Origin of the sequence: Amygdalobacter nucleatus (assembly GCF_029167365.1) — a bacterium.
GTDB classification, from domain to species: Bacteria; Bacillota; Clostridia; order Saccharofermentanales; family Fastidiosipilaceae; genus Amygdalobacter; species Amygdalobacter nucleatus.
In genome coordinates, this window is record NZ_JARFNM010000001.1 from 115,344 (window position 1) to 545,000 (window position 429,657).

A 429,657-nucleotide genomic window follows, 5' to 3' on the forward strand; every position below is an offset into this window, starting at 1 on the left:
AAGCGTGGCTGACATTGCTGTCAGCTTCTTGCTTTTCTTCTGTTTCAGCTGGTTCAGTTTCAGCAGCTTGGCCTAACTTGAGTGCAGACTGTTTAGCAATCTCATCTAACTTAGTAGCTAAATCCTTGCCAGCCTCTTGATCAATTAAGGTGTTCATACCGCCGTTTGTCATCATTTCGCTATCTTCATCCACACCATGAATATCGATGTCCAGAGCCAGAGATTGTAATTCTTTGACCAAGACTTTGAAGGACTCTGGTGTACCAGCTTCTGTAATATTCTCGCCTTTGACGATGGATTGATATGCTTTTTCACGACCGTTAACGTCATCTGACTTAAAGGTCAAGATTTCACGCAAAGCGTAAGCAGCACCATAAGCTTGCAATGCCCAAACTTCCATCTCACCGAAACGCTGACCACCGAACTGAGCTTTACCACCCAATGGTTGCTTCGTAACTAAGGAGTAAGGACCAGTTGAACGTGCGTGGATTTTATCATCGACCAAGTGAGCCAACTTCAAGTAATACATGATACCGACTGTAATACGGTTATCGAACGGATTACCTGTACGACCATCATAAAGCACAGTCTTACCATCTGGATCAATACCAGCTTTAGCGAAGGCTTCTTGAATTTCTTTTTCGTTAGCGCAGTCGAATGATGGCACAGCTACATGCCAGCCTAAGATACGAGCTGCATGACCTAAGTGAACTTCCAACAACTGACCGATATTCATACGAGAAGGCACGCCCAAAGGATTCAATACAATATCCAATGTACGACCATCTTTCATAAATGGCATGTCCTCTTCTGGCAAGATACGGGAAACAACACCTTTGTTACCGTGACGACCAGCCATCTTATCACCGACAGACAACTTACGTTTCTGAGCAATGTAAACACGCACCATCTTATTTACGCCGTGTTTCATTTCATCGTTGTTTTCACGTGTAAATACTTTAGCATCAACGACGATACCAGACTCACCGTTTGGCACACGTACGGATGTATCACGAACTTCACGTACCTTTTCGCCGAAGATTGCGCGGTACAATCTCTCTTCAGCCGTTAATTCAGTTTCACCCTTTGGTGTAACTTTACCGACCAAAATATCACCTGTATTGACTTCAGCACCGATACGAATAATACCGTTTTCGTCAAGATCTTTGATCGCATCATCGCTGACGTTAGGAATTTCTCGGGTAATTTCTTCTGGTCCTAACTTCGTGTCACGAGCTTCACATTCAAATTCATCAATGTGAATAGAGGTGTAAACATCGTCACGCACGATGCGTTCGTTAATCAAAACAGCATCCTCGTAGTTGTAACCTTCCCAAGTCATGAATCCGATCAATACGTTCTTACCTAAAGCTAACTCACCTTGATCAGTAGCTGGACCATCGGCAATTGTGTCACCCTTTTCAATCTTGTCGCCATATTTAACGATTGGGCGTTGGTTGATACAGGTGTTCTGGTTAGAACGGCGATACTTAATCAACTTATAACGATCAATTTCGCCATCGTCTGTCTTGATGCAAATTTCATCGCCACTTACAAAATCAACATGGCCACCACGCTTAGCAATGATGCAAGCACCAGAGTCATGAGCGGCATGATATTCCATACCAGTACCGATGATTGGCGCATCAGTTGTAATCAATGGCACAGCCTGTCTCTGCATGTTGGAACCCATCAAAGCACGGTTAGCATCATCGTTGGACAAGAATGGAATCAATGAAGTTGCAACAGATACAACCTGCTTTGGCGAAACATCCATCAAGTCTACGCGCTGAGGCTCAACTTCAATGAACTTATCAAGGTAACGGACAAGCACTTTCTTCTCTGTGAAACGGCCCTCGTCATCAATTGATTCGTTAGCCTGTGCTACGTAATAATAATCTTCCTCATCAGCTGTCATGTAACGAACTTCATTCGTAACAATACCTTTTTCTTTATCATAGATACGATAAGGCGTTTCGATGAAGCCATACTTATTGACCTTAGCATAAGAAGCCAAAGAGTTGATCAAACCGATGTTTGGACCTTCAGGTGTTTCAATCGGGCAAATACGACCATAGTGTGAGGAGTGAACGTCACGCACTTCAAAGTTAGCACGATCACGCGACAAGCCACCAGGTCCCAAAGCTGATAGACGACGTTTGTGTGTCAATTCAGCCAAGAGGTTCGGTTGATCTAAGAATTGTGAAAGTTGGGAACTACCGAAGAACTCCTTAATAGCTGCAGAAATTGGACGAGCATTGACTAATTGTTGTGGGCTTGCAGAATCAATATCTGGCAAAGAACCCATACGCTCACGGGCTACACGCTCCATACGTGAGAAACCGACACGCATTTGGTTCTGTAATAATTCACCAACTGAACGAACACGTCTGTTACCCAAATGGTCAATATCATCGATTGTGCCAACGCCAAATGGTAAGCCCATGAAATAGGAGATAGAAGCTAAAATATCTTCCATGGTCAAATGTTTTGGCATCAAATCAGTCAGATTCTGCTTGATCAATTTGGCGAGAATTTCGGCCTTGCCGACATATTCATCCTCAGCCATGTCTGCTGTTTCCTTAGCATATTTTTCAACAACATCTCGCAAAACTGGCAACAATACTTGCTCGTTGATCCCGCATTTCTCTAAGTCAATTAAGTCTAAAACAGCTTGCTCAATGTAAAGTTGGCAATATGGTATTAGATCAACGCGTGCGTTGGAAACAACCCTAACAACATTCTCACCCTCTACGATCGAATCACCAATTTTCTGAACTGGGTGAATGTTAACTTCGGTAACACCTAAGTTCTGGATCTGATTAGCTTTCTTAGTTGTGATTGTTTCATCAGCTGCAACGATAATTTCGCCATCAACACTTGTAATTGTTTCAGCAGCCTTGTGCCCAACCAAACGACCAGCCAAAGATAACTTCTTGTTGAGTTTGTAGATACCAACTCTAGCCAAATCATAACGGCGAGCATCGAACAAAAGTTGATTAATTAATGTACTAGCACCCTCAGTACTGATAGGCTCACCTGGGCGCAATTTGCGGTATAACTCTTGCAGACCTTCGTCTTGATTGTGGCAAGGATCTTTCTCTAAAGTAGCTTGAACACGTTCGTCATCGCCTAAAAGTTCAATCAAATCTTCGTTGCTGCCATAGCCTAAAGAACGCAACAAAACAGTCAATGGGAACTTACGAGCTCTATCCAAACGCACATAAATTACGTCATTGGCATCCATCTCATATTCCAACCAAGAACCACGGTTAGGGATAACTTGTGAAGAATAAAGTGTTTTGCCAGTCTTAGGGTCTTGACTCTCCAAGAAGTAAGCGCCTGGTGAACGCACCAACTGTGAAATAATGACACGTTCAGCACCGTTGATGATAAACGTACCGTTATCTGTCATAATCGGGAAATCGCCGATATAAATCTGCTGTTCCTTAATTGTGTTGGAACGCTTGTTGACCAAACGGACCTTAATTCTTAATGGAGCAGCATAATTGGCATCACATTCCCTAGCCTGTTCTGTATCATGAACAGGTTTCTTAGGATCGAATTCTTTGCTTAAAAAATGTAGTTCAATGTCGCCTGAATGATCGATAATTGGTGAATAATCTTTAAAAACGTCATCAAGGCCTTCATCGATAAACCACTTATAAGAATTTTTCTGAACTTCAAGAAGATCTGGTAAATCCAAAACTTCCTTCAGTCTCGAATAAGACATTCTCTCTGTCTTACCGAATTTTACGGGATGTACCATAGTCCAATCCTTTCTTCAACTTAGCAAACTAGACAATTGCTCAATAATCAAAATATATATCAAGTAGTTTAACAAAATAAAGTTATATACCTTATAAATTTGTCAAGATAAAAAAGTGCAAAATGGAATATTCTCCATTTTGCACAATTTTGAGTACTTTATTCTAGTAAATTTGTGAAAAGCACTAATTGATTTTTAGTCTTATTTCACAAGTAACACTCTCATTATTTAGTCGTTGTAGCTGTTACTTGGCTAGTTACAGGTCTTTTAGCTTGCTCAGATTGCTTAGCTGCTTGGCTAGCTTGTGGCTTGTTAGCTTCAGCTTTAGCAACTACTCGTTTCAAGAATGGTGCACGATCAACCAGCTTATTAGCGAAAGCGTGAACAACTTTGTTCTCAGGCTTCTCTAACAAGGCTTGAAAATCTTTATCAATCTTAGCTTTTGATTCTTTGTATGAAACAGTTGATTGCCATGCAGCCTTTGGTAAGCGCTCCAAGAATGTAACACCATACAAGCCTAACCTGTCATCTTGGAAGATGTTAGTGTCGCCAGCCTTTCTTGACTCAGTTTCTAACCATTCGCCTAGCTCAGCAACAAATGGGCTTGTGCTTGGCACGAAGTCTACCATATCCATGAAGGAAGATTTATAGTCTTTAATCTCTGTCTTCTTCATAGCTTCCAAACTGTTGTTCTCAGCTAGATATGCTTGCAAAGCATCATTGGCAGCCTGCATAGCTTCTTTGGCTTGTGCATCAGTCAACTTGTCGCTAATCTTCTTAGCCGTCTTGTATTGTTGCTCGATTGTGCGCTTTTGAATCATACGTAAAGTTGCATGTATAGTAGCGCTCTCATCTCTTTGACGACCTAAATACAAGCCGAGATTAATTATACTTGTATTATCTTTACTCTTTGTATAGACATCATTAGCCTTGCGTTTAGCATCACTTACGAATTTGGCAAAGTCAGCATTTGTGATCATGTCTTTCAAGCGCTTATAGCGATAAGGTGCAACTGGACGCATGCCATTTTCTGATTGATAAATGTTTTTGTATTTATCAACAAATGCGACGAATGAAGCTTGATCTTTGATTGCAGCCTTTGCTTCTTTCTCGATAGTCTTTACTTTTTCGTTAGCGGCCTTTTTAGCCTTTTCTAACTTTGCTCTGTATTCTTTTTGCAATTTAGCAGACTCTTCATTGATCTGTTTCAATTTCTCTTTGTCTGTTTCCTTGCCTCGTTCAGGCATCTTAGGCTGCTCAACTTTTTCAGGTTTCACAACTAAGCTGGCATAGAGGAAATCGTAAACGTCATATTCATCTTTCTTAGCTTGATATAACTTCTCTAATTCATCATCACTGTATTTAACAGACTTTGGGGCTTCTTTCTTGTACTTTTCAGCAATTGTCTGTTTGCGCAACAATTCACGGAACAAGTTCTCTGTTACACCCTTACCATAGTTAGTAGCCAAAGCTTCATTTAAGGTTGTCTTATTGGCAACTAATTTTTGCTTATAGTTGTCGATCATCTTATCAAGTTCAGCTTGTTCTTTCTCATCCAACTTGATACCGTTCTTCACAGCTTCTTCGTAAGCTAAAACAAATGACTGGACTTGCTTATCAGCAACTTCACTAATCATCTCACCCCATGTTTGCCCTTTTTTCTCAGAGAAAGCAGCTGGATCATTCAAATTAATCTGCTGGCCCATACGTTGAGCGTAGCGATTAACTTGACTTGCGATTGTGTTATAGAAAAAGTTATACTCTGCAACTGTTACAGTATGTGAGCTGACTTTAGCTGCCGGTAAGTATTTCTGGGCAAAACCAAAAGAAATACTGCTATATAGCAACACAACCACTAAGATGAGTGCTACAACTACTGTTGCAACATAGTTCACACTCTTTTTGAGTTTGAGCGGTGCTTTTTGACCATCCTTATTTTCGCTAGCTAAGCGCTCTTCTCTCGCTTCTCTAGATAACTCCGTTTTTGATTTCATCTCATTTTTGTCTTCTTGCATGTCTAACTCCTTGTATAGAAAACTTTTTTGATTATATGAGTTTCTCAGCTAAATAACAAGAATAGCTGCCTTTTTCCAGCGCTTTGCTATTGATTGTTCAAACTTGCTTTACTTTTTTTTCATCGCCCTTTTATAAGCTTCAGTATCGGCTATTTTACGGGCAATTACTCATGTTCTTTTCTAATTTCACTGTAATTGGGATTAGCAAATTCTCTAACAAAAGATGCGTTTGTTGATTCTAATAAGTACTTATAAAGTTGAGCATAAAGTTTGCTCTGTACTTCTTCATTAGCATTTTCCTCAGACTCATCAGTATCTTCTAATTTGTTCTCAGCTTCTACCTTCTGCCAAGCCTTCGTTAAATCTTGCTCGCGATACCATTTGATGCCTAGCTGAATTTTGGCAATGCGGTTATCTTCCATCTCAATCACATGGAAAATGAAGCGGTCATCCTCGACATAAGGCAATTCATCTGGCTCAGGTATTCTATCCAAGCGCTGCAAGACAAGCCCAGCAATTGTATCAAAATCGTTTTTGTCATCTTCACTGAATGCTAATTCAGCTGTACCTTTGCGGTATGTGCCATCTTTTTGCTCATTGATTATATTAATCTTTTCCTCAACTTCTTCCAAAGACAACATACCATTCACGATATATGAACCATCAGGCTGTAAGATGATATTGCTCTCATCATCATCATATTCATCCTCGATATTGCCGACAATTTCCTCTAATACATCCTCCAATGTCACCAAACCAGCTGTGCCACCATATTCATCAATTACGATAGCCAAAGAAACGTGGTCACGCTGCATATCTTTCAACAAAGCGTCGACTGATTTTGACTCAGGCACACGATATGGTTCACGCATAATTGCCCGAATATTAAAGTTAGCTCTATCGTTGCTGATCATGTATTGCACGATGTCTTTGATGCTGACAACGCCGATAATATCATCAATATCTTCTTCATAAATTGGTACACGACTGTACTTCTCTTCAGACAAAATCTCAGTCAATTCTTCAAATGAAGCTGTGACAGGCAAGGCAACAATATTCGTACGATGCGTCATAATCTCACTTGCTTCTGTATCATTCAATTCAAAGATATTGTCGATCATCTCCCCCTCTGTCTCGTGAATGTTACTTGAGGAACTCGAGATATCCACCAACATACGAATTTCTTCCTCAGTCACTTCTTCTTTCGGCTTTTCGACTGGAATTTTCAAGAGATGCAAAACGGAATTGGCCGTTAAATTAAGTAACTCAGCCATCGGTCTTAACAGGAAATCAGCTATACGCAAAATATGAGCAAAGCGTCTGGCAAATTTATCAGGGTTATTCATTGCCATTCTTTTTGGCACCAATTCACCAAAGACTAAGGATAAATAAGAAATTAAGACAGTAATAACAATCAAGCAGATGTTATCTAACCATAGTGTCGTATGGTTTGGGTCCAAATAAGCTGCTAAGCGGCGGGCGAATTTGTCAGCACCGAAGGAAGCTGAGAGAAAACCAGCTAAAGTGATACAAACTTGAATCGTGGCTAAAAATTTGCCTTGATTATCTAAAAAATAAAGCAACTTGCGGGCAATAATATTGCCTTCTTCGGTCTCTTTGCGCAGCTTGGCGTCTTTCAAATTAATAATTGCCATTTCGGCTGCTGAGAAAAAGCCGTTAATAAAAACTAACAGCAAAATAATAAATATATCTAAGCCTACATGACTAGCATCTAAATGGTTTTGGACTAATAAACTAAATATCCAGGGATCATCCACGTGATACCTTCCTCCTTGTATAAGCGTCTACTTATTTCATGCTGATATTATACAGATTTTTCGCTATTTTTGTGTAAATGGATGCAATTAAATACATAAGCTTGCAGAAATAAGCTAAGCTCCTAATCGTCAAGCTTAACGCCTATTTTGAGCAAAATCTGGTCCAACTCATCGTAATTGTTGAAAGCCAAAATCAATTTGCCTTTGCCTTTCTGCTCAGTTATTTTGACTTTTTGGCCAAAGAAATGCATCAGTCTATCTTCTAATCTAGCTTGCTCACGCCGAGCCATGAGTTCAAGCTCACTGACAGTCTGCTCTTGTTTTTCTTCTTCAGCTAGGGCCAATAATTCTTTGACCTTTTTCTCAACCTCACGCGCTGACCAATCATTCTCAATCGTCAATTTGGCTAGCTTAAGGCAATTTTCTTCATCTTTCAAAGCTAAAAGTGGTTTGGCTTGACCAACAGTTAATGTCTTCTCACTCAACAATTTTTTAACAGAAGCTGGTAACTTCAAAAGGCGCTGCATATTCGTGATAACTGGGCGACTTTTACCAGTCATAGCCGCAATTTCGGCCTGACTTAAACTAAATTCTGAATTTAGCTTGTCATAAGCTTCTGCTTCTTCAATTGGATTTAAATCTTCACGCTGCACATTTTCAACCAAAGCTTGCTTCAACAAGGTAGCTGTATCTAACTCTTTCTGACACACCAAGACAGGCACTTCCGTTAAATTCGCCTGATGGCAAGCTCGCCAGCGTCTTTCACCGGCAATTATTTGGTAGATTTGCTTATCACCGTGTTTGGTAATTGGCTGAACTAAAATTGGCTGTAACAAGCCATATTCTTTGATTGAAGCGGCCAAACTTTGCAATTTGTCCTCAGCAAAATAAGCACGTGGCTGTTGTTTGTTCGGCACAATATCAGAAATTGCCACTGTCTGCAAAGACGTGTTCTCCACAGCCTTAAAATCAAGCTTTTCAACCTTATTTTCATCTGCCTTACTTAAAAGTAAGTCACTACTAATCAGGGCGCTTAAGCCACGGCCTAAACGACTGGCTGGTTTTGTTTTAGTTGAATTAACTTTATTGGACTTACCTTTGCTCATTGATCTTACTCCTCAGCCTGACTACGCTTAATTACCTCTTTGGCCAACTTAGTATAAGCCAAGGAGCCCTTGGAAATCCAAGCATATTCAATAATTGCTTGCCCATAACTTGGCGCTTCACTCAAGCGAACATTGCGTGGAATAACAGTTTGAAAAATCTTATCGGGGAAGAAATTTTTCACTTCATCATAAACTTGTTTACTAAGTTGTGTTCGACTATCATACATCGTCACTAAAACGCCAAATATATCAAGTTTTGGGTTAGAACTAGCCTTAACGAGTTCAATTGTTTTCAATAATTGTGAAACACCTTCCAAAGCGTAATACTCAGCTTGAATTGGAATTAAGACACTATTAGATGCTGTAAGGGCATCAATTGTCAACAAGCTCAAAGATGGCGGACAGTCAATGATGACAAAATCATACTTATAGGTTTTGTCATTTTCAGCCAAGTCTTTGACAATCTGCAAAGCCTTTTTTAGTCTTAATTCTCTCTCATCAGCCGTAGCTAATTCTACCTCAGCCCCTGCCAAATCGATGCTCGAAGCTATAAGATCCAAATTTGGCCGATTCTGCTTGATAATAGCTGCCTCAATTGACTTTGCATCTAAAAGCACATCATAAATAGACTTATCAACAGCTTGTTTATCTACTCCCAAGCCGCTTGTCGTATTACCTTGTGCGTCCAAATCAATCAAAAGTACTTTTTTCTTCTTAGCTGCCAAACAAGCTGCCAAATTAATACAGCTAGTTGTTTTGCCAACCCCACCTTTTTGATTAACAATTGCTATTACTTTCATCATTACACCTGTTACAAATTAATCAATCGTTGCTAAAGCTGCATTAGTTTGAATGAATTCTCGTCTAGGCTCAACCTGATCGCCCATCAACATACTCATAGTTTCATCAGCATTTTGGAAATCTTTGACATTGACTTGCAGCAATCTTCTCGTCTCTGGATTCATAGTTGTCTCCCAGAGCTGATCTTTATCCATTTCGCCCAAGCCTTTGTAACGCTGAATACGTGGGTTCTTGAAATTCTGTTCTGCCTTAATCTTCTCAAGTTCAGCATCCGTATAAGCATAGAATTTCTTACTGTTATTGCCCTCAATCATATAAAGTGGCGGACAAGCGATATAGACATGCCCTTGTTCTATTAATGGACGCATGTGTCTAAAGAAGAAGGTCAAAAGTAAAGTTCTAATATGCGCACCGTCAACATCGGCATCAGCCATGATAATTATTTTGTTATAACGCAATTTGGTAATGTCAAAATCGCTACCAATACCTGTACCGAGTGCAATTACAACTGGTTGTAGCTTCTCGTTATTGTAGACTTTATCGATTCTAGCGCGTTCTACATTCAACATCTTGCCCCAAAGTGGCAAAATTGCCTGATATTTACGCTCACGACCATTCTTAGCAGAACCACCAGCTGAGTCACCCTCAACAATGAAAATCTCGCACAATTCAGGATCTTTCTCCTGACAGTCACTCAATTTGCCTGGGAGCGAAACGCTATCAAAAACAGATTTACGTCTGGTTAATTCACGCGCTTTTCTGGCAGCATCACGTGCCGACATAGCATCGATACACTTCGTGACAATAATCTTTGCTTCTGTTGGATGTTCTTCCAAGTAAGTGGCTAATTCGCTACCTAAAGTTGTTTCGACAATTGTTCTAATCTCGGCATTACCTAATTTTGTCTTTGTCTGACCCTCGAACTGTGGATCTGGCAATTTAACCGAAATAATAGCTGTCAAACCCTCACGTACATCATCGCCTGATAAGTTACGGTCATTGTCTTTGAGCAATTTATATTTACGTGCATAATCATTAATTACTTTCGTCAAAGCGCTTCTAAAGCCAGTTAAATGTGTACCACCTTCGACAGTTGCAATGTTATTAGCATAAGAATAAACATTCTCCACATATGATGTGTTGTATTGCATTGCCACTTCGACAAAAATATCGCCGTCAGCTTTGGCAATGTAAATTGGCTCACTATGCAAACATTCTTTCTTCTTGTTCAAATATTCAACGAACGAGATTATACCGCCATCATAGTGCAAGTTCTTAGAAACCATATCCTGGCCATCTTCGACATGTCTAGCATCTTGCAACAAGAGTGTCACTTCTTTGTTCAAGAAAGCCATTTCACGGTAGCGTGTCAGCATCAAATCAAAGTCAAAATCTGTATCTGGGAAAATTTCTGGATCTGGCTTAAAGATTGTACGTGTACCTGTCTCATTAATTTGGCATGAACCGACGATGGTAAGTGGTTTAACTGTCTTACCACGCTCAAAACGAATGTAATGAATTGTGCCTTCACGTTTGACATATACTTCCATCCACTCTGACAGAGCATTAACAACGGAAGCGCCAACGCCGTGCAAACCACCTGAAATAGAATAAGCTCCACCGCCGAATTTGCCGCCAGCATGCAAAATTGTATGGACAACTTCAACTGTCGGTATACCCATCTTGGGGTGAATACCAACTGGAATACCACCACCATCATCAACTACTTCAACTGAACCATCAGCCTGCAAGGTAACTTTGATCTTGTCACAGCGGCCAGCCAAAGCTTCATCGACTGAGTTTGCCACAATCTCATAAACCAAATGATGTAAGCCTCGACTAGTCGTATCACCAATATACATACCAGGACGCTTACGCACAGCTTCCAACCCTTCCAAAACTTGGATTTGGTCATCAGAATAGACCACATCGTTTTCTGTCTTGAAATCAACCTGTCTATCTACATTCTCTTTCTCTTCAACGAAATTATCGTCCGTCAAAGCATGTACATCTTCCGCCAAATTACGGAAATCTTCCTCAGCCTCGACTTGTTTATTTTCAGTTTGTTTATCGGCAAGCTGCTCATTCTGCTTCATTTCAGCATCTTTTTCTGTTGCAAGTGTCATCATTCATACAACCTCTTTCTTAACTCAAGAACGTCTCATCCGTTCAATAAGTTTGCGACTGTTATAAGGTGAAAGATAGGCTGCGCGCACAGTCAAAACCAAACTCAAAGGCAAACTTTCAGGTTCAGCTGGAATGAGTCTGGCATTTTCAGCGGCATAATGCAAAAACTGGCCACTTTTATTCTTGGCAGCCTCAGTTATGCTGTCCAAATCAAAAACAGCCACTATCTTCTTATGTTCAATCCAAATATTTCCACCAATGTCTATATACACCCTTTAATTATACCATAACCCTCAAAAAAGACTATTTTACAATCAGGTAAAATGCACATATATATCCCGAAAATTAGGGCATATATCGCCCAAACGCAATAGATATTTTTCATAGTAGTTCTTTGAAATTTAGCTTTACTTTTTCTTTTTTTTGTATAAAAAGTCTACATCAGAAATAGTTACTCTTTGCTAAATTCACTCAGACTGACTTCACCTTGTCGTGTTTGACTCTGCACAGCTTCGTACTTTGTAGCTTCGCCTTGCTGTTCCTCACCTTGCGTGATTATGTCTTGATTGACTTCGCCCTGCGTAATTTCGCCTTGATTGACTTGAATAAAACAAATATCAGTCTTTGGCATTTGCATATTTGCCATGAAATCTAAATCTGTACAAGTCAATAGAACCTGCCTGTCCATGATATTGTGTAACAAAGCTTGCTGCCTTAAACTATCTAGTTCACTCAAAACATCATCCAAAAGTAAAACAGGCTTAATCTGCTTCACATAAGTTAAATAATCGCATTCAGCTAATTTCAGGGCCAAAATGACAGTTCTTTGCTGACCTTGTGAAGCATACAAACGACAATTTTTCTCATTGAGATAAAATTCCAAATCATCTCTTTGCGGCCCAATACTACAATGTCCCTTAAAAAAGTCACTATTAAATGCCTGCTCTACTTTGTAGCTTAAAAGCTCTTTAATTTTATCGACTGTTATATCATTGGTAAGCGGAACACAACTCAAATACTTAACTTGTAAGGTTTCCTTGCCCAAACTTAACATATCTTGATAGTTTGTAACCAACTTATTGAAAGCTAACACCACCTGTAAGCGCTCAAAAATAATTAAGCTAGCCACTTCAACAAAATTCTTATTCAACGTCAAAATCATGCCCAGTTTTTGCTTAATTGCTTGTTCCTGATTAGCTTCATTTAAATTTGCAACCAGTTCATGCAAGTAAGCACGATTCAAAACTGTTGCACTGACAGTAGACTTCAGCAAAGATTTATACTGCTCTAACACACATTTAGGGTCAAATACTTGTAATTCTTTCAATAAGCGATTTTTGCTTTGCAATAACTGATTTAACTTCTGCAAATTATAAATATAAGCTCGCTTCGACTGCGCCAAAATCCGATTAAGAAATTGGCGTCTTAGTTGCGGACTTGATTTGATCAACAACAAATCTTCTGGTGCAAACAAAACTGCATTGAAATTGCCGATAAAATCTGCCACTCTAGCCACGGGCAAATTATCTTTGCTATAAGTTTTTTCTGTCTTATTAACTGCTTTTTTAATCTCTAAAGCTAAAGTCGAAGCTTCTACAAACTTGCTTGAATTATCAGTCAATTCATTCGCCAAAGTTGCATGTAAAAGGCAGCTGTCAGCCTTAAAATTGATAAGCTCGCTATCATTGTTCGTTCGATATGAATCAGCTAAGGCTAAAAGATACACAGCTTCTAATAAATTCGTCTTACCTTGGCCATTAGCTCCATGAATAATATTAAGCAAGTTGCCAAATTGGACATTTGCTTGCTTAATATTACGGAAATTACATAGAGATAGCTCACGAATAAGCATGCAATCTTAGCCTACCTAAAGCTAACGCCTTAATGGCAAAATCAAAAATTCGTAATCATCACCTGTCATTGGTTTGATGATACAAGGTCCCAAACTACCAGCAAAATTAATCTGTACCAGTTCATCATCAATGACACGCAAAGCATCAGTAAAGTAAATTGGATTGTAATCAATATCAATCATCTGGCCTTGTACAGAAACAGCTATATCTTCATGTGCTTGGCCTTTCTCAGACACAACATCAATCTGCAAGCTGCTCTCATCTGTCGTTTGTAATCTAATTGGTAAACGACGATCAGACACGTTCATGATCAACAACATTCTCTCCAAGCCAGCCAAGAACTGACTTCTGTTAATGACGATGGTTGTATCACCGTTGCTGTTCAAAAGACTCTCATATTTCATGAATTCATTGGTCAATAAACGACTGACTAATTTCAAACTACCCAAATTGAACTCAACTTGTTTGTTGTCAACTTTTAATGTCACTAAATCTTCTGAACCTAACAAAGGTTGCAAGATCTTCAAAGCTTTACCTGGAATTAAGAGGCGGAATGGCTTCTCAACTTTTGGCATTCTCTCATCATAAGCATGTCTACTAATTGCCAAACGGAAGCCATCAATTGCAACAAGTTCCAAATTCTTCTCATTGGCATTGAACAAAATGCCGTTAAAAGCTGGGCGTGACAAATCGGTGCTGACAGCAATTATTGCCTGTTTAATTAATTTTTGGAAACGATCTTGAGGCAAGGTAAATGTCAAATTGCCGCTAATCTCCGGCAAACTTGGGAAATCAGCTGTTGGACGTGTCATAAAATTGAACTTAGATTTGCCAGCACTGATAACTGTCTTGTAATTCTCATCGCAAGTAATTGTAACATCGCCCTCTTCCAATTTAGCAGCAATATCACCTAACAATCTAGCTGGCACCAACATGTCACCAGCTTCATAAACATCAGCCTTGATCTTCGTTTCAATTCCACATTCCAAATCATAACCGCGCAAAAGTAATGTATTGCTTTGTTTGTCGGCTGACAGGAAAACATTATCTAAAATTTCGTTACCTGTTTTACTGGAAACAGCTCTTAACACGTAATTAGTTGCTTGATGCAGTAAATTTTTCGGACAAACAATTTTCATATGACACCTCTTTTGCTAGTAAACTGACTCTATAAATTATAGCAACTTATCTTTGTTCTGTAAAAATTTTGCAATCAGAACAAGCTACAACTACATTTTGTTTGTAATTGTAATTAACCACGCCGTGAAAATGGCAAGTTGCCCTGAAACAAACAATCAATTTAGTTAATCACTATTCTTATTATGGTATGTGGTTAATGTGGTAAATTACAGTTTAATTACCTAAAAATTACAGCAAACAGCGATTAGGCGTATGTGTTTTCTTTTTTTAGAAGGCCTAAATTCAGGGAACTTCATTTTGGGATAGATTGTTCTAAATTTTGGCTTCAAGTAAGGCTTAAAAATTTATCACCAGAATTATGCACAGACTTATCCACGCAAAAAAGTGCGAAAGGGTAAAGCAAGCTAAAATTCTAAAAATTTAAATTTTTTATAAATAAAAGCTAATGCTCATGCAAGCTGTTTTTGATGCTGGCGATCTCTTTCTGCAAACTTAAGTCATTTTTTAGCGCTTTTTCGATTTTTAGGCAGGCGTTACGGGTCGTTGTATGGTCAGAGCGGTTAAAAGCTTTGGAGATACTAGCATAAGTCATATTTAATAAATCTCTGCACAGATACATGGCCACGTGGCGAGGGTAAGTGTACTTGCTTTCTTTGCAGGATGAGTACAAATTTGCCTTGACGATGTTGTAGTAAGTTGCTACAACGTCAGCGATGAAATCAGGCGTGATTGTTTCAGCTATATTGTGCTTAATAATTGGTTCAAGCGCTTTTTCAGCCAATGTTAAGTTGATATAACCAGATAAGTGTTTTATGGCTAATACGCTATTCAAAGCACCTTCTAATTCACGAATGTTCAGACTGATATTCTTAGCTATATAACTGATGATGTTAATATCAATGTCTTCGTGCAAAGCTTGGGCTCTTGCTTGCAAAATAGCCATACGTGTCTCGTAGTTTGGCGGATTAATATCACAAGCTAGGCCAGAGAGAAAACGTGTTTTTAAGCGTTCTTCAAGCGTAACTAAATAGCGCGGATGCTTATCACAAGTGATGACGATGTAAGCGTTATTTTCGTAAAGGGTATTGAAAGTGTAGAAAAATTCTTCTTGCATCTGTTCTTTGCCTTCGATGAATTGAATATCGTCAATCAACAATAAGTCACAATTACGGTATTTGTTTCTAAAAACATTGTAATTTTGCTTCCTTATCGTAGCGATAAATTCATTGACGAAGTCTTCTGTCTGTAAGTAGAGAATTCTAGTTTGAGGACGATGCTGTAAGACAGAGTTACCAATAGCATTCAAAAGATGAGTTTTGCCTAAACCGCTACCGCCATAGAGAAAGAGGGGATTGTAAGGCTTTTGGCCATCTGTGAAATAGGAATTGGCAATAGCCTGACAGGCAGCGTGCGCCATTGTATTGTTAGGGCCAACAATGAAATTATCAAACGTGTAATCCTTGCGAAAATGCTGCTGATAGAGGGGATTTACGATGATTTTTGCTTGTGGCTGTTCATCAATTGCTTGTGGCTGAATAAAAGTTTGTTTAGGTTGAACAGCTGCGAAAGTTTCAGGTTTTACTTGTACTTCTGGTTCTACTTTTTCATTAACAAATTCAGGTTCAATGTTAGCTTCTCGTTGTTCAATAACCGTTTGGGCTGCGTCAAAGCTAGATGTAACAGAATCTGGCTGTAAATTAGCTAAAGCTTGCTTGATGCCTTCAGTGCCAACTACTAATTTAACTTCTAAACGGAATGAATTAGATTCAGCAATCACATCAGCAAACAAGGGTAAATACTTGACTAAATAACGATAGCTGAAATCATCAGGTGTACTCAAAAATAGGCGATTTTCGTCAACATAAAAAGGCACAAGTGGCTCAATCCACGTTACGAAAAGAACGGTGGATACTTTAGACTTGATTTTCTTTAGAGCATTGTGCCAAATAGTTTTAGCCAATGCTGCTTGCTCGTTATCTAAATTGAGTGCATCAGACATATCCATCAGCTTAATTCCATTTAGTCTTTCTAGTTATTTTTTGACCACGATAAATCGTGCTGTTTTCTTTAATTTTGCGGTTTAAGAAACGTTTAACCGAAACAGTTTGAGCTATGTTACGAGGGCCTCGAATCTTCCAGTTGTAGCCTCTATTTTTGAGGTAATTTTTGCGAACGATGTGCATGATAAACAGTATCAAAGCAGAACCTAATATATTCATAATGACATAGTTTATATTGACAGAGAAAAAGAAAAAGCCACTTACAAAGTTCAAGCCTAAGCGTAGTAGTTGTGTGACAATACTGAACAGAATGGTCAAAAGCCAGATACTGAACGAAGAGTATGTTTTGCTTTCACGTCTCAAAAAGTAAGCTAACGGTATAAACAACAAAAGGTGATATGAAATGTTGAACATGAACTTGCTGAGAACAGTAAAATCATGCTCGTGGGTGGCAACAATTGCTAAAAATAGCTCATCAATGATTGGAATGAGCGGTATTTTCACGATATTTTCCCAAGCTGAGAGCAAAGAAAGATGATGATCAGAACTTGTGATTGGGAAAAATAAACTCGATAGTAAAAAGAGACTATAAATGGTCATGATAATTCGTCTGATGAAGACATTGATCTTCTTAGGACGGTAAACTTGTACCCAAATTTGGCATAGCAAAACAAAGCCTGCTAGCAGATAAAGAGGCCAAAAACCAAGTATAATTTGATAGTTCATATATAACATGTTATGTACTCCGCTATTAATTCACTTCATTATAGTATACAAATAGAGATTATGTTAAGATTAAAGAAAACTTTGAGGGTAGGGCATGTTTAGCAATCGCTGTTTGATATTTTGCAAATTATTTGCAGACTATAACACAAGCGTCAACTTATATTATCGTGATTTAGCAACTTCCATTTGTAAATATATGGCAGATTATGCTAAGTGCCAACTATACTGTCCTTATCCTGAGTTTGACTTGAAGCAACAACTAAGTCAAGTTTCTAGAATTAGGTTGTTAGATCCTCTATTGCAAGGCCAAAATGATTATGCTTTTCTTTTGAATGGTGAGAATAGTACAGCGGCTTTACACTTATTTTTCACAAAGACAGTCTATTGCGATTCCTTTGCAAGTTCTAGCCAGTCATTAAAATATTATTTACAGCAGCAAGACGAAAAGTTAAAAATTAATGAACAAGTTGATGCAGCTTCACCTCTAAGTTTAGCTCAGAAAATCGGAGGAAAGCTCGTGATTTGTTTAGATGCAAATATGCTGGGACAACAAACTATCAAAGAATTGGATAGTATTTTAGCAAATAAAGACACAGCAAATTTGCTTTTTGCTTTTGCAATTTTTAATGGTCAGATAGAGCAAGTTGAAGCGTGGCAGACTTTGTTTAAACAACGCTATAACAAGGAAGTTTGCTGGCATAATCAAAGGTTGATAGCAGCTGATTTTTTGCAGAATAACTTAAGAAAAATGCGTAAATATCAAGAGCTGATGCAGGCTGATATTTTGCAATTAAGTAGCAAAATTTATAAGCGCTTGCTTAGCTTAGGCTTAGAGAAGCAGCGTTTGAAGGTAGCGTTAGCGTATGATCAGGCTTTTTCAGCTTACGATAGTTATGAATTACAGTTCTTGAGTCAATTGGGAATTGACTGGTACAAATTTAGTCCTTTACATGACAAAATTTTGCCTTCCGATTGTTTAGCTTACTTTTTCGCTGCACATGAATTAAATTCTTATTTAGGTGCTTTATCTTTTAATCATGTGTTGCGTGAACAACTTCGAAAGGCCTGTGAGAATGGGGCTCTATTCATCGCGCAAGATCAGGCGCACCTCTACTTGATTGATGGTGTTGTTGATGCCAAAGGGACTTATTATCCTGAGTTAGGCTTAATTTCACAAAAAGCGCGAATTTTGCAGAAGAATGCCAAGTATGCTTATGCAGTTGTGAGTGCATATCAGTCGAATTGTTTTGCACCTTTAACATTGCCGAATGTCGCATTCTTGAATAAAAGTGTGGAATTATATCCAAATTTGAGCACTATGCGCTGTGCCATAACGACAACTGTCGATCAACAACAGCGTCAGGTCAATAGTGGTTTTTGCAATAAGCAAATTTTCAGTAGCTTAAATAGGTTTTGGCCGGCGACAAATTATGATTGGCTGGAGCATTTCTATTTAACCTTAATTCAGCGCCTCGCCAAACAAAACGGGATTTAAGCGAAGGTTCAGGCAAAAAATTGTATGTATTGGTTTTTAGATTTGTAATTTTAACTTTTGCACGTAGTTTTGAGTCTTTTTAATCCAAGCGTTTGGCATTGAATTTGTGCTTTTTACTTTTGAAATTTTGTGAGTATTTACCCGGTTATTTTGCTTAACACGAGTGTCAATTCGGAGCGATTTACGGATAATTGGCGAACAAATTCAAGTTTACATTTAGGCAAGGCGTGCTCAAGATAGCGCTTAATGTCTTTGATTTGCTTGAAATAGCTTTCAGTTTTGCTTAACTTAATTGTTTGAATGATAATCGCGTCATTAGTTAGATATGGCAAAAATGCAGCTGCTAAGGCTAGGCTAGGGCGGAAAAACATCTTCATATCGTTGACTAATAAGTTAGCTTTAGCTAATGCAAAATTATTTGCTTTGGCCATTTCTAAAAATTGATCGCTTAATGCCTGAAAATGCCAGAGATTAGCTTTGGCTGTGATTTTGAGGTGTTGTGGATCGATGGCGATGACTTGATAATTGTAATTTAAGAGAACTTCTGTCCAACCACCTGGTGCAGCGCCCAAATCGAAGGCTAAATGAGGAGCTGTTTGCCAGATTTTGATTGTTTGGTATATGTTTTTCGGTAGCTGTTTATATTGCGTTCTGATACTTTCTAATTGAGTTTCATCAGCCTGCTTGCATAAGAAAGATGCCAAATTATGTTCTTTTTCTTTATCCAGTTCGGCAGCTTGTTCTGAATTAGCAAGACGGTCGGCTAATTCCAGCAATTTATATTTAGCTCTAGATACAGAATTTTCGTCCTTAGAATTGCTTTTTGGCCAAAGGTCAAGCAGATAGGGTGAACGATGTATACTAAATGACAGATTACCAAGTGTTAAACAGAAACAATTTCCAAAATATAAAACGTTTAATGGCTCTGTATGCACGAATTTTGCAAGCATTTCTCTAAGTTCCAAATGTTCATTTCTAGCTAAATCACTTTTACAGTTAAGTAGTGACGCTCTATGAACGGGCGAAAATTTGGCCGTTTCAACAACTTTGGCTGTTTCAGTAGCACCAGTAGTTTCAGTCGCTTCAATTGCACTATTACTGGTAATTTCAGCTGTTCTAGTAGACTCTGATTTATCGGCCACTTTAGCATTATCAGAAGCAGAAGCATTAAGCATAGGTGAAGCCTGATTTGCTTTGAAAAATGCGCTTAATTGTAAGTTAAGATTTGCTAAATCAACGTTCTGAATGAAAATATCTAAAGGTAATACTTGCAAAATAAAACAGGTTTTCCAACTGTTCGCTTGAAATAAACTCAGCAATTGCTGCTTAAATGTTTCACGTGAAACATTGGTTGAGCTATTTAATTGAGCATAATCAAGCGCTAGAACCGATATGCTTCTTGCAGAGGTGGCGGACTGAGCAAGTTCGGCTACTAAATTCACTTTAATGGTAGGCAATTTAGCAGTTAATAACAGACAAGCTTGTGTAAATGCTTGTTTTTTCAGACTATTTTGGCTGACAATAGCCAAATTAAAGCTTGTCATATTGTTTTCTGCCGCTATTTTTGCATCAGACATGTTAATCACCTGTTTTTCTTGTAATATTACATTATAATTATACAGTGTATGCTGTTATTGGCCATGATTTAGAGCAGAAAGGATAGCTATACTAGCTTTTATGATTTATATCATTTTCGATTTAGAGTGGAATATGGCAAGTGGCCACTATGAAGAAGTGGGGAAGCCACGCATAACGAAAAGCTGTACGGTTGTTACTAAGAAGCGTATACCAATTTTCGAGATTTTTCAGATTGGTGCTGTCAGTTTAAGCTCCAATTTGCAAATCAAGGAACACTATTCTGCTTTGATCAGACCTCAGATTTACCCGCAAATTAATAAATATGTGCAACGTTTGACAAAGGTTAAGAAAGATGAACTTAAAGTGTCGCCGCCTTTTACAACGGTTATTTATGACTTTTATGCTTGGATTTGGCGTCAATTCCCTGAAGCTGAGCAGATGAAAGCTTGTGAGGTATGCCAATTACCGTATGACAAAATAGCTGAGCAAAGTTATGGCTTTAGCGAGTTACAGGCACTTTTGAAAGAGCTGCCATTGATGTTCGGAACTTGGAGTACATCAGATGCTAAACCATTAAGGGAAAATTTGAATTATTATGCTTTGCCAAACAGTTTACCAGCTAAATTCATTGATATTCAAAAACTCTATGAGCTATTCAGCGGTGATGAAGCAGGCGCACATGCTGTTAAACGTGCAGTTGACTTTTTAACAATTGAGCCAGACGAAGCTTATCACGATGCGTTGAATGATGCTTTGTACACAGCCTTGATATTCCAAAATTTGGAACCAGCTTTCAAATTTGCAGCCTGGGATTATCATGGACTACCTTTGTCTGATAACTACAACTTAAAGGCTAAGCAAGATCCTAGCGATAATTTCAAAGCAGGACTTGTTTGCTCAAACCTTGATGATAACAATGAACCTATCAAATTAAGCTGGCCGAGATTGCATCGCATGTATAATTTGGTCAAAAAAACAACTTCAGATTTGTCTGTCAGTTTGGGACTTAATTTGTCAGATACCAAGTATCGCGCTAATTTGAAGGCTAAGCGTAGACAGAATGTGCTATGCAATTGTATGCAGAGCAAATACAATTTGAAGAAGATTGATGATAAGTTAGAAGCAAGATTACATTTGCTGACGCAAGCAGATTTAGAAGCTTTTATCTGTTCATTTGCTTATGATGCCAATCCAAATTTGCAACAAGAACATGGTGATGAGAATTAATTTTTGGTAAATCTGCCCAAAGTAAGACGTTGATAGTTGAAAAAATGTACTACAATATAACTATACATCTCTTACTGGAGGTCAAAAATGAAAAGAATCATCCTAACAGGCAGCTTGGGTCAGATTGGCAGCGAATTGGCGTTGTTCTTGGCAGATAAGTATGGTCAAGAGAATGTTCTAGTTACAGATTTAGCCAAAGAAACTATACCAGCTCTCAGCCATTTAGCCTACAAACAACTTGATGTTACAGATTATGCCAATTTTTTGGCATGTGCTAAAGAATTTAAGGCTGATACAGTTATGCATTTAGCAGCAATTTTATCAGCTCGTGGTGAGACAATGCCACAAAAGACATGGCAAGTTAATATGCAGGGCTTAGTAAATGCTTTGGAAGTTGCACGCGAATTAAAAGCTCAGATTTTCTGCCCGAGTTCAATCGGCGCATTCGGACCAAGTACACCGCATGATAATACACCACAAGATACATTGCAAAGACCAGAAACTATGTATGGTGTAACAAAGGTATCGGGCGAATTGTTGTGTGATTATTATCATAAACGGTTTGGCGTTGATGCACGTGGCGTACGTTTTCCGGGCCTAATTTCATGGAAGACGCTCCCAGGTCAGGGAACAACTGATTATGCCGTGCATATTTATTATGGCGCAATTGAGAATAAAACTTATACTTCCTATATTAAAGCTGGCACTTATATGGATATGATGTATTTGCCAGATGCTTTGCAAGCAATTGTTGATTTAATGGAAGCCCCAAGTGACAAGTTGCAACATCGAAATGCCTTTAACGTTTCAGCTATGAGTATTGAGCCTGAAATGGTGGCTGCTTCAATTAAGAAATTTATCCCTGAATTTACGATTAAATACGAAGTTGATCCTATTCGTCAAGCAATTGCTGACAGTTGGCCAAATTCTTTGGATATTAGCGCTGCTCAGAAAGAGTGGAATTTCCATGCTGAATATGATTTGGACAAGATGACGGAAGATATGCTAGCTAACTTGAAAGTTAAATTAGCTAAATAAGATTTGTTGCTCTATTAGAAAAGCTTGCTTTATTAAAAAGTAAAAATGTTTCACGTGAAACATATAGATGAGGTGCAAAATGAATAAAGAACTGCATACGATGAAGTATTTGCAAGAAAAAGTTGACGATTTGAAGCAGAAGGGCTTGTATCGTACATTGCCAGTCAACTCAGGTGCTTGTGATCCTGTTTTGGAATTAAACGGCAAAAAGGTAATCAACCTTTGCTCCAATAACTATTTAAGCTTGGGCAATGATGAGCGCTTGAAGGAAGCTGCTATCGAGGCTATTAAGCATTATGGCGTTGGTGCTGGTGCGGTTAGAACAATTGTTGGTAACCAAACTATTCACGAAGAGCTGGAAGCTGCTTTGGCTAAGTTCAAACATGCTGAGCGTTGCTTCATTTACCAATCAGGTTACGATTGCAACATCGGTACAATTCAGGCTATCTGCGACAAAGATGATTTGTTGATTTCTGACCAGTTGAACCACGCATCAATCATCGATGGTATGCGCATGGTTAAAGCAACCAAGCAAGTTTATGCACACAGCAATATGCAGGAGCTTGAAGAATTACTCAAGGCTGCTCAAGGCAAGTATCATAATGTTTTCATCTTTACAGATGGCGTTTTCAGTATGGATGGCGATTTAGCAAAATTGCCAGAAATTGTTGAGTTAGCTGAGAAGTATGGTGCTTTCACTTATGTTGATGATGCACACGGTTCAGGTACGATGGGTAGTCATGGCCGTGGTACAGTCGATCATTTCGGTTTGCATGGTCGCGTCGATTTTATCATTGGTACTTTGTCCAAGGCTATCGGTGTTAAGGGCGGTTATGTCGCTTGTTCAGAAGCTAGCTATCAGTGGTTGACACATCGCGCACGTCCTGTTTTGTTCTCCACAACTTTGAGCCCAGCTGATACAGCCGCTGCGAAGAAGGCAATTGAAATTTTGACAGAAGATGATAGTTTGCAGAAGCAATTGTGGGCAAATTCGAAGTACATTAAGGAGCAATTGACAGCTTTGGGCTTTAATACAGGCCATTCAGAAACACCAATTACGCCAGTTATTATTGGTGATGAAGCTAAAGCTATGCAGTTCTCCAAGAAATTATTGGAAAAGGGTGTATTTGTTTCAGCTATTGTTTTCCCAACTGTTCCATTAGGCACAGGCCGTGTGCGTGTAATGGTGCAAGCTAAGCATACAAGGGAACAATTAGATGAAGCTGTTAGAATTTTCCATGAAGTTGGCGTTGAGATGGGAATTTTAGACAAGTAAAAACATACTTGAGTAGTAAAAGAGGGGATTATCACTGATAATCCCCTTTATTTGTTTCAGAATTCAAAGCTACAAACGTTTTAATACCTATTATATTAGAGGTAATAACGTTTGATTACGTTAAGTTCGTCATCTAATTCATAGACTAAAGGTTGACCTGTTGGAATTTCTAGCCCCATGATGTCTTCATCACTGATCTTCTCCAAATGTTTAGCTAAAGCACGTAGGCTGTTACCATGAGCAGCAATTAACAATGTCTTGCCTGCTTTAATAGCTGGAGCAATTTGGTCTTCCCAGAACGGCATAACACGGTCAAGTGTTACTTTCAAGCTCTCATGTTGAGGGATAACTTCTTCTGGTAATGAAGCGTAACGACGATCATGGAATGAAGATAGTTCGGCATCCTTGTCTAAAGCTGGTGGCAAAATGTCGTAAGAGCGACGCCATTGACGCACTTGCTCATCGCCATACTTCTCAGCTGTTTCTGCCTTATTCAAACCTTGTAAAGCACCATAATGACGTTCATTCAAACGCCAGCTCTTAATTTCAGGTACCCAAAGTTGATCGCTTTCTTCCAAAGCGTAGTGGCAAGTTTTGATAGCACGTTTTAATACAGATGTGAATGCTAGATCAAATTTAATGCCAGCGGCCTTAATCTTTTGACCAGCTTCTTTTGCTTGACGTACACCTTCTTCACTCAAATCGACATCGGTCCAACCTGTGAAAAGGTTTTTCAAATTCCACTCACTTTGTCCATGGCGGACAAATACTAATTTGTACATAAATGCCTCCTTCGGCTACAATGCAATAAGTTCTTATCTATTATACACGAATGAGCAAGACAATAAGATTAAAGTAATTATCTGAGCTTATTCATAATGACCTTTACAAGCTGCTAATCCACATCAATTAATTCATGTTCGACACCTTTGCCAGAGTTTAGGGCAGAAACTGCACGCTGTAGATGAGCTAAATTTGTTGGCGAATAAAATGGATCAACAGCTAGCTCAAAAGGGATACGTTTTTCACGTGCAACTTTTTTGGCAAAAATTGTAAAGGCAGCGCTCATAGATAATCCTAGTTCATCGCAGGTTTTCTCCATAAGTTGCTTTACATCTGAATCTAAACGAAAATTCACATTAACTGTTGACATGATGATCACCCTTCTTTCAATTAAATCATAAGCCATAATATATAAAAACGCAAGCAAATTTAATTATATAAGCTGTATAATGTAAATAAATATGCTTGCCTTTTTAAGATGATTAAATCCCCAATTTCTATGTAATTCAAGAAGTGACTAAGAAATTGGGGATAGACATTTTATTTAAAACGGAAGAGAAGTGCTCGCTTATAGCAGCATCTACTTAATCAGCGCTTGGCAAGCTTTGAAATTTGGATGCTTAGAATCTTGCAGAAGGTCAAACATCAACATTTCTAGATTGCTGACAGTTGCTCCGAGCTTCTCCAAGAGGTGAAGAGCTGTTTGTTTATGCTTGAGCTGACGAGAACTTGTCATATCCTCTGGCACAAAGACAGTGTATCCTTCAGCCAAGAAGTCACGGCAGCTTTGGTAAACGCAGACATGGCTTTCAACACCAGCGACAATTAATTGTTTAATATGATTCTGGCGGAGGAACAAACCGAGATTGCCGGTTAAGACACTCATGCGTGTCTTATCAAAAGTGAAAATTGGGCAGCCAGCAGCTTCGCAAGCCTTAATTTCAGCTAGAATTTCAGGCTTTGTTGCACCAAGACCCTTTGGGTATTGCTGTGTATAGATAACGGGCAATTTGAAGAAGGCACAGATTTTCAAGAATTTGATGTTCTGTTGCAAAATAGCTTCGTTTTCAGCCATGGCTGGCATGATCTTTTCTTGTAAATCGATACACAAAAAAGCGACATGTTCTGGATTTAGACGTTGCGCATAAAAGTCATTTTGCGTTTCTAAGCTGAAATTAGTTTCCTTACTGGTGACAATGGTCGGTATTTCTTTAATTAGTTCACTCATAATTAAATCCTTTCTTCATTTGGTTAGGTCACGCTAACGGCGACTTTGAATTATTCAATTTTTTTGGCAAATTCATTGATTAAATCAACTTTATCTGCTTGCAAGTACTTTAAGAACCAATGTGTCATTAGATTGAGCCGCCATTCTCTAGCTTGTGGCTTACCGCTTCTGGATAACTCGTGATTTTCGCCTGGGAAAATGCAGAGCTTACTCGTAACACCCAAAGCTAGCAAAGCTGTATGCATCTGCATACCTTGTTCAAGTGGACAACGGTAATCAGAATCAGAGTGGATAAAGAGAGTTGGCGTAACAGCGTTGTTGATATGCTTCAATGGTGAATGTTCCCAGAGAATGGCTTGTTCTGGTAAAGTGAGACCTTTAACTTTGTTCTGATCAGTTGCAAAGTAATAGCCAATATCACTTGTACCGTAGAAAGACAGCCAGTTCGAGATGGAACGCTGACTACAAGCGACTTTGAAGCAGTCAGTGTGGGTGATGATCCAGTTTGTCATGAAACCACCGTAAGAACCACCAGTAACGCCTAAACGAGCTTGGTCAACTTCTTTGTACCTAGCTAGGACACAATCTAGGAAGGCCATGAGATCGTCAAAGTCACAGTTACCGTAAGCGCCGCGAATATCGGCAAAGTCATTGCCATAACCGTCTGAACCGTGTGGGTTTGTAAAGCAGACGACAAAGCCTAAGTTAGCCCAAACTTGCATTTCATGGTAGTAAGTTGTGCCGTAAACTGTCTTAGGGCCACCGTGAATATCCATAATTAGTGGATAGCTAGCTAATTTACCACTTTCAAAATCAGGTGGTAAGAGCACAAAGCCTGTCATTTCAGATTGATCATAAGGGCTTGTGTAGGTGAGCTTTTCGGGTTTAATAGCTGTTAATTCTAAGTTGGCGTGATCGTTGAAGTAAGTCAAGCGAATTAAATTAGTTGGATTTGTAACGAGATAGAGCTCGTTGAGTTCTTGGCCATACAAACCGATGACGAATAAGCAGTCTTTCGCACAATTACATGCTGTATTTGCTGCATTTGAATCAGCACAAGTACAAGTAATATCTGAAGCTTGGCATTGAGAAGTGCTGTTAAAGTCACAAGTTGAATCTGTTTCACTTTCAGCATCTAAAGCGGCACAATCATTAGCAGCCAAAACTGTATCAGTGTCGATATTAAGCTTGAATGCAGCTAAGCAAGCGCCCTCTTTATTAACGAGAGTTTCTTGTTTTAAGCTTGGTAACTTTTGACCTTCTTCTTTCACAAAGCTGAAAGCTGTGAGCTTTGAACTATAACCTTTAGTTTCGATTAAATTGTAGACTGTGCTGTCTGTTTGGTAACTTGTGGCATGATAGCCTAAGCAGACATCGGAACCAACACTGCTGCCGTATATAATTTCGTAGTCAGAAAGCTTGTGTAAATCTTTAGCTGTGCGATCGTAGAGATAGAAGTGATTGTTTTGATTGATACCATACGCAAGCGTATCGCTTGAAATTAAAACAAGTTCTTCTTCGCCTGTAGCTTTGCCATTTTGATCGACAGTTTCGATATAGAAGCCATCGCCTAATTGCTGATCTAACTTTTCATATAGAGGCGTGATGATTTCACTTTGCAAATCTAATTCATAAAGTCTAGCAAATGGCTGCCAACGAAATTTGTCATCGCCCGTGTATGGAGTGGCAGCAAAGGCGGCCTTGGTTTTGCTTGGATTCAAGGTAATCCAGTTGATCACATAATTTGGATAATCAGATCCGATTAATTCAAGTTCTTTGGTTAGAGCATCGAACATGAATAAAGCGGAGCGTTTGCCGTAGAGATAGCCCTGGCCGTTTGCTTGGAACGGTATTTCATTAATTATGTGCGGGCGTCTTGGTTTATTGCGCTTCTCCATGATTGCATTCTGCTCAGCTTCATCCTTCTGCCAAAGATCTGGTAGATCAATGTCATAAGAGGCTAAGACTAAGAATTTGTTACGCTCGTTCAAAGGCAATAATTGGTCAACAGCAAGTGGAATGCTGAAAGCATAGCTAGCTTCGCCACCATCAACAGCGATTCTGAAATAGTGGCTGCAAGGCGCTTGTGTGTCTTTGGCTTTGTCGTTTTGATAACGGTTTTTGCTTGGACTTTTGAACAAGATATTTTCAGCATCTTCAAAACAGAAACTTGCTTCTTCGCCAGCTTCCGTGAGTGGCCGAAGTTCTGTGCCGTTAAAAGTGTAAATTTTGTTTTTGTAACGATCATTATCCAAATCACAGTTACTCACGACAAAGGCAGCTAAGCTTTGGTCGGAGTTAGTCTTGGGATTAGAGAGATATGTGAATTTACGTAGATTTTCGACTCTATTCATTTTCCACCTCCAGGTTGTACAACAGGTACTTTTTCAATGAGATCTTCCAAAGAACAGTGTAACACTTTAGCTAACTTGTAGAGAGTATACACTGGTGCTTGATTTATATCTTTTTGGCACTGTTCATATTGTTGAATGGTCTTAACTGATATATTTGCTAATTTTGCTAACTTATCTTGTGGAAGTTTAGCTTGTTGGCGCTCAACTTCCAGTTCTGTTTCTGGCTGCGTGCGGCGAAAGAGTTCATTCAGTCTATCGACAAATTGCAAAATATCCATTTCGTGATAAAGATGATACAAAGCATAAATTTGTGTTATAGGTATGACGCTATCTATTTTGGCAAAGATTAAACTAGTTAGTCATTGATAGTAGGCTAATGACCATGCTGTCCAATATTCAGGGCTACGTTCATAAGTAAAATCACTTGTATCTGCCGTAATAGCTAAGTGAGTCAGCTTTTCTAAATCAGCTTCTGTTATAAGGTCTGCTTGGAGCAAAGCAGTGTGCGCCAAATCAATGTCCGATTGTCCAGCAATAACATTACAGTCGCCATCAGCAAAGCGTTTGGCAATATCACTATGCAGAAAAATTTGCCAAGCTGTTTGCAATGGATAGTTAAGTTTATTGACTAGGTAATTTACCGACTTTCATTGCATTGCAAAGTTGACGATAGGAAATTGTTCCACTAATAAAGTCAGTTGCGAATGAAAAGTAACTGTTATTTGCACGATAGCCGATGATTATATCGGCAGATTGATAATCGACATGAAAGTTCTGCAGAATATAATTTTTAGCTTCATTAGCCAAAGGTGTGGAAGTGTTAAAGGTACGATTTTCTAAAATGATACCTAACAAGTGTAACAAAGTATAGTTAGATGTATTTAAGTTTAATATGTCGAGGTTAGAGCAATCTAGTTTATATTGATTGGCATAACCATCAGTGTAAGCACTAACAGACCATTATTTAGCCAAATCTAGGCTTTCGGTGCAATAGAAACCGCGGCCATAATCATTGTATAATTTGCCTAAGCCAAATTTAGGCTGCATGACAATATTTTTAGAGCCGTGATAAATGATTTTATCCATATTGCCTCCTTTTACCTTAGTTTGTTTTATGCAGTTTTGGGCCATAAAGCCCCTAAAATATAGTTTAACACGGTGGGGAGCAAAATCAAAAAAGGAATATATCCTTGATGAAAACGGAGAAAAAGTAAAACTCCAAAACGGCAATTACAAAACCAAAAAAAATCAATACAGTCGATTGGAATGAGCAAGAAAAAGCGGAAGAGTGGCGAAAAGCATGGGCGGATATTACCAACAAATATTTGGAAGAAAATAATATACAGGAAAAAGTGGATCACCGTTCTTTTCAAAGGCAAGGCATAAAGCAAATACCGACCATTCATTTAGGCGTATCGGCAAGTCAAATGGAAAAGAAAGGTATAACCACCGATAGAGGAAACATTAACCGAGAAATCAAACATCAAAATGCGATTTTAAGAGAAATCTCAAGAAGAATAAAGGCATTACTAAATTGGATAAGAGGAATAGGAAAAGAGGAAAAAACAGAAAACGAGAATACAAAGTCCCCCCCCCCCATCCAAAGAAAATTTGCTGTCCGTTTTTGAAAATCTTATCCGTAAAAATGCAGATAACCATAATACAGATTTAGAACAATACTACATTGAAAGCTATCAGTTCTTAAAAGAGAAAAATATCACTTCCATATCTGAACTTAAGGAAAGCATAGTTACTTTAATAGATAAGAACTATAAAACAACAAGAGCCATTAAAGGTACCGAAAAGAAAATAGATGATAGAGTACAACTTATCGACCAAGCTGAGAAATATTTGAAGCATAGAGACACCTATAAAGCCTATGCCAAGTTAAGGAAAAACAAACAAGATACTTTCTACAATGAACATACCGCAGAGATTATTTTATTTGAAAGTGCCAAGAAATATCTGAAAGAACATTTGAAAAAAAAGACCCTAAATATATCCAAATGGAAATCAGAAATAGGCACTTTGAGGAAAGAAAAAGATATTCTATATTCTCAAATGACAGATATACGAAAGGAAGTGGAACAGGCTGAAAGTGTTAGAGGTTGTATAGATAAATTACTGCAAGAAAAGAGAGGATTAACACAGGAAAAGAAGAAAGAGTTAGAGGTATAAAATTCGAATAAAATTAAGATTGACATTTGTATACAAAGATATATAATTTATACGTGATTTTGTGCTTAAAATTAGATATACGTTAGTATCATTATTGTACTTTAAGGACGGTTGGTTTTGGAGAAAATATATAGAAGAAGCCTAGTTTCGTTTATCTATAATTTAATAATAATGATTTTTGGAGTGCTTGTTGCATTTTTAATTTCCGGAGTAATTGGAGGATATAAAGTTGCAATTATTATATCTTCTATCATCATTATTTTGGTTGTAATAAGTATATTTAGGCAATTGAGAACTAAAATAATTATAAATGGAAATGGTATATTAATAAACGATGGGAAAAAGGAATTTAACTATAATCTAAATGAAGTTCATATTTCTTCAGAACAAAGAAACAATGACTCGTTTTTCTTATATCTTTATACAGAAGATGGTAATAAGGAAATGTTTGATTTATCTTCGCTAGGAAAAAGAAAATATAATGAACTTATTGAAGATTTAGGAGTGGTTGGAGTAAAAAGCAAAACAATTAAATTAAATGATGTTAATAAAAATAATTAAAAGGGAGAATGAAAATGGAGAAATATTTAGAAGCATTTTTTTCAATGGGAGTATATGCCTATGTTGTGATTGCAATTTTTATATTAGCGGCTGTTTTTTCGTTTGTGTCAATTAAAATGAACAAAAATGCCTTGACTAAATGGTTAGCTGTACATCCTAATGCGGTGAAAATTGAGCTTTCTTCCGGAAATAATGTAATCACTCAAAAACAATTATATGCTAGAGTAATCAGTGGTGAAGCTGCTATTTTTAATGAAAAAGCAAAATATATAGTTTGTGCAGATCCAGGAGATATTGTTTTAGAAGTAACTTACACATATACTAGACCCGGAGTGTTACATAAAAACGTTACTACAACATGGGGACCTGCAAAAGTGGAGCTTAATGTTGAAAGAGGAAAAGACTATTTACTAAGTTTTGATAAGAAAGAAGAGCAATTTAAGTTATCTAGTAAATAATTATTTGATTGACTTGAGTTGAAGGAATAGCTATCGTTCAAAAATTTTGTATTAAAGATAGTTATCATTTAATATTATGTATCGGTTTAATTAACAGCAAATCAAACAGGTTTGCTGTTTTTTGTTGTTCAAATAAGGTGTCAATAAATAAGAAAAGGTACTTGACAAAACGCTTAATGGGTAAAAACTATCTGTTTTCATGACTTAATTTGCCAGCTATTTTGGCTGAAATAATCAACCCATAAAAATGAACACAACCAAACATACTTTTTCATGATTATAAAAACTAAATAACTAAATAACTTTTTGCATAAATTGTTCAAAAATAAAGCACTTAATTAAAATATTTGCGCCACATTTGTAATAGATATATGGCATACTGTGGGCAGCATCCCTGAGGGGGAATAAGGAGGGACTCATGTTTCGAGGAAAAGTAACGGCACTTATGCTCAGTGCTTTATTGATTTTGAGTGAGATGCCGCATACTGTTTTGGCTAATGATTTTGGTGGGGGGGTGAACAGCCTAGTGCAAATACGTTAGAAGCTGTTTCTTCCAATGATAAAGTAGCTTCTGCTCCTAGTAGCGATGGCGAAAGTAAAGATAAACTAGAATCACTTGCACAAGTTAAGGTTGAAAATTCAGCTAATTCAGAAATTTCAGAACTAACTGATAACAAAGCCGACAATGAAAATAAAAATCCTATATCTAAAAAAACTGTAACTGAGCGTGGAGCTACGACTGATTTTATAACGATTGAGCGTACACCTGATACAAGTTATCCAACTTTGGAAGCAGCTTTAGAGGCAGCAGAAGATGGAGATGTATTAGAAGTAAATGGCAAGATTGTTATTACTAAAAATGTCAATATTACAAAGTCTATTACACTCAAGGCTGGTTCGAATGGTGCTAGCATTTCGACAAGTGAAGAGGCTAGAACTAGTACAGCAAGTAAATCAGCTGCGGCTTTTTCTTTACTCTTAGAAAGTGGCAAAAAACTGAAGTTGGGTGGCGGCACACAAAGTCCGGAGCTTCTATTAGATGAAGTGCATGTTGTTGTCAGTAAGGGCGAATTTTTTATGTATGATGGCGTGAAAATAAGCTCTAATTTGCCAGGAAATTACGGTAATCCAGAGGTAAATTTGAGCATTGTGACAATTAGCGGTGAAGATAGTAAAGCTACATTTAAAGGTGGTACAGTTGAAAATCCTTATGAAACGAATACAAGCGGCTTTGGCAATAATTATATCTTGCGTGTTATGAACGGTGCAAAGGTGCCTGAAATTGCAGGAGGTACGTATAAAGGTGCATATATTGCACTCCTTGTTGAGAATGAGGGAACTGAAATTTCGAACATAAAAGGCGGTAACTTTGAACATTCGAGTTGGACAGGACAATCTGAGCCATGCTTCAAAATTCATAAAAAAGCGAAAGTTGATAAAATTAGTGGTGGCACATTTAAGTCGTATCATTTTGGTGCCTTGCAACTTGAATGTGGTGCGTCAGTAGGTGAAATTAGTGGTGGTACTTTCCAAAACTTTTATGAAAAAGCGAACAGTAAAATGAATGATAGAGCATTGCCGTTTTGTTCTGGCTTGGTATTATACGGTAGAGAAGGTGATTCGCCAGTTGAAGTTCATACGATTAGTGGGGGTAATTTCGAAGGTATAAATGGTCTTTTGGCTGTTGGTAGTAAGCCTGAATATATGGCGAAAATAGATAAAATTACAGGTGGCACATTTAAATCTATCGAAAGTGATAAAGGTAACGCTGGCTTATATTTCTCACAAAATTCAGAGATTGGTGAAATTTCAGGTAATGTTCAAGCAACTGGTCGTACTTATGGCATATGGAATGCAGGTACAATTAAGAAAATCAGCGGTGGTACATATACAGGCCAAAATAATGATGGGCTTTTTAATTATGAGCTTAATAAAAGCAATCCCTATTTTAAAGGGAATATTGAAGAAATTAGTGGTGGGTCATTCACAGGTGTTGAAGCATCTATAAATAATAAAGCTGTTATTACTAAAATAACAAATGGTATTTATACAGCCAAAAAAGAGACTGCAAGTGGATGGAATCGAGATAATTATGCTCTTAATAATAAAGAAGGAAATGGATTAATTGAACTAGAACCAGGTTTAAGTTCGTCTCAGCCAGATAAGGGGAATGGCCGTTATTTAGCATTTTTCAAGGTGAATAAAGATGAAACGAACACAAGTATACTTAGTAGTAAGTTTGTTCTGCCAAAATACACAGGTGTTGATGGGACAGAAAAAGAATATATTATGAGTGGATATAAAAACGAATATAAATTTAATCTACCACAACAACCTGAAAAAGAACAGAGAACGTTCAATGCTTATCCATTTAATTCTGTTTTATATGTGAAAACAGATAAATCATCTGGTGCTATATCTTGGAAAGATAACGATTTCTTTGATCAATCGGAGGGATATGCAGGTGGAAAATCATATCATTTGATATATGGACTCAGCCAAAATTACAATAATGATGCATATTTAGATAATGGTTATCGTTATTTAACGAAGCAGCCAGTGTTAAGTTATGATGAAAACTTCCCTAAAAATACTTCAACAAGTGGAGAGCTTCCTGAAAAGAAGAGAGAGGTAAAACCATTTGATTATACTCGAATGAGTAATGGTGTTGACTTTCAAGATGGAGAACCAAAAGGATCACTATTTTGTGTCAAAGATAATATCGGTAACTTATCAGCCAAAGGTTATAAATTCCAAGGCTGGAATACTAAGAAAGATGGCACAGGTATCTGGCTCTATGCAGGGCAATATGTAGCTATGCCGGCTGAGAATGTGACATTATATGCTCAGTGGAAAGGCACATCTCAAACCGTGCGTTACGATGCTAACGGAGGTAAATTTGCTGATGACAAGGCTGAATGGTTGGCTAATTATCAGCTGAATGAAACGATAAACTTAATGGCAGCACCGAGCCGAGATGATTATGAATTCGTAGCATGGGAGGCTAACGGTCAAGCGTATAAAGCCAATGCCGAATATAAAGTGACGGGTGATGTGACTTTCAAGGCTAAATGGCAGAAAATTAAGCCTAAGCCAGAAACATCAGAAATAGAGCGTCCTCGCTATATTCCAAGCGACCCTATAATTAAACCAATTCCTAAAATTGGTGCCGTTGCTAAAACTGGTGAAATAGCTACAAACGCGTTCTCGTTGTTTATTTGTTTGAGCATGGTAGCTTATTTGTCAGTGATAGTGATTAAGCGACGTAAATAATTTCAGTAAGCTGGAAAATAGTAATCCCATCTACATAGATGGGATTTCGCTATTAAGGCTTAAGACAGGCTAATGGTATGACCAAAACATCATCTTTTCTGCGATATCCATATTCAGTACCCGTTATTATAAGTTCAAGATCTGGCAGGGCAAGCGGAACTTGTTTTTCTTTTTGATTGTTTTCTTTGATCAAAGACTCTATTTTGCAAAGATGCTTTGCACCTTCTTCAATTTCACTTTGACCTAATTTGAATTCAACCAATGCGTAGCGACCATCATCCAAATGTAAAACGGCATCTGCCTCAAGATTATATCTGTCGTGATAATATGAAATGCTTCCATTTTGGAAGGATGAATAAATTTTCAAATCTCGGATGCACAAACATTCAAACAAAAAGCCAAGCGTTTTGTAATCACGCGCGATGGCTAGTTTTGATGTATCGGTTTTACCTTTTAGACTTGTTGGCCAAGCACCTCGACATATAGCGAACTTAATATCATCAATAGTCATTTGCGATTGACAACTTGTAAAAGAATCTGGGCTGCAACAATTGAGAAAGAGAAACAGTACCGTTAGATTCATTACTTTCGTAAAGGCTCATAGGATACATATTCATTCTGGAAATTCGCAGTGTACTGGTATGAGCTGTTTTGACCTTGGCCGAGCTAGAACCTGTCAAAATATATTGGCCAATTTCGCCAGTATCATCCAAGTCTTTTCTAATCGCTCCCCAAATTTTAGGCGCATCCTGCCATTCATCAAACAGACGTGGCTTTTTACCTTTGAGTAAATCTGATGGCTGGGTATTTGATATAAGTAATAAGTTCTCATGCTTGTCTTCATCTTGAAATTCGATGAAGCTTTTTGCTGCCTGTTTAGCTGTAGTTGTCTGGCCACAACCTTTTGGACCAATGATTAATACCTCACCAAATGCATCCAATTTTTGACATAATTGTTTATCAGCTATTCTTTGTAAATAAATCATGATTTGACTACTTCTTATTGTTCTTGATGATACCCTAAACTTCGGGAAATTTCAGCGTTCACTTGACAGGTTTGTGGCATTTCATTTGACACATTTACGCTTAGAGTTTGTAGTTAATACCTATTATATTGCTAGCAACCGGTTGCTAGCATGCACTATTTAGCTGCCAAATTAGCCAGACTTTCACATCTGCAAAAATTGCTTTGACTTTATTTGACAAAGGTCAAAAAAGGTCTATAATAATAGTCAAGGTTAGTCAAAGACAAAAGACAGAACGAAAGTTCGGACCAACTTATAAATAGAATAAACGAAGGGAAGTGAGCAAATGGTCATGCGTTTAAGTGACTACATTGAAGACTTTATAAGAGAGAGCTTGAAGGAAAATAACGGAATCTTTGAATTTAATCGTAACTCAATGGCGAGCGACATGAACTGTGTGCCTTCACAAATCAGTTATGTGGTGGCAACTCGCTTCAACAATGATAATGGCTACTTGGTAACAAGTAGACGAGGCGGCAAGGGCTCCATTGAAATTCGCCAGCTGTTTACGGGCGATGATGAACAATTGAATATGATGGAACACCTTTTGAACAATGTACCGAATGCCATGAGTGAACATGATTCAGCCGTTTACCTTGACAACCTCTTGACGCTTGATTTGATTACCGATCGTGAAAAGGCAATTTGCCTCGCTTTGATGAGCGACAATAGCCTGACGAGAGTACCAATTGAGGAACGGAAAGAGATGCGAGCAGAAATGGTGACTAATCTTTTACGCAGCCTAGCTAGTGAGTATAGTTTTGAGAACTAGTTTTCAGGCACGATATGAGAAAGAAGGTTGAAGATTATGAATTTTGCTTATGATATTACAGATAGGACACTGAATCTTTTATCCTATGCAGCTTCTTTCGCTGAAGCACTACAAGATTACAAAATTACACCTGAATATTTGTTCATCGGTGTGCTCTTAAATCCAGAGCCAGACAATAACATGCGGCCAATTATGGAGCGATACGGTATCAACGAGAACAAATTCTATAAAGTATTGTTCGGCAAACAGGCAAGTGCCTTGCAGGTGCGTTTGCGTAAGTACAGCGCCTTTGAGTTACCGGGCTTGCTTTACAAGTTATCTGGTTTAGCAACCCAGATTTTGGGCAAGGCTGTTCGCCAATTGCGCGGCAATCGTGTATTGGAGCCAGAAGATTTGATCTTAGCTATTTTGGATGAACCAAGAAGCGTCACAAGGGATGTTTTGCTTGACTTGAATGTTGATATTGACCTTTTGCGCAATGATATTGCTAATTTGCAAGCTGAAGCACATGCCAAAAATGAGCGTATCTCCGAAAATCAAGGCCGTCCAACTTATGACGAAGAAGGCGGGCGCTATGGTCGCAGCCATGAAGATAACGGCAGATCCACAACGGAGGACAAGCAAGGCGATAAGCTGATGAGTGTGGATGAAGTGCGTAAACGTATTCCAACTTTGTTGAAATATGGTAAAGATATGACGAAGTTAGCCGAGGAGGGCAAGTTAGATCCAGTTATCGGCCGTCAGCAAGAGTTGAAGCGGATGATTCAAATCTTAGGCAGACGTATGAAGAACAATCCGTTGTTGATTGGTGAGCCTGGTGTTGGTAAGACAGCTGTGGTCGAGGCTTTGGTACAAGCTATTCAAAAGGGTGATGTGCCACGTGATTTGCAGAAGCATATAGTTGTGGCTTTGGATGTCGTTTCACTCTTAGCAGGTGCTAGTTATCAAGGTGAGTATGAGGAACGTTTGAAGAAATGCTTGCAAGAAGTTAGCGATAACAAGCAAGTTATTATTTTCATCGATGAGATTCATACCTTGTTGACTGGTGAGGGCAATCGTAAAGACGATTCGCGTATCAGTAACGTTTTGAAACCACTCTTGGCCCGTGGTGATATTCAAGTAATTGGTGCAACAACATCAGTTGAGTATCGTAAATTCTTCACAAATGATGCTGCTTTGGAACGTCGTTTCATGCCAATTACGGTTAATGAGCCGAGTGTTGAAGATGCAATTTTGATTCTAAAGGGTTTGAAGAGCCGCTATGAAAAGTACCACCAAATCAAGATAACTGATGAAGCTATTACAGCAGCCGTTAAGTTGTCTAAGCGGTATTTGCCATCCAGATTCTTGCCAGATAAGGCTATCGATTTGATCGATGAGGCAGGTTCACGCTTGAAATTGAGTGCGAAAGAGATGGAGAACTCTGTTAAGAACATTAAGCAGAGTGCGACAAATGAGGCTGACGATGAGGCTGACAAGGATGATGATACGAAGAATCGCCAGGCTTTGGCTCAACAGATTGAAAGCTTAAAGACGGAATTAAAAGATTTGCAGGATGCTAAGCAAAAAGCTTGTGACAAGGAAGATTTTGAGAAGGCTGCAAGCTGCCGGCAAAAAGAATTACAGAAGCAGGCTGAATTGAAAGAATTAGAGTGCCAGTTACAAGATGAAGCAAAGAAAGCTTATGTCTTAACACCACAAGATATTGCTGAAACTTTGACAGACTGGACCAATATTCCAATCAATCAGTTGAATGAAAAGGAAAACAGCCGCTTGCGTAATTTAGAAGCTGAGTTACATAAACGTGTAATTGGGCAAGATGAGGCGGTTAAGGCTTTGGCTAAGGCTATCAGACGTGGCCGTGTGGGCTTAACTTTGGCTAAGAAGCCAATCGGTTCGTTCCTATTCATGGGTACAACTGGTGTTGGTAAAACAGAGTTAGCCAAGGCATTGGCTGAGGTATTGTTCGGCGATCGTAACAATTTGATTCGTTTCGATATGTCTGAATATGATAGCCAAATGTCAGCCACCCGTTTGTTCGGATCTGCTCCTGGTTATGTCGGTTATGAGGAGGGCGGTCAATTGACTGAGGCTGTCTATAAGAAACCATACAGCGTAGTTTTGCTTGATGAGGTTGAGAAGGCTCATCCAGATATTTGGAATGTCTTCTTGCAAGTCTTGGAAGATGGGCGTTTGACAGATGGTAAGGGTCGTGTGATTGACTTTAGTAATACAGTTATCATAATGACTTCCAACATTGGCGCAAATCTCTTAACTGATAGTCAATCAACCGTTGGTAAAATCGGCTTTGCTCAAGCTTCTTCTAATGAAAAACAATTAGCCGATGAGCCAGATTACAATGGCCATACTTATGAGGAAGCTAAGAAGTTAGTCATGAACGAGTTGAAGCAACACTTTAATCCGGAGTTCTTGAACCGTTTGGATAAGATCGTCTTCTTTGAGAAGTTAAGTAAGCCAGCTATGCGTGAGATTGCTAAGTTGATGTTGAAAGGCTTACAAGCTAACAGCAAGCGTATCGGTTACTCCTTGACTTATTCAGAGCCAGCTTTGACGGCTTTGACCAAACAAGGCTACGATCCAAAGTACGGTGCACGTCCACTCAGAAGAATCATCGATGGCGATTTGCAAGATCTGCTAGTTGACCTCAAGTTAAGCGAAGATGCTCCTAAATCAGCTTACCTTTGCTTGGATTACAATGATGAGCAAGGCTTCCATCTGTCTGAAATTACAGAGACAGCTTACCGGGAGAAGCAAGCTGCTTTACAAAAGCAGGTGAATGAGAAAGATGAAAATACACCTGAGTTAGTAGTTGATGCTGAAAGTACTACGGATGAAGAGTCTACTTCTAAGTTAAATAGCAAAAAGAAGACAAAGTCCAAGAAGACGGAAACAGCTGAAACTGAGACAGATACAAAGGCAGATAGCGAAACTAGCGAATCAACCAAAGAGTCTGACAAGTAATTAACGAGTTTAATTGCGAGTTTATAAAACGAAGCTCCGTGCCTATTTAGGTGCGGAGATTTTTGCGTATAAGTGAAATTTCATCTAGTATAACAAGACAAAGCTTGAGCAAAAAGCAGGTAAGGAGTTAGAGCAAACAATGCAGATTAAACAAATTATTTTCGATATGGATGGGACATTGATCGATACAGAGCCGTTGTATCAGCGCTGCTGGCAGCAGGCGATGCTAGAAGCTGGCGTTAGGCTGGATTTAGATGCTTTTTTGCCTATGCAAGGTCAAGGCAGCAAATACAATAACCAGTATATTCAAAAGCTGTTAGGAGGAAATGCGAGCTTAGACGCAGCGCTACAAGTTAGGAAAAGACGGGATGAATTGTTTCTTTTTGGGGTTAAAAACGGCGAAGTTAAATGCTTTGAAAATGTGCTAGCCACGCTTGCTAAATTAAAGGAGAATTTTCATCTCAGCCTGGCTACATCAACCGGTATAGAGCCGCTTGGCAATTTATTGTTGACAAGTACAGAATTAAAGCCATATTTCAATGATTTAACGTTTGGCAATGAAGTTACGAATGGTAAGCCTGAGCCAGATATTTTCAACTTAGCTGTGCAAAAAGGTGGCTTTAAGCCAAGTGAAGCTGTGGCGGTTGAAGATTCTGTAGCTGGCCTAAAAAGTGCGCTTAAAGCTGGCTTACACGTTTTTTGCGTGCCGCAAAGTCAAGCTTATTTAGCTTTTACACCTAAGCCAACTGAATTACAGCATTTAGATAAGTTCAGCGATTTAGCTACGATTTTAGTTGGATTTTGAAGCTGTTTAGAAATTTCTGAGGACATTTTAATCGCAGGCGTTGAACGCCTGCTTTTTAGCGTTTCGCAATAATAAGAAAGCAATAGCCTTGATTAAGTGAGGGCCTGTAAACATATAGATTATGATCCCTGTCTAAGTATCTTGCATCACTTTATAGCATCTGCAAATTGATCATCTTCTTCATTATAATTATTTCACCATACAGAATATTCTACTAAAGTAGCAGATAGCGGATATCCAGCTGCCCTAGCAACTTTTGCTGCTAACTATGCGGCTTTGAGCGCATATATATATCTAAACATTTTTCCTGTGACAGCTTACCAGCTTCATTAATAATAATTTTAAGTTGAGGCTTTGATAAAGTTCGCATAAATCTATCAAACTCTTCTAATTTTTCATACGAATTTATACCTTGCAACTTTTGAGTAATACTTAATGTATCTGCTCTAGATACAACTGGTAGCAACACAGAAAAACTTAATATCGCTGCAACTAACAAACTTAGCACGCGTTTGTTAGGCAATAACTTATTTAATATACTTGTTTACGTATTTGTATTTCCTTATCAATATGTTTGATTTGCTAAAAGTTTCTCGGAATATTAGAGCAAATATATGTGATTATGGTCACAAAAATGAAAAATATTTGAATTTCAAGCAATTGTTTTCCACTGATATAATTACTCTGTGTACTTAAGTCACTGATAGTAGCTGTTTGGGAGGCATTATGGTACCAGAGAATAAATTGGGTCTAACAAGCTCTGTGGATCTTGCCCGCGAAGAAGAGCGGATAAGCAAAGCAAAGGCAGCTGAATTGTTTGAAAAACGAGTGCTGGATACGCTGCCTGCTGGTATATTCCTAACTTTGCAAGCAATCCATAGATACCTGTTTATAGATATTTATGACTTTGCAGGTAAACTACGCACGGTAAATTTGGCCAGGGGCAATTTCCGTTTTGCGCTATTAATGTATCTGGAAGCAGCGCTAGCTAATGTTGACAAGATGCCGCAATCTACTTTTGACGAGATTATCGAAAAATATGTGGAAATGAATATTGCGCACCAATTTCGTGAGGGAAATGGACGCAGTACACGCATCTGGCTTGAGCATATGCTGAAAACTGAAATTGGTAATGTCGTGGATTGGAGCAAAGTAGATAAAGCCGATTATTTACTAGCAATGCAGCGCAGCCCAATCAAAGACGTAGAAATAAAGGTCTTATTGAAGTCTGCTCTGACAGATAAGGTAAACAGTCGTGAAGTCTATATGAAGGGTATTGATCACAGCTACTATTACGAAGGGTATACGACTTTTAAGACGGAAGATGTGTTTAAGCAAGCAAAATTATGACAAGAAAAGCTGTCTGGATGTAAAGCGCCTAAACTGTAATTTAGGCATAATGAGAGCAGAAAGTGAGGGCATTATGACACAAACAATCAAAGCAAATAATTTACGTGAAATTTATTTGGCAGGTGGCTGCTTCTGGGGTATGCAGGGTTATTTCCGTAAGCTAAATGGGGTTTATCGGACAGAAGTTGGCTATGCAAATGGTAAAGGAAACGACACAGATTATACGCGTGTGAAACAGACAGATCATGCCGAAACGCTGCATATAACTTATGATTTTGCGCAAATTTGCTTAATTGAATTGCTGGTACATTATTTTCGCGTGATTGATCCTAAAAGCGTTAATAAGCAAGGTGGGGATATAGGCAGACAGTATCGGACAGGCATTTATTATGTAGATACTGAAAGTAAGCAAATCATAGACGCCTTTATGGCCAAGAAAGTCAAAGAACTAGGTGCTTTGGCTGTTGAAGTTGCCCCGTTAGCTAATTTCGTAACAGCAGAGGAATACCATCAAGATTATTTGGTGAAAAATCCGACAGGTTATTGCCATATTAATTTAGCTAAGGCTGATGAACCGTTAGTAGAGGCAGAATATCCTTTCAAAGAGGCTGACAAGGCAAAATTAGATCCTACAGCGCAAAAAGTGATGTTTGAACAAGCGACAGAATTGCCATTTTCTAGTCCTTTAGAACAAGAAAACAGACGTGGCATTTATGTCGATAAATTATCTGGCGAGCCGTTATTTGCCTCAAGTGCGAAGTTCGATGCTGGTTGTGGTTGGCCGAGCTTCACCCGTCCAATCTGGCAGGCTAAAGTTACAGAACATATGGATAATTCGCATGGTATGCAGAGAATAGAAGTTCGAGCTAAGGGGACAGGTACACATTTAGGGCACGTCTTTAACGATGGACCTAGGGCAAATGGTGGTTTACGCTATTGCATAAATGGAGCTTGCCTAAAATTTATTCCGTATGAAGAGATGGATAAAGCTGGATATGGTGCATACAAGATTTTTTGTTTAGGTGTTAATGTCTGATAGTTTATGGCCAAGTGTTACACCTTTTCAGTCGGGCGCCAAATTAGCAATTATTTGGCGCAATTTAAGGAAAATTAACATTAGTTGTCAGCTTTATTTATGAGCTAAAAATATAATGGTAGACAGCGATAAATCAAAAAGAGGTGTTTTTTTAGTGAGCGAACGCTATTGTTTCTATTGCGGTAGTAAGTTAGGTTTGAATGAAGTTTGCCAATGTCGGCAAAGAGAGCAAGCCTATGCGTCATATGCAAGCACTTCCTCTAATACTGACACAAAGTCTAATCGTCAAACTAAAGAAAATACTACGAGCAACAATGCTAATGATAAAAAGCCTAAGGCCAAGGCTTTTTCGTTTAAGCCTTATCTGCAAAAATTAGCACGTTTATGGCAGAATTTCTTAGCTAAACTGAGAAATATGTTAACGATTTTGAATTTGGAGAATTTGCAAAGACGTATTTCCGATATTATGCATGTCTGCTTTTTCCCAGCTAGCTCCTACGTGACTTTCACGAACATTAAGCCTGTAAGCAGCTTTATTTTAGGCTTATGCAATGCTTTGCTATTGGCTTTGGATTGCTGCCTACTTTTGAAAAATAGCACTTGGGGCCGCATTTTTAGTATGTATCTGACGCCAATTTCAGCACAAGTGACGTTGAATTTTGGTTCCTTATTCTTCAAAATCAGCCTGATTGCTTACGTTTTGTTTTTGGCCAAAGTATTGTTGTATCGCTTCTTGTTTGCAACTTGGCACAATGCTTTAAGCTGGCGAGATAGCTTGTGTTTGATTAACTCCGGCTTGATTTTCAACCTATTGTTTACGCTTCTGGCTTTGTGCTTTACAGGCGCTTCACCTATCCAATTTGCCCTTATTTATTGCTTGGGGCAGAGCCTGGTGTTCTTGCTTGAAGTTAAGACTGTAAGTAGCTGTAATTTGAGTAGTGAAGATCGGGCAATCACTATGCTTGTTTTGGCCAATTTCATCTTGATTGCTTTGACGGGCTTTATGATGCAGCTTATTTTGCCAGAACTTGTTTTATTTAATGTAGTTTAGTTAGATAGTTACTGATTTAAGGGAGTGAAAAGTTTCACTCCCTTTTTGTTTATCTTTTTGAGCTGTATCTGTTGTAAAATAGAAATGATATTTTCATTGAAGGATCTTGACTAGAATGACGAATTTAGCCTATGAACTTATAGCTTGTCCCTATTGCTTAGACGAGGTAGAGCGTGCTGTTTTTAAGGAAATTGATTTAGCTGAAGATGAAGATTTAAGAGAGCGCATTTTGAAGAAGCAGATCAATGCTTATCAATGCACGAACTGTGGCCATGAATTTGTATTGGCCAGGTCGTTGATCGTGATTGATTCAGAACATCAGCTAGTTATTCATTATGCAGCGAATTTAGCTAATGATTTGACGAAAGAACTTGCATTGGAAGTTAGTGCTGCACCTAACAGTACGAAAGCTATTTTTCAGATGCAGGCAATTGAGCAGGCAGAACAGGCAAGAGTTGATGCTGGTGAAACTGTTACTCAGGAAGATGTTTTGACAGATTACTTGCAAGGCGCTTTAGCCCCAGCTTTGGATAAAGACGCGTACTTAAAACGTAGTCAGGTTATGCAGGAACGTTTGGATCAGTACAATCAGACTAAATTAGCGCAGACTTATTTAACTGAATATCCGAATTGGACTTATCGTTTGGTGCTTGAATATAATGATTTGATTGAAAAATTGCAGATTGCTGATAACAACTTAGAAGATACGGCCATGGAACTAATTAAGTTAGCTAGCTTGAAGAGTTCTAGTCAGCAAGAAGCAGAGCAGGCTATGCAAAGAATCTTTTTCTTGCAAGCAGATGAAAATCACTTAGTATTTATGGTCTATCGTTTGCAAAAAGGCTGGGATTATTACGATTTACCAGCTGAAGCTTACACAAATACGCAGCTTTATAATAATTACCTGTCGACAAGACAAGATTTTGCTTTGGTAGATCAAGGCTGGGCGCAGGCTTGTTTTGATGAGATTTTGCAAGCAGCCGCTTGCGCTGAAGCTAAAGGTGAGGGCGAGGCTTAGATGACTGTGCAGATTGAAAGCTTGCGTAAGGAATTAAGTGAGATTGACCAGAAATTGATTGATTTACTTTTAAGTCGCAATGAATTAGTTAAGCAAGTCCAAGCTTATAAGCTAGAAAGTCAATTGCCAGTTTATCAAGCTAATGTTCAAGCTAAGAAATTAAAACAGCTGGAAATGCAAGTACAGACAAGTGATGCGAAGCTAAGTGAAGAAGAAGTAGATAGCTTAAAATTGATCTTAAGTTTAATTATGGATTTAAGTGTGAGCAAGCAATTAAACAATTGGCAGCTCGTAGATGCAGTTAAACAAATTTTAGATAAATTCGAGGCACGAGTGACTGATGAGTTAGTCGCTCATGCTAATATTTGCAAAAAGGCAGAGAGGTAAAAGACTAATGCGGACTTTTGTGTTAGCAGCCGATCATGGCGGCTTTAATTTGAAACAAGTGATGTTAAAGGCTTTGGCTGAGAGATTTCCTGACTATAAGTTTATTGATCTGGGCTGTCATGATACAAGCTCAGTTGACTACCCTGATTATGCAGCTTTGGCTTGCCGTGAGGTATTAGCCAACAAGGCAGAGGCAGCTATCTTATTTTGTGGTACAGGTATTGGGATTAGCATTGCAGCTAATAAGTTAGCTGGTATTCGTTGCGCACATTTAAGTGATTGCTATTCAGCTAATAAGTGTAAGGAACACAACAATGCTAATGCTATCAGTCTAGGTGGCCGTGTGATTGGCGAAGATTTGGCTCTAGAGATCATTACAGCTTATTTGAATGCGAAGTTCCAGGGTGACAGACATGCAAGACGAATTGCTAAAATTACAGCTTTGGAACAAGAGTTTGCTAAGCAGACAGAGACAGAAACAGTTTGTCGGCATTGCTAGTAATTAGGAGTGCGAACTAATATTTAAGCCCTAATTTTTTGGTGGGCAGAAAGAGAGTATATATGTTCAAATTTGGTACAGGTGGTTGGCGCGCTGTTATTGGCGATGGCTTTAACAAACAAAATATTCAACTGTTAGCTTATGCGGTGAAAACAATGTTGGAAAAAGAAAATTGTCAAACACCGCTTGTGATTGGTTATGACCGTCGTTTCTTATCCAAAGAGGCTGTAAAGTGGTTTGCAGAAGTTTTCTTGCATGATAGCAAATTACAGTTGTGGTTTATCAATCATTCAGTGCCGACACCAGTTGTTATGCATTATACGAAACAAGAAAATTTCGATTATGGCATGATGGTCACAGCCAGCCATAATTTGGCGATTTACAATGGCTTCAAATTGTTCACTAAAGGCGGCAAAGATGCTGATTTGGCTGTAACTGAAAGGGTGCAAAAAATTGCCGAGAACTTAGTAGCTAAGTCTGCACCGAATTGGCCTGAAATTGCCTACACACCTTATGAAGATTTGCTTAGAATGCGGCGTGTTAAGGAATTCTATCCAATTAATGATTATCTTGACAGCATTGAACGGCAAATTGATATGGACGCCATTAAGCAAGCGAGCCTCAAGCTGATTTTTGACCCAATGTATGGCGCTAGTGGCGAGGCTTTGAAATCCTTACTATTGTCAGCGCGCTGTCAGCTAGAAGTGATTCACCATGAGCATGATACTTTGTTCGGTGGCCACATGCCTTCTCCGAGTGAAGAGCGTTTGGGTATCATGCGGGCCATTATGCAAGAGCATAGATTCAATGCTGGTATTGCTACAGACGGTGATGGCGATAGATTGGCTATCATTGATGATAAATGTCGTTATCTGAGTGCCAACGAGATTTTATCCTTAGTTTATTACTATTTCTTGGAATACAAGCATCTCCATGGCCCAGTTGTCAGAAACTTAGCAACGACTCACCTCTTGGATAAGATTGCTGAACATTATGGTGAAACAGCCGTTGAAGTTAAAGTTGGCTTCAAGTGGGTTTCAGCTGCTATGAAAGAGTATCACGCAATTTTGGGTGGCGAAAGTTCAGGCGGTTTGGCTTTGCCTAGCCATATTAATGGTAAAGATGGTGTCTTTGCCGCTATGCTAGTGATTGAGATGATGGCTGTATCAGGTAAGCCTATTTCAGTCCTCTTGGATGAAGTGACAGAGAAGTTCGGTAAGTTCCATATGTTGGAGCGTGAGCGCCGCTTCCGTGAAGATCAAGTTGCGACAATTAAAGCTGAACTGGAAAAGTTGGATACAGTTGAAACTTTGCCAAATTATGATGTGCGTGTACGGAAGATTCGTAAAGATGATGGCTTGAAGTTGACTTTTGTCGATGACAGTTTCGTCTTGTTGCGTTTCTCAGGTACAGAGCCAGTTCTGCGTGTCTTTGCTGAGAGTGATAAAAAAGAGAAGACAGAGGAATTAATCGAGCGCTGCTATGATCTGTTAAGATTGAAAGGCATTGAGATTTAGTTTTACGCCTAAATTATTGTTAGGTTAATTTGTTCTTTTAGCTTATTGTGTGATGAGAACGCCCATCTGTATTAGTAGATGGGCGTTTTTGTAATTAGACTAAAAAATTAAGGGCTAATATCAGGCAAACAGGTGCAAAGCCTTATGTGCTTGTTTACAACATAAACTTAGTTGAAGGCAAAGATACAATGCTGCATTTTTATTATTACAATATTAGTGAACAAGAGAAACCTATAGCAGAACGCCATGCGAACTACCACTTGCAGATAGAACTGAAATTTAAGTATACAAAAAACAACTGCTTAAGCACAAATGAGCGGCGAGGATTAGATCACCGCTCATTTATTAGAATTTTCAACTGATCGCACTAACAGTGGGTGCTCTCTTATGCTTAAATTACTTAGGCCTATTAGACAAGTGGTTTTCTATAGAACATCTCACAAGCTAATTTAGCATAGTAAGAGTCTAAGACACCAGCTAACTCACGGGCTGAGTGCATAGCCAAAATTGGGTTACCAATATCAACGTTGCTAATTGGTAAGTAAGCAGTCGTGATAGGTCCAATTGTGGTGCCACCTGGCAAGTCTGTTCTGTTCATGAATGTTTGCATTGGAACACCAGCAGCTTCGCAGACTAAGCGGAAGGAAGCGGCAGAAGCAGCATCGGTTGAATATTTGCCGACATTGATCTTCAAAACTGGGCCCTCGTTCAAACGTGGACGTGTGCTTTGATCTGAATATTCAGCATAGTTTGGATGTACAGCGTGCGCAACGTCAGCGGAGATGATGATTGATTTCTCAAGTACGCCTGGGAAATCAACATCTTTCATACCCAAACCTAAGCAGATAGCTTCCAAGGTCTGGCGCAACCAGATAGTTGCAGCACCTTGTTTAGTGTTAGAACCAATTTCTTCGTTATCAGCGAGATAAAGGATCTTAATACCGTCATACTCTTCGTCACCAAAGGTATTTTCAAATTTGCTTGTCTGACCATGAGCAGCCATGAAACCATAGACACCAGGAATTGACATGCCTAAGTCATCTAAGCGCTGTGTGGACATCAATTCATCATTCAAACCAACGAAGCAAGGTGGCTCGCAGACATATGTTCTCAAGTCGTAATCGATAACATCTTCGATTGGGCAATCTAACTTTTCACTGATGAGTTGCTCAAAGACTTTTAATGTTATACCGCCATTGTCGACAGTGTGGAGATCGTGTTCTTTAATTTCGTTGAAATTCTTAGCATGGCAGGCTGAATAAGCATCAGTTACAACATTCTCGTTACGAACTAAGCCAAGAATTGGCAAGAGAACCTTCTGCTTCTCAATCTTGACGCCATCATTAGCAGCACGGTTGAAGTGAATAGCTAAGTTAGGTAAAACAATCTTCAAAGGAGCCAAATCAACCATGACTTGCTCGAAAGCCTTGTCTTTGCTGTGGCTGCGAATTGTTGCAACACCAGCTAAGCCGAGTGGACGATCGAAGAAAGTGCTCAAGAGAGCGCCACCATAAACTGCGCAATTGACGATGTAGATTCCTTCACGCTCAATCAAACTGTTAGGTTTAATTTGCAGAGCTGGAGAGTCTAAGTGGGAACCCCAAATTCTTGCACCTTTCTTGTAACCTGATTTACCGACTGACCATGCGATTAAAGATGAACCGTTAATTGTGATATAACGTTTGTCACCAGGTTTGCTATTAGCTAGGTCATTGCCTGTAACTTTCTCAAAACCAGCAGATTCTAAGAGCTTAGAAGCTGTGTGACAAGCTTGCCAGCTAGCTGGACTTTGCTTAATGAAGTCCAACATGTTTTGGCCCATTTGGCGAGCTTCTTGACTAAGTGGTTGACGATTTAGCTTGCTCATAAAACGTCTCCTTTTGTGTATAATAATTACCAACTTGTCGCAAATTGCATAACAAGTCAGCTCTAAACTTAAGTATATAGGTTATTGTGCTGAAAAGAAATAGGCCGGCTGCAGCTTGGCTGGTAAATTATGACCAATTAACTATTTCATTGTGTCTGCCTTTATTAAGGCTGCCAAGCGTTAGCCAAATTAGCTATACAAGTACGCATAGCGATTTATTTAGCTATATTTAAGCTTAAATAAGCTAATTTTAGAGCTTAAGCTTACTTGCTTTTAGCAGCATAACGCTATAAAGTGAGTAGACAATTCAGGCAAAAGCCAACTTACATAGCTAGAAAATGAGGCAACAGAAGTGAAAGCCATTATCTTTGATTTAGACGGCGTTTTGTGTCAGACAGATGAATTTCATTATTTAGCTTGGAAAGCTATAGCAGATGAATTGAAAATCCCGTTCGATCGTAAAATCAATGAAAAATTGCGTGGCGTTTCGAGAATGGCTAGCTTAGAGATAATTTTGCAAAAGGCGAACAGAACATTTACTAATTCAGAAAAAGTTGCTTTAGCGGAGCGCAAGAACGCAATATACCGTAAATATTTGGATATGATGACGGAGAAAGATTTAGCAAGCGGCGCTAAAACTGTACTTACTGAATTAAGTGAAAAGGGCTTGCAATTGGCAATTGGTTCATCAAGCAAAAACACGCAGCTCATTGTGGACAAATTGCAGATTGCCGACTTTTTCACAGCCATCATTGATGGCAATCAGATCAAACACTCTAAGCCTGATCCGGAAGTATTTCTGTTGGCAGCGCAAAAATTAGAGATGCAGCCAGCAAATTGCTTAGTGGTAGAAGATGCGGAAGCTGGGGTAGAGGCTGCAATTCGAGGCGGCTTTCAAGTGGCAGGAATTGGCTCAGCTAGAGATGTAGCTAAAGTTAATTTCAAGCTTGCTACTTTAACTGATTTATTGAAGTACATGCACGCTTAATTATTGTATTTTTGTGGCATTTAATTACTCAATACCTTTAGCTAAATCTAAAGCTCAGTTTGCCCTGAAATTTAGGGACATTACTGAGCCTTTAGTTTATTCTAACTGTCAAAGCTTTGCCATTTTTAAGCGAAACAAATTACAATTTGATAGCTTCATCTACGCTTAAATCGACCTTGCCAAAAGGTGCTAAGACAGAGCGGAATGCTTCTGTATCTAGCATGCGCCTAAGAATTGGTAAGAGTGGGAGCTTTAGGGCTGCTTCTGGTTTGACCCAGATTAATTTGGCAGCTTCATTAGCCAGCAAATTTGGTCGTTCAAGCTCCTTACTATTAGCAAGCACAGCTTCACTTAACGCATTTTTAGCAAGCTTAGCGTAGAAAACGTGCAGAGGAATTGTGCCAAAGTGATAGGCAACAGGTGTTTCATAGATTAGCTTCGCGTCAGCTAGTTTATAAGTTGTTTCTTCGTAAATTTCACGCTTGACTGTCTCTAACAAACTTTCATTTGCTTCCTGCTTGCCACCTGGTAATTCGTAATAGCCAGCGGCAAAGCTGTCAGCGTGCCTTTGGCCTAAGAGAAATTCGCCATATTTGTTGACCAATAAAAGCACAGTGACATGCTTGATTGCTTTAACGTCCGTCATTTTTTTTGTGGGCCTACTTTCGCTATAATATGTACATTATAAAGCAAGGACGGATAGGATGAATGTTGAAATTAATCTCGTTTAATGTGAATGGTTTACGGGCAATTTTGAAAAAGGATTTTTTGCGCGATTTTCAAAGCCTCGATGCCGACATTTTTGCCATTCAAGAAACAAAGCTGCAAGCTAATCAGTTGCCAGAAGATTTAATTCCTAATTATCATGCTTATTGGTTCTATTCGACAGTGAAAAAGGGCTATTCTGGTACGGCGGTTTTCAGCAAAACAGAGCCACTTAGCATTAAATATGGCATTGATGATTTGGCTATAGATGGCGAAGGACGTGTGCTGACACTTGAATATCCGACATTTTATTTTGTGACAGCCTACGTGCCGAACGCTCAAGCCGGCTTGAAGCGCATTGATTTTCGCTTGGAGTTTGAGGCCAAATTCAGGCAATATTTGCATACTTTAGATGCAAAGAAACCTGTTTTAGCTTGTGGTGATTTGAATGTGGCACACAATGAGATTGATCTGGCTAATCCTGAGGATAATCACGAAAATCCGGGCTTTTCAGATGCTGAGCGTGGGGCGTTCGATGAGCTTCTACAAAGCGGCTTTATTGATACTTTCCGTTATTTCTATCCGGATTTGCAAGATGCTTATAGTTGGTGGTCGTATCGGACACGCGCTAGAGAAAGAAATGTGGGTTGGCGCATTGATTATTTCTTAGCTTCTAAACGAATTGATACAGCTTTACAGTCTGCCACAATTCACAATGAGATTATGGGGTCTGACCACTGCCCGGTCGAATTAGTTTTGGACGAAATGAAGCTAAGTTAATTACTTAGTGCAAAAGGTGCTTGAAATCCTATTTTAAGTCGGGCATTTAGTGTATGCTCAGAGTAAGAGCTGAAGTTGGACCTCCCTTATAAGTCCTGCATTTAGATAACAGAAGTTAGCTTCAGCTCATTTCCTCCTATTTGCAGCCCCCGATGTTGTTATTTCCATGCATGAAAGCCTAGCCAGGTAGTTTGAAGTTACCGCTTAGTATTAGTTAGCGCTGTATATCGAAACGGCATTTATGAATTTGAGCTAAAATAAACGTATGACTAAGGATGAATATGCAAAAAGAACGGCCTATCTAGAAAAACATGGTCTAGCGCCAGCTTTGGCAGCCAGTGTTACTTCTATTCCAGGGGTTAATCAACGGCGCCGCCAACAACTAGCCAAGTTGGGGGTATACAGTGTGCTTGATTTGTTGCGCTATTTTCCCAAACGTTATGAAGATTGGCAAGCTAGTTCGAAATTATCCGAATCAACAGCTAAGGCGAGTGAGCAGGTGTTGATTGGTCAGTTAGTCAGCCCACTTAGACTGAGTTACAAGGGGCGTTTGAGCTATATAAGAAGTCAGCTTGATGATGGCACGGGCCGCATTGATGTTATTTGGTTCAATCAGCCGTGGCTCGTTAAACAGTTACACCTTAATACTACTTATGTTTTTCGTGGCAAAATCAAGCAGCAGGGTTATAGGGCCAGCTTGCAAAATCCGCGTGTCAAAGCTTATCACGAAAATGCTGTAAGCGAGTCAAAGTTGCCAGTTGAATTGGCAGCCATTAGATCTGAAATAAAGGCTAAGCAAGCGGCAGCCAAAGCAGAATTAGCTAATTTTACAGAGTTAGTTAATGGTGAAAGAACAGCTAGCCAGATTGAATTAGCTACACCTGAGAATATTCCGCTCTATGAGCCAGCTTTTTCAGCTACGGACGAGGCGAACAATGATGTTGAAGCTGAATTAAGAAAAACACATGTGGCAAATCAGCCGGTGTATGGCTTAACGGCTAATTTGAGCAACGTTAATCTGCAGACTTTACAAGCTAAAGCTTTGAAACAGGCAATTGAATATATTCCTGAAATTTTGCCAGCTTGGCTGAAAGAAAAATATAAATTAGCCGACAGCAAATTCACCTATGAGCAGATTCATTTTCCAAAAGATGAGCAGAGCTTGGCCTTAGCTAGACGTCGCTTAGCGTTTGAAGAATTGTTTTTGCTCCAGCTAGCTTTGCAGACCTTGCATCGCCATGATGCAAGCAAACAGGCAGAGCGAGTATTGCTGACAGATGCAGATAAGCAAAAATTAGCTCAATTTGAGCAAGCGTTACCTTTTACTTTAACAAAAGGGCAAAGTGAAGCAAAAGACACCATTCTAGCCGATTTGGCTGCTGAAACAGCTTGTAATCGCTTGCTGCAAGGCGATACTGGTAGTGGTAAAACGGTGGTGGCAGCCTATGCGATGTTAGCTTGTTATCTAGCTGGCAAACAGGCTGTTTTGATGGCGCCAACCCAGATTTTGGCTAAGCAACACTACGATTCTTTACGTAAACTTTGGCAGAATTGCATACCTGAGGCTAAAATTGCTTTGGCGACAGGTAATTTGACGGCCAAAAACAGACGTGAACTAGCGAAAAAAATTGCGCAAGGTGAAGTGAGCCTAGTTATCGGGACGCACGCTGTTTTGAATGAAAAATGGCAATGGCCAGCTTTAGCGTTGGCTGTGACGGATGAACAGCATCGCTTCGGCGTGAATCAGCGCTTAAGCTTTTTGCATGATAAACAGCTTTATCCACATTTGCTTGTCATGTCCGCTACGCCGATTCCACGCTCTTTAGCACTTGTTTTGTATGGTGATTTGAACATTTCCGTCATTGCTGAACGACCAGCTAAACGCAAAAAGATTTTGACATATATGGCTAATAACCAAAAAATGCCCAAAATCTATGAATATTTGCAGATGATGTTAGCACAAGGCAGTCAGGCTTATTGGATCTGCCCGCTTGTTAAAGAAGATAGCTCTGAAGCTTCGGAAGAGACTGAGAATGGCGATACTAGCAAGCAAGCTAGCGATTTGATGGCAGCCAGCACGAGACAAGCTAAATTACAGGCAGATTTCCCTGAACTTAATATCGGCCTAGTACATGGCAAGCTGAAAGATGCGGAGAAAAATCAGATCATGGCTGACTTTTACGCAGGTAAAATCGATGTCTTAGTGGCAACTACGGTGGTGGAAGTGGGTGTGGATAACCCCAATGCCAATTTCATGGTGATTGAAAATGCTGAACGCTTTGGCCTAGCCCAGTTACATCAGCTACGCGGTAGAGTTGGCCGGAGTGATAAGCAAGCTTTGTGTATTTTGTTAAGTGAGCAGGCTTCCTTAAAAGCCAAACAGGCCAACAGTATTGCTTATCAGCGCTTGGTGACCTTGTGCTCCAGTGATGATGGCTTCTATCTGGCAAATCAAGATCTGAAATTGCGCGGACCTGGTGATTTCTTCGGCGTTAGACAGCATGGCTTGCCTGAATTTAAGCTGGCCAATTTGTACGATGATAAAGAGTTGATTGCAGAAACGCAGGCAGCTGTGCAAGAATTATTAAAGCAGGATGCGGATTTGAGTTCAGATGATGCTAAATATTTGCAAGCAGCTATTGCCTGGTATTATCCTGATTTGGAAGATAACGTTGTGCTCTAACGGCGAAAGCCTATAATTGAAACGGCAATTTGTGAAGGAGCAACTAAACATGCGTGTAGTGAGCGGTAAAGCTAAAGGAACAAAATTAGTAGCACCCAAAAGTGACAAAACTAGACCGACATTGGATAAAACGAAAGAAGCTTTGTTTAGCATACTCTTCAATTTGGCACCAGATCTATTTACAGAGCCAGGTTCGGCTAATTGCTTGGATTTGTGCGCTGGAAGTGGGCAAATTGGCATAGAGGCTTTGAGCCGTGGCTTTGCCAAGGCAACTTTTGTTGAATCAGCGCGCCCAGTTAAGGCAATTTTGCAGGCAAATTTAGAAAAAACACATTTAATGGAGCAAAGTTCTATCCGTATTCAGTCAGTGCAGACTTTCTTACAAAACTGGCAGGCTGCTCAGAAAGAAGCTGAGCCAGAAGCTCAGCCGGAAAAGGAGTTAGAAGCTGAGCAAAAAGTTGAGCTAGAAGCCAAGCAGGGAACTAAGTTGAAAACAGAGTTAGAAACTCAACTAGAAGCTAAATTAGACAGAAAAGAATTTGCTTATGAGCTGATTTACTGTGATCCACCCTATCGCTTAGCTGCCAAACTGAATGCTTTGGTGTTGGACTATGCCGCTAAAGGTCTATTAGCTAAGAATGGTATTTTAGTCTTAGAGCAAGCGAGTGAAACACCTCACATTTCAGCCAAAGATGGACTTTCACTTGTTCGAGAACAAGTGTATGGACTTACACGCTTGTGCTTTTATATGTGGGAAGCTTGAACTTAGACATCAATTACGATACGGATGCTAATTGGTGTTAGGGCTTTGAGGTCTTCCGCAATTGCTCCCCAAGAGTTAACAAAATTGGCAAACCAAGAACCAAATTTAGCATTAGGATCAAAATTGAAGGTATCGGTTATGGTTAATACTCTATTTCTACTTGCGTATATATGAAATTCAAAGCGGTGCAAGGAATAGAAGAGATCTTTATCTTCGCTTGCTAAAAAAGCATCTGACCCATGGACTCGGCTGAGCATACTTTTAAACAAACTGTTAGTTTTGATTTTGGCAGCAAAAATTCCGTTATGTTCAAAGTAATTTGTTCCCCAGACTGAGTGTTCAACTAATGTAGCTGATAGAGGATAACCAGCTGCCCTAGCAGCTTGCGCTGCTGCTAACCAGATGCCTTTGAGAATTGGTGATTCGTTAACGTATGTTTTGGCTTTTCTTTGAACGTTAAGTATCGCTATAAGTTCATTCAACTGCCTCGTGTTTAGTGATTTGATCTGATTCTGAAAGGTTCTTAAGTCAGCATCTGACTGCAGGTTGATATTAATTTTACTGATAGCAATCATATCAGAAGTTAGTTCTTTTAGTTGCTTTTGGCTGAGTGATTTAAGGCTTTGTTGAAATTTAGCTAAGTCTTGAACGGCAAGAGCTGGCAATTTTGTATAACCATCATTAGCAGAAATTTCTTGTTTTCTAACAACGAATGAACTTATGAGAATAAAAAATGCGAGTAATACGCTTAAAATTTTGTGCATATTCAGCCCTTTCAACTTTTTGCTTGATTTTAACATGGATTTTGGAATTTGACAGTTGAAAATTAAAGTGCAAATGTAAGCATTCAGGAAATCAGGGCTAAAAGCTCTCTTTATTGTCAAGCTTTCTGCTGGAAATTTGTGGCTAAAAGCGTTGCTAATTATTAACTTAGTTCCTAGAATAGAGATGATTAAATCACCAATTTCGTGAGGTGCAGAATGCAAGAAACAGGCAGAAGAATTTGGCTATATCCAGGCAGCTTTGACCCTTTTACATTGGGCCATTTGAGCATAGTGAAGCAAGCAAGCTTGCATGCGGACAAGTTGATTATTGCTATATTGCAGCATCCCCTCAAGAAGAGTGTTTTCACAGTCGAAGAGCGGAAAGCTATTATTGAAAAAAGCGTCGCTGATTTACCAAATGTTGAGGTAGTAGCCGATAATTGCTTACTGGTTGATTTGTACCGCCGTTTCGCTGCATCTGCTATTGTGCGTGGTGTTAGAAATTTCCGAGATTGGGAGTATGAACGTGATTATGCTTTAGCTAATCAAAATTTCATTTCAGATTGTCAGTTCGTTTATCTAGCAGCCCCAGCTAATTTGACTTATGTTAGCTCGTCTTTGGTACGTGAATTGTTACTTTATAACAAAGACATAAGTAACCTTTTAGCACCTAATGTCGCGCCAATCGTAACTTTTATGTGGAATGAAAAAGTTAAGTAAAAGATACGCCCATTAATGTTTTTTTGCAAAAACACAATAAATGCCAGCATAAATTTTTGCTTATTGTGCAAGGTGTTGAAAGAGGCTCATAAATAAGTTAAAATGCATAAGTGATGAACAAATGTTCACCACGAAAGCTTTATTTTAAAGGAGAACCTTATGAAAAAGTTAATGGCGTTAGCCTTAAGCTCCGTAATGGTATTAGGTTTGGCAGCATGTGGCCAACAGAAAGACACAAAGGCAACTAAGCCTGCTGAAACAAAACAAGCTGAGAAAAAACAAGAAGAGACTAAGGTTGCTGAGAGCAAAGCTGATACAAAGACTGCTGCAACAGAGAAACCAGTCGTATGGTGGAACCGCCAACCATCCAACAGCACAACAGGCGAATTAGATATGGAAGCTTTGAACTTCAATAAGAACACTTATTATGTCGGCTTCGATGCTAACCAAGGTGCTGAGCTACAAGGAGAAATGATTAAGAAATATATTGAGAAGAATGGCGAGAAGTTGGACCGTAACAAAGATGGTATCATCGGTTACGTTTTGGCTATCGGCGACATCGGTCATAACGATTCAGTTGCTCGTACACGTGGCGTACGTAAAGCTTTAGGTACAGCTGTTGAGAAAGACGGCGTTATCTTACATGATGCTGTTGGTACAAACGTTGATGGTAAAGCAACGGTTGTTAAAGATGGCGAGATGGAAATTGGTGGTAAGAAGTACATCATCCGTGAATTAGCTTCTCAAGAAATGAAGAACTCTGCTGGTGCTACATGGGATGCTGGTACAGCTGGTAACGCTATCAGCACATGGTCATCTTCTTTCGGCGATCAAATTGATATCGTCGCTTCCAACAATGATGGTATGGGTATGGCTATGTTCAATGGCTGGTCCAATGCTAACAAAGTTCCAACATTCGGTTACGATGCTAACACAGACGCTGTCGCAGCTATCAAAGATGGTTACGGCGGAACAATCAGCCAGCACGCTGACGTACAAGCTTACTTGACATTGCGTGTTTTGCGTAACGTTTTGGACGGCGGAAATATGAAGGCCGGTATCGACGAGGCTGATGATGCTGGCAACGTTTTGACAAAAGATGTTTTCAAATATGTTGAAAAAGAGAGATCATTCTACGCTTTGAACGTTGCTGTTACAGCTGATAACTATCAAGAGTTCTTGGATGCTACTAAGCCATATGAGCCAGCTTCTAAGCAATTAGACGAAGCTAAACATCCAAAGAAGAAGATTTGGTTGAACACATACAACTCCGCTGATAACTTCTTAGGTTCTACATACAAGCCATTGTTGCAAAAATACGACAAGCTCTTGAACTTAGAAGTTGAATATGTTGATGGCGATGGTCAAAACGAGTCCAACATTACAAACAGATTGGGTGATCCAGCTGCTTATGATGGTTTCGGCATTAACATGATTAAGACTGATAACGCAGCTTCTTATACACAATTACTCAAGTAATTTAAGTGATATGTTAACTTAAATCAGATCAATTTTAGGGATTAGGGGGGATTCCTCTAATCCCTATCTTTTATAGACTTAGCTGTTAAATTTGTGTAACAGTTAAACGGGGACCAAGAGGTAAAAAATGTCGGATGTAGAAGCGAAAGTCATTTTGTCGATTCGGGGTATGAGCAAGACATTCGGACGTAACAGAGTTCTGGATCATATCAATCTTGATGTAAAGCAAGGCACAGTCATGGGCTTGATGGGTGAGAATGGTGCAGGCAAGTCAACAATGATGAAATGTCTGTTCGGTACTTACCAAAAAGATGAGGGCGAAATTCAACTTGACGGTGAGCCGGTTAATTTCTCTAATCCTAAGGCGGCTTTGGAAAATGGTATTGCAATGGTCCATCAGGAGCTTAACCAGTGCTTGGATCGCAACGTCATGGATAATCTGTTTTTGGGACGCTATCCTACGAACAAACTGGGAGTTGTTGACCAAGGACGTATGAAACGGCAGGCATTGGAGCTATTCCGTAGCTTAGATATGACGGTGGATGTCACGCAACCGATGCGCAAGATGTCTGTTTCGCAGCGCCAGATGTGCGAAATTGTTAAAGCAATCTCCTACAAAGCAAAAGTAATTGTTTTGGATGAACCAACGTCATCCTTGACAGTGCAGGAAGTAGCTAAGTTGTTCAGCATGATGCGCAAATTGCGTAAGCAAGGTATTGCATTTGTTTATATCTCCCACAAGATGGATGAGATATTTGAAATTTGCGATGAAGTATCAGTGCTTAGAGATGGCCATCTAGTTATGACGAAGAAGATGGCTGAAACGAATATGAACGAGCTCATTTCGGCGATGGTTGGACGCTCACTCGAAAAGCGTTTCCCAGTCGTTGACAATGAACCGAAGGATTATATTTTTAGCGTGCAGCATCTTTCAACTAAGTATGAACCGCGCCTACAGGATATTAGTTTTGATGTGCGTGAGGGCGAAATCTTTGGCCTATATGGCTTGGTTGGTGCTGGTAGAACAGAGTTACTTGAAACTATTTTCGGAATTCGTACGCGTGCCGCTGGCCGTGTCTATTACAAAGACAAATTGCTCAACTTTAATACGTCTAAGGAAGCTATGTCGAATGGCTTTGCCTTGATTACAGAAGAGCGTAAGGCGAATGGCTTGTTCCTGAAAGGCGATTTAACTTTCAATACGACAATTGCTAATTTACCACAATATAGGTCAGGTCCTATTTTGTCGGATAGCAAGATGGTGAAGGCAACGAACAATGAAATCAAAGTCATGCGCACTAAATGTATGGGTAGCAGCGACTTAATTTCAAGCTTGTCAGGTGGCAATCAGCAGAAAGTTATTTTCGGCAAATGGCTAGAAAGACGGCCTAAAGTCTTTATGATGGACGAGCCGACACGTGGTATTGATGTCGGTGCCAAATACGAAATTTATGAATTGATTATCAAAATGGCAAAAGCAGGTACAACCGTTATCGTTGTTTCATCTGAAATGCCTGAGATTTTGGGTATTACCAATCGCATAGCTGTCATGTCAAATGGCCGTTTAGCAGGCATTGTTAATACCAAAGAAACTAATCAAGAAGAGCTTTTGCGCTTGAGTGCAAAATATTTATACAATGAGGGAGTTTAAGTATGGCTGAAAAAGAGCAAATTCTCACGTTGGAAGCTGAAGAAAAGCTGCGTCAACCAATTAGTGAGTATCTAGGAAAGATCCAAACTAGAGTCGACGCTTTGCGCAAAAATGGTACAGACAAAGTGCTGTTTTACCAGACACAGGTTGATGCGCTTAAGCGTGATAAGAGCTTGAGTAATGAAAAGCGAACAGCTGAAATTGCTGAAAATCAGGCTGAGCTGACTAAGGCTTTGCAAGTTGAACAAGCAAATAAGGCTGAGGTTGATAAGCTGATTTCAGAGGGTGAAGCTTATCTTGATGAGCATTATCGCAAAGATTACTATCAGCATGTACTCATCAGCACAAAGGCTGAGAAAGAACAAGAAAATGCTGAGTATGTCCAGGTAAAAGCGGATTTAGCTAAGCAACATCAGCAAAATTTGAAAAGCCTAAAAGATAATCAAGAGATTAAGGACGAAAATTACGTCTACAAGAACCGTTTGTTTGATGCGAAGTTGCAGCATGAGAAGAATTTGCAGAATATCAAAGATCGTCGCCATGATGCTTATACTTATAAGTATCATTTGATCGACCTCTTACGTATGTCCAAGTTCACCTTAAAGCAAACATATGAACAGCGCTTTGAGAATTATTGGTACAACTTTAATATTCGTTCGTTCTTGTTGAAGAACGGTTTGTATATCGCAATTTTGCTCGTCTTCATTGCCTTGAGCAGCATTACACCAATTGTTAAAAATACACAACTTTTGACTTACAACAATATTTTGAATATTTTACAGCAAGCATCTCCGCGTATGTTCTTAGCTCTCGGTGTTGCTGGCTTAATTCTGTTGACAGGTACGGATTTGTCAATTGGCCGTATGGTTGGTATGTGTATGACAGTTGCGACTATCATCATGCATAAGGGCGTTAATACTGGTAGAGTATTTGGTATTGCCTTTGACTTTACTAATTTGCCAATTGGTGTGCGCATGATTCTAGCCTTGTTTATGTGCGTGATCTTGTGCTCGCTCTTCACAGTAATCGCTGGTTTCTTCACCGCTAGATTCAAGATGCATCCATTTATTTCTACAATGGCTAATATGTTGGTCATCTTTGGTGTCGTTACTTACGCAACGAAAGGTGTTTCGTTCGGTGCTATTGAGCCAGCAATTCCGAAGCTTATTATTCCGACTATTGGCGGCTTCCCAACGATTATTCTGTGGGCTGTAGCAGCAATCATTGTGGTATGGTTCATTTGGAACAAGACTGTGTTTGGCAAAAACTTGTTTGCTGTCGGCGGCAACCCTGAAGCTGCGGCTGTTTCTGGTATTTCAGTTTTTTGGGTCACGATGGGTGCGTTCGTACTCGCTGGCGTTCTTTACGGCTTTGGTTCTTGGTTAGAATGTGCGCGTATGGTTGGTTCAGGTTCTGCTGCTTATGGTCAAGGCTGGGAGATGGATGCAATTGCTGCTTGCGTTGTCGGTGGCGTTTCATTCACAGGTGGTGTCGGTAAGATCTCCGGCGTGGTTGTCGGTGTGGTCATTTTCACGGCATTGACTTATGCTTTGACAATTTTAGGTATTGATACCAACTTACAGTTCGTCTTCTCAGGTATAATTATCTTGACAGCTGTAACGCTCGATTGCTTGAAGTATGTTCGTAAAAAATAAGCATTCATTTGCTTATCTATTAGCACTGCCTTTTTAGGCAGTGCATTTTTTACTTTGTGGCTATTTTGCGAAAAATTCGGCTTTTAATCTTCACAAATGGGCAGAAATGCTCTAAAATAAAAGAACTATTTTATATCAGTGGGCTAATTGTGCCCAATTATTGGTGGGTAAGATGACTGAACAATATTACAACAATGATTTAGCTTATGATGACGCATCAGCGCAACCTGTCAGGGACGAGAATTCAATTTACAATCTGTTAAGTCGCATTGAGCTGATGGTGCAGAGTGCTAAGACTTTGCCATTATCGACAAATATTGTTTTGAATCGTGAGAATTTATTGACTTTGATTGCCGCCTTGCAGGAGCAATTGCCTGAGGCGATTAAGCAAGCACATTATATTGTGCAAGAGCAAGATGCTTTGATGAAAGAAGCGAAGCAAGAGGCTGCTGATTACATGCGGAGAGCTGAGATTAAGGCTGCAACCATGATCGATGAGAACAAGATTACGCAAGAAGCTGAGCTTAAGGCGAATGAGATTGTTACAGCTGCTCAGAATGAAGCCAACAGTCTACATGATTATGCCGTAGATTATGTGAGCAAGTTGCTGACAGCAACCGAAACTAATTTGCATGATATGATTGAAGTTGTCCGACAGAACAAACAGGAGTTATCTGAATGGTCGCGCAATTAGACATAGCATAGAATTATGCTTATTAAGGCGGTCGCTAAGGCCGCTTTTTTTAAATAGTTAGAACTTTTAAGGGATGCAAAAGAGGTTTTATATGGATAAACAACGACAGGAATTTGATTTTAAGGGTGAGTGTTTGGCCTATGGCTATAATTCAGCTTTTTCTTTGGATATGATCAAAGGCAAACATATTTTGCTTTTATTTGGTGGTCGTTCCACCGAGCATATGGTTGCTTGTCGTTCGGCTCAGTTCATAGCCCAAGCACTGGCCAAATTGCCTATCAAATTGTCACTGGTTGGCATCACTGAAACTGGCGAGTTTTTACCCTATCCTTTTAATGGTGAATTAGACAGTGCAAGCTGGGAGAAAATAGCTAGAAATGAGCTAGCTAAACGCAAAATAGAACCTAGCCTTGTGACGAGCCCACGTGCCTTTTTGACAGCTTTAAGCCAAGATGCGAGCCCGATTGATCTTGTTTTCCCTGTTTTGCATGGCGTTAATTGCGAAGATGGCGCAATCCAAGGTTTATTGCGCTTAGCCAATGTACCATTCGTTGGCTCTGATATATTGGCTTCTGCCTGTGGCATGGATAAAGTGACGTGCAAGGAACTTTTGGAGGTTAAAGGGCTTCCAGTTGTGCCATGGCTTGCCTATGAAAGGCAAAGATTGAAATATGATATGGAAGAAGTTGTGAAAGAGCTTGAACAAGCTATCAAATATCCAGTCTTTGTGAAGCCATCTAATGCCGGATCATCAGTTGGGGCAAGCCGAGTTAATAATCGCGAGGAATTACTTTTGGCCTTAGCTGAGGCAAGCCGCTTTGACCGCTTGGTACTTGTGGAAAAGTGCAAGCGGGTGAGAGAACTTGAATGTGCAGTTTTAGGCAATAGCCCTTATTACCTGACAGGACCAGTTGGCGAAATTATCGTCAAAACCGACAATGCTGTTTATGATTATCAGACGAAGTATTTTAGCAATCAGGCATCGGAAGCTTGCATACCTTCACCATTAGCCCCAGAATTGGCTCGCCAAATTCAAGATTATGCAATTGATATTTGTAAGTATTTGCAAGTGAGTGGCTTATCGAGAGTCGATTTCTTCTTAGATAAAGATGATAACAAGTTGTATGTGAATGAAATAAATACTTTCCCTGGCTTTACATCAATTAGCCTTTTCCCGAAAGTTTTTGCCAAAGCTGGTATTAAAGCAGAGGAGCTTTGTGTACGCTTGCTTTGTCTAGCTTTGGAGGATTATGCTAATAAGCAACGAGAGGAGCAAATTAAGGCATGACAGACAAAAGACGCAAAGCTAATAGCGACAACGAACAGGCTTTAACTGAGCGTAAGAATAGGCAATTACAAGCTGCATTGGCCAAAGCGAAGCTTGATATAGAGGAACATATTGCAGCTAAGCAACAGGCAGCTTATCTTTTGCATGTTTTGCGTAAGGATGATTTGGCTGGCGAAGTTCCAACTAAAACCCTGAAAGCAGGCAAAGAGCAGCAAGAAGTAGCCCTGGCTAAGCAGGTTAAGTCTTTGGCTGAGCAATATCAGCAGTTTGTTAAGCAAACAGGTGCTAAGAAGCAGAGCCACGGCCGCTTGAAGCAGCTTGATATGCATCCAGTTTTAAGCAATGAATATTTGCATAAGCGGCAGCATGCTAATCACAGCTTGGGAAGTGAGGGCTTATACCATGCTTTTATGCAGGATAAGCAGGCTATTAATAGTAGCTTGAACCAAGCTTTAGCTAGTTATATGTTTGCTTCATCGTTAGACGAGCCAGCTACAATTAAGCCTGAGTCAGGCAATGAAAGCAGCAACAGTAAAGCTAGCCAAGCAAGTAAAATTGAAGAAGGCAAAAGATACACCGTTCGTTTGTATATGCTATCCAAGCATAGCGAAGAGTTAGCTAGCTTATTAAGTTTAGATAAGCAGAGTGGAGATAGAGTTTGCAGCCAAGCAACCTGGACTAAACTCAGTGCTAAGAAATACAGGTTGCAGTGGAAAGAATTGAGCGATCCTAGTCTGTACAGCCAATATACAGAGCTAACTTGCGATACTGAGACAGATAGCTTAGCAATCATTAGGGCAGGCGAGTTTTCCTTGAAGTTAGACTTTAAGTTGGGCACTATTTTGCAGAGCAATTATCATACGCCATATGGTGATATTCCCATGATTACGCAGACAGAACAACTTGATTGCGATTTGAGTCGGCCAGAAGCAGGCTATGTGCATTTGGTTTATTTCTTGAGCAATGACAATCAAAATGGTCATTATGTGTCAATCGATCTTAAATACACAATGACGCTGTCACCTTTGACAAAGGAAGATCTCAAACGCTTACATTGAGTAGGTTATATTAGAGCATGAAAAAAAAGCAACATTTGCCAACTAATTCAGTTAAAGATTCAGACAAGGTGCTAACTTTGCCTTTGCCGTCGTATAAGAACTTGCCCAAATTAAAACATGCAAGTATTAACACGCTAATTGATGCAAGCGAAGAAGGTCAGGTACGTGACTTGACTGATAAAGTAATGGCGGATTTGAAGCAAATTAAGTCTGAGCATGGTGAAAAGGCGGAATTAAATCGCTTAGAGTCTCTCGCTTTGAGCGAGGTGCTTAATTATCGTAAAGGTCCAAGTACTTATTCCCCTGCCGTTAAAATTTACGAACTAGACAGGGTGGACAATTCTGCTTTGCCAGAACTTCTTAAAGACGCTTGTGAATTAGAGACTGTTAAGAATGAGGAAGCTATTTTTCAGCCAGAAACTATTGAGAATGCATTAGAAACAGCTAATTCTCGGGCAGACAGAGAGGTATTTACTGACGTAAATGGCGAAAAAAAGATAGAGGCAAATGTTTCATCTGAGTTAAAAGCAAAAGAAGCAAAGATAGATGTAAATTCAGAAGCTAAGATAGAAGAGCATAATGAAAATAAGTCGTTAGAAACAGCTACAAATGCTTCCAAATTAAAAGCAGAGCCTAGTTTGCCAAAGGTGAAGCCGCTTATTCAACTAGCTTTTGATACGTCGCTTGCAACTAAGTTAAAACCAGGTGTAAAGCCGACAGTAGTGAAGACGTTGGATGAAAATGAGCTTGCTGCTTATATTGACGATAAAGCACAAGTTGAGGATCGCCATATTTTTAAGAAGCCAGAAGCAAAGGATCTGTTATTTAGTTATAACAAACAGCCGAATAGACGCCCTAAACAGCACCGTAAACTTTGGCAAAGAGCGATTATGAATTTGTTTCAGGAGTGGCGCAAACTGCTGCTACCTAGGGTGCAAGCTGGCGATTGGCAAGAGAAAGCCTTGCCGTCCAAAGCCAAACAATTTCGCACGAGTGCTAATTTAGCATCGACTTACCTCTTTGTAACTACAATTTGTATGCTATTATCCCATTTCTTATGGGCACTTTTACCAGGTTCGTTTTTGACAGTTTACAAAACACAAGTTTCAGGTTATGTGCTTAGAACGCTATATCGTGATTTGACCTGTTTCGTTTTGCCAGCCTACTGGGTATATCGTCGCTACAAATTGCACAAGCCTTTTGTGGAACGTTTAGTGGGCCAGAGTGTAAAGATACGGACAGTATATGTTATTTTGCCGTTAATTGCTATTTCTTTAGCTTGTTTGCTAACAGCTACGAACCGCTTACTTGTGATGCATATTTTTGCACCGTGGCATCAGGAGATTCTGGAAGCGCCATTTTTGTTGCTCAATGCTAGCAATCCCCAAGCATCTATATTGTTGTTCGTTTGTTCGGTGTTAGTTGCGAGTGTGCTTGAAACTGTTTGTATTTGCGGACTTTATCTGACAGCGCTAAAAGTTCATTTCCAGGCTAAGTCGGCTTCTATACTATGTGCTATGGCGTGGATGCTTTTATATGTGAGTGAGGTTGACTTTGTTTCCTTATTTATTTTAGCCTTTGTTTTAGCTTCTTTTAAGCAGATTTGTGACAATATTTATGTGGTAATTAGTTTGAATATTATGGTGAAAATTGGCCTATTAGTTGAGCGTGCCATTTTGCCGTCTATGGTCAGCCGAAATAGTAATAGCTTCTCGTCAGGTCAAGCAATGGCCGTAGTAGATATATTGTTAATAGTTGTGAGTGCTGGTTTGATTTATTACCTCTGTCAACTTTGTAAGAAGGTAAATTCAACTGAGAATGAGCCAAATAAGAAAGCTAATATCTATAAGCAGGCGGCTAAATTGATTGTGCGTTGGCGCCATGAAAATTGGCCTAAGCAGCTAGACGAAGCTGTCAGGATCTGGCCATTAGTGTTAGGCTATTTTCTTTTAATTGTAAATTACGCTATTTATTGGTATTTGTATTGAAATTATTTGCTTGCAATAAAAAAGCCGTGACTATGTCACGGCTTAGCTTTGCGCATAAATAGCTTATTTGTGGAGCTCAAGTGAACCACTTGTGATCAAATTGCCATCTAAGCGACTGAAGATACGGACTTCTTCTGGCTTGAACTTAATCTTAAGCTCAGTACCGATTGGGTATACAACACCACCGAAGAAGACGGCTGTCAGGAGGAATTCACCCACTTTTAATTTCATGGTTGTTTCCATACCAGTTGGCATCACAGAGTAAACTTCAGCTGTCAAACAGTCATCTAATTTCTCTTGCGTAGCTTGAATGATGATTGATTCTGGTCTAACACCAAGGACGTAATCAGAAGATTTAATTGTATGATGAGCTTCAATCTCAGGACCGTTACTGATCTTAGCAATTGGATAGCGGAAGAGCTTATCACGGTTGCTCTTTTCAACATAGCCTTTTTGTTGCTGTCTTTCGAGAAGCATGTTGAGTTTAGCTTCAGTTTGCTTCCTTTGCACTTCGTGATAGTCCATGAAGTTGATAGGCTTGCTTGGTATGAAGGTAGCCTTAACATCATCAAACAAATTAAGCTTTAATTTATCTGTTTCAGAAGAAGCGCTAGCTTCAATTAAGTTGATGGAAGGATTACCAACGAAGTCAGCTACGAAAATATTAGCTGGCTGATTGTAAACTGTAAGTGGCTCAGCATACTGTTGAAGAACACCGTTTTCCATCAAGCAGATTTTGTTAGCCAAAGTCATAGCTTCCATCTGGTCGTGTGTAACGTAGATGATGGTTGACTCAGTTTCAAAGTGCAAACGTTGCAATTCTGAACGCATCTCCAAACGCAATTTAGCATCGAGGTTGGATAATGGCTCATCCATGAATAGAACAGATGGAGCTGGAGCTAAAGTTCTAGCAATAGCGACACGTTGTTGCTGACCACCAGACAATTCATTTGGATAACGATCCATGAACATACCGATTTTAACAATACGCGAAACGGCTCGGACACGTAAATCAATTTCTTCTTTGGTCAATTTACGAGTTGTCTTTTTAACTTCACCATTTTCAATGATTTCATAATTCTCATTGATCTCACGCCCACTTGCCTTGAGTTGCTCTTTTAATGTAGCTAAGGTCTTCTCATATTCTTTAGCTAAGCTGTTAGCTTTAGCAGTTAAGTCTTCCTCAGCCTGTAAGCTCCAACTCAAAATCTTCTTAGCATCATTCAGGCTGATTTCGTAGAAATCGATTAGGAGAATTTGCGCTTTTTTCACGTCCAATTTGCCGTCTTTATCGCGGCTCTCTTGGAAGATGAGCTTGAGATTTTCTGGCTTAGATAAAGCTTTGTAAAGCTTGTCAGCCTGACGATACTCATGACATACTTCCTTGAGTGGTTTCTTAATATTGCTTAGACCAAAGGCGATGTTTTCATACACAGTCATATTTGGCCAGAGAGCATAGTTTTGGAACAAGAAACCGACGTTACGCTTGTTAGCTGGCACGTTGATGCCTTTTTCACTATCAAATACAGGCACGCCATCGATGATGATACGACCAGAAGTTGGTGTTTCCAAACCAGCAATCATACGCAAGGTTGTTGTTTTACCGCAGCCAGAAGGGCCGAGCAAGGTTACGAATGAAGCATCAGCAATTTTTAAGTTCAAATGGTCAACAGCATAGAATTTATCAAAGCGTTTGACAATATTTTCAAGAATGATTTCTGCCATATTAGTTTCCTCCAATACCTTTATCGAGGCTAGCGCCTGTGAGCTTATTCACAGCAAAGTTACATGCAATAACGAAGATGATCAACATCAAATTGATACCAGATGAGAAAGCATACAAGCCCATTTCATCGAAGTAATCTAAGAGTAAGGTTAAGAGCTTAGTCTGAGCACAAAGCATCATGAAAAGTGTTAATTCACGAATGCAAGTCATCAAAGGTAAGAGGTAACCACTCAAGATAGCTGATTTTTGAATTGGGATGATAATGCGCCACATTCTCTGCGTCCAAGGGATGTTATGAATGATGGCTGATTCTTCAATTTCACCACTGATCTGTAACATTGAGTTCAAGGAAGCTCTGGATGCAAATGGGATGTATTTAATTGTACCAGCCAAAATCAACAGGATGTAAGTGTTGTACAAACCAACTCTTGAACCGAAGATGAAGAAAGCAACACCAACAGCCAAAGAAGGTAAGAGGTAAGGCAAGAAAGCCACGCTGTTTACATAAGCGGCGAACTTGCTCTTACGATTCTTGCTGACGCAATAACCAACTAATAGACCAATTGTACCAGCTAAGAAAGCACAGCTGATGGCAACTAAGATAGTGCCGAAGAAAGCGTGCCAGATAGTGGTGTTGTAGAGAATACCTTTTTGGCCGAACATACTACCAGCTGAACCTGAACTGCTTAACCACCACTTAGTTGTTAAGTTAGCAGGATTCCAAGTCTTAAAGAAGCTGTAATCACCAGGGTTAGGCAAGAATGTTTCTAATGCGAAAGAGATAACAGGGAAGATACTTGTAAAGAAAGTCAAAATAACTAAGAAGACAGGGATGATATATTTACCAATACCCAAATTAAACTTAGAAGCTTGACCAGATTTACCAGTAACTGTTGTAAAGCTCTTTCTGCCACCAGTAGCACATTGGTTGACGATCAAAATAGCGATACCGAACAACATCATAATGACAGCCAAAGCACTAGCTTGGCCGGCTCTATTAACGTTCAAATCAACATATTTTGTAGCCAAAGTTGTGAAGTTCAAATAGTGAGGAACTGGGTAACTGCCCATGGCGCTGCTGAAAACTAGAAGGATAGTTGAAAGAATAGCAGGTTGCACCATTGGCAATGTGATGCGCATGAAAATGCGATGCTTAGGCGTATTAAGAATTGTAGCTGCTTCTTCCAAGTTAGCGTCCATATTTTGGAAAATACCGCCGATGAGAATATAAGCAAAAGCAGCATAGTGAGTACCCAAAACAAGTGCGGTTGGGAACAAGCCCTGGCACCACCAAAGTGGCATTTGGATACCTGTCAAAGCTGTCAATAAGCCGTCAGAACCGCCTGTAACAGCTTTACTGTAAAACATGTTTTGCCAAACAACAGCCAAAGTCCATTGTGGCATGACATATGGGAAGATAAAAATATTGCTCAAATATTTTTTTGCCTTCATGTTTGTACGCGTGATTAAATAGGCAAAAATACCACCAAAACAAATGGCGATGAAGCAAGATAAAGCAGATAAGAGGATTGTATTTTGGAGCGGAATCCAGAAATTGCGTTTGGCTAAACGTCCGCAAAGAATATCGATCCAGTTATAGAGCGTATAGCCGCTTTGACGGCCAGAAAATTGAGCATCCACAGAGCCAGCATGGATAGAAATAGTATCCAGCCAAATTGTTACCATTGGGAAAATAGTAGCAATACTCAAAAAAATGCCAAGTACAACAAGAATAGCGTTTTGCGGCTTCTTCAAGTAGTTTTTACACCGATTGAGGTAGGGATGACTACCCAATGAATTAGTGTCAAGCATGGGTTTATTGCTCCTTACTTAAACACTATGAACCGAGTTTTGCCCCGGTTCATAGTAGCATATGCTTATTTTAAAGAATATACAGCTTAATTATGCTTATTTCTTCCAGCTATCAATAGTATCGCTGAGAACTGGTGAAACCTTTGCACAATATACTGGATCTTCGAGGACGATTTGGCCATCGTTTACCCACCAATCGTAACCGCGATCGTTCTTAGCTGGGAAGCGCAATTCTCCATCTTTCTCGCCGTCTTTACTATGATCCTGGTTGCAAGCTGGGTTAGCAGAGTAACCACCCATATCCTTACCCCAAGCCTTGAAGCCATCTTTACTTGTTGTCATGTATGAAATGAATGCGCAAGCTGTCCATGGCAATGGTGAAGTCTTAGGAATCATGAGGTAGTGTTTGTAACCGTAACCACCGATACCTGTGTAACCGTCTTGATATGCTGCGATATTAACGTTATTTACTGAAGATTCAGCTGATTCTTCAACAGAACGTAACTTAGAATAAACGAGCAAACCTGTTTGACCGCTAGCTGATTTTGTGACTAACTGGTTGCAGATAGGACCATCATCTGTTACTTCGTTGAATTGTTCACACCAAAGCTTTACCCAAGCCAAACCGTAAGCAGCGTTCTTAGCTTCGAGACCTAAGTCCTTAGCTTCTTTTTGCATTGCATCGATTGTTGGTTGGAAGTAAGCTTGTTGATCCTTGGACAATTTATCGAAAGCAGCCTTGACCAAGTCAGAATACTTTTCGCTTGTCAACATGTAAAGGAAGTTCTTACCAATTGGCTCACTGTTCAAGCCCATGAACAGTGGATGGCCGTCCTTAGCAACAAAGTCCCAGAAGTTAGTAATTTTGGTTGAACCTTGGTTGTTGATCATGAAAACCTTGATCAATGTTTGCAAAGTTAAGAAAGGCTTACCATTCTTATCGACATCTACGCCCTTAGCACCAGCAAAGTCCTTTGGAATGTAATTCAAGAGGAGGCCCGTATCAGCCATCTTGCTTTGAATTTGGTTACCATCTTGGATCAATGTCATTGAATATGTCTTGGTATTACCGTTAATATCAGCTGTCAAAGCTTCAAAAATGGAGTTGTTCTTAGGCTGTGACCAAGCAATTTTGCCGTTGAAATCGGATTTGATCTTTTGCAATTCCTTGATGAAACCCTCAGCTGCAGTCTTGCCACGGCTGGAGTTACCAATACCGTTCATGGTTTTGCCTTGCAATTCTTCAGCAGCTTTTTTGAACAATTCCTCATTGGACATTTTCTCAGCTTCAGCAATTACTTTGGCAACATCGCCATCAGCTGCAGCTTGCTCATTCTTTTTAGCCTCTGAACCAGCTGGTTTATCAGCTGGTTTAGCACAGCTAGCCAACAAGCCAACACTCATAACCAAACTGAGTGTTAAAGCCAAACATTTTTTCATTGGGTCCTCCCCCTTTGCTAGTCATCACTAGCGCTTTCGTAATAATTTATGACAGAAGCAGGATAAAGGCCTCACTTGCTATCAGAGGAGATTATAAACCTATTTTTTACATTTGTCCAAAAAATTGCACAAATAACCGATAGATAGAAGAAGTGAAAATTGAGCTATATGCACAATGACTTAATTTTATTATCTTATACAATTACATATCATCATGATTTGTTCTTAATTTTGGGGTTTCAGACTATATTAGCTGATGCCTTAATAATAATCAATACCTTAATTGAATTAATTTTTAGAGCGTGATGTGGCTGAAGCTAGATTAATGAACAGAAAAAAGAAAACTTTAGAACAAAATAATTATTATATTGTTGATAATGAATAATAATGACGATAATTTATAGGAAATAATAAGGGGAACTGCAATAAAAAATATTAATTTATGATATGATAAAAGAAAACAACGGGGATATTCTTATGTTAAGAAAACGTTTGTTAGCGCTTCTTGTTGGATTTGCTTTTGCTTTTAGTGGAACATCAATTTTAGCTGAAACAGGAACAGATGAATTGGTTAATTCAACTAAAGCACAGCTGCTACTAAAACCTATTGGTTCTTTTTATAATGAAATTATTATAGATAGTATTACTGAAGAAGATGGCTACGGAGTACAAGTTAGTCGCTACTCTGAAGGACCGGCAACGATAAGTGTTTCAATTGGACATACATTTTCAGCTACCTATTCCGTAAGCTTAGATTACGGTGTTGAGGCAGAATTGTTCAAAATGGTGAGTGCTAAGATTGGTGGTTCAATTGGCTTAAGTGCAACTACAGAAACCAGTTATAGTGAGTCACACACATCAAGTTCCAGCTGGCAAAACAGGCGCTATATTTTTTAGACCAAGAATGAAAGTTGTACGAGCTACTTACTACGATGAACAGGGGTATGGAACAACAATTAGGGCTGAGTACCCTGTTGTAGCTGGCGCTTATGCACAAGGTACTTATTATGTTGAGTATAAATAAATCGGCTAAATCGCTTCTAGCTTGTATTGTGTTGCTTGCAATGATTGGAGCTTGTAAACCGGCAAGGGATGCAGATAAGCTGAATGCTTCTATGCCAACTTTGACTTCTACACGAAGTTCAGCTTTGACGCCCACAATCACCTATTCTGATAAGCACGCTGATCCTTCTTCGATAAAGTGTATGCTTCCTAGTGGGACAGGATTTTACTCTGAGGAAATGCCTTGTAAATTGCTGACGGAGGACAATTTCGATGACAAAATAGTATATGTGACTATTTTTGAATATGATAAAGATCCTAGAAGTGATTTTATAAGTGCAAATGGAAAGAATATCAGTAAGGCAGCCTTGAAAAATGAGTTGACGAGTGAAAAACAGATTTTCCTTTATCATGATAAGTTGATTGAGGTTAGAGAATGTTTTTTGCTCCCGATTAGTATAGGATGTGGGGTCCAAGGCTTAGCTAGATACAATCGCTTGCGCTTTGTACTTAAACAACCTGATTTGCCAGCTGAAATTAAGCAATTTATGCAGCAACATTTTGCTTATCATGAAGAACTTGCGAATTCTTTGGCATACAGCTTATATAACCTAGCTAAAACTGAGGCGGAACAAGAGCGTATATATCGTATTGCGTTTATCCCTAAAGCCTATGAGGTAAAAGTTGAAAATCAAATTTATTATGCTCTTAAGTCGAAGAATATAGCTTTTTCTAACCAGCTCATAGCCGAACAACGCGATCCGCAGATAGATTTCGGCACTAATCCAAGAAGTTTAGTGTGGGCTAATTACTGTGATGGCGTTTATGCTCGCTTAAGTTATATTACTAAGATAGGTTAAACAAAGTACAAGCTCGGCTTAGCCGAGCTTGTTTTAATTACGGTTATAGTAATTGTAGATTTAAGCTTTGACGAGATTATTCTTTGAGCCAACCATCAACTACATCACTTAGAACAGGTGCAACCTTAGCTAAATATTCCGGCTCTTCGACAACAACATTAGCTTCGTTGATCCACCAGTCGATACCACGGTCGTTTTTGGCTGGGAATTCTAACTTACCGTCAACTACACCATCTTTACTGTGATCTTGGTTGATAGCTGGATTTGTAGCATAGGAACCAATATCCTTGCCCCAAGCCTGGAAGCCCTCTTTGTATGTCGTCATATAAGCGATGAAAGCGCAGGCTGACCATGGAAGCGGTGAAGTTTTTGGAATCATGAGGTAATTCTTGAAAGAGTAACCACCAATGCCGACATAATCATCTTGATAAGCCACAATATCGACATTCTTGACTGAAGATTCAGCAGATTCTTCAACGGCACGCAATTTGGAGTAAACAAGCAAGCCAACTTCGTCAACTGCGGATTTAGAAACAAGTTGCTTACAGATCGGGCCATCATCTGTTACCTTATTATATTGTTCGCACCAAAGCTTGACCCAAGCTAAACCATAGGCAGCATTTTCCGCTTCCAAACCTAATTCTTTAGCTTCTTTTTGCATTGCATCAATAGTTGGTTGGAAATAAGCTTGTTGGTCTTTGGATAACTTATCGAAAGCGTATTTGACCAAGTTAGCGTATTTTTCATTCGTCAGCATATACAAGAATGTTTTGCCGATAGTTTCACTGTTGACACCCATGAAAAGCGGATGACTGTCTTTAGCGACAAGATCCCAGAAGTTCTTGATTTGACGTTCGCCTTGGTTGTTCAACATGAAAGTTTTGACAACAGTTAAGAGGTTCAAGAAAGGTTTGCCGTCACGATCGAGGTTGACGCCTTTAGCTTCAGCAAAATCTTTTGGAATATAGTTCAACAAGAGGCCCGTATCAACGAGCTTGTTTTTGACTTGTAAGCCGTCTGTCAACATGGTCATGGCATAAGTGCCTGTTTCACCTTGAATATCGGCTGTCAAAGCTTCAAAAATGGAGTTGTTCTTTGGCTGCGACCAGGCGATTTTGCCACTGAAATCTGGTTTGATTTTCTTTAATTCTTTAATGAAGTTTTCAGCAGCATTTTTGCCCCGGCTGGAAGTGCCGATACCATACATTGTTTTGCCATCTAATTCTTTAACAGCTTTTTCGAACAATTCTTTATTAGAGAGCTTTTCGGCTGCTTGGATGACGGTAGCTACGTCCTCATGGCTTGCCTCAGCTTTACTCTCAGATGCCGATTGCTTAGTTTGTTCGTCTGCTGTTTGGCTAGGAGCTGTAGTCTTTTTCTGACAAGCGCCTAAAAATGAGCCAAGCAAGGTGATGCTTAAAACGAGTGCTAGATATTTTTTCACTAGATCCTCCTTATTGCTAGATATTAGCCAGCAACTAAAAATATATTTTGCCTAAGTTTAGCAAGTTTTTGGTGGAATAGCATTTCTGTGAATGTTTCATTATTATTTCAGAATTAGGCAAAGCCAGTTAGACTTGCAACTTAAATTGGCGGATTGGAATTTATAAGTTTACTTAGTTTTCTTTAGCCGGGTGAGTATCAAGCGTAAAGTGTTTGTGGGTTGATTTGATGTCAGAAACGCGCTTGAATTTGGCCAATTCTCCAGCAGTTAATTTGCGGCAATCTTCATCATATACGATGGGAAAATCTCGCAGATTTTTTAATTCGGCGATTTGCGCTTTATTAAGTTGCTGATTTGCTTTTAGTATGTAAGTTCTAATAGCCATCTTGGTATCTCCTTATTTCTTTTTCGTTAGCTTTGCGAGCTGAGATAATTCGTATGGAAGGATCACGGCATATGTAAACTACTACTACGATTTCTCTTACTAAGCCGATAGTGATGTATCTGGCTTCTGAATAACTATGTTTCTCGTCAAAGTATTTAATTCGATTGCGGTCGTCAAAAACATGCACAGCTGTTTCAAAACTGATACCATGCTTCAACTTATTGCGCCAAGCTTTTTGTTCATCCCACTCAAATATCAAATCTAGCTGCAAATGAAATACACTACTTTCTATTAATTATCCTTCCCTAACAGATGAAAAGCAAACGTATTACAGCTGATTGAGCTTTTAAGCTGCCTTGTGTATTGCTGTTTCTGCCTTAGAGAACTATCTTCAGTGTATACATACACAAGCTGGCTGTGAGCAGAAATTTAATTCAAAAATTCAAAAATTCGTGGTATATGCGGAGCCTGATTTTTGCTTGAGTGCGGTCAACTAAGCCAATACTTATGTATCTAACTACATTTCTGCAAGCTGCTGTTTAGAGGGAAAATTCAAGTAGTCATTCATTACCAAAAACGCTGCTAGTTCCTAAAAATGCTAATATTTGCGCTATGAATCTGCTTCTAACTCTTGCTTTTAGCCTAAACGGGTCTATTCACACAATATTTACTAAAAAGACGCTAAGAAAGAGCAAATTTGACTTTGTCTTTATTTGACTTTCACTCACATAGTGTTACAATATGTTTAGCACTCGGGAAGACAGAGTGCTAAAGAAGCCTATGAAAGTGGAAAGGAGCTTGTGAGATGACTGACAAAGTTGAAAAACAACCTAAACAATCCAAGCAAGCACTTATGCCACTTGATGAGCGCAAACGCGAGATCTTGAAGGCTGTTATCACGGACTATGTAATGACAGCTGAACCAGTTGGCTCCAAGAATTTGCTGAAACGCCACAAGCTCAATTACAGTTCTGCTACCGTTAGAAACGAGATGGCAGAGCTGGAAGAACTAGGCTATTTGGAAAAACCACATACATCAGCTGGCCGTATACCATCAGATATTGGTTATCGCCTTTATGTTGATGAATTGATTGAACCAAAAGAAATGAGCAAACAGGAACAACAAGTTATAAAGGCTGAATTTAGCAAGGCGTTTGACAATTTTGATCATTTGTTGAGCCAAGCAGCTGACTTTTTGTCCAAACAAACAGGCTATGCTTCGATTTTGCTGACCCCAGAAGCTGAAACAACTTATATCAAACACATTCGGATGTTACAGACAGAACCTGGCAGAATTATGATCATTGTGATTTTGCAAGCTGGCTTGATGAAGAATCGTTTGGTGAAAGTCAATGATTTGTTCACGCCAGAACAGCTTAGAATCATATCCGAAGCAATTGAGCATTCAGTAAGTAATACACCACTTGCCAAGATTGATCTTTTGACAATTGAACAGGCCAAAGCTACAGCCAACGTATCTAACACCCTGATTGATCAACTGATTTATGAGGCGTGGATGGCAATTAAACAGGCTGATAATCCTTCTGCTTGCGTGAAGGGAATGCCTAATTTATTGCGATATCCTGAGTTCCAAGATCCTGCCAAAGCTGAAAAAGTCCTAGGCACATTGAGTAACGCTCATAGCTTGCACGGTATGATCCCGCTTGATTACAAACAAGCGACAACAGCTGATGACCAAATGGCTTATTACTCCATTCGAATCGGCCAAGAATTGTTAGATCAAGACTTTGCTGATTGCAGTTTGGTTAGTAGCGTTTACCGATTAAGAGGACAGCAAATTGGTCAGATCAACGTAATAGGGCCAAGACGTATGAACTATGAGAAAGTACTTAGTCGTGTGAGGTTTGTAAGTCAGACTTTACATGAAATATTAAATGAAGATAAAAAGTAGTATTGATGAGGTGACGATTTGAAAAAAGCAAAATGTAAGAAAACAGCGCAAGCTGAACGAGAGAATAAACCACTTGCAACAGACAAACCGCTTGCATCTGAAGATACAACTGAAACAGAGAAGTCAACTGAAGATGCTTGCGAGAAAGAGTCAGAAATAGAAAAAGTCAAAGCTGAGTTAGCCAAAACAAAATTGGCTTTAGCAACTTTACAACAAGAGAAACAAACTTTACAAGATCAAAGCATGCGTTTGCAAGCTGAATATGATAACTACAGGCGTAGAACACAGAGCGAGAAAGAGCGCATTTACGGCGATGCAATTCAAAAAATTTGCAAGGAGCTTTTACTCTTACTGGACAATTTGGGCCGTGCAAAAGACTCAAATGTTAAACAATTAGCTGAACAGCAAGATTTGGGCGAACAGGCAACAAGCGTTTTGCAAAGCTTAGTCAAAGGCAGCGAACTTGTTTATCAGCAAGCTGAACAATTGTTCAATAAATTAGGTGTGACAGAGATGGCAGCCTTGGGAGAGAAATTTAATCCAGATTTCCATGAAGCTGTTATGCATGTTGAAGATGAGCAGTTTGGCGAGAATGAAGTGGTGGAGGTTTTCCAAACTGGTTATCTCTATGGCGAGCGGGTGTTAAGGCCAGCGGTAGTTAAAGTCGCTAACTGATATATAAGCAAACTGATTTTTAAGCTAACTTGTGTTAAATAAGTATATAAGGAATTAAATCTAGAAATAGATGATTGAAAATAGAAAGTAAGAAGATTCGATAAGCTATTAGATAGCTTGAGGAGGTATTTTGATATGGCAAAGGTAATCGGTATTGATTTAGGTACAACTAACTCATGTGTAGCTGTTATGGAAGGCGGCGATCCTGTCGTAATTACTAACCCAGATGGCAACCGTACAACTCCATCTGTTGTCGCTTTTACTAAGTCAGGCGAGCGCTTGGTTGGCCAAGTTGCTAAACGTCAGGCAGTTACAAACCCTGATCGTACGATCCAATCAATCAAACGTGAAATGGGTACAGATTATAAGATTAAAATTGATGACAAAAATTATACAGCTCCAGAAGTTTCAGCCATGATTTTGCAAAAATTAAAGAGTGATGCTGAGGCTTATTTAGGCGAGACTGTCAGCCAAGCTGTTATCACAGTTCCTGCTTACTTCAGTGATGCTCAACGTCAAGCAACTAAGGATGCTGGTAAGATCGCTGGCTTGGAAGTTTTGCGTATCATCAACGAGCCAACAGCTGCTTCTTTGGCTTATGGCTTGGATAAAGAAGATGAACAAAAGATCGTCGTCTTCGACTTGGGCGGTGGTACATTTGATGTGTCCATTTTGGAAATTGGTGATGGCGTTTTCGAAGTATTGTCCACAGCTGGTAACAACCGTTTAGGTGGTGATGACTTCGATAAGCGCATTATGGACTGGATGATTGAGGAATTTAAGCAGAAAGAAGGCATGGACTTGTCACAAGATAAGATGGCTGTGCAACGTTTACGTGATGCTGCTGAAAAAGCTAAGATTGAATTGTCCGGTATGACTTCAACCAACATCAACTTGCCATACATTTCAGCTGACGTTTCTGGTGCAAAGCACTTGGATATGACTTTGACAAGAGCTAAATTCAACGAGTTGACACATGACTTGGTTGAGAAGTGCATGGACCCAGTTCGTCAAGCTATGCATGATGCAAACGCAACAAATAACGATATTCACAAGGTTCTCTTGGTTGGTGGTTCAACTCGTATTCCAGCTGTTCAAGAAGCTGTTAAAGAATTCTTTGGTAAAGAACCATTCAAAGGCATTAACCCTGATGAGTGCGTCGCTATCGGTGCTGCTATTCAAGCTGCTGTTTTGACTGGTGAAGTTAAGGGCTTGTTATTGCTCGATGTTACTTCCTTGTCCTTAGGTATTAAGACAATGGGCGACATCAACACAAAGATTATTGAGCGTAACACAACTATCCCTACTAAGAAGAGTCAAATCTTCTCTACAGCTGCTGATAGCCAAACTTCAGTTGAAATTTGCGTCTTACAAGGTGAACGTACAATGGCTCAAGACAACAAGCTGTTAGGTACATTCGTTCTCGATGGCATCGCTCCAGCTCCACGTGGCATCCCACAAATTGAAGTTACATTCGATATTGATGCTAACGGCATTGTACACGTTTCTGCAACAGATAAAGGTACTGGTAAAGAGCAACACATCACAGTTACAGCATCTTCTAACATGAGTAAAGAAGATATTGAAAAGGCTGTTAAGGAAGCTGAACAATTTGCTGAACAAGATAAGAAAGCCCGTGATAAGGCTGAAGTTCATAACTCCGCTGAACAAGCTTGCTATATGGCAGAAAAGACGCTCAAGGATATGGGCGAGAAATTAACAGCTGATGAGAAGAGTGGCATCGAAGCTGCTAAGAAGGATTTGGAAGCTGTTAAGACCTCAGAAGATTTGGAAGACATCAAGAAGAAGATGGAAGCTTTGCAACAAGCTATTTACAAGGGCACAGAGCGTGTATACAAAGAAATGGCACAACAAGCTCAGCAAGCTCAAGCAAATCAACAGACTCAACAAGGCGCTAACGGTGCAAACGGTCAAGCTGGCACAGGCAATAACGGTGCTAACAATGGCGGCACTTATGAGGCTGATTTCAAGAAAGACTAATACAAGCGCTAAAGTTTAGATTGAATGAGCAGGTGAAAAACTGGGTCGGCAAAAACTGCTGATCTAGTTTTTCCTAAGTCTAGAGGTAATAAATAGTGGCAAAGAAAGATTATTACGAGGTCTTGGGCGTTAGCAAGGATGCGAGCGAGAGTGACTTGAAACGAGCTTATCGTAAACTCGCTAAACAATATCACCCAGACTTACATCCAGGCGACAAGGCCGCAGAAGAAAAATTTAAGGAAATCAATGAAGCTTACGCTGTTTTGAGTGATAGCACAAAGCGTAGCCAGTATGATCAATATGGCTTTGCTGGGGCTGATGGCCAAGGCTTTAGTGGTGCTGCAGCTGATTTCGACTTTAGCGAGATTCTAAGCTCCTTGTTCGGCGGATCTGGCTTTGGCGGGTTCGGTGGCTTCGGCGGCTCTGGTTTCGGTGGCTTTGGCGGTGGCCGTTATCAACGCCAACCACAAAAAGGTCAGACTTTGTTGTTCCGTTTAGCCATTGATTTCATGGAAGCTGTTAATGGTACAGAGAAGAAGATCAAGCCTAATCGTGTGGTTAATTGTAATAATTGCCATGGTTCAGGTGTAGCTCCTGGTAAGTCAGCTATTAAGTGTTCAGCTTGCCATGGTAGTGGTGTCTTAAGCCAACAACAACGTACGCCAATGGGCATTATGATGACGCAAAGACCATGTTCAGCTTGTCATGGTCAAGGCGAAATTATTCAAGATCCTTGCACAGTCTGTCATGGTAGCGGCAAGGTCAATAGCTCTGAAACTTTAACAGTCAAAATTCCTGCTGGTATCAACGAGGAAGAGCGCTTAGTTTTGCGCGGCGAGGGTGCTGCTGGCGAAAATGGCGGTCCAAATGGCGATTTGTATGTTGAGATTATCATTCGTCCGCATCCAATTTTCCATCGTCAAGGCTATGATACTTATTGCGACTTACCATTGACATTTGCCCAGGCTACTTTGGGAGCAGAGGTGGAAATTCCAACTGTCTATGGCAAAGAGAAGTATCAGATTAAGCCAGGAACACAGGCTGGCGAGCAAATTTGCTTGACTGGTAAAGGCATTAGCTACGTCAACAATGCAAATAAACGTGGTAACCATTATGCTAAAGTCAAAATGGAAGTGCCACGTCACTTGAATGATGAGCAAAGAGCCGCTTTGGAAAAATTCGATAGTCTGTTAAGCGATGACAGCTACAACGAACGAAATGGCTTCTTCACAAAAATGAAAGACTTATTTAGTTAAAGATACGCAACGAATTGTTAATATATGCAAGCGCTCGGCTAGGAGATAGAGATAGCTGGGCGCTTGTTTGTTTTTAAATCTGTAAATACTGTTTTAATTAGTTGATAGCCGAAGCTTGCAGCGATCAAAATAGTAAAACTAACAGTTATAGGGCTTAGCGAGTTATTCCAACTACTTACAAAGACAATGAAATGCACAAATTATGATTTCTAAACGTTGAATAAAATGCAAAATGCACAAATTCTATAGACAATTATTGCATACTCTAAAAAAGAGACTATAATTTCGATAAATAGCAAACAAATGTTTAATAACATTTTGCAAATTGTTGAGTATTTTTGAAAAACTTAAAAATGAAGGTGAAAATTTTACGTCCTTTTATAGAGAGATAGTAAATATACCTGCATTGACTGTGATTAAATTGTTTGCCTTTAAGTAGGAGGGGAATTTTATGTTAAGACTAGGCAATACTTGGCTAAACAAGGCGCTTAAGCAAAATGCTTTAATAACCATATTAGCAATGTTCTTTCGAGCTTTAGCAGCCGCCTCTTGGGTTGTTATGTCTTATTCGTTGACATGGTTACTGGACGGCTATGCAGTTGGTCAGGCTGCTTTTAACAAGGCGGCTTTAACAGTTATCGGCTTAATTATCCTGATGATGTTCCTAAACTTCGTTTCAGATTGGGTTAGGGCTATCTATATTCGTCGTGTCAATACCTTCGTACGTGAGCAAATTTCTGAAAGCGTAGTGGCTAATACAGCTGATTTGCTTTCAAGTAAGAATACGGGCAAGAAAATTTCTTGGTATTTGAATGATGTGGACGAACTAGAAGCCAAATATTACACAAATATAGTTGGTGGCGCTTACGACATCACCATGATCGTGCTTGCTTTTATCGCAATTGTTATGGTGCATTGGATTTTTGCCATAGCAGCAGCCGTGTTATTTTTAATTTCCTTGTTAGTGCCAGCTTTAGTCAACAAATTTGTGGAGAAAGCGCAACAAAAATTGACGGTAGCTAAAGAAGAATATACTGAGGGTGTGCGCGATAACTTAGAAAGTATTTATACACTTTTCTTTGCCAATAAGTTGGCTTATTTTCTAAAAAGAATGGTCAATACCAATCATATGCGGGAAAAGAAATATTACCAATACAATCTAACGATGGCTAAAACGCAAACAGCACTATTTTTCGTGAATTTCGCATCGCAGGCAGGTTTAATTATCTTTGCATTGTATGTTTCTAGCTTAGGCTACGCTAGCCCTGGTAGTGCATTCAGTATAGGGGCCTTGTCAGGTAATTTGTTTAACGGTGTGCAAGGCTTCATGTCAGCCATAGCTGTTATTTCTTCCGTGTCTGCTATAACCGATAAATATACAATTCACCAAACTGGTAAAACAAAGTCATTGCAAACTAGTGTAGATGGCATTGAATTGAAGAATGTCAGCTTTAATTATGGTGAGCGAGCCATTCTCAAAAATTTCAACTATGAATTTGCCAAAGCAAAATATGCTCTGAAGGGTGAATCAGGTAGCGGTAAGTCTACCTTAATGAAGCTGATGCTGGGCATTAATCAGGCTGATAGCGGCCAGGTCTTAGTCAATGACGATGACATAAAAGCGCTAGATTTGACATCTTACTTTAGACATTTGTCTTACATTGAACAGAATGTTTATTTGCTGAATGAAACTATTCGGGAGAATATTTTGTTAGGTAGTGAGATTTCAGAGGCTAAATTAGCCAATATTATTAAAGTAGCGAAGCTGGATGAATTTATTGCTAAATTGCCAAATGGGCTTGAGACAAAGATAAGCTCAAATGGTCAGCAAATTTCAGGTGGTGAGAAGCAGCGCATTGCCATTGCGAGAGCCTTGGTCAAGGATGTTGATTTCCTCTTTATTGATGAAGCTACATCGCAACTTGATCCAGTCAATCGGGCGGATATTGAAAAGATTTTGCTTGAATTAAAGGATGTTGGCATTGTGATGATCAGCCATAACTTTGATCCAGCTACCTTAGCCAAATTTGATGCTGTGATTGAAATGTAGAAAAGCTGCAGCTAATTATATACAGTTAATTATTTGTGGCCATTTAACAGAATCCCATCTTGGCGTATTATCTCCAATATCAGTACGCATTAGTTTTGCTATGCGTGACAAATATAATCCTAAGCATGATTTAGCTGAATTACCAGCCAATATGCAAGCTGAATTATTATTTAAGCACTACATTGCAGATAGTGACCGTTTTTATGTGTATGCTCTCACAGGGGAGCTAGATGCGGAAGATAAATCGAGCTGGCAGCCAGCAAATTGGCAGGCTAATGACAAGGCTTTTAGCGAAGCTTTAAGTTGGACAAAGTCATTTGTGTATACATACATCAAAGAAAAAGAATTTAGCGGAAAGCTGTCGGACTTGTTACTGAATGCGCAGTTTGATAAGCAACTTATGTACAGAACAATTGCTAAACATAAGCTGTATATTTATTATCCAGCGACTAAAAGTGGCTATTTGTTTGTCTACACTCCACATTAGCACCGTGTATGCGAACTTAAATAAAAAATGCGAAAAGCTCACTGTTAAAGTGGGCTTTTTCCTTAGAAACGCATATGGGTTAAACTGTCATTGACAATTCTTTACTAAATAGTCTGAAATAGTCAATGAGGTTGTCGGCCACACCGTGCACACAGACATTTTAGTACACAAAGATTGAACTGTAAGCGAACTAATCCCAACCGATACTTTGGAAAACTTGACCAAAGACAGCTAGCAAATCACTAGGCAGGATAGAACGGCTAGCTGATGCTTGACTGAGTATTTCACTAGCAGCACCATGTACGTAAACAGATAACTGACTAGCTAGATCAGGTGCTAGATCCTGGGCCATAAGCCCTGCCAACAAACCGGCTAAGACATCACCACTTCCAGCTTTGGCCAAGGCGTTACAGCCGCTTGTATTTTGATAAATAGTTAAATTGCTATTTTCAGGTGCAGCGGAATTTAGCTCCCCTTTTAGAAGGTAAGTCGGCGCACCTTTAACTACCACATAAGCCTGATAACTTTGGCTAACTATCAGTGCATAGGCTAGGCGCTCCAAATCTGGCTCAGTCAGTTTACCTTGCTCAGGTGATATGGTCTTTAGCGCTTCTTTCAAATAAGTTAGTGCTTTCGTATGCTCAAGCTTTTGACGAGAATTAGCTAAGGCTGCATATAGACGCTTTAACTCACCCAAATGCGGCAGCAGCAAGATTGGCTTTAAGTTCTGTTTGCTTCGTTTCTTGAGCAGACCTTGCAGCTTACCATTCGTTTGCCATTTAGCTAAGATAGTTAGCGCATCGGCATCAATCAGCAAATTATCGACATTAAGTAGGCAAAGCTCTAACTCCAATTCGGTTAATTCTGAAAGGCTGCACCCTGAACCAATTAAGACAGCGTCCATTTGGTGAATTAATTTGCAAAAATCTTCTCTCTGAGTCGATGTTTCCAAACTTGTTTGGGCATGATACAAGGCACTTGGCAACTTCACAACAAAATGGGGGATTAATTCCTTGGCGCACAACAAATGCGCATAGCCAACGCCTGAACGCAAGCAAGCTTCTAAACTAAGTAAAGCCGCTCCAGGATAAGTTAAGCTGCCTGTCAAGAGCAAAGCCTTGCCCATTTGCCCTTTATGCAAAGCTTGAGGGCGAAGAAGCCTCTTATTATATAAACTTTCAGCGTTAATACTTTGAACTTCCAGTGCCATAATTTGCCTTCCTTAACTATGGCCATTATACCAAGAAAAAAGCTCTGCACATTGTGCAGAGCAAATGACATGCTGTTTGTCTAATCAGTTTTGGGCCAATTAGAAAGATAATAAGCAACGCCATCATTCGGGCTAGATGCAGCTACAAATAGCTTTGGCTTGTCACTATCTATTAGCGTATACAGCTGGTTATTTTTGGCCGTTAAGCCTGTATCTAAGAGATCAAAGACATTTTCGTCAGGGTAATAAGCGTAATATTGGTAAGTTTCTGTTTCATTTAGCTTAGATTTAGCCATGCTGAATGGATCAGATGGCTTTTTTCTATGCGCTGTAGGTACACTCTGTAAATGGAGTCCTTCAGTATTTTGCACATGATAATATGGACCGATTTTTCGTAAGATTACGGCCGTAAGATTACCAATTTTGTTATTACGATCTTCAAAGTTCACAAAGAGAAAATTGCCGTCCACCATAAAGTCACACGCATAATTTTTTGCCGCTTTGAGTTCATTAAGATCTGTTAGCTCTAACTCGTCAATTTGATTGCCCTCAGGATTAAGCGTACGCAAAAAGTATTTACCATAACTTTTCACTAGCAATTTTACGTTGCCGTCCTGACAGTCAAGCCCATATACCTCTTTTTCGCTGGCAGATATAGGCTTAGCCCGCATAAGCTCACTTAGCATTGTAGCTTTGATGTCATAGCAGAGGACGATTTGCTGAATTTCACGGCTAGCGAAATTGGTAGTTGTATCTAATACGAAAACCAGTTTATCTTTTGCTAATTGGCGAATAGGACTGATACCATCAAAATCAAAGCTCGTATATTCTGCTAAAAGGCTAGTTGATTGCTGGCTAAAATCAAGTAACGCAATTTTGCTGTGGACATCTTTGAACTTGGGGCTTTTTTCGGTTGAATTGTAGACAACAAGCATGTGATTGTCGTCTAAGACACAATAGGCGTAATTCTCGTTACCCAAGTACCAATCGTCTAGCTTGATTTCTTGTTTCGTTTTTGTAGCGAGATCATAAGTGCCGAAATAATATTTTTTAGCTCCCCACTGACTGTTTCTTAACAAGCTGTTGATTTCAGCCTGAGACATATTGTCTGGCACTTTTTTGCACATATAAAAAAGTTTACCATTTTTAATTGCTAAAACCGTAGGTAAACCGTCTGGCAAAGCTTTGCCTAATGCATAACGTTTGAACGATAGATTGTCAGTTGCAAGCTTTTCTAAGTTAAGCTGAATGGTATTACGCAGAACAGGTGCAGCTTGTTCATTAGGCTGAACTTCATTAGAAGCTGTTTGCACTGTATCTGAATTTGTAATAGCTGATGTAGTGGCCCTTGGCTGGCTGTGTGATTTGCCACAGCTAGCTAGGCTGAAGGCCACTAAAAGCAGCATAAATTTAGCTGATTTTTTCATATTCGTAGTTCCTCCCCCAGAAGTATGTTTCCGACATTATAAGTTTATAGTGTTACTGGATGATTAGCTGGAAAATACATAAAAAGCCTAATACTCAGACAAGTACTAGGCTTTCAATATGCAAAGTTACACACTTAAATTAATTAGGAATTACAACAAGCTTTCGATGATTGCAACCCAATTATCATACTCTTGGAAACCGACAGCATGCTTAACAACTTCGCCGTTTTTGATGAAGAAGACGCTTGGAATGCTGCTTACTCTAAATTGAGCAGCCAATTCTGGCTCTTCATCGACATTGACCTTGCCTACAACGACACGACCATCATAAGCTTCCGCCAATTCTTCCACAACTGGACCCAAAGCACGGCAAGGACCGCACCAAGTTGCCCAAAAATCGACCATGACCAACTTATCTTTAACATTCATTACTTCTTTTTGAAAGTTTTCACTTGTTAATTTAATTTCCATGAACAGCCTCCCTATCTTGCTTACACCTATTGTTCCATAGGCGTGGAGAAATATTAATTTAAGTTTAGCATGATTGTGCTTAGCAAGTGTGAATAAATTGCAAGCTGCTATGAACGAAATACTCTGAATGTGTTAGCAAACACTAAATTAAATCATTGTCCAAAAGATAGTGCAAAAATTCAATTACACCCTCGGCATACGGCTTAGTGGCAACAAACGAACAGACGGCTTTTAATTCAGGGCGTGCGTTAGCCACACAGGCAGAAACATCAGCCACTTCCATCATACCAATATCGTTAAGCGAATCGCCGATGGCTGCAATATGCTTGTATTGTGTTTGGGACTTTAAGTAATGCAAACCAGCTTTTTTATCAATATTGTTTGGCATGATATCCAGAGAAAATGAACCGTAACGAATGACGTTCATGTCTGCTTTGAATGCTTCTAGCCACAGACAGAATTGGTCGAAAATAGGCTGCATTTCATGCTCACTAGCAGTGGTTAGCATAAAAGCTTTGTAGATAGGCATTTGACTGAATCTAGCAAAATCACAGGCTTGAAAAGCTGCATTCAAATCGCTTAGTAAATATTCGTGCTCCCAGAGGGGATGGACATTAAATAAATGCTCTTGGTGTTCCGCTGCATAAGAAACTGCAATATGTGCTTGACTGGCAAAGGCCAAAGCGTTATATATGTAGATTATTTTCAATACGTTATTGTCATATGTGTCAGGATCTAAGCGCAGCGTTGCTTGACCAACATATTCAGGTCGTGTGCCGTCCAGACAGAGCTTTTCTAAATTTGCGCCATAAGTATTTGCAACAGCTTCAGCTGTGGCTTTGTCTAACGGTTCAAATAATAAAGTTTGATGTAAAACCTTAGGCTCATTGCACGACTTGTATAACATGGCGCCATTGTCACCTATGAGTGGAAAATTGCGGCGTTTAAGCGCAGCTGCAACTCTACTTAAGCCATCGAAGCTACGCCCTGAAGCAAGTGTGAAAGGAATATTGTGGGCTTGAATCAGCTGTCTTAATTCTTGGATAGCCGGTGCGTTCAGACCGTCAAAATTTAAGAGTGTACCGTCAATATCGCATGTGATGAGATCAATTTTTGCTTGATTGTTTGGAAATTGCTGCAAAGTTATAACCTTCCTATCGGTGAATTTCTTTTAATTATACCTATTAAGCTGTGACCAATGTGCAAAAATCAGCTTATTTAACTTGAGCGGTTGTTGACACCATTATTGACGGATGGTACCATAAATAGCACTAGGTACTATAAATGTAACCAAACAGGAGGATAAGGTGGAAGTTGAAATTAGTAATCGTATAGCGGAATTTCGTAAAGAAAAAGGCTTGTCGCAGCACAGATTAGCTAAGGCTGTCGGCTTGAAACGCCGCTCAATCATGGCCTATGAGAACAATGTAATTAGTCCAACTTTAGAAACAGCATACAAAATATGCTTAGTTTTAGAGAAAGACATCAAAGAAGTATTTAGCTTGGATAGTTGGAGGGAAGTATGAGCATTTTATATAACATGAACGAAATTAGAGAGCAAGTACAGACAGCTTTTGGTGATACAGAAAATTACTTAGTTGTTATTAAACACAATAACTGGCAAAGCGACATAATTAAGCTGTTATTAGGTGGAGTTCTGTATCCGATGGATAGTAGCCGACAATTTGTTCTTTATTTTAGCCCGAAAGGCATTTATGAAAAAGAACTAGGTAATCCTTTGAGCAAGGAATTTGTTTTGCTACCGTGGCATGAAATTACAGACATTAGTATTAAGCCTTGGTACCTGCACAAAGTCATTCGTTGTTTGCATCTAGGGAAACAGCTAGGCTATGAAGTGTTCTTTAGCGGCAGAATTAATCAGGATAATAAGCGTAATTTAGAGCAGTTGATAGCGAATGATTGGCATCGAATCTGCTAAGCTTGTTAGGATTCTGCCAAATTAGCAATTAGAATTGACTGAATTAGCCAACATTTTAATTTAACTTGGACTGACATTTGCCGAGATTGATAAAATTTAGCTTTTTTCTTTTGAGAAAGTCGGCTATAATCAATATAAATTTGCTTATGTAAATTTGAGGAGGTATTGATAAAATGTTTGCAAGTTTAATCACTGACATTTATGCACGCGAAATTATGGATTCTCGTGGCAATCCAACAGTAGAAGTTGATGTTATGACAGAGCATGGCGGTTTCGGACGTGCTGCAGTGCCATCAGGCGCTTCAACAGGTGCTTTCGAGGCAGTTGAATTACGTGACGGCGATAAGTCTCGCTATCAAGGTAAAGGTGTTCTCCAAGCTGTTGAGAATGTTAATACTGTGATTGCTGAAGCTCTCGTTGGTATGGACGTTTTCGATCAATTGGCAATTGACCAAACAATGATTGAGTTGGATGGTACAGACAACAAGGGTAAATTGGGTGCAAATGCTATGTTGGGCGTTTCCTTGGCTTGTGCAAAGGCAGCTGCTGATACATTGGATGTACCTCTGTATGAATACTTAGGTGGTAAGAATGCTCATGTTTTGCCAGTACCTATGATGAACGTCATCAACGGTGGTGCACATGCTGATAACAATATCAACTTGCAAGAATTCATGATTATGCCAACAGGTGCTCATTCATTCTCCGAAGCTTTGCGCTGGTGTTCAGAAGTCTACCATACATTGAAGAGCCTCTTGAAGAAAGACGGTTACTCAACAGCTATCGGTGATGAAGGTGGCTTTGCTCCTAACTTGGAGAACGATGAGGCTGCTTTGGCTTACTTAGTTAAGGCTATTACAGCTGCTGGCTTCAAACCAGGCGTAGATTTCCATATCGCTATGGACCCAGCTACAACTGAACTTTATGACCATGCTAAGGCTGCTGGTCACGAAGGCAAGTACTTCTTCTGGAAGACTGGTGAAGTTAAGACAAGTGCTGAGATGGTTGACTGGTTTGCTTCATTGGTTGAGAAGTACCCAATTATTTCCTTGGAAGATGCTTTGGCTGAAGAAGACTGGGAAGGCTGGACAATTTTGACAGAGAGACTCGGCAAGAAGCTGCAATTGGTCGGCGACGATTTGTTCGTAACAAATCCTAAGCGCTTGGCTAAGGGCTTTGCTACAAAGTCAGCTAACTCCATCTTGATTAAGTTGAACCAAATCGGTACATTGTCTGAAACAATGCAGACAATCAACGATGCTAACCAACATGGTTACACAAGCGTTGTTTCACACCGTTCTGGTGAAACAGAAGATGTTACAATCGCTGACTTAGTGGTTGCTATGAACGCTGGCCAAATTAAGACTGGTGCTCCATGCCGTACAGACCGTGTTGCTAAGTATAATCAATTGTTACGTATCGAGGAAGAATTAGGCGATAAGGCTTGCTATCGTGGAATCGAAGCATTTTCTTTCAATCGCTAATTATTAGTTAAAAAGTTTAGCTGTTAGAATTAGGGCTGATTGAGCTATTTAGTTCATGACAGCCCTTTTTACGAATATATGACAATCCGTTTGCTTTTGCCATATTAGCACCCTAAAATACAGTTCAATAGCTAAGAAATACCCTGAAATTTAGGTCTGAACAATAGGCTGCAAAAGCAAAATTCATTGCACACAAGTGCTTATTTTTATAGTTAAAAACACCAAAAAATAGTTTGAATCATTCCATAAAATGTTAAAATTCGCCCTAAATTGGGGAAGAACTGGAAAAATTTTCTGATTTTAGGTAAAATTGATTTTGTTAGGCCAAGCATGAAAAATGACAACAAAATATTATGTTGGCCTTGCAATAATTTTGTTGAACTGATAGAATGACCATTATTAAAGCAATGTTAAATTTGTAATGCGGTTGTAATTTAACTCTTAATTGCTTTCTAACACGAATTTATGTTCGCTTAATCTTGAGTTAAGTGGACAGGAGGCAAAGTGAAACAGAACAACTACGAGCACATCGCAATCTATGATGCCAACAGGAGTAATGTTGCTTCACAACGGTTGCAGGCTAAACAACAACAGAACAAACAACATAAGCTGTTAACGTATAGCAGTGTTGTTGCTGTCAGTGCGCTTGCTTTATTAAGCTCAACGGTGCTTCTGCCTCTTTTTAAGCAGCAGAATTTAGACACAGAAGTACATGCTCTGAATGAGAATAATCAAGTTATTACCGAAACTGTTACTCAAGCCACTCAACCTAAGGTTGTTAGCAGCAAATTAGCAGATCAGAACAATTTATTCCAAAATTATGGCACAGAAGCAATGCATCGTTCCAATGATGAACAAGAGAGGGCTTTGCTTTATCTGTTACATAAGACATCTGAGGTAGAGGGGAAAGCTACGGAAGAAGTGCTCAAAGTTAAAGAACTTGAGTGGGATAACGATATAAAGACCGTAGTGAACAAGCCTGCAAATACTAAGCATAAATCAACTTCAAAGGCTAATAGTAAACAAGTTACGAACAAGACCAAAGCTACTAAGCAGACAGAGCCAACTGAAACTTACATACTGGAAGTAAAAACTAGCGAAGTTAAGCCAACAGCTACTAATTCAGTGGCTAAGCCTAAGTTAGCTCCAGTTAAACAACCCGTAGTGCATAGTACAGAACCAGCTGATACTAAGTTTGTTAAAGCAACAAATGCTACAGAGTCAGTAGATGATTTTGCAAAAGACTTAACAGATAGAGAATTGATGTATTATATCGTTATGGCTGAGACAGGTTATGCTGATACTGATTCAATTTCACTTGTAGCTCAAGTGATTGTCAATCGCACGCATGTTTTAGGTGAAAGCTTAAGATCAGTTTTGACTTCTCCTGATCAATTCTCATGCTATGAGAATGGTTCATACAAGCGCAATGCTCCAACAGCTCGCGTCAGACAGATTTGCGATGCAGCTTTAGCAGGTGCGCCAATTGGTCAATATGTTTTGCCAAGAGATGTTATCTTCTATTGCACGGTAAATTATTACACCACGCGTCCGACATTCTTTGTTGGCTTGAAGCGCATCTTAAAGCATAATACGCAAGTGTTCTTCGCTCCATCTACATCTAGTTCACAAGCGATGGATAACTGGGAATTGCCAGCTGAAACGAAGGCAGAGGAAGAACTCCCCAAAATAGAGGATGATAAAGATCCAACAGTCATTCAAGCTAACTCAGAGTTAGAGAAGATACTAGAATAGTTATTACAAAGTCTATATAGGCACATTGACAAGGATGGTAATTAAATACCATCCTTGTTCATTTTTTGAGGTATACGGTTAGAGGAAGAGTGCCTATAATGTGGCAATAGAGGTACTCTTATGAATGATATTAAACTAAAACTGGCAGAATTTAATAAAATAGCGCGCAATTATCTTTTGGTGGATTTAGATCAGGCTAAAGAGAATGCACAGGCTATTAAGTCCTATATAGGGCCAGAGACGAAATTGCTAGCTGTTGTCAAAGCAAATGCTTATGGCCATGGTGTATTGGAATGTGCAAGAGCTTTTATAGCAGGTGGCGCAGACTATCTAGGTGTAGCTGCTGCCGATGCTGCTTTGTATTTGCGTAAGTCAGGCATCACCGTGCCAATTTTGATGTTTTCAGATGCTGAACAGCTTAATTATCCAACATTGGTTGCCAATGACATTGAGCCTGCTGTATATAGTGCTGTGGTTGGGCGTAAGCTGAGTCTAGCTGCTCAAGCTCAGCATAAACAAGCGCGTTACCACTTAGTTGCTGATACTGGTATGAGCCGTATTGGCTTCCCTAGTCGCTTAATGCTAAGTGCATTGAATGAGGCAGATTTAGCTAATTTGAATGTCTCAGCTGATTTACAAGCAGCACTTGATTTGTGTCGTACACAGCTGAAAAAATTACGCTCAGCGGGCTATTTAATTGAAAATTTGTCTAGAGAGCTTCTGGAGGAAGCTAAGCAAGATTGGCAGACAGTAAGACAACTATTAGCTGATCCTAATTTAAGTTGTCAGGGTATTTTTTCCCACTTTGCCAAAGCTGATTGCCTAGGCGAGGCAGCTTCCAAACGGACAGAAGAACAGTATTTGCTTTTAAGCGCATTTGCAGCTTACCTCATAGCTTTAGGTTACAAGTTACCGTTAAGACATATAGCCAACAGCGCCGCAACTGTGCGTTACCCTGAGTATTATCTTGACATGGTACGACCAGGCTCTGTTTTGTATGGGTTACCACCAGCTAACAGCCCAGCCAAATTGCCAATGCATGTTAAGCCAATTGCCAGATGGTTTGCAAAGATTGATAGAATCTTTGTATTAAGGGCTAACCAAGCTGTTAGTTATGGCGGCTTATGGCAAAGCGAGACAGATACGCTAGTTGGCGTATTGGCTGTTGGTTACGCAGATGGCTATCGTCGTAACTTGAGTAACAAAGCCTATGTTCTTTTACCTACTGGCGAAAAAGCAGAGGTGTTAGGTCGTGTCTGCATGGATTATTGCATGGTTAAATTACCTTGGTCATATGCTAAAAATTTGCGCCAGGATATTAGCCAGTTAGAGCCTGTTGAGATTATGGGCGATGGTAGCAATTTGGCATTGACGGCTGATAATTTAGCTGAATTAGCCGACTCTTTTAATTTGGAAGTTTGTTGCAGTGTAGCAGCGAGAGTTCTGAGAGTGTATTTGCAGGATGGCAAAGTCAAATCCAAACGCAGTTATTTGTTTGACACAAACAGTGGTGCATTCTAACTAGTCAATGTGCTGAAATAAGTTGTACATGTTGCATAAGTTTTTAGTAAATAGTGCGGCTTAGCGAGCTCAAATTGCTTGATTACACAAAAAAAGGCGCATATTTTTGTTGCTTTCATAAATTGTTATCTTTTACCTTATAGGTTAAACTCTTAACAGTAAAGAGAAAAAATGCTTGGAGGCAGATATGGCAAAGGTTTCATTGAAGAACGTCTATAAGCGCTATGAGGGCGGATTTGTAGCAGTCTCTGATTTTAATTTGGAGATTGATGATAAGGAATTTATCATTTTGGTTGGCCCTTCTGGTTGCGGTAAATCAACAACTTTGCGTATGATCGCTGGCTTGGAAGAGATTACAGATGGCGAGATTTACATTGGCGATAAGTTAGTTAATGATGTACCACCTAAAGATCGTGATATTGCGATGGTTTTCCAGAACTATGCTTTGTATCCACACATGACAGTGTTCGATAATATGGCGTTCGGTTTGAAATTGCGTAAGATTCCTAAGGATGAAATTAAGCGCCGTGTCGAAGAGGCTGCTAAGATTTTGGAAATCAGCCACTTGTTAGAGCGTAAACCAAAGGCTTTGTCTGGTGGTCAACGTCAACGTGTTGCTTTGGGCCGTGCTATCGTGCGTAACCCTAAAGTCTTCTTGATGGATGAGCCTTTGTCCAACTTGGATGCTAAATTACGTGTACAGATGCGTGTTGAGATTACTAAACTGCATCAGCGCTTAGCTACAACTATTATCTACGTTACTCACGACCAGACAGAAGCTATGACAATGGGTACACGTATTGTTGTTATGAAAGATGGCGTTGTCCAACAAGTTGATGACCCTACACAGATTTATCAACATCCAGTTAATACATTCGTTGCTGGCTTTATTGGTATGCCACCAATGAACTTCATTGATTCTGAGTTATCAGAAGATAATGGTCGCTTGTATGTTAAGTTCGCAGGTACGCGTTTAGCTTTGCCTAATGATAAATACAACATTGACAAAGTTCGTGCTTACATCGGTAAGCCAATCATGCTAGGCTTACGTCCTGAAACAATCAGCGATGCTAAGGAAGAGGTTGAGAAAGGCCGCGAGACACATTCTACTTTCGAGGCAAATGTTGACGTCTTGGAGCGTTTAGGTGCAGAGACTTATCTCTATGTTTCTGTTGACAATGAGAACTTGGTCGCACGTGTCGATCCAACTACTTCTGCTACTAAGGTCAATGATCAGATTGAATTAGTGGTCAGCACCGACCGCGTTGTACTCTTTGATAAAGAGACAGAGAAGACAATTATTTCATAATTAAATTGGCTTTTAAGATTAGCCGTCTGCGTTTGCAGGCGGCTTTTTGCTTTATATGGACAGATTGAACGGAAAAACAGGTCCTTTTGTTGAAATTAGCTAAAAATAGTTTTATCTTGAGTTTCTTTTTGCTAGAATAAAGAGAGTATCATAACTTGCTTGAGAGTTAGCGGGAGGTATGGACGTGGACATGGAATTAGAAGTTCTGGAAAAGTGTATTCAGGATATGCAAGTAATTTTAGATCGGATGGTAGCAATTGTTAGCCCTGATGGTAAGGTCATTGCTGCTACCAATGAGGAAGAAGTTGGACGTGTTTATCCTAACGTCGCAGTTTTCTTTGCTAGTGCTGATAAAATTGCTGTACAAGATGAAACAACAATGATGAAGTTACATATCAGTGGCCAGCCTAAATTTGCAATCGTGATTGATGGCACTGATAATCAGGCTCACACATACATTAGTTTAATTAACCGTTGGCTCTTAGCAGAATTGGAAGATGAGGTCCATGAAGCTGACTTCAACGCCTTCTTGAAAAATATTTTACTTGAGAATGAGTTGCCTGGTGATATTCCACTGAAAGCTCGTGATTTTAAGATTGCCTATGCTGCTAAACGTTGCGCTTTCTTAGTTAGCATTGATGAGAATGAATGCCAGAATGTGATTGATATTTTACGCAGCTTATACCCGAATCGCCAGCAAGATTTTATCCTGCCGATTGATCAAGAGAATATTGTCGTGCTCAAAGATTTACAGCGTGATCAAGATGGTAATTTCTCAGTTGATCTGTCGATTGATGAAGTTGCTGAGACCATTTTGAACACGTTGAAAGCTGAATTGATGACGTCCTTCCATATCGGTGTCGGTACTATGATTGAGACACTCAAAGATGTGGCAAAGTCCTATCGTGAAGCTACGTTGGCCCTTGTAATAGGCCGTATCTTCTCACCTGAGAATGATATTATGAAATACGAGCAGTTAGGTTTAGGCCGCTTGATTTACCAGTTGTCACCAACTCTATGCAAGATGTTCTTGGATGAAGTTTTCCCTGACAATTCCTATTTCCAGTTGGACAATGAAACATTATTGACGATTGATAAGTTCTTTGAAAATAACTTGAACGGTTCTGAAACTTCCAGACAATTGTTCGTACACCGTAATACTTTAGTATATCGTTTGGACAAGGTTCAGAAACTGACGCGTTTGGATTTGCGTAAGTTCGATGATGCTGTTTTGTTCAAGCTGGCAAGTATGGTTCGCTTGTATTTAGAGTATCAGGAACGCCAAAATTTCGGTGATAAAGATGATAAACGCTTAATGAGACGTTGAGTTTGTGCGCATGTTTTTAAACCAAACTATCCGGTCAAATTTGACCGGATTTTATTTTAGTACCATAATTAAATTTTAATGCAGCGATAAAAATGAATGTTTTTAAATTGTTGTGCTTTTGTTTAACAAGCAACTTATATTTTTGCCACAATTTGCTTGTTATTTTAGTGAATAATTATAGTTACGTGTAATAAGGAGGCGGCAATGATTGAATTTGATCACGTCAGCATGGCTTATCAGCTGAGTGAAGAATTAGCGTTAAAGAATGTCAGCTTCAAAGTTGAGCGTGGTGAGTTTGTCTTTATTATTGGCTCAAGTGGTTCTGGTAAGTCGACAATTATTAAACTTTTGACATGCGAAGAAAGACCATTAAAGGGTGAGATAATTGTTAATGGCTTTAGTTTGAATACAATTAAGAAGAAGCAAATTCCGTATTTGCGCCGCAATATTGGCATGGTTTTCCAAGACTTCCGCTTGATTCCATCCAAAACGGTCTTTGAGAATGTTAGTTACGCAATGGAGATTGTCGGTGCTAGCCGCAAAGCTATCTTGCACCAAGTGCCGATGGTTTTGTCTATAGTTGGTTTGCGTAATCGTCAGTCAGCTTATCCGTATGAGCTATCTGGTGGTGAGCAGCAACGTGTAGCTATTGCTAGAGCAATGGTTAACCGCCCGATGATGATTTTAGCCGATGAGCCAACTGGTAACTTGGACCCTGTCAACTCTGAAAGCATTATGGCTTTGTTAGCAGAGATTAATAAGAGCGGCACTACAGTTTTGGTCTGCAGTCATGATAAAGACTTGGTCAATCGTATGAAGAAACGTGTCATTATGATTGATGACGGTATGAAAATTCGTGACGATAGCGAAGGTACTTTTTATGCCGAGCCTAATTATCTACAGGCAACTAGCGAACAAGTAGAGCCTTCAAGCAAAGAGCTTGATGAGAGCCAGCAAGTTGCTTCGAATAATTCTGAAGAAACAATGTCAACTGCTTCTTCACAAGCTGAAACGACTGAAGTTGCCGATACAACGACAGATACAGCTGCTTCTACAGCTAACAAAGAGCTTGGAGCTGAAACAGCATTGCCAGTTAGCACCAAGCTGAATGTGAGCCGTGTCTCTGAGCAAGCTGAGCCTACGCTGGAGCGCAAAACGGTTAATACGCAAGCTGGAACGAATATGCAGGCTAGGTCGTGGACAGAGGCGGTTCGAAATAGCCTCTACCATGAACAAGAGGCGGATGATAAGCTTTTTAGCAATGCCCAAACTGAAATTGAACTGGATGGAACGAATACATCTGGTCAGAAACAGCAACGTAGCAATTTAAGCAGCGAACGCATAGAGCGCTGGGGGAAACGCCGCTTCTAAATTTAACAGTGGTCATGACTAGGAAGAATTATGAAGATTAATACATTAGGTAACTTATTTAAAGAGAGTATTAAAAATAGTGTGCGACATCCGTTGGTAACAATTGCGTCTATAACCACGGTGGCTTTGATGCTGTTGATTCTTGGCGTATTTACTATTTTTTCTATGAATATCACGCAAATTCTTGACCGCGCTGGCCAACAGCCAACAGTTGAGATTTATGCTGATTACGATATTACAGAACCGCAACTGCAAGCCATTTGGCAACGCCTACAAAGCTCAGAGAACGTCAAGAGCGCTGAGATGCGTTCCCCAAAACAGAACTTGGAGATTTTTCGTGAAACGTTAGGTGACAAAGCTAGTGTCTTGGATCGCTTGAAAGCTGATCGTTTGCCTTATAGCTTTATAGTACAGCTGAAAGATCCATCTCTGTTGGATAATTTCCGGGTTGAAATTAGTTCACAGCAGGGTGTGCGTGATGTGCGCTATGCGGGCGAACTTTTGAATTTCTTTGCCAAGGCTCAAAACAGTGTGAACATTGCCTTTATCATTGCCTTTGTGGCTTTAGCATTGATCGCTATGTTCATTATTTCTAACATGGTGCGTGTGTCAGTGTTGGCGCGACGTGAGGAAGTTCAAATTATGAAATATATCGGCGCAACAACCTTGTACATACGCATTCCATACGTGTTTGAAGGCGCGCTTGTGGGCTGCATCGGTTCGTTTATAAGTAGCATCATGGTCTATTTCATTTATGCTAGTGTTTACCACAAATTGATGAACGGTGTTGATGTTAATTCATATTATGCTTTGGTTGACGTAGCAGCTGCCTTTTGGCCATCAGCTTTAATTTGCCTTGTCTTTGGTGTGCTGATTGGTTCAATTGGTAGTGCTATTTCTGTCAGACGTTATGTCCAAGTCTAAAAGGAGCAAAAATGAAGAAAATTACTCAAAAATTAGGTCGAAAGAGAGCTGGCTTTTTAGTAGCGCTTTTGGCTACGGCTTTATTAATGTGGCCGACAGTTCCACTGAAAGCTACTGATTCTTTAACTGCTAAAGAACAAGAAATTCGCCAGAACAAGCAGCAAGCTTTGCAAAATTTGCAGCAAGCTAAGATTAGAGCAAACAGTCAGGCGAGAGATTTCGAGTCACTCAAAAAAGAAGTTGATGAGTTAAGAGAAAAAGGTAAAGCAAGCGAGGGTGAGGTGGCTTACCTGCAAGGCACTTTTGACAAAGCTTTGCAGGAGCTTGAACAAGCCCAGTCTGTTTATGAGCATGCTGTAGCTGAGATGGAGCGCCAACAAAAATTATATGAAGATCGCTTGGTTGTCATCTTTGAAACAAGGAATGACAATAGCTGGTTGAACATTTTGATTAGCTCTAAGAACTTGCAGGCTTTCCATACCCGTTATGAGTTAAGCCGCATCATTGCGGACAATGATAAACAAGCTTTAGACAGCTTGGAGTCAAGCATGGATTATGCTAAATTGAGCAAAGACAATGCCAAAAAGACGCAAGAACAAGCTGACAAATTGCTTAAAAATGCTAAGAAGCAATTGGAAAATTTACGCAATGATATTAGTATGAGCGAACAAAATTTGCTTGAACAGCAGAACAAATTGTCACAAGCCCAAGCTAATATTAAGAGCTTGGAAGCAAGCTCGGCTAACTACGATGCGCAACTCAAACAAATTGGTGAAGAACGTAAGAGACAAGCAGCTGAACAGGCTAAACGCATAGCTGAGATGAAGCAGGGAGTAGGTAAAGGCTTTGTTAAACAGGTAAGCAATAGCAATTTCAAAAATGCGCCAACCCCACAAGCTCCAGTGAATAATGCACCAACAAGAGCCACAGGTGGCTGGGCTTTCCCTAATGCTTATAGCAGCACAATCACTTGTCCATTTGGTTACGGCGACAATGTCCTGAGCAATTCCTATTTCCATCGTGGCGTTGACTTTCAAGCAGCCTTTGGCTCAAACGTAGTTGCAGCCAGCAGCGGTACAGTTACTAAAGCATATAACCCATATGAAGGCCAGAATACATCACCAGGTTCTTATGGCAACTACATTGTTATTGACCACGGCGGCGGAATTGTAACACTATACGGCCATTTGAAAAATGTTATGGTTTCAGAAGGCCAACAGGTGCAAGCGGGCCAGCTAATTGGTTGCGCAGGTTCAACTGGTAACTCAACTGGACCTCACTTGCATTTTGAAGTGCAGGTCAACGGCAACTTGGAAAATCCAATGGGTTACCTTGGCTGATAGCTGTTTTAGGAGTTTGGAATGGGCGAGAGCAAATACCAATTTAATGATATTCGCGATAAAGAAGACATCCATCGCTTGGGTGATCATGTTCTGTATGCTGAGGCGTGGCAAGGCGAAATAAGGCTACTTGCAGTCGATTTGACTGAGAGTATGCGCAAATTGCAAAAAATCCATGACTTGTCGCCCAGCGCAACAGAAGCGTTAGGTGAGTTAAGCTTAACTAGCTTACTTTTAGCTAGCGACTTGAAAGACGAATCAGCGTGGTTAGGTATGAGCTTGCAGACAGCTGGAGACTTAGGTCGTTTGCAAGTTGAATGTCAGCAGAATTTGCATTTTCGTGCCAAAACATCTAGCCCACATGCTAAAGTACATATCAACGCAAATAAGCAACTTGATATTAGTGAGAATTTAGGTGGAAGTGGCCGCTTGCAAGTTATGCGTAGCTTTTCGCCGAGCTTGGCACCATTCATTAGTCAGGTTGAATTACAGCCAAGTGGACTCACGCAGACCTTAGCCTATTACTTAGCTAAAAGTGAGCAACGCCGTAGTTGCTTGATCTTGCAAATTGGGATGAACAAAGACGGCATCAGCTTTGCAATTGGGCTTTTACTTGAAGCTTTGCCACTTGCAACAGATAAAAGCATCGAGCGCTTAGAACAACGCGTGAATAATATGCCTACACTTAGCTGGTTTGTAGAGAATAAGTTCGATACAGCTCAAATTCTTGATATGCTGATGATTGATGAGAACATCAAATATCTCAAGCGCCAAGCTGTCAAATTAGCGTGTAGTTGTAGCGCCCGAAAAATGCAGGCAGCATTGTGCAGTTTGCAAGCAGCTGATTGGCAGAGCTTACTCAAAGAAAAAGAACTTACAATGTCCTGCGACTATTGCAAACGTAGCTACACTTTTAAACAAGCTGAGTTAGAAAAGCTCTATCAATCTACACATAAGCAGATTTAGGCGACGCAACACACGAATTTACAAAAAGTTTACTAATTAATTGCCAAAGAAGCCCTCATTTACCGAGCAAAAGCTTGTTGTGAATGGGGGCTTTGCGTATAATGTTAGGGTATGTTTAATACATATACAGATGAAACTCAAGATGGCTGAGCGAAATACTGCAACGACTCAGGGAACTTGAGTGGATGGAGTTAAGCTTCGAGCTTAACGACGAACTTTGTTCGAGTAGGGTAGAGCATTAACACAGACTTCTTGCTACAAATTTTGTTTGTAGCTCAGTTTAGAACTGATTGCTTGGTAGCGTAGAGAAGCGACTGTAACTAAACCCAGGCACGATGATGACTTGGGTTTTGTTATGAGTTAGGTTTAAACACCCGGAACGAGTGAAGCAACGAAAGCAGCAAAGGAGAAAAGTTATGGCAAAAAATCAGAAGATCAGAATTCGTTTGAAGGCTTTTGATCATGAAATTCTTGATTTGTCAGCAAAAAGAATTGTTGAAACAGTGGAGCGCACAGGCGCTAGTGTTTCTGGCCCAGTACCACTGCCAACACGCAAAGAGGTTGTTACAATCTTGCGTTCCCCATTCAAGCACAAAGACTCACGTGAACAATTTGAGTCACGTACACATAAGCGCTTGATCGACATTTTTGCACCAAGTCAGAAAACTGTTGAGGCATTGATGAGCTTGGATATGCCCGCAGGCGTTAACATTGAAATCAAGCTCTAATCGAGCTTTGGTCAAGTTCGGAAAATCCGAACCAATAACCATGGAGGTATAAATTAATGAAAGCTTATATGCTTGGTAGAAAAGCTGGTATGACACAGCTTTTCGGAGAAGATGGCAAAGCTGTTCCAGTAACTGTTATTGAGTGCGGCCCAATTAAGGTTGTACAAAAGAAGAGCGTCGAAGTTGACGGTTACACAGCTGTTAAGTTTGGTTTTGGCGAAGCTAACGCTAACCAAGTTAACAAGCCAGACAAGGGCCAGTTCGCAAAGATCGATGCTGAACCTATGAAGTTACTCGCAGAGTGCGTTGTAGATTCAACAGATGATTATGAAATTGGTCAGGAAATCAAAGTTTCAGATAGTTTGAACTTAGGCATGCTCGTTGATGTCAGCGGCTTGTCAAAAGGTAAGGGCTTCGCTGGTAACATTAAGCGCCACGGCCAAAAAGGCGGTAAAGAAGCTCACGGTTCTAAGTATCATCGTCGTGTCGGTTCTTTGGGTGCATCAGCTTATCCAGCTCGTGTTCGTAAAGGTAAGAAGATGCCTGGCCATATGGGTGCTCGCAATGTAACAGTTCAGAATTTGGAAGTTGTCTTAGTTGACGGCGAACGTAATATCTTGGCTGTTAAAGGTGCTGTTCCAGGTCCACGTGGCGGCTGGCTAGAGATTCGTGCTGCTGTTAAGGCTGGCAAGCAGGAATAGGAGGAACTGGGAAATGGCTAAATTAGATGTATACAATAAATTAGGTGAAGTAGTTGGCCAGATCGAATTAAGTGATGCGATTTTTGCCATTCAACCGAATGAAAGTGTTGTACACCAAGTTGTAAAACAACAATTGGCAAACAAGCGCCAAGGCACTAGTTCCACATTGACACGTAGCGAAGTTAGAGGCGGCGGCCGTAAGCCATGGCGTCAAAAGGGTACAGGTCGTGCTCGTCAAGGTTCTATCAGAGCTGCACAATGGGTCGGCGGCGGTATCATTTTTGGACCTAAGCCACGTAATTATTCTTTCGCAGTGCCTAAGAAGCAACGCCGTTTAGCTTTGAAGAGCGTGTTCTCAAGCAAATTGGCAGCTGACAGCATTAAGGTTGTGGAAGATTTGAACTTGGAAGAAATCAAGACAAAGGCATTTGTGACTGTTTTACAAGCTTTGAAACTTGATAACAAGAGTATGTTGATTGTTGAAGCTGGCGAAAACAAGAATTTGCAATTGTCCGCTCGCAACTTGCCACAAGTAGCAACTTGCCGTGTCAATACATTGAATGTTTATGACATTTTGAGCAAGGACGTCTTAGTTTTGACTAAGGAAGCTGCCTTGAAGATTCAGGAGGTATATGCGTAATGAAAACTGCTCATGATGTAATTTTGAAGCCGATTATTACGGAACATTCCAGCAGCGAAATGGCTGTTGGCCGTTATACCTTCCAAGTAGCAGTTGATGCTAACAAGGTTGAAATTAAAGATGCTGTCGAGAAACTTTTCAATGTCCGCGTTTTAGACGTTTGCACAATGAACAAGCCAGGTAAAGCAAAGCGCGTTGGCGTACACCAAGGTGTATCTGCTCAATGGAAGAAAGCAATTGTTAAGATTGACTTAGAACCAAAGGCAGCAGCTTACTTGACAAAGGGCGGTCAAAGCGTCGCGGTTGACAAGAAGTACAAGACAACAATTGAAGAATTCGGTTTTAATCAACAGTAACCGTTAAGAACAGGAGTGTATTAATATGTCAGTAAAAAGTTTTAGACCTACTTCTCCAGCTGTTCGTAATATGACGGTGGCTGATTTCTCAGGTCTGACTAAGAAAGCACCAGAGAAAGCTCTCTTGATTAGCAAGGGCAGCCAAGCTGGTCGCAATTCGTATGGTCGTATCACTGTCCGTCATCATGGCGGCGGTAACAAACAAAAAATCCGTCTCATCGATTGGAAACGCAATAAGGATACAATCCCAGCTAAGGTTGCTGCTTTGGAATATGATCCACGTAGAACAGCTCACATTGCGCTTTTGTATTACGCAGATGGTGCTAAGGCTTATATCTTGGCTCCAGAAGGATTGCATGTTGGCGATACAGTTGTTAGTGGCGTTGAGGCTGATATCAAAGCCGGTAACTGTTTACCACTTGAGAACATCCCAGTTGGTTCAATGATTCACAATATTGAGATGAAACCAGGTAAAGGCGCTCAGCTCGTTCGTACGGCTGGTGCTGCTGCTCAACTCTTAGCTAAAGAAGAAAACGGCTTTGCAGTTTTGCGTTTACCTTCTGGTGAAATGCGTAAGATTTTATTGAGCTGCCGTGCAACAATTGGTGTTGTAAGCAACGCAGAACATGAGAATGTTAAAATCGGTAAAGCTGGTAAGACGCGCCACATGGGTCGTCGCCCATATGTACGTGGTGTTGTTATGAACCCTAACGATCACCCACATGGTGGTGGTGAAGGTAAGTCTCCAATTGGTTTGCCATCCCCTGTTACACCTTGGGGTAAGCCAACATTGGGTTATAAGACACGTAAGCACAACAAGAAATCAGATCGCTTGATCGTAAAGCGTTGTAAAGACTAAGGGAGGCAATAGTAATGAGTCGTTCGACAAAAAAAGGTTATTTCGTTGCTGAATCTTTGATGAAGAAAATTGTGGCAATGAATGCAGCCAATGACAAAAAAGTAATCAAGACTTGGTCACGTACTTCGACTATCTTCCCAGAAATGGTCGGTCATACAATCGCTGTCCATGATGGTCGCAAGCATGTTCCAGTTTATATCACTGAAGAGATGGTTGGACATAAGTTAGGTGAATTTGCACCTACACGTACATATCGTGGCCATGCTGGTTCTGGATCTGAAAAGACAGCACGTTAAGAGGAAGGAGAAAAATTGTGGAAAAGAAAGTTATGAGCAAGGAGTACATGCTCAACAATCGTGAACAAATTTTGAGTACAAGTTTTGCTCCTCATACACGTTCCAGGAAACCCCAATTGCTGACCAAGAAAGAGCGCAAGGTCTTAGGCGTAGGCAAGGATCAGGGTATCGCAACAGCTAAGAGCGTCCGTATTTCTCCTAGCAAGGTCAACATTGTTTTGAAGTTGATCCGCAGAAAGTCCTTGAAAGAAGCATTGGCTATTTTGAAGTACACTCCAAAGGCAGCTTCTGAAGTCTTGCTCAAATTGTTAGAATCAGCTGCAGCAAACGCTGTCAATAACAATTCGTTGGATCGCGAAAAGCTCTATATTTATGAAGCTTATGCTAACCCAGGTGCTTTGATGAAGCGCTTCCAACCACGTTCTCGCGGTAGCGCTTTCAGTATTATGAAGCGTTCTAGCCACATCACAGTTGTACTGAAAGAGAAAGCATAAGGAGGAAGCTATGGGTCAGAAAGTTAATCCACATGGTATACGTGTTGGTGTAATCAAAGACTGGAGTACTAGATGGTATGCTGACAAAAAAGATTTCAGCAAGTACTTAGTCGAAGATAAAAAATTAAGAAGCTTTGTGAAGAAATATGCTTTCGCTAGTGGTGTTTCTCACATTGATATTGAGCGTAAAGGTAGCGACAAGACTATCATCACAATTTACACAGCTAAGCCAGGTATGGTCATTGGCCGTCAAGGCGCTGGCATTGAGCAATTGAAGAAAGACTTACAGAAGGAATTCAAGAAGAACTTCTTCGTCAACGTCAATGAAGTTAAGTCACCTGATACAGATGCTCAATTAGTAGCTGAGAATATTGCTAACCAACTTGAGAGACGTATTTCATTCCGTCGTGCTATGAAGCAATGTATTTCCCGTGCTTTGAAGAATGGTGCTAAGGGTATCAAGACAAAGGTTAGCGGTCGTTTGGGCGGTGCTGATATTGCTCGTTCCGAACATTATCATGAAGGTTCCATTCCTCTGCAGACATTGCGTGCTGATATTGACTATGGCTTTGCAGAAGCTTTGACAACATATGGTCAAATCGGTGTTAAGGTTTGGATCTACAAGGGTGAAGTTTTTGCTCGCAAAAATAACCAAACAAATGCTACAGAAGGAGGCAAAGCCTAATGTTAATGCCAAAAAGAGTCAAATATAGACGCGTTCATCGCGGCCGTATGACAGGTAAAGCCTCACGCGGTAACACATTGGCTTACGGTGATTTCGGTATTCAGGCTACAGAGCCTTGCTGGATGAAAGGCAATCAAATCGAAGCTGCCCGTATTGCTATCAATCGTTACTTGAAGCGTGGTGGTAAGGTTTGGATCAAAGTTTTCCCTGATAAGCCAGTTACAAAGAAACCTGCTGAAGTCCGTATGGGTTCCGGTAAAGGTGCTCCTGAGTTCTGGGTAGCAGTTGTTAAACCAGGTCGTGTATTGTTCGAAGTGGCTGGTGCTCCTGAAGATCAAGCTCGTGAAGCTTTGCGCTTAGCCCAACATAAATTGCCTTGCAAGACGAAGATCATCGTTCGCAGCAAAGAGGAGGTTCAAGCGTAATGAAAATGAATACTCTTATTGAAAAGACAGATGTTGAGCTCAAAGAAGAATTAGTTGCCTTAAAGGAAGAGTTGTTCAAATTACGCTTCCAAGCTGCAACACATCAGCTCACCAATACTGCAAGATTACGCGAAGTAAAGCGTGATATTGCTCGGGTTAAGACTGTAATTCGTCAACGCGAATTGAAAGAACAAGCATAAGGAGGACTAAAGTATGGAAAACACTATCGAGAGAAACTTACGTAAAGTCCGCACTGGCCTAGTTGTTTCAAACAAGATGGATAAAACTATCGTGGTTGAGGTTGCCGACTTGGTCAAGCATCCACTTTACAAAAAGTACATTCGTAAAACTATTCGCCTCAAGGCACATGATGCCGAGAACAGCTGTAACGAGGGCGACAGAGTCCAAGTTATGGAAACACGTCCTTTAAGTAAGGATAAGCGTTGGCGTTTAGTCAAAATCGTAGAAAGAGCTAAATAAGCTATCGGAGGTAAGAAATGATTCAAGTCCAATCTTTGCTTCGTGCAGCTGATAACACTGGCGCCAGAGAATTAATGTGCATCAAGGTCTTAGGCGGTTCTTGGCGTAAATTTGCCAACATCGGCGATGTAATCGTTTGCTCCGTACGCGAGGCTGCTCCAGGTGGTACAGTAACTAAAGGCCAAGTTGTTAAGGCCGTAATTGTTCGTACTAAACGCGGTGTCAGACGTGCTGATGGTTCTTATATCAAATTTGACGAGAACGCAGCTGTTATTATCAAGGATGACAAAAACCCAGTCGGTACACGTATCTTTGGACCGATTGCCCGTGAATTGAGAGATCACAATTTCATGCGTATTCTTTCATTAGCACCGGAAGTACTTTAGGAGGAAACATGGCACATATTCGAATTAAAACAGGTGATACAGTTTACGTCCTAACAGGTAAGGATCGTGCGATGACCGGCAAAGTTCTGCGTGTTATTCCTGATAAGGAACAAGTTGTCGTCGAAGGCGTAAACATGGTCACGAAGCATCGTAAACCAGGCAACAACTATCAACAAGGTGAAATTGTGCATATGGAAGGACCTATCCATATCTCAAATGTCATGTTAGTTGATGAAAAAACAAAACAACCGACCAAAGTTTCAGTTAAGACACTTGAGAATGGTGATCGCGTACGTATCAGCAAACGTTCAGGTGAAGTAATTGACACTTTGAGCAATAAGCGCTAATGAAGGGGGTTCCAATGGCTAGTAGATTAAAAGAACTATATCTTAAAGAAATTGCTCCAGCTATGCAGGAGAAATTTCAGTACAGCTCCGTTATGCAGATCCCTAAGTTAGAGAAGATCGTAATTAACGTCGGAGTAAACGAACGTGAAAACAGCAAGGGCTGTGAGAGTGCAGCTAATGATTTGGCAACCATTACAGGCCAAAAAGCTATTATTACTAAGGCTAAGAAGTCAATCGCAAACTTCCATTTGCGTGAAGGCATGAATGTCGGTGCTAAAGTTACATTGCGTGGCGATAGAATGTACGAGTTCCTCGATCGTTTTATCAACTTGGCTATTCCACGTGTACGTGACTTCCGTGGCATGAATCCTAATTCCTTTGATGGTCGCGGTAACTATGCTGTCGGTATGAAAGAACAATTGATCTTCCCGGAAATTGATTACGATAAGATCGACAAGATCCGTGGTATGGATATCATTTTTGTTACAACCGCAAATACTGATGAAGAAGCTCGTGAAATGTTGCGTCTCTTCGGTATGCCTTTCATTCGTCAGGAGGCTTAATTAAATGGCAAAGAAATCACAAATCATCAAATCGCAGAGAGAAGCTAAGTTCTCAACACGTAACCACAATCGCTGCTTACTCTGCGGCCGTCCACACGCTTTCATTCGTAAATACGGCATTTGTCGTTTGTGCTTCCGGGTTTTAGCTTATAAAGGCGAAATTCCGGGTGTTAACAAAGCAAGTTGGTAAGAGAAAGGAAGAATAACAATGGTAGTTACAGATAGTATTGCTGATATGCTCACTAGAATTCGTAACGCTTCATCAGCACATAAGGAAACTGTTGATGTTCCTGCTTCTCGTGTTAAGCAAGCAATTGCCAACATTTTGCTCGATGAAGGCTACATCAAGAAAGTTGAATTGTTAAGCGAGGATGTGCAAGGCACTATCCGCTTGACACTTAAGTATCAAGACAAGTCCCCAGTCATTGCTGGTATCAAACGCATCAGCCGTCCAGGTTTGAAAGTTTATGCTAGCTGCGATCAGTTGCCACGTGTTTTGGGTGGTTTGGGTATTGCCATAGTTTCCACATCACAGGGAATCATGACAGCAACTCAAGCTCGGGCTAAGCACATCGGTGGCGAAGTAATGGCCTACGTCTGGTAATTAAAATAATAACACTCTGAAAGGAAGCGCAAGCTTCGTAATTTTAAGGGTAGGAGGAAAGACAATGTCCAGAATTGGTAAAAAACCAATCGTTATTCCACAAGGAGTAACAGTTACAGTCCAAGAACATCTTGTCACAGTAAAAGGTGCCAAAGAATCTTTAACAGAAAAGGTTCATCCACTTATCAACGTTAAAGTTGAGAGTAATGAAATTTTAGTTAGCCGCACAGGTGACACAAAGGAAGAGCGTTCCTTACACGGTTTGACACGTGCTTTGATCCAGAACATGGTCATCGGTGTTACGCAAGGCTACACAAAGGAACTTGAAGTTAAGGGTACAGGTTATCGTGCTCAGTTATCTGGCAAAAAACTCGTGCTTAACTTAGGTTATTCACATCCTGTTGAGTTCGTTGCTCCAGCAGGCATCGCTATTCAAGTTGAAAATAACAAAATTACTATCAAGGGCGCAGATAAGCAACTGGTCGGTGAAGTTGCAGCTAACATTCGTGGCTTCCGTGTTCCTGATGCATACCATGGCAAGGGCGTTAAGTACCTTGGTGAAGTCTTGCATTTGAAGGAAGGCAAGACTGGTGCTAAGAAATAAGTGAAGGGAGACAAGGATTATGATTAATAAAACTTCTAGAGAAGTAATTCGTTTACGTAAGCATGCCAGAATCCGTAAAAAGATCAGTGGCACACCTGCGTGCCCTAGACTCTGCGTCTTCCGCAGCAACAAGCAAATTTACGCTCAACTCATTGATGATGTTAACGGTGTAACTATCTGTTCAGCAGGCAGCTTGGATAAGGAATTGAAGCTGGAGAATGGCAGCAACGTTGAAGCTGCTAAGGCTGTAGGTACTAAGTTAGCTGAGCGTGCTTTGGCTAAGAACATTAAAGAAGTCGTCTTCGACCGCGGTGGTTATGTATATCATGGCCGTGTAGAAGCATTAGCAGATGCTGCTCGTGCAGCTGGCTTAGAGTTCTAAGGGAGGAGCTTTGCATGAATAAAAATTACAATGATCCAAATGGTGTAGAACTCGAGGAACGTGTTATTCACATTGGTCGTGTTTCCAAAACAGTTAAGGGCGGTCGTAACTTCCGTTTCTCCGCTTTGGTTGTTGTTGGCGATCGTAACGGCAACGTTGGTGTTGGTAGCGGTAAGGCTCATGAAGTTCCAGATGCTATCCGCAAAGGTGTAGAGAGTGCTAAGCACAACATGATGACAGTGCCTCTACAAGGTACAACTTTGCCTCATGAGTACATCGGTAATTTCGGTGCAGCTAAGGTCTTGCTGAAGCCTGCTGTACAAGGTACTGGTGTTATCGCTGGTGGTGCTGTCCGTTCAATTCTTGAATTGGCTGGCGTCCAGGATGTTACAGCTAAGTGTTTAGGCACAAACAACCCTAACAATGTTGTTAATGCCACAGTTGTTGCTTTGAAGGCTATGCGTTCTCCAGAACAAATTGCTAAGAAGCGCGACAAGGCTGTCAGCGATATTCTATAAGGAGGCTTAAAATGGCAAAATTGAAGATTACTTTAACAAAGGGAATTAGTAATTCCTTGAAGAACCATCAATTAACAGTTCAAGCTTTGGGCCTAAGAAAAATTGGTCAGGTTGTCGAAAAAGAAGATAATGCTGCTGTCCGTGGCATGATCCAAACTGTTCGTCACTTGGTCAAGGTTGAAGAAGCATAAGGGAGGCAAACATGAAATTAAATGATTTGAAGCCTTCAGTTGGCTCTAACAAAAAGGCCTATCGTAAGGGCCGTGGTATTGCTACTGGTAACGGCAAGACTGCTGGTCGTGGCCAAAAGGGTCAAATGGCTCGTTCTGGTGGCGGTACACGTTGGGGATTTGAAGGTGGTCAGACACCTATGTTCAGACGTATGTCAAAGCGTGGCTTTAACAACTACAACTTTGTACCACAGAGCGTCGAAATTACAGTTGGCCGCTTAAATGCATTTGAAGAAGGTGCTGAAGTTACATTAGAATCAGTGCGTGAACTTGGCTTAGTTAAGTTTTCTAAGGCTGTGACAAATTTAGTTATCTTAGGTGGCGGCGAATTAACAAAGAAGTTGACTGTTAAGGCTAATCGTTTTACAGCAGCTGCTAAGGAAGCCATCCAGCAAGCTGGAGGCACAGCTACGGAGGTATAATCATGGGCGATATGTTATCCACATTGAAATCAGCATGGCGCAACGAGGATTTACACAAGCGTCTGCTTTTTACAATGTTCATGATTGTGCTGTTTAGAGTCGGCGGTTCAATACCTGTTCCAGGTATTGACCGCGTGGCATTTACAAATATCATCAACCGTTTTGGTACGCTCGGTAGCATGATGGATTTGATCTCAGGTGGTGCGTTGACCTCTGTTTCTATCTTCGCTATGGGTATTCAACCTTACATCAACAGTTCGATCATCATCCAATTGTTGACAGTTGCTATCCCTGCTTTGGAGCGTATGAGCCAAGAGGGTGAAGCTGGTCGTAAGAAGATTCAGAACATCGTTCGTATCTTCACCGTTGTACTCGGTTTGTTCCAATCCTTCGCTTTCTGGTATGCAACTAATAGTGCAACAGTAAGCACATTGCCTAAATGGTTGACATGCTTGGTTGTTGTCGGCACATTTACTGCTGGTACAGCCGTTGTAATGTGGATCGGTGAATTGATCAACATGAAGGGTATCGGTAACGGTATTTCCATCTTGATCTTTGCTGGTATCATTGCTCGTTTGCCACATATGCTATTGTCCGGTGCTGCTTATTTCAACATCTGGTTGGAACAATCAAACATCATTTTAGCTGTACTCTATGTGCTGGTAATCATTGTAGTAGCTTTGGCTTTACTTGCTTTGATTACATATATTAATATCGCTGAACGTCGTATTCCGGTACAATATGCTAAGCGCGTTATTGGTCGTAAGATGATGGGTGGCCAAAGTACTTATTTGCCTATCCGTGTCAACCAATCAAGCGTTATGCCAGTTATCTTCGCAATGTCGATTATTCAGATTCCATCATTGATTAGCTCCTTTGCTTTCATCAATTCAGATGGTCCGATTGTATCTTGGTTCCGTAACTTAGATAGTAATCCGATTCAATACGTCTTCCATGTCTTGTTGATCATAGGCTTTACATTCTTCTATTCTTCGATTCAATACAATCCAACTGAAATTTCGAACAACTTGCAGAAGAATGGCGGCTTTATTCCAGGTATTCGTCCAGGCCGTCCAACTACTGAATTCATTCGTAATAGTGCGAATCGTTTGAACTGGTTCGAAGGTGTGTTCCTGTCATTCGTAACTATCTTCCCAATGTTCATCGGTGCTGTTACAAAGACAAATGGTTTGTGGTTTGGTGGTACAGCCATCATCATTATCGTTGGTGTCTGTATGGATACGATTACTCAGATTCAATCGCAAATGTCTTCACGTAAACTTAAGACTTTCTTAGATTAAGTTGAGCGTGAACGTAATTACAAAAGCAGAGTTACGGCTCTGCTTTTCTTTTACCGGAGGTATGTATGAACGTTATATTATTAGGAGCGCCAGGTTCAGGCAAAGGTACAATGGCAGAAATTTTAGTGAAAGAGAAGCACTTGGTGCATATTGCAACGGGTGATATTTTTCGCTTTAACATCAAGCAACAGACTGAGCTAGGCAAAGAAGCCAAAAGTTACATTGATCAAGGCTTGTTAGTTCCTGATGCTGTCACAATTAAGATGGTTAAGGATCGTTTGCAAAAAGACGATGTAAAACAAGGCTTTTTACTTGACGGTTTCCCACGCAGCTTGAGTCAGGCTGAGGCTTTGACGAAGATGCTTTCTGAGTTAGACTTGAAATTAGATTTTGTTTTGGCTATTGACGTACCTGAGGAGCAAATTGTCGAACGCTTAGCTGGTCGACGTGTTTGCCTAGATTGCGGCGCAAGCTATCATATAGTGTCCAAACAACCTAAGGATGCAGGTGTATGTGATAATTGCCATGGAGCTGTTGTGCAACGTGAGGATGATAAGGCAGAAACAGTTTTGAAACGTTTGCATACTTATCATGAGCAGACACAACCTTTATTGGCATATTACGAACCATTAAATCTATTAAGACATTTAGATAATAGTGGCGACTATCAATCTAGTTATACAGCCTTACGTGAGATTTTGGCTGACTTTGATTAGCTAGAGAAACTAGAGGCAAAGAATGAGTGTTATCTTAAAAACAAAGCAAGAAATGCAGAAAATTTGGGAAGCAGGTCAAATCATTGTACAAATATTTGAAGCTGTACCAAGTTTTATTAAGCCCGGTTTAAGTACGAAAGATATAGCTGATTTTGCAGAACGTATCATTCGTCAAGCTGGCGGTATTCCAACTTGCTTAGGTTACGGTGAGCCGCCTTTCCCAGGTGCAATTTGCGTATCTGTTAATGAGGAAGTTGTGCATGGCATTCCTCATCCGATGCATATTGTTGAGAATGGTGACATTGTCACTTTGGATATTGTTGTTACACTCGATGGCTATTGTGCTGATGCAGCTAGAACTTATGCTGTTGGTGAAATTAGTCAAGCTGATCGCAAACTGATGGAAACAACTGAAGCTAGTTTCTTTGCTGGCCTGAAAGAAGTTCAGATTGGCAAACGCTTAGGCGATTTGGGCCATGCGGTGCAGCAGGTAGCTGAGAAAGCTGGTTATGGCGTAGTTGAGGAATTGTGCGGACATGGTATCGGACGTGATATGCATGAAGATCCGAACGTCCTTAATTATGGTCGACCAGGCCGTGGCCTTCGGTTTGCAGAAGGTATGGTCTTGTGCTGCGAACCGATGTTTACAGCCGGTAGCCGGTATATCGAAGTGCTTGATGACGACTGGACAATTGTTACAGCTGATGGCAAGAATGCTGCTCATTATGAGAACACATTCGTAATTACAGATGATGGCGTCTTTGTTTTAACAATGACAGAGAGCGAACTGAAAAAGTACAAGTTGCCTAGATGGCCACAGGTAAAGTAATTTATGGTTGAAGCTCTGACAAAATTAAGTCCACAGGCAAAGACAGAACAGCAAGAAGGACAGGCTTGGCGTCAATTTGTAGCATGTTTGCAATCCAATGATACTAAAGTCATAACTAAAGCTTGGCATGATCTTTTGATCACAATGAGCTGTAATGAGTTTAAGCGAGAGTTAGCAACATTTTTCAAAGAAGCAGACATTGAACCACTAAGCTTAGAGAGAGCTAATAACGAGCTTGATTGCTTTTGTGTAGCTACAGTTGGCAGTGATAGAGGCTATTTGTTTTGGCAGTTACCTGAATTTAATTTGCCAGCAAGTTCTTTGGCTAGTTGGCTAGGAGCATATGCTGAGCGTCAGAAGAAAGTTGCAAAGGGCCGTAAACAGAAAGTAAAGCGTCAAGCAAAGGCTGAAACAGGCGTATGGTTGTATCGCTACAAAACAAATGTCTATGCCAAACGTGCTTGTAAAAATCCACGCCACTTACTGACTGTGCGTAGCTTATTAGAGCTTTTACGTACAAAGCTGAGAGCTAAGATGGCTAAAGAGGCGCAAGCAACAGAAGCACTTTTAGCGCTTTTGGATGAGCAGACAGAATTACTTAAGAATAGTTTGACAATGGCGATGTTAGACTTTGAAAAGCAGCTTAAGGCTAGCTCAAGTTTAGAACACTCAGTTCAGCAATTGAGACAGGCTGATTTGGTCTTTGTTAAACTGATTAAATTGTATTTGTTAGCACTGAAATTCGGTGCCTAAGATAACAAAAAAGGAGAATTTATGTCAAAATCGGATGTAATTGAAGTTGAGGGCGTTGTCGAGGAAGTTCTCCCTAACGCTGAATTCAAAGTGAAATTGCCAAATGAGCATATCGTGTTGGCACACATTTCAGGCCGTTTACGTCAAAACTACATCAAAATCCTAAAAGGTGATAAGGTCAAATTGGAATTATCACCATACGATTTGGATCGTGGTCGTATCACATGGCGTGATAAATAGTTTCTCAAACCTAAAAAGTAAACAATTTGTAAAGTAAATGGTGAGCAAAGTGCAAAAGCAGGGCACTTTACTTGCAATGATGTTTTTTTCTGCTAAAATGTTAAAGCATATGTCAAAAAAGCTTTAATAGCGATTTTGGCTGCGATGGAGGTGACTCAAATGAAAGTAAGACCATCAGTAAAACCTATGTGTGAAAAGTGCAAGATTATTCGCCGTCATGGCCGCGTAATGGTTATCTGCAGTGATCCAAAGCACAAGCAACGTCAAGGTTGATTAAGGGCCTAGAGCGCCCTTTATTTGCATTAATGGATGAGCGCGGCTGAATGAAGCTCATCTTCTATATAGATACAATTTTAACTCGGAGGTAAAAGGAATGGCTCGTATAGCAGGTGTTGATCTGCCAAACGAAAAGCGCGTTGAGATTGCTTTGACATATATCTATGGCATTGGCTTGACAAGCTCAAAGGAAATTTTAGCTAAATGTGAAATTGATCCTGATACGCGCATGAAAGATCTTGGCGAAGCTGAGATTTCAAAGATTCGTGATGTTTTAGAAAATGAATATAAAGTAGAAGGTGACTTGCGCCGCGAAGTGGCGATGAATATTAAGCGCCTCACTGATATCGGTTGCTACCGTGGTCGCCGTCATCGTGCTGGTTTGCCAGTACGTGGCCAAAGAACCAAGACAAATGCTCGTACTCGTAAGGGTAAGGCACATGCAATTGCAGGTAAACGTAAGTAGAAGGAGGTAATGGAAAATGGCTAAAACTGCTGTCAAAACACGCCGTACAAAGCGTAAGGTAAAGAGAAGTATTGAACGTGGACAAGTGCATATTCATTCCTCATTCAACAACACAATCGTGTCTGTTTCAGATATGCAAGGTAACGTTGTTGCATGGTCTAGTGCAGGTGCACAAGGTATGCATGGTTCACGTAAGTCAACCCCATTTGCTGCTCAGATGGCTTCTGAAGAAGCTGCTAAGGTCGCAAAAGACAATGGTATGAAGACTGTTGAAGTTTACATCAAGGGACCTGGTTCAGGTCGTGAATCAGCTATCCGTGCCTTAGCAACAGCTGGCTTGGAAGTTAGCATGATCAAAGATGTAACACCGATTCCTCATAATGGTTGTCGTCCACCTAAGAAACGTAGAGTTTAATTTTGCTTTAAGTTGACTTATACAAATACTACGTTTGGTGATGGGAGGAAATGAATGTTGGATAATAATAGGCCCAAGATTGAAACTGTCGAATTGTCTGATGACAAGTCGTATGGTCGCTTTGTAATTGAACCTTTGGAACGTGGCTATGGTCAAACATTAGGCAATTCGTTGCGTCGTGTTTTGTTATCTTCCTTACCAGGATCAGCTGTTACTTCTTTACGTGTGGATAATGTCTTACATGAATTTTCAACGGTTAAAGGCGTTGTGCAGGACATGACAGAGATTATCTTGAACGTTAAGGGTATCCGTACAAGAATGCATGTCGATACACCTAAAACCATTTACTTAGCACGTGCTGAGGGCTTTAAGGGTGATGTGTATGCTGGTGATATTACAACTGATGAAGAAGTTGAGATTATGAATCCAGAACACTTGATTTGCACAATGAATGGTAGCGAGAGACTTTTCGCTGAATTCACAGTTGCAAACGGTACAGGTTACAATACAGCTGAACAAAATAAATGGGTTAATCAACCTATCGGTGTTATCGCTATCGACTCCATTTTCACACCTATTAAACGTGTGAAGTACGCTGTCGAGGATACACGTGTCGGCCAAGTTACAGATTTTGATCGCTTAACGATGGAAGTCTGGACTGATGGCACAATTGAAGCAGATAAAGCTTTGGCTATGGCAGCCTCAATCTTGATTGAGCAACTCAGCTTGTTCAAAGATTTGACTGGTCAAGCTCCAGTGGCTGAAACAAGTACTGCTGCTCCAAGTGCCGAATACAATCAAGTATACGATACAGCTATTGAAGACTTGGACTTTAGTGTCAGAACCTATAACTGTTTGAAGCGTGCTAATATCAACACTTTGGGTGATTTGGCTGTGCGCAGCGAAGATGAAATGATGAAGGTTCGTAATTTGGGCAAGAAGTCCTTGGAAGAGGTTATGCAAAAGCTGCAAGATTTAGGTTTTGCTCTCTTCAAAGGTGATTCACAGGCTGAATAAGCAAATTTAGGAGGAAAGTTAAATGCCAGGTCATCGCAAATTAGGTCGTCTAACTAGTCATCGTTTGGCGATGTTGAACGGGATTGTTACTCGTTTGCTAGTTGACGGTAAGGTTGAAACGACATATATGCGTGCTAAAGAAGCACAAAAGATTGCTGAAAAATTAATTACACTTGCTATCCCAGTACATGACAAATACACAACACGTGAGGTTGTTGCTTCTCGTGCTAAGTTAGATGGTAAGGGCAAGAAAGTTTTGGAGCGTAAAAAAGTTGAGCGTAACGGCAAGACAGTTGAGTATGATGTTGTTAGCCGTGAACTCACAACCAAGTCTGTCAAAGTTGATAGCCCAGCTCGCTTAGCTGCTCGTCGTCAAGCTATGTTACACATCACAGAGATGAAGGACAGCGAAGGCAAGAAGGTTTATCCTTTGAACATGTTGTTCGATACAATCGCTCCACGTTATGTGGATCGTAAAGGTGGCTACACACGTATCACTAAGTTAGGTGTACGTCGTGGTGATGCTGCTGAGATGGCTTTAGTTGAGCTCATCTAAGATCGCAACATAGAAGATTTGTCTATTTTTAGTTAAAAGTCGTAGCTATCACAAGTTACGGCTTTTTTCTATGTTAAAATACAAAGTTAGTTATTGACATTAGCCGAAACGAGGAGTTTGTCTTGCAGGAGTTAAAAGCAAAATTGGAGCTTGTGCTTCAGGGAGAAGAAGTCTATTTCACCTATGATGATTTGAGTGAGAAAGCAGGAGAGAGTCAGCCAGAGAGCCTGAACACAACTTGGGCTTTGCAGGCTGTTAATTGTGCTATCGAAAGAGGGACATATACTGCAATTGTTGGGCCTAATGGCTCAGGCAAATCTACTTTAGCTCGGCATTTTAATGCGCTGCTTTTACCACAATTTGGGCGCGTGACTAGTTTCGGCATTGATAGTAAGTCTGACACGGATTTGTTCGAGTTACGGCGCTTGGTGGGTATGGTTTTCCAAAACCCAGATAATCAGATAATTGGTACTACGGTTGAAGAAGATATGGCCTTTGGCCCGGAGAATTTGGCTATTCCACCAGCTGAGATTGTCGAGAGGATTAAGGCAGCTTTGAAGTTGTTGAAGATGGAGGCGCTAGCTAAGCAAGCGCCTAGTAATTTGTCAGGTGGCCAGAAGCAGAAATTAGCTGTTGGCAGTATTTTGGTCATGCAACCTAAGGCCTTGATTTTGGACGAAGCTACAAGCATGCTAGATCCTGATATGCGCCGTGAATTATTAGCTTTTATTCGCAAATTAAGGCTAGAGCAGGGCTTAACGGTTGTGAATGTGACGCACCATTTAGACGAGTTACTTACAGCCGACAAGGTCATGGTTCTAGTCAAAGGCAATTTACAGCGGGTGTATCGGCCAATTGACTTATTCAATGATGATGAAATGCTAGATAAGTTAGCATTACGCTTGCCAGGCAATGTGCTTTTGTTGAAGTGCTTGTTAGGCGTAGAGGGCGAGGCCAAGCTGAATTTGCCTGATTTTGAAGAGACGACGATGGTGCAGGCGCTCACGGAGGCAGCTTCTAAATTGAAATTAGCTAATGTGCCTAAGTTAGAGGCGATGGCTTTCAACTTAGATAAGAAATCTAACACGTTATTAGCAAATTTGCAGGCAAAGTTAGTTAATTTGCAGACTGTGGCTAGTAACGAAGCTACGGAAGAGAATGTGAATCGGCCGCTTATTGAAGTGAAGCATCTGTCTTATCGCTACCCTAATGCAGATAACAAGACAGGCGATGTTCTGCATGATATTTCGTTCGATGTGAAAGCTGGCGAGATTTTGGCAATTGTGGGTCATTCTGGCTCTGGCAAATCGACGCTAATTATGCACTTAAATGCTTTACTCAAAAACGAGCCTGGGCAAGTTTTAGTGCATGGCTTAGATGCAGCAGACAAGGCCAATTTCTTAAAAATTAGGCGACATGTGGCGTTATTGTTTCAATATCCTGAGCATCAGCTGTTTGCTGAAACTGTTTACAAGGACATAGCTTACGGGCCAACGAAACTTGGCTACAGTCAAGCTAAAGTCAAGGAGCTTGTCAAGTTAGCCACTGACATGCTGGGCTTTGATGAGTCTGTCTGGGAGAAGTCGCCATTTGAGCTATCTGGTGGCCAGATGCGCCGCGTGGCTTTGGCGGGGATTGTTGCCATGTGGCCAGATGTGTTTGTGCTGGATGAGCCAGCTGCTGGCTTAGATGACAAGGGCCGCAATGAGATTTTTAACTATATTCGTTTGTTGAAGAAGCTTGGCAAAACCATTATTGTCGTTTCCCATAATATGGAAGATGTGGCGGAGTTTGCAGACCGAGTGTTAATTATGAAGCAGGGCAAATTAGTTACGTTGACAACGCCTGATGAGATTTTCACTAAGAAAGAGTTCTTACAGGCAAATTCTTTGGAGCAGCCTGCGTTGACAGCTGCTCTACAACAATTAAAGCTTAATTTGAACTGGCCAATTCAGACGTATGCGCCGACTTTGGCGAATGCTCTAAGAAATATTGCAAACAGTATCAAAGCGTTAAATTCAGCGTCTAATGAGCTAATGCCAGATTTAGAAGAACTAAAGGCAGATAGCGTAGAGAGTGAGGTTGAGGTATGCAAATAAGTCTTGGTCGCTATTATCAGGCAGATTCTATTTTGCATAGTTTCGATCCTCGCTTAAAGATCGTGACGTCATTTGCTTTGATGATTTTAATTTTTGCACTAAAAGCAGCGTGGGCGTTGACCGCCTATGGCGTGATTCTCTTAGCTTTGTGGCAATTATCTAAGTTGCCTTGGGCCTATTTCTTTAGCAGCTTGAAGCAAATTTTGTTCGTTTCCGTTCTGATCTTTCTCTTGAATTTGTTCATTGGGACGGGGCAGACTTTACTATTTGAATTTTATTTTGTGAAAATTTACGCTGAAAATCTGGCGCAAGCTTGCTTGATGCTGGCTCGAATTGTGTATTTGGTTTTGACTTCGACGCTCTTTTTGAGCTATACGACCTCGCCACTTGTGATAGCGGCAGCTTTGGAGGATTTGTTTAAGCCACTTAAGAAGGTGAATTTCCCGGCGCACGAGATTGCCATGATGATGTCGATTGCCTTACGCTTCGTGCCAACGATTGCCGAGGAGATGGAAACTTTGCAAAAAGCGCAAATTGCGCGTGGCGCTGATTTCGACACAGGCAGTATCGTGAAGCGGGCCAAAGGGATGGTGGTTATTCTGGTGCCTCTGTTCGTGTCAGCGATTAACCGTGCTTTGGATTTGGCAACCAGTATGGAAGCTCGCTGCTATCATGGCGGAGAGAATCGCACGCGCATGCAGCAGTTTAACTTGCAAGTGAGTGATTGGCTCTTTGCAGGTGGCATTGTGAGTTTGCTTGTCATTATGCTTGTTATGCAGGCATATATTTAATTGGAGATAATGATGGCAGGTTCACAAGTTAATTGGGCTAAGTTAAATTCCCGTGATATAAGTAGTGAAATTAAGTTAGCGCCGTTTGCGTGTACAGAAGCAAATAATGAGATCAAAGCGTTCTTGGCCAAGCAGACAGAGCCTGTATTCAATTGCAATTTCCGGGATTATGACAGGAAGCGCAATATTGCCTTGGTGCTACAGTATGAGGGGACTAATTTCTCTGGCTGGCAAAGGCAGACGAATGCGCCGTCTGTGCAGGCGGCATTGGAAGCATGTTTAACTAATATCTGTCAGGAAAATATCATTGTCTATGGCTGTTCCCGTACTGATGCTGGCGTGCATGCGAGGGCCTACGTGGCTTCTTTCTACACAAATTGCCAAATTCCGTCTGCGAATTTGCCACTTGCTTGTCGGAGCTATTTGCCTGAGGACATAAGTGTGTTAGCTGCCTATGAGATGCCGCATACTTTTAATGCTAGGTTTTCGACCTTAGCAAAGACTTATACTTATGATCTTGTTCTGAGTAAGGTGCAACCGGCTTTGTGTAGCCGAACAACTACGTTGTGCTATTATCCGCTTGATATAGCTCAAATTCAGCAGGCGTGTGCATTAATTGTCGGTGAGCATGATTTCCGAGCTTTTTGTGGCGCCAAAGCTGAGGTTAATTCTTATGTTAGGCGCGTAATTTCACTTGATGCTTCTAAAGCTGATACTGGCTATCCAAGTTATCTACCAATTCTTAGGTTCAGAATTACGGGTGATGGCTTCTTGTATAACATGGTTCGAATTATTGCTGGCACGCTGATGGCAGTTGGGGCTAAGCAGCGTTCGTTAGAGGATGTTGAAAATGCCTTAATTACGGGCAATCGCAAGTTGGCTGGTATGACGTTGGCTGCCCGTGGCCTAACGCTGGAGCATGTTTACTATGCGAAAGAACTTCCTGATTTAGCTGTTAGGTGATGTGAAGTGCTTGTGAACTTGGTGACCTTAATGTGTGAGTATCAAGGGCCTGTGTGAATTACGTCAGCGAGCTAGTGAACTTAGGGTGAGCTTTACTGATTTTCCCTGATTAGCAAGCGAGCATTTGTTAAAGTAGCCTCAAAAGCTGAAGCTGCCATCAACGCTTTGGCTAACTATTAGGAGGAAAACACAATGAAAAAGATTGTTACATTGGCATTAGCTGCTGTTATGACTTTGGGTTTGACAGTATTGCCAAAGGCTGATTTCAAAGACGATATCAAGAAGTTGCAAGACCAAATTGATGCTATGCAAAGCAAGCACGATAAGGAAGAAGCTGTTAAGGAAGCAATTAAGAATAAAGAAACTCAAATTAAGGAAAAAGAAGTTGAATTAGCAACAGCTAAGGTAGAAGAACAAAAGGCTCAGAATGAATATGACGCAGCTGCCGAAGGTGATAAAGCAGCTAAAAAAACAGCATTAGATCAGAAAAAAACAGATCGTGAAACAAAAGAAGATGAGCTTGCTGTTTTGAAGGCTGAATTAACTTTACTCAAGGCTAAGTTGAGCCCAGTTGTTGAAAAACCATCATATGATGAATACAAGCCAGGTTATGGTTATGTATATATGAAAGTAGCTGATGGTAAGGATGTTAGCGGTTTCGTAAAGGCTGGTGCTTACACAGTTAATTCTTTGATTAAGCACTTCGGCTTGGAGCATGTAGTACTTGCTGACGATCAAGCTCAATTAGTAGAAGTTAAGGAACTCAAAGTTACAACAATTAAGGTAGCTGTAGTTCAACAATATCCTATTAAGGTTCGTGCTATCAGCGAAGATGGTACAGAACTCGGCCAATATGAAGTTAATGCCGGTTTGTATGCAACACGTGGTTGGGTAACAGCTGAGAAGGTTGCTGCTAAGGCTTTGACATTCAAGAATGGTGTTGCTTTGGTAGACGATGTTGATGGTTACTGGGTATTAGCTGATGTAGAAGCTAACAAGACACCTCAATACTTCCATAAGACAACAGAAGGTGGTAACCGTGTTATCACAGCTGTTTATACAGTAGCTAAGCACAAGGTATGGACAGGTAAAGACGGCAAGACAACAACAAAACCAGGTCAAGTTGGTAAGACAGGTGAAGTTGCAACAGTAGCAACAGGTATCGGTGCTTTGATGACATTGGCTGGTGTAGTAGTTGCTACAAAGCGTCACTAATCATTAGGTAGACCTAAGAGAAGTCACTGTACTTAGAACCAGTCGCTAAGGCGCGTTATAACCAAGTTGATGGAACCACAGGCCCGCAAGGGCTTGTGGTTTTTGTATATGTTTTAATTGCAGGTATAGGGCTGATTTTGCGTGTAGGACAAATGGATAAAAATGCTGTAGAATCAAACATATAGATTTATATAGTAGGGGGGAATAAATGGACGAGCTTCAATTTCAATATTTGGATAGTGAATGTGAGAAGCTGTTAAAAGAAATTTTAGCGAAGAACGAATCTAATGGTGAATATCAGAGATTAATTATGGATAATGAAAAATACTTATGAGCTTGCCAAAAGATTTATCTGGAAGCATTGCTAAGAATGCTTTAGATTAGAATTATTATATGGAATTAATGAAACAAAAACGTATATTAACGGTTTACCGTTTCCAGGTTGCGTCAAGAAAGTTGGTGTAAATTCCTTTCAGTTAATAAGCAATTAGGCATAACGTCACCTTGGCTTTTAACTTCTAATGTTGCTAACTGCTTCTTTTCTTTCGTATAACGCAGCCCCTATTTGTTCCTAAGCTTCGCTATTTAGAACTGCGTCTATAACCTTATTTAGTAATTTTTTCATAGCTCTTCATGGTTTACTATGAATAGGGCTTTAAGTAATTCCGTTTCTAGTGCAATATTGATTTGAGCCATCTTGATCCTCCTGTTTGTTTATTTACATTTTTATTATAACTGAAAGGGTCATCTTGGCTTTCCTTTTTTACACCAACTTAGATTACGCTATCCTGTGATATCCTTTCCATATAGAGAGTATCCTTTCTTTTGTATTTGCCAATTAAAAAGATAACATACTCTCTTGGCCCGTTTAAGAAATTTGGCGGGAGATTTTTGTGATTTTCGCGTTTCATTGCGCGGGCATTTTATGTGATGTACGTTGAAAATTTGACTTTACTTCAAAAGTTTTGTATAATCTTAATGCTTATTCAATTTCGGCTTGGAGAGATGGTCGAGCGGTTGAAGGCACCGGTCTTGAAAACCGGCGTAGGGCAACCTATCGTGGGTTCGAATCCCACTCTCTCCGTTCTTGTGGAGAAGTACCCAAGAGGCTGAAGGGGACGGTTTGCTAAATCGTTAGTGGGGGGTAACTCCAGCAAGGGTTCGAATCCCTTCTTCTCCGTTTAATTAGACTCAAGGCAATTGCTCTGCTTTGAGTCTTTTTTTCTGAATTTAATACGGCAACACCAATGTAAGCACGAACGGCAGCACAAACATCAACACCAATCCAAACACGAACGACAACGTAAACAACAAACGCGAACTATGCAATTTTTAGTTGGCTTAACTACGCCTCTTAGCGAGTTTCCTTGCGTCCATGCCTTACACCCCGCTTTTATGCTTTAATATTTTGGCTAGCTTGCCATTTCACGCTATAATGGAGCAAACACGAAACGAGGTTATGTGTATGAACGTGGATCTTAACAAGTTAGCTGATCGAGACAAGCTGGCTTACGCAATTTTGGACGAATTTGAAGTACCTGGTGAACTTGTGAACTTTGTACCAGGCTATGGCAACGGACATATCAACGATACATATTTAGTTGAAACTGAATTAAATGGCGCTAATACAAACTATATTTTCCAACGCATCAATCCAGTTGTTTTCCCTAAAGCCATCGAGGTTATGAACAATATCGCCTTGATTTTGCCTGTTCTAAAAGCCAAAGCCAAAGAACGAGGTCAGGATGTCAGTCGCACTACACTTACCTTGTTGCCTACCAGCCAAGCCAAGCTCTATTATGTCGATGCTGAGGGGGCTGTTTGGCGCATGTATGAGTTCATCAAGAACAGTATGTCCTATGAAGTTTTGGAAAGTGCTGAGCAATTTAAGACTGTAGGCGAGGCATTCGGTAGCTTCCAGACTGATTTGGCTAAATTCCCAGCTGAGCAATTAAGCGAAACTATAGTTAAGTTCCATGACACCCGTAACCGTTATATACAATTAGAACAAGCTTGTCAGAAAGATCCTAAACAGCGCTTACATGAACAAGAGGTACAAGCTTTGCTCAAACAAGCTGAAACATTCAAAGAAGAGGCAGCTTATTTGATGACTGAACTTGAAAAGGGCAATTTGCCACTCAAAGTTACGCACAATGATACCAAATTGAACAATGTCTTGTTCGATCGTACGCGCAAAGAAGTTTTGTGCGTAGTTGACCTGGATACAGTTATGCCGGGCCTAGTGGCATTTGATTTTGGTGATGCCATTCGAACAGGTGCTACCAGCGCGTTGGAAGATGAAAAAGACCTTAGCAAGGTTCATTTCCTACCTAAAATGTATTTCGCTTTCTTAGATGGCTTCTTGACTAGTTGTGCTAAGAGCCTAACAGAGGCAGAAGCTGTTTCCTTGGCGCATGGCGCTTTGATTTTGCCACTAGAAACAGGTGTGCGCTTCTTGACAGATTACTTAAATGGCGATATTTATTTCAAGACAGCTTACTTAGAACATAATTTAGTGCGTGCCAAGACGCAGTTCAAGCTTGTTAGTGAAATAGCTGATAGTTTACCAATGCTAATTTCAGAAACGAAAAAACGCTATCACGCTTATCGGGAGGAATAATGGCTAAAATTTTAGATTTACAAAAAGCCTTAGAATTAGGTCGCGTTTCAGCTGGCTTAGTCTATGTGAACAGCATGCCGCAGGTCAGACAGGGCAAACGCAATGACTTTATGGTCGGCAAGTTCGTGAATGGTTCAGACAGCGTTGAATTTAAAATTTGGGAAGAAAGAACTTTTAAGACTGTGCTCAACCATGGCGTTGGCATCTACGAAGTGGAAGTCGAAGGCTCTGAATTTAATGGCAGCTATTTGACTGTACGCAAGATCAATGTTTCGTCAGACAAAACTGTGAAGAGTAGCGACTTTTTGGCCGCTTTACCCAAAGAACTGATTGATAACTTGCAAGCTCGTGCTTACAAAGCTGCTCAGGCAGCTGGCGTGAGTGACAAGGCGATTAAATTGCTAGATGAATTATTGAATGCGCCAGAATTAGACGGCAGATTCTTCGTTGAAGGCGCTGCTGTCAGCCATCACGATAACCAAGTGCGTGGCTTAGCGCATCACTCGTTCAAGATGTTGGAAATCTTAGCTACCATTTTGACGCAGCATCCTAATTTGCAAGCTCAGGCTGATTTGTTAGCCTTGGGCGTAACTTTGCACGATGTAGGCAAAGTCTGGGAGTATGATGAACTTTCCATGTCTGAATACTGGTACAGTAACCATCGCGCCCGTGGCCTAGAGTACTTAGCGATGAAAAAAGACTTAATCATGGCGAACTATGATGAAAAGTTCTATCGTCAGATGCAGGCGATTATTATCGGCCACCATGGCGATTATGGCGATCGCCCTGAGACAGTAGCTTGTGCTATCGTACACTTCATTGACACGTTAGAGAGCCAAGTTACAGGCATGTTGGAAGATTTGAATCGCTCGGTGGATAATCGTATTTTTATCAAAGATTGGGGCTATTTGGCAGGCTTTTAATGATGGAACAAAATTTTTATTTGCCGAACAAAGGCAGACGTCGTCTGCCTTTTAATTATCCAGGTACATGGCGTCAGCTTGTATTTTGCTTTATAGCCATTCATTTTATTACTTTATCGGCTTTCATGTGCGCCAGGGTGGCTGCTTTGAGTACCCCAACTTACGATATGGGCCTATTTGTGCAGATGTTTCATTACATGCGCAGAGTTGGACTAGCACTTACGACTTTGGAGCGTGACATGCTATTAAGCCATTTTAACGTGCATATGTCGCCCATTTACTACCTGTTTTTGCCCTTTTTCTGGATCTGGCCGACAGCTTATTGCTTACAGATTTTGCAGACAGCTACGGTTTTGTTAGCTCTAGTGCCGTTAAGCAAACTTTTGCAAAATGAGCTGAAATTAAGCGCTAATTGGCGCTACACAATATATCTTCTCTATGTTTATGCACCGGCTATCACAGGCTCCAATTTCTATGACTTACATGAAAATTGCTTTTTGCCAGTTTGCTTATTTAGCTTGATTCTAGCTAATTGGCAGGGCAACAAACTCAAAGTAGCCTTGTTTACCTGCCTGACTTTGGCCATCAAAGAAGATGCCATGCTCTATGTTTGCTGCCTTGGGGTGTATTTTGCTTGCAAGTGTATAGCGAGTTATTATCAGCAGGCTAAGGAAGGAGCGAAAACTTGGTATGAACGAAGCCAAACGAGCGTGCGCTTATATTTTAAGCAGGATAAATTTTACTTTGTGTGGCAAGTTATAGTGCCGTTAGTTTATTTCGCCTTGGTAGTCTATTACCTTAATCATGTGGGGCGCGGGGCGATGGTCAATCGCTTCGATAACTTGCTTTTACCAGGGCAAAAAGGCTTAATTGCGATTGCTTTTAATTTTATCTTACACCCTGTCTTTATTTTGAAGCAGATTTTTACGCCTGACAAATTGCGCTATTTGCTGACCATTCTCTTGGCCCTAGGCGGAATACCTTTATGGCAAAAGCACTGGTTTAATTATCTTTTATTTGGGCCACTTGTTGTGATGAACTTGCTGAGTAATTATTCGTTTCAGCATAGCTTAATTTTTCAATATAACTATGGTTCAAGTGCTTTACTCATTTATTTGACAGCACTTAGTTTGGCCAACTGGCAGACCAAAATAACTAATTCTAGCAATAAAAAGCGCTTCCTAAAAACATTCACAAATAGCTTAATTGCTGTAGCCGTTTGCTGTGCCTTAATATTTACATCTGGCTTATTGCGTGAAATTAGCTATTCCTGGCGAAGCTATCACGAGAAACTAGATTATTACCAAAGCTTGCATGCAAAATTAGCCGCCATTCCTCGAAACAAAGTAGTTATTGCTGACACTTTCCTTACAACAGACTTAGCCGATATAAGCGAGCTATATGACCTAGGCTATCATTGTGACAAAAAAGCAGATCGAAAGATTGATTTGGTCGTTGCTTTCCGAAATGGCAAACAGACCAAGGAAATTGTCAACCAATACCGCCGTTTAGGCTATATTGAAAACAAATCATTGAGTAGCAAAGACCTTGTCGTTTTGCAGAAAAATGCTTGATTTGGTCGAGAAGTTGGGCGAAAATATCGATAATTTATTGAAATATAAAATGACCATTCTCTTAGAATGGCCATTTACATGTTGAATAGGTTTGCGTGGCTACCTGTATCGTTTGAACATACGCTTATAACTTTTCTTATAAGCATTAGTGAACTTGAGCTTGTACATCAGTCAGACAACAGAGCTTGCTTTAGTTCTTCCACAGAAGTATAAGCGTGCGTGTCAGGATCCCTGGAAATTCTTCTGCCTTCTTCTATTGCAGCCAACGTTTCGGCATTAAACTTCGGTAGTTCTACATTAAAAGGTAAACCACCATGTAAAATGCACTGACGAAGGAAGATGTTCACAGCACTGGACATATCAATGCCTAGTTCGTTGAAGAGCGAAATTGCTTTTTGTTTGGTTCGGGAATCAATGCGAATTTGCGTAGGACTTTTAGCCATAATATCAGCTCCTTTCAAGATGATCCTGATACAAACGGTATACATGTCAAGCAGAAAACGACTGATCCATTCTATTTATTCTGTTAGAGGTTTGGAGTAGGTTCAGAGTGAGCTAATAACAACTTAACTCGTAAAAGCGTATCTTCTCTACTTCATGCGCTCAAGCTATGGGTTATACTAGCTATACGAATTAAAAAGCACGCCATGCTATATATCAAAGTAGCACGTATGTGTCGTAACTTTTATATTAGTGTAGATGCCAAGGATTAACTAGCTGGGTGCAGCGCTTAAGCTTAGAGAAGAATTATTTGAGGTCAAAATGGAACTGATAGAAACAGAAATAGGCAAATTTTATTGTGACATTACTGGAAAATCGTCCGATAATCTGAATATATTATCCATACTGAGTATACCTTATGCGAAAGCCGAGCGCGAAGTCAGAAGTTTATGGCTATAGACTGAATTATGCGCCCAATATAGATTATAGAAAACCAGGTGCCTATCATGGCGCTGAGTTAGTATACTTTTTGCTAACATGGACAAGTTGAATACAGCTATAAGCGATGAGGATGAGAAGAACGTCAAAAATGTGCAAGCTGATTTTGTTGAGTTTATCAAAACGGGCAAAATAGCCAAATATGCAACTTATAATGCTACTGGCAAGATCATTGAATATGGTAAGGAAATTAGCCAAATTGAGTTCCCCCACAAAGAGATAATCAAGGACGTTTTAAGCTCTGGTATTGCCGATAAAGTGAGAAATGAATACATAAATAATCGAAGATAGATTGCCGCAAATGGGGAGAAAATAGTTTGTTAAAGGCGTTATCCGCTTAGTATTTTCTTTCAATTATAGTCGACAAATAGCGAAAAAGTTGTGTTGCGCTTCGACTATAGCCGATAAAAATCAAGAAATTGCATATTGTTTCGATTATAATAGAAATGCATAGAGCGTATATAAAACTTATAGATTATAATCGAAAGGAGATACAGTTATGGCCTATATCTTGCGCAAAAAATATTTCAATCAAGTTTCCCCTTTCATTGGCAAACCAGTTGTGAAAGTGTTCACAGGTATGCGTAGAGTGGGTAAGTCCACCTTGCTGGAAATGATTCAGTCTGAATTACTGATAGAAATTCCTAAAACGAATATTATTCATGTCAATTTAGAATCTGGCCAATACTTATCTGTCCAAACTGATTTAGACTTACACCAATTAATCCAAGAGAGGACAAAGCAAGTCCAAGGGAAAATATATTTTTTCTTTGATGAAATTCAGTTAGTCACACACTGGGAACGCGTCATCAATGCCTTGAGAGTCGATTATGATTGCGACATCTACATCACTGGCTCCAACGCAAGTTTGTTATCTAGCGACCTTGCCACCTTGCTGGCTGGACGTTACGTCAACTTTGAAATTCTGCCTTTTACTTTTAGCGAATTTGTCGAGCTGTATCAAGTCTTGAATTTAAGCGTTCAAGAGCTGTTTCAATTGTATGTGAAGATAGGCGGTATGCCTTCACTTCATTATTTTAATGGGGAAGCAGAAGCGAGCTTCAAATATTTGAATGACATCTACAACACCGTTGTTGTTAAGGATGTGCTTGAATATAATGCGATTCGTGATGTCGATTTGTTTAACCGCATTTTGCTTTTTTGCTTGGAAAACATTGGTCAGACCTTTTCAGCCAATAGTTTGCGTAAATATTTTGCAAGTGAAGGGCGTAAAGTCTCAGTCGATACGATTCTAAATTACTTAAGTTTTTGTCAGGAATCTTATCTTTTGAAAAAAGTGCCTCGTTATGATCGCATTGGCAAAAAGTTATTGTCAGTCGATGAAAGATACTATCTTACCGACCACGGATTCAGACAGGCAGCTGGCTTTTCGAATTTTACTAATATCGAACATGTTTTAGAAAATATCGTCTATATCGAGCTTTTATCGCGTGGATTTCAAGTGCAAGTAGGGCGGGTGAATGAGAGAGAAATAGACTTCATTGCGACTAAACAGGGTAAAACTGAGTATTACCAAGTATCCTATTTGTTGGCTAGCGAAGAGACTCGTAAGCGAGAATTCGGCGTCTATAATGCTGTTAATGATAATTATCCTAAATATGTTTTGTCCATGGATCAGATTGATTTTTCACAAGCTGGAATTATTCACAAATACTTGCCTACTTTTCTCTTGGAAGAGGGAGTATAGGCGAGTTCCCGGATTTCCTAGGATTATACTTCTGAATATCAAGTAGGCTTAACTGAATAACCAAAGGTATTGGAACTTTGGGATCCATTTGATGCTTTGGCTTTATTTCGAGTATATTTAGCTAATCGGTGGCACATATGCTGACACCAACAGGCTATAAAAAGACTGATAGAAACAATTCATGATCAATATTTACAAACATTTAGGTTCATCTTTGAAAAATTATGCGTTCATGACTTAGATATTTATGCTCGTTTTAACAATGGAAGATTTTTTCATTAAACCTTGATATTCAGCTTACATAGCCTAGTTTAATATTCTGATTCCCAGACTTTTCTCTACTTGCGTTTTTAGATTTTGCCAAATCGGACAAATTAATCGCCATTAAATGGTAAACAATTTTATCTACATGTGCTAGAATAACGCGCGGATCTTGTAGAAAGTTAGAGATTTGACAGATAGATATATGACAAATAATACAAAAACAAAAGGCATGCTCCTAGCAGCTTTTGGTGGCGGTTTATGGGGCTTTTCTGGCGTTATGGCGCAGCTGATCTTAGATTACGGCATCAGTGCCGAATGGTTGGTCAGTTGCCGTATGATGCTCGGAGGATTGTGTATTTTAGTTTACAGTTGGCTTAAACATGATGATGTCTTGGCTGTTTTCCGAAACAAATTTGCCATCACACGTTTAGTTTGCTTTGCTTTCCTCGGTATGGGCTTTGTGCAGTACACATTCTTCAAGACGATTGAATGTAGCACCGCTTCACTTGCCACCATTATTCAGTTTACAGCTCCAGTTATGTTGTATGTTTATGAATTGATTCGCGGTTATAAGCAGTTAAGATTGCTTGATTTAAGTTTAATCTTGGCTGCTATTTTTGGCGTCGTTCTGCTTGTAACAGATGGCCACTTTAGCCGTTTGAATGTCTCAAGTACCGCCTTGTTCTTCGGCTTAGCTTGCGCTCTTGGCGTAGTGCTTTACACCTTGTTGCCTCAACCTTTAATCGTGCGCTATGGCGCAGCACCAGTTGTCGGCTTTGGCATGCTAATTGCAGGTGCGGCCTTTCAGTTCGTGAGCCCGCTGTATAGCTTGAACGTGCCTTTAGATGGCAAACTCTTTGCTTATTTGTTCGTGACTATTACCTTTGGTACGGCTGTAGCTTTCTTAGCTTACTTGCAAAGTACGATGTACATACCCTCTAGCATGGCGAGCTTGTTTACCGCTTTAGAGCCACTTCTCGTATCTGTATTTTCTATCTTTATTTTTGGCAAATGCTTTACCGTGGCAGAAATTACGGGCATTGTGATTATCATCGCTGCGATTTTGCTCTTCTCCAAAGTCAGCCAGGGCCAAAGCAAAGTAGCAACTTCAAATGCTGAACCAGCTAAAACGGCCTCAAAAGACTGAACCGCTCCAAAAGTCTGAAACGGCCGCGACGGTTCCAGTGGCACCAAACTAGCCCATCTATTTTTAGTTAGACAAGCAGTAGAGAACAGCTTTAGGTGATGCGTTGACAGCCAACCTAGAGCTGTTTTTTGTTGAAAATAGATTAAATTTGCCATAGAAATGCAGAGCAAATTTTGTTATATTAACAAAATACAGCCAATGGGGATTAGTGGAGGCAAGTTAAAGATGCAGCAAAGAGGCTTAGTGACGATACCGACAGATTTAGACGCTGTCAAAGAAACTTTAGATGTATATAAGCGATTAGGCGCAGATGCAATTCGCGATTGTGATGGCACAGAATTTCCAGATGAATTGAAGAATATAGGCGCCAAAATTTATGCTACTTATTACACAACCCGTAAGGACAATCAATGGGCAAAAGCGAATTTAGACGAGCGTCAACAGTGCTATATCGTGACGAAGTTTACTTTGGCAACCTCTAACGAGCTTAGTATTCCGCTTATGACAGGCTTAAGCCCTGATTTGTTAGAAGTTAATGACCATGATGATATTAAACGCTGGTGGGAAGTTATCGACCGCTCAACTGGCGATTTAGTAGCAGCCGATAAATGGCAGTACGAGGCCAAAACCAAAAGCGTTATTATCACAGATTGCAAGCTCTACCACGAATACAGCGTCAGCTTCTTAGCCTATCTCATTTGGGATCCAGTCCACATGTACAATGCCGTGGTCAACAGTTGGCAGAATGTTGAACATCAGATACCATTTGATGTTAGACAGCCTAAGACCCATGCTTTTACGTTGGAGCGTTTGCGTAATTACTTAGAGAAACACCCGTATGTACAAGTTGTGCGCTTTACGACTTTCTTCCATCTTTTTACCCTAGTCTTTGATGAACTTAGACGGGAAAAATATGTTGATTGGTACGGCTATTCTTTCTCTGTTAGCCCTTATATTTTAGAGAAATTTGAGCAAAAAGTTGGCTACAAGTTCAGAGCCGAGTATATTGTCGATCAAGGTTACTACAACAACCAATATCGCGTGCCGTCCAAACAGTATCTTGATTTCATGGCTTTCCAAAGGGAAGAAGTAGCTGCTTTAATGAAAGAAATGACGGACATTGTGCATAGCTATGGCAAAGAAGCCATGATGTTCTTAGGCGACCATTTCATCGGTTGCGAGCCGTTTATGCCACAATTCCAGACAGCTGGTGTTGATGCAGTGGTTGGCAGTGTCGGCAATGGTAGCACCTTGCGCTTAATTTCTGATATACCAGGCTTGAAGTACACAGAGGGCCGTTTCTTACCTTACTTTTTCCCAGATAGCTTCTATCTTGGCTCTGACCCGGTCAAAGAGGCCAAAGTGAATTGGGTAACAGCTAGACGAGCTATCTTGCGTAAGCCAATTGACCGTATCGGCTACGGCGGCTATATCAAATTGGCTTATGAACATCCTGATTTCATTGATTATATTGCTGATGTTTGCGAAGAATTTCGTGAGCTTAGCGCCAATGTCAAAAACTGTACACCTTTCACGTTTAAGCGTGTGGCTGTGCTAAATAGCTGGGGCAAGATGCGAGCTTGGGGTTGTCACATGGTACATCATGCAATTTATCATGACAAAAACTATGGCTATGCCGGCGTGATCGAGGCTTTAGCTGGCGCGCCGTTTGACGTCAACTTCATCAGCTTTAACGATATTCTGGCAGATCCTAACTTGTTGAAATCAATCGACCTTGTAATTAACGTGGGTGATGCTGATACAGCCCATACAGGTGGCAAAATCTGGGAAACACCAGAAATTGGGGCGATTTTGCGTGAGTTTGTCGCAAATGGTGGCGCTTTCATTGGCATAGGCGAACCAACAGCGCATCAGTACCAGGGCCGCTATTTCCAATTAGGTAGCGTCTTAGGTGTCGAGGAAGAAACGGGCTTAACTTTGAACTATGACAAATATAATCAGACAGTTTTAAGTGAGCATTTTATCTTAGAAGATCAGCTAAAAGAGCTTGATTTTGGCCGTGGCAAGTTGGATATTTTTGCTTATCCTGATACCAAGATTTTGGCTATGCAAGCAAAATCTGTGCAGTTAGCAGTCAACGAATATGGTCATGGCCGTAGCGTGTATATAAGTAGCTTACCTTACAGCTTTGCGAACAATCGTCTATTGTACCGGGCAATTTTGTGGGCTTGTCAGGCCGAAAACGACTTACACAAATGGTTCAGCACGAATTACAATGTGGAAGTACATGCCTATGTTGAAAATGGCAAATATTGTGTCGTGAATAATACCTATGAGCCACAAAGCACAACTGTTTATCGGGGCGATGGCAGCAAGTTTGAGCTTGAATTAGCTGCTAATGAGATTAAGTGGTATAACCTTTAACGCAATTTCTTAAGTAAATGGGGGGGAGCGCATATGGTCAGCTTTAACTTGACTCGGAATTTGGCAGGGCAAACAATTGTAATTACAGGCGCAAGCTCAGGCATTGGCAAGGAAGTGGCCTTGTTGTGTGCCCAAGCTGGCGCTAGGACGATCTTACTTGGCCGAAATGTTGAGCGCCTAGAAGAAGTGGCTCATATGTGCGGCGAGAATAGTGAGTTCATTGTTGCAGACTTTGCCAAAAAAGCTGACGTTGATAGTGTGTTAGCTAGATTAGAACAAGAGACAGACATAGAAGCTCTGATTAACTGTGCAGGCTATGGCTTGATGCGCCCTTTCCTTGAATTAAGTGAAGTTGAAATACAAACTATGTTTCAGGTTAATTTCTTTGCCACGCTTGCTTTGACACATACTGTAATTAGAAAGATGCTTCAACAGAACAAAGGGCATATCATCACAATAGCTTCGCAAGATGCTAAATTGCCTACCCCAGAGGCAGCTAGCTATTCAGCTAGCAAGAGCGCTATTTTGTCGTACATGAATGTTTTGCGTTTGGAGCTATATAAGACAGATATTCATATAACAACGGTGAATCCAGGGCCTGTTGCAACAGCGTTCTTCGAGCGCGCGGATAAATCAGGCGGTTATTTGCAACCGATTAAGCCTTTTCTTGTACAACCGATAGCCGTGGCTAGGAAAATTGTCAAAGCAATTGGCACTTCTAAGCGTGAGATTAATCTGCCATTCAGTTTGCAATTAGCAGACGCGGTGTATCATTTCTTCCCACATTTGGGCGATTATATTGTGGCTAAGTTGTTTAAAGGGTAAGTGAATTTATGCGTAGTGAACAATTAGAGTTTGCGATATTTTGTATTGAAAGCGTGGCTGCTAAGTTAAAAGTAAATGCTGCTAAGGTATATGTTGCTTTAACCGAGCAGGCTGATATATTAAATACGTATATAATTTCAGAATATGAGGTTTTACACACGCAATCTAAGGAGTATATAGTAGAAGATATAATAGACGTTATGCAGAAAAAGGGTGTTAAGTTATGATACTTTATCATGGCTCATTTGTTAAAGTCGAAAAGCCTGATTTGGAACATTCGAGGTCCAATCTTGATTTTGGTCGTGGCTTTTATACAACACCAATTTACGAGCAAGCTGAAAAGTGGAGTAGAAAGTTCAAGGCTCGTGGTGAGAAAGTCATTGTATTGTTATGAATTTAATGAACTTGCATATCACCAGTTGAATGTGTTGAATTTTACAACGTATTCAGAAGCTTGGTTGAACTTTATTATCAATTGTCGCCAAGGAAAAAATACCACGAATTATGATTTGGTAATTGGTGGCGTTGCAAATGATAAAGTATTTAATACAATTGAACTTTATATTGCTAAACTAATTAATAAAATAGAGGCTATTAAAAGCTTGCAGTATGAAAAACCAAATTTGCAATTTGCATTTAGAACAAAAGAGGCAATTGCTTTTTTAAGATTTAAGGGGAGTATTGAGTTATGAGAGCAAATCCCATTTTATTGCAAAAAAAGTATGCCCGTGTGATAGAGCTCTTTGCCAAACAAAATGGCTTGTCGTTAGAAAAGGCACTCTTTATTTTTTATCATTCTGTTTTGTATCAACTTATGAGTAAAGGGGTAAGCGATATGCACTGTATGAGCGATGCCTATTTAGCTTCAGAATTGAAAGATGAATAAGGGTAAGCTCAGCTGAATAAGCCAACCATGTATAAGTAAAGTATATAGAAAGAGGGAAATTATGAATTTTAGGCAATGTTTTTGGCGCTATCGGCGAGTTATATTTGCTGTTTTACTTTCGACAGGTTTAAGTGTTGCATGCATATCAATTGTTCCCTATATGACCAAAATTGTCTTAGACAGCTATGCCCGCTTAAGCATTAAGCAAGCAGTTATTTATTCTTGTGTTTATGTTATGGCAATTGCCATGTTTTTGCTGGCTGAATATGCCAAAAAAATTAGCTTCAACAAACTACAACAAGTTTACGGCTTAGATGTGCGAACTCACTTATTTAAGAAGATTTTATGTTTGCCCCATGCTGTGTTTAATCAGCAGCAAGCTGGTCATTATATTAACGCTTTGACCAACGACTTGGAGAACATTTACGTTAATTATATTTTGTGTTATGTCCAGTTAGCAGTTAGTTTGATTTCTTTAGCCATTTACTTGTCATATATGATTTATCTGAATTTATTGTTGGCATTGGCGCTGATTCTAGCTTGTTTGTTGGCATTACTTTTGCCACAGTTACTTGGCGACCGATTAAGCGTTAGGCGACGTGAGTTCAGTCAAGCCGAAGCTTATTTTATAGATGCGCTGAATGATTTGTTAGCTGCGCATGAAGTTTATGATGTAAACAGTTGCCCGAAATTTAGCCAGATATTTGCCAACTATAATTTCGCATTCGAGAAAGAGCAACGTTCCTTAGTAGATTGCATGGCACTGAGCAATATTTTTTCTGCATCTACTTTATACTTAATTAATATCGTTACTTTTGCTTTGGGCCTGTTTTTAGTGGCGAGTACGCAGCTTGCCTTATCTTCACTAATTGCAATGTTGGCCTTTGTCGATTTAGTTGCTATTCCGACGCGGGATATTATTTATCAGATTATCAACATTCGCTCGTCTAAACATTTAATAAGCAAGTTAGATAAATTCTTTGTAGATGAACCTAAAAAGAGCTTAGAAGCGGTTGATTTCAAGCAGCTTGAAGTGCGTAACTTAGATTATCAAATTGGTAGTTTCCAATTACCGCATATCAGTTTAACGATAGAGAAAGGCAAGAAATATCTTTTGCTGGGTGATAATGCTTCGGGCAAATCCACGTTATTAAAATTGTTGGCTGGTGAGTTGCCACGCCCAAAGAAAATGTTTTTCCTAGATGGTTTAGATCTGGCGCAGGTAGATACTAGTCAGCTTATTTATTATGGCGCTAATTCTAAAGCTTTTAAGGCTAGCGTCTTAGAAAATGTGGCAATAAGCTCAGATAAGGCTGTGTCAGAAATGGCAAAGGATGTTGTAAAAGCGTTTAGCGACAAACAAGTTGACTTTAACGGTCGCAATCTAAGTCAAGGTCAGCAAGCTAGAGTTGCCCTGGCTCGGGCTCTTAATTCACCTAAGGAAATTCTTTTGCTAGATGAGATATTTGCCAATGTCGATGCTGCCAGTGAACAGGAATTAACCCATCTTTTGTTGCAAACAGACAGAACCTTGGTCTTGATCAGCCATAATCGCTCAGATGTATACAAGGAATTGTTCGACAAGGTTTATTGTTTATAGCTTGTATAAGCTAATCCACGGGTATGTGCTATGGCACTCAGCAAAGATTTAGCTGAAAAGCGAGGCTGCCAAGGTGTGATATGCAGCCTTTTTGTCTAGTCAGCGCCTTAAATTCTCGTCCTGCAACGCTCTTTAATTTGCGTTGCAAACTGAAACGCAAATTGATACGCAACTGCTTGCGTTGCAAAGAACGCCTAACCTAAGAACGCTAAACTAGAGCACGCACAACCAAACTACTACTTGCAAAAGCGTGTAGCAGATTGAACCCGCCACAATTAGCATCGACATTCATAAGCTCACCCACGACATAACAATTTGGCATCGCTTTTAATGCCAAAGACTTAGGATCAAGCTCAGTTAAAGCTATTCCGCCACAAGTAGCCGTGGCTTTCTGTAAGGGCGCTACAACGAAATTATTACACGACCAAGTGAAAATCTTATAAGCTTCCGCCAAATCTGTTTCTGTAAAAACTTTTAAGCTACGTTTAGGATAATTAGGCGCTGCCGTCCAGAGATAATCCAACAGACGGGCAGGCAAAGGACAAACTTGCTGCCAGACTTTAGCCAAAGTTTCAGCACTTTTTGCTTTTAGCTTCTCATTAGTAGCTTGCTTTAAGCTAGCTAAATTAGCTTCCGACAAAAACTCAACTGTCAATTCATTTGCAAGCTGAGCTGTGAAAAAACGTGAGATATTCAAAGCCACAGGCCCAGATAAACCTTGCTTAGTGATGAGAAGATCACCGCTACTTGCATGCACTAACTCACGCCCAAACCGGCGTAAATATTGGCGCTTAGCTTCAGTTGTAGCTTTAACTTGTAGCGTTAATTTTACATCGTGCAGACTGATGCCAGCTAGATTAGAGAGGGGAAACTTAGCTTGCCCCTGCCAAATGAGGGGCGCTAAAGCAGCTTTCGGCTCTACCAAAGTACAGTTGAAATCAGCTAATTTAGCTAAAGCATTCGCTAATTCCCCATTAGAACCTGTGTTAGGTACGCTGAAGCCGCCACTTGCGAGGATAACTCGTTTAGCAACGAACTCGTTATTAGCACTTTTCAAACGAAAAGCATTTGGTTCATTAGTTATAGAATTAGCCTCAGCCAAAGGCTTGATAGCTTGAATTTGCGTCTGATAAACAATAGCCAAATTTGGATTTTGAGAAGCATAAGCTAACAGCTGATCCCGTACACTTTTCGCTGAATTAGATACAGGGTAGAGGCGGCCTTTTTCATCCCAATAAGTGCTGATGCCCATACTAAATAGCAAAGAACGCAAGAGATTAGGGCTAAAATAAGACCAAGTTGGCCTTAAAAAGTTAAAAGCTTCATGATATTGTTTAAGAAGCTCTAAACCACTTAAGTTACTTGCAAGGTTGCAGCGCCCACCGCCGGTTAAACACAGCTTTTTCCCGGCTTTAGCTTGTCCTTCAATGAGGACAATGCTTAAATCTTGATAAAAGCTAGCTTTTGCAAGCACCGGTTGCCAAGCTTTTAACAAATCAGCCTCAACATAAGCTCTTTCAAGCGCCTGTTCTAATTTGCCAGCACAAATAAGTTCAATTAAGGCACACGTGAACAAGCCGGAAGCTCCAGCTCCAATTACAGCTAGATCATAAGTTCTTGCCTTATTTTGCATCATTAGAGCCTAAATATTTACCGTGCATTTCTTTAAACGTGCAATTCAAAGTCTTTAATGCGTTATGTGTACGCTCAATTTCCTTAGCGCGTTTAATTTTGAGTGTAGTTGTCATCATGAAGTCATCCAAAGTGAAAACACAATAGCGAATATACTTGTAGACGGCTAATTGCGTATTTAACTTATCTATTTCACCTAACAGATACTGACTAACTGCAGCGTGATTTAATTTTGTGTTCGGATCAAGTTCGCCGCTTGTACATGTAGCTGGCAAAGCCTCAGGACTAAGATGTAACTTACAGATCACGTCAATTTGCTCACGACTGTTAGCTTCACCCCAACAGAGTGCATTTTTTACACCTGGGATATGACACAGTTTGGCTTCAATCTCCTCCGGGAAAACTTTCTTACCGTTTGTTAAGACAATCATCGACTTCATACGGCCTGTAATATACAGACAGCCTTGCTCATTCAAGTAGCCAACATCACCAGTATGTAACCAGCCCTCGCTATCAATAGCTTCTTTAGTCTCTTTACTATTTTCAAAATAGCCGAGCATAACGTTTTTGCCTCTTACGCAAATTTCACCTTTGACAGGTTCTGTATTTGGATAAAAGAAACGGAACAAGTTAAACTTGTTCAAACCGCTATTGTCAGCTGTATTTTCGTAGTGACTTGGCTGTTCAGCTGAATCTATCTTTAACTCCAAATCTGGGCAAACGACACCAACCGAGCTAATCATGTTCAACTCTTGATTATTGCAAGAAATGAGCGGAGATGATTCTGTTAAGCCGTAACCTGTCCAAAGTTCAATACCAATATCGTTGAAGAATGAGGCGATAGTTGGATCTAAGGCAGCTGCACCGACAACCATCCAGCGTAAATCACCTAATTGATCCAGTACCTGCTTGAAAATTTGCCGGCGATTATCGATGCCGATTTTCAGCATACTGTGGCTAGCCATGCGGGCTAATTCAAACTGACGTTGTCGTTTTTGCTTCTTAATTGTGCGCCAAATTTGTTTGTAGAGAGCTTCAACAATCGCAGGCACACAGAGGATGAATTGAATCTTCCAATCTTGCAGATTATAAGCAACATAGCGCAAATTATCGTTGATATGCGTAGAAATACCGTAGTTCCACAAACCATACAAACCGCATGTGTTTTCGAAAGTATGGTGTAAAGGTAAGAGCGAGAGAGCCCGTGTTCCTTCTTTAATATCGAGCAATCTAGCAGCCTGACTTGCATTGAAAGCAATGTTACGGTGACTGAGGAGAACGCCTTTAGATTGGGCAGAAGTGCCAGAAGTGAAAATAAGCGATGCAGGCAGATCAGGATCAATGTATATCTCTGAAAAGCGCTTGTCACCAGCTTTAATTGCTGCATGACCCATTTCCATGAGTTCATTGAAATCTTCGAAAGAAGCATCCTCAGCTTTAAGCTTATGGGCTAGGTTGCTGTCATCCAAAACGACAAAATGCTTCAAATTAGGTAAGCTTGCTCTAATTTCGGCAATCATTGGATAATGCTTAGCATCAAAGCAGATTATATCGACATTGGCGCGTTGTAAAAGTGCTTTCAATTCTTCTAAGGATAATTGCTTGTCCAAAGGTACAGAAATGCCCAACCCAAATAAGTTTGCATTGTGTTGCACAATCCAAGGGTAGGAGTTTTCACCAATGACAGCTATTCTATGCCGTTTGGTATCTAAGTCACAGCAAGAGCCAGCTTGGCCGTAATTAGCAGGCTTAATCGCAGGTGTAGCAATTGATTGTGTTTGGAACTTATCAGGCAAACTAACCAAATTACTTAATAAAAATCCCGTGCCTAAGGCCTGAATATCATCCCAAAATTGTTGATAAGTTTTGTGTACAGATGGCCCTTTAGATTGCAAACGATAGACGTAAGCATCATGTTCAGCATAACGTTGGCTGCAAGATTTGAGGAGGGCGCGCAAGTCAGCAAAAATAGGGTGATCAACATAGTTTTTACCGATGATAGATTGCATGCTTCGAGTTATCCTTTCTCTTACCTAAAGCTCAAATTTAGGCCATAAGGTATTTGAACTATTTTAGCATTAACTTATGTAAAATATCCAATTAAAAACTCTAATCGGAACTTTTCCTATATTATAGGAAACTTTCGGTTAGCATGCTATAATTTAACTTGAATTCAGTAGATGCTACGCTAGCTTTCGGGGAGTTACAGATGCTTTTTAACAGAGACAAATATGTTAATGCACTTATACGCAAAAAGTGGAATGGCAGAATTAAAGTTATTACTGGTATGCGGCGCTGCGGTAAGAGTACCGTATTGTTTGAACTGTTTAGAAACCATTTGCTTGCCACAGGCGTGAAACCAGACAATATAGTATCCATTGCTTTGGATATTGATGTGAATAGGGAATTTTTAGATCCCTATAAACTATCTGAATATGTACGTGCGGTGTGTAAAGATCCCAACGAGCAATATTATTTACTTTTAGATGAAATACAGTTTGCTATCTCACAAGCAGAATTGAAGAATCACAATGAACCGATTAAGTTGTATAGCGTACTTAACGGCTTTTTGGCTCTGAAAAATGTCGATGTATATGTTACAGGTAGCAATTCCAAACTTTTATCTAAAGATGTTTTAACTGAGTTTCGAGGTAGAGGCGATACTTTACACATTTTCCCTCTATCGTTCAAAGAGTATGTACAATGTTCTGGCCTGGATAAATACACAGCTTATGATGAATATATGATGTATGGCGGCATGCCGTATATTTTACATTTGTCTAGTGATGAAGCGAAATATGCATATCTTAATGAGCTTGAAGAAATTTATTTCAAAGATATTGAAGAACGCTATGATATACGGCTACCTAATGTACTGCGTGAATTAACGAGTAGTCTTTGCTCATCTATCGGCTCACTTACCAATGCAAGCAAAATAGCTAGAACGGTAAACAGCAAAAAAGGCCTAAACACTAATTCTGAAACAATTAGTGCATATTTAGGGTACCTAACAGATAGCTTTTTGTTTTCTAAAGCCGAAAGATACGATATAAAAGGCAAATGTTATTTTGACTATCCAGCTAAATATTATTGCAGCGATATTGGCCTGAGAAATATTAGATTGGGACTTAGGCAACAAGAAGAAACACATATTATGGAAAATATCATCTATAACGAGTTACGCGAGCGGGGCTTTGCCGTGGATGTTGGCAAGATTGAGTTTACAGAAGTTGGAACTAATGGTAAATCAGCTGCCAAAGATTTGGAAGTTGATTTTATTGCGCGCAAAGGTATGAAAAAGTATTATATCCAATCGGCACTACGTATGGATGATGACGAGAAAGTTTTAACAGAACTTCGACCCTTAAAGGCGATTGATGATTATTTTAAGAAAATTGTCATTTCAAAGTCATATGGTAAAAGTTGGTTTGACGATTGCGGCATATTACGGTTGGGATTGCTAGATTTTCTTTTAGATGAAGATAGTTTGGATATGTAGCAAAAGAGCCTAGACATTACATCTAGGCTCAATTTTTAATACGAAATTACTTACGTTTATATAGATCCATGAAATAAGCAACTCTCTTTGCTATATCGTAGGTCAAAGCGCCTTTTTGCATACGCCAAGTCCAGTTGTTACCCAGTGTAGCTGGCAAATTGATGCGACTTTCAGAACCTAAACCTAACAGATCTTGCACTTGCATGATAGCCAAATTGCTGACTGAAGCCCAAGCTGAGCGCATCATGCCCCAGTTAAATTCTTCATGCTCATTCAGATTGATATATTCTTTTACATATTGCACAACATCAGCGCTTACATCATCACGAGCCCAACCCATGACAGAATTATTATCATGCGTGCCGAGATAGACACAAGAATTTGGAATGAAATTATGTGGTAGATAGTCAGCATTTTCGTTTCGGTTGAAGAAAGCAAATTCCATCACATACATACCAGGCAAGCCTGAGTCGTTCAACAACTTGACCACAGAATCAGTCGTGAAACCGAGATTTTCAGCAATCATCTCCTGATTTGGGAAATTCTCTTTAATACAATTGAAGAAATCAATGCCAGGGCCTGTTATCCAGCGACCATTACGAGCAGTTGTATCGCCAAATGGTACGGCATAGAAAGCATCGAAACCACGGAAATGGTCTAAACGCAGAACTTGATAAATTTTGAATTGGTGAGCAAAACGGCGCATCCACCAAGCATAACGATCTTCACGCATGCTTTGCCAATTGTAGAGAGGATTGCCCCAAAGTTGGCCATCGGGTGAGAATCCATCTGGTGGGCAACCAGCTACTTCAGTTGGATTTAAGTTAGCATCCAGCATGAATTGACTTGGATTAGACCAAACATCGACACTATCGCTAGCTACATAAATTGGCAAATCACCGATAAATTTAATGCCACGCTCAATAGCGTATTGACGCAAAGCCCACCATTGCTTGAAGAACAAGAATTGAATTGCTTGCCAATAGTACACGTCATTAGCATACTCTTGGAGCCAACTAGCTAGCTTATTTTGATCGTAGTAACGGAAATATTCATCCCATGTTTGCCAAGCTTGACCATTGAATTTTTGCTTAAAGACCATGAATAGGGCATAGGCATTGAGCCATGAACTTTCTTCATTAACAAAAGCTTGAAATTCGCCAAATAAAGCGTGATTTCTCAAACGATCACAAGCAATCTTCAACACATTGATGCGATTCTGATACAGAAGACCATAATCGACACGATTTTCAGATTCGAACCAATGAATGTTCTGATAGTCCTCTTGATTGAGAAGACTTGCTTGACACAAATCATCTAGGTCAATCCAATAAGGGTTGCCTGCGAAAGTTGAATAAGATTGATAAGGCGAATCACCGTAACCAGTTGGGCAAACGGGTAAAATTTGCCAGTAAGTTTGTTTGGCTGCCTGCAAAAAGTCCACAAAATTGCGAGCTTCTTGGCCCAAAGTACCTACACCGTATGGTGATGGCAGGGCTGTAATTGGCATAAGTAAACCAGCTGCACGTTGCATATTCAAGATAACCTCGATTCCATTTGTAGTCTAAATAGATATTGATGTGTGCTATTATTGTAGTAAATCTTTAGTGCTTTTGGCAATTGATTAATCTAGCTTAATGATTGCGAGATATTATGAGTAACGAACCAGCAAAAGAAGATAAAAATTCCAACAAGGTCAATTCAAGCCCAACTTTACCCCAAGGAACTGATGCAGTTAAAGTACGAAACAAGGACGATTTTCAGCCACTTGTTGATATTAAAGAGCCAAGTCTAATTAATTTGCTTAAATTTAGCCAGATCGATGAAAAAAGACGGCAGTCTGAGTGGCAAGCTAATTATGGCCAAACAAATGCAGCTGCTAATTTAACTGAACCAAAAGCGTTAGGACGTAGAATAGAGCATTTGCCTGAAAATTCGCCTAAAGCTTCTACCTTTCCATTCAGCGCAATCTCTAAGGCAGCACAAACTAACATGAAGACTTCCTTTAATAAGTTTGAGGACAAGCTTGCACATGATTTTTCGAAAGCTCCGCAGGCAATTTCGAAAAATCCAGCCAATTCGAAGCTCCAAACTGGCCCTGGAACAAAAGTTAGACGTAGACAGAGTAAAAAAGCCCGCATAGCCTATAGCTTTTTAGCTTTTAGCGTTGTGCTTTTACTCGCTGTTATCGGGGTAGTTATTTGGCAACAAAAACATAAGCCAGTAGAGATGAATTTCCAGTTGCGCTTAAAAAAGTACGAAAAATCAATTATTGCTTCAGCTAGAGAAACTGGTGTCTGGCCGTCAGTTACAGCCGCTCAGCTTTATATAGAAGCTGGCGATGGCCCTAACAAATTGGCCGATTTAGACAACAATGGCTTTGGCTTGAAGTGGCATGACAACATGGCGCGCCGACATCGTAATTTAGCTTGGCCTGTAACTTACGAAACCAAAGAATACATCGATGGTGAATATGTGACAATCGATGATCTGTTCGGCAAATTTGCTAACTTTGAAATAGGCTTATTTGAACATGATCGCATTTGGTGGAACGGTTATCACGAAGAAGCAAGGCAAGTTTTGATGAACCTTGAAACAGGCACACGGGACGAATTTATTTCTGCTATCTTACATTACGCAACCGATCCGAGCTATCGAGCTGCAATTACCAAGGTAATTCAAGAGCAAAAGCTAGATTACTTGGATGAATTAGCTTTCCCTAACGGTAAACGTCTGCAAGCAGGCTTTCTAGATTTACAGACACGAGCTGAAAAAGAGGCAATACAGGAAGCTGTCGATAAGCTGAAAGAGGAAAAGGCGAAAGAACTTGAGCAGGCGAAGAAAGAGCAGCCTAAGAACGATAAACCGAAAGCGCCAGAAACAGAAGCAAACAAAGAACTGACAGAAGCAGATTTGACTTCTGAACAGAAACAAGCAGCGTTAGACAGCGTGAAAGAAAAAATGTTCCGCTCACTTGGTAGCTACCCTGATGATGGCTATAATGTACGTGATTTGAAAAACGAAAATTTACAGACAGCGTTGAAACGCTAGCAAAGAGAAAAGTATGCAGACCAAATTAATTAGAAGAGATATTAGTTTCGGGCAACAATTAATGTGCCATTTTGCAGCCTATTTGGCGATGCTTAGTCGCTGGCTTTTAAGAAATATTTTGCATCGAGGCGCAACAGCTTTCCCAGGCCAAATTGCCAAACGGCTTGTACCTAATTTTTTAGGCTATTTAGCTGAAAACAGGCAACTTATCTTTGTGACAGGTACGAATGGCAAAACAACTACAGTGCGTTTGCTGGTGAAAATTCTGGAAAATGCGGGCTTAAAAGTTGTAACTAATATTTCAGGCGCCAATTTGGAAGATGGCATTATCGCAGCCTTTCTTGAACATTATCAAGAACTATTAAAAGAACCTTGGCAGCCAGAGCAGTCGAAATTAGTTTTTGTGATGGAAATTGACGAAGCTTTTTTCAGCCGCTTAGGTAAGTTGATGCCATGGCAGATGGCAGTCGTGACGAATTTGTTCAGAGATCAACTTGACCGCTATGGCGAATTGGCTAACACCCGTAAATTGATTAGTAATGGCCTTAATAAACAGACAGATGCAATTTTTGTAACCTGTGCTGATGATGCCATGAGCATGAGTCTACAATCTTGCCACAATGGCGAGTTTTATTGCTTTGGCATGGATGAGTCAAACATGCAGCCAGGCAGCCCGAGCATCTTTGGCGATGGCACTTTCTGCTTCTTTTGTGGAAGTAGACTTAATTATTCAGCTTACAGCTATGCCCACCTAGGCTTTTATGAGTGCCCTAATTGTCACTATCGCCATGTAGATACGTCTTTGACTTTCTCTAAATCAGCTGATTCTAAAACTGAGAATACGTATGATTTCAAGTACGGCGAGCAAACAGTTAGCGCCAATTTGGCGATAGAGGGTGAACACAATGCTTACAATGCAGCTTGCGCACTCTTAGCAGCCAAAGTCTATTTGAAAAGACGGCAACGTAAGGGCTTAATTGTCCAAACTAAAGGTGCGAGCTTGCCTGCTTTAGCCCAAACTCTTAGTACAACCAAGGCTGCATTTGGCCGCATGGAACGCATCAAGATTGACAATGACAGAAGCATTTGCATGATTTTAGTCAAAAATCCAGCTGGCTTTACACTAGCTTGGAATTATGTAGCAGCGCAGGCTGATTTAGGCAGCTTGTGCTTAGCTTTGAACGCTCATGTCAACGATGGCAAAGATGTGTCTTGGATTTGGGATATTGACTTAGAATCTAAAGGCATGCAGGCAGCTGATTTTAGCGCTAAGCTTGGCGAAGATTACCAGATCTTTATCGGTGGTGAGCGTGGCAATGACATGGCAACAAGACTTTATTACGCTAATTTCCCATTAGATAAGCTCAAAGTTATGCCTGATTTTGCTAACTTATTGGAAGCGGCCTTAGCTAAATTGCCTAAGGGTAAGTGCCTGTATTGTTTGCCTAACTACACAACGATGTTAGCAATTAGAGACTATCTTGTGAAAAAATACAATTTGACAGATTTTTGGCGTTAATAAAAGGTGGTAACGATGAACTTTGATCTCAAAGCAGCTAAATTGAACTTAGCCTGGTTATATCCAGAATATCTTAATCTCTACGGCGACCAAGGCAATGTCATGGCTTTACGCAGACGTGCTGAATGGCGCGGCATAACATTTAACGTATCACCTATCAGTATAGGCGATGAATTTATAGAGACATACTACGATCTTGTCTTTATTGGTGGCGGCCAGGATCAAGAGCAAGCATCGATGCACTTCGATTTGATTGAGAAAAAAGCCGAACCTTTGCGCAAGTTTATTGAGCAAGGTGGCGTTCTTCTAGCTATTTGCGGTGGATATCAGCTTTTAGGCCAATATTACAAAACGAACGAGGGCAAACTGACAAAGGGAATTGGAGTTTTACCAGTTTATACGCAAGCTCAGAAAAAACGTTTGATCGGAAATATTGAGTTTGTGGCCGAAAAATTGCCTCTGGCTGAGAAAGATCGTCATATGTTTGGCTTTGAAAATCATAGTGGCCTGACTTATTTCTTGGACGAATCAGAAAATAGAGAGTCTGCAAATAATGAACCTGAGGGGACAGCAAGCTATGAGGCTAATGAAGTCGATGCTAAAGCCAAGGCTGACCAGGCAGCTTTAAGTTGCCAAGCACTTTATGCGTTTGGCAAAGTGGTGAAAGGTAACGGCAATAACGGCGAAGATGGCTATGAGGGCTGTCACTACAAAAACACCTTCGGCACTTATGCGCATGGCAGCTTCTTGCCCAAAAATCCAGCCTTTGCCGATTATTTGTTGGCCTTAGCTTTGCAAAGAAAATACAATTTAGCCAGCGACTATAGATTACCAGCTTTATCTGAACCACTTTTAGGTAATTTACGTCAAGATTTAGCAGCATGTGAGGTGTGAGATGACACGCTATAAATTAATTTCTTTTGATTTGGACGGCACGATTGTGAATACCTTGCCGAGTTTGGCTCGGGCAGGCAATATGTGGTTAGCTGAATTCGGCATAGGACCAGTTGATGAGGCTGATTACAAAGTTTTGGTCGGGAAAGGCGCCAAACAGCATGTCATTGATCTTTTAGCCTTTGTGCATTATGGTTCGTATACAGATGAATGGTTAGAGCAAGCTTGGCAGCGCTATGTGGCTATCCTAAAAGCCGAAGGCTCCTTTGCGGTACAGCCATATACAGGCTTAGTTGAACTCTTTCAAAAGTTAAAGCAGGCTAATTTGCCATATTTGGTATATACCAACAAAAAAGAGCTAGTGGCTAAGTCAGTTCTAGCTAATGCTTATGCAGGTACAGGCGTGGATTTCCCATTCGTGATTGGCGACAAACCAGGGCATAAACTAAAACCAGATCCAACAGCCTTGAATGCGTTTTTGGCGGAGCATAACTTCAAAGCTCAAACAGTTTTGCATGTCGGTGATACAAATGTTGATATGAATTTGGCCAAAAATGCCCAAGTTACAGCTTGCGGAGTTCTATGGGGTTTCCGTAAACGGGCTGAGCTAGAAGCAGCAAAAGCCAATTTCATTGTTGAAACAGCCAAAGAATTAGAGCAAGTTATTTTTAGCTAATTTTGCCTAAAAAATTTGTAGCTTACGGCGAACAATACATGGCTTAGAGTAATTCGGCCATATAGAAGTGGTAGGTGGATGATATTGTCTTTCAGCATGATATCTTTGGTGTAGAGGATATAAGAGTTGCCAATTACATCTGAAAAATGTTTGCGGAATTTATCCAAAGAGGCATGCGGACGATAATTGCCGGATTTGCACGAAAAAGCAAGTTCAAAAAGACTAAATCTGCACGAAAAAGCAAGCTAATTTAAGACGTACCATTATATGTTGACGTTATAGTTGCTTTCTGAATTTGCCAAAAAGGCCGAAACTACATCCTTAGGTGCTGCTTTTATAAACTAGTTTTTGCTGCTTCATTTATTCTGCCTCTTTCAGCAGATTGAAAATATAGGCTTGGAGCAATTTATTGTGCTCAAGACTGTGATCTAAACCTAATTGTATAACTTTAGCTACCAATCTGGCAGACCTTTGGTACGGCAAAAGAGCCATGCTGGCATCAAGCGTAGCTTGCAAATTTTTTAGGCTGCTTGAGCTAGCTAAGATTAAATTGCTTATTTTATTGGCACTAGCTGTTAATTTATGTGCTTCTTTCCAGCTAAAATGCTTAGCTTGCCATTTCTTTTGCCTAAAAAGCGGTAACTTTTGCATTTGCTGCTTTAAAACTGGCCTAAGCTCGGAATAATCCTTAGATGCGAGCAAAATGTTGAAATGCCCACTATTTATATCACTAGCTAGATCACTTAGCGCATCCACAAGATAGAGCCATGCGCCTAGATAGGCACCAATGACACCCAAACAGGCAGAAAGTGGTTGCCTATTTGATTGCAAAATAGAATTAGGTGTTGCACCTGGCCTTTGAATAATATCGACACTTAATGGCAGATAACTAAAAATTTGGGCCAAAACTTCAGCAAATTGCAAGCTCAAATGTACAGCTTGAGGGGCGTAAGCTTTGAGTGGCTCTAAGCAATTTATAAGTTGCTTTAGACAAGTTTGCTTGACGAAACAACTTGGATTTGTATCAACAAGTTCTAATTGGCTATTTGGCATGCTTGTGCTATTTAGCATAGACGTGCTATCTGCACCTTTTAGCTTACTCTCCATAGCATTAAATGCCTGCATGTTAGCCTCGATGATAGAAGCTAATTTCGGATAATTTTGCTTAGCTTGCCAGAAAGCTTGCTTAAACAAAACTTGACTCAACAATCTTCTCGGTAAATGCTCTTTGTCTAATTTGTCGTCTAATAATTTTTGCTCTGCTAACAAAAGGCTGACATTAGCTGCATAATCTAAATAAGACCGATTGCCAAAGACAGGTGTGACTTTACCGAGTTTTTGCCAGCAATGTTTAGCTTTAGCTTGCATATCTATTTGCGTATCTTCATACAGGCTAAGTGAATCTGCCAATAAGGCCATGAATGTCAGGTCGTAAGACAAAAGGAAACGCGGAATTTGCCCGAAATTCATTTCTAAGCTATGGCAGAGGCTGCAATAGATGCTTCTGTAAGTGTTGAAATCTTCCTCGTCATTTGGCTTTGCCTTGAGCAAACGAATATAGCCGTACATGTCTAACTTCCTTGTTTCATTTCAGTCAATTATAAAGTAAAGTGCCTGACAGGGAAAGATAAGTACAGAATATAGGCGCATATTGCCCAAATTAGGACAATTCTCATGTATCATAAAGAAAAGAGTTTTTGAGGGTACTTTAGCTTTCAAAACGGCTAAAAGCTAAGTTATGGGGAAAGTTATGCGGAAGTTTAAGCATAAGAAGCTGTTTTATATCTGTCTTTTCAGTTTGCTGATTGTAAGTTTGCTAGGCTTTGTTTGCAAAAATAAGCTTATTAAAAAATTTGCTGTAGCTGATGAAAAACAAGCTGAAACTTATACTTGTACAACTGGCATAATAGGTATGCCAGAGCAAGGCCGTTTTCTAAGCAATGATATTTCTATTGTAGTGCCATATAAAAGCCTAGAAGTACCACTTAATGATCCTATCTAAGCAATTAGCAACTCCAATTTCTAATGCAGAATTATGCTGCTTATGGAAGAACGCGATTAGAAAAGATTTTCCCACTGTGACATTAAATACTAAAGAAGCAGGAAACTATAACATTAAAGTAACTTGCAAGCTCCAAATAATGCCATTTGTATGGAAGATTGGCAACCTGGAAATAAAAGTTGGTCATGATATGCGTATACTTAGGGCTGCTTACGCTACTGAACGTTTAAGCTGACGGCTGGCTGTGTTATAATCTAGCTAATTAACGAAAGGCAGGCAGCAATATGCAAAATGGCAAGAATCCATATCAAGTTTTAGGCGTGACGCCGAATGCTAGTAAGGCTGAGATTCAGGCAGCTTATCGTGAACTTGCAGGTAAATATCAGCCAAGCAATTTTGCGGGCAATCCTTTAGCTGATTTAGCAGCAGACAAGCTGAATGAGATTAATGAGGCCTATGATGAACTCATAGGTGCTAATAATTACAGTCAGACGAACCGTAGCAACACATACCAAACAGGTGGTCAGCAAACATATGGCCAAACACCAACTGGTCAATACGGCCAACAATATCAAGCAGCCGACCCTTGTTCTGGTCAACAGCCTTATCAACAACGTGATTATGGTTATACCACCAATAATTACTACAACGGTTATCAGAGAAGCTGCTGTGGCGATTTATCGCTGCTTTGTTGCCTAGACTCCTGTTGCGAGTGCATGGGCGGCGATCTGTGTACTTGTTGCTGAGATGAGGGTGTAGTTGTGCCAACTAAACATAATTTAGCAAGTTTCGTTTTTACAAGTTTGATGGCTGCTCTGACAGCCATTCTCTTTTTATTCGCCAAAATGAGCCCACTCAAAGATGGTGTCATTTATTTTGCCCTTATGGGCATGGAAAGCTTACTTATTTTAGAATTTGGCTTCAAATTAGCTGCTGAATATTATATCGTTAGTTCAATCCTGGCTTGGCTTATTTTGCAAATTCCCTTTTGTTTAGGCTATATCATAATCGTGGGAACCTGGCCACTAGTTAAATTCTTTTTACAGCTTAAATTAGCCAAACTAGATACACATATTCCTTTATTGCTGGCTAAAAGTATCTGTTTCTTAATATACACATTTATTACTTTAGGCGGATTATTGTATTTTAGTCAGCTCGCTTTAGCTCAATTAATGGTCAAAATGACAAATTTGCAGTTTATGGCCAATAGCTCATCCTTAACTCTGTTGCTAATTATTGTAATTCTGGTATGCTTAACAGCTCATATAGTTGATCATATCTTGGACAGCTTTATTTATTATTATTTGCAGCATTGGCAGAAACAATTGCACAAAGCCCTTAAACTAGGGTAGAATAGGCTACATATGCAGACGAATAAGAAGAATAACAAAAGAATACAGCTACATCAGGTGGGAATTTTTAGTCGCCTTTTATGTTGGCTGATGGTATCTGTTTTGACGCTTACAGCTTGTCGTTCTAAACGAACCCAAGATTTAGGCTGGGCCAAGTCAGATTATGGCGCTGAGATAGCCAAACGCTTGACAGACCTAGGTGCTAGACCAGCTGGCTCAAGTGCTTGTAAGCAGGCGGCAGATATTATTAATGAAGAATTTCAAAAATTAGGCTATCAGCCAGAACTGCAAGCAGTTTCGGGGCTAGGTGATAACGTAATTGTGAAAATCCCAGGTTACGGCTTGCGCTACAATCGTAAAGATTACTCCAAGGCACGTAAATTAGCTTTAGGCAAACACCTTGGCCAGCGTGAAGGAGCTGCAATTGTGATGGCGCGCTATACGACAGTTAGCGGTGAGAATGTAACAGAAGCTAACGGCTTGAGCGATAATGCTGCTTCTATCGGCGCGCTTTTAACTTTAGCTAAACAATTAAAAACCCAGAAGATAGGCTATGACGTTGTGCTGGTTGCGCTATGCAGCAACCAGACAGAAGGCGCACAGACGCTATTGAATAGCCTGAGCGCAGCTGAAAAGGAACATTTATCAGTTGTATACGAATTGCGTAATATCTTTGGTGGCAGCCGTTTGTATGCTCACAGTGGCTGGAACTCCTTAAACAAAGAAGAGAAATATCAGCGTCGCTTGCCAGTTTATCAAATCGTTGACTTGGCTTTGGAAGCAGGTTTAGGTTCGAAACATAGTCCATTTGAGTCGATTTACACCAATCAGGCAGGCTTTATGGTTGCCTCACCTTTGAACAAGGCCGAGAACGTTGTATATCGTGAGTTTACTCTGAATACGTCGGATTATCGTGTTTTTGATGAAGCAGGTATAGACACAGTCTATATTGAAAGCTGGAATTATTTTGGTAAAAATCTTGAAGAAATCAAGCAGACAGATAGTCGCCTTTATTCTGAAAGTAATGGCTTAATTGCGGGTACTAATTTTGATAATTACACTAAATTGCTGGAAAATTCTAGCGCTGAACAATTAAGTAAAAGAATTAATTCAAGTGCCTTTATTGTCCTAAAGGCCTTATATAAGGGCGCACTTGATTCTCAACCTAATACCTTAAATTACTAATACGCAAAGTTGGAGAATATATGGAAGAATTTAATTTGAACGCCATCCTACCACAGGTGAAGGACTGTGCCATAGCAGCTGGCCGCTATTTCAAACAGGCAGCCATTGAAAGAATTGACAGCAAGAGTTCCAATTCAGATTTGGTTACTAATGTCGATAAGCAGACACAGCAATTGATCAAATTGCAACTTGAGAAAATTGCTATACCAGCTGAATTTATCGCTGAGGAGCAAAATAATCCCGAACTACCCATGGGCTATGCTTGGATCGTAGATCCAATTGATGGAACGAGTAATTATATTTTCCATCGCCATTTATCCTTTGTTTCAATTGCTTTGGCCTACCAGCAACAAACAGTTTTAGCTTGTTGCTACAACCCTTATCGAGATGATTTATTTACAGCTATTAAGGGGCAGGGGGCCTACTTGAATGGCAAGCAACTCCATATGGAAACAAGACCTTTGGAACAATCATTGTTGGCTATCGGTACAGCTCCATATGACAAAACGATAGCTGAGCGCAACTTTGAGTGCTTGTGTGGGTTGTTCAAAGCAAGCTTAGATTTGCGTCGCTCAGGCTCCTGCGTTGCTGATTTGTGCTACCTAGCAGCCAATGAACATAATGCTTTTTATGAAGCATGTGTTAGTTTGTGGGATTATGCTGCAGCTAGTCTGATTGTTAAAGAGGCAGGCGGCGAAGTACATACGAACCATGACTATTTGAAATTAGGTAAGACATATATTATGGCAGGCAATAGTGCTAACTTTGTGAACTTAAAAGCTATTTGCTGTCGCTATTTAGGAGATTAATAGTGATCGATCTCGCAATTTATCAGGCCCTGACAAGTGTAGGTGCATGTTCGCTTCAAGTTAGTTTGCCAACTACACAGATGTTAGGCCTTAGAGTAGCGCCAATTGCTAGTGTAGTTATGACTAGTTCAAGCGCCTATCCAGGCTTGAAACGGCAACTTTGTGCCAATAATTTAGCTGATACAGTTGAACAGTACAAAGCTTTAGGGATCAAACCAAGAGCCTTATTGTTAGGCTATGTACCAAGTTGCGAATTATACAGCGAAATATACAAATTCAAAGACAGTTTCCCAGATTGCTTCTTAGCATTAGATCCAGTTTTGGGCGACAATGCTAGGTTATACAGCAATTTGGGCAATGAGGTCGTTCAAGCTATCTCCAAGTTGAGCAAGCTAGTTGACTTTATAAGCCCGAATTTAACCGAAGCACTGTTATTAGCTCAAGCGCCATTAAGTGAATATGCCAAATTGCAGCACTTAACAGCACCTTTAGCTGATGAAAAAGCAGCAGCTTTGTTAAAGGCTATGAATCTACCTAAAACAACTGTTGTTGCTCTAAAAGGCTTCTCTCTAACTTCAGATACGCTTTTAGATGGAAAAGGTCGAAATTACTTCTATTGCCACGGCAAATTACTCAAGCAGGATTTTAACTGGCAATCAATGCCGCTAGCTAAGACAAGCTGTCGGCAAATTTCAGGTACAGGTGATTTCTTTGCTAGTATTTTAATTGGCACATGGCTTAAAGTGGCTGATTGGGCGCAAGCTTTGCAAGCAGCGACAGAATTAACTGAGTTAGCAGTGCGAGTTACTTTTTCGAATTTAGAAGCTATGACTAATTCCATTAAGATTGCAACAAAAGAAGATGCCGACAGAGAATTAGAGCTTACTTTGAAATCTGGCCTAGCTTTACACAAGGTATTACCATTGGTAGGGCAATACTTTAGCGAGCATTTTGCCAAGGAGAAGATATGTACAGTTTGATTGGTAAAGAAGTCCACCATATCAATTTGGGCTATGGGCGGATTCGTAGCATTAAAGGCGCTTACATCGAAGTGATGTTTGAGGGCAAAGCTAAATACTTTCAATATCCCGCTGCTTTCTTAAATTTATTGACTATGACAGATTCTAATGGCGCTGATTATATCAGGCAGGTGCTGCGTGATTATCAGCTAGCCCAAGCGAAAAAATAAAATTAGGCTTAAATTAGTGAGCTTTTTAGCTCGCTTCCTTTTTAACGAAAAATAAGCAAATGAAGCTGATATGTTTAGCTTTATCCCGCAACATGCACAAAAAGATTTGACTAATCATAGCTAAATATGTTGAAATTATATATGCCTCTGTTATACTTTATAGAAGCGATTGGATAAAAGTAAGGAATATACAATGCAGAAATCGGAAGATAGCATCACTTGTAATGAGATATTTAAGTTTCACGCACTTGAGCGTAGTGACTATATAATGGCAATTTTGAAACGCGAAAAAGTCGTTTTAGTCAATGACTTAAGTCGTCAGTTGAACGTTAGCGAGGAGACTATCCGCAATGATTTGAAGAAGCTTGAGAAAGAACACAAGCTGCGTCGAGTACATGGTGGGGCTTACTTGAATGATGGCTACGGTAACGAAACACCTTTTTCAGTTAGAAGTAAGATCATGTGCGCCGAGAAAGCCTTGATTGCTCAACGTTGCCTACCGTTAATTCGGAATCGAGATACAATTTTTTTGGATTCAAGCAGCACCGCTTACAATTTAGCCAAAGCCATTTTTGACTGCGGTAAACGCCTAACTGTTATAACGAATTCTCTAGAAATAGCGCGCGTCTTGGCGACAAACAACGAGATACGTCTTGTGCTATTAGGTGGTGAATTTCAGCAAGACTCGCTATCCTTTCAAGGCGACTTGTTACAGGAGCAATTATCTGAATATTATATTTCTACAGCTTTTATCAGTGCAACGGGTGTAGATTTAGCTGCGGGAATTACAGATTCAATGCAGGGTGAGGCACGTGTACGTAAGACTGTAGTTTTAAGAGCGGCGCAATATGTTTTATTGGCTGATGAGACAAAATTTCAGCAACATGGGCCGTACGTCATTTCTAGCTTTGCTGATGTTGATTGCTTAGTTTCCGATGCTATGGTTGCTAAAGTGGCGCCTGATATTTATGAGTATATGATTGGGGCGGGCAAAACGATTATTGACGCTGGCAATTATAACCAATATGCTTAAATAGTTCTTTATAAATATAAGTTCGGTTGAGAGGAGATTTCAAGATGAATAAAATATATGAACGGGTAAGAGCTTGTTATGAAAGTATCGCAAACAAGCTGCCTTTTAGGCCCAAAGTGGCCTTGATTCTTGGCTCAGGCCTAGGTTCACTTGCTGATGAAGTAGAGGTCAAAGCAACTATTCCCTACAATACGATTGCTAATTTCCCAGTTTCAACTGTTCCAGGCCACAAAGGCCGCTTCGTTTTTGCCTATATCGGTGAAGTACCAGTTGTTATCATGCAAGGTCGTGTGCATTACTACGAGGGCTATTCGATGGAAGAAGTAGTTCTGCCAACTCGCTTGATGCACGAGATGGGGGCCGAGACATTGTTTGTCACCAATGCAGCTGGCGGCGCTAATCCCAACTTCAAAGCTGGTGATTTAATGCTCATCACCGACCAAATTATGAATTTCGTACCATCGCCCTTAATCGGCCCCAACGCCGCTGAATTAGGCGAACGCTTCCCAGACATGTCTGAGATTTATACCAAGAAATTGCAGCAACTTCTATTAGATGTTGCTAAGAAGTTAGAGATTAAATTGCAGACAGGCGTTTACGTACAAACCACAGGTCCTAATTTTGAAAGCCCAGCGGAAGTTAGAATGCTTCAGCGTTTAGGTGGCGATGCAATTGGCATGAGTACAGCTTGCGAAGCTGTTACAGCCTGCCATATGGGCATGCAAGTTTGTGGCATATCTTGTATTTCTAATCTGGCAGCTGGTTTATCGGCAAGCAAGTTAAGCGACGATGACGTCAAAAAGACGGCTAATTTAGTGGGCCGTATTTTTAAGCGCTTAGTAACCGAAGCTATCAAAGAGATGGCGCATAACTAAATTTTCAGATAGCTAAAATTTGGCTTGTGTATGGGTGTAGCGGCTTTACATACTACTTTTGGAACTGGTGAACCTAAGACTATTTGCGTATGCCGTCATGTACGTTACAGGCTTTGAGTTACGCTTTTGCTTTTAATTTTCTTTTGGCGGTATAATCAGGCAAGTGCTTTAGCGCAAATTGAGAGTGAGGAAAACACATGGTAATTCGTTTCTACAATGCAAGAATTTTATCTTTAGTTGATGATGAACAACTGATCGAGGGTGAATTATGGACAGAGGATAAGCGAATAACTTACGTTGGTCCTAAGGTAGAAGAGTCAAGTCGACCCGCCTTTACACGCGAAATTGACTTATGTGGCAACTTGATTTTGCCTGGATTTAAGAATGCACATACCCATTCAGCAATGACATTTTTGCGCTCCTTAGCAGACGACATGCCATTATTAGACTGGCTAGAAAAACAGATATTTCCTAGAGAGGCACAGCTTAAGCCAAGTGACATTTATTGGTGTACCCAATTAGCCATATTAGAGTATCTAAGCTCTGGCATTACAGCTGCCTTTGATATGTATTTCTTCCCGGAACAATATGCCAACGCCTGCATCGACATGGGCTTCCGCTCGGTTATGGTATCTGGCCTGAACAAGTTTGGCCCGACTTTAGAAGAACAAAAAGCCAACTACTTACGCTTTAACGACTATCATCCGCTCATCAATTATCACTTGGGCTTTCATGCTGAGTATACTTGCCCTTTGGAACTTTTAGAGGGCATCGCCAAATTAGCAGAAGAATTAGAAGCGCCAGTTTATACACATAACTCCGAGACTTTCTCAGAAGTAGAAGGCTGCAAAGAACGCTACAACGGCTTGACGCCTACACAACTGTTTGACCAGCTTGGTATCTACAACTATGGCGGTGGTGGTTACCACTGTGTATACCTTGATGATAAGGATATGGACATTTTCCAAAAACGGCATTTAACTGTTGTAAGTAACCCCGCCTCTAACAGCAAATTGGCTAGCGGCATACCTTCAATTTCAGAACTACAAAAACGCAATATCAATATCGCAATTGGTACTGATGGCCCAGCTAGCAACAATAGCTTGGATATGTTCAAAGAAATGTATCTCTTGAATGTCTTAGCCAAACTCAAAGAAAAAGATGCTTCCGCAATCAAAGCAGAAAGTGTTGTGCGCATGGCTTGCTCAAATGGTGCCAAAGCTATGTGCCTAAATGAGGCTGATAGCTTGCAACCAGGCAAACTGGCAGACTTGTGCGTGCTTGATTTGCAGCAACCAAATATGCAACCCTTGAACAACATCGTCAAAAATATTGTTTATGCTGGTAATAAGTCTAACGTGAAATTGACAATGATAGATGGCAAAATTGTCTATGAAAATGGCAATTATCCGTTAATGCCTGACGTTGAACGCATTTACTACGAAGCAAATGCCGTTATTAAACGGATGCTTGCAGAATAAACAGACGCTTTTAGAACAAACAGACACGAATCTATAGCAAAATCACTAGCCCTGGGCCTTACGCCTGGGGCTTTGCTTATGATTGCTAAATTAGTATTTATTAAATTTATTTGGCCAAATGATAACATTGCTAATTTAGTTATTGCGCGCAGCAAGAGCGTGTGCTAGTGTATTAAAAAACAGTGTAGATTGTTTGCGTAAAGTGGTTAGGCAAAGAACGTTTGACTAACACGAAGAGAGACTTAGATCTTTCGCGGTGAATAATTGCGTTCCTGTTCAAATCTGTAAGCCAATTTAAGCTCCTTTGCTTTTATGTTTACTTGCTCTATTTGAACAGATAAACAGAAGGAGTTGATATAATGTCTGATTTGGCGCGTCCTAGACATGCTAAGCTGGCTAAGATGCTTTGGCTAGTATGTAGTAATGTTATCTTGATTTATAGTTTGGCTGCCCCTAATAGTAGGCAGCTTTATGCCAGCGTAGCTCTAACAGCTTTGGCAATCGTCATGTTAAGTATCCGCTTAGATGCAAGGACGGCAGCTTTGATGACCGCAATTAGCACGAGCTTGGGCTTAGCGTATTTGAACTGGCAACCGATTTTGCCGCATGTGAATAAGAAAGCTTATCCAGCTTTTATCAAAGCATTTAGTGCTTATCAAATGAACCTCACCAGATACAGTTGTTTACTTATAGCTGGAGCTGCCTTATTGGCTTATTTACTAGCTTATAGTTGTCATAAGGTTAAACATACACCTAAACTTGCAGAAGTACAGCCCCAAGCTAATAAATTACGATTTAGCACCTTTGACTTGACCAGTATCGCCGTATTTGTTGCCTTTGGCGTTGTAATTAATACCGTCAGAGCGGGCTATTTCAGCTTTGGCGGCCTTCCTATTATTTTGGCTGGCTTTAGCTTAGGCCCAGTGCATGGCTTTATCGCTGGCATGCTGACAGATTTAGTAGGCTTTATCATAAGACCAGGTGGACAATTTAGCCCGATTTATGTAATAACATCAGCCTTAACTGGCTTTATACCAGCTTTCATAGTTCAATACATCTGGCAATTGAAAAATAAAACAAAGCATCAAACGGTTGACTTTAAAGACTGTAACTATTGGCAGATGTTTTTAGCTATTGCGATTGGTCAATTTATAACCAGCGTGCTAATTGTTTCTATATCGAGGTCGCTTTTATATGGTCAAGGTACATTTATTTATTTCTTCTTGCGCACTCTATCACGCCAAGTGTTCAATGTACCGCTCTATGCTTACCTCAGCTTAGGTATATTACGCAATGTCAATTTAGCTAATTTAAGGCAGCGCAAGCGCCACCATACTTGAAACTTCTAACGCTCCTAAAAAGAGCGTTTTTTATTGCTTATGGGTGGTGGAAAAATAATTTAATGGCAAGGCATATGTTTGCAACGAACTTCAAAGTCACTTGCAAGTTTTAACTACTCATATTTAGAAACATAGTGAAGTATGGCGTGAAAAAATGCGAATTTTTGAATTTTTGAATTTTTTTAGAGCTTGCAATTTGCTTTCGATATGGCAAAGTAGAGATAAAGAGAGCGAAATGACTTGAATGTGAGAGGTATGAAATGCGCAAACGGCAGATTAAAGGAATTTTCAGTGGTGCTATCTTAGCCTTAGGCTTATTAGGCTCATTATTCTTTTCGAAAGAGCAGCCAGCTAATAAGCCTAACGTTACATTGCCAAGCGCCCGTGACTTTCGTTATGTACAGAGCCGTGTAGAAGCGTCGGAAGCCAAAACCACGGAAGTTAAAGTAACAGCTAATCCGCTCAAGCCAAATGATAATTCGTATGAATTAGAAGATGAGGCGTTTTACATACCCCGCTACACGGGCAAATTATCCGTGCTAATTAACGATAATGAACCGATTTTTGCTAATTTGGTTGACAATTTTCAAGCCTACTATGTCTTTTCAGATTTGGATGAATTAGGCCGTGTAGGCTCAGCTGAGGCGTTGCTAGGACCAGAAACGCTACCTAGGGATAAGCGTAAGTCAATCAGACAAGTTATACCAAGTGGTTGGCATCAAGGCTTCTATAGCTTTATTGAACAGCAAGCGCTATATACAAGAGCTCATCTCATAGCGCATCAATTGTGCGGCGAGAATGCCACCAAGGAGAATCTGATGACAGGGACTGCCATGTTCAATGTTGATGGCATGTTACCTTATGAGAATAAGGTGAAACACTATATTAAACAAACGAATAATCACGTCCAATATCGCGTTACGCCGGTATTTGGTTACTTTGATTACAACGAAAACAACTTAGTTGCAGATGGTGTCCAGATGGAGGCACTTTCAGTTGAAGATGGCGGAGCTGGCGTAAAGTTCAATGTCTTTGTCTATAATGTCCAAACGGGCGTAGATATTAATTATCTAACTGGTGAGAACAAAATTAATGCACAAGGCAAAAAGATGGGCTTCGAAATCAAACGAAAAAGCAAGAATAAGAAATAGTTTTTGCATGCTAAGTTTAAGCAAAATACTAGCACGGCTTATACTTGATTGAGCTTTTGATAATGGCGTTGACTTGATTTGCTTGAGCCTAATAGAATCGGGCTGTGTTTTAATTCTGAGGCATTTCTGCCTTAGTAATTTTTACCCAGTGCTGAAAGCTTGGACCGTCTTCTTTGAAGTAAATCGAATTAGAATAAATATCTTTAAATTCCAGAAAAACAGTTCCCCTTGCATTTAGCTTAGGGATAACGATGGGATAAGTAGATGGCAATTCTGAGGTGTAGTTATATTTCTTGCCATCCGTTTGACACAAAAACCATTGGGTCGCTGCCATGGCATAATCCACTGGAATAATAGCTAAATTGGAATTAGGAACTTCTACAATCTCATCTTTAGAGAGGCTTTTTAGAGCCTGCTCTAGCTTCGCCTGGGGCGTCAGCTTCATGTTTGATCCATAGGTAGGATAAACATAGCTCTTAGCTTTTTCTGGCGTTAAATTGCCTTCTAGATTGAAATACTTGAATTCAAGCATTTGTATGTCGTTATGATCGAAAGGAATGGTAGCGCTCGCCCATTCGTCTTTATTGTTAACCTTAAGTGCCAAATCGACGCTAGCTTGATTCCAGCTGACATTATAGTTCTGCTCAGCCATAGGCGAAAAACAATCGTCTAGGTAGATGTCAGAATTTATTATATTTATGAAGAAAAAATTTTTACGCTCATATATTTTGATTGAAGTTGTAAATAGAGCAGATTCTGAAACTACTAGAGAATACTTTCCCTCAGGGGAGACAAATTCGTAATAACTTGGCTCAACTAGCCAGACTAAAGAATTAAAAAACATAAAAACAATGACGATGACTGTAGATATGACTAGCAAAACTTTAGAAAACAAATGTTTTACTCTTAACCAGGCCCATTTGAGCAGTTTACAAAACCAAATAAGTGCTAGCACTGATAGAATATAGAATGATTTGAATAAGCTAAGTTGCAAACCTGAGATATTGAGTAAAAACGTTTCGTTGCTGTTCCTTTGTATGAAAAAGAACAAGGAAAAGGAAACAGCCCATGCAAGACTGAAGAATATAAACAGATACTTAAAGAAACGTTTCAGCGACTTTTTAATGTTAGTTGGATTCATTATGCACCTCTCTTGCATTACATAACTCTCTACCAGTTATTCGCATTAGATTGATTATAGGCTGAATTTACGTGGAAGTGTTTAGCTAAATCCAAATCAAGTGCATGAACCTGAGTACTCAGATAGTTTGCTGTTAATAAAGGTTACAACGGCGGAAATATAATTTCACCATTGAGAATCAAAGAATATAGATTAAGACTAGGAGAATATTATGGATTGCGACCGGAACGTTTGTAGAACTGTACCATAGAGACATATTAAGTAATTCAGCTAAGAGGCATTTAGATGATCCGAACCACTAAATATCACATCTGAATGAGATCGAAGGGGATGGGGGATTAAGAGCAGATCAAGCTAAAATCACAATTAGGTAAAGCCTGAAAGATAATATTTTGCGATTTATTGGATTACAAGTGAAAAGTGAAAAAACGTTGTTAAATTAGGTAAAAGAAATGCAACGGTGATTCAGGCCAAAACACCCGTAAGGAAAGTAACAATACCAGAAAGTGAATGAAAAACGGGTATAAAAGTTGACCTAAAAGGAGATTGGGGTGTATTATAGCAAAGCACCTCAGGCGAGGGGCCTGAACCTTGAAAATTGAACAGTGACGCAAGTGAATGGATTTCCGTCGAATGACGGATAAAAATGAGATAAGTAAATAAGAGCCAAAAGGCTCTCAATGAGTATTTGTTGAGAGTTTGATCCTGGCTCAGGATGAACGCTGGCGGCGTGCTTAACACATGCAAGTCGAACGGAGTTGATTTAAGGAAGCAAGCTTGCTTGAAGAATTGAATTAACTTAGTGGCGGACGGGCGAGTAACACGTGAGCAACCTACCTCTTACAGGGGAATAACAACGGGAAACCGTTGCTAATACCGCATGATATGTGCTGAAGGCATCTTTGGCACATCAAAAGAGCAATCTGGTGGGAGATGGGCTCGCGTCTGATTAGCTAGTTGGTAAGGTAACGGCCTACCAAGGCGACGATCAGTAGCCGGACTGAGAGGTCGAACGGCCGCATTGGGACTGAGACACGGCCCAGACTCCTACGGGAGGCAGCAGTGGGGAATATTGGGCAATGGGCGAAAGCCTGACCCAGCAACGCCGCGTGAATGATGAAGGCCTTCGGGTTGTAAAATTCTTTGGACAGGGACGAAGAAAGTGACGGTACCTGTAGAACAAGCCACGGCTAACTACGTGCCAGCAGCCGCGGTAATACGTAGGTGGCGAGCGTTATCCGGATTTACTGGGCGTAAAGGGCGTGTAGGCGGCTAGATAAGTGTGATGTTTAAATCCAAGGCTTAACCTTGGGGTTCATTACAAACTGTTTAGCTTGAGTGCTGGAGAGGATAGTGGAATTCCTAGTGTAGCGGTAAAATGCGTAGATATTAGGAGGAACACCGGTGGCGAAGGCGGCTATCTGGACAGTAACTGACGCTGAGGCGCGAAAGCGTGGGGAGCAAACAGGATTAGATACCCTGGTAGTCCACGCCGTAAACGATGAATACTAGCTGTAGGAGGTATCGACCCCTTCTGTGGCGTAGTTAACACAATAAGTATTCCGCCTGGGGAGTACGGCCGCAAGGTTAAAACTCAAAGGAATTGACGGGGACCCGCACAAGCAGTGGATTATGTGGTTTAATTCGAAGCAACGCGAAGAACCTTACCAGGACTTGACATCCTCTGACGACTTTAGAGATAAAGTTTTCCCTTCGGGGACAGAGAGACAGGTGGTGCATGGTTGTCGTCAGCTCGTGTCGTGAGATGTTGGGTTAAGTCCCGCAACGAGCGCAACCCCTATTGATTGTTGCCAGCAGTAAGATGGGCACTCAATTGAGACTGCCGTTGATAAAACGGAGGAAGGTGGGGATGACGTCAAATCATCATGCCCCTTATGTTCTGGGCTACACACGTAATACAATGGCTGCGACAGAGGGAAGCAAGTAGGCGACTACAAGCCAATCCCCAAACGCAGTCTCAGTTCGGATTGCAGGCTGCAACTCGCCTGCATGAAGTCGGAATTGCTAGTAATGGCAGGTCAGCATACTGCCGTGAATACGTTCCCGGGTCTTGTACACACCGCCCGTCACACCATGAGAGTTTACAACACCCAAAGTCAGTAGTCTAACAGCAATGGGGGCGCTGCCTAAGGTGGGGTAAATAATTGGGGTGAAGTCGTAACAAGGTAGCCGTATCGGAAGGTGCGGCTGGATCACCTCCTTTCTAAGGAGAACATGTTAGTTCAACACGGAACTAACAGAGTTTGGTCGATCTGATTAAATCAGACGTTACATTCATGGAAGCACTGTTCAATCTTCAGGGTTTAGAACCTTGATAATGGGGGCATAGCTCAGCTGGGAGAGCACCTGCCTTGCAAGCAGGGGGTCAGGAGTTCGATCCTCCTTGTCTCCATTGTACTTTTATAGTACACTTGAGCATCGTTGGCAACGACGAGAAGCACCTTGACAACTACATAGAGAGAATAAAGTAAACAAATTGAAGACAAACGAGAAAAAGGTCTTGCATAAAGAGTATAACTGGACTGCAAGTTTTAAGGATGTCATCTATTAAGATTTACGACGAAGAACCAAGAAAGGTCAAGTTACAAAGAGCGCAGGGTGAATGCCTTGCCACCATGAGACGAAGAAGGACGTGACAAGCTGCGAAAAGCTACGGGTAGGAGCACATATCCATTGATCCGTAGATATCCGAATGGGGAAACCCGGTTTAGTTAAGAGCTAGATCAGCATAACATGAATACATAGTGTTATGCGGTGAGACGAGGTGAACTGAAACATCTAAGTAGCCTCAGGAAGAGAAATCAAACGAGATTCCGTAAGTAGTGGCGAGCGAAAGCGGAAGAGGCCAAACTGAGTAACTACGGTTATTCAGGGTAAGGACTACAAAAACGAATGCATAAGCTAGTCGAATGAGCAGAAGGAAAGCTGAGTCCAAAGAGCGTAATAGTCGCGTAGGCGAAAGCGAGTGCAACGAAGTAGGATCCGGAGTACTGTGAGACACGAGAAATCTTGCAGGAAGGAAGGGGGACCACCCTCTAAGCCTAAATACTACATGGTGAGCGATAGAGAAGAAGTACTGTGAAGGAAAGGTGAAAAGAACCCCGGGAGGGGAGTGAAAAAGAACCTGAAACCCTGTGTTTACAAGCAGTTAGAGAGCGTTAAGGCTCGATAGCGTACTTTTTGTAGAACGGTCCAACGAGTTATGGCAGTGAGCGAGGTTAAGGACTAAAGGTCTGGAGCCGAAGGGAAACCGAGTGTGAAAAGCGCGGAAAGTTTGCTGTTATAGACCCGAAACCGGGTGACCTACCCATGAGCAGGTTGAAGGAGAGGTAAAACTCTCTGGAGGACCGAACACGTATCTGTTGAAAAAGGTTGTGATGACTTGTGGGTAGCGGAGAAATTCCAATCGAACCCGGAGATAGCTGGTTCTCCCCGAAATAACTTTAGGGCTAGCCCAATCAAAGAAGTCTCACGGAGGTAGAGCACTGAATGGTCTAGGGGCCTTACCAGGCTACCGAAACCTATCAAACTCCGAATGCCGCAGAGATATAGATTGGAGTCAGTCAGTGACAGATAAGTGCCATTGACAAGAGGGAAACAACCCAGATCGTCAGCTAAGGTCCCTAAATTACAGCTAAGTGGAAAAGGATGTGAGTTTGCATAGACAGCTAGGATGTTGGCTTAGAAGCAGCCACTCATTAAAAGAGTGCGTAATAGCTCACTAGTCGAGTGAATTTGCGCCGAAGATAAACGGGGCTAAGCTGTATACCGAAGCTACGGAATCGAGAGATTGGTAGGGGAGCGTACTGTAAGCAGGAGAAGCATGAACGGAAGTACATGTGGATGTATCAGTAGTGAGAATGTTGGAATAAGTAACGAGAGCATAGTGAGAATCTATGCCGTCGAAAATCTAAGGTTTCCTGGGGAAGGTTCGTCCGCCCAGGGTTAGTCGGGACCTAAGACGAGGCCGAGAGGCGTAGCCGATGGAGAACAGGTCAAAATTCCTGTACCGCCGTTATATGTATAAGAGAGGCAGGGACACAGGAGGATAATTTAGCTCACTGCAAAAAGAGTGAGTTCAAGCAGAGAAGCTGGGATGTAGTAAAGAACGCATCCAAAGGCAAGCTGTGATGAGGAGGGAAATAAAGTACCGAAGTAAATGATTCCACACTGGCGAGAAAAGCTGCTATTTAGTATAAAGGCGCCCGTACCGTAAACCGACACAGGTAGATGAGGAGAGAATCCTAAGACGAGCGGGAGAAGCGTTGTTAAGGAACTCGGCAAATTAACCCCGTAAGTTCGCGAGAAGGGGAGCCTAAGCAATTAGGTCGCAGAGAAATGGCTCGAGCAACTGTTTAGCAAAAACACAGGTCTCCGCTAAATCGAAAGATGAAGTATGGGGGCTGACGCCTGCCCGGTGCTGGAAGGTCAAGGGGAAATGTTAGAGCAATCGAAGCATAGAACTTAAGCCCCAGTAAACGGCGGCCGTAACTATAACGGTCCTAAGGTAGCGAAATTCCTTGTCAGGTAAGTTCTGACCCGCACGAATGGCGTAATGACTTGAGCACTGTCTCAACAACGTACCCGGTGAAATTGTAGTACTTGTGAAGATGCAAGTTACCCGCAACTAGACGGAAAGACCCCATGGAGCTTCACTGTAGATTGTTACTGGGATTCGATATTATCTGTACAGCATAGGTGGGAAGCTGAGAACTTGAGTCGTCAGATTCAAGGGAGCTAACGGTGGGATACCACTCTGATGATATTGAATTTCTAACCAGTTGCCATAATCTGGCAATGGGACAATGGCAGTCGGGCAGTTTGACTGGGGCGGTCGCCTCCAAAAAAGTAACGGAGGCGTTCAAAGGTTTCCTCAGCACGGTTGGAAATCGTGCAACGAGTGCAAAGGCATAAGGGAGCCTGACTGCGAGACGTACATGTCGAGCAGATACGAAAGTAGGACTTAGTGATCCGGCGGTAGAAAGTGGAATTGCCGTCGCTCAACGGACAAAAGTTACCCTGGGGATAACAGGCTGATTCCTCCCAAGAGTTCACATCGACGGGGGAGTTTGGCACCTCGATGTCGGCTCATCACATCCTGGAGGGGAAGTCCCTTCCAAGGGTTCGGCTGTTCGCCGATTAAAGTGGTACGCGAGCTGGGTTCAGAACGTCGTGAGACAGTTCGGTCCCTATCTGTTGTGGGCGTTGGAAATTTGAGAAGAGCTGTCCCTAGTACGAGAGGACCGGGATGGACAAACCTCTGGTGTACCAGTTGTCATGTTCATGGCACAGCTGGGTAGCTAAGTTTGGACGGGATAAACGCTGAAAGCATCTAAGCGTGAAGCCTCCTTCAAGATGAGATTTCCTAAACCTTCAAGGTTATAAGATCCCTGAAAGACAAACAGGTTGATAGGTCTGGAGTGGAAGACAGTAATGTACGTAGCGGACAGATACTAATGATCGAAGACTTGACCACAATTTCAAAAGAGAGTAGTCTTAAAGATGACGAAGAACTTGAGGAAGTTATAGAGTTTACTAAGAGCTCTGTGTAGTTTTGAGGGTGTTTCACCCTTACCATTCCGGTGAAGATAACGAGGAGGCCACACCTGTTCCCATTCCGAACACAGAAGTTAAGCTCCTTTGTGCCGAAGATACTTGGCTGGAGACGGCCCGGGAAAATAGGTTTTCGCCGGATTTTTTCTAACAATTATATTTTGTGATATAATAAGCGCGTAAGTGCTTATGCCTGGTTAGCTCAATGGTAGAGCATTCGGCTGTTAACCGAAGGGTTGAGGGTTCGAGCCCCCCACCAGGCGCTTTAAGGGGTCAGTAATGACTCCTTTTTTCTTGCTTTAATTTTCTTGCTTTGTCATAATATATGTATTGATTGACTTCATGTCCATAGGAGGTTTTATGCGTCGTTTAGGTGTTTCTATTTATCCAGAGAAGAGTTCGGTTGCTGAAATCCTTGATTATTTAGAGGCGGCAAGTAAGATTGGTGCAAAAAGGATTTTTTCCTGTCTGTTGTCTGTGCCGAAGGATCCTAAGCAAATTAAGGCAGATTTTCTTGATATTCACAGAGCTGCCCATAAGTTAGGTTATGAGATTGTTTTGGATGTTAATCCGCAGGTATTCAAGGATTTAGGTATTAGTTATAAGGACTTGAGTTTCTTCCATGAAATTGAGGCTGATGGTATTCGTTTGGACCAGGGCTTTGGTGGAGCTGTTGAGTCTGCAATGACGTACAATCAATATGGGTTGCAGATTGAACTTAATTTAAGTAATGCTACGCATATGCTTGATACTGTTATGGACTTCATGCCTGATTGTTATCACTTATTGGCTTGCCATAATTTTTATCCGCACAAGTATTCAGGCTTGACGCTTGATTTCTTGGAGCGTTGCTCCTTGAAGGCAAAGGCTTATGGTTTACGGACGGCTGCTTTTATTAGTTGTGCTAATGGTTTTGGCCCTTGGCCGACAACTGAAGGTTTGCCAACGTTGGAGATGCACCGTAATTGGCCAATTGATGTGCAACTTAAGCATTTTGTAGCTTTGAATTACATTGATGATATTATCATCAGTAACTGTTTCCCAACCAAGGACGAGTTAGCAGCTTTGGCTAATGTTAATTTGCAGATTGTGAATTTTAAGGTGTCAGCTGCTTGTGAGTTACCTGAGATTGCGAAAAACATCGTCTTTAAGGAAAAGCATATGAAGCGTGGTGATATCCCTGAACATATGATTCGCTCTTCTGTTGGGCGTATTAAGTATGGTGAGGCTGAGATTCCGCTGTTTAATGCGCCTGAAACTTTAAAGCGTGGCGATGTCGTTTTGGAAAGTAGTTTGTATCAGACATATAGAGGTGAAGTACAGATTGTGCTTAAGGATATGCCGAATAGTGGCTGTAGTAACGTGGTTGGTCATATTTCTGATGAGGAGATGCAGATTGTTGATGGTTTGAAACCATGGCAGAGATTCAGCTTTAATCTCTAATCCTTGTGATATTAATTTCTAATTATAAGGCTTATGCTTGGCATAAGCCTTTTTGTATGCGTAAATGGCGCAGTTATTAGCTGAGCCATTGAAGATATACTCAATGCTTTATATAGCATTAACATAGTCTAATATAGGCTATATAAGTTAAACAAGTTATATTAAAAGCAAATTTGTCAGATTAAAATTTTTATAGTTGAAATTCGGGATGCTTTGCCATCGCTCGGTTAGATAACGCACGACAGCTTTGAGCTCTCTAGCTCTAGTGAAAACGCCTTTTTTGTTGCCCTGGATGCGAAAGAGGCCAAACTTGGTTTGGAAATCTGCGAAGTTCCAGAGCTGTTCACCGACAAAGTGTTTGAATTCATCAAAGATTTCTGAGTTTGCTTGATAGTATGCGAGCTGGTACTCTTCCGAGAAAGGCTCGGCGTAGGCTGAATGGAAGCCAGCGACAGTGTCAGCACCATATTCTGTGAACATGATCGTTTGTTAGGATACTTTTGTTCCCAGGCTTTAAGTTCGTTACGGAGGGCTTGTTTGGCTGCTTCCAAATCGCCTGAGTTCAGGTACCAACCATAATAGCGGTTTAGGCAGATGACATCAGCGAGATCTGAGCATTTGTCTGTTTCTGGTAGGGAGAGTAAGAAGTTGGTTTGCGTGAGTGGACGTTTATCTGGATCTAAGGAATGAGCGAGTTTGAATAGTGGCTCATAGTAAGCGTGAGCTCCCTCAGCGTACTGGGCAGATTCATTCGCTATTGACCACATGACGATGCAGGCATGGTTCTTACCTCGTTGAATCATTTCTGTAATAACCTGTTCATGTGCAGATTTAGTTTCAAATGTGCTGAAAGTGTTGTCGGAGATGCCTTTTATGATGATATTGTCTAAGTTGTTGACATTAAAATTGAAGCCAGCCATGACGCCTACTCCGCTTGTTTCGCCAATGACTACAATTACCGGCTTGGTCGCAGAGCCTGAGCATTTCTTACGAATAAGAAGAGTGGGAGCTTCTTAAGGAGTTAGCGCCCATTTTTTCATAAGCTCAATATCTAGAACATTGTATGCTTCGTTTAAGCCACGGCCGTTCACATAGCTATCTTCATGTTTGCCGAAGCCTTTGAAGTGGAAAGGTTTATTGTTGATTTTGAATTGGCCGTTTGCACTTTAACGCTACGAATTCCATATGGCTCAGTATAGCTATCTACTAGCTGCCCAGATTTATATAAATTGACTTCTAGCTGGTAGAGATAGGCATTGAGTGGTTGCCAGAGTTTAACTTGCTCTAAGTCTAAATTGGCCGTTTGTAAAGCATTAGGACTAGATTTAGCTGCTGTATAGCTAGCTTCTTCTTTGTCGTTAGCATCTAAGAGCCGATAGCTAATTTCGGCAAAGTTACCGCTTGTTTCAACAGTTACATGGACAGTGGCTGTTTGCTTAGTAAAGTTAATATCTGAGTTTAGGCTTATATTGCCAATGTGGGTTTTGGGCCTAGTGTAAATTTTGACAGGGCGATGCAAGCCTGCATAGTTGAAAAAGTCGAAGTTTTCATCGACATGGTGCTGGATATGACCATTAGTATCTTTAGTTTGACTGTAGTTGCCGACAGGTAAGCAACTATGGTCAAGCAGGTTATTCAGGCGAACCTGGAGGAGGTTTGGACCAATTTTGACTTTATCTTGAATTTCTACTTCAAAGGGTGTGAAGCTTCCTTTATGCTGGCAAATTTCTTCACCATTTAGGTAGACCCAAGCATTGTGGGTAGCGGAGCCAAAGCGTAGGAAAATTTGCTCACTTTTTAGGTAGCTGGGGATTTGGGATCTTCGTTCATACCAAAAATAGCCAGCATGCCGTCTGATTTTGTCATAAGGAAATTGGTCGTTAAATGAGGCAGGGACAGCAATATTTAAAGGGTTCTGAAGTGCTTGGACGGCTTGTATGGAGCCATCTTCAGAGTCGATTGCAAATTGCCAAAGGCCTGACAAGTCTATGACCAAACGGGTTTCTGTGTTTTATGGATATAACATATATGTCTCACTTTCAAGCTGCTAAAGGGTGTATAAGCCTGATTGCTTATATAAATTATCTATTTATTTAATTATAGGGTGAATTAGCAACGAATGTCTAACCACAATTACTTTGTATAGCATAATTGTGGGTTTACAAGTGTTAGAGCCACTATGCATAGTGTATAAAGTAGCAAATAGAAAATTGTTGAGAGTAGAGAAATGGTGCGTTAATAACGATGATTTTGTTGATTTAGGGTAATTGGTATTATAGATTGAACATAATTTAGAAGGGGAGGCAATATGAAATGCGTAGAAACATTCGAATTCTAGGTTGTATTTGTCTTGGGCTTATAGGAATTTTCTTGCTGTATAAATTGTTAGCACCTAAGAAATTGACGTGGAAGGATTTCCCACGCTTTAATGGCTACACACCACAGAAGGTGCTGTTAATTAACGGAGATAAATATGAGCTACCTGTTTTTAAGAATTCAGATTTTAAGGATTCAGATGCACGATTGACAACAAGAAATCCAAAAACTGTTAATGAAACGATTACTGTGCAGGCAGATACAGCACGAACAGATTGGGAAATTGTTTTGTCAGATGGTTCACTTATCCTTAACTGGGACTTTCCCAATAAACAAGAAGGTGTTAAGTCTAGCAAAGCAAGAAAAGAGTATCTGGCTCCCATGGATTCCAAAATAAAAGGTGCTGAGCCACGTGTACTAATATACAACATAAGCTTAGTTGAAGCGAAAGACACAGTGTTGCATTTTTACTACTATAACTGTAGTGAACAAGAGAAACCTATAACAGAACGGCATGCGAACTACCACTTACAAATAGAACTGAAATTTAAGGAAACAGAAGCAACAGCCTAAGTGTAAAAGGAGCGGCGAGGATTAGCTCACCGCTCTGATTATTTAGACTTTTGATTCATTATGCACAACACATAAGTTATCAAATGAAAATTGTTGAGAGTAGAGAAATGGTGCGTTAATAACGATGATTTTGTTGATTTAGGGTAATTGGTATTATAGATTGAACATAATTTAGAAGGGGAGGCAATATGAAATGCGTAGGAACATTCGAATTTTAGGTTGCATTTGCCTTGGGCTTATAGGAATTTTCTTGCTGTATAAATTGTTAACACCTAAGAAGCAGTTAAATTGGCGAGATTTTCCTTGTTATAAAAATGGCATTCCTGAAAATGGCGTACTTTTAATAAATGGTAAGAAATATGCATTGCCTGTTTTCATAGATTCAAATTCACATACACAATTATGCCCGAGAAATCTGAAAACAGTTGATGAAACACTGACCGTACATGCTGACTCTGTATGCACGGATTGGGAGATTGTTTTGAATGATTCTTCTCTAGTTTTTAACTGGGACTTTCCCAATAAACAAGAAGGTGTTAAGTCTAGCAAAGCAAGAAAAGAGTATCTGGCTCCCATGGATTCCAAAATAAAAGGTGCTGAGCCACGTGTACTGATATACAACATAAGCTTAGTTGAAGCAAAAGATACGACGTTACATTTCTACTACTACAACTGTAGTGAACAGGAGAAACCTATAACAGAGCGGCATGCCAACTACCACTTACAAATAGAACTGAAATTTAAAGATACAAAAGCAACAGTTTAGGCAACAAAGGAGCGGCGAGGATTAGCTCACCGCTCCTTTTTACTATTGATTCTTCACATCCTGCATATATTCATCATAGACAGCTTGCCATTTGCCAATGTAGCGGAAGTTTTCTAATTTCTCTAACTTGCTCAAAGGTGGATAAGCATTAGTATCAGTTTGGACTTCCTCAGGTAAGAGCTTCCTAGCTGCGTCTGATGGAATAGCATAGCCGACTTTTTCAGCGTTAAGTGCCATGTTTTCCGGTTTTAGCATGAAGTTGATAAAGGCATGAGCTGCTTCAATATTATTGGCATTTTTGGGAATGCACATTGCATCTGTCCAGATATTAGAATTATCAGGAATGAAATAGCGTAATTTAGGATTTTCAGAAATTGCATCGAGGGCATCGCCAGAATAAAGGACAGCTAAGGCACATTCTTCGTTGATCATATGGTCTTTGGCTTGGTCGACCAAATAGGCATAGACTAAAGGAAATTGGCGCGTGAGGTCTTGCTTGGCAAGCTCAAGTTCGTCTAAATTAGTGCTGTTAGCACTGAAACCGTGCTGGCGGAGGGCAATTAACATGTTGTCACGCGAAGAATCAAGCATGATGATATTGCCCTTATATTTTTCGTTGAATAAAATATCCCAACCTGTGACAGGGTCACTAACTAAATCGGGATTGTACAGAATACCCACAGTTCCCCAGAAAAAAGGCACAGAATATTGGTTACCCGGATCGTAAGTAGCTTTGGTAAATTCAGGATTGATGTATTTGGCGTTAGGCAATAAGTCGTAGTTTAGGGGCTTAAGTAGATCTTCCTTAATAAGTCGTTCAATCATGTAGTCAGAAGGCACGATTACATCGTATTTGTTAGAAGAATTAGTCAATTTAACATAGAGATCCTCATTGGTGTTGAAGGTTTCATAGACGACTTTGATCTTAGTTTCTTGTTCGAATTTTGTTAAAAGTTCAGGTGCAAGATAAGACCCCCAGTTGTAGACGAAAATACGGTTTTCAAACGCTGCTTTGTTGTTTGTTTTAGTGAAGCTGGAACAGGCACTTAAACCTAAAAGCAGGCTTAAAGTTAGGCTAACTAAGCTGATGAATTTTTTAGATAGTGAGAATTTAGGCATTTTTTACCTCCGTATCCAAAGTGTTGGCCTGACTGTCTGTCATATCAGGATCAATCAATGCTAACTCATCGCTAGCCAATTTGCTGGCATCTTTCTTTAGAGAAGTGCGGTAGTTAATGATAATGAGGAGTGCCAATGTCATGATGAACATGATGGTTGATAGGGCATTAATTACAGGATTGATGCCGCGCTTAGTCATTGAGAAAACATGGGTAGAAACAGTGTTCACGCCGTTACCAGTTGTGAAGAAAGAAATAACGAAATCGTCGATTGAGAGCGTGAAAGCAAGGAGGGCTGCTTGCAAAATAGCTGGCTGAATTTGCGGAATAATTACTTTGTAGACACATTGTGAAGGGGTAGCGCCTAAGTCTAAGGCAGCTTCTGGTAAAGATCTTTCCATCTTATTCAAACTCGGCATAATTGAGAGGAGCACGTAGGGAATTAAGAATATAACATGGGCCAAAGTTAAGGAAAATAGGCCAAGTTGGAGCTTGAATAGGCGGAAGATAACCATGAGCGAGATAGCCGTGACAATATCGGGATTAAGGATGGGGATTTGGTTGAAAGCCATGATCAGGCGGCGCTCTTTGTGGTGCATATAGTAGAGCCCGATAGCTGCAAAGGTACCTAACAGAGTTGCAATAACAGTTGCTACGCAAGCGATTAGAAGTGTGTTAGTCAGCGAAGATATGATAGTTGAGTCGAAGAACAATTCTTTGTACCAACGCAGTGAAAAACCAGTCCAGTGACCACGGGCTTTCGAGGAGTTAAACGAGAAAATAATCAGGATGAAAATTGGCAAGTACAAGAAAAGAAAGACTAAGCCGAGATAGGAACCAGCTAAGATTTTTTTGCCTAGATTATTGGATTTATAGAGCTTGTTTTGCATCTTAAGTTAAGCGCCCTCCTCTTGATCAAAGATTAAGGAAATTAGGATAAAGAGCATGAGGATTAAAGCGATAGCCGATCCATAATGCCAGTTGCCAATCACGGTAAATTGTTGTTCGATCATGTTGCCGATGAGATTCGTTTTGTTACCACCCAATAAAGCTGTGATTTCAAAAGTTGAAATAGCAGGAATAAAAACCATGCTGATGCCACTTACGATGCCAGGCCAGGACAAAGGTAAAATAACACGCTGGAAAACTTGTTTGGGGCTGGCGCCCAAATCAGAAGCAGCTTCAATATAGCTTTGTTGAATTTCAGACAGAATCGTGTAGATTGGTAAGACCATGAACGGTAAAAAGTTGTAAACCATACCTAGAATGATAGCTGTTTCGGTATAGAGCAAATCGACACGTGCTAGGCCTAGATAACTTAGTAAAGCATTTAAGATACCGTTCCTGGAGAGTAAAGTTACCCAAGCATAGGTCCTCAATAGAAAATTCATCCACATTGGAATGATGATTAACAGAGTGACGGTAGTTTTGTATTTTAGGGGCAATTTGGCCATGATATAAGCCAAAGGGTAGCCTAATAAAAGACATATCAGTGTACAAATAAAGGAGCACTTAATAGAGTTGAACAGGGGCTTCAAGTTGGCAGCTTGCAAAAATTTAGTAAAATTAGCCAGACTGAAGACCTGAACATCATTGGTGAAGGCAAAATAAAAAATCGCCAACAAAGGTGAGATGATAAAGGCAAACAACCATAGTTTATAAGGATAGGCAAAACGACGAAATTTATCCATTCTCAAGTCCCTCTAAAAAGCTAGCTTAGGCCATAGCTTGTGCATTTAGTTCGCCAGAATTAGGACCAAGAATGTCCTTCGAATGATGCATAATTTGTAAGTTAAATGGCGCAAAACTGATGCCCACTTGCTGATTAAGCGGAAAGTTAAGCGTATTATGAGCTTTGAAGGTAAAGCAAGGGGTTTGGATCATCAACTCGTAGTGAACACCTTTGAATAGAGATGAAATGACCGTGCCAACGAGCTGCCCTTGACTTGGATTAGAGCTAATTTCAATATCCTCTGGGCGAATGACTATATCCACCTTTTCATTTGGCTTAAAGCCATGGTCAACACAAGGAAAATCCTGTTTGCAAAAATGAACCAGGTAGTCGTTTGGCATCACTCCGTCCAAAATATTAGATTCACCGATAAATCTAGCGACGAAACGATTGCAAGGCTCATTGTAGATGTCAGTTGGCGAGCCAATTTGCTGAATTTTGCCATCATGCATGACCACGATGCGATCAGACATGGTGAGCGCTTCTTCTTGGTCGTGGGTGACATAGATAAAAGTGATGCCAGCAATTCTTTGAATGCGCTTCAATTCAATTTGCATGTCTTTGCGTAGGCGCAAATCCAAAGCTGCAAGTGGCTCATCTAAGAGCAAAACTTCTGGCTCATTGACCAAAGCTCTAGCGATGGCAATGCGCTGTTGCTGACCACCGGAAAGGGTTTTAACTGAACGCTTAGCAAAGCCTTTTAGGTTGACTAGTTCCAACATTTCATTGACTTTTTGGGCAATAATGTTAGTTGGAGTGTGCTTCAATTTAAGCCCGAATGCGATGTTGTCATAAACATTTAGGTGTGGAAAGAGCGCATAACGCTGAAAAACTGTATTAAATGGTCGTTTGTATGGCGGGAGTGCGTTTATATTTTTGTCATAAAAAAGCACATCGCCTTGATCTGGCTGGACAAAGCCTGCAATGATACGAAGTGTTGTTGTTTTACCGCAACCAGATGGGCCAAGCAATGTCAAAAACTCGTCTTCTTCAACTGTCAAATTTAAGTTGTCCAGAACCTTTTGACCATCAAATGCTGTACTGATCCCACGAAGTTCAATTTGTGTTGCCATCAAAGAGCCCCCCATAAGTCATAAAATAAATTGGTACAGCTTGTCAGTTAGCTGACAAAACAGTGTATCTTTAATGATAAGATATATTAGAAAAAGACGCAAATTTTCGACGTGCATCACGTAAAATGCTTGCGAAAAGATGTCGTACAACAAGCTGGCTGTTTTAGCGCTATGTCTGGTAAAGCTAGCGGTGCTGTTTTGTGCAGATATTACAAACTGAATATGAGGAATTGGACATTTGCCTGAAAATTTTAGAGTGTGTCATGAATGGGTGAAAAAAATATTGATAATGGTTTTTCAATAGTTTATGATGAAATCATAACTTGTACAGGTTATTAATGAACTACATGAAAATAACAACATTTAAACAGATTGTTGGTATGTATGAAAGGAGTAAAATTATGAAAAAATATTAGCAATTATATTGGGTTTGATTGTAACGCTGAGTGTCAATACATTAGCCTACAAAGACTATTACGGTGATATTAAACCGAGAGCATATATGTGGGAGCTTACTTATTATGGAACCTGTCGGGGACATGGAATTCATTACACATATAGTTATGAAGCTCCTATGGGAAATCCAATTGTAAAGACTGAGAGAAGACTTGTAATAGGTGGATATGACCCATATTTTGACGAATTTCAAAATCCTATTGTAGTTTATCGGTATATTGATACAGAAGGCGACATAGTAACACCTTATTGGGATTATGCTGAAAATAAATCTAAATTGAGACGTAATGAAGGATATGATGGTCCTTGTCCAGCATCAACGAATTGGGAATAAGGAGAATGGTTTATGTACAAGCGTATATTAGCTATATTATTTGCAATTTTCTCACTTGCAGCTTGTTCTAAGTCTAAAGACCTTAGAATTGTTAAACATTATCTCACGACAGATTGGGATACAAAACGTTATGTGATTGAAGGAGAAGTTCAGAATAACGGCAAAGAGACTAGGGAAAATGTGACAATCAGCTATGAATTAAAAATGAAAGATGGCAAAAAGTATGCTGTCGGCGAAGTTGTAATTCCCAAACTTAACGCTAATGCTGATATTAAAGAGTTCAGGCTTGATATTCAGGACAAAGTTAAGGATATTAAGGACTTTACATTAACCGAGGTTGAAACTTTTTACGGTGAAATTAAGTAAATAGTAGATAAAGTGATAACGATGTGGCAGCTTAGGCTGCCATTTTTTTTGAAGGGTGGATTTGTGTTAATTTCGGCCGTGCCTTAAAATTTGAGCATGATTAATGCAAATGTAACAACACAAACTCAGAAACGCCAACAGACTTTAGAGAGTACAATTCTATTGCTCTGTTTATTAGGCTTTAATTATCTGTTCAGTTTTGCCTGGCAGGCGTATTTGACTAGGGTGCTTGGGGCAGATGTTTACGGGCATGTCTTTTTTTTCGATAAGTTGTTGCTCTGCTTCGCTTATGTGTTTGATTTAGGTTATTTCATTGTGGGGGCGAATGCTTGGCAGACTGGTGGACGAACTAGGAATTTAACGTTTAATGCAATTATCAAGTTGAAATTACTGACAGCTAGCGTGAGTTTGCTTGTTTTAGTTTACGTTGAGAAGTGCTATTTACGACCAGTATCGCCACTTTATAGTCGCTTGGTTTATGCTTTTTTTGTGGCCTTAGTTTTAGAAAAATTGGTGCCTGATTTTGCCTATCGGGCAGATAATCGCGTGCCTTATCTTTTAATCTGTAACTTATGTAGCCGTGTGAGCTTGTTTGGCCTATTAATTATATTTGTAAAGATGGACAAAGATTATGCGTTGATCCCTTGCATTTATGCCATAGCAGCTTGCTTGTTATTGGGCTTATTGTTTTACGATTTACTAAAACGCCGCAAGTTAAGCTATGCGCCTACTAAGTGGGTGCAACTCGGCCAAGTTTTTCAAGCTAGTTTCAGTTTAGCAGGCGCCAAATTAGCTAATTGCTGCTTTAATTGTTTAACAGTTTTGGCTCTGCAACATATGGCAGCGAAAAGCAAGGCTTTAAGCTATTTTATCTTGTTGGACTTATTATTTGTGACAGGGCGTAAGGTGTTAAATTTGCTAGGCGATTCATTTTATTTGCACTTACATAAGACCGCTGATTATAAATGGTATTACAAGGTGGCAGCAGTCTTTGCTACTTTGATGCTTTTCTGTCTGGCTATATTTTATTGGCAGGCGAAATTATGCCTAAGCATTTTGTTCGGCGCTGAATTTGCCGAAGCTTACACTTATTTGCGCATATTCTTAATAGCTGCTTTGCCAGCTTGTTTGTCGGCGCTTTTAGCTTACCCGCTTTTAGCTGCTAGAGGTCAGCTCAAGTGGACGAATTATGCGTTTTTCTTGGGGACAGCTTTTTATGCGCTTAAAATTTGTCAGCTTATTTTGACCGCTAAACTTAATATGTCTAGCCTATTATTAGTTTATACATTGAGTGTCTATGTTGAACTTGGCGTAAATTGTTTGGCACTTTTGGCGTATAATAGGCAGAATAAGAAGGTGGGGTAAGGAGATGAAGCTTGAATTTTATCTTTATCGTGGCAAAATTTTGCTGAATGATGATGTGGAAGAATGTTTGGATTACAAGTTGAGTTTTTCTGAGCGCCTGGCCACTTGCTTGACTAACTTTTGCCAAAAATATGATTTAGATACACCAATTTGGATGAGTAGCAATACCAAAGAACTGGCAGCTTTTCATTTGACAACGTTTAGTGAAGAACATTTTATGAAGAAACCATTTTTTGACCGCTTGGTGTTGAAATTTGTCGAGGATTGATCAGAAAGATTGCTTAGCGAACGTAAAATAAGTAAACTAGCGAGTAGTGATGCAGAATTTGGGAGAGAAACGTGCGAATTGATAAATTCTTGAAATTAGCGAGAATCATTAAGCGCCGGACGGTGGCTAATGAAATGTGTGATGCAGGCCGTGTTAGCTTGAATGGCCGCGTCTGTAAGGCCTCGGCTGAGATTAATGTCGGTGATGAGATAAGTTTGCGCTTTGGTACGGGCGAGGTTAAGTTTAGAATTAAGGCGATTAAAGACGTGGTGCGCAAGGAGGAAGCTTACGATTTGTACGAGCAAATTTAGGCAAATTTAGATGCGGAGATATAGACGACCGAAAGCTTTACTCAAGAACCATTTAAGTTGGCAGGATTTAGCTAATCAAGGCTATGGCTCGCTCTTTTGGCTGATTATTATTGTGGTGACGATCTTAGCGCTGGTATTAGTGGGAGCTTTGCATTTCAAACAACGTGATGAATATCTTGCCAATGCTGCTATCAGTGCTGATTTGCAGGCGCAATATAATCGTTTGCAACAGGATGAGAAAGAGCTTGAACGGCGTGAGTTAAATGCTAATTCCAAAGACTTCATTGAACAGATGGCTAGGGGAGAATTGAATATGGTTCGCCCAGGCGATAAGGTGTATGTCGAGAGGGATAATTGATTTTTGGCAGCTTTAATTGGTTATTTTAGGCTTTATTTGTTAAATCAAGTGAAGCAAGGTAGAAAAAGAGGACGCATATGGTCCTCTTTTTTGTTGACATGATTCTAAAAGCGTTAGATGGATTGGCGGTTGCTGATAGCCTGAGCCAACGTGATTTCGTCGGCGTATTCGAGGCTAGAGCCAACAGGGATGCCGTGTGCCATTTGGCTGATTTTGATACCACTTGGCTGGAGCAAGCGAGCAATATACAAAGCTGTAGCTTCCCCCTCCATAGTTGTGTTGTTAGCCAGAATGATTTCCTCTACTTCTGTTTGCTGCAAGAGACGATTAAATAATTCTTTCAGGTGAATATCGTCCGCGCTTATGTTGTGGAGCGGCGAAATTGAACCGTGCAGAACATGGTACAAGCCGTGATATTCGTTAGTTTTCTCAATGGCTAGAACATCGCTGGCACTTTCAACAATACAGATAGTGCTTCTGTCACGCTTAGGATCTTCGCAGAGGGAACAGGGCGAACTTTCAGTGAAGTTACAACAGAGCTCACAGAGCTTAATCTCTTTACAGGCAGCTTCCAAAGCTTCGGCAATTTCTAAGCCTAGTTCACGATGCTGAGCTAGGAGATAAAAGACCAGACGGTGGGCTGTTTTTTGGCCGATGCCTGGCAATTTACTCAAAGCTTTAACAGCGTTATTGATAGTCAAAGCCTCTTGCATTAGAACATTTTTCCTAATCTATCTAAGCCAGGAATGGCAGATGTTAATTTAGCTGTTTCGTCGTCCACTTGCTTAAACACACCATTAACAGCTGTAATAATTAAATCGCTTAGCATTTCAGGATCACTGGGATCGATTGTTTCTGGACTAATGGTGAGGGACGTAATTTGCTTTTCACCGTTACATTTAATTGTGACAGCCCCACCGCCGACAGAATAATCGAATTCTTTTTGGGCAAGATTAGCTTGTTGTTGCTGTAACATTTGCATCTGTTGCTGAGCTTGCTTCAACATTTGATTCATATTAAAAGATGAGCCACCCATCATTGGGGAACGAAATTTGTTAGCCATAATAACCTCTTTGACAAAAATTGTCTTTTTATATTACCACTCAGATTGAACATCTGCTTGCTTTTCTTCTATATCAAAACTAAGTTGTTCAGCGTTGGCATATTCGCGCAACTTTTTCAGCCACTCAGGCTCGCTGTTTGCTAATTGCTTTAATTGCTTCGGCTTAATGATATTGCCAAGTTCATCGGTGCTGACAACTTGTAGCTTGTATTGCTTGCTGTTGGTTACCTTCTCTAAAGCTGCCTGCAAAGCTTGCATGGCAACGTCAGATTCGGTAATTTGCATATGCTCTTTTTCTTGCTGGCTGAATAGCACATAGATGATATTGCCCTCTTGCTCTAGAGGTCGTAAGCTAATTAAGAAGCTTAAGGCAATTTGCTTATCCGCTTGCAAAGCCTGTACTAATTTGTCTGACAAAGTATGTAAGTCGAGCATTTCTGGTGCTTGCTTAGCTTTAGTTAAATTAGGCGCGGATGCTACTTCTTCTGTTTGCGCTAATTCTTTGCCATCAGCTATTTGCTCAACGGTATTTTCAGCCGTATTTTCAACCGTGCTTTCAACTGTATCTTCAACCGTTCCTTCAACCGTTCCTTCAACCGTTCCTTCAACCGTTCCTTCAACCGTATCGTCGGCTGCTTGCGAATTAGCTGGCGGTTCTGGAAATAACGTAGCTTGAGCTTCGTTTATACCAGCTTCTGATTCAGATTTAGCTGAGTTAGCTGGAATTTCAGCCTGAGTAGGACAGCCTAATTTAGCGTCGTCAGCTTGGCATTTATTTTCTTCTAGATTGTCAGTTTGTGCTTCAGCTGAGCTAGCAGTGCTTGGAATTGTTGTTTGTTGACTAGCTTGTGGAGCGTCTTTTTGCTCTGCCATATTTTCAATTGGCGACACACTTTCATAGCTTGGCACATTTTGGACAGCTGATACGCTTTTTGCAACAGGTACGCTTTCGGTACCAGAAGCGCTTTCCGTAAGAGCTTCACTTGTGGTAACAGGCTCGTTTTCAGTAAACGGTGCATTTTTAGTAACAAGTTCACTCTCAGCGCCAGACGCGTATTCTCTGGTAGGGACATCTTCAACTACTGGCTCTTTAGTCTTAGCAGGTACAGCTTGTTCTAGCTTAGCTTCAACTGTTTTTTTTACTTGCGGACTAGCATAGGTACTTGCTACAAGCTTTTCGGAACTAGGCCAAGCACTTGCTTGAGCATTAACATTTGGTGTTTTCAAAAGGGACAAAAGCCCAATCTCTAAGCTCAAACGAGCTTGCGCACTGTAACGTAGATTGCTTATTAACTGTTGCAAAGCTTGAATTTGGGCTAAGCAATAGTCGGCGTTGACGTTTGTCGCCAAACTTTCCAGAGCTGTGAGTAAGTCAGGTTCTAAGCCTAAAAAACTATGATCGTTGTTGACGCCGCTTAGTACGACTAGCAAAAGTTGACGATAACTATAGGCTAAATCTTCCAAAAAACGTGTGTAATCTAAGCCGCGTAGAGCTAAGTCATTGATAAGTTCTGTCAACTTCAAAACATCACGAGCTAAAATGGCCTGCAAACAACTTATAACAAAATGACGATCAGATTTGCCGAGTAATTTTTCTAGTTGGCTTAAGGTCAAAGTTGAACTTAATCCCACGCTGATGCGACATTGATCAAGTAGGGAAATAGCATCACGCATGCTGCCATCGGCTAATTTGATAATAGTTTGGAGGCAGGCAGGCTCAATATCTAAATTTAAGCTCTTAGCAATTTCTGTTAGATGTTCTGCTACTTCTTCATTGGCTAAGCGTTGAAAATTGTAACGCTGACAACGTGAGAGGATAGTAGCAGGGATTTTCTCTGGCTCAGTTGTGGCCAAGATAAAGACAACATGTTGTGGCGGTTCTTCCAATGTCTTTAGGAGGGCATTGAAAGCACTTACTGATAACATATGCACTTCATCGATGATATAGACCTTGTACCTAGCTAAAGCAGGGAGAAAGGGCACTTCTTCAATGAGCCGCCTGATGTTATCGACGCTGTTGTTGGAAGCAGCATCCATCTCTATGACGTCCATAACTTGATCTTCCAAGATAGCTTGGCAAACAGAACATTGGTTGCAAGGATTGCCATTTTCAGGCTTTAAGCAGTTAATCGCACGGCTGAAAATTTTGGCTAGAGAGGTTTTACCTGTGCCACGAGTGCCGGCAAATAAGTAGGCATGTGAAATTTCTCCATTGATGACAGCTTGGCGCAGAGTGCTGGTGATAGCGGTTTGACCGCAGACTTCGTTAAAATTTTTCGGCCGCCATTTACGATAAAGAGCCTGATGTTCATCTTGCTGCATGCATTCACCTCAGAGAAAAATTAACCCCTTCAAAATAGGGAGCATTGCTTATACCTTTAATTATAGCAAAATCCCTTCGGTTAAGTTGTTTAGACTGATCTACGGCACATCATCATCAACTTAGTGCTGCTTCCTTCCGGACCTGACACGGTTCACTGACTAAGATTGCGTAGGGCCCAAACAACTCGACCCAAGGGATCTATAAAGTTAGTATAACATATAAAGCTGCCTCATACCACTTAGATACAAGGCAGCAAATCTAGTTCATGCAGTCTAACTCAGCTTGGCAGTGCAAACCCAGGCCAAGCTAGGACTTACAGATTAGCAAATTAATTGAAATGACGCTTGATGGCATACACAGCTGTAGCTGTGATGAAGCAGAGGAGAGATAAACCGACAGAAGCAGCCGACTCACCTGTGCTAGGGACAATTGAAGTGTTGTTAGGAGAGATGACCTTTGTTGTATATTTGGATACCCGCTTTACCTTTTCTTTATCGGCTTTGACCAAGCTAGCAGACTTGTTATCGTCTTTAACTTTAAGCTCAGATTGCTCTAACAACTTAGAGTCAGTATTAGTATCTTTTTTCAAGCTTGCTGTATCAAGTTTGCTGTCTGAATTATCAGCCTTAGCATTTTCAGCTTTATTTATCTTTGCATTTTCAGCGCGATCACTATCTTTTCTAGCTTCATTTTTGCCTGTGTAGACGTTAGCTGGGGCAGCTTGAACAAGTGGTAGGTTGTAAAGCTCATTAGCTTGGGCCTTACCGTTTGAAATTAAAGTGTAACTTAAAGTCTGAAGAGCTGGAGCCAAATCTGACTTTGTATCAGCTAAAGCAAATAGATAGCTCTTTTCGGTCAATTTATTTTCACTAACAATTTCACCTGTGATGACATTGTAAATAGGGGCTGTCTTGTCGGCCTTGACGTCAGCTTGGCGCAAAACGGCTAGGAGATTTTTCCTTTCAGCCTTTAAATCAGAACAGCTCTTAGCATGGAAGCTATTTAGCTTGCCTGTGAAATAGTTAGCTTGATAGTCTAATTCCTTAGCACGAGGACGATAATCCAAACGCAAGATAGAGTCCTCACGATTGAAAGTGGTTTTAACAAGCTCATAGCCTTTTAACTGGAGATTGAGCAACCAGGCTGTCTTTTGCTTAGCTTGGAAAGCAAATTCATTGCTTTTAAGCTCGTTAGATGTGGAAAAAGCCTGCGTAGCAGCAGATTCTGGTAAAGTTAATTGCACAAGATCTTCTTTAGGGACTTGGAAATTAGCCTCGTCTGTAAACCTTGAATCTGGGCTGACCAAACCGATACTTGCGGTGAAGTTCAGGTAATTTACCTTATCAAGTGAAAAATCAAGTGCCTTATCATCTGTATAAAGTTGCACCTTGATTTGCTTGGAATCATTTGCGTCAGCTGCCTCAGCTAAGCTGTGTGAAGTAAAACAACTTAAACTGATAGTTATTAAGAGTGCCAAAGCACTCGAACGGGAGAAATGGGCCTTAAATTTGCTGTTAAGCATCGCTTTCACCTCTTAAATTTTGCACTGTCAAACAAATTACATTACTGCAATGTTACAAAACTTAGATGCAAGCAGAAGCTGTTTACAAGCAATTTCACCTAAAAAAGGCCAAAACATGCTATAATGCAGCTTAAACGGTTGCATTTGTTATGCCGAATTGCATTTATATAACTCGTTTGTTACGGATATATTACAGCTAATCTTAAATGAGGTCAAGCCCTATGCGTCATAAAATTGTAAATTCTAAACAAGACAAACATAGCAAGCTATTTTGGAGCGGCTTTGCAGTTATATTCCTGATTGCGGCAACTTTCTTGATAACTCTACTAATTTTGCCGGCAGATTTGTATAACGATAAGGCTGAAACGGCAGCTATCGAAACTGCTTTAAGAGAAGATGTAGGGAGTAAAGTTACGTCGGGTGACAATCTATTATTACTGGCATGTTACAAAAAGAAGTCAGACACCATAGAGCTGACTTATCGGAAATTGAATGATTTGGCTCATTTTGTTCATACAGCTAAGCGACCGGTGCTTATGGCCGTGCGTGAACAGACGAATAAATTCGCAAATCCAATTATTAATCCCTATCTTGAAGATTTAGCAGAGAAATATTACAAACAAATTTATGTGGTCTTAGTTGAACCAGATCAGGCGACAGAATTTATGCGCAAATTGGAATTTAAGTATATTCCAACTTTCTATTTGTGGGAAAAAGGCGAGATTAAAGCCGAGGTCAACGGCTTTAAAGATGAGGCCTTGGCTGAATTTACAGAGAAAGTGGAGGCCATATTGAAATGATCATCTATCGAACTGGCTATGGTGAAGATTCGCACGCCTTTAATAAAATAGAGACGAGTGAAGATAAGGTAATTAAGTTGGTTGGTGTGAAAATTGATAGCAAATGGCCGTTTCTGGCTAATAGTGATGGTGATGTTGTTTTACACGCTTTTTGTCGGGCCATTCAAAGCTTGACAGGTAAGGAGATTCTCGGCCAACTGGCAGATGATTTGGTCTTAAACGGGACGAAAGATAGTAGCTATTTCACCAAATTAGCCTTGCAAAGCCTAAAAGCAGCTAATAGCAACTTGAAAAATTTGCTAATTACCCAGGTATCTATCCAAATTGAGGCAAAAACGCCCAAACTTAGCCCTTATTTCTTAAGCATGCGGCAAAATTTACAACAGTTAATTGAGCAAGAAATGGCGCAAAAGCTTAGCCTGGAGCAAATTGGCATTAGTGCCATGACAGGTGAGGGACTGACAGCTTATGGCCAGGGCTTAGGTGTACAGGTGAAGGTGCTTGTTACGGTGCAAAGTGAGTTAGAAGCGTAAAATAATTAGTAAAGAATAACGGAAGGAGTAGAATATGCACGATATTATTATCATTGGCGCTGGCGTGTCTGGTATCAGCGCTGGAATTTATGCAAGTAGTCGAAGTGATAAGGTACTTATTTTAGAATCTCAACAAATTGGTGGCTTAATCAGCCATGTTTCAACTGTTACGCATTATCTAGGGGCGTTACCTAATGAAACAGGGGCAGAATTTGCCAAACGTTTAGCCAAACAAGCTGAGCAGTATAAGCTGCAGATTAAATATGAGAAAGTCTGTCAGGTCAAATTAGCAGGCAGTATCAAAGAAGTTAAGACAGATAAAGCTGTGTATCAAGCCAAACAAGTGATCATAGCTAACGGCAGCCATGCTAAGAATTTACAGATTGAGGGACAAGAAGCGTTGATGGGGACAGCTTACGGCTTAAATGCCGTTAAGTCAGCTCCTAATTTCAGAGACAAATGTGTGTTTGTGTTAGGTGCAGGTGATGGTGCAATCAAGGAAGCTATTTATTTGGCTAGCTTAGTCAAAGAAGTTGTTGTGCTGAATGTGAATGCTAAGTTGACTTGTGTGGCAGAGTTTAAGCATAAACTAGCCGCTTTAGAGAATGTGCAAGTGTGGTCAAATGTCAGATTGCAAAAATTGTATGGCCAAGCAAAGCTAGAGGCTTTTGATCTTTTACATACAGATAGTGGCGAGCTAGAACATGTTTCAGCTCTAGGTTCAGGCATATTCACCTATGTAGGCACAAGTCCTAATACAGAAATTTACACAGAATTAGAGCTTAAAGATGGCTATATTCCAGTCGATAGCGATATGCAGACGAAGCTTAAAGGCGTTTTTGCTGTTGGCGATATTCGCGTGAAAAATGTGCGTCAGATAGCTACGGCTGTTAATGACGGTACATTAGCCGCTATTAAAGCTTGCGCCCAGCTTTAAGCTTGGCTTTACAATTTTGAGTGCTTTACAACTTCAAGTTGGAAGCTAGTTAAACAGCCCTTTTAGCATTTGCTAAAAGGGCTTGTCATTAGTCATAGTCATTAGTGTGCCTCTGAATTAGCTTTATTAGCTTTGATTAGTTGCTTGGAGATAATCTTGTAAGCGAACTTTTAGACCAGGGATAACATTGCTATCGTTAAGAAATTCAGAAAAGGTCATAAGTTTATAGCCTTGACCTTCATCCCCGAACTTTATCTGATCAATCTGGCTTTGGCTGATTGTTGCAACGGCAAAAAAAGAATTTTTATCAGATACGAGGCCTTTATATTGCTTTGCCCATAATAAACTGGCTTTGTCCAAATTAATGCCTAATTCTTCCAGAATTTCTCTTTGGCCACATTCAAAACCACTTTCATTTGCTTCCCTACAGCCACCTGGCAATTCCCACATATCAGGAAAAGGGATAGTTGGAATGTCGTCGCGTAAGGTGCTTAATACTTTATCACCTATGATTAGCGCTACTTTTGTGCCGGAAAAATCAATTTCGTGATTAAAAAACTCGGCAAAGTTCATGTTCATTTTCTCCTTGTATTAAATAGCGTTATTTTAGCAAATTTAGAGTTTTTTGCTGCTCACTGAATCAGTGCAATCAACTGGGGATAATCAACTCAGTGCCGTCAACTTCTCCAAATCTTCTTTCACTGTCAATTTGGAGTTATTAGGATCACCGTACACATAGTTCACTGGCCCGATAAAAGCCTCATACAGGCTGCTATCGTCAGTGTATTTAGAAAGTAAATTCGTATCAGCCTTATTTTGGGTGAGATAAGCTAACAATTTTTGCAAATTAGCTAAAGTAAAAACCTGCGGCGTTTGCAAAGCTAAAAGACTGTTTCGATCTAAGCGCTGGCTACTTGTATAGCTATTTTGGAAGTCTGTTTGGGCAAATGCACTTGGTGCAGATAGATTGTTTAGTTGGACGATGGTGTCTGTGACAGGCAGAGCTGGAATAGCTGTGTCATACAGTAAGGCAGTCAATAATAGCTCGTCAAGCAGATTTGGGCTTACTTGCAAACGAGCGGCATCATGAATGAAGACGAGTTCTTTATCTACTGGCTGCAAGTTTGTAGCTTGCGTGTAGATAGGTTTGGTCTGTTTGTTTACATAAGCTTTTAGCGCACTTAGCATGCTAGCTTCCCGATTGTTGGCACCTTTAGCTAAACTGACAGTGGCTAATTTAGGCAAATTGCGCTTAATGTCAGATGTAAACATTGCTGCATCACTTTCTTGACAGACAAGAATGAAATTGACGCTAAATTTTAGTACGTTTTTCTGATAAGCTTCTAAGATCGCTGCTTGATATGTTGAGCTAGCGTTTGCCTGCGTTAAACTAAAACTTTGGGTATTTTGAGCTAGACAAAGCTTAGACTTTAATTCGACTGGAGAAAGCGACAGCTTGAGTTTATCTTCTTTAGGCGAACTTAGTTCATCAGCATAGCTAACTAAGTTATGCCACAAGCGACTGAATAAAGTTCGGTCTTGCTTAATATATAGGAGCTTGTTCTTAGAATAGCCAAAACGTTGGCCAGAGCCAGCTGCTAAGAGGATAAAGTTTAGTTTAATATTCATATTGTTTCTCGTTTGCTTAATTTTAGTTCATTATAAACATATAGCTGGAGCTTCGCGAGAGTTGTTTCCTTGTTTCGCTTAAATAGCTTAAAATAACTGTGTATAAAAGCAAGAGAAAAGTGAGGCCTTAAAATACGATGGCTAAAGTAAAAGAGAGTTTCATTTGCTCCAATTGTGGCTTTGAGAGCGCTAAATGGTTAGGCCGTTGCCCTAGCTGTCAGAACTGGAATTGCTTTGAGAGCATAAGCAAAGAAATTTCTACTAAGCAAGTAGCCAAAGTGCCTCAAACTTGGCTGAATAGTCAAAATGAATTGGTTGAGTTATGCAAGCTAAATAGCGCTAGACAGCAGACATATCAGGCTTTAGCTAATTTCTTAGAAACGAACAAAGTCTTAGGTGGGGGACTTGTGAGAGGCTCAGTGCTTCTATTGGGCGGTGAACCTGGCATTGGCAAATCAACTTTGATTTTGCAATGGTGCCAGGCCTTACCTGAAAGCAAAAAAATTCTCTATATTTGTGGCGAAGAATCACCCGAACAGATTAAGTTAAGAGCAGAGCGATTGCAGATTAAGCGTTCACAACTGTATCTATACCCAGAAGTTAATTTCACAAAGATTTGTGAAATGGTCAAAAAATTGGCGCCTGAAATTGTAATCGTTGACTCCATTCAGACAGTTTATGATCCAGAAACAGCAGGCTCGTTGGGCGCTGTCAGCCAAATCAAAAATGTCGCAGCCGGATTTTTAAGAATGTGCAAAGAAAGTGGCATCACGGGCATATTGGTTGGGCATGTGACGAAAGAGGGGCAGATAGCTGGACCTTTGGTGCTAGAGCACATGGTCGATACGGTTTTATTGTTTGAAGGTGAACGTGGCCATGACTTAAGAATTTTAAGAGCGCAAAAGAATCGCTTTGGCACAGTGAATGAATTAGCAGTTTTGCAGATGACTGGCCAAGGCTTAGCGGAAGTTGTTAATCCGTCACAATTGCTACTAACAAATCGCCCTGAAGCTGTGAGTGGCTCAGCTTTGACGGCACAAGTTGAAGGCGTCAGACCTTTATTATTAGAAGTGCAGGCCTTACTTACACAGGCTAATTTGGGCCAAGCCATGCGCATGACGCAGGGCTTTGACAGAAATCGCTTAAATATGCTGTTAGCCTTAATTAGCAAGCAATTTAACTTAAATATGTTGAATTACGATTGCTTCATTAATGTCATTGGCGGCTTGAAAATTAATGAACCAGCTTGCGATTTAGCTGTGGCGGCGGCAATTTTGTCGTCCTATTACGATTCAGCCTTGCCAGATAATAGCTTGTTCATTGGCGAATTAGGCTTGACTGGCGAATTAAGGCAAATAGCTAATTGTGAGCGGCGCTTGAATGAAGCTGTCAGTTTGGGCATTAAAAATATTTATCTGCCATCGGCCAACAAACAAGATGTTGTCAGATTTAGACGCAAACAGACTAAAGCTAATGACTTGAATATCTATCTTTTGGATCAGCTGAAGCAACTTTCAGATTTATGCTTTCAAAAATTCACACATAAGTGATAAAGTTGCGATTAAAAGTCAACTACTTTCAAGTCATGTGCTAATATGTAAGGGAGTGTTGAGCTGGAGATTGAGCGATGAATGTTGTATCAAACTTAATTAAGAAAATCATAGTTGAACTGAGGCAGGGCTTCCTTTTGTTTGGCAGCCCGCTTGATATTTTCATCATGTTGCTGGATGTGTTTGTCACAACCTGCTTATTCTATTTTATTTTGAAATTATTGAGCGAAACGAGAGCTTGGCAGCTACTTAAAGGTGTCGTCTTTTTGATTATTTGCGGTCAGATTTTTTCACTTTTAGGCTTACAAGCAATCTCTTTCTTGTTGAATTCAGCCTTGTCATTTTTGGCTATTACGTTGCTAGTGCTATTCCAACCAGAATTACGTAAGGCTTTGGAAACTTTAGGTCGTAATACTTTGAGCTTTTCACAGACTTTGCCGTTTGATTCCAAAGATGGCAATGTGGAGATTTATGCCGCTATTTCAGCTATTAAACTAGCTTGTGCACAGATGAGCTCAGAATATACAGGCGCACTTATCTTGATAGAGCGTCAGACAAAACTAGGCGAAATTATCGAAAAAGGTCAGTCGGTTATTTTGAACGCCAGCTTATCAGCAACAATGCTGGAACAGATTTTTTACAAAGGTTCACCTCTGCATGATGGCGCTTGCGTGATTCGTGGTAACAAAATCTATGCTGCCCGTTGCCATGTGCCACTGTCAGGCTCAACGCGTTTGAATCGAAATTACGGCACTAGACATAGGGCGGCCATCAGCGCTAGCGAAATTAGTGATGCAATTGCTATTGTCTGTTCAGAAGAACAAGGTTCAATTTCAGTGGCAGTTGATGGTAACTTGATCAAAGTGAAAGATGCGCAAGTGTTAGCGCATGTCCTGCAACGCTTCTTAGTTCCTAATACCGTCAAGAACAAAGAGAAAAAGACTTTATGGCAAGAGCTTAAATCATACTTTAACAAGCAATTTGAACTCAATGCAGACGTGCTGGATGATTTTGTCAAGGCAACACCCAGCCAAGACGATGGCAAAGACGGTGAAAAACAGACAACTGTGTTAGCAGTGGCAGAGAACAGTGCTAATTTGAATGGCTATACAAGTAGTCAGACTGTAAAAGCTAACAGCAAATTACGCAAAAAATGGGGTCAAACAAGAACTGGCATTCAGGTAACGGCTTTCGTTTTGGCCGCTTTTGTCTGGTTGTATGTGCAAGCAACGACCAATGTTGTCAGCAGCAAACGCTTCTATGATGTGAAGTTTATGATACTCAACCAAGAAGAAGTAGACAAATACGAATTGGATTATCGCCTAAGTGCGTGGCAGACGGATGTCGTGATTCAAGCGCGTGAACGTAATTTGCGTGGCATTAATAGCTCAGATATTCAAGCTCAACTTGATTTTGCTAATCTGAAAGAGGAAGATAAGGCCAAGTTGCAGCGTTTAAGTGAGACAAACAAGACTCCGGTTAAGGTTAATTTGCAAGTCAAGATCAACGTTACGGATAAACCGTATTATTCATATAGGATAACTAGTGCAAATCCAGTGAATGTTGAAGTCACCTTTTGGCCGATTCTACAAAAAAATGCAGCTGGCACAAATGAAGCGGCGCCAGTACCTAGTAAAAGCGAAAAAAGTAAGTATAATTAATTAGCTAGGCTCAGTTTTAACAGTTTGAGCTATTCGAGGAGGTTACAATGTGCGAGAATAAACAAACTGACGACAGCTTGGAAGTGAAAGGCGCTTCACAGGCAGAAATTGATAAGATTCATGATGATGCTGAATATATGCAGCATTTTTGGCATACTACCTCGCATATTTTGGCACAGGCGGTCAAGCGTCTTTACCCAGAAACAAAGTTAGCTATTGGTCCAAGTATCAAGAACGGTTTCTATTATGATTTGGATCGTGAAGAGAAGTTTACAGATGAAGATTTAGCTAAACTTGAGAAAGAAATGAAGCAGATTGTCAAGCAGAACTATCGCCTGGAACGTATTGAGATGAGCCGTGAAGAGGCTATTAAGTATTGGCAAGATCGTAATGAACCATACAAAGTAGAACTCATTCAAGATATGCCGGAAGATACACTAATCACTTTCTACAAACAAGGCGAGTTCGTTGACTTATGCCGTGGCGGTCATTTGGATTGCACGGGTAGAATTAAGGCTTTCAAGTTGACTTCAATTGCTGGTGCTTATTGGCGTGGCGATGAGAAGAACAAGATGCTGACACGTATCTATGGTATTAGCTTCCCAAAGAAAGAAACATTGAAAGCTTATTTGCAAAAATTAGAAGAAGCTAAGCAACGTGATCACCGTAGAATCGGCCGTGAGATGAACATTTTCATGACATCTGATATGGGCCCAGGCTTCCCATTCTGGTTGCCTAATGGTGTAAAAATCAAAGAGTGCTTGAAGCAATTGCTGATTGATAATCAAAAGCGTATGCACTATCAACAGATTGAAACACCTATTATTTTGTCAAGACAATTGTGGGAGACATCTGGTCACTGGGCACATTACCAAGAGAAGATGTACACAACTGAGATTGATGGTGAGACATTTGCTGTTAAGCCGATGAACTGCCCAGGTGGTGTCTTGGTTTATCGCAGCCAACCTCGTTCATATCGTGATTTGCCTTTGCGTTTGTCTGAATTTGGTCATTGCCATCGCCATGAGCAATCTGGTGAATTACACGGCTTGATGCGCGTGCGTTCATTTACACAAGATGATGCACATATCTTCATGACAGCTGAGCAGGCTGAGGCTGAGTTAGAGAATGTTATCAGCTTGATTGATCGAATCTACAAGCGCTTTGGCTTTAAGTACCATGTTGAATTGTCCACGCGTCCGGAAGATTCAATGGGCTCAGATAAAGATTGGGAGTTGGCAACGAATGCTTTGGAGTCAGCTTTGAAGAAACGGCATATGGAATATGTCGTTAATCCTGGTGACGGAGCTTTCTATGGCCCAAAGATCGACTTCCATATCGAGGATGCCTTGGGTAGAGAGTGGCAATGTGGTACAGCTCAGATTGACTTCCAGTTGCCTGAACGTTTCCAACTTGAATACATTGGTAGCGACAATGAGAAGCATCGCCCAATCATGTTGCACCGTGCAATTTATGGCTCATTGGAGCGCTTTATTGCGGTCTTGATTGAACATTATGCTGGTAAGTTCCCATACTGGTTAGCACCAGAGCAAGTTAGGATCTTGCCTATTTCTGAAAAGGTCGCTGATTATGCGCATGAATTAGAGTCAGCTTTGTTTGATGCTGATGTTCGTGTCCAAGTTGATTGGCGCAATGAAAAGATTGGTTACAAGATTCGTCAAGCTCAGTTAGACCATGTGCCTTATATGTTTGTCGTTGGTGAGAAGGAAGCTAATAATAAGCAAGTAGCTGTCCGTAGCCGTGATGAAGGCGATAAGGGCGTTATGAGCTTAGAGGATTTCTTAGCAAGCGTTAAGTAAGCTTAGGTACAGGCAATTTAATTGATCGGCGTGATTAGTGAATTACTGATTGCGCCGATTTTATTTTCGAGGTGGTATATCCAGTGAAGCATAGGCTGAAATAAAGGTGTATACAGATGTTTACATATGAAATTTCATGCTATTTTAAGAAAATTTGAAAATTGCACTTGCCAGATTCAAAGAAAACGTGTAAGATAGCCATGAAATTTTTGGAAAGGAGCAACCTAAGATGTTTGCTGTTCAATCAATGCAAAGCAAGTATTGGCGAAGCGTATAGAAAAGGTTGTTTCATACATTAGATGATGGTATAGAAACAACCTACTGAGCTGGGGGTTTCTGTGCGTCATAGCTTGAGGTCGCATAGTGGCGGCTTTTTTTATTTAGTTATATAGCGGCTTTTATGGATTGCCATATCTACCCCCATATTGAGACAAATAAGAAATAAGAAAAGTGCTTAAAAATGGAGGTTATTTATGAAAAAGAAGTCAAGTTTCGCATTTATCGTTTTAGTGGTGTTAGCTTTAATTGTTTCACTATTTTTCCTGAAAAAATTAGATAATGGCAACAGTGAAAAAGTTAGCTCAGTCAGCGCAAAAAACGAAGTACCTACAATTGGCATTTTGCAATTAGTTTCTCATCCAGCCTTAGATTCGATCAAACAAGGTATTATTGATGGCTTGGCAGATGCAGGTTATCAAGAAGGGAAAAGCATTAATATTGATTTCCAAAATGCGCAAGGTGATCAGAGCAATTTGTCGTTGATGGCGCAACAGCTGTTAACAAAAGAGAAAAAATTAGTCATAGGTATAACAACTCCAGCCGCTCAACAATTAGCGTCTAAGGAAAAAGAACGCCCAATTATTCTTTCAGGTATAACTTATCCTAAGCAAGCAGGCTTAGTTGATTCAGAAGAGCATCCAGGTAAGAATGTAACAGGCGTTAGCGATCGCTTGAATATTAAGGCTCAAATTGAGCAAATACACGAGGTGTTGCCTGATGCGAAAAAGATTGGTATTTTATACACTTCTTCTGAAGATAATGCTTTAGCCCAAGCCAAAACAGCTGAACAAGAGATAAAGAAAATTGGGTTAGAAACTGTAGTTAAATCCGTAACTAATACGACAGATATTCATCAGGTAGCTACACAATTAGCAAGTGAGGTACAAGCAATTTATGTGCCAATTGATAACGGCATAGCTTCGGCAATGGCAACATTGGTCCAAGTTACCGATCAAGCTAAAATACCAGTTTTCCCATCGGCTGATAGCATGGTGAAAGACGGCGGCATGATGGGCATTGGCGTTGATCAATATCAAATTGGTCGCTTAACTGCTAAGGTGGTAGTAGATGTCTTAAATGGAAAAGATGTAGCGACTTATCCTATTCAAGTATTAGACAAAGGTACAACATATATCAATAAGAAAAAAGCGGTAGAGCTTAATATCAATATCCCAGAAAAAATTGCTGAAAAAGCCGTAGCTATTGATAAATAAAGGAGTAGACTGATGGGCGATATAATTTTATCTGCTTTAACGGAAGGCGTTTTTTGGAGCATAGTGGCAATTGGACTTTATATCAGTTTCCGAATTTTACATTTGTCTGATATGACCACGGAGGGTAGCTTCCCACTAGGTGCCTGCCTCGCAATTGTTAGTATTTTGAATGACTTATCACCACTTATGGCGTTAGTTGTAAGTTTTATAGGTGGTGCCTTGGCTGGCTTAGTGACTGGTGTTTTAATAAATCGCCTAAGAATTCCGAATCTTTTAGCCGGTATTCTAACGATGAGTGCCTTTTATTCAATTAATTTAAAGATTATGCAAAGGCCTAACTTGAATATTTTGGGTAAAAACACCTTGGTGAATTATATTACCCATCAAAGTAATGTCTTACCTTATGCTTATTTATGGCTTGGTTCTTTAATGGTTGCGCTCCTTCTGACAGCTTTATATTTCTTTTTCAAAACGGAAGTGGGACAAGCTTTGATAGCTTCGGGTGATAATGCAGAGATGGCTATGTCATCTGGTATTCCGGTAGAACGCATGAAGATTTTAGGCTTAATGTTGGCTAATGGTATTATTGCTTTGGGTGGCGGCTTATTAGCGCAAAAAGGCAATTTTGCTGATGTGAATATGGGCATAGGCGTTATAGTTGTCGCTTTAGCATCGATTATTATAGGTGAAGTTATTTTCCCTTATGTAACATTCGGTCAAAGACTGATTTGTATTGTGCTTGGATCGATAATTTATCGCTTCCTATTGGCTAGCGTTATTTCCTTAAAAGTTATCAGTGCAAATGATTTTAAATTGTTTTCGGCATTGCTTATTGCAGTTTGCCTAGCATTACCTTTGATAAGAGAAAAAATTCATCGATGAGGAGGCGTTGAGATGAGTAAGGTTATTCTACAATTAAAGGATCTTTCTAAAACGTTTTTCCAAAACACTTTGCAAGAACGTAAAGGCCTGGACCATTTCAATCTCACCTTAAATGAGGGCGATTTTGGTGTCATTGTCGGTGGAAATGGGGCTGGAAAATCCACTTTGATGAATATCATTGCGGGCAAACTCAATTTAGATCAAGGGCAAATCATTTTGGACGATGTTGAGCTAACTAATTTAAAGGATTATCAACGTGCCAAATGGTTAAGTAGGGTGCCGCAGGACCCTAGCCTCGGTACAGCACCACGTATGACGTTATTGCAAAATATGGCAATTGCTTCTAAGCGAGGCCAGAAACGTAACTTTACGTTTTCTGTATGCGACAAGGATATTGCTTTTTATCGTGCCTGTTTAAAAGAGTTAGGCCTTGGCTTAGAAGAGCGCTTGGAGCTGCCGATGGAATATTTGTCTGGCGGCCAACGGCAAGCGGTAACTTTGTTGATGGCAACTTTAGCAGATAGCAAGTTGTTATTGCTAGATGAGCATACGGCTGCTTTGGACCCTAAAACCCAGCGCTTAGTGATGCAATTAACAGAAAAGTTGATTAAGAAGAAAAAATTGACTACTTTGATGATTACACACAGCTTAACAGATGCTATTACTTATGGTAATCGCTTATTTATTTTAAGCCAGGGCAAGTTGTTTAGGCAGTTCGATGCGGAAGAAAAAGCGAAACTTACAGCAGAGGATTTGTTCAGAATCTTAGAAAAAAGTAACGAAATGCTCCTATAACTAGGAGCGTTTCGCTATTTATACTTTTCAAAAAATGTCTACTTCAATTTGGCTTTGGGACTGTTATATAGCCAAGCACAGACGAAAGCTGTCAGTGGAATTGTGAACAAGATGGCGAGCGTGCCGATGATGGCGTTAAGAATATCGACGGCAAAGCTTTCTCTGTTGATGAAGAAATTCCATGACATGCCAGTGCCGCTTAGAACAAGCACGGTGAGGAGTGAAGTGCCGATATAAGCCATGATCAAAGTGTTAGATAAAGTTGAGATCAAATCACGGCCGATGTCCAGCCCGATTTTGAATATCTCGTGTCGCTTCAAGTTAGGCGCTTGCAATTTTACTTGTGCTAAGGCAGAGGAAATATCCATTGCCACGTCCATGACTGCTCCGAGTGCTCCGATTAGAACCATAGCGAAAATGAGCGCCGGCAAATTGATTTTGTTAGGTAAAGGTAAGTTAGCCAAGGTGATAGCCTCATCACCAGTTAGACCGCTAATTTTCAGCCAATAGTTGCAGATGATGGCAAGTAAACCGCTTAAACTGACACCAGCCAGGCAGCCGATGGTAGCGGCATAGGCTTTGGCATTGTAGCCGATAACTAAGAGGAAGCTGATCAAAGTGCCGTACAGACAGGTTAAGAGGGTCATAAGATAGACGTTGTAAGCAGCGAGGATGCTTGGGATAAAGACGAGGAAAATCATTAAAACAGTCAAGACTAAGGATAGTAAAGTGTTAAGGCCTTTTAAGTGCCCAAAGGCAAGCAATGCGATAGCAAAGACAGCAAAGAGCCAAATTAATTTAGTATGCCGATCGTATTCGACAAATACGAAAGGTGATAGCTTATTAGCGCTTGCTGGATTGGCGCTCTGCTTAGGGCTGAATAATAAGACACGGTCACCAGATTTAACTTGTGTAAGGCTGTCGGAAGGATTGCTAAAGTCAATGCTCTGATAACCCACGATACGCTCGCCTTGGCGTTCACCAGTTAGAAGGGTGGCTGTGAAGTTTATCTTCAAATTAGGCTTTTCGCCAGCTAAACCGCTTTCACTCTGCTCTGTATTGACGATTTTTTCGATTCTCGCTTGGACCAAATTAGCTTGATTTTGAGGCAAGCTAGGTACAGATTGCTTAATTATAAGGTGACTGACTAATAGTATTAGCAAGCTCATACCGATGGTCAAAAAATAAAGAGAACGTTCTTTTGTGTTTAATTTCTGTTTGGCTAAATCTAAATGATGACTATGGACAGGTTCATCGTAGGTAAAATGTTCGCTCATATGTACTTCCTTACTTTTAATCACCGCCATGATAGCACAAAAAGCATGGATAATTTGAAAATCATTTGCAAAAATGTTTTAGGGGAAATAAAATTAGCAATCGAATTACATGTCTAGCCAATTAGCTTTACTTTAGGATATAATTTTGAGAGCTAGGTGTATTTTACGTGATTTACGCCGATTAATTGACTTGATGAATTTAAAAGTGTAAGATTATATCTTACTAAGTTAGATAAAACAATATTAGAACATGCAAATTTGTAGAATTTGAAGGTTGACATTAAAATGATATGGCACGAGAATGCTTTGACAGACAGACAGACAGACAGACAGACAGACAGACAGACAGACAGACAGACAGACAGCATGATTTATGCATAGATTATGCTGTAGGTAGTGTTGACTCTAATTCTAGAGTTGCATTAAATTCTTTAAGTAATTCAAATAATTTAATTCATTACAATTTTATAAGTGTAGATAGTAAGCAAGGACAGTGTCGTATGATGGCATCTGTCTTTGCTTATTTTTATGCTTATTTAAACAGATTGTATATATGGAGGGCTTAGGCAATGAAGATGAGTAGATTGAGTCGGATGTGTGCACTTACTTTGGCAGCTGGCATATTTATGACAGTTATGCCGTGGCAGGTGCGAGCAACAGAAACTGAACAAGCGAAGACGGAGATTGCTACAGAAATTAAAGCCAAAGATGAGAAAGCAAGCGCTGATAAATCACAGGCGCCAAATGATTCGTTAAAAGACAGTAACATTGCCGATAAAGCAAAAGAAGTTATGCCCGCTGATAAGGCTAACGTTGAAAAAGAGAAAGATTCTAAAGCACCAAAAGTATCTGAGACTGACAAACAAGTTTCCAAGTTAGAAAAGAATGAAGATGCTGAGTTAGTGAGTAAAGATGATCTTTCGGCTATTTCTAAAGCAATGATTGGAGCAGATAGAGCTGTAACTGAAAGTGGTACAGGCAAGGTCGAGTTTAAACTTGGAAAATTTGAAAATGACAAATTATCTGATTTGTCAGAGAACTGGTATACTGAACAGCTTGTAACTAGTGCTATAGATATTGATGTTTCTGGTAATAATTACGTATTAAACAAACCTTACATTGTTTTACGGGTGCCTAAAACTAATAAAATTAAAGATTTAAAGTTTATTGATTCACAAGCAGGTCGTACAGAGCGATATGAAGATGACGATTATAAATATGTGAAATACGTTTATGATTCAATGTCTGGTGGTACACATTATACTTACCCTTTCTATTTTAAATTTGATGCTCATAATGCTAAAAATGATGACACTATTGAAGTTACAGCTAGCTTGTATAAAGATGGTGACAATGGAAAAGATGGCGAGCTGTTTCGAGAGTTAAAACAGACATATCGTGCTAAAACACTTGGATTTGAGCTTTTTTCGACACAATATAACTATGACAGTATGCAACAAATAGGGGACTTGCAGACAAATAATGATGGACACAAGAGCATTGTGAAAGGTTGGGTAGAAAAGGCTAGTGATACTACAACTTTTGAAGGTAAACCATGCGTTGCTCCAGTTTATGCTTCCGTAGCGCCACAAGCGATAAAAGGTATTAGCGAAAGCGTAGGATTGGAGTATCCAAAAAATATCAAATTTGTTTTGGAATTCGATAATACAGAACCAGGATTTACCTTTGAAGGTAGATGGAATTTCTGGGGTGTTGGCAATGCTGATATCAAAAGAGAACTTAGTGCTGATGAAAAAGTTTTAACCATTATTTGCCAAAATCCAACCATGGCTGGTTCAGCGGACTGGACCAATAATTATCGTCAGTCATTACAAGTAAAAGCTTTTGTAAAAGCGAAAGCAGTTACTTTGAACAAAGATATTAGTGTTAATATTTCCGCTTATAAAAATGTCGATAAAGATGGAAATAATGGTGAACTGATTGGTACACGCAAAGAAGTTTATCATTTTAAACCCGAGCCATTTTCGCGTGGTGGTAATTTTTCATACAGTAAAATAGCATATGATGGTTATAATATTGCTGAAGAATTTGCTTACATATATAACGCAGATTATTACTATATGAACAATAAGCTTTACAAGGGCGCATTCAGTATGAATGAAAAAGGTGTACCTCTTAAAGGCTTACTTACTAATTGGAATACGGGATCAAGCTTTGCTAATCCGTGGAAAGATGGCAATGTAACTAAAGTCAAGGCGATTTTCAACAAATTAGAATCAGACGGTATCTATTTCAAATCAACTCGTTTGTGGGCAGACTGTTATGATAGCAAAAACCCTGAAAATGAAAATATCCTGAATGCGATAAAGTCAGCTTGTTCCAATGGAAATGTTAAGCTATACGGTATCGATAATGCTGGCAATGAAACACTAATTAGCGATAAGGTTGAATACAATAAGGCTATTAATATAGATGATAAAAAAGGTTTATATAAAGAAGTAGTTTACAGGTTTGATAAGCCGCTTGTTTTGGATAATTTTCATCTGTATGTAAATGACCGTGTATGGTTCTTAAATGATGAGTTGAAAAGCTTTTCCAACTTGGAAGATCAAGAAAAGGCTTATAGTTCTTCACTTAGTGTAGCAATTTTGGATAAAGACGATAAACCTGAAAAAAAGGAATATACGAACAATACTACTAAATTCTTTAGAGTAAGAGCATTACATCCAGTAGTCGATGAGTTTATTAGTGCTGAGCAGACGGTTGCATACAGCAATGAAGGTACTTTTAATTATTTAATTGGCCCTATGTTACCAAAGGTACGGCATGATATATCTACATATGGTGCCGATTTAAAAGAAATTAAAAATTTAAAGGTTATCACGCTCATTCCAGCTGGATTTGAATTTACAGGCGAAATAAAGCGCACTGACAATGATGGCCACAATTGGACTGCTGAAGTATCTGATCCTGTAATAAAGACTGTTAAGAACTATAAGGGTACTGGTAAAACAGCTGTAATAGCTGATTTTGGTAATGTGCCTATTGAGCGGTATTATCCCTTAAATTTAGTGTTGCGTGCGACTAAAACAGCTCAACGTGGTAAGAATAAGTTCGTTAACTATATGGTTTATGATGATAACGACTTTATTCGTCCGCTAGGCAGCGATAAACATGAACATGATTACGTTGACACCTTGGATTTAGATGATGATGGTAACACGCAAGAAGTTTTCATGCAAAAGCAAACAAATGTAGAATTTATACCACCGCTTGAATTAGTTATGAACAACAAAGTCTGTTTTGAAGATATTAAAGACGAAATAGCGATTGTAAGTGATTTAGGTAGTAAGACTCAACATAAAATTAACATTTTCAATAATTCTATTCAGACGATAAATAAACTGAGTATATTGGATGTTTTACCATATGTAGGCGACCATGCGATTGCTCCTAATGAAAAAGGTGAATATCCAGCACGTAACTCCTCTTTTGCTACGCCGTTAATAAGTTCGGTTGAGGCTGCCAATGATAAAAGTGTCAATGAAAAATTTTCTTTCTATTATCAGTTAAGCGCACAAGGAAATGATTTAGCTAGTGTGCGTGATGGACAATGGGTTAAAAAGGAGGAAATAACAGATTGGTCAAAAGTTAAGTCTGTAAAGGCTGTGCTTAAGGAAGGTCAAGAACTAAAGTCAAAAGAATCAATAGATATTATTTTGCCAGTAAGTATGCCAAAAAACACAAGCCTTGAAGAAGGAACAACATACGCCATTAATTCAGCTGCGTTTAGCACAGATGATCAAAACTATACTGAGGGAAATAAAACACAGTTAAGTTTTGTTAAATACAAAGTAGAAGGCATGGCTTTCTTAGATCTGGATGAAGATGGTAAATATAATAATAAAGATAAGATTGTACCAGGTATAAAAGTTAACTTGTTAAAACCAAGTCCAGCTGCTTCTACGCCTAGCACAAATGCCGAAAATCGCTCAGCTAGATTGGATGAGGATAGAGACGCTGATAATGCCAATATACCTGAAGGTTACGAACTTGCTAAGGATCTAGATGGCAATGCTATTACGACAACTACTAACCAAGAAGGTAAATATAGCTTTGACGTTTATCAGCGAGCTTCTTATATGGTGCAGTTTGAACTTGGTAACGGACAATCATTTAGCGCGAAATCTACAGCTGGTTCAGAAGATATAGGTACTAATTCTATAGAGGCATCAACGGCTAGTGAAAAGTCAGCAGTTTCTACACAAGGAAAATTGAATCCTTCTAAGAAAAAAATGATTCGAAGCGTCGCCATTAAACAAGTTTGGAAAATTAAAATCACAAAAGTGGATGCTAAAGACGAAAGTAAGAAATTAGCAGGTTCAGAGTTTGCCTTAATAAAAGTTAATGGTGAACAACAAGCGACAGCTAACGGTAATGAAGTTGAATTTAAAAATGTCACAACAAATGATGATGGCGAAGCAACGTTTGAAAACGTGCCATATGGTAGCTATAAAGTTAGAGAAATAAGAGCACCAAAGGGCTATGAATTGCCTGAACAGCCTGAAACAGCTGTACCTGAGTTATTGGCTCATATGAATCCAGCTTCAGTTGATGTTACGGTTACAAACAAGCTTAACAAGGCTAGGTTGGTCGTTCTAAAGACAGATGACAGCAAGGAAGCAAAACCATTAGCTGGCGTTGAATTTAAGCTAAATATAATTGGTGAATTAAAGACAGAGACTAATTCAAATCCTGCTGTTACAGATAAACAAGCAGAAAAAGTAACTGACAAATCCGCAACTGGTGATGCATCAGATGTTACAAATTCTGTAAACACAACAGAGCAGACTGAGTGGACAGGTACAACAGATAAGGACGGTAAGATTATATTCAAGGACTTGCCACTAGGCGAATACACGCTAGAAGAAACTAAGGGCCTAAATGGTTATGAGAAGTTGGATAAGCCGATGGATATTACGCTTAATACGCCGTATGACGAGAAAAATTCTGACAATACTACTAAGACAGTTAAAGTCGTCAACAAGAAAAGCATAATCCCGACAAAGCCAAGTGTACCGAGCAATCCCGAGTATGTACCAAGTACTCAAACTGAGCCGAAGAAAATTAAAGTCGGTGTTGTGACAAAGACCGGCGAGCTTGCAAATATGGCAAGTGGGTTTGGCCTGGTTATGTTAGTTGCGTTTGCTGCATTGACTGTCAACAAGCGTAAGAAATAGTAAATTAACAAGCTGCAATTTAGCAGCTTGTCATTAAAATGAATCCAATTGAAGAGAGGAATAAAATTATGAAAACACAAATGCATGCAAATGTTTTCAAGAAAAAATGCTTGGCAGCTATAACAGCTATGCTCATGGCAGCTTTGCTCGTTGTGCCAGCTAATGTTAAGGCAGAGGGAGAAACTATTACGGTGAATAATAATTTGTCGGCTGATCTCCTTTTGCGTAAAAAAGACAATAGCGAAGATACTGGTAATAAAGTCATTGAGGTCGGTAAAGATGACAATATGACTTTTGTTGGTACATTAGGTGTTAAGCTTATAAAGGGTCAAATGAATTGCTTTGAGCAAAAATTTTTAGGTGATGGAACTGAATGTGATCCTAATACCTGTAAAGAAAATGTACTTCTTAAAGATAACTACGATAAAATTAATTTGGAAGGTGTTGAGTCCACATTTAAAGCAACTTTAACTTTAGCTGATGGCTTAAAATTTAAAGATAAAGTAGAGACTACTTTGACAGGTGCTAACGATTTATTTAAAATTACAAAAACTGATATAGTAGGTCAAACAGCTACTATCACTATGGAGTTGAAAGATAAAGCTAAATACACAAAATATGACGTTTTGAAAAATGATGTTAATGCTGTAGATGACGACTTGAAAGTAAGCTTAACAGGTGTTCAGTTTGCCGATAATGCAGTGGCAGATAGAGCTTATACAGTTACAGGTACTGTTGAAGGTAGCTTTAGTGGTACTGCTCAATATTCAATAATAACAAAGAAATTTGTTTTAAGTTGGAATGGCAAGCAAACTGATGCTGGTAAATATGACGATGGTATCGCTATTGCTGTTAAGTACGCTGCTGCTCCATCCCCATCCCCAGCTCCAGTTGAACCAGAAGTAGAAATTCCGTATGTGCCAAGTGACCCTACAGAGCCAGTTGTTACTGAAGTTGTAGAGCCTAAGGTAGGCAAAGTTGCCAAGACAGGTGAAATGGCTAATACCGTTAACCAATTAGGTTTAATTATTCTAGCTGCCGCTAGCGTTGTAATTGCTAAGAAACACTAACATAACTATCAGCTTGAGATAGTTAACATAAGCCAGCCGATATAGGCTGGCTTTTTCAGTAGGGGGGTGAAATTTTAATTGGTTAGTTACAGGGCTAAAGAATCACAACTTTGAAATTATCACTGATTAACTACAAACAGCCGTCCAAAACTTGCCAATTAGCCTAGGAGCGTATATAATTCACTTATACGGCTCGAAAAGAGTAAGACTTTGTCTTGCTCTTTTCTTTTATTAATCTGCGATTAATTGATGAACAGCCTAATTGTTGCAAGGGAGAATATATGCAAGCGAAGAAGAACACGCTAGCTGAAAATGCTTATACACTCTGTTTGGATGCTGTGCAAGCTGCGGGATATGAGCTCTTAGAGGTGAAGTACGGCAAAGAACAGGGCGAGTATTACCTAACTTTCATCATTGATAAGCGTGGCGGTATTGGCATTGAAGACTGCGAACGTGTGAATGATATAGTCGACCCGTTACTAGAGACAGCTAATTTGGTGCAAGGTGCGTACAATTTGGAAGTTTCTTCCGCTGGCTTAGATCGCTTGTTGCAGACAGAGGCAGATTTTAAGCGCTACCTTGAGAGCGAGGTAGAAATTAGCTGCTATCGCAAATTCTTGAACTGTAAGCAATTTATTGGCTTTCTGTTGGACTATGCCGATGGTAAGATAACGCTTGGCCTGGATTTGTTGGCTATGCAGAAACGAATGGACAAGAAAAACTTCAAGGACTTTTTGTTCAACATTGAGCTAGCTTTGACAAGCGTGGACTTAGATAAGCTGACAGAAGCTGAACGCCAAACCTTGTGGCGCAAATTCAAACCAGCAACTTTACTAGAAAGAGAAGAGCCGATTGAACTTAATTTTGCTGAAACTGAATGGAGTCAAGTGAAACGCTATATTGATTTTTAAGCTTTAAGTTTTAACCAATGTACTTTTATGATGAATATAAGGTCAATTAAGATAGGAGAAAAGATAAAATGAATGCAGAACTGATTCAAGCAATCAAGGACTTGTGCAAAGAACGTGGCATTGATGCTGAAGTTTTATTTCAGGCCATAGAAGAAGCCCTTGTTTCAGCTTACAAACGTGAGTTCAACGCTAAGAATGCCGAGAACATTCGCGCTGAAGTAGATAGAGATACTTGCGAGATGCACGTATTCCTGATGAAAGAGGTAGTTGAGGAGGTATCTGACCCCAACTCAGAAATTAGCTTGGCTGATGCCACAAGCATTGATAGCGACTTTGAACTAGGCGATTTGCTTGAATATGAACTTTCTCCTCAAGATTTTGGCCGCTTGGCAGCCCAGACAGCTAAGAGCGTGATCAACCAAAAATTAATCGATGCAGAAAGCAACCGTATCAGTGCTGAGTTCACCAACCGTATCGGTGAATTAGCAAGCGGTATTGTGCAACGTAAAGATAGACGCGATGTTGTTGTTGATATTGGCCGTGCAGATGCAATTTTGCAAGTGCGCGAACAAGTTAGACAAGATGTTTATAACTTTGGTCAACGTATGCGCTTCTATATTCTCAAGGTTGATACCAAACATGGTCGCCCTGTTGTTTATGTCTCTCGTAGTCATCCACAATTGATAGCCAAATTGTTTGAAGCTGAAGTGCCTGAAATTCAAGAGGGTATCGTTCGAATTTACAGCGTTTCACGTGAAGCTGGCTTTAGAAGCAAGATTGCTGTTTACAGTACAGACCCAGATGTTGATCCAGTTGGTGCTTGCATTGGTAATCGCAGGATGCGTATCAACAACATCATGGAAGAATTACATGGCGAAAAGATTGATATTGTTCAATACGATGAAGATCCAGAAACATTCATTTTGAATGCTTTGTCACCAGCTAAAGTTTTGCGTGTCACCTTGTATCAAGAAGGCGATACAAACGTAGCAGAGGTAGTTGTACCAGACAATCAATTACCATTAGCTATCGGTCGTTCTGGTCAGAATGCTCGTTTGGCTGCTCGCTTGACAGGTTGGCATGTTGATATTAAGAGCGCTTCACAAGCTGAAGATTATCAAGCAAAATTGGATGATGATTTAGCAGAATCAATTGACGCTATTACAGAACAAGCTTTGGCTAAGGTTGAGGCTAATAACCAGACAAAAGCTGACGCTGAAACAGAAACAGAAACTGCTGAGTAAATAGTTGCTGTTTGCTTATGAGGAGGAAAGGCTAAATTGGATTTAGACATAACGGCGATAAATCGAAATGGCCAAACGAATGAGTCTGATTTTGCTTTGCCCAAAGAAAGGGCGGAGCTTTTAGAGAAAGTTCAGAGCTTGCTTGGCTTGGCTAGACGAGCTAGGCACCTGCAGCTTGGTTTAACGGCTGTAACTAAGCTGATTGCTAGTGGAGAGGTGGAGCTTATCTTTGTAGCCAGTGATTTGGCGGAAGATAGTAAGCGTAAATTGCATAACCTATTGGCGAGCAAGGAACACCTGCTTAAGCATAATTACTATTGCTGTAATATGTTTACCCGGGCAGAACTAAGTGCAAAGCTTGATAGCGAAAGAGCTGTATTGGCCTTGCCAGTCGATGGATTTAGCCAGTCACTTAAGCAGAGCTTGCTGACTTACAAAGAACTTTTGCAGGCAAATTTACAAGATCAGGAAATTGATCCGAGTAATTATTTTTCAAAGCTGCAGGCTGTATGTCGTACTTATACCAAACGAGTTACTCAGTCAAAGCAACATAAGAATAAATTAGTTGGACAACATGAACAGACAAAAGGTCTTAGGCAGTTACGAGGAGGGAAAATAGCGCATGTCGGAAGAGATAAATAAAAATGATGAGGCAATTGAAACGAAATTAGATCTAACGGACAATAAAGAGCTTGAAGACAACAAGGAGCCCAATGCGCCGGTAATTACCATGAAAGGCTTATCAGGTAAGAAGATTGCCAGCGTAGTTAAAGTCGTTAAAATCAAGAAAAAAGCTAAGACGAGCAAGGCAGCTGATTCTGAGGCTGAAGCGGAAGCAAAAACTAGTGCTGTTAGTGCCGCCAAAGATTTGCTGAATAATACGGCTGACGCTGTTAAGTCGGCTGTTAAGCAGGGTGTTGATGCTTTAGCTAAGGTGACAGGTGTAAGTGAGAAATTACATAGTGAATCTAAGGCAAAGGTAGAGACAACTGATGCACCAGCTGAAACTAGTAGTAAAGCTGAGCTTCCAACAACGCCAGCTTCTGTTAGCGAAGCTGCTTTGGAAAAAGTCTCTGAACCCGAACAAACAGCTATGCCTGAACCAGAGAAGCAAGAGAGTGCTACAGATGAGGTAAACGTGCAGACAGAAGCACCTGCAAGTGAAACTAAAGTGGAAACAAAAGAAGAAGCTACTAAAGTTGCACCAGAATCAGTTAAGACTGAAATGGAAACTGAAACTAAAGCTGAGCCTAAAGTTGAGGCTAATGGCAAAAAAGCTAAAGAGTCAAAAGAAAACATAAAGGCTAAATCTGAACATAAAGCTAGCAAGAAACCACACAAGCAAGTGGTTGCTCAGTCTGTCTTGGATAGCGTCAACGTGACTTTGCCAACTAAGTTAGGCAAAATAGATGACTTCAATCGTGATGTGATCAATCGTGTGCGCGAGGAACGTGAGAAAGAAAGACGCAGCGTAGCTTCTCAAAAGGCTGCCCAAATGACAAAGGCAATGGCAAGTATGCGTTTGCAAAAGTTAGAGAGTAAACGCCAAGAGGAAAAAGCTAAGAATGCTCAAGCTGAGCCTAAAGCCCAAACAGGTGAAACTGTTGAAAGCTTAGCTAGTGTTGGCTTTGTTGTGCCTAAGCCAATTGGTAAAGTGCAATTGCCAGTTAAGCGTCAGGCTAATAGCCAGTCAGCTAATCGGCCGAATTTCAATCGTCAGGGTCGAAACAACTCCACACGTAACGAGCGCCCAAATCAAGGTGGTGGATCTTTTTCTAACCGTTCTGACTTTGGTGGTTTTGCAGATAAGGACAAAGATGACGAGCGCAAATTAGTTTCACATTCACGTAAGCAGAAAATTGCCTCTGTTGATAGTGAATTGACAGAGTTATTAGGCAAAGAGGCACAGCGCCGTAACTTCCAAAGCCGCGACATGCATAAGAAGCGCAATGATAACGATGAAAAGACGAAACGCAGCAAACTCACGAACCGCAATGAGCGCATGCGTGGCCGTATAAGCGAATTTGACGAAGATGATGACAATGAGAGAAGAAGAGGTAAGCGTAAGAACCAAGCAAATACACTAAAAGAGGCGGCAAATGCGCAAGTTACACACGTTTCCTTGCCTGAACAATTGACCGTAAAAGAGTTCGCAGAAGCTATTAAGAAGACAGCGTCCGAAGTTATCATGAAATTGATGGCTTATGGCGTGATGGTCAATATGAACCAAGATATTGATTACGATACAGCTGCAACAATTGCTGATGAATTTGGCATTACTTGCGATAAGTTAGTGGAAGTCACAGCTGAAGATATTCTCTTTGATGATTCAGAAGATGTCGAAGAGAACTTAGTTGAGCGCCCACCAGTAGTTGTAGTTATGGGTCACGTTGACCATGGTAAAACAACTCTGTTGGACCATGTGCGTAATACAAGAGTTGCCTTGGGTGAAGCTGGTGGTATTACTCAGCATATTGGTGCTTATACAGTTAGCTTGAAGGGTAGAAGAATTACCTTCCTTGATACCCCTGGCCACGAAGCTTTCACAACTATGCGTGCGCGTGGTGCACAAGCTACGGATATTGCAATCTTGGTTGTTGCGGCAGATGATGGCGTCATGCCACAGACAGTTGAAGCAATCAACCATGCTAAGGCTGCTAAGACAGAGATTATCGTTGCTATCAACAAGATTGATAAGCCAGGTGCTAACCCAGAACGTGTTAAGCAAGAATTGGCTAATTACGATTTGATTTGCGAAGAGTGGGGCGGTTCCACCATCATGGTGCCAATTTCAGCTAAGAACGGTGAAAACATCGACCAATTGTTGGAGATGGTCTTGCTCACAGCTGATTTGCTGGAATTAAAAGCCGATCCAAAGCGTCAGGCCAAAGGTATTGTTTTGGAAGCCTCCTTGGATAAGAACCGTGGCGTTGTAGCTTCCTTGTTGGTACAGCGTGGTACTTTGAAGAAAGGCGATACAATTGTTACAGGTTCTATCGTTGGTAATATTCGTGCCATGATTGACTCACGCGGCAAAAATATCAATCAAGCTGGGCCTTCAACACCTGTACAGATTATCGGCTTACCAGAAATTCCAGAAGCTGGTGAGACATTCTATCAGGTTAAAGCTGAGAAATTGGCTCGCCAATTGGCTGACCGCCGTAAGGAAACGGCGCGTGAAGAGCAAATTAGGAAGAATCCTAAGATCAGCTTGGATGCCTTGTTCAATCGCTTGGAAGAGGGCAAGCTGCAAGACTTGAATATCATTGTCAAAGGCGACGTGGTTGGCTCAGTTGAAGCTATGAATCAGAGCTTGCTCAAGTTGTCTAATGATGAAGTTAAGATCAATATCATTCACTCACAAGCAGGTGGTATTACCGAGTCAGATGTACGTTTGGCAGAAGTTTCAGATGCTATCATCATCGGCTTTAACGTACGTCCTAACAATAATGTCACAGACTTAGCTAAAGAATTGGGCGTTGATATTCGTCTCTATCGTGTCATTTACAATGCAATTGAAGATATTGAGAAGGCTATGAAGGGTCTCTTGGCTCCTACATACGAGGAGAAAGTGCTTGGCCATGTCGAAGTGCGTGAAACATTCAAGATTTCTAATGTCGGTACAATTGCCGGTGCTTATGTCTTGGATGGTAAAGCTCAGCGCAATGCAAAGGTAAGATTGTTGCGTGATAGCAAGATCATTTATGAAGGTCAGTTAGCTAGCTTGAAACGCTTCAAAGATGATGTCAAAGAAGTTAGCGCAGGTTATGAATGTGGTTTGTCAATTGAAAACTACAATGATATTAAAGTTGGCGATACACTTGAATTGTACGAAATGGCTGAGGTAAAAGAGGAGGAATAAGCTTGGCAAATTTAATCAGACAGAAACGCGTTGGCGATGAAATTCGGCGAATTTTAGCTACCGCTTGTCAGAATGGTACTTTACGTAATCTGCCGGTTTTGACGACCTGCGTGGCGGTAGAGATGAATCGTGACTTAACTTATGCTCGTTGCTATATGACAATTCCAGGCTCGGAAGCAGTGAAACAAGCCAGCTTGCAACGTTTGGAGAAATTAAAAGGCTTTTTGCGCCATGAAATAATGCAGCAAATTAGTCTGAGACAGGCGCCAGACTTGCGCTTCTATTTGGATACATCTTTGGAGTATGGTATGCAAATTGATGCTAAATTAGCTGAAATTGCCGAAGAACGTGCTTTGCGTAGAGAAACAGCCGCCACTGAAAATGCTGAAGCTGAGACAGAAACAGAAGCTGAAACGGTTGAAGCACTTGCTACTGACGTGACTGAGCAAAATGCGTAAGTTAAACGCTTTAATTAGTGAGGGCGATTATCTTTGTAGGTAGTTGTCCTCTTTCTTTACATTTGACGAAAAAGAGGATTTGGATGGAGATACAGTCAGAACTAAATTTGCAGTTTAGACATAATACGAAGACTTTGGCCGCACTTTTGTTAGCCTTGGCCCAGGCGAAAAACGAGGCTACAAAATTGTACATTTTGCCGCATCATCGTGCTGATGGGGATGCAATTGGTTCAGCTTTTGGCCTGAACATAGCTTGCCAAAAATTAGGTCTAAAAAGTGAGGTGCTGTTAGCAGAACCAGTGCCGCCTATGTATGCTTACTTAAGTTTACCAGATTATGCAGTTTTAGATACAGAGGCTAAAGCAGCCCAATTTGTAGATAAGCTGACGCAGGAACAAGCTTATGTTTGCTTGATTGATAATTCAGCTCCTGAAACTAGATTAGGCGTCCGTTTTGCCTTGTGGCAAGCTTGCCAAGAGGAGAGGCGCTTAATTATCGATCACCACGTTTCAGATATTCCAGCTGGTGAACGTTATGATATTGCCGCTAATGAAATTGCCTGCTCAGGTATGGTGGCTGAATTGATAATCTTATTAGAAAAGCAAAGTGGCCAAAGCTTACTAGATGCTAACTTGGCTAATTGCCTAATGACAGGCATTATTACAGACAGCGGCCAGTTAAGCTATGCGGCAACCAGTGCCCAGACTTACCTTTTGATGGCAATTTTGAAACAGCACGGGGCAGACCAGGAGCTAATTAATCGTGTGCATTATCACACAATGAGCGTGGCTAAGTTGAAGATGATAGCTTTAGCTTTCAGTCAGACTGAATTTAGCTATGACAATACTTGCTTAGTTTCCCACTTGACAGCTGAACAAATTCAGCAAGCTCAGGCTGGTGAAGTAGACTTAGATGGCATAAGCTCCATGCTTAGAGAAGTTAGAAGCGTCAAAGTGGCTGTGCTTTTGCGTTCGACTCTAAAAGGTAACGTCTTAGGCTCAATTCGTTCGACTGAGGCAATTAATTGTCAGAATATAGCTAAACAACTAGGTGGTGGCGGCCATGAAAGAGCTAGCGGCTTTACCATCTACAACGTAACTTTAGAGGAAGCTAAAGCGCACTTTTTAAGTGCTTGCAAAACAGAATTGGAAAGTGAAGATGCTGAATAATTCAATATACTTGATCTATAAAAGTATCGGCCCCAGTTCCTTTGCCTGTGTCAATCAGCTAAGACATAGCTTAGGTGCAGAAAAAGCAGGTCATATTGGTACCTTAGATCCCTTTGCCGAGGGCTTATTACCCGTGTTTGTCAATCGGGCAACGCGCTTGATTCCTTATTTGGAAGTTGCTAGCAAAACTTATCGCGCCTTAGTTGTTCTAGGTGCTAAAAGCACGAGCTTGGATGCCAATGGTGAACTTGTATCTAAGCAGGAATTAAGCTTCCAAGCTTATTACGCTTTGCTAAAAGACGATGCAGCTTTAGCTAAAGCACAAATTCAGCAATTAGTAGGCGTAAGTGAACAAGAAATACCGCTTTATTCAGCTAAAAAGGTTAATGGCAAAAAGTTATATGAGTATGCCAGGCAAAATCAGTCTGTCGAAAAACAGTATAAAACGATAGAAGTGACGGCTGCCAAATTGTTGAATTTTCAAGGTATCATCAGCCAAACAGAGTTAGCAGAGCTTGATTTAGCTAAATTAGAGCAATTATATACAGAGCGCTTAAATGAATTAAAACAGCAGAAAGCCTGGCCAAATCCAACTCTATTTCCAGCGGCCAAAGCTCGATTGCAAATGAAAAAATTAGCTAAACCATTGGAGCAAGCTGCAATTTCTGCTTGGTGTAAATTTACACCAACGCTTTATTTTGATATTGAGTTTACTGTCAGTAAGGGAACTTTCATTCGCGCCTTAGTTGCAGACTTAGGCAAGCGCTTAGGGACAGAGGCTTATACGCTGCGTTTGTTGAGAACAAAAGTGGGGCAATTTGATCTAGCTGATGCACATTCAGAAAGTGAATGGCAGGATTTATTTGCGCAGACCAAAAGCGAAACTGAAAGGGCGAAGCTTGGCCTTAATTTGCAGACGGCATTTTCTAATTTGCCGAATTATGTTTGCAATGATAAAGAGCATAAGTGGTTGCTACAAGGTAGGACCTTGTCATTTTATCAAAAGGAACTAGCCAAAAAGCCAGAATATTCTACAGAACATTTATGGAAAAATCTTATAAATTTGCCTGCAATGAGTATAATTAAACAAAGGCAGTATGTGTTAGCAATTTACGAAGGACAAGTTATCGCTTTACTTAGTTTGCAGGAGATGGAACAAGGCTTACAGCTTGTACCGGAAAGGATGTTATTTAGCCATGAAGATTTATAAGTTGCGTTATGAAACAGGTTTGCTGAAATTGGTTGAACAATATGCAAAACAGGTGCAAAGCAAGGATGAACTTGTGGATAACATGTTGCAGCAATATGCCGATGTATTTGAGCAAATCGATCAGCAAAAAGCTGCTGTTATGACAGAGGTAGCTGAGATTGAAGTGGCCGGCATGCCGGAGAAAACCGTCATTCGCAACAAGGCTGATTTGAGCCAATTCAATGCCGATGCTATTGCTAAGAGCTTTAAGGCTAAAGATTTTCAAACAGCTTTTAAGGACGCTGTTGCGAAAGCTGTCAAGACAACTAACAAATTTCAACAGATAGGTGAACTCAAACCAACGCCGAATAGTCAGGCCAGAGCTGTGACAATTGGCTTCTTTGATGGTGTCCATCGGGGCCACCAAGAATTGTTTAACCAGCTTGTTTATTACGCTAGCATCAAGAAATTAACGCCTTGCTGTTATAGCTTTGATAATTTGCCAAAATTACAGAATGAAGCTAGAGTGCAGACTCTCAAGCAACGGCAGGAGCAAATTGCTGCTTTAGGCGTGCAAGAATATATAGAGCAAGAATTTAATCCCGCTTTTTCTAATTTGACAGCGGAAGAATTTGTTGACCAGATTTTAGTTAAGCAATTGAATACGAAGCTGTTAATAGTTGGTAGCAACTTCCGTTTTGGGCATGAGCGAGCTTATGGTATTCCTGAACTTGCAGATTTGTGTAAGGCTAATGATATTGAGCTAAAGGTGCTTGAACCTTTAACTTATGCTGGCGAGATAATTTCAACTAGCCGCATCAAAAAGTTACTTTTGGCGGGACAGGTTGATTTGGCGAATGCTTTGCTTGGCCATAATTTCAAAGTTAGAGGCAAGGTGAAGAATGGTCGGGGCTTAGCGCGCAAATTCAAATTGCCAACTGCCAATATGGCCTTAGATAAGGAACAAATCCAGTTGCCTTATGGTGTCTATGTTACACGGGCAATCGTGGGTGATGTTGCTTACAATGCTATTACCAATTTTGGCGTTAGACCAACAGTTGATGCAAAAGAGAGCGAACCAACGGTTGAAACTTCTTTGCTTGATGTCAGCATGGATCTTTATGACAAAGAGATTGAAATTGAATTCTTGCATTTTCAGCGGCCTGAGAAGCATTTCCCATCCTTCTTGATTTTGACAGCGCAGATTCAAAAAGATGTACTTGATGCTAGGCGTTATCATGAGAGTATAGAGAAATTTTATCGTTATTATGCCAAAGACGGCTTGCAGCTTTATCACTTGCCAAGTGAGCGTTTCCTATCTGGCAATCTTAGCTTGCTTTTGGCCTTGCCGTTAAATGCGCGTAATGCCAGCTGTATGACTTTGCTTGGCAATATCTTGAGTTCCTGTAATGCTAATTTCCAAACGCATCAATCGTTCATGAAGCGTTTGGCCGAGCTTTACGGTTTGCAAATTTCCGCCAATACCTGTGCTTTAGGTGATATGGCAATTTTGCAATTCGATTTACAAGCAATTTTCCAAGCACCAGATGGCACTTATACATTCCGCGAGGGCACCGATTTATTGTTTGACTGCCTATTAAATCCATTACGGGACAAAGAGCATGTGCATCTTTTGGATCGCCAGACTTTCAATTGCGAAAAACAAAATCTTTTGGCAGATTTGGCTGCCCAGATTGATGATCGTGACAATTATGCGTTAAAAATGGCCATCGAGGAACTTTATGCCGGGACTGATTATCGCTTTGATCCACATGGTGAGCGTGACTTCGTTGAAAAATTAACGTTAGAAGAACTCAGTGATTTTTGGCTGGAGTTATTGAAAACAGCTGAAGTTATGGTCTTTACCGCAGGTAACATTGGCCAAAAGACGCTGCATGGCTTAAAAAAGCATTTGGATAATTTCCCTAAAAACAAAGATCGCTTCTATTGCTTAGCCAACGTCAATCCAACGCCATATCGCTTGCACAATAACATTAAACACGTAGAAAATTGTAATTTTGTGAGGAGCCGCTACTTACTGTTCTTTAGTAATTTGCCTCCTTACACAAGTAATAAAGTTTTGAGCTTTCAACTTCTATTGAGCGTTTTGGTGGGTGATGTGCAATCGTTATTATTCAGGCGCTTACGTGAGGAGTTAGGCTTAGTTTACGGCATCAATTATGACCTCTTAAGCTATATGGATTGCTTTGCACTGATTTTAGCTTTGAACGAGGAAAATGTACCACTTGCACTCAAAGAAACGGCCAAGATCCTTGATGAGCTGAAAGCGGGCAAATTGGCTGATGATGTCTTTAACAACACGAAGCTATTGCTACAAAATGAGCTTATAAATGCGACAGACTCACTATTTGGTTTGATGACTTTCCAGATGAATCAGCTTTTGCGCAATGCTGAGATTGATCAAAGGCTTTTGTTGGATCAACTTGTCCATACGAGTAAGGCGGAAGTTATTAGCTTAGCCCAAAATATAGAATATCGCGGTTCTTATCATTTAATTGAAGGGAAACAAGGTCATGCAGAATGAGCGAAAAATGATAAAGCGTGAGCGTCAGGAAAGCTTTACGCGCACCAAACAACATATTTACGAACATTATTCAGGCCTGACAATCAGCTTTGTGCCTAAGCCAGGTTTCAAGCGTAAGTTTGTTTCAATTGCTTTGCCAGTTGGTTCTGATCACCAGAACTTTTACAGCAAAGATCAGCATCATATGAGCTTGCCAGCGGGAACGGCGCATTTTATGGAGCATTGCGTTTTTAAGCATGGGCCTAATTTTAATTTTGACGACAAGATGGCCAGCTTGGGTATCAACGCTAACGCCTATACAACCAATGATCATACGCTTTATTTTTTCTCTTGCATTGATAATTTAGATGCTGGCTTGGAGATTTTTCTAGATGCTTTATTGCACCCGGATCTGAGCGAAGCAAGAATTGACAAGGAACGAAATATTATTTTGTCTGAGTTAGAGATGTATCAGGACGATGTTGTGAGCGCAGCTTCTGAGCAACTTCTGCATGACTTATTTGTCAATCACCCAGTTAGAAATGATATTGTGGGAACGAGAGAATCGCTGGCTGAAATCAAGCTAGAGCATTTGGAACAATTGCATCACAGCTTCTATCAGCCTAGCAATATGAAAATTTCAGTGGTGGGTGATGTTTCAGAGGAGCAGACGATAGATACGATTTTCAAAGTGATCGATTCTGTGCCTGGTTTGGAGAATCACCATCGTACTTTGACAACTAAGGTGAGTGAGCCAGCTAGAGTTTGTCATAGCTTTTCTGAGTCTAAGATGCAAATTGCCCATCCTTTCTTCAGCTTTGGCATTAAAGACCCTGATGTTAATTCCAAGAGCAATCTTGAGGGCAGGGACTTAGTTGGCTATGATATTGGCTTAAGCTTGCTGTTTGATTTGTTGATAGGTGAAAGTTCCGAAATATACAATGAACTGTTTGCGGATGGCTTGATTGATGAGAGTTTCTATCATGAGTTCAAAGTGAGCGGTGATTATGCCTACTGGCTTTGTGCTAGCTATTCCAAAGATCCAGAACTAGCTGTTAAACGTATCTATCAAGCTTTGAAGATAGCTATCTCGGAGCGCCGCTTACAGCCTAATGATTTTGCGCTGAAAGTAAAAGCTGAGATGGGCGCTTTCCTTTTGTCTTTGGATAGCATCAGTCTGAGTGGCTATAAGATGGCTGAATTATTGTTACGCAATTTGGACCTCTTTGATGAGCTATCTATTTACAATAATTTGGTGCTTGATGATTTGTGGAAACAGGCTGAATTTGTTTTGGATACAAGCTTGCAGGCTTTACATATTGTTCGGCCTGAACAAGGGCAGATTGAGTAGGAGTGAAAGAGGTATATATGACGAATTTTCAAGTGAGCTTTCCTAAATTAGGTATCTACGACCTGCCAATTCAACGTGAGATAGTTAATATTTTTGGTTTTTCAATTTACTGGTATGGTGTGATTGCTGCTATTGCCTTAGCGACAGTTATGTTCTTAGCTTTTCGCCGCTCTAGCAAATTTGGTTTTAGCCAAGATGATTTGACTGATTATTTTATGTTCTTGATTCCAGGCAGCTTGGTGGGCGCTCGGCTTTATTATATTGCTTTTAGCTTTGATAGCTTTAGACAGAATCTCTGGTCGATTTTGGATATTCGTTCAGGTGGCTTAGCGTTTTATGGTGGTGTTATAAGCGGCTGCTTAACTTTGTACTTTGTCAGCTTGTATAAGAAGCAAAATTATTGCTGTTTACTTGGCTTATTAGCACCATATTTGGCTTTGGGCCAGGGTATTGCAAGAATTGCGAACTTCTTTAACCAAGAGGCTTTTGGCACTAATACTAATTTACCTTGGGGCATGATTTCAAATGGCACGAGAGAATATTTGGCCGCTTTGAATATGCCTAACCTAGATCCTACCTTGCCCGTGCATCCGACTTTTTTGTATGAACTTATCGGCAATGTGCTTATTTTTGCTTTGATTGTCTTTGTTCAGAATAAATTACTCGAACAGCAAAATGGTATTTACAGAGCAAAAGAAGCTGGCGTAAGCATGGCTTTGTATTGCTTACTTTATGGTGCTTTACGCTTCTTTGTTGAAGGCATTAGAACCGATTCTTTGTATATTGGTCAGACTAATTTGCGTGTATCACAGCTTGTATCGTTGCTTATGGTTTTAGCTGGTTTAATTTATGCTCTTTACTATTTACACGCAAGACGGAAAGAGATGAACTAGATGGAAAATAGCAGTAAACAGCTCCATATTCCTGTACTGTTGCATGAAGTTTTAGCTAATCTTCCTCAAAATTTTACAGGGCCTGTGCTTGATGTAACTTTAGGTTATGCCGGGCATAGCTCAGCTTTAGCCAATTTGCTGCCAGATAATGCCGAACTTGTAGGCATGGATAAAGATATTAATGCTTTGACTTTTGCCAAAGCTAAGTTAAGTGGGCTTGCGACCAAGAAGCAGCTTAATTTGCGCTTTTATCAGCACGACTTCAAATATTTAGCCAATTGGCAGAAAACGCAGGGCAATTGGCAGGCACAATTCATTTTGGCCGACATAGGTGTGTCTTCGCCGCAGATAGACGATGCAGAACGCGGCTTTTCCTATCGTTTGCCAGGCCCACTTGATATGCGCATGGATCAAAGCAAAGGTGAGAGTGCAGCTACGGTGTTAGCCCGCTTGAATGAGCGTGAATTAAGTAATCTCATCTATACTTATGGTGAAGAAAGGTATAGCCGGAGAATTGCCAAAGCCATTATTGCTTACCGTGCTAAGCAAGCTATTTCTGATACTCAGACTTTGGCCAAGATAGTTAGAGATGCCATGCCTAAGCAGGCACTCAAGGAGAAACAAGATCCAGCTAGACGGACTTTTCAGGCCTTAAGGATATATGTCAATGATGAACTTTCAGCTTTAAGTCAATTCTTAGAAGCTGCCTTACCGTTGCTTTTACCAGACGGACGTTTGGCGGTTATCAGTTTCCATTCTTTGGAAGATAGAATTGTGAAACAGCAATTTCAGACCTGGGCTAATCCATGTAAGTGCTTGAAAGATCTACCTTGCTGTTGTGGCCTAAAACCACTAGGCAAAATTGTGACTAAAAAAGCGTTGGTGGCAACAGAGCTAGAATGTGCGAAAAATCCTCGCTCTCATTCAGCTAAATTGAGAATATTTGAAAAATTTTAATGGACTTGTATTATTTAGCCGCCATAATGGTACGGATAGTGATATTAAAGATTAAATGAGGTAATGTAGGCAATGGAACAAGGGCGAGCTGATTGGCAAAGTAAATATACTGCCCGAATCAAAGCTGAGCGTGAGACGAAACTTAAGCGCGGAATGAATGAACTTTTGAATCGTCGCTTTAAGAGTAAGCGACGTAACGTTACGCGTACAGCCTTAATTGTTATAGCTATTTTGGTGACGGCCTTTTCCTATGTTTTGCTGAGAGAAACAAAACTGGTCAGACAACGTTACGACAATGCTGAACTTACTGAAAAAATTACAGATTTGAAGTTGAAGAATGAAAGCAAAAAGGAACAGCTTGCAAAATTATTTGATGCCAAGACTCTATCTGCTAAGGCTCGGGAAATTGGCTTGGAGAAAGCAAGTCAGGATCAGATCATAAGCATTCCTGTACCTCAGATTAACCAATTAAGTATTAATTTACAGTCAGCCAATGCGATCAATTATGAAAAAAGTGGTGAAGTAGTTGATTTTAAGTTGATTTACAAGAATCTGGCTGATTATTTTGAGACGTTAAATTCTAAACAAGCTAAAAGCAAAGACACAACAGATAATAGCGTGCAATACGGGCTGGAAGCGGCAAATGGCATTTTGCTTCGACATGCTTTAGAAATTGATCAAGCCTATGTAGACAAAGTTAAGGAAAATGCCAAGCAGAGTAAACAGAGCGAGGCTCTTTTGGCTAAAAAAATAGAAGCCACAGCAACTAAAACTGAGTTAGCTAACAGCCAAATTAATCAAACTGAGAACGTTGAGATTGGCTCAAGTTCTAGTGCAGAGTCAAGTGAAGTTAGCGATAAAGAAGCAACCAGAACAGAGAAAACAGGGACAAACGGCTGATTAGAAGGGAAAGAGCATTTTGCAGTTTAATTTTGGGCGCAAAAAGAATGCAGATGAAGCAGAAAATAGTGCAACTTTTGTAGCTGCACATGAAAATGACCGCTTACAGTGGCAGATACCAAAGACGGCTCAGCAACGTTTGAATACAAACGAGGCAAGGACAGCTGCGTCTAAAATTAAGTCTAGTCGTCGTTCACTTTTCAATTGGCAAAATAGATTGAAAAATTTGGCCAAGCAGGGTGAAGTTAGGCGGACGCAGGATAATGCCTATGCTCGTTATCGTCGTTCAACTGATAAATGCAAAATCCAAAGTATTACAAGCGTAGTTGTAGTTTTTGTGTTGATTATGGTCCTGTCTTTAGCAAGCGTGTTAAAGATGTTCGATTTGACTGTTATCAGGCACAAAGAGTTCGTGACCAAAGCGGCCAATCAGCGCTTACAACGTGAAGTATCCTACCCTGAACGTGGCAATATTTATGATAAAAATGGTACGCTCCTTGCTTTGACAACATACGTCTATAACGTCGGTATTTCGCCATCAGCTTTGAGGTCTTATTTGATTACGAATGCCCCTAAGCGAACTGAAATAGCTGATAAGGTAGCTGAGTTAATTAAGATGGATAAACAGGAAATGCGAGCCATTATTGAAAAGGTGGATGAGCCTTATATTCAGTTGCGCCGCAATGTTTCAGCTGATGAAAAAAATGCTTTACAAGCCTATCTAACTGAAAAAAGCATTTACGGTATCGTGGTCGATCCTGTGATGACCCGTTATTATCCACAAAATGACTATTTGTCCAACGTAATTGGCTTTACCTCTAAGCAAGATGAGCTGATTGAGGGCGTTACGGGTATCGAACGCTATTACAACGCTGAATTATCTGGCCAGAAGGGCGTTAGTTACAAAGAAGTTGATAACTTTAACCGCCAGCCGTTGAACAATGCTGTTAATTTGGATATTAATGCCAAAAAAAGTGATGATGTCCATTTAACAATCAACAAAACAATTCAAGAAGAAGCGCAACGCCAAGTTGATGCCCTGACAAATGTTACAGAGCCGCGCATGGGCGCTTTTGCCATCGTGGCCAAAGCTGATACAGGCGAAGTTATGGCGATGGCTCAAAGTAACACGTTTAATTTGAATAAGCCGTATGAGAAACCTAAGTGGAACAATCTACGTATCAAATATCTCATCAAAGACATCGAAGATCGCAAAAAACGCGAAGAAAAAGAACGCAAAAAGCGTGAATATGAGGAAACTTGGGCTAAGATTCGTGGCGAAACTGTACCGACAGAAACGCCAACCACAATTGACCCAACGGAAATTAAGAAACGGGCTGATATAGAAAAGAGCATTACGGGTAATTTTGACCCATTCAAAAACCAACAGGATATGGCCTATCTGACAGGCGATGTGTGGTCGAACTTTATTGTGCAGAAGTCATATGAGCCTGGTTCTATTTTTAAGCCATTTACTTTAGCTATCGCCTTACAGCGAAATGCAGTTAATATCGACAAAGATTATTTCTCTGACTCACCACTCTGGGTCGAAGGTTGGACGGCCTACCCAATTAAATGTTGGTCAGAGAACATGTTCGGTATCAACCACGGTACAGAACGTATTGATCAAGCTCTCTGGTATTCTTGTAACCCGCCGTTTTCACGTTTGGCAGAAAGAATTGGCATTGATCCCTTCTTTGAATACATCGTCAAATTAGGCTTTTACGATAAGACTGGTATTGATTTGCCAAGTGAGGGCATCGGCGTGCAGCATGCTTTAGATTCCTTGGATATGGCCGACTTAGCTACTTTAGCCTTCGGTGAACAAGCCACAGCAACACCTATGCAAATTATGAGTGCTTATATGGCTTTGGCTAATGGCGGCAATCTCTTAGAGCCCCATATTGTCAGCAAAATTACTGATACTAACGGCAACATTAAGCAAGAGATTAAGCCGAAAGTCGTCAGACAAGTTTTCTCAAGAGAAGTTAGCCGTAAAGTTGTAGAAATTATGCGTGGAACGACCTATGATGGCTTCCCAGGCCAGTACATTTATTCAACGGGCCTAGATTTAGCCGGTAAAACAGGTACATCAACGGTTGATACCGATGGCGATGGCCAAGATGATGCTTCCTGTTTCTCAACTGTAGTCATCGGCTCAGCTGCCGATCCGGAATATGTGGTTTTGGTTGCCACTTTGCAACCCCTTGATCCTAATACAATTGGTACATGGGTTGTGCAGGTAGCAGCTAGACGTTTAGCTATGCTTACTCATAATGAGTTACACAAGAAAGCCAACTTTACCGATTATGACTTTAACAATGCTTGGCGCAAGCATATTGTGCTTGATTACCGTGGTATGTCTCTCAAACGAGCTTACATCGATGTAACTGAGATGCGTGGCTTGGAATTAGTTTGGCCGGTTGGAGTTGATCCTGAAAATGAGCCGATTACTGAACAATGGCCACAACCAGATAGTCGTATGATCGATGATGGCAAGGTCTTTGTTGGTACCGCTTCACACCCGTTGTCAAGCTTAAATATTCGGGGCAATGTCGATGTGCCTGACTTTACCGGCCTTGATATTGTCGAGGCCAAGGCTTTGGCAAGAAACAGTCAGGTCAACATCTGTATTGATGGCGTTGATCCAAGAGGCGTCGTGATTTCACAAGATACACCACGTTTCAATGAAGCTGGTATAGTGAATCAGATCAAGAAGTGGACTTCTATCCGTTTGCGTTTTACGAACAAACCATATGATCCTAATATTGATGATGTTGATAGTACATTCAAAAATGCCGAGGGCGAGGTTTTGCCAAAACCTGAAAGTACGGAAAAGGATGGAAATTAGAGGATGCAAGAGCTAAAAATAGAAGATTTATTGCAAATTTGGCCAGATGCTAAATTATTGGATGGCGATGCCCAAATAGCGTTCAAACAGTTGCAGACTGATAGCCGTGGCGAATTAGACGGTTATATCTTTGTGGCTCTAAAAGGTGAACGCTTTGATGGCCATGACTATTTAGAAGTAGCTATCAATAAAGGCGCTAAAGGAATCGTGATTGATCAAAGTTCCAAATTAGATGAGCAACTATTTCAGTTAACGAAAACTCATAAATGTGCAATTATTCAAGTTTTTAATACGTGGCACGCTTTCTATACTTATGCACGCTATTGCCGCGAACAGTATAAGCATCCGGTTGTGGCTGTGACAGGCTCAGTTGGCAAAACTTCATCACGTAGCATGATTAGCCGGGCTTTGCAGGCATTCGGGGCAGTGACGGAAACAGCTTACAACTTGAACAATGAAGTTGGCATTAGCCAGACACTTTTTCGCTTAGCTAACGAAAGAACTGATTATGCGATAGTAGAGATGGGAATTGATCAAATTGGCGAGATGGCACGTGAAACGGCGCTTGTTCAGCCTGATATAGCGGTAATTACGAATATAGGCTTTTCACATATTGGCCATTTCCAAAACCTAAAGATTCTTTTGCGAGAAAAGACGAGTATTCTTAACGGCTTAAGACCAAATGGCAGCTTGCTTCTACCTTTTAATGATGCACTCTTGACAGAGTATGCTAGTTTCCATAAATTAGCGGCGCATCTGAACTTGTATTTTTATGGCCTAGAACATGATTTAGATATGGAACTTGTTAAGAAATTCCCTTCGACCTGTCATTGGCTTGTGGCTAAGAATAGACATTTTGAACAAGCTGGCTCTGAGCAGATTTACCAGATTTTTACAGCCGAGGCAGGCAACTTTGTGAACGGTAGCTGGCAAGTTAATAAAACAGTTGATTGTTCTTTAAAGACAGCTGCTACCCACCATGCCCAGAATGCTTGCTTGGCTTTAGCCTGTGCTTCAGCTTTACATTTGGATTTAGACAAGGCAGCACGTAATTTGGCTAGTTATAGTGGGGCTAATGGCCGTGAACGAATTATTAAGGTGGCAGATACGGTTTTGCTTGATGATTCATACAATGCAGCAAGTAGTTCATTCAAGGCTGTGTTAGAAACAGGTGATATTTTAGCTAAGCAATATCAGATCAAAGATGTGATTGCCGTTTGTGGCTCCATTAATGAATTAGGAGCTTACAGTGAAAGTGAACATGGCAAAGTCGGTACTTATTTAGCCGAACATCAGCTTAAACGCATTTACTTCTTAGGCCATGGTGCTTACTATATGCAAGCTGCTTATCTCACAAGTTGTGAGGAGAAAGGCAAACAGGCTGCTATCTGCAAAACTTATATGCAGCGTGAAGATTTGGAACAGGACTTATTAGCTGAACTTGGCGGAAATGAACTCTTGATTTTTAAAGGTTCGCATAGCTTTGCTTTGAGTGAAACAGTAGAAAAAGTTTTCAATGAGCTTAATTATCGTGCGCAATTGAAGGAGAATAAATAATGCTGAATAGTGCAACAATTTTTCTGATTATTTTGGCGATGCTTACAGCCTATTTGATTGGCGTGATTTTGATACCCTATCTGAAACGTTTACATTTCGGGCAACATGAGCGCTTGGAGGGCCCTAATTCCCATTTGGCAAAAGAAGGTACGCCAACTTTCGGTGGCTTCATCTTCTTATTGCCATTCTTCGGCTTTACGCTAGCTTACACAATCTGGCTAGCTGTTTCAGAAAAATACTTGAGCCGTGACTTCTTGGTTACGCTGTTTGTTATCCTATTGACCGCCGCACTTGGCTTCTTGGATGACTATGTTAAGGTGCGCAAAGATAAAGAGGGACTTTCACCGAAACAAAAGACACAGTATTTGGTTGCCATTTTTAGCCTTTATGCCCTTTATTTTGTGACTGTAAGTGAACAAGCTAGCTGGGGCTTAGGCTTGGCTATACCAGGTTTAGGCTGGTTAGCCTTTAATTCTTGGCTTGGCAAAATTATTTTTGCATTATTTATTGTCTTTTACTTATATTGTTGCTCCAATGCAGTCAATATTACAGATGGTGTTGATGGTCTTTGCGCAAGTGTGACGGTGATTGTTTTACTTGGTATCGAGGCTTTGCTTGCAACTTTATCAGCTAAATTAAGTGCTAATTTGGTAGCCGTGAAGTGGCCACTTGGCTTAATTCATCTGTATCAATTTGCAACCTTGTTACTTGTAGCTAGCTTGATAGGCTTCCTTATGCATAACAAGTATCCAGCCAAAGTTTTCATGGGTGATCTTGGCAGCTTGTCATTAGGTACGACAGTTGCAATTTTCCTCTTGCAATTTGGCTGGGCTTTCGCTTTCTTAGCCATGGGCATGATTTATTGGGTTGAGATATTATCTGTTTTGATTCAAGTAACTTATTTCCGCAAAACAGGTGGCAAACGTATCTTTAAGATGACACCAATCCATCATCATTTTGAATTAAGCAACTGGTCAGAACGTAAAATCGTATTTGTCTTTAGTTTGGTAACGCTAATTGGGGTAGTTATTGCTTATAGTTTGTGGCGTTAGTTGAACTTTATATTTGAGTGTTAAGGAGTTAAATGAATAGTTTGTGGCGTAAGCATACCGGCGCAAACAAACTGCCGGTGACAGAATTTAAAGATGGTCTTAGCGATAGCTCATTTAAGCCTAAGACTAAAAGCGACATGAGCACAGCTGACAAACAACAATTGGCTGTTAGCCAAGCTTTGCAAAGTAAGAGCTTTCAGGCTGAAAATTTGAGTCAGGCAGCTTTTGCCCGCTTGAAAGAAATGCAAACTCCGCATTATCAGGCAGCTAATCCGCCTGTATCTAATAAGCATGAGGCACGAGCCAAACAACAGTTCGTTAAAACGGAAGATAATTTGCGTAAAGGGGCAGCTAAAGCCAAGCAAACAGTCTATGAATTAGTCAATGCCAAGAACAATGAGATTGATAACGGCTTGAGTGGCAGCCAGAATTTGCTTAGACAGAAACATATGCACTTAGGTATACTTCTGATGATTATTGCCATGCTCTGCTTTGGCCTTGTGATGATATTCAGCGCCAGCATGAATATTGGTATGTATGCCAATAACAACCCTTTCTTTTATATTAATCGGCAATATGTGGCAACTTTAATTGGTTTGTTTGTTATGTTTGTCGTAGCTAACATTGATATTCGGGCCTTTAATCGTCTATTCTTTGTGGTGCTTTATTATTTAGGTACGATGGGCCTCTTACTTTTAGTTTTAATTCCGAGCATTGGTACTTTCTATAATGGCCAAAGACGCTGGCTGAAAATTCCATTCAGTGGCAATACAACCTTCCAACCATCTGAAATAGCGAAGGTGGGTGTGCCGTTTATTTTGGCTTTTTATTTTTCGACAATTACTAAGTTGCGCGATCAAGGCTATTTTAATTTGCAAAGTGCTTGGCAACAGCGTTGGCTTGATGGCTTTGTCGATATTGCTTTCCCAACACTTATAGTGCTTTCTTGGTGTTTGCCAATTTCTTTGCAATCGCATATGTCGGCCGTATTTATTATGCTGATGTTGACCTTCGTTTTGCTTTTGGTCATGCGCTTACCTTGGCGTTCATGGTTGTATGGTGGCAGCGAATTAGCCGCTTTATTCTTGGCCTTTGTGCTGATGCTTGTTGTGCTTAAACCATTATTGCCAGCTAACTTTACAAGGCGTTGGGATCACCTAGCTAAGCGCGTGGAAATTTTCAAAGTACAGAATCAGGATGAAGAGGAAGCGAAAGAGAAAAAGATAGATGTCGATACCTATCACTCTGATCAGGCTTTTATTGCCATTGCCAGTGGAGGCTTAACTGGTACAGGCTTAGGGCAGGGTAAGCAAAAGCTGAATTATTTGCCTGAAGGCCATAACGATTATATTTTCTCCAATATTGTTGAAGAGTTAGGTTTCATCGGTGGCTGTGCCGTTTTGTCTATGTTTATTATTTTCTTTATCATCGGCTGCTCGGTTGTTACGAGAACAATTGGCATTTATCCGCGTCTAATCAGCTTTGGCTATCTGTTCCTACTCACAATCCAGGGCGTGTTAAGTATAGCGGTTAATGTTGGCGTAATTCCGCCAACTGGTATATCAATGCCATTCTTTAGCTTTGGCGGTACTTCCAACGTGTTCTTCTTGTTTGCAGCAGGTTGCATATTATCCATTTCCAAATTTGCCGTGCGACCATCCATCGCCCAAAAACAAGAAGTCATGTTAGCGGAACAAGAAATTAAACAGAAATTCAAAGATCAAGGCTTAAGAGTCTGAGAAAACTTGAGATATTGAGAAACTAGGAGTTATTTATGCGTAAAAATTATCAGCATGCAATTGAGCAAATAAAACAAGAGTTAGATTTGACAAAACCTTTATTGATTTTCACTTGTGGTGGTACAAGTGGCCACATCAATCCAGCTTTGAGTGTAGCTAGCTATATTAGAGAAACTGCACCCAATTATGAGATTTTGTTCGTCGGTACAGAGCGCGGTTTAGAATCCAAATTAGTGAGACAGGCCAATTATCCGTTCTTTGCAATCGAGGCTTTGCCTTTTCATAAACAGATTAAAGCTTTGCTTAAAGCTAGTTTGACGCTCATTGAGAGTCAGCTTGTTGCCCGCAAATTGTTGCAGGCATTGAAGCCGGTTGCTGTCTTTGGTACAGGTGGATATGTATCTGCGCCCCTAATTAGTGCGGCCAAGTTTCTTAAAATCCCAGCTGTCTTGCATGAACAAAATGCTTTCCCGGGTAAGAGCAACTTATTCTTGGCCAAGCATATCGATTTACTTTGCTACAGTTTTCCAGACACTGAAAAGTATTTTAAAAAGGCCAAACGTTGCCTCTTAACTGGTAATCCTGTACCTGAACGCTTCTTTAAGCAGGACAAAAAAGCTGACCGTAAGGAGCTCAATATCGAAGCTGATGCTAAATGCGTGCTGGTTGTAGGAGGTAGCTTGGGTGCCAAGCGACTAAATGATGCTGTGTTTGCCTTGGCTAAGCGTTACAAGACAGAAGGGAAGCGTCTACCTTGGCATATTATTTTGGCTTTGGGTGCTAAAGGCTGGGCCAATTACCAACAAGAAGTCAAAGAATATGGTGATATGCTAGATTGCCGTGACTATATTTATGAGATGGAAAAATATTATGCTGCAGCTGACTGTGTGATTTGCAGAGCGGGTGCTTTAACTTTGGCGGAAATAGCGGCTGTTGGCAAAATGGCTGTCTTCGTACCATATCCTTATGCGGCCCATGATCATCAAACTTACAATGCGATGGCTTATGTGAAAGCTAAGGCGGCTTATATTTGCAAGGACCAAGATGTAACAAGCGAATATTTAGACAAAACCTTGCAAGAACTACTTAATGAACCAGCTAAGTTAGAGGCTATGAGTGCTGAAGCTAAAAAATTGGCTTATCCGAACGCAAATGCCGAAATTGCTAAAGCCTTGCTAGAGTTGGCGCGTAAATAAGAATTTAGATAGTGGATTAAAGTTAGATAGTATTTAGAAAAAGTGTTATATTTAACAAATACCCTTTAAAAGTTGGCTGAGTCAAAAGGCAAAAGTGATAGATCATGAAAAAGAGGAATGCTAAGCAAGCTAAATTTGCCCTGCGCAAGTTGTCAGACGCTGAAAGTAAGCGCCTAGCAGCTACAGTTTCGCCTGCCCATTTAGCATCTGTGCCAAAACAAAGCCCAACTTTAAGCCCGCTTGTTAAAGATATTATTGCAAATCAAGTAGACAATAATCAGACTAGCGCTGACCACACAGACTCAAATTCAGCAGCCGAAAATCAGACAAGTGCTAATCAGGCAAGTTCCAAGCGAGTAGATACCAGCCAGATGGGCGTAAATTCGACATTCGAAAAGCAAATAGATGCAAGCTTACCATCTGCAAATCAGGCAGATGCTAATCAAGTAGATGCTAGTCAAACAGGCACAAATAAGACCGTAGCTGAATTTGCAGCTAAATTCATTAATACTGACGAGAGCGAAAGCGTTGAGAACTTAGAAACAGAACCGTCAACTGTGAATTTGGCTGAAAAAGCAGCTGAAGCTTATATTAGTGAGCTGGTTAAGCATGTGGATACGTCAAAAACTGAGCCTCATATCAAACGGGTTGATCTACCTAAAGCTAACGAATTAGTTAAACGGGTGAATGAACCGACAGCTAGTGATTTAGTAAAACGAGTGGATGAACCATTAACTGACAAGTCGATTAAATTGCCAAATGAATCATCAGCTACAACAGATAAAGCGGCAGATTCTTTAAACGATACTGTGCGCAAAGTTAAGCAGGATCAGCCAGATTATGCGATTAGAATTGCTAATTTGCGTCAGGCTTTAACACATAAGGCCAAATTAAAAGATGCCAAATTGCAAGCTAAACAGGCCAAGGAACAAGCTGCGAATACTGGTGAAAGTAGCTTGGTTAAAGCTTTGCAGGAACAGCCAAATCCAGAATTTGTTCAAGAGTTAGCTAATTTTCAGGTACCTAGTGATCCTAAAGCGCGCTATCAATTAGTTGAAAAATTGCAGCTGCTTGCGCCAACTTATCCTTGCCGCAAATTTAAGCTGAAGCAGACAGAAGAACAAGCAAAAGGTCAAACTAAATTGACTGCTATGGAAGCTAAAGCTGGCTTAGATACAAGCAGACAGCTTATTGCGCGTGCCTTGCAACATAGGCGTTTGCTGTTGAATAAAGCCTATCGTAAGATCACGGATGAAAGCATTTATGCTGCTTATGTGGCTAAGCTCAAAGATGGCCAACTAAAACAGCAACAGCCAACTGAAAAAGCTAAACTAGCTGCAAATTGTCGTAGAGAAGCTAGAATCCAGTCAGCTAACTTACGCAAATATGCACGTGTTAAAGCTTTATTTAAGCGGCGCTTTAAATTCAAAAAAGCCAGGCAAAAAGCTAATCGCTTAGGTAAGACCTGGCAAAACTTTAGCAAGTTTTTGCATAGCTTTAAGATAAGTGCAGCCATAATTTGCCTATTGTTAGGACTAGCCTTATCACTAATTGCCTTGCTACCGCAATTTTATTTACAAGAAGTAGAAATTATGGGCAATGAGCATTTAAGTGAACAAGAACTTGTCGATTTCCTCAAAGTTAAGAAAGGACAACATCTTATCACTTTGCTGAAAGGAGACCTTTGGCAAGTTTTGCAGGGCAGAAATGTCAATATGGAGCGCCGTTTAGAGGAGAACTATCCGATAATTTCACAAGTACGTTGCTGGGTCAAAGTGCCAGGCAAACTCTTGATAAAAGTTAAAGAGAGTACGCCCATTGCTTATTTGCAAGTGCCAGGTGGCTATGCCAATATCGATGCTGATGGCAGAATATTAGCGATAAATATGGGTGAGGCAGCTTCAGGGGTACCACTTATAAAGGGCCTTGATACTGGTAAGCTCCATATCAACCAACTATTTACGCAAATTAAGCAACGTAGTTTTGCTAATGCGATTGCTTTTATGGATAACTTGATGCGTTCAGATGCAGATAGTGCTGACAAACTCAATTTGATTTCGGCTCTAAAATCAATTCATCTGATGCCAGATGCTTCACTTTGGCTGGAATTTAGTTTTAATTTAAAAGACAACGAAAATAGTGATAGCTTGCTAGTACATGTGGGCAGCGATATTGCAGATTATGCTAACTCAATTTATTGGCTAAGAAATACCAAGCAAGTTGGAGCCTTGGACAAACTCGGTAACGGTTACCTTGACTTAACCCATGAGCAAAAAGTGTTTGTTAAGTCAGCTGATAATGTCGCTAATAATGCTGGTAATCAAAATGGCAAATTGAAAGCTGAGCCTTGGGATAATGCAGCATGGACATGGAAAGATATTGTTGTTAAGACGTTCCAAAAGAAAGTGGGCGACTAAGTTAATTGGGCAAGCAAAGGCAAGTTTTGTGGACTTACTTTGCTGACTGCTTAGAAAAATTTTAATCACCTAAAAGCCAAACACTCGATGATAATGTGTCCAAACACTCGATTAGAAACAGTCCAAATACTCGATTTATAAGATCCTAGGTACTAAATTGCGTATATTATAGTTGGGGATGCAGTATGAAAAAAATATTACAAAAGAGTTTCTGATCAAGTTTTACTAGAGCATCTATAGTCTAAAGGGGCAGTGCTTATTGAAGGGGCAAAATGGTGTGAAAAAACAACCTCTGCAAAACACTTTTGTAAAAGCCTTATAGAGATGGAGCGGCCTGATTTGACTGAACAATATCAGAGGATAGCTAGAATTAATCCGTCATATCTACTTGAAGGAGAGGTACCACGCCATAAGGCAAGCAAATGTAATTAAATTGTAATATAATATAAGAGGCTGATTACAGTACGTCAATTGGTACCAGTAGTTTGCCGACAGCTATATGACAGCTTGTTTACAATTATTACATAGTGTATTATTTATAAATAGTTTATAAATTAGCACTGTTAGTAGATAACAGGCAGCCTATAATTTAACTAACTTTTGTGTGATTTGAGGTAGTAAATGAACATTGCAATGGAAAAATCGAACTACGCTTCGATTAAAGTGGTTGGTGTTGGCGGCGGTGGCTGTAACGCTTTGACACGTATGTTGATTGAGCCAGCAGAAGGTGTTGAATATATTGCGATCAATACTGACGCGCAAGCTTTAGATGTGACAGAAGCAAATGAGAAGATCGTAATTGGGGATAAAGTGACGCGTGGCCTAGGTGCTGGAGCTGATCCACAAATTGGTGCCAAAGCTGCTGATGAATCCCGTGAGGAAATTGCAGACAAAATAGAAGGCGCCGATATGCTGTTTATCACAGCTGGTATGGGCGGTGGCACTGGTACAGGTGCAGCACCTGTAATTGCTCAGATTGCACATGATATGGGCATTTTGACAGTTGGTGTTGTGACAAGACCATTCCGCTTCGAAGGCGCTAAGCGCATGATGAATGCTGAGGCAGGTATACGCGAACTTGAACAGTATGTTGATGCTTTGATTGTCGTGCCAAATGATAAATTACTTGAAATTAGCCAGGAAGATACAACTTTAGTTGACGCTTTTAAGATGGCTGATGAAGTCTTAGAGTTTGGTGTCCTAGGCATTTCAGATTTGGTAACTGTCAATGGCTTAATCAACTTGGATATGGCCGATGTTAAACGTATCATGACCAATGTTGGTATTTGTCACTTAGGTATTGGTAAGGCTGAGGGCGAGAATCGTGTCGATGAAGCTATCAACTTTGCTATGAACAGCCCATTGCTCGAAACATCTATCGATGGTGCTCGTAAGATCTTGATCAACTTCACAGGTTCAGACATGAAGCTCAAAGAGATCAACAAGGCAGCTTCCTTGGTACGTGATGCAGCTTCACCAGAGGCAGAGATCATCATGGGTGCTGTCAACGATGAATCTATGGGTGACCAAATCGCTGTTACTTTGATTGCGACAGGCTTTACTGATGAGAATCGTAATCGCAACAAGGATACAAACGGTCGCGACCTTTCTTTTGCTAAGAGTCAGACTAGCCCAAAGGCACAACCAGTTGCTAAGGTTGCACCAGCTATGCCAGATTTCTTGAATAATTCAATGAGCCAACGTGAGAGCCAGCCAACAACATCTCGTTTTGCACAGGGTAAGATGGCTAGCTTGAACAATAGCTTTGCAAATCCACAGACAAGTGCTTTTGCAAGCAACCGTAATGCATATGTAGCTCCTAAGCAGCCTAATATGCAGAAGCCAAGTTTTATGAATGGTAATGCTTCATCAACACCTAAGGCAAAAACTGAGAAGAGTACAAAGATTTTGCCTTGGTTCTATTCTGAGGATGAGGATGTCAACGAATAATTGTGTTGTTGGCAGTTAGAATATGACGCATAAGGTGCTGATTGCTTTGATGGTCAGCACTTTTTGTTAAAAGGAAAGGGTAGCTTAGATGCGTTGTCCAGTTTGCAAAGAAGATAGTGACCGGGTTATTGATTCTAGACCGATGGATGATGGCGCTATTATTCGGCGCCGGCGTGAATGCAATAATTGTAAGCGTCGCTTTACAACTTATGAAAAATTAGAATATCTACCATTGATTGTGGTCAAAAAAGATGGTACGCGTGAGGCGTTTGACCGTGATAAATTGATGAATAGTGTGTTAAAGTCCTGTAGCAAACGCCCGATAAGTGCAGAAGATATTAGTCAAATGGTGGATAATATAGAGGGAAGTTTGCATAACTTGTTGAAACGGGAAATCCCTAGTCGCACGATTGGTGAACTGGTGATGGATCATTTGAAGGATATGGATGAAGTTGCTTATGTTCGTTTTGCCTCAGTGTATCGTCAATTTACCGATTTGGAAGGCTTTCAACAGATTTTAGGCAGCCTTTACCAAAATAAAAAACACGATAATGAAAATTAAATGGAGGAAAAGATGAGTGATTTGAATTTGTCGAAAAAAGCACTAATTATTGATGATGACGCCAATATTTGCGAACTTTTAAGACTTTATTTCATGAAAGACGGTTTCACAGTTAAGACGGTGAATAATGGTTTGGAGGCCTATACAGCCTTTACTGAATATGGCCCAGATATTGTCATCCTCGACTTAATGTTACCTGGCAAAGATGGTTACGATATTTGCCGCGAAATTAGAAAGACAAGTTCTACGCCAATTATTATGTTGACAGCTAGAAGTGAAACATTAGATAAAGTTGTTGGCTTGGAGCTCGGTGCTGATGATTACATTTCTAAGCCATTTGATGCCCAGGAGTTTATGGCTCGCGTGAAGGCTGTTTTGCGCCGCAGCAATGCCAAGATGGAGGGACCAAAGACTCAGACAGAAGATAGAGTTTCTTATCCTAATTTCACTGTAGACAAGCTCAGCTATACAGCTGTCGTCAATGGGGTTGAATTGGATATGCCACCTAAGGAGTTGGAACTATTGTTCTTCTTAGCAACTCATCCAAATCGCGTATTTACACGTGAACAATTGTTGGGTCAAGTTTGGGGCTATGATTTCTATGGTGAATCAAGAACGGTTGATGTGCATATCAAACGTATTCGCGAACGTATTGATGCAACTGGTGGCTCTGATGTCTGGCAGATCAAGACAGTTTGGGGCGTTGGCTACAAATTTGAAGTAAACCAATAATTAAGAAAAAGGTAAGCTTTAGAGATGGCAATCTTTCCATGGCGTAAGACGCCTAAGCAGGAAGCAGATAGCACATATCACTTCTTTAATTTGTACACTAAGACAGGTCTTTTGATGTGCCTGACTTTTCTAGTGGGCTTTATATTGCTTACTCTAAGCTATTACAATATATTAGCTACATCAATTAACCGCGGCCGCCTGCTCGAAATGCAGAAGGCGGCTGTGAGTTTTGAAGACTTATTTCGTGATGAGAAGGTTGTGAAAATCAGCGATTTGTATCGCATTCAAGACAAAATCAACGACCGCTTGCAGATTATTGCTTCCACCACGAATAACAGTTATGTTTGGTTATTAGATTCAGAAGGCGAAATTCGTTTCAAGTCAGGTATGCCTGAGAGCTTGAAAGAGGTGTTTAGTCGTTCTTTGAATAGCCGCAATTATATAGTGCCTAGTGGATATAGCGGAGTTGAATTATCGCGTCAAGGTGCAGCCTATGATAATGCCTATCGTGGCCTATTTGCCAAAGAAGGCGGTAAGTGGCTGAGTGTCGTTAAACCAATTTATAATGTTTATGGTTCAACTTTGGGAATTATCCAGATTCATCAGCATGTTGATATTTGGTCTGATTTAACGCTTTATTTGATTAATGGCTGGCTAATGACCTTGATTATCGCTATTCTTGTTGCACTTTTAGTTATTTATGCTTTCATTCGCCAGCTGTCTCGGCCAATTCGGGCCCTATCTAGCGCAGCAAGATCAGTGGCTTTGGGCGATTTTACCACAAGAGTTAATTTACCCGAGTATGCTTGTCAGGACCAAGATGAGGGCATTGCCAAAGATGATTTAGCTAACTTAGTTTGCACGTTCAACCAGATGATTGAACAGTTGGAGCAGAATAATGCCCAGCAGCGTGACTTCGTTGCTTCCATATCGCACGACTTGAAGACGCCTTTGACTTCCATCAATGGCTTTGTCACAGGCATGTTGGATGATGTTATTCCACCTGAACAGACGAAGCATTATTTGGAGATTGTTAAGAGTGAATGTTCACGCATGGTTAAACTGGTCAGCGAATTTAACACGGTTTTACAGTTTGAAAATAATCAGGTCAAATACAACTTTGCTGAGTTTGATATTAACGGCTTAATTAAAGAAGTTATTATTTCGCAGGAAATGCAGATCAATGCTAAGAACTTGACGATTCAGACTGATTTAGCTACCAAAGAAGGTAGTGGTATTAAAGTTGTGGGCGATCGTGAGCAGTTGCAACGTGTCTTACAGAATTTGTTGAACAATGCCGTTAAATTTACGCCCAAGGACGGGATCATAAGTATTAGCACTTACTTGCCTAAGGGCCAGAAACGCTTTGTGCAAGTACAGGTAGATGATAGCGGTACAGGTATTCCGCCGCATGAACAGAATCTCGTCTTTGATCGCTTTTATAAAGCTGATCGCTCCAGAACCGGCCGCAGCGGTTCAGGCTTAGGCTTGTTTATTTGTAAGACGATTTTGTCCGCCCATGGCCAAACTATTTCGGCTCATACCAGCAATATGGGTGGCGCTAGCTTTCGCTTTACATTGCCTTTGGCTTAGTAAACTAGGCCTAGTAATTAATTTCGCTGTGTGATTTCTTGGTACGATTTTTTAATTATTGCTTAGAGTATTAACTAAAGTGATAGCGCTTAGAGCACTTACTTTATAGTGAGTCCTATTTTCTGGGAGTAAAGGCTGTTTTACAAAAGTTCTATAGCTATACACTATTTCTAGGCCATTTTAGAAGGTGTAGTACGCGTTTACATGGTTGACATTCTAGCAGCATGTGATATTATTTTGATATCAAAGGAAGTTGTTATACGCAAGCCAAGGAGGTTGTATGGAAGAAAAAATATTGCATGCCCGTAAAAATGGTTTAAGCATGCTTTTGCTGTTTTTAGTTATGTTATTTGGGGCAGTTGGCCTGATTGTTTATAGTGGTTATAGTATATCTGTCAATCGTATGCTGGGCTACTTAGGAATAGTAGTTGCTGCGGTATTACTTATTACGGCAATAATTTTGATGTGTGGCCTCAAAATTGTTAAACCAGAAGAGGCTTACGTTTTGACTTTGTTTGGTGATTACATTGGCACATTGAAAGAAGAGGGTTATTATTGGTTGAATCCTTTTTGTTCAGCAGTTAATCCTGCTGCTAATACCCAATTAAGCCAGAGCGGCGATATTGCAAAAACTGTGCAGATAGTAGATGGTAAGCCAGTACCTGCATCAGGCGAAACTGTTCAGTCTAAAGCTATTTCCTTGAAGCTTATGACACTCAATAATGCTCGCCAGAAGATTAACGATTGCCTGGGTAACCCTGTAGAAATTGGCATTGCTGTCATTTGGCGTGTCACAGATACAGCTAAGGCGGTGTTCAATGTCGATAACTACAAAGAGTATCTTTCATTACAGTGTGATAGTGCTTTGCGTAACGTTGTTAGAATTTATCCATATGATGTAGCAGAAGGTGTCGATACAACAGGTGATGGTAATGCTGATGACGGTAGCTTGCGTGGCTCGTCAGATATAGTAGCAGAGCGTATCAAGCAGGAAATTCAAGCTAAGGTGCAAGATGCTGGTTTGACAATTGAGGAAGCTCGCATCACCTATTTAGCATATGCACCAGAGATTGCAGCTGTTATGCTGCAACGCCAACAGGCAAGTGCAATTGTTGCAGCTCGTAAATTAATAGTGGAAGGAGCCGTTGGTATGGTTGACATGGCTTTGCAAGAGCTTAGTCAAAAAGAACTTGTGCAGTTAGATGATGAAAGAAAAGCAGCTATGGTTTCTAATCTGTTAGTTGTTTTGTGTGGCAATCATGATGCTCAACCTGTTGTAAATAGCGGCAGTTTGTATTAGTTATGGCAGAGCTTAAGAAACAAATTCCACTACGTTTGAACGTTAAGCTCTATGATTCAATAGCAGCGTGGGCAGAAGATGATTTTCGCTCGGTCAATGGCCAGATAGAGTATCTGTTAAGTGAGTGTGTTCGTCAACGCAAGAAAAATGGCCGTTATGTGTCAGATGAGTTGGACAAGCCGCTTGATATTGATATTAAGTAGCAAGAAAAGTAGTTAGCTAAAATGATATGTACCCAGAAATCTGGACAAATATCTAATTAGACTGAACATATGGATGTCAATCTGTACTTTACAGGTGGCATCCATTTTGTTTTACACTGGATTCTTCCATTAGCGAATGTATTTTCCTAAATATTTGTTCACATTTAGATTTACATGTAGCAAAGATTTTAGTAAGTGCTTGTGATTTTTTCCTTAATGATGATATACATAACTTGAAGGTTAGGTAAAAACTGACAAAAGCTTCAAGCAACTGGAGGGCTGAAATGCAGAATATTGTTAAGCGTGACGAATATCTCAAGCAGCTTATTGCCAAAAAAGGAAACGGACTGATTAAGGTTATTACAGGAATTAGACGTTGCGGCAAAAGCTTTCTTTTGTTCAATCTCTTTTATTCAATCTCTTTTATGATTATCTAATTTCTACCGGTGTAAAAGCAGATCAGATCATAACAATTGCCTTGGATGATGATATCTTTGTGCAGTATCGTGATCAAGATAAATTGTCGAAGTATGTGCGCGAAAAAATTACAAATTCTAATATGTACTATATTCTCAGGCTTTATAACGTGCTTAATGGCCTTATGCATCTGCGCAATGTTGATATTTATGTAACGGGGAGTAATTCCAAAATGCTCACAAAAGATGTACCGACTGCTTTTCGTGGCCGAGGTGATGAGATAAAGGTTTATCCCCCTTTTTTTAAGGAGTATTACGATTTTGTCAGTGGCGATAAATCAGATACTTATGAGGAATACGCTTTGTACGGTGGTATGCCACTAGTTCTAACGAAAAATAGTGATAGGGAGAAGTTGAACTACTTACAAATGCTTTTCACTGAAGTTTATTTCAAAGATATCGTGGAACGTTATGACATTGAATTACTAGATGTACTCAGTGAATTAACGGATGAGATTTGTTCTGCTGTTGCTTCACTTACTAATGCCAGTAAAATAGCCAATACTTTGCAAACGCTTAAAAATATTAAGATTTCAAGTACAACAGTTTCTAATTATCTGACCTATTTGATGGAATCTTTCTTGTTCAGCAATGCTAAACGCTACGATGTTAAAGGCAAGAAGTATTTTTCTTATCCGTCAAAATATTATTGTACCGATATTGGGCTTCGCAACGCCAGACTTAATTTAAGGCAACAAGAGGAAACACACATAAGGGAGAATATTATTTACAATGAACTTTTGATTCGTGGATATTCGGTTGATGTTGGGGTTGTGGATGTTGTTGAGACGAACGGAAGAAAAATAGCAAAAAAACAGTGTGAGATAGACTTTGTTGTAAACAATGGATCAAAAAAATACTATATTCAATCTGCTTTGAATGCTTCAGAGCCAGCAAAACTTGAAAGTGAACTCAGACCATTAAGAAATACCAAGGACTTTTTCAAGAAGATAATTATAAGCAAAACAAGTATGAAAGCCTGGACAGATGAAGAAGGTATATTGCATCTAGGGCTTTATGAGTTTTTGTTGAATTAAAAAATCGCTTGAACTGTAAGCACAAAAAGGGCAGACAGTAGCTGCCCCTTTCTTGACTTAACTAGAAAGTCAACTAGTAGCTGAAGTCAGCTATTAGGCGGCTTTTAGCTTGCAGATTTTGATATACAGGTGAGCTGTTTAACAAGCTTACATGTGTACCTATAGCTTCGACCTTGCCATTAGCTAGAACAATAATTTTGTCGGCATTTTCGATTGCCTTGAGCCGGTGCGAGATAACAATAACTGTTTTGTTCTGTACTAATTTTGACAGAGCAGCTTGGATTTTAGCCTCATTGTCAATATCCAAATTAGCTGCAATTTCGTCGAGAATGAGAATTGGTGCATCTTTTAGAAAAGCCCTAGCGATAGACAAACGTTGCCGTTCACCACCTGATAGTTCAACACCATTTTCACCAATCTTAGTTTGCCAACCATTGGGCAAGTTGTCTACGAAATCTATATTTGCTAATTTAGCCGCCCTTAGAACTTCAGCGTCACTTGCATCCGGTCTTCCGATGCGAATGTTTTCCATGATGCTAGTATCGAAGAGCACGACATTTTGAAAGACGATGGAAAGATAACGATAAAGACAGCTTGGTGCAATCTTAGTTAATTCAATACCACCTACAGTAATTGTACCGACTTGATAGTCATAGAAGCGAGAAATTAACCTTAAAAGTGTAGTTTTTCCACAGCCAGAAGCACCAACTAAGGCAGTAACTTCCCCTTGCTTGGCTGTTAGGCTTAAATTTTGCAAGACTTGTTCATGACTTAAATTATTATCGTAAGCAAAACTAACATTTTGACAGACAATATCGAAAGAAGAGAGCTTTTGTTCTTCGCCACTTGCTGTTGCTTGTTGCATAATTTCCATGATGCGCTTGTTCATGGAGTTTAAGTAGTACATCTCCATGAAGAACATATTGGCAATATTGATGATCTCTTTGAATTTAATGCAAGCTAAAGTATAGCCTAGGAAATAGATGAGATTGATTTCACCATTTCTCATTAAGATAAGGCCCGTCAGCATCGTGACAGCTAGAGTTAATTCAGAGCAAATATTGGCAAAGAGCATGATAAAAGCTGAAGAAAATTCTGATTTGATATGAATTTTTTCACTTTCTGACATTTGCTTATCTAGCTTTTCTTTGACAGATTGGAAAAGATTGAAATTGTTAATTTCTTTAGCTAACTCTATACATTCTTGGAAGCTTTCTGAATTATCTCTTAATTGCAGATAATATCTATGGAATGTGGCAGTTGCGAATTTACGTGCAATAAAGACGAAAGCTAAACTGATTAACGAGGGACAAATCACGGCTAATGCCATTTTGTAATTGCCGATGAGCATAAGTATAAATAATAGTGGGGTAAATATGAACAAAGCTAATAATTTAGGCATAGCATGTGACATGGCATGCTCAATTTGGGTAACGTCATTAATGATAGTTTGTGCTAGGTCAGATAGATTATGCTTGCCAAAATACGATAGCGGTAAGGTAGAAAGCTTTTCAGCAATTTTAATTCGTAAATTCGCCGCTTCCTTGTATGTTGCGTTGTAAGTGCTTTCATATTCAATTGTTAAAGCTGTGCCTAACAACAACAGACAAATTACAGCAAAAATAATGTAAAAAGCATTACTATGCATTTGATTAAATAGTAGCTGATTCAAAAGTAGTAACAATAAGCCAGCTGGTAGCATATTAAAGCAAAAAGTCACAAAGCTGTAACAGACAGCCTTAATTAAGTCACTGGCGCCCTTTTCGGTAATAGCAAAATATTTTCTAAGCAAGTTTTTCATCGTTGACCCTCCAATTATTAGCTTGTTCGAACAAAGCCCAAATGTGCTGATAGTCAGTAGAATTAGCTAACAAATCTTCGTGTTTGCCCCGTGCTTGGATTTGACCTTTTGCTAACACGATAATTTCATCAGACTGTTTGATAGCAGATAAACGGTGTGCAATCATAATTACTGTCTTATGACGCATGAGATTTTGAAAAGCCCTTTGTAATTCGTACTCATTATCTGCATCTAAAGCTGCTTGTGCTTCATCCAGAATTACAATCGGAGCTTTCTGTAAGATGGCACGGGCAATGACAATTCGTTGCTTTTCACCTACAGATAGATGGACACCTTGACTACCAATAACTGTATTTACACCGTCTTTGAACTTAGCAATAATAGGCTGACAGCAAGCTGCATCTAGAGCTTGAAAAACTTCCTCCTTGCTAGCGTTAGGCTTAGCCAAGGCGACGTTTTCATAGATTGATTTTTTGAACAATTTAGCATCTTGAAAAACAAAGGCGATAGCCTTATGTAAGGCTGCTTGGCTATAGTTACTTAGCAATTTACCACCTATACGAATTTCACCACTCTTAATTTCGTAATAACCAGCAATTAACTTAGCAAGCGTTGATTTGCCTGAACCAGAAGCTCCCACCAAGGCATAGAATTTGTTTTCCAAAAAAGTGCAATTGATATTTTTAAGAATTTCTTGACCTGTTTTATAACTGAAACAGACATCTTTCAATTCAATTTGGTAATTGTGAAATTCTGTATTTGTACCAGCAGCGACCTTAGAACTTTCCATTTCTTTGTACAGCTTTTCCAAAGTGTCTATAGCGTAATTAGCCTTAAAAGTGTACATGCTGATGAACATAATGCTCATATGAGCAGTTAGCATTAAAGCAGTCAAAAGAAAAGTCATAATCAATTCTATAGCTAGAGTTTTTAGGTCGTTGAAAGCTGATAAAGAGAAAATCAGCGGAATTGTGATGAATGGTACAAAACCATAGAATAAAAGTTGATAAAGTACATAGGGCTTCTTACAAACTTGTGAATATTTATAGGCTGTTTGGGCATACGTGTAAATCAAATTACATAGTTTGTGCATCGATTGAACTGAAATACCAAAGACTTTGACAACTTCGATACCGCGTACATATTCTACTGTTTCAGCTGACAAATTATCAATAGCAGTCTGGTAAAGAGTCATAAAGTCATTGCCTTCCATCATACTAGCTAGAACAATAGCAGTTGCTAAAGTCAAAATAGAAATTGTTAGACCAACTCGCCAACTGATACTAAATGACAAAACAAGTAATAAGATGGGCATAAAAACAGCACGTGTATTATCCGGGATAAGATGGGCCACCATCATGTGTGTCTCAGCTGCATTATCGTCAATGACTTTGCGAACGTAGCCAGAATTGTGTGTATCAAAAAAGCTAAAACTAGCTTTACTTAACGTGTTAATACCAATTTTCCTTAACCTAGTTTCTAAGCGAAAACCTAACTTGTGTGACATGAGTAAGCCAAAGAAATATAAGCAGGCCGCTATGATTAAAAGAGTACAAGCAATTAAGGCGAAAAAGATTGGATCAGCTGAAAATTCTGGCTTTAATAAGCAGACTAATAGCTGATAGAGCATATAATAGCCGCTTATCGTGGCTATGGCTGACAGAATTGTCAAGAATGCCGCAATGTAAGCCTGATAAAGCTCAGGCCTAACATAGGCGAACAGTTTTTTATATGTATTCATACATTTACTCCTTGTATAACATAATTAGAAGCATAAAGCATAGCATATGGCACTTTTAACTGCTAACAATTCTTTTTATTTTGGACTAAAGCATTCATTTTAAGCGAATATATGTCTAATCGTGATATTATGGTTTCATGTACTAATTAGCGAGAGGAATGTACTTATGGTCTATGCTGATATGTTGAAGCATTATTTCTCTAATTGTCAGCCCTGCTTGAATGAATATAGTCCATTAGGACAGGCATTTTTTGGCGAGAATGAAGAATATAGAGGTGAGTTTTGGGTTTATGAAACAGATGAGTTTATCTTGGATATTCAAGACGTTTATATTAAACAAAATTATTACATTGAGTCAGAACTTGCTAGTCATGATAAATTTTTAGCTTCTAACTATATTATTAAAGGGCGGGGAGCGTTTTTAGCACCATATGAGGAAATTGGCGATAATAGTGTGTTTGTCATTGATACAGCTGAGAAGCTTAAGCCTTGTGTCTTTTATGCTAACAGTCGCTATTTATCTGTCGGGCTGAAATTTACCCAAGAAATGGTAAATAAGCTCTTACAAAAAGAACATGAACTACAAGAGATTAATCTAGGGCAAGCTTTTACACTGACGGGAGATAAAGTTACTTTAGAATTATATAAATTAAGTCAGGAAATAATGGCTTGCCGTTTGGATGGCTTAGCAGCCCGCCTCTTTTTTCAAGCTAAGGCTAACGAATGGCTATGTTGTATCATTTCTGCTTTTGCAAATTTAGCTAAGCCACCTATTTCTAGTGATGAAAAACTAACAGCATCTATGGTCGCAAGCTATATTGAACACAACAATAACTCGGAGATACACCAAGAATTTCTATGCAAAATAGCTGCCTGTTCACCAACCAAGCTAAAGACTTTATTCAAGCGAGTATATCATATGTCTATTAGTGAGTATATTCAGCGACAAAGGATGCAGGCAGCCCAACATTTGCTACTCAATACGAATATGAGCATTAAGCAGATTGCTTTAGCTGTCGGCTATAAGTCACCAAGCCGCTTTTCCACGCTGTTCAAGCGGTATAAGCATATTTATGCCAAGGATTTGCGTAGCCAAACATATGTTAAAAAAGATTAGCTGTCGATTAGTTTTTACTTAGACTTAAATTAGAATACTAACTTAAAAAATAAAGGCGGCATCCCACCTTTATTTTCGTGTTATTTGCAAATTACACGCTATAATTTCAAATCTTCTGGCTTAAATAGCTTTAATTTGAAACAAATTTGGCCAATTAGCCAAGTGAGTACAGCTGGCAAAATCAGGCAGATCATCACCAGAGCTAGCCAGTCAAAACTACTGATACCTGCTTTAGTTCCCGCACTGATAGCTTTTAGCCAACCTTGAATTACGCCAATTGGGCCGCACAAGCCGCAAGTTCCCATGCCTGAGTTAATGGCAGCGCCATTCATCTCAAGCTTGAATATGCAAGTAGCAATTGGGCCAGTGATGGCAGAAGCTAAGGTAGCTGGCAACCAGATAACAGGCTTTTTGACGATGTTCGGCATCTGCAGCATGGAAGTGCCAAGACCTTGCGCAATAAAACCTCCAAAGTGATTGACAGAATAAGAGAGGATAGCAAAGCCAATCATTTGGGCTGAGCAACCTGCCAAAGCCGCCCCGCCAGCTAAGCCAGTCAGACCCAAAGCGGCGCAGATAGCAGCTGAGGAAATAGGCAAAGTCAAGGCAATACCAACAAAGACAGAAACCAAAATGCCCATGATAAATGGTTGCTGCAAGGTTGCCCACATGATCATCTCACCTAAACCCATAGCAGTTTTGCCTAAGAAAGGGGCGATAAGCTCTGATAATAAGCTACCTACGACGATTGTGACAAATGGGGTAACTAAAATATCTATTTTAGTTTCGCCAGCAATCGCTTTACCAATTTCAGCGGTAATAATAGAAACAAACAATACAGCAATTGGTCCGCCAGCTCCACCCAAGGCATTCGAAGCAAAGCCGACAGCTGTTAAGGAAAAGAGGACGAGTGGTGGGCATTTAAGGGCATAGCCAATGGCAATTGCCATCGCAGGACCACTCATGGCCATGGCAAGACCGCCAACTGTGTAAGGCTGTTTAGCAATAACTGCAACTGTTTGTTTGAGCCAAGCTAAATTACTGAGATTGGCAACAGTGTTTATGATTGTGCCGATTAAGAGAGAACAAAATAAACCTTGCGCCATGGCACCCATTGCTTCGATGCCGTAACGTTGCATGGAAAATTCGATGTTCTTACGTTTAAGAAAGTTTTGAAAAGCCGTCATTTCTGCTCCTTAGTCTGGACTTGTACAGCACAACTTTAAGCTGGTGCGCTAACAAGTGTAGTGTTCAGTGCAATGTGTATGTGATTGTGTGTTTACATATGTCATGACACCTAAATTAAGACGCATTATATTCCCCTAAAATCTAGCTGTCAATTTACTTATAGATAAAAGAGTTGAGAATGGAGCAGACATTCTCAGCTTGAAAAAGGCAGATTTTCTGGTGGGACTCGTAGCTTCAGTGAGAGACAATGCACAGCTTACAGAATTTCATTTCCCAAACTCGAAAAAATTTTGATTTTGGGAAATAGAGCATTTATCATGTACCTAAATAGATTGCGGAGGAGCAAATGGAAATACCTGAGAGAAAACAATATCTTAATCGACTTTTAGATCTGAAAGATAGTTCTATACGAAAATTTTATTAGCCAATACTAAACATACTAAAACTTTGCAGGAAGGAATACCAGTTATAGATATTGCGCATTGGCTTCTAGGAAAAGCAGATTAACTGTAATCTAGCTTACAATGCTGATATAAAGCTCTGTTGAAATGCGTAATTGATAACAAGGGGTAGTATTTTATGGCGTTTATTAGAAATTTAAGCATCAGGCAATTAGCTACTTTGGCTGTGACATTTAGCTTGTTTATCACGATGTGTACTGGCTGCTCTAAGCGTGTAACTAAAGCAACGCAAGCGACTAAAACAATTGAAAGCTCTAAAAAGCCAATTTTGACAATGGCTAAATCAGATAATGCAAGAACAAGTTCTACTGAAAATTCAAGTGAAGAAAGCACTTCCATTAAAGCCACTCAGACGTTATCTAACAATGCCAAAGCAGCAGCCTTATACAAACAAGTTTTAGATTCAGCTAAGACATGCAAGTTTGGTACGCATAGGGATAGCGAAGAGGCACCTGGTACCAAAATTACATTTTTGTATGCACTTGTCAATATGAGCGACCGGGATACACCTGACTTGATTCTGGTTAGAGATAACCATTATTTACAAGCCTTAAAGTTCTTTACTGTCAATGCCGATTATACAGATACTGTTTGTTCGGAGAAAATTATCGAACTTGGCGTAGCAGCTGCTGGCGGTTGTAGAAGTGGATTATTGCAAGCTGAAAAAGGTAATTGCTTGTATCATGATTGGTGGCTATCTGGTAGTGGGCAAGGAGAGACTATTAAGTTGACGATGCATCCGACGGAGTCAGATCCTTTGAAACAAGAAAAAGTGTGGTCAGGGATTATTAATCAAGCACCTAAATTAGAGGGAACAGCCATTGAATTTTTGGATATAACCGATACAAAAGCACTTTCTGATTTGGCTAACCAAGAAGATGGACACTACAAGCAATAACCCAAAAATAGCTTATAATAGCGTATTATCCTTAAGCCAAGGGAACTTAAGCTAGTTAGAATTATTTAAGTGCATTTGAGTTCGCGTTTTAGCGTTCGTATATCAACGTTGATGCGCGTGGATTTGGGTGATGGCTAAAGTCTACTCCCACAAAATTTGCTTAGCTCTTAACTCTTTGACACAACGCTCATAAGCTGCTTGATCTGGGAAATTAACCGTGTGCAAATGAATACCATCAGTTAGAAGTGAAAGCGGAGCAGCTTGCATATTTTTACAATTTTTAATGAAGCAATCCACCTCATAACGATTACTCAAATTTAGATTGCCAACCAATTGGCCATAGAGCGGATGCTCCACGATTACGTTTAAGACAGTTGCGCCATTATCGACAAAAGTGTAAAGCTCATCAGCAAATTTGCTGAAATCATGGCGACAAGCAATGAGCCTACTGAAACCGTTTGACTCGTTATGCAGAACATAACCTCTTGGGGTTGCATCGATAGCACAACCACTAGCACGGAGAAGTGCAATATCCCCCACGATTACTTGGCGACTTACATGAAAGCGCTTTGCCAAATTGGAAGCACTGATTGCACTTTGAGCTTGCTCTAGTAATAATTTTATTTCCTCACGTCTTTGTTCAGCTTGCATGGCCCTGCCCTCTCATAACTTGTTAATTATTCTAAAAATCTGCGCAAGGTCTGTCAAATTGTGCTAAAATAAACGATGACTGTTTAACCTGAGTGGGGAAAACTTCTAAAAATCGAAAAATCGCTTGACAGGTCGAAGTATAAGCGCTAAGCTTATTTAGCTTGTCTTGTTAATAGACATATGGAGGTGTTGGAAAATGGCAGTACCTAAGAGAAGATGGTCAAAAGAACGTTCACGCCGTTCACGTTCAAATTGGAAGCTAGTTGCTCCAGCTTTAGTTGAGTGCACAAGCTGTCATGAACTACGCCAAGCTCATAGACCTTGCAAGGCCTGTGGTGTATACAGAGGCCGACAAGTTATTGATGTAGCTAAGGCTGAGTAAGTTCATTAGTACATGTAAAGCTAGTCAAGATTATTATTTGCGATGCACCTTTTTATGGGCGCTTATTTGCTATATGGCTAGAAGCTTAAGTTAAAGAACAGCGAAGCAGTTTCGCTGTTTTTTTGTTAATTACAGTTTACTTAAAATAGTTTACTTAAACTTTTTCTTGGGAGAGAAAATGAGTCAAGTTATTGCAGTGGTCGGGCGGCCGAATGTCGGTAAGAGCTCGTTATTTAATTATTTAACTGGCAAGAAGATGGCAATTGTCAATGACCAGCCTGGTGTCACTCGTGACAGGCTCTATGCCAAATTTACCTGGCTGAATAGAGAACTAGCGCTGATCGATACAGGCGGTATTGAGCCTTATAGTGAAGATGTTATTCTGAGCCAAATGCGTAAGCAAGCAGAGTTAGCCATTGAAACGGCTGATTTGATCATGTTCATGGTCGATGCTAGAAGCGGTTTGCAGGCAGCTGATCAGGACATAGCTGAATTTTTGCATAGAAGTGGCAAACCCGTAGTTATCGTTGTCAACAAATGCGATAACCCTGGCCAGGTACCGCTTGAAGTTTATGATTTTTATCAATTAGGTTTTGAACAAGTTTTTCCAATTTCAGCTGCACATGGCTTAGGTGTTGGCGATCTGTTGGATGCTGTCTGTGCTGATTTGCCAGAGAACGATTTGAATGATGATTCAGAGCAGGCTATAAAAGTGGCAATTATCGGTAAGCCTAATGTCGGCAAAAGCTCACTTCTGAATCGCTTGTGCGGTGAGGAGAGAGCCATTGTTTCCAGTGTTGCTGGTACGACTAGAGATGCACTTGAGACGATGGTCACACATGGAGATCAAGACTATCTGTTCATAGACACAGCTGGTATGCGCCGAAAGAGTAAGGTTGACGATTTGATTGAGCGTTATTCAATTGTTAGAGCGATTGCTAGTATCGAGAAAGCTGATGTTTGCTTAATTATGGTCGATGCTGTGCAAGGCGCTGGCGAACAGGATACTAAGATAGCGGGCTTAGCTTTAGAAGCAGGCAAAGCTTGTGCCTTCCTTGTGAATAAGTGGGATTTGGCGAAAGAGAATCAGCTGAATCAGAATGAGTTCAGCAAGCAATTACAGACGAAGTTCAGCTTTATGCCTTGGGCGCCAATTATTTATATTTCAGCGCAAACAGGTTTCCATATTGATAGCGTCTTTGCCACAATTACCGATTTATATCAAGCTGCTAGCTTGCGCGTAAGTACAGGTATTTTGAATGAGGTTATCGGTGAAGCTCAGGCTTTGATGCAGGCGCCATCTTACAAAGGCCGTCATCTCAAAATTCAGTATGCTACGCAAGTTGCCATTCAACCACCTCAGTTTGTGCTGTTTGTGAATGACGTTAATCTCTTACATTTCAGCTATGAGCGTTATTTGGAGAATCATTTGCGGAAGAACTTCAATTTCCAAGGCACACCGATTCGTTTCATGCTGCGTGAACGCAAGCGAAAGGACCAATAATCGGGCCTTTTTAGCGTAAATGCTAGTTGCATTTAACAAATTATTTATTGTCCTGCCATAGAGCTGATGATAGACTAAATTGTTAGTCCTTGCTATTTAGGGGACTCGCGCTTTTTTAGAAGAATGTAATAAATTTTAGATAGAGGATAGATAGAAGAACATTATATGAGTGAATCACAAGCTAATTTACGTAATATCGCTATTATTGCTCATGTTGACCACGGTAAAACGACTTTGGTTGACGCTATGTTGAAGCAATCAGGCAGTTTCCGTGATAACGAGACTGTCAGCAATTGTGTGATGGATTCCAACGACTTGGAACGTGAACGTGGTATTACAATTCTAGCTAAGAATACAGCCATTCAATATGACAAAACACGTATAAATATTGTTGATACGCCAGGCCACGCTGATTTCAGTGGTGAGGTTGAGCGTATCATGCAGATGGTCGATGCTGTTATCTTGATCGTTGATGCTTTCGATGGCCCAATGCCTCAGACACGTTTCGTTTTGTCCAAGGCTCTGAATATGGGATTGCCAGCTTTGGTTGTTATCAATAAGTGCGACCGCCCAGGCGCTGAGCCGGCTCGTGCTTTGGATGAAGTTTATGAGTTGTTCATGAACTTGGAAGCTAGCGATGAACAGTTGGATTTCCCAGTTATTTATGCATCCGGTCGTGACGGCGTGGCTGCTTTAACACCAGAGGAGATCAAAGACGGTACAGCCAAGAATATTTTGCCGTTGTTGGACGCAATTGTTGAAAAGTTGCCATCTCCAAAGGGCGATCCGAATGCCCCAGCCCGTCTTTTAGTTTCTAACGTCGAGGCCAATGCTTATCTTGGCCGTTTGGCAATTGGTAAGATTGACCAAGGTACTTTGAAGACAGGTCAAGAGATTATCGTTGGGCGTTTTGGCGAAAGTACAGTTAGAAAAGCACGTATCAACAAATTGATGCGTTACATGGCTTTGAAAGAAGTAGAAATAGAACAAGCTGAAACTGGCGAGATTGTCTGCTTGGCTGGTATTGAGAATATCAATATCGGTGATACGATTTGTGAAAATGAAAATGTTGAATTGTTGCCATTCGTTGCAATCGAAGAGCCAACAATTGCCATGAATTTCATGGTCAACGACAGCCCGTTTGCTGGCCAAGATGGTAAGTATTTGATGAGCCGTCACTTATCCGCTCGCTTGGAGAAAGAGATGGAACGTAACGTGGCTATGCGTTTGGAATACACTGATTCACCAGATCGCTTCATAGTTAAGGGACGTGGGGAGTTGTCCTTGTCAATTCTGATTGAGACAATGCGCCGTGAAGGTTACGAGTTCCAAGTTGGTAAGCCAGAAGTTATTCTCAAGCATACAGATGAGGGTGTTTTGGAGCCAATGGAAGACTTGTTCATCGATGTGCCGGACGATTATGTGGGCGCTGTTATTCAAAAGTTGGGTGAGCGTAAAGGTGAGCTCAAGGACATGCATCCAATTCAAAACGGCTATACACGCATGACTTTCCATATTTCATCCCGTGCTTTAATTGGTTATCGTTCTGAGTTCATGACTGATACACGTGGTAATGGTGTTATGAACACGTTAATTAGTGGCTATGAGCCATGGAAGGGCGAAATTGAAACACGTAAACATGGTGTGATTGTTGCCTGGGAGACTGGTGAAGCTGTTACCTATGGCCTTTACAATGCGCAAGAACGTGGCGTTCTGTTCATCGATGCTGGTGTTCAGGTTTATGAAGGTGAAATTGTGGGTAAGACACCAAAGCCAGAAGATGTTGTAGTCAATGTCTGCAAGAAAAAACACGTTACAAATATGCGTGCTGCTGGTTCAGATGATGCTTTGAGATTGACAGGTCGTATGGATTTAAGCTTGGAGCAATGCCTTGAACTTATCAATGATGATGAATTGGTTGAAGTTACACCGTTAAATATTCGTTTGCGTAAAAAGATTTTGAGCACTGACTTAAGAGCTAAACAACGCGCGAAAACAAAGTAATTTAGTGACTGCTAACTTTAGCTAGCCTGGCTATAAGAGAAAGGAAGCAAAATGCTCTCTAGAAAAATAAGAACAACTTTTAGTGGTTTATTTATTGTTTGTCTTTTGTTGATAGCTGTGGTATTTGGCTTGATGTTTGGTTATAGAGTCGTGCTTAAGCAAAAGACACGCTATGACTATATGGAGCAGATTGCCAAGCAACAGGATTTCATTCAAGATCAGGTTGATACGCAATTTGCTAAAGAGTTAGCAGACAAGAAACGTGAAGCAAAGGGCGAGCATAAGCTGAGTGAGGCTGAGCTGGCTAAGTTGGAAGAGAACAAGCTTAAAGCTTATAAAGAGAAGCTTAAGGCCTGGAAAAAAGAGAAGAAAATTCCTCTATCTTATGCTGTGCCTATCAAAGGTGAAGAAGGCTTGAAGCCTGTTTTCATCGACTTTGGTGATGCAAGTAAGCAGATAGCGGCTAAGTTGGAGAGTCAGGGCTTAATTAAGTCCAAGACGGTTTTTCAGGTTCTGTCTAAGTTGAACGGTTTCGATGGTAACTACCAATACGGCACACACTATCTAAGACCAAATATGGGCTATGATGAGCTGATGTTTACATTGACTTTGAAGCCTGATCGGGTCTTAGTTGTTATCCCAGAAGGCAGTACCTATATTGATATTAAGAATATTTTGCGTAAATCAGGTATTTCATTCAATGAGGCCAAGATGGACAAACTGATGAATTCACCAGAAAAGTTTGAACATTTTGATTTCTTGGATGGCATTAAGCGTACTCCAGGCCGCAATTTCTTGTTAGATGGCTATCTGTTCCCAGATTCATACTATTTCGATTGCAATGCGAGCGAGATTAGTATCTTGAGTACGCTACTTAACAATACACATTACAAGCTGTTAGATCAGTATTATGAACGGGCTAACACTTTGAACATGACGATGGATCAGGTGATAATTTTAGCTAGTATCATTCAAAAAGAGTCGTCTGTTTCGCAAGAGATGTACAAAGTTAGCCGTGTTTTTAGCAATCGTTTGGCTAAGGGTATTGCTTTAGAGTCGTGTGCTACGATTAACTATCTGAGACAGCAAGAGAGATTGGAGCCTGTGTTCTTGGTCAAAGATAATGATTTGAATCGTGAGTCAGCCTACAATACTTACAAAAATCCAGGCTTAACCCCAGGCCCTATCTGTAATCCTGGCGCTGAGGCAATTTCAGCAGCTTTGTATCCAGACACTTCAGCTGAAAGTCGAAATTATCTCTATTTCTGTGCAGCTGGTAAGACAGGTCGCAACGTGTTTGCCAATACTTTGCAGGAACATCAGGCTAATATTGAGAAATACTTGGAACCACTAAACGGTAATTAAGCTAAGTAGGAGAGGATTTAAGCATGCAAAAAAAGCGTGGTGCTTGGCGTGGACCAATTGAGTTATTAGCTCCAGCTGGCAATATGGAAAAGTTGAAAGCGGCTGTTCTCTATGGCACTGATGCTGTTTACATGGCTGGTCAGGCGTTTGGCTTGCGTGCTTTTAGCAAAAATTTCACCACCGATGAGATGTTTCAGGCTAGACAATATTGCACAGAGCATGGCGTTAAAATGTATATCACATGCAATATCATGGCCCATCCTTCACATATGGCGGAATTGGATTCGTATATTAATTTCCTAAAAGAACTCAAGCCAGATGGCGTGATAATTTCAGATCCTGGTGTCTTGCTACGTTTCAATGAATTAGCGCCAGAATTAGAGAAACATATTTCTACTCAAGCATCTACAACTAATGCCCAAGGCTGCTTATTTTGGTGGGCCAATGGCGCAAAGCGCATTGTTTTGGCACGCGAATTGTCTTTGGAAGATATTCAGAGTATTGCTGAATCTATTCCAGCTGATATGACGCTTGAGGCCTTTGTTCACGGGGCAATGTGTATGGCTTATTCTGGTCGTTGCTTGCTTTCTAATATGTTGACTGGCCGTGGGGCTAATCAAGGGGAGTGTGCGCAAATTTGCCGTTGGGAATATAAATTAATTGAGCAGAAGCGTTTGCAAAAGACTTTACATAACGGCGAAAAGCCAGAGGAAAATTATCAGTTCTCATTAGAAGAAGATCAGCACGGGACGTATTTTCTGTCCAGCAAAGATTTGTGCATGATTGAGCATATCCCAGAGATGGTGGAAGCTGGTATCACTAGCTTTAAGATTGAGGGTCGCATGAAAGGTGCTTACTATGTGGCTATGACTATTCGTGCTTATCGTAAGGCTTTGGATAGCTATCTAGCTGATCCTGAACATTATGTGTTTGAGCCTGAATGCTTGAATGAGCTTAAGCAGATGACGCATCGTGAGTATGGGACAGGTTTTTACTTCAAAGCTCCACAAGAACAAGCGCAGGTGGCGAAAGATGAGAGCTACCAGAAAGAAGCGACAATAGCCGGCATTGTTATGCGTGATTTAGAGGCAAGTGAATTTGCAAGTCCTGAAGCTGGCCTAATGCCTTTGGAGGAGTTTGTAGTAAAGACAGCTAGCTTAGGCAAAAGGAAGCAGCGTGAGCTTAAGAAGTTAGAATTGTTAGATGATGCCACGCATGAGCTTGAGGAAGAGGGAGTTTTGCCAGTTGGTCGCTATGCCTTATTGGAGGAGCGTAATTTCGTTGACATTGGTGAGGTGTTGGAGTTTGTGTTGCCAAGAGGTCCGATTTTGACATACCAAGTTGAAGCTCTCTATGATTCTAATGGTCGTAAACAAGCTAGAATCCGCCATGCTAAAGAAATGTTTTATCTTGCAATTCCTGCCAATTGGCCCAAATTACCAGCCGGCACGTTTGTTAGGAAGAAAGATGGTTAACTATTTTTGATATAGGTGTCTGGCTACCGTTAAAGGTGGAGCATTAAAGTGAAGAGAGGGTAAAACCTCTCTTTTTACATTAATCAAATGACAACAGGCAATACCATAGCCTTTTTGCATTTCATGTCCGTGTGTCAAATTCCCCAATAAGCACTATAATTAAGTCAAAAAACAGGGCAGCCAATATGCACATCGTAGCCGGAGCAGATAAATTTCAGATACTTGATTACATGACTGATGCAGTTTGCCAATTAAGGCAGAAGAAGCAGTTTAAGCCTATTTTTGTGATAGTCCCAGAAAACCGTAAATTACTGTTAGAGCAGAACTTATTATCCAAAGCTGGTGGACAACTATTTTTTACCGAAGTTCTGTCGATTAAACGCCTCGCATACCGCTTGTTCAAAGAAACTTTAGCGTGCCAAATGAAAGCTGTCAGCAATGAATTAGCCAGCTTGTTAGTTTACATCCATGTGCAGACGATTAAATCAGAACAAGCTAGCCAAGAAGAGGCTAACTATGCAGCCTTGTCGAGCTTCTTCCATAAGCCAGAATACATGCAGAAATTGCTGACCACAGAAGCAGATTTAAGGCGCTTTCAGCTGAATTTAACAGACATCATTACAGCTTTAGCCAAATTTAAGACGGCCAAAGCTGACAAGCTTCGTAAGAAATTGACCGCTTTACAAGATTTGAGTACAGCTTATCAGACGGCATTAGAGACTGAGAATTTAACCGATTCAGTTGGCATAGTTGCCGCCTTAATTAATTTGCTGAAACAGTATCGCCAATTTAAAGAAAAACAGGGTGACAGCTTCGAGGCAACCTTAAAACGCTTAAGCTTTTTAGATAACAGTGCTTTCTATTTTTACGGCTTTGCAGAAGATAATTTTATTACCCGTCAAGAATGGACGCTTTTAGAGGAACTATCTAAGCTAGGCGTGGATTTATGCTTGAGTGTCAGCTTGCCGAATATTGCTGCCAATTATCCCAAAATAGCAACTTTACGAGCTGAATTTGAGTTTGTCCAAGCCAATTATTCTTACTATTATCAGCCTAATTTGCGTAATTTAGGCAGCGACAAGTGCTTAGATTTCTTTCAACATTTACCTATTAAGGCTGCCAATGTGTATCAAGCGGGAATTAGAGCGTGCCTGGAACTATTAAGCTTGCCGGCATTAGGTAAATTAGAATGCACATACCTTATCCCAAATTATGATTTGAATCAGGCAGCAATAGAGGCTAAACTCTGTGATTTACAGGTCCCACAAGCTACCAGTGAAGCTGTACAGAAGACGGCGCTTGAGGCTACCTTTCAAACTTCCAAAAAAGCTACATGCGAGCTTAATAACGGAACTAAATTAGCGCCTGAACAAGCTAAGCTAGCCAAGTGGCCAGCGCCATTAAACAGGCAGCTAAATTTGAAACAAACAAGCGACAAATTAAGCATTTATCGTGCAATTTTGCGCGAACTAGAATTAAATTGCACTGGGCCAAATGCAAAAAACAAATTCTCAGATTGTGCCATCTTATTCTCTAACTACGCTGAGGATAGTGCGGAATTTTTGAGCGTTGCAGCAGACTTTAATTTGCCAATATATTTAGCGGAAGAACAGGCCCAAAGTTCTATTTTGAGCAGCTATTTGGATAAACTATGGCAGATACTCAAATATGGCTTGAATAGAGAGACGGTTTTAGCCTTTTTGCATTCGCCTTTGTGGAAAAATAAACATTACGATTTGGCAAATTATGAAAATTACCTACTGAGCCATGACTTGAACTACCGCAGATTGCTTGGCCCGTTTCGCAAACTTACTGATTTTTTAGCTATAGATCTAGCAAAAAACAGTTTAGATTGCCTAATGGAAGTAGAAGCTGGCAAGATAAGCGAAGAAATACTGTGGCCACTTAGCAAATTGCAAAAAAATTTGCAAAAAGCGAAAACGCGCGGCGAAAGACTAAAGGCCATTTTACGCTATTTACAAGACAGCGCACTAGCTGAACGCATATATCTCCTAAGCCAAGATTTAACTAATAGTGAAAACGCTTTATTAAGACAAGCTGGCGAGACTTTGCAGGCAGCTTTTCAGAAGTTCATCAAGCATTATGGCGAGCTATTAAAATACAGTTATGACTTACAGCATGAAAGCTTGATTGACTTTCTTAATAGCTTGGAACTTGACTTTAAGACTATGGAGTTTAATCTCTTACCAAGTTTTGGTCTTCAAATTTGGGTGAGTGGGGCTGAAAAAGCTGCTTACATGCGCTTTAAGGTGATTTATTTAATTAACTTTGCGCAAGTAAATGATTTGGTTAATCAGATGCAGTCAGGTGTATTTAGCTTAGAAGATTTGGAATTGTTAGCTAGCTATGAAGCTGAGTTAGGAAAGACTAGAAACGCTTTGGCGTTCAACAATGCAATTTCAGCCTTTGATACAAGTTCAGCTAGTCAACGCCAGCTATTATGCTTTTTGTATGCGAACTTAATTCTGCCAGCTGAAGTGACAATCTGTCAGTTTACAAATGAAGCCAATACTTGGCCGATGCAGCTTGCCAGCCTGCCAGGTGTTGAAGTGCAAAATGTGGCGAATGAGAGCCTGAATGAAGCGAAAGATAGCCTGAATGAAGCGAAAGATAGCCTGAATGAAGCGAAAGATAGCCTGAATGAAGCGAAAGATAGCCTAAATGAAGCAGAAGCTAGCTTAACTCATAAGCAAACAACGACAAAGGCTTTATTAAGTAGTGATTATTTACAGGCTAACAGCGAGTTAATTAAGCAATTAGCTAAGCTGGATTTGCAAGCTAAGCAGGCTGTAAAACAGTCTAAAACTTGGCAAACTTTGTGGCATAACTATCTGTCAGCATATGAATTATGTGCCGTAAGTGAACAAATGTATCCGAAGCGTAAGTTCCGTTTGGCAATTTTGGAGTTTCTCAACTTTGCTAAACAAACTTGTCAGGCCCTCCAAGAAGTTTCTGTTCCTGAAAATCAAGTCACGCCAGAGCCAACGCCAGAGACTACGACAGATGTCATGCCAGAAACTAAGGAAAATGCCACGACTGAGGCTCTAACGGAAGCTATGACAGACGCTAGTAACAATATAGAAACAGAGTGGCAGTTAGGGTCGGAAATAAACTTGTTAAGGATGGAACAATCTGAGAAACAACTTGATTTTGCCTTGCTTAAACGTTTGTTAGCTAACCGTTATACATTTTCAATCAACCAGCTTGAAACATATCGGCAAAATCCATTCGTCTTTTTCTGCCGCTACCTTTTAGGCTTACAAGAAGCTAACAGCATATCCAAATCTGCCCGTAACTACGGCATATTGTTGCATGCTTTTGCCGAATTAGCCGTTAAGACATTCTATTTAACGAGCTACAAATTAAGTGAACAGGCGATAGACATTGATCACCTAAATGAATTGGCACAAACTTTAGATATTTCCGCTTTGCAAGCTTATTTACAAACCAGCCTGAAAGAACCTTTTACAGCAACTTTGCCTTTATCTAAAACAAATGACATGACAGCCAAGATAGCTAAGATTTATCAGGCGCTGACAGCACCGTATCTTTACGATTACCAACCGAGTATCAGCTTATTGGAGTTTATGAAGCAGACTGAATCTGAGCGCGTTGAACAAGCTAGCCTCAATAATTTGGCCGCTAGTTTGGAAACTCTCAAAGCCAAGCAGGCTACTAAACGCATGTTCGTTCAACAAATCTGGCAAAATCTGGAGAAAACACGGGGCGAGAAGCTGGATCTAAACAGCCTGGTTTATCAAGAGGTGCTTTATCCGCAGCTCATTGATCAAGCGCTATATAGCTTGAAAAATATTTTGGGCCAGACGAGACAAGATGCAGAATACACGCTACCAACATATTTAGAGAAACGCTTTGAGTTACCTTTAGCAGATTCGAATTTAATCGCTAGCCTGAGCGCCGATTTGGCCCAAACAGCAAATTCAGATAAAGCAACAATTTTGGATAAGATGGAAATTTCAGATAAAGTTGCAATTTGTAAGGCCGCGCAGCTTCTTGGTAAGATTGACCGGGTGGACACAGCTTTTGATAGCAATTTCCAAGCGACAGACTTTGCTGTTATTGATTACAAGACAGGCTCTACAAAATTTGACTACGAACGCTTATTAGCCGGCTTTGACTTGCAGATGCCTTTGTACACGGCTTTAGTAAATAACAAGCTTAAAGTGAGCCAGGCGAGTTATCTTTATTTGAAGAATTTGTACGTGAATAAGTCCAAATCTGGCCTAGCTAGTAAGGCGCTAGACTTAGGGCCAAACTTCTTTGCTCTGTCTAGAAATGCGCATGAATTAATCGCTAAACTTGAAGTGTGCAAAGAAGATAAGGCAAGTGATAAGTTCAAGCTAACTAGTTCTGATTTTGTTAGAAATAGCCAACTTTTGAATGATTTAGCAGATTATAGTTTGCATTTGAGTCAGGCCTCTTTAGTTGATATTTTGGCCGCCAAATTCCCTTATCTGCCGATTTTAGGAGCTGATGGAACGGGGAATTTACCATTTCAGTGCCTAGCTAAATATGACCTTGCCAGTGGCGCATATCGCTATATGGCAAGCGAAAGAGCAAATAGCAAAGGCAAGAAAAACAGCGCTTTAACGAAGTTGGAGGCAGCTTTGCAAGCTTGGCAAAACAGATTAAATCAGGAGGCGAATTTAGATGAGTGAACAGCTGAATTCAATTGTGAAATGGCGCTTACAGCAACTAGAACTAAATGCTGAACAATATAAGGCTGTCACTTTACCTAAAGGCAATATTGTCGTTTCGGCAGCTGCTGGTTCTGGCAAAACTTACACGATGACAGAAAGAATCATGTGCCGAGTTTTAGCTAAAGAAACTACTTTAGCCAAATTGCTGATCTTGACTTTTACAGAAAAAGCCAGTGAAAACATGCAGACAGCCTTGCTAGACAAAATTGCTCAAATTAGGCAAGCTTTCTTAGAAATGCCTCTTTCTGAACGTGAGAGTTTGGGCTTAGATGTTTGTCAGACGGCTGAGACTACTTTGAGTCAAGCGACAAGTGAACTAGCTTTTGCCCAAATTTCAACCATTCACGCCTTTTGTAAGCAATTAATTGCTGATGCAGCTGATTTAGCAGATGGTGGGATTGCCTTGCAGGCCAATGAAATTAAGCAGGCAAAGATTGCCGATGAGAAAGTGAGCGACACGTTGTTGGAGCAAGCTTGTCAAAGAGTGTTAGATTACGTGCTACAAGTCATCAACACCAATGCCATGCTTGATTGGGGCCAATTTAGTCAGAATTTGACGAATATTTTGCCTGATGAGCTTTCAGAGACGACTTTTACGGAGCAGGCTAACAATGAATTTAAGCAACTATGTCTGCAGATGAATTTACAAGGCGAGAATTTCAAGCAAACGTGGCTTTTGCTATTAGCTCAGCTTCGGGCCACTAAAGATTTGACGAACCTAATTTCAGTTCTAAAATCAACCTACAAACAGTTTAGAAGCTATCCAGACTACATGCAAAAACTAGAGGACGCAGCCGTCTATGCTTATAAGCGAGCGGAAAATTTGCAATTAGCCCCGGAATATAGCTATTTCTTAAAGGAACTTGAGCAAGCTTTTACTTATTTTAATGTAAAGGCAGATTATTTAAGGACGCATTTACCGGGCGCTTGTTTTGTGAAGAAAGCAGCTAGCCCTGATGAGAGAACAGAAGTGACTAATTATTTGATCTATCTAATTAGTGAAATTCAAAGCCATTTAGCCCCGCTTTTAGCCCAATTTAATAGCTTAGCTAATGTTAAACAGCGCTTCAGCAAAGGTGAAAGGGCAGCGGTAGACTTAGAACTTGAGCCAGATACGCAAGTTTATGACATATACAAACAAGTTGTTGCCTTTGGTCAAAGCTTAGCCGTGCCGCCTGAACTTGCCGACAAGAAAGGGTCGAAACCGTTCAAATTTAACGCACGAACAGCTGCTGATGCAACTGAAACATTGCTCCGCGAGCAATATATTAAGTTTGTCGGACCAATTTTACAGTTAATTGCGCCACAAATTAAAATTATCAGCCAAACCGAAATCAACAAATTCAGCAATATTCAGCCGAACCTGCTCAATTTCGATTTAGGCCAAGAAACATATTTAGCCAAAGAACAGCAGCAAAAAAATATGCTGTGGGTAGAATTGTTGCTAGCTCTGGATGGCGCTTATGCGAACTTGAAAAAAGAAAAACAGGTAGCGGATTTTTCAGACTTAGAGCAGACGGCCTATACTTTGCTGAAAACTAAGAAAGTTAGCGATTATTGTAAAGAGCATTATCAGGAAATATATGTCGATGAATATCAAGACACGTCCAATATTCAAGAGGCGATTTTGCAAAAATTGGCCAAAGACAATTTGTTCGTTGTCGGCGATATCAAGCAGAGTATCTATGCGTTTAGAAACGCTAAACTCGCAAACTTTCAGAGCAAGGTCAATTTAGCCAAACAGATAGGTTCGACTGCAACAGATTCGCCTATCTGGACTTTAGTTAATTTCAATACTAACTATCGTTCATTGCCTGGTATCTTGACATTTTGTAACGAGATTTTCCAGGCGCTCTTTCAACCTGAACTTTTTAGCTTTGATTACATCAAAGATGCACATTACTTTCAAGCTGCGCCCAAATTTGCCAAGCAAAAATTAGCACCTGAGCCAGTTGTGAAAATTACTAGTTGTAAGAGTGATATAGCACCTGACAATATTGATGAATTACAGACACTTTTAGCCTCAGAATTAAGTGACAAGGACGCGTTATTAAGTGCTGACTTAAACGCCAAAACTTGTGAGCCGTATCTGATCGCTAGTGAAATTAAACAAATTTTAAGTGAGCCTACGCAACTTGAAGGGAAAAGCATCGCTGTTTTAGCACGCTCACACAGCACTTTAGCCAAAGTTGCACAGGCCTTGGCTGAGAGCAAGTTGCCGTATACGTTAGCTAAAGGCAAAAATGATGATACTGAACAAACGACAAGTGCGCCGACAGTGGCAGCCTTGGAATTGTATTTCCTGGTTAAGGCTTTGACGAATGCTTCTGACGATGAAACAATTACGAGCTATTTAACTGCAACTTATGTCCTGGCACCTTTGAGCTTAGCCGAGATAGCGGAAATTAAGGCAGCGTTAGAAGATTACAGCCAATTTGCCCTCAAGCATGCTAGTAGTTTGAGTGAAGAACAGGTGAGTTTACTCAAAAATTTGCATTATTTGCCATATCATCAGGTGTTGGATCTATACCTGGCGGCCATACAGTTTAAGGCAAGCAAGTTAAGTGAATTTTTGGCAGAACAAATACCTGACTTTTTGGTTGACTATGCGAAGTTTACCCAGCCTGAACTTGCCAGCAAATTAGAGCTTGATTTGGAGCAGCTTTATAGGTGGCAGGATTTATTTAATGAACTTGGCTTCAATGCAGCTTGGCAAACGATTTTTAGTGAGATCAAGCTGAAACAGCTAGCCCTTAACTCTGATATGCTCGCTGAACAGGCAAGTGCTTTATTAGCTTTACGCCGCCTAGTGAAGCAGACTAATAAGCTGTACACTTATCCAACCTTGGCTAATCTTTTGACTGCTATGCCAACTGCAAGTGCCATCATGTTGGAAGCTGACATGCCTAAGCTTGGAACTAGTGTGAATTTGTTGACGTTCCATGCTGCAAAAGGTTTGGAATTTGACTATGTTTTCATAGCGGGATTAGATTACCAGCTTAAATTTAGGACCAATGAGATTAACTATGCCGATACTTTGGGCTTTGTGCTGAAAGATAGTGTCGCAAATGGCCTTGTGCAATATGTGAGTATGAGCGAACTTGCACTAAAAATTGCTGAGCGAGAGGCGATATACGCCGAAGAACTCAGATTGCTCTATGTGGCTTTCAGCCGCGCTAAAGGCAAATTGTATCTTTACGTGAATGAGCTGACTAATAATTTGGCTAGCGACGAGGCTAGCAACAGGGCTAGTGATGATGCTTGTGCCACGACTATGACTTTAGCGGGTAATGGCTCTGGTTACATGGTTGATGATGGCGCTAATGCTTTGCCTGTAGAGAGAGCTAATTACGGCGCTGATGATAGCGCTAGTGCGGGCGCTGGTTACCGGGCGTCTAAATTGCAATTAGCTGAAATTTATCAGGCTAAAACTTATGCTGATTTACTTAACTTGGCTTGGCAATTTCGCACTTATAATGTGAGTCTAAATTCTAAAAATGGAGCTAGTTATTATGAATTAGAGAATTTGACGAGCGAAACTTGGCTTCTGACGCTTGCTAAAATTTATTTGCCGCTAGCTAAATACACCAACATTGCTGATAAATACGCCCAAATTAAGTTGGAAGCAAACGCAGAAACGACTGATGAAGAAGCTAAAGAAGAAAATAAAGAGGAAGTTGAGAATCTGACGGCCGAATATAGAGATTTGGTGCTAAAAGAACCAAATGTCTTAAAACAGGCCAAACTGCTAAGTGAAACAGCCATCTGTAAAGTGGACAACAAACGAAATTCAGGCGAAAAACAGGCAGAAACGCCACTTTACTGGGATATTACGACGCAAACAATTTTAGCGACGCAGGTCAAAAACTTGCTGACCAATTTGAACAAGTTGAAGGCAAACGACCTAAAAGCAGCTCGTCCAAATTCTATGTTAGCTTCTAGTTTGGCAGGCACGGATTTAAGTGCAAGCTTGCCAGAACCTGAGAGATTACAATTACAAGTTAATGCTAATAGGCTAGTTGAGGTGGAATTGGCGAGTGCATTAACACCTTATAATACGAAATACAGTGTCAGTGAGATTAAACACTTAGTTGCACCTAAAGCTAAATTAACCAAACTAAAACAAGCTGATGCCAAAAAGCCTAAATCTGAGCCAGCGGAAACTGAAAATTTGCCTTTAAGCGCAGCTAAAAGCGCTAAAATTGTGACGGAATTTGCCAATTTGTGCGATTCTGCTTCAACAATGCTTAATAGCCCTTCCATGAAGCAAGCTGCTCAAATAGCTGAACTGACTTTCACAGCTACCGACAGAGGCACCCTGATCCACCGCTTCTTACAGTTTGTAGATTTGAATAGCTTAGCGACATTAATTCACGAACAAGGAAATGGCGGCAAAAACGCTGTACAGAGCTTAATTTCGCTTTTGACGAAGCAACTAGACAACTTAGTAGACTCAAACATTATCCCTAGGGCTGCCAAAGAAATTGTGCTTGACGTTATGCCTAAATTGGCGGCTATTTATTTAGAGTCAGCTGAAACTGGGCAATTTAGGTCACTATATGAGGACTTGGCGATTGCACTCCAAAAGGAAACTAAGGCGATTTATCGTGAGTTCCCGTTTGTTATGCAATGGCCCCTTGTTAAATTCGTTGATTACTTCCCAGAGCTTATTTCTAAGGGGCTAGCCGACCAATTGCACAATATGGATCAGGCGCAGGGGCTAGATTTGGAGATAAGCGTGCAAGGTGTGATTGATCTTTGGTGGCGGACTGATAAAGAGATTTATCTAGTTGACTACAAGACTGATATTTTGAGTAAGGCAGCTCAAACTGATCGGGCCAATTTAGAGAAGTTCTTCTTGAACCATTACAAGGTGCCGATGCAATTGTATGCTTTGGCCTTGAAACAGGGCTTGAACTTATCCGAGGAAGAAGTTAAAGTGCATCTGCATGTTTACATTTACTCCGTGCAGGCAGGGACTTATGTGGAGCTGAAGCTATGGTAGCGGGGGAATGGGTGAAATGTGGGCGAATTTTATTGAAATTACTGAGAGTGAATTTCTGAAACACTCTTAGGATTTTAATTGCTTTGTTATGGCAAAGAATGTGTTGCAACAAAAATATAAAAAGACTAAAAATTGGCAAACACCAATATTATCTTGTTATTAACGGACAATTTTCATATAATGAGCAAAGATAATGATAATGTTTCGCTTTACAGGCTTTCTTTATTGCTACATACATAACTTGAGGGGAGTAATCACAAGCTAAAATGATAATTAAATACAACAAATTGTGGAAAATCTTGATTGATAAAAATATGAACAAAGTACAGCTTAAAGAAAAAGCCTGTATCAGTAGCAATTCAATCGCTAAATTGGGCAAAAATGAAACGGTACGTATGGACGTGCTCATGAAAATAGCAATTGCACTTGACTGTAAGGTGGAGGACTTGTTTGAGACTGTGGCTGAGAATAGGGAAGATAATAAAGAAAAGTAAGCTCTTACTTACAATGTGGAGAAAAATTATGGCATATAATCAAACTAAAAAGAATGAATTTAACGAAGCAACACGAGTACAAATGCCAGCTCTTGTTCATTTAACGCGTTTGGGTTATCAATATGCTGGTAAATTATCAGAAAGAGACTCGGGTATTGCTTTTGATGGGGATACCAATATTCTCATAAACGTTTTTAAGAAACAGTTTAAGAAACTTAATCCTGAACATGCAGGTGAAGAACTTGAAATATTAACTTCAATTAAACAGTAACTTGCCAACGACGATTTAGGTAAAAGCTTTTATAAGCGCTTAATCAGTGTTTCTCCTACCCGTCTAATTGATTTTGATCATCCGGAAAACAATGTCTACCACTGCACTGGAGAATTCACATGTAAAAATGGCCAAGATGAATTTAGACCGGATATTACTTTATTTATTAACGGGCTACCTCTTGCATTTGTTGAGGTTAAGAAACCACATAATATCGGTGGTATGGTTGCTGAATCTAAGCGCATGAATCAGCAACGTTTCCCTAACCGTAAATTCCGTAGGTTTATAAACATAACTCAGCTGATGATATTTTCAAACAATATGGAATATGACGCTGAAGGTGGTATAACACCTATTCAAGGTGTATTTTATTGCACCGGTACAAGAGAAAACACTAAATTTTCAACGTTTAGAGAAGATAATCCTCATGGTGATAAGGTAGCACCATATAACGCAGATTACCCGTATGAGGCAATAAATCTTGATGTTGAAAAACGTATACTCACTGATTTTAATGTGCAAGTTATTCATACTACTCCAGAATATCAGACGAATAAAGATACCTACAGTCCAACTAACCGTGTACTAACTTCTATGTGCTCTCCTGAGCGTCTCTTATTTTTGCTTCACTATGGCATAGCATATGTACATATCGAAAAAGAGGTAGACGGCAAAACCGAAGTAACTGATCAAAAACACATCATGAGATATCAACAAATGTTTGCAGCACTTGCAGTCCGCGAAACTATACATAAAGGAATAAAATCTGGTGTTATTTGGCATACACAAGGTAGCGGTAAAACTGCCCTAGCATATCATCTCAATGACGTATTGACGGATTATTTTGCTAAACATAATAAGGTAGCTAAGTTTTATTTTATTGTGGATAGACTAGATTTACTTGAACAAGCCAGCGATGAATTTAAAGCACGAGGGCTTGAAGTCAAAACAACAAATACTCGCTCAGAATTGATGGCTCAATTTCGTACCACACAATCGCTTGAAGGTAATTCAGGCAACCGTGAAATAACTGTTGTTAATATTCAACGCTTCGCTGAAGATCAAACAAAGGTAGATCTATCAGGATATGCCACTAATTTACAACGTATCTTTATTGTAGATGAAGCCCATTGTGGATATAACCCGGCCGGTAGTTTTTTAGCAAATCTATTTGATGCCGATAAAGATTCTATAAAGCTTGCTTTAACTGGAACGCCTTTGCTAAAAAAAGAGCGGGCTTCATGGAAAGTTTTCGGTAATTACATTCACACTTATTACTACGATAAGTCAATTCAAGATGGATATACGCTAAAAATCATACGTGAAGATATAGAAACCGCTTATCGTGATAAGCTATCTGAAATTTACGATTCTATTGAGCACCTTGTTCAGAAAAAAGAAGTACCAAAGGCAGAAATAGTTGAACACGACAAATATGTAAAAGAATTATTGCAGTACATTATCACGGGTTTTAATCGTTTTCGCATTAAAGAAGGAGATCAGACTCTAGGTGCAATGATTATCTGTGAAACAAGCACTCAAGCTAGAAAAATGTTCAGTTATTTTGATGAGATCCAAAGCGAACTAAGTAAGACACTGTCTTGCAATTCCAGCTTGCGAGCAGGATTAATTTTATTTGATTCCGACGATAAGGAAACCCGCAAACAAACAGTTAAAGATTTCAAAAAGAATATGACTGTTGATATTTTAATTGTTTTTAATATGCTGCTAACAGGTTTTGATGCCCCACGTTTAAAAAGGCTTTATCTAGGACGCCGCCTAAAAGACAATAATTTACTGCAGGCATTAACCAGAGTAAACAGGCCATATAAAGGATATGCGCTACGGTTATGTTGTTGATTTTGCTAATATTAAAGATAATTTTGATGCAACCAATCAAGCCTATCTGCACGAACTTAATAGATTCAACAATCCCGAAGAAACTGGTGATATAGGCGGTAAAAATTTAATTGAATCTGTTATTGAAGATCCTCAAGCTTTACTTAATGGCGTTTACAAAGCCCGACAGGTTTTATTTAATTTCGATTTGAATAATGCTGAAATTTTTTCTACACAGATTTCATCTATAGATGATAAAGATCATCTCATAGAGATTCGTAAATCTTTGCTGTCAATACGTGAAGCTTTTAACATTGCCAGAACTTTTGGAGACGATGAGCTAAAAACTCAAATGGAACAACTTAATATAGAAAAGTTACCGGTGATGCTATCCGAAGTGGAACATGCCATTTCTAATATTAATCAAAAAGAAGCCTTTTCAACTTCTGATGAAACTCGCCATATAATTAATGAAGCTATGCTGGATATTGAATTCAAATTCAGACTAAAAGGCACACCAGAGGAGATGAAAATAGCCACTGGTGCAGAACAGGAACTAAAAGAAAAATGGCAAAGAACTATTCAAGCCTTTACTACTAACATTGATCAGGATGATCCTACTTATATAACATTACGAGAAGCTTTTATGCAACGCTTTAGAGAACATGGTTTTATTATTGATGATTTAGCTGACTATGATTCAGAAGCAAAAGCCTTGGATGACATATATGAAAAATTGCTCGTCCTAAAAAAGCAAAACAATGCCCTTAGAACTAAATATAACGGTGATGTTAAGTTTGTGCGTGTACACAAACGAATAAAAGAAGAAAATGCTAGTCGTCACCAAGAAGGTAAATCTGATATTGTTGCACCATACGATGAGCAAATCGTAATATTTCTTTCAAACATAAAAAATAGCATCGATGATAAAGTCTATGACAAAAGTGACATCCTGAAAAAAGATGCTTATTTTGAAAAAACCGTTATGACGCAAATAACATCAAGTTTAAATAAATTGAATTTCAGCACAGATCATAACGATCGTCTGTTTATTCAAAGACAAATTTCGCGGCAATATATGAACCAATACAATGATACATATGCTGCTGTTTAATGGAGGACGTATGAATCAAACAATTAAAGAACACACTATAGAACTAATTGATAAACTCAAGGCTACTTGTTAATCTTACGGATTAGGTAATGACGGTAATGAATATAAAATCATCACCCAAGTGTTCCTATACAAATTCCTAAATGATAAGTTCGGCTATGAAATTAAAAAACTAAGCCCTGTTATAGCACACGCAGAAGAATGGGAAACTGCATATTCATCCATGAGTGAAAATGAAAGAACAGATCTTTTGGATGAACTATCACCGGATATTCCTAGTTTACGACCTGAACATCTCATTTCAATTCTGTGGAATCAACAGACAAAAGGTGATTTTGATCTTATTTTTGATTCAACAATGACATCTATCGCCAACGATAACTTAGAAATTTTCTCTACACAAACTACCGAGAAAACAAAAATACCGCTATTTGAAAAGCTCACTCCATACGTTACTGATGAGGCTCAGCGTGCACCGTTTGCACGTGCCCTTGTTGACAAACTTGTTAACTTCTCTTTTGAATCAGCATTTAACGAGCATTATGACTTTTTTGCTGCGATTTTTGAATATCTCATCAAAGACTACAATACTGCAGGCGGCGTTAAATACGCAGAGTACTATACACCACACGCTATAGCTACCATCATGGCCAGGCTACTAGTCGGAGATAATACCGATCTGCATGACATCGAAGTATATGATCCCTCCGCAGGGTTTCGTATCATAATAATGACAGTGGCAAATAGTTCAGTAAAATCAAATGTTTTGAAGCTTCTACCAAAGTTAAAAACTGAAGAAACTGATGGTTTATGTGTTGCTTAGAGCCACTATCGACTAAAATAATGGTTGTAAGCAGCACATAAACCAAAGAGAAAAAGAGGTAGTGTATGCGATGGATATTAAAAATTATCTTATTTTCGATTAGTCTTGTTTTATCAATTCTGACTGCTTTTCTAACATTCTTACTTGGTATAGGAACAGCATTACTGTATATCGTTATGGTGTTCTGCATATTTGGGGCGTTAGCATCTTTCATTCAAGGAGAAGTCGGAATAGGTATATCGGGCCTTGGTCATCGGTTTTCTATTTAGTCCTTATGGGCTTCCGATGATAGGAGCAACTGTGATAGCATTTATTGAATTGATAAATGAGAAGATTAAAGCGGTGTAGACAAATTGGAACTTATCGAGTTCTGTGTGTAAAGAAAATAACAATTTTGCTACCTACACTTCTAATTAACCCCACTATTTCTCTGCAACATTTTTTTATATGATATATCTATTGCAAACGCACCAAGTGGAGCAGTAAGTACTATAGCAAGTACTGCCACTGTAAGCACTGCATCACCACATGCAAATCCAAGAGCAAGCGGTACTCCTCCTATGGCGGCCTGCACAGTTGCTTTGGGTGTATATGCCATCATAATAAATAATCTTTCTTTTCCCTTGATGTTCGTACCTAACAGACATATAAATACACCTAACATTCTAAACATCAATGCACCTATTATCACTATAAGCGCTTTTACTCCAACCTTTCCAAGATATCCAATATTGACTGTTGCACCAACCAATACAAATAAGAATATTTCCGCAGCAACCCATAATTTCCCATATTTTACAGAAAGCCTTTTGGCAACAACTTCTCTTTTCTTTTGTAATCCTACTCCAATAAACATAATTGCTATTAGGGCAGAAAATGTGATTGCTGTAGTTAATTTATCTTCAAGTACCACAAGCAGTAATGAAATGCTAAGAATAATAAGCACTTTTGAAGTATCTCTGATATGTATCTTCTTAAAGAAATATGCCAGCAGAAATCCAATCCACAATCCTATTACAATTCCCAAGAATATTGAAACAGGAATATTAACGAAACTGATTAACGAGACCCCGTCTCCTTGCATCATTCCAATAAAAGTAGAAAACAAAACAATTACATAGACATCATCAACTGACGCACCAGCAAGAATTAGTTGTGGGATTCCTTCTTTTACTCCGTACCCCTTATCCATTAGTCTGACCATTCTTGGAACTACAACTGCTGGAGAAACCGCAGCAAGAACAGCTCCCATAATAGCTGCTTCCAAGACTGATAGTCCCATAAACTTTGGTGCAAGCAGAATCATTCCTACCAGTTCAAAAGATGCAGGAACAAAACACATTAAAACAGCAGGCCTTCCAAGTTTTTTAAGACCTGAAATATCTAAACCCAAACCTGCTCTTGTAAGAATAATAATAAGTGCAATTTTTCGAAGCTCTGCCGATATTCCAAGAATGCTACTGTCCAATAAATGAAGCATATATGGTCCCAGAATAATACCAACAGCCAGCATTCCGAGCAAACTTGGCAGTTTGATTTTCTGACATATCCAGCCCATAGACATACCAACGATAAGAATTAATGAAATACTTAACAACATAAAAATCCTCCTTTAAACGCAGAAAAAGCTGACACTATCTGCGTTAATTTAATCGCAGAAGTCATCAGCTTTAATAGGCGTTTTAAGTAAATATATTACTTAGGGAGAACTTCATTCCCTTTATTTGTCATTAAGTGTAACACATCGTCACATATTTAGCAAGAAAAATAGGAGTTTTCTAGAGTGACAAATTATCATTTACCACCCTGGGTGCAAGTGGGTGCATCTTTTAACGTTATCTATCATGTACACTCGACCTTTTTCCGTTGACCAGTTTCCACAGACTGCAAAAACACGCCTAAAAACCACCGGCAGTCAACCTAAAGACAGCACACCTTAAACCTTTTAACGATAGCCCTCTAAAAGCCCTGATAAATCAAGCCTAAAATGCACGCACCTAATCGACCTTTGACATCAATACGACAGTCTCAACGTGGCCAAATAGGGGAAACAGTGTTTACCAAATTAGAAAACATTCCCTCATCTTATATTGATAGATAATACATACTAGATGAAAAGTTCGATGATATTACAATTCAAGCATCAAAAATGCCAAGTAGCTGCAGCCAAGGCTTGTAATAGATATTTTTACCAAACCTACGATTAAAGGTAAGCTCGGCGTGAATGCAATGAAAGTAAAGCATCATTTGTATGACCATATAGTTTATGATTCTACCAATGAGCGTGACTTTGCAAGCGAACTTGATATTAATAAGGACATCGCTGTCTATGTTAAGTTGCCAGATGGATTTTACATATCCACACCTGTTGGTAGGTATAACCCTGACTGGGCGCTTGCATTCTATGAAGGTACGGTGAAACATATTTATTTCGTAGCATAAACCAAGGGATCCATGTCATCTATGCAGCTTCGTCTGATTGAGCAATCCAAGATTCACTGCGCAAGAGAACACTTTAAGGCTATCAGTGGCGATAATGTTGTTTATGATGTTGTAGATAGCTATAAGAGCCTTATGGATAAAGTGATGCGCCAGCTGAAAAAAAGGGAGACCAAGTTCAATAAATTATCCCCCTTAATTCATCACACATCTTCACATAATTAAGGACACTATTTCATTTCTTTACGCAAACTGAATTTATCCTTTTCCATATAGAGTGCCTTGCGTTTCTTAGCTTGTCCCATTTGCTTATTTACATGCCTTAGATTGTGGAAGAAATCACACAAACATAAACTGGTAATACTCGTTAACACGCTTGCATCTAGTTTTGTGAATTTAACATGATGATTAAGCCACGGCAAACTTAGAAGCTTGATTTGTGATTCAACAGCACCAGCCTTGGCATTAGTTTGCAGATAGAATAATTCGCCAACTTGAGCTGTAATTATGGCTGAAGAACAGAGCAAACAGGGCTCTAAATTGACATAGAGGCGGAAATTATTAAAGCGTCTAGTCTTTAGCTTAGCTTGCGCAGCTTCCAAAATTAAACACTCACAATGCCCGAAAACAGCCTGCTCTTTTTCACGTTGATTAGCTAGCTCAAACTTATCTAATTGACTGAAACTAGCGAACAAATTACGGCACAGCGCTAAATCGAGGCTATCTAGTAACCTTGCATCTGACTCAGCGCCTTGAGTAGATGCGATAGATTCAGTAGAGTGAGACTCTTTCTTTAAATAGCTTTGCAACAATAGCCAGGCTTCTTGCGCACAAGAATTATTGCTAATTGCATAACATTCCAAAGCCAACGTACAGATAACTTGCAAACGCAGATATTCAGGTAAGGCTAGGAAACTTTGCATAGCTTGCCAATTAGCCTTCGTTAGATTTGCAGTTAAGCTTCCTTGCCATGCAGAAACTGTCTTATTACTAATTAAGAGTGCGCCGATTGGAGTATCGCCGCGCTGAAAAGCTACACAAGCTTGCTGTTGACAGACAACAAGCGAAAGATAGTTTAAGTAGGCCTGACAGAGCCTTTGCTTAGCCTCTAAAGTTAATTCCATAGGCATCAAATAATATCTTCTAAGCAGACAGCACCGTACGGGCGAATTTGTAAATCAAGCACAGAATTTGCACCGCAGACAGCATCGATCGTCTGCTTATATTCTGCTAGCAAATTAGCTGGAACGTAAGCTTGAATTGTGCCGGCAAAGCCACCACCGTGGACACGATAAGCACCTTGGCCATTCAAAATATGCGCACTAACAGCTAGGGCAATGCTAATTGGCTGCTCAAGTGGATTTTGATTGCTATAAATATTTTGCAGAAGCTGCCATGAACTTTGGCCTGAAGCTTGCACAAGCTTCAGGAATTCTGCAATATCGTTTTTAGCTAGGCATTGGCCAGCGTGTTCCACTCTTTCTTGTTCAGAGAAGAAATGGATACTACGCAACAAAGCACGATCATTAACTTGATTGCGTAATTGAGATAAACGACGCCAAAAATCAGCTTCAGCAACTTCCCGGAGGACATTTTTGCCAAAGCAGTGCGAAACACTCCGCATCTCAGCTGGAATATCGGCATAGTCATTGGTTAAATCGGCATGGCTACCGCCAGCTTTACTGATAACTAAGTGATAATCGCTGTTTGCAAATGGATTTTTGAATTGCTCAACGTTGACATCTTTGCTGTTAGCAAAATCAATTTTGATCATGCCACCGAAGCTGCAACCACATTGGTCCATCAAACCACAAGGCTTATCGAAGTAAACATTTTCAGCATATTGGGCAATTTGGGCACGCAAAAGCGGATTTATCACATTATTATTATAGAGCTTGTCGATGATACTGATGATCATGACTTCGAAAGCTGCTGAGGAAGAAAGGCCAGAACCGCTTGGGACATTGGCGCTTGTATAACATTCAAAACCGCCAACTTTATAGCCAAGCTCCTTCAATTTGGCACAAACACCGCGAATTAAAGCAGCTGAGTGGCCAATTTCATCGGCATGGACATTTAAGTCGTTTAAGTCAATTTCATCAACTTTGTTATAGTCTTTCGATTTCAAACGAATGACAGGCTCAGAAATTGGCTTGACTAGGGCGATTATATCCAGACTGATGGCACTACAGATTACACGGCCGTGTTGGTGATCTGTGTGATTACCCATAATTTCGCTGCGGCCTGGGGTGCTGAAAAAATAGAAACTGTCATTTTGTAAGTTAGCCAAATCAAAAGTTGCAGTATAGCCTTGACATAAATCTTGGTAACGTTCTTTAGATGCTTGGAGTGTGTTTGGGTCATTGCCGTATAATTTAACGAGCGCTGGCTCATAAAGTGGGGCTAATTTGGCACAAAAATTAGTTTGATCTGTATTGCTTGACATGGCTGGAAGCCCTCATTTCTTGCTTTAAGTTAATGCAACTATTATAATATTAAAAACGCTGAAGCGCTATAAACGGGTATGTTATGCCCAAAAATAGGAGATTAATTAATGGCATATATTGAAGGCCTTTGCAAGAATTGTGGTTCGCTAATTCAGGTAAATCCCGCCCAGAGCGAAGCACGTTGCATTTTTTGTTGGGATAAGACAGATAGTAAGACGGCTGTTGATTTACTTAATTCAGGCTCTACTACTAAGTTCCCTAACGAGAAAATCAGCGATGCGCCACCTTTTGAAGAACGTATGAATTATTGGCGGCAGGAAGTTGGTGACAACTCTCCTCTCAAGAAGGCAGTCAAACCAAAGCACAATTACGACAATATTGCGCGCAAGGAAGAGAAGAAGAATGATGGCTTGTCAGCTGTATCACGTCTCAAAATGATGAAATTCGATCTTCTCCAAGTGCCAAAAGTTAGTTTGAAGAATCGGATATTGTTAGCCCTCGGATTGGTTATTTTGCCAGTTTCTTTGTTGGTAGCTTTGACATTACCTAAATACATTCAAGCTAGTTCTGTTAGTGTTAGCTTGCAAGCAAGAATGGGCGAAATAGTGCAGCCTAATTTATTGGCAGAGGGTCGGACGACTAGTGATTGCGTTGCCATTTTGAACAATGACATCAGCAGTTTACGTGTGGTAGTAAAAACAGTTCCTGAAGAAGCTGAATTGAAGACAATGGCAAAGAATTTGTACAAAGTTTGTGCCGAAATAACTAAATCTGAGCCAACGCAAGTTAATTTGCAAGTTATCAGCCGGGACAAGAGCTATGCAGTGCAAGCAAGCGGCGCTGATAATGTTATAATTTCTGAACTTACTCGTACACGTTAACACCAATATTAAGCATAGGGCTTGTGGGAGATAGTTTTGCTCGGTTGCGAAGGAGTAATTTATGGAAATTATCCAAGGGAAAATTTACAACAAAGAGTATTATCCAGAGCTCAATTTGTTTGACCTTTATAGTAAAGCTTTTGCTAAGTATGCAGATTTGACGGCTTTTTCATATCGTTTAAATCCTCGCGATAAGACGATTGTCCACAAAACATATGCTGAAACAGAAAAAGATATTCAAGCACTAGCAGCAACTTTACAAGCTCAGGATACAGAATTAAAGCAACGTAGAATAGCGGTAGTTGGCGTCAATTCATATGCATGGTGTTTGAGCTATTTAAGCACGGTTATGTATTTGGGCGTGATCGTACCGTTAGATCCACTCTTACCTGAGAGCGAATTGTTACCACTTCTCAAAAGAGCAGATGTTGATACTTTGATCTGCGATGCTTCTTACATGAGCAAGCTAGGTGCAGATATTCAGAAAATTACCTGCCTCAAGCACAAGTACTATATGTCTTTAGCTAGAGAAAACAGTAAGCAGCAGACAAATTTGCTGGAAGCTGCTAGAACGTATGATTATACTAGCTTGGATGAATTGATCGCTTCAGGCATAGAATTACTAAAAAATGGCTACAAGCTAAAGAACTTAGACTTAAGACCAGACAGCCTAGCATCACTTTTGTTCACCTCAGGTACTACGGCAACCAGCAAAGCCGTCATGTTGAGTCACTACAATATTACCAGTGATGTAACGGGCCTTTTGCGTGTTATATCGATGCCTTTACATGTGCGCCATCTCTGCCTTTTGCCTTTGCATCATTGCTTCGAAAACACCTGTGGTATGCAATGTGTTTTGGCTATAGGTGGCCAGATTTACATGTGCGATGGTTTGCGCTACTTAAGTAATAATTTGGTTGAATATAGGCCGCAACTGTTAATTGGGGTGCCAGCTGTTTATGATGCTTTGTACAAGAAAATATTTACCACCCTGCGTAAGCGCAAGAAGCTAGGCTTGTTCAATCTTTTAAGAAAGTTCAGCAAGGGATTAAGCGCTTTGGGCATCGATGTTCGACGTAAATTGTTCAAATCAGTATTAGAGGCTATGGGTGGCGAGTTTGCTATCGGTATCACTGGTGCAGCGCCAATTAATAAAGCGGTAGTTGATTTCTTTGCTGAATTAGGTGTCGATGTTTTGCAAGGCTATGGTCTAACAGAGTGCTCCCCGGTTGTCGCTGGTTGTAACTCTTTCTACAATGTTGCAGGCAGTTCTGGGCAAGCTTTAGGTGGCTTAACAATGGCCATCGACAATGAAAAAGCAGGGGAAGATGGCGAAATTCTCGTGAAAATTAATCCTTATCCTGCTTTGGATAGTAAGCCAGAAGAACGCGATCTAAATGTCACAATGCTTGGATATTATCAAGATGAACAGGCTACGAGAGACACGCTTTTAGAGAGTGGTTGGCTTAGAACGTTTGATGTGGCACATCTTGATCCTAAAAAGCAAGTTCTGGAAATCACAGGCCGCGTCAAATCGATGATTGTTTTGCATAACGGCAAAAAAGTCTTCCCTGAGGAACTCGAAGAGCAGCTTGAGCATAATGATTTAATCAAGCATGCCTTGGTTTGGGGTGAAAGCTTGCCTGATGGTGAAGTTATTTTGTTAGCTAGATTGCAAGTTGATGCGGAATATATTAAGGAAAATAAGTTGACGAATGAGAATATAAGTGCGCAAGTGGCCAATTTAACAAGTGAAATGTGCGCCAACATGCCGTCATTCAAGAAGTTGCGCTCAGTCTATTATTCAGTGACTGATATGATTAGTACCACTACATTGAAGGTTAAACGGCAGGCTGAAAAGACGCTTGTACTTCAAAAATTGACGGAACATAATATTGATTACCATAAAGGCAGTCAAATTTTAGATTTAGATAGCTTAACTGATTAAGTTAAATTAGTTTGGCAGGGTAGAAATAGCCAGCGCAAAGCAGGCTATTTGCCTAGATTATAGATAGGATTAAATTATGGCAACAGATAGGAAAGTTGATGGCACAATTTACGACCTGATTATCGTTGGCCTTGGCCCAGCTGGCTTAAGTGCTGCTATTTATGCAGCTAGAGCAGGCTTGAATGTTTTGGCTTTGGAGCAAGGCAGCTTAGGCGGCAAATTAATTACGATTGATCAGTTGGAGAATTATCCAGGCGAGCCTGCAATAAGCGGTAGTGATTTGGCTGACAAAATGCTCAAACAGATTACAGATTTGCATGTGCCTTATAAGTTGCAAAGCGTGCAGGGTACGGCTAATTTGGAGTCTGAAATTAAGCAGGTTATAACTAGACGTGTGATTTACCAGACTAAGAGCATAATTTTTGCTACCGGCACTAAGGAGCGTGAATTAGGCATAGACTATGAACTTGATTTGCGGGGCCATGGTATCAGCTATTGCGCCGTCTGCGATGGCCGTTTCTACAAAGATAAAGATGTCATTGTCATTGGTGGCGGTAATTCTGCGTTTGCTGCTAGTACATATTTGAGCAGATATGTTAAATCTGTCAAACAAGTTTTAAGACGAGATGTAGCTAGGGCTGATTTTGTTGAGGTCGAGCGAGTCAAGCAAAATCCAAAAGTCAAACTATACTACAACTTGTTAGCCGACAGCGTCTTGTTGACAGATGCGATAGATGGAGAAAAGAGCGTTTGTGGTTTACGCTTTAAGGAGCGTTTGACTGGTGAATATGTCGATTTGGCGGCTGATGGTGTCTTTGCGATGGTTGGTGAATTAGCTAACAGCAAATATCTGCAAGATGCAAACGGCCAAAACTTACTTGATAAAAACAATTATGTTGTAACTGATTTTAATATGCAGAGCAAAATGCCAGGTGTATTTGCAGCTGGCGATGTCAGAAATACGAATTTAAGGCAGGTCGTTACTGCTTGCGCTGATGGTGCCATAGCTGCACAGATGGCACAGAGGTATATAGCTAGCTTAGACTGAATTAGTTTGAGTTGACTTTGAGGGAAGGGAATTATATGGCGAAGAAAGTTTTAGTCGTCTTAGCTGCTGGATTAGCAACTCGCTTTGGTAGCTTAAAACAATTACAGGGCGTAAATGATTTTAATGAAGTTTTATTAGATTATAGTGTTTATGATGCTAAACGAGCTGGCTTTACAGCTGTTGTATTTATCATCAAACGTGAGATGGAAAAGGAATTCGAGGCAAGAATAGCGAGACATCTTAGACCTTATATTGAAGTGCGCTATGCTTATCAAGATATGACTGATTTGCCAGTTGACGTAAAGCTTGATCCGGAACGGACTAAGCCGCTTGGCACAGCTCACGCTCTTTATTGCACACGTAAGAGCGTTAAGGCAGACGAAAAAATGGTTGTTATAAATGCTGACGATTATTACGGTATTCAAGCTTACCAAACTTTAGCTGATTATTTGGACCAAACAGATATGCAGGTGAATGGCCAAGCTGAATATGCAATGGTGGCCTTTGAAATCTCTAAGACTTTGAGCGAAGAAGGGACAGTTTCGCGTGGCGTTTGTGCTATTTCAGAAGCTGGCTATTTAAGTGATATTCATGAGCGGACCCAAATTGCCTATATTACGAAAGAACAAGCTGGTTGTGATGCAAATAGTTGCTCATTAGAAGCTATGTTAGCTATGGAAAATGGCGAGCGTTTAATTGGCTATACAGAAGATGATGGTGAAACATGGACTTTGTTAGCACCACATACGCCAGTGTCGATGAATATTTGGGCCTTTGACTATTCGATTTTTACCTTGTGTGAAAACTATGTCAAAGAATTTTTAATAAACAGTTTAGCTAAAAATCCGCTAAAAGGTGAGTGCTATTTGCCAATGGCTATCGGTGAGGCTAGAGAGTTAGGGAATGTCGTTGTTAAGGCCTTCAAAGGTAGTGACCAGTGGTTTGGTTTGACATACAAGTCTGACCAGCCAAAAGTTCAGGCTGCGATTAAAGAGCTGATTGCTGATAAAGTATATCCACCTCAATTGTGGGCTTAAGCATTTTATTTATTCTAAGTGCCGCTTTATTTAAGCTGGACGAAAGCTGAGCAAAAGCTGAATAATAAGATCTAAATTTAGCCATACTTGCCAAATAACAAGTAAGGCTAAATTTTAATGTTTAACTTAGAGTCTAATACTTGCTTAGAATTTAATATATGTAGAATCTAGTGCCTTAGCTATGTACAAAAGTTGGGCTTGTATGGTTGAAGTTTGGGAAAACACCAATTACCCAATCATAGCTAGCATAGAAATTATCTAAGTTAGCTTCTTCTAATTCACGTTTGAAGAACTTATTGAACTTTTCTTTCACTAAATCAGCATCGAAGTGCTCATTAGGTGAAACGACGTAGTATTCAATATCAAAACGCAATAATTTCTTGTCATGATCCAGTTCAAAGTCGTGCAGCTTTGACTTAGGCTGCAGATGTTGCAAAGCATTGTTGATTAAACAAATTAATCGCTTATCTTGGCAACAATAGCTACTTGCTTTATGTTGGGGCTCCAAGTGTGTATAGAGCTTAATGCCTAATTTTTCGAGGATTTCTTGCTCTAGAGCATCGATCTTAGGATGAATTTCAGCAATCGTTAAATCACGTGGAACTTCTAAGTCGATTGAAGCAACTTTAATATTGCCATATTCGTGGTAACGCAAATCGTGCCAACTCTTAATTTCTGGTAAAGTCTTAAGCAAGGCACAGAGCTCTTTCTCAGTTTCAGGATCGATACCTTGACCTAAGAGGATACTGACAGTTTCTTTAAGTAATACAATAGCATTTTTGATAACAATGCAGGCTAAGATCAAAGCAGCGACAGCATCAACAGGGAAAGATGTAAACGGTGCAAATACGTATGAAATAATGGTACAACTTGTGATATAGACATCACCGATTGTATCGATACTATTGGCTTTGAAAGTTTGCGATTGCAAAAACTCACCGTTAATCTTATAGACAATGTGCATCAGCAATTTAATTGCAATAGCTAAGATGAGAATGATAAAGGTGTAAGGGTTAAAAATAACTGGTTCAGGATGGAACAAGCGAAGCACAGAGGCTCTTAAGAAAGTACAACCGATGAACAGAACAAGTAGACCTACCAAAAGCGCCGTGATACGTTCAAGGATAGCGTGACCGTGAGGATGTTCCTTGTCAGGTGGCAAATTGGCTAATTGCATACCGACAAAAGCAATGATTGTGCCGATAAAATCAGATAAGTTGTTGAAAGCATCAACCATGATGGCGATGGAACCTGTCAACCAAGCAAAAATCAATTTGCTTACAAACAAAATTAAGTTACAGGTAAGGGCAAATAAATTTATTATTTTAGCTAGGGAAGGGCTAATTTTTGAAGCACGTTTAGTAAAATCTTCTCCATAGCGGCGCTTGAGGTAGTGAGCCATTTGCTTGTGAGCCCAGCTTTTCTGCCAAAAATTGCTTGAGATTTGTTGCATAAATATTAAATGACATCCTTTCTTTCAGTGATATACTATTAACACTAATTTGACTTTGCACTTCTATGTGTTGGACGCCATTATAGCATGGAAAGCGAAACTTTGATGTGGTGGCGCAAACGTTCGAGGAGGAAATTGCTTTGTTGGCAGAAAATAAGGTCGTCGTTTTGGGAACTAACTACTACATTGGGTTAGGTACAATTCGTTGCTTTCGCAAAGCTGGTGTTACTGTAGTTGCAGCAGATTATGATAGAAGAAGTTATGGTATGCGCTCTAAATATGTTAATGAGCGTCTGTGGTTGAGTGATTACAAAAAAGAACCAGCGAAAGTTGTGGAACAATTAATTTCCTATGCTAAACAGCAAACAGCTAAGCCAGTTATCATTCCAACCCACGATAATTACTTATTATTCTTGGACAAATATCAAGCTGAGCTTCGGCCTTACTATCTCATGTCTTTACCTGAGCAGGGATTGGCAACGAAAGTTGTTGAGAAAGACAGTTTGTATGCACTGGCCAAACAATATGATTGTTTGTTCCCGCCAACTTTAGATGTAGACGATGAGAATTTGTATACAAAAGCAGCTAACGAATTAGCTTATCCGTTAATCGTTAAACCGATAGATTCACCAGCTTTTACCGCACGTTTCCGTTGCAAGTCTTTTGTTTGCGAGAACGAGACAGAACTGAAGAGTGCAATTGAGAAAGTTAAGGCTGCTAAGATACCTTGCTGCGTACAGAAAATTATTGTTGGCAATGATGAAAACATGCTGCTCTTTGATGCGTATGTCCAACAAAATAGTGAGATAAAGCACGTCTTTACAGGTAGTAAATTGAGACAGTGGCCGATTAATTTCGGTGCTTCTTGCCTGATGTATCAGCACTATATTCCTGAATTAGTCGAAGTTGGCAAGAAATTTTTGAGTGACATCAAGTGGCGTGGCTTTGCTGAAATTGAGTTCAAACGTGACGATCGTGATGGCAAAATCTATTTGATCGAGATTAACGCCAGAATTACAAACTTTAACGCTTGCATTGCCGCTTGCGGCATTAATGTACCGCTTTTAACGTATGAAGATTTAGTTGGCTTACCTTTAACGCCAGCTGAGCTAGAAATAAAAGAAGATTTGCATATCGGCTTTAAGTATGGCTATGAGGACTTTTTGGCTAAACGGGCATACTACAAGAGCAATCAGTGGACAAAGGAACATTTGAAGCAACAAGAAGAGGGTATTACTTTTGTCAGAGCAATTTTTGCTAAAGACGATTGGCTGCCGACTTGGCAATTTGTGTGGAATAAAATTAGAAAGAAATTAGGAATTTAAGTAATGTGTGGAGTTTGTGGCTATTTACAATCTGAGTTGACGGAAGCTGGCGTAGCTAACGAGCAAGCTAGCAAAGTTTTGAAAGAAATGATGACTTTAATTGGTCATCGTGGACCAAATGATGCAGGCCAGTATTGCTCACAAGGCTTGAGTTTAGGGTTTCGCCGCCTGACCATTATCGATTTATCTGATTTGGGCAATCAACCATTATTTTCGGAGGACCATCGTTATAGCTTAGTTTTTAATGGCGAAATTTACAATTATAAGAGTTTAAGGGCCGAACTTGAGGAGAAAGGCTATCATTTCAGGAGCCATACCGATTCAGAAGTGCTTGTACACGGTTATGCTTGCTATGGCCCGAATTTGCTCCCGAAGCTTAGGGGCATGTTTGCGTTTGCTATTTATGATGAGCTTAAAAGAGAATTATTTTTGGCAAGAGATCCATTCGGCATTAAGCCTTTGTATTATTCTTGTCATACAGAGGATAATAGTTTAGTTTTTGCGTCAGAAATTAAGAGCTTTTTAGCTTATCCGCCATTCATTAAGGAACTGAACAAAGCGGCGCTGTTACCTTATTTGAATTTCCAATATTCAGCTTGGGAGAGTACTTTCTTTGAAGGTGTGTACAAACTTTTGCCAGGTCATTATATCTTGCTGAAAGCAAGTGATTTGGCTAAAGGCAAGGATAAAGCGCCACTTCCATCAACTTCGTATTTTGATCTGTCGTTTGATTATACAGATAAACGAAGCGAGACTGATTTGATTGAGAGCTTGCAAGCTGAGCTAAAAGCTTCTGTCGATTTACACTTGCAGAGCGATGTTGAAGTTGGTGCGTTCCTATCTGGTGGCGTTGATTCAAGCTATATTACAGCTTTGAGCCAGCCCAAACATACTTTTAGTGTTGGTTTTGCTGGTTATGGCAACGGCGGCTTCAATGAAGTTGACTATGCCAAAAAGTTGTCCAAACAATTTGGGATTATTCATCACCACAAAGATTTGACGGCAGAAGATTGCTTTGCGATCTTGCCTAAATTGCAATATCACATGGATGAGCCACATGGCAACTTCTCAGCTGTGCCGCTGTATCACTTGGCTAAATTGGCTAAAGAATATGTACGAGTTGTTCTGTCAGGTGAGGGAGCAGATGAACTATTTGCCGGATATGCGCCATATCGTAATTCAAGCTATACCTCAATTTATAAACAATGCTTGCCGCTATCTTTGCGTCGCTTTAATGCAAAGTTGGCTAAGCTTGTTCCAAATGCACATCTCCAAAAAGCGCTTATTAGAGCTGGACAGGTGCCAAAGGAGTATTTCATCGGCGAGATGAATATTTGCTCAGACAAAGAAGCTAAGAGCTTGTTGCAGCATGAATATCAAGTAGGCGTTTCGGCTTTGACGGGTTTACAGGATTATTATGCTGAAATTGATAATTTACCTGAGTTAGATCAGAAGCAACTAGTAGACCTTAAGTATTGGCTGCCAGGTGATATTTTGTTGAAAGCAGATAAAATGAGTTCAGCTCATTCGCTAGAATTGCGTGTGCCATTCTTGGACGTCAAAATTTGGCAGTTAGCACGACAAATTAGTCCGGAACAGAGAATAAAGTGCTTGGAAACGAAACATATTTTGCGTAAAGCTTCAAGTAAATATTTGCCAAATGAATGGGCAAAGCGTGAAAAGTTAGGCTTCATGGTCCCACTTAAAGACTGGTTGCGTGAGGACAAGTGGGCGAATTTGTTGCGTGAAATGTTCACAACTGAAGATGCTAAGGAGTTTTTCCAAACTGATGTGCTGTTAGCTTATCTGGCTAAGCATCAGACAGGTAAAGCCAATTATCAGCATCAGCTTTATTTGGCCTATGTATTTCTGTTGTGGTATCAAGAGTTTTTCCATAAGCGTTAAGTGAAAGGTGTAAGGTGTATGGATGATATAGAGACAAAACGACCAAGATTAGGTGTTTTAGGTGGTATGGGACCACTAGCAACTGCTGTTTTTTATAGTCGATTAGTAGATGAAGCAAAATTAACGGCACGTAGTGATCAGGAACACCCAGATGTTCTAATTTGGAGTGATTGCTCTTTGCCAGATCGTACGGATGTTATCTTGCACGGCGGGGCTGAAAAGCTTTTGAATCAATGCCAAGCTGATTTTAAGCTGCTAGAAGCTGCCAATTGTGACTATATTTGTTTCCCATGTAATACTTTGCATTATTTTATGCCAGAACTTGAAAAACGGACTAATTTACCAATTTTGAATATGGTTGAGTTAGCTTTGAGCGAGGTGCGCAAATTAAATTCAGCTGCTAAAAAGTTGCAGATTTTCGGGACAGAAGGTACACGTAAAGGCTGCTTGTATGAACGTTATGCTGAGCAATATGGCTTTGAAATTGTGCCAATCAGTGACAGCTTGCAAGCTGAGCTCATGGGCTTTATTTATGAATTGAAAAATCATGGCCGTATCGATTTCCCGTTATTGTCACAGCGCATCATTGAGGCAAGGCGTTCAGGTATTGATTACGTTATTTTGGCTTGTACAGAGCTGTCTTGTATGACTTTGAATGCAAAAGCAGCGCCTTATACCTACGATGCAATGGGTGCGTTAATTTCTCGTTGCTTAGAATTGGTTATGCCAAAGCAAAAATAAGTGCTTGAAAATTACAGAAGGCTGGGGAACTGGCATACCTAGATTATTCAAAAATTGTCGTGATATGGGGTTGACAAATCCTAAATTTGAAGAAATTGGTGATGGAATTAAGGTGACCGTAAAGGAAAAATAAAGGGTAACTCAGCTTTCTAGCTATACAAAAATAGCTTGCATTGGGTGCGTTCACTTAGGGATTTAATTCCTAAAAAATTATCGGCGTAATCGGTATTACTACCGGCTACGCCGATTTTACTTATGGAGTGGAATATCAACTGCACCTATGTAATTCCACTGTATCCATATGGTTTGTTTCTTGGTTCTTGTACCTGCTACCTTTTCAGATTTTTCAACATAAATCTTATCTACAAAGGTTCGAATGATCTCTGCATTAAGTTCTTGTATATCTGTGTATTGTCGTACTAATTTCAAGAAAGAATCTACGTTGAGACATTCCTCTTGCGCTTTAGAAATAAAGGCTTCAAGGGATTCAATCTTGCTTTTCAGTTCAGCTTGTTCCTTGTCGTAGGACTCAGACATGCTCTTAAATCGTTCATCAGAAATTTTACCGTCTAAGTTGTCTTCATAGAGATGCTGAACAATTGTGTCAAGTTTGCTAATTCTTGCTTTTGCTTGCTCGAGTTCCCTATTAGAGGACTTTAACTTTTGGGTTAGTTCTTTCTCGCTTTTCTTCATCACAAGTCCCACGAACTCTTCTTCGTGCTGTTTGGCAAATGAAGTAATAGTTCTAAGCTCGTGAAGCAGTATTGCTTCGATCTGAATATTTCTAATTTGATGTGATGAGCATTTGCCTTTTTGCTTACGATAGGTAGCACAGACAAAGTATTCTTTATCATGGCTCCAATCTTTTCCTCGAACCTGATAAAGCTTGTTACCACAATCCGCACAAAATAGCATTCCTGATAACACTGGCATTTCTCCAAGATTGGCACGCACTCGTCTACCATCTCTTATACGTTGAACTATGTCAAAAGTTTCCTGGTCAATAATTGCTTCGTGTGTGTTTTTGAAAATTAGCCAGTCTTCTTTGGGATTCAATAATGTTTTCTTGCACTTGTACGATTTCTTTCTTGTTTTGAAATTGACCGTATGTCCAAGATATTCTTGCTTTTCAAGCATATTAGAGATAGTTTTTTGATTCCACATTCCATTAATCTCTGATTTCGCGGAAGGAATTTTAATACCAAGAGAGAAAAAATGCTCCGATGGTGTTGGAATATTCCTTTTGATTAGCTCATTTGCAATCTGGCTAGGCCCATACCCATTAACGCAGAGTCTAAAGATTTCACGCACTACACTGGCAGCTTCTTCATCTACAATCCAATGATTTTTATCTTCAGGATCCTTAAGATATCCGTAAGGAGGATTGATGCAGAGCGGCTTCCCACTTTGTCCTTTTGCTTTAAACACAGCTTTTATTTTTCTGCTTGTGTCTTTAGCATAAAACTCATTGAAGATGTTGATGAAAGGTGTCATGTCGTTGTCTGACTGATTATTGCTATCTACGCCGTTATTTATTGCAATAAAGCGAATATCAGCGTTAGGGAATACCATCTCTGTATACACACCAACTTGCAGATAATCTCTACCCAAGCGTGACATGTCCTTGACGATAATGGTTCCAATCTTTCCTTCGTCAATGAGAGCAGTTAATTTAAGCCAATCAGATCGCTGGAAATTAGTACCCGAGTAGCCATCATCTACAAAGAACATAAGATTGTTGAAATGATTATCCTCGGCATACTTTTTCAGCATGCTCTTTTGATTGATAATGGAATTGCTGTCACCTTGTAATTCATCGTCTCTGGATAAACGGCAGTAAAGTGCCGTTATCTTGCCTACATTATCTAGAGTATAAGAAGGCTGTCTATTTAGTTTATTCATCTGTTTTCCTCCTTTCCGACAGCCTTCAAGCGGTCAGTATATATTCCCGTATAACTCAGAATTTATCAAGTTATTTAGCTGCTATTGCATGGTTTAAATTGCTTAAAATAAGGTGTTTGATTAGGTCTTTGACACCTTTCTTAGCACTCTTGCTTTCAAGAGAGTGAACCGTAAATTCAGTATTTCCGATTCTTAACACTTCGGTTTTTACCGGTGTATCCTTAATTTGTTCATCCATGCATTTTGACCTCCTTGTTTAAGAAAGTTGCAATACTTTAATTGCTTCAGGATGTACCAGTTTCCCATCCAAATATTCAAAAGAGAGGTAACCTATCTGGTCTATAAGAGAAAATATTTCGTTTAGAACCTTGATGGTTGGGTTATGGCGTTCGATAATCCAGTAGTTGGAAAAATCACCAAAGGCGATAACTTTTGCTCCCTTTTGATAAGAAGGCATGGCCTTGTCAATGACCACAGGTCTGCCCATTAAGTTGCCATCAAAATCAGGTAGGATGTATGCTCCGGTAGTGTCCTTTAAGGTTTGAAGATAAAGAGCAGTTTCATCATTCATAAGCCACGTGGCATTTTCTCGATACTTACTATCTAGCGAGAAGAATAAACGTTTGATGGTATCTGCGGAAATCTCTTTTGCTTGCACAGCAACCTCAGCACCTGATGTATCTGATAAAATTCCTGTCGGCTTAGTTATCCCATCGCCATTTATAAAAGCTTCCGACTCACTCAATATGAACTGCTTTGTGAGTTCGCTTGTGATGAACTCTTCGATATCAAAGTCAAGATCAGCTGTAAAATCCGTACCCAAACGAATAAGGTTAACTAGGGTATAATCCGTTACATCAATACGCTTAAAGCCATCTTTAATAGGCATATGCGTCATGATGCTTGTGTCATAATCTTTCACCCATTTGGTGAACGGTGAAGCTTCATAGATAAACAATTTACTCGCTTGCGAGTGTGCTTTTACCACTGTACACAGTTTTCTAAGATTACTTTTGTTTGCAAGCTTTGCTTCGAGTTTTACTAGAGAAGAAGTCGGCAAATCATAGGCATCCGTATAACGGTGGCGCAGCTTTCTTTCAATAGTATTCGCATTACCGCTTGCATTACGCAGTACATTCCAAAACGTGCTGTGGTAGTCCTGACTTGCTAGTTTCATTTCTTTTTCAATATCTCTGTTAATCATAATCATTAGTTCCTTTCATTACTGTTTTCTGCAATTGCTGCAGTAATTTGCTTGATTTTGCCCATTTACCCTTTTGAATTCGCTGTTTTTGTACGCAAGACCCTGCGCCCGTTCCCGAAGGGGTACTCTTTAGAGATTTGACCCCCCTAGGGGGTTAGGTTCAGAAAGTAGTATGCGAATAAATTTCCAACAGCACAGTATCTAGGCAGGTTTTCTTTCTTCAATGTTGTCAAAAAGCTGAAATCATTTCAGTATTTTGATTTGTGCATGATAGTATTTCTCTTTCATGTTCAACACAGGTTTGCGATACGAATTACGCAATCATAGGCACCACCTCCTTAAACGTGGCATGATGTGGCAGTTAAATTTCGTTATTGCCTTATAGGGTTATAGGGGGATATAGGTTATTAACTGCCACTAATTGCCACTTAAAAAAATCGCTAAACTCACTTTTAAGCCTGTAGCCTTTAAGAAGCGTGGTTTTTTCTCCGCCTGTCTTGGGACGCTTTCTTACTACCTCGGCAAATTTTCTTAATTCCTGATTGAAGTTCCTGCTGTTCTCAGAAAAACAGCCGTTATCAATGCACCACTTCTTGTAGTGGTCGTATACAACTGCCGTTCGAATCTCAGAGCTTTGGTCTTTAATGAGTGCATCTTCAGCAAACTGTGCCATTTTGTCGCTGTCGTGGGCATAACTAAAAATGGCATCGAGGACGCTCTTAGGTGGCTTAAAGCCTTCATCTCGGAGGCTGGTAAAGCCTTCAAGAAGCCAGTTTAAAATGGCACTTTGCACCTCTTTTTTAGAGAACTCCGCCTTTAAGGTTTTATCCTGTTCCCACGCTTCAAAATGCCTGTTAAAGGGAATAATCTGCATGCGGTCGCTACTAAACACTGTCATATCGCTGATGACAGGAAGATAATTAGTGTTCACATACAGTTTGAACTGTGGTTTAAAGTCAAAGCTGTTCTCATGCAGGAATCGAGCGTTTAAGGTATCACTTCCTGTCATGTATTTAACTTGGGCTGAATTAAGGAATAGTCCTCGGCTTGGCTCAGATATATTGGCAAAGCGAACACCGGCAAGGCGTGCTACATCCTCGGTCGGCTGTGAGCTGTTGGGGTTCTTCTTTAGAGCAATGGTTTCCGCGCGTACCGCTTTTCCATAATCGCCCATCACAGACAGAACGCTTTCCATGAGTGTGCCTTTACCGTTTCTTGTGCTTTCTCCAAAAAGAAAGAACATGCACTCATAGCGCGTATCACCGCTTAACGCATAGCCTAATGACTTTTGAAGATACAAAGTTTTCTCGCAATCTCCGCTCATAATTTCATCAACGAACCGGCTAAAACGCTCACTTCTTGCCTTCGGGTCATAAAACACAGGTGATACTTTGGTAATAAGATCTGTTGCTAAGTGCTTGCGAAAAACACCATGCTCAAGGTCTAAAGTTCCGTTTTGGCAGTTAAATAGATAAATGTTCTTATCGAACGCTTCCATCGAAATTGGGTAAACGCTTTGAGCTTCCTTGATATAAATCTCACGGTTACGACGGCTGCTCCATTTGTTCCAATACTCAACAAGCATGGAACGGGTTCTCTCGTCTTTAATGGCACCAGCATAACGTATAAGAGAAAGAGCTAAATCTTTGCATAGTTCCATCGTTTTAAGCGTTCCAATATCGCAAGTCCAACGTACACCGTCGAAGATGAACCACATCTTGCGCTCCGGTACATAGTGCAGAATGTTTTGGAAGATATCAGCAAACAATCTGCCATTACCTAAATCACCGTTGCGATATCGGATATTTTCATCAGGCTTTAGTTCCTGTAATTTAGATAAGAGATCATCAAAGTCTTCCTCAGCACTTGCATTATGGAAAGGCTCATAGAACGTATGACATTTAGAAACAGCTTTCTGAATGGTTGTATTGCCATAAGTATCTGAGCCACGGTGTTCATCCCACTTAGGACGGAATAAAGCAGACTTACGAAAAAGTCGGTCTATTTGCTCCTTGTTACCGCCACAGTAAAAGGCAAGAATAGACACAAGCGCGGCATCCGCTTCGCTATGAGAAGGGTAAGCCGAAATGTCACCATGCCAAAGTGCTGTAAATTTAGCTCCATTTATGGCGTTGCCAGCTTTTTCAATAACAGCTGTATCGCTTAAATACGAGCTTGCACACACGTTATTTTCTTTTTCATGAGTGTTTATGTTTCGCTTCATGTACGTGTCTAAAAGCCACATTATGGCTGCATCGTCTTCTAAAAGCTCGCCTTCCTGATACACATCGCCCGTAACTGTTAGATAGCGATTCGTAGCTAGAGCGCTGTAAACCTCAATATCCCCATGCTTGATGTAATAAGCTGTTTTATCGTATGCGCCATTAAACAGAAGCAAGATATGAAAGCCATGCTTACTTGGACTGTATTCGATATAAGCGTGCTTGAAATGGGAAATAATCTCTTTTGCCCAGTCTTTAATGATTCCATTATCGATACAGTGGTCTAAATCGATACCTAAGAGATTATCAACAAGCTTTATCCCAATCCCGTCATATTGGCCTTTCACTTTCAAGACAGCATCAAGCGAGGTAAAATCGCTTAAGTTGTCTGTAGCTGCTTTCTTTCCTGTTATGGGGTTATAAGGCGGCTTAGTGAGCCTACCGTTTTCTTGCTGCTCGTACTTCCATGAACAAAAGATATTCTTGTTCTTTAGTGCTTTTGGCAGTTTCTCTAGATCCATATTTGATCCTCCTTTTCTAGAAGGCTTATCCCTTCTAAATCCACAGGCAAAAGAAAAAGCCGACTTTTTAACCTGTCTTAAAAGTTTTTTTGGTCTTCTACTTGGTAGCCACGAAAGAGGATGTAATCTGACGGTTTTAGAAAAAATTTTTGACAATAAAAATCTCCTAAGCATTCATTAGGCACTTGCCTTGAATGAACAGCAAAGGAGACTTTTTAATCTGCTATATTCTGGTGCTATTGGTTCTTTATATCGTTGATATACTCACAAAATCGTGATAATGTTTAATTATTGAAATAAGGAGCTAACTATGGCTGTTAGTTATAAAAAACTTTTACATCGCATGATTGAAGAAGATATTTCAAATCAGGACTTAATGAGAATGAGCAATATTTCCGCCAACATTATTACGAAACTACGCACTGGACAATATATATCACTGGAAAAAGTGGAAGGTATCTGCACGGCTTTACACTGCACACCCAACGATATTTTGGAATTTGTAGCAGAGGATGAAAAGTAATGGCAAAAAAGGAAACTGCTGAAAAGGCATTAAATATAGATAGTATACTTTTTAATTGTAGAGATTACTTACGTGCAGCACGAAATTCTGGCTCATTTTTTGAAAAAAGAGATATGATGCTCACACTTGTATTCTTGCGTTTTATCGGTGAGAAATACGAAGACGGCATCGAATCACTCCGTAAGACTTTAATTGAGCAGGGACTAGACCCTGATGATGAAAACATCAGAGCCGCATTCTTTGATGATGCTACTTTTGCAGACGGAACATACAACCTTCCTGTAGAAGCAAGATGGTCAACTATAATCAACACACCGGCTCCAAAACTCAATGTTGCGCTGGATACTGCATTAAGTAGACTTGAAGAGGAAGATCCTCAGCTTAAAGGTTGCTTTATAAAGGGTACATTTACCACCCGTAATTTAGCGGCTAATGACATCAAGAAAATTGTTGATGAAGTTAATAAAATCAGTCACAAGGCTTTTGGTGAAGAAAAAGACTTAATCGGCTATGTATATGAATATTTCCTTAAAGAGTTCGCAGTTAATGCAACAAAGGAAGAAGGAGAATTTTATACTCCTCACGATGTAGTTAAGCTTATTGCAGCTATGATTGAACCGTTTGAAGGCACACTTTACGACCCTGCATGCGGTTCCGGAGGTATGTTCATTCAAAGTGCCGAACTTGTGAAATCGAAGCAAGGCAATCTGAACAGTATCAATGTTTATGGTCAGGAAAAGGAAGCTGCAACTTATCGCCTTGCAAAGATGAATTTGGCACTTCGTGGTATCAGCCATAACCTTGGTGGCACAAATGATTCTTCATTTACCCATGATTTACACAAGGGATTATATTTCAACTACATTATGGCAAATCCGCCTTTCAATCTTAAAGGCTGGTATGATGAAAATCTAAAGAATGATTCTCGCTGGGCAGATTATGGAACGCCACCTGAAAGCAATGCCAACTATGCGTGGATTTTACATATACTCTCACACTTAAAGCCTTCTAACGGTGTTGCCGGATTCTTGCTTGCTAACGGTGCATTAAACGATAGTGATACATTGGAAATTCGTAAAAGACTTATTCAAAATGATAAGGTGGAAGCAATTATTGTTCTTCCGCGAGAACTGTTTATTACAACGGACATCAGTGTAACACTTTGGATTTTGAATCAGAATAAAAATGGCGGAAAATACCACGATAGAAATCTTCGTAACCGTGAGCATGAAATTTTATTCATGGATTTACGTACCTGGACGGAACATGCTGTCAAAGGTGAAAACAAGAAAAAAGTACGCCTTAGTGCTGAGCAGATTCAGCATGCTGCAGATATCTACCACACTTGGCAAAGTGAAGGCACAGACGGCAATAATTATGCCGTACCTGAGCTTTACCGCAGTGTCGGGATGGAAGAAATTGAAAGCAAGGATTGGGCTCTTACGCCAAGTAAATACATCGAGTTCATCGACCATGATTTAGATATAGATTATGAAAAGGAAATGGCACGCATTCAAGCCGAGATGAAAGACCTTCTGCATGAGGAAAAAGAGTCGCAAAAGATGCTTGAGGACGCCTTCAGGGGGATCGGCTATGGGATTGAGTAATTGCATTCTTGGGACTTTTCTGGAGTTATGCTCAAATAAAAATATAGACTTAGCTTTTAGTATCGCCAATGTACAAGGAGTTAATAACCAAAAACAGATGATGTCTACAAAAGCAGATCTTAATGATAGAGATTTGAGCAAATTTCAGATTGTGTATCCCGGAGATTTTGTTTTTAATCACAGAACTTCAAGAAATGGTTCTAAATTCAGTATTGCCTATAATGATAGAGAACAACCTGTGATTTGTACAGAAGATTATGTTGTGTTTCGTATTCGTGATGATTACAAAAAGATTTTAAATCCTAGATGGTTGTATATGTTTTTTAATCGTCCTGAATTCGATAGATTTGTTATAACCAATTCGTGGGGAAGTTCCACAGAATTCTATAATTGGGAAGATATTCAAGCAATACAATTATCTTTGCCAGATATAAAGATTCAAAATAAATTTGTCAATGTCTACAATGCCATGGTGGCCAATCAAAAAGCCTACGAGCGTGGATTAGAAGACTTGAAGCTTACTTGTGATGCTTATATTGAAGATTTACGTCGTAAAATGCCGTGTGAAAAAATCGGGAAATATATACAGGAATATTCTCATAAAAATGAGTTGGGGCTTACAGTAACTTCTGTACGCGGCATAGCGACTAGTAAGGAATTTATTGCTACAAAGGCTAACATGAACGGTGTTTCAGTAGATAACTATAAAGAAGTTGAGCCTAATATGATTGCTTTTATTTCAGATACATCACGTAGAGCGGACAAACTATCCTTAGCGATTAATGAATCTAAAGAAACCTATTTAGTTAGTCCAATAGCAACAGTTATGTACACAGATAGGAAAAGACTACTTCCGAACTATTTGAATTTATTCTTTTGCAGAAAAGAGTTCGATCGTTATGCACGTTTTCATTCATGGGGTTCCGCACGAGAAAATTTTTCATTTGAAGATATGCAAAATGTGCGTATTCCCATCCCATCATTACCAATGCAACAATCTATCGTTGATATTTACACGGCCTACAAACAACGTCGATCCATCAACGAAAAACTGAAAACACAGGTCAAAGCTATCTGCCCTATTTTAATCAAAGGATCTATAGAAGAAGGAAGAAACACAAAGGAGGCATAATCCATGGCAAAGTTAAAGGAATATAACGGCCACTACTGTGAATCAGAGTATGAGTATGCCTTCATTGGATTCTTGGAAGCGGAAGGCTGGAATTATATCGCCGGCAATAATATCAACCGCATTAGCAAAAGAGATGTGTTAATCTCCGAGGATTTCAAAAAATTTATTGCCAAGACAAATCCAGAACTTACCGAAGATGAGGTTACACAGATTTTCGACAATGTCCGTCTTGTCGGTGCGGAAAGTGATTTTGCAACCTTACATAAAGTCTATGGTTGGATGGTTGATGGTATTCAGTTTACGCCGCAGAATGGTTTGGCAAAGATGGTACCTCTTATCGACTTTGAAAACCCTGATAAGAATATCTTCCGCGTTGTCAATCAGCTTACTGTAGAATATACAAACAATGGACAGAAGGAAAATCGCAGACCTGATGTGCTGTTGTTTGTTAACGGTATGCCATTATGTGTTGTCGAACTTAAAAATCCAGCCGATGCGCATGCAACAGTTTATGACGCTTGGGAACAGATTAATATTCGTTACTGGAGGGATATTCCCCATTTATTGCATTACTGTCCTCTTGCCTGTATTTCCGACGGCGTGAAGACAAGGCTTGGAACAGTTCGCACTCCTTACGAGCATTTTTATGCTTGGCGACGTGTGAATGATGATGATAAGGTTTCTACGCTTCCATTTGCTGAAACTGAAACAATGATTAAAGGTGTATATTCACCTGCCAGATTTTTAGAGATTTTCAGAGATTATATTTATTTCCAAGATAGTATTTATGACAGTGCCGAAGTTGAAATTGTATGTAGATATCCGCAGTTTTTTGCTGCAAAATTATTAAAGCAAAGCATTGTTAATTCTATCGCTACCGGAAATGGTAAAGGTGGTACATATTTTGGAGCAACTGGCTGTGGTAAAACATATACGATGGCTTTTCTTGCCAGGCAGCTTGCACTTCGTTGTTCTAATATTCCTCAAGTAGGCTCGCCGACAATTATTCTTATCGTTGATCGAGAAGAATTACAAAAGCAGGGTGCAAAGCTATTTACCAAAAGTAAAGAATTCTTAAATCTTGGTGAAGTATCTGTTGTTAAAAACAGAGCACAGTTAAGACAGGAACTCTGTGCAAGACAAAGCGGTGGTTTCTATATCTGCACAATTCAGAAATTCTGCGACCGTGAAGATGATAAAATCGGGCTTATCAATGACCGTCAGAACATTATATGTTTTTCTGATGAAGCTCATAGAACTCAGCTTGAACATTCTAAAAAGATTCAATTCAGTAAAGATGCTGATGAAAATATGAAAGCTATGGTTTCAAAGCCATATGCAAAAGTATTAAAGGAAGCATTTCCGCATGCTACGTTTGTAGGTTTCACAGGAACTCCTATTGCCGAAACATATCAGACCTTTGGTCAGGAAATTGATAGATACACTATGGATCAGGCGGTCGCAGATGGACTAACTGTTTCTATTAAGTATCATCCTCGTATTGCCAAGGTGTTACTTGATAAGAACAAGGCAAAAGAAATTGAAAATTACTATAAAAAGTGTGCCGATGATGGTGCAACGTATGATGATATTGAAGCCAGTAAACGTGCAATGAGTTCTATGGAAGTTATCCTTGGCGAGCCTTCTCGCTTGGAGAGGCTTGCTATAGATATTCATGACCATTATATTTCATCTTGTGATAGTGACCCAGATAGAATTCAGAAAGCAATGATTGTCTGCTCTAGCAGAAAAATTGCATATTCACTTCTTTTGAAATTCAAGGATAAATATCCGGAATGGTTTGAAGAAAAGAAAACTCCTGACGGAGTTACTGCAACAGATGAAGAACTTAAAGAATTAAAGCCTATGCCATTTATGGCTATGGTATCGAGTGTTGGAAGTAATGATGAAGCTGAGATGTATAACTATCTTGGTGGCGTTAAAAATGATAAACGTTGCGAAGAACTGGATGCAGCCTTTAAACAGGAAAGGTCTAATTTCCATATTGTTATCGTAGTTGATATGTGGATTACGGGATTTGATGTTCCGTCACTTACCTATTTATACAATGATAAGCCTTTGAAGAAGCACTTGCTGATTCAAACTATCAGTCGTGTAAACAGAAAATATCCCGGCAAAGAATATGGTATGGTTATCGACTATATTGGCATTCGCGATAATATGCGTGAGGCCATGAAGGTTTACGGTGGTGATACATCAGTTGCTCCCACATCGGATGACGTTGAGCAGGCTACCTCTGCATTCAGGGAGGAGATTGAAATACTTAAAGCACTGTTTACAGATTATGACTTAGCGCCATTCCTTAATCCGAAATGCGACCCTGTTGAAAGATATAAATTACTTTCCAAAGCCGCTGAGTATGTCTTTACATCAGCACAGGTCTTGCAGACAGAAGGAAACGGAAAAACTAATCAGGTCTCGTTTAAGACATATTTCTTAAAGTCTGTTAAGAGAATGAGAAGTGCTTTTGATATTTGCCAACCTTCTGGGAATCTGGACGAAGAAGAATCTGCGCTTGCACAGTGCTTTATGGCTATAGCAGGTTTCGTTCGTAAAATGAGCGGAACCAGCGATGTTGATGCTGAAACTATGAATCTTGTGGTATCAAAGATGGTTGAAGAGGCATTAAAATACAATAAGGTAGAAAGTGTTCTTGAAAGTGGCGAGGAAGAAGATATCTTCTCTCCTGAATACTTTGAAAAATTATCAGATGTAGAAATGCCTGCTACAAAGTTAGAATTACTTATCAAAATGCTCCGTAAGCAAATAAAGGAATATGGCAGGGTCAACCAATTAGCAGCGAAATCTTTCCAAGAAATGATTGAAAAGACTATTGATGAGTACCATGAAAGACGTAAGCACCTTACTGCTGAAGAAGCCGGGGCAACACAGGAAGCTGCCTCAGAAGATATTATTAAGGCTGCAACTAAACAAGCTTTAGTGATACTTCGTCAGATGAACGAAAATCGTGAGAGTTTCCGTAAAATAGGATTAACCTTTGAAGAAAAGGCATTCTATGATATTTTGATTGCTCTTCGTGACCAGTATAAGTTTGAATATGGCATTGACAAAGAAGTTAACGGTGTTGTGGTAAACGATAAATGCAAGATACTTGCTAAAAAAGTTAAGGAAATAATAGATACCGAGTCTTCGTTTGTAGACTGGCTCAACAATCAGAATGTGCGTAATCAGTTAAAATTGAAGATAAAGATTTGTTTGGTTAAGAACGGCTATCCTCCACAGTATAGTCCTGAAGTGTTCACAAAGGTTATGGAGCAGGTAGAAAATTTTGAGGAGCATTCTGAAACAACTTCAGAAAGTTAGGTTATTCCTTTTCCTTATTGCTTCTATGTGAAGAACTATGATGTTTGCTGAGAATAGTGCCCTATATGGTAGAAAGAAGGATGGTGAATAACATGGGAAGTATTGTTTTAGAATTACAGAATGAAATTGTGTCATCAAATTGCGATGTTGTTAATATATTACGCAAAGCACATTTGATTGCATCAAAATTAAAGCTTAATGATTTTGATCAATGGATTCAACACGAATTAAATGGTTATCCTGACCCAGAATCTTGCCCTGAGTATAGAAAGGTTCGTGGAAGTTTAAAAGCTTTCAATCCTTATCGCGGTTGGATTCCAACCTCAATACAGGATAATGAAGTCGAAAAAAAGATTTGTGAAAGAAAGTTAGTAAATTCAATTTCTGAAATCATTTCTTTATGTCAGTCCTCAGGAAATGTATTAATTTCAGAATTTTCAGGCGAACAACTTGCATTGTTTGATAAAATGTTTGATTCGCCACTTCCAATGATGTATGCATTACATATACCTACAACTGCAGTTAAAGACATTGAAGAAAAAGTCAAAAATACTATTTTAGAATGGACATTGAAATTAGAATCGGAAGGTATTGTAGGGGAAAATATGATTTTCTCTGAGACTGAAAAAGAATCCGCAGTGAACATACCACAAACCGTGAATAATTATTACGGAAATACAAGTGTGATCAATTCGCCATCCGATAATGTACAGATAGTGTCTGGAAGTGAGAATACAGTTACATTTTCCTATGATAAAGTTAAGGATGTAGTTGATGCCGTTGAAAAAAGTATTAGTGAATCTGATTTATCAAAAGAGGATATAGAAACCGCAACAGAATTATTAGCTGACATCAAATTAAAAATTGAAGAAGAGAAGAAACCGCATATTTTAAAATCAGCATTGGTTGGACTAAAAGACTTTTTAATCAATACAGGTGCCAATGTTGCTGCAGGATTAATACAAGCTAAAATGCAAGGTTTGTTCTAAAAAAATCTCAAATACCATTTCGGTATCTGAGCATAAGAAAACAACCATACAGAGTATTTCTACTCATGTATGGTCGTTATTTCTTATGTTCCCGCTTAAAGGCTTTCAGTCGGTTTTCTTTTTTAATCCCTTACTGAACACCCCTTTTACTCTGTCGTTTTTCTTAGAAAAAGGAATATTATCAGCAATATATAAGGGCGAAGATTGCTCTTCGCCCTCTATCATTTTAATGAGTTAATTACTAGATGATTAGATTGAGCCAACTGCCCAAATAATAGGGAAGCTGAAAATCAGCAAAGTACTAAAAACTAACCTAAAATAATCTTTATTGAGAAAATTGACCACCGATAAGCCCAGCCGATAAGCGGCGCTATGAAGATGCTAACTAAACCAACTGGACGTAGCGAACCTACTGATAAGAGGGTAGCTGAGTTGCTTGGTAATAAACATGCAACAATAACCAGTATATAGGCTAAGATTAGCAAGGTATCTAATGTGTTTAATCTTTCATCGCTCATATAAATTAACACCCCTCGTTCTAAAAAATAAATCTGAAAGTTTTTTCATAAGTCCCGCTTCCTATTGCTTTGTGTTCACGTTTTAATTGATTTTATGTAGTATTGTCTACAGAATTTGCCGATGATCGGGCATTCTTCGGTTCTTTTTTGTCCTTTTGCTTCTGATTTACTTGTCTACAACATAAGCTTGCGTTTACCCCGCTTTAACCGTTAGAATTAAAGCATAGATTTTATGTATTTAGAGGGATAGCGTGGAGAGGGAAAAAGCAGATGACTTGCTTGATTTAGTGATCAAGATGGGCATAATGTTGATACAGAGTGGTGCTGAAACTTATCGAGTTGAGCAGACGCTGTATTATGTTTTGAAAGCTTTTGATGCGACCGATATATCTGCCTATGTTGCTGGTACCTTATTGATAGTTAGCTTCAAACCAGCAAAGTCAGCACGTGTTCTCACTTCATCTTGGCGTGTTAAGAATAAGGGCAACAATCTTGAGAAAGTGCGGAGCCTTAACAATTTGAGCTACAAATTGTCCCAACATAATTTGACGCTAGAAGATTTTGCCAAAGAGCTAGATGCAATTGATCAGGTTAAGCCTTATCCTTTGTCCCTGTTTATTTTTGGCGGCGCGATGATTGCTTTCGGCTTTGCCTTGATGTTTAATCGGCCTTTTAATGAAGGCTGCCTAATTGCTTTAATGTCTGTACCTGTCATGCTTTTGTATCGCTTCCTTTCTAAGCAGATTAACGACTTCTTTATTAATTCTGTCTGCTCAGCATTAGGTACGATTTTGGTAATTATGGGCTTACGGCACGGCTATTTACATAATTTTGCTTATAGCTTGGCGTCTGTCTTGATGGCCTTAATGCCTGGTGCTTTGTTCACAAATGGCCTACGTGATTTAACCATGGGTGACTTAACAGCAGGCAGCAACAAACTGACTGAAACATTTTTAGTTGGTGTCGCTTTAGCTTTAGGAGCAGTTTTTATGTTACTTATTTTCAATATGCGCGCCTATTTCATCGGTGCTAATTAAGGAGCGGTTTATGAATTTCTATTTGCAACTTTTAATTGCTTTTATAGCCTCATTTATCGCTTGCCTGGGCTTCAATATTTTGTTTGAAAATAAAGGTAAATATGTTTTTCTCTCTTCCTTAGGCGGAGGTATAGCTTGGGTGATTTATGTTTATTTCCGAGGCGACAGCATTGCTTTGGCTTCATTTTTGAGTGGAGCCTGGTGTGCAGCTTACGCCGAAGTTATGGCCAAAATTTACAAGTCACCAGCTACGATTTTCTTGATTATTGCCATTTTACCGATGGTGCCTGGTGCTGACATCTTCAACATGATGAAAGCAGCCGTTTTTAATGATATTGAATTGCTTATGCGCTCAATGAACAATACATTGACTATCTCTGGCTATATCGCTTTGGGAATTATCATTGTGTTCTCATTGGTGGTTCTCGTCAAAAACGTTTTAAGAAATTTGCGAAAAAAGAAATCTATGTTATCCTAATTTATGCCGAGGCGCTTGACTGCTTTTCAAGTTGCCTTGAGTAATAACTTCAAGTGACATTTTCACTTGCGAAAGGAACTACTATATGATGCATGAAGAAGCTGCTGCCTCTAATTTGGCAGCGACTAGATCCCGTTTGTCTATATCCGTTGTTGCAATTGCAGCTGTTGTTGCTGCTTTGTATGCTGTTGTGACATTGCTTAGTGCGCCAATTGCATTTGGTGTTTTTCAATTCCGTTTGTCTGAAGCTATGATGCTTTTGATAGCATTGGGTGTGGTAAATCCTCACAATGCTTTGTTTAAGTCATCTGTTCAGGCTGTTAGACCTAATCGCTTAGGTTTGGCAATTGCATTCGGTGTAACTATCGGTTGCTTTATTGCTAATTATCTTAATCCTGGCAATTTGGGCCCAATTGACTATTTTGGTGGCACATTTGCTACTGGCGTGGCTGCTTGGTTGACTTACAAATTAGCTTTGAATAATAAGGCCCTTAATTTGTATCGATCCAAGCAAATTAAATTAAGCCAAATTTGGCAATACTTAAGCTTTTATGTTTTGCCATTGCCATCTGTACTATTGAATGGTGCAATCGTGGGCGTCTATCTGCCATTTTTGTTCACACCAGCAGATGAAATGTCTTTGTACGTCATTTTGAGCAATGTTGTGATTTTTTCCATCTGCGAAGCAGTCGTTGTTTATGTCTTGGGATTATTACTTTTAACTTTGTTCTTGCCACAAGAAAGTAAGTGGTGGCGTGTTTAATTAGTTTTTTGTATAATTGACTTACTTTAGGCTCATTAGTAATTGCTAGTGAGCTTTATTTTTCCTTGCCGAGCCTAGACAAAGTTAGTAAACTAAAGTAAGGAAGGTAGATATGGGACATTATTTTGCAACTGAACCAGAGAGCGTTAGCAAGCGTGTATTACATGAAATAGAATTTGCTAATAAGAGCTGGCAGGTTGAAACAGACAATGAAGTTTTTGCTAAACACGGCCTAGATCGTGGGTCAGCTGTGCTTGTCAAAGCTATTTTGGCTGATTTAACTGAGAATAATGCAAACAGTTCAGTATCTACTAACAAACAACTTAACTTTTATGATTTGGCTTGTGGGTGGGGAGCAGTTAGCCTTTTGGTGGCTAATTTTTATCCTAACTGGCGATATTATTTATCTGATGTGAACAGCCGGGCTTGTGAACTTGCCATAGCTAATTTGACGCGATCCAAAGTGAAAGAGTTTCAGGTGAAACAGGCTAGTGATTGGACAGCTTGGCCACAAACTAAATTTGATATTATTGCGCTAAATCCACCAATTCGGACAGGTAAGGCGCATGTTAAAGCTCTTTTAGAACAAGCACCAGCATTTTTGGCGAAAAAAGCTAATTTTTATTGTGTGATTGGTAAAAAGCAAGGCGCCGAGTCGTATGCAACATATCTCAGCCAATTAGCCGAATTAACTAATTGCACTTATGCGCTTTTAAGCAAAGAGAATGGTTTTTATGTGTTTAAATTAAGCCACAGATAGAAAAGAGAGAATAAAGATGTTAAAAAGTATGACAGCTTACGTGCATAATATCTATCAAGATGCAACGTACAAGTTAGAAATTGAAATGCGAAGTGTCAACAATCGTTATTTAGATTTGAAATTTACTTTGCCTTCAGCTTTGCTAGCTATGGAAGCTGAGATGCGAGAATTGATTGGGCGCTATCTAAAACGGGGAAAAGTTGATGTAAAAATTCAATTGCAGCAATTAAATGCCGAGGCGCAAGCTAGCTTGAACGAGCAATTATTGGCGAACAGATTGGCTGAATTAGAGAGCTTGAATCATTATTTGGTGGAGCATGTTGAATATTACCAATGCCATAATGATGCTTATTTCCGCTACCTGGCGCAGGAAAATAACTTGTTCAGTAAGCCGGAAGCTAGTGATGAACAGGTCGCTGCTTTAAAAACTTTTACCTTGAATTCTTTGGAAAAGAGCTTGGAGGAGTTCGTTGAAGTTAGAAAACGTGAGGGAGCTAAGTTAGAAAAAGATATTCTCAGCCGTATTTCTGCTTTGGCTGAAAAGTTCCCAGAAATTGAGCGTATCAACGAAGCAACCCCAACGAATGAATTTGCCGAATTAAAAGAGCGTTTGCAGAAACTTATTCAAGAAACGAGTTTGGAAAAAGCAGAAGACCGTTTGTATTTGGAAGTTGCCTTGCTGGCTGACAAACATGACGCAAGCGAGGAAATAACACGTCTGAACAGCCATTTTACAGAATTTGAACATTTGTGTAAGCAAGAACAGGCTGTCGGCAAGAACCTTGATTTTCTCTGGCAGGAGATGAATCGCGAAGTTAATACGATGGGGTCCAAAGCTTCAGATTCGGAACTTGTGAAGTTGGTTGTTTTGTTTAAGACGGAATTAGAGAAAGTAAGAGAGCAAATTCAGAATATCGAGTAGGAGCTTATATGAGTGCAGAATTTATCAATGTAGCGTATGATAATTTTATCAATAAAGAACGGGTTCTATTAATTACAGCATCTGATTCTTCACCCATTAAGCGCTTAATCAATGAGGCGAAAGAAAATGGTATGCTGATTGATTGCAGTCAAGGCAAAAAGACGAAAAGCGTTATTTTTTTAGACTCGGATCATATTGTGCTTTCAGCTTTGACACCAGAGGCACTGAATCAACGTTTAAGTAAACAGACAATAACAGAGCAGAATGAGAAAGAGGCAGAATGATGAGCAAGGTAGAAGATGAGAGCATATTTTTGGCTATTTCAGGTCCATCTGGCGTGGGCAAAGGCACTTGTATTGCGGCATTGAGGCGTTTGTTACCAGAGCTGAAACTATCTGTTTCTGCTACAACTAGACAGCCTAGACCTGGTGAAATTGATGGTGTGCATTATCATTTTTTAGCCAAGGATAAATTCGAAGACTATCTTCATAACGATGAGATTATCGAGTATGACCAATTCTGCGGCAGTTATTATGGCACGCTCAAAGCAACTTTAGACGAAGCTATTAACGAGCATGAAGACATGATTTTGGACATTACAGTCAAAGGCAGCTTGAATGTTAAGCGCTTTTTCCCAAAACAGACTGTGACAGTTTTCATTGCGCCACCAAGTATTGAATGTTTGCGCGCCCGCTTGTTAGGTAGAGGGACAGAGAGTGAAGAAGTTAGAGCTTTGCGTTTGGCCCAAGCTGAGGCAGAATGCAAGCAGGAAGACAAGTTCGATTATGTGGTAGTGAACAAAAACGTTGACGAGTGTGCGCAAAAATTGCTTACCATATTTCAGACTGTCAAAGCTAACTTAAAAACAAAATCATGAAATGATTACAGTACGGAGCTTTATTTTAGGCCACGTTCAGCTACTTATTTCGAGCTTGGCGTGGCGTTTCTTTATAAGACGTAGATAAGCTAATCCAAACGCTTATATAGCAGAAAATGGCAAACGGTGCGTAATCTACAGTTTTTACACTAAGAATATTGCTTATAAACACGCCGCAGACGCTCCAAGGTACAAGCGGATTAATGACTGTACCTGCATCTTCTAAGGTGCGAGCTAAAAATTTGCGCGGTAAATCGAGACGTTTGTAGACTGGGACAAAGGTTTTGCCGGCTAGCAAAATACTCAGAAATTGTTCGCCTACAATTAAATTGACAGAAATAGCTGTGATTGCAACAGCTAAAGTTACTTGTAAGCGTGTTTTCAAAAATGTCTGGATATTTTGTAAAATTGTCGGAATGATGCCGAGTGTAAATAATAATCCGCCTAAACTTAGTGCCAAAATCACGATGGTTATGCTGAAAAACATACTGTTAATGCCGCCTCTATCCAATATGTTGACTATATCGGGGCTTAATTTTTGACAGGTTAAGCTGTTACTTTTAAAGCCGGAAAAAAGCAAGTCGCCTAATAAGCTTAATGAGACAGGGTGAAGAAAATTGCCGATAATCAGGCTGATAGCACTAACTAAAATTAATGAAATGACGGAAGGCAGCCTGAGTAAAGATAGCATAATTAATGCTATAAGTGGTATAAATGCCGACCAATGGACCAAGCCTGTCTTTGTGATGGCGAGATCAAAATTGTTTAACACATCTGAATTGACGGTAGTATTGAATGGCGAAAGACTAGCGAAAAACAGAGCTGAAATTATAAAGCCAGGCACGGTTGTTGATAACATATTTTTGATATGCGTAAACAAATCAATTCCCACAATCCCAGCTGCCAAACTCGTTGTATCGGACAAAGGTGACATTTTATCCCCGAAAAAAGCACCTGACACGATAGCGCCTGTTGTAATTGCTTGGTTAAGATCCAAAGCTCTGGCTAAACCAAGCAGCGCCACGCCCAAAGTAGCAACTGTGGTCAAACTACTACCAATAGAAACTCCTAATATTGCCGTAAGGACGAAAACAGCTAGATAAAATAATTTGCAGGAGATGATTTTTAGCCCGGCATGCATCAATGTGGCAATGCTGCCTGCAAACATGAGCGAAGCGATTAAAATGCCGATAAAGAAGAACAGATAAATGGCACCCATGCCTTCTGATACGGAATTAATCATGCCTGCTTGCAGGTTAGAGAAACTCATTTTTCTTCTAGTTAAGCCGTACAAAAGCAGCAAAACAATCGCACTAATTAAAGGCACATGTGGTGCCAGGTTAGGAATTAAAATTAAGGGTATGCCTAGCGTGAGCAGGACGATGCCGATAACGATAGCTGCTTCAAGTAGGCTAACTTCTGAATTTTGCTTTGCTTTGGTCATAATTAACTCCTGTATGCTCTCGTAGAGAATATTTAAGTCTAATATGGAAGCTTCATTGTGATTGTACGAAGCAAACAGGAAATGATTAGAGGCTCGCGTACAATGTAAACAGAGCCTCTAAATAAATTTAGGACTCTCTAATCCAGTAATAATATGAGTAGAGGAAGAAAGCTAAACTGTATTTAGCCAAGGACTTAGACCGAATTTTTTGAACTGGTAAAAGTTGCATTAACATAGCTTACTCCCTTCACGTTTGTTGTTTGATAGTAGCACTTTAAGTTTATAAATACAAGCTAACGAGTTTGCAGAAATGACGCGCTTGCCTAAACAGCGAAGCAATGCTTTGAATTAAAGGACTTTTAATGTAGGCTGATTTTATAAGCCTATATAGATGTGCTTGATATGACCGTCCCATTTGGTTAGTTCAGTTTTTAGATATGTAGGCCTTATATCGAATTGATTTAGAGCATTCAGGGAAATCCATTCTAACGCATAGGGTATATCGTCTAAAAGTTGCTTAGGGGGTTCGCCCAATAATTCTACTTTGTAATGAAATTCAATCATGTGATGTAATTCGCCATTGTAGTCAAAGCAGTTTTCTACAACAAACATCAAATCTTTAACATTAGATTCGAGGCCTAATTCTTCCTTAACTTCGCGCTTTATAGCCGCATTACTTGCTTCGCCAACTTTAAGTGCGCCGCCTACAAGATGCCGTTGCTCATCGACTTTGTAAGTTAATAATGCTCCGTCTTTAATGATAATGGCTGTGGCTCTCACGCCGTGCCGCCCGCTTTTCGTTATTGTTCTAAAGTCCATAAAATTCTCCGTTAAATTGAAATGACTACATATTATAAATCAAAGCTGCATAGCCCAGCAAGGATAAGGTAGAGCGGAGATATGTGCGAAACTGTAAATCCATAAACATGCGATTGTAAGCTGAACGCTATCGTTTGGCTGTGAAAAAGTAAGGCGAAGCCGATATGAATGTTAAACAAAATTTACACATGCGTTAAAGTAAACGGATTATAAATTGACATTTGATAAAAAGTACATATTTTGTTTAATTTTTGTGCTAAAACGAGGAGAATTTAGCTTGTGCATGTTCGGAGTACAATGTTAAAGAAATTATTTGGGTTATTTGGTAAGAGTGAGTCGATGGAGAATACACTCGTTTTATATGCGCCTTGTGATGGCACATTGCTAAAATTGAAAGATTTACCAGATGAAGCATTTTCTAGTGAAATGCTTGGTAAAGGTTTTGCGGTTGAACCGACGAGCGATATTATTAAATCACCCATAAAGGCAAACGTTGTTTCTGTTTTCCCAACTAAACATGCTTTAACTTTGCAGGCAGATAATGCTGAAATATTGATTCATATCGGTATTGACACTGTCAAATTAGCTGGAGCGGGTTTTGAAACTTTAGTTAAAGCAGGGGATACGGTTGAATTGGGACAAGCTTTAGTCAAGATCGATTTCTCTGCCTTAGAAGCAGCTGGGTGTGCTAAGAGTGTTATCTTAGTTGTTTGTAATCATAATGAATTTAAAGATTTAGCAATTCAATCTAAACAGCAAGTTACGCCATCTGATAAAATTCTCATTATGAAGTGGATAGAGGTAGTAAGCTAATTAGCTTGAAAGCAACCTTTTGAATCAATTATCTAGTGGCCGCCATATTCTCACTGCAAGTTTTGTACGTACAAGTAATAGCAGAAGTGTTGGAAAAGCTGAATTCTTTGTCGTGAGCCAAAAGACAATTGACGCGAAAACTGGTCAAGTAGTAAAGACTGGCGAAATTGCATCTAGTGCTAATCACTTGACATTACTTATGAGTTTGCTGGCTATTGCACTATATTCAAAGCGAAAGAATAGAGATTAGAGTTGATATTTAGTTTTTATAAAGGGTGGGAAAACTAAGCTATTGAATTTGCATTTAGCAATAAAGGATGTTATTATCACATGGATTGACCGCATGTAACAGGCACCTAATACTTAGTTTAGCTAAGAGCCCCAGGCAGCGAGTCTGTTGAAAAAGACAGGAGGATAGAAAATGTACGCAATTATTGCCACAGGTGGTAAACAGTATCGTGTTGCTGTCGGCGAAGACGTTTTTGTCGAGAAGTTGGAGTTAGAAGCTGGCCAGAGCGTTGAGTTGGCAGTATTAGCTATTTCTGATGAGAACGGCTTGCATTTGCAAGATCAACTACAAAACTCAAAAGTTGTAGCATCAGTCGTCAAGCAAGGTAAGAACAAGAAAATTTATGTAATGCGTTATACACCAAAGAAACGCAGTAAACGTAAACAAGGTCATCGTCAACCTTACACACGCTTGCATATCGAGAGCATTACCCTCTAATTTAGGGTGGATGCCATGATCCGAGTCGAACTTAAAATTGAGAAGATCCTTGACAGTGAGAAAACTTGCGAAAAGCAAGTTGAGCTAGATAAATATTTAGGCACTTTGCCTACAGCTTATTGTGTTTGGCCACAGGCTGTATTTACAGGTTTTGTGCTTGAAGGGCATGCTGGGCAGGCTGCATATGGCCATGATATTATCTGTGCCGCAACTACTAACCAGGCAGCTACTTGCATCAGTGCTTTGATGGATATAGCTAAGATTGCTAATTTAGCTTATAGCCTTGATTCAGGCAAGATTACTTGTAAGCTTCCGAATAGTAAGCAACTGAATGAGACACAATTACTACTTAGTCAAGTTATTTTCGCACAATTTTATCTCGGGTTAGAACAAATTGCTTGTAGTGAACAGGCTAAAAACGGTGATTACATTGAAGTGATTGCCCCTAAACTTGAAAGAAAGAGGTAGCAGCATGATTTTAAATTTGAATTTACAATTATTGTCATCTAAAAAGGGTGTTGGTTCATCCCGTAACGGTCGTGAATCTCATTCTAAGCGTTTAGGTACTAAACGTGGTGATGGTCAATTCGTTTTGGCCGGCAATATTTTAGTTAGACAACGTGGTACAAAAATTTATCCAGGTACAAATGTTGGTCGCGGTAGCGATGATACATTGTTCGCCACAGTTGCAGGTAAGGTGGCTTTCGAGCGTATCGGACGTGACCATACAAAAGTTAGCGTTTACCCAGTAGAAGCTTAATTGGGAAGCGTCAAGCTAATAAAGAGCCTGCTTGCAGGCTCTTTTTTGTTATTAGCAATGATTAGGTGAGACAAGATGTTTATAGATGAAGCAACAATTATGATTCGTTCGGGAGACGGCGGTGATGGCCGTATCTCGTTTTATCGTGGCAAATATATTCCCAAAGGCGGACCTGATGGGGGCAACGGCGGTCGTGGCGGCCACATTTATTTTGTTGGCGATGCTAATTTGCGCACATTACAAGATTTTCGTTATAAGCGCAAATATGTAGCGATGAATGGTGAAATGGGTGGCAAAGGAAAGTGCTTTGGCGCAAAGGGCGAGGACCTTTATATTCGTTTGCCATTAGGCACAATTGTTCGTGATGCCGATGATCAACATGTCATTGCTGATATTGTTAAAGATGGGCAGAAGGTTATGGTGGCAGAAGGCGGCAGAGGTGGTGTTGGCAACACAGCATATGCTACGGCAACTAGACAGTCACCTAATTTCGCAAAAGCTGGAGAACGTGGGGAAGAGCGCAATATCAAGCTTGAATTGAAGCTACTAGCAGATGTTGCTTTGTTAGGTATGCCTAATGTTGGTAAATCAACCTTGCTCTCAGTTTTGACCAAGGCTAAGGCCAAAATTGCCGATTATCATTTCACGACCTTGGAGCCGCAACTAGGTATTGCACAAGTTGAAGATAACAGCTTTGTTATAGCCGATATTCCGGGCTTGATTGAAGGGGCTAGTAGTGGACTTGGCTTAGGCGATCAGTTCTTGAAACATATCGAGCGTACACGCTTGTTTGTGCATGTTTTGGATGCAGCTGGTTCAGAAGGTAGAGATCCACTTACTGACTTCCATATTATTAATTCTGAGCTTGAGAAATACTTGCCTAGCTTAGCTGAACGTCCTCAAATAGTTTTGTTGAACAAAACAGATTTAACTGATGAAGCACATATAGAGGAACTTAAAGCAGCTTTGGAAGCAGAGGGCATAGAAACAGTTTTGCCAATTTGCGCTCCAATTCAAGAGGGCACGCAGCAAGCACTTTATGCTATGAGTACAGCTTTGAGTAAATTGTCACCAGTTAGCGTTGTGCCAGTCGAAGTAGAAGCTGAAAAAGTCTATGATCTTGACAAAACAACGCTTAAAGTGCGAAAAGATGATTATGGTTTCCATGTGGAAGCTAGTTGGTTGGATCGCTTTTTGCGTTCGATTAACTTTGATGATAATCAATCATTGCAGTATTTCCAGCGCGTCTTGAAAGAACGTGGCGTAACGGATGCTTTGGAAAAAGCTGGAATCAAGGAAGGCGATACAGTCATTCTAGAAGACCTTGAGTTTGACTATATTCCTTAATAATGGAAAGAAGAAAGAGTTATGACAAGTAAACAACGTGCCTTTTTAATTAAGCTTTCACATACCTTGCAGGCTAATTGCCAGATTGGTAAAGCAGGCTTAGTTGAGGGCAATCTGCAGCAACTTGATGCAATGCTAGACAAAACAGAATTAGTGAAAGCGAATGTTTTACCGACTTTTGACACGGATTTAAGAGACTTAGCGAATGAGATTGCGAAAGACATCAAAGCCGAAGTGGTAATTGTTATCGGCCGTAAGATTGTTTTTTATCGCCATTCAAAAGAATTGGCTAAGAAGGGCAAGGCTCTAGTTTTGCCTCGTTAGTTTTGCTTCGAAAAGTTAGCAATAAGTTGATCAAGAAATTTATAAGCGGCGTTAGGCAAAGTTAATTCCAAGGTATCAAAGACAGTTGTGCCACTTGTAGTCAGTGTGTAAATATCATCTTTTACATCCACGAGTTTGCTTTGCTTAAGTTCATCTAGGCAGGCAATAAAAGTGAAATAGTTTAAGTAATTACTTTGCAAACATATATCGCGCAACGTAGATTGCTTGATGTTAGGTATGGCTTTGATGACGTAAAGAATGACTAATTTCTTATTCGTAAAGTCAAGCTCACGCTGTTGCTGGTTGAAGCTACTTAAATCTAGTTTTGCGTCAGCAGAAACTTCCTTATCGCCAGTATTTTCTTCAGCAGTTTTTTCGTTATTAGATAGAAATTCTTGGCTATCGAAGGCAATATGATCATAAGCGAGGGCTTTATTTTCAAGCTTGCCTGCTTTTTTGTCATTGTGTTGATCAGCCATATTTGCCTCCTTCAGTTGCATCTCTTTTATATTATAAAATAAAAGCTCGAACTTGTGAAAGTCCGAGCTTCTAGCTTAAGTAAGTTAGTTTACTCTATATATTGCTTTAAACTTGGATCTAAATCAGCTACATCACTTGTAACAATACCCGTAATGATTGTTTTAGTTTGATTGGACAACAAAGCTAATTGCTCTAGGAAATCTTTGATATTAACTTCTTGGATTTTAATATCAGCAACTTTGCAAATACTATCGATGAAAATATCTGTAATGTCATAGTCGCGTGCATTGAGTCCGGCGATAAAACTTAATAATTGCTCAAGGGAATGAACGGGGTATTCATTAATGTCAATTAGACGAACACGTGGATTAACAAGTAAATCTAGGCGATTGCCACGTTCGATGCAAATGATATTACGCTCTGGACCATTAGCTTGCTTGTTCAATTCGTCAACTAGGCGACTTGTCTTGCCGCTTCCTTTAACACCTACAATTAGTTTTAGCATAATTTATATCTCCCTTGCTATAAAGTCTCACATCTGAGTGAGCGCTTGTTTGTTAAGCTTTCGCTTGTCTATATTATATAACATAGTTGGCATTTAGCCAAACATATTTAATCAATTTGCACAAAAGAGAGAATTTAGCGTGCCAACTTGTTAGAAATTGCACAAGAAAAAACTCATAACGTTTGGCAACGCTATGAGTTAAATTCTGTTAGATAAATTAATTAACTTAATTATTTACTAATCAAGCGATAGAAATTCTTTTTGCCTCTCTTTACGATAAAGCCAGCCTGTAACTTGTCGATTGGAATATGTGTATTAATGTCGGTGCAAACTTGGTCATCAACAGAGATACCTCCTTGTTGCATCAGACGACGAGCCTCACTCTTAGATGGCACGAGTTTTAAGCTTACTAGCATATCCAAGAGACTTTGACTAGGATCTTCAACTGTGTAAGTTGTAGCGTTATCAGCGATATTACCTGCAAACAAAGCTTTGGCCTTAGCTTGTGCCTTAGTAGCTTTTTCAGTACCATGGACAATTTCAGTAATTCTAAAGGCAAGTATTTCCTTAATTGGATTTAGCTCAGAGCCTGTTAAGTGTTCATATTCAGCAATTTCACTTAATGGAGTGAAAGTTAAGAGACGCAAGAACTTGAGCACATCAGCATCGCCAACATTGCGCCAATATTGATAGAAGTCATAAACTGGCAACTTATCTTCGTTGATCCAGACGGCACCCTTAGCTGTTTTACCCATCTTCATACCCTCAGAATTGGTTAAGAGGGTAAAGGTGCAACCGAAGCCTTCAGCTTGTTCTTTGCGGCGAACTAAATCAATGCCAGCTAGAATGTTTGACCATTGGTCATCACCGCCCATTTCCAAGCGGAGACCAAATTTGCGATAAAGGCAGAGGAAATCAAAAGCTTGTAAGAGCATGTAATTGAACTCTAAGAAGGTGAGACCTCTTTCCATGCGGTTCTTGTAGCACTCAGCTGTCAACATGCGATTCACAGAAAATTGTGAACCAATATCTCTCAAGAAATCAATGTAGTTTAAACCTAAAATCCAATCGGCATTGTTGACTAAGACAGCTTTTTCGTTAGAAAAGTCGAGTAAGATACCCATCTGGTCTTGAATACAATCAACATTGTGCTGCACTGTTTCAGCAGTCAAAATTTTACGCAAATCTGTACGGCCTGATGGATCACCAATCATACCTGTACCGCCGCCCATCAACGCAATTGGATGATGACCAGCTGCTTGCAAATAAGCCATGACCATAATTGGTAAGAAGTGACCGATGTGTAAACTATCTGCAGTTGGATCAAAACCTGTATAGAGGTATTTGCCAGGGGTGGCTAAGTATTCACGAACGCCATCTTCATTTGTGCATTGCATGAGATAGCCACGTTCTTTTAAGACATCAAAAATGTTTTTGTCACCAATGACAGCCTTAGCCAAAGCAAGGCTATGTTCCCTTATTTTTGCTTGTTCTTCTTTACTAATCATATATACCTCTTTAAAGACTGTAATCAGGTTGCATTATAACAGATTGAGACAAAAATAGGGCAAATTGCGCCTTAAAAGAGAATTTTTAGAAGATGCTTAGTTTGAGCTTGGCGGATCTTTAGCCCAATTAAATATGAAAAGTTGTTTTATTAACTAAAATATGCAAGGAAAGTGATGCTGGATAATGCCGTGCGAGCTTAGCTTAATTATGGTTAGCCTATAAATCTAATTAAAAATTATCTAAATCTAGATTAATATCATACACAATATAAAGTGAAATGCTAGTTTTAGGCATGTGCAAATTGCACAAAAATTCGAACGCAAAAGCAACAATAGGTAAAAAATGATGGACTAATCTATTAATTTGTGTCGTTTGATAATAACTTGTGCTAAGTTATAGGTGCAAATGACAAATAGGTAGTTTTGTTAGTTATTTGCATGAGTAATTTTATAATTGGCTGTCAAATATTGGCAGTGGGTTTGGAGGCAGTTATGTTTACCTTTATCGGATCATTAGCAATACTGATCTTAGGTTACTTATTCTACGGTAAATACGTAGAAAAAGTGTTCGGCGTTGATGATTCACGTCAGACACCTGCAATTAGAATGCCTGATGGTGTTGACTATGTGCCATTGGGAGCTTTTAAGTCCTTGTTCATTCAATTCTTGAATGTTGTTGGTACAGGCCCTATCTTTGGTGCTATCGCTGGTGCCGCCTTTGGTCCAATGGCTTTTGTTTGGATCACCTTAGGTTGCGTATTCGGTGGCGCGGTTCACGACTATTTCTCTGGTATGTTGTCCGTTCGTAAAGATGGTGCAACAGTTGGAGAGATTGTTGGTGAGAACTTAGGTAATTTTGCAAAGTTGGTTTTGCGCATTTTATCTTTAGTTTTGCTTGTGCTGGTTGCAGTTGTTTTCTGGAAATCACCAGCTCAAATCTTGCACAACTTAATGGGTGGTGCAGTTTCTCTTAATGTTTTGCTTATCATCATCTTGTGCTACTACGCATTGGCTACTGTGATGTCAATTGACAAGATCATTGCTAAGTTGTATCCAATCTTTGGCGTTTGCTTGTTCTTCATGGCTGTCGGTATTTCTGTTGCTTTGATCGCAGGTAACGTTGCCGGTTATTACAGAACACCAGAAATTACAGAAGTCTTTAAGCAATTAAATTATCACAAGACTTTAGATTTGTTCCCATTCTTGTTTATCTCTATTGCTTGCGGTGCTATCAGTGGCTTCCACGCAACTCAGTCGCCAATTATCGGCCGCTGCATTAAGAAAGAATCTGATGGTGGTCGCGTCTTCTACTTAGCTATGATTGGTGAAGGCATTGTTGCTACTATCTGGGCTGCTGCTGCCATTACATTATTCCCTAAGGATGGTGTTTTGGGCTTAACAAGTCAGTTAGAAGGTTTAGCAGCTGCCGGTTCAGCTCCTGTTGTTGTTAATAAAGTTGCTGCTATGACATTAGGCGGTATTGGTTCTATTCTTGCTGTCTTAGGCGTTGTGGCTGCTCCGATTACTTCAGGTGATACGGCTTTCCGTGGCGCTCGTTTGGTCGTGGCTGATATTTTGAAGATTGATCAAAAGAGCGTTAAGAATCGTTTCATCATTGCTATTCCATTGTTCGCAATCGGCATTATATTAGCTCAGGTTGATTTCAGTATCATTTGGCGTTATTTCGCATGGTCTAACCAGACCTTGGCTATGTTTGGCCTATGGTCATCTTCCGTTTGGTTGATGCGCCGTCAACGTAATTTCTATATTACTTTGTTGCCTGCTATCTTCATGACATTAGTGTCTGTAGACTATATTATTTTGGCTCCAGAAGGCTTTGCTGCTCTCTTGGCCTCTGTTGCACCTAATGTACGTGCAATTATTGGCATAGTCATTGCAGCTATCGTGGCTGTTGTTGCAACAGTTGCTTTCTTTAACAAGCAAGCTGAGTGGACTAAGAAGAAGATGTTTATTAAGGATTAGTTAGTTGACTTTAATTAGCCGCTTAAATTCTAAACCGCACTTAGCTTTTGGCTGAGTGCGGTTTTTTTGAGTGTTAGTTATTAGCAAATTTTAGTTATCAGAAGCTCCGCAATACATCAAATAAATATGCCCGCGTAAAGGAATAAAGAAATAAGCATGAGCAGAAACTAGACATTGTGAAATGCGTTATTAATCACTTAGAACTTTTCTCTGAAACTCATACATCGCTAAGCTGCAAGCGATAGCTAAATTAAGCGAATCTACATCCTTGCTTTGCTCAATCATAATAGGCTGAAATGGCGCTTGTTCGCACACGCTTGGTAGACCTTGTCCTTCATTGCCGAAAATCAGGCTGAAATGTTGATTTTTAAGGGGCTTTGTAAGAGCAGCTTGCAAGGATAATGCTCGTTTACTTAAACAAAAAGTGTAAAGCTGACGTGAGTCTTTTCCATATGCAGAAATATAGCTAGCTAGATCGGGGAAATAAGCAATATTTAAGGCGAAGATTGCGCCCATACTGGCCCTGGCAATTTCGGGCAAGAAGATACTAACAGTTTCTCCAATTAATGCTATGTCATGAATACCAAAGGCTAGACAGGCACGTAGGATGGTGCCTAAATTGCCGCTGTTTCTAATTTCATGTAAGACTAGATGTGGAGATTCAGGCGAAAGTGCACGATAGAAGCTTGCTTTATCGTAAATCACGCCAACATACGGCTCTTTTTGCCCCCTAGCTAGCTTTTCTAAAAGCTTAGGTGCCAGCTCTGCTTTCAATCCCAATTCTTTCGCCATACCTAGCAATTTAGCTTGTTCGTTGAAATTGTCAGCGTAGAAAATATCGCGGACTAAGTCAGACCGCCATTTCAAACACTCAAAACTGGGAAATGGACCTAAAACATACGAATAATCCGCATCCTTATGATAAAGCTTGTAAGCCATAGAATACACTCCTTTGTCACTCATTATAGCTGAAAGTGGCAAGTGTTGGTGTTGCAAATTTAATGGGAATAAAATGCACTATTGAAAATGAATTACAAGAGCAATTGTTTACAAAAGATAATTAAATTTCGCTTGACAAGCGACTTTAGCTTGCTAAAATATTAAGTGAAATTGAAAATCAATTGCAAATTGACATTACAAATTGACAGAGATAAATAATAAAACCTTACACATGCTCCAGATTGCTTACAAAATGGCGAAGTGATGCAAACCTTGCAGACAAGACACAGTAAACGGTAAATTGATTTATTAAGATAAAGGACAAGAAAATGCGAAATTTGAAAAGAATTTTAAGTTTGATTTTGACAGCTTCGATCTTAGGAGCTTGCTCAGCTGCACCGACGACAGCTAGTAAACAAGGTGGTTTGATTTATACGACATTTTATCCTGTTTACGACCTAACTAAGCGGATAGTTGGGGATAAGATGGAAGTTAAAATGCTGATTAAGGCTAATGAAGAACCTCATAGCTTTGAACTTAAAGCAATCGATCGAGCCGCTTTACATGACGCTGATTTGGTAGTATACAATGGTGCGAACATGGAGAATTTTATCCCAGATTTGCGTGCTTCATTGAAAGATGACAAAAAATTCCTCAACCTATCACAAGGTTTGACATTGTTGGAGAACAAGTCCGACTTAGATGACGGTGAACATAATTCAGTTAATCCGCATACTTGGTTGAGTGTCAAAAATGCCATGGAGCAGTTGTACACAATCTATGAACGAATGGCAGTGATTGATCCAGCTAATGAAAAATATTATAAGACTAATTTGGATAAGTCGTTAGCTGAGTTCTCAGAGTTAGACAAGAAGTTTACAGAAACGATTGGCAAGATTTCTAAGAAAGAAAAATATTTTGTTGTTTCACATGCTGCATTCAACTATTTAGCCAAAGATTACGGCTTGAAACAAGTGGCAGTCACTGGTATCTCGCCAGAAGATGAACCAACAGCAGCACAGTTGAAGAAAATTGCTGATTTCGTCAAGTCTAACGGCATCAAGACGATACTATTTGAAGGCAAAACTACACCTAAAGTAGCTGAAACTCTAGCTCGTGAAACAGGCACAAAAACAGATACGATTTATACGTTAGAGAATTTAACTGAAGAAGAAGCAAAAATGGGCTATATCCATTTGATGGAACACAATTTGCAAACCTTAGCTAAGGTATTAAGCGAATAAGTTAAGGAGTTTGTATGGCAGCAACTGTTATAAGAGCGAGAAACCTACAATTTGCTTATGATTCTGATCATGCCGTGTTGAACGGCTTGGATTTGGAAGTACAAGCTGGCGACTTTGTGACATTAATTGGTGCCAATGGCAGTGGCAAGTCTACGTTGCTTAATATAGTTTTAAGCCAACTGACAGATTATCAGGGCGATTTGGAATTGTTCGGTGACAATGTTAAACAGAACAGACATTTTGCTGATATTGCCTACATTTCGCAAAATTCTTTCGTTGCTTATCGTAATTTCCCAACAACAGTTAGAGAGGTTTTGCAAGTACATCTAGCTTACTTGAAAAAACAACAGGATATTGTCAAGTGCTTACAAGAGGTTCGTTTGGCAGAACATGCTAACAAAAGATTAAGCGAATTATCAGGTGGTCAGTTACAACGCTTGGCTTTGCTCTTAGCTTTAATAAAAGAAGCTAAGCTAATTATATTAGACGAACCCACAGCAGCCATTGACCGCAACTTTGCCCGTGAGATGATGCAACTATTACGCAACATAGCTGATACTGGCAATACTATTTTGCTAGTAACCCATAATTTAGCTGATGTTGACGGTTATGCAGACTACGTTTACGAGTTAGAAGGCGGCAAGCTTAAATTGCAGACGGAAACTAAAACAGCTGTGCAGGAGAAGGTTCGATGCTAGATTTATTTGCTTATGATTTTCTTAGACGTGCTTTTATTGTTGGCGGTTTACTAGCAATAATCTTGCCATGCATAGGTTTGACAGTGTTGTTAAAACGTCTATCGATGATGGGTGATACTTTAGCACACGCTTCTTTAGCTGGTGTAGCTTTCGGCTTGTTAGTTGGCTTGAATCCACTTTTATTTGCAGCAATTGCTTGTGTGGTAGCAGGCTTAGGTATCGAAACGATTGCGAACAAGCTAAAGGCCTATCAGGAAATTTCAACTGTGATTATTCTCTCGGCAGCTATTGGTCTAGCAGGAATCTTTAGTAGTTTCACGAGTGGCAACAGCTTTAGCTCTTACCTATTTGGTTCGATTGTCACGATTAGTGATAGCGAGTTTTATCTAGTTATCGGAATTGCCCTAGTAGTGCTTGTGGTTTACAGCTTGATTTACAAACAACTATATTTGATCGTTTTTGATAGCAAGGCTGCAGAGATGCTTGGGATCAATCAACGCTTAATTAATTTGATTTTCACATGTTTAGGAGCTGTCACCATTTCTGTAGCTGCCAAGACGATTGGTTCTTTGATAGTTTCGTCTTTGTTAGTTTTACCAGTTATTTGTGCTATGCAGTTCACTAAAACATACAAGCAGACTCTAATTTTATCAATAGCGTTGTCAATCACTTATGTTTATGTAGGCTTGGTTGCTAGTTACTATTTCAATTTGAAGCCAGGTTCTTTGATCGTTTTGATTGCAGTTGCTGTTTTGATGCTAAGTATGCTGATTAAACATAAATTCAAGTTATAAATATAGCTTGCGATACATGATATAGGAATTATGAGGAGGGTGTTCTATGCGCCATTGGAAAAATATTTTAACAGTTGTCACATCTGTCAGTTTGCTGACAGCTTGTAATGCAATGCCTAAAACAGTAAGTCAGACGCAAAAAATTAGTCAAGATCAAGTTCAGAGCGAAAATGCAACATATTTTCTTGAGCGTGCACCTAAATATGTGCAGGATGATACGACTGAAGTTTTGGTAGATGCAGAGATTAAACCAGAAGATATTAGACGGATAGTTAAACATGGCGACCATTGGCATGTGTTCACTAAAGATGGCCGTGAGAGAATTACTTATACTGACCCTACTGCTGCTACCAGTAAGCAAGTAGATGCTCATGGGCATCAGCACAATGCTCAAGCAAGTCAGCAAGCATTTGTTAGTGTCGTTTCACTTTCACAACTTAGCAAACTACCAATTAGCAAAATATTGCAACATGGTGATCATTATCACTGTTACACGGCTGATGGTACTGAATACATCACTTATGAAAATCCATCTCGCGTTTTTGCCAATATTAAAATTGGTACATATGTTGGTAGTCATGGCCAGCATCAGGTAGGCAACCTGCAGCTTGGTAAAGCTTCGAATGGTACGCTACCAGAGGCTTTGACTATGGGTACAAATCATAAGCCTAATTCAACAGGTAAAGCTGGGGATCCTAACGAAGTAGTTAAAATTTTACAGCATGGCGATCACTGGCACGTATATACTCGTGGCGGTAGCGAGTTTATAACTTATTCTGATCCAAGTGGTATGTATCCGAATGCTAGTCGTGGTACGTATGTAGGTTCACATGGGCCACTTGGCGGGGAGCACAACTTCAATGGCGCTAATCAAGGCGACAATAACATTAATCCAGAAAATAATTGGCATAATAATCAATATAATCCAAGTCCAAGCTTTAATGGTGGATCAAATAATTCTGGCATTGTTCAAGTAGTTAGTGTTGAACAGTTAAAGAACTTGAATATTACGACTATTAAGAAACATGGAGATCACTATCATTGCTATACTGCTAGTGGCAATGAGTACATCACTTATGACGATCCGAGTTCTGCTTTCCCAGGTATAACAATTGGGACTTATGTCGGTAGTCATGGAGGTAGCGGTCATAATAATCAGAGCAGCAATACAGGAAGTTATGATCAGACTGGAGGTAGCACGAGTAGTACCTTCAATTATGACCAACAACTGGCTCAATTGGCTGGCAAAAGAATTTACGCCGTAGGTCAGCATGGCGATCATGTGCATGTTTTCTACTTTACAGGTGCTAATACTTTAGGTGAAGCAGTAGTTCACGCACATTCAGGTGATACTAATAGCGTTGAATTAGCTAATGCAATATGTAGAAAGTTTACTAGTGTAATTCGTGGCGATTATGAAACTATCAAGCAAATGGTAGAGAAGGTATATCCAAAGACGGAAGAACAAAAACAGAAAGAGCAGGATGAAGAGGCTGCTTTAATAGAGGGCTTACAAGATGGCTCAATTGGTACACCTCTAAGAATTAAAGAGTGCATTGGCCATTGGCACATCTATTACAAAGACAAACAAGGAAATCAAATTGAAAAATTGGTGTATAGAGATATAACGAAAATATTCCCTAATTTACCTGTTGAAAGACAAAAACATATAAAGGAAGAAAATATTGATAAAGTACCAGCAGTTAAGGCATATTTAGAGAAAGAATATAGAGGATACGCGATTGATAGTATTGCCGACGAGATGCATGTCTACTGTGCATGTACAGGTGATAAATTAATATTCAGCCTAAAGAAATTTACTGTCGAAAATGGCGTGGTTAGTTATACTGGTAAACCAGTTCAAGAAAATATAGGGCCGGATAATTCAGCATGCTCAATACATAATACTCAAACTCCGCCTGAAGATAAGCCGTCTGAGTTTACTAACACAGATAAGCCTGTCGACACTACAACTACAGAATCAGATGCCGATAAACAGCCAGCTGAAAAAGAACCTGAAAGCAAAGGACCAGAAACAAATGTTGATGTCAATAATGAATCTAGTAATGAATCGGAAGCAGATAAGACGAAAGAGCAAGCAGTAAATGCTGAAGCAGAAGGTGCGACAGCTGAATAAGCTCCTGAAAAGGTCAATGCTTAATTAACGATTCTAATATCGTATAATTCGAAAGCAGCCAACACAATTAATTTTGTGAGGCTGCTTTTTGTTGCCTTGGCGCTAAAATAACAAAAAGCACTGCTAAAAGCAGTGCTTCTAACGTCCCGTATAGGAATCGAACCCACATCAACAGCTCCGGAAACTGTTGCCTTATCCATTAGGCCAACGGGACATTCGTACTGAAAATTATAGAGTGAAAGTGTTAAATTTTCAAATTAAATGCTAAACTAGCAAGACAGCTCATAACCATAAGTTATAAAGGCTGAAACTAAGATGAACGGATGAAACCATGCGCGTAAGAAAGAAAAAATGGGCAAAAGATGCAATTGCAAAAATTGAACAATGTCTGACAGGAGAGGCTGCCTGCGCCTATAAAGGCAAGTGGCGTAGTCGCTTTGATTCAGAGCAGATGGCTAAATTGGCAAAAAGTGAATTAGTTCCAACAGATTTGAATGCAACCCCGCTTTATTTGGAAATTGGCTGTGGCAAGGGTAAGTTTGTCAGTGAACTAGCACTTAAAAACCCAAAATCCCAAATTGTTGCAATGGATAGCGAAATTAATGCGCTTTGCTTTGCTGCCAAAAAGGTGGAAGCAGCCAATTTGCCAGTCAGCTTGATTTTTGGCACGGCCGAAAATTTAAAAGATTTGTTTTCTGAACAAGAAGTTGACCGTATCTATTTGAATTTTTCTACGCCGTGGCCTAAAACTGCCCATCATAAGCGCCGCTTGACATATCCAACCTTCTTAGCTGATTATCAGGAGATTCTCAAAACGGGCGGTGAGATTATCGTCAAAACTGATAATGACGAATTCTTTCAAGCTTCACAAGCCTATCTCAAATACATGGGCTTTCAGCTAAAACTGGTGAAAGGGAATTTGCAGATAGATGAAGATGTAACAGGCATTATGACTGAGTATGAGGCACGTTTCCGTGAACAAGGCTTGCCGATTTATCAGCTGGTAGCAATTAAACTTCCGTTAGCTGAACAGCTTAAAGAGCAAGCTAAATGGCAGGCTGCTAATTCGCCATTAAGAGCCAATACTGATTGGCAATACGATTTTGACTATTATGCTAAATTGTGCGAACGAAAGAAGCACCTGTGATGCTATGATGTAGTACATATAGGGCATAGCTTTAGTTATTTATCAATTGGGAGGTTTATGTGCTGAACAATAATCCACTTGAATCGATCTTAAAAATTGGTAAAACGATAGCCGTTGAGTTCAAACGCTGTGGTAATGGCATTGAAAATGATGTGTACGAAACAGTGTGCGCTTTTTTGAATCGCTTTGGCGGTGATATATTTTGGTGTATTTGATGATGGCACAGTGCGTGGTATTCCTGAACAGGCAGCCCCAGCTTTGATTAAGAATTTCATTAGCTGCGTAAGTAATCAGAATTTATTTACACCAACTATTTATCTTGAGCCTGAAATTATGGCATATGAGGGCAAACAGATAATTCATATTCATATCGCACCTAGTGCTGAAGTTCATAGTTACAAAAAAGTAATTTATGATCGTGTTAATGATGCCGATGTTAAAGTGACAGCAACAGCCCAAATTGCCCAAATGTATATTCGCAAGCAGGCGATATTCACTGAGAAAAAGATTTATCCATATGTGCAATGGAAGATTTGCGTTTAGATCTTTTACCTAATTTGCGAACAATGGTTAAAAACAATAGTGGGCGCTTACAGCCATGGGATAAAATGGCCGACATAGAACTTTTGAAAAGTGCGCGTTTATACGGCATTGATCGTGTAACAGGCCAAAAAGGCTTTAATTTAGCTGCAGTTATGCTTTTAGGGAAAGATGACGTTATTGCTATATAGTACCTGCCTATGTAACAGATGCAATTTTGCGTAAAGTTAATATTGATCGCTATGATGACAGAGAAATTATTAAAACTAATTTGATAGATGCTTATGAGCGACTCATGGCGTTTGCGAAAAAGCATTTACCTGATAAATTTTATTTGGAGGGAGATCAACGCAAGAGATTAAGAAATATAATTACGCGAGAAATGATCACTAATACACTAATCCACCGTGAATATACAAGCTCATATCAGGCAAAATTTGTCATCGAAAAATCAAAAATGTACATTGAAAATGCTAATCGTGCAAGTCAGGTGGATGTTTTAACGCCAGATAATCTTGAACCTAATCCTAAGAACCCGATTATTGCTGCATTTTTCCGTAATATCGGTTATGCGGCTCAATTAGGATCTGGTGTGCGTAATTTATTCAAATATTGCAAATATTATTCAGGCTCGGAACCACAATTTATAGAGGGCGACATGTTCAAGCTTGTTGTTCCGTTCTTGGTGAGCAATCAGAATTGACAGCAACTGACACCCAAGCACCCAAGCACCCAAGCTAATGATTTTGCCGAGGTGCAAATGCTTAATTATATTGAGGCCAACCCAACAGCTTCACAAAGTAAGATTGCAGAAGCGCTTGGAATAAACGTTAATACTCTTAAATCGGCAATTCGCAAATATAGAAGAAATGGAATTATTCGCCGTGTGGGAACTTCAAGAAAGGGTTAATGAATCGTCAACTTGAGCGAGAAAAAAGCAGAAAAATAACGAAAAACGGAGAAAAAACAAGAAAAACTTGCTTTTCTAACAAAAACAGCTTGACATTTACTTTTCTTGTGTTATGCTTAGGAAGTTCGTATTAGATATACGCTGTTTTATGAGAATTTATTGGAGGATTTAGGAATGAAAACTGTAGTTGCTAAACCTTTGGAATTAGAACGTAAATGGTATGTGGTTGATGCTGAGGGTAAGACCTTAGGCCGTTTAGCAACCGAAGTTGCCCGCGTTTTGATTGGCAAAGACAAGGCCATCTTTACACCTAATGTTGATTGTGGCGATTATGTTATCGTTATCAACGCTGAGAAAGTCAGCATGACAGGTGACAAGTGGCAACAGAAAGAATATCGTCATCACTCAAATTATCCAGGCGGCTTGAAGTGCGTACGTTACGCTGATTTCATCAAGAAGCACCCAACTCAACCAGTGGAGTTGGCAGTTAAGGGTATGCTGCCACATACTAAGCTTGGTCGCCAAATGTATCGCAAGTTGAAAGTCTATGCTGGTCCTAATCACGAGCATCAGGCACAAAAACCAGAAGAGTTGAAGTTTTAATTTGGGGAGGTAGAACATGATTGCTAGAACATTAAAGGCCCCAAATGGCCAAGTTTATTACTATGGTACAGGCCGTCGTAAGAATGCAGTTGCTAAGGTTCGTTTGATCGAAGGCGAAGGCAAGATCACTGTGAACGGCAAGGATATTGATGATTATTTCGGTTTGGAAACATTGAAATTGATCATCCGTCAACCATTAGAAGCTACAGCTACAGCTGGTAAGTTCGATGTTATCGCTGAAGTTACAGGCGGCGGTGTTTCAGGTCAAGCTGGTGCTATCCGTCATGGTATCGCACGTGCTCTTTGCTCCAATGATGATGCAACATTCCATACACCATTGAAGAAAGCCGGTCTCTTGACTCGTGATTCTCGTATGAAGGAACGTAAGAAGTACGGCTTGAAGAAAGCTCGTAAAGCTCCACAGTTCTCTAAACGTTAAGAGTCGTTGGATTGCTATCAACAAAGACCGCAAATGCTTCGGCTTAGCGGTCTTTTTCATACAGTTAAAGCTGTAAGGAGAATGACAATGAAATTGAGATTAAGTAAAGCTTATTTTCCGACTTTACGTGAAACAGTGCGTGATGAAGATTCAGTGAGTGGCAATCTCCTAGTCCGTGCTGGCTATATCAGAAAAGTAGGTGCTGGTATCTACACACTGTTGCCTTTGGGACATCGTATTTGCCAAAAGATTGAAGACATTGTGCGTGAAGAGATGGATGCAATTGGCAGTCAGGAACTCATTATGCCTGTGCTTGTGCCAAGTGAAGTGTACGCTTCAGCTGGCCGCTTGAATAATTTCGGACCTTCTATTTTTCAGTTAAAAGATCGCTACGGCAAGGATTATGTACTAGGCCCTACGCATGAGGAGTTATTCACTGAAGCTTGTAAGCAGGCTGTTACCTCTTATAAGGATTTGCCGCTTTCCCTTTATCAGATTCAGACAAAGTTTCGTGATGAACCACGTCCTCGTTTTGGATTAATTCGTGTCAGGCAATTTGTTATGAAAGATTCGTATACTTTTGCTAGAGATTTAGATGGCTTGCATGAACAATACATGGAAATGTTCGAAGCATACAAACGAATTTTCGATCGCCTAGGTTTGAATTATGCGATTGTGCGGGCAGATACGGGTATAATGGGTGGCTTGTTGTCTGAAGAATTTCAAGCTCTTTGTCCTATAGGTGAAGATATTGTTGTTTATGAGCCAATATCTAACTATGCTTCCAACTTGGAAGTAGCTAATTGCTTAGCTTCGGTTGAAGATAATGCTGTTTGTGAGTTAGGGGGCGAAAAGCAATCTCTGCTTTCAACACCAGGTACACATACGATTGACGAGCTTAAAGTTGACTTTAATATCGCACCTAAAGCAACCATTAAGACCCTTATCTATGAGGTAAATAAGGACGATTCTGATAAGCCGGAATATGTGGCAGTTTTAGTGCGTGGTGATCGTGAACTCAACGAAACTAAGTTAGTTAAATTATTGCATGCCCAAAGTGTAGAATTAGCTAGCGAAGAAAAAGTTAGAGAATATGCGCATGCTAATATCGGTTCGGTTGGTCCATTTGGCCTTGAATTGCCGTTAATTTTGGATCAAGAAACTCTGTTCATGGATAACTTCGTTGTAGGTGCAAATGTCGAAGAGCATCATTTGATTCATTGTAGCTGGGCAGCTTTAGCTGATGTAGATAGCTTGAAACAAGCAGTTTTGAATAAGTTACAATTAGCATCTGCACAAGCTTTAGATACAGAAGCTAAGCAAGCTTTGTTAGCTACTTTACCTATGTCTGTTGGCAAGATAACAGTTGCTGATATTCGCCAAATTGCTGAAGGTGATCTCTGTGAAAATGGACAGGGTAGAGTTAAGTTTGAGCATGGCGTTGAGGTTGGTAATACTTTCAAACTTGGTCACAAGTATTCTGAAGCTTTAGGTTTGACTTATATTGATGAGAATAATCAGCGTCAATTAGTTGAGATGGGCAGTTATGGTATTGGTATTGGACGTAGCTTGGCTGCTATGGTTGAGCAAAATCATAGTGAAAATGGTTTGCTCTGGCCTAAGCATTTAGCCCCAATTCAAGTGGCAGTTGTGGTTGTCAATAATAAAAATGCTGAACAGATGCAAGTAGCTGAGCAGCTTTACGATGAACTTGGTGAAATGGGCTTGGACATCATCCTGGATGATCGTAAAGAAAGAGCTGGCGTTAAGTTCAATGATATGGAGCTAGTTGGCGCTTATTGCCGTATCACTGTTGGCCGTAGTATCGGTGATGGTATGGTGGAAGTGAAGCTGACAGGCTCAGATTTAACAGAAGCTGAGATGCAGGTAAAATTAGTGCCGATTAATGAAGTTACTGATTTAGTTAAGCATGTGTTTGCCTAATTTATACCTAAAGAAAAAACAGTAAGAAGAGGCCCGTTTTTCAGTGAGAGATATGTACCAAGAAATCTGGACAAATATCTAATTAGACTGAACACATGGATGCCAATCTGTATTTTACAGGTGGCATCCATTTTGTTTTGTACCGGATTCTTTCATTGTTGTAATAATGTATATATACTTGTCAATTGCATTCGAGAAGTCCTTAAATGAAGCATATTCTTCCTCATAGCCATAATAATCTCATTTTCAAACACCCAAAGAATGTCTCATGCAGTTGTCTATACAGTTGCCTCTGCGAGACATTGACTGTATGATTTCTCTGCTTTTCAGTTCTTGGCGATAATACTTATGTTGGTATTGCCACCCTTGGTCTGAATGAAATATTAAGCCTTCTAATGAGCTAAATTACTTAAATGCCGTATTTAACATACTTTTAATCTGATACATATTTGGACTTGTCGAAAGATTATATGAAATAATTTCATTTGTGAACATATCAAGACACTTTCCCAAGTGAAGTTGAACTGTGATACATCCGTCGTCCATTTCTGAAGTGGTGCTGTTGCTGTAAAATCTCTGTTTATTATGTTTGGTGCTATTTTGCCTATTTCGCCCATACATGAATGACACTTTTCTTTTAACATTCCATCATGGATACCTGCAGAAAATGCTACAGATTTGTACGCTTGTCCCAGCAAATTAATGCCAGAAATCAAAGGGAAATTGCGTGATATGTATGAAGCGCCAAGCATAGAAGATTGCCTGCAAAGAAAATAAAAACTACTAGAAAAGTATTCCAAAACAGCTCCAAAAGCAATGGAAATTCTAGATAGGGGCTGGTTAGATATAGTGTCAGTATACGCATTAGCAGAAGTATTACGTAAGAAGCTAAGAACATCAAATATGGTAGAACGGTTAAATGAAGAAGTAAAACGCCGTGAGCGAGTGATAAGAATATTTCCTAATATAGGGAGCATTTTAAGGATACTGGGGTCAATATTGATAGATGAAAATGAAAAATGGTCACAGAGAAAATATCTAGATACGAGTGTTCTAAAGAAATTTGAACTAGAAAGATTAGTCGAAGTAACTGAGAAGCAGTTAGCAACACTAGAAGTTAAAAACCAAGGCGACGTTATCGCCTAATTGTTTATTAACTGGAAGGAATTTACACCAACTTTCTTGACGCAAACGATAATAGTTGTTTACGGTGTTGTGCTTGCTTCCGTGACAATCTATATCTTATTCAAGCACCAAACAGCTTAATTTAAGAAATTGATCGAGGGTTATATTGAGAGGTTGCTGTCTGGATAGTTGTAAAAACTTGTTTCCAATCAAAAATCAAAGTAAAAGACTTGATTTACTTACTTAACATTTTCTTTAGAACTGTTATACTTTAGATGTTAATCAAAAACACGACGTTATGGTATGGGAGCTATTAGCTGAGACGCAAGGACCATCATTACCTGATCCGGATAATACCGGCGGAGGGAATTCATAACTTAACAATAGTTTTACTCTTGTTAGGCGGAATTGTCCTTTTTCCCAGTTGAGATATTTAGCAAACTCTCTGGCGTTGTGAAATCAACGATTAGAGAAAGAGGTTTTCCATGCCTGAACAGGAACAGAAGTCCGTTAAACGTTTTGATATTGCTACGATTGCTGAAGCTGGCATCATGTTGGCTTTAGCTGTAGTTTTGAATGCTATCACATTCTATGAAATGCCAAATGGTGGCTCAATTAGCTTATTTGGTTACTTGCCATTATTTATTTTCGCTATTCGGCATGGCTTTAGCAAAGGTATATTGTTAGGCGCAATTTATGGCTTGATCGACTTCATTATGAAACCATTCTTCGTTAATGTTGCGCAATTCCTCATTGACTACATTTTGGCTTATGGTAGCCTTGGTATTGCCGGCTTGGCATATAGCTTTAACAAGAAAATGCCTAAATTGAACGACATGCGCATCAATCCAGCTAATGTTGCTTTCTGCCTTTTAGCTGGCTTAGTTCGTATCGCTTTTGCCGTTATTTCAGGTATTGCCTTCTATGCAGAGGGTAAGCCATTCTGGCCAGCTTTCGATTTCAGCTTTGCCTACAACTTCCCATATGGCATCGTGAACACATTATTGGCTATTTTGGGCGTGATCATCTTACAACCAGTATTGAAGCGCTTTATTCGCAAATAATTATTAATTAGCTAGTTCTCTTGAGCAGGTTGAGCTTATTAAACATAACTTGGCCTGCTTATTTATGCTTTGAGGTAGAAATAATTTACAGCAACTTTTATCTCGTTTAAGTGCTAAGGCGAGCTTTTGTGGTATCATTAAGACCTAGTTAAGCAAGGGAGTTTTACATGCGACGCTATCGACGTTTACTAATTACAGCCATTGTAACTTTTGTTTTGTTGTTTGTCCTGCAGATAGTTAGAGTCGGGATTAATCACGGCTTTGCAGATTATTTGCAAGCGAAGTACCCGAAGCAGGAGTTTAAGCTAGCCAGCCCAGTCATTCGCTTGTTTCCGTTGCGCTATGAGTTGCAAGTATATGCCCCTGATAGCCAAGTTAAGTTTTTAGCTAAATCTATTTTTAGTTTGCGCAAATCTACTGCCAAAGCTGATGCCAAAGAGGCTGCCAAAAAAGATATAGCAGAAGCAACACCGACGGCCTTAGCCTTTGAACATATTTATACAGACAATTATTTGGCTCAGAAACAAGCCAAGGATGTTTACGAACAATTAAGTCCAATTTTGGATAGTCGTGATTATCGCAGCTTGATTGAACGTTATTCAATTCAAGTTAATCAGGCAGTTTCAATTGATGGTGAAGATGCCAAAGAGCCTGAACAAGCTCGTTTGTTGCTTCGCTTCAGAAAACAAGTCAAAGACAAAGCAAGTATGACAGCTAGTATCGTCAAGTTAATTGGCGATTTGCAGAAACTCAATGCCCCGGCTTTAGGCGCAATTTATTGTGAATCTTCTGTTTTGCCACGGACGGACGAAAGCTTCCAAGAGCTTAAAATTCCAGCTCAAACTTGGCAAAAAACGAAGGAAGTTGCAAGTAGCAAGCCAAAGGCAAGTGGCGATATGGTAGGTGAGACGGAAGCTTTGCCAACAGAAGTAGTGGCCAGCGGCTACAAGTACAATTATTTTTGTTATGTGTTTAATTACAATTTAGCTTTTACCAAACTTGATGAGAATTTAATTACTAACGGTTTACGCATACAAGAATTAGGCGGTGAAAATCTCGAACGTTTCAAACGTACTTGGCATTACAATTACAATGCTTAAGTTGCTTAAATAGTGGGTGAATAGGAGAATTATGAGTAAAGAGACAACTTTGGCCAATAGTGACAAAAAGAATCGACCATATTATCACAAAAATTTCAAACGCCAAAATCAAAGCGAAAATGGCGAAAAAGTTGAGCGCAAATTCAATTGTGAAAATCGTAAGCGCCGTTTTAACGCTTCTTCTAATGCGGAAGAAACGAATACAACTGTTGTAGAGGGCGCAAAGCGACAAGATAATAACCGTGATAACCCCCGTAGGGAACGCAATTATAGGAATCGCCGTAACCGTGAGCATCAGAATCATGAGAGTTTGGCGGATATTAAGCAAGACATAGTTCGTTTGGAGAAGGAAATTAAGCTCTCGATTGCCGAATTACAAGCAGTGGAGATAAGTTTTAGTTAATTATGTTAGCACAAAAAGCACTGTTGATTAATTTTGAAGGCATCGATGGGGCGGGTAAAAGTACGCAGATTGATGCTTTTTGCCAATTTTTAGAGGAAAATGGTTTAAGCTATATACGCTTGCGTGAGCCTGGTGGTACAGTGCTAGGCGAAAAAATTCGCAGTATTTTGAAAGATGCAGATCCCAATTTGCAAATTGCCGATTTAGCCGAGTTACTCTTGTTTTCAGCGGCGCGTGTAGAGCTTATTCAAGAAAAAATTAAGCCAGCTTTGGCTGATAAGCAGATTGTAGTTTTAGATCGCTTCATTGACAGCACCTTAGCATATCAAGGCGGTGGGCGCAAGCTTGACTATCAGACAGTTGAAGCTATCTGCCATTTGGTCTTAGGTAATTTGGCGATTGATCGAACTTATTATATTGATTTGGACCGTGAGACAGCTAGAGAACGCTTGAAGAAGAGTGCGACTTTTAGCGAAGATCGACTTGATTTAATTGATGATCTTGATTTTTGGCAGCAAATTCGTGACGTTTATCATAAATTAGCGCAAACAGAGAGAAGTAACGGCCAAGCCCGCTATCTTTGCCTGGATGCCAAACAGTCAATTCAAGAATTACAAGCTAAGATCCAAGCAGATTTTTTTGATTTGTTAGCCCACAAATAAGTGGATGCATAATTTCAGCTAGTTTAGCAAATATGTTAAAATAATAAAAAATAGCTGTCGTTATGAATGGAGGTGCTGAATGTCTAATTCGACCGAGATGAAACTTGTTTATTCCATTGTCCATGATGAGGATAGTCCAGGCTTGTTAGCTGAGCTGAATAGTCATAATTTCAGTGTGACAAAATTAAATTCCACAGGTGGCTTCTTGCGCTCTGGCAACACGACTTTAATTACAGTTGTACCTGCTAGCGATGTGCCAAAGGTACTTGATATAATTCGCAAAAATTCATCAACCAGAAAAGTTACCTTGAATCCTAATTCTGCATCTGTAATGCCTGGTGCAGCTTATATGTCGATACCAGTTGAGGTGACCTTGAGCGGAGCAACAGTATTTGTTACGCCTGTTGAATATTTTGAAAAAATGTAAGGTGATTGCCTGTGAGCAAACAGATGATCCAAGCTGATTCTGCTGAACTGTTTTTGGGCTTTGAAGAGCTTCTAGGCCGAAATGACCTGAAATTAGCTTTGCAAGAGCTAGTTAAGCAAGAACTCAATTTGACGCTGCTCTTTATCGGTGAGAAAGGCTTAGGCAAGTATAGCTTGGCTAGGGCGCTTAGCGAGATTTTGTTGTGTTCCAATCAGCAAACTGATACAAAGACCAAATTGCCTCTAGCTTGTCATGTATGTGATAGCTGCCGTTATCTTAGGGCAAAGACGCATCCTGATTTCAAGGAACTTAGAGCAACTGAGGCTAACAAACAGCTTAGCATGGAGCAGATAAGAGATTTCATCGATACAGAAACGCATATGTTGCCTGTCCTAGGACATAGGCGTGTGTTTATCATTGATATGGATGCCATCAGTAAGGCTGGTCAAAACTTGCTCCTCAAAACAATTGAGTCTGGTGCGAGCAGTAATTTTTATATTTTATTGTCTAGCAATCAAAATAGCGTTTTAGCGACTATTCGTTCTAGAAGTTTGCTTTATCTTTTGCCGCACTTGACTCAGACAGATTTGGCTGAACTTTGGGCAAAGTTGCCCGCTGATTTGACTCAGAGAAAATCTAAGGCTGAAATGATTGAATTTGCTGGTGGCAATGCTGGCTTTTTGTGCCAATTATTAGCTGATAGTGAGTTTTTGCTTGCATATAAGGATTTGAGTGCGCTCTTTCAGCGCCTTTTTCAGCTCGATTTGGCAGGCCTTTTGACTGAGGCATATCAGGAATTAACTAATTATAAAGACAAGCAACAATTAGCTTATTTGGAGCAGATTTGGCTCTTTTTGTTCTATCGTAAATGCCAGACGGACAAGCTCTATATTACAGCGTTCCAGGCCTGGGAAAAATGTATTCGCAGGTTGCAAGCTAATGGTAGCTTTGAACTACAGATTCAAGCTTTTTTAATCGCTTTTAGTAAAGTGTTATAATAAAAACTTAATATTATTTTAGATGCTGATATAGAGGAAATATATAGATGGGAAAAGTTATAGGCGTAAAAGTTGAGGGCAATGAGCGTGTGCAAAATTGCCTTTTGCCAGCTGAGTTATCAGTTGGCAAATTGCCAATCAATACAGAGGTTATTTGTGTAAAGCAGGGAGTAGAATATTTTGCAGTAGTTGATCGTTCAGCTATGGAAATGCCTGAGCGCTACCTGCAAGCTGATATATACAAGTTTGTGCGTTTAGCAACAGCCAAAGATAAAGCTCATATAAAAGAGAAACTAGCGTTTGAGCACGAAGCTTTACAATTTGCAAGTGATAATGCGAAACGTCTAGGCTTAGATATGGACTTCTTAAAGAGCTATTTTAATCAGGAAGATAACAAATTCCTCTTTTATTTTGAAGCACCAGATCGTTTGGATTTCCGTGAATTAGTCAAGTGCTTAGCTTATCGCTATCGGATGCGCATTGAGCTAAGACAAGTTGGTGCTAGAGAAAAGGCTAAATTGAGTGGCTCTTTGGGTGCTTGCGGTCAGGTGGCGTGCTGTGTCAGGCATCTTAAAGCTTTCCCACAAGTTAGTATTAAATTGGCCAAAGAGCAGAGCATGGCTATCAATTCAAGCAAGTCACAAGGTACGTGCGGGCGTTTGATGTGCTGTTTGCAATATGAGCAGGCTTGGTACGATGAGGCTTTGCAAAAATTGCCGCGTTTGGGCTATACCTTGGATACAGTTTATGGCCGTGGCGTTGTTAAATCTGTCAACTTGCAACGTGAGATTGTGCAAGTACAACTTGAGCAGGCTAAAGATAGTGATCCTTGGCAGGTTGTGAATATGAATGAGATCATCGATGCTGAGAAACAAGCTGCTCCTAAGCAAGCTGGTAATTTTGCTAGGGCTAAATGTCAATGTGCTAGTGGTGATGCTAAGCATAGCAAACCTTGTTGTGCTACGGTTAAGTCAATTCAAGAGAGCGTCTATTTAGCTGGCAAGTCTTATGCGGTAGTTGGCGTTTATGATAACGATATGGAGTAGTAGGGATTTAGTTCTATGAATTTGGAAGAGCCAAAACTTTCTCTGCCCATTACGGCACTTAATGATATATATGCCGAGAGCGTGGCTACGCTCAAAAATAGAACGCTTTATTTAGTAGCAGTCCCAATTGGCAATTTGGCTGATATAAGTGTGCGGGCTCTAGCTGTTTTGCAAAATGTGGATTATATTGCTTGTGAGGATACTAGGACGACAGCTTTACTTTTGAGCCATTATCAGGTGAACAATTCCTTATTTTCCTTATATGCACACAACGAAAAAGAACGTATCGCTTATCTTTTAGATTTGTTGAAAGAAGATAAAAAGGTAGCTCTGGTCAGTGATGCTGGCTATCCGTCGGTGTCTGATCCTGGGGCATTAGTTGTTAAAGCTGTGGCCGAGCAGGGCTATGCTATAGAAGTGGTACCAGGTGCCAATGCAGCTTTAGTTGGCTTAACAGGTAGTGCTTTGGACCCAACCAAATTTACTTTTCTCGGCTTTCTGCCGAGAAAGGGCAAAGAACGGCAACATTACCTAAATTTAATTGCGACAAGTGAAGTTACCACGATTGTTTATGAATCGCCTTTACGGGTTGAAGCACTATTAGAAGAACTTATGGAACTTGGTTTGGCTAAGCGGCAAGTTTGTTTAGCTAGAGAACTTAGTAAGCGTTACGAAACATACCTGCGTTTACCACTAGCGAATTTGTTAGCAAATGTTCAGACAAAAGCGCCAAAAGGTGAGTGCGTACTTTTGTTTGCCGCTACAACTAATTTGGAACAGTCTAAGCAGAAAGAAACAGAGAATAGCTTGAATTTAGCTAGCCTAGAAGCTAAATTAGCCACGTTATGGCAAGCTAAAGAGCTTTCGTTAGCTGAATGTTTAAGCAGATTGCAGACTCTAGAACCAGCTGTAAGTTTGGAAGTTTGGCTTAGCTTGCTGATTAACCATTTAAGTGGTGTAAAGACGAAATTGAATGCGCAAAAAGTTGCGGCCGTATTTCCTAATTATTCTAAACACGACATCTATCAATTACTTTTAACCTTGCAGTCTGTTTTGGAGGAATAGTATGCTCAAATTAAAGCAGAAGATACAATTAATGCTTCAACGTTGGCAGACTGATAAGAGAGCAATTTATTGGCAGGCAGCTTTACTTAGCTTAGTAATAGGTTTAATTGTTAGTGTAACTATAGGCATCTACCCGTTTGGCGATAAAAGCGTTTTGACAGTTGATCTGTACCATCAATACACACCGTTTTTGATGGAATTAAGGCATAAGCTTCTACATGGCGAGAATTTGTTTATGACCTTACACGTTGGCCTAGGGATTAATTTTTGGACGGTGTTGGCTTATTATGCGTTTTCACCGTTCAATCTGTTGCTTTTGCTATTTCCAGCTTGGTTAGTTCCGTTTGCAATCTGGCTGATTGTGCTTTTGAAGTTAAGCTTAGCAGCTATGTTAATGAGCGCTTTCCTCAATTATTATTACTGTCAACAGGCAAGTTTAGCTTGGGCCAAAGTGGTCAAAGTAAGTTTCGACTTAAGTAGCTATGCTGAGCAAATTAAAAGTTTGCAAGCTAACAAAGCTATTCAGCTGCGATTCCGCTTAAGCTTGCTTTTTGTGTCTGTGTTTTATGCTTGGTCTGGCTATGTTTTGGCTTATTTTTGGAATTTGATGTGGTTGGATGCTATCTTTGCCTTGCCTTTGGTTGCGTTAGGTATTACGAAGTTAATTCGTGAAAGAAAGTTATTACTCTACTTACTTAGTTTGACTTATGTGATCAGTGTTAATTACTATGCCGCTATTTTTGTCTGCCTATTTGTAGCATTGTATAGTCTGGTTTTGTTCTTCGATGAATGGCAGTATCGGAAGCAATTACAGAGTCAGATTCAATTGCTCGTTAGAGCTAATTTAGCAAGTAATGCAGATTACAGCTCAGATGCGCAAGCAGGCGATACAGATTACACTTTGGAAGTACAAGCTGTGGAGGTACAGGCAAGTGATATTGCTAAGACTATCGTTCAACAAGCTAAGCTTAACCCCATCAAGTATGCTGTGCTTGATTTCAGCGTGCTTTCACTTTTGGCAGGGCTCTTGTCAGCCCATATTCTCTATCCGGTTTTAGCTAATTTCAAGTTATCTTCTGCAGCTAACGATGTAGCGCCTAAGGCAATGGAATGGAGCTTGAACTTTAATCAATTGTTAAATCGTTTGTTATTGTTCGGTGAAGTTAAGGTTCGTTCAGGTGAACCCAATATTTATGTTGGCTGTTTTGTCTTATGTCTAGTTGCCTTATTGTTCTACCACTTATATAAACAGCCGTTTGCTTTATTACCGAAGCTATTCTTACTATTATTTATTGGCCTAAGTTTCAGTAATAATCTTTTGAACTTTATTTGGCATGGCTTGCATTATCCAAATCAATTACCGCATCGCTTTGCCTTTGTGTTTTGCTTTTTGTTATTGCAGATAGCTTTTGAATTGGTTTGGCGTTTTCAGTGGGCTTGGAGTAAATATCTATTAGTTGGCTCACTTTGGCTGTTAGCTATTTGCTTAGCTAATTTCAAGCTGTTAGCGCAAAATACGAATATGCAACAATTGTTTGTCTGGCTGAACTTTGCTTTTGCCCTTGTGTATGTGCTTATTTCTACTTGGCTGACTTTGACTGTTTATTGGCGTAAAAGACAAGGAAGATTATTAAGCTGGCAAGGGCGGGGCAGAAAAGTAGCTGTCTTACTTCTTTGTTTAACTTTATTTATAGAAGTTTGCACCAATGCCATAGGTCAGGTAATTAACTTAAACAATAGTGAGTATTTACCATCTTTTCATAACTACGTGCAAGATCTACCTGAGAAGCAAGCTTTATCTAAAGCTATTTCTCAAAAAGAAGAGCCGTATCTGTGGCGCTTGGAAAGTAAAAATGGCAAAACAATTGATGATGGTGCGTTGTATACATATAACGGTGTAACTTTGTTCTCTTCAACGGCCAATGAGCAAGTTGCCAAAAGTATGCGGCGCTTGGGCGTAAATGGCAATAATCTAAATTCATATAAATTGCAAAAACCGCTTAACTTTTTAGCTGATTTTTTGAGCCTAAAGTATATAATAAGTGAAACTGAAACCTATCAAGATTGGCAGAAGGTTGATCTGGCTCAATTAGCTGGGGCAGAAGCGTTGGCTGATAAGCAATCTAAGTGGCAATTATGGCAAAATCCCCATGTAGCTAAACAGGCTTTTGTGTGGCCAGAAGCAATAAGTGAATTTAAGTTATCTGCTAGTAATCCTTATTGCAATTACAATGAGTTGGCGGCCAAGCTTTTAGGTGAAAATGAAGTCGGTAAAGATTTTAGTTTGCGCTCAGAAACAAGTTTGCCGTGCTTGTACAATTCCCTTGCTGTTTTTTCAGAAACAAGTCATTTGGTCAATTTGACAGCAGCTAATCAGGAATATGAATTAAAAGCAGTGAGTGGAGATAAGGTCAAAAAGGTAAATGACACGCAAAAACCATTTGCTGAATTAATCTATACAGCTTCAGAAGATAATGAAGACATTAGTTTGTATGCTTCTTGCAACTATAAGCTTAATTTCACGGGCCAAGTAAATGATGAAAAGCTGCAACATGAATTTGGTCAAGCCGAAATAGTCCAGCTACCTTTGCTTAAACGTGGCGATAAACTCAAATTGCGTTTTGAATTTGGTGAGAATAAAGGTTCTGCTAAAATTGCTCTAGCTAAGGTAAATCAGGCAGTTTTGGCTAAATTGCGTGCTAAATTGCAATCAGGCTTTGATTGGCAGCTTATTTCATCGCGGCACTTAAAAGCTGATTTAGGCAAACTTGAGTTACCTAAAACAACGGAAGCTAATTGGCTTTATACGACAATTGCCTATGATCCAGGTTGGCATCTTTATGTTGACGGCGTAGAGGTGGAACGGACAAGTTGGCTAGATATTAGTGAGCATAAGAAAGATCAGGCTGGTTCTTTCTTAGCTTTTAAGTTGCCAGCTGCTTTAAACAGCTCTAGTAAGTTGGATTTAATCTTTTGGCCAGCTAAATATCTAACTGGTTTAGCAATCAGCTTATTTGCAGTTATAATTAGTGGAGCATATATTTATTTAGTCAAAAGAAAACGAGAGCGGAATTAGGAAGATTATGTTGACAGAGAAATTACAGTTTAAGATAGACAGCCTTGATGAGATGACTGAGTTTGCTAAACAGTTTGCAGCTTGCCTCAAATCTGATGATTGCGTGTGCTTAACTGGTGATCTGGGTGCCGGCAAGACGACTTTTACGAATGCTTTGGTCCATGCACTTGGCTTTAATGATCTTGTTAGTAGTCCGACATTTAATATTTTGCATGAATATAGTGACAAAGAGACAAGTAGTGAGGCGCAGACAGATATTGAGATTGTTTATCATTTTGATACCTACCGCTTAGAGACGCCTGAGAATTTCTTAGACTCTGCTTTGGATAGCTATTTCGGCCAAGGCTTATGCTTAGTTGAGTGGGGCGAATTGATCAAAGACTTATTGTCAGTTGAAACGATTTATTTGGCGATCAGTTATCAGCAAGATTGGCAGACTAACGTGGATAACGGCCACCGTGAGATTACATTAACTGTACCAGCTAAGCTTACTAAACGGAACGAAAAAGCCTGGCAGGCACTTGTTGATTTCAGTCTAGCCCATAGAGGACAATTACAAAATGGAGAGCAGAGTGAGGAATAAAAGATGATTTTTTTAGCTGTTGATACAAGTTTACAAGCTACCAGCGTAGCAATTATGGAAATCACTTTAACTAAGGTCACCAAAATTTTGGCCGAACAATACCTGAATGTTGAATTAACTCACTCTGAGACTACACAATTTATACTTGAGAAGTGTCTATCTGATGCCAGATTAGAGCTTAAAGATATTGACTATTTTGTGGCAGTTACAGGGCCTGGTTCTTTCACGGGCTTAAGAATTGGTGTAACTTTGGTCAAAACTTTGGCTGCTACGCAAAAGAAAGAGTGTATAGCTGTTAATAGCTTATCGGCTTTGGCTTATGATGTAGAAAGACATTTCCATGATGATGCTAAAACTTTGGTCGTACCGATGATAGATGCAAGAAATGAACGTGTCTTTGCTGAGGTTATCAATAAGCACAAAATAGTTTACCCACCACAAGGTATTGCCTTTGAGGATTTGTTAAAACTCTTGCAGCAAAAATACAAAAGTAAAGAGTGCAGCTTATTGATGGTGACAGTTAGTCATCTGCCATACATGTACAAATATGCCGATGCTTTAGCCAATTTCAAAGAGTTTAATATGATTGAGACAGAATTGACGGCAACTAAGGCTTTGTATTTGGTGGCTGAGATGTATAAGGAGCATGTTTGCACTTTTGTACATTACAATGATTTGCAGCCGAATTATTATGCTCTATCACAGGCAGAACGGAGCAAACTCAAACAGCCTTATCGGGCACAGGTAGCGCCAACTAAATAACGCTTATGTTGATTTTACGCTTAGCTAAAGTAGCAGATTTAGCTGAAATAGTTGCTTTTGAAGAAGCTGTTTTGCCTGATGCGTGGACGAAAGCCAGTTTGCAAGCAACTTTTACAAGTGAGTTTCAGCAAATTTGGTTGCTTGAATTAAAAAATGAAAAGCCAGCTAATGATTTAGCTGGCCTCATACATTTTACTTGTGTGGGTGATAGCAGCGATATTTTGAATCTTGGCTTAAGAGAAAATTATCGAAGTCAAGGCCTGGCAAGCTTACTTTTAGGTGCTTTGACAGCCTATGCGCATGGTGAAATAGTTTGGCAAAATTGGCAATTAGCTAATAAAATTAGTGTCTATGACATCAAATTGCTTAACGAAGCTAAGTCTATTCGTGCGCTCAATTTGGAAGTTAGAGAGAAAAATGAAAAAGCTATCAACTGCTATCTGAAAAATGATTTCCAGATAAAAAGAAAAATTAAGAATTTCTACACAGAACCAGCTTTTCAGAAACCCAAAAGTTGGGATTATCAGGGAGAAGCTGCTCTCTGTATGCAGAAAAAGTTATGATTAAACGTAATTAGCGCTCTTTATCAGCGAGTGATTTTTGCGGAATTTTGGAGAAATCACGTGGCACAACTTTATTGGCAAAGGCATTGTCAAACCATTGGCTAAATAATTGGGTAATTTCCTTAGTTCTCTGACATTTACTTACGTCAAGTGCTTTACCGAAAGAGACACGGATATGGAGCTTCTTTTTGCTTATAGCGTCACGAAAATGCGGCTTAGTGTAATAACGATTGAAGAATTCGTAAGCGCCATCAATGAATACTGGAATCAGTGGAACGCCCGTATTTCGGACTAGCAAGGCAGCACCACCGTGCATTGGGCTCAAGCGGCCATCGAAAGAGCGTGTACCTTCAGGGAAAATCAATAAGCCCTTGTGGCCACTTTCTAAGAGATCTTTGGCTTTGTAGAGACCTTTAAGCGGATTGCCATGGCGATCAATAGGTACAGCTTGGCCCATATAGAGGGCAATTTTGCCAATCAAACCATAGTTGGTGGCTAGATCTGCTCCAGCTAGGCAATGGAAATCTGTCAATTGTTCAGGCGTTAATCCACCTTGCACAAGCATACCGTCAACAATTGTCTCATGATTACAGACCATGACATAGGAAGTTCCCGCTGGGATATTCTCTTGACCAACATACTCTAAATTAACTTTGCGCTTTAACCAATAAAGGAAAAAATTCTGCAAAGCTCTAAAGAAGCGATTACGTTGGTAAATTTTTAAGCTGGTGTGCTGCTTTTGCATGAACAGATCTCCTCAAAATAATTAATAGAATTATATAATAAAACGCTTGCTTTTGCTTTTAATTTCGCACTTTAATTTTGCCTAGCTGATAAAGCGAGCCTAAAACAGTGAGTGTAAGCAACAGAATGACAGCGATTAAGGCCGTTGCATTATCCAAAATTTGGAAGCCTTTTCGAACAAAAGTTAAAGCCGCTTGGTCAAAAATCAAGGCAAATAGAATATCAAGGATGAGAAGACTCCCTGTAAAAGCGGCAAATACGGCAATTGCTTGCTCTTTCAAAGCTGCTGCAATAACGCCACACAAAAGACAACAGATTAAAAGACACCACGTAGCTTGCCAGGCTAATGGCAAAATGGCTTTCAAACTGGTGAATGCTAAATAGCCCAAGACATTACCTGCCAAAAAGAATGATAAGGCCAAAGCGACACTAAAGATGATGGCGCCAAGCAAGGCAAAGACCAAACAATAAACTGCTAGTTGAACTCCACTTAAGCCCCAATAGGGTGCTGTCATTACACCAACGATGAGACCACCGATGAGTCCAAATAGAAATAGGATAACGTGAAGTAATTTTTTGCCCCAAAATAGCATGATAACAGCTACGATGAATAAGGCGAGTAAGCTTAAACTACGGGTCATTTCTTGTTCGTTTAGAAGTTGAGTCTGTCGGCTTAACAGAAGTTGTAGCCCTGGATTTAGCATAATATACACCCCTTTCACGAGAAAAATCCTGCGTAAATAATAATTAAAACTAGTTTATTCTGCAAATTAGTAGTGTAATCATTTATAGGAGATGCGCATCAAAATGAATCATACAAGCTCTATTTTTATATCCATTTGAATGAATTACTTTTGCTAAACACCATGCATTCTATCGTTAAATTACAAAGGATCGGTTAAATTCATCAAGAGGACTATGTAAATCTAGTTTTTCAATAAATACGTCATATTATGATGCTGTTCAAGATTTACATTTCTGAAATTACATTTAATTCCGGTACTGGGACTGGGACGGGACAAAAAATTAGACCGTAATTTCAAGCTACGGCCTATTTTTTAACTTATATAAATATTCATTTTAAATTTCTCTGATCCTTCCACGAATGGCCTAATGAATTTGCCCATGCTCACAGGAACAATTTATTTAGCCTTAAATGGTCGGATGGAATCCTTAACGCGCAAGCTTTTGAGTACTGCCATGCAAATAGAGATCAAACCTACTCCCAAAACAACGTGACCGATACCGGCGAATCCGGCGATGGCCGAGTCGGAATACACAGTTTGTCCTTGTGCGGCAACCTGATATATCCCTCTCAAAAGGATCGAAGCGATGAAATAGGCAAGCCCTAAAATATAAACAACGTAAGACTTTTTGATATATTTTACATCTAATTTTTCAATTGTAGCCAAAAGGTAGAGTAGGAAAAAGAACGCAAAACCCAAGATCAACATATGAGGATGCCCCAAAACCAATTTATTTGTGGACTGATAATAAAACAGCTTGGTAAATTCACGATAAAAAGCCCCTAAAATAAGACCTAATTCAAGGCAGGTAAGCGAGGCTTTCAAAAAACTGTAGCGATTGAAATTTCCCGCTTCTTCTTTGTACAGCCCGAAAATAAGAAGAATGTAGCAAACGGTTTTCGGCATCATAAAAGCACCAAAACTAGGAATAAACGGTACGAATAGAACAACGAGAGCGTAAAACAAGAAACTGCCGCCGATGAAAAGACTGCTTTGACGCATTGTAGGTAAATTTTGTTCTTGTTGCATCCAAACGATCAAAGCGATCCCCATGAGCAGGAAAGGTGCATTCCGTAACAGAGCCATGTAATACGGACTTTCGCCGCCCCAGTTATTGTTCGGCAATAAGACGAACAATATGCGTAGGCCAAACAAGGCAAAGAACATATAGCGACGCATCCGGGTAATCTTGCCACCTTTTTCTTGATAATAAAACAAAAACAGTAGGTAAAATACACTCATTGTTAAGCCAGTAATCATTTGTCCATAAGAAAGGTAATAGATATAAGCCGCCAAGCCGCCCGGTGATAAGTGAGCATACACGCGAGGTAGAAGATGGCAGGCATCACCTGCTGCTAATAAAGTTGCCATTGCGGCCAGCAACTTGCGACTTTTACCTTTTTCCAATAGAGTACGCAATCCTATTCCGAACATTAAGGACAGATAAATTAAATCGAAATAGACCTCAAACAATTTAAACATAATTTATTCCTCCCATAATAAAATTAACTAATTCCTCATACTCTTTGAGAAACGTAGCTTTTCCCCACTCATTGTTGAATAATTTTTGGATTAGGTTATGCACCAAAGCCCCGATGATGCTCAGCTTCTTATCCGACATCAACTTTAAGTACTCTTCATTGCGGGGGAATTGGGCAAGATAGGCTTGACGGTCGCGCTCCAACCGTGCATTCCAAGTTAGATAGCGGTTGCGAAAAAGTTTATAATTTTCTGGTTTATATATTTCTTTCGCCAAAAATTGCCCGTATTCCAATAGAGCCTGTCTTAAATTATTTGCCTTGGCAGTATATATTTTTAAAAATGCCCGGTGAATGGCATTGAATTTTAAGTCGAGAATGAAGAAATAAGCTTCTTCCAGACTGAAAAAATATTGGTAAAAACTTCCGCGTGGGATTCGCAAAGCCTCAACAATATCTTTTACCGTGGCTTCTGGCAAAGTTTTAGCTTCAAACTCCTTAATTAGGGAATTAACGATTTGCTCTTTTTTATCATCTTTTAGGTTAAAAAAAGTAATTTTAGGCATCTTCACGTGAACTCCTTGCTGCGGCAATGAAGAAATGACACTGTGTCATTTCTCATTTAAGATACATTGATCGGCTATATTTGTCAAACCACTTTAGTTGGACGACATTTTTACATGCCGCCAACCTGAATATATATTTTGCCGATAAAAGTTATTCCACGCTTATTTACTTATAATTTATCATGTTAATTAAGCCGAAAATTTGTTAAGCTGTTAGATATTAAAGACCAGCTATAAAAAGTCAAGTGCAAATTAAGCACAAAAAGAAACAATAAAAACAGGTAGTGTAAACACTGGAAGACAATGGAACCTTGAAAAATGAATAGGAAAAGAGCATGCGAAATAAGCTCTTAATAAAAAGGGCTGGAAGTGATAAAAATTAAGCTTGAGGTCGATATAAATCCGCCCGATTTTGCGACTTTTGAGCACAAATATCGCTTGCTACCAGTACCATATGAGGTAAGGTTATATGATATGCCTTCTCTATTTGCTGGCAAAATCCATGCCGTTATTTGTCGAGCTTGGAAAAATTGTATCAAGGGCAGAGACTTATATGACTATATTTTTTATCTTTCCAGAGAAACAGCAGTTAATCAAAAGCATTTTAGAGAGCGTTTAATCAATTCAGGGTATATATCAGCGGATTTTGATTGTTCTTTGACTGAGATAAAAAAGATGTTGATGGGACGTTTCAACAGCATTGATTTCGTACAGGCTAGACGGGATGTTGAACCATTTATACGTGACACGTCAGTTTTGGATATTTGGAGTCCTGATTTTTTTAAGCAGATTACGAATGGGTTAAATGCTATATAAGGATGATAAATACTATTCATTGCTTGCTAACTAGCTTATCAGGAAGATAGCTGATATTTGCTATTAGAAAGCAAAATAAAAATAAAAAGTGGCACGGAATGATAAAAGGTTATAAAATAAGAATGTTATTCGTTCTATCAAATTTCTGTGATAGACTTTGGACAGGTAAATATTTGAACTACATTAAAAGGAGATTGCATATGGCTAGAATGCAAAAGAAGAACATTGCCGATATTTGTGTTAAAGGCAAGAAAGTCTTAGTCCGTGTCGATTTCAATGTCCCACAAGACAAGAAGACTGGCGAGATTACAGATGATAAGCGCATCAAGGCAGCTTTACCAACAATCAAAGCATTGTTGGAGAATGGCGCTGCTTTAATTTTGACTTCTCACCTTGGCCGTCCTAAGGGAGTTGATCCTAAATTCAGTTTGGCTCCAGTGGCAGAACGCTTGAGCAGCTTGTTAGGCCAAGAAGTTATCATGGCTAAGGATACTTTGGGCGAAGATGCTAAAGCTAAGGCTGCTAACTTACAACCTGGCCAAATCCTTTTGCTTGAAAATATCCGTTTCGATGGTAAAGAGAAGAAAAACGATCCAGCTTTCGCACGTGAATTAGCTAGCTTAGCTGACATCTATGTTAATGATGCATTCGGTAGTGCTCACCGTGCACATGCTTCTACAGCCGGTGTTGCTAACTACTTGCCAGCTGTTTCAGGCTTCTTGATTCAAAAAGAGTTGGAAGTTATGGGTAAGGCTCTTGATGATCCTAAGCGTCCATTCGTAGCTATCTTAGGTGGTGCTAAGGTATCTGATAAGATCGGTGTTATCCAAAACTTAATTTCTAAAGTTGACACATTAATCATCGGCGGTGGTATGGCTTATACTTTCGCCGTTGCTAAGGGTGGCAAAGTTGGTAAGTCCTTGCTAGAGAAAGATAAAGTTGAACTTGCTAAGAGCATCTTGGAAGCTGCTGAAGCTAAGGGCGTTAAATTGCTCTTACCAGTTGATACAATGGCTGGTTATGATTTCGCGGCTGATACAGAGTCTAAGGTTGTTGATACTTTGAACATTCCTGATGATATGGAAGGTTTGGATATTGGACCTGAGACAATTAAACAATTCTGCGCTGCTGTACAAGGTGCAAAGACTGTAGTTTGGAACGGCCCAATGGGTGTATTCGAATTCCAACGTTTCGCAGTTGGTACACAATCTGTTGCTAAGGCTGTTGCTGAATCAGGTGCTGTTTCAATCATCGGTGGTGGTGACTCTGCTGCTGCTATTGAGAAGTTAGGCTTTGCTGACAAGGTAACACATATTTCCACAGGTGGTGGTGCTTCCTTAGAGTTCTTGGAAGGCAAGACCTTACCAGGCGTAGCTTGCTTGCTCAACAAAGATGATCGGACAATTATGGCTGCTGGTAACTGGAAGATGAACCAAGGTGTACCTAAGCAAGCTGAGAAATTAATCACAGATTTGAAGGCTGAATTAGGTGAGGACGCTAATACAGAAGTTGTTTTAGGTACTCCTTTCACAGCTTTAGATAAGGCTATTGAATTGACAGCTGGTACAGATATTCGTGTAGCTGCTCAAAATTGCCACTTCGCTGACAAGGGCGCTTACACAGGCGAAATTAGTCCTGAGTTCTTGGCTCGTATGGGTGTTAAGTATGTTATCTTAGGCCACAGTGAGCGTCGTGCTTACTTCAATGAGACAGATGAATTGATCAACCAGAAGATCAAGGCTGCTCGTCATTGGGGCTTGCGTCCAATCATCTGCGTTGGTGAGACATTAGAGGAGAGAGAAGCTGATAAGACTTTCACAAAGATCAGTGGTCAAGTTAAGGCAGCTTTGGCTGGCATTACAGCTACAGAATTAGGCTTCATCACAATTGCTTATGAGCCAATCTGGGCAATTGGAACAGGCAAGACAGCTACGGATGAACAAGCTGAAGAAGTTTGTGCTTTCATTCGTAAGGAAATTGCTAAGCTTTACAGCGAGGAAGTCAGCGAGAAAGTTCGTATTCTCTATGGCGGTTCTGTCAATGCTGCTAACGCTAAGGGCTTATTCGCTCAAGCTGACATCGATGGTGGCTTAGTTGGTGGTGCTTCTTTGAAGGCTGCTGATTTTGCGACAATTGCAAAGAGCGCTAAGTGATAAAAACTAGCTACTAGGATTTTTAGTCTTAGGTATTATAAGAGGCTCGGCCGTATGGCAGGGCCTCTTTGCTTTTTTAGCTTAGTTGGCTACTAATTTGGGAAAGCTTGAAGATTGTAAGTCGACCAATTGCACCGAATATTATATAATATTTGGTGCAAAATGCAGAGAACATTTTATTTGACGTGCATTTTACATCATGTGCGTCGCATGTTTGCAGAATTTATAGGCTTAAGCTATAATATATACCCGGCTGTTAAGTGACAGCTACATTAACAATTAAGATTTAGAGATTAGTTTAGAATAGTTTTGTTCTTAAAAAAGAGCCGACTTGACCTAACGTATGTATGGTCATGGCCGGCTTTTTTGATGGGTGAAGGATGGAGAAAAGACAACAAGTAACAGTAGATGGAAATCAGGCCGCTGCCTTAGCTGCGTATGCATTCACTGAGGTGGCTGGCATATATCCAATTACGCCATCTTCGCCTATGGCCGATTGGGTAGACAAATGGTCTAAGCAGGGCAAGGAGAATATTTTTCGCCAGACTGTTAATGTGATAGAGATGCAATCTGAAGGTGGTGCTGCAGCTGTATTACACGGTGCAGCAAGTAGTGGCGTTTTAGCTACCACGTTTACAGCTTCGCAGGGCCTTTTGTTGATGATCCCAGATATGTTTAAAATTGCAGGTGAAATGTTACCAGTTGTTTTGCACGTAGCGGCTAGAACTATTGCAACACACGCTTTGTCTATTTTTGGTGACCATTCAGATGTTATGGCTGCTAGGACAACTGGCTTTGCTTTACTAGCATCTTCTAGTGTACAAGAAGCTTACGATATGGCTGTTGTTACGCACTTATCAGCTATCAAGCACTCCATGCCATTTATTCATTTTTTTGATGGCTTTCGCACTTCACATGAGATCCAGAGAATCTCTATTTTGTCTGATGAAACTTTGAAGAGCTTAGTTGACAAAGACGCTATTAACAAATTTCGCGAGCGTGCTTTGACGCCAAACAAGCCTGTTTTGTATGGCTCCAACCAAAATGGCGACATCTTTTTTCAGGCGCGTGAAGCTTGTAATATGACTTATCAGACATTGGCTGATACAGTTGAAGCTAAGATGCAGCGCATCAACGCTTTGACAGGTAATAACTATCAACTATTTAATTACTATGGTGATTCTCAGGCTGAATTAGTTATCGTTGCAATGGGTTCAATTTGTGAGACGATCAAAGAAACAATCAACTATCTAAATAAGCAAGGACGCCAAAAATTAGGCTTAGTGCAAGTGCATCTTTATCGGCCTTTCGTGCATGCTAAGTTAAGAGCAGCTATTCCTACAAGTTGTCGCAAATTGGCTGTTTTAGACCGCACCAAAGAGCCTGGGGCCAACAATGAGCCACTCAAATTAGATGTCATTGCAGCTTTTAACGGCATGCCTGATGCACCTTTAATTATTGGCGGCCGCTATGGCTTAGCATCCAAAGATACTACACCAGATGATATATTGGCCTTGTTCAATGAAATGGCTAAGCCAGAGCCTAAACCAGAATTCACTTTGGCGATTAATGATGATGTGACACATTTGTCTTTACCAAGAACAGAACATATCGACACAACTTTGCCGAATACTATTTCCTGCCGTTTCTGGGGCATGGGTTCAGATGGTACAGTTGGTGCGAACAAAAATACGATAAAGATCATCGGCGATAACACTGACTTAAATGTACAGGCTTATTTTTCGTATGATTCCAAGAAATCAGGCGGCTTAACTATTTCTGACTTGCGCTTTGGTAAAGAGCCAATTCATCAGCCTTATCTCGTCAACAGCGCCGATTTTGTATCTTGCTCGCAGCAGTCATATGTCTTTAAGTACGATATGTTGGACGATTTGAAAGAAGGCGGCAGCTTTCTGTTGAATTCAATTTGGACAGCTGACGACTTGGAGCGTTTTTTGCCTGCTGCTTATAAGCAGAAATTAGCATTGAAAAAGATCAAGCTCTATTTAATTGATGCCTACAAAATTGCTAAAGAAATTGGCCTTGATAAGCGCACGAACACCGTTTTGCAAGCTGCTTTTTTCAAAATAGCCCAAGTTTTGCCAGCTGAATTAGCACAAGCTTATCTGAATAAATATGTGGCCAAAACCTATGCCCTCAAAGGTGAAGAGATTGTCAGCATGAACTTAGCTGCAATTGCAGCCGGCTTTGCAAACCTTGAGCCAATTGCAATACCTGAAGCTTGGGAAAATTGCAAGTTAGATGGCACAAGTAACAATGTTGGCACGCCAAATTGGCAGACTTATAGCGACCAAGAAGAAGCTGACTTCATGCAGAATATTGCTGAGATAATGAATCGCCAAAAGGGTGACAAATTACCAGTTTCTGCCTTTATGCCTTACATGCGTGGCAATTTTCCGCAAGGCACAACCAAGCATGAGAAGCGCGAGATTGCCTTGCAAGCGCCAAGATGGATAGCTGAAAACTGTATCCAATGTAATCAGTGTGCGTTCGTTTGCCCACATTCTGTTATTCGTCCTTTCTTAATTACGGATGAAGAATTAGCCAAAGCACCGTATGATTTGGAAACTGCACAAGGAACAAGACCCTATAATGACTACAAATTTCGTATTCAAGTTTCAACTTTGGATTGCACAAGCTGTGCTGCTTGTGTAGAAACTTGCCCGGCGCCGAAGAAAGCTTTGGTGATGGATGATCTGACTAGAATGCCAGAAGAACCGACCAAGTGGAATTATCTCTCCAGTTTGCCACCTAAAGCTAATCCTATGAAGCCGACTGTAGTTAAAGGTTCCCAGTTCAACAAGCCGTATTTTGAATTTTCAGGTGCGTGTGCAGGTTGCGGTGAGACGCCTTATATCAAAGTTTTGACGCAACTATTTGGCGATAAGATGCTAATTTCTAATGCTACGGGTTGTTCTTCAATTTATGGTGCGGCTGTACCAAGTCAGCCATATTGTAAAGATAGCTGTGGCCGTGGCCCAGCTTGGACTAATTCGCTATTTGAAGACAATGCTGAAAATGGCTTTGGTATGTATTTGGCCGGCAAACAAATTCAGCTACGCATCACCAAATTGTTGGATGAGCTTAAGCAGGCTTTGACCAACTTGAACATGGAATTGACTGAGGCTGAACAGGCTATTATAGATGAGTGGCAAGCCAAAATGACAGTCACGGATGGTACTTTGGAGAGAGCAGCCAAACTGACTGATTTGTTACAGAATTTACTTGCAAATAGTCAAGCTACAGCTATACAGGGCTTATTCAACGAGATTTTGAACTATAAAGACTACTTCACCAAACGTTCAACTTGGATCATCGGCGGTGATGGTTGGGCTTACGATATTGGCTATGGTGGATTGGATCATGTGCTATCGACAGGCGAGAATGTCAATGTGTTGGTGTTGGATACAGAAGTTTACTCCAACACAGGCGGTCAAGCCTCCAAAGCTACGCCAACTGGTGCCATTGCGCAATTTGCTGCCGGTGGTAAAGCTATGGCAAAAAAAGACCTCGGCATGATGGTTATGAATTATGGCTATGTTTATGTTGCCCAAATTGCTATGGGTGCTAATCAAAGCCAGACATTAAAAGCATTAGTGGAAGCTGAGCAATATGATGGCCCTTCTTTGGTCATTGCATATTCGCCATGTATTGAGCATCAAATCAAAGGCGGCTTACGTTACAGCCAACAAATAGAGAAAGAGGCAGTTGAGGCAGGCTATTGGCATCTTTATCGCTATGATCCAATGCGCCTGAATAAAGGCAAAAATCCGTTTCAGCTCGATTCAAAGCAGCCTAAAGGTGACTTTGCTAGTTTCATGATGAACGAAGGGCGTTTCAGTGCTTTGACTAAGAAATATTCAGAAGATGAAGTGCAAAGAATTATTGCACAGGCAAAATTTCATGCTGAGCAGCGCTATTTATCCTACTTGCGTAAAAGCAAAGAGTATGAAACTGTTCCAGCTGATTTCTTACATCCAGCTAATTAACTTGGATATTTTGCTCGAAGTCATGCAGATAAAATGTATATAGATTATAATCAAATCATTATAGATAGTTTGTGCGGCTAATAGGGTTAAATTATGAGCGGGCAAATATATGGAGAGAGCAGAATTATATAATCAACTATATCAACAAATTCGCGAACGAATTTTGAGCGGGCGGTTACAAATTGGCCAGCTTATTTCGGAGCGTAGTTTGGCTGCTGAATTCCATAGCTCGCGTACACCAATTAGGCGTGCCTTGCAAGAATTACTCAAAGAAGGCCTATTAGTAAAACGCAGTCAGCGTGGATACATCGTTAATATAGCGACCTTAGATGACTTACGTGAGGTACATGATATTAGAATTTCTTTGGAAAGTTTAGCTTGCTATCAGGCAGCTCAACAGATGGATGAAACTGAATTTCAAGCCCTAGCTAATTTGAACTATGAAGCTCGCCAGATTATAGAGCACAGTGGCGATCCTAAGCTTTTATACAAATTGCAAGAAAAGTTTTTAGCGCAAATTAATGCTTATAGTGGCATGACGAGACTCCAACAGCTTCAGGAGATTGTTGATGGCTATCTGCAGCATTTCGATAATGTTTTTCTTTCTAACATTTTGCCAGAGTGTTCTATGATAGTGAAAGATAATGAAGATTTGGTGGAAGCGATGCGCAAACAAGATAAGGCCGCCATAGAAAGAATCGTCAAGCACCGTTATTCTATCAGTTATGATTACATCTGTAATAAGCTAAAAGCACACAGTGATTTACAAGCAACAAAAGATTAAGCAAAAAATCTTATCCATGTAAAATAAGTAGCCCTATTTTTAGCTTTTTCATCTATAATTAGATTGCATTGATTTGAAAAAGCCCGATATGGAGGAATATATGAAAGCATTAGTTGGCCGTTATTTTTTGACAAGTATGAGCAATTTACCGGTTTTGACCTTTAGTTTTTTAATTCTAGTTGTAGTTTTGTTGCTCGTTAGTTTAGCTTTGCATTATCTATCTAAAATGCGTAAGGCATTTACTTCAATACATGGTAGTTTACGGCAAGTGGCACATCTTGTGACAGATATTGATAGTTGCGATATTGCGAACTTAAAGAAGCTGAGTCAAATTGTCAATGAGAATGGTTTTGACTTACTGGATAGTGCAACGAAGCAGTTAATCGATGACTCCAAACGGCTTTATCATGAGAAATGGATTACCAAACCAAGTAATGTTTATAACTTCGATAATCTGTTAACACGTCAACAATATACACTATTTACCTATGAGATACCGCTACAGTTAGTAGCTGTTTCTTCCTTGCTTTCAGCTATTTTTTGGCTATCAGGTTTTTCTTTCTTAAGTGATCAAAGTGCGCTTGTTTTGGGCATTAGTAGCTTGCCGGTTCTATTAGGTGCTTTCATGGCTTTGATCCTAGCTATTACTGTGCAACGTAATCACTACCAAATTCAGCAGGCGATCAATTATTTGTCAGAAGTTACGATGCGCCGTATCCCTGTCTTTGAAGAATTAGCTGGCACGGCTGTCTTGATTGATTCGTTTGTGCGTTATGACCGTGAGATGAACGAATCTGTTGCTTATTTAGCTGAAACAGTTGACAAATTAAGTAGAAGTGAATTAGCCAAAGAAATCAGTGCCAACGTACGTGATGTCATGTTGAACGAAATTGCGCCAGCTTATCAGCAAGCAAGTAATGCTTTAGTTGATTTGGCTACGGAATTGCAGACTAAACAGAGCCAAGGCATGGAAGTGTTGGCGCGTGAATTTACCAATGTGGTTGCAAGTAACTTGAATGAACAGTTAAGTGGCTTTTACAAGCAAGTGGATAATTTGGCAGCTAGATTACAGGCTAGTTCAACTGATGTTGATTTAGCTTTGGCAAATTTGGCACAAGCTAAGGCGGATCAATTAAGTTTGCAGCAAAATACCGAACAAGCTTTGCAGGAATTGGCTCAAGCTAGACAAGATTGGCAGGCTGATATGCAAAGGAGCGCCGAGGCTATTTCTAGCATGGCTGAGACAGCATCTAACCTTGAGAGTGTCTATACGGGCGAGCAAAACCAATTAGCAGATCGTCTCAATAACTTGAGTGGTGAATTACAAGGCTTTGCAGAAGAGATTAACCAACTACTTTCCAATTTGGTAAAGGAAAATACAAATACGCGTGAAGTGGTTGAAAATTTGGAAAATTCAAACAATCGTTTGCTCAGTGACTTACATCAATTGTCGATGGAGATGACACGCAATTCTGATATATTGAGTCGTCAGAGCTCACAGATCAACGATAGTTTGGCTAATTTGAATGAACATTTGAATCAGTCAATCAATCAGTTCTCTTATCAGTTGCAAGCTGGTGTGAAAAACACCTTGAATGAATTTGACTCGAGTTTGGCTGAAATCAGTTTACGTTTGGCTAACACAACAGCCGAGATCAAAGATAGCGCTCAGAGTATTACTAACAGCTTGCGGGCCAAGAATACATTAGCAGGTAATGAGGAAGTTGCTGAACGGTAGGAGAGGTGTATGGTCAACAAAAAGAACCGTGGCAAGGGTCATAAAAGTCGCTTAGCCAGCCTCGATGGTCAACGTTTGCAAAAAGTTAGTAAAAATGCCACGACATCAAGTAAGGCGGTAAAAGCTAAGGCTCAACATATCGAAATTGGCACTAAATCGCAAGAGAGCCAGCAAAATTCAGCTAACTTCATTAAAGAGTGGTTAGCTCAACTTGATGAGCTAAAAACTAATGATAATGTTGGCGAGGCATTGCCCGACTGTAAGATTCGCTTGCAAGATGCCTTACAATTCATTCGCCAGACGCATTTTTTGATTGATGAAATACCTGGCCAGATTAGTCGTAGAGAAGTTAATGCTTTTTTGGATCAGATTGCGCGTCTTTCGACCAACCAATTACCGATTTTTACCAATGAACTTAGTTCTAAGGAAATAAGTTTGATTTATGCTGCCTTTACCGAGCCCTTGTACAAGGAAGAAAAGCAGATTTTGCGCAATATGGCGCTTTTCCGCTCCAGTTATTATACCTTTATCATCGGCTTTACAACTTGGCAACACGCTTTTCCAAATCCTGACATGCAGCTTACTTTGAGCTTAGTGTACAAGTATTTGCAATCCCAGCATGACTTGGAGCGACCAGTTTTTGCCAAAGAGTTATTGGCAGATCACTGTTCGCTTGATTTGTCAGATCGGATTTTTATTCAGCAGTGTGTGCGTTTGCTAGAGAAAGAGCTTTTAATCAAGCAGAAGTTTGCCAATTTAACTGAGTTTTTCCAGCATTATGCTATTCAAAATCACAGTGCCTTTGCTGCTACCTTGCTAGGCTACTTTTTCCTCATGGTCGATTGGACTTGGTATGTTAAGGAGTCGAGGCTGCTTTTCATACATTTACCGCTCATGTTGAAGGAAGTGGCAGCGGAGATTATCAGTAGAATGATCAGTTTGGATCAGACAGCGTCCAAATCGAAGAACTTTTTGTTCAGGCAACTAGAACAAATTTTGACGGATAATAAATTCAAGCAACGCATATGGCCGGTAATTAAGCCTGAATTAAGAGATAGTTATCAGCGGTGGACGATTGAAGATAAAATCAGCAATCATTGTTTGAACAATGTGCTGAAACGTGCCTTTTTGCTGAATTATATTGAGGACATCTTGGACGTGGCTGATTTAGGTCCTGATATTTTGGCAATTCGTTTCCGCAATTTCTTGCTGATTGATGATGCTAATCAGAAAGATCGTATTTTGTACTATGACAATGCCACAATTAGAGAATTATTGGCGCAAGAATTGCCCGAAACTTATTTGGCTAGCCCACCATTGGGCGTCCGCTTGGCCAAAGATGCTCTAGCTAATCAGAATTTACAAGGCATAATTGCCATTATGTTGACTGATGGTGAACTGAAAGATAGCCAGATGTTGATGAATTATGCCGTGGAAAGACTGATAGAAGTGCCTAATAAGTCAGGTACAGCCGTTTTGAAAGATTGGACCAAGAAGCAAGTATCTGAAGCTAACATTCAGATGGCTCAACCTTTAATGAACAATCAAGCACCATTAAGAGATGTGCCTAAAGCAAAAGCAGATTTAGCCTTTAATGCCTTGCCTATTCAAAATCCAGTAAAAGAGATTTGGCAGGCGAAAGCTAAAGCAGAAATGCCAGCCGTACCTGGACAGATGGGAGAAAGTAGACGACCAAATATTCGTCGTCGCCGTTAAGTTATCGACATGAAAAAATTGAAGATGAATATACCTACAGCCTGGCTCAAATTCTCTAAACTGTCACTTATAGTTTGTGCGTTGGTGATAGTTTGGTTTGGCTTGTTAAGAATTAGGCCGAAGCTTGAAAATAAGCAAGCTAAAGCTAGCTTACCGACCGAAACTGACTTGAATGGTCAGCTTGTTACAACTTCAACAAGTTCAGTGAGTGACCAGATATTAAGCGCCAATGAAGCTGCGAGAGCTGTGCAAAAAGCTGCTAGTGAAGTTGAAGAGACACAGGTTGTAAATTCAGGAAATTTGACAGAGAATGGCGAGATAAGCGCTTTTGAGCTGGCGAAAAATGCAAGCTCAGGCCACAATGCGAAAAATGGAGATAGTTTGGCATATTACAGCTTTGAGCAACAACAAAAACTAGATAAATTTTTCGGGCCATTACCATTTATCAACCAATTACAGATAATCCGTCATTTCAAAGTCAGAGGCTTGTATGCGGCAAATGCCGAGAATATTTTTGATTTGATCAGTCTGATTAAGAACAGTGAACTAAATGCTGTTGTCATCAATGTAAAATCAGACTCATATTTTCATTACTCAACCCAAAGCAAAATTGCGCGTCAGGCGAATTTGAGTATTGAAGCTAGTGATGATTTGCAGACTAAGATTAAGCAATTAAAAGCTGCCGGTATACGTGTGATTGGCAAAATTTCATGCTTCAAAGATACTTTACTTGCCCGAAATTATCCTGATTTTGCCATTAAAGATCGCGAAAATCGGGTGATTAATTGGGCCAATGAGGGTGAAGCTTCTTTTGTTAATCCTTACAATATCAATGTTTGGCGCTATTTAAGAGACTGTTGTTATGAAGCAATTGATTTAGGCTGCGACGAATTAATTTTGGATCAAGTTCGTTTCCCTTCTGGCCTTGCGAGCAATGAAGTTGGCAATGTTTACTACGGCGAAAAGGAAGATTTGCCTGATAAACCTTCTGCTATTTCTAGGTTCCTTGAGTTTATGCGGGTGGAAATTTCGGACAAATTACAAGTCCCTTTAACAGCTTCCCTTTATGACATACACAGTGACAAGGGCTCAGAATTGACAGGCCAGAGTTATAAGCTGTTTAGCACTTGTGGTATAGACAGTATTGCACCAAATTTGTTCCCAGCTGATTATGCTAACGCCTCACAATGGTATGGCAATGGAGTTGGGACAGAGATTAACGGTCAATTATTTAAAGCACCAGACTTAGATCCTTATGGCGTTATTTCTGCTACTTCTAATTATTATTTGCATAACTTTGGCAAAACTCAGCAGCGTACGTTCTATCGGCCATATTTGCAAGCCTTTACAGCTTATTACTTGCCGAGGAAATATTGGCATGAGTATACGCCTTTAGAAATTGCTAAACAGATTAAAGCCTTACAGGATAATGGCTTCACAGAATATATTTTGTGGAACAATGAAGCTAGTTATAGTCAAAACATTTTTCAAGAGTTAGGCAATTTGCAAGCCAATAAAGTACCAACTTCAACGACGATTAGCGAACACTAACTTGGATATGTTGACATCTGCCTGTAATCATTTCTTTAAATAGATGTCATATGGCTGCCTTGACTGTCAGCTAATATTTATCATGACAAGTTATCTATTGCAGAATTAGAGGTAGAATCTATGGAATATACACGTGAATCAATCAGGCTGTTTGCGCAAAGTTATAAATTGATTACAGTGTATAAGGGTGTATTGGCTAATAAAGTTGGGCATAGCTTGTGCAAGTTCCTTGATTTACTGGCAGAGACAGAAGATCCAGATATGCGCTTGTTAGATGCTTATTGTGAGTTTTTTGCTAATTTAGCCAAAGAGCGGGCTGATGTCAGCTTGGCAGGTTACTTGATTGAGCAGATATTATTGGATATGAATACATTTACCCAGAATCCAATTGCAGCCTCTAACTATATTTCTGATGCAATTTTGACTGACTTGGAGTGCTTACAAGCAATTTGCACGATCAACGCTGAAGCTTTGCGTGATTATCTGCGTTCGCTTTATATTTTGACAGCCCATGAAGAGTTTTTACCTTTAGTCAGTCGCTTACCACTCTTTTTTAGTGAAGTTAATGATTTGGACAAAGTTGGCAAAGATGACGGCAGTTTACAGACTTGGTGTTTGCTTTATAAGTCACTTATTTTTGCGTTAGACAAGCGGGAAGATTTTGTTGGTATGTTGCCACGTTTGCGTAAATTCCACGAAACATCTGGCGCTGGCCTCTTTTGCCGCTATAAAGCTGCTTACTTTAATCAAAATGTGCATGTTTTGCCAGCTGCTTATTATCCCAAAGATACAGAATTTTTCGATTATAATGGCATTTGCGTTAAGGTTATTGAAAACACGGCTCGCTTTATTGTGCATGGTGAAAGTCATAATATTGTCTTGGCAGGTCCAGCTTGCTTAGGCAAAACTACGACTTTGTGCTTGTTGCCAGAACAATTTGTGAAGGCTGGTTATCGCTATTTAGAATTATGTGCTAATCAGAATTGGACGGAAGAAAGTTGGCAAAACTTGTTCGCATTTTTGGATTTACATGCCAAAAGTAATTTGAAAATCGTGTTAGCTATTTTGCGTTTAGGCACCTGTGTTCCAACAAAACTGAACAATTCAAGCTTAGCTGTGCGAGGTGCAAGCAGTTTCGATCAACGTTTGGAAATTTTCAGCCATGTTTGTCAGTATCGCTTGCCTAAAAATTGCCTGATTTATGCTAGTTATGACGGATCTTTGCAAGCTTTGTCCAAACAATTACCGTTCTTGCATCGCTATTTCCAAGTGCCGCTTGAATTTAAGTTACCTAATCGGGAAGAATATTTAGCATCTGTTTATGCCTTTGCTAAATTATCTAATTTTGCAGTTGATGATCCTAAATTGACAGAGGCAGCTTTGACGTATGCCAAGCAAAAGCAAGCGTATGACCTTGATGTGGCGCGCGATTTCATTGAAGTTTGGCGCTGTATGCAAAATGATGAAATGACTTTGACTTATGATAAAGTTCAGTCAGCAAGTGAAACTAATAGTTCTACTCCAACTTGATTAGTTTTTAGGATTTTTGCAGGACTTGTTAGAAGCTGTATAATACGGCATAATTTGGAGACGAAAAAGGAATATAGATTAATATGTCAATTATTGAAGAAGTAAAGCGGCGTCGTACGTTTGCGATTATTTCGCACCCGGATGCTGGTAAAACAACTATGACGGAGAAGTTATTGCTCTATGGTGGAGCAATTCACCAGGCAGGTAGCGTCAAGGCTCGAAAGGCTCAGACACATGCTACGAGTGACTGGATGGAGATTGAGAAGCAACGTGGTATCTCTGTAACTAGCTCAGTCATGCAATTTAATTACAATGGTTTTTGCATTAATATCCTTGACACGCCAGGTCACCAAGACTTCTCAGAAGATACTTATCGCACTTTGTGTGCAGCTGATGCAGCAGTCATGTTGATTGATGGTGCCAAGGGCGTTGAGCCGCAGACAATCAAATTGTTCAAAGTTTGTCGCATGCGTGGACTACCAATTTTCACTTTTATCAACAAAATGGATAGAGCTTCTAGGCCACCTCTAGATTTGATTGATGAGATTGAAAAGGTGCTAGGCATCAAGTCTTATGTTATGAACTGGCCAATTGGTATTCATGGCGATTTCAAAGGTGTTTACAATCGTCAGGCCAAACAAGTGGAACTTTACCAAAAAGGCCAAGACCACGGTGCCAAGAAAGCTGCACTGACAGTAACTAGCTTAGAGGATGAGGCTTTAGCTGAAAAAATTGGGCCGAGTTATCAAGCAGAATTACAGCAAGATATTGAACTGTTAGATGAAGTTGGCGAGAGCTTTGATTTGGAGAAAGTTAGAGCTGGTTTGTTGACACCTTTATACTTTGGTAGTGCGATTACTAACTTTGGTGTTGAAACATTCTTGCGCAGCTTCTTGGAGTTAGCTCCTTCACCTTTGCCTAAGATGAGTAATGAGGGCTTGGTGCAACCTACGGATGCTGATTTTTCAGCCTTTGTCTTTAAAATTCAAGCCAATATGAACCCAGGTCATCGTGACCGTCTCGCTTTTATGCGCATCTGTTCTGGTCAATTTACCCCGAATATGGAGGTAAAGTTGCAGCGCACAGGCAAGATTTTAAGAATTGTGCAACCGCAGCAGTTTATGGCTCAGGAGCATAAGGCTGTTTCCGAAGCATACGCTGGCGATATTATCGGTGTCTTTGACCCAGGTAACTATCGCATCGCTGATACAGTTACTTTGAAGAATGAGTCTTTTAGCTTCGGGGACATTCCAGTCTTCCCAGCTGAACACTTTGCACGTATCAGCCCAGTTGATTCTCTTAAGCGTAAAGCTTTTGTGAGCGGTATTCATCAGTTGGCGCAAGAAGGTGCAATTCAAATTTACAAAGAGTATGGCATTGGTACAGAAACATACGTTTGTGGTGTGGTTGGCGTTTTGCAGTTAGATGTTTTGGAAGTACGTCTGCAAAATGAATACAATGTTGCTATTCGTAGGCAGATGCTGAATTATCATATTGCAAGTTGGGTCGATCAGTCTGAGGGTGAGGTTGACTTGGATACTTTGAATTTGACCTCTACAACTATGAAAGTCTTAGATCAGGATGAGCAGCCGGTTTTGCTGTTTGAAAGTAAGTGGGCACAAGATTGGGCGCTTGAGAAAAATCCTAAGCTTAAGCTTTTAAGCATACGTGAGAAATAAGCTTAGCAATTAATTATGATTTTAAGTGTCAGCCTTTCGCTGGCACTTTATTTATGCTTTTTTAATTTTTTCAACCAATCTACATAACTATTTAGATCTGGGAGAATACAATATTCACTGAAAGCTGCTTTCAACAAAGGTTGATATTCAGCGCGGGTAAAACGTTCATCAAATAGCATGATTTCGCCCTTGTCTGTTTCAGTTCTAATCAGGCGGCCACAGGCTTGCACGATTTTGTTGAAACTAGGGTACAGCTGGGTGAAAAGATAGGCAGGGTCAGAAGGTAGCTGTGAGTTTGCTTTTTGCATAGCTGGTGCTTCTTCATAATAATCAGCCATGAGAATTTGGTTATCGTCAGAGGGAAAGTTAGATTCCCTTCGATAATTTTCGGCAAAATAAGCTTGCTGCAAACTTAACAAATCAGATTTGGCTGGATAACTGACACTGATGATAGCAATGCCTGTGATACTAGCACCTGGCAGGTCTAAGCCCTCGCTATAACTGCTTTGTAAGACAGCCAAGGCTAAAAGTGGTCGCTTATCACTTGTATCTTTGAGAGTATTTATGAAAGCTTGTTTAGCTTTTAAGCTGGCTTTCGCCATTTGGCTAATCAGGTTATAGCCTGAACTTGGCCAGATTTGGCTAAGAGCTTGCTGTAATTTTGCTGCATAGCGATAAGATGGCGCAAAGACTAAAAGATGGCCACCAATTTGCTTGAGGTAGGCTAGCAAGGATTTAGCAATCAATTTGGCATTAAAATCGCGATTCTGATAAGTTAAATTAGCGTAACTCAAGATAGCTACTTTACGATTTTCAACTGGAAAAGGCGACTTAGCAGCCGTGCTGTTAATTTGTGCATTTGGCTCTGAAAATAATTGTTCGTAATAATCTAATGGCAGTAAGGTGGCAGAGAAAAAGATCTTTCCAGCATTGCTAGGCAGACTTTGACGCAAAAGCGGCATAGCATCGAGGCAGTGAATGGCTAGGCTGGCATATGGTTTTGAACCTTGCTTACGCCAATGAAAGCTACCTATGAAACTAGGCTGATAATTGCTCAATAAATAATTTAAGCGCTTGAGCTTGGTCAAGTTATCCCTTAATTCTCTTAATTCAGCATAGCTTGAAACTAACTGACTTTGCTCAGATTTAACAAATTCAGTGAATTTCGCTATAAAGTTAGTCAAGAGTTTGCCTAACTTAGGCCAGCTTTGGCGAGTATAAAGGTTAGAAGTATTTTCCGTTTGGCTGACGATAATTTCAGCTTCTTCAAGATTGAGTAATTTGCTAATTGCCTTTTTGTCTACGCCATTTGCTGCTAGGCAGAGTTTAGTAAGTTCTTTGAAATTATTAGCTAAATTATTTGTAAGTTGCTTAAGCTCAATTAAATTCGCTTTATTTTGTTCGCTTATCGTAAATTGCTTGCTTGTTAAAATATAAGCATCTAGCATTTTTGCGTAGCTGATGAAGTCTTGTAAACTTAACGTAACTTGGAACATCTCCTTGCCTCGAGCTGGTAGATTGTGTGCCTCGTCAAAGAGCAAGGCTAATGGCCCTTCAGCCTTTTTCAGGGAACTTAACTGTTGCAAAGGGTCGAACAGGTAATTGTAATCAAGGATTAAGAGGTCCATATAATTAGCTAATTCCATCTGTAAGAGATAAGGGCAGAGCTTGTATTGATTCGCCCATGTCTGAAGCGTAGCAAAATCAATGTGACCGTTAAAAGTGCGAAGTAAAGTTTCTACTGTTTGCTTAATTGTCAGCTTATTGTAGTTCAAATAACAGAAATCGTGTTGCTTACAGCAACGTTCGCTGCTGTATAGAGTTTGCGACCAAAACTGTAACTGATTTAACTTGCGTAATTCATTTAGAAAATTGGCAGGTAAATCGCGTTGACTTTCCTGATTGGTGAAATAATAGATGCGCTTGATTTTGTCTTTGGCTAAGCAGGCTAAAGCCGGCGTTAAGCAGACAAAAGTTTTGCCAAAGCCAGTTGGGGCGTTGAGAAGATAGGTTGTTTTATCTATGAGAGCAGCGGTAATTTCTTGTAATAAGTCTTTTTGCCCAGGGCGTAATTTGGCATAAGGCAGCTTTAACTTGTGCAAACTCAAGTTGCGCAAATAAACATGTTCCTTATAAATTGTTTTGAATGAACGATCAGATTCTTGCATGTCCTTATTTTAACATAGCAGGCTTGCCTGAAAGCTTAATTAAGCATGCCTTATTTGTCAATTCACTATGCTACTTTGTTTTAGAATAGGCAGAGCTAGTCTACCTAGTTCAGCCAAATTATGCTAAAATATGTGACGTGCTACACGTTGTAGCTCTTTTTATCTGCTTTTATTCGGTATAATAGATGAAACTGTTATGCTGAAACAGAGTCAGTGATGCGGATATGGTGGAATTGGTAGACACGCTAGTTTCAGGTATTAGTGATGAAAGTCATGCAGGTTCGAGTCCTGTTATCCGCATTATTTTCTTTTATTCCGCTTAACATGTTAGCTATGAGCTGAAATATCCATTTGGACCAAATTGGGAGGGATTATGAAAGTTAGTGTTGCTTATTATAGCGAGACTGGAAATACACAAGAACTAGCTGATATGCTTACAGCAGCTTTGCAGACAGAAGGAGCTGAGGTGTATGAGACAGCTGTTTCTGATGTGGATAGTAGCGAATTTTTAGATAGCGATTTGCTCGTTTTTGCTACTCCAGCAACTGGTACAGAGGAGATTGATCAGATCGAGATGCAAGCTTTTATCGATGATATTGCCTCTCAGTTATCAGGTCGTAAGGTTTTCCTATGTGGAACATTCGGTTGGGGCGATGGTGAATACATGCAAGCTTGGCAAGAAGCGATGGCCGACTTAGGCTGTCAGTTTGCGCATGAACCTTTTACTTGCTTAGAAAGTCCAGATGACGAAGCGGAAGATAAGCTTGCGGAGATTGCCAAGGAACTTTTCCGCTCAATCTGAATGTAATTTTTTAGTTGTTAAGTGGGGAAACTATGCCAAAGCCACAGCCTGAGATGAGACGTTACATACTATTTTTGAGCTGTATCTTCTATCTATTACCGCTGATGATTATTAATACGAGTATGGCGATGCTTATTTTGCTCGTAGTTACCCCACTTTTAACCTTTTTGATAGTGCTATATTATGGCCTGAAACAAGGTTTTAGTTTATGGTTGATTCTACTCACAGGCCTTTTGTTTGTTCCAACAATTTTCATATTTTATAACGACTCAGCGCTTATTTATGTTTTGCTTTATACAGGCATTGCTTTGATTGGAAATGGCATTGGCAGCCTTTTTGCTAAATTCAAACGTTAGTTGATTGCGTTTTTTTCACTCAAAACTATTTAGCTGTTTGGGCATAGACAAATCTTTAGACTTAATTAAGTTTCGTAAGCATATCTATCTCTACAATGGAATTATCACAGTTGTTGAGGAGTGTTTACGTGATGAAAGAAGTAATTGCTAGTTTAGAGCATGTTTGTAAATATTATGGTCAAAAAAATAATATAGTCAGAGCTTTGGACGATGTCAGCCTTGAATTATACAAAAGCGAATTTACCGCCATTGTCGGTGCGTCTGGTTCTGGCAAATCGACATTACTCCATTGCTTAGTTGGCTTAGATAACATTACGAGTGGCAAAATTGTCGTAGCTGGTAAGGCGTTAGTTGGAATGAATGATAGTAGCTTGACGAAGTTTAGACGGGAACACGTCGGCTTTGTTTTCCAAGCTTTTAATTTGTTGCCGAGTCTTAATGTTGAAGAAAATATTTTATTGCCTTTACTTTTAGCACATCGCAAATTTGATAAAGTTAAAGTCAAAGAAGTTGCTGAGCTTTTAGGCTTAGAGGAGCGCTTAAAGCATTTGCCGTCTGAGCTTTCAGGTGGTCAACAGCAAAGAGTGGCTTTAGCTAGAGCTTTAATCATGCAGAATGATATTTTAGTTTGCGATGAGCCAACAGGTAACCTGGATACTAAGAGTAGTAGCGAAGTTATGCATCTTTTACGTAGCGCTGTCGATGAGTTGAAACAGACAGTGATTGTAGTTACGCATGATCGCAAAATAGCTGCTATGGCTGATAGAGTCATAGCTATATCAGATGGCAAGGTCTATCGCGATTTTGAATACCCAGAGCAAGCTGAGTTAGCTGAGGTGATCTGATGAATTTCCTTGTACGTTCTTATTTACAAAAACATCGTCAACAATATCTGGCCGCTAGTTTGGCAATTTTGATAAGCTCCATGTTCATGGCGGCAGCTGCTTGTTTTGGCAATGCTTTAATCTATGCTTTATCTTTTGAGCAACATATTATGAGCGAAGGTAGTGACTTGATTTTGGCTAACCAATCTTTTGAGCGTTTCAAAGATGCGGAACTTAATATCGAAAATGCTGCTTATTACCGTGAACTTAGTAAGTCCATTTTGACAGATAAGACAATTGAAGCTGCTAAGCGTGATATGTTGGGGCAATATTTCCGTGAATTAGCTGATTATTTTCAGGCAGAGGATAGTGAAAAGAAAAATATAAAAGCACCAAATATGCCAGAGAATGAAGACAAAGCGTTAGATAAATATTTCTCAGACAATTATTTGTTCAAACAGCAGCAAAAAGCAATTCTAAAAGCAGTGTCCAATATTAAGACGATATCGCCTTATTACTATTCTAAATATTGTTTAATTACAGCTGGTAAGTATAAGATGCACGCTTCGTTCAATTATATATTGGAGCAAGCTGACTTTTATCGTCCGACACTTTTAGCTGGCACATATCCTAAACAAGCTTCAGATGTAATTCTGACGACTGATAGTATGAAAGAATTAAAGGCAGAGCTTGGCGATAAAGTTAGCGTAAAAGTATCTGACAAGGAGCTTGAATGTACAATCGTAGGTGTCGTTGCCCAAGACTTTTATCATCGGACACCTAAAGCGCCTAAATTTTATGTTGCGCCAAGTTTTGCGATAGATAAATCTCAAAATGTGCAGGCTTACCGTATCTTGCTAAAAGATAAGCAGGCTGAAAGTCAAACTTTAAGTGAGTTAAAACAATATGTGGAGAAGCATTGCCTTCTGCCTAGTGGCTGGACTTTGCTAAATAAAGCCACTTATCTTAAATATCGCTTAGAATCTGGAAACAGTTTCAAGTTAGGTTTACATTTGAGCATCGCAATTTTCCCGATTTTAACATTGTTAGTTTGCTTCACAATTGTCTCTTCAACTTTTACAGTTATTTTAGCTAGGAGACGGCGAGAACAGGGTTTGTTACGCTGCATCGGTGCAACAAGCAAACAGTTGGTGCGTTACAGCTTGTTGGAGTGCCTGATTGTTGGCTTCCTTTCAAGTTCCTTAGGCGTTTTGTTAGCTTATATTTTGACCTTTGGCTTAAGTGTTAAATTTAATGTATTGGCTTCTTATGCCGTTGCATGGCAGGTTTTAGGACCATGGCCAGCTATTTTGACAGTCTTAGCAGTTACGTTAATTACAGTTTTAGCCGGCTTACGTCCATCTGTTGAGAGCAGTAAAATTTCACCGATAAGTGCTTTACAGGGCCTTAACTATGAAAAACGGAAACATACTTTGCGCCTGATAATTCGCTTATTATTTGGCATTATTTGCCTTATTGCAGCTAGTGCCTGCTTTGGCTTAGCCTTTTATCTCCATCTGCATGAAAAGACTGATGCAGTTAATGCTGCGTATGCTATGCCAGCTTTAGTCTTGGGTGCAACCTTATATCTGGCAACCATCCTTGCTTTGGGCAAATTCTTTTTGGCTAAGATTGCGGCAATTTGTTTAAAACCGTGGCAAAAAGCGTCAATCGTAGTGCGCATGAGCATCAATAACTTATTAAGAAATAAAGAGCGAAACAGTGCGACAATGTCAACCTTGGTCTTAGGTGTCATCATGATTTTGACTACCTTGATTGGAGCAGCTTCCTTGGAAGCTAGTGTTTATACGGGTGTAAAAGCTAAGATGCCGATAGATTTGGCAGTTATGGCTGATTCGTTCGCTGACACAATCGAGACTGAGTTTAGTGAAAACCTATCTAACTTGCCAGGCGTGGAGAAAGTTGTGAAATGGCCAGCCTTTAAAGCACCTACAAGCATACAAATTGAGGGCGAAACTAAAGATTTAATGGAAGAGATTGACAAGAAATCAGCTTATATACTTGCACGCCCTTATGAATTAGCAGATATAAATTTGGCGAACTTATATGCGTTAAAAGAAGATGAGATTTTGTTGCCGAAGTATTCAGAGCTTAATCAGCATGGTAAGGTTAATTTGGCTGGGAAAACCTTGTGCCTAAATTATGGCGATCAACATTATAAGCTGAAAGCAAAAGTTATCATTGATGCAGATAGACAAGTTTCGTTACCATTTGCCACAATTGGTATCGTTCATCCTAAATTTGCCGCTAAATTGGAAAAAAGCGGACTTTCCAGGCAGATTGCGATGCTCTTTGGTCAATTGCAGACGAACAAAGTATTTTTACAGCAGGAATTGGTTGCAGAAATTCAGCGCTTAACCAATCGTGATACGATGCAATTAGCCGGTAATGTCTTTTTCTTAGCGCTTGTAACTCAGATTTTGCAAGTGATTAAGCTTATTTTGGTCAGTCTAATTACAATCGTAGCTGTCGTATCATTAATTGGTGTGGCAAACACATTGAACCTTTCTGTGCTTGAAAGGCGTCATGAAACAGCACTATTAAGAGCAATTGGCTTTACAAAGGAACAAGTGAAAAGGATGCTCTTAGTTGAGGGCTTGAGCTTAGGCATTGTTTCATTAGTGCTTGGTGCGTTTATCGCTTTTGCTTTTGCCATTTTTGGCCTGCATGTTTTACCTTTAGGTGAGATTGTAGCCAAAGAAAGCTATCGTATTGTCATTCCATGGCTAGAGTGTGGAGCCTTTTCGCTGTTTGTCATTACCTTAGTTTATATAGCTACCTTGATTCCAAGTAAGTTAGCTAGCCGAGCTAGTGTCATTGCTGACCTTGCCTCTAGTCAAGAATAAGCAAAAATTTTGCTGAGCCTACCTCTTTTGGTAGGCTTTTTTTTAGACGGCAAATTTTGCGTTTAGCAATTTACATAGTTAATAATTTGCCACCTGCTAACCCATATATGCATGGCAAATTGGTATTTATGCTTGCATTTTTCAAGTGCCGAGTGCTTAAATTTGTGCAGCTTTATAGACCTCTATTTGTGTGATATAGAGCACATTATCACGTTTTTTGTGCATAGTGCATGAAAAAATCTTAGTAATTTAGGCAACCTTGATTTTTGTGAGAAACTTTTGTATATTTTAGATAAATAAATAGTTATAAATGCTATGAGATCGTTTAACGATTGAAAGGGGAGAAAGTAATGAAAAAGTTATTTTCAGTATTACTAGCTAGCTCAATGATGCTCGGCTTAGTAGCTTGCGCACCTAAGCAAGAGACTAAACCAGCTGCCAAAGAGACAAAAGCTGAGGCCAAAAAGAATGACAAGAAAGCTGATGAAACAAAGGCAGAAGCTACAAAGGTCACAGGTCAGAAGTATAGTTTGAAACTCTGGGGTTCACAGGATGACCAAGAGTTCTTGAAAGAGCGTGTTAAAGCTTTCCAAGAAGCTAACAAAGACAATGAATATGACATTCAATTGGGTGTTGTTGGTGAGCCTGATGCTCAGACAAAGGTATTGGAAGACGTTGATGCAGCTGCTGATGTCTTTGCTTATCCTAACGATCAGATGAGAGGCTTAGTTGAGGCTAAGGCTTTGTACAAAATTTCTCGTCCTGATGATTTGAAGCAAATCAAAGAAGAAGGCACAGGTCTTGAGGCCTTCACAATGGGTGAGAATGTTTATGGCTTCCCATTTGCTGCAGATAATGGTTACTTCTTGTACTATGATAGCCGCTTCTTCAGCGCTGACGATGTCAAGGATTTGGATAAGATGCTCGAGAAAGCAAAGGCTGCTAACAAGAAAGTTGGCATGGATATTTCCAATGGTTGGTATATCGCTTCCTTCTTCTTGGCTAATGGCGGTAAGTTCGAAGTTGACAAAGACGGTATCCAAAAGGTTAACTTCAATGATGAAAACGGCGTTGCAGCCGGCGAAGCTATCAAGGCTTTCACAGCTAACGAAGCTTTCATGACAGGTACAGATGATGAGTTCAAGGCTGCTTTGAAGGACGGCAAATTGGTTGCTTTCGTTTCTGGTACATGGAACGCTGCTGACGTTAAGGGCATTTTAGGCGAAGGCTATGCTGCAACTAAGTTGCCAGAAGCTACAATCGCTGGCCAGAAGAAACAATTAGGTTCATTCGCTGGTTACAAGGGTTATGGCGTTAATGCTCATACAAAGAGCCCAGTGGCAGCTATGGATCTAGCTCGTTTCTTGACAAGTGAAGAGTCTCAGGCTAAACGTTTTGAAATGCGTCAAACAGGCCCAGCTAACAAGAAGGTAGCTGCTAGTGAAGCTGTTAAGAAGGATGTTGCTTTGGCAGCATTGATCGCTCAACAACCATTCGCTGTATCACAAAATGATGTTTTGGGCACATATTGGGGTCCAGCTGAAGCTTTCGGTACAACAATGGAAGCTAAGGATTACAGCAAGAGCGTTAAGGAATTACTTGATGAGATGGTAAAACAAATTCAAGTTAAGCAAGAAGCTAAAAAATGAGGCTTAGTTGCCGAGACGAGAGGTGGGCTCATTAGTGAGCCTGCCTTTCTTTATTAAAGGGGACAGTATGAGTAATTACATTAATAAGTTTAAGGCAACACTTGCAAAGCTTTTCCATGCAGTGGCTGCCTTTTTTGTTAATTACGTTACATTTTTTGTAAAAGGCGATTATAAGACTCGTCTGTCTTATATCGTGATGGGTGCAGGCAGCTTCCTTAATCATCAAGTTGTACATGGCCTAGCTTATTTATGCTTTGAGGTTGCTTTCATTGCTTATATGGTTAATGATGGCTTCTATTTCATTCGTATGCTTCCAACCTTAGGCACTCAGCAACAAGGTGAAGTTTTCGATGAAGCAACTGGCTTGTACATGGTACAAAAGGGCGATAACTCAATGCTCTTATTGTTATTCGGTGTTATCGCAATTGTCTTGTGGCTAGTTTTCATTGCTCTCCATTACAGTAACGTTAAACATGCTTACAAAAATCAATGCTTAATTGCAGAAGGTAAGCGTCCAGAATCTTTCAAAGAGGAATGTCAAGCCTTACTCAATGAGCGTTTCCACGTTACAATTTTAGCATTGCCAGCTATTTTAACTATTTTATTTACTGTTTTGCCACTTATCTTCATGATTTTGATGGCATTCACCAATTTCGATAAAAACCACCAACCACCGGGCAATCTGTTTACATGGGTTGGCTTGAGCAATTTCCATCAAGTCTTTGTCGGTAATCCTTTGTGGGCTAAGACTTTCCAGAAGTTGTTCGTTTGGACGATGATTTGGGCTTTCTTTGCTACGTTCTTGAACTACATTGCAGGCATTGTGTTGGCTTTGATCATCAATCAGAAGCGAGTCCGTTTCAAGAAGTTGTGGCGTACAATGTTCGTTATCACGATTGCTGTACCTCAATTCGTGTCCTTGCTGTTGGTTTCCAAATTCTTGTTGGATCAAGGTCCTTTGAACGGCTTGTTACTCAACTTAGGTTGGATCAAGCATTACATCCCATTCTTGAGCAATGCATTGTTAGCTAAGATTACAGTTATCGTGGTCAACTTGTGGGTTGGTATTCCATATACCATGTTGATCTGCACCGGTATTTTGATGAATATTCCGCAAAACTTGTATGAGGCTTCCTTGATTGATGGCGCTAGCCCTTTCAAACAATTTACCAAAATTACAATGCCTTACATGTTGCAGGTAACTACCCCTTACTTGATTACCCAGTTTGTTGGTAACATCAATAACTTTAACGTCATTTACCTCTTAACAGGTGGTGATCCTAAAACTTTGGATTTGTATCAAGCAGGTGAAACTGATTTGCTCGTAACTTGGTTGTATAAGTTGACGGTATCTGAGAAGAACTACGCCTTGGCTAGTACGATTGGTATTATCATCTTCGTTATTACCGCTGTGATCAGTTTGATTGCCTATAACAACGCTAAAGCAGTAAAAGAGGAGGATCAGTTCCAATGAAGAAATATTCATCACTTAAAGCTTCCCATTTACTCTATGATATTTTTATCCATCTATTCTTGCTGGTACTTTCAGTTATTTGGATTTTGCCAGTTGTTTGGTTGGTCATGCAAAGTTTCCGTGAGGAAAAGGGCGCTTTCATTTCGTATATTGTGCCAAAGGGCTGGACTTTAGCTAACTATACTAATTTGTTTACAGATACGAAGCTCTTCAACTTCCCACTCTGGTTTATGAATACCTTTGCTGTTGCTGTGTTCTCATGTATCATCACAACAATTTTGGTTTTGTTGACAGGTTATGCTTTCAGTCGTTTGAGATTCGCTGCTCGTAAACCGTTGATGAATGTTATCCTTGTTTTGGGTATGTTCCCAGGCTTTATGAGTATGATTGCGATTTATCATATTTTGAAGGCATTTGGTTTGACCCAAACCTTGCTAGCACTAGTTTTGGTGTATAGCGGTGGTGCAGCTATGGGCTACTATATTGTTAAGGGCTTCTTTGACACTGTTCCCAGAAGTATTGATGAGGCTGCCTTAGTTGATGGTTGCACGAAGAATCAGGTTTTCTGGAATATCATTTTGCCAATGAGTAAACCGGTTGTTATCTATACGATTTTGACATCATTTATTGGTCCTTGGGTCGATTTTATTTTCGTATCCGTTATCATGAAAGATGCCTATAACAAATATACTGTCGCACTTGGCTTGTATCAGATGCTGTCACGTGAAAATATTTATAACTATTTCACTGAGTTCTGCGCTGGCGCCGTTATAGTCGCTATCCCAATTACGATTCTGTTTATTTCAATGCAGAAGTACTATGTTGGTGGTGTGACTGCTGGTGGTGCTAAAGGCTGATATAGCTTTGGTGTTAGACTTAAAAGGGAGCAAGCAATTGCTCCTTTTTTTATGCCCATATGAAGAGGTGAGGGGGGAGCTTCGGATTAAATAACAATATGTGTCTGACTTAAAAAGAGTATAAAAAAAGCAACTATCGCTAGTTGCAACTGAATATAAAAAATGGAAGATGCCGGGCTCGAACCGACGACCCCCTGCTTGTAAGGCAGGTGCTCTCCCAGCTGAGCTAATCTTCCATAAAAAATGCTGGCGGCCGGAGTCGAACCGGCACGGGTCGCCCCGCTGGATTTTGAGTCCAGTACGTCTACCAATTCCATCACGCCAGCAAATGCTGTGAACAGGTAAGATAATAAGTGAAAGAGAATCATTTGTCAATAGGCAAATTTGCGATTTGATTTAATTAGCATGTGATAAATATGTGATAAATCACGAGACTGGCAATTTTGGCTTTTAAGTTTGGCCGAATTGTGATAAATTCAGAATGATAAATTAGTTTTGCATATAAAACGAAACAAAGGGAGTAAATCATGTTTTTTGATACTAAAGAAAGTTTTAAGCAGGCTTTTGTCGAGACTTTGCGTAGCAATTACGGTAAGTCAATCGAACAGGCAACAGATGTTGAGAAATTTTTGACTTTAGCAAGTTTAGTTAAGGCACATGCCAATTCCAATGTTTACAAGACAAACACTTATCTTGAAAAACAGGCAGCCAAGAAGATGTATTACTTTAGCTTGGAATTTTTGCTTGGCCGTTTGTTAACTAATAATTTAATGAACCTAGGTTTGTATAAGGTAGTGCAAGAGGGCTTAGCTGATTTCGGCATTGATTTGAATACACTTGAAGATATTGAAAGTGATGCTGGTTTAGGTAACGGTGGTTTAGGCCGCTTGGCAGCTTGTTTCCTAGATTCACTTGCGACATTGCATTTGCCAGGTAATGGTAATACTATCCGTTATCAGTATGGTTTGTTCAAACAACTTATTACTAACAACGAGCAGGTAGAAGTTCCTGATCAATGGCTGCGTTATGGCAATGCCTGGGAAACACGTCATCCTGATGAAGCAGTTAAAGTTAAGTTCTATGGTGATGTTAGAATCACAATGAATTACGAAACAGGTCGTTTGAACTTTGAACATGTGAATGCACAAGAGGTTTTGGCTGTTCCATATGATATGCCAGTTGTTGGTGCTGATACTAAGTGCACAAATGTGTTAAGAATGTGGTCAGCCGAAGCTAGCGATAATTTCCCAGCTGATCAAGATTTTATCAAATACCTTAACAGCATTAACAAAATTTGCTTGAATGTTTACCCAGATGACAGCACGGTTGAAGGTAAATACATCCGTATTAAGCAAGAGTATTTCTTTATTGCAGCTGGTTTAGGCAGCATTGTACGTGAGCATTTGAAGCAGAATCCTAATTTGGATAATTTCGCTGAGAAGGTTTGTATTCAGTTGAATGATACACACCCTGCTATGAGCGTTGCAGAGTTAATGCGTATTTTCCTTGATGAATACAATTATGAGTGGGATAAGGCTTGGTCAATCGTCAGCAAGGTCTTTGCTTACACTAACCATACAGTTATGCAAGAAGCTTTGGAGAAGTGGCCAGTTGAATATATTCGTACACTTTTACCACGTGTATATACCATCATTGAAGAAATTAACCGTCGCTTCCGTGAAACTGTTTACAATCAATCACATGACCGTGATTTGGTTGAGCGCACAGCCATTATCCAAGACAATCAAGTCAAGATGGCTCATTTGAGTATTGTTGGCTCATTCAGCGTTAACGGCGTTGCTAAGTTGCATAGTAAGATCTTGGTTGAGGATCTATTCAGAGACTTCTTTAACTTGATGCCGGAGAAATTCAACAACAAGACAAATGGTATTACTCAAAGAAGATGGCTCTTGTATTCCAACCCTGAACTTACAAACTTGTTGGAAAAGACAATTGGACCTGAATTTAAGCACGACTTCACACAGATTGAGAAGTTGGAGCAATATATTGACGATAAGAAATTGCAAGAGGCGTTCTTGAAAGTTAAGTATCAACGTAAGTTGGCTCTTTGCCGTTTCCTAAAGGATAATTATCAGATCGAAGTTGATCCAAATTCTATTTTCGATACACAGGCAAAACGTTTGCACGCTTATAAGCGTCAACTTTTGAACATTTTGCATGTAATTTACCTTTATCAAAGAATTAAGCAATATCCAACTTTCACAATGCCAAAGACGACTTTCCTCTTTGGTGCCAAGGCAGCTCCAGCTTATGTTTTAGCTAAGAAAATCATTAAGTTAATTAACTGTGTGGCTGAGAAAGTTGACAATGATCCAGTTGCATCTAAGTTCATCAAAGTTGTATTCATTCCAAACTATCGTGTTACAGTTGCTGAATACTTGATGAATGCGAGCGATGTTTCTGAACAAATTTCAACAGCTGGTAAGGAAGCTTCTGGTACAGGTAATATGAAGTTCATGATGAACGGTGCAATTACCTTAGGTACTTTGGATGGTGCTAACGTTGAAATTTCAGAGCGAGTTGGCCTTGAAAATTGTGAAATTTTCGGTCTCAAAGCTAATGAAATTGAGAATATGCGTTCTACTTATTCCAGTGTTGACTATTACAAGCAAGACGCCCGTATCAAGCAAGCTGTAGATTCCTTGTTGGACGGTACATTCAGTTCTGTTCAAGATGATTTCATCGATATTTACAATGACTTGATCATTCGTAATGATGAGTACTTTGTTTTGGCCGATTTTGCTGCTTATGTCAAAGCCCATGAGCATATCAATGCTCTTTACAGTGATCGTTCTGCTTGGGCAAGACTTTGCTTACTCAATATTGCTAAGAGCGCTTATTTCTCATCCGACCGAACAATCCTTGATTATGTTCGTGATGTATGGCATATCAAAGCAATTGACAATTCAAAGTTGAAGTAGTCTAAGCTTTTAACAGCAAGCTACAGTGGCATGACTGTCGCTTGCTGTTCTTTTGTCTAGCAAAGGATAAAAATATGCGGGTTGAATGTTTTATTGATGACTATCGTTTGCTGCGATTTAAGCTCTACAAGCCAGTTGATCCAGCTTGTGTGCAAACATGGCAGCTTTTTTGTGATGATAAAGCTGTAAATTGTCAATTCCAAATTGCCAAAGAATCAGATAGCGCTTATTTAGTGGAAGCTAAGTTAGAGGCTGATTGCCGATATGGTGAGGTTTATCGCCTAGCTTGGAAAGAGGCTAAATCAAGTGATTTGCACTATTCATTACCAGCTAAATGGCGACATATTGTTTCAACAGAACGCTTTGATCAGCATTATTTTTATCAAGGGCAAGATTTAGGCCCACAATACACCAAGAAAATGACTACGTTCAAAGTGTGGGCTCCGACAGCTAATCAAGTGAGTTTGCATATACTAGGTCAAGCCAAAGATATTATGCAGCCTGATTATTCTCTAAAATGTCAGCCTGGGACGAAAGGTAAATTGTGTGATGAATTTTATCCTATGGAGCGCGGGCATAAAGGCGTTTATACAGTTACTGTGCATGGCGATTTGGATCAGATAGCTTATGTCTATGAACTGAATTTCAATGGTGAGCATAAGAGCGCTATCGACCCTTATAGTTACGCTAGTTTGCGTGATGCAGAAGCTTCAGTTGTGGTTAATCCAGCCAAATTTTTGCACAAAGTATATAAACCCAAAACTGTCTGTAAGTCTAACGTTGATGCTGTTGTTTATGAGCTGAGTGTCCGCGATTTGACCATGCACAGTTCTAGTGATGTGAAAGAAAAGGGTAAGTTCCTAGGCCTAACTGAAACAGGTACGAATATCTTTGGTCGTCCTACTGGCTTAGATTACCTGACTAGTTTGGGTATTACCCATGTTCAGCTCATGCCTGTGCTTGATTTTGACTCTTATCCTGAAGCTGATTACTACAGTTCCTATAACTGGGGTTATGATCCCAAGCAATACAATGTTGTAGAAGGCTCATTCCTTAGTGAAGATACGCCATATAATCGGGTCAATGAATTAAGGCATGTAGTAGATGTTTTACACCAGCATGATTTAAGAGTTAATCTTGATGTAGTTTTCAATCATGTAGGGCATGCAGATGATTATGCTTTAGAAAAACTGGTGCCATATTACCCGTTCCGTTACTTTGATACAGAATATCTGTCAAATGGTTCATTTTGTGGTAATGAAATTCGCTCGGAAGCTAAGATGCTGCGCAAATACATTGTCGATATGTGCGTGCGCTATGTGCAAATTTTCGATATTGACGGCTTGCGCTTTGATTTGATGGGCTTGCTTGACATTACGACAATGAATGAAATTGCTTATACACTTAAGCAACTTAAGCCAAACTTCATGATCTATGGTGAGGGCTGGAATATGCCAACTGTTTTGGCTGACAATATGAAAGCGATGATGTATCACAATTACAAAATGCCAGATATTGGCTTTTTCAATGATGCCTTCAGAGATACGATCAAAGGAAAAACTTCTATGGATGCCATCTGTGATTGTGGCTATTGCTTAGGCAACTTGGGCAAAGTGCAATTAGCGAAGGACCTTCTGCTAGGTTCCTGTTTAGATGGACGCTTGCGTAGCTGCAGTCAGTCAATCAACTATTTGGAATGTCACGATAACATGACATTTTTCGATAAATTACAGCACTGTCATGCTGCAAGTGATGCTTTTGAGTGCAAACAACGCGTTAAGCTGGGCTTAGCTTTGACCATTTTAGCGCAAGGTGTGCCGTTTATTCACTGCGGTCAAGAATTCATGCGTAGCAAGGGTGGAGCTGATAACACCTATAATGCTGGTGACAAACCGAATGCAATCAATTGGTACGATACGATTAAACAGCATGACGTGGTTGATTATTGCCGTGCTTTAATTAAGTTAAGACGTGAAAATCCAGAATTTCGCTTAAAGTCTCCAGCTCAAATAGCCAAAGCTTGCAGCTTTGAGGACTTTTATGATATTTTGCTTTACAAAATCAATGACTTAACAGTCTATATCAATCCAACTCCTTATGATTACAAATATCAGTTGAAACGAAAAGCACGTATTCTTTTGGCTGATAAAATGCAACTTCATAATAATGAGGTGGAGGGAGAACTCAAAATAGCAGCTATGAGCATTGTGGTGACACGCAATTTATAGTTTTAGTGATATTCATTAAAGAAAAGCAGCTTCTCATAGAGAAGCTGCTTTTTGTTGACAGCTTGACTACATAGTGCTAACGTTGAACGAAAATGTTTGTAGAAAAGGTTGAAATAACATGAAAAAAATAGGACTGAAATTGTGCAGCTTGCTACTAGCTGGCCTAGCTTCACTGGCACTAGAACAAGTTGTACAAGCAGAAACATACAGCCCTTATTTGCCAGATCCTGAAGCTAGCAAATGGCAATTAGTTAAACAGGCAGAATTTGATGGAACGGAGCTTGATCGCTCGTTATTCTCAGATGTTTATCTGACACATTGGTCTGAGCTAGACTTAGTTAAAGCTAATTATGCCCTTGGTAATGGCCGAATTAAATTAATGATTGACCAGTATCAGCCAGGCTGGCGTCCAGGGACTAAGCAACAAATTAGTAGTATTCAGACGGGTATGAAGGATGGACTCCATATTTGGGATAAGACTTTGCCAATAAGTGGCCATTTCCCAGCTGTTGATAATTATGCTACGAAATATGGCTACTTTGAATTAAGAGCTAAGGCTCAGAATGGTGGAGGTATCCATAGTGCTTGGTGGATGATTGGCGATCAATACAAGTATGATAAATCAGCCGAAGTAGATATTTTTGAGATTTTAGGTAAGGACATTCATCCGAATAAGAGTAAAGTTTGGGTAACTATTCACCCCTGGTACGACACTGTGATAAGGAAACAGAGCCTGAATTATTGGGTAGATGGCGATATTAGCAAGGATTATCATATTTATGGCTTTGAATGGACCAAAGAGGGGATGAAGTGGTACTTTGATGGCCAATTAGTCCGCAGCACCAAACAATCACCAGATTACAAGATGTATACGCTGTTAGGTATTTATCAATCCTGGGGTGGACTCTTTTCATGGCAGGGACCAGTAGATGAAAATCAGGCATATCCTAAGAGCTTTGATATAGATTATTTCCGTGTCTATAAGACAGCGGATATGTTGAATGAAGATGCAGAAGAAGCTCAAAAGGCTGAAGCAAAAGCTAATGAGATACCGAGCCGAGCTGCTATCTTTGGTGGCGATTTCACCTGGGACTGGTATCATCAACCAGGTCACCTGAATGATGACAATATGGGAACGACATTACAAAGCTGTGATGATCCTAAATTCCCTGTCAATATCTATGCCGATTTCAAAGAGCCTAGAGAATTAAAGCAGATGCAGTTATACACGCATTATGGTCAAGGCCAAGGTATCACGAATTTAATTGTTGAATACTTGGATGAAGCAAGTGGTGAATGGCTTCAAGCAGGGCAAGTCCATCATTTTAATTGGATGCAGAATAGTTCTGAAGTTGAAACGATGGAGCTTGAGTTTGACAATAAAATTACGACAAAACACGTGCGTGTAAAGGTGCTGGATGCTAACTTGACGTGGCACCATTTTGCCATTAACGAATTACAGTTTATGTAATTTGGGCGAACCATGGCTAAATTGGGCTATTTTAATTAATTTGCAGCTAAATTGTGCAAATTGAACAAAAAATGGAACATTTAACATGCCAATGGTGTTTGTTTTTTCTAAAAAGCTATGCTAGAATGAAGCCCACATGGAGGTATTTACCAAATGAAAATGAAAAGATTAGCAGGTATTGTGCTAGCAGCAACAATGTTAGCAGCTTGCACAGCTCAGAAGAAGCCAGCTGAAACAAAGGCAGCTAAAGCAGAAGAAACAAAAGCAGCTCAAGAGAGCAAGACTGATGCTAAGGCTACTAAGGCTGAGAGTGGCGAAAAAGTTAAACTTCGCATGATGTATTGGAACAAGGAAGAGACTGTTGCTGATTTCTTGAAGTTGGCAAAAGAGAAGTTGCCTAACATCGAGATCGAGTTTAACTTTGTTGATGTTGACCATTTCAAGGGCACATTAGAGACACAGTTACAAGCTGGTGAAGGCCCAGATATTATGCCATCTGGTGAATCACAAGAGCACATTCGTGCTGGTTATTTGATGGATTTGACAGATCAACCATTCATCAAGAAGTATTCAAAAGCTTCTATCGATTCAATCTCATGTGATGGCAAGGTATATGGTGTTCCTGGTATTTCATGGTTTGAAGGTATCTTCTACAACAAAGAAATCTTTGAAAAGAACAACATTGCTGTTCCAAAGACTTTTGCTGAGATGATGGAAGTTCACAAGAAGTTAAAGGATGCTGGTATTGTTCCTCAAGCTTGGGGTAACAAATCATGGGAGCCATTGGCTAAGAGCCCATTAGGTTTGGCTACAGTTGATTACCTGCAGACAGACGCTGGTCGTGACTTCGACGCTCAAATACGTGATGGTAAGGCTAAGTTCAGCGGTTCTAAGTTAGAAGAAATCGTTAATAAATGGGCTGATGCATACATCAAGGGCGGCTATATCTCACCTGAAATGTTACAAATCGACTATGATACAGCTTTGAAGCAATTCGCTCAAGGTAAGGCTGCTATGTGGGAATCTGGTCCTTGGGCAGTTAAGGCTATCAAAGAAGCTAATCCAAACTTGAAGTTCGACATGATGCCATTCGTTGGTACAAAAGCAGGCAACGAGTACTTGATCGGTGGTCCTGGTGTTACATATGGTGTTAACGCTAAGTCCAAGAACAAAGATGCTGCTTTGAAGGTTATCGAATTGATGGCTACACCAGAAGGTCAACAAGCTCTTTGCGCTGGTTCACCAGGTAGCGGTTCCTTCTTAGAAGACGCTAACATTAAGTTACCTGAGGAATTCACAGGCGTTAAGGAAGTCTTGAACAAAGGAAATGTTTATTGCCCATGGTTCGTTTGGAAGTGCTCTGATGCTTATAACACAGCTTTAGGTAAAGGCTTACAGGAAGTTATCCAAGGTAACGGCACTGTTGCAGATGTTATGAAGCAAATGGATCAAAAAGTTGAAGAAATAATGGCTCAAAAGAAGTAAGGCTATTTACTTTGATGTTTTGATTTAAATATTATTCTAGAAAAGAAGGTATTTAATACCTTCTTTTTTAGAAGCAAAGGAAGAAAAATGCACAAAAAATTATTTTCACGTTCTTTCAAAGAAACGCTGCAAATTGAGGCTTTGCTGCTACCAGCTTTAATACTGTACATTATGTTTGTAGCAGTACCGTTTTTTAGCACCTTTTATTTCAGCATTACTAATTACAACAAATTTCATGTCATTGATTATTCGATTGTTGGTTTTAGGAACTATTTAATGGTTTTCAAAATGGCTGAGTTAAAGCTCGCACTGTTGAATTCAATTAAATATGCTTTCTATATGACATTCTTCCAATCATTGATAGCTATTCCGTTGGCAGTACTATTGAACCGTAAGATCAAAGGCTCGAATTTCTTCCGTGCTGCTTTCTTCTTGCCAGCCATGTTTTCGCCTTTAGTTATGGGCTTTTTGTGGCAGGTGATTTTAGGACCAAGCGAGACTGGTTTGGTTAACCAAATTTTAATTAAATTAGGCATGCAACCTGTTGGATTTTTGAGCAGCAAATACGGCTTAGCTTCGATTATCTTTACCCAAGTTTGGCAATGGGTTGGTTGGGCTGTTGTTATCTACTTAGCTAACTTGCAGACAATTCCTGAAGACATGATTGAAGCTGCGCGAATTGATGGTGCTAATAGTTGGCAGATTTTTAGACGTATCACTTTGCCTTTGCTCTATCCTGGTGTAACTGTTGTAACTATCAGTTCCTTGATCGGTGGCTTGAAAGTCTACGATATTGTGCAGGCTATGACAGGTGGCGGACCTGGCTATTCTACTCAGACGATTATCAGTGCGATGATTCAATTCGGCTTTAACGATGGTAACTATAGCTTGGCGGCAGCCTTTGGCGTTGTCTTCTTTATTATTGTTATGATTTTCACCATGATTTTGCTAGCTGCTCTTAAGAAATGGGAAAAGGAGGTGTCATGATGAGACGTGAAAAAATGGTTAATTGGCTGATTTTTGCCTTTATTTTGGTTTTAGTCATTATCTGGATGGTACCTGTTTATTACCTAGTTGTTTCTACTTTCAAAACAGGTACAGAGGTAGCTGCCCATCCTTTTGCCTTGCCTAAATCATTTAGCTTTGCTGGTTATGTTAAGGCATTTAATGATATGCAATTTCCACGTGCATTAGCAAATACAATTTTCGTGGCAATTATGACGGTTGTTATCAACATTACCGTAAGTACTTTTGCTGCCTATGCCTTAGCTCGCCATGAGAGCAAACTTAACAATGTAATCTACATGTTTTTCTTAGTAGGTATGATGATTCCAGTTCAAATGGGCTTGTCTGGCTTGTACAGATTGATCAGTGCTTTAGGCTTGGTCAATAATTTGTTCTCAGTTGTTTTGATTGGCGCAGCTGGTAGTACGATTAGCTCTGTCTTCTTGATTAAGTCATTTATCGTTTCAGCTATTCCTAAAGAAATTGAAGAGTCAGCTAGAATTGATGGCTGTGGTGTCTATGCAGTTTTGTTTAGAATTGTTATTCCTCTGTTGAAACCAATTATTGCTACAGTCAGCATCATTGTTATGTTAGGTACCTGGAATGATTATTTGAATCCTTCTTTGTTCTTACATTCAAGATCCAAAGACGTTATTTTGCAGGAAGTTTACCGTAACGTTGGTCAATTCTCAACCGACTGGGCTAGTTTGTTCCCAATGCTGATTTTGGGTATTTTACCATTGACAATCATTTATATTTTGATGCAGAGGTTAATTATCAGCGGCGTTACACAAGGTGCTGTCAAAGGTTGATTTTTGGACTTGTTATTATGGCTAAGTTCTAACTTGCTTTAAGGTGAGAACTTAGCCTTTTTTGAAATAAGGAGAATTAAATGCAGATTAGACTTTTAGAAAATGAGCTATGGTACGCTGCTGTAAGCTCGTATGCTTTGAATATGCCATATAGCGCCGAAACTGATTTACAAGTTGATTTGAAAAATAATCCAACCCCAAATCAAATGCAACCGTTACTTTTGAGTAATTGTGGTCGCTTAGTTTACGCTCCTAATGGTTTTGTTGCTGAATTTAAGCATGGTGTGCTTACAGTTGATTCTGAAGTAGAATTTGTCGATGGCTTAGATAATCTAAGAGGCGCCTATTTGTATGCCGCTAACCATTTCTTTGCCAAAGAGGCCATTACAGTTCCAGATTTTTTGTTTGAATATCCAATCTATAATACCTGGATGCATGCACCTTTTGATGTGACAGAAGCAAAAGTGCTTGATTATGCTGAGCAAATTTTAGCCTTAGGCTTGCCTAAGGGCACAATCATCATTGATGATAAGTGGTGTGATGAATACGGCTCTTTCAAATTTGACTCACTCAAGTTTACACAGCCAGCTAAAATGCTTGCCAAATTGCACAGCCTTGGCTTCAAAGTTATGCTTTGGCTTTGTCCATATGTTAGCTTTGGCACAAAGGCTTATGCTGACTGTTTGGCACAGGATATTTTGTTAAAAGATAAAGGCGAGTCTTTTTCGCTCAGATGGTGGAATGAAAGCTCAGCTTGCTTGGATTTGTGTAAAGAAGCTGCTTTAGATTACTTACGTAGTAAATTAGCAGATTTGCAGGCCTTAGGTGTTGATGGCTTTAAGTTTGATGGTGGCGATAGCATGTATTATTTGCCAGAGCATGAGCCAGACTTGCAGAGCTATATTTGGGCCAAATTTGCAAGTAATTATGACTATAACGAACTTAGGGCTGAATTTAATGGCGCGGGCCTTAATTTGTTCGAGCGTTTGGCTGACAAACGGCATAGCTATGATGAAAATGGGATCAAGGCAATTGTGCCAGCGGCTTTGGCTTTAGGCTTAGGCGGCCATCCGTTTATGGCTGCTGACATGATTGGCGGTGGTGAGGTTAAGGACTTGTTAGCTGGAATTAAGCATGATAAGGATTTGTTCTTAGCTCATTGCCAGATTGCCTTATTATTTCCCAATGTGCAATTTTCTATTTTGCCAAGCAAGGTTTTGGGTGAAGAAGCTGATTTGGTTAACAAGATGCTTAAGCAAAGGGCAGAATTGTGGCCGTATATTGAACAGCTAATTAAAGACGCTCGGGTGACGAAAGAACCAATTTTAAGATTATTGGAATATGTTTTCCCTAAAGCGGGCTTTGGACACATCATGAACTATTTCATGCTTGGCGATAGATATTTAGTTGCGCCCACAGACTTACCAAATCAAACAGAAATTAGATTGACTTTACCTAAAGGGCGATGGCAATATAAAGATAAGATATATGCTGGTGAACAAACAATTAACCTTAAAGCTGATTATCGTAAGCTTTGCATATTGGAACGCTTAGATTAATCATTTGAGAAAGGATTTTGCAATGGCAGATGTATTAGGTTTATTAAGTGCAAACGATGAATTTTTCTATCCTAATAGTGAGCTCAAAATTGTGCCAACTAATTTGCATTTAGCAATGGCTTTGAACAATTACGCTTCTTTCCAATTGCTTTTGGAAAGCAAGGCTGAAAATGTTGAGTTTAAGCTTGATAGCTCCGATTTTATAGCTGAATACTATGAGATGCAGGCAATTCCAGTCGAATACAACACAGGCGATGGCGAAAATCAAGGTGGTGCCATGGTCTTAACTGATCGACCAAGTGTGAAACCAGCTTATGCTACTCGTTTGGCTCCATTTACAGTTTATGATTGCCTAAAGCGATGCAAAACTGGCCTAGTTCCAACTTGTGGGAACAAATTAGCAGCTTATGTTTCCTTAAAGGCCAAGCCCAATTTGAAGGCTGGTCAATATAAGGTGAACTTAATTGCTAAAGCTAAGGACCTTTTATATGAATTGGCTTTGGATATTAGTGTCTATAATGTCTTAGTCCCAGCTGATACATTTGATTTTACTAACTGGTTCTCAGAAGAAGCCATCGAACGCATGCATCATGTACGTAAAACTGAAAAAGCCTATTTGGCATTTCTGGATAAGTATGCTGAAGTAATGCAACGTTTACGTCAAAATACCTTCTATCTGCAATTTGATGAGCAGTGCCTAGTTGACCGTGCCAACTATAAGTTTGATTTTGAACATTTAACTGAGCGGATTAATGTATTCTTTAAGCGTGGCTTAAAGAATTTGGAATTAGGCGTGTTGTTAGATCGCGGCAAGTTGCCTGATGGAATGCCAGATATGTATACAGCTAACTTTAAGTGTGCTTTAGCCAAAGACTTAGAGTTTGATAGCATAGAAGGCTACAAATTTACAGTGCGCTTTGTGCAAGCCTTGGCAGCTTATCTTAAAAAGCATGGTTGGGCAGAAAATATCTTCTTCCATATTCATGATGAGCCAGATATTCACTATAAAGATGAGGCTGCCTTGCAGGCACGCAGACGCCAATATTATTTAGCAGTTTCAATTTTGCGTAAGTATTTGCCAAATGTACGGGTGATCGAGGCGGTTGATTCACCCAAATTTAGAGGTGGCATTGATATTTGGGTCCCAGGTACAGCTGGTTATGAGCGTCAGAAAGCTGAATTTGACCAGCTGATTGAATTAGGCGAGACTGTTTGGGCTTATGTATGTTGTGGACCAGAAGGCTATTGGCTGAATCGCTTCCTAGATTGTCCACTTCTCAAGAACAGATTGTTGTTCTGGGGCTGTGCCAAGAACAGATTGTGTGGCTTCTTACACTGGGGCTTGAATCAATTCCCAGAGGGTATGGATCCATTCAAAGCCACAAGTTGTCCTAACCATACTGGCATAGGTACGAATTTCCCTTGTGGTGATGCCTTTATTGTTTATCCAACCTTGGAAGATGTGCATATTGGCATGCGCTTTGAGTCAGAACGCAGAGGCGCAGAAGATGTAGCTTTGTTCCAAGTGCTCTATCAAAAAGATAAAGCTTATTTTTATGAGTTATTAGATCAGGCATTTACTAACAATTACACTTACGAAACTGATCCTAGCAAAATAAGTGAGCTCTATGAAAAGCTGTTGGCTAGATTAGCTGAATTAGCTTAGAGTGAGCTAAACTGAATTAAACAAAACAGGGGCAAGTTCCAAACTACCTTGCCCCTTGCTTTACTTACATTTTAGTTATTCTTGTTCTATGCTTGCTATGCCAAGTTATCGTTTGTAAATGTTAGAAAGATAAGTTTACAAATCAAGTTAGATAAACAGTTGACATTTATAAGAAGATATTCTATTATTATTAGGCGTTCAGCGTTCCGCACTGAAAGAGATGTGGCGCAGTAGTTCAGTTGGTTAGAATGCCAGCCTGTCACGCTGGAGGTCACGGGTTCGAGGCCCGTCTGCGTCGCTTTTAGCGATCTGAAGGATCGCTATTTTTTGCCCAGATAGCTCAGTCGGCAGAGCAGGGGACTGAAAATCCCCGTGTCGTTGGTTCGATTCCGACTCTGGGCATTAGCCTAGGTTAATACCTAGGCTTTTATTTTTAATGCGATAATGTTGCTTAATATGATAATGTTGCTTAATACGACAGATTTGTAAGGAGTAGAGCCTTGCTAAACGATTATACGAGTGATTGCACCAATTTGCGCAAAGCAGTTAAACATAGACGTAAGAAACGTAAATTGCTGTATTTACTGATATTGACTAGTTGCTTGTTGTTATTATTGATTGCTCTATTACTGATACATGCTTTAGCTAGGCACGGCGAAGAATTAGCTGAGAAAATCATTCCTAGTTATAGCTTTGCCATTGAACAAACTGAGCCAACTAAAGACAAGCAGACGCTTGCTTTGGAAAAATTAAAAATAGAGTCTGCACAAGCTCCCTTAAATTTAGCTGGGGCAGATTTGCAATTTAATAGTCAGAATATATTAGTGCTAGATTTAAGCGATTCCAAAATTTTGTTCAGTAAAGCTGGCTTAGAACAGGCATATCCTGCTTCTTTAGTTAAGATGATGACTTCTATTTTAGCCTATGAAAATATTAAGGACTTAGATGCACCGTTAACAATGTCGGAAGATATGTATCATGAATTTTACCGAATTGATGCCTCTATGGCTGGTTACTTACCTCACGAAAAAACAAGTGCGCGTGAGCTTTTGTATGGCTTATTTTTGGCTTCTGGTGCTGAATGTAGCACCCAGTTAGCCCTAACAGTAGATCCTGATTTGAACAGCTTTGTGGCTAAAATGAATGCTAAAGCGAAAGAAATTGGCATGTACCAGACGAATTTCACGAATGTAACGGGTTTGCATGATCCAAAACAAGTTACAAGCGCTTATGACATGGCCAAATGCCTTGCTTATATTGCCAAATATCCCGCTTTGCGCGAGATTATGCTCGCTAAGTCACACATTGCACCCAAAACTGAACAACATCCCAAAGGCTTCGAATATAACAATCTGGTTTTCAAGCGCTTTGAATTAATTCCTAATCGCTGGGAGTTTATGTGGGATATTTTAGGTGGTAAGACTGGCTATACGGATGAAGCGAAGCAGACAATGGCTACTTTGATTGCTTATCAAGGCAAGGAATATGTGATTGTCACATTGAATGCTAGCTTTACCAAAGGGATGAAAGCTAATCCTCTAGCTTTGGATATAGTGAACATCATGGATGAGCTTTTACAAAAAGCTGCTTAATTAGAATGAATTAGGACGCTCGTTTATTTCCTAGCTTTCCATGCGCTCATTTTCAGACAGAACATACTTAAACCTAAAAAGCTGCTAATCGTTGCTGAAATTGCTGTTTCGTGCTAATATATTTCAGTTGTTTTGCAGGTTGATTAAATTATATGGAAACAGAAAGTATGTGGAAAATTAAGTTTAGTTCGCTTAGACAAAGCTTTTGTTTAGCGTGTTTATGTGTTTTGGCATTGCTGCTAGGAGCCTGCCAAGAGACGACTGAATTGTCTGAATCTAAGGATAAGAGCCCTTGGCTGATTTTATCTGAGACAGCGGCAAATTCCCAGGTTAATCCATCTGAATCGCTTGACAATAGTGATCAAGAGACTGTTTCCACTCAAAATGTTGGTAATAGATTTGTAACAGAAACTATAAGCGAGGCTAATTCGAATGATAGTTTGCCTCTACCAGAAGAACCTAAAGAAACAAGTGAGAAGATAGAATATGAAAAAGCTAATTCTTCTAGCAAGAAATTAGAAGCTGTTAAAAGCGACAATAAAGAACTTTCAAACATTAATGCTGATTTAGAATCTGAAGAAGTGAAAGAGCTTAATTTGAATAGTTTGCCCAAGCGTAATTTGTTGCAACTAAATAGGCTCACCAATGCCGAAAGTGAATTAAGGCAGCTTATCAACGATGAACGCGATAAAGTTGGCTTGGCACCTTATTTTGATAACCCTGGTTTGACACGTGCCTTGGAAACTCAGCTAGTTTATAACATGCATTATTTGTTGGCGAAAAAATTTACAACTGGCCCTGATAATGCTTTGATTTTGGCTTTACATAGTGAAAAAGCAATCAATGAATCAGCTTTAAGTTCTTATTTTTCTAAGCAAATTACAGACAATGAAGTGAATCGTATCGCTTTAATTGGTGATGGTATGGATCAAATTAGTTTGCTTCTGCTTTATTGCGAACGCCAGGGCGATGACAATAATCATCACTATGTTTTTGCCGCCATGCCATGGAACTCTGCCTGGGCTACGGAAATGAATATCCAAAAGCTAGAGCCTGAAGTCAACAGTCATTTAGTAAATAGCCAAACGACGGCTAACTCGGTGGAAAAATGAAATTACAATATTTGAATCCTTGTTTAATTGAACATATTGCAGATTTAGGTGAGCTAAAGTTTGAAAAATGCAAACAAGCGATGTTCATGCCGTCTGCCTTTTATAAACAGATCAATGACGTGCCGGTTGAAGATTATTACGCTTTAGGTTATCGCTATGTCTTTGTTGATATAGATAATACCCTGATGCCACATGGTGAGCTAAAAGCAAATAGCGAGGCTAGACAAGCTGTTCAACGTTTTAAGTCAGCTGGTTTTACAGTTTATCTTTTTTCAAATGCAACTAATGCGCGATTGACAGCCATTTCACGGGATTTAAATGTGAATTATGTCGAGAAAGCTAATAAACCGGCTTTAAAGCCACTTCTAAGTTTTATAACTAAACATAATTTAGCTAGAAACACATGTATAATTATTGGTGATCAATTAATTACTGATATTTGGACAGCGAATAAAGCTAAAGTAGAGAGTGTTTGGCTAGAGCCGATAAGTGCAAAAGAGCTTTGGCATATTCGCCTAAAGCGGGGGATCGAAGCTTTACTTAGAAAAAAATATGCGATTACTACGCATTTTGATTGGATTTTACTCGTAAAAAAGCCAAAAATGCGTTAGAATTATACATTATTATGTTTTATGATGAGGACTGCCCGAGTGCTGCTTGGGTATGATGGAGGAAAATTAATGATTTCAGCAGGCGATTTTCGTAATGGCACTAACTTTGTTATGGATGGAAACATCTACACTGTTGTTGAGTTTCAGCATGTTAAGCCAGGTAAAGGTTCAGCCTTTGTTCGTACAACTTATCGTAACTTGAAGACAGGTGCAGTAGTTGAGCGTTCCTTTAACCCAAGTGAGAAATTTGAAGAAGGTACCATCGTTCGTCGTGATATGGAATATCTGTACAGCGATGGTGATTTCCACTATTTCATGGATGTCGAAACATACGAGCAATATCCATTTACAGATGAAATTGTGGGTGAGACAATGAAGTTCATCAAGGAAAACACAGTTTGCCGTGTCATTTCCTGGGAGAATGATATTTTATCAGTTGAGCCACCTCTGTTCGTTGAACTTGTAATTACGCAGACAGAACCAGGCGTACGTGGTGATACAGCAACCAATGCTACAAAGGCTGCTAAACTTGAAACTGGTGCAACAATCAAAGTTCCACTGTTTGTCAATGAAGGCGATAAGGTCAGAGTTGATACTCGTACCGGCGAATATATGGAAAGAGCTTAATTTTTCATGTTAAAGCCGTTATCAGTCAGATAACGGCTCTTTCTTAATCACGTAGGCGAAGAAATGGAGTTAAATCAGCATACACAATTGTTAAACCCAGCTAATTCTAATGAATCATTAACTGAAGCTAGTATTTATAGTCAGACTGCAGGTGAACGCACTTTATCTTTGGGCTTTATTGCCGAATATGCCAAAGAAGCTTCTTTGAAGACAGAGGGCGTTAAGAGCTTGGAGTTTAGTCTGATTGCTCATTTTAAGGAGTCGCTTGGAGTTGAACATGCTGGTAACGGTGTAGAAGTAGCTTATGTTGCTGATAATCAAGCTTTAATTATCACAGTTTATCCCGTAATTTATTATGGCTTTTCAATTCCTGATGTAGCATGGCAAATTCAAGAAAATGTTAAAGCCGAGGTTGAACGTCACACAGATTTGATTGTGGAAGAAGTGAATGTCCATATCAAGGATGTAAGTTTGTCGCAGCGACTACTTTGAGTTTACGATTGATAAAGGAGAGATGATATGCAAAAATCAAAGCAAATAATTTTAATGGTGTTTGCAATTATAGTCAGCTTGTTAAGTTGTTTTTCTTTGCTAACACTATATACAGGTTTTAGCTTTTTGCAAAATCTATTACAAACGAGAATATATGGTCAGATTGTGACTGTAAAAATAGCTTTTTCATTGCTTCTCTTGTTCGTGATTGTTGTCGCAGCTTATATCTTCTTGTATGCGCGTGAAAATGGTCGCATGAGTAAGCAACTTGTTCAAGCAACGGAATTAGGTAAGATCAATATCGACATGATGGCAATTGAAGCGATTGCTTTGAATGCTTGTAAGTCAGCACAAGCTGGTATCAAGGCAGCCAAAGCTAAAGCTGCTTGTGATAAGGACCGTAATTTGACTTTGACATTAGATTGTACAGTTTTTGCAGAAGTTGATATTCCAACTTATATGTCAAAGATTCAGGAACGCGTCAAAAAAGACGTAGAACGTTACACTGGCCTCAGCGTCAAAACTGTTTTAGTCAAAGTAAATAAAGTAGAGATAGCTGGTACCAAGTTAGATGGTAGACCATAGAGTACAGGTGATGTGAACGATGAAAAATTTTTTGTTGACATTTATTGAAAAGGCAAAAGAAAAGGATGCTGGCGTATTAGGCGCTAGTTTGGCGTTTTTAGTGGCCATGCTTTACTTGATTTTCGGCTTCTGGAAAACCCTTTTTCTTTTCTTGTTTACTTTTCTTGGGTATTATATAGGCAATCACTACTTCAATGATGAGGAAGAATTAAAGAACTTACTGGATAAGCTTTTTCCACCTGGTAAACATCACTGATTTATTAGGCAGATAATTTGCTAATTAGAATAGATGAGGAACGTTAAATATGAGTTTAAGGTATGTGCGAGAAATGTCTTTCCAATTATTGTATCAATTTGAATTTCAGCCAGAGCATATCGACGAACAAAGCGAACAATTTTTGAGTTTGGCTAAGCAACATGAGTTAGCAATGCAGGAACTTTATCATTTGAATTGGAATGAAACAGAACAAGCTGAATCAACGCAATTAGCCCAAGCTGTATATGCTGAAAAAGAAGCACTTGATGCTGTTTATGCGCCGCATTTGATTGGCTGGAAAATTTCTCGTTTGCCTAAAATTGATAAGATAATTTTGCGCTTAGCAACGTATGAGCTTTTGTATCGCAAAGAAGTACCTGTCAGTGTTATTTTGAACGAAGCAGTTGAACTTATTAAAGCTTACGGTGAAGAAAAATCGCGTGCCTATGTCAATGCTGTTTTAGGTAATGTTGTGAAATCTAATTTAGAGCAGATTGCGAATTTAAGGGAGATTGCACCTGAAAGCATCACTGAAACTATTAGCTATAAGTATGCTGATAATAAAGATTCAGCCGATAATAAAGAGTCAGTTGATTAGAGCTAGGATATGGGCGAAAGAGTAATAGTTACTGTTCATCAATTGAATAGCTTCATGACGAAGTTCATTGGGCACAATCAATCTTTGCAAAGCTTTTATATTCAAGGTGAAGTTTCTGGACATAAGTATTATCCAAGCTCAGGCCATCATTATTTCAGCTTGAAAGATGAACAAGCGCAAGTTAGCTGTGTTTTGTTCGGCAGCGTTGCTAATAACTTGACTACACCAATCAAAGATGGTGACAAGCTTATTTGCCTAGCCAGAGCTGGCTTTTATGCTCGTGATGGCAAATTTCAGTTATATATTTTACAAGTTGAACAACAAGGTCAAGGCCTTTTATATCAAAAATTCTTACAACTCAAGAACAAATTAGCTGAAGAAGGTTTGTTTGCACCTGAACATAAGCGACCGTTGCCAATTTTGCCTAAGCGTGTGGCGGTAGTTACGTCAGCTTCGGGCGCTGTTATTCGCGATATTATCAAAGTTGGGCGTTACCGTTATCCCAATTTAGATATTTTACTTTTCCCGTGCAATGTCCAGGGCGATTTAGCTGCTAGCGAAATGCTCAGAGCTATGCAAAAAATTCAAGTGCGCGATGATATTTCAGTCATTATTATTGGCCGTGGCGGCGGTTCCATGGAAGATTTGTGGTGCTTTAATGATGAAGCTTTAGCTAGAGCTATTTATCAAGCGAAAGTGCCTGTAGTTTCAGCTGTTGGCCATGAAACAGATTTTACCATTGCCGACTTTGTAGCTGATGTACGCGCTTCTACGCCTTCTAATGCTGCTGAGTTAGTTTTCCCAGATCAAGCCAGTTACCTTAAACAAATTGCAGCTTTACAAGCAAGGCTAATTACAGCTTTACAGCAGACCAACAAAATTGCCGCTACTCGTTTAGCCCTTTTAGAGAAGTGCCGCTATTTAACAGAGCCTGATTTATTGATAAATGAGCGCTTTGAAGTAGTTGATCGGCTTAAGCAGCGCATGTTACAGGCTTTGGAGTTGCCTTTAATCAAGCAAAAACAGAAGCTTGAACAACTTACGTATCGTTTGAAGCAGAGCCTTGCCTTAGTATACAAGCAGGCTGAACATAGTTATTTTGTACAGTATCAGCATTTACTTGCTACAAATCCTTTGCTACGCTTAGAACAAGGCTATGCCTATGTCAGCAAACAAAACGGCCAAAAATTAAGTAGTGTCAAGCAGATTACTGTCGGGGAACTGGTTGACTTACAATTGATTGATGGTAACCTAACTTGCCAGGTTGAGGCCAAACAAGAACTAAACAAACAAGTTAATTAGGGAGAATGAGATGGAAGAGAACAAGCAAGTTGATGCAGAATTAAGCTTTGAAGCTGCTCTTAAGGAGCTGGAAACAGTTGTTAATAAGATTGAAGATAAGGATACGACCTTAGACACAGCGATTGATTTGTTTAAGCGCGGAACGCAGCTCAGCAAAATTTGTGAAAACAAGTTGACCGATGCTAAAATGCGCATTAAACAATTGGTTGGTGACGAAGAACAAGAATTAAGTTCGAAGCAAGAAGCATAATTATTATAAGAAAAGGTGGCTTTCATGACGGAATCAAAAACGACGGAAGTGAACACACTGTTAGCAGATTTGCAAATGCAGATAGATGCTGAACTTAAAGCAATTTTAGCTAGTTTTAGCTTTGAGGCATATCTGACAAATAAGCCACCTGTTATTATGTCAAGTGAAAAAACAGCAGCTTTTAATATGGTTCAAGTCAAGCTTACAGATGCTGATCGATTGGCACAATCTAAATTAGTGTATGCCAAATTAATCGATGCGCTTAATTACAGCGTGCTTAGTGGTGGCAAACGCATCCGTCCTTTATTGTGTTTGCTTTGGGGCAATTATTGTTTAGCCTTAGCTGATTGCAAAGTCGATGATCTAGGCAAATTTAGAGCATTACGCACCAATTTAGCAAGCTTGTTACTTAAATTAGCCATAGCGATTGAATTGATTCATAGTTATAGTTTAGTCCATGATGATTTACCAGCTATGGATAATTCTACATATCGGCGTGGAAAACTAACAGTTCACAAGCAATATGGTGAGGCTGTTGGCATTTTAGCTGGTGATGCGCTTTTAACTTTAGCCTTTCAGCAACTTTCAGAGCTAGATTTTACACTTGATGCAATTAGCTATCAGCGCTTATTTTCCGTCCAGACTGAATTAGCTAAATTAGCTGGCATGCATGGCATGGTAGCTGGTCAGATGCTTGATTTGACAATTCAGACCAATGACTGTCAGTTGGAAGATTATTTAGCCTGTATTTCAGGCAAAACAGCAGCTTTAATTGAAGCTTCTATATGTCTGCCAAGCAAATTATTGGCTAATTTAACACCTAAATCACAGCAAGATTTAAGCAAAGTGGCTTATTATTGGGGCCTATTGTTTCAAATGCAAGATGACCGTTTGGATAAAAATGAAGTTGGCCAAGCAAAAAATATTTTGCAGTATATTAATGAAGCTGAATTAGCGAATTGGGAAAATGACTTGTGTGCATGGCTAAAAGTTAGCTTAGAAGCGATATTTGAACGTGAACGTTACGCTTTACCAGCTTGTGAAAATGCTAGGTTGACAGCCCTAGGCCAAATGGAAAATGCCTTGTTGATAGTACTTAGAAAATTGGAAAGAAGAAAGCAATGAAGCCAACGACGTCTGACTCTGAGTTCAGATTACATATTGAACAAAACTATCCCTTAATTGCCAAGGTGAACTTAGATTTAGCCAACTTAAAAAAATTCACAGCAACTGATTTGAGCCAACTTTGTCAGGAATTAAGAGCCTTTATTACAGAGCAAGTGGCATTGCATGGCGGCCATTTGGCTAGCAATTTAGGCGTTATTGAGCTGACGGTGGCCTTGTTAAGGACATATGATTTTACAAAAGACCGCTTAATCTGGGATGTTGGTCATCAGTGCTATGCCTGGAAAATTCTCACCTATCGGGCAAGTGGCTTTGCCCATTTGAGGGAAAAAGATGGCCTAGCAGGCTTTCCTAAACCAACTGAGAGTGAGTTTGATCATTTTGGAACTGGTCATGCTACAACTTCAATTTCAGCCGCTTTAGGTATGGCTGCAGCTTTCAAAGAAAAAGGCCTAGATCATAAGGTAATAGCTGTAATTGGTGATGGGGCATTGACAGGCGGCATGGCTTGGGAAGCTTTGAACAATATCAGTGAGCTAGAGCCAAATCTTTTAATCGTCTTGAATGACAATACCATGTCGATTGATAAGAACGTGGGCTTTGTGGCTGATGAATTAGGCAAATTGCGCTTGAATGCTGGCTATTTAGCTTTTAAGCTGAAATTAAAAACAAAATTGAATAATTTAGGTCAATTCGGCCAAACTCTTTTAAGAATTGGTCGTCTAAGTAAAGCTAAGCTACGTTCAAAATTGGGCAAAACCAGAGAGTTTTTCTGTGAACGTTACGGTTGCCGTTATTATGGCCCGTTAAATGGCCATGATCTCTTGCAGGTTGAAGCGAGTTTGCAAGGCTTAAAGACCTTCAAACGCCCAGCTCTCTTACATATTGTGACTGAAAAAGGCCACGGTTATGCACCAGCGACTAATGATCCAACGTCTTTTCATGGTGTGAAACGCAATGATGAGCGTCTATTAGCAGCTTGTTATGAAGAACCTTTAAAAACCAAAGTTGAAGCTAACAATAAGTTAAGTTATACAGATGCCTTTCAGCAGATGATTATGGAAATGGCGGAAAAAGAGGATTTTGCTTGTATTACAGCGGCAATGGCTTCAGGTACGGGTCTAAAGGCTTTTTCTGAAAAATATCCCACTCGTTTTTATGATGTGGGAATTGCAGAGCAACATGCCGTTTGCTTTGCAGCTGGTTTAGTTAGCCAAGGCGTTAAGACTGTTTGTGCCATTTATGATACGTTTTTGCAAAGAGCTTTGGATGCTGTCATCCATGACGTTTGCTTGCAAAATTTACCTTTGATCTTAGCCATCGATAGAGCCGGTTTAGTTGGGCAAGATGGGGCAACTCACCAAGGTATATATAGTTTGGCGTTCTTAGTGGCACTACCTAATTTGAAAATTATCAATTCTTCTGATCCATATATGTTGCAAGTATTTTTGCAGCAGGCTTTAAAGCGTAAATTGAACTATCCGCTTGCTTTGCGCTATCCGCGCGCTAATTTGGAATTGCCAGCTTTTCTACCTAAGGCTAGATTAGCGGAATATCAGTTGGATAGAACTTATGCCAATGTCTATGAGTTTGTTCAGACTATACCGCAAAATCTAGAGACTACAACTACAGATTGGTCGCAAATTGAGAATAGTGTAGAGCTTGCGCAATTTCTGAAGGCTCATGCCTATAAACTTAATCAGAAAGTTTTCGTAAAGACAGAACAAGCTGCAGCCAAGCCAACTTGTAAGTTTGCTTTGACGATATTAACGAGTGGTAGATTGGTGACAAATTGCCTACAAGCTCTATTTGATTTAATTTCACAGCATAAACTTGAACAGCCAATTTGCCTGATTGATTGCTTTGACTATAGTTTGAGCTTAGCAGAATTAAAGCAATCGAATAGTTTACTTAGATCTCGTTTGCAAGTTAGTGAACGGGTGCTTATATTAGAAGAGAGTAGTGGACTAAGTCCATTATATGCAGCTTTATATACAGACCTAGCTGATTTCAAGCATTGGCAGGTTATGGAAGTGAAGAATTTGGGCAATGATGTAATTGAACAGGGCGAAATTCCTGAGCTTTTAGCTAATTATCGCCTAGATAGAGCAAGTTTAGTTGAGGATATACCAGCTATTTTAGCGAAAGGTAAGGCTGTTAAGGAGGCAAAATCTAAGTGATAGAAACAAGTCAACGCAAGTTTACATATGCCTGCTTATACATAAATATGTACAAAGATCCTGAGCTTGTCCATAGCTTTGCGCTATGTCAATATTTGGTTCAATCTGGCTTAAAAATAGTGCTTGATGCTAGTGATAGAGCAACAATTACAGCTATCGAGCAGGCACTTTTAGCTAAATTTGCTAAGACTGAAACTAAAACAGTTCAATTCTTACAATTTCAGCTAGAAAAGCCAGCTGCTTTAACTGGCTTAGGCTTCTATATTGCCGTAGGCGGTGATGGTACTTTTTTGGAAGCTGTTCACCATGCACTTAGATGGCAATTACCGTTAGTTGGATTCAAATTAGGCCGCTTAGGCTTTTTGGCAGCTATGACAGAGCAGAATTATAACTTGAAATTAGAAGAGCTCTTGCATGGCAAGTTTGTTATTAGTAAGCGTTTGCTTTTAGCATGCCGAATTGAGTCTAAAGACGGCGAAATACGCAATTACACAGTGTTTAATGACTTGGTTTTGAATAGGAAAAATATTAGTCGAATTGCCAAATTTATTTTGCAGATTGATGGGACTTTAGTTGACGTTGTTCCAGCTGATGGCATGATATTGGCTACACCAAGCGGATCGACAGCTTACGCACTAGCTGCAGGTGGCGCTATTATTGACCCGAGTGCTGATGTGTTAGAAATTAGTCCAATTTGCCCACATAGTTTGCATAATCGGAGCTATGTTGCAGTTAGTTCTAGTCAAGTTATAGTTGAATTCCCAGAAGATCAGTTAGAAGAATTGTGTGTATTTGTTGATGGAAAATCAGTTCCAGATTTAAAAGTCACAGATAAGCTGACTGTGACAAAGGCTGCTGATTATAGCGAAATTTTGACTTTCCCAAATGACAGCTTCGTTGCCAACTTAGAACAAAAATTAAAGAACCATTGAGGCGAGAATATGCGAAAATATGTTAGACAAGCTAAGATTGCTGAATTAATTCAGGCTAATGTTATTACAACTCAACAGCAGCTTATGAACTTATTGGCTGAAGAGGAGATTTTTGTCAGTCAAGTTACCCTTTCGCGTGATTTACAAGAAATGGCTGTCGAAAAAGTGCGTGATGTACACGGCCAAATGTTTTATAGTTTGCCTGTGCGGACAGAGACAGAACAGCAAGATCAACAAGTTATGAAACAATTATTTCAGGTGAGCTGCGAGCAAGTTTTAGTCTTGGATAAGCTAGTTTGCATTCGTTTGCTCAAAGCAGCTGCGCCTATTTTGAAATTGTATTTCAAGCAGCTTAAACTCAAAGGCGTGGCAGCAATTATGACTGATACGGATGAAATTTGGTTACTTTGTTTTAGTAAACAAGATAGTGAAAAGGTGGGCAGATTTTTACAAGCTGTATTGCATGAAAGTACTTCTTATTAGGGTGATTGACGTCTATGCTTGAACATTTAGAAGTTGAGAATTTAGCTTTGATTAAAAATTGTGCTTTGGATTTTTACCCAGGCTTAACTTGTATTACAGGTGAAACAGGTGCTGGTAAATCTCTTCTTTTAACAGCTATACGAGCTATCACAGGGGCCAAATTAGATGCCAATTTATTGTGCGCTGATGGCGACTTAAAAGTCGCTGCTGAATTTACAGATGTTAAGCAATGTTTACCAAGTGACTTAGCTAGCAAAGTGCTTGCATCTGAGGCTGAATTTGGCGAAGATAGCCTAATTATCACACGCAAATTAACCCATACTAATCGCAATCGCATATACATCAATAATGAGTTAAGCAGTTTAACTTTACTTAGGCAGTGCGGGACTTATTTAGCTGATATTCACAGCCAAAATGAGCAGCAGGAGCTGATTAAACCTGAACGCCATTTGGAGTTCTTAGATCAATATGCAGGTCAGCCTGCCTTAGATTTGCTTAATGAATTAGCTGAACTTTTTAAACAAGATCAAGTCTGCAAACAGTCTTTGCAACATCTAATTGCCGATCCGAATAAGCGGGAAGCGGCCAAAACTAAATTGACAGATATGTTGTCTGAAATTCAACAAGCTAAATTAAAGACAGCGGATGAGCTTGACCTATTATTGCAAAAACGTCAAAAGTATGAGCATTTACAAAAGTTATTAGAAAACTTGCAGACAGCTAGCGCAATTTTGGATGGTACGGCAGGTGATAGTAATGCGTCGTTAAGCCAAAGCTTACAAGCTTGTTATAACGCTTTACAGAAAGCTGAGCAAATTAGTCCGAAGCTTGAGACTTTGACAAGTGCATGTAGCAATGTGCAAGCTATGCTCAATGACTTAGAGACAGATATTCAAGCGTATTTGCATACTTTCCAGTATCAGCCAGAGCAAGTTAAGCAGTTAGATGAGCGCTTGAATTTGCTTAATAACTTAATTAGTAAATATGCGCCCAAAACTATGAGCTTGCAGGAAGTTATGCAGTACGAAAGTAAATTGACTGAAAAATTGCAGCTTTTAGATGATACTGAGGCGACATTAAAAGATTTGTTAGCTGAACACAGTAATTTGCAGAGTAAAATGACACAACTTGCAGACAAATTACATGCAATTAGGCTTGAAGCTGGCCAAGCGTTAGCCAAAGACATGGAAGAGGTTGCGCACAATCTGGCTTTACCTAATTTGCAATTTGTCGTTAGTTTAGAAAAAGCTCAAACTCAGCCGATAACTGTCAAGGGTTATGATAAAGCTGAATTTTTATTATCAGCTAACTTAGGGCAGACACCTAAACCTTTAGCCAAGGTAGCGTCAGGCGGTGAAAGCTCCAGAATTTTCTTAGCGTTAAAAGTCATTCTAGCTCAAGCTTACAAGGTACCACTTTTGCTTTTCGACGAAATTGATCAGGGCATTTCTGGCCTAGCTTGTCAGCAAGTGGCACAGGCACTGAAGCAATTAAGTTTGCAACATCAAGTGATTTGCATCAGCCATCAGCCAGCCATTGTCGCCCAAGCTGAACATGTGTATACAGTGACGAAAACGAGCAATTTGGCTTTGCAGACAACTGAGAGTGAAGTTAGCGAATTGAATGAAAGTGAAATATTAAGTGAGTTGTCGCGCTTATTAGTGGCCCAATCTGATAGCACTGTCGGCCTAGAAGCAGCCAAAGAATTAAGGAAAGCAGCTTCAGATTACAGCCTCAGGCTTTAGGATAATGCAAATTAAAAGCTTCGTATTTGCCTAAGATTTCTTTTTGCTTAGGAAAGTGCTCAGTTATGAAGTTAGCCATATCAGCTTGTAAAGGCGCAAAGAGCACGTAGTAATCAAGCACTGAATTATTCGGGAAATGCACGGGATTTGCAAAGTTGAGCGCCCAAGCGTGCAGAGCTTGTCTTGGCAAACTTGCATTGAGTATTTGCATGGCTTGATATGCCTTTGTGCTTTTTATGAAATTGGCATTGCTTTTTGCTTGTGCTTGTAGTTTGCTAGGCTCTATATTGAGTAAGTTGGCCAAATACTTTATGTATATATCTGTGCTTAGAGGATTATCTGTGAATCTGAGACTATCTAGTTCTAATTTTTCGGCCAAAGGAATTTCTTTTTTGAACGAAAGCGTGCGCTCTTCATAAGGCAAGCGAGCCATTTCTGCCAAATTAGCTAAATCATATAGACTTTCACCAAGCAAAGGATGGCCCATGCTTAAAAAGTGCAACCTTATTTGGTGTGTGCGCCCAGTTAAGAGTCGGCAAAGGACCAAGCTAACGTTAGTAGTTTGATCATAAGCTAATTTACGAAAGAGTGTTAAGCAACTTTTACCTTTTTCTAGGCAAATTCTCCGTTCAAGAATTGATGCTTCTCTACGGCAAATAGGATAGGCACAATAATTACAAGTTAAATTCGCTGAATCTGACAGAGAAAGTTCTTTGAGTAAGCCTTTTTCCATCTCTATTTGTAGCTCTTTTTGCTTAAATTCAGGCACAAATTCTTCGCCAAAGTTACTTGCTTCTACATCACCATAAACCAAAGTTAAGTAGTATTTAGCCAACGAAATTTGGGTTAAAACAGAGTGGGCATGCGAGCTTGTGGCAAGTATAACGAGGCCAGAGCTGTCTTTGTCCAAGCGATTGACCAAATGCAGATCTTGCTTACTAATTATCTTTGTTAAGGCACTATCAGTATGCCAATAATTAGGCTGAGTCAACATATTAGCTGGCTTGTTCGCCGCAATGAACCAATCGTCTTTATAGACTATATACGATGCAGCATCGGCGCTTAATTCCAGTTCATTTACTTGAGCATCGTCACAAATTTCAGCAATATCACCAGCTTTAACTGGCACAATGAGATAGCAATTTTCACCGTTCAATTTGAAATAGCCTTGAAATTTAATTTTTTTAATCCGGCGATTCGAAAAAGCGTAGTGTTTGCGCAGAGCATCAACTGCTCTTAAGCCATCATCTTTTGCTTGAAATTTAATTGTTAGTACCAAACTATGCTCCTAATTAGTAAATTTTTCTAAAATTTTATCTAAGTCCAAAAGTAGTCAAAGATGCTAGATTAGCCTGTTTGTGTTAATTACTTAATCTTAGCTTGAGTTGAAGAAAAAGTGGTTTTATATTACCATAGTTTTGTTATTTTTATTTACTAAGTTTAACAGTTGTTGATATATTTAGGCTTTTGCTAGCGCCTGGCATAGCTTATGCGGGGTAAGTTTAAGCTTGAGCTTAAGGTAAACTTACAACTTAATAGATAATTAAATGAACTTTGACAATTGAATATGGAGGTGTTGAAGATGTGGCAAACTATTTGTGCTGCATGTGGCCTAGTTGTGGGCTATGGAATAACATACTTCCTCTTTAACTCGAAATTTAGTAAAATTCGGCAAGCCTTGCAGGCCGAAGAGAGCCAATCAAAAGCAAATGCTAATGAGATTATTGAAGAAGCTAAGAAGCAGGGAGAGAAGTTGAAACGTGACTATCTCATGCAAGTTAAGGAAGAGGTCCACAAAGCTAAGGTTCAGCTTGACCAAGAGATAAAGAATGAGAAAGATAATTTTGCCAAAGAGCGTAATCGTTTGGAGCAAAAAGAAACAAATCTTGATCGCAAACTTGAGCAGAGCGAGCAAAAGAAAGTTCAGCTTGATGCACGTGATAAGCAATTAACTGAACGTGAGACAAAATTGCAAGCTTTGGAGGCTGAACGAGAAGTGGCTCTACAAGAAGTTGCTTCGTTGAGTTTGGAAGAGGCAAAGCAGCAAGTCTTAGAAATCGCAGAGAAACGCTATTATCGTGACATGGCAATCATGTACAAGCGTATGGAAGACGAGATGAAAGAAAAAGCCGATGAGCAAGCTCGTTCCATTGTGGTTACTGCTATACAACGCTATGCATCTGACTTTGTTTCAGAGACAACAGTTTCTGTCATCGATTTACCTAACGATGAGATGAAGGGTAGAATTATCGGACGTGAGGGCCGTAATATCCGTTCCTTTGAAGCTATTACTGGTGTTGACATTATTATTGATGATACGCCAGGTGCTGTTGTTATTTCTTGCTTTAATCCTGTTCGACGCGAGATTGCTAAATTAACGTTGGAGAAGTTAATTCAAGATGGACGTATTCATCCTACTCGTATCGAGGAAATGTACGAGAAGTCAGCTCGTGAAATAGACCAGATGATTGTTAAAGCTGGCGATGAAGCAGCTTTTGAAACTGGTATTATTGGTATGGCTCCAGAAGTTAGACATTATTTGGGCCGCTTGAAATATAGAACAAGTTATGGCCAGAATGTTTTGCAACATTGCATTGAAGTTTCTAAGTTAGCTGGTATGATGGCAGCTGATTTGGGCCTAGATGTTGATATGGCTAAGCGTGCAGGTCTTTTGCATGATGTTGGTAAATCATGTGACTTTGAGATTGAGGGTACCCATGTTGAGTTGGGTGTTGAGATTGCTAAGAAGTACAAAGAGCCTGATATTGTTGTCAATGCAATTGCAGCTCACCATGGCGATTGTGAGCCTAAGAGTGAGATAGCAGTTTTGGTCATGGCTGCTGATGCTATTTCGGCTGCTCGTCCAGGTGCTAGACGTGAGAATCTGGAAACTTATGTGAAGCGGATTGAGAAGTTGGAGAAATTAACCGAGTCATTTGAAGGTGTTTCTAAAGCTTATGCAATTCAGGCTGGGCGTGAGATACGTGTTATTGTTAATCCTGAAATGGTTGACGATGCAGAGATGACGCTAAAAGCTCATGAAATCTGTCAAAAGATTGAGGAAGAATTAGCTTATCCAGGCCAAATAAAAGTCAGCATGATACGTGAAACTCGTGCTGTTGATTATGCGCGTTAGACGTTATTGATTAAATAAGAAGCTCTAGTTGGTTTATACCGGCTAGGGCTTTTTTAGTGTAAAGTAATATTGTCTATATATTAACTATAAAAACTGACAGATTGCACAATAATTAGTAGATGCCATACTTTTTATTTAGTTATATGCTAAAATTGAAAGTGCAAATTATGTTAAAGCTATTTAATCGCAGTTCAATTTTGGAGATTGAATTAGCTTAATAGCTCAGGAGGTTTTTTATGGATAGGACAGAAGCGTCCATTTCTAAGGTTCCCGTTACTAAAGAAACTACCACAATGAGTTTAAGAACTATCACTTTGATGGCTTTTATGACTGTTTGGGGCTTTGGTAACGTTGTTAATGGTTATGCCTTTTTCAATGGCGTTAAGTCGATCATCAGCTGGGTGATTGTCTTCGTACTCTACTTTATACCATATTCATTAATTGTCGGCGAACTTGGTTCAGCTTTTAAGGAATCTGGTGCTGGCGTTTCGTCTTGGATTGAAAAGACGTTTACTAAAAAACTTGCTTATTATGCAGGTTGGACCTATTGGGTTGTCCACTTGCCGTATATTTCTCAGAAACCGATGAATACAATTATTGCACTTAGCTGGGCTGTATTCGGTGATAAACGTGTTAAGGACTTTAACATTTATTATGTGCAAATCACATGTATCTTAATTTTTGCCATAGTTTTGTTCCTTTCCAGTTATGGCGTTAAAATGGTTAAGTTCTTAAGCTCGATTGCTGGTGCGTGCAGCGTAGTTTTGTGCTTCCTGTTCATTTTGATGGCAGTTGCAGCTCCATTCATCCGTGGCACAGCTATCCAATACAATAACTTACCTACAGATCTTTCTACCTATGTACCGAATTTTGATTTCAAATATTTTGCTGACTTCTCGATCTTGATTTTCGCTGTTGGCGGTTGTGAGAAAATTTCGCCTTACGTCAACAAGATGAAGAAACCAGGTCGCGAGTTCCCAATTAGTATTATCGTGATGACAATTATGGTTATCGCTGTGGCTTCATTAGGTACAATAGCATTAGCTTTAATGTTCGATCCAACTGTTCCACCAGAGGAAATGTACTCCATGGGTGCTTACTTGGCTTTCCAAAAATTAGGTGTTTGGTATGGCTTAGGCGATTTGTTCGTCAAGATCTATGCAATTTCAATTGCTATCACGCAGTTTGCGGTTATGATTCTCTCCATCGATGCACCATTGCGTATGTTGATTGAGTCTGCTGATGATGAGTTTATTCCAGCTAAATTTAAGCGACAGAATAAACATGGTTCTTACATCTATGGTATGCGCATGATTGCTGTTGTCGTGTTTATCCTTTTGGTCATTCCTATGATTGGTATTGGCAGTGTCAATGAAATGGTTAAGTTCATGTTGAAACTTAATTCTGTATGTATGCCATTGCGCTATGTCTGGGTTTTCTTGGCTTATTTCGGCGTTAAACGTTTGACAAATGTACATCCAGAATATGTTATGACTAAAAATAAATGGCTGGGTAAGGCGATCGGTATCTGGTGTATGGCTGTGACAACTGTTTTCTGTGTTTGGGGCATGTATTCAAAAGATGTATTCAGAATGGTCTTGAATTTCTTAACACCATTCATTCTCCTTGGATTAGGTGCAATTTTACCAATGATTGCTAAGAAACAAAAACATGTTAAGTAAACTTTACATAATACGTTAAGTAAACTTTATGTTTTCAAAGCTTTAGGGAGTCGCTGAACGGCTCCCTTTTATTGTACGAAAATGCAGACAGAAACAAGAAAATATGGTGTTTTTGGCAATTAGGCTCTTCAAAATGTACAAAAATTTTTACACAATATGCGTTTTATTTTGTAGCATGCTAAAATCCCATCTTTGACAGTTGAAAGAAGATAAAAACTCAGGAATACCCCTAAATTTAGGGATAAGCTGAGCTTTAAGTTAAACAAAAAGTATTGAGTAATTAAATGCCTTTTCTAGTTAGATTAATAATTTTTCTTAGATCCCCCACAGTTATGCCTTTAAAGTCAGTTCTAAAATAAAAGGCTTTGTGAAAAGCATCGGTAATATCGGTTCTGGTGTAATTAGGCGTATAGCCCTCATTAGGAATAATATGTAAACTCATTTTCTTTAATTGAGAGATAGCACATTTAGGTGAAATAGGAGCAGAATTTTTAGGCAGAGAAGATTTAACTTTGGCTAAAAAGATTTTAAAAATCTGTAAAGCGAGGAAACAAGTTAGGAAGTGAGCAAGGATTCTATCGTCATTTTGTAAAAAGACAGGTCTAGCCTTAAATTTTGTTTTGAGCATTCCAAAAGCATCTTCAATTTGCCATCTTTCATGGTTAATTTTGCGAATTTCACAAGGATCATCATCAAGATTGGTGCAAGCAGCGTAAAAGCCATCATATTTAGCAGCTTCCAAAATAGCTTTCTCATCTAAAGCATAAACATGCTTTACTACAAATTCACCATCGTTAGTCATGGAATAATCCTTAACATAACGCAAAGGATCATTAGGTCGTTTTCTAGAAATAGAACTAGGTTGTTCAAGCTTCTTACAAGCCCGCTTTAACTGTTCGTTACGGACATCTTCCAGATATAGCTTGTATTTCAAGGAATAAGTAACAATTAGTTTTTGCTCTAATCCATTCTCCTTAATCCACCTTGCTTTGTAATATGTGCGTTCTAACTCTTTATAGTCATTCTCATCAATGGCGCTTAAACAATATAATTTGTCACTGCTAGGTAAATTCCAACCGTTAGGATCTAAAGCCTAGTCTTTTAGGAACTATTTAAGTTTTTTAATCGATTGAGTGGTAATAAAAGCTCTGTCTATAAGGCTGTTAAATTGTCTGTTTTCTAAGGAAGATAAACCAGCATCAGTACAAACTACAAATTTAGCCAACTTGAAATCATTAAGAATTTGTTTGGTTAAAGGTTTTAAGGTAGTTTGTTTGTTGGTATTACCAGAATTAATAGAAAAAGCTAATGGCAAGCTGGAAGCATCAAGGAATAAGCCCATTTGGACAACAGGTAATGGTCGCTGCTCCTTAGAAGCACCGTATTGTTTAAGGCCAGAGGCTTTCTTAACTTCGAAGAAATAGTTAGTGCAATCGTAGAAAAGGATTTTATCTTGACGTTTAATAAGCCGCTTGCTTTCCTTGTAGACCCATTCTTGGAAAGTGTCAGAATTATTAGAAAGACATTCTAAGGCACGGTAAACAGCGTGTAATTGGAAATTAGGTCTTTCAAAATAAGACTGAGCAATGTCAAAGCTAGAGCGCTTGGAAGAAGGATCAAGGATACGAGTATAAATTAGTTTGGCAAGAATATCAGAGATGTCAAAATCGAATTTACGTTCAGAGGCAAATTTGACAAAAAAGAGGGGTTTCAGCACTAATTTTCCGAATGTTTACATTTTTACTTCATTTCTCAACTGTCAAACTTCCGTGATTAACTTCAAAAACTATAAAAGTGCTTGACATTGTGCTGAAAAAAAGCTAAAATGTAGAGCGCTTGCAAATTATTAAGGAGGAAACTTCTATGAAAATGACGTTTCAACCAAAAAAGAAACAAAGAAGCCGCGAACATGGTTTCCGTAAACGTATGAGAACTGCTTCAGGTCGTGAAGTTTTACGCCGTCGCAGACAGAAGGGCCGTAAAGCTTTAACTGCGTAATTACATCGTTTTCTATTTTGAGAAAAAGGGCTGCATTCGTAGCCTTTTTTTATCGTTATTATATTGTGATGTTGTGATCACTAGCATATAGGGAAGGAATTAAGGGGAGAGATGGCAGATTTGCCGCCACTTGCACATTTACGTCGCTATAATCGCTTAAAAGCCAGTTATAGTTTTTCTAAGACGATGCAGAAAGGCCAAATGTTTCCAGGTAGATATTTAACTTGCTATATTTTACCTAAGAAATACGGTCCGCTTCGTCTAGGCGTTGCGTGCGCCAAACGTACCCCCAATGCCGTCTGGCGCAATTACTATAAGCGCCGCTTACGGCAGGCTTATCAGTCTAATTTAGAATTTTTGCGTAGCCTTAATTTAGGCTCGCTTGATTGTGTACTTTTGGCTAAACATTTTCCTAACAAAGTTAGTGCAGCAGATTATTGCCGTGACTTTTCTAATATCTTACATAATCTGTCGCTTCATGTTAGAATAAAGCGGTAGTTTTGTTTAACAAGGAGAATGTTATGTTTTCGTCCAGTGCCATGTTGTTAGAGCCACTGTACACGCTATTTGGTACTATTTTGCGTGGACTCTACAATTTAACCGGCAACTACGGTGTAGCTATTTTAGTTTATGGTGTGGCTATCCGTATCTTGCTGATGCCATTTAATATTAAGCAACATAAGAATTCATTGCGCCAACGTGCTTTGCAACCGAAATTAGCTGAATTACAGCGAGTCTGTGGCAAGGATAAGATGCGCTATCAGCAAGAGATGATGGAACTTTATAAGCAAAACGGTGTTTCATTAACAGGTGGCATGGGCTTTATGTTCTTAACCGTTTTGTTAATGTGGCCAATTTATCGTGTTGTGCAAGCTCCATTGACTTATTTGAGTTCGATTTCAGTTGAATCATTGCATAAGATTGCTGATTTTATGGCAGCTAAAGGCTACATTGCACAGACTGTTGCTAAAAGCATTGAGACAACCAATTTGGATTTGATCAAAGCTTTGCATAATAGTCCTGCTGCATTGGCCGAGGTTGTCAATCAGGGCTTGATGAAGGCACAAGACTTAATCAGTTTGGATTTCTTTGGTATAGATATCGGTTTGACACCAACTTGGAATATTACAAGCTATTTTGGTGAGCATTCTGAAGTTTGGTTACCAATTTTGCTTATTGTTATTCTTAACTTGATCACATCAATTTTCCCACAGATGTTGAACAGTCGCTTGAATCCAATGCTTGCTAAGAGCAAGGAGGCCAATGATTTGGCTAAGACAAATCCAGCTCGGACAGCTGAGAACAATTCAGCAGATACTATGAACCGTTCCATGATGATTACGATGCCTGTGATGATGCTCTTCTTTTCCATGATGATGCCAGCTGCAATGACTTTGTACTGGATCGTTGGTAACTTAATGATGATGCTACAGACATATTTGTTCTACGTCATTTACACACGGCCATACAATGATCTGATGCAAAAAGCTAATTCAACTTCCTTGAAGACAAGAAGTGAAGTAGCGAAAGAGCTAGCCAAACAGTAATTTTTGATGATTATATTTTAGTTTATTGGTATATAACTTAAAGGAGACAACATGAGAAGCATAGAAGTCAAAGCTAAGACGATTGATGAGGCAGTTAGCCAAGGTTTAGCCCAATTAGGATTAACGAAGGATGCTGTAGTGATTAAAGTTTTACAAGAGCCAGAAGCTGGATCATTTTTGGGCTTTGGGCGTAAATCAGCAATCGTTCAATTAACGGAATTAGATGAGGCTACTATTGAGCAAACGAAAGCTGACGAAACACCAGTCAATGCTAAGTCTGCAGCTGAGAAATTTATTAACGATATTCTCAATAATATGCACGTTGTTAATGTCTTGAAGTGCGAAGAAGACGAAGAGTCATTACATTTCAACATTTCAGGTGATGATTGTGGTATTTTGATTGGTCGCCGTGGCGAAACGTTACGTGCTTTACAGTATTTGACATCACTTGTTGTACATCAAGCTGGTAGTGATAAGCGTGTTATCCTTGATGTGGGCGATTACTTTGAGAAGCGCAAGGACGCTTTGATTAAGCTGGCTAAGCAAACGGCCAAGCGCTCATTAGAGAACGGCAATGCCTATGAATTGAGTCCAATGCGCTCGTTAGATAGACGCGTTATTCATGAGTGTTTGACAGGCATCAAAGGTATTTTGACATATAGTGAGGGCGATGAACCTAACCGCTATGTTGTTATCGATTTAAGCGAAGATTATGTACCTAATATGCCAATCCCAGAAGAACTTAAAGATGTAGATGAGAATGAAGAAGTCTGATTGACTTAACAAGCAATTTATGATGCTTAAAGGCTGCTATGACGCTTGGTTTTAGCAGCTTTTTCCATAGGAGATAATTTTGATGGTAAGCGATGATGTGATTTGTGCTTTTGCGACGGCTGAGGGCTTAGCTGCTTTAGCTGTTTTACGAATTTCAGGTGCAGGTTCTGCTAATTTAGCTGATAAGATCTTTCGCTTTGGTCCCATCAAATCTGAGCTTAGAGAAGCTAAGGCTGATTCGGCTTTGACGAAGCGAACGGTTGTTGGCTTGAAAGGCTATCAAGCTGCTTACGGCCATGTCGTAGATCCTTTGACGGGTGAAATTGTCGATGAAGTTGTCCTGACACGGTTTAAGGCACCTAGATCATATACTGGTGAAGAGATGGTCGAAATTTCCTGCCATGGTGGTGCAATTAGCAAAATGAAATTGCTTACAGCTTGTCTTAGAGCTGGCTCTAGGATGGCCACAGCGGGCGAATTTAGTAAGCGTGCCTTTTTGAATGGCAAATTTTCTTTGATTGAAGCCGAGGGCTTAGCAGATTTATTGAATGCCGAAGCTGAAGAAGCACAGACTCTAGCTTTACAGCAACTAAGCGGTGAGCTTGGTTACAAATTCAAGCAAGTCAGAGATTTACTATTAGAATTTGCCGCTAAATGTGAGATGGGAATTGAATACCCAGAATATCCTGAGTATGATATTGAGCAAGTTGAATATTTAAGTAGATTAAAGGCAATTAAGGACTTATTAAGTGACTTATGTGCTGGTTATGATCAGGGTAGAATTATCAAGGAAGGAATTAAAATAGCTCTATTAGGCGCCCCTAATGCTGGCAAATCAAGCTTAATGAATGCTTTGGTGCATGAAGATAAAGCTATTGTTACGAATATTCCAGGCACGACGCGTGACGTACTGGAGGCTGAAGTTAGGTACAAGGGCTTACTTTGTCAATATTGTGACACAGCTGGCTTACGAGCTGGTGCTGATATTGTCGAACAAGAGGGAATTAAGCGGAGCTTCAAGACGGCGTTAGAAGCTGATGTTGTACTTTGGTTAATTTCCGTATTACCCAGGGAAAACAGTGCAAATTTGGCAACTGACAGCCTGATTGAACATAACCTGACACAGGCAATTTTACCAAGTACAGATTTATTAGCTCAATTTGAAGCCAAAGGAACGCAGGTCTATTTTGTCGTTTCTAAATCTGATTTAGCTGAACAAGCTGAGATTAAAGCCAAAATAGAGGACTTATATGGCGAAAAATATAAAGTTTTGAGCTGTTCCGTTTTGCAAGCCAATAGTTTAGCTTTTTTACAAGCACAAATTTATGCATACTATCTTAGCTTGGGCAAAGGTAAGAGTCAGGCTGTTAGAGTTAGTTCTTATCGGCAGTACCAAGGACTTTACAATATAAGTTGCATAATTGATACTTTAACAGCTGATTATGGTGAGACTATACCGCCTTTAGATGTGCTAGATCAGATGTTGCAAGCTTGTATTGAAGAGATAGAATTGTTGACTGGAGAGAAAGCTGATGAAGCTGTTTTAACCACAATATTCAGTAAATTTTGCGTCGGGAAATAAGTTCATACGAGGATGAATTATGCAGATTCAATATAGGGATAAATTAGAACAAGAATTAAGTGATCAAAAATATTTTATTGCAGATAAGTTGGCTGTAGCAGTGGTTGGTGCAGGCCATGCTGGCATTGAAGCGGCTTATGCTGCTAGTAAAATTGTTGACAAAGTTGGCCTTTTTACTTTATCGCTTGATGGTTTAGCTAATATGCCGTGTAATCCACATATTGGTGGAACAGCCAAAGGTCAATTAGTTAGAGAAATCGACGCTTTAGGTGGCCTTATGGGAGAGGCAGCTGACTACAATGGTATTCATTTTAGAATGCTTAATTTATCCAAAGGACCAGCTGTATATAGCCCGAGAGCCCAAATTGATCGTAAAGCCTATCAGCGCTATATGAAACATCGCTTAGAAAAAGTGAGTAACATTTACCTTAAACAAGCTGAAATAGTTGACTTGCTTTGGACAGAAGTTGATGGCCAAAAACAAATTTTGGGTGTCATTTCTCGTTACAGAGCTGTTTATTTAGCTGACAAGGTCGTAATTTGTAGCGGCACTTATTTAAGCTCCGAAATTATTGTCGGACAGGAAAAATTTAAGCAAGGGCCAGATAGCCAAGCTTACGCTGAATATTTGAGCGCTAATATTGCAAAGTTAGGTTTGAAGATGCAACGCTTCAAAACAGGTACACCTGTGCGTATTCATCGTCGCTCTTGTAACTTTAGTGGTATGGAGGAACAGACAGGCGACAAACAACCATTTTGCTTTAGTTTCACTAATACCCTTTCTTACAAAGAGCCAGATGATACATCTAAAGCTCATCCTCTAACTGAGCCTGAACAACAAAGCTGCTTTGTAGCTTATACGAATGAAGAAACGCATGAGATTATTCGGAAAAATATCGATCGTTCGCCTTTATTTAGTGGCCTAATTTCTGGCACAGGTACAAGATATTGCCCGTCTATTGAAGATAAGGTAGTTAAGTTTAGCGATAAAAATCGGCATCAGTTGTTCATCGAACCTACAGGTTTAGATACAGAAGAACTGTATATTTCTGGTTTATCTAGCTCTTTGCCAGAAGATGTGCAGATGCAGGTTTTGCATAGCATTAAAGGCTTAGAAAAGGCAGAAATGACAAGAACAGCCTATGCCATTGAATATGATTTGATCGATCCGTTGGAGCTTAATTTAACTTTGGAGTGCAAAAAAGTTAATGGACTTTATTTTGCCGGTCAGATGAATGGTAGTTCTGGTTATGAAGAAGCTGCTTGTCAAGGTTTAATGGCAGGTGCGAATGCGGCATTAAGTTATGTCCAGGCAGAACCATTAATCTTAAAACGTAATCAGGCCTATATCGGTGTTTTAATTGATGATTTAGTGACTAAAGGTACAGCTGAGCCATATCGAATGATGACTTCGCGGACGGAATATCGTTTATCGCTAAGACAGGATAATGCTGATGAAAGATTGAGTGATTTAGCCTACAAAGCTCATTTGATCAGTCAAGAACGCTATGAACTTTATCAAAAGAAGATGGCAGCCATCAAAACTGAGCTATCTAGGTTGAAAACTGTTTATGTGACACCTGAACAGACGCATATTTTCTTAGCCGAGTTGAATTTGCCTGATTTAACGCAGAATTTTAATCTTTATGATTTATTTAGACGCCCACAGTTTAATTATGCTACGACCAAAGCCTTTGACACTGAACGACCAGATTTAGCCCCAGAGATTATGTTTGCAGTTGAAACAAAGCACAAGTATGCTGGTTATATCAAAATAGAGCAGGAAAGAATCGATCGCTTCGTGAAATTAGAAAGTCGGATTTTACCGTCTGATATTGACTATACCCAATTACAAGGCTTGCGTTTAGAGGCTAGACAAAAGTTACAAGCACTGAGACCAGTGAATTTGGGCCAAGCAAGTCGTATATCTGGTGTTTCACCAGCCGATATTTCAGTTTTAGTTGTTTATTTGGAGACCTATCGCCGTGAGCACAAACAAGCAGAAAAATGATAATTTGAGCCTTAAAGCCTTAAGACCGCTTGTAATTGAAGCTGAGGAATTACTTCGATGTCAAGTTGTGGTTTGTGAATTAGCCTACGCGTTGAGTGGTTGGCTAGATGCTGTACCAGCTTTGGTGGAATTAACTTTGCCTGTTACATTTGAATTAGAGATAATTGGACAGAGCGAAGTTAATTTAGACTTAAAAATTGAATTAGCTAGTGAGCCTAATTGGTCAAAAACAGCTATTCAAGCACAGCAGTATGCTGAAAATATTCGTAAGAATTGTACATTTAGGCTTACTAAGCGCCAATATGAGCAGATTTTGCAATATTATTATCTGCGTACGCTATTTAATTTGCGTATTAATCTCAGCCGCTTGCTTGATAGTGCGCAAATTGTCAATGCTGATATTCAAGATTGCTTTTACTTGCTAGAGGCATTAAATTGTAAGGAAGATATCGCATCAAAGGTCCTAGATATTGGGACAGGTTCAGGCATCCCGGGCCTTTTATTAGCAATTTTACGACCGAACATGCAGATAACGTTGTTAGATACCGTTCAGAAAAAACTCGCGTTTATCGAACTTGCTTTGCGTGAACTTGAGCTGAATAATTGCCAATTAGCTTGGGCTAGAGTGGAAGACTTTGCGCATACAAAGGCGCGCCAGAGCTTTGATTATGTACTTAGTCGAGCCGTTTCGCCTTTAGCTACTTTACTTGAATATAGTTTACCTTTGACAAAGGTAGATGGTTACAGCTTATGCTTTAAGACAAGTTTGGAAGCTACGACAGATGCTAACAAGTTGTTTAATGTTCTAGGGGCAGTACAATGTGCATCATATGTTTATCCAGAGGAACCAAATTCTGATTTACAGCATCTAATTCTCAAATTTCAGCAAAAACAAGTGATAAAACAAGAATTTCCTCGCAATTTGAACTTGCCAAGAACGAAAAGTTTAGATATAATACAAAAGCTCTAATGAGTTGTGTTTATGGACTTGACTCTCACTGCAGTGAGTGCTACAATTTGAAGGCACAGTCGAGAGACGGTGGGATTAGCTAAGTTGGTTATAGCGCCAGATTGTGGCTCTGGAGGCCATGAGTTCGACTCTCATATCTCACCCTTGCATAGGGATGTAGCCAAGCGGTTACGGCACGAGGTTTTGATTCTCGCATGCGCAGGTTCGAGTCCTGCCATCCCTGTCGATCCATTAGCTCAGTTGGTAGAGCACTTGACTTTTAATCAAGGGGCCGAGGGTTCAAGTCCCTCATGGGTCATCGAGGAAGCATCATAGTTTAGACTATGGTGCTTCTTTTTATTTGACTTGTATTTAAGGCAAGTTACAGTTTATTGACATGCTTAAGTTTTAGTACAAGCGACTTTAATTTGTTAAGTGCAACTGTTAAGATAATGTCAGCGTCTTAGAGCGAGGTGTAGCAATGACTTTTGACCAATTTTTGAATCGAGTGCATTTGAGTGGCTTAAGGAAAATAATAGCCAGTGTGGTGGCCATTTGTATTTTGCTTGTCGCTTATTTAACGGCTTATGGCTATCGTCAAAGTCAAAATAAGCAAGTGTATGCTAATTTTATGCAAGCTTATAATCAGGGTCAAGCTGCTGATTATGTAACAGCTGAAACAGCCAAATTTCTCTATGCTAAGCCAACTGATGAGGTGGAAAATTTAGTGCTGACAGCTTTGATTCAAGCTGTGCAAAGTACAGGTAAATTTGCGCCAAGTGACAAAGAGACAGATGATGCTAGCACAGTCACATATTCAGTTTACAAGGCAGATGAAATTATTCCGTTACTTTACAAAGAGCTAAAGTCAGAAGCAAGTCCTATCAAGAATGCAATTAAGGATTTGGCTAAAGAGCCTGCTAATGAGACAGCATATACTAATTTGCGTTCTTTATTTGCTGAATGGCTTTTACGGGCCAATTTGGACAAGCAAAATTTGACGATGAGTTTAACTAGCGAACAGATAGCTAGCTCCTTGCCAGGTTTAGCCAAGTCAGTCATTGCCTTGCGTACGAGTGATTTAGGCTTGATGTCAGCCGATTTATTACCTTTACTGCAAAAAGAAGGTACAACCTTAACTGACTTGATTAAGCAAGTTGCAAGTGGCGTTGAGAGTGAGAAGCCAACAAAAACAGAAGATAATCAAGCAACTAAGGAAACTAAGCCAAGTGAGCCAACTGAGACAGCTAAGACAACTGAACCTACAAAGACACAAGCTAAAACTACAACAATAGAGTCTAAGCCTAAAGAAACAACTGAGAAGCCAACAGAAGCTCAAGTTAAGCCAACTAAGCAAAGTGCGCCAAGTAAGTCAGAGTTTAAACCTCATCTTGAGAATAATAAGCTCCCTAAGGCCACAGAAGCGCCAAAAGCTAACAGCAAGGTTGCCGCAATTGGTAAATATTATCAAGTCAAGAAACAGGATAACTTGTTCGATTTAGCTGAGCAGGCTTATGCAGCTAAATGTGAAGATTTTTACGATAATGCAGACAAATACATCGAACTTATCATTCAGGCTAACAAATTGCCAGTACGTAAAAACGTTGTTTATCTGCGCGAAAAACAGGTGATTTACATTCCAGCCGCAAGATAAGTAAATTGCCAAGCTGAGAGATTAAAATTTAAGAAAGCTAGTTTGGTTACTAATGACTGAACTAGCTTTTCTGTTAGTTATATCGATAAATGAGCTAAAATAATTGCTCTATTTAGGCTAATAGACTATAATATAGGTGATTCACAGAGCATAATTTGTGATAGATGCATGAGAGGAGTGTGGCATATATGAAGTTTAGTCTCAAGGGTATTAATGTTAAAATCAGTGATCGCATGAAGGAACATTGTACGAAGAAGATTGCTAAACTTGAGCGCAGCTTATCAGCGCAAGATCAGTTGGAAGCTAAGTTTACAGCTGTTAATAACAGTGTGACATGTGAGTTGACGCTCAAAATTGCAGGCCATTTTTATCGTACAGAGGCTAATGTTACAGATGCAGTTGTCGCTTTTGACCAAGCTTTAGATTTAATGGAACGCAAGTTACGTAAACACAAAACACGCATCTTGAAGCTCCATCATAATAGCGAGGGATTGAAACGCTTCTATGCAACTATGGCTGAGGATTTTGCCAAAGAGGAAGATGCAGATACTCCTAAGATAAGTAAACATAAGCAATTCCATATCGATGCAATGGATGAAGAGGAAGCTTTATTACAGATGCAGTTACTTGGTCATAGCTTCTTTGCTTATTTGAATGCTGATAGCGGCAAGGTGAATATTATCTATGCCCGTAAGCAAGGTGAGTATGGCATCTTAGAGTTGGATTATTGATCATTTACTGGGGTAAGTGATTTATGGTATTGGGGAGGAGCAGGCAGCTAACGCTGCCTGCTTTTTTAGGCCCTAAATTAGTTTCGAGTTAGCGTTTTTAAAGTCACTTCATAAACTAGTCATCGCATTTAAGAGCTTTAATTGTTATAATTTGAGGCATGAATGCGAACAATCAAAGCTTATACAATGAATTAAATCAGGATCAGCGCCAAGCTGTACTTTATGGCACAGGCCCGTTACTTATATTGGCAGGAGCTGGATCTGGTAAAACCCGTGTTATCACTTATCGTATCAGTCATTTAATTAAGGATTTAGGTATACTTCCACAACAGATAATGGCTTTAACTTTTACAAACAAGGCGGCGCTTGAGATGAAAGAGCGTATCGGCCAAATGGTAGGTGACGATACTTCAAGAATGTGGATTGGTACTTTCCACTCTGTAATGGTTAAGGTTTTACGGCAATTTGCACCGTTACTTGGCTACCAGTCTAATTTTCAGATTTTAGATACAGATGAACAAGCGAAGTTATTGAAGAATTTGATTGCCGATAAAAAGTTAGACCGTGACGTTTACGAGCCAAAAGCCGTTTTGCATGCTATTTCGAAGCAGAAGAACAAGCTTTTAACTGTAGAGGAATTTTTAAGCAAATATCCTAATCCACAGCGTTGCTTAGATGGTGCAGCCAAACTCTGTCAGCCTTTATATGCTGATTATCAGGCAGCTTTGAAGAATTTGAATGCAATGGATTTTGATGATTTGTTGCTGAATGCCTACCTTTTGTTCAGCCAAGAGCCAGCTGTTTTAGAGGTGTACCAAAAGCGCTTTTTATACATTTTTGTTGACGAGTATCAAGATACGAACTTTGCGCAATATCAGCTTATTCATATGTTAAGCGCTAAGCATCGCAATTTATGTGTTGTGGGTGACGATGATCAGTCAATTTATGCTTTTAGAGGCGCTGATGTCAGCATTATCCTCAACTTTGAACGTGATTTTCCAGATGCCAAGGTAATTAAGCTTGAACAAAACTATCGTTCAACTGGTAATATTTTAAGAGCTGCTAACAGTATCATTCAACACAATCAGCAGCGTAAAGATAAAGCTTTATGGACAGAGGCAGGAGCTGGTAGATTGCTTAGCTATTATCAGGCTGTTAATCAACAAGATGAAGCTAATTATGTTGTGAATGACATTCAAACCAAGCAACAGCAAACAAAGAGCCCGTATTCTGATTTTGCTATTCTTTATCGTGTGAACGCTTTATCGCGTAACTTAGAATTAGCCTTATTGAAAGCGAAAATTCCGTTCCGAATTTATGGCGGTCAGCGTTTCTATGAGCGTAAAGAAATCAAAGATGTTTTGGCTTATCTGCGCTTAATTGCTGACTCTAAAGATGATTTAGCCTTTTTAAGAATTATTAACTGTCCTAAACGTCAAATTGGTTTAACCACGGTTGAGAAAGTATTGGCTTTAGCCAAACAAGCACAAGCTTCTGCTATGGAAATTTGTGCTAAAGCTGACTGCTATCCAGAGCTAGCCAAAGTGAAGTTAAAGCTTTTAAGCTTTTACACCTTGATTGTTAATTTACGTAAAAGTTTACAGAACAGTGATTTTACTTTGAGTTCTTACATTGAGTATGTGCAGAATGAGAGCGGTTTGGTTGAAGAAATTATCAATCAGATGGAAAAGGGCCAGGAAGATGCAGCGCAACGAATTGAAAATTTGAAAGAAATGTTGTCTGATGCGCTTGATTTTACAGCTCAATCTAAAATTGAAACTCTAGATTTCTCAGAAGCGGAACAAGCAGAACTCAGATCGAATGATCTCTTAGCCTTTGTCCAAGCTGATGAAGTAGAGCATGAAACAGCTGGCCAAATTGAGATTGCTGAAATAGCCCAGGCTAATTTGCCTAACAAGTCACTTAAGACTGATTTACAGGATTATTTAGCAATGACGGCATTGAACCAAGCTGCAAGTAACGATACAGATGGAAATTTTGTTAGCTTGATGACTTTACATGCTGCTAAAGGCTTAGAGTTTAACAACGTTTATATTGTCGGCATGGAAGAAAATATTTTCCCTGGTGCTCGCTCACTCAGTACGCAAGCTGGCTTAGAAGAAGAAAGACGTTTAGCGTATGTAGGTGTAACTAGAGCGCGCCAGAACTTGTGCTTAACTTCGACAGCTGAACGTTTGCTATATGGTAGTACGACGTATAATCTCTTGTCACGTTTCGTCAAAGAAATCCCTAAAGAGCTGATACAAGAGAAATATGCTAGTCGCAAGAATGACGATTACGATCTTTTCGCTTATAACGATACGAAAAGAGGCTCATTTGGCCGCAATTATGGCGGGAATAACGGTGGCAATTATAGCGGAAATTCAACTTGGTCAATTAGAAGACAGGCGCCAATTAGTATTGAGCCGCTTAATTCTACGCAAGTTAAGCCTAAACCTGCTGTAAGTGACGCTATGAGCCAACTGAAACGCATCAAAGCCAATAAGGTAGCTGGTTCAAGTTCAGCAAAGTTGACCAGTTTAGCAAGTAAGCAAAGCAAAGATGAACTTAAACTAGCTGATATTAAAGTAAATCAGCAGGTTAAGCATAGCCGCTTGGGAATTGCGACTGTTAAACAGATTGAGCCAGTTGCAGGTGATGCTATTTTAGTTTTGCAATTTAATAATGGTGAAACTAAGCGAATGATGGCTAAAACAGCGCATTTACACGCTATTTAGGAGTGTTTATGGAAGATAATAAGCAATATACATTTTACGCAATGCTAAATCGTTTGCATTTAATTGAGCGCTGGAGTTTGATGCAATGCAGAGAAAGTGAAAATGTCTGCGAACATTCATATCAGGTAGCTTTGATTGTGCAAGCACTTTATTACATTCGGGAACAGAAATTAGTTGAATGTAAGCAATCTGAAATTCATTTGGATTTAGCCAATCTTTTACAGATGGCATTACTGCATGATGCTACGGAAGTTATTACTGGCGATTTGCCAACGCCTGTTAAGTACTATAATCCAGAACTTAAGCAGGCCTATTCCTTGGTTGAATCGATTGCAGCTAACAGATTAATTGATCTATTACCTGCTAAATTACAGCCAGTTTATCTAAAATTTATTTGCCCTGAGCACAAGACAGATGAACAGTGCCTAGCTCGCTTGTTTGTCAAAGCGGCCGACAAAATCAGTGCCTTAATTAAATGTATGCAAGAATTAGCCTTAGGTAATGAAGAGTTTAAGCAGGCTGAAGCTAAGACACGCAAACGCATTCAAGCCTTAAAATTGCCAGAAGCTGATTATTTTGTTTCCCATTTTGTACCAGCCTATGCTTTATCGTTAGATGATTTGAATAAGCAAAGCTTAGATGAAGAATCAAAAGAGAGTAGTATCTTAAAAGATGAATACAGAATTAAATAAACTTATTTTTGACAAGCAGCTTTTGACGTTTAAGCGCCTTGAAAATCTGTTAGCCATATCTTTACTAAGCTACCTTATCTGCTTAGTTGGCCTGAAATACTGTTCGTTTTTAGCTAGTTATATTGTGCTTGCTCTAGCAAGCTGCCTAGTTAGTATTTATGTTGCTCTGGCTTGGCCTAAGACAGTCAGCAAATGGCGGGTTAATTTTACCATTTTGCTATGGCTGATTTTCCCAACTACAGCTTTGATTTATATTGATCGCCTGAATTTAGCTAGCTTATGGCCAAACTTGAGGTTCTGCATTTTATGCCTATATTTAGCTGCTTATTTTGGAACCCTAATTCTTTTGGGCTTAGAAAGAGAACTAACTTTTTACCTTTTCTTTGGCGCATTAACAACTGTTGTTTCAGTTGGCTCCTTTAGCCTCTTTAGCAGCATCTTTAATTTTTATGGCTACAAATACTGGCTTGTACCTCAGACGATTTCATTTGGATTGAGCTTACTATTTGCCTTTTGGGTTAATCGCCAATACGTATTTTGTAGTCATGGCCCAATTTGGCCAGAGTTTGAACGCTTTGTGAGTTCACGTATTTTAAGTAGCTTGTTGTGCGAATATTTATTGATGGCCTTTTTGGCAGATGTCGTCAAATTGAATTTAGATTTGGCTAAAATTTCGACAGCCTTTATGGTTGTAGTTATTAACTATATTTTGAGTAAAATTTTTGTCTTTAAGCAAAGTAAGGTAAAATAACTTATAGTTTGTAGAATGGAAAGAGATTAGATGGAATATTTACATATTCGGACGATGCAGACGATCAGTGACTTGGAACTTTTAGTTACGGTCGAAGATTTAGAAGCAGGTTATTATGTGCCTGCTACGTTGCCAGAACTGAGCGCAGCTGATTTGAAAGGCTTAGGCAAATTACCTTTGTCAGAGCGCGTCAGCCATTTGCTTTTGCATTATTTTCCTAGCTTTAGTGCCAAGGAGTTATATAAGCTTGTTAAGAAGCATTATGGCAAGCTAGATACATTACCTGATTTAAAACCATTTAATCATTATATGCCAGTCTATTTGGCTGAATTGGACAAACTTAGCACCGGTAGCATCTATGACTATATTTTGCCTTTACTTTTAGATTTGCAAGTTGCTGCTTTACAAAAACGCAATGATGAACGGGAAATTGTTCTGTTAGAACATAATCTTGGCAATAGTAGTTTCTCGGCATTAGTCAAGGCTTTAGAGGAGCTTAATTGGCCGAAAATCACGCTTTATTACAACCCCAAGCGTATTGACCCACAAATTCATAAATCCATTAGCGATCGGGTTGAGCATGTTAAGCTAAAAGCTGTAGATAATGCTTTGAGCTTGCCAACAATTAATCTGTTTGCTAGTCGTTTGAACTTAATCAAAGCGCAGTTAGCAAAAGCAGATAAACACTTAGAAAGTGAGCAGGAAACAGAAGCTACATTAACTAGCGACAACACGGGTAATTTGGCTTCAGATTATCCAGCTCCAACTTTGTCAACCCTAGATAGCTTGCCAGCGGTATTAATTGCAAGTTGCTTACAACTTGCCTTGTTAGCAAGTTTACCTTTGGCAAAACAAGCAGATTTATGGCCTCAAATTGAGCCAGTTGATGAGGCTGACGATTATAAGCGAAATAAAGATTCCCAAATAGTTACACCCAAACCTGAGCCTAAAAAAGGCTATCGGACAGTCAATTTATTCTTGCCCGCTAAACAAGGTTATCTGTTACTAGCAGCTTGTTATAGCAAAATCATATGCCCAGTCGTTGGCAAGATTTATTTGGCTGGTAAACGTGGCAATATGCTAAGCGAATTGGTTCGCTTTGGCAATTACGAAGTTAAAGGCAAGCACAATACGTTTGAATTGCCAGTCCAATTAGAACGTATGTTGTTTGAATTTAATAGCCGTGACAATCAACGTTCGATAGCTTTATTGAATGACTTTGCGCGCAAAGGCACTTTGCAATTACCTTTAGTAGCCAAGCACAATATTAATGGGGTTGTGTTAGCTGAGCTTTATACAGATAAGAATGAAGCAAAGTTAATGCTTAATTTGTATGATCGCTTTGATTTAATGCTGCCACCGCTCTCAGTTTTAGCCTTTGCAGTTTATTTGAAATATTATGAAAACATTAATTCGACTGATGAGTTAGGTTTAGTTTTTGTTAATGCTTCAATTTTCCGCTATCCAGAGCAAGTAGCTAATGCTTTGTATGCTGATAAAGTTTTACAAGGCCACAATTTTGTGGAAATTATGCAGGCTTTATCGCTTGAAGCTTGTCAGGTGTTCCCAGATTGGTTCTTATTTGAACACAATATCAAGGCTGATGAGCTAGTTAGCTTAGAGCGCTTTGACCCGGAACAACACAAAGCTGAATTTGAGAAAATTCGCCTAGAGGGCTTAAGTGAAGAGGAGAAGGCTAATTTAGTTTAAGTCAATCAAATCTGTAATTATTTTATGTGCAATACGTAAGCCAGCTGTAGCTGGTACAAAAATTAAACTAGCAAGTGGTACTTTTTGGGCTACTTGCTTTTGTTTAATTGCCGCAAGTTCAGCACTTAAAGCTTGTAATGGCTCAGGTGAATAGCAGACAGTTAATTTGTCGACTTTTAATTGCCTTAACTCGTGACGCATGACTTTGCACAATTTATCGTATTTAGTTTGATAAAGGTCACAGATTGTGACTAGTTCAGGCTGTAATTTGCGCGCTGTTCCCATCGCGCTGATTAATTTTAGTTGATGCTCATGGCAATAAACAGCCAAGGCAATTTTGCTAGAGACTGTATCTATACAATCGGCAATATAGTCATAATTTTGTAAGCAGCTCAAATCACTTTCTTTAGTCAAAAACATCTCTTTTGCTTCCACCTGACAGAAAGGGGCAATTTCAGAAATACGTTTAGCTGTAACTTCAACTTTACTTTTGCCTAAACTGTCAACTGTAGCGCCAAGTTGGCGATTGAGATTCGAGGTTTGATAAACATCTTGATCGATGATTAACAGGTGACCTACCCCTGAACGCGCCAAAGCTTCAACTACAAACGAACCAACTCCGCCTAAACCGATAACGGCGACTTTAGCTTTTTGTAAACTTGCGATATTCTCTTTCCCTAATAAAAGTTGACTACGTTCAAATACAGCTTCTTTATCGTTCATACCTTACCTCGTTCATGCTCGCTAATTTTTTATTATAGCTTAAATAGGGCTAAATAGTGGCTAACTTCCTTTAGAATGTTTGAATTTGAAATTTGTCTAAATCCCTAAATTTAGGCACAAACAGCTGATTGACCATGAATTAAAAATGCAAATATGATATAATGTGTAAGATAGATGGAGGCATAAATGAAGGGTAAATATAAGGCTGAGCGCGATAAAGCGCAAGAATTGCAAATTGAACAGACATTCCGTGACAACCTCACAAATGTCGTCCCTGTGAACTTGGAAGAAGAGATGCGCAAGAGCTTTATTGACTATGCAATGAGCGTTATTTCCGATCGTGCATTGCCTGATGTCAGAGATGGGTTGAAGCCTGTACATCGCCGTATCTTATATTCTATGTTTACGCAAGGCTATACTTCTGATAAGTCATATCGTAAATCAGCTTCAACAGTTGGTGACGTTATCAGCCGTTTCCATCCACACGGTGATGCTGCGGTGTATGACGCCATGGTTCGTTTAGCTCAAGACTTTTCGATGCGTTATATGTTGGTAGATAGTCATGGTAACTTCGGTTCCCGTGATGGCGATCCACCAGCTGCTTATCGTTATACAGAAGCTAGAATGGCCAAATTGGCTGAAACAATGATGCAAGACATCAACAAGTCTACTGTTGATTTCCGCCCGAATTTTGATGACCATCATGTTGAACCAGTTGTCTTACCGACTAATTTCCCTAACATTTTAGTGAATGGCTCAGTTGGTATTGCTGTTGGTATGGCGACGAATATTCCACCGCATAATATGCGCGAAACAATTCAAGCAGCTATATATTTAATGGAACATCCAGAGGCTGATGTTGATGAACTTATGCAATTCATAAAGGGCCCTGATTTTCCAACAGCAGGTATAATTCTTGGCACTAGCGGAATCAAGGAGACTTATCGAACTGGTCATGGCCGTATTGTTGTACGTGCCAATGCTGAAATTATTGATACAGTACCAGCTAGGATTGTTGTGCATGATTTGCCATATATGGTGAACAAGGCCAGAATGTTGGAGAAAATCTCTGAATTAGTCAAGGCGAAGCGAATCGTTGGCATTTCTGCTATCCGTGATGAATCTGACCGTAACGAAGATGTCCGCATCGTCTTTGAGCTGAAGAAAGATGCTAATCCATTGGTTACTTTGAATCAGCTATATGCTAATTCTCAGATGCAAGAGGCATTTAATGCACACATGTTAGCCCTTGTGCCTAACAAAGATGGCGCTTTAGTACCGGAATTGCTGACATTGAAATCAGCCTTACAGTACTATGTTGATCACCAACGTCAGGTGATTTATCGCCGTACGCAGTTTAATTTAGAGAAAGCTGAGTTAAGACAGCATATTCTGGAAGGCTTGAAGATTGCGGTTGCTAATATTGATGAGATCATTAGAATCATTCGTAGTTCAAAGAGTGAGAATGATGCCAAACTCAACTTACAAGCTCGCTTCAATTTCTCAGATCGCCAAGCTCAGCATATTGTTGATATGCGTTTGGGTCGCTTATCTGGCTTGGAAGTAGAAAATCTTTACGCTGAATATGACGAAATTTCGGCTAAAATAGCCACTTATCACGATATTCTGGATAATCCACCTGTTTTGGACAATGTTTTGAAGACAGAAATAACAGCTGTTATGGAACAATATGGTGATGACAGGAGAACTGAGATTGATCCATATGGTGTAGATGGTATTGATGATGAGAGCTTGATCAAGGAAGAAACAGTCTTAATTAATCTAACTAAGCAAGGCTACATCAAACGCTTGACACCTGATACTTACAATATGCAGCATCGTGGCGGCAAGGGTGTTAGTGGCATGACGATTAAGGAAGAAGACTGTATCCATAAGATGATTACAGCTTCGACGCATGACGATATTTTATTCTTTAGTAATTTAGGCAAGGTTTATCGCTTGCGTGCTTACGCAATTCATGAAGCTTCCCGTACAGCTAAAGGCATGGCAATCGTTAATCTTTTACAGCTTGATGCGAATGAGAAGATTGTTGAGATTTTAGCAGTGCCTGAAGCAGAGGAGAAGCGCAGCTTAATCTTAGTCACTAAGCAGGGCTTAATTAAGAAGACGAAGCTGAGTGAGTTCAAGAACATCAATAAGAACGGCAAGATTGCCTTTGCTTTGCGTGATGGTGATGAGCTTGTAGCGGGCGCTTTGGCAACAGCTGATGCAACTATCTTCATGGTCAGCCATGATGGTATGGCTATGCGTTTCTTGAGTAGTGACGTTCGACCAATTGGTCGTAAATCCTATGGTGTACGCGGTATCAAGCTGCGTGATGGTGACTACTTGATTGGGGTTGTAGTTGAACAGTCAGGTGAGGATCTCTTCTTACTGACTGAAGCTGGCTATGGTAAACGCTCACATTATGCTGATTTCCGTTTGGCTAAGCGTGGTGGTATGGGCGTTAAGGCTTACAACTGTACAGATAAGACTGGCAAAGTCTTAGCCGTCTGTTCGTTAAGTGGTGATTACGACATCATCATGATTAATGACTCTGGTATGACAATTCGTATAAGTAGCCAGGAGATCAATGTGCAGGGGAGAAATACGCAAGGCTTGCGTCTGATGCGTAGTAACGATAAGCTTGCAGCTCTAGCTAAAGTTGAACATGCTGATGAAGAAGCAAGTTCAGATAGTGATACAGAAGATTCTGAAGTAGATGAAGCTGAGAATTTAGTCGAACAGGTTGACTTAGACGCTGATGTTACAGAAGCTAATAACACGCAAGCAGATTAAATGAACATTAAGCTTAAACTTACGAATTAGCATGAGAGCCGACTCAAATTGAGTCGGCTTTTGTTTTGGATTTTAGAAATTAAGACGAATAGCCAGCTTCTAAACTATGTAAACTGTTATTTACATTTGCTTAAAAGATTGTTAGCTAGAACTAATTTATACCACGCCTATTTGCAAGCAAGATAGATAATTTTTAATTGCATTATCTTAAGAATACTGAAAAATTGTTCGATTAATACAATGGCTGCACTCGAAAAGAAGATGCGTTGTGAAAAAAACGAAACTAAACATAAAAAGTTGTAAATATGACTGATATGTGTATAATTTGCATAAATTAAATTAATTTGCAACGAATTGTGAATTTAACGATGTGCAAAAGATATTCAGGCAAGTTGTACCTAAATAATAGTTTATGGCAATGGGAGGTATCCGCATGCAGAGAAATTGGAAAAAGAACTTAACAGGATTACTTATTCTTAGTCAGCTTGGCAGTGGCGTCTTAGCTTTTATTCTTTCTTGGTATGTTTTACAGGTAACAAATAGTGCTTTGTCTTTCAGTCAGGTTGTTGTACCCACGAGCATTGTTGGTTTGATTGCTGCTTATCCAATTGGTAAGATTATTGACAAATATGCGAAGAATCGCTTGATGCTATTAGGGCAACTTGCAAGCATATTGTCGCTTGCTGTATTCGCTATCTTTCACTATATACATGGTGAAGCTTACCTGACAATAAGTATAGTTGTTTTGACAGTTTGCTTAGCTATATGTGATGAGCTTGTATCAAGTGTTTTATTTGCAGCTGCTAAGCAGATTGTGAATAGTGAGGAGGAGCTTGGCACTTACAATTCACTCAGTCAAACTATTAGAGGTATCTGTAGCATGGTAGCCCCGCTTTTAGGTGGCGCGCTTTATAAGCTATTAAGTGTACAAACTTTTGTATTGATTGAAATTGTGATTGAATCTATCTGCGTCATTTATATCTACAAAATTAAATTAGTTAATGAAGTTCAAACTAAAGATACAGAGGCTGAGCAAGAACCTGACTTAAGTATCAAGGACATGTTCAAATATTTAACTAATAACAAGATACTACTTCATTTGAACAATTGCATGTTTTTGTTAAACTTATTTTTGGGTGTGTTTAATGTCGGTCTGCCCTTTATCTTGTCAACTAATTTTAATGATAAGCCCTTTATATTTGGCATGGTGAACTTTATTTTTCCAGTTGGTATGCTAACAGCTTCTATTTTGTACCAGACCTTACAGCCAGGCGGTAACTTATTGAAACAGACTATTTACACTTGGACGGTTCCTTGCTTTGTTATTACTTTGTTGGGAGTGAGCACGTACATTTTCAATCTAAAATCATATTTGTTTGCTTTTATTTTGCTTTTACTTGTATTTATTGCTGGCTTTGGTATGTCATTTGGACAGATTCCGCAACTTACGTATTGGCAGAAGAAGATACCAGAGCATATACAAGGACGTTTCTTTGCAATGTCAGATTCAATAGTTAAAGCAGCTATACCTGTATCATATCTTCTATATGGTGTCCTCTTTGATCATTTTAATCTGAGTGCCATCTTTATTGTTTCTGGTTTACTTGGATTGGCATATATGCTCTTTATGTTTATTTATGTCAACATGTTAGAGGAGGAGAGAGGTTAGAGTAGTCTAAAAACTAAATATTGCATAAGTGAAAGGCTCTGCTAAGCAGAGCCTTATTTAGTACTAAAAGCATGGAGATTAACATCAACCTTGCGCACCAGTCATATCTAAGTGCATGAGTTGGTTCAATTCAACAGCATATTCCATCGGTAATTCACGCGTAAATGGCTCGATGAAGCCCATAATAATCATCTCGGACGCTTTTTGCTCAGTTAAGCCACGCGACTGAAGGTAGAAGAGCTGTTCGGCTGAAATCTTAGAAACAGTAGCTTCGTGTTGCAACATCGTTTCGCCGTTCTTGATACGGTTAGTCGGGAAGGTATCTGACTTGGATTTTTCGTCCAAAATCAAAGTATCGCAGCTGACGTTTGTACGTGCATACTTAGCATCAACACCATGCTCAATTGTGCCACGATAAGTTGCCTCACCACCATCACGAGCAATTGATTTGGAGATAACCGTTGAAGAAGTGTGAGGAGCTAGGTGAATCATACGAGAACCTGCATTCTGAATCTGACCTTCACCAGCTACAGCGATACTGATAGCCGAACCTTTAGCATAAGGACCAGCTAAGATACAAGCAGGATATTTCATGGTTAACTTACCGCCCAAGTTACCATCGACCCATTCCATTGAACCGCCTTCTTCAACATAGGCACGCTGAGTAACCAAGTTATAAACGTTATTAGACCAGTTTTGAATGGTTGTATAGCGGCAGCGCGCATTTTTGCCGATATAAATTTCAATAACACCAGAGTGCATCGCATCTTCAGAATAAGTTGGGGCAGTACAGCCTTCTACATAGTGCACATCAGCATCATCGTCGACAATGATCAATGTCCGTTCAAATTGGCCCATACTTTGAGCGTTAATCCGGAAGTAAGCTTGCAATGGCCGCTTAACTTTTACGCCCTTAGGTACGTAAATGAACGAGCCACCAGACCAACAAGCAGAATTGAGAGCAGACAGCTTGTTATCGCCAGTTGGTACAATTGTGCCGAAATATTTACGGAACAATTCTGGATACTCACGCATACCAGATTCAGTATCTAGGAAGATAACACCGTCCTTAGCTAACTCATCCTGTACTTTGTGATAGACAACTTCAGAGTCATATTGGCTAGATACACCACAGAGGAAGTTTTTCTCAGCTTCTGGGATACCTAAACGTTGAAAAGTTTCCTTGATTTTACCAGGAACTTTATCCCAACTATTTTCCTTATTATCATCTGGCTTGGAATAATAGCAGAAACTATCCCAGTCGATTTTGCTCAAATCACCGCCAAAATCAGGCAATGGCATCTTTTCAAACTTCCTTAGGCCATCTAAACGGAATTGTAACATCCATTCAGGTTCATTCTTGATTTTAGAAATATGGCGTACAACTTCTTCTGATAAACCACGTTTAAATTGTAAAACACTGACATCACCATCGCTGAAGCCGTAACGATAGTCACGATTGATTTTGCTAGCTTCTTCACGATTTTGCTCAGTTTGCATTTCAATACGTTCTTCAGGTGTAAGAAAATCAATATCTTTCTTTAAATCCGACATGTAAAACTCCTTTGCTATTATTCGTTAATTTCCATTTCGATAGAGGTGTTAGCTTTTCCTTTAGCGTTAGCTTCCTGGCTCATGTGAGCATCAATGGCAGCTTTTAAAGCTTGCCAAGCCAAATTTGCACATTTGATGCGGGGAATTACGTGACTGATGCCTGAGAGAGCCTGCGCATCACCGAGTACATCAGCTTCGTAATCGTCAGCCTGTACCATTTTGGTGAAATTAGCCAAAGCTGTTTCTGCTTCTTTGATCGAACTGTTATTAAGTAATTCAGCCATCATGGAGGCGGAAGCTAAACAGATGGAACAGCCACTACCTTTTTGTCGAATATCTGAGATCTTAGCCTCTTGCTCTGACTTATCCTTAGCTTGACTGAATTGGCATTGAACAGTTAAATCATCACCACAAGAAGGATTTTTCAAACGTACAGTAATATAACTTGGATCGTTTAATAGGCTATTATGACGCGGATGTTCATAATGATCCATAATCACTTCTCTCATTAATTGTTCATCAATCGGCATATCTTACCTCACTTCATCAAATTAAAAGAAAACGCTGAGATAGTCATTAGCAGTTTTTGCCACCTCGACTAATTTAGCCAAATCAGCTTGTGTATTGAAAAAAGCCAAACTTGCTCTCAGACAATTTTCAATTCCCAGCCAGCGCAAAGTCGGTTGAGCACAGTGATTACCAGCTCTTAAGCCAATTCCGGCTTTTGCAAAGACGGAAGCGGCATCATGCGGATGCACACCGTTTACGTTGAAAGCGATAATACCACTTTGCACATTGTTAGGATTGTAAATCGTAATGTGTTTGATCTTGCTTAACTCAGAAACGCCAAAAGCCGTGAGCTTAGCTATTTCGCCGTTGTGTGAAGTTAATTCATACTTTTCGACGAAGCTCAAAGCCTTATCAAAGGCAATGACCTCAGCAATTGGCATCGTACCAGCTTCGAATTTCCACGGCGCATCTTTGAAAGTTGAAGTGTAAACATCGACCTTGTCAATCATTTCACCACCAGTTTCAAGAGGTGGCATGGCCTTTAAAAGCTCATACTTACCATAGAAACAACCTAAGCCAGTTGGGCCAAAGATTTTATGCGCACTGAAAGCTAAAAAGTCAATGTTAAGTGCTTGCACATCAATACGCTCATGCAAAATCCATTGTGCAGCATCTACAAGCAGTAAAGCTGAACTTTTAGTATGTACTAAGTCAGAAATAGCTTTAATATCTTGTTTAGCACCCATTAAATTACTAACGCCAGCTACAGCTACGAGCTTAACTTTAGCATTCAATAATTTTTCTAAGCCAGCTAAATCAATTAAACCATCCTTGTTGAGTGGAGCCAAAATTAATTTGGCGTGCTTGCGTAGACAAAGTTGCTGCCAAGGCAAATAGTTAGCGTGATGCTCCATAGCCGAAACGATAATTTCATCATCAGCTTGCACGTATTTCTCAAAATAACTGAGAGCTACTAAGTTGATAGAAGCTGTTGTTCCACGTGTGAACACGATATTTTCAGCTCTTGGTGCGTTCAAATAACGCGCCACATGCAAGCGACAGTTTTCAAAGGCGACATCAGCTTTATGGGCGAATTCATCCGTACCTCGATAGATCGATACACCATAGTTACTGTAATAATCTTGGATAGCATCGATAACGACCTTAGGCTTCAAACTTGTTGCGGCATTGTTCAAATAAACATAGCGTTCGCCGTGCAATGTCTTTGCAAGCATAGGAATTTCTTTTTTAGCACTTTGCCACAAAGCTAATTCAGGCTGATTTAGAAAATCTTCCATTAATTTACATCCTTATTGCTAAGAATTTTATCTTCGTCTATGTCAATAGCTTGTTGATTACTCTCTAAAGCTAAGTTAGCCCATTCAGCTTGCTCAGCCAATTCTTCCTCACTGTTAGCAGTGTAGTTAGTCTGCCATTCAAGCAACTTAATACCCAATTTTTGTAAGAGCTGACTTTGGAAATGGTCCACAACTGGAATTAAGAAACCTCTTGTCATCAACTTTTTGGCCAAATCTGAAGTTAAGCCACGGCTTTGCATGTAATACAGAGCATCTGGATTAAGTTGACCGACAGAAGTAGCGTGACCAGCTATGACATCATATTCATCGATGATTAAAAGCGGGTAGGTCTTAGCCTTAGCTGTTTTATCTAGTGTTAAGAAACGACTCTCTTGACGGCAATTTGTACCGTGAGATGCCTTATCAATATAACCGCGGCCGACAAATTCACCTGTACATTTAGCTTGCACAACACCATTACAGAGCATAAATGAAGTAGTGTGGGGTGCATGATGGCGAATTTCCAGGTGCGTACTTTGACTAGCTTGATTATTGACAAACATCGCTGCATAAGCCTCAGCTTCAGCACCATCTTCATTCAAGTGAACCACAGCATCATTCAAACTTGAAGCTTTGAAATTGCAGCTCGTTGAACTGAACTTAGCATCTTTAGCTACATCAGAGTAGATGATGAAACCTTGCTCAGCACGTAAACGCTTGCCATCGTTGAAATTGGCAGGCAAAGTAGCTTTTAATTCAGCAGCTGATTGCATATTTGTGATGCTCAAGCAATCAACCTCCAAATGCGCAGATTGGGCAAGATCACTGACTAGATAGACACAATGTGAATTGCTTGATAAATTCAAACAACTAATTTGCCAATCGTCCTGCTTAGCCACTTTCAGATTGATCAATGTATTGCCAGGCGCTTTCTCATCAATGATGAGGAGAATTTTTTGCTCCAATTGCCAATCAGAACAGAAACGAGCTAACTTGGCAAAATCTAATGTAAAAGAACGCTCTGGACCAGAAAATGGGTAACGATCCTTAACCTTCGTTTTCAACTCACAACGAGGCGGGTTGAAGCGCTTGTAGTTAATTGGATCAGGTACAGTCATCTCTGCTGTTTGGAGCAAATCCTTATCTGTGTCGTGAATTAACCAAAGTTTGTCAGCACACAAATACATATTAAGGTAATTGCCAACCTGCTCTTTTAAGAAATCTTCATTCAAGTTAAAAGGCAATTTGGCTTGTAATAAATCTAGCACAATTAGCCTCCTTTAGTTTTCTTCTGCGTAATCTTCAGCGGTAACTTCTTCCCTTAACCATTCATAACCTTCATCTTCAAGCTTGAGGGCTAAACTACGATCGCCACTCTTGACGATCTTACCATTCATAAGCACGTGGACGAAATGGGGTGGTACGCTGTTCAAAAGACGTTGATAGTGCGTGATCATCAAAATCGCAACTTCTTTGCCACGTTCTTTAGCCATTTGCATAATATTTTCGCCAACGATTCTCAAAGCATCAATATCCAAACCAGAGTCAATTTCATCAAGGATAACAATCGAAGGTTCCAACAATTTCATCTGCAAAATCTCATTGCGTTTCATCTCGCCACCGCTGAAGCCTTCATTTAGGTAACGAGTTGGCAAATCTTGATTCATCTCAAGATCTTCGACAGCTTTTTTCAATTTGGCGCGGAATGGGAAAATACCAATTGGGTTGTCCTCACGTTTAACATTCATGCAAGTGCGTAAAAAGTCACTGTTAGTTACGCCAGGAATAGCAGCAGGGTATTGCATAGCTAGAAAAATGCCTGCTCTAGCGCGTTCATCTACAGTCATAGCTAAAACATTTTGTTGATTTAAAACAATCATACCGCTGTCAACTGTGTAATCAGGTTGGCCCATAATGACAGACGCCAATGTTGACTTACCAGTACCATTTGGCCCCATGATGGCATGAATTTCGCCACCTTTTATCGTGAGATTAACACCTTTCAAAATTTGCTTATTAGCAATTGAAGCGTGCAAATCTTTTATTTCTAAAATTGGCTGCATATTTAGACCTCATCTTTCTATACGTAATCAAAAATAATATCACACTTAATTTTAGTTACTTTAGAAGGTGTGGGCAAGTAAAAAACAGCGAAATTCAAGTAGGAGACATGCCTGGCGACATATTTTAATTAATTAGGCATAAAAATCCCTCAGAGCCAATTAAGCAAAGAGGGAAGCTATATTAGGTGCTTAATTGCTCATTTCATTTGTAAAATTAGCATCTTGCAAAATCGTTTTATTTCTGAATTTGCTCGGTGTAATGTCATAGGCTTTTATGAAGTTCCTTACGAACGTTTTGGTTGAGTTGAAACCAACACGATAGGAAATATCCATAACATCCAAATCCGTTGTTGTCAGTAGAACACTGGCTTTAGTTAAACGAATATACATGAGCAAATCATAGAAATTACGTTCGTAGGCAACTTGCAAAATCGTGTTCAGCTGATTGACTGAAATATCGAAAATAGTTGCCACTAAGCTAGCTGAAACTTCCTCAGAGAAATGTTCATACAGATAATTTTCAATTTTCTTAGCTAGTTGCAAATTCCTATCATGCTTAACCAGCGTGATTAAAGTTGAGTCGTTACGAATATCTTGTGTATGTTTACCTGTCCGTTCGAAAACTAATTTTGATATATACGATGCATCGGTATAGCCCATCAAATGCGCAATTTCATCCAAAGTGAACTCAGTATATATAATGTAGTCAATAGTTTTGATGACCTTCATCGTCTTAGTCAAAGAGGCAAAAGTTTCACCCGTAGTCTTACGAATATAACGGTCAAGCGTTGAACTTGACATCATAAATTTGCCTGCTACATCCTCAATAGAGGGGTGATAAATCAGATTGTTATAAATGTATTGAAAGATTGAACGACTATTATAATTGCTTGGCGCTGTATCTGCTGGCAAAACAACAGCTTCGCGCGAAGTTGCTAACTGCATGTAAAAGGCCAGCAAATCGATCATCTTAGCCGTTAATCTAATTGTTTCCCAGACATTATGATGACTTTTGTGATCTGCTTTAACAAGCTCTTTTTGTGCCTCGCTTTGAAAAATATTCAAAGAGTAATTACTTACTTCTTGTAAAACATTGAGACGGCCACTTGGTATACCCAAATAAGTCGAACGATAGTTGCGATTAAACGAGTGATTATTAATAGCTGATTCTACCTGAGCACTTACATTGTTAATCTGCTTACATTCCAGCATTAAGGCAATTTCATTGAAAATGTAACTGACATATTTGCTAGCAGCAGGATCCAAATTTACACAACTGATACCATACAAAGTGTCACGCAATTGATCCTGGCTGCCACGATAATTTAGATTGTGCTTCAAGAGGTAGTCTAAGAAAGTGAAATTAAAAGTGATCAAATCATAAAAAAGCGGTGTTTTAACTTCAACAATTTCACTAACTTGCCATGGCATCAATACCACGAGGCTATCTCGTTCGATATTATAAAGTTCTTGTTTGATCTTTATTACGCCTTCGCCTTCTCTGACATACAAAAAGCGAGCGGTTTGATGTAGCAAAGGATTAGTAGGAGCTACGTCACATTGTTGCTCATAAGTTGCAATGTTGTTGAACATGACTTCCTGTGTCTTGATGAAATTATTATCCGACTTGTCTGTCATGGTTTTGCTCCAACGCGTTCGTTTAGGCATAAATTACCTCTCAAACTTGCAATTGTTTTGCTAAATAGCCAAATATTGCATTAAAACAATTATTTATTAATACAAATTGTAGATAAATGCTAATTAAAAAGCAAGATGCTTTTAGCATAATATACAATTATGGGCCAATAGAAAAATTGATACAGGCAAAATGTCTTGTCAGTTAATTCCCGTCAACTTATACTAACAGTATCAGTTATAATTTTCAGCAGAGCTGAAACATAAATATGGAGGTGTTAGAATGGCTAAGAATTTAAGCGGTAGATCCTTTTTGAAATTATTAGATTTCGAGCCAAATGATGTGCGCTATCTACTGGATTTATCTAAAGACTTTAAGAATTTAAAACGTACTGGTACACCACATCGTCACTTACAAGGCAAAAACATTGTTCTTCTCTTTGAAAAAACGTCAACACGTACGCGTTGCTCATTTGAAGTAGCTGGTATGGACTTAGGAATGGGTGTTACATACCTTGATCCAGGTTCATCACAGATGGGTAAGAAAGAATCAATTGCTGATACAGCGCGTGTCCTTGGCAAAATGTATGATGGTATTGAGTACCGTGGCTTCAGCCAACAATTAGTTGAAGAATTAGCTAAATACGCTGGCGTTCCAGTTTGGAATGGCTTGACAGATGATTTCCATCCAACTCAGATGATTGCAGACTTATTGACAATCGAAGAGCATTTTGGACATTTGAAGGGCTTGAATTTCGTCTTTATGGGTGATGCGCGTAACAACGTTGCTAACTCTTTGATGATTGCTTGCGCTATGACAGGTGTGAACTTCACAGCTTGTGCGCCAAGTGAATTATTCCCAAAAGCTGAATTAGTTGAAAAGGCTAGAGAAATTGCTAAGCGTCAAGGTAGCACAGTTACCTTAGAGTCTGATGTTAAGAAAGCTACCACAGGCGCGCATGTCCTTTACACAGATATCTGGGTATCTATGGGTGAGCCAGATGAGATTTGGGAAACGAGAATTAAGCTCTTGTCACCATATCAGGTCAACAAGGCAGTTATGGATAATGCTGATCCTGAAGCTATTTTCATGCATTGCTTGCCATCATTCCACGATCGTAAGACTGTCATTGGCGAACAGATTTATGAGAAATTCGGCTTAAAGGAAATGGAAGTTACAGATGAGGTCTTTGAGTCTGATAAGTCTGTAGTTTTCGAGGAAGCTGAGAACAGAATGCATACGATCAAAGCTATCATGTATGCAACATTGAAGTAATCGAATATTATTGCTATGTAGCCAAGGCTTATACAGCCTTGGCTCCTTATTTAGATTTAGAGGTGAATAATGGCAAGAATAGTCGTAGCATTGGGCGGAAATGCCTTGGGCCAAAGCCCTGAAGAACAGTTAAGAGCTGTGCAAAAAGCAGCTAGCGCGATTGTCGATTTAGCCGAAGCTGGTAACGATTTGATTATTGCCCATGGCAATGGCCCACAAGTAGGTATGATCAAATTAGGTATGGATAGCGGCCACAAACATGAAGCGAAAGTACCATACGCTGCACTCAAAGAATGTGGTGCGATGAGCCAAGGCTATATTGGTTACCATTTGCAACAAGCTATTCAAAATGAGTACGCTCAACGCAACATAAATCGGCCTGTTGCAACTGTAGTTACACAAGTTGAAGTAGACAAAAACGATCCAGCTTTCCAAAATCCAACCAAGCCAGTTGGCAATTTCTATACAAAAGAAGAAGCAGAACAGATGCAAGCGAAAGGCCTGACTTTTATTGAAGATGCAGGTCGAGGCTATCGCCAAGTTGTTCCTTCACCAATGC

At 39.8% G+C, this 429,657-nt stretch carries 369 protein-coding genes, 13 tRNA genes, 3 rRNA genes, 1 other RNA gene, 9 pseudogenes and 3 riboswitches (1 of these 398 cut by a window edge); of the genes and pseudogenes, 302 read left to right on the forward strand and 93 right to left on the reverse strand.

Annotated features, from left to right (window positions below):
• Window positions 1-199 precede the first annotated feature (199 nt).
• The 11 genes and pseudogenes from rpoB to PYS62_RS00540 all read right to left on the reverse strand — a co-directional run.
• Window positions 200-3,769, reverse strand: a pseudogene (gene rpoB, locus PYS62_RS00490) (DNA-directed RNA polymerase subunit beta); the annotation flags it as partial.
• Between the two features lie 224 nt (window positions 3,770-3,993).
• The gene (locus PYS62_RS00495) at window positions 3,994-5,784 is read right to left on the reverse strand and encodes a peptidylprolyl isomerase (RefSeq protein ID WP_066714952.1); all 1,791 of its coding nucleotides are present in this window, start codon (window positions 5,782-5,784) and stop codon (window positions 3,994-3,996) included.
• 164 nt (window positions 5,785-5,948) lie between these two features.
• Window positions 5,949-7,562, reverse strand: coding sequence for a hemolysin family protein (locus PYS62_RS00500; protein WP_066714954.1), 1,614 nt, complete (start codon window positions 7,560-7,562; stop codon window positions 5,949-5,951).
• Window positions 7,563-7,684: 122 nt separating this feature from the next.
• On the reverse strand, window positions 7,685-8,668 hold the full coding sequence (locus PYS62_RS00505) for a ParB/RepB/Spo0J family partition protein (RefSeq protein WP_066714957.1): 984 nt from the start codon (window positions 8,666-8,668) through the stop codon (window positions 7,685-7,687).
• A gap of 5 nt (window positions 8,669-8,673) precedes the next feature.
• Complete coding sequence (locus PYS62_RS00510) at window positions 8,674-9,471, reverse strand: ParA family protein (protein WP_066714959.1); 798 nt, start codon at window positions 9,469-9,471, stop codon at window positions 8,674-8,676.
• 15 nt (window positions 9,472-9,486) lie between these two features.
• Window positions 9,487-11,595 carry a DNA topoisomerase (ATP-hydrolyzing) subunit B gene (gene gyrB, locus PYS62_RS00515; protein ID WP_082714389.1) on the reverse strand — a complete coding sequence of 703 codons (2,109 nt, stop codon included), beginning with the start codon at window positions 11,593-11,595 and terminating at the stop codon, window positions 9,487-9,489.
• Between the two features lie 24 nt (window positions 11,596-11,619).
• Window positions 11,620-11,820, reverse strand: coding sequence for a hypothetical protein (locus tag PYS62_RS00520; protein WP_315573230.1), 201 nt, complete (start codon window positions 11,818-11,820; stop codon window positions 11,620-11,622).
• Between the two features lie 227 nt (window positions 11,821-12,047).
• Window positions 12,048-13,448, reverse strand: coding sequence for a DNA replication/repair protein RecF (locus PYS62_RS00525; protein ID WP_066714964.1), 1,401 nt, complete (start codon window positions 13,446-13,448; stop codon window positions 12,048-12,050).
• Window positions 13,449-13,469: 21 nt separating this feature from the next.
• Window positions 13,470-14,588, reverse strand: coding sequence for a DNA polymerase III subunit beta (dnaN, locus tag PYS62_RS00530; RefSeq protein ID WP_066714968.1), 1,119 nt, complete (start codon window positions 14,586-14,588; stop codon window positions 13,470-13,472).
• Window positions 14,589-15,031: 443 nt separating this feature from the next.
• Complete coding sequence (gene dnaA, locus PYS62_RS00535; RefSeq protein ID WP_066714970.1) at window positions 15,032-16,594, reverse strand: chromosomal replication initiator protein DnaA; 1,563 nt, start codon at window positions 16,592-16,594, stop codon at window positions 15,032-15,034.
• Window positions 16,595-16,598: 4 nt separating this feature from the next.
• Window positions 16,599-17,324, reverse strand: coding sequence for a hypothetical protein (locus PYS62_RS00540; RefSeq protein WP_066714972.1), 726 nt, complete (start codon window positions 17,322-17,324; stop codon window positions 16,599-16,601).
• 85 nt (window positions 17,325-17,409) lie between these two features.
• Between PYS62_RS00540 and PYS62_RS00545 the strand changes: the two genes are divergently transcribed.
• Window positions 17,410-18,810: a hypothetical protein gene (locus PYS62_RS00545; protein WP_066714974.1), complete on the forward strand. Its 1,401-nt coding sequence runs from the start codon at window positions 17,410-17,412 to the stop codon at window positions 18,808-18,810.
• A 137-nt stretch (window positions 18,811-18,947) separates the two neighbouring features.
• Here the strand turns inward: PYS62_RS00545 and PYS62_RS00550 are convergent, their stop codons facing one another.
• Entirely contained in the window at window positions 18,948-20,387 is a 1,440-nt protein-coding gene (locus PYS62_RS00550; protein ID WP_066714975.1) for an SAM-dependent methyltransferase, read from the reverse strand.
• 100 nt (window positions 20,388-20,487) lie between these two features.
• Here PYS62_RS00550 and PYS62_RS00555 point away from each other — a divergent pair, with 100 nt between their 5' ends.
• The 3 genes from PYS62_RS00555 (at window position 20,488) to PYS62_RS00565 (ending at window position 23,929) form a co-directional block, all read left to right on the forward strand.
• Window positions 20,488-21,615 (forward strand): 3'-5' exonuclease, encoded by a 1,128-nt coding sequence (locus tag PYS62_RS00555; protein WP_066714976.1) that lies wholly within the window; start codon window positions 20,488-20,490, stop codon window positions 21,613-21,615.
• Between the two features lie 87 nt (window positions 21,616-21,702).
• Window positions 21,703-22,653: an NAD-dependent epimerase/dehydratase family protein gene (locus tag PYS62_RS00560; protein ID WP_066714977.1), complete on the forward strand. Its 951-nt coding sequence runs from the start codon at window positions 21,703-21,705 to the stop codon at window positions 22,651-22,653.
• A 79-nt stretch (window positions 22,654-22,732) separates the two neighbouring features.
• Window positions 22,733-23,929: a glycine C-acetyltransferase gene (locus PYS62_RS00565; RefSeq protein ID WP_066714979.1), complete on the forward strand. Its 1,197-nt coding sequence runs from the start codon at window positions 22,733-22,735 to the stop codon at window positions 23,927-23,929.
• Between the two features lie 95 nt (window positions 23,930-24,024).
• Here PYS62_RS00565 and gpmA read toward each other — a convergent pair whose 3' ends face one another.
• The 7 genes and pseudogenes from gpmA to PYS62_RS00600 all read right to left on the reverse strand — a co-directional run bounded on the left by gpmA (window position 24,025) and on the right by PYS62_RS00600 (window position 29,425).
• A complete protein-coding gene (gene gpmA / locus PYS62_RS00570) occupies window positions 24,025-24,711 on the reverse strand; it encodes a 2,3-diphosphoglycerate-dependent phosphoglycerate mutase (protein ID WP_066714981.1) in 687 nt (228 codons plus the stop codon).
• A 113-nt stretch (window positions 24,712-24,824) separates the two neighbouring features.
• Entirely contained in the window at window positions 24,825-25,082 is a 258-nt protein-coding gene (locus PYS62_RS00575; protein WP_066714986.1) for a type II toxin-antitoxin system RelB/DinJ family antitoxin, read from the reverse strand.
• Window positions 25,083-25,292: 210 nt separating this feature from the next.
• Window positions 25,293-25,940: an isochorismatase family protein gene (locus PYS62_RS00580; protein ID WP_066714988.1), complete on the reverse strand. Its 648-nt coding sequence runs from the start codon at window positions 25,938-25,940 to the stop codon at window positions 25,293-25,295.
• A gap of 50 nt (window positions 25,941-25,990) precedes the next feature.
• A complete protein-coding gene (locus tag PYS62_RS00585) occupies window positions 25,991-28,294 on the reverse strand; it encodes an alpha/beta hydrolase family protein (RefSeq protein ID WP_066714989.1) in 2,304 nt (767 codons plus the stop codon).
• A complete protein-coding gene (locus tag PYS62_RS00590; protein ID WP_315574107.1) occupies window positions 28,291-28,593 on the reverse strand; it encodes a helix-turn-helix domain-containing protein in 303 nt (100 codons plus the stop codon). Before PYS62_RS00590 ends, PYS62_RS00585 begins: the two co-directional genes overlap by 4 nt.
• Before the next feature lie 60 nt (window positions 28,594-28,653).
• Window positions 28,654-28,902 (reverse strand): hypothetical protein, encoded by a 249-nt coding sequence (locus tag PYS62_RS00595; protein ID WP_066714991.1) that lies wholly within the window; start codon window positions 28,900-28,902, stop codon window positions 28,654-28,656.
• 13 nt (window positions 28,903-28,915) lie between these two features.
• A pseudogene (locus PYS62_RS00600) lies at window positions 28,916-29,425 on the reverse strand (DUF3990 domain-containing protein).
• Between the two features lie 98 nt (window positions 29,426-29,523).
• Here PYS62_RS00600 and PYS62_RS07510 point away from each other — a divergent pair.
• The 4 genes from PYS62_RS07510 to PYS62_RS00615 all read left to right on the forward strand — a co-directional run bounded on the left by PYS62_RS07510 (window position 29,524) and on the right by PYS62_RS00615 (window position 31,491).
• Window positions 29,524-29,922: a MobA/MobL family protein gene (locus PYS62_RS07510; RefSeq protein ID WP_452038987.1), complete on the forward strand. Its 399-nt coding sequence runs from the start codon at window positions 29,524-29,526 to the stop codon at window positions 29,920-29,922.
• On the forward strand, window positions 29,906-30,472 hold the full coding sequence (locus tag PYS62_RS07515; RefSeq protein WP_452038985.1) for a hypothetical protein: 567 nt from the start codon (window positions 29,906-29,908) through the stop codon (window positions 30,470-30,472). Before PYS62_RS07510 ends, PYS62_RS07515 begins: the two co-directional genes overlap by 17 nt.
• A gap of 117 nt (window positions 30,473-30,589) precedes the next feature.
• On the forward strand, window positions 30,590-31,033 hold the full coding sequence (locus PYS62_RS00610) for a hypothetical protein (protein ID WP_315574108.1): 444 nt from the start codon (window positions 30,590-30,592) through the stop codon (window positions 31,031-31,033).
• Window positions 31,034-31,047: 14 nt separating this feature from the next.
• Window positions 31,048-31,491: a hypothetical protein gene (locus PYS62_RS00615; protein ID WP_019214207.1), complete on the forward strand. Its 444-nt coding sequence runs from the start codon at window positions 31,048-31,050 to the stop codon at window positions 31,489-31,491.
• Between the two features lie 494 nt (window positions 31,492-31,985).
• On the opposite strand, the gene PYS62_RS00620 is transcribed toward PYS62_RS00615, so the two are convergent.
• Window positions 31,986-32,177, reverse strand: coding sequence for a hypothetical protein (locus PYS62_RS00620; protein WP_156423005.1), 192 nt, complete (start codon window positions 32,175-32,177; stop codon window positions 31,986-31,988).
• 100 nt (window positions 32,178-32,277) lie between these two features.
• Between PYS62_RS00620 and PYS62_RS00625 the strand changes: the two genes are divergently transcribed.
• Window positions 32,278-34,764 (forward strand): InlB B-repeat-containing protein, encoded by a 2,487-nt coding sequence (locus tag PYS62_RS00625; protein ID WP_066714997.1) that lies wholly within the window; start codon window positions 32,278-32,280, stop codon window positions 34,762-34,764.
• A gap of 52 nt (window positions 34,765-34,816) precedes the next feature.
• On the opposite strand, the gene PYS62_RS00630 is transcribed toward PYS62_RS00625, so the two are convergent.
• Window positions 34,817-35,275, reverse strand: a complete 459-nt coding sequence (locus PYS62_RS00630; protein WP_066714998.1) for a DUF4143 domain-containing protein — start codon at window positions 35,273-35,275, stop codon at window positions 34,817-34,819.
• A complete protein-coding gene (locus PYS62_RS00635; protein ID WP_066715000.1) occupies window positions 35,265-35,750 on the reverse strand; it encodes an AAA family ATPase in 486 nt (161 codons plus the stop codon). The genes PYS62_RS00630 and PYS62_RS00635 overlap by 11 nt, the downstream gene beginning before the upstream one ends.
• Window positions 35,751-36,075: 325 nt before the next feature.
• Between PYS62_RS00635 and PYS62_RS00640 the strand changes: the two genes are divergently transcribed.
• The 3 genes from PYS62_RS00640 (at window position 36,076) to PYS62_RS00650 (ending at window position 40,348) form a co-directional block, all read left to right on the forward strand.
• Window positions 36,076-36,561 carry a CtsR family transcriptional regulator gene (locus tag PYS62_RS00640; protein ID WP_066715002.1) on the forward strand — a complete coding sequence of 162 codons (486 nt, stop codon included), beginning with the start codon at window positions 36,076-36,078 and terminating at the stop codon, window positions 36,559-36,561.
• A gap of 36 nt (window positions 36,562-36,597) precedes the next feature.
• Window positions 36,598-39,543, forward strand: coding sequence for an ATP-dependent Clp protease ATP-binding subunit (locus PYS62_RS07520; protein ID WP_066715004.1), 2,946 nt, complete (start codon window positions 36,598-36,600; stop codon window positions 39,541-39,543).
• 139 nt (window positions 39,544-39,682) lie between these two features.
• Window positions 39,683-40,348: an HAD family hydrolase gene (locus PYS62_RS00650; protein WP_066715006.1), complete on the forward strand. Its 666-nt coding sequence runs from the start codon at window positions 39,683-39,685 to the stop codon at window positions 40,346-40,348.
• A 262-nt stretch (window positions 40,349-40,610) separates the two neighbouring features.
• On the opposite strand, the gene PYS62_RS00655 is transcribed toward PYS62_RS00650, so the two are convergent.
• Window positions 40,611-40,847 (reverse strand): hypothetical protein, encoded by a 237-nt coding sequence (locus tag PYS62_RS00655; RefSeq protein ID WP_315574109.1) that lies wholly within the window; start codon window positions 40,845-40,847, stop codon window positions 40,611-40,613.
• 227 nt (window positions 40,848-41,074) lie between these two features.
• On the opposite strand from PYS62_RS00655, the gene fic reads away from it, so the two are divergent.
• From fic to PYS62_RS00690, 7 genes are all read left to right on the forward strand, one after another.
• Window positions 41,075-41,698, forward strand: coding sequence for a protein adenylyltransferase Fic (fic, locus tag PYS62_RS00660; RefSeq protein ID WP_066715007.1), 624 nt, complete (start codon window positions 41,075-41,077; stop codon window positions 41,696-41,698).
• 73 nt (window positions 41,699-41,771) lie between these two features.
• On the forward strand, window positions 41,772-42,734 hold the full coding sequence (gene msrB / locus PYS62_RS00665) for a peptide-methionine (R)-S-oxide reductase MsrB (protein WP_315574110.1): 963 nt from the start codon (window positions 41,772-41,774) through the stop codon (window positions 42,732-42,734).
• 154 nt (window positions 42,735-42,888) lie between these two features.
• Entirely contained in the window at window positions 42,889-43,785 is an 897-nt protein-coding gene (locus tag PYS62_RS00670) for a hypothetical protein (RefSeq protein ID WP_315573207.1), read from the forward strand.
• 115 nt (window positions 43,786-43,900) lie between these two features.
• Window positions 43,901-44,803, forward strand: coding sequence for a CpXC domain-containing protein (locus PYS62_RS00675; RefSeq protein WP_066715010.1), 903 nt, complete (start codon window positions 43,901-43,903; stop codon window positions 44,801-44,803).
• Window positions 44,804-45,190 (forward strand): chorismate mutase, encoded by a 387-nt coding sequence (locus PYS62_RS00680; RefSeq protein ID WP_066715014.1) that lies wholly within the window; start codon window positions 44,804-44,806, stop codon window positions 45,188-45,190.
• Between the two features lie 7 nt (window positions 45,191-45,197).
• Window positions 45,198-45,689, forward strand: a complete 492-nt coding sequence (rpiB, locus tag PYS62_RS00685; protein WP_066715015.1) for a ribose 5-phosphate isomerase B — start codon at window positions 45,198-45,200, stop codon at window positions 45,687-45,689.
• Window positions 45,690-45,751: 62 nt separating this feature from the next.
• The gene (locus PYS62_RS00690; RefSeq protein ID WP_066715016.1) at window positions 45,752-47,206 is read left to right on the forward strand and encodes a phosphohexomutase domain-containing protein; all 1,455 of its coding nucleotides are present in this window, start codon (window positions 45,752-45,754) and stop codon (window positions 47,204-47,206) included.
• Window positions 47,207-47,615: 409 nt separating this feature from the next.
• Here PYS62_RS00690 and PYS62_RS00695 read toward each other — a convergent pair whose 3' ends face one another.
• The gene (locus PYS62_RS00695) at window positions 47,616-49,073 is read right to left on the reverse strand and encodes a M18 family aminopeptidase (protein ID WP_066715017.1); all 1,458 of its coding nucleotides are present in this window, start codon (window positions 49,071-49,073) and stop codon (window positions 47,616-47,618) included.
• A gap of 352 nt (window positions 49,074-49,425) precedes the next feature.
• Here PYS62_RS00695 and pgmB point away from each other — a divergent pair, with 352 nt between their 5' ends.
• Entirely contained in the window at window positions 49,426-50,061 is a 636-nt protein-coding gene (pgmB, locus tag PYS62_RS00700; RefSeq protein WP_315574111.1) for a beta-phosphoglucomutase, read from the forward strand.
• A gap of 139 nt (window positions 50,062-50,200) precedes the next feature.
• Here pgmB and PYS62_RS00705 read toward each other — a convergent pair whose 3' ends face one another.
• Window positions 50,201-50,707 carry an NUDIX hydrolase gene (locus PYS62_RS00705; protein WP_066715021.1) on the reverse strand — a complete coding sequence of 169 codons (507 nt, stop codon included), beginning with the start codon at window positions 50,705-50,707 and terminating at the stop codon, window positions 50,201-50,203.
• 62 nt (window positions 50,708-50,769) lie between these two features.
• On the opposite strand from PYS62_RS00705, the gene PYS62_RS00710 reads away from it, so the two are divergent.
• The 3 genes from PYS62_RS00710 to PYS62_RS00720 all read left to right on the forward strand — a co-directional run bounded on the left by PYS62_RS00710 (window position 50,770) and on the right by PYS62_RS00720 (window position 54,992).
• The gene (locus PYS62_RS00710) at window positions 50,770-51,546 is read left to right on the forward strand and encodes an exodeoxyribonuclease III (RefSeq protein ID WP_066715022.1); all 777 of its coding nucleotides are present in this window, start codon (window positions 50,770-50,772) and stop codon (window positions 51,544-51,546) included.
• 265 nt (window positions 51,547-51,811) lie between these two features.
• The gene (gene recG / locus PYS62_RS00715) at window positions 51,812-54,229 is read left to right on the forward strand and encodes an ATP-dependent DNA helicase RecG (protein WP_066715023.1); all 2,418 of its coding nucleotides are present in this window, start codon (window positions 51,812-51,814) and stop codon (window positions 54,227-54,229) included.
• Between the two features lie 49 nt (window positions 54,230-54,278).
• On the forward strand, window positions 54,279-54,992 hold the full coding sequence (locus PYS62_RS00720; protein ID WP_066715024.1) for an RsmD family RNA methyltransferase: 714 nt from the start codon (window positions 54,279-54,281) through the stop codon (window positions 54,990-54,992).
• Between the two features lie 2 nt (window positions 54,993-54,994).
• On the opposite strand, the gene PYS62_RS00725 is transcribed toward PYS62_RS00720, so the two are convergent.
• Window positions 54,995-55,756, reverse strand: a complete 762-nt coding sequence (locus tag PYS62_RS00725) for a hypothetical protein (RefSeq protein ID WP_156423009.1) — start codon at window positions 55,754-55,756, stop codon at window positions 54,995-54,997.
• Window positions 55,757-55,972: 216 nt separating this feature from the next.
• Between PYS62_RS00725 and coaD the strand changes: the two genes are divergently transcribed.
• The 8 genes from coaD to PYS62_RS00765 all read left to right on the forward strand — a co-directional run bounded on the left by coaD (window position 55,973) and on the right by PYS62_RS00765 (window position 66,289).
• Window positions 55,973-56,476: a pantetheine-phosphate adenylyltransferase gene (coaD, locus tag PYS62_RS00730; RefSeq protein WP_066715028.1), complete on the forward strand. Its 504-nt coding sequence runs from the start codon at window positions 55,973-55,975 to the stop codon at window positions 56,474-56,476.
• A 159-nt stretch (window positions 56,477-56,635) separates the two neighbouring features.
• A complete protein-coding gene (locus PYS62_RS00735; protein WP_066715029.1) occupies window positions 56,636-57,955 on the forward strand; it encodes a substrate-binding domain-containing protein in 1,320 nt (439 codons plus the stop codon).
• A gap of 127 nt (window positions 57,956-58,082) precedes the next feature.
• On the forward strand, window positions 58,083-59,606 hold the full coding sequence (locus PYS62_RS00740; RefSeq protein WP_066715031.1) for a sugar ABC transporter ATP-binding protein: 1,524 nt from the start codon (window positions 58,083-58,085) through the stop codon (window positions 59,604-59,606).
• Between the two features lie 2 nt (window positions 59,607-59,608).
• Window positions 59,609-61,261: an ABC transporter permease subunit gene (locus PYS62_RS00745; protein ID WP_066715033.1), complete on the forward strand. Its 1,653-nt coding sequence runs from the start codon at window positions 59,609-59,611 to the stop codon at window positions 61,259-61,261.
• Window positions 61,262-61,433: 172 nt separating this feature from the next.
• The gene (locus PYS62_RS00750) at window positions 61,434-61,955 is read left to right on the forward strand and encodes a hypothetical protein (protein ID WP_066715035.1); all 522 of its coding nucleotides are present in this window, start codon (window positions 61,434-61,436) and stop codon (window positions 61,953-61,955) included.
• 91 nt (window positions 61,956-62,046) lie between these two features.
• On the forward strand, window positions 62,047-63,243 hold the full coding sequence (locus tag PYS62_RS00755; RefSeq protein WP_066715037.1) for a D-alanine--D-alanine ligase family protein: 1,197 nt from the start codon (window positions 62,047-62,049) through the stop codon (window positions 63,241-63,243).
• On the forward strand, window positions 63,240-64,301 hold the full coding sequence (locus tag PYS62_RS00760) for a DUF1934 domain-containing protein (protein WP_066715039.1): 1,062 nt from the start codon (window positions 63,240-63,242) through the stop codon (window positions 64,299-64,301). The genes PYS62_RS00755 and PYS62_RS00760 overlap by 4 nt, the downstream gene beginning before the upstream one ends.
• Before the next feature lie 17 nt (window positions 64,302-64,318).
• Window positions 64,319-66,289 carry a CPBP family intramembrane metalloprotease gene (locus PYS62_RS00765; protein WP_066715041.1) on the forward strand — a complete coding sequence of 657 codons (1,971 nt, stop codon included), beginning with the start codon at window positions 64,319-64,321 and terminating at the stop codon, window positions 66,287-66,289.
• Window positions 66,290-66,352: 63 nt separating this feature from the next.
• Here PYS62_RS00765 and PYS62_RS00770 read toward each other — a convergent pair whose 3' ends face one another.
• The 3 genes from PYS62_RS00770 to PYS62_RS00780 form a co-directional block, all read right to left on the reverse strand.
• Window positions 66,353-68,014, reverse strand: a complete 1,662-nt coding sequence (locus PYS62_RS00770; RefSeq protein WP_066715043.1) for an ATP-binding cassette domain-containing protein — start codon at window positions 68,012-68,014, stop codon at window positions 66,353-66,355.
• 1 nt (window position 68,015) lies between these two features.
• Window positions 68,016-69,827: an ABC transporter permease gene (locus tag PYS62_RS00775; RefSeq protein WP_066715045.1), complete on the reverse strand. Its 1,812-nt coding sequence runs from the start codon at window positions 69,825-69,827 to the stop codon at window positions 68,016-68,018.
• A 96-nt stretch (window positions 69,828-69,923) separates the two neighbouring features.
• Entirely contained in the window at window positions 69,924-71,267 is a 1,344-nt protein-coding gene (locus PYS62_RS00780) for a hypothetical protein (protein ID WP_066715047.1), read from the reverse strand.
• A 477-nt stretch (window positions 71,268-71,744) separates the two neighbouring features.
• Between PYS62_RS00780 and PYS62_RS00785 the strand changes: the two genes are divergently transcribed.
• Both PYS62_RS00785 and PYS62_RS00790 read left to right on the forward strand, forming a co-directional pair.
• The gene (locus PYS62_RS00785) at window positions 71,745-72,164 is read left to right on the forward strand and encodes a hypothetical protein (protein ID WP_066715049.1); all 420 of its coding nucleotides are present in this window, start codon (window positions 71,745-71,747) and stop codon (window positions 72,162-72,164) included.
• A 110-nt stretch (window positions 72,165-72,274) separates the two neighbouring features.
• Window positions 72,275-73,129, forward strand: a complete 855-nt coding sequence (locus tag PYS62_RS00790) for a hypothetical protein (protein ID WP_066715052.1) — start codon at window positions 72,275-72,277, stop codon at window positions 73,127-73,129.
• A gap of 76 nt (window positions 73,130-73,205) precedes the next feature.
• Here the strand turns inward: PYS62_RS00790 and PYS62_RS00795 are convergent, their stop codons facing one another.
• The 3 genes from PYS62_RS00795 to PYS62_RS00805 all read right to left on the reverse strand — a co-directional run bounded on the left by PYS62_RS00795 (window position 73,206) and on the right by PYS62_RS00805 (window position 75,229).
• Window positions 73,206-74,573, reverse strand: coding sequence for a hypothetical protein (locus PYS62_RS00795; protein ID WP_315573178.1), 1,368 nt, complete (start codon window positions 74,571-74,573; stop codon window positions 73,206-73,208).
• 172 nt (window positions 74,574-74,745) lie between these two features.
• Window positions 74,746-74,958 carry a hypothetical protein gene (locus PYS62_RS00800; protein WP_066715056.1) on the reverse strand — a complete coding sequence of 71 codons (213 nt, stop codon included), beginning with the start codon at window positions 74,956-74,958 and terminating at the stop codon, window positions 74,746-74,748.
• On the reverse strand, window positions 74,948-75,229 hold the full coding sequence (locus PYS62_RS00805; RefSeq protein ID WP_315574112.1) for a BrnT family toxin: 282 nt from the start codon (window positions 75,227-75,229) through the stop codon (window positions 74,948-74,950). The genes PYS62_RS00800 and PYS62_RS00805 overlap by 11 nt, the downstream gene beginning before the upstream one ends.
• Window positions 75,230-75,763: 534 nt before the next feature.
• Here PYS62_RS00805 and hrcA point away from each other — a divergent pair.
• The 6 genes from hrcA to PYS62_RS00835 all read left to right on the forward strand — a co-directional run bounded on the left by hrcA (window position 75,764) and on the right by PYS62_RS00835 (window position 83,339).
• Window positions 75,764-76,870 carry a heat-inducible transcriptional repressor HrcA gene (gene hrcA, locus PYS62_RS00810; protein WP_066715058.1) on the forward strand — a complete coding sequence of 369 codons (1,107 nt, stop codon included), beginning with the start codon at window positions 75,764-75,766 and terminating at the stop codon, window positions 76,868-76,870.
• Window positions 76,871-76,888: 18 nt separating this feature from the next.
• Window positions 76,889-77,545 carry a nucleotide exchange factor GrpE gene (locus PYS62_RS00815; RefSeq protein ID WP_066715060.1) on the forward strand — a complete coding sequence of 219 codons (657 nt, stop codon included), beginning with the start codon at window positions 76,889-76,891 and terminating at the stop codon, window positions 77,543-77,545.
• A gap of 135 nt (window positions 77,546-77,680) precedes the next feature.
• Complete coding sequence (gene dnaK, locus PYS62_RS00820) at window positions 77,681-79,546, forward strand: molecular chaperone DnaK (RefSeq protein ID WP_066715062.1); 1,866 nt, start codon at window positions 77,681-77,683, stop codon at window positions 79,544-79,546.
• 92 nt (window positions 79,547-79,638) lie between these two features.
• The gene (gene dnaJ / locus PYS62_RS00825; RefSeq protein WP_066715064.1) at window positions 79,639-80,802 is read left to right on the forward strand and encodes a molecular chaperone DnaJ; all 1,164 of its coding nucleotides are present in this window, start codon (window positions 79,639-79,641) and stop codon (window positions 80,800-80,802) included.
• 451 nt (window positions 80,803-81,253) lie between these two features.
• Window positions 81,254-82,852, forward strand: coding sequence for an ABC transporter ATP-binding protein (locus PYS62_RS00830; protein WP_066715066.1), 1,599 nt, complete (start codon window positions 81,254-81,256; stop codon window positions 82,850-82,852).
• A 100-nt stretch (window positions 82,853-82,952) separates the two neighbouring features.
• Window positions 82,953-83,339, forward strand: a complete 387-nt coding sequence (locus PYS62_RS00835; protein WP_156423011.1) for a hypothetical protein — start codon at window positions 82,953-82,955, stop codon at window positions 83,337-83,339.
• Between the two features lie 190 nt (window positions 83,340-83,529).
• On the opposite strand, the gene PYS62_RS00840 is transcribed toward PYS62_RS00835, so the two are convergent.
• The 4 genes from PYS62_RS00840 to PYS62_RS00855 form a co-directional block, all read right to left on the reverse strand.
• Entirely contained in the window at window positions 83,530-84,549 is a 1,020-nt protein-coding gene (locus tag PYS62_RS00840; protein ID WP_066715071.1) for an ADP-dependent NAD(P)H-hydrate dehydratase, read from the reverse strand.
• An 80-nt stretch (window positions 84,550-84,629) separates the two neighbouring features.
• The gene (locus tag PYS62_RS00845) at window positions 84,630-85,976 is read right to left on the reverse strand and encodes a hypothetical protein (protein WP_066715073.1); all 1,347 of its coding nucleotides are present in this window, start codon (window positions 85,974-85,976) and stop codon (window positions 84,630-84,632) included.
• Window positions 85,977-86,126: 150 nt separating this feature from the next.
• Window positions 86,127-86,447 carry a thioredoxin gene (trxA, locus tag PYS62_RS00850; RefSeq protein ID WP_066715075.1) on the reverse strand — a complete coding sequence of 107 codons (321 nt, stop codon included), beginning with the start codon at window positions 86,445-86,447 and terminating at the stop codon, window positions 86,127-86,129.
• 142 nt (window positions 86,448-86,589) lie between these two features.
• A complete protein-coding gene (locus tag PYS62_RS00855) occupies window positions 86,590-87,588 on the reverse strand; it encodes an HAD-IIB family hydrolase (protein ID WP_066715078.1) in 999 nt (332 codons plus the stop codon).
• 166 nt (window positions 87,589-87,754) lie between these two features.
• Between PYS62_RS00855 and PYS62_RS00860 the strand changes: the two genes are divergently transcribed.
• The 52 genes from PYS62_RS00860 to PYS62_RS01115 all read left to right on the forward strand — a co-directional run bounded on the left by PYS62_RS00860 (window position 87,755) and on the right by PYS62_RS01115 (window position 126,857).
• Window positions 87,755-87,973 (forward strand): helix-turn-helix transcriptional regulator, encoded by a 219-nt coding sequence (locus tag PYS62_RS00860; protein ID WP_066715080.1) that lies wholly within the window; start codon window positions 87,755-87,757, stop codon window positions 87,971-87,973.
• On the forward strand, window positions 87,970-88,386 hold the full coding sequence (locus PYS62_RS00865) for a hypothetical protein (protein ID WP_066715082.1): 417 nt from the start codon (window positions 87,970-87,972) through the stop codon (window positions 88,384-88,386). The genes PYS62_RS00860 and PYS62_RS00865 overlap by 4 nt, the downstream gene beginning before the upstream one ends.
• 173 nt (window positions 88,387-88,559) lie before the next feature.
• A complete protein-coding gene (eno, locus tag PYS62_RS00870; protein WP_066715083.1) occupies window positions 88,560-89,870 on the forward strand; it encodes a phosphopyruvate hydratase in 1,311 nt (436 codons plus the stop codon).
• Window positions 89,871-90,374: 504 nt separating this feature from the next.
• A complete protein-coding gene (locus PYS62_RS00875; protein WP_066715084.1) occupies window positions 90,375-91,625 on the forward strand; it encodes a cell wall hydrolase in 1,251 nt (416 codons plus the stop codon).
• Between the two features lie 120 nt (window positions 91,626-91,745).
• Window positions 91,746-93,146: an alanine racemase gene (alr, locus tag PYS62_RS00880; protein ID WP_066715087.1), complete on the forward strand. Its 1,401-nt coding sequence runs from the start codon at window positions 91,746-91,748 to the stop codon at window positions 93,144-93,146.
• A gap of 187 nt (window positions 93,147-93,333) precedes the next feature.
• Entirely contained in the window at window positions 93,334-94,455 is a 1,122-nt protein-coding gene (locus PYS62_RS00885) for an ABC transporter ATP-binding protein (RefSeq protein WP_066715089.1), read from the forward strand.
• Between the two features lie 190 nt (window positions 94,456-94,645).
• Window positions 94,646-95,782: a PucR family transcriptional regulator gene (locus PYS62_RS00890; protein ID WP_066715091.1), complete on the forward strand. Its 1,137-nt coding sequence runs from the start codon at window positions 94,646-94,648 to the stop codon at window positions 95,780-95,782.
• Window positions 95,783-95,986: 204 nt separating this feature from the next.
• Window positions 95,987-97,153, forward strand: a complete 1,167-nt coding sequence (gene ftsE, locus PYS62_RS00895) for a cell division ATP-binding protein FtsE (protein ID WP_082714386.1) — start codon at window positions 95,987-95,989, stop codon at window positions 97,151-97,153.
• Window positions 97,154-97,183: 30 nt separating this feature from the next.
• Window positions 97,184-98,077 carry a permease-like cell division protein FtsX gene (gene ftsX, locus PYS62_RS00900; RefSeq protein ID WP_066715093.1) on the forward strand — a complete coding sequence of 298 codons (894 nt, stop codon included), beginning with the start codon at window positions 97,184-97,186 and terminating at the stop codon, window positions 98,075-98,077.
• A gap of 11 nt (window positions 98,078-98,088) precedes the next feature.
• Window positions 98,089-99,417, forward strand: coding sequence for a murein hydrolase activator EnvC family protein (locus tag PYS62_RS00905; RefSeq protein WP_066715095.1), 1,329 nt, complete (start codon window positions 98,089-98,091; stop codon window positions 99,415-99,417).
• A gap of 21 nt (window positions 99,418-99,438) precedes the next feature.
• On the forward strand, window positions 99,439-100,383 hold the full coding sequence (locus tag PYS62_RS00910; protein WP_066715097.1) for an Hsp33 family molecular chaperone HslO: 945 nt from the start codon (window positions 99,439-99,441) through the stop codon (window positions 100,381-100,383).
• Between the two features lie 416 nt (window positions 100,384-100,799).
• Window positions 100,800-101,111: a 30S ribosomal protein S10 gene (gene rpsJ, locus PYS62_RS00915; protein WP_066715099.1), complete on the forward strand. Its 312-nt coding sequence runs from the start codon at window positions 100,800-100,802 to the stop codon at window positions 101,109-101,111.
• Window positions 101,112-101,167: 56 nt separating this feature from the next.
• Complete coding sequence (rplC, locus tag PYS62_RS00920; protein ID WP_066715101.1) at window positions 101,168-101,812, forward strand: 50S ribosomal protein L3; 645 nt, start codon at window positions 101,168-101,170, stop codon at window positions 101,810-101,812.
• A gap of 13 nt (window positions 101,813-101,825) precedes the next feature.
• Complete coding sequence (gene rplD, locus PYS62_RS00925) at window positions 101,826-102,452, forward strand: 50S ribosomal protein L4 (protein WP_066715104.1); 627 nt, start codon at window positions 101,826-101,828, stop codon at window positions 102,450-102,452.
• Complete coding sequence (rplW, locus tag PYS62_RS00930) at window positions 102,452-102,808, forward strand: 50S ribosomal protein L23 (protein WP_066715106.1); 357 nt, start codon at window positions 102,452-102,454, stop codon at window positions 102,806-102,808. Before rplD ends, rplW begins: the two co-directional genes overlap by 1 nt.
• A gap of 25 nt (window positions 102,809-102,833) precedes the next feature.
• A complete protein-coding gene (gene rplB, locus PYS62_RS00935; RefSeq protein ID WP_066715108.1) occupies window positions 102,834-103,667 on the forward strand; it encodes a 50S ribosomal protein L2 in 834 nt (277 codons plus the stop codon).
• A 14-nt stretch (window positions 103,668-103,681) separates the two neighbouring features.
• Entirely contained in the window at window positions 103,682-103,963 is a 282-nt protein-coding gene (rpsS, locus tag PYS62_RS00940) for a 30S ribosomal protein S19 (RefSeq protein WP_066715110.1), read from the forward strand.
• Window positions 103,964-103,980: 17 nt separating this feature from the next.
• Window positions 103,981-104,457 (forward strand): 50S ribosomal protein L22, encoded by a 477-nt coding sequence (gene rplV, locus PYS62_RS00945; protein ID WP_082714387.1) that lies wholly within the window; start codon window positions 103,981-103,983, stop codon window positions 104,455-104,457.
• Between the two features lie 10 nt (window positions 104,458-104,467).
• Window positions 104,468-105,142, forward strand: coding sequence for a 30S ribosomal protein S3 (gene rpsC / locus PYS62_RS00950; protein ID WP_066715112.1), 675 nt, complete (start codon window positions 104,468-104,470; stop codon window positions 105,140-105,142).
• A complete protein-coding gene (gene rplP / locus PYS62_RS00955; protein ID WP_066715114.1) occupies window positions 105,142-105,567 on the forward strand; it encodes a 50S ribosomal protein L16 in 426 nt (141 codons plus the stop codon). The genes rpsC and rplP overlap by 1 nt, the downstream gene beginning before the upstream one ends.
• On the forward strand, window positions 105,567-105,767 hold the full coding sequence (gene rpmC, locus PYS62_RS00960) for a 50S ribosomal protein L29 (protein ID WP_066715116.1): 201 nt from the start codon (window positions 105,567-105,569) through the stop codon (window positions 105,765-105,767). The genes rplP and rpmC overlap by 1 nt, the downstream gene beginning before the upstream one ends.
• A gap of 13 nt (window positions 105,768-105,780) precedes the next feature.
• Entirely contained in the window at window positions 105,781-106,047 is a 267-nt protein-coding gene (rpsQ, locus tag PYS62_RS00965) for a 30S ribosomal protein S17 (protein WP_066715117.1), read from the forward strand.
• Between the two features lie 17 nt (window positions 106,048-106,064).
• Entirely contained in the window at window positions 106,065-106,433 is a 369-nt protein-coding gene (gene rplN, locus PYS62_RS00970; protein WP_066715118.1) for a 50S ribosomal protein L14, read from the forward strand.
• 8 nt (window positions 106,434-106,441) lie between these two features.
• A complete protein-coding gene (rplX, locus tag PYS62_RS00975) occupies window positions 106,442-106,780 on the forward strand; it encodes a 50S ribosomal protein L24 (RefSeq protein ID WP_066715120.1) in 339 nt (112 codons plus the stop codon).
• Between the two features lie 14 nt (window positions 106,781-106,794).
• Entirely contained in the window at window positions 106,795-107,343 is a 549-nt protein-coding gene (rplE, locus tag PYS62_RS00980) for a 50S ribosomal protein L5 (RefSeq protein WP_066715122.1), read from the forward strand.
• Window positions 107,344-107,347: 4 nt separating this feature from the next.
• Window positions 107,348-107,533 (forward strand): type Z 30S ribosomal protein S14, encoded by a 186-nt coding sequence (locus tag PYS62_RS00985; protein ID WP_066715124.1) that lies wholly within the window; start codon window positions 107,348-107,350, stop codon window positions 107,531-107,533.
• A gap of 18 nt (window positions 107,534-107,551) precedes the next feature.
• The gene (rpsH, locus tag PYS62_RS00990; protein ID WP_066715127.1) at window positions 107,552-107,947 is read left to right on the forward strand and encodes a 30S ribosomal protein S8; all 396 of its coding nucleotides are present in this window, start codon (window positions 107,552-107,554) and stop codon (window positions 107,945-107,947) included.
• 64 nt (window positions 107,948-108,011) lie between these two features.
• The gene (gene rplF, locus PYS62_RS00995) at window positions 108,012-108,551 is read left to right on the forward strand and encodes a 50S ribosomal protein L6 (RefSeq protein ID WP_066715129.1); all 540 of its coding nucleotides are present in this window, start codon (window positions 108,012-108,014) and stop codon (window positions 108,549-108,551) included.
• Between the two features lie 19 nt (window positions 108,552-108,570).
• Window positions 108,571-108,933: a 50S ribosomal protein L18 gene (gene rplR / locus PYS62_RS01000; protein ID WP_066715130.1), complete on the forward strand. Its 363-nt coding sequence runs from the start codon at window positions 108,571-108,573 to the stop codon at window positions 108,931-108,933.
• A 14-nt stretch (window positions 108,934-108,947) separates the two neighbouring features.
• On the forward strand, window positions 108,948-109,451 hold the full coding sequence (gene rpsE, locus PYS62_RS01005; protein WP_066715131.1) for a 30S ribosomal protein S5: 504 nt from the start codon (window positions 108,948-108,950) through the stop codon (window positions 109,449-109,451).
• A gap of 11 nt (window positions 109,452-109,462) precedes the next feature.
• Window positions 109,463-109,642, forward strand: a complete 180-nt coding sequence (gene rpmD / locus PYS62_RS01010; RefSeq protein WP_066715132.1) for a 50S ribosomal protein L30 — start codon at window positions 109,463-109,465, stop codon at window positions 109,640-109,642.
• Window positions 109,643-109,653: 11 nt separating this feature from the next.
• On the forward strand, window positions 109,654-110,103 hold the full coding sequence (gene rplO, locus PYS62_RS01015; RefSeq protein WP_066715134.1) for a 50S ribosomal protein L15: 450 nt from the start codon (window positions 109,654-109,656) through the stop codon (window positions 110,101-110,103).
• A gap of 2 nt (window positions 110,104-110,105) precedes the next feature.
• On the forward strand, window positions 110,106-111,404 hold the full coding sequence (gene secY, locus PYS62_RS01020; protein WP_066715135.1) for a preprotein translocase subunit SecY: 1,299 nt from the start codon (window positions 110,106-110,108) through the stop codon (window positions 111,402-111,404).
• A gap of 65 nt (window positions 111,405-111,469) precedes the next feature.
• Entirely contained in the window at window positions 111,470-112,120 is a 651-nt protein-coding gene (locus PYS62_RS01025) for an adenylate kinase (protein ID WP_066715136.1), read from the forward strand.
• A 22-nt stretch (window positions 112,121-112,142) separates the two neighbouring features.
• Entirely contained in the window at window positions 112,143-112,949 is an 807-nt protein-coding gene (gene map, locus PYS62_RS01030; RefSeq protein WP_066715137.1) for a type I methionyl aminopeptidase, read from the forward strand.
• A 3-nt stretch (window positions 112,950-112,952) separates the two neighbouring features.
• The gene (locus PYS62_RS01035) at window positions 112,953-113,702 is read left to right on the forward strand and encodes a hypothetical protein (RefSeq protein ID WP_066715139.1); all 750 of its coding nucleotides are present in this window, start codon (window positions 112,953-112,955) and stop codon (window positions 113,700-113,702) included.
• A 21-nt stretch (window positions 113,703-113,723) separates the two neighbouring features.
• Entirely contained in the window at window positions 113,724-113,942 is a 219-nt protein-coding gene (infA, locus tag PYS62_RS01040) for a translation initiation factor IF-1 (RefSeq protein ID WP_066715141.1), read from the forward strand.
• A 159-nt stretch (window positions 113,943-114,101) separates the two neighbouring features.
• Window positions 114,102-114,215 carry a 50S ribosomal protein L36 gene (gene rpmJ, locus PYS62_RS01045; RefSeq protein ID WP_066715144.1) on the forward strand — a complete coding sequence of 38 codons (114 nt, stop codon included), beginning with the start codon at window positions 114,102-114,104 and terminating at the stop codon, window positions 114,213-114,215.
• A gap of 100 nt (window positions 114,216-114,315) precedes the next feature.
• Window positions 114,316-114,684 (forward strand): 30S ribosomal protein S13, encoded by a 369-nt coding sequence (gene rpsM / locus PYS62_RS01050; RefSeq protein ID WP_066715145.1) that lies wholly within the window; start codon window positions 114,316-114,318, stop codon window positions 114,682-114,684.
• 16 nt (window positions 114,685-114,700) lie between these two features.
• The gene (gene rpsK, locus PYS62_RS01055) at window positions 114,701-115,099 is read left to right on the forward strand and encodes a 30S ribosomal protein S11 (protein ID WP_066715147.1); all 399 of its coding nucleotides are present in this window, start codon (window positions 114,701-114,703) and stop codon (window positions 115,097-115,099) included.
• Between the two features lie 54 nt (window positions 115,100-115,153).
• On the forward strand, window positions 115,154-116,116 hold the full coding sequence (locus PYS62_RS01060) for a DNA-directed RNA polymerase subunit alpha (protein ID WP_066715149.1): 963 nt from the start codon (window positions 115,154-115,156) through the stop codon (window positions 116,114-116,116).
• 22 nt (window positions 116,117-116,138) lie between these two features.
• The gene (locus PYS62_RS01065; RefSeq protein ID WP_066715152.1) at window positions 116,139-116,672 is read left to right on the forward strand and encodes a bL17 family ribosomal protein; all 534 of its coding nucleotides are present in this window, start codon (window positions 116,139-116,141) and stop codon (window positions 116,670-116,672) included.
• Window positions 116,673-116,794: 122 nt separating this feature from the next.
• Entirely contained in the window at window positions 116,795-118,771 is a 1,977-nt protein-coding gene (locus PYS62_RS01070; protein WP_066715156.1) for an ABC transporter ATP-binding protein, read from the forward strand.
• Window positions 118,762-119,562 carry an energy-coupling factor transporter transmembrane component T family protein gene (locus tag PYS62_RS01075; protein ID WP_066715160.1) on the forward strand — a complete coding sequence of 267 codons (801 nt, stop codon included), beginning with the start codon at window positions 118,762-118,764 and terminating at the stop codon, window positions 119,560-119,562. The genes PYS62_RS01070 and PYS62_RS01075 overlap by 10 nt, the downstream gene beginning before the upstream one ends.
• Before the next feature lie 12 nt (window positions 119,563-119,574).
• Window positions 119,575-120,525, forward strand: a complete 951-nt coding sequence (truA, locus tag PYS62_RS01080) for a tRNA pseudouridine(38-40) synthase TruA (protein WP_066715161.1) — start codon at window positions 119,575-119,577, stop codon at window positions 120,523-120,525.
• A 192-nt stretch (window positions 120,526-120,717) separates the two neighbouring features.
• Entirely contained in the window at window positions 120,718-121,740 is a 1,023-nt protein-coding gene (locus PYS62_RS01085) for a hypothetical protein (protein WP_315574113.1), read from the forward strand.
• Window positions 121,741-121,948: 208 nt separating this feature from the next.
• Window positions 121,949-122,074, forward strand: coding sequence for a hypothetical protein (locus tag PYS62_RS01090; protein ID WP_315573132.1), 126 nt, complete (start codon window positions 121,949-121,951; stop codon window positions 122,072-122,074).
• A gap of 665 nt (window positions 122,075-122,739) precedes the next feature.
• Window positions 122,740-122,824 (forward strand) — tRNA-Ser (locus tag PYS62_RS01095).
• Window positions 122,825-122,831: 7 nt separating this feature from the next.
• A tRNA-Ser gene (locus tag PYS62_RS01100) sits at window positions 122,832-122,920 on the forward strand.
• Window positions 122,921-123,205: 285 nt separating this feature from the next.
• Window positions 123,206-124,360, forward strand: coding sequence for a phosphotransferase enzyme family protein (locus PYS62_RS01105; RefSeq protein WP_066714577.1), 1,155 nt, complete (start codon window positions 123,206-123,208; stop codon window positions 124,358-124,360).
• Entirely contained in the window at window positions 124,360-125,283 is a 924-nt protein-coding gene (locus PYS62_RS01110) for an HD domain-containing protein (RefSeq protein ID WP_066714575.1), read from the forward strand. The genes PYS62_RS01105 and PYS62_RS01110 overlap by 1 nt, the downstream gene beginning before the upstream one ends.
• The gene (locus tag PYS62_RS01115) at window positions 125,283-126,857 is read left to right on the forward strand and encodes a DUF2079 domain-containing protein (RefSeq protein ID WP_066714573.1); all 1,575 of its coding nucleotides are present in this window, start codon (window positions 125,283-125,285) and stop codon (window positions 126,855-126,857) included. The genes PYS62_RS01110 and PYS62_RS01115 overlap by 1 nt, the downstream gene beginning before the upstream one ends.
• A 167-nt stretch (window positions 126,858-127,024) precedes the next feature.
• Here PYS62_RS01115 and PYS62_RS01120 read toward each other — a convergent pair whose 3' ends face one another.
• On the reverse strand, window positions 127,025-127,300 hold the full coding sequence (locus tag PYS62_RS01120) for a type II toxin-antitoxin system RelB/DinJ family antitoxin (RefSeq protein ID WP_066714571.1): 276 nt from the start codon (window positions 127,298-127,300) through the stop codon (window positions 127,025-127,027).
• A 535-nt stretch (window positions 127,301-127,835) separates the two neighbouring features.
• Between PYS62_RS01120 and PYS62_RS01125 the strand changes: the two genes are divergently transcribed.
• The 9 genes and pseudogenes from PYS62_RS01125 to PYS62_RS01170 all read left to right on the forward strand — a co-directional run bounded on the left by PYS62_RS01125 (window position 127,836) and on the right by PYS62_RS01170 (window position 136,611).
• Window positions 127,836-128,087 (forward strand): hypothetical protein, encoded by a 252-nt coding sequence (locus PYS62_RS01125; RefSeq protein WP_066714569.1) that lies wholly within the window; start codon window positions 127,836-127,838, stop codon window positions 128,085-128,087.
• A 208-nt stretch (window positions 128,088-128,295) separates the two neighbouring features.
• The gene (locus PYS62_RS01130) at window positions 128,296-129,504 is read left to right on the forward strand and encodes an ATP-binding protein (RefSeq protein WP_066714567.1); all 1,209 of its coding nucleotides are present in this window, start codon (window positions 128,296-128,298) and stop codon (window positions 129,502-129,504) included.
• Window positions 129,505-129,970: 466 nt separating this feature from the next.
• Window positions 129,971-130,915: a DMT family transporter gene (locus PYS62_RS01135; protein WP_066714565.1), complete on the forward strand. Its 945-nt coding sequence runs from the start codon at window positions 129,971-129,973 to the stop codon at window positions 130,913-130,915.
• 225 nt (window positions 130,916-131,140) lie between these two features.
• Window positions 131,141-133,300, forward strand: coding sequence for a 1,3-beta-galactosyl-N-acetylhexosamine phosphorylase (gene gnpA, locus PYS62_RS01140; protein ID WP_082714362.1), 2,160 nt, complete (start codon window positions 131,141-131,143; stop codon window positions 133,298-133,300).
• Between the two features lie 33 nt (window positions 133,301-133,333).
• Entirely contained in the window at window positions 133,334-134,125 is a 792-nt protein-coding gene (locus PYS62_RS01145) for an SDR family NAD(P)-dependent oxidoreductase (RefSeq protein ID WP_066714561.1), read from the forward strand.
• A gap of 8 nt (window positions 134,126-134,133) precedes the next feature.
• Complete coding sequence (locus tag PYS62_RS01150; RefSeq protein ID WP_066714559.1) at window positions 134,134-134,352, forward strand: DUF3791 domain-containing protein; 219 nt, start codon at window positions 134,134-134,136, stop codon at window positions 134,350-134,352.
• Window positions 134,349-134,817 (forward strand): annotated as a pseudogene (locus PYS62_RS01160) (DUF3990 domain-containing protein). Before PYS62_RS01150 ends, PYS62_RS01160 begins: the two are co-directional and overlap by 4 nt.
• A complete protein-coding gene (locus tag PYS62_RS01165) occupies window positions 134,814-135,011 on the forward strand; it encodes a DUF3791 domain-containing protein (RefSeq protein WP_066714557.1) in 198 nt (65 codons plus the stop codon). Before PYS62_RS01160 ends, PYS62_RS01165 begins: the two are co-directional and overlap by 4 nt.
• A gap of 61 nt (window positions 135,012-135,072) precedes the next feature.
• Window positions 135,073-136,611, forward strand: coding sequence for an ATP-binding cassette domain-containing protein (locus PYS62_RS01170; RefSeq protein ID WP_066714555.1), 1,539 nt, complete (start codon window positions 135,073-135,075; stop codon window positions 136,609-136,611).
• A gap of 208 nt (window positions 136,612-136,819) precedes the next feature.
• Here PYS62_RS01170 and PYS62_RS01175 read toward each other — a convergent pair whose 3' ends face one another.
• Both PYS62_RS01175 and PYS62_RS01180 read right to left on the reverse strand, forming a co-directional pair.
• Window positions 136,820-138,247, reverse strand: a complete 1,428-nt coding sequence (locus PYS62_RS01175; RefSeq protein WP_066714553.1) for an aminoacetone oxidase family FAD-binding enzyme — start codon at window positions 138,245-138,247, stop codon at window positions 136,820-136,822.
• Entirely contained in the window at window positions 138,234-140,252 is a 2,019-nt protein-coding gene (locus PYS62_RS01180; protein WP_066714551.1) for an AMP-binding protein, read from the reverse strand. Before PYS62_RS01180 ends, PYS62_RS01175 begins: the two co-directional genes overlap by 14 nt.
• 200 nt (window positions 140,253-140,452) lie before the next feature.
• Here PYS62_RS01180 and PYS62_RS01185 point away from each other — a divergent pair, with 200 nt between their 5' ends.
• Window positions 140,453-141,742, forward strand: coding sequence for an ATP-binding protein (locus PYS62_RS01185; protein ID WP_066714549.1), 1,290 nt, complete (start codon window positions 140,453-140,455; stop codon window positions 141,740-141,742).
• 46 nt (window positions 141,743-141,788) lie between these two features.
• Here the strand turns inward: PYS62_RS01185 and malQ are convergent, their stop codons facing one another.
• Window positions 141,789-143,282: a 4-alpha-glucanotransferase gene (gene malQ / locus PYS62_RS01190; RefSeq protein ID WP_315573108.1), complete on the reverse strand. Its 1,494-nt coding sequence runs from the start codon at window positions 143,280-143,282 to the stop codon at window positions 141,789-141,791.
• Window positions 143,283-143,395: 113 nt separating this feature from the next.
• Between malQ and PYS62_RS01195 the strand changes: the two genes are divergently transcribed.
• Genes PYS62_RS01195 through PYS62_RS01210 form a run of 4 tightly spaced genes read left to right on the forward strand, consistent with a single transcriptional unit; the run spans window position 143,396 to window position 147,882 of the window.
• Window positions 143,396-144,793 (forward strand): glucosaminidase domain-containing protein, encoded by a 1,398-nt coding sequence (locus tag PYS62_RS01195; RefSeq protein WP_066714547.1) that lies wholly within the window; start codon window positions 143,396-143,398, stop codon window positions 144,791-144,793.
• 13 nt (window positions 144,794-144,806) lie between these two features.
• Window positions 144,807-146,312, forward strand: coding sequence for a Mur ligase family protein (locus PYS62_RS01200; RefSeq protein WP_066714545.1), 1,506 nt, complete (start codon window positions 144,807-144,809; stop codon window positions 146,310-146,312).
• Window positions 146,313-146,327: 15 nt separating this feature from the next.
• Window positions 146,328-147,206: a type 1 glutamine amidotransferase gene (locus PYS62_RS01205; protein WP_066714543.1), complete on the forward strand. Its 879-nt coding sequence runs from the start codon at window positions 146,328-146,330 to the stop codon at window positions 147,204-147,206.
• A 1-nt stretch (window position 147,207) separates the two neighbouring features.
• Window positions 147,208-147,882: an HAD family hydrolase gene (locus PYS62_RS01210; RefSeq protein WP_066714541.1), complete on the forward strand. Its 675-nt coding sequence runs from the start codon at window positions 147,208-147,210 to the stop codon at window positions 147,880-147,882.
• A gap of 360 nt (window positions 147,883-148,242) precedes the next feature.
• On the opposite strand, the gene PYS62_RS01215 is transcribed toward PYS62_RS01210, so the two are convergent.
• Window positions 148,243-149,451, reverse strand: coding sequence for a DUF5685 family protein (locus tag PYS62_RS01215; protein WP_066714539.1), 1,209 nt, complete (start codon window positions 149,449-149,451; stop codon window positions 148,243-148,245).
• A 181-nt stretch (window positions 149,452-149,632) separates the two neighbouring features.
• Here PYS62_RS01215 and PYS62_RS01220 point away from each other — a divergent pair, with 181 nt between their 5' ends.
• The 12 genes from PYS62_RS01220 (at window position 149,633) to PYS62_RS01275 (ending at window position 160,299) form a co-directional block, all read left to right on the forward strand.
• Window positions 149,633-149,884, forward strand: a complete 252-nt coding sequence (locus tag PYS62_RS01220; protein ID WP_156422986.1) for a hypothetical protein — start codon at window positions 149,633-149,635, stop codon at window positions 149,882-149,884.
• A 284-nt stretch (window positions 149,885-150,168) separates the two neighbouring features.
• Window positions 150,169-150,630, forward strand: coding sequence for a J domain-containing protein (locus PYS62_RS01225; protein ID WP_066714530.1), 462 nt, complete (start codon window positions 150,169-150,171; stop codon window positions 150,628-150,630).
• Window positions 150,631-150,645: 15 nt separating this feature from the next.
• Window positions 150,646-151,236, forward strand: a complete 591-nt coding sequence (locus PYS62_RS01230) for a hypothetical protein (RefSeq protein ID WP_066714528.1) — start codon at window positions 150,646-150,648, stop codon at window positions 151,234-151,236.
• 12 nt (window positions 151,237-151,248) lie between these two features.
• Window positions 151,249-152,421 (forward strand): M28 family peptidase, encoded by a 1,173-nt coding sequence (locus PYS62_RS01235; RefSeq protein ID WP_156422985.1) that lies wholly within the window; start codon window positions 151,249-151,251, stop codon window positions 152,419-152,421.
• Window positions 152,422-152,441: 20 nt separating this feature from the next.
• The gene (locus tag PYS62_RS01240; protein ID WP_066714524.1) at window positions 152,442-153,230 is read left to right on the forward strand and encodes an inositol monophosphatase family protein; all 789 of its coding nucleotides are present in this window, start codon (window positions 152,442-152,444) and stop codon (window positions 153,228-153,230) included.
• 2 nt (window positions 153,231-153,232) lie between these two features.
• Window positions 153,233-154,210, forward strand: coding sequence for a bifunctional hydroxymethylpyrimidine kinase/phosphomethylpyrimidine kinase (locus PYS62_RS01245; RefSeq protein WP_066714522.1), 978 nt, complete (start codon window positions 153,233-153,235; stop codon window positions 154,208-154,210).
• Window positions 154,198-154,419, forward strand: a complete 222-nt coding sequence (locus tag PYS62_RS01250) for a hypothetical protein (RefSeq protein WP_066714520.1) — start codon at window positions 154,198-154,200, stop codon at window positions 154,417-154,419. The genes PYS62_RS01245 and PYS62_RS01250 overlap by 13 nt, the downstream gene beginning before the upstream one ends.
• Before the next feature lie 193 nt (window positions 154,420-154,612).
• Window positions 154,613-155,452 (forward strand): DeoR/GlpR family DNA-binding transcription regulator, encoded by an 840-nt coding sequence (locus tag PYS62_RS01255; RefSeq protein ID WP_066714518.1) that lies wholly within the window; start codon window positions 154,613-154,615, stop codon window positions 155,450-155,452.
• Window positions 155,453-155,496: 44 nt separating this feature from the next.
• Window positions 155,497-156,327: a purine-nucleoside phosphorylase gene (locus PYS62_RS01260; protein ID WP_066714516.1), complete on the forward strand. Its 831-nt coding sequence runs from the start codon at window positions 155,497-155,499 to the stop codon at window positions 156,325-156,327.
• Window positions 156,328-156,524: 197 nt separating this feature from the next.
• Window positions 156,525-157,808, forward strand: coding sequence for an amidohydrolase (locus PYS62_RS01265; RefSeq protein ID WP_066714515.1), 1,284 nt, complete (start codon window positions 156,525-156,527; stop codon window positions 157,806-157,808).
• 178 nt (window positions 157,809-157,986) lie between these two features.
• Window positions 157,987-158,085, forward strand: a riboswitch (THF riboswitch).
• Window positions 158,086-158,167: 82 nt separating this feature from the next.
• Window positions 158,168-159,148 carry a folate family ECF transporter S component gene (locus tag PYS62_RS01270; RefSeq protein WP_066714514.1) on the forward strand — a complete coding sequence of 327 codons (981 nt, stop codon included), beginning with the start codon at window positions 158,168-158,170 and terminating at the stop codon, window positions 159,146-159,148.
• A 260-nt stretch (window positions 159,149-159,408) separates the two neighbouring features.
• On the forward strand, window positions 159,409-160,299 hold the full coding sequence (locus PYS62_RS01275; protein WP_066714512.1) for a DNA/RNA non-specific endonuclease: 891 nt from the start codon (window positions 159,409-159,411) through the stop codon (window positions 160,297-160,299).
• Window positions 160,300-160,408: 109 nt separating this feature from the next.
• On the opposite strand, the gene PYS62_RS01280 is transcribed toward PYS62_RS01275, so the two are convergent.
• A complete protein-coding gene (locus PYS62_RS01280) occupies window positions 160,409-161,194 on the reverse strand; it encodes a hypothetical protein (RefSeq protein WP_156422984.1) in 786 nt (261 codons plus the stop codon).
• A gap of 933 nt (window positions 161,195-162,127) precedes the next feature.
• Here PYS62_RS01280 and PYS62_RS01285 point away from each other — a divergent pair.
• The 6 genes from PYS62_RS01285 (at window position 162,128) to PYS62_RS01310 (ending at window position 168,457) form a co-directional block, all read left to right on the forward strand.
• Window positions 162,128-163,664 (forward strand): 16S ribosomal RNA (locus tag PYS62_RS01285).
• A 116-nt stretch (window positions 163,665-163,780) separates the two neighbouring features.
• Window positions 163,781-163,853 (forward strand) — tRNA-Ala (locus tag PYS62_RS01290).
• Window positions 163,854-164,036: 183 nt separating this feature from the next.
• Window positions 164,037-166,937 (forward strand): 23S ribosomal RNA (locus tag PYS62_RS01295).
• A 102-nt stretch (window positions 166,938-167,039) separates the two neighbouring features.
• Window positions 167,040-167,156, forward strand: a 5S ribosomal RNA gene (rrf, locus tag PYS62_RS01300).
• The 16S, 23S and 5S rRNA genes sit together here with 2 tRNA genes alongside, the layout of an rRNA operon.
• 49 nt (window positions 167,157-167,205) lie before the next feature.
• Window positions 167,206-167,277: transfer RNA gene (locus PYS62_RS01305), tRNA-Asn, on the forward strand.
• A gap of 97 nt (window positions 167,278-167,374) precedes the next feature.
• Window positions 167,375-168,457 carry a DUF871 domain-containing protein gene (locus tag PYS62_RS01310; protein ID WP_066714137.1) on the forward strand — a complete coding sequence of 361 codons (1,083 nt, stop codon included), beginning with the start codon at window positions 167,375-167,377 and terminating at the stop codon, window positions 168,455-168,457.
• A 156-nt stretch (window positions 168,458-168,613) separates the two neighbouring features.
• On the opposite strand, the gene PYS62_RS01315 is transcribed toward PYS62_RS01310, so the two are convergent.
• The 3 genes and pseudogenes from PYS62_RS01315 to PYS62_RS01325 all read right to left on the reverse strand — a co-directional run bounded on the left by PYS62_RS01315 (window position 168,614) and on the right by PYS62_RS01325 (window position 170,453).
• Entirely contained in the window at window positions 168,614-168,937 is a 324-nt protein-coding gene (locus tag PYS62_RS01315; RefSeq protein ID WP_315574116.1) for a glycoside hydrolase family 2 TIM barrel-domain containing protein, read from the reverse strand.
• 74 nt (window positions 168,938-169,011) lie between these two features.
• Window positions 169,012-169,602, reverse strand: a pseudogene (locus tag PYS62_RS01320) (glycoside hydrolase family 2 TIM barrel-domain containing protein); the annotation flags it as partial.
• Window positions 169,545-170,453: a sugar-binding domain-containing protein gene (locus PYS62_RS01325; protein WP_315574117.1), complete on the reverse strand. Its 909-nt coding sequence runs from the start codon at window positions 170,451-170,453 to the stop codon at window positions 169,545-169,547. The pseudogene PYS62_RS01320 and the gene PYS62_RS01325, both read right to left, overlap by 58 nt.
• Window positions 170,454-170,770: 317 nt before the next feature.
• Here PYS62_RS01325 and PYS62_RS01330 point away from each other — a divergent pair, with 317 nt between their 5' ends.
• Both PYS62_RS01330 and PYS62_RS01335 read left to right on the forward strand, forming a co-directional pair.
• Window positions 170,771-171,346 (forward strand): hypothetical protein, encoded by a 576-nt coding sequence (locus PYS62_RS01330; RefSeq protein WP_066714135.1) that lies wholly within the window; start codon window positions 170,771-170,773, stop codon window positions 171,344-171,346.
• A gap of 193 nt (window positions 171,347-171,539) precedes the next feature.
• Window positions 171,540-172,112, forward strand: coding sequence for a hypothetical protein (locus PYS62_RS01335; protein ID WP_066714134.1), 573 nt, complete (start codon window positions 171,540-171,542; stop codon window positions 172,110-172,112).
• A 42-nt stretch (window positions 172,113-172,154) separates the two neighbouring features.
• Here PYS62_RS01335 and PYS62_RS01340 read toward each other — a convergent pair whose 3' ends face one another.
• Genes PYS62_RS01340 through PYS62_RS01355 form a run of 4 tightly spaced genes read right to left on the reverse strand, consistent with a single transcriptional unit; the run spans window position 172,155 to window position 176,035 of the window.
• A complete protein-coding gene (locus tag PYS62_RS01340) occupies window positions 172,155-173,231 on the reverse strand; it encodes an ABC transporter substrate-binding protein (RefSeq protein WP_066714132.1) in 1,077 nt (358 codons plus the stop codon).
• Window positions 173,224-174,120 carry an ABC transporter permease gene (locus PYS62_RS01345; protein WP_082714330.1) on the reverse strand — a complete coding sequence of 299 codons (897 nt, stop codon included), beginning with the start codon at window positions 174,118-174,120 and terminating at the stop codon, window positions 173,224-173,226. The genes PYS62_RS01340 and PYS62_RS01345 overlap by 8 nt, the downstream gene beginning before the upstream one ends.
• A 6-nt stretch (window positions 174,121-174,126) precedes the next feature.
• Window positions 174,127-174,921, reverse strand: a complete 795-nt coding sequence (locus tag PYS62_RS01350; protein WP_066714130.1) for an ABC transporter permease — start codon at window positions 174,919-174,921, stop codon at window positions 174,127-174,129.
• A gap of 25 nt (window positions 174,922-174,946) precedes the next feature.
• Window positions 174,947-176,035: an ABC transporter ATP-binding protein gene (locus PYS62_RS01355; protein WP_066714124.1), complete on the reverse strand. Its 1,089-nt coding sequence runs from the start codon at window positions 176,033-176,035 to the stop codon at window positions 174,947-174,949.
• A 574-nt stretch (window positions 176,036-176,609) separates the two neighbouring features.
• Here PYS62_RS01355 and PYS62_RS01360 point away from each other — a divergent pair.
• From PYS62_RS01360 to PYS62_RS01385, 6 genes are all read left to right on the forward strand, one after another.
• Window positions 176,610-176,825, forward strand: coding sequence for a hypothetical protein (locus tag PYS62_RS01360; protein WP_315574118.1), 216 nt, complete (start codon window positions 176,610-176,612; stop codon window positions 176,823-176,825).
• 12 nt (window positions 176,826-176,837) lie between these two features.
• Window positions 176,838-177,191 (forward strand): hypothetical protein, encoded by a 354-nt coding sequence (locus PYS62_RS01365; protein WP_066714119.1) that lies wholly within the window; start codon window positions 176,838-176,840, stop codon window positions 177,189-177,191.
• A gap of 96 nt (window positions 177,192-177,287) precedes the next feature.
• Window positions 177,288-178,556: an MATE family efflux transporter gene (locus PYS62_RS01370; protein WP_066714118.1), complete on the forward strand. Its 1,269-nt coding sequence runs from the start codon at window positions 177,288-177,290 to the stop codon at window positions 178,554-178,556.
• Window positions 178,557-178,560: 4 nt separating this feature from the next.
• Complete coding sequence (locus PYS62_RS01375; RefSeq protein WP_066714117.1) at window positions 178,561-178,824, forward strand: hypothetical protein; 264 nt, start codon at window positions 178,561-178,563, stop codon at window positions 178,822-178,824.
• A 71-nt stretch (window positions 178,825-178,895) separates the two neighbouring features.
• Window positions 178,896-179,135, forward strand: coding sequence for an RNA-binding S4 domain-containing protein (locus tag PYS62_RS01380; protein ID WP_066714115.1), 240 nt, complete (start codon window positions 178,896-178,898; stop codon window positions 179,133-179,135).
• Window positions 179,136-179,145: 10 nt separating this feature from the next.
• Complete coding sequence (locus PYS62_RS01385) at window positions 179,146-179,493, forward strand: FtsB family cell division protein (RefSeq protein WP_066714113.1); 348 nt, start codon at window positions 179,146-179,148, stop codon at window positions 179,491-179,493.
• Window positions 179,494-179,606: 113 nt separating this feature from the next.
• Here the strand turns inward: PYS62_RS01385 and recR are convergent, their stop codons facing one another.
• From recR to PYS62_RS01410, 5 genes are all read right to left on the reverse strand, one after another.
• Window positions 179,607-180,206: a recombination mediator RecR gene (gene recR / locus PYS62_RS01390; RefSeq protein ID WP_066714112.1), complete on the reverse strand. Its 600-nt coding sequence runs from the start codon at window positions 180,204-180,206 to the stop codon at window positions 179,607-179,609.
• Window positions 180,206-180,556 carry a YbaB/EbfC family nucleoid-associated protein gene (locus PYS62_RS01395; RefSeq protein WP_066714108.1) on the reverse strand — a complete coding sequence of 117 codons (351 nt, stop codon included), beginning with the start codon at window positions 180,554-180,556 and terminating at the stop codon, window positions 180,206-180,208. Before PYS62_RS01395 ends, recR begins: the two co-directional genes overlap by 1 nt.
• Window positions 180,557-180,589: 33 nt before the next feature.
• On the reverse strand, window positions 180,590-182,878 hold the full coding sequence (dnaX, locus tag PYS62_RS01400) for a DNA polymerase III subunit gamma/tau (protein ID WP_315574119.1): 2,289 nt from the start codon (window positions 182,876-182,878) through the stop codon (window positions 180,590-180,592).
• Between the two features lie 84 nt (window positions 182,879-182,962).
• Window positions 182,963-183,060: signal recognition particle sRNA small type (gene ffs / locus PYS62_RS01405), an RNA gene on the reverse strand.
• 147 nt (window positions 183,061-183,207) lie between these two features.
• A complete protein-coding gene (locus PYS62_RS01410; RefSeq protein WP_066714105.1) occupies window positions 183,208-184,401 on the reverse strand; it encodes a hypothetical protein in 1,194 nt (397 codons plus the stop codon).
• Window positions 184,402-184,622: 221 nt separating this feature from the next.
• Between PYS62_RS01410 and PYS62_RS01415 the strand changes: the two genes are divergently transcribed.
• Genes PYS62_RS01415 through PYS62_RS01425 form a run of 3 tightly spaced genes read left to right on the forward strand, consistent with a single transcriptional unit; the run spans window position 184,623 to window position 186,671 of the window.
• On the forward strand, window positions 184,623-185,201 hold the full coding sequence (locus PYS62_RS01415; protein WP_066714101.1) for a thioredoxin family protein: 579 nt from the start codon (window positions 184,623-184,625) through the stop codon (window positions 185,199-185,201).
• Complete coding sequence (locus PYS62_RS01420) at window positions 185,198-185,734, forward strand: 2-C-methyl-D-erythritol 2,4-cyclodiphosphate synthase (protein WP_066714099.1); 537 nt, start codon at window positions 185,198-185,200, stop codon at window positions 185,732-185,734. Before PYS62_RS01415 ends, PYS62_RS01420 begins: the two co-directional genes overlap by 4 nt.
• Before the next feature lie 34 nt (window positions 185,735-185,768).
• Window positions 185,769-186,671: an NAD(P)/FAD-dependent oxidoreductase gene (locus PYS62_RS01425; protein ID WP_066714097.1), complete on the forward strand. Its 903-nt coding sequence runs from the start codon at window positions 185,769-185,771 to the stop codon at window positions 186,669-186,671.
• 126 nt (window positions 186,672-186,797) lie between these two features.
• Here PYS62_RS01425 and PYS62_RS01430 read toward each other — a convergent pair whose 3' ends face one another.
• Entirely contained in the window at window positions 186,798-187,244 is a 447-nt protein-coding gene (locus tag PYS62_RS01430) for an NUDIX hydrolase (RefSeq protein WP_066714095.1), read from the reverse strand.
• Between the two features lie 90 nt (window positions 187,245-187,334).
• Entirely contained in the window at window positions 187,335-188,300 is a 966-nt protein-coding gene (locus PYS62_RS01435; protein ID WP_066714093.1) for a 2-C-methyl-D-erythritol 4-phosphate cytidylyltransferase, read from the reverse strand.
• Window positions 188,301-188,437: 137 nt separating this feature from the next.
• Here PYS62_RS01435 and radA point away from each other — a divergent pair, with 137 nt between their 5' ends.
• From radA to PYS62_RS01465, 6 genes and pseudogenes are all read left to right on the forward strand, one after another.
• Window positions 188,438-189,850: a DNA repair protein RadA gene (gene radA, locus PYS62_RS01440; RefSeq protein WP_066714091.1), complete on the forward strand. Its 1,413-nt coding sequence runs from the start codon at window positions 188,438-188,440 to the stop codon at window positions 189,848-189,850.
• 77 nt (window positions 189,851-189,927) lie between these two features.
• On the forward strand, window positions 189,928-191,511 hold the full coding sequence (gene cdaA / locus PYS62_RS01445; protein ID WP_066714089.1) for a diadenylate cyclase CdaA: 1,584 nt from the start codon (window positions 189,928-189,930) through the stop codon (window positions 191,509-191,511).
• A 122-nt stretch (window positions 191,512-191,633) separates the two neighbouring features.
• Window positions 191,634-193,331, forward strand: a pseudogene (gene thrS / locus PYS62_RS01450) (threonine--tRNA ligase); the annotation flags it as partial.
• Between the two features lie 473 nt (window positions 193,332-193,804).
• Window positions 193,805-194,824 (forward strand): tryptophan ABC transporter substrate-binding protein, encoded by a 1,020-nt coding sequence (gene trpX, locus PYS62_RS01455; protein WP_066714082.1) that lies wholly within the window; start codon window positions 193,805-193,807, stop codon window positions 194,822-194,824.
• Between the two features lie 12 nt (window positions 194,825-194,836).
• Entirely contained in the window at window positions 194,837-195,706 is an 870-nt protein-coding gene (locus PYS62_RS01460) for an ABC transporter permease (protein ID WP_066714080.1), read from the forward strand.
• Between the two features lie 12 nt (window positions 195,707-195,718).
• Window positions 195,719-196,501, forward strand: coding sequence for an ABC transporter ATP-binding protein (locus PYS62_RS01465; RefSeq protein ID WP_066714079.1), 783 nt, complete (start codon window positions 195,719-195,721; stop codon window positions 196,499-196,501).
• Between the two features lie 38 nt (window positions 196,502-196,539).
• Here PYS62_RS01465 and PYS62_RS01470 read toward each other — a convergent pair whose 3' ends face one another.
• The gene (locus PYS62_RS01470; protein WP_066714077.1) at window positions 196,540-197,778 is read right to left on the reverse strand and encodes a YibE/F family protein; all 1,239 of its coding nucleotides are present in this window, start codon (window positions 197,776-197,778) and stop codon (window positions 196,540-196,542) included.
• A 569-nt stretch (window positions 197,779-198,347) separates the two neighbouring features.
• On the opposite strand from PYS62_RS01470, the gene PYS62_RS01475 reads away from it, so the two are divergent.
• The 28 genes and pseudogenes from PYS62_RS01475 to PYS62_RS01610 all read left to right on the forward strand — a co-directional run bounded on the left by PYS62_RS01475 (window position 198,348) and on the right by PYS62_RS01610 (window position 238,172).
• A complete protein-coding gene (locus tag PYS62_RS01475) occupies window positions 198,348-202,979 on the forward strand; it encodes an MSCRAMM family protein (protein ID WP_315574120.1) in 4,632 nt (1,543 codons plus the stop codon).
• 68 nt (window positions 202,980-203,047) lie between these two features.
• Entirely contained in the window at window positions 203,048-204,049 is a 1,002-nt protein-coding gene (locus tag PYS62_RS01480; protein WP_315574121.1) for a hypothetical protein, read from the forward strand.
• A 281-nt stretch (window positions 204,050-204,330) separates the two neighbouring features.
• Window positions 204,331-204,960 (forward strand): ribosome maturation factor RimP, encoded by a 630-nt coding sequence (locus PYS62_RS01485; RefSeq protein WP_066714916.1) that lies wholly within the window; start codon window positions 204,331-204,333, stop codon window positions 204,958-204,960.
• A 68-nt stretch (window positions 204,961-205,028) separates the two neighbouring features.
• Window positions 205,029-206,204: a transcription termination factor NusA gene (gene nusA, locus PYS62_RS01490; protein WP_066714914.1), complete on the forward strand. Its 1,176-nt coding sequence runs from the start codon at window positions 205,029-205,031 to the stop codon at window positions 206,202-206,204.
• Between the two features lie 36 nt (window positions 206,205-206,240).
• Window positions 206,241-206,846: a L7Ae/L30e/S12e/Gadd45 family ribosomal protein gene (locus tag PYS62_RS01495; protein ID WP_066714912.1), complete on the forward strand. Its 606-nt coding sequence runs from the start codon at window positions 206,241-206,243 to the stop codon at window positions 206,844-206,846.
• Complete coding sequence (gene infB, locus PYS62_RS01500) at window positions 206,827-210,066, forward strand: translation initiation factor IF-2 (RefSeq protein WP_066714910.1); 3,240 nt, start codon at window positions 206,827-206,829, stop codon at window positions 210,064-210,066. Before PYS62_RS01495 ends, infB begins: the two co-directional genes overlap by 20 nt.
• 2 nt (window positions 210,067-210,068) lie before the next feature.
• Window positions 210,069-210,524, forward strand: coding sequence for a 30S ribosome-binding factor RbfA (rbfA, locus tag PYS62_RS01505; protein WP_066714908.1), 456 nt, complete (start codon window positions 210,069-210,071; stop codon window positions 210,522-210,524).
• An 83-nt stretch (window positions 210,525-210,607) separates the two neighbouring features.
• The gene (locus PYS62_RS01510) at window positions 210,608-211,693 is read left to right on the forward strand and encodes a DHH family phosphoesterase (RefSeq protein WP_066714907.1); all 1,086 of its coding nucleotides are present in this window, start codon (window positions 210,608-210,610) and stop codon (window positions 211,691-211,693) included.
• Entirely contained in the window at window positions 211,683-212,903 is a 1,221-nt protein-coding gene (locus PYS62_RS01515) for a tRNA pseudouridine synthase B (RefSeq protein WP_066714905.1), read from the forward strand. Before PYS62_RS01510 ends, PYS62_RS01515 begins: the two co-directional genes overlap by 11 nt.
• On the forward strand, window positions 212,890-215,427 hold the full coding sequence (gene ribF / locus PYS62_RS01520; RefSeq protein WP_066714901.1) for a riboflavin biosynthesis protein RibF: 2,538 nt from the start codon (window positions 212,890-212,892) through the stop codon (window positions 215,425-215,427). The genes PYS62_RS01515 and ribF overlap by 14 nt, the downstream gene beginning before the upstream one ends.
• A 7-nt stretch (window positions 215,428-215,434) precedes the next feature.
• On the forward strand, window positions 215,435-216,757 hold the full coding sequence (gene yfmH / locus PYS62_RS01525; RefSeq protein WP_315574122.1) for an EF-P 5-aminopentanol modification-associated protein YfmH: 1,323 nt from the start codon (window positions 215,435-215,437) through the stop codon (window positions 216,755-216,757).
• Window positions 216,758-216,774: 17 nt separating this feature from the next.
• Entirely contained in the window at window positions 216,775-217,650 is an 876-nt protein-coding gene (gene lgt, locus PYS62_RS01530) for a prolipoprotein diacylglyceryl transferase (RefSeq protein WP_066714897.1), read from the forward strand.
• Window positions 217,651-218,607: a 16S rRNA (cytosine(1402)-N(4))-methyltransferase RsmH gene (rsmH, locus tag PYS62_RS01535; RefSeq protein ID WP_066714895.1), complete on the forward strand. Its 957-nt coding sequence runs from the start codon at window positions 217,651-217,653 to the stop codon at window positions 218,605-218,607.
• Window positions 218,608-218,679: 72 nt separating this feature from the next.
• Complete coding sequence (locus tag PYS62_RS01540) at window positions 218,680-219,507, forward strand: hypothetical protein (protein WP_066714893.1); 828 nt, start codon at window positions 218,680-218,682, stop codon at window positions 219,505-219,507.
• A gap of 19 nt (window positions 219,508-219,526) precedes the next feature.
• Window positions 219,527-222,358: a penicillin-binding transpeptidase domain-containing protein gene (locus PYS62_RS01545; RefSeq protein WP_066714891.1), complete on the forward strand. Its 2,832-nt coding sequence runs from the start codon at window positions 219,527-219,529 to the stop codon at window positions 222,356-222,358.
• Between the two features lie 3 nt (window positions 222,359-222,361).
• Complete coding sequence (locus PYS62_RS01550; protein WP_066714889.1) at window positions 222,362-223,915, forward strand: UDP-N-acetylmuramoyl-tripeptide--D-alanyl-D-alanine ligase; 1,554 nt, start codon at window positions 222,362-222,364, stop codon at window positions 223,913-223,915.
• Entirely contained in the window at window positions 223,915-224,967 is a 1,053-nt protein-coding gene (gene mraY / locus PYS62_RS01555; RefSeq protein ID WP_066714888.1) for a phospho-N-acetylmuramoyl-pentapeptide-transferase, read from the forward strand. The genes PYS62_RS01550 and mraY overlap by 1 nt, the downstream gene beginning before the upstream one ends.
• A gap of 32 nt (window positions 224,968-224,999) precedes the next feature.
• Window positions 225,000-226,706 carry an FtsW/RodA/SpoVE family cell cycle protein gene (locus PYS62_RS01560; RefSeq protein ID WP_066714887.1) on the forward strand — a complete coding sequence of 569 codons (1,707 nt, stop codon included), beginning with the start codon at window positions 225,000-225,002 and terminating at the stop codon, window positions 226,704-226,706.
• A gap of 35 nt (window positions 226,707-226,741) precedes the next feature.
• Window positions 226,742-227,902 carry an undecaprenyldiphospho-muramoylpentapeptide beta-N-acetylglucosaminyltransferase gene (gene murG, locus PYS62_RS01565; protein WP_066714886.1) on the forward strand — a complete coding sequence of 387 codons (1,161 nt, stop codon included), beginning with the start codon at window positions 226,742-226,744 and terminating at the stop codon, window positions 227,900-227,902.
• 104 nt (window positions 227,903-228,006) lie between these two features.
• Window positions 228,007-230,319 (forward strand): cell division protein FtsQ/DivIB, encoded by a 2,313-nt coding sequence (locus tag PYS62_RS01570; protein WP_066714884.1) that lies wholly within the window; start codon window positions 228,007-228,009, stop codon window positions 230,317-230,319.
• 621 nt (window positions 230,320-230,940) lie between these two features.
• Window positions 230,941-232,017: pseudogene (gene ftsZ, locus PYS62_RS01575) on the forward strand (cell division protein FtsZ); the annotation flags it as partial.
• Window positions 232,018-232,357: 340 nt separating this feature from the next.
• On the forward strand, window positions 232,358-232,831 hold the full coding sequence (nrdR, locus tag PYS62_RS01580; RefSeq protein WP_066714883.1) for a transcriptional regulator NrdR: 474 nt from the start codon (window positions 232,358-232,360) through the stop codon (window positions 232,829-232,831).
• A 21-nt stretch (window positions 232,832-232,852) separates the two neighbouring features.
• Window positions 232,853-233,563 carry a response regulator transcription factor gene (locus PYS62_RS01585; protein WP_066714927.1) on the forward strand — a complete coding sequence of 237 codons (711 nt, stop codon included), beginning with the start codon at window positions 232,853-232,855 and terminating at the stop codon, window positions 233,561-233,563.
• A gap of 24 nt (window positions 233,564-233,587) precedes the next feature.
• Window positions 233,588-235,156: a HAMP domain-containing sensor histidine kinase gene (locus tag PYS62_RS01590; RefSeq protein WP_066714882.1), complete on the forward strand. Its 1,569-nt coding sequence runs from the start codon at window positions 233,588-233,590 to the stop codon at window positions 235,154-235,156.
• A gap of 280 nt (window positions 235,157-235,436) precedes the next feature.
• Complete coding sequence (locus PYS62_RS01595) at window positions 235,437-236,456, forward strand: SPFH domain-containing protein (RefSeq protein ID WP_066714881.1); 1,020 nt, start codon at window positions 235,437-235,439, stop codon at window positions 236,454-236,456.
• Between the two features lie 2 nt (window positions 236,457-236,458).
• Complete coding sequence (locus PYS62_RS01600) at window positions 236,459-236,659, forward strand: PTS ascorbate transporter subunit IIC (protein ID WP_066714880.1); 201 nt, start codon at window positions 236,459-236,461, stop codon at window positions 236,657-236,659.
• 284 nt (window positions 236,660-236,943) lie between these two features.
• Window positions 236,944-237,096 (forward strand): AAA family ATPase, encoded by a 153-nt coding sequence (locus tag PYS62_RS01605; RefSeq protein WP_315574123.1) that lies wholly within the window; start codon window positions 236,944-236,946, stop codon window positions 237,094-237,096.
• Window positions 237,036-238,172 carry an ATP-binding protein gene (locus tag PYS62_RS01610; protein WP_315574124.1) on the forward strand — a complete coding sequence of 379 codons (1,137 nt, stop codon included), beginning with the start codon at window positions 237,036-237,038 and terminating at the stop codon, window positions 238,170-238,172. Before PYS62_RS01605 ends, PYS62_RS01610 begins: the two co-directional genes overlap by 61 nt.
• 73 nt (window positions 238,173-238,245) lie before the next feature.
• Here the strand turns inward: PYS62_RS01610 and PYS62_RS01615 are convergent, their stop codons facing one another.
• Entirely contained in the window at window positions 238,246-239,973 is a 1,728-nt protein-coding gene (locus tag PYS62_RS01615) for an ABC transporter ATP-binding protein (RefSeq protein WP_066714879.1), read from the reverse strand.
• Window positions 239,957-241,714 carry an ABC transporter ATP-binding protein gene (locus tag PYS62_RS01620; RefSeq protein WP_066714878.1) on the reverse strand — a complete coding sequence of 586 codons (1,758 nt, stop codon included), beginning with the start codon at window positions 241,712-241,714 and terminating at the stop codon, window positions 239,957-239,959. Before PYS62_RS01620 ends, PYS62_RS01615 begins: the two co-directional genes overlap by 17 nt.
• A 166-nt stretch (window positions 241,715-241,880) precedes the next feature.
• On the opposite strand from PYS62_RS01620, the gene PYS62_RS01625 reads away from it, so the two are divergent.
• Window positions 241,881-242,831, forward strand: a complete 951-nt coding sequence (locus tag PYS62_RS01625; protein ID WP_066714876.1) for a helix-turn-helix transcriptional regulator — start codon at window positions 241,881-241,883, stop codon at window positions 242,829-242,831.
• A gap of 98 nt (window positions 242,832-242,929) precedes the next feature.
• Here PYS62_RS01625 and PYS62_RS01630 read toward each other — a convergent pair whose 3' ends face one another.
• On the reverse strand, window positions 242,930-244,018 hold the full coding sequence (locus PYS62_RS01630) for a PTS transporter subunit IIC (RefSeq protein WP_066714875.1): 1,089 nt from the start codon (window positions 244,016-244,018) through the stop codon (window positions 242,930-242,932).
• 580 nt (window positions 244,019-244,598) lie between these two features.
• Here PYS62_RS01630 and PYS62_RS01635 point away from each other — a divergent pair.
• Entirely contained in the window at window positions 244,599-245,378 is a 780-nt protein-coding gene (locus PYS62_RS01635; protein ID WP_066714874.1) for a hypothetical protein, read from the forward strand.
• Window positions 245,379-245,519: 141 nt separating this feature from the next.
• On the opposite strand, the gene PYS62_RS01640 is transcribed toward PYS62_RS01635, so the two are convergent.
• Complete coding sequence (locus PYS62_RS01640; protein WP_066714873.1) at window positions 245,520-246,029, reverse strand: transcription repressor NadR; 510 nt, start codon at window positions 246,027-246,029, stop codon at window positions 245,520-245,522.
• Window positions 246,030-246,225: 196 nt separating this feature from the next.
• Between PYS62_RS01640 and rpmF the strand changes: the two genes are divergently transcribed.
• From rpmF to PYS62_RS07525, 13 genes are all read left to right on the forward strand, one after another.
• Window positions 246,226-246,411, forward strand: a complete 186-nt coding sequence (rpmF, locus tag PYS62_RS01645) for a 50S ribosomal protein L32 (RefSeq protein WP_066714872.1) — start codon at window positions 246,226-246,228, stop codon at window positions 246,409-246,411.
• A gap of 178 nt (window positions 246,412-246,589) precedes the next feature.
• A complete protein-coding gene (gene der, locus PYS62_RS01650; protein WP_066714870.1) occupies window positions 246,590-247,915 on the forward strand; it encodes a ribosome biogenesis GTPase Der in 1,326 nt (441 codons plus the stop codon).
• Between the two features lie 165 nt (window positions 247,916-248,080).
• Window positions 248,081-249,919 carry a translational GTPase TypA gene (gene typA / locus PYS62_RS01655; RefSeq protein ID WP_066714867.1) on the forward strand — a complete coding sequence of 613 codons (1,839 nt, stop codon included), beginning with the start codon at window positions 248,081-248,083 and terminating at the stop codon, window positions 249,917-249,919.
• A gap of 51 nt (window positions 249,920-249,970) precedes the next feature.
• On the forward strand, window positions 249,971-251,284 hold the full coding sequence (gene mltG / locus PYS62_RS01660; protein ID WP_066714866.1) for an endolytic transglycosylase MltG: 1,314 nt from the start codon (window positions 249,971-249,973) through the stop codon (window positions 251,282-251,284).
• Between the two features lie 23 nt (window positions 251,285-251,307).
• Complete coding sequence (locus PYS62_RS01665) at window positions 251,308-252,759, forward strand: peptidase U32 family protein (RefSeq protein ID WP_066714864.1); 1,452 nt, start codon at window positions 251,308-251,310, stop codon at window positions 252,757-252,759.
• A 185-nt stretch (window positions 252,760-252,944) separates the two neighbouring features.
• Window positions 252,945-257,459 carry a PD-(D/E)XK nuclease family protein gene (locus PYS62_RS01670; protein ID WP_315574125.1) on the forward strand — a complete coding sequence of 1,505 codons (4,515 nt, stop codon included), beginning with the start codon at window positions 252,945-252,947 and terminating at the stop codon, window positions 257,457-257,459.
• Window positions 257,452-262,506: a UvrD-helicase domain-containing protein gene (locus PYS62_RS01675; RefSeq protein WP_066714860.1), complete on the forward strand. Its 5,055-nt coding sequence runs from the start codon at window positions 257,452-257,454 to the stop codon at window positions 262,504-262,506. The genes PYS62_RS01670 and PYS62_RS01675 overlap by 8 nt, the downstream gene beginning before the upstream one ends.
• A gap of 266 nt (window positions 262,507-262,772) precedes the next feature.
• A complete protein-coding gene (locus tag PYS62_RS01680; protein ID WP_066714858.1) occupies window positions 262,773-263,000 on the forward strand; it encodes a helix-turn-helix domain-containing protein in 228 nt (75 codons plus the stop codon).
• Between the two features lie 28 nt (window positions 263,001-263,028).
• A complete protein-coding gene (locus PYS62_RS01685; RefSeq protein ID WP_315574126.1) occupies window positions 263,029-263,271 on the forward strand; it encodes a hypothetical protein in 243 nt (80 codons plus the stop codon).
• 66 nt (window positions 263,272-263,337) lie between these two features.
• Entirely contained in the window at window positions 263,338-265,131 is a 1,794-nt protein-coding gene (locus tag PYS62_RS01690; protein WP_315574209.1) for a DEAD/DEAH box helicase family protein, read from the forward strand.
• A complete protein-coding gene (locus PYS62_RS01695; protein ID WP_315574127.1) occupies window positions 265,109-266,224 on the forward strand; it encodes an HsdR family type I site-specific deoxyribonuclease in 1,116 nt (371 codons plus the stop codon). The genes PYS62_RS01690 and PYS62_RS01695 overlap by 23 nt, the downstream gene beginning before the upstream one ends.
• A 223-nt stretch (window positions 266,225-266,447) precedes the next feature.
• The gene (locus PYS62_RS01700) at window positions 266,448-267,047 is read left to right on the forward strand and encodes an N-6 DNA methylase (protein WP_315574128.1); all 600 of its coding nucleotides are present in this window, start codon (window positions 266,448-266,450) and stop codon (window positions 267,045-267,047) included.
• A gap of 246 nt (window positions 267,048-267,293) precedes the next feature.
• Window positions 267,294-267,395 carry a CD1845 family protein gene (locus PYS62_RS07525; RefSeq protein ID WP_452038986.1) on the forward strand — a complete coding sequence of 34 codons (102 nt, stop codon included), beginning with the start codon at window positions 267,294-267,296 and terminating at the stop codon, window positions 267,393-267,395.
• 61 nt (window positions 267,396-267,456) lie between these two features.
• Here the strand turns inward: PYS62_RS07525 and PYS62_RS01710 are convergent, their stop codons facing one another.
• The gene (locus tag PYS62_RS01710) at window positions 267,457-268,647 is read right to left on the reverse strand and encodes a cation:proton antiporter (RefSeq protein ID WP_066714856.1); all 1,191 of its coding nucleotides are present in this window, start codon (window positions 268,645-268,647) and stop codon (window positions 267,457-267,459) included.
• Window positions 268,648-268,695: 48 nt separating this feature from the next.
• Window positions 268,696-268,775: riboswitch (Fluoride riboswitch) on the reverse strand.
• A gap of 501 nt (window positions 268,776-269,276) precedes the next feature.
• Here PYS62_RS01710 and PYS62_RS01715 point away from each other — a divergent pair.
• Window positions 269,277-269,711, forward strand: a pseudogene (locus PYS62_RS01715) (restriction endonuclease).
• Between the two features lie 5 nt (window positions 269,712-269,716).
• Here the strand turns inward: PYS62_RS01715 and PYS62_RS01720 are convergent.
• Both PYS62_RS01720 and PYS62_RS01725 read right to left on the reverse strand, forming a co-directional pair.
• Complete coding sequence (locus PYS62_RS01720; RefSeq protein ID WP_066714848.1) at window positions 269,717-270,616, reverse strand: deaminase; 900 nt, start codon at window positions 270,614-270,616, stop codon at window positions 269,717-269,719.
• Entirely contained in the window at window positions 270,616-271,932 is a 1,317-nt protein-coding gene (locus tag PYS62_RS01725; RefSeq protein ID WP_082714374.1) for a galactokinase, read from the reverse strand. The genes PYS62_RS01720 and PYS62_RS01725 overlap by 1 nt, the downstream gene beginning before the upstream one ends.
• Window positions 271,933-272,040: 108 nt before the next feature.
• Here PYS62_RS01725 and PYS62_RS01730 point away from each other — a divergent pair, with 108 nt between their 5' ends.
• The 4 genes from PYS62_RS01730 to PYS62_RS01745 all read left to right on the forward strand — a co-directional run bounded on the left by PYS62_RS01730 (window position 272,041) and on the right by PYS62_RS01745 (window position 276,847).
• Window positions 272,041-272,814, forward strand: coding sequence for a hypothetical protein (locus PYS62_RS01730; RefSeq protein WP_066714846.1), 774 nt, complete (start codon window positions 272,041-272,043; stop codon window positions 272,812-272,814).
• Window positions 272,815-272,875: 61 nt separating this feature from the next.
• Window positions 272,876-274,762: an AMP-binding protein gene (locus PYS62_RS01735; RefSeq protein ID WP_066714844.1), complete on the forward strand. Its 1,887-nt coding sequence runs from the start codon at window positions 272,876-272,878 to the stop codon at window positions 274,760-274,762.
• Between the two features lie 76 nt (window positions 274,763-274,838).
• A complete protein-coding gene (locus PYS62_RS01740; protein ID WP_066714842.1) occupies window positions 274,839-275,810 on the forward strand; it encodes an NAD(P)/FAD-dependent oxidoreductase in 972 nt (323 codons plus the stop codon).
• A 35-nt stretch (window positions 275,811-275,845) separates the two neighbouring features.
• Complete coding sequence (locus tag PYS62_RS01745) at window positions 275,846-276,847, forward strand: sugar phosphate nucleotidyltransferase (protein ID WP_066714838.1); 1,002 nt, start codon at window positions 275,846-275,848, stop codon at window positions 276,845-276,847.
• 175 nt (window positions 276,848-277,022) lie between these two features.
• Here PYS62_RS01745 and PYS62_RS01750 read toward each other — a convergent pair whose 3' ends face one another.
• Entirely contained in the window at window positions 277,023-278,300 is a 1,278-nt protein-coding gene (locus tag PYS62_RS01750) for a cation diffusion facilitator family transporter (RefSeq protein ID WP_066714836.1), read from the reverse strand.
• A 140-nt stretch (window positions 278,301-278,440) separates the two neighbouring features.
• Between PYS62_RS01750 and PYS62_RS01755 the strand changes: the two genes are divergently transcribed.
• The 4 genes from PYS62_RS01755 to PYS62_RS07460 are packed head-to-tail and all read left to right on the forward strand — an operon-like array spanning window position 278,441 to window position 282,404.
• Window positions 278,441-279,625 carry a carboxylate--amine ligase gene (locus PYS62_RS01755; protein ID WP_066714835.1) on the forward strand — a complete coding sequence of 395 codons (1,185 nt, stop codon included), beginning with the start codon at window positions 278,441-278,443 and terminating at the stop codon, window positions 279,623-279,625.
• A 3-nt stretch (window positions 279,626-279,628) separates the two neighbouring features.
• Window positions 279,629-281,530 (forward strand): asparagine synthase (glutamine-hydrolyzing), encoded by a 1,902-nt coding sequence (gene asnB, locus PYS62_RS01760; protein ID WP_066714833.1) that lies wholly within the window; start codon window positions 279,629-279,631, stop codon window positions 281,528-281,530.
• An 18-nt stretch (window positions 281,531-281,548) separates the two neighbouring features.
• Window positions 281,549-282,271 carry an aspartate/glutamate racemase family protein gene (locus PYS62_RS01765; protein ID WP_066714832.1) on the forward strand — a complete coding sequence of 241 codons (723 nt, stop codon included), beginning with the start codon at window positions 281,549-281,551 and terminating at the stop codon, window positions 282,269-282,271.
• 4 nt (window positions 282,272-282,275) lie between these two features.
• Window positions 282,276-282,404, forward strand: coding sequence for an ATP-binding protein (locus PYS62_RS07460; RefSeq protein WP_156422996.1), 129 nt, complete (start codon window positions 282,276-282,278; stop codon window positions 282,402-282,404).
• Between the two features lie 116 nt (window positions 282,405-282,520).
• Here PYS62_RS07460 and PYS62_RS01770 read toward each other — a convergent pair whose 3' ends face one another.
• The 4 genes from PYS62_RS01770 to PYS62_RS01785 all read right to left on the reverse strand — a co-directional run bounded on the left by PYS62_RS01770 (window position 282,521) and on the right by PYS62_RS01785 (window position 288,120).
• Entirely contained in the window at window positions 282,521-284,173 is a 1,653-nt protein-coding gene (locus PYS62_RS01770; protein WP_066714831.1) for a recombinase family protein, read from the reverse strand.
• Window positions 284,174-284,243: 70 nt separating this feature from the next.
• On the reverse strand, window positions 284,244-284,411 hold the full coding sequence (locus PYS62_RS01775) for a hypothetical protein (protein WP_315574129.1): 168 nt from the start codon (window positions 284,409-284,411) through the stop codon (window positions 284,244-284,246).
• A gap of 18 nt (window positions 284,412-284,429) precedes the next feature.
• Window positions 284,430-285,377: a phage major capsid protein gene (locus PYS62_RS01780; protein ID WP_066714925.1), complete on the reverse strand. Its 948-nt coding sequence runs from the start codon at window positions 285,375-285,377 to the stop codon at window positions 284,430-284,432.
• A gap of 379 nt (window positions 285,378-285,756) precedes the next feature.
• Window positions 285,757-288,120, reverse strand: a complete 2,364-nt coding sequence (locus PYS62_RS01785) for a phage/plasmid primase, P4 family (RefSeq protein WP_066714830.1) — start codon at window positions 288,118-288,120, stop codon at window positions 285,757-285,759.
• A 310-nt stretch (window positions 288,121-288,430) separates the two neighbouring features.
• On the opposite strand from PYS62_RS01785, the gene PYS62_RS01790 reads away from it, so the two are divergent.
• The 12 genes from PYS62_RS01790 (at window position 288,431) to gmk (ending at window position 301,071) form a co-directional block, all read left to right on the forward strand.
• Window positions 288,431-288,643 carry a helix-turn-helix domain-containing protein gene (locus PYS62_RS01790; protein ID WP_066714829.1) on the forward strand — a complete coding sequence of 71 codons (213 nt, stop codon included), beginning with the start codon at window positions 288,431-288,433 and terminating at the stop codon, window positions 288,641-288,643.
• On the forward strand, window positions 288,643-290,250 hold the full coding sequence (locus tag PYS62_RS01795; protein ID WP_066714828.1) for a class I SAM-dependent DNA methyltransferase: 1,608 nt from the start codon (window positions 288,643-288,645) through the stop codon (window positions 290,248-290,250). Before PYS62_RS01790 ends, PYS62_RS01795 begins: the two co-directional genes overlap by 1 nt.
• Window positions 290,237-291,382 (forward strand): restriction endonuclease subunit S, encoded by a 1,146-nt coding sequence (locus tag PYS62_RS01800; RefSeq protein WP_066714824.1) that lies wholly within the window; start codon window positions 290,237-290,239, stop codon window positions 291,380-291,382. The genes PYS62_RS01795 and PYS62_RS01800 overlap by 14 nt, the downstream gene beginning before the upstream one ends.
• 3 nt (window positions 291,383-291,385) lie before the next feature.
• A complete protein-coding gene (locus tag PYS62_RS01805; protein ID WP_082714373.1) occupies window positions 291,386-294,727 on the forward strand; it encodes a type I restriction endonuclease subunit R in 3,342 nt (1,113 codons plus the stop codon).
• A gap of 92 nt (window positions 294,728-294,819) precedes the next feature.
• Window positions 294,820-295,716, forward strand: coding sequence for an AbiTii domain-containing protein (locus PYS62_RS01810; protein WP_066714823.1), 897 nt, complete (start codon window positions 294,820-294,822; stop codon window positions 295,714-295,716).
• A 769-nt stretch (window positions 295,717-296,485) separates the two neighbouring features.
• Window positions 296,486-297,271 carry a threonine/serine exporter family protein gene (locus tag PYS62_RS01815; RefSeq protein WP_066714821.1) on the forward strand — a complete coding sequence of 262 codons (786 nt, stop codon included), beginning with the start codon at window positions 296,486-296,488 and terminating at the stop codon, window positions 297,269-297,271.
• A gap of 10 nt (window positions 297,272-297,281) precedes the next feature.
• On the forward strand, window positions 297,282-297,749 hold the full coding sequence (locus tag PYS62_RS01820; protein ID WP_066714819.1) for a threonine/serine exporter family protein: 468 nt from the start codon (window positions 297,282-297,284) through the stop codon (window positions 297,747-297,749).
• Between the two features lie 85 nt (window positions 297,750-297,834).
• On the forward strand, window positions 297,835-298,512 hold the full coding sequence (locus PYS62_RS01825; RefSeq protein WP_066714817.1) for a QueT transporter family protein: 678 nt from the start codon (window positions 297,835-297,837) through the stop codon (window positions 298,510-298,512).
• Window positions 298,513-298,624: 112 nt separating this feature from the next.
• Window positions 298,625-299,272 (forward strand): class I SAM-dependent methyltransferase, encoded by a 648-nt coding sequence (locus tag PYS62_RS01830; RefSeq protein WP_066714815.1) that lies wholly within the window; start codon window positions 298,625-298,627, stop codon window positions 299,270-299,272.
• A 16-nt stretch (window positions 299,273-299,288) separates the two neighbouring features.
• Window positions 299,289-300,194: a YicC/YloC family endoribonuclease gene (locus PYS62_RS01835; protein WP_066714810.1), complete on the forward strand. Its 906-nt coding sequence runs from the start codon at window positions 299,289-299,291 to the stop codon at window positions 300,192-300,194.
• An 8-nt stretch (window positions 300,195-300,202) separates the two neighbouring features.
• Window positions 300,203-300,478 carry a DUF370 domain-containing protein gene (locus PYS62_RS01840; protein WP_066714807.1) on the forward strand — a complete coding sequence of 92 codons (276 nt, stop codon included), beginning with the start codon at window positions 300,203-300,205 and terminating at the stop codon, window positions 300,476-300,478.
• Window positions 300,475-301,071 (forward strand): guanylate kinase, encoded by a 597-nt coding sequence (gmk, locus tag PYS62_RS01845; RefSeq protein WP_066714805.1) that lies wholly within the window; start codon window positions 300,475-300,477, stop codon window positions 301,069-301,071. The genes PYS62_RS01840 and gmk overlap by 4 nt, the downstream gene beginning before the upstream one ends.
• Window positions 301,072-301,111: 40 nt before the next feature.
• Here gmk and PYS62_RS01850 read toward each other — a convergent pair whose 3' ends face one another.
• Window positions 301,112-302,515 (reverse strand): Na+/H+ antiporter NhaC family protein, encoded by a 1,404-nt coding sequence (locus tag PYS62_RS01850; RefSeq protein WP_066714800.1) that lies wholly within the window; start codon window positions 302,513-302,515, stop codon window positions 301,112-301,114.
• 375 nt (window positions 302,516-302,890) lie between these two features.
• Window positions 302,891-303,334 (reverse strand): NUDIX hydrolase, encoded by a 444-nt coding sequence (locus tag PYS62_RS01855; protein ID WP_066714799.1) that lies wholly within the window; start codon window positions 303,332-303,334, stop codon window positions 302,891-302,893.
• Window positions 303,335-303,673: 339 nt separating this feature from the next.
• On the opposite strand from PYS62_RS01855, the gene PYS62_RS01860 reads away from it, so the two are divergent.
• From PYS62_RS01860 to PYS62_RS01890, 7 genes are all read left to right on the forward strand, one after another.
• Window positions 303,674-304,147: a PTS sugar transporter subunit IIA gene (locus PYS62_RS01860; RefSeq protein WP_066714798.1), complete on the forward strand. Its 474-nt coding sequence runs from the start codon at window positions 303,674-303,676 to the stop codon at window positions 304,145-304,147.
• Window positions 304,148-304,166: 19 nt separating this feature from the next.
• Window positions 304,167-304,397, forward strand: a complete 231-nt coding sequence (locus tag PYS62_RS01865; RefSeq protein WP_066714797.1) for a hypothetical protein — start codon at window positions 304,167-304,169, stop codon at window positions 304,395-304,397.
• 171 nt (window positions 304,398-304,568) lie between these two features.
• Window positions 304,569-304,874 (forward strand): 50S ribosomal protein L21, encoded by a 306-nt coding sequence (gene rplU, locus PYS62_RS01870; protein ID WP_066714794.1) that lies wholly within the window; start codon window positions 304,569-304,571, stop codon window positions 304,872-304,874.
• A 15-nt stretch (window positions 304,875-304,889) separates the two neighbouring features.
• Window positions 304,890-305,342, forward strand: coding sequence for a ribosomal-processing cysteine protease Prp (locus tag PYS62_RS01875; protein WP_066714792.1), 453 nt, complete (start codon window positions 304,890-304,892; stop codon window positions 305,340-305,342).
• A gap of 7 nt (window positions 305,343-305,349) precedes the next feature.
• Window positions 305,350-305,634, forward strand: coding sequence for a 50S ribosomal protein L27 (gene rpmA / locus PYS62_RS01880; protein WP_156423001.1), 285 nt, complete (start codon window positions 305,350-305,352; stop codon window positions 305,632-305,634).
• A 75-nt stretch (window positions 305,635-305,709) separates the two neighbouring features.
• Complete coding sequence (obgE, locus tag PYS62_RS01885; RefSeq protein ID WP_066714788.1) at window positions 305,710-306,981, forward strand: GTPase ObgE; 1,272 nt, start codon at window positions 305,710-305,712, stop codon at window positions 306,979-306,981.
• A gap of 21 nt (window positions 306,982-307,002) precedes the next feature.
• The gene (locus PYS62_RS01890; RefSeq protein WP_066714786.1) at window positions 307,003-307,305 is read left to right on the forward strand and encodes a YhbY family RNA-binding protein; all 303 of its coding nucleotides are present in this window, start codon (window positions 307,003-307,005) and stop codon (window positions 307,303-307,305) included.
• Here PYS62_RS01890 and PYS62_RS01895 read toward each other — a convergent pair.
• The 3 genes from PYS62_RS01895 to tyrS form a co-directional block, all read right to left on the reverse strand.
• Window positions 307,302-307,784: a DUF4364 family protein gene (locus PYS62_RS01895; protein WP_066714784.1), complete on the reverse strand. Its 483-nt coding sequence runs from the start codon at window positions 307,782-307,784 to the stop codon at window positions 307,302-307,304. The genes PYS62_RS01890 and PYS62_RS01895 overlap by 4 nt on opposite strands.
• Window positions 307,785-307,873: 89 nt before the next feature.
• The gene (locus PYS62_RS01900) at window positions 307,874-308,290 is read right to left on the reverse strand and encodes a hypothetical protein (protein ID WP_066714782.1); all 417 of its coding nucleotides are present in this window, start codon (window positions 308,288-308,290) and stop codon (window positions 307,874-307,876) included.
• A gap of 230 nt (window positions 308,291-308,520) precedes the next feature.
• Window positions 308,521-309,798, reverse strand: coding sequence for a tyrosine--tRNA ligase (gene tyrS / locus PYS62_RS01905; protein WP_082714370.1), 1,278 nt, complete (start codon window positions 309,796-309,798; stop codon window positions 308,521-308,523).
• A 492-nt stretch (window positions 309,799-310,290) separates the two neighbouring features.
• Between tyrS and PYS62_RS01910 the strand changes: the two genes are divergently transcribed.
• Window positions 310,291-311,781: a carbon starvation CstA family protein gene (locus tag PYS62_RS01910; RefSeq protein ID WP_066714780.1), complete on the forward strand. Its 1,491-nt coding sequence runs from the start codon at window positions 310,291-310,293 to the stop codon at window positions 311,779-311,781.
• Between the two features lie 189 nt (window positions 311,782-311,970).
• On the opposite strand, the gene PYS62_RS01915 is transcribed toward PYS62_RS01910, so the two are convergent.
• Window positions 311,971-312,720 carry a TrmH family RNA methyltransferase gene (locus tag PYS62_RS01915; RefSeq protein ID WP_066714779.1) on the reverse strand — a complete coding sequence of 250 codons (750 nt, stop codon included), beginning with the start codon at window positions 312,718-312,720 and terminating at the stop codon, window positions 311,971-311,973.
• Between the two features lie 329 nt (window positions 312,721-313,049).
• On the opposite strand from PYS62_RS01915, the gene PYS62_RS01920 reads away from it, so the two are divergent.
• Genes PYS62_RS01920 through PYS62_RS01935 form a run of 4 tightly spaced genes read left to right on the forward strand, consistent with a single transcriptional unit; the run spans window position 313,050 to window position 317,593 of the window.
• The gene (locus tag PYS62_RS01920; protein WP_066714776.1) at window positions 313,050-313,964 is read left to right on the forward strand and encodes a metal ABC transporter substrate-binding protein; all 915 of its coding nucleotides are present in this window, start codon (window positions 313,050-313,052) and stop codon (window positions 313,962-313,964) included.
• A gap of 14 nt (window positions 313,965-313,978) precedes the next feature.
• On the forward strand, window positions 313,979-314,662 hold the full coding sequence (locus tag PYS62_RS01925; protein ID WP_066714774.1) for a metal ABC transporter ATP-binding protein: 684 nt from the start codon (window positions 313,979-313,981) through the stop codon (window positions 314,660-314,662).
• Entirely contained in the window at window positions 314,656-315,456 is an 801-nt protein-coding gene (locus PYS62_RS01930; RefSeq protein WP_066714773.1) for a metal ABC transporter permease, read from the forward strand. Before PYS62_RS01925 ends, PYS62_RS01930 begins: the two co-directional genes overlap by 7 nt.
• Before the next feature lie 46 nt (window positions 315,457-315,502).
• Window positions 315,503-317,593, forward strand: coding sequence for a hypothetical protein (locus tag PYS62_RS01935; RefSeq protein ID WP_066714772.1), 2,091 nt, complete (start codon window positions 315,503-315,505; stop codon window positions 317,591-317,593).
• A gap of 142 nt (window positions 317,594-317,735) precedes the next feature.
• On the opposite strand, the gene PYS62_RS01940 is transcribed toward PYS62_RS01935, so the two are convergent.
• A tRNA-Arg gene (locus PYS62_RS01940) sits at window positions 317,736-317,807 on the reverse strand.
• 117 nt (window positions 317,808-317,924) lie between these two features.
• Here PYS62_RS01940 and trmB point away from each other — a divergent pair.
• From trmB to proS, 9 genes are all read left to right on the forward strand, one after another.
• Entirely contained in the window at window positions 317,925-318,740 is an 816-nt protein-coding gene (gene trmB / locus PYS62_RS01945) for a tRNA (guanosine(46)-N7)-methyltransferase TrmB (protein ID WP_066714770.1), read from the forward strand.
• 59 nt (window positions 318,741-318,799) lie between these two features.
• Complete coding sequence (locus PYS62_RS01950; RefSeq protein WP_315574130.1) at window positions 318,800-318,955, forward strand: AlbA family DNA-binding domain-containing protein; 156 nt, start codon at window positions 318,800-318,802, stop codon at window positions 318,953-318,955.
• Window positions 318,933-319,283, forward strand: a complete 351-nt coding sequence (locus PYS62_RS01955) for an AlbA family DNA-binding domain-containing protein (RefSeq protein ID WP_390086312.1) — start codon at window positions 318,933-318,935, stop codon at window positions 319,281-319,283. The genes PYS62_RS01950 and PYS62_RS01955 overlap by 23 nt, the downstream gene beginning before the upstream one ends.
• On the forward strand, window positions 319,265-319,471 hold the full coding sequence (locus PYS62_RS01960; protein WP_315574132.1) for a hypothetical protein: 207 nt from the start codon (window positions 319,265-319,267) through the stop codon (window positions 319,469-319,471). Before PYS62_RS01955 ends, PYS62_RS01960 begins: the two co-directional genes overlap by 19 nt.
• A gap of 26 nt (window positions 319,472-319,497) precedes the next feature.
• Window positions 319,498-319,983 (forward strand): ATP-binding protein, encoded by a 486-nt coding sequence (locus PYS62_RS01965; protein WP_315574133.1) that lies wholly within the window; start codon window positions 319,498-319,500, stop codon window positions 319,981-319,983.
• A gap of 57 nt (window positions 319,984-320,040) precedes the next feature.
• Entirely contained in the window at window positions 320,041-320,190 is a 150-nt protein-coding gene (locus tag PYS62_RS01970; RefSeq protein WP_156422995.1) for a winged helix-turn-helix domain-containing protein, read from the forward strand.
• A gap of 174 nt (window positions 320,191-320,364) precedes the next feature.
• Entirely contained in the window at window positions 320,365-320,793 is a 429-nt protein-coding gene (rplM, locus tag PYS62_RS01975; RefSeq protein WP_066714768.1) for a 50S ribosomal protein L13, read from the forward strand.
• Window positions 320,794-320,809: 16 nt separating this feature from the next.
• A complete protein-coding gene (gene rpsI, locus PYS62_RS01980) occupies window positions 320,810-321,232 on the forward strand; it encodes a 30S ribosomal protein S9 (protein WP_066714766.1) in 423 nt (140 codons plus the stop codon).
• An 87-nt stretch (window positions 321,233-321,319) separates the two neighbouring features.
• On the forward strand, window positions 321,320-323,176 hold the full coding sequence (gene proS / locus PYS62_RS01985; protein ID WP_066714764.1) for a proline--tRNA ligase: 1,857 nt from the start codon (window positions 321,320-321,322) through the stop codon (window positions 323,174-323,176).
• Between the two features lie 82 nt (window positions 323,177-323,258).
• Here proS and PYS62_RS07465 read toward each other — a convergent pair whose 3' ends face one another.
• Window positions 323,259-323,348, reverse strand: coding sequence for an IS3 family transposase (locus tag PYS62_RS07465; RefSeq protein ID WP_156423000.1), 90 nt, complete (start codon window positions 323,346-323,348; stop codon window positions 323,259-323,261).
• 620 nt (window positions 323,349-323,968) lie between these two features.
• On the opposite strand from PYS62_RS07465, the pseudogene PYS62_RS01990 reads away from it, so the two are divergent.
• The 13 genes and pseudogenes from PYS62_RS01990 to PYS62_RS02050 all read left to right on the forward strand — a co-directional run.
• Window positions 323,969-324,322 (forward strand): annotated as a pseudogene (locus PYS62_RS01990) (transposase); the annotation flags it as partial.
• A gap of 272 nt (window positions 324,323-324,594) precedes the next feature.
• A riboswitch (TPP riboswitch) is annotated at window positions 324,595-324,687 on the forward strand.
• 99 nt (window positions 324,688-324,786) lie between these two features.
• Window positions 324,787-325,365: an energy-coupled thiamine transporter ThiT gene (locus tag PYS62_RS01995; protein WP_066714760.1), complete on the forward strand. Its 579-nt coding sequence runs from the start codon at window positions 324,787-324,789 to the stop codon at window positions 325,363-325,365.
• Window positions 325,366-325,532: 167 nt separating this feature from the next.
• Window positions 325,533-326,465: a hypothetical protein gene (locus PYS62_RS02000; RefSeq protein WP_066714758.1), complete on the forward strand. Its 933-nt coding sequence runs from the start codon at window positions 325,533-325,535 to the stop codon at window positions 326,463-326,465.
• 31 nt (window positions 326,466-326,496) lie between these two features.
• Window positions 326,497-326,868: a hypothetical protein gene (locus tag PYS62_RS02005; protein ID WP_066714756.1), complete on the forward strand. Its 372-nt coding sequence runs from the start codon at window positions 326,497-326,499 to the stop codon at window positions 326,866-326,868.
• A 2-nt stretch (window positions 326,869-326,870) separates the two neighbouring features.
• A complete protein-coding gene (gene tmk, locus PYS62_RS02010) occupies window positions 326,871-327,530 on the forward strand; it encodes a dTMP kinase (RefSeq protein WP_066714755.1) in 660 nt (219 codons plus the stop codon).
• Window positions 327,531-327,609: 79 nt separating this feature from the next.
• Window positions 327,610-327,957 (forward strand): cyclic-di-AMP receptor, encoded by a 348-nt coding sequence (locus tag PYS62_RS02015; RefSeq protein WP_315574134.1) that lies wholly within the window; start codon window positions 327,610-327,612, stop codon window positions 327,955-327,957.
• A gap of 11 nt (window positions 327,958-327,968) precedes the next feature.
• A complete protein-coding gene (locus tag PYS62_RS02020) occupies window positions 327,969-328,955 on the forward strand; it encodes a hypothetical protein (RefSeq protein WP_156422994.1) in 987 nt (328 codons plus the stop codon).
• A gap of 47 nt (window positions 328,956-329,002) precedes the next feature.
• Window positions 329,003-330,001: a PSP1 domain-containing protein gene (locus PYS62_RS02025; RefSeq protein ID WP_066714751.1), complete on the forward strand. Its 999-nt coding sequence runs from the start codon at window positions 329,003-329,005 to the stop codon at window positions 329,999-330,001.
• Window positions 330,002-330,016: 15 nt separating this feature from the next.
• The gene (gene rsmI, locus PYS62_RS02030; RefSeq protein ID WP_066714749.1) at window positions 330,017-331,066 is read left to right on the forward strand and encodes a 16S rRNA (cytidine(1402)-2'-O)-methyltransferase; all 1,050 of its coding nucleotides are present in this window, start codon (window positions 330,017-330,019) and stop codon (window positions 331,064-331,066) included.
• A 1-nt stretch (window position 331,067) separates the two neighbouring features.
• The gene (locus PYS62_RS02035) at window positions 331,068-334,142 is read left to right on the forward strand and encodes a YfhO family protein (protein WP_066714747.1); all 3,075 of its coding nucleotides are present in this window, start codon (window positions 331,068-331,070) and stop codon (window positions 334,140-334,142) included.
• Between the two features lie 7 nt (window positions 334,143-334,149).
• Window positions 334,150-334,725 (forward strand): tRNA (adenosine(37)-N6)-threonylcarbamoyltransferase complex ATPase subunit type 1 TsaE, encoded by a 576-nt coding sequence (tsaE, locus tag PYS62_RS02040; RefSeq protein ID WP_066714745.1) that lies wholly within the window; start codon window positions 334,150-334,152, stop codon window positions 334,723-334,725.
• 3 nt (window positions 334,726-334,728) lie between these two features.
• A complete protein-coding gene (gene tsaB / locus PYS62_RS02045; protein WP_066714743.1) occupies window positions 334,729-335,487 on the forward strand; it encodes a tRNA (adenosine(37)-N6)-threonylcarbamoyltransferase complex dimerization subunit type 1 TsaB in 759 nt (252 codons plus the stop codon).
• Between the two features lie 5 nt (window positions 335,488-335,492).
• Window positions 335,493-336,050 (forward strand): GNAT family protein, encoded by a 558-nt coding sequence (locus PYS62_RS02050; protein ID WP_066714739.1) that lies wholly within the window; start codon window positions 335,493-335,495, stop codon window positions 336,048-336,050.
• Between the two features lie 10 nt (window positions 336,051-336,060).
• Here PYS62_RS02050 and PYS62_RS02055 read toward each other — a convergent pair whose 3' ends face one another.
• From PYS62_RS02055 to PYS62_RS02070, 4 genes are all read right to left on the reverse strand, one after another.
• Window positions 336,061-336,795 (reverse strand): lysophospholipid acyltransferase family protein, encoded by a 735-nt coding sequence (locus tag PYS62_RS02055; protein WP_066714738.1) that lies wholly within the window; start codon window positions 336,793-336,795, stop codon window positions 336,061-336,063.
• Window positions 336,796-336,853: 58 nt separating this feature from the next.
• Window positions 336,854-337,435 (reverse strand): hypothetical protein, encoded by a 582-nt coding sequence (locus PYS62_RS02060; protein WP_156422993.1) that lies wholly within the window; start codon window positions 337,433-337,435, stop codon window positions 336,854-336,856.
• 501 nt (window positions 337,436-337,936) lie between these two features.
• Entirely contained in the window at window positions 337,937-339,022 is a 1,086-nt protein-coding gene (locus PYS62_RS02065) for a DUF2871 family protein (protein ID WP_066714735.1), read from the reverse strand.
• A complete protein-coding gene (locus PYS62_RS02070) occupies window positions 339,015-339,584 on the reverse strand; it encodes a TetR/AcrR family transcriptional regulator (RefSeq protein WP_066714733.1) in 570 nt (189 codons plus the stop codon). The genes PYS62_RS02065 and PYS62_RS02070 overlap by 8 nt, the downstream gene beginning before the upstream one ends.
• Window positions 339,585-339,953: 369 nt before the next feature.
• Between PYS62_RS02070 and PYS62_RS02075 the strand changes: the two genes are divergently transcribed.
• The 9 genes from PYS62_RS02075 to PYS62_RS02115 all read left to right on the forward strand — a co-directional run bounded on the left by PYS62_RS02075 (window position 339,954) and on the right by PYS62_RS02115 (window position 355,561).
• Window positions 339,954-340,400, forward strand: coding sequence for a nucleotidyl transferase AbiEii/AbiGii toxin family protein (locus tag PYS62_RS02075; RefSeq protein ID WP_315574135.1), 447 nt, complete (start codon window positions 339,954-339,956; stop codon window positions 340,398-340,400).
• Between the two features lie 200 nt (window positions 340,401-340,600).
• Window positions 340,601-342,553 (forward strand): triose-phosphate isomerase, encoded by a 1,953-nt coding sequence (tpiA, locus tag PYS62_RS02080; RefSeq protein ID WP_315572895.1) that lies wholly within the window; start codon window positions 340,601-340,603, stop codon window positions 342,551-342,553.
• Between the two features lie 380 nt (window positions 342,554-342,933).
• A complete protein-coding gene (nifJ, locus tag PYS62_RS02085; protein WP_066714731.1) occupies window positions 342,934-346,563 on the forward strand; it encodes a pyruvate:ferredoxin (flavodoxin) oxidoreductase in 3,630 nt (1,209 codons plus the stop codon).
• A gap of 109 nt (window positions 346,564-346,672) precedes the next feature.
• Window positions 346,673-347,347: a GntR family transcriptional regulator gene (locus PYS62_RS02090; protein ID WP_066714729.1), complete on the forward strand. Its 675-nt coding sequence runs from the start codon at window positions 346,673-346,675 to the stop codon at window positions 347,345-347,347.
• A 100-nt stretch (window positions 347,348-347,447) separates the two neighbouring features.
• Complete coding sequence (locus tag PYS62_RS02095; protein WP_066714727.1) at window positions 347,448-349,085, forward strand: hypothetical protein; 1,638 nt, start codon at window positions 347,448-347,450, stop codon at window positions 349,083-349,085.
• Between the two features lie 9 nt (window positions 349,086-349,094).
• Window positions 349,095-350,801, forward strand: a complete 1,707-nt coding sequence (locus PYS62_RS02100; RefSeq protein ID WP_066714725.1) for a hypothetical protein — start codon at window positions 349,095-349,097, stop codon at window positions 350,799-350,801.
• Between the two features lie 9 nt (window positions 350,802-350,810).
• Window positions 350,811-352,352 carry a putative glycoside hydrolase gene (locus tag PYS62_RS02105; RefSeq protein ID WP_066714723.1) on the forward strand — a complete coding sequence of 514 codons (1,542 nt, stop codon included), beginning with the start codon at window positions 350,811-350,813 and terminating at the stop codon, window positions 352,350-352,352.
• A gap of 120 nt (window positions 352,353-352,472) precedes the next feature.
• Window positions 352,473-353,882: a hypothetical protein gene (locus PYS62_RS02110; protein ID WP_066714719.1), complete on the forward strand. Its 1,410-nt coding sequence runs from the start codon at window positions 352,473-352,475 to the stop codon at window positions 353,880-353,882.
• 83 nt (window positions 353,883-353,965) lie between these two features.
• Window positions 353,966-355,561: a peptide chain release factor 3 gene (locus PYS62_RS02115; protein WP_066714717.1), complete on the forward strand. Its 1,596-nt coding sequence runs from the start codon at window positions 353,966-353,968 to the stop codon at window positions 355,559-355,561.
• 47 nt (window positions 355,562-355,608) lie between these two features.
• On the opposite strand, the gene PYS62_RS02120 is transcribed toward PYS62_RS02115, so the two are convergent.
• Window positions 355,609-357,729 (reverse strand): ATP-dependent DNA helicase, encoded by a 2,121-nt coding sequence (locus tag PYS62_RS02120; RefSeq protein ID WP_066714715.1) that lies wholly within the window; start codon window positions 357,727-357,729, stop codon window positions 355,609-355,611.
• Between the two features lie 218 nt (window positions 357,730-357,947).
• Here PYS62_RS02120 and PYS62_RS02125 point away from each other — a divergent pair.
• From PYS62_RS02125 to PYS62_RS02160, 8 genes are all read left to right on the forward strand, one after another.
• A tRNA-Leu gene (locus tag PYS62_RS02125) sits at window positions 357,948-358,029 on the forward strand.
• A 73-nt stretch (window positions 358,030-358,102) separates the two neighbouring features.
• Window positions 358,103-358,531 carry a flavodoxin domain-containing protein gene (locus PYS62_RS02130; RefSeq protein ID WP_066714713.1) on the forward strand — a complete coding sequence of 143 codons (429 nt, stop codon included), beginning with the start codon at window positions 358,103-358,105 and terminating at the stop codon, window positions 358,529-358,531.
• Window positions 358,532-358,563: 32 nt separating this feature from the next.
• Window positions 358,564-358,887 (forward strand): hypothetical protein, encoded by a 324-nt coding sequence (locus PYS62_RS02135; protein WP_066714710.1) that lies wholly within the window; start codon window positions 358,564-358,566, stop codon window positions 358,885-358,887.
• A gap of 131 nt (window positions 358,888-359,018) precedes the next feature.
• Window positions 359,019-359,732: an ABC transporter ATP-binding protein gene (locus tag PYS62_RS02140; protein WP_066714708.1), complete on the forward strand. Its 714-nt coding sequence runs from the start codon at window positions 359,019-359,021 to the stop codon at window positions 359,730-359,732.
• Window positions 359,732-362,578: an FtsX-like permease family protein gene (locus PYS62_RS02145; protein WP_066714706.1), complete on the forward strand. Its 2,847-nt coding sequence runs from the start codon at window positions 359,732-359,734 to the stop codon at window positions 362,576-362,578. Before PYS62_RS02140 ends, PYS62_RS02145 begins: the two co-directional genes overlap by 1 nt.
• 350 nt (window positions 362,579-362,928) lie before the next feature.
• A complete protein-coding gene (locus PYS62_RS02150) occupies window positions 362,929-364,227 on the forward strand; it encodes an extracellular solute-binding protein (protein ID WP_066714704.1) in 1,299 nt (432 codons plus the stop codon).
• 67 nt (window positions 364,228-364,294) lie between these two features.
• Complete coding sequence (locus PYS62_RS02155; protein ID WP_082714366.1) at window positions 364,295-365,701, forward strand: carbohydrate ABC transporter permease; 1,407 nt, start codon at window positions 364,295-364,297, stop codon at window positions 365,699-365,701.
• Window positions 365,698-366,558 (forward strand): sugar ABC transporter permease, encoded by an 861-nt coding sequence (locus PYS62_RS02160; RefSeq protein WP_066714703.1) that lies wholly within the window; start codon window positions 365,698-365,700, stop codon window positions 366,556-366,558. The genes PYS62_RS02155 and PYS62_RS02160 overlap by 4 nt, the downstream gene beginning before the upstream one ends.
• A gap of 163 nt (window positions 366,559-366,721) precedes the next feature.
• Here PYS62_RS02160 and PYS62_RS02165 read toward each other — a convergent pair.
• Both PYS62_RS02165 and PYS62_RS02170 read right to left on the reverse strand, forming a co-directional pair.
• A tRNA-Val gene (locus PYS62_RS02165) sits at window positions 366,722-366,794 on the reverse strand.
• 8 nt (window positions 366,795-366,802) lie between these two features.
• Window positions 366,803-366,884, reverse strand: a tRNA-Leu gene (locus PYS62_RS02170).
• A 201-nt stretch (window positions 366,885-367,085) separates the two neighbouring features.
• On the opposite strand from PYS62_RS02170, the gene PYS62_RS02175 reads away from it, so the two are divergent.
• The 25 genes from PYS62_RS02175 (at window position 367,086) to PYS62_RS02295 (ending at window position 393,616) form a co-directional block, all read left to right on the forward strand.
• A complete protein-coding gene (locus PYS62_RS02175) occupies window positions 367,086-369,500 on the forward strand; it encodes a glycogen/starch/alpha-glucan phosphorylase (RefSeq protein WP_066714702.1) in 2,415 nt (804 codons plus the stop codon).
• A gap of 74 nt (window positions 369,501-369,574) precedes the next feature.
• Window positions 369,575-371,728 (forward strand): type I pullulanase, encoded by a 2,154-nt coding sequence (pulA, locus tag PYS62_RS02180; RefSeq protein ID WP_066714697.1) that lies wholly within the window; start codon window positions 369,575-369,577, stop codon window positions 371,726-371,728.
• 118 nt (window positions 371,729-371,846) lie between these two features.
• On the forward strand, window positions 371,847-373,199 hold the full coding sequence (locus PYS62_RS02185; RefSeq protein ID WP_066714696.1) for a glycoside hydrolase family 16 protein: 1,353 nt from the start codon (window positions 371,847-371,849) through the stop codon (window positions 373,197-373,199).
• Window positions 373,200-373,352: 153 nt separating this feature from the next.
• Window positions 373,353-374,684 carry an ABC transporter substrate-binding protein gene (locus tag PYS62_RS02190; protein ID WP_066714694.1) on the forward strand — a complete coding sequence of 444 codons (1,332 nt, stop codon included), beginning with the start codon at window positions 373,353-373,355 and terminating at the stop codon, window positions 374,682-374,684.
• A gap of 87 nt (window positions 374,685-374,771) precedes the next feature.
• The gene (locus PYS62_RS02195; protein WP_066714692.1) at window positions 374,772-375,671 is read left to right on the forward strand and encodes a carbohydrate ABC transporter permease; all 900 of its coding nucleotides are present in this window, start codon (window positions 374,772-374,774) and stop codon (window positions 375,669-375,671) included.
• Window positions 375,668-376,501 carry a carbohydrate ABC transporter permease gene (locus PYS62_RS02200; RefSeq protein WP_066714690.1) on the forward strand — a complete coding sequence of 278 codons (834 nt, stop codon included), beginning with the start codon at window positions 375,668-375,670 and terminating at the stop codon, window positions 376,499-376,501. The genes PYS62_RS02195 and PYS62_RS02200 overlap by 4 nt, the downstream gene beginning before the upstream one ends.
• An 80-nt stretch (window positions 376,502-376,581) precedes the next feature.
• Window positions 376,582-378,060 (forward strand): glycoside hydrolase family 31 protein, encoded by a 1,479-nt coding sequence (locus tag PYS62_RS02205; protein WP_066714688.1) that lies wholly within the window; start codon window positions 376,582-376,584, stop codon window positions 378,058-378,060.
• 22 nt (window positions 378,061-378,082) lie between these two features.
• Entirely contained in the window at window positions 378,083-379,726 is a 1,644-nt protein-coding gene (locus PYS62_RS02210) for a DUF4091 domain-containing protein (RefSeq protein WP_066714687.1), read from the forward strand.
• Window positions 379,727-379,950: 224 nt separating this feature from the next.
• Window positions 379,951-380,024: transfer RNA gene (locus PYS62_RS02215), tRNA-Asp, on the forward strand.
• A gap of 31 nt (window positions 380,025-380,055) precedes the next feature.
• Window positions 380,056-380,128 (forward strand) — tRNA-Phe (locus PYS62_RS02220).
• A 98-nt stretch (window positions 380,129-380,226) separates the two neighbouring features.
• The gene (locus PYS62_RS02225; RefSeq protein ID WP_066714685.1) at window positions 380,227-381,318 is read left to right on the forward strand and encodes a D-alanyl-D-alanine carboxypeptidase family protein; all 1,092 of its coding nucleotides are present in this window, start codon (window positions 380,227-380,229) and stop codon (window positions 381,316-381,318) included.
• 266 nt (window positions 381,319-381,584) lie between these two features.
• Complete coding sequence (locus tag PYS62_RS02230; protein ID WP_315574136.1) at window positions 381,585-382,430, forward strand: hypothetical protein; 846 nt, start codon at window positions 381,585-381,587, stop codon at window positions 382,428-382,430.
• Window positions 382,427-383,041, forward strand: a complete 615-nt coding sequence (locus PYS62_RS02235; RefSeq protein ID WP_066714681.1) for a YqeG family HAD IIIA-type phosphatase — start codon at window positions 382,427-382,429, stop codon at window positions 383,039-383,041. The genes PYS62_RS02230 and PYS62_RS02235 overlap by 4 nt, the downstream gene beginning before the upstream one ends.
• Before the next feature lie 69 nt (window positions 383,042-383,110).
• On the forward strand, window positions 383,111-383,668 hold the full coding sequence (gene efp, locus PYS62_RS02240) for an elongation factor P (RefSeq protein ID WP_066714679.1): 558 nt from the start codon (window positions 383,111-383,113) through the stop codon (window positions 383,666-383,668).
• A gap of 63 nt (window positions 383,669-383,731) precedes the next feature.
• Window positions 383,732-384,160 (forward strand): Asp23/Gls24 family envelope stress response protein, encoded by a 429-nt coding sequence (locus PYS62_RS02245; protein WP_066714677.1) that lies wholly within the window; start codon window positions 383,732-383,734, stop codon window positions 384,158-384,160.
• 27 nt (window positions 384,161-384,187) lie between these two features.
• A complete protein-coding gene (amaP, locus tag PYS62_RS02250) occupies window positions 384,188-384,745 on the forward strand; it encodes an alkaline shock response membrane anchor protein AmaP (protein ID WP_066714676.1) in 558 nt (185 codons plus the stop codon).
• 19 nt (window positions 384,746-384,764) lie between these two features.
• Window positions 384,765-385,001: a DUF2273 domain-containing protein gene (locus PYS62_RS02255; RefSeq protein WP_066714672.1), complete on the forward strand. Its 237-nt coding sequence runs from the start codon at window positions 384,765-384,767 to the stop codon at window positions 384,999-385,001.
• A gap of 49 nt (window positions 385,002-385,050) precedes the next feature.
• A complete protein-coding gene (gene nusB, locus PYS62_RS02260) occupies window positions 385,051-385,599 on the forward strand; it encodes a transcription antitermination factor NusB (RefSeq protein ID WP_066714671.1) in 549 nt (182 codons plus the stop codon).
• Window positions 385,600-385,608: 9 nt separating this feature from the next.
• Window positions 385,609-386,901, forward strand: coding sequence for an exodeoxyribonuclease VII large subunit (gene xseA / locus PYS62_RS02265; RefSeq protein WP_066714669.1), 1,293 nt, complete (start codon window positions 385,609-385,611; stop codon window positions 386,899-386,901).
• A gap of 10 nt (window positions 386,902-386,911) precedes the next feature.
• Entirely contained in the window at window positions 386,912-387,151 is a 240-nt protein-coding gene (xseB, locus tag PYS62_RS02270; protein WP_066714667.1) for an exodeoxyribonuclease VII small subunit, read from the forward strand.
• A gap of 24 nt (window positions 387,152-387,175) precedes the next feature.
• Window positions 387,176-388,276: a polyprenyl synthetase family protein gene (locus tag PYS62_RS02275; RefSeq protein ID WP_066714665.1), complete on the forward strand. Its 1,101-nt coding sequence runs from the start codon at window positions 387,176-387,178 to the stop codon at window positions 388,274-388,276.
• A complete protein-coding gene (dxs, locus tag PYS62_RS02280; RefSeq protein ID WP_066714664.1) occupies window positions 388,273-390,456 on the forward strand; it encodes a 1-deoxy-D-xylulose-5-phosphate synthase in 2,184 nt (727 codons plus the stop codon). Before PYS62_RS02275 ends, dxs begins: the two co-directional genes overlap by 4 nt.
• Entirely contained in the window at window positions 390,453-391,388 is a 936-nt protein-coding gene (locus PYS62_RS02285; protein ID WP_066714663.1) for an NAD(+)/NADH kinase, read from the forward strand. Before dxs ends, PYS62_RS02285 begins: the two co-directional genes overlap by 4 nt.
• Window positions 391,389-391,397: 9 nt before the next feature.
• On the forward strand, window positions 391,398-391,871 hold the full coding sequence (locus tag PYS62_RS02290) for an arginine repressor (protein ID WP_066714661.1): 474 nt from the start codon (window positions 391,398-391,400) through the stop codon (window positions 391,869-391,871).
• 14 nt (window positions 391,872-391,885) lie between these two features.
• Complete coding sequence (locus tag PYS62_RS02295; RefSeq protein ID WP_066714659.1) at window positions 391,886-393,616, forward strand: DNA repair protein RecN; 1,731 nt, start codon at window positions 391,886-391,888, stop codon at window positions 393,614-393,616.
• Here PYS62_RS02295 and PYS62_RS02300 read toward each other — a convergent pair.
• Window positions 393,606-394,895 (reverse strand): RluA family pseudouridine synthase, encoded by a 1,290-nt coding sequence (locus tag PYS62_RS02300; protein ID WP_066714657.1) that lies wholly within the window; start codon window positions 394,893-394,895, stop codon window positions 393,606-393,608. The genes PYS62_RS02295 and PYS62_RS02300 overlap by 11 nt on opposite strands.
• 303 nt (window positions 394,896-395,198) lie before the next feature.
• Between PYS62_RS02300 and rny the strand changes: the two genes are divergently transcribed.
• Both rny and PYS62_RS02310 read left to right on the forward strand, forming a co-directional pair.
• The gene (rny, locus tag PYS62_RS02305) at window positions 395,199-396,752 is read left to right on the forward strand and encodes a ribonuclease Y (protein WP_066714655.1); all 1,554 of its coding nucleotides are present in this window, start codon (window positions 395,199-395,201) and stop codon (window positions 396,750-396,752) included.
• Window positions 396,753-397,045: 293 nt separating this feature from the next.
• Window positions 397,046-398,434 (forward strand): APC family permease, encoded by a 1,389-nt coding sequence (locus PYS62_RS02310; protein WP_066714918.1) that lies wholly within the window; start codon window positions 397,046-397,048, stop codon window positions 398,432-398,434.
• Between the two features lie 280 nt (window positions 398,435-398,714).
• Here the strand turns inward: PYS62_RS02310 and PYS62_RS07530 are convergent.
• Window positions 398,715-400,151: pseudogene (locus tag PYS62_RS07530) on the reverse strand (IS1634 family transposase).
• A gap of 146 nt (window positions 400,152-400,297) precedes the next feature.
• Between PYS62_RS07530 and rpmH the strand changes: the two are divergent.
• The 16 genes from rpmH (at window position 400,298) to PYS62_RS02400 (ending at window position 415,571) form a co-directional block, all read left to right on the forward strand.
• On the forward strand, window positions 400,298-400,432 hold the full coding sequence (gene rpmH, locus PYS62_RS02325; RefSeq protein ID WP_066713027.1) for a 50S ribosomal protein L34: 135 nt from the start codon (window positions 400,298-400,300) through the stop codon (window positions 400,430-400,432).
• A 111-nt stretch (window positions 400,433-400,543) separates the two neighbouring features.
• The gene (rnpA, locus tag PYS62_RS02330; protein ID WP_066713030.1) at window positions 400,544-400,930 is read left to right on the forward strand and encodes a ribonuclease P protein component; all 387 of its coding nucleotides are present in this window, start codon (window positions 400,544-400,546) and stop codon (window positions 400,928-400,930) included.
• A gap of 23 nt (window positions 400,931-400,953) precedes the next feature.
• Entirely contained in the window at window positions 400,954-401,979 is a 1,026-nt protein-coding gene (locus PYS62_RS02335; protein ID WP_066713031.1) for a YidC/Oxa1 family membrane protein insertase, read from the forward strand.
• 51 nt (window positions 401,980-402,030) lie between these two features.
• Window positions 402,031-402,753 carry an RNA-binding cell elongation regulator Jag/EloR gene (gene jag, locus PYS62_RS02340; protein WP_066713032.1) on the forward strand — a complete coding sequence of 241 codons (723 nt, stop codon included), beginning with the start codon at window positions 402,031-402,033 and terminating at the stop codon, window positions 402,751-402,753.
• An 82-nt stretch (window positions 402,754-402,835) separates the two neighbouring features.
• Window positions 402,836-404,335, forward strand: coding sequence for a tRNA uridine-5-carboxymethylaminomethyl(34) synthesis GTPase MnmE (mnmE, locus tag PYS62_RS02345; RefSeq protein ID WP_066713037.1), 1,500 nt, complete (start codon window positions 402,836-402,838; stop codon window positions 404,333-404,335).
• A gap of 19 nt (window positions 404,336-404,354) precedes the next feature.
• Window positions 404,355-406,346: a tRNA uridine-5-carboxymethylaminomethyl(34) synthesis enzyme MnmG gene (mnmG, locus tag PYS62_RS02350; RefSeq protein WP_066713039.1), complete on the forward strand. Its 1,992-nt coding sequence runs from the start codon at window positions 404,355-404,357 to the stop codon at window positions 406,344-406,346.
• Complete coding sequence (rsmG, locus tag PYS62_RS02355; protein ID WP_066713042.1) at window positions 406,321-407,316, forward strand: 16S rRNA (guanine(527)-N(7))-methyltransferase RsmG; 996 nt, start codon at window positions 406,321-406,323, stop codon at window positions 407,314-407,316. Before mnmG ends, rsmG begins: the two co-directional genes overlap by 26 nt.
• 69 nt (window positions 407,317-407,385) lie before the next feature.
• Window positions 407,386-407,459 (forward strand) — tRNA-His (locus PYS62_RS02360).
• Window positions 407,460-407,466: 7 nt separating this feature from the next.
• Window positions 407,467-407,539: transfer RNA gene (locus tag PYS62_RS02365), tRNA-Gln, on the forward strand.
• Window positions 407,540-407,541: 2 nt separating this feature from the next.
• Window positions 407,542-407,614: transfer RNA gene (locus PYS62_RS02370), tRNA-Lys, on the forward strand.
• A 162-nt stretch (window positions 407,615-407,776) separates the two neighbouring features.
• Window positions 407,777-408,949: a hypothetical protein gene (locus PYS62_RS02375; RefSeq protein WP_066713049.1), complete on the forward strand. Its 1,173-nt coding sequence runs from the start codon at window positions 407,777-407,779 to the stop codon at window positions 408,947-408,949.
• A 188-nt stretch (window positions 408,950-409,137) separates the two neighbouring features.
• Window positions 409,138-409,680, forward strand: coding sequence for a ribosome hibernation-promoting factor, HPF/YfiA family (gene hpf, locus PYS62_RS02380; RefSeq protein ID WP_066713057.1), 543 nt, complete (start codon window positions 409,138-409,140; stop codon window positions 409,678-409,680).
• Between the two features lie 158 nt (window positions 409,681-409,838).
• Window positions 409,839-412,418 carry an ATP-dependent helicase gene (locus tag PYS62_RS02385; RefSeq protein WP_066713059.1) on the forward strand — a complete coding sequence of 860 codons (2,580 nt, stop codon included), beginning with the start codon at window positions 409,839-409,841 and terminating at the stop codon, window positions 412,416-412,418.
• Between the two features lie 8 nt (window positions 412,419-412,426).
• Entirely contained in the window at window positions 412,427-413,110 is a 684-nt protein-coding gene (gene yfbR / locus PYS62_RS02390) for a 5'-deoxynucleotidase (protein ID WP_066713060.1), read from the forward strand.
• Entirely contained in the window at window positions 413,091-413,861 is a 771-nt protein-coding gene (locus PYS62_RS02395) for a GtrA family protein (RefSeq protein WP_066713062.1), read from the forward strand. Before yfbR ends, PYS62_RS02395 begins: the two co-directional genes overlap by 20 nt.
• Window positions 413,862-413,891: 30 nt before the next feature.
• Window positions 413,892-415,571, forward strand: coding sequence for a hypothetical protein (locus PYS62_RS02400; RefSeq protein ID WP_066713065.1), 1,680 nt, complete (start codon window positions 413,892-413,894; stop codon window positions 415,569-415,571).
• Here PYS62_RS02400 and PYS62_RS02405 read toward each other — a convergent pair.
• Window positions 415,563-416,294, reverse strand: coding sequence for a tRNA threonylcarbamoyladenosine dehydratase (locus tag PYS62_RS02405; protein WP_066713067.1), 732 nt, complete (start codon window positions 416,292-416,294; stop codon window positions 415,563-415,565). The two genes, PYS62_RS02400 and PYS62_RS02405, sit on opposite strands and share 9 nt — an antisense overlap.
• 186 nt (window positions 416,295-416,480) lie before the next feature.
• On the opposite strand from PYS62_RS02405, the gene gyrA reads away from it, so the two are divergent.
• Window positions 416,481-419,093: a DNA gyrase subunit A gene (gyrA, locus tag PYS62_RS02410; RefSeq protein ID WP_082714273.1), complete on the forward strand. Its 2,613-nt coding sequence runs from the start codon at window positions 416,481-416,483 to the stop codon at window positions 419,091-419,093.
• Window positions 419,094-419,526: 433 nt separating this feature from the next.
• The gene (locus tag PYS62_RS02415) at window positions 419,527-420,762 is read left to right on the forward strand and encodes an MFS transporter (RefSeq protein WP_066713069.1); all 1,236 of its coding nucleotides are present in this window, start codon (window positions 419,527-419,529) and stop codon (window positions 420,760-420,762) included.
• 84 nt (window positions 420,763-420,846) lie between these two features.
• Here the strand turns inward: PYS62_RS02415 and sufB are convergent, their stop codons facing one another.
• From sufB to PYS62_RS02445, 6 genes are all read right to left on the reverse strand, one after another.
• Window positions 420,847-422,262 carry a Fe-S cluster assembly protein SufB gene (gene sufB, locus PYS62_RS02420; protein ID WP_066713107.1) on the reverse strand — a complete coding sequence of 472 codons (1,416 nt, stop codon included), beginning with the start codon at window positions 422,260-422,262 and terminating at the stop codon, window positions 420,847-420,849.
• 71 nt (window positions 422,263-422,333) lie between these two features.
• A complete protein-coding gene (sufU, locus tag PYS62_RS02425; protein ID WP_066713072.1) occupies window positions 422,334-422,846 on the reverse strand; it encodes a Fe-S cluster assembly sulfur transfer protein SufU in 513 nt (170 codons plus the stop codon).
• A 21-nt stretch (window positions 422,847-422,867) separates the two neighbouring features.
• Window positions 422,868-424,124 (reverse strand): aminotransferase class V-fold PLP-dependent enzyme, encoded by a 1,257-nt coding sequence (locus PYS62_RS02430; RefSeq protein WP_066713074.1) that lies wholly within the window; start codon window positions 424,122-424,124, stop codon window positions 422,868-422,870.
• On the reverse strand, window positions 424,124-425,392 hold the full coding sequence (locus tag PYS62_RS02435) for a SufB/SufD family protein (RefSeq protein WP_066713078.1): 1,269 nt from the start codon (window positions 425,390-425,392) through the stop codon (window positions 424,124-424,126). Before PYS62_RS02435 ends, PYS62_RS02430 begins: the two co-directional genes overlap by 1 nt.
• Window positions 425,393-425,404: 12 nt before the next feature.
• A complete protein-coding gene (gene sufC / locus PYS62_RS02440) occupies window positions 425,405-426,187 on the reverse strand; it encodes a Fe-S cluster assembly ATPase SufC (protein ID WP_066713081.1) in 783 nt (260 codons plus the stop codon).
• A gap of 189 nt (window positions 426,188-426,376) precedes the next feature.
• Entirely contained in the window at window positions 426,377-427,855 is a 1,479-nt protein-coding gene (locus PYS62_RS02445) for a helix-turn-helix transcriptional regulator (RefSeq protein ID WP_066713084.1), read from the reverse strand.
• 250 nt (window positions 427,856-428,105) lie between these two features.
• Between PYS62_RS02445 and argF the strand changes: the two genes are divergently transcribed.
• A complete protein-coding gene (gene argF, locus PYS62_RS02450) occupies window positions 428,106-429,098 on the forward strand; it encodes an ornithine carbamoyltransferase (protein WP_066713087.1) in 993 nt (330 codons plus the stop codon).
• A 69-nt stretch (window positions 429,099-429,167) separates the two neighbouring features.
• Window positions 429,168-429,657: the 5' portion of a carbamate kinase gene (gene arcC, locus PYS62_RS02455; RefSeq protein ID WP_066713099.1), read on the forward strand. 437 nt of this gene lie beyond the right edge of the window; 490 of the gene's 927 nt are visible here — the first part of the coding sequence; it begins with the start codon at window positions 429,168-429,170; its stop codon lies beyond the right edge, outside the window.

Excerpts from the sequence above, each read along its gene's own strand:
- rplW (WP_066715106.1), top strand. The coding sequence starts at position 102,452 with ATGAAAACTGCTCATGATGTAATTTTGAAGCCGATTATTACGGAACAT.
- recG (WP_066715023.1), top strand. The coding sequence starts at position 51,812 with ATGACTAAGGATGAATATGCAAAAAGAACGGCCTATCTAGAAAAACAT.
- PYS62_RS01120 (WP_066714571.1), bottom strand. The coding sequence starts at position 127,300 with ATGGCTAAAAGTCCTACGCAAATTCGCATTGATTCCCGAACCAAACAA.
- PYS62_RS01795 (WP_066714828.1), top strand. The coding sequence starts at position 288,643 with ATGGCAAAAAAGGAAACTGCTGAAAAGGCATTAAATATAGATAGTATA.
- PYS62_RS02415 (WP_066713069.1), top strand. The coding sequence starts at position 419,527 with ATGCAGAGAAATTGGAAAAAGAACTTAACAGGATTACTTATTCTTAGT.
- yfbR (WP_066713060.1), top strand. The coding sequence starts at position 412,427 with ATGGAAGATAATAAGCAATATACATTTTACGCAATGCTAAATCGTTTG.
- PYS62_RS01435 (WP_066714093.1), bottom strand. The coding sequence starts at position 188,300 with ATGAATATTAAACTAAACTTTATCCTCTTAGCAGCTGGCTCTGGCCAA.
- PYS62_RS02145 (WP_066714706.1), top strand. The coding sequence starts at position 359,732 with ATGAATTTCCTTGTACGTTCTTATTTACAAAAACATCGTCAACAATAT.
- PYS62_RS01640 (WP_066714873.1), bottom strand. The coding sequence starts at position 246,029 with ATGCAAGCTGAACAAAGACGTGAGGAAATAAAATTATTACTAGAGCAA.
- PYS62_RS00750 (WP_066715035.1), top strand. The coding sequence starts at position 61,434 with ATGACTGAACAATATTACAACAATGATTTAGCTTATGATGACGCATCA.
- PYS62_RS02405 (WP_066713067.1), bottom strand. The coding sequence starts at position 416,294 with ATGAACGATAAAGAAGCTGTATTTGAACGTAGTCAACTTTTATTAGGG.
- PYS62_RS01365 (WP_066714119.1), top strand. The coding sequence starts at position 176,838 with ATGTACAAGCGTATATTAGCTATATTATTTGCAATTTTCTCACTTGCA.
- PYS62_RS01635 (WP_066714874.1), top strand. The coding sequence starts at position 244,599 with ATGGCGTTTATTAGAAATTTAAGCATCAGGCAATTAGCTACTTTGGCT.
- PYS62_RS00985 (WP_066715124.1), top strand. The coding sequence starts at position 107,348 with ATGGCAAAGAAATCACAAATCATCAAATCGCAGAGAGAAGCTAAGTTC.
- PYS62_RS01475 (WP_315574120.1), top strand. The coding sequence starts at position 198,348 with ATGAAGATGAGTAGATTGAGTCGGATGTGTGCACTTACTTTGGCAGCT.
- PYS62_RS02205 (WP_066714688.1), top strand. The coding sequence starts at position 376,582 with ATGCAGATTAGACTTTTAGAAAATGAGCTATGGTACGCTGCTGTAAGC.
- secY (WP_066715135.1), top strand. The coding sequence starts at position 110,106 with ATGGGCGATATGTTATCCACATTGAAATCAGCATGGCGCAACGAGGAT.
- PYS62_RS00785 (WP_066715049.1), top strand. The coding sequence starts at position 71,745 with ATGTTAAGAAAACGTTTGTTAGCGCTTCTTGTTGGATTTGCTTTTGCT.
- dnaX (WP_315574119.1), bottom strand. The coding sequence starts at position 182,878 with ATGCAGCAAGATGAACATCAGGCTCTTTATCGTAAATGGCGGCCGAAA.
- PYS62_RS02055 (WP_066714738.1), bottom strand. The coding sequence starts at position 336,795 with ATGCAAAAGCAGCACACCAGCTTAAAAATTTACCAACGTAATCGCTTC.
- rpsH (WP_066715127.1), top strand. The coding sequence starts at position 107,552 with ATGGTAGTTACAGATAGTATTGCTGATATGCTCACTAGAATTCGTAAC.
- tmk (WP_066714755.1), top strand. The coding sequence starts at position 326,871 with ATGTTAGCACAAAAAGCACTGTTGATTAATTTTGAAGGCATCGATGGG.
- PYS62_RS00650 (WP_066715006.1), top strand. The coding sequence starts at position 39,683 with ATGCAGATTAAACAAATTATTTTCGATATGGATGGGACATTGATCGAT.
- PYS62_RS00630 (WP_066714998.1), bottom strand. The coding sequence starts at position 35,275 with ATGACTATTGATGATATTAAGTTCGCTATATGTCGAGGTGCTTGGCCA.
- PYS62_RS01060 (WP_066715149.1), top strand. The coding sequence starts at position 115,154 with ATGTTGGATAATAATAGGCCCAAGATTGAAACTGTCGAATTGTCTGAT.
- PYS62_RS01810 (WP_066714823.1), top strand. The coding sequence starts at position 294,820 with ATGGGAAGTATTGTTTTAGAATTACAGAATGAAATTGTGTCATCAAAT.
- PYS62_RS01855 (WP_066714799.1), bottom strand. The coding sequence starts at position 303,334 with ATGGACTTTAGAACAATAACGAAAAGCGGGCGGCACGGCGTGAGAGCC.
- infA (WP_066715141.1), top strand. The coding sequence starts at position 113,724 with ATGTCAAAATCGGATGTAATTGAAGTTGAGGGCGTTGTCGAGGAAGTT.
- PYS62_RS00680 (WP_066715014.1), top strand. The coding sequence starts at position 44,804 with ATGACTGTGCAGATTGAAAGCTTGCGTAAGGAATTAAGTGAGATTGAC.
- PYS62_RS01415 (WP_066714101.1), top strand. The coding sequence starts at position 184,623 with ATGCGTCATAAAATTGTAAATTCTAAACAAGACAAACATAGCAAGCTA.
- PYS62_RS01860 (WP_066714798.1), top strand. The coding sequence starts at position 303,674 with ATGGAGAATACACTCGTTTTATATGCGCCTTGTGATGGCACATTGCTA.
- trmB (WP_066714770.1), top strand. The coding sequence starts at position 317,925 with ATGCGCGTAAGAAAGAAAAAATGGGCAAAAGATGCAATTGCAAAAATT.
- PYS62_RS00765 (WP_066715041.1), top strand. The coding sequence starts at position 64,319 with ATGAAAAAAAAGCAACATTTGCCAACTAATTCAGTTAAAGATTCAGAC.
- dxs (WP_066714664.1), top strand. The coding sequence starts at position 388,273 with ATGAAGCCAACGACGTCTGACTCTGAGTTCAGATTACATATTGAACAA.
- rpsS (WP_066715110.1), top strand. The coding sequence starts at position 103,682 with ATGAGTCGTTCGACAAAAAAAGGTTATTTCGTTGCTGAATCTTTGATG.
- rplM (WP_066714768.1), top strand. The coding sequence starts at position 320,365 with ATGAAAACTGTAGTTGCTAAACCTTTGGAATTAGAACGTAAATGGTAT.
- PYS62_RS01830 (WP_066714815.1), top strand. The coding sequence starts at position 298,625 with ATGGGACATTATTTTGCAACTGAACCAGAGAGCGTTAGCAAGCGTGTA.
- PYS62_RS00745 (WP_066715033.1), top strand. The coding sequence starts at position 59,609 with ATGGCTGAAAAAGAGCAAATTCTCACGTTGGAAGCTGAAGAAAAGCTG.
- PYS62_RS01315 (WP_315574116.1), bottom strand. The coding sequence starts at position 168,937 with ATGTTCACAGAATATGGTGCTGACACTGTCGCTGGCTTCCATTCAGCC.
- PYS62_RS01175 (WP_066714553.1), bottom strand. The coding sequence starts at position 138,247 with ATGATGCAAAATAAGGCAAGAACTTATGATCTAGCTGTAATTGGAGCT.
- PYS62_RS00495 (WP_066714952.1), bottom strand. The coding sequence starts at position 5,784 with ATGCAAGAAGACAAAAATGAGATGAAATCAAAAACGGAGTTATCTAGA.
- PYS62_RS00640 (WP_066715002.1), top strand. The coding sequence starts at position 36,076 with ATGGTCATGCGTTTAAGTGACTACATTGAAGACTTTATAAGAGAGAGC.
- PYS62_RS01600 (WP_066714880.1), top strand. The coding sequence starts at position 236,459 with ATGGCAGAGCTTAAGAAACAAATTCCACTACGTTTGAACGTTAAGCTC.
- PYS62_RS01265 (WP_066714515.1), top strand. The coding sequence starts at position 156,525 with ATGGTAATTCGTTTCTACAATGCAAGAATTTTATCTTTAGTTGATGAT.
- PYS62_RS02065 (WP_066714735.1), bottom strand. The coding sequence starts at position 339,022 with ATGTTTAAATTGTTTGAGGTCTATTTCGATTTAATTTATCTGTCCTTA.
- PYS62_RS01765 (WP_066714832.1), top strand. The coding sequence starts at position 281,549 with ATGGATGATATAGAGACAAAACGACCAAGATTAGGTGTTTTAGGTGGT.
- PYS62_RS01470 (WP_066714077.1), bottom strand. The coding sequence starts at position 197,778 with ATGAGCGAACATTTTACCTACGATGAACCTGTCCATAGTCATCATTTA.
- gpmA (WP_066714981.1), bottom strand. The coding sequence starts at position 24,711 with ATGTACAAATTAGTATTTGTCCGCCATGGACAAAGTGAGTGGAATTTG.
- PYS62_RS00540 (WP_066714972.1), bottom strand. The coding sequence starts at position 17,324 with ATGTTATATATGAACTATCAAATTATACTTGGTTTTTGGCCTCTTTAT.
- PYS62_RS02095 (WP_066714727.1), top strand. The coding sequence starts at position 347,448 with ATGAAAGCATTAGTTGGCCGTTATTTTTTGACAAGTATGAGCAATTTA.
- PYS62_RS02385 (WP_066713059.1), top strand. The coding sequence starts at position 409,839 with ATGAATGCGAACAATCAAAGCTTATACAATGAATTAAATCAGGATCAG.
- PYS62_RS01720 (WP_066714848.1), bottom strand. The coding sequence starts at position 270,616 with ATGCCTATGGAATTAACTTTAGAGGCTAAGCAAAGGCTCTGTCAGGCC.
- PYS62_RS00840 (WP_066715071.1), bottom strand. The coding sequence starts at position 84,549 with ATGGCACTGGAAGTTCAAAGTATTAACGCTGAAAGTTTATATAATAAG.
- PYS62_RS01335 (WP_066714134.1), top strand. The coding sequence starts at position 171,540 with ATGCGTAGGAACATTCGAATTTTAGGTTGCATTTGCCTTGGGCTTATA.
- PYS62_RS00760 (WP_066715039.1), top strand. The coding sequence starts at position 63,240 with ATGACAGACAAAAGACGCAAAGCTAATAGCGACAACGAACAGGCTTTA.
- PYS62_RS01200 (WP_066714545.1), top strand. The coding sequence starts at position 144,807 with ATGCAGACCAAATTAATTAGAAGAGATATTAGTTTCGGGCAACAATTA.
- PYS62_RS01970 (WP_156422995.1), top strand. The coding sequence starts at position 320,041 with ATGCTTAATTATATTGAGGCCAACCCAACAGCTTCACAAAGTAAGATT.
- nrdR (WP_066714883.1), top strand. The coding sequence starts at position 232,358 with ATGCGTTGTCCAGTTTGCAAAGAAGATAGTGACCGGGTTATTGATTCT.
- hrcA (WP_066715058.1), top strand. The coding sequence starts at position 75,764 with ATGACTGACAAAGTTGAAAAACAACCTAAACAATCCAAGCAAGCACTT.
- typA (WP_066714867.1), top strand. The coding sequence starts at position 248,081 with ATGAGTGAATCACAAGCTAATTTACGTAATATCGCTATTATTGCTCAT.
- PYS62_RS01595 (WP_066714881.1), top strand. The coding sequence starts at position 235,437 with ATGGAAGAAAAAATATTGCATGCCCGTAAAAATGGTTTAAGCATGCTT.
- rny (WP_066714655.1), top strand. The coding sequence starts at position 395,199 with ATGTGGCAAACTATTTGTGCTGCATGTGGCCTAGTTGTGGGCTATGGA.
- PYS62_RS00720 (WP_066715024.1), top strand. The coding sequence starts at position 54,279 with ATGCGTGTAGTGAGCGGTAAAGCTAAAGGAACAAAATTAGTAGCACCC.
- PYS62_RS02295 (WP_066714659.1), top strand. The coding sequence starts at position 391,886 with ATGCTTGAACATTTAGAAGTTGAGAATTTAGCTTTGATTAAAAATTGT.
- PYS62_RS01540 (WP_066714893.1), top strand. The coding sequence starts at position 218,680 with ATGGAACAAGGGCGAGCTGATTGGCAAAGTAAATATACTGCCCGAATC.
- PYS62_RS00695 (WP_066715017.1), bottom strand. The coding sequence starts at position 49,073 with ATGAGCAAGCTAAATCGTCAACCACTTAGTCAAGAAGCTCGCCAAATG.
- pulA (WP_066714697.1), top strand. The coding sequence starts at position 369,575 with ATGCGGGTTGAATGTTTTATTGATGACTATCGTTTGCTGCGATTTAAG.
- rplC (WP_066715101.1), top strand. The coding sequence starts at position 101,168 with ATGAAAGCTTATATGCTTGGTAGAAAAGCTGGTATGACACAGCTTTTC.
- PYS62_RS00560 (WP_066714977.1), top strand. The coding sequence starts at position 21,703 with ATGAAAAGAATCATCCTAACAGGCAGCTTGGGTCAGATTGGCAGCGAA.
- PYS62_RS01740 (WP_066714842.1), top strand. The coding sequence starts at position 274,839 with ATGGCAACAGATAGGAAAGTTGATGGCACAATTTACGACCTGATTATC.
- PYS62_RS02090 (WP_066714729.1), top strand. The coding sequence starts at position 346,673 with ATGGAGAGAGCAGAATTATATAATCAACTATATCAACAAATTCGCGAA.
- nusA (WP_066714914.1), top strand. The coding sequence starts at position 205,029 with ATGAATGCAGAACTGATTCAAGCAATCAAGGACTTGTGCAAAGAACGT.
- mnmE (WP_066713037.1), top strand. The coding sequence starts at position 402,836 with ATGGTAAGCGATGATGTGATTTGTGCTTTTGCGACGGCTGAGGGCTTA.
- rsmI (WP_066714749.1), top strand. The coding sequence starts at position 330,017 with ATGAATTTGGAAGAGCCAAAACTTTCTCTGCCCATTACGGCACTTAAT.
- asnB (WP_066714833.1), top strand. The coding sequence starts at position 279,629 with ATGTGTGGAGTTTGTGGCTATTTACAATCTGAGTTGACGGAAGCTGGC.
- PYS62_RS01550 (WP_066714889.1), top strand. The coding sequence starts at position 222,362 with ATGCAAGAGCTAAAAATAGAAGATTTATTGCAAATTTGGCCAGATGCT.
- PYS62_RS01680 (WP_066714858.1), top strand. The coding sequence starts at position 262,773 with ATGATAATTAAATACAACAAATTGTGGAAAATCTTGATTGATAAAAAT.
- PYS62_RS01790 (WP_066714829.1), top strand. The coding sequence starts at position 288,431 with ATGGCTGTTAGTTATAAAAAACTTTTACATCGCATGATTGAAGAAGAT.
- PYS62_RS01995 (WP_066714760.1), top strand. The coding sequence starts at position 324,787 with ATGCCTGAACAGGAACAGAAGTCCGTTAAACGTTTTGATATTGCTACG.
- PYS62_RS01275 (WP_066714512.1), top strand. The coding sequence starts at position 159,409 with ATGCGCAAACGGCAGATTAAAGGAATTTTCAGTGGTGCTATCTTAGCC.
- PYS62_RS01340 (WP_066714132.1), bottom strand. The coding sequence starts at position 173,231 with ATGCCTAAATTCTCACTATCTAAAAAATTCATCAGCTTAGTTAGCCTA.
- PYS62_RS01895 (WP_066714784.1), bottom strand. The coding sequence starts at position 307,784 with ATGGCTGATCAACACAATGACAAAAAAGCAGGCAAGCTTGAAAATAAA.
- dnaN (WP_066714968.1), bottom strand. The coding sequence starts at position 14,588 with ATGAAAATTGTTTGTCCGAAAAATTTACTGCATCAAGCAACTAATTAC.
- PYS62_RS00735 (WP_066715029.1), top strand. The coding sequence starts at position 56,636 with ATGAAAAAGTTAATGGCGTTAGCCTTAAGCTCCGTAATGGTATTAGGT.
- PYS62_RS01205 (WP_066714543.1), top strand. The coding sequence starts at position 146,328 with ATGAACTTTGATCTCAAAGCAGCTAAATTGAACTTAGCCTGGTTATAT.
- PYS62_RS01480 (WP_315574121.1), top strand. The coding sequence starts at position 203,048 with ATGAAAACACAAATGCATGCAAATGTTTTCAAGAAAAAATGCTTGGCA.
- PYS62_RS00525 (WP_066714964.1), bottom strand. The coding sequence starts at position 13,448 with ATGCTTATTCGTGAGCTATCTCTATGTAATTTCCGTAATATTAAGCAA.
- PYS62_RS02275 (WP_066714665.1), top strand. The coding sequence starts at position 387,176 with ATGACGGAATCAAAAACGACGGAAGTGAACACACTGTTAGCAGATTTG.
- PYS62_RS00510 (WP_066714959.1), bottom strand. The coding sequence starts at position 9,471 with ATGATGAAAGTAATAGCAATTGTTAATCAAAAAGGTGGGGTTGGCAAA.
- trxA (WP_066715075.1), bottom strand. The coding sequence starts at position 86,447 with ATGGAAATTAAATTAACAAGTGAAAACTTTCAAAAAGAAGTAATGAAT.
- PYS62_RS01935 (WP_066714772.1), top strand. The coding sequence starts at position 315,503 with ATGCGCCATTGGAAAAATATTTTAACAGTTGTCACATCTGTCAGTTTG.
- PYS62_RS00770 (WP_066715043.1), bottom strand. The coding sequence starts at position 68,014 with ATGGCAGAAATCATTCTTGAAAATATTGTCAAACGCTTTGATAAATTC.
- PYS62_RS01485 (WP_066714916.1), top strand. The coding sequence starts at position 204,331 with ATGCAAGCGAAGAAGAACACGCTAGCTGAAAATGCTTATACACTCTGT.
- PYS62_RS02060 (WP_156422993.1), bottom strand. The coding sequence starts at position 337,435 with ATGACCCGTAGTTTAAGCTTACTCGCCTTATTCATCGTAGCTGTTATC.
- PYS62_RS01665 (WP_066714864.1), top strand. The coding sequence starts at position 251,308 with ATGCAAAAAAAGCGTGGTGCTTGGCGTGGACCAATTGAGTTATTAGCT.
- PYS62_RS00550 (WP_066714975.1), bottom strand. The coding sequence starts at position 20,387 with ATGTCTGATGCAAAAATAGCGGCAGAAAACAATATGACAAGCTTTAAT.
- lgt (WP_066714897.1), top strand. The coding sequence starts at position 216,775 with ATGACGAATTTTCAAGTGAGCTTTCCTAAATTAGGTATCTACGACCTG.
- PYS62_RS00585 (WP_066714989.1), bottom strand. The coding sequence starts at position 28,294 with ATGAATAGAGTCGAAAATCTACGTAAATTCACATATCTCTCTAATCCC.
- PYS62_RS02130 (WP_066714713.1), top strand. The coding sequence starts at position 358,103 with ATGAAAGTTAGTGTTGCTTATTATAGCGAGACTGGAAATACACAAGAA.
- radA (WP_066714091.1), top strand. The coding sequence starts at position 188,438 with ATGGCTAAAGTAAAAGAGAGTTTCATTTGCTCCAATTGTGGCTTTGAG.
- mnmG (WP_066713039.1), top strand. The coding sequence starts at position 404,355 with ATGCAGATTCAATATAGGGATAAATTAGAACAAGAATTAAGTGATCAA.
- ftsX (WP_066715093.1), top strand. The coding sequence starts at position 97,184 with ATGAAGATTAATACATTAGGTAACTTATTTAAAGAGAGTATTAAAAAT.
- mraY (WP_066714888.1), top strand. The coding sequence starts at position 223,915 with ATGCTGAATAGTGCAACAATTTTTCTGATTATTTTGGCGATGCTTACA.
- PYS62_RS00690 (WP_066715016.1), top strand. The coding sequence starts at position 45,752 with ATGTTCAAATTTGGTACAGGTGGTTGGCGCGCTGTTATTGGCGATGGC.
- PYS62_RS02015 (WP_315574134.1), top strand. The coding sequence starts at position 327,610 with ATGTCTAATTCGACCGAGATGAAACTTGTTTATTCCATTGTCCATGAT.
- PYS62_RS01745 (WP_066714838.1), top strand. The coding sequence starts at position 275,846 with ATGGCGAAGAAAGTTTTAGTCGTCTTAGCTGCTGGATTAGCAACTCGC.
- PYS62_RS01900 (WP_066714782.1), bottom strand. The coding sequence starts at position 308,290 with ATGCTAAAACTAATTGTAGGTGTTAAAGGAAGCGGCAAGACAAGTCGC.
- rpmF (WP_066714872.1), top strand. The coding sequence starts at position 246,226 with ATGGCAGTACCTAAGAGAAGATGGTCAAAAGAACGTTCACGCCGTTCA.
- PYS62_RS00725 (WP_156423009.1), bottom strand. The coding sequence starts at position 55,756 with ATGCACAAAATTTTAAGCGTATTACTCGCATTTTTTATTCTCATAAGT.
- PYS62_RS01560 (WP_066714887.1), top strand. The coding sequence starts at position 225,000 with ATGAATAGTTTGTGGCGTAAGCATACCGGCGCAAACAAACTGCCGGTG.
- PYS62_RS01065 (WP_066715152.1), top strand. The coding sequence starts at position 116,139 with ATGCCAGGTCATCGCAAATTAGGTCGTCTAACTAGTCATCGTTTGGCG.
- PYS62_RS00865 (WP_066715082.1), top strand. The coding sequence starts at position 87,970 with ATGAGCATTTTATATAACATGAACGAAATTAGAGAGCAAGTACAGACA.
- tpiA (WP_315572895.1), top strand. The coding sequence starts at position 340,601 with ATGGCTAGAATGCAAAAGAAGAACATTGCCGATATTTGTGTTAAAGGC.
- PYS62_RS01135 (WP_066714565.1), top strand. The coding sequence starts at position 129,971 with ATGACAAATAATACAAAAACAAAAGGCATGCTCCTAGCAGCTTTTGGT.
- proS (WP_066714764.1), top strand. The coding sequence starts at position 321,320 with ATGAAATTGAGATTAAGTAAAGCTTATTTTCCGACTTTACGTGAAACA.
- PYS62_RS00780 (WP_066715047.1), bottom strand. The coding sequence starts at position 71,267 with ATGAAAAAATGTTTGGCTTTAACACTCAGTTTGGTTATGAGTGTTGGC.
- PYS62_RS02195 (WP_066714692.1), top strand. The coding sequence starts at position 374,772 with ATGCACAAAAAATTATTTTCACGTTCTTTCAAAGAAACGCTGCAAATT.
- PYS62_RS01210 (WP_066714541.1), top strand. The coding sequence starts at position 147,208 with ATGACACGCTATAAATTAATTTCTTTTGATTTGGACGGCACGATTGTG.
- efp (WP_066714679.1), top strand. The coding sequence starts at position 383,111 with ATGATTTCAGCAGGCGATTTTCGTAATGGCACTAACTTTGTTATGGAT.
- PYS62_RS00830 (WP_066715066.1), top strand. The coding sequence starts at position 81,254 with ATGTTAAGACTAGGCAATACTTGGCTAAACAAGGCGCTTAAGCAAAAT.
- PYS62_RS02115 (WP_066714717.1), top strand. The coding sequence starts at position 353,966 with ATGTCAATTATTGAAGAAGTAAAGCGGCGTCGTACGTTTGCGATTATT.
- PYS62_RS01590 (WP_066714882.1), top strand. The coding sequence starts at position 233,588 with ATGGCAATCTTTCCATGGCGTAAGACGCCTAAGCAGGAAGCAGATAGC.
- PYS62_RS00790 (WP_066715052.1), top strand. The coding sequence starts at position 72,275 with ATGTTGAGTATAAATAAATCGGCTAAATCGCTTCTAGCTTGTATTGTG.
- map (WP_066715137.1), top strand. The coding sequence starts at position 112,143 with ATGAGTGTTATCTTAAAAACAAAGCAAGAAATGCAGAAAATTTGGGAA.
- PYS62_RS00835 (WP_156423011.1), top strand. The coding sequence starts at position 82,953 with ATGCGTGACAAATATAATCCTAAGCATGATTTAGCTGAATTACCAGCC.
- rpmC (WP_066715116.1), top strand. The coding sequence starts at position 105,567 with ATGAAAATGAATACTCTTATTGAAAAGACAGATGTTGAGCTCAAAGAA.
- PYS62_RS00615 (WP_019214207.1), top strand. The coding sequence starts at position 31,048 with ATGGAGAAATATTTAGAAGCATTTTTTTCAATGGGAGTATATGCCTAT.
- rpmH (WP_066713027.1), top strand. The coding sequence starts at position 400,298 with ATGAAAATGACGTTTCAACCAAAAAAGAAACAAAGAAGCCGCGAACAT.
- rplR (WP_066715130.1), top strand. The coding sequence starts at position 108,571 with ATGATTAATAAAACTTCTAGAGAAGTAATTCGTTTACGTAAGCATGCC.
- PYS62_RS01840 (WP_066714807.1), top strand. The coding sequence starts at position 300,203 with ATGAGTGCAGAATTTATCAATGTAGCGTATGATAATTTTATCAATAAA.
- PYS62_RS02175 (WP_066714702.1), top strand. The coding sequence starts at position 367,086 with ATGTTTTTTGATACTAAAGAAAGTTTTAAGCAGGCTTTTGTCGAGACT.
- rpiB (WP_066715015.1), top strand. The coding sequence starts at position 45,198 with ATGCGGACTTTTGTGTTAGCAGCCGATCATGGCGGCTTTAATTTGAAA.
- infB (WP_066714910.1), top strand. The coding sequence starts at position 206,827 with ATGTCGGAAGAGATAAATAAAAATGATGAGGCAATTGAAACGAAATTA.
- PYS62_RS01875 (WP_066714792.1), top strand. The coding sequence starts at position 304,890 with ATGATCCGAGTCGAACTTAAAATTGAGAAGATCCTTGACAGTGAGAAA.
- PYS62_RS02050 (WP_066714739.1), top strand. The coding sequence starts at position 335,493 with ATGTTGATTTTACGCTTAGCTAAAGTAGCAGATTTAGCTGAAATAGTT.
- alr (WP_066715087.1), top strand. The coding sequence starts at position 91,746 with ATGAATGATATTAAACTAAAACTGGCAGAATTTAATAAAATAGCGCGC.
- PYS62_RS00910 (WP_066715097.1), top strand. The coding sequence starts at position 99,439 with ATGGGCGAGAGCAAATACCAATTTAATGATATTCGCGATAAAGAAGAC.
- PYS62_RS02135 (WP_066714710.1), top strand. The coding sequence starts at position 358,564 with ATGCCAAAGCCACAGCCTGAGATGAGACGTTACATACTATTTTTGAGC.
- rpsK (WP_066715147.1), top strand. The coding sequence starts at position 114,701 with ATGGCTAAAACTGCTGTCAAAACACGCCGTACAAAGCGTAAGGTAAAG.
- rpmD (WP_066715132.1), top strand. The coding sequence starts at position 109,463 with ATGGCAAAATTGAAGATTACTTTAACAAAGGGAATTAGTAATTCCTTG.
- PYS62_RS02120 (WP_066714715.1), bottom strand. The coding sequence starts at position 357,729 with ATGCAAGAATCTGATCGTTCATTCAAAACAATTTATAAGGAACATGTT.
- sufB (WP_066713107.1), bottom strand. The coding sequence starts at position 422,262 with ATGCAAACTGAGCAAAATCGTGAAGAAGCTAGCAAAATCAATCGTGAC.
- gyrB (WP_082714389.1), bottom strand. The coding sequence starts at position 11,595 with ATGACACTTGCAACAGAAAAAGATGCTGAAATGAAGCAGAATGAGCAG.
- PYS62_RS02140 (WP_066714708.1), top strand. The coding sequence starts at position 359,019 with ATGAAAGAAGTAATTGCTAGTTTAGAGCATGTTTGTAAATATTATGGT.
- tsaB (WP_066714743.1), top strand. The coding sequence starts at position 334,729 with ATGATTTTTTTAGCTGTTGATACAAGTTTACAAGCTACCAGCGTAGCA.
- der (WP_066714870.1), top strand. The coding sequence starts at position 246,590 with ATGAGTCAAGTTATTGCAGTGGTCGGGCGGCCGAATGTCGGTAAGAGC.
- rpsM (WP_066715145.1), top strand. The coding sequence starts at position 114,316 with ATGGCTCGTATAGCAGGTGTTGATCTGCCAAACGAAAAGCGCGTTGAG.
- PYS62_RS01465 (WP_066714079.1), top strand. The coding sequence starts at position 195,719 with ATGAGTAAGGTTATTCTACAATTAAAGGATCTTTCTAAAACGTTTTTC.
- rsmH (WP_066714895.1), top strand. The coding sequence starts at position 217,651 with ATGGAAAATAGCAGTAAACAGCTCCATATTCCTGTACTGTTGCATGAA.
- PYS62_RS01800 (WP_066714824.1), top strand. The coding sequence starts at position 290,237 with ATGGGATTGAGTAATTGCATTCTTGGGACTTTTCTGGAGTTATGCTCA.
- PYS62_RS01850 (WP_066714800.1), bottom strand. The coding sequence starts at position 302,515 with ATGACCAAAGCAAAGCAAAATTCAGAAGTTAGCCTACTTGAAGCAGCT.
- recR (WP_066714112.1), bottom strand. The coding sequence starts at position 180,206 with ATGCAAGAGGCTTTGACTATCAATAACGCTGTTAAAGCTTTGAGTAAA.
- PYS62_RS01430 (WP_066714095.1), bottom strand. The coding sequence starts at position 187,244 with ATGAACTTTGCCGAGTTTTTTAATCACGAAATTGATTTTTCCGGCACA.
- PYS62_RS01025 (WP_066715136.1), top strand. The coding sequence starts at position 111,470 with ATGAACGTTATATTATTAGGAGCGCCAGGTTCAGGCAAAGGTACAATG.
- rplD (WP_066715104.1), top strand. The coding sequence starts at position 101,826 with ATGGCTAAATTAGATGTATACAATAAATTAGGTGAAGTAGTTGGCCAG.
- PYS62_RS01775 (WP_315574129.1), bottom strand. The coding sequence starts at position 284,411 with ATGGATGAACAAATTAAGGATACACCGGTAAAAACCGAAGTGTTAAGA.
- PYS62_RS01370 (WP_066714118.1), top strand. The coding sequence starts at position 177,288 with ATGATTAATGCAAATGTAACAACACAAACTCAGAAACGCCAACAGACT.
- gnpA (WP_082714362.1), top strand. The coding sequence starts at position 131,141 with ATGCAGCAAAGAGGCTTAGTGACGATACCGACAGATTTAGACGCTGTC.
- msrB (WP_315574110.1), top strand. The coding sequence starts at position 41,772 with ATGACACAAACAATCAAAGCAAATAATTTACGTGAAATTTATTTGGCA.
- PYS62_RS01785 (WP_066714830.1), bottom strand. The coding sequence starts at position 288,120 with ATGGATCTAGAGAAACTGCCAAAAGCACTAAAGAACAAGAATATCTTT.
- PYS62_RS02105 (WP_066714723.1), top strand. The coding sequence starts at position 350,811 with ATGAAAAAATTGAAGATGAATATACCTACAGCCTGGCTCAAATTCTCT.
- PYS62_RS02335 (WP_066713031.1), top strand. The coding sequence starts at position 400,954 with ATGTTTTCGTCCAGTGCCATGTTGTTAGAGCCACTGTACACGCTATTT.
- PYS62_RS01630 (WP_066714875.1), bottom strand. The coding sequence starts at position 244,018 with ATGACGGCTTTTCAAAACTTTCTTAAACGTAAGAACATCGAATTTTCC.
- PYS62_RS01255 (WP_066714518.1), top strand. The coding sequence starts at position 154,613 with ATGCAGAAATCGGAAGATAGCATCACTTGTAATGAGATATTTAAGTTT.
- PYS62_RS02005 (WP_066714756.1), top strand. The coding sequence starts at position 326,497 with ATGAGTAAAGAGACAACTTTGGCCAATAGTGACAAAAAGAATCGACCA.
- rplF (WP_066715129.1), top strand. The coding sequence starts at position 108,012 with ATGTCCAGAATTGGTAAAAAACCAATCGTTATTCCACAAGGAGTAACA.
- murG (WP_066714886.1), top strand. The coding sequence starts at position 226,742 with ATGCGTAAAAATTATCAGCATGCAATTGAGCAAATAAAACAAGAGTTA.
- PYS62_RS01510 (WP_066714907.1), top strand. The coding sequence starts at position 210,608 with ATGGAGATACAGTCAGAACTAAATTTGCAGTTTAGACATAATACGAAG.
- PYS62_RS01825 (WP_066714817.1), top strand. The coding sequence starts at position 297,835 with ATGATGCATGAAGAAGCTGCTGCCTCTAATTTGGCAGCGACTAGATCC.
- PYS62_RS00710 (WP_066715022.1), top strand. The coding sequence starts at position 50,770 with ATGTTGAAATTAATCTCGTTTAATGTGAATGGTTTACGGGCAATTTTG.
- PYS62_RS01735 (WP_066714844.1), top strand. The coding sequence starts at position 272,876 with ATGGAAATTATCCAAGGGAAAATTTACAACAAAGAGTATTATCCAGAG.
- PYS62_RS00705 (WP_066715021.1), bottom strand. The coding sequence starts at position 50,707 with ATGACGGACGTTAAAGCAATCAAGCATGTCACTGTGCTTTTATTGGTC.
- PYS62_RS01240 (WP_066714524.1), top strand. The coding sequence starts at position 152,442 with ATGGAAGAATTTAATTTGAACGCCATCCTACCACAGGTGAAGGACTGT.
- PYS62_RS01150 (WP_066714559.1), top strand. The coding sequence starts at position 134,134 with ATGCGTAGTGAACAATTAGAGTTTGCGATATTTTGTATTGAAAGCGTG.
- PYS62_RS01145 (WP_066714561.1), top strand. The coding sequence starts at position 133,334 with ATGGTCAGCTTTAACTTGACTCGGAATTTGGCAGGGCAAACAATTGTA.
- PYS62_RS00885 (WP_066715089.1), top strand. The coding sequence starts at position 93,334 with ATGGCAAAGGTTTCATTGAAGAACGTCTATAAGCGCTATGAGGGCGGA.
- PYS62_RS00905 (WP_066715095.1), top strand. The coding sequence starts at position 98,089 with ATGAAGAAAATTACTCAAAAATTAGGTCGAAAGAGAGCTGGCTTTTTA.
- PYS62_RS00675 (WP_066715010.1), top strand. The coding sequence starts at position 43,901 with ATGACGAATTTAGCCTATGAACTTATAGCTTGTCCCTATTGCTTAGAC.
- PYS62_RS02150 (WP_066714704.1), top strand. The coding sequence starts at position 362,929 with ATGAAAAAGTTATTTTCAGTATTACTAGCTAGCTCAATGATGCTCGGC.
- PYS62_RS01420 (WP_066714099.1), top strand. The coding sequence starts at position 185,198 with ATGATCATCTATCGAACTGGCTATGGTGAAGATTCGCACGCCTTTAAT.
- tsaE (WP_066714745.1), top strand. The coding sequence starts at position 334,150 with ATGTTGACAGAGAAATTACAGTTTAAGATAGACAGCCTTGATGAGATG.
- nusB (WP_066714671.1), top strand. The coding sequence starts at position 385,051 with ATGAGTTTAAGGTATGTGCGAGAAATGTCTTTCCAATTATTGTATCAA.
- PYS62_RS00890 (WP_066715091.1), top strand. The coding sequence starts at position 94,646 with ATGGAATTAGAAGTTCTGGAAAAGTGTATTCAGGATATGCAAGTAATT.
- PYS62_RS01105 (WP_066714577.1), top strand. The coding sequence starts at position 123,206 with ATGAACGTGGATCTTAACAAGTTAGCTGATCGAGACAAGCTGGCTTAC.
- coaD (WP_066715028.1), top strand. The coding sequence starts at position 55,973 with ATGCAAGAAACAGGCAGAAGAATTTGGCTATATCCAGGCAGCTTTGAC.
- PYS62_RS01685 (WP_315574126.1), top strand. The coding sequence starts at position 263,029 with ATGGCATATAATCAAACTAAAAAGAATGAATTTAACGAAGCAACACGA.
- rplP (WP_066715114.1), top strand. The coding sequence starts at position 105,142 with ATGTTAATGCCAAAAAGAGTCAAATATAGACGCGTTCATCGCGGCCGT.
- rplE (WP_066715122.1), top strand. The coding sequence starts at position 106,795 with ATGGCTAGTAGATTAAAAGAACTATATCTTAAAGAAATTGCTCCAGCT.
- rpsQ (WP_066715117.1), top strand. The coding sequence starts at position 105,781 with ATGGAAAACACTATCGAGAGAAACTTACGTAAAGTCCGCACTGGCCTA.
- PYS62_RS01110 (WP_066714575.1), top strand. The coding sequence starts at position 124,360 with ATGGCTAAAATTTTAGATTTACAAAAAGCCTTAGAATTAGGTCGCGTT.
- PYS62_RS01625 (WP_066714876.1), top strand. The coding sequence starts at position 241,881 with ATGGTCTATGCTGATATGTTGAAGCATTATTTCTCTAATTGTCAGCCC.
- PYS62_RS01085 (WP_315574113.1), top strand. The coding sequence starts at position 120,718 with ATGAAAAAGATTGTTACATTGGCATTAGCTGCTGTTATGACTTTGGGT.
- PYS62_RS01915 (WP_066714779.1), bottom strand. The coding sequence starts at position 312,720 with ATGGCTTACAAGCTTTATCATAAGGATGCGGATTATTCGTATGTTTTA.
- PYS62_RS01920 (WP_066714776.1), top strand. The coding sequence starts at position 313,050 with ATGCGAAATTTGAAAAGAATTTTAAGTTTGATTTTGACAGCTTCGATC.
- PYS62_RS00505 (WP_066714957.1), bottom strand. The coding sequence starts at position 8,668 with ATGAGCAAAGGTAAGTCCAATAAAGTTAATTCAACTAAAACAAAACCA.
- PYS62_RS01710 (WP_066714856.1), bottom strand. The coding sequence starts at position 268,647 with ATGTTGTTAAGTATTTCATTAATTCTTATCGTTGGTATGTCTATGGGC.
- PYS62_RS01675 (WP_066714860.1), top strand. The coding sequence starts at position 257,452 with ATGAGTGAACAGCTGAATTCAATTGTGAAATGGCGCTTACAGCAACTA.
- PYS62_RS01395 (WP_066714108.1), bottom strand. The coding sequence starts at position 180,556 with ATGGCTAACAAATTTCGTTCCCCAATGATGGGTGGCTCATCTTTTAAT.
- PYS62_RS01615 (WP_066714879.1), bottom strand. The coding sequence starts at position 239,973 with ATGAAAAACTTGCTTAGAAAATATTTTGCTATTACCGAAAAGGGCGCC.
- PYS62_RS01185 (WP_066714549.1), top strand. The coding sequence starts at position 140,453 with ATGCTTTTTAACAGAGACAAATATGTTAATGCACTTATACGCAAAAAG.
- PYS62_RS02400 (WP_066713065.1), top strand. The coding sequence starts at position 413,892 with ATGGAATATTTACATATTCGGACGATGCAGACGATCAGTGACTTGGAA.
- PYS62_RS01270 (WP_066714514.1), top strand. The coding sequence starts at position 158,168 with ATGTCTGATTTGGCGCGTCCTAGACATGCTAAGCTGGCTAAGATGCTT.
- PYS62_RS02190 (WP_066714694.1), top strand. The coding sequence starts at position 373,353 with ATGAAAATGAAAAGATTAGCAGGTATTGTGCTAGCAGCAACAATGTTA.
- PYS62_RS00845 (WP_066715073.1), bottom strand. The coding sequence starts at position 85,976 with ATGAAAAAATCAGCTAAATTTATGCTGCTTTTAGTGGCCTTCAGCCTA.
- PYS62_RS01925 (WP_066714774.1), top strand. The coding sequence starts at position 313,979 with ATGGCAGCAACTGTTATAAGAGCGAGAAACCTACAATTTGCTTATGAT.
- PYS62_RS01125 (WP_066714569.1), top strand. The coding sequence starts at position 127,836 with ATGGACAAGTTGAATACAGCTATAAGCGATGAGGATGAGAAGAACGTC.
- PYS62_RS01780 (WP_066714925.1), bottom strand. The coding sequence starts at position 285,377 with ATGATTAACAGAGATATTGAAAAAGAAATGAAACTAGCAAGTCAGGAC.
- PYS62_RS01310 (WP_066714137.1), top strand. The coding sequence starts at position 167,375 with ATGCGTCGTTTAGGTGTTTCTATTTATCCAGAGAAGAGTTCGGTTGCT.
- nifJ (WP_066714731.1), top strand. The coding sequence starts at position 342,934 with ATGGAGAAAAGACAACAAGTAACAGTAGATGGAAATCAGGCCGCTGCC.
- PYS62_RS01910 (WP_066714780.1), top strand. The coding sequence starts at position 310,291 with ATGTTTACCTTTATCGGATCATTAGCAATACTGATCTTAGGTTACTTA.
- rpsI (WP_066714766.1), top strand. The coding sequence starts at position 320,810 with ATGATTGCTAGAACATTAAAGGCCCCAAATGGCCAAGTTTATTACTAT.
- PYS62_RS02445 (WP_066713084.1), bottom strand. The coding sequence starts at position 427,855 with ATGCCTAAACGAACGCGTTGGAGCAAAACCATGACAGACAAGTCGGAT.
- rpsC (WP_066715112.1), top strand. The coding sequence starts at position 104,468 with ATGGGTCAGAAAGTTAATCCACATGGTATACGTGTTGGTGTAATCAAA.
- xseA (WP_066714669.1), top strand. The coding sequence starts at position 385,609 with ATGGGCGAAAGAGTAATAGTTACTGTTCATCAATTGAATAGCTTCATG.
- PYS62_RS01730 (WP_066714846.1), top strand. The coding sequence starts at position 272,041 with ATGGCATATATTGAAGGCCTTTGCAAGAATTGTGGTTCGCTAATTCAG.
- PYS62_RS02070 (WP_066714733.1), bottom strand. The coding sequence starts at position 339,584 with ATGCCTAAAATTACTTTTTTTAACCTAAAAGATGATAAAAAAGAGCAA.
- PYS62_RS01670 (WP_315574125.1), top strand. The coding sequence starts at position 252,945 with ATGCACATCGTAGCCGGAGCAGATAAATTTCAGATACTTGATTACATG.
- PYS62_RS01725 (WP_082714374.1), bottom strand. The coding sequence starts at position 271,932 with ATGTCAAGCAATACAGATCAAACTAATTTTTGTGCCAAATTAGCCCCA.
- PYS62_RS02100 (WP_066714725.1), top strand. The coding sequence starts at position 349,095 with ATGGTCAACAAAAAGAACCGTGGCAAGGGTCATAAAAGTCGCTTAGCC.
- PYS62_RS01075 (WP_066715160.1), top strand. The coding sequence starts at position 118,762 with ATGCAAATAAGTCTTGGTCGCTATTATCAGGCAGATTCTATTTTGCAT.
- PYS62_RS01130 (WP_066714567.1), top strand. The coding sequence starts at position 128,296 with ATGGCCTATATCTTGCGCAAAAAATATTTCAATCAAGTTTCCCCTTTC.
- PYS62_RS00800 (WP_066715056.1), bottom strand. The coding sequence starts at position 74,958 with ATGGCTATTAGAACTTACATACTAAAAGCAAATCAGCAACTTAATAAA.
- eno (WP_066715083.1), top strand. The coding sequence starts at position 88,560 with ATGTTTGCAAGTTTAATCACTGACATTTATGCACGCGAAATTATGGAT.
- trpX (WP_066714082.1), top strand. The coding sequence starts at position 193,805 with ATGAAAAAGAAGTCAAGTTTCGCATTTATCGTTTTAGTGGTGTTAGCT.
- PYS62_RS01930 (WP_066714773.1), top strand. The coding sequence starts at position 314,656 with ATGCTAGATTTATTTGCTTATGATTTTCTTAGACGTGCTTTTATTGTT.
- xseB (WP_066714667.1), top strand. The coding sequence starts at position 386,912 with ATGGAAGAGAACAAGCAAGTTGATGCAGAATTAAGCTTTGAAGCTGCT.
- ribF (WP_066714901.1), top strand. The coding sequence starts at position 212,890 with ATGAAGATTTATAAGTTGCGTTATGAAACAGGTTTGCTGAAATTGGTT.
- rpsE (WP_066715131.1), top strand. The coding sequence starts at position 108,948 with ATGAATAAAAATTACAATGATCCAAATGGTGTAGAACTCGAGGAACGT.
- PYS62_RS01250 (WP_066714520.1), top strand. The coding sequence starts at position 154,198 with ATGTACAGTTTGATTGGTAAAGAAGTCCACCATATCAATTTGGGCTAT.
- PYS62_RS00565 (WP_066714979.1), top strand. The coding sequence starts at position 22,733 with ATGAATAAAGAACTGCATACGATGAAGTATTTGCAAGAAAAAGTTGAC.
- PYS62_RS01215 (WP_066714539.1), bottom strand. The coding sequence starts at position 149,451 with ATGTACGGCTATATTCGTTTGCTCAAGGCAAAGCCAAATGACGAGGAA.
- PYS62_RS01260 (WP_066714516.1), top strand. The coding sequence starts at position 155,497 with ATGAATAAAATATATGAACGGGTAAGAGCTTGTTATGAAAGTATCGCA.
- PYS62_RS02200 (WP_066714690.1), top strand. The coding sequence starts at position 375,668 with ATGATGAGACGTGAAAAAATGGTTAATTGGCTGATTTTTGCCTTTATT.
- PYS62_RS01890 (WP_066714786.1), top strand. The coding sequence starts at position 307,003 with ATGACAAGTAAACAACGTGCCTTTTTAATTAAGCTTTCACATACCTTG.
- PYS62_RS01960 (WP_315574132.1), top strand. The coding sequence starts at position 319,265 with ATGGAAGATTTGCGTTTAGATCTTTTACCTAATTTGCGAACAATGGTT.
- PYS62_RS01115 (WP_066714573.1), top strand. The coding sequence starts at position 125,283 with ATGATGGAACAAAATTTTTATTTGCCGAACAAAGGCAGACGTCGTCTG.
- PYS62_RS02210 (WP_066714687.1), top strand. The coding sequence starts at position 378,083 with ATGGCAGATGTATTAGGTTTATTAAGTGCAAACGATGAATTTTTCTAT.
- PYS62_RS01350 (WP_066714130.1), bottom strand. The coding sequence starts at position 174,921 with ATGGATAAATTTCGTCGTTTTGCCTATCCTTATAAACTATGGTTGTTT.
- PYS62_RS01035 (WP_066715139.1), top strand. The coding sequence starts at position 112,953 with ATGGTTGAAGCTCTGACAAAATTAAGTCCACAGGCAAAGACAGAACAG.
- rnpA (WP_066713030.1), top strand. The coding sequence starts at position 400,544 with ATGGCAGATTTGCCGCCACTTGCACATTTACGTCGCTATAATCGCTTA.
- PYS62_RS00775 (WP_066715045.1), bottom strand. The coding sequence starts at position 69,827 with ATGCTTGACACTAATTCATTGGGTAGTCATCCCTACCTCAATCGGTGT.
- rplX (WP_066715120.1), top strand. The coding sequence starts at position 106,442 with ATGGCACATATTCGAATTAAAACAGGTGATACAGTTTACGTCCTAACA.
- rplU (WP_066714794.1), top strand. The coding sequence starts at position 304,569 with ATGTACGCAATTATTGCCACAGGTGGTAAACAGTATCGTGTTGCTGTC.
- PYS62_RS00740 (WP_066715031.1), top strand. The coding sequence starts at position 58,083 with ATGTCGGATGTAGAAGCGAAAGTCATTTTGTCGATTCGGGGTATGAGC.
- PYS62_RS00545 (WP_066714974.1), top strand. The coding sequence starts at position 17,410 with ATGTTTAGCAATCGCTGTTTGATATTTTGCAAATTATTTGCAGACTAT.
- PYS62_RS01180 (WP_066714551.1), bottom strand. The coding sequence starts at position 140,252 with ATGCAATCTATCATCGGTAAAAACTATGTTGATCACCCTATTTTTGCT.
- PYS62_RS02160 (WP_066714703.1), top strand. The coding sequence starts at position 365,698 with ATGAAGAAATATTCATCACTTAAAGCTTCCCATTTACTCTATGATATT.
- PYS62_RS01360 (WP_315574118.1), top strand. The coding sequence starts at position 176,610 with ATGGGAAATCCAATTGTAAAGACTGAGAGAAGACTTGTAATAGGTGGA.
- PYS62_RS01090 (WP_315573132.1), top strand. The coding sequence starts at position 121,949 with ATGGACGAGCTTCAATTTCAATATTTGGATAGTGAATGTGAGAAGCTG.
- PYS62_RS02310 (WP_066714918.1), top strand. The coding sequence starts at position 397,046 with ATGAGTTTAAGAACTATCACTTTGATGGCTTTTATGACTGTTTGGGGC.
- PYS62_RS01410 (WP_066714105.1), bottom strand. The coding sequence starts at position 184,401 with ATGCTTAACAGCAAATTTAAGGCCCATTTCTCCCGTTCGAGTGCTTTG.
- PYS62_RS01355 (WP_066714124.1), bottom strand. The coding sequence starts at position 176,035 with ATGGCAACACAAATTGAACTTCGTGGGATCAGTACAGCATTTGATGGT.
- PYS62_RS02255 (WP_066714672.1), top strand. The coding sequence starts at position 384,765 with ATGAAAAATTTTTTGTTGACATTTATTGAAAAGGCAAAAGAAAAGGAT.
- PYS62_RS02245 (WP_066714677.1), top strand. The coding sequence starts at position 383,732 with ATGGAGTTAAATCAGCATACACAATTGTTAAACCCAGCTAATTCTAAT.
- PYS62_RS02155 (WP_082714366.1), top strand. The coding sequence starts at position 364,295 with ATGAGTAATTACATTAATAAGTTTAAGGCAACACTTGCAAAGCTTTTC.
- PYS62_RS01620 (WP_066714878.1), bottom strand. The coding sequence starts at position 241,714 with ATGAATACATATAAAAAACTGTTCGCCTATGTTAGGCCTGAGCTTTAT.
- PYS62_RS01460 (WP_066714080.1), top strand. The coding sequence starts at position 194,837 with ATGGGCGATATAATTTTATCTGCTTTAACGGAAGGCGTTTTTTGGAGC.
- PYS62_RS01695 (WP_315574127.1), top strand. The coding sequence starts at position 265,109 with ATGCGCTACGGTTATGTTGTTGATTTTGCTAATATTAAAGATAATTTT.
- fic (WP_066715007.1), top strand. The coding sequence starts at position 41,075 with ATGGTACCAGAGAATAAATTGGGTCTAACAAGCTCTGTGGATCTTGCC.
- hpf (WP_066713057.1), top strand. The coding sequence starts at position 409,138 with ATGAAGTTTAGTCTCAAGGGTATTAATGTTAAAATCAGTGATCGCATG.
- PYS62_RS00580 (WP_066714988.1), bottom strand. The coding sequence starts at position 25,940 with ATGAGTGAACTAATTAAAGAAATACCGACCATTGTCACCAGTAAGGAA.
- PYS62_RS01750 (WP_066714836.1), bottom strand. The coding sequence starts at position 278,300 with ATGCAACAAATCTCAAGCAATTTTTGGCAGAAAAGCTGGGCTCACAAG.
- PYS62_RS02000 (WP_066714758.1), top strand. The coding sequence starts at position 325,533 with ATGCGACGCTATCGACGTTTACTAATTACAGCCATTGTAACTTTTGTT.
- sufC (WP_066713081.1), bottom strand. The coding sequence starts at position 426,187 with ATGCAGCCAATTTTAGAAATAAAAGATTTGCACGCTTCAATTGCTAAT.
- rplO (WP_066715134.1), top strand. The coding sequence starts at position 109,654 with ATGAAATTAAATGATTTGAAGCCTTCAGTTGGCTCTAACAAAAAGGCC.
- PYS62_RS02035 (WP_066714747.1), top strand. The coding sequence starts at position 331,068 with ATGCTCAAATTAAAGCAGAAGATACAATTAATGCTTCAACGTTGGCAG.
- PYS62_RS00555 (WP_066714976.1), top strand. The coding sequence starts at position 20,488 with ATGATTTATATCATTTTCGATTTAGAGTGGAATATGGCAAGTGGCCAC.
- PYS62_RS01835 (WP_066714810.1), top strand. The coding sequence starts at position 299,289 with ATGTTAAAAAGTATGACAGCTTACGTGCATAATATCTATCAAGATGCA.
- rplB (WP_066715108.1), top strand. The coding sequence starts at position 102,834 with ATGTCAGTAAAAAGTTTTAGACCTACTTCTCCAGCTGTTCGTAATATG.
- PYS62_RS01330 (WP_066714135.1), top strand. The coding sequence starts at position 170,771 with ATGCGTAGAAACATTCGAATTCTAGGTTGTATTTGTCTTGGGCTTATA.
- PYS62_RS01375 (WP_066714117.1), top strand. The coding sequence starts at position 178,561 with ATGAAGCTTGAATTTTATCTTTATCGTGGCAAAATTTTGCTGAATGAT.
- PYS62_RS00755 (WP_066715037.1), top strand. The coding sequence starts at position 62,047 with ATGGATAAACAACGACAGGAATTTGATTTTAAGGGTGAGTGTTTGGCC.
- rpsJ (WP_066715099.1), top strand. The coding sequence starts at position 100,800 with ATGGCAAAAAATCAGAAGATCAGAATTCGTTTGAAGGCTTTTGATCAT.
- PYS62_RS02235 (WP_066714681.1), top strand. The coding sequence starts at position 382,427 with ATGAAATTACAATATTTGAATCCTTGTTTAATTGAACATATTGCAGAT.
- PYS62_RS01235 (WP_156422985.1), top strand. The coding sequence starts at position 151,249 with ATGCAGACGAATAAGAAGAATAACAAAAGAATACAGCTACATCAGGTG.
- amaP (WP_066714676.1), top strand. The coding sequence starts at position 384,188 with ATGCAAAAATCAAAGCAAATAATTTTAATGGTGTTTGCAATTATAGTC.
- PYS62_RS01700 (WP_315574128.1), top strand. The coding sequence starts at position 266,448 with ATGAGTGAAAATGAAAGAACAGATCTTTTGGATGAACTATCACCGGAT.
- PYS62_RS07520 (WP_066715004.1), top strand. The coding sequence starts at position 36,598 with ATGAATTTTGCTTATGATATTACAGATAGGACACTGAATCTTTTATCC.
- argF (WP_066713087.1), top strand. The coding sequence starts at position 428,106 with ATGGCTAAGAATTTAAGCGGTAGATCCTTTTTGAAATTATTAGATTTC.
- PYS62_RS02110 (WP_066714719.1), top strand. The coding sequence starts at position 352,473 with ATGGAATATACACGTGAATCAATCAGGCTGTTTGCGCAAAGTTATAAA.
- PYS62_RS01570 (WP_066714884.1), top strand. The coding sequence starts at position 228,007 with ATGAAAAAGAGGAATGCTAAGCAAGCTAAATTTGCCCTGCGCAAGTTG.
- tyrS (WP_082714370.1), bottom strand. The coding sequence starts at position 309,798 with ATGATTAGTAAAGAAGAACAAGCAAAAATAAGGGAACATAGCCTTGCT.
- dnaA (WP_066714970.1), bottom strand. The coding sequence starts at position 16,594 with ATGGATATGTCTGATGCACTCAATTTAGATAACGAGCAAGCAGCATTG.
- PYS62_RS01515 (WP_066714905.1), top strand. The coding sequence starts at position 211,683 with ATGCTGAATAATTCAATATACTTGATCTATAAAAGTATCGGCCCCAGT.
- PYS62_RS02025 (WP_066714751.1), top strand. The coding sequence starts at position 329,003 with ATGGGAAAAGTTATAGGCGTAAAAGTTGAGGGCAATGAGCGTGTGCAA.
- PYS62_RS01170 (WP_066714555.1), top strand. The coding sequence starts at position 135,073 with ATGAATTTTAGGCAATGTTTTTGGCGCTATCGGCGAGTTATATTTGCT.
- mltG (WP_066714866.1), top strand. The coding sequence starts at position 249,971 with ATGCTCTCTAGAAAAATAAGAACAACTTTTAGTGGTTTATTTATTGTT.
- truA (WP_066715161.1), top strand. The coding sequence starts at position 119,575 with ATGGCAGGTTCACAAGTTAATTGGGCTAAGTTAAATTCCCGTGATATA.
- PYS62_RS01345 (WP_082714330.1), bottom strand. The coding sequence starts at position 174,120 with ATGCAAAACAAGCTCTATAAATCCAATAATCTAGGCAAAAAAATCTTA.
- PYS62_RS01805 (WP_082714373.1), top strand. The coding sequence starts at position 291,386 with ATGGCAAAGTTAAAGGAATATAACGGCCACTACTGTGAATCAGAGTAT.
- PYS62_RS01225 (WP_066714530.1), top strand. The coding sequence starts at position 150,169 with ATGCAAAATGGCAAGAATCCATATCAAGTTTTAGGCGTGACGCCGAAT.
- PYS62_RS01220 (WP_156422986.1), top strand. The coding sequence starts at position 149,633 with ATGCGGAAGTTTAAGCATAAGAAGCTGTTTTATATCTGTCTTTTCAGT.
- PYS62_RS02375 (WP_066713049.1), top strand. The coding sequence starts at position 407,777 with ATGACTTTTGACCAATTTTTGAATCGAGTGCATTTGAGTGGCTTAAGG.
- dnaK (WP_066715062.1), top strand. The coding sequence starts at position 77,681 with ATGGCAAAGGTAATCGGTATTGATTTAGGTACAACTAACTCATGTGTA.
- PYS62_RS00575 (WP_066714986.1), bottom strand. The coding sequence starts at position 25,082 with ATGTCAACAGTTAATGTGAATTTTCGTTTAGATTCAGATGTAAAGCAA.
- PYS62_RS02185 (WP_066714696.1), top strand. The coding sequence starts at position 371,847 with ATGAAAAAAATAGGACTGAAATTGTGCAGCTTGCTACTAGCTGGCCTA.
- PYS62_RS01770 (WP_066714831.1), bottom strand. The coding sequence starts at position 284,173 with ATGAATAAACTAAATAGACAGCCTTCTTATACTCTAGATAATGTAGGC.
- PYS62_RS01165 (WP_066714557.1), top strand. The coding sequence starts at position 134,814 with ATGAGAGCAAATCCCATTTTATTGCAAAAAAAGTATGCCCGTGTGATA.
- obgE (WP_066714788.1), top strand. The coding sequence starts at position 305,710 with ATGTTTATAGATGAAGCAACAATTATGATTCGTTCGGGAGACGGCGGT.
- cdaA (WP_066714089.1), top strand. The coding sequence starts at position 189,928 with ATGAATGTTGTATCAAACTTAATTAAGAAAATCATAGTTGAACTGAGG.
- PYS62_RS01385 (WP_066714113.1), top strand. The coding sequence starts at position 179,146 with ATGCGGAGATATAGACGACCGAAAGCTTTACTCAAGAACCATTTAAGT.
- rplN (WP_066715118.1), top strand. The coding sequence starts at position 106,065 with ATGATTCAAGTCCAATCTTTGCTTCGTGCAGCTGATAACACTGGCGCC.
- PYS62_RS01820 (WP_066714819.1), top strand. The coding sequence starts at position 297,282 with ATGAATTTCTATTTGCAACTTTTAATTGCTTTTATAGCCTCATTTATC.
- jag (WP_066713032.1), top strand. The coding sequence starts at position 402,031 with ATGAGAAGCATAGAAGTCAAAGCTAAGACGATTGATGAGGCAGTTAGC.
- PYS62_RS01195 (WP_066714547.1), top strand. The coding sequence starts at position 143,396 with ATGAGTAACGAACCAGCAAAAGAAGATAAAAATTCCAACAAGGTCAAT.
- sufU (WP_066713072.1), bottom strand. The coding sequence starts at position 422,846 with ATGCCGATTGATGAACAATTAATGAGAGAAGTGATTATGGATCATTAT.
- PYS62_RS02430 (WP_066713074.1), bottom strand. The coding sequence starts at position 424,124 with ATGGAAGATTTTCTAAATCAGCCTGAATTAGCTTTGTGGCAAAGTGCT.
- gmk (WP_066714805.1), top strand. The coding sequence starts at position 300,475 with ATGATGAGCAAGGTAGAAGATGAGAGCATATTTTTGGCTATTTCAGGT.
- PYS62_RS01425 (WP_066714097.1), top strand. The coding sequence starts at position 185,769 with ATGCACGATATTATTATCATTGGCGCTGGCGTGTCTGGTATCAGCGCT.
- ftsE (WP_082714386.1), top strand. The coding sequence starts at position 95,987 with ATGATTGAATTTGATCACGTCAGCATGGCTTATCAGCTGAGTGAAGAA.
- PYS62_RS00635 (WP_066715000.1), bottom strand. The coding sequence starts at position 35,750 with ATGATTTATTTACAAAGAATAGCTGATAAACAATTATGTCAAAAATTG.
- yfmH (WP_315574122.1), top strand. The coding sequence starts at position 215,435 with ATGATAAAGCGTGAGCGTCAGGAAAGCTTTACGCGCACCAAACAACAT.
- PYS62_RS02395 (WP_066713062.1), top strand. The coding sequence starts at position 413,091 with ATGAATACAGAATTAAATAAACTTATTTTTGACAAGCAGCTTTTGACG.
- PYS62_RS02290 (WP_066714661.1), top strand. The coding sequence starts at position 391,398 with ATGCGAAAATATGTTAGACAAGCTAAGATTGCTGAATTAATTCAGGCT.
- rpmJ (WP_066715144.1), top strand. The coding sequence starts at position 114,102 with ATGAAAGTAAGACCATCAGTAAAACCTATGTGTGAAAAGTGCAAGATT.
- gyrA (WP_082714273.1), top strand. The coding sequence starts at position 416,481 with ATGAAGGGTAAATATAAGGCTGAGCGCGATAAAGCGCAAGAATTGCAA.
- PYS62_RS01605 (WP_315574123.1), top strand. The coding sequence starts at position 236,944 with ATGCAGAATATTGTTAAGCGTGACGAATATCTCAAGCAGCTTATTGCC.